Origin of the sequence: uncultured Roseibium sp. (genome assembly GCF_947494555.1) — a bacterium.
GTDB lineage: Bacteria > Pseudomonadota > Alphaproteobacteria > Rhizobiales > Stappiaceae > Roseibium.
The window spans coordinates 1-461,373 of sequence record NZ_CANLVF010000005.1 but is presented as its reverse complement, the minus strand read 5'-3'; the positions used below and the strand labels follow the sequence as shown (position 1 = coordinate 461,373).

404 protein-coding genes, 3 tRNA genes, 2 pseudogenes and 1 riboswitch (1 of these 410 only partly in view) are annotated in these 461,373 nt (G+C 56.9%); of the genes and pseudogenes, 231 read left to right on the top strand and 178 right to left on the bottom strand.

The features are described 5' to 3' along the window. Nucleotides 1–151 carry the beginning of a PA0069 family radical SAM protein gene (locus tag Q0915_RS24495; RefSeq protein ID WP_299480280.1) on the bottom strand. 983 nt of this gene lie to the left of the window's left edge, so 151 of the gene's 1,134 nt are visible here — the first part of the coding sequence; the start codon lies at nt 149–151; the stop codon falls past the left edge of the window. 110 nt (nt 152–261) lie between these two features. On the opposite strand from Q0915_RS24495, the gene Q0915_RS24490 reads away from it, so the two are divergent. Beyond that, nucleotides 262–957, top strand: a complete 696-nt coding sequence (locus tag Q0915_RS24490) for a glycosyltransferase (RefSeq protein WP_299480278.1) — start codon at nt 262–264, stop codon at nt 955–957. A gap of 11 nt (nt 958–968) precedes the next feature. Here Q0915_RS24490 and Q0915_RS24485 read toward each other — a convergent pair whose 3' ends face one another. The 3 genes from Q0915_RS24485 to moaB are packed head-to-tail and all read right to left on the bottom strand — an operon-like array spanning nt 969 to nt 3,026. Continuing rightward, nucleotides 969–1,937 carry a glutathione S-transferase C-terminal domain-containing protein gene (locus Q0915_RS24485; protein ID WP_299480276.1) on the bottom strand — a complete coding sequence of 323 codons (969 nt, stop codon included), beginning with the start codon at nt 1,935–1,937 and terminating at the stop codon, nt 969–971. A gap of 26 nt (nt 1,938–1,963) precedes the next feature. Continuing rightward, a complete protein-coding gene (locus Q0915_RS24480) occupies nt 1,964–2,464 on the bottom strand; it encodes a GNAT family N-acetyltransferase (protein WP_299480274.1) in 501 nt (166 codons plus the stop codon). Nucleotides 2,465–2,468: 4 nt separating this feature from the next. Then, on the bottom strand, nt 2,469–3,026 hold the full coding sequence (moaB, locus tag Q0915_RS24475) for a molybdenum cofactor biosynthesis protein B (RefSeq protein WP_299480272.1): 558 nt from the start codon (nt 3,024–3,026) through the stop codon (nt 2,469–2,471). A 186-nt stretch (nt 3,027–3,212) separates the two neighbouring features. Between moaB and Q0915_RS24470 the strand changes: the two genes are divergently transcribed. The 7 genes from Q0915_RS24470 (at nt 3,213) to Q0915_RS24440 (ending at nt 12,822) form a co-directional block, all read left to right on the top strand. Further along, a complete protein-coding gene (locus Q0915_RS24470) occupies nt 3,213–4,439 on the top strand; it encodes a PLP-dependent aminotransferase family protein (protein WP_299480270.1) in 1,227 nt (408 codons plus the stop codon). A gap of 36 nt (nt 4,440–4,475) precedes the next feature. Then, nucleotides 4,476–5,123, top strand: a complete 648-nt coding sequence (locus Q0915_RS24465) for a ceramidase domain-containing protein (protein ID WP_299480267.1) — start codon at nt 4,476–4,478, stop codon at nt 5,121–5,123. 117 nt (nt 5,124–5,240) lie between these two features. Beyond that, nucleotides 5,241–7,535, top strand: a complete 2,295-nt coding sequence (locus tag Q0915_RS24460) for an NADP-dependent malic enzyme (RefSeq protein WP_299480264.1) — start codon at nt 5,241–5,243, stop codon at nt 7,533–7,535. A gap of 93 nt (nt 7,536–7,628) precedes the next feature. Then, nucleotides 7,629–7,970: a chorismate mutase gene (locus tag Q0915_RS24455; RefSeq protein WP_299480261.1), complete on the top strand. Its 342-nt coding sequence runs from the start codon at nt 7,629–7,631 to the stop codon at nt 7,968–7,970. A 91-nt stretch (nt 7,971–8,061) separates the two neighbouring features. Further along, complete coding sequence (locus Q0915_RS24450) at nt 8,062–9,183, top strand: PQQ-dependent sugar dehydrogenase (protein ID WP_299480258.1); 1,122 nt, start codon at nt 8,062–8,064, stop codon at nt 9,181–9,183. Nucleotides 9,184–9,518: 335 nt separating this feature from the next. After that, on the top strand, nt 9,519–10,820 hold the full coding sequence (locus Q0915_RS24445; protein ID WP_299480255.1) for a DEAD/DEAH box helicase: 1,302 nt from the start codon (nt 9,519–9,521) through the stop codon (nt 10,818–10,820). Between the two features lie 883 nt (nt 10,821–11,703). Next, nucleotides 11,704–12,822, top strand: a complete 1,119-nt coding sequence (locus Q0915_RS24440) for a serine hydrolase (RefSeq protein ID WP_299480252.1) — start codon at nt 11,704–11,706, stop codon at nt 12,820–12,822. 520 nt (nt 12,823–13,342) lie between these two features. Here the strand turns inward: Q0915_RS24440 and Q0915_RS24435 are convergent. Next, the gene (locus Q0915_RS24435; protein ID WP_299480249.1) at nt 13,343–15,019 is read right to left on the bottom strand and encodes an electron transfer flavoprotein-ubiquinone oxidoreductase; all 1,677 of its coding nucleotides are present in this window, start codon (nt 15,017–15,019) and stop codon (nt 13,343–13,345) included. Between the two features lie 312 nt (nt 15,020–15,331). Here Q0915_RS24435 and Q0915_RS24430 point away from each other — a divergent pair, with 312 nt between their 5' ends. From Q0915_RS24430 to Q0915_RS24415, 4 genes are all read left to right on the top strand, one after another. Next, entirely contained in the window at nt 15,332–16,225 is an 894-nt protein-coding gene (locus Q0915_RS24430; RefSeq protein ID WP_299480246.1) for a uracil-DNA glycosylase, read from the top strand. A 79-nt stretch (nt 16,226–16,304) separates the two neighbouring features. Further along, nucleotides 16,305–16,946: a PilZ domain-containing protein gene (locus Q0915_RS24425; protein WP_299480243.1), complete on the top strand. Its 642-nt coding sequence runs from the start codon at nt 16,305–16,307 to the stop codon at nt 16,944–16,946. Between the two features lie 114 nt (nt 16,947–17,060). Next, nucleotides 17,061–17,918 (top strand): S49 family peptidase, encoded by an 858-nt coding sequence (locus tag Q0915_RS24420; protein WP_299480240.1) that lies wholly within the window; start codon nt 17,061–17,063, stop codon nt 17,916–17,918. Between the two features lie 46 nt (nt 17,919–17,964). Beyond that, nucleotides 17,965–18,150: a hypothetical protein gene (locus Q0915_RS24415; RefSeq protein WP_299480237.1), complete on the top strand. Its 186-nt coding sequence runs from the start codon at nt 17,965–17,967 to the stop codon at nt 18,148–18,150. Nucleotides 18,151–18,203: 53 nt separating this feature from the next. On the opposite strand, the gene Q0915_RS24410 is transcribed toward Q0915_RS24415, so the two are convergent. Then, nucleotides 18,204–19,589: an MATE family efflux transporter gene (locus Q0915_RS24410; protein WP_299480234.1), complete on the bottom strand. Its 1,386-nt coding sequence runs from the start codon at nt 19,587–19,589 to the stop codon at nt 18,204–18,206. Nucleotides 19,590–19,910: 321 nt separating this feature from the next. On the opposite strand from Q0915_RS24410, the gene Q0915_RS24405 reads away from it, so the two are divergent. From Q0915_RS24405 to Q0915_RS24395, 3 genes are all read left to right on the top strand, one after another. Next, nucleotides 19,911–20,879: a glycine--tRNA ligase subunit alpha gene (locus Q0915_RS24405; protein ID WP_299480231.1), complete on the top strand. Its 969-nt coding sequence runs from the start codon at nt 19,911–19,913 to the stop codon at nt 20,877–20,879. Between the two features lie 164 nt (nt 20,880–21,043). Next, nucleotides 21,044–21,598, top strand: a complete 555-nt coding sequence (locus Q0915_RS24400) for a LemA family protein (protein WP_299480228.1) — start codon at nt 21,044–21,046, stop codon at nt 21,596–21,598. Nucleotides 21,599–21,610: 12 nt separating this feature from the next. Then, nucleotides 21,611–23,554 (top strand): DUF2207 domain-containing protein, encoded by a 1,944-nt coding sequence (locus tag Q0915_RS24395; RefSeq protein WP_299480225.1) that lies wholly within the window; start codon nt 21,611–21,613, stop codon nt 23,552–23,554. A gap of 68 nt (nt 23,555–23,622) precedes the next feature. On the opposite strand, the gene Q0915_RS24390 is transcribed toward Q0915_RS24395, so the two are convergent. Then, nucleotides 23,623–25,170: an EAL domain-containing protein gene (locus Q0915_RS24390; protein ID WP_299480222.1), complete on the bottom strand. Its 1,548-nt coding sequence runs from the start codon at nt 25,168–25,170 to the stop codon at nt 23,623–23,625. A gap of 252 nt (nt 25,171–25,422) precedes the next feature. Between Q0915_RS24390 and glyS the strand changes: the two genes are divergently transcribed. The 3 genes from glyS to Q0915_RS24375 all read left to right on the top strand — a co-directional run bounded on the left by glyS (nt 25,423) and on the right by Q0915_RS24375 (nt 29,269). Then, a complete protein-coding gene (gene glyS, locus Q0915_RS24385; protein ID WP_299480219.1) occupies nt 25,423–27,510 on the top strand; it encodes a glycine--tRNA ligase subunit beta in 2,088 nt (695 codons plus the stop codon). A 55-nt stretch (nt 27,511–27,565) separates the two neighbouring features. Further along, nucleotides 27,566–28,045: a GNAT family N-acetyltransferase gene (locus Q0915_RS24380; RefSeq protein ID WP_299480216.1), complete on the top strand. Its 480-nt coding sequence runs from the start codon at nt 27,566–27,568 to the stop codon at nt 28,043–28,045. A gap of 189 nt (nt 28,046–28,234) precedes the next feature. Further along, nucleotides 28,235–29,269 carry a fatty acid desaturase gene (locus Q0915_RS24375; RefSeq protein WP_299480213.1) on the top strand — a complete coding sequence of 345 codons (1,035 nt, stop codon included), beginning with the start codon at nt 28,235–28,237 and terminating at the stop codon, nt 29,267–29,269. Between the two features lie 77 nt (nt 29,270–29,346). On the opposite strand, the gene Q0915_RS24370 is transcribed toward Q0915_RS24375, so the two are convergent. Next, the gene (locus Q0915_RS24370) at nt 29,347–30,585 is read right to left on the bottom strand and encodes an MFS transporter (RefSeq protein ID WP_299480210.1); all 1,239 of its coding nucleotides are present in this window, start codon (nt 30,583–30,585) and stop codon (nt 29,347–29,349) included. Nucleotides 30,586–30,974: 389 nt separating this feature from the next. Between Q0915_RS24370 and nadA the strand changes: the two genes are divergently transcribed. From nadA to Q0915_RS24350, 4 genes are all read left to right on the top strand, one after another. Next, complete coding sequence (nadA, locus tag Q0915_RS24365; RefSeq protein WP_299480207.1) at nt 30,975–32,057, top strand: quinolinate synthase NadA; 1,083 nt, start codon at nt 30,975–30,977, stop codon at nt 32,055–32,057. Nucleotides 32,058–32,156: 99 nt separating this feature from the next. Continuing rightward, complete coding sequence (locus tag Q0915_RS24360) at nt 32,157–33,758, top strand: L-aspartate oxidase (RefSeq protein ID WP_299480204.1); 1,602 nt, start codon at nt 32,157–32,159, stop codon at nt 33,756–33,758. A 14-nt stretch (nt 33,759–33,772) separates the two neighbouring features. Then, the gene (gene nadC / locus Q0915_RS24355; RefSeq protein ID WP_299480201.1) at nt 33,773–34,636 is read left to right on the top strand and encodes a carboxylating nicotinate-nucleotide diphosphorylase; all 864 of its coding nucleotides are present in this window, start codon (nt 33,773–33,775) and stop codon (nt 34,634–34,636) included. Nucleotides 34,637–34,708: 72 nt separating this feature from the next. Beyond that, nucleotides 34,709–35,212, top strand: coding sequence for a YqhA family protein (locus tag Q0915_RS24350; RefSeq protein WP_299480198.1), 504 nt, complete (start codon nt 34,709–34,711; stop codon nt 35,210–35,212). Nucleotides 35,213–35,231: 19 nt separating this feature from the next. Here the strand turns inward: Q0915_RS24350 and Q0915_RS24345 are convergent, their stop codons facing one another. The 5 genes from Q0915_RS24345 to Q0915_RS24325 form a co-directional block, all read right to left on the bottom strand. Then, nucleotides 35,232–36,434, bottom strand: coding sequence for a cell wall hydrolase (locus tag Q0915_RS24345; protein ID WP_299480195.1), 1,203 nt, complete (start codon nt 36,432–36,434; stop codon nt 35,232–35,234). Nucleotides 36,435–36,719: 285 nt separating this feature from the next. Beyond that, nucleotides 36,720–37,703 carry an NAD regulator gene (locus Q0915_RS24340; RefSeq protein ID WP_299480192.1) on the bottom strand — a complete coding sequence of 328 codons (984 nt, stop codon included), beginning with the start codon at nt 37,701–37,703 and terminating at the stop codon, nt 36,720–36,722. Between the two features lie 18 nt (nt 37,704–37,721). Continuing rightward, nucleotides 37,722–38,228 (bottom strand): tyrosine protein phosphatase, encoded by a 507-nt coding sequence (locus Q0915_RS24335; RefSeq protein ID WP_299480189.1) that lies wholly within the window; start codon nt 38,226–38,228, stop codon nt 37,722–37,724. 55 nt (nt 38,229–38,283) lie between these two features. Beyond that, a complete protein-coding gene (locus tag Q0915_RS24330; RefSeq protein WP_299480186.1) occupies nt 38,284–38,946 on the bottom strand; it encodes an HD family hydrolase in 663 nt (220 codons plus the stop codon). A gap of 24 nt (nt 38,947–38,970) precedes the next feature. After that, nucleotides 38,971–39,861, bottom strand: a complete 891-nt coding sequence (locus Q0915_RS24325; RefSeq protein ID WP_299480183.1) for a folate-binding protein — start codon at nt 39,859–39,861, stop codon at nt 38,971–38,973. A gap of 177 nt (nt 39,862–40,038) precedes the next feature. Between Q0915_RS24325 and Q0915_RS24320 the strand changes: the two genes are divergently transcribed. The 4 genes from Q0915_RS24320 to Q0915_RS24305 all read left to right on the top strand — a co-directional run bounded on the left by Q0915_RS24320 (nt 40,039) and on the right by Q0915_RS24305 (nt 45,038). Then, complete coding sequence (locus Q0915_RS24320; RefSeq protein WP_299480180.1) at nt 40,039–41,370, top strand: dihydroorotase; 1,332 nt, start codon at nt 40,039–40,041, stop codon at nt 41,368–41,370. Nucleotides 41,371–41,730: 360 nt separating this feature from the next. Beyond that, nucleotides 41,731–42,942 (top strand): L,D-transpeptidase, encoded by a 1,212-nt coding sequence (locus Q0915_RS24315; RefSeq protein ID WP_299480178.1) that lies wholly within the window; start codon nt 41,731–41,733, stop codon nt 42,940–42,942. A gap of 159 nt (nt 42,943–43,101) precedes the next feature. After that, nucleotides 43,102–44,364: a DUF3419 family protein gene (locus tag Q0915_RS24310; RefSeq protein WP_299480175.1), complete on the top strand. Its 1,263-nt coding sequence runs from the start codon at nt 43,102–43,104 to the stop codon at nt 44,362–44,364. 20 nt (nt 44,365–44,384) lie between these two features. Continuing rightward, the gene (locus tag Q0915_RS24305) at nt 44,385–45,038 is read left to right on the top strand and encodes a class I SAM-dependent methyltransferase (RefSeq protein ID WP_299480172.1); all 654 of its coding nucleotides are present in this window, start codon (nt 44,385–44,387) and stop codon (nt 45,036–45,038) included. A 61-nt stretch (nt 45,039–45,099) separates the two neighbouring features. Here Q0915_RS24305 and Q0915_RS24300 read toward each other — a convergent pair whose 3' ends face one another. Both Q0915_RS24300 and Q0915_RS24295 read right to left on the bottom strand, forming a co-directional pair. Next, nucleotides 45,100–48,258, bottom strand: a complete 3,159-nt coding sequence (locus tag Q0915_RS24300; protein WP_299480169.1) for a hypothetical protein — start codon at nt 48,256–48,258, stop codon at nt 45,100–45,102. 484 nt (nt 48,259–48,742) lie between these two features. Beyond that, the gene (locus Q0915_RS24295) at nt 48,743–49,153 is read right to left on the bottom strand and encodes a Rid family hydrolase (protein WP_299480166.1); all 411 of its coding nucleotides are present in this window, start codon (nt 49,151–49,153) and stop codon (nt 48,743–48,745) included. 101 nt (nt 49,154–49,254) lie between these two features. On the opposite strand from Q0915_RS24295, the gene Q0915_RS24290 reads away from it, so the two are divergent. Beyond that, nucleotides 49,255–50,178, top strand: coding sequence for a LysR family transcriptional regulator (locus tag Q0915_RS24290; RefSeq protein ID WP_299480163.1), 924 nt, complete (start codon nt 49,255–49,257; stop codon nt 50,176–50,178). Nucleotides 50,179–50,192: 14 nt separating this feature from the next. Here Q0915_RS24290 and Q0915_RS24285 read toward each other — a convergent pair whose 3' ends face one another. Beyond that, entirely contained in the window at nt 50,193–51,104 is a 912-nt protein-coding gene (locus tag Q0915_RS24285; RefSeq protein WP_299480160.1) for a LysR family transcriptional regulator, read from the bottom strand. 86 nt (nt 51,105–51,190) lie between these two features. Between Q0915_RS24285 and Q0915_RS24280 the strand changes: the two genes are divergently transcribed. From Q0915_RS24280 to Q0915_RS24270, 3 genes are all read left to right on the top strand, one after another. Further along, a complete protein-coding gene (locus tag Q0915_RS24280) occupies nt 51,191–52,198 on the top strand; it encodes a TAXI family TRAP transporter solute-binding subunit (RefSeq protein ID WP_299480157.1) in 1,008 nt (335 codons plus the stop codon). Nucleotides 52,199–52,268: 70 nt separating this feature from the next. Continuing rightward, a complete protein-coding gene (locus tag Q0915_RS24275) occupies nt 52,269–54,188 on the top strand; it encodes a TRAP transporter fused permease subunit (protein ID WP_299480154.1) in 1,920 nt (639 codons plus the stop codon). Further along, a complete protein-coding gene (locus Q0915_RS24270) occupies nt 54,188–55,759 on the top strand; it encodes a sulfatase-like hydrolase/transferase (protein ID WP_299480151.1) in 1,572 nt (523 codons plus the stop codon). Before Q0915_RS24275 ends, Q0915_RS24270 begins: the two co-directional genes overlap by 1 nt. A gap of 47 nt (nt 55,760–55,806) precedes the next feature. Here the strand turns inward: Q0915_RS24270 and Q0915_RS24265 are convergent, their stop codons facing one another. Beyond that, the gene (locus Q0915_RS24265; RefSeq protein ID WP_299480148.1) at nt 55,807–56,466 is read right to left on the bottom strand and encodes a hypothetical protein; all 660 of its coding nucleotides are present in this window, start codon (nt 56,464–56,466) and stop codon (nt 55,807–55,809) included. Between the two features lie 179 nt (nt 56,467–56,645). Here Q0915_RS24265 and Q0915_RS24260 point away from each other — a divergent pair, with 179 nt between their 5' ends. Continuing rightward, on the top strand, nt 56,646–57,308 hold the full coding sequence (locus Q0915_RS24260) for a LysE family transporter (RefSeq protein WP_299480145.1): 663 nt from the start codon (nt 56,646–56,648) through the stop codon (nt 57,306–57,308). Between the two features lie 72 nt (nt 57,309–57,380). Here the strand turns inward: Q0915_RS24260 and Q0915_RS24255 are convergent, their stop codons facing one another. The 5 genes from Q0915_RS24255 to Q0915_RS24235 form a co-directional block, all read right to left on the bottom strand. After that, complete coding sequence (locus tag Q0915_RS24255) at nt 57,381–57,653, bottom strand: hypothetical protein (protein WP_029063820.1); 273 nt, start codon at nt 57,651–57,653, stop codon at nt 57,381–57,383. A 189-nt stretch (nt 57,654–57,842) separates the two neighbouring features. Next, nucleotides 57,843–58,253 carry a TIGR02301 family protein gene (locus Q0915_RS24250; RefSeq protein ID WP_299480139.1) on the bottom strand — a complete coding sequence of 137 codons (411 nt, stop codon included), beginning with the start codon at nt 58,251–58,253 and terminating at the stop codon, nt 57,843–57,845. Between the two features lie 38 nt (nt 58,254–58,291). Then, nucleotides 58,292–59,320, bottom strand: a complete 1,029-nt coding sequence (locus tag Q0915_RS24245; RefSeq protein WP_299480136.1) for a DUF3179 domain-containing protein — start codon at nt 59,318–59,320, stop codon at nt 58,292–58,294. Between the two features lie 103 nt (nt 59,321–59,423). Continuing rightward, nucleotides 59,424–59,843, bottom strand: coding sequence for an NUDIX domain-containing protein (locus Q0915_RS24240; protein WP_299480133.1), 420 nt, complete (start codon nt 59,841–59,843; stop codon nt 59,424–59,426). A 39-nt stretch (nt 59,844–59,882) separates the two neighbouring features. After that, nucleotides 59,883–60,395 (bottom strand): hypothetical protein, encoded by a 513-nt coding sequence (locus Q0915_RS24235; protein WP_299480130.1) that lies wholly within the window; start codon nt 60,393–60,395, stop codon nt 59,883–59,885. Nucleotides 60,396–60,529: 134 nt separating this feature from the next. Between Q0915_RS24235 and Q0915_RS24230 the strand changes: the two genes are divergently transcribed. Together Q0915_RS24230 and Q0915_RS24225 are read left to right on the top strand one after the other, a co-directional pair. Continuing rightward, a complete protein-coding gene (locus tag Q0915_RS24230) occupies nt 60,530–61,273 on the top strand; it encodes an SOS response-associated peptidase (RefSeq protein WP_299480127.1) in 744 nt (247 codons plus the stop codon). 102 nt (nt 61,274–61,375) lie between these two features. Continuing rightward, nucleotides 61,376–62,206: a methyltransferase gene (locus Q0915_RS24225; protein WP_299480606.1), complete on the top strand. Its 831-nt coding sequence runs from the start codon at nt 61,376–61,378 to the stop codon at nt 62,204–62,206. Nucleotides 62,207–62,220: 14 nt separating this feature from the next. Here the strand turns inward: Q0915_RS24225 and Q0915_RS24220 are convergent, their stop codons facing one another. From Q0915_RS24220 to Q0915_RS24205, 4 genes are all read right to left on the bottom strand, one after another. Then, on the bottom strand, nt 62,221–64,023 hold the full coding sequence (locus Q0915_RS24220; protein ID WP_299480124.1) for a caspase family protein: 1,803 nt from the start codon (nt 64,021–64,023) through the stop codon (nt 62,221–62,223). A 186-nt stretch (nt 64,024–64,209) separates the two neighbouring features. Further along, nucleotides 64,210–64,641: a glyoxalase superfamily protein gene (locus tag Q0915_RS24215; protein WP_299480121.1), complete on the bottom strand. Its 432-nt coding sequence runs from the start codon at nt 64,639–64,641 to the stop codon at nt 64,210–64,212. Between the two features lie 335 nt (nt 64,642–64,976). Further along, nucleotides 64,977–66,440, bottom strand: coding sequence for a chromosomal replication initiator protein DnaA (gene dnaA / locus Q0915_RS24210; protein ID WP_299480118.1), 1,464 nt, complete (start codon nt 66,438–66,440; stop codon nt 64,977–64,979). Between the two features lie 1,000 nt (nt 66,441–67,440). Beyond that, nucleotides 67,441–68,853 (bottom strand): FAD-binding oxidoreductase, encoded by a 1,413-nt coding sequence (locus Q0915_RS24205; protein WP_299480115.1) that lies wholly within the window; start codon nt 68,851–68,853, stop codon nt 67,441–67,443. A gap of 169 nt (nt 68,854–69,022) precedes the next feature. Between Q0915_RS24205 and fabI the strand changes: the two genes are divergently transcribed. From fabI to Q0915_RS24190, 3 genes are all read left to right on the top strand, one after another. Continuing rightward, nucleotides 69,023–69,841: an enoyl-ACP reductase FabI gene (gene fabI / locus Q0915_RS24200; protein ID WP_299480112.1), complete on the top strand. Its 819-nt coding sequence runs from the start codon at nt 69,023–69,025 to the stop codon at nt 69,839–69,841. 74 nt (nt 69,842–69,915) lie between these two features. Further along, nucleotides 69,916–70,560: a histidine phosphatase family protein gene (locus Q0915_RS24195; protein ID WP_299480109.1), complete on the top strand. Its 645-nt coding sequence runs from the start codon at nt 69,916–69,918 to the stop codon at nt 70,558–70,560. Nucleotides 70,561–71,201: 641 nt separating this feature from the next. Then, nucleotides 71,202–72,380 carry a DUF3095 family protein gene (locus Q0915_RS24190; RefSeq protein ID WP_299480106.1) on the top strand — a complete coding sequence of 393 codons (1,179 nt, stop codon included), beginning with the start codon at nt 71,202–71,204 and terminating at the stop codon, nt 72,378–72,380. A 57-nt stretch (nt 72,381–72,437) separates the two neighbouring features. Here the strand turns inward: Q0915_RS24190 and Q0915_RS24185 are convergent, their stop codons facing one another. After that, a complete protein-coding gene (locus Q0915_RS24185; protein ID WP_299480104.1) occupies nt 72,438–74,705 on the bottom strand; it encodes a bifunctional diguanylate cyclase/phosphodiesterase in 2,268 nt (755 codons plus the stop codon). Between the two features lie 327 nt (nt 74,706–75,032). Between Q0915_RS24185 and aroC the strand changes: the two genes are divergently transcribed. Continuing rightward, nucleotides 75,033–76,118: a chorismate synthase gene (aroC, locus tag Q0915_RS24180; RefSeq protein ID WP_299480101.1), complete on the top strand. Its 1,086-nt coding sequence runs from the start codon at nt 75,033–75,035 to the stop codon at nt 76,116–76,118. 34 nt (nt 76,119–76,152) lie between these two features. Here aroC and Q0915_RS24175 read toward each other — a convergent pair whose 3' ends face one another. Beyond that, complete coding sequence (locus tag Q0915_RS24175; RefSeq protein ID WP_299480098.1) at nt 76,153–76,917, bottom strand: sulfite exporter TauE/SafE family protein; 765 nt, start codon at nt 76,915–76,917, stop codon at nt 76,153–76,155. Between the two features lie 95 nt (nt 76,918–77,012). On the opposite strand from Q0915_RS24175, the gene Q0915_RS24170 reads away from it, so the two are divergent. Next, nucleotides 77,013–77,867 carry a LysR family transcriptional regulator gene (locus Q0915_RS24170; protein ID WP_299480095.1) on the top strand — a complete coding sequence of 285 codons (855 nt, stop codon included), beginning with the start codon at nt 77,013–77,015 and terminating at the stop codon, nt 77,865–77,867. Nucleotides 77,868–78,031: 164 nt separating this feature from the next. After that, nucleotides 78,032–78,928 carry a YghX family hydrolase gene (yghX, locus tag Q0915_RS24165; protein WP_299480603.1) on the top strand — a complete coding sequence of 299 codons (897 nt, stop codon included), beginning with the start codon at nt 78,032–78,034 and terminating at the stop codon, nt 78,926–78,928. Nucleotides 78,929–78,978: 50 nt separating this feature from the next. Here the strand turns inward: yghX and ribB are convergent, their stop codons facing one another. The 15 genes from ribB to Q0915_RS24090 form a co-directional block, all read right to left on the bottom strand. Further along, nucleotides 78,979–80,298 (bottom strand): 3,4-dihydroxy-2-butanone-4-phosphate synthase, encoded by a 1,320-nt coding sequence (gene ribB / locus Q0915_RS24160; RefSeq protein WP_299480092.1) that lies wholly within the window; start codon nt 80,296–80,298, stop codon nt 78,979–78,981. A gap of 79 nt (nt 80,299–80,377) precedes the next feature. Beyond that, nucleotides 80,378–81,490: a class I SAM-dependent methyltransferase gene (locus tag Q0915_RS24155; protein WP_299480089.1), complete on the bottom strand. Its 1,113-nt coding sequence runs from the start codon at nt 81,488–81,490 to the stop codon at nt 80,378–80,380. Between the two features lie 3 nt (nt 81,491–81,493). Next, a complete protein-coding gene (locus tag Q0915_RS24150) occupies nt 81,494–82,726 on the bottom strand; it encodes a class I SAM-dependent RNA methyltransferase (protein ID WP_299480086.1) in 1,233 nt (410 codons plus the stop codon). 76 nt (nt 82,727–82,802) lie between these two features. Further along, a complete protein-coding gene (locus Q0915_RS24145) occupies nt 82,803–84,053 on the bottom strand; it encodes a hypothetical protein (RefSeq protein WP_299480083.1) in 1,251 nt (416 codons plus the stop codon). A 201-nt stretch (nt 84,054–84,254) separates the two neighbouring features. Then, the gene (locus Q0915_RS24140) at nt 84,255–84,995 is read right to left on the bottom strand and encodes a TlyA family RNA methyltransferase (RefSeq protein ID WP_299480080.1); all 741 of its coding nucleotides are present in this window, start codon (nt 84,993–84,995) and stop codon (nt 84,255–84,257) included. Between the two features lie 49 nt (nt 84,996–85,044). Then, nucleotides 85,045–85,182 (bottom strand): hypothetical protein, encoded by a 138-nt coding sequence (locus tag Q0915_RS24135; RefSeq protein WP_299480076.1) that lies wholly within the window; start codon nt 85,180–85,182, stop codon nt 85,045–85,047. 26 nt (nt 85,183–85,208) lie between these two features. Beyond that, a complete protein-coding gene (locus tag Q0915_RS24130; RefSeq protein ID WP_299480073.1) occupies nt 85,209–85,835 on the bottom strand; it encodes an SCO family protein in 627 nt (208 codons plus the stop codon). Nucleotides 85,836–85,970: 135 nt separating this feature from the next. Beyond that, nucleotides 85,971–86,462 carry a copper chaperone PCu(A)C gene (locus Q0915_RS24125; protein WP_299480071.1) on the bottom strand — a complete coding sequence of 164 codons (492 nt, stop codon included), beginning with the start codon at nt 86,460–86,462 and terminating at the stop codon, nt 85,971–85,973. 37 nt (nt 86,463–86,499) lie between these two features. Next, on the bottom strand, nt 86,500–86,892 hold the full coding sequence (locus Q0915_RS24120) for a hypothetical protein (protein WP_299480068.1): 393 nt from the start codon (nt 86,890–86,892) through the stop codon (nt 86,500–86,502). A 71-nt stretch (nt 86,893–86,963) separates the two neighbouring features. Further along, nucleotides 86,964–88,403 (bottom strand): MFS transporter, encoded by a 1,440-nt coding sequence (locus tag Q0915_RS24115; protein WP_299480065.1) that lies wholly within the window; start codon nt 88,401–88,403, stop codon nt 86,964–86,966. 164 nt (nt 88,404–88,567) lie between these two features. After that, nucleotides 88,568–90,529, bottom strand: coding sequence for a 1-deoxy-D-xylulose-5-phosphate synthase (dxs, locus tag Q0915_RS24110; protein ID WP_299480062.1), 1,962 nt, complete (start codon nt 90,527–90,529; stop codon nt 88,568–88,570). A gap of 337 nt (nt 90,530–90,866) precedes the next feature. Continuing rightward, nucleotides 90,867–91,868: a helix-turn-helix transcriptional regulator gene (locus Q0915_RS24105; protein WP_299480059.1), complete on the bottom strand. Its 1,002-nt coding sequence runs from the start codon at nt 91,866–91,868 to the stop codon at nt 90,867–90,869. Between the two features lie 515 nt (nt 91,869–92,383). Further along, nucleotides 92,384–92,632: an exodeoxyribonuclease VII small subunit gene (locus Q0915_RS24100; RefSeq protein WP_299480056.1), complete on the bottom strand. Its 249-nt coding sequence runs from the start codon at nt 92,630–92,632 to the stop codon at nt 92,384–92,386. Nucleotides 92,633–92,754: 122 nt separating this feature from the next. Beyond that, on the bottom strand, nt 92,755–93,684 hold the full coding sequence (locus tag Q0915_RS24095) for a histone deacetylase family protein (RefSeq protein ID WP_299480053.1): 930 nt from the start codon (nt 93,682–93,684) through the stop codon (nt 92,755–92,757). Nucleotides 93,685–94,244: 560 nt separating this feature from the next. After that, a complete protein-coding gene (locus Q0915_RS24090; protein WP_299480050.1) occupies nt 94,245–95,237 on the bottom strand; it encodes an L-threonylcarbamoyladenylate synthase in 993 nt (330 codons plus the stop codon). Nucleotides 95,238–95,455: 218 nt separating this feature from the next. On the opposite strand from Q0915_RS24090, the gene Q0915_RS24085 reads away from it, so the two are divergent. The 5 genes from Q0915_RS24085 to Q0915_RS24065 all read left to right on the top strand — a co-directional run bounded on the left by Q0915_RS24085 (nt 95,456) and on the right by Q0915_RS24065 (nt 101,643). Next, nucleotides 95,456–97,237: an acyl-CoA dehydrogenase gene (locus tag Q0915_RS24085; protein WP_299480049.1), complete on the top strand. Its 1,782-nt coding sequence runs from the start codon at nt 95,456–95,458 to the stop codon at nt 97,235–97,237. 14 nt (nt 97,238–97,251) lie between these two features. Then, nucleotides 97,252–97,995, top strand: a complete 744-nt coding sequence (locus Q0915_RS24080) for a crotonase/enoyl-CoA hydratase family protein (RefSeq protein ID WP_299480046.1) — start codon at nt 97,252–97,254, stop codon at nt 97,993–97,995. Between the two features lie 147 nt (nt 97,996–98,142). Then, nucleotides 98,143–99,006 (top strand): NAD(P)-dependent oxidoreductase, encoded by an 864-nt coding sequence (locus Q0915_RS24075; RefSeq protein ID WP_299480043.1) that lies wholly within the window; start codon nt 98,143–98,145, stop codon nt 99,004–99,006. 187 nt (nt 99,007–99,193) lie between these two features. Further along, entirely contained in the window at nt 99,194–100,711 is a 1,518-nt protein-coding gene (locus Q0915_RS24070) for an ankyrin repeat domain-containing protein (RefSeq protein WP_299480040.1), read from the top strand. Between the two features lie 137 nt (nt 100,712–100,848). Then, complete coding sequence (locus tag Q0915_RS24065) at nt 100,849–101,643, top strand: mechanosensitive ion channel domain-containing protein (protein WP_299480037.1); 795 nt, start codon at nt 100,849–100,851, stop codon at nt 101,641–101,643. A gap of 30 nt (nt 101,644–101,673) precedes the next feature. Here Q0915_RS24065 and Q0915_RS24060 read toward each other — a convergent pair whose 3' ends face one another. Next, complete coding sequence (locus Q0915_RS24060) at nt 101,674–104,448, bottom strand: cation:proton antiporter (protein ID WP_299480034.1); 2,775 nt, start codon at nt 104,446–104,448, stop codon at nt 101,674–101,676. Nucleotides 104,449–104,513: 65 nt separating this feature from the next. Next, a complete protein-coding gene (locus tag Q0915_RS24055) occupies nt 104,514–105,434 on the bottom strand; it encodes a DMT family transporter (protein ID WP_299480031.1) in 921 nt (306 codons plus the stop codon). Nucleotides 105,435–105,659: 225 nt separating this feature from the next. Between Q0915_RS24055 and Q0915_RS24050 the strand changes: the two genes are divergently transcribed. Continuing rightward, entirely contained in the window at nt 105,660–107,819 is a 2,160-nt protein-coding gene (locus tag Q0915_RS24050; protein WP_299480028.1) for a malate synthase G, read from the top strand. A gap of 92 nt (nt 107,820–107,911) precedes the next feature. Here Q0915_RS24050 and Q0915_RS24045 read toward each other — a convergent pair whose 3' ends face one another. Beyond that, entirely contained in the window at nt 107,912–108,790 is an 879-nt protein-coding gene (locus Q0915_RS24045; protein WP_299480025.1) for a LysR family transcriptional regulator, read from the bottom strand. 108 nt (nt 108,791–108,898) lie between these two features. On the opposite strand from Q0915_RS24045, the gene Q0915_RS24040 reads away from it, so the two are divergent. Beyond that, nucleotides 108,899–109,810, top strand: coding sequence for an alpha/beta hydrolase (locus tag Q0915_RS24040; protein WP_299480022.1), 912 nt, complete (start codon nt 108,899–108,901; stop codon nt 109,808–109,810). Beyond that, nucleotides 109,797–110,522, top strand: coding sequence for a haloacid dehalogenase type II (locus Q0915_RS24035; protein WP_299480019.1), 726 nt, complete (start codon nt 109,797–109,799; stop codon nt 110,520–110,522). The genes Q0915_RS24040 and Q0915_RS24035 overlap by 14 nt, the downstream gene beginning before the upstream one ends. 72 nt (nt 110,523–110,594) lie before the next feature. Here Q0915_RS24035 and Q0915_RS24030 read toward each other — a convergent pair whose 3' ends face one another. Together Q0915_RS24030 and Q0915_RS24025 are read right to left on the bottom strand one after the other, a co-directional pair. After that, a complete protein-coding gene (locus Q0915_RS24030) occupies nt 110,595–111,155 on the bottom strand; it encodes a luciferase family protein (RefSeq protein WP_299480016.1) in 561 nt (186 codons plus the stop codon). Between the two features lie 20 nt (nt 111,156–111,175). Continuing rightward, nucleotides 111,176–111,646 carry a cytochrome c gene (locus Q0915_RS24025; protein ID WP_299480013.1) on the bottom strand — a complete coding sequence of 157 codons (471 nt, stop codon included), beginning with the start codon at nt 111,644–111,646 and terminating at the stop codon, nt 111,176–111,178. Between the two features lie 96 nt (nt 111,647–111,742). Here Q0915_RS24025 and Q0915_RS24020 point away from each other — a divergent pair, with 96 nt between their 5' ends. The 3 genes from Q0915_RS24020 (at nt 111,743) to Q0915_RS24010 (ending at nt 114,807) form a co-directional block, all read left to right on the top strand. Continuing rightward, nucleotides 111,743–112,621: a LysR family transcriptional regulator gene (locus tag Q0915_RS24020; RefSeq protein WP_299480010.1), complete on the top strand. Its 879-nt coding sequence runs from the start codon at nt 111,743–111,745 to the stop codon at nt 112,619–112,621. A 379-nt stretch (nt 112,622–113,000) separates the two neighbouring features. Beyond that, nucleotides 113,001–113,318 (top strand): c-type cytochrome, encoded by a 318-nt coding sequence (locus Q0915_RS24015; RefSeq protein ID WP_299480007.1) that lies wholly within the window; start codon nt 113,001–113,003, stop codon nt 113,316–113,318. Nucleotides 113,319–113,532: 214 nt separating this feature from the next. Beyond that, a complete protein-coding gene (locus Q0915_RS24010) occupies nt 113,533–114,807 on the top strand; it encodes a PQQ-dependent sugar dehydrogenase (RefSeq protein WP_299480004.1) in 1,275 nt (424 codons plus the stop codon). Between the two features lie 329 nt (nt 114,808–115,136). Here the strand turns inward: Q0915_RS24010 and Q0915_RS24005 are convergent, their stop codons facing one another. The 6 genes from Q0915_RS24005 to dctP (Q0915_RS23980) all read right to left on the bottom strand — a co-directional run bounded on the left by Q0915_RS24005 (nt 115,137) and on the right by dctP (Q0915_RS23980) (nt 120,275). After that, complete coding sequence (locus tag Q0915_RS24005; protein WP_299480001.1) at nt 115,137–115,670, bottom strand: YbhB/YbcL family Raf kinase inhibitor-like protein; 534 nt, start codon at nt 115,668–115,670, stop codon at nt 115,137–115,139. A 97-nt stretch (nt 115,671–115,767) separates the two neighbouring features. After that, nucleotides 115,768–116,583, bottom strand: coding sequence for an AraC family transcriptional regulator (locus Q0915_RS24000; protein WP_299479998.1), 816 nt, complete (start codon nt 116,581–116,583; stop codon nt 115,768–115,770). Beyond that, nucleotides 116,576–117,361 carry an Asp/Glu racemase gene (locus Q0915_RS23995; protein ID WP_299479995.1) on the bottom strand — a complete coding sequence of 262 codons (786 nt, stop codon included), beginning with the start codon at nt 117,359–117,361 and terminating at the stop codon, nt 116,576–116,578. Before Q0915_RS23995 ends, Q0915_RS24000 begins: the two co-directional genes overlap by 8 nt. 22 nt (nt 117,362–117,383) lie before the next feature. Next, nucleotides 117,384–118,697, bottom strand: a complete 1,314-nt coding sequence (locus Q0915_RS23990) for a TRAP transporter large permease (protein ID WP_299479992.1) — start codon at nt 118,695–118,697, stop codon at nt 117,384–117,386. Beyond that, nucleotides 118,697–119,230: a TRAP transporter small permease gene (locus tag Q0915_RS23985; RefSeq protein ID WP_299479989.1), complete on the bottom strand. Its 534-nt coding sequence runs from the start codon at nt 119,228–119,230 to the stop codon at nt 118,697–118,699. The genes Q0915_RS23990 and Q0915_RS23985 overlap by 1 nt, the downstream gene beginning before the upstream one ends. A 61-nt stretch (nt 119,231–119,291) precedes the next feature. Then, nucleotides 119,292–120,275, bottom strand: a complete 984-nt coding sequence (dctP, locus tag Q0915_RS23980) for a TRAP transporter substrate-binding protein DctP (protein WP_299479987.1) — start codon at nt 120,273–120,275, stop codon at nt 119,292–119,294. A 139-nt stretch (nt 120,276–120,414) separates the two neighbouring features. On the opposite strand from dctP (Q0915_RS23980), the gene Q0915_RS23975 reads away from it, so the two are divergent. Further along, nucleotides 120,415–121,062: a GntR family transcriptional regulator gene (locus Q0915_RS23975; RefSeq protein ID WP_299479983.1), complete on the top strand. Its 648-nt coding sequence runs from the start codon at nt 120,415–120,417 to the stop codon at nt 121,060–121,062. 60 nt (nt 121,063–121,122) lie between these two features. Here Q0915_RS23975 and Q0915_RS23970 read toward each other — a convergent pair whose 3' ends face one another. Genes Q0915_RS23970 through Q0915_RS23960 form a run of 3 tightly spaced genes read right to left on the bottom strand, consistent with a single transcriptional unit; the run spans nt 121,123 to nt 125,445 of the window. Continuing rightward, nucleotides 121,123–122,334 (bottom strand): mandelate racemase/muconate lactonizing enzyme family protein, encoded by a 1,212-nt coding sequence (locus Q0915_RS23970; protein WP_299479981.1) that lies wholly within the window; start codon nt 122,332–122,334, stop codon nt 121,123–121,125. A 10-nt stretch (nt 122,335–122,344) separates the two neighbouring features. Beyond that, nucleotides 122,345–123,832 carry an aldehyde dehydrogenase family protein gene (locus Q0915_RS23965; RefSeq protein WP_299479979.1) on the bottom strand — a complete coding sequence of 496 codons (1,488 nt, stop codon included), beginning with the start codon at nt 123,830–123,832 and terminating at the stop codon, nt 122,345–122,347. Continuing rightward, nucleotides 123,829–125,445, bottom strand: a complete 1,617-nt coding sequence (locus Q0915_RS23960; protein WP_299479977.1) for a GMC family oxidoreductase N-terminal domain-containing protein — start codon at nt 125,443–125,445, stop codon at nt 123,829–123,831. Before Q0915_RS23960 ends, Q0915_RS23965 begins: the two co-directional genes overlap by 4 nt. 159 nt (nt 125,446–125,604) lie before the next feature. Here Q0915_RS23960 and Q0915_RS23955 point away from each other — a divergent pair, with 159 nt between their 5' ends. Then, a complete protein-coding gene (locus Q0915_RS23955; RefSeq protein ID WP_299479975.1) occupies nt 125,605–126,498 on the top strand; it encodes a LysR family transcriptional regulator in 894 nt (297 codons plus the stop codon). 30 nt (nt 126,499–126,528) lie between these two features. Here Q0915_RS23955 and Q0915_RS23950 read toward each other — a convergent pair whose 3' ends face one another. After that, the gene (locus tag Q0915_RS23950) at nt 126,529–128,871 is read right to left on the bottom strand and encodes a fatty acid cis/trans isomerase (protein ID WP_299479972.1); all 2,343 of its coding nucleotides are present in this window, start codon (nt 128,869–128,871) and stop codon (nt 126,529–126,531) included. A 47-nt stretch (nt 128,872–128,918) separates the two neighbouring features. Then, entirely contained in the window at nt 128,919–129,149 is a 231-nt protein-coding gene (locus tag Q0915_RS23945) for a hypothetical protein (protein WP_299479969.1), read from the bottom strand. 220 nt (nt 129,150–129,369) lie between these two features. Between Q0915_RS23945 and Q0915_RS23940 the strand changes: the two genes are divergently transcribed. Both Q0915_RS23940 and Q0915_RS23935 read left to right on the top strand, forming a co-directional pair. Beyond that, a complete protein-coding gene (locus Q0915_RS23940) occupies nt 129,370–130,695 on the top strand; it encodes an FAD-binding oxidoreductase (RefSeq protein ID WP_299479967.1) in 1,326 nt (441 codons plus the stop codon). Nucleotide 130,696: 1 nt separating this feature from the next. Further along, a complete protein-coding gene (locus Q0915_RS23935; RefSeq protein ID WP_299479965.1) occupies nt 130,697–132,019 on the top strand; it encodes an FAD-binding oxidoreductase in 1,323 nt (440 codons plus the stop codon). A 46-nt stretch (nt 132,020–132,065) separates the two neighbouring features. Here the strand turns inward: Q0915_RS23935 and Q0915_RS23930 are convergent, their stop codons facing one another. Beyond that, a complete protein-coding gene (locus Q0915_RS23930) occupies nt 132,066–132,461 on the bottom strand; it encodes a hypothetical protein (RefSeq protein WP_299479963.1) in 396 nt (131 codons plus the stop codon). 257 nt (nt 132,462–132,718) lie between these two features. Between Q0915_RS23930 and Q0915_RS23925 the strand changes: the two genes are divergently transcribed. Beyond that, nucleotides 132,719–133,228 carry a ClbS/DfsB family four-helix bundle protein gene (locus Q0915_RS23925; RefSeq protein WP_299479962.1) on the top strand — a complete coding sequence of 170 codons (510 nt, stop codon included), beginning with the start codon at nt 132,719–132,721 and terminating at the stop codon, nt 133,226–133,228. A 31-nt stretch (nt 133,229–133,259) separates the two neighbouring features. Here the strand turns inward: Q0915_RS23925 and Q0915_RS23920 are convergent, their stop codons facing one another. Genes Q0915_RS23920 through Q0915_RS23910 form a run of 3 tightly spaced genes read right to left on the bottom strand, consistent with a single transcriptional unit; the run spans nt 133,260 to nt 134,802 of the window. Next, entirely contained in the window at nt 133,260–133,946 is a 687-nt protein-coding gene (locus Q0915_RS23920) for a GNAT family N-acetyltransferase (RefSeq protein WP_299479960.1), read from the bottom strand. Then, nucleotides 133,946–134,275, bottom strand: coding sequence for an antibiotic biosynthesis monooxygenase (locus Q0915_RS23915; RefSeq protein ID WP_299479956.1), 330 nt, complete (start codon nt 134,273–134,275; stop codon nt 133,946–133,948). The genes Q0915_RS23920 and Q0915_RS23915 overlap by 1 nt, the downstream gene beginning before the upstream one ends. Next, nucleotides 134,272–134,802 carry a MarR family transcriptional regulator gene (locus Q0915_RS23910; RefSeq protein ID WP_299479954.1) on the bottom strand — a complete coding sequence of 177 codons (531 nt, stop codon included), beginning with the start codon at nt 134,800–134,802 and terminating at the stop codon, nt 134,272–134,274. Before Q0915_RS23910 ends, Q0915_RS23915 begins: the two co-directional genes overlap by 4 nt. Nucleotides 134,803–134,892: 90 nt before the next feature. On the opposite strand from Q0915_RS23910, the gene Q0915_RS23905 reads away from it, so the two are divergent. Continuing rightward, a complete protein-coding gene (locus Q0915_RS23905; protein WP_299479951.1) occupies nt 134,893–135,255 on the top strand; it encodes a metalloregulator ArsR/SmtB family transcription factor in 363 nt (120 codons plus the stop codon). Nucleotide 135,256: 1 nt separating this feature from the next. Next, nucleotides 135,257–135,748, top strand: coding sequence for an SRPBCC domain-containing protein (locus Q0915_RS23900; RefSeq protein WP_299479948.1), 492 nt, complete (start codon nt 135,257–135,259; stop codon nt 135,746–135,748). Nucleotides 135,749–135,934: 186 nt separating this feature from the next. Here the strand turns inward: Q0915_RS23900 and Q0915_RS23895 are convergent, their stop codons facing one another. Next, nucleotides 135,935–136,912 carry a J domain-containing protein gene (locus tag Q0915_RS23895; RefSeq protein ID WP_299479945.1) on the bottom strand — a complete coding sequence of 326 codons (978 nt, stop codon included), beginning with the start codon at nt 136,910–136,912 and terminating at the stop codon, nt 135,935–135,937. A gap of 201 nt (nt 136,913–137,113) precedes the next feature. Beyond that, entirely contained in the window at nt 137,114–137,581 is a 468-nt protein-coding gene (locus tag Q0915_RS23890) for an RT0821/Lpp0805 family surface protein (RefSeq protein ID WP_299479942.1), read from the bottom strand. Between the two features lie 80 nt (nt 137,582–137,661). Between Q0915_RS23890 and pdxH the strand changes: the two genes are divergently transcribed. After that, nucleotides 137,662–138,297 carry a pyridoxamine 5'-phosphate oxidase gene (gene pdxH / locus Q0915_RS23885; RefSeq protein WP_299479940.1) on the top strand — a complete coding sequence of 212 codons (636 nt, stop codon included), beginning with the start codon at nt 137,662–137,664 and terminating at the stop codon, nt 138,295–138,297. 28 nt (nt 138,298–138,325) lie between these two features. On the opposite strand, the gene Q0915_RS23880 is transcribed toward pdxH, so the two are convergent. The 3 genes from Q0915_RS23880 to Q0915_RS23870 form a co-directional block, all read right to left on the bottom strand. After that, nucleotides 138,326–139,300, bottom strand: coding sequence for a magnesium transporter CorA family protein (locus Q0915_RS23880; RefSeq protein WP_299479937.1), 975 nt, complete (start codon nt 139,298–139,300; stop codon nt 138,326–138,328). Nucleotides 139,301–139,706: 406 nt separating this feature from the next. Next, entirely contained in the window at nt 139,707–139,874 is a 168-nt protein-coding gene (locus tag Q0915_RS23875) for a hypothetical protein (RefSeq protein ID WP_299479934.1), read from the bottom strand. 300 nt (nt 139,875–140,174) lie between these two features. After that, nucleotides 140,175–140,552, bottom strand: a complete 378-nt coding sequence (locus Q0915_RS23870; RefSeq protein WP_299479932.1) for a hypothetical protein — start codon at nt 140,550–140,552, stop codon at nt 140,175–140,177. Between the two features lie 254 nt (nt 140,553–140,806). Here Q0915_RS23870 and Q0915_RS23865 point away from each other — a divergent pair, with 254 nt between their 5' ends. After that, entirely contained in the window at nt 140,807–141,793 is a 987-nt protein-coding gene (locus Q0915_RS23865; protein WP_299479930.1) for a DUF1499 domain-containing protein, read from the top strand. A gap of 59 nt (nt 141,794–141,852) precedes the next feature. Here the strand turns inward: Q0915_RS23865 and Q0915_RS23860 are convergent, their stop codons facing one another. Next, the gene (locus Q0915_RS23860) at nt 141,853–142,764 is read right to left on the bottom strand and encodes an MBL fold metallo-hydrolase (protein WP_299479928.1); all 912 of its coding nucleotides are present in this window, start codon (nt 142,762–142,764) and stop codon (nt 141,853–141,855) included. A 331-nt stretch (nt 142,765–143,095) separates the two neighbouring features. On the opposite strand from Q0915_RS23860, the gene Q0915_RS23855 reads away from it, so the two are divergent. The 8 genes from Q0915_RS23855 to phoB all read left to right on the top strand — a co-directional run bounded on the left by Q0915_RS23855 (nt 143,096) and on the right by phoB (nt 151,850). Then, a complete protein-coding gene (locus tag Q0915_RS23855) occupies nt 143,096–143,575 on the top strand; it encodes an SRPBCC family protein (RefSeq protein ID WP_299479924.1) in 480 nt (159 codons plus the stop codon). Nucleotides 143,576–143,759: 184 nt separating this feature from the next. Continuing rightward, nucleotides 143,760–145,118, top strand: coding sequence for an ATP-binding protein (locus Q0915_RS23850; protein ID WP_299479922.1), 1,359 nt, complete (start codon nt 143,760–143,762; stop codon nt 145,116–145,118). 482 nt (nt 145,119–145,600) lie between these two features. After that, nucleotides 145,601–146,638 carry a substrate-binding domain-containing protein gene (locus tag Q0915_RS23845; protein WP_299479920.1) on the top strand — a complete coding sequence of 346 codons (1,038 nt, stop codon included), beginning with the start codon at nt 145,601–145,603 and terminating at the stop codon, nt 146,636–146,638. A gap of 82 nt (nt 146,639–146,720) precedes the next feature. Next, a complete protein-coding gene (gene pstC, locus Q0915_RS23840; protein WP_299479918.1) occupies nt 146,721–148,193 on the top strand; it encodes a phosphate ABC transporter permease subunit PstC in 1,473 nt (490 codons plus the stop codon). Beyond that, a complete protein-coding gene (gene pstA, locus Q0915_RS23835) occupies nt 148,193–149,542 on the top strand; it encodes a phosphate ABC transporter permease PstA (RefSeq protein WP_299479916.1) in 1,350 nt (449 codons plus the stop codon). Before pstC ends, pstA begins: the two co-directional genes overlap by 1 nt. Before the next feature lie 11 nt (nt 149,543–149,553). Continuing rightward, complete coding sequence (gene pstB / locus Q0915_RS23830) at nt 149,554–150,351, top strand: phosphate ABC transporter ATP-binding protein PstB (RefSeq protein ID WP_299479914.1); 798 nt, start codon at nt 149,554–149,556, stop codon at nt 150,349–150,351. 31 nt (nt 150,352–150,382) lie between these two features. Next, nucleotides 150,383–151,081, top strand: a complete 699-nt coding sequence (gene phoU, locus Q0915_RS23825; protein WP_299479912.1) for a phosphate signaling complex protein PhoU — start codon at nt 150,383–150,385, stop codon at nt 151,079–151,081. Nucleotides 151,082–151,151: 70 nt separating this feature from the next. Further along, nucleotides 151,152–151,850 carry a phosphate regulon transcriptional regulator PhoB gene (gene phoB, locus Q0915_RS23820; RefSeq protein ID WP_299479909.1) on the top strand — a complete coding sequence of 233 codons (699 nt, stop codon included), beginning with the start codon at nt 151,152–151,154 and terminating at the stop codon, nt 151,848–151,850. Nucleotides 151,851–151,928: 78 nt separating this feature from the next. Here phoB and Q0915_RS23815 read toward each other — a convergent pair whose 3' ends face one another. Continuing rightward, nucleotides 151,929–153,581: a VWA domain-containing protein gene (locus Q0915_RS23815; RefSeq protein ID WP_299479906.1), complete on the bottom strand. Its 1,653-nt coding sequence runs from the start codon at nt 153,579–153,581 to the stop codon at nt 151,929–151,931. A 254-nt stretch (nt 153,582–153,835) separates the two neighbouring features. Continuing rightward, entirely contained in the window at nt 153,836–154,372 is a 537-nt protein-coding gene (locus Q0915_RS23810) for a GcrA family cell cycle regulator (RefSeq protein ID WP_299479903.1), read from the bottom strand. Nucleotides 154,373–154,901: 529 nt separating this feature from the next. Here Q0915_RS23810 and Q0915_RS23805 point away from each other — a divergent pair. The 5 genes from Q0915_RS23805 to Q0915_RS23785 all read left to right on the top strand — a co-directional run bounded on the left by Q0915_RS23805 (nt 154,902) and on the right by Q0915_RS23785 (nt 163,009). Then, nucleotides 154,902–156,101, top strand: a complete 1,200-nt coding sequence (locus tag Q0915_RS23805; protein WP_299479900.1) for an aspartate aminotransferase family protein — start codon at nt 154,902–154,904, stop codon at nt 156,099–156,101. Beyond that, nucleotides 156,098–157,027: an ornithine carbamoyltransferase gene (gene argF / locus Q0915_RS23800; protein WP_299479897.1), complete on the top strand. Its 930-nt coding sequence runs from the start codon at nt 156,098–156,100 to the stop codon at nt 157,025–157,027. Before Q0915_RS23805 ends, argF begins: the two co-directional genes overlap by 4 nt. Before the next feature lie 12 nt (nt 157,028–157,039). Beyond that, nucleotides 157,040–158,014: an Hsp33 family molecular chaperone gene (locus Q0915_RS23795; RefSeq protein WP_299479894.1), complete on the top strand. Its 975-nt coding sequence runs from the start codon at nt 157,040–157,042 to the stop codon at nt 158,012–158,014. A gap of 273 nt (nt 158,015–158,287) precedes the next feature. Further along, nucleotides 158,288–159,595 (top strand): HlyD family efflux transporter periplasmic adaptor subunit, encoded by a 1,308-nt coding sequence (locus tag Q0915_RS23790; protein ID WP_299479891.1) that lies wholly within the window; start codon nt 158,288–158,290, stop codon nt 159,593–159,595. 12 nt (nt 159,596–159,607) lie between these two features. After that, a complete protein-coding gene (locus tag Q0915_RS23785) occupies nt 159,608–163,009 on the top strand; it encodes an efflux RND transporter permease subunit (protein WP_299479888.1) in 3,402 nt (1,133 codons plus the stop codon). A 3-nt stretch (nt 163,010–163,012) separates the two neighbouring features. On the opposite strand, the gene Q0915_RS23780 is transcribed toward Q0915_RS23785, so the two are convergent. Beyond that, the gene (locus tag Q0915_RS23780) at nt 163,013–163,690 is read right to left on the bottom strand and encodes an alpha/beta family hydrolase (RefSeq protein ID WP_366525326.1); all 678 of its coding nucleotides are present in this window, start codon (nt 163,688–163,690) and stop codon (nt 163,013–163,015) included. A 106-nt stretch (nt 163,691–163,796) separates the two neighbouring features. Between Q0915_RS23780 and Q0915_RS23775 the strand changes: the two genes are divergently transcribed. Further along, a complete protein-coding gene (locus Q0915_RS23775; protein ID WP_299479885.1) occupies nt 163,797–164,648 on the top strand; it encodes a sterol desaturase family protein in 852 nt (283 codons plus the stop codon). On the opposite strand, the gene Q0915_RS23770 is transcribed toward Q0915_RS23775, so the two are convergent. Both Q0915_RS23770 and Q0915_RS23765 read right to left on the bottom strand, forming a co-directional pair. Then, nucleotides 164,642–165,475, bottom strand: a complete 834-nt coding sequence (locus Q0915_RS23770) for a transporter substrate-binding domain-containing protein (protein WP_299479882.1) — start codon at nt 165,473–165,475, stop codon at nt 164,642–164,644. The two genes, Q0915_RS23775 and Q0915_RS23770, sit on opposite strands and share 7 nt — an antisense overlap. Before the next feature lie 314 nt (nt 165,476–165,789). Further along, nucleotides 165,790–165,990 (bottom strand): hypothetical protein, encoded by a 201-nt coding sequence (locus tag Q0915_RS23765; RefSeq protein WP_299479879.1) that lies wholly within the window; start codon nt 165,988–165,990, stop codon nt 165,790–165,792. A gap of 143 nt (nt 165,991–166,133) precedes the next feature. On the opposite strand from Q0915_RS23765, the gene Q0915_RS23760 reads away from it, so the two are divergent. From Q0915_RS23760 to Q0915_RS23730, 7 genes are all read left to right on the top strand, one after another. Continuing rightward, the gene (locus tag Q0915_RS23760; protein ID WP_299479877.1) at nt 166,134–167,777 is read left to right on the top strand and encodes a hypothetical protein; all 1,644 of its coding nucleotides are present in this window, start codon (nt 166,134–166,136) and stop codon (nt 167,775–167,777) included. 23 nt (nt 167,778–167,800) lie between these two features. Next, entirely contained in the window at nt 167,801–168,928 is a 1,128-nt protein-coding gene (locus Q0915_RS23755) for a phosphatase PAP2 family protein (RefSeq protein WP_299479875.1), read from the top strand. A 17-nt stretch (nt 168,929–168,945) separates the two neighbouring features. Continuing rightward, nucleotides 168,946–171,087, top strand: a complete 2,142-nt coding sequence (locus Q0915_RS23750; RefSeq protein WP_299479873.1) for a hypothetical protein — start codon at nt 168,946–168,948, stop codon at nt 171,085–171,087. A gap of 343 nt (nt 171,088–171,430) precedes the next feature. Then, complete coding sequence (locus tag Q0915_RS23745) at nt 171,431–172,330, top strand: hypothetical protein (protein WP_299479870.1); 900 nt, start codon at nt 171,431–171,433, stop codon at nt 172,328–172,330. A gap of 508 nt (nt 172,331–172,838) precedes the next feature. Next, on the top strand, nt 172,839–173,399 hold the full coding sequence (locus Q0915_RS23740) for a VPLPA-CTERM sorting domain-containing protein (protein ID WP_299479868.1): 561 nt from the start codon (nt 172,839–172,841) through the stop codon (nt 173,397–173,399). Between the two features lie 971 nt (nt 173,400–174,370). Then, nucleotides 174,371–175,564 carry a hypothetical protein gene (locus tag Q0915_RS23735; protein ID WP_299479865.1) on the top strand — a complete coding sequence of 398 codons (1,194 nt, stop codon included), beginning with the start codon at nt 174,371–174,373 and terminating at the stop codon, nt 175,562–175,564. A 257-nt stretch (nt 175,565–175,821) separates the two neighbouring features. Continuing rightward, complete coding sequence (locus Q0915_RS23730; RefSeq protein WP_299479862.1) at nt 175,822–176,511, top strand: WbqC family protein; 690 nt, start codon at nt 175,822–175,824, stop codon at nt 176,509–176,511. Nucleotides 176,512–176,627: 116 nt separating this feature from the next. On the opposite strand, the gene Q0915_RS23725 is transcribed toward Q0915_RS23730, so the two are convergent. From Q0915_RS23725 to Q0915_RS23715, 3 genes are all read right to left on the bottom strand, one after another. Then, nucleotides 176,628–177,578, bottom strand: coding sequence for a hypothetical protein (locus Q0915_RS23725; protein WP_299479859.1), 951 nt, complete (start codon nt 177,576–177,578; stop codon nt 176,628–176,630). Continuing rightward, on the bottom strand, nt 177,571–178,512 hold the full coding sequence (locus tag Q0915_RS23720) for a glycosyltransferase family 2 protein (RefSeq protein WP_299479856.1): 942 nt from the start codon (nt 178,510–178,512) through the stop codon (nt 177,571–177,573). Before Q0915_RS23720 ends, Q0915_RS23725 begins: the two co-directional genes overlap by 8 nt. Nucleotides 178,513–179,002: 490 nt before the next feature. Next, the gene (locus Q0915_RS23715; protein WP_299479853.1) at nt 179,003–179,941 is read right to left on the bottom strand and encodes a methyltransferase domain-containing protein; all 939 of its coding nucleotides are present in this window, start codon (nt 179,939–179,941) and stop codon (nt 179,003–179,005) included. 356 nt (nt 179,942–180,297) lie between these two features. Here Q0915_RS23715 and Q0915_RS23710 point away from each other — a divergent pair, with 356 nt between their 5' ends. From Q0915_RS23710 to rffA, 7 genes are all read left to right on the top strand, one after another. Continuing rightward, nucleotides 180,298–180,972: an acetyltransferase gene (locus Q0915_RS23710; protein ID WP_299479850.1), complete on the top strand. Its 675-nt coding sequence runs from the start codon at nt 180,298–180,300 to the stop codon at nt 180,970–180,972. A gap of 1 nt (nt 180,973) precedes the next feature. Continuing rightward, on the top strand, nt 180,974–181,213 hold the full coding sequence (locus tag Q0915_RS23705) for an acyl carrier protein (protein ID WP_299479847.1): 240 nt from the start codon (nt 180,974–180,976) through the stop codon (nt 181,211–181,213). After that, a complete protein-coding gene (locus tag Q0915_RS23700) occupies nt 181,203–181,943 on the top strand; it encodes an SDR family NAD(P)-dependent oxidoreductase (RefSeq protein ID WP_299479844.1) in 741 nt (246 codons plus the stop codon). Before Q0915_RS23705 ends, Q0915_RS23700 begins: the two co-directional genes overlap by 11 nt. Then, complete coding sequence (locus Q0915_RS23695; RefSeq protein WP_299479841.1) at nt 181,943–182,818, top strand: formyltransferase family protein; 876 nt, start codon at nt 181,943–181,945, stop codon at nt 182,816–182,818. The genes Q0915_RS23700 and Q0915_RS23695 overlap by 1 nt, the downstream gene beginning before the upstream one ends. A 204-nt stretch (nt 182,819–183,022) precedes the next feature. Next, nucleotides 183,023–184,579, top strand: a complete 1,557-nt coding sequence (locus Q0915_RS23690) for an AMP-binding protein (RefSeq protein ID WP_299479838.1) — start codon at nt 183,023–183,025, stop codon at nt 184,577–184,579. 1 nt (nt 184,580) lies between these two features. Next, on the top strand, nt 184,581–184,985 hold the full coding sequence (locus Q0915_RS23685) for a GtrA family protein (RefSeq protein ID WP_299479836.1): 405 nt from the start codon (nt 184,581–184,583) through the stop codon (nt 184,983–184,985). A 265-nt stretch (nt 184,986–185,250) separates the two neighbouring features. Further along, nucleotides 185,251–186,393 carry a dTDP-4-amino-4,6-dideoxygalactose transaminase gene (gene rffA / locus Q0915_RS23680; RefSeq protein WP_299479833.1) on the top strand — a complete coding sequence of 381 codons (1,143 nt, stop codon included), beginning with the start codon at nt 185,251–185,253 and terminating at the stop codon, nt 186,391–186,393. A gap of 148 nt (nt 186,394–186,541) precedes the next feature. On the opposite strand, the gene rfbA is transcribed toward rffA, so the two are convergent. Continuing rightward, nucleotides 186,542–187,513 carry a glucose-1-phosphate thymidylyltransferase RfbA gene (gene rfbA, locus Q0915_RS23675; RefSeq protein ID WP_299479830.1) on the bottom strand — a complete coding sequence of 324 codons (972 nt, stop codon included), beginning with the start codon at nt 187,511–187,513 and terminating at the stop codon, nt 186,542–186,544. 389 nt (nt 187,514–187,902) lie between these two features. Between rfbA and Q0915_RS23670 the strand changes: the two genes are divergently transcribed. After that, nucleotides 187,903–189,690 (top strand): hypothetical protein, encoded by a 1,788-nt coding sequence (locus Q0915_RS23670; RefSeq protein WP_299479827.1) that lies wholly within the window; start codon nt 187,903–187,905, stop codon nt 189,688–189,690. 172 nt (nt 189,691–189,862) lie between these two features. Here the strand turns inward: Q0915_RS23670 and Q0915_RS23665 are convergent. Beyond that, nucleotides 189,863–189,936: transfer RNA gene (locus Q0915_RS23665), tRNA-Gly, on the bottom strand. A gap of 156 nt (nt 189,937–190,092) precedes the next feature. Between Q0915_RS23665 and Q0915_RS23660 the strand changes: the two genes are divergently transcribed. Both Q0915_RS23660 and Q0915_RS23655 read left to right on the top strand, forming a co-directional pair. Next, on the top strand, nt 190,093–190,893 hold the full coding sequence (locus tag Q0915_RS23660; RefSeq protein WP_299479824.1) for an ion transporter: 801 nt from the start codon (nt 190,093–190,095) through the stop codon (nt 190,891–190,893). 77 nt (nt 190,894–190,970) lie between these two features. After that, nucleotides 190,971–192,419: a gamma-glutamyltransferase gene (locus Q0915_RS23655; RefSeq protein WP_299479821.1), complete on the top strand. Its 1,449-nt coding sequence runs from the start codon at nt 190,971–190,973 to the stop codon at nt 192,417–192,419. Between the two features lie 556 nt (nt 192,420–192,975). Here the strand turns inward: Q0915_RS23655 and Q0915_RS23650 are convergent. Both Q0915_RS23650 and Q0915_RS23645 read right to left on the bottom strand, forming a co-directional pair. After that, complete coding sequence (locus tag Q0915_RS23650; protein ID WP_299479818.1) at nt 192,976–193,524, bottom strand: YigZ family protein; 549 nt, start codon at nt 193,522–193,524, stop codon at nt 192,976–192,978. Between the two features lie 6 nt (nt 193,525–193,530). Beyond that, entirely contained in the window at nt 193,531–194,667 is a 1,137-nt protein-coding gene (locus tag Q0915_RS23645; RefSeq protein ID WP_299479815.1) for a 2'-deoxycytidine 5'-triphosphate deaminase, read from the bottom strand. Nucleotides 194,668–194,796: 129 nt separating this feature from the next. Continuing rightward, nucleotides 194,797–194,876, top strand: a riboswitch (SAM riboswitch). 44 nt (nt 194,877–194,920) lie between these two features. On the opposite strand from Q0915_RS23645, the gene Q0915_RS23640 reads away from it, so the two are divergent. Next, a complete protein-coding gene (locus Q0915_RS23640) occupies nt 194,921–196,150 on the top strand; it encodes an O-succinylhomoserine sulfhydrylase (RefSeq protein WP_299479812.1) in 1,230 nt (409 codons plus the stop codon). Nucleotides 196,151–196,206: 56 nt separating this feature from the next. On the opposite strand, the gene Q0915_RS23635 is transcribed toward Q0915_RS23640, so the two are convergent. Beyond that, a complete protein-coding gene (locus Q0915_RS23635; protein WP_299479809.1) occupies nt 196,207–196,806 on the bottom strand; it encodes a hypothetical protein in 600 nt (199 codons plus the stop codon). A 70-nt stretch (nt 196,807–196,876) separates the two neighbouring features. On the opposite strand from Q0915_RS23635, the gene Q0915_RS23630 reads away from it, so the two are divergent. The 3 genes from Q0915_RS23630 (at nt 196,877) to Q0915_RS23620 (ending at nt 198,391) form a co-directional block, all read left to right on the top strand. Next, nucleotides 196,877–197,410: a Crp/Fnr family transcriptional regulator gene (locus Q0915_RS23630; protein WP_299479806.1), complete on the top strand. Its 534-nt coding sequence runs from the start codon at nt 196,877–196,879 to the stop codon at nt 197,408–197,410. Between the two features lie 80 nt (nt 197,411–197,490). Beyond that, nucleotides 197,491–197,931 (top strand): cytochrome c, encoded by a 441-nt coding sequence (locus Q0915_RS23625; protein WP_299479803.1) that lies wholly within the window; start codon nt 197,491–197,493, stop codon nt 197,929–197,931. A 22-nt stretch (nt 197,932–197,953) separates the two neighbouring features. Then, entirely contained in the window at nt 197,954–198,391 is a 438-nt protein-coding gene (locus Q0915_RS23620) for a cytochrome c (RefSeq protein WP_299479800.1), read from the top strand. A 118-nt stretch (nt 198,392–198,509) separates the two neighbouring features. Here the strand turns inward: Q0915_RS23620 and Q0915_RS23615 are convergent, their stop codons facing one another. Continuing rightward, a complete protein-coding gene (locus Q0915_RS23615) occupies nt 198,510–199,229 on the bottom strand; it encodes a WYL domain-containing protein (RefSeq protein ID WP_299479798.1) in 720 nt (239 codons plus the stop codon). 86 nt (nt 199,230–199,315) lie between these two features. On the opposite strand from Q0915_RS23615, the gene Q0915_RS23610 reads away from it, so the two are divergent. After that, entirely contained in the window at nt 199,316–200,260 is a 945-nt protein-coding gene (locus Q0915_RS23610; protein ID WP_299479795.1) for an alpha/beta hydrolase, read from the top strand. Nucleotides 200,261–200,305: 45 nt separating this feature from the next. Here Q0915_RS23610 and Q0915_RS23605 read toward each other — a convergent pair whose 3' ends face one another. Further along, a complete protein-coding gene (locus Q0915_RS23605; RefSeq protein WP_299479792.1) occupies nt 200,306–201,241 on the bottom strand; it encodes a LysR family transcriptional regulator in 936 nt (311 codons plus the stop codon). 103 nt (nt 201,242–201,344) lie between these two features. Here Q0915_RS23605 and Q0915_RS23600 point away from each other — a divergent pair, with 103 nt between their 5' ends. Further along, the gene (locus Q0915_RS23600) at nt 201,345–202,292 is read left to right on the top strand and encodes a DMT family transporter (protein ID WP_299479789.1); all 948 of its coding nucleotides are present in this window, start codon (nt 201,345–201,347) and stop codon (nt 202,290–202,292) included. 96 nt (nt 202,293–202,388) lie between these two features. On the opposite strand, the gene Q0915_RS23595 is transcribed toward Q0915_RS23600, so the two are convergent. Continuing rightward, nucleotides 202,389–202,607, bottom strand: coding sequence for a GDCCVxC domain-containing (seleno)protein (locus Q0915_RS23595; protein WP_299479786.1), 219 nt, complete (start codon nt 202,605–202,607; stop codon nt 202,389–202,391). A 5-nt stretch (nt 202,608–202,612) separates the two neighbouring features. Then, nucleotides 202,613–202,936, bottom strand: coding sequence for a hypothetical protein (locus tag Q0915_RS23590; protein WP_299479783.1), 324 nt, complete (start codon nt 202,934–202,936; stop codon nt 202,613–202,615). A gap of 437 nt (nt 202,937–203,373) precedes the next feature. Here Q0915_RS23590 and Q0915_RS23585 point away from each other — a divergent pair, with 437 nt between their 5' ends. Next, on the top strand, nt 203,374–203,766 hold the full coding sequence (locus tag Q0915_RS23585) for a MerR family transcriptional regulator (protein ID WP_299479780.1): 393 nt from the start codon (nt 203,374–203,376) through the stop codon (nt 203,764–203,766). A gap of 14 nt (nt 203,767–203,780) precedes the next feature. Here the strand turns inward: Q0915_RS23585 and dmeF are convergent, their stop codons facing one another. Continuing rightward, nucleotides 203,781–204,809 carry a CDF family Co(II)/Ni(II) efflux transporter DmeF gene (gene dmeF, locus Q0915_RS23580; protein WP_299479777.1) on the bottom strand — a complete coding sequence of 343 codons (1,029 nt, stop codon included), beginning with the start codon at nt 204,807–204,809 and terminating at the stop codon, nt 203,781–203,783. 358 nt (nt 204,810–205,167) lie between these two features. Between dmeF and Q0915_RS23575 the strand changes: the two genes are divergently transcribed. Both Q0915_RS23575 and Q0915_RS23570 read left to right on the top strand, forming a co-directional pair. After that, complete coding sequence (locus Q0915_RS23575) at nt 205,168–205,938, top strand: Stf0 family sulfotransferase (protein WP_299479774.1); 771 nt, start codon at nt 205,168–205,170, stop codon at nt 205,936–205,938. Nucleotides 205,939–206,501: 563 nt separating this feature from the next. After that, the gene (locus tag Q0915_RS23570; protein WP_299479771.1) at nt 206,502–207,140 is read left to right on the top strand and encodes a hypothetical protein; all 639 of its coding nucleotides are present in this window, start codon (nt 206,502–206,504) and stop codon (nt 207,138–207,140) included. 25 nt (nt 207,141–207,165) lie between these two features. Here the strand turns inward: Q0915_RS23570 and Q0915_RS23565 are convergent, their stop codons facing one another. Continuing rightward, a complete protein-coding gene (locus tag Q0915_RS23565) occupies nt 207,166–207,777 on the bottom strand; it encodes a CDP-alcohol phosphatidyltransferase family protein (RefSeq protein WP_299479768.1) in 612 nt (203 codons plus the stop codon). 148 nt (nt 207,778–207,925) lie between these two features. Here Q0915_RS23565 and apaG point away from each other — a divergent pair, with 148 nt between their 5' ends. Both apaG and Q0915_RS23555 read left to right on the top strand, forming a co-directional pair. Next, nucleotides 207,926–208,327 carry a Co2+/Mg2+ efflux protein ApaG gene (gene apaG / locus Q0915_RS23560; protein ID WP_299479765.1) on the top strand — a complete coding sequence of 134 codons (402 nt, stop codon included), beginning with the start codon at nt 207,926–207,928 and terminating at the stop codon, nt 208,325–208,327. A gap of 27 nt (nt 208,328–208,354) precedes the next feature. Continuing rightward, complete coding sequence (locus tag Q0915_RS23555) at nt 208,355–208,597, top strand: helix-turn-helix transcriptional regulator (protein ID WP_299479762.1); 243 nt, start codon at nt 208,355–208,357, stop codon at nt 208,595–208,597. Between the two features lie 6 nt (nt 208,598–208,603). Here the strand turns inward: Q0915_RS23555 and Q0915_RS23550 are convergent, their stop codons facing one another. Further along, nucleotides 208,604–208,975, bottom strand: coding sequence for a tellurite resistance TerB family protein (locus tag Q0915_RS23550; protein WP_299480598.1), 372 nt, complete (start codon nt 208,973–208,975; stop codon nt 208,604–208,606). A 256-nt stretch (nt 208,976–209,231) separates the two neighbouring features. Between Q0915_RS23550 and Q0915_RS23545 the strand changes: the two genes are divergently transcribed. Further along, nucleotides 209,232–210,890 (top strand): lysine--tRNA ligase, encoded by a 1,659-nt coding sequence (locus Q0915_RS23545; RefSeq protein ID WP_299479759.1) that lies wholly within the window; start codon nt 209,232–209,234, stop codon nt 210,888–210,890. Nucleotides 210,891–210,976: 86 nt separating this feature from the next. Here the strand turns inward: Q0915_RS23545 and Q0915_RS23540 are convergent, their stop codons facing one another. Beyond that, nucleotides 210,977–211,783, bottom strand: a complete 807-nt coding sequence (locus Q0915_RS23540) for a pyrroline-5-carboxylate reductase dimerization domain-containing protein (protein WP_299479756.1) — start codon at nt 211,781–211,783, stop codon at nt 210,977–210,979. A gap of 146 nt (nt 211,784–211,929) precedes the next feature. Next, nucleotides 211,930–212,844, bottom strand: a complete 915-nt coding sequence (locus Q0915_RS23535; RefSeq protein ID WP_299479753.1) for a thermonuclease family protein — start codon at nt 212,842–212,844, stop codon at nt 211,930–211,932. A 227-nt stretch (nt 212,845–213,071) separates the two neighbouring features. On the opposite strand from Q0915_RS23535, the gene Q0915_RS23530 reads away from it, so the two are divergent. Both Q0915_RS23530 and Q0915_RS23525 read left to right on the top strand, forming a co-directional pair. Continuing rightward, nucleotides 213,072–213,416, top strand: a complete 345-nt coding sequence (locus Q0915_RS23530; protein WP_299479751.1) for a DUF952 domain-containing protein — start codon at nt 213,072–213,074, stop codon at nt 213,414–213,416. Next, entirely contained in the window at nt 213,413–214,507 is a 1,095-nt protein-coding gene (locus tag Q0915_RS23525; RefSeq protein ID WP_299479748.1) for a quinone-dependent dihydroorotate dehydrogenase, read from the top strand. The genes Q0915_RS23530 and Q0915_RS23525 overlap by 4 nt, the downstream gene beginning before the upstream one ends. Here the strand turns inward: Q0915_RS23525 and Q0915_RS23520 are convergent. Beyond that, a complete protein-coding gene (locus tag Q0915_RS23520) occupies nt 214,504–215,856 on the bottom strand; it encodes an MATE family efflux transporter (RefSeq protein WP_299479745.1) in 1,353 nt (450 codons plus the stop codon). The genes Q0915_RS23525 and Q0915_RS23520 overlap by 4 nt on opposite strands. 143 nt (nt 215,857–215,999) lie before the next feature. On the opposite strand from Q0915_RS23520, the gene Q0915_RS23515 reads away from it, so the two are divergent. Then, entirely contained in the window at nt 216,000–216,917 is a 918-nt protein-coding gene (locus Q0915_RS23515) for a histone deacetylase (protein ID WP_299479742.1), read from the top strand. A 37-nt stretch (nt 216,918–216,954) separates the two neighbouring features. On the opposite strand, the gene Q0915_RS23510 is transcribed toward Q0915_RS23515, so the two are convergent. From Q0915_RS23510 to Q0915_RS23475, 8 genes are all read right to left on the bottom strand, one after another. Then, nucleotides 216,955–217,230, bottom strand: a complete 276-nt coding sequence (locus Q0915_RS23510) for a DUF6460 domain-containing protein (protein ID WP_299479740.1) — start codon at nt 217,228–217,230, stop codon at nt 216,955–216,957. Nucleotides 217,231–217,776: 546 nt separating this feature from the next. Beyond that, nucleotides 217,777–218,913, bottom strand: a complete 1,137-nt coding sequence (locus Q0915_RS23505) for an AraC family transcriptional regulator (protein WP_299479737.1) — start codon at nt 218,911–218,913, stop codon at nt 217,777–217,779. A gap of 144 nt (nt 218,914–219,057) precedes the next feature. Then, a complete protein-coding gene (locus tag Q0915_RS23500; RefSeq protein WP_299479734.1) occupies nt 219,058–221,268 on the bottom strand; it encodes a 3-hydroxyacyl-CoA dehydrogenase NAD-binding domain-containing protein in 2,211 nt (736 codons plus the stop codon). A gap of 17 nt (nt 221,269–221,285) precedes the next feature. Beyond that, nucleotides 221,286–221,684 (bottom strand): cupin domain-containing protein, encoded by a 399-nt coding sequence (locus Q0915_RS23495; RefSeq protein WP_299479731.1) that lies wholly within the window; start codon nt 221,682–221,684, stop codon nt 221,286–221,288. 3 nt (nt 221,685–221,687) lie between these two features. Then, the gene (locus tag Q0915_RS23490) at nt 221,688–222,896 is read right to left on the bottom strand and encodes an acetyl-CoA C-acetyltransferase (RefSeq protein ID WP_299479728.1); all 1,209 of its coding nucleotides are present in this window, start codon (nt 222,894–222,896) and stop codon (nt 221,688–221,690) included. Nucleotides 222,897–222,917: 21 nt separating this feature from the next. Beyond that, nucleotides 222,918–223,559: a glutathione S-transferase gene (locus tag Q0915_RS23485; RefSeq protein ID WP_299479725.1), complete on the bottom strand. Its 642-nt coding sequence runs from the start codon at nt 223,557–223,559 to the stop codon at nt 222,918–222,920. A gap of 105 nt (nt 223,560–223,664) precedes the next feature. Further along, a complete protein-coding gene (locus Q0915_RS23480) occupies nt 223,665–225,461 on the bottom strand; it encodes an acyl-CoA dehydrogenase C-terminal domain-containing protein (protein ID WP_299479722.1) in 1,797 nt (598 codons plus the stop codon). Between the two features lie 319 nt (nt 225,462–225,780). Continuing rightward, on the bottom strand, nt 225,781–226,242 hold the full coding sequence (locus tag Q0915_RS23475; RefSeq protein WP_299479719.1) for a MerR family DNA-binding transcriptional regulator: 462 nt from the start codon (nt 226,240–226,242) through the stop codon (nt 225,781–225,783). Nucleotides 226,243–226,657: 415 nt separating this feature from the next. Between Q0915_RS23475 and Q0915_RS23470 the strand changes: the two genes are divergently transcribed. The 5 genes from Q0915_RS23470 to Q0915_RS23450 all read left to right on the top strand — a co-directional run bounded on the left by Q0915_RS23470 (nt 226,658) and on the right by Q0915_RS23450 (nt 234,441). Beyond that, nucleotides 226,658–230,749, top strand: a complete 4,092-nt coding sequence (locus Q0915_RS23470) for a peptidoglycan-binding protein (RefSeq protein ID WP_299479716.1) — start codon at nt 226,658–226,660, stop codon at nt 230,747–230,749. A 125-nt stretch (nt 230,750–230,874) separates the two neighbouring features. Further along, on the top strand, nt 230,875–231,804 hold the full coding sequence (locus tag Q0915_RS23465; protein ID WP_299479713.1) for a sulfite exporter TauE/SafE family protein: 930 nt from the start codon (nt 230,875–230,877) through the stop codon (nt 231,802–231,804). Then, entirely contained in the window at nt 231,801–232,586 is a 786-nt protein-coding gene (locus Q0915_RS23460; protein WP_299479710.1) for a TIGR02186 family protein, read from the top strand. The genes Q0915_RS23465 and Q0915_RS23460 overlap by 4 nt, the downstream gene beginning before the upstream one ends. A gap of 148 nt (nt 232,587–232,734) precedes the next feature. Next, nucleotides 232,735–233,835, top strand: coding sequence for an AI-2E family transporter (locus Q0915_RS23455; protein WP_299479707.1), 1,101 nt, complete (start codon nt 232,735–232,737; stop codon nt 233,833–233,835). Nucleotides 233,836–234,072: 237 nt separating this feature from the next. Continuing rightward, nucleotides 234,073–234,441, top strand: a complete 369-nt coding sequence (locus Q0915_RS23450) for a hypothetical protein (RefSeq protein WP_299479704.1) — start codon at nt 234,073–234,075, stop codon at nt 234,439–234,441. A gap of 43 nt (nt 234,442–234,484) precedes the next feature. On the opposite strand, the gene pdeM is transcribed toward Q0915_RS23450, so the two are convergent. Together pdeM and Q0915_RS23440 are read right to left on the bottom strand one after the other, a co-directional pair. Continuing rightward, nucleotides 234,485–235,222, bottom strand: a complete 738-nt coding sequence (gene pdeM / locus Q0915_RS23445) for a ligase-associated DNA damage response endonuclease PdeM (protein ID WP_299479701.1) — start codon at nt 235,220–235,222, stop codon at nt 234,485–234,487. Then, a complete protein-coding gene (locus tag Q0915_RS23440) occupies nt 235,219–237,723 on the bottom strand; it encodes a ligase-associated DNA damage response DEXH box helicase (RefSeq protein ID WP_299479699.1) in 2,505 nt (834 codons plus the stop codon). Before Q0915_RS23440 ends, pdeM begins: the two co-directional genes overlap by 4 nt. Before the next feature lie 131 nt (nt 237,724–237,854). On the opposite strand from Q0915_RS23440, the gene Q0915_RS23435 reads away from it, so the two are divergent. Both Q0915_RS23435 and Q0915_RS23430 read left to right on the top strand, forming a co-directional pair. Continuing rightward, on the top strand, nt 237,855–238,877 hold the full coding sequence (locus Q0915_RS23435; protein WP_299479696.1) for a ligase-associated DNA damage response exonuclease: 1,023 nt from the start codon (nt 237,855–237,857) through the stop codon (nt 238,875–238,877). 41 nt (nt 238,878–238,918) lie between these two features. Next, on the top strand, nt 238,919–239,362 hold the full coding sequence (locus Q0915_RS23430; RefSeq protein ID WP_299479693.1) for a DUF4440 domain-containing protein: 444 nt from the start codon (nt 238,919–238,921) through the stop codon (nt 239,360–239,362). Between the two features lie 31 nt (nt 239,363–239,393). Here Q0915_RS23430 and Q0915_RS23425 read toward each other — a convergent pair whose 3' ends face one another. Then, nucleotides 239,394–240,044, bottom strand: coding sequence for a TetR/AcrR family transcriptional regulator (locus tag Q0915_RS23425; protein ID WP_299479690.1), 651 nt, complete (start codon nt 240,042–240,044; stop codon nt 239,394–239,396). Between the two features lie 273 nt (nt 240,045–240,317). Between Q0915_RS23425 and Q0915_RS23420 the strand changes: the two genes are divergently transcribed. Then, on the top strand, nt 240,318–241,169 hold the full coding sequence (locus Q0915_RS23420; RefSeq protein WP_299479688.1) for a MipA/OmpV family protein: 852 nt from the start codon (nt 240,318–240,320) through the stop codon (nt 241,167–241,169). 113 nt (nt 241,170–241,282) lie between these two features. Here the strand turns inward: Q0915_RS23420 and Q0915_RS23415 are convergent, their stop codons facing one another. Continuing rightward, nucleotides 241,283–243,355 (bottom strand): DEAD/DEAH box helicase, encoded by a 2,073-nt coding sequence (locus Q0915_RS23415; RefSeq protein WP_299479685.1) that lies wholly within the window; start codon nt 243,353–243,355, stop codon nt 241,283–241,285. A gap of 305 nt (nt 243,356–243,660) precedes the next feature. Here Q0915_RS23415 and Q0915_RS23410 point away from each other — a divergent pair, with 305 nt between their 5' ends. The 3 genes from Q0915_RS23410 (at nt 243,661) to Q0915_RS23400 (ending at nt 248,392) form a co-directional block, all read left to right on the top strand. Next, entirely contained in the window at nt 243,661–245,982 is a 2,322-nt protein-coding gene (locus Q0915_RS23410; protein ID WP_299479682.1) for a methyl-accepting chemotaxis protein, read from the top strand. An 87-nt stretch (nt 245,983–246,069) separates the two neighbouring features. After that, a complete protein-coding gene (locus Q0915_RS23405; RefSeq protein WP_299479679.1) occupies nt 246,070–247,734 on the top strand; it encodes a cisplatin damage response ATP-dependent DNA ligase in 1,665 nt (554 codons plus the stop codon). 124 nt (nt 247,735–247,858) lie between these two features. Then, nucleotides 247,859–248,392: a hypothetical protein gene (locus Q0915_RS23400; protein WP_299479676.1), complete on the top strand. Its 534-nt coding sequence runs from the start codon at nt 247,859–247,861 to the stop codon at nt 248,390–248,392. 58 nt (nt 248,393–248,450) lie between these two features. Here Q0915_RS23400 and Q0915_RS23395 read toward each other — a convergent pair whose 3' ends face one another. Further along, nucleotides 248,451–249,320, bottom strand: coding sequence for a thioesterase family protein (locus Q0915_RS23395; RefSeq protein ID WP_299479673.1), 870 nt, complete (start codon nt 249,318–249,320; stop codon nt 248,451–248,453). A 467-nt stretch (nt 249,321–249,787) separates the two neighbouring features. On the opposite strand from Q0915_RS23395, the gene Q0915_RS23390 reads away from it, so the two are divergent. Continuing rightward, nucleotides 249,788–250,468, top strand: coding sequence for a response regulator transcription factor (locus Q0915_RS23390; protein ID WP_299479670.1), 681 nt, complete (start codon nt 249,788–249,790; stop codon nt 250,466–250,468). Between the two features lie 336 nt (nt 250,469–250,804). After that, nucleotides 250,805–253,231, top strand: coding sequence for a bifunctional diguanylate cyclase/phosphodiesterase (locus tag Q0915_RS23385; RefSeq protein ID WP_299479668.1), 2,427 nt, complete (start codon nt 250,805–250,807; stop codon nt 253,229–253,231). 4 nt (nt 253,232–253,235) lie between these two features. On the opposite strand, the gene Q0915_RS23380 is transcribed toward Q0915_RS23385, so the two are convergent. Further along, nucleotides 253,236–256,757 carry a PAS domain-containing hybrid sensor histidine kinase/response regulator gene (locus Q0915_RS23380; RefSeq protein ID WP_299479666.1) on the bottom strand — a complete coding sequence of 1,174 codons (3,522 nt, stop codon included), beginning with the start codon at nt 256,755–256,757 and terminating at the stop codon, nt 253,236–253,238. A gap of 245 nt (nt 256,758–257,002) precedes the next feature. On the opposite strand from Q0915_RS23380, the gene Q0915_RS23375 reads away from it, so the two are divergent. The 4 genes from Q0915_RS23375 to Q0915_RS23360 all read left to right on the top strand — a co-directional run bounded on the left by Q0915_RS23375 (nt 257,003) and on the right by Q0915_RS23360 (nt 260,544). Next, nucleotides 257,003–258,175, top strand: a complete 1,173-nt coding sequence (locus Q0915_RS23375) for a pyridoxal phosphate-dependent aminotransferase (protein ID WP_299479663.1) — start codon at nt 257,003–257,005, stop codon at nt 258,173–258,175. A gap of 74 nt (nt 258,176–258,249) precedes the next feature. Beyond that, nucleotides 258,250–259,413, top strand: coding sequence for a PAS domain S-box protein (locus Q0915_RS23370; RefSeq protein ID WP_299479660.1), 1,164 nt, complete (start codon nt 258,250–258,252; stop codon nt 259,411–259,413). A gap of 38 nt (nt 259,414–259,451) precedes the next feature. After that, nucleotides 259,452–260,063, top strand: coding sequence for a response regulator (locus Q0915_RS23365; RefSeq protein WP_299479658.1), 612 nt, complete (start codon nt 259,452–259,454; stop codon nt 260,061–260,063). 139 nt (nt 260,064–260,202) lie between these two features. After that, nucleotides 260,203–260,544: a response regulator gene (locus Q0915_RS23360; RefSeq protein ID WP_299479655.1), complete on the top strand. Its 342-nt coding sequence runs from the start codon at nt 260,203–260,205 to the stop codon at nt 260,542–260,544. Between the two features lie 218 nt (nt 260,545–260,762). On the opposite strand, the gene Q0915_RS23355 is transcribed toward Q0915_RS23360, so the two are convergent. Beyond that, on the bottom strand, nt 260,763–261,671 hold the full coding sequence (locus Q0915_RS23355) for a LysR family transcriptional regulator (RefSeq protein WP_299480595.1): 909 nt from the start codon (nt 261,669–261,671) through the stop codon (nt 260,763–260,765). Nucleotides 261,672–261,797: 126 nt separating this feature from the next. On the opposite strand from Q0915_RS23355, the gene Q0915_RS23350 reads away from it, so the two are divergent. The 3 genes from Q0915_RS23350 to Q0915_RS23340 all read left to right on the top strand — a co-directional run bounded on the left by Q0915_RS23350 (nt 261,798) and on the right by Q0915_RS23340 (nt 264,427). Further along, the gene (locus tag Q0915_RS23350) at nt 261,798–262,538 is read left to right on the top strand and encodes an SDR family oxidoreductase (protein ID WP_299479652.1); all 741 of its coding nucleotides are present in this window, start codon (nt 261,798–261,800) and stop codon (nt 262,536–262,538) included. Between the two features lie 371 nt (nt 262,539–262,909). Beyond that, the gene (locus Q0915_RS23345; protein WP_299479649.1) at nt 262,910–263,623 is read left to right on the top strand and encodes a helix-turn-helix domain-containing protein; all 714 of its coding nucleotides are present in this window, start codon (nt 262,910–262,912) and stop codon (nt 263,621–263,623) included. A gap of 207 nt (nt 263,624–263,830) precedes the next feature. Further along, complete coding sequence (locus tag Q0915_RS23340) at nt 263,831–264,427, top strand: hypothetical protein (RefSeq protein ID WP_299479646.1); 597 nt, start codon at nt 263,831–263,833, stop codon at nt 264,425–264,427. Nucleotides 264,428–264,444: 17 nt separating this feature from the next. On the opposite strand, the gene hemN is transcribed toward Q0915_RS23340, so the two are convergent. After that, entirely contained in the window at nt 264,445–265,821 is a 1,377-nt protein-coding gene (gene hemN, locus Q0915_RS23335) for an oxygen-independent coproporphyrinogen III oxidase (RefSeq protein ID WP_299480591.1), read from the bottom strand. A 76-nt stretch (nt 265,822–265,897) separates the two neighbouring features. Here hemN and Q0915_RS23330 point away from each other — a divergent pair, with 76 nt between their 5' ends. Next, the gene (locus Q0915_RS23330) at nt 265,898–266,629 is read left to right on the top strand and encodes a glutathione S-transferase family protein (RefSeq protein WP_299479643.1); all 732 of its coding nucleotides are present in this window, start codon (nt 265,898–265,900) and stop codon (nt 266,627–266,629) included. Nucleotides 266,630–266,723: 94 nt separating this feature from the next. Then, nucleotides 266,724–267,773 (top strand): AbrB family transcriptional regulator, encoded by a 1,050-nt coding sequence (locus Q0915_RS23325; protein ID WP_299479640.1) that lies wholly within the window; start codon nt 266,724–266,726, stop codon nt 267,771–267,773. Between the two features lie 162 nt (nt 267,774–267,935). Here Q0915_RS23325 and Q0915_RS23320 read toward each other — a convergent pair whose 3' ends face one another. From Q0915_RS23320 to Q0915_RS23305, 4 genes are all read right to left on the bottom strand, one after another. Then, on the bottom strand, nt 267,936–270,263 hold the full coding sequence (locus Q0915_RS23320) for a methyl-accepting chemotaxis protein (protein WP_299479637.1): 2,328 nt from the start codon (nt 270,261–270,263) through the stop codon (nt 267,936–267,938). 35 nt (nt 270,264–270,298) lie between these two features. Further along, a complete protein-coding gene (locus Q0915_RS23315; protein WP_299479634.1) occupies nt 270,299–270,667 on the bottom strand; it encodes a response regulator in 369 nt (122 codons plus the stop codon). 35 nt (nt 270,668–270,702) lie between these two features. Then, nucleotides 270,703–271,836, bottom strand: coding sequence for an ATP-binding protein (locus Q0915_RS23310; RefSeq protein ID WP_299479631.1), 1,134 nt, complete (start codon nt 271,834–271,836; stop codon nt 270,703–270,705). Nucleotides 271,837–271,913: 77 nt separating this feature from the next. Then, nucleotides 271,914–273,239: an aminotransferase class I/II-fold pyridoxal phosphate-dependent enzyme gene (locus Q0915_RS23305; protein ID WP_299479628.1), complete on the bottom strand. Its 1,326-nt coding sequence runs from the start codon at nt 273,237–273,239 to the stop codon at nt 271,914–271,916. Between the two features lie 100 nt (nt 273,240–273,339). Here Q0915_RS23305 and Q0915_RS23300 point away from each other — a divergent pair, with 100 nt between their 5' ends. Beyond that, nucleotides 273,340–274,221 (top strand): LysR family transcriptional regulator, encoded by an 882-nt coding sequence (locus Q0915_RS23300; RefSeq protein WP_299479625.1) that lies wholly within the window; start codon nt 273,340–273,342, stop codon nt 274,219–274,221. Nucleotides 274,222–274,237: 16 nt separating this feature from the next. On the opposite strand, the gene Q0915_RS23295 is transcribed toward Q0915_RS23300, so the two are convergent. Further along, complete coding sequence (locus Q0915_RS23295; RefSeq protein WP_299479622.1) at nt 274,238–275,134, bottom strand: DMT family transporter; 897 nt, start codon at nt 275,132–275,134, stop codon at nt 274,238–274,240. 395 nt (nt 275,135–275,529) lie between these two features. On the opposite strand from Q0915_RS23295, the gene ccoN reads away from it, so the two are divergent. From ccoN to ccoS, 8 genes are all read left to right on the top strand, one after another. Beyond that, nucleotides 275,530–277,185 (top strand): cytochrome-c oxidase, cbb3-type subunit I, encoded by a 1,656-nt coding sequence (gene ccoN, locus Q0915_RS23290; RefSeq protein WP_299479619.1) that lies wholly within the window; start codon nt 275,530–275,532, stop codon nt 277,183–277,185. Between the two features lie 14 nt (nt 277,186–277,199). After that, nucleotides 277,200–277,934, top strand: coding sequence for a cytochrome-c oxidase, cbb3-type subunit II (gene ccoO / locus Q0915_RS23285; protein WP_299479617.1), 735 nt, complete (start codon nt 277,200–277,202; stop codon nt 277,932–277,934). Nucleotides 277,935–277,939: 5 nt separating this feature from the next. Further along, nucleotides 277,940–278,095, top strand: a complete 156-nt coding sequence (locus Q0915_RS23280) for a cbb3-type cytochrome c oxidase subunit 3 (RefSeq protein WP_299479614.1) — start codon at nt 277,940–277,942, stop codon at nt 278,093–278,095. Nucleotides 278,096–278,098: 3 nt separating this feature from the next. Next, complete coding sequence (gene ccoP, locus Q0915_RS23275; protein ID WP_299479611.1) at nt 278,099–278,977, top strand: cytochrome-c oxidase, cbb3-type subunit III; 879 nt, start codon at nt 278,099–278,101, stop codon at nt 278,975–278,977. Between the two features lie 190 nt (nt 278,978–279,167). Beyond that, the gene (gene ccoG / locus Q0915_RS23270) at nt 279,168–280,631 is read left to right on the top strand and encodes a cytochrome c oxidase accessory protein CcoG (protein ID WP_299479608.1); all 1,464 of its coding nucleotides are present in this window, start codon (nt 279,168–279,170) and stop codon (nt 280,629–280,631) included. A 10-nt stretch (nt 280,632–280,641) separates the two neighbouring features. Then, nucleotides 280,642–281,157: a FixH family protein gene (locus Q0915_RS23265; protein ID WP_299479605.1), complete on the top strand. Its 516-nt coding sequence runs from the start codon at nt 280,642–280,644 to the stop codon at nt 281,155–281,157. A 9-nt stretch (nt 281,158–281,166) separates the two neighbouring features. After that, nucleotides 281,167–283,422 carry a heavy metal translocating P-type ATPase gene (locus Q0915_RS23260; protein WP_299479602.1) on the top strand — a complete coding sequence of 752 codons (2,256 nt, stop codon included), beginning with the start codon at nt 281,167–281,169 and terminating at the stop codon, nt 283,420–283,422. Further along, a complete protein-coding gene (gene ccoS, locus Q0915_RS23255) occupies nt 283,422–283,580 on the top strand; it encodes a cbb3-type cytochrome oxidase assembly protein CcoS (RefSeq protein WP_299479599.1) in 159 nt (52 codons plus the stop codon). The genes Q0915_RS23260 and ccoS overlap by 1 nt, the downstream gene beginning before the upstream one ends. A 28-nt stretch (nt 283,581–283,608) precedes the next feature. On the opposite strand, the gene Q0915_RS23250 is transcribed toward ccoS, so the two are convergent. Next, nucleotides 283,609–283,788, bottom strand: a complete 180-nt coding sequence (locus Q0915_RS23250; protein WP_299479597.1) for a hypothetical protein — start codon at nt 283,786–283,788, stop codon at nt 283,609–283,611. Between the two features lie 252 nt (nt 283,789–284,040). On the opposite strand from Q0915_RS23250, the gene Q0915_RS23245 reads away from it, so the two are divergent. Next, nucleotides 284,041–284,577: a response regulator gene (locus tag Q0915_RS23245; RefSeq protein WP_299479595.1), complete on the top strand. Its 537-nt coding sequence runs from the start codon at nt 284,041–284,043 to the stop codon at nt 284,575–284,577. A 21-nt stretch (nt 284,578–284,598) separates the two neighbouring features. On the opposite strand, the gene Q0915_RS23240 is transcribed toward Q0915_RS23245, so the two are convergent. After that, nucleotides 284,599–284,820 carry a hypothetical protein gene (locus Q0915_RS23240; protein ID WP_299479593.1) on the bottom strand — a complete coding sequence of 74 codons (222 nt, stop codon included), beginning with the start codon at nt 284,818–284,820 and terminating at the stop codon, nt 284,599–284,601. A 198-nt stretch (nt 284,821–285,018) separates the two neighbouring features. On the opposite strand from Q0915_RS23240, the gene aroQ reads away from it, so the two are divergent. Further along, nucleotides 285,019–285,462, top strand: a complete 444-nt coding sequence (gene aroQ, locus Q0915_RS23235) for a type II 3-dehydroquinate dehydratase (RefSeq protein ID WP_299479590.1) — start codon at nt 285,019–285,021, stop codon at nt 285,460–285,462. Nucleotides 285,463–285,490: 28 nt separating this feature from the next. Here aroQ and Q0915_RS23230 read toward each other — a convergent pair whose 3' ends face one another. The 7 genes from Q0915_RS23230 to urtA form a co-directional block, all read right to left on the bottom strand. Then, nucleotides 285,491–286,105 carry a sugar transferase gene (locus tag Q0915_RS23230; protein WP_299479587.1) on the bottom strand — a complete coding sequence of 205 codons (615 nt, stop codon included), beginning with the start codon at nt 286,103–286,105 and terminating at the stop codon, nt 285,491–285,493. 390 nt (nt 286,106–286,495) lie between these two features. Next, nucleotides 286,496–287,803, bottom strand: a complete 1,308-nt coding sequence (locus Q0915_RS23225; RefSeq protein WP_299479584.1) for a UDP-glucose/GDP-mannose dehydrogenase family protein — start codon at nt 287,801–287,803, stop codon at nt 286,496–286,498. A 180-nt stretch (nt 287,804–287,983) separates the two neighbouring features. Beyond that, nucleotides 287,984–288,679 carry an urea ABC transporter ATP-binding subunit UrtE gene (urtE, locus tag Q0915_RS23220; protein ID WP_299479580.1) on the bottom strand — a complete coding sequence of 232 codons (696 nt, stop codon included), beginning with the start codon at nt 288,677–288,679 and terminating at the stop codon, nt 287,984–287,986. A gap of 3 nt (nt 288,680–288,682) precedes the next feature. Further along, entirely contained in the window at nt 288,683–289,429 is a 747-nt protein-coding gene (urtD, locus tag Q0915_RS23215; protein ID WP_299479578.1) for an urea ABC transporter ATP-binding protein UrtD, read from the bottom strand. 4 nt (nt 289,430–289,433) lie between these two features. Beyond that, the gene (urtC, locus tag Q0915_RS23210) at nt 289,434–290,672 is read right to left on the bottom strand and encodes an urea ABC transporter permease subunit UrtC (RefSeq protein ID WP_299479576.1); all 1,239 of its coding nucleotides are present in this window, start codon (nt 290,670–290,672) and stop codon (nt 289,434–289,436) included. Then, nucleotides 290,669–292,288, bottom strand: coding sequence for an urea ABC transporter permease subunit UrtB (gene urtB, locus Q0915_RS23205; RefSeq protein WP_299479573.1), 1,620 nt, complete (start codon nt 292,286–292,288; stop codon nt 290,669–290,671). The genes urtC and urtB overlap by 4 nt, the downstream gene beginning before the upstream one ends. Nucleotides 292,289–292,465: 177 nt before the next feature. Then, nucleotides 292,466–293,749 (bottom strand): urea ABC transporter substrate-binding protein, encoded by a 1,284-nt coding sequence (urtA, locus tag Q0915_RS23200; protein ID WP_299479570.1) that lies wholly within the window; start codon nt 293,747–293,749, stop codon nt 292,466–292,468. A gap of 281 nt (nt 293,750–294,030) precedes the next feature. Here urtA and Q0915_RS23195 point away from each other — a divergent pair, with 281 nt between their 5' ends. The 13 genes from Q0915_RS23195 to Q0915_RS23135 all read left to right on the top strand — a co-directional run bounded on the left by Q0915_RS23195 (nt 294,031) and on the right by Q0915_RS23135 (nt 311,638). Further along, a complete protein-coding gene (locus Q0915_RS23195; RefSeq protein WP_299480588.1) occupies nt 294,031–297,420 on the top strand; it encodes an ATP-binding protein in 3,390 nt (1,129 codons plus the stop codon). Next, entirely contained in the window at nt 297,410–298,324 is a 915-nt protein-coding gene (locus Q0915_RS23190; RefSeq protein ID WP_299479567.1) for a response regulator transcription factor, read from the top strand. Before Q0915_RS23195 ends, Q0915_RS23190 begins: the two co-directional genes overlap by 11 nt. Nucleotides 298,325–298,483: 159 nt before the next feature. After that, nucleotides 298,484–299,386: a metal ABC transporter substrate-binding protein gene (locus Q0915_RS23185; protein ID WP_299479564.1), complete on the top strand. Its 903-nt coding sequence runs from the start codon at nt 298,484–298,486 to the stop codon at nt 299,384–299,386. Nucleotides 299,387–299,494: 108 nt separating this feature from the next. Next, entirely contained in the window at nt 299,495–300,367 is an 873-nt protein-coding gene (locus tag Q0915_RS23180) for a manganese/iron ABC transporter ATP-binding protein (protein WP_299480585.1), read from the top strand. Beyond that, nucleotides 300,367–301,260, top strand: coding sequence for a metal ABC transporter permease (locus Q0915_RS23175; RefSeq protein ID WP_299479561.1), 894 nt, complete (start codon nt 300,367–300,369; stop codon nt 301,258–301,260). Before Q0915_RS23180 ends, Q0915_RS23175 begins: the two co-directional genes overlap by 1 nt. Further along, the gene (locus Q0915_RS23170; RefSeq protein WP_299479558.1) at nt 301,260–302,123 is read left to right on the top strand and encodes a metal ABC transporter permease; all 864 of its coding nucleotides are present in this window, start codon (nt 301,260–301,262) and stop codon (nt 302,121–302,123) included. The genes Q0915_RS23175 and Q0915_RS23170 overlap by 1 nt, the downstream gene beginning before the upstream one ends. Before the next feature lie 441 nt (nt 302,124–302,564). Then, entirely contained in the window at nt 302,565–303,269 is a 705-nt protein-coding gene (locus Q0915_RS23165) for a DUF3540 domain-containing protein (RefSeq protein ID WP_299479555.1), read from the top strand. Nucleotides 303,270–303,329: 60 nt separating this feature from the next. Next, on the top strand, nt 303,330–306,317 hold the full coding sequence (locus Q0915_RS23160) for a DUF2169 domain-containing protein (protein WP_299479552.1): 2,988 nt from the start codon (nt 303,330–303,332) through the stop codon (nt 306,315–306,317). Then, nucleotides 306,314–307,384, top strand: coding sequence for a pentapeptide repeat-containing protein (locus Q0915_RS23155; RefSeq protein WP_299479549.1), 1,071 nt, complete (start codon nt 306,314–306,316; stop codon nt 307,382–307,384). Before Q0915_RS23160 ends, Q0915_RS23155 begins: the two co-directional genes overlap by 4 nt. An 11-nt stretch (nt 307,385–307,395) precedes the next feature. Further along, the gene (locus Q0915_RS23150; RefSeq protein WP_299479546.1) at nt 307,396–307,788 is read left to right on the top strand and encodes a DUF4150 domain-containing protein; all 393 of its coding nucleotides are present in this window, start codon (nt 307,396–307,398) and stop codon (nt 307,786–307,788) included. A 34-nt stretch (nt 307,789–307,822) separates the two neighbouring features. Further along, nucleotides 307,823–308,779 carry a hypothetical protein gene (locus Q0915_RS23145; protein WP_299479543.1) on the top strand — a complete coding sequence of 319 codons (957 nt, stop codon included), beginning with the start codon at nt 307,823–307,825 and terminating at the stop codon, nt 308,777–308,779. Nucleotides 308,780–308,806: 27 nt separating this feature from the next. Then, nucleotides 308,807–310,603, top strand: coding sequence for a tetratricopeptide repeat protein (locus Q0915_RS23140; RefSeq protein ID WP_299479540.1), 1,797 nt, complete (start codon nt 308,807–308,809; stop codon nt 310,601–310,603). A gap of 81 nt (nt 310,604–310,684) precedes the next feature. Continuing rightward, nucleotides 310,685–311,638 carry a hydrogen peroxide-inducible genes activator gene (locus Q0915_RS23135; protein WP_299479537.1) on the top strand — a complete coding sequence of 318 codons (954 nt, stop codon included), beginning with the start codon at nt 310,685–310,687 and terminating at the stop codon, nt 311,636–311,638. A gap of 133 nt (nt 311,639–311,771) precedes the next feature. Here the strand turns inward: Q0915_RS23135 and Q0915_RS23130 are convergent, their stop codons facing one another. From Q0915_RS23130 to Q0915_RS23120, 3 genes are all read right to left on the bottom strand, one after another. Then, nucleotides 311,772–312,287 (bottom strand): redoxin domain-containing protein, encoded by a 516-nt coding sequence (locus Q0915_RS23130; protein ID WP_299479534.1) that lies wholly within the window; start codon nt 312,285–312,287, stop codon nt 311,772–311,774. Between the two features lie 279 nt (nt 312,288–312,566). Further along, nucleotides 312,567–312,998: a MarR family transcriptional regulator gene (locus tag Q0915_RS23125; protein WP_299479531.1), complete on the bottom strand. Its 432-nt coding sequence runs from the start codon at nt 312,996–312,998 to the stop codon at nt 312,567–312,569. Between the two features lie 90 nt (nt 312,999–313,088). Continuing rightward, a complete protein-coding gene (locus Q0915_RS23120; RefSeq protein WP_299479528.1) occupies nt 313,089–313,538 on the bottom strand; it encodes a MarR family transcriptional regulator in 450 nt (149 codons plus the stop codon). 136 nt (nt 313,539–313,674) lie between these two features. On the opposite strand from Q0915_RS23120, the gene Q0915_RS23115 reads away from it, so the two are divergent. The 27 genes from Q0915_RS23115 (at nt 313,675) to Q0915_RS22985 (ending at nt 342,964) form a co-directional block, all read left to right on the top strand. Further along, on the top strand, nt 313,675–314,163 hold the full coding sequence (locus tag Q0915_RS23115; protein ID WP_299479525.1) for a hypothetical protein: 489 nt from the start codon (nt 313,675–313,677) through the stop codon (nt 314,161–314,163). 21 nt (nt 314,164–314,184) lie between these two features. Beyond that, complete coding sequence (locus Q0915_RS23110) at nt 314,185–315,444, top strand: ferric reductase-like transmembrane domain-containing protein (RefSeq protein WP_299479522.1); 1,260 nt, start codon at nt 314,185–314,187, stop codon at nt 315,442–315,444. 56 nt (nt 315,445–315,500) lie between these two features. Beyond that, the gene (locus Q0915_RS23105; protein ID WP_299479519.1) at nt 315,501–315,803 is read left to right on the top strand and encodes an antibiotic biosynthesis monooxygenase family protein; all 303 of its coding nucleotides are present in this window, start codon (nt 315,501–315,503) and stop codon (nt 315,801–315,803) included. Nucleotides 315,804–316,030: 227 nt separating this feature from the next. Then, on the top strand, nt 316,031–316,399 hold the full coding sequence (locus Q0915_RS23100) for an antibiotic biosynthesis monooxygenase family protein (protein ID WP_299479516.1): 369 nt from the start codon (nt 316,031–316,033) through the stop codon (nt 316,397–316,399). A gap of 369 nt (nt 316,400–316,768) precedes the next feature. Further along, nucleotides 316,769–318,025: an ABC transporter substrate-binding protein gene (locus tag Q0915_RS23095; RefSeq protein ID WP_299479513.1), complete on the top strand. Its 1,257-nt coding sequence runs from the start codon at nt 316,769–316,771 to the stop codon at nt 318,023–318,025. Nucleotides 318,026–318,108: 83 nt separating this feature from the next. After that, nucleotides 318,109–319,257, top strand: coding sequence for an iron-containing alcohol dehydrogenase (locus tag Q0915_RS23090; RefSeq protein ID WP_299479510.1), 1,149 nt, complete (start codon nt 318,109–318,111; stop codon nt 319,255–319,257). Further along, nucleotides 319,257–320,687 carry an aldehyde dehydrogenase family protein gene (locus tag Q0915_RS23085; protein WP_299479507.1) on the top strand — a complete coding sequence of 477 codons (1,431 nt, stop codon included), beginning with the start codon at nt 319,257–319,259 and terminating at the stop codon, nt 320,685–320,687. The genes Q0915_RS23090 and Q0915_RS23085 overlap by 1 nt, the downstream gene beginning before the upstream one ends. Nucleotides 320,688–320,836: 149 nt before the next feature. Next, a complete protein-coding gene (locus Q0915_RS23080) occupies nt 320,837–321,670 on the top strand; it encodes an AraC family transcriptional regulator (protein WP_299479504.1) in 834 nt (277 codons plus the stop codon). Between the two features lie 204 nt (nt 321,671–321,874). After that, complete coding sequence (locus Q0915_RS23075) at nt 321,875–322,888, top strand: branched-chain amino acid ABC transporter permease (protein ID WP_299479501.1); 1,014 nt, start codon at nt 321,875–321,877, stop codon at nt 322,886–322,888. A gap of 3 nt (nt 322,889–322,891) precedes the next feature. Beyond that, a complete protein-coding gene (locus Q0915_RS23070) occupies nt 322,892–323,959 on the top strand; it encodes a branched-chain amino acid ABC transporter permease (RefSeq protein ID WP_299479498.1) in 1,068 nt (355 codons plus the stop codon). 38 nt (nt 323,960–323,997) lie between these two features. Then, nucleotides 323,998–324,771: an ABC transporter ATP-binding protein gene (locus Q0915_RS23065; RefSeq protein WP_299480582.1), complete on the top strand. Its 774-nt coding sequence runs from the start codon at nt 323,998–324,000 to the stop codon at nt 324,769–324,771. Beyond that, nucleotides 324,764–326,932 carry an ABC transporter permease gene (locus tag Q0915_RS23060; protein ID WP_299479495.1) on the top strand — a complete coding sequence of 723 codons (2,169 nt, stop codon included), beginning with the start codon at nt 324,764–324,766 and terminating at the stop codon, nt 326,930–326,932. Before Q0915_RS23065 ends, Q0915_RS23060 begins: the two co-directional genes overlap by 8 nt. Further along, nucleotides 326,929–327,762 carry a phosphoenolpyruvate hydrolase family protein gene (locus Q0915_RS23055; protein WP_299480580.1) on the top strand — a complete coding sequence of 278 codons (834 nt, stop codon included), beginning with the start codon at nt 326,929–326,931 and terminating at the stop codon, nt 327,760–327,762. Before Q0915_RS23060 ends, Q0915_RS23055 begins: the two co-directional genes overlap by 4 nt. Nucleotides 327,763–327,783: 21 nt before the next feature. Further along, a complete protein-coding gene (locus Q0915_RS23050) occupies nt 327,784–331,260 on the top strand; it encodes a flotillin family protein (protein ID WP_299479492.1) in 3,477 nt (1,158 codons plus the stop codon). Next, nucleotides 331,260–331,697 carry an SRPBCC family protein gene (locus tag Q0915_RS23045; RefSeq protein ID WP_299479489.1) on the top strand — a complete coding sequence of 146 codons (438 nt, stop codon included), beginning with the start codon at nt 331,260–331,262 and terminating at the stop codon, nt 331,695–331,697. The genes Q0915_RS23050 and Q0915_RS23045 overlap by 1 nt, the downstream gene beginning before the upstream one ends. A gap of 36 nt (nt 331,698–331,733) precedes the next feature. After that, nucleotides 331,734–332,192, top strand: coding sequence for a nuclear transport factor 2 family protein (locus tag Q0915_RS23040; RefSeq protein ID WP_299479487.1), 459 nt, complete (start codon nt 331,734–331,736; stop codon nt 332,190–332,192). 17 nt (nt 332,193–332,209) lie between these two features. Beyond that, nucleotides 332,210–332,653: an SRPBCC family protein gene (locus Q0915_RS23035; RefSeq protein ID WP_299479484.1), complete on the top strand. Its 444-nt coding sequence runs from the start codon at nt 332,210–332,212 to the stop codon at nt 332,651–332,653. Nucleotides 332,654–332,656: 3 nt separating this feature from the next. Next, nucleotides 332,657–333,460: an FAD binding domain-containing protein gene (locus tag Q0915_RS23030; RefSeq protein ID WP_299479481.1), complete on the top strand. Its 804-nt coding sequence runs from the start codon at nt 332,657–332,659 to the stop codon at nt 333,458–333,460. Next, a complete protein-coding gene (locus tag Q0915_RS23025; RefSeq protein WP_299479478.1) occupies nt 333,460–333,942 on the top strand; it encodes a (2Fe-2S)-binding protein in 483 nt (160 codons plus the stop codon). The genes Q0915_RS23030 and Q0915_RS23025 overlap by 1 nt, the downstream gene beginning before the upstream one ends. Beyond that, nucleotides 333,942–335,801: a molybdopterin cofactor-binding domain-containing protein gene (locus Q0915_RS23020; RefSeq protein ID WP_299479475.1), complete on the top strand. Its 1,860-nt coding sequence runs from the start codon at nt 333,942–333,944 to the stop codon at nt 335,799–335,801. The genes Q0915_RS23025 and Q0915_RS23020 overlap by 1 nt, the downstream gene beginning before the upstream one ends. Before the next feature lie 2 nt (nt 335,802–335,803). Continuing rightward, the gene (locus tag Q0915_RS23015) at nt 335,804–336,826 is read left to right on the top strand and encodes a molybdopterin cofactor-binding domain-containing protein (protein WP_299479472.1); all 1,023 of its coding nucleotides are present in this window, start codon (nt 335,804–335,806) and stop codon (nt 336,824–336,826) included. 3 nt (nt 336,827–336,829) lie between these two features. After that, entirely contained in the window at nt 336,830–337,711 is an 882-nt protein-coding gene (locus Q0915_RS23010) for a MoxR family ATPase (RefSeq protein ID WP_299479470.1), read from the top strand. Then, complete coding sequence (locus tag Q0915_RS23005) at nt 337,708–338,811, top strand: VWA domain-containing protein (protein ID WP_299479467.1); 1,104 nt, start codon at nt 337,708–337,710, stop codon at nt 338,809–338,811. Before Q0915_RS23010 ends, Q0915_RS23005 begins: the two co-directional genes overlap by 4 nt. After that, nucleotides 338,808–339,683: an amidohydrolase family protein gene (locus Q0915_RS23000; protein WP_299479464.1), complete on the top strand. Its 876-nt coding sequence runs from the start codon at nt 338,808–338,810 to the stop codon at nt 339,681–339,683. The genes Q0915_RS23005 and Q0915_RS23000 overlap by 4 nt, the downstream gene beginning before the upstream one ends. A gap of 31 nt (nt 339,684–339,714) precedes the next feature. Further along, nucleotides 339,715–340,563: an N-acyl homoserine lactonase family protein gene (locus Q0915_RS22995; protein ID WP_299479461.1), complete on the top strand. Its 849-nt coding sequence runs from the start codon at nt 339,715–339,717 to the stop codon at nt 340,561–340,563. Between the two features lie 96 nt (nt 340,564–340,659). Next, nucleotides 340,660–342,228, top strand: coding sequence for an isochorismatase family protein (locus Q0915_RS22990; RefSeq protein ID WP_299480577.1), 1,569 nt, complete (start codon nt 340,660–340,662; stop codon nt 342,226–342,228). A 13-nt stretch (nt 342,229–342,241) separates the two neighbouring features. After that, nucleotides 342,242–342,964 carry an SDR family oxidoreductase gene (locus Q0915_RS22985; protein ID WP_299479458.1) on the top strand — a complete coding sequence of 241 codons (723 nt, stop codon included), beginning with the start codon at nt 342,242–342,244 and terminating at the stop codon, nt 342,962–342,964. A 149-nt stretch (nt 342,965–343,113) separates the two neighbouring features. Here the strand turns inward: Q0915_RS22985 and Q0915_RS22980 are convergent, their stop codons facing one another. The 5 genes from Q0915_RS22980 to Q0915_RS22960 form a co-directional block, all read right to left on the bottom strand. Then, a complete protein-coding gene (locus tag Q0915_RS22980) occupies nt 343,114–347,103 on the bottom strand; it encodes a G8 domain-containing protein (RefSeq protein ID WP_299479455.1) in 3,990 nt (1,329 codons plus the stop codon). A gap of 345 nt (nt 347,104–347,448) precedes the next feature. Further along, nucleotides 347,449–348,063, bottom strand: coding sequence for a glutathione S-transferase family protein (locus Q0915_RS22975; RefSeq protein ID WP_299479452.1), 615 nt, complete (start codon nt 348,061–348,063; stop codon nt 347,449–347,451). A 202-nt stretch (nt 348,064–348,265) separates the two neighbouring features. Further along, on the bottom strand, nt 348,266–349,642 hold the full coding sequence (locus Q0915_RS22970; protein ID WP_299479449.1) for a hypothetical protein: 1,377 nt from the start codon (nt 349,640–349,642) through the stop codon (nt 348,266–348,268). Nucleotides 349,643–349,975: 333 nt separating this feature from the next. Next, nucleotides 349,976–351,214, bottom strand: a complete 1,239-nt coding sequence (locus Q0915_RS22965; protein ID WP_299479446.1) for an L-rhamnose isomerase — start codon at nt 351,212–351,214, stop codon at nt 349,976–349,978. Between the two features lie 9 nt (nt 351,215–351,223). Continuing rightward, nucleotides 351,224–353,326, bottom strand: a complete 2,103-nt coding sequence (locus tag Q0915_RS22960; RefSeq protein WP_299479443.1) for a bifunctional rhamnulose-1-phosphate aldolase/short-chain dehydrogenase — start codon at nt 353,324–353,326, stop codon at nt 351,224–351,226. 184 nt (nt 353,327–353,510) lie between these two features. Here Q0915_RS22960 and Q0915_RS22955 point away from each other — a divergent pair, with 184 nt between their 5' ends. The 17 genes from Q0915_RS22955 (at nt 353,511) to Q0915_RS22875 (ending at nt 377,984) form a co-directional block, all read left to right on the top strand. Beyond that, the gene (locus Q0915_RS22955; RefSeq protein WP_299479440.1) at nt 353,511–354,317 is read left to right on the top strand and encodes a DeoR/GlpR family DNA-binding transcription regulator; all 807 of its coding nucleotides are present in this window, start codon (nt 353,511–353,513) and stop codon (nt 354,315–354,317) included. Between the two features lie 52 nt (nt 354,318–354,369). Then, nucleotides 354,370–355,362, top strand: a complete 993-nt coding sequence (rhaS, locus tag Q0915_RS22950; protein ID WP_299479437.1) for a rhamnose ABC transporter substrate-binding protein — start codon at nt 354,370–354,372, stop codon at nt 355,360–355,362. A 98-nt stretch (nt 355,363–355,460) separates the two neighbouring features. Next, nucleotides 355,461–357,014 (top strand): sugar ABC transporter ATP-binding protein, encoded by a 1,554-nt coding sequence (locus Q0915_RS22945; protein WP_299479434.1) that lies wholly within the window; start codon nt 355,461–355,463, stop codon nt 357,012–357,014. Then, nucleotides 357,011–357,994 carry an ABC transporter permease gene (locus tag Q0915_RS22940; protein WP_299479431.1) on the top strand — a complete coding sequence of 328 codons (984 nt, stop codon included), beginning with the start codon at nt 357,011–357,013 and terminating at the stop codon, nt 357,992–357,994. The genes Q0915_RS22945 and Q0915_RS22940 overlap by 4 nt, the downstream gene beginning before the upstream one ends. A gap of 62 nt (nt 357,995–358,056) precedes the next feature. Further along, nucleotides 358,057–359,007, top strand: coding sequence for an ABC transporter permease (locus Q0915_RS22935; RefSeq protein WP_299480574.1), 951 nt, complete (start codon nt 358,057–358,059; stop codon nt 359,005–359,007). Nucleotides 359,008–359,011: 4 nt separating this feature from the next. Then, entirely contained in the window at nt 359,012–359,326 is a 315-nt protein-coding gene (rhaM, locus tag Q0915_RS22930; RefSeq protein WP_299479428.1) for an L-rhamnose mutarotase, read from the top strand. Nucleotides 359,327–359,329: 3 nt separating this feature from the next. Further along, entirely contained in the window at nt 359,330–360,727 is a 1,398-nt protein-coding gene (locus Q0915_RS22925; RefSeq protein WP_299479425.1) for an FGGY-family carbohydrate kinase, read from the top strand. 359 nt (nt 360,728–361,086) lie between these two features. Continuing rightward, nucleotides 361,087–363,090: a DUF4114 domain-containing protein gene (locus tag Q0915_RS22920; RefSeq protein ID WP_299479422.1), complete on the top strand. Its 2,004-nt coding sequence runs from the start codon at nt 361,087–361,089 to the stop codon at nt 363,088–363,090. A 280-nt stretch (nt 363,091–363,370) separates the two neighbouring features. After that, nucleotides 363,371–364,945 carry an HlyD family efflux transporter periplasmic adaptor subunit gene (locus tag Q0915_RS22915; RefSeq protein WP_299479419.1) on the top strand — a complete coding sequence of 525 codons (1,575 nt, stop codon included), beginning with the start codon at nt 363,371–363,373 and terminating at the stop codon, nt 364,943–364,945. After that, a complete protein-coding gene (locus tag Q0915_RS22910) occupies nt 364,945–366,546 on the top strand; it encodes a glycosyltransferase (RefSeq protein WP_299479415.1) in 1,602 nt (533 codons plus the stop codon). The genes Q0915_RS22915 and Q0915_RS22910 overlap by 1 nt, the downstream gene beginning before the upstream one ends. A gap of 175 nt (nt 366,547–366,721) precedes the next feature. Further along, nucleotides 366,722–367,990: a hypothetical protein gene (locus Q0915_RS22905; protein ID WP_299479412.1), complete on the top strand. Its 1,269-nt coding sequence runs from the start codon at nt 366,722–366,724 to the stop codon at nt 367,988–367,990. Further along, the gene (locus Q0915_RS22900; protein WP_299479409.1) at nt 367,983–368,198 is read left to right on the top strand and encodes a hypothetical protein; all 216 of its coding nucleotides are present in this window, start codon (nt 367,983–367,985) and stop codon (nt 368,196–368,198) included. The genes Q0915_RS22905 and Q0915_RS22900 overlap by 8 nt, the downstream gene beginning before the upstream one ends. Then, nucleotides 368,195–369,421, top strand: a complete 1,227-nt coding sequence (locus tag Q0915_RS22895; RefSeq protein WP_299479406.1) for a tetratricopeptide repeat protein — start codon at nt 368,195–368,197, stop codon at nt 369,419–369,421. Before Q0915_RS22900 ends, Q0915_RS22895 begins: the two co-directional genes overlap by 4 nt. A 3-nt stretch (nt 369,422–369,424) precedes the next feature. Next, nucleotides 369,425–370,933 carry an MBOAT family O-acyltransferase gene (locus tag Q0915_RS22890; protein WP_299479403.1) on the top strand — a complete coding sequence of 503 codons (1,509 nt, stop codon included), beginning with the start codon at nt 369,425–369,427 and terminating at the stop codon, nt 370,931–370,933. A gap of 13 nt (nt 370,934–370,946) precedes the next feature. After that, entirely contained in the window at nt 370,947–372,911 is a 1,965-nt protein-coding gene (locus tag Q0915_RS22885; protein WP_299479400.1) for a hypothetical protein, read from the top strand. Nucleotides 372,912–372,979: 68 nt separating this feature from the next. After that, the gene (locus Q0915_RS22880; RefSeq protein ID WP_299479397.1) at nt 372,980–376,480 is read left to right on the top strand and encodes a PAS domain S-box protein; all 3,501 of its coding nucleotides are present in this window, start codon (nt 372,980–372,982) and stop codon (nt 376,478–376,480) included. 31 nt (nt 376,481–376,511) lie between these two features. Continuing rightward, complete coding sequence (locus tag Q0915_RS22875; protein ID WP_299479394.1) at nt 376,512–377,984, top strand: sigma-54 dependent transcriptional regulator; 1,473 nt, start codon at nt 376,512–376,514, stop codon at nt 377,982–377,984. Between the two features lie 30 nt (nt 377,985–378,014). Here Q0915_RS22875 and Q0915_RS22870 read toward each other — a convergent pair whose 3' ends face one another. Both Q0915_RS22870 and Q0915_RS22865 read right to left on the bottom strand, forming a co-directional pair. Beyond that, nucleotides 378,015–378,593, bottom strand: coding sequence for an NUDIX hydrolase (locus Q0915_RS22870; RefSeq protein ID WP_299479391.1), 579 nt, complete (start codon nt 378,591–378,593; stop codon nt 378,015–378,017). A 1-nt stretch (nt 378,594) separates the two neighbouring features. After that, a complete protein-coding gene (locus Q0915_RS22865; protein WP_299479388.1) occupies nt 378,595–379,437 on the bottom strand; it encodes a hypothetical protein in 843 nt (280 codons plus the stop codon). 462 nt (nt 379,438–379,899) lie between these two features. Here Q0915_RS22865 and Q0915_RS22860 point away from each other — a divergent pair, with 462 nt between their 5' ends. Further along, complete coding sequence (locus Q0915_RS22860) at nt 379,900–381,309, top strand: UDP-glucose/GDP-mannose dehydrogenase family protein (protein ID WP_299479385.1); 1,410 nt, start codon at nt 379,900–379,902, stop codon at nt 381,307–381,309. Between the two features lie 352 nt (nt 381,310–381,661). Here the strand turns inward: Q0915_RS22860 and Q0915_RS22855 are convergent, their stop codons facing one another. From Q0915_RS22855 to Q0915_RS22845, 3 genes are all read right to left on the bottom strand, one after another. Continuing rightward, the gene (locus Q0915_RS22855) at nt 381,662–384,826 is read right to left on the bottom strand and encodes a multidrug efflux RND transporter permease subunit (protein WP_299479382.1); all 3,165 of its coding nucleotides are present in this window, start codon (nt 384,824–384,826) and stop codon (nt 381,662–381,664) included. A 32-nt stretch (nt 384,827–384,858) separates the two neighbouring features. Then, nucleotides 384,859–386,055 carry an efflux RND transporter periplasmic adaptor subunit gene (locus Q0915_RS22850; RefSeq protein ID WP_299479379.1) on the bottom strand — a complete coding sequence of 399 codons (1,197 nt, stop codon included), beginning with the start codon at nt 386,053–386,055 and terminating at the stop codon, nt 384,859–384,861. Between the two features lie 138 nt (nt 386,056–386,193). Continuing rightward, nucleotides 386,194–387,105 (bottom strand): LysR family transcriptional regulator, encoded by a 912-nt coding sequence (locus Q0915_RS22845; protein WP_299479376.1) that lies wholly within the window; start codon nt 387,103–387,105, stop codon nt 386,194–386,196. Between the two features lie 332 nt (nt 387,106–387,437). Here Q0915_RS22845 and Q0915_RS22840 point away from each other — a divergent pair, with 332 nt between their 5' ends. Together Q0915_RS22840 and Q0915_RS22835 are read left to right on the top strand one after the other, a co-directional pair. Continuing rightward, the gene (locus Q0915_RS22840; protein ID WP_299479373.1) at nt 387,438–389,048 is read left to right on the top strand and encodes an FAD-dependent oxidoreductase; all 1,611 of its coding nucleotides are present in this window, start codon (nt 387,438–387,440) and stop codon (nt 389,046–389,048) included. A 397-nt stretch (nt 389,049–389,445) separates the two neighbouring features. Then, nucleotides 389,446–390,414 carry a murein L,D-transpeptidase catalytic domain-containing protein gene (locus Q0915_RS22835; RefSeq protein WP_299479370.1) on the top strand — a complete coding sequence of 323 codons (969 nt, stop codon included), beginning with the start codon at nt 389,446–389,448 and terminating at the stop codon, nt 390,412–390,414. 192 nt (nt 390,415–390,606) lie between these two features. On the opposite strand, the gene Q0915_RS22830 is transcribed toward Q0915_RS22835, so the two are convergent. The 5 genes from Q0915_RS22830 to Q0915_RS22810 are packed head-to-tail and all read right to left on the bottom strand — an operon-like array spanning nt 390,607 to nt 395,075. After that, on the bottom strand, nt 390,607–391,902 hold the full coding sequence (locus Q0915_RS22830) for a TRAP transporter large permease (protein WP_299479367.1): 1,296 nt from the start codon (nt 391,900–391,902) through the stop codon (nt 390,607–390,609). Beyond that, nucleotides 391,899–392,462 (bottom strand): TRAP transporter small permease subunit, encoded by a 564-nt coding sequence (locus Q0915_RS22825; protein ID WP_299479364.1) that lies wholly within the window; start codon nt 392,460–392,462, stop codon nt 391,899–391,901. Before Q0915_RS22825 ends, Q0915_RS22830 begins: the two co-directional genes overlap by 4 nt. A 56-nt stretch (nt 392,463–392,518) precedes the next feature. Then, a complete protein-coding gene (gene dctP / locus Q0915_RS22820) occupies nt 392,519–393,514 on the bottom strand; it encodes a TRAP transporter substrate-binding protein DctP (RefSeq protein ID WP_299479361.1) in 996 nt (331 codons plus the stop codon). Nucleotides 393,515–393,558: 44 nt separating this feature from the next. Beyond that, a complete protein-coding gene (locus Q0915_RS22815) occupies nt 393,559–394,212 on the bottom strand; it encodes a GntR family transcriptional regulator (protein WP_299479358.1) in 654 nt (217 codons plus the stop codon). After that, nucleotides 394,209–395,075, bottom strand: coding sequence for a dihydrodipicolinate synthase family protein (locus Q0915_RS22810; protein ID WP_299479355.1), 867 nt, complete (start codon nt 395,073–395,075; stop codon nt 394,209–394,211). The genes Q0915_RS22815 and Q0915_RS22810 overlap by 4 nt, the downstream gene beginning before the upstream one ends. 86 nt (nt 395,076–395,161) lie before the next feature. Between Q0915_RS22810 and Q0915_RS22805 the strand changes: the two genes are divergently transcribed. The 5 genes from Q0915_RS22805 to Q0915_RS22785 all read left to right on the top strand — a co-directional run bounded on the left by Q0915_RS22805 (nt 395,162) and on the right by Q0915_RS22785 (nt 400,513). Then, entirely contained in the window at nt 395,162–396,019 is an 858-nt protein-coding gene (locus Q0915_RS22805) for a PfkB family carbohydrate kinase (protein ID WP_299479352.1), read from the top strand. Between the two features lie 206 nt (nt 396,020–396,225). After that, nucleotides 396,226–397,647, top strand: coding sequence for an amidase family protein (locus Q0915_RS22800; RefSeq protein ID WP_299479349.1), 1,422 nt, complete (start codon nt 396,226–396,228; stop codon nt 397,645–397,647). A gap of 302 nt (nt 397,648–397,949) precedes the next feature. Then, nucleotides 397,950–398,933: a hypothetical protein gene (locus tag Q0915_RS22795; RefSeq protein ID WP_299479346.1), complete on the top strand. Its 984-nt coding sequence runs from the start codon at nt 397,950–397,952 to the stop codon at nt 398,931–398,933. A gap of 1,068 nt (nt 398,934–400,001) precedes the next feature. Next, nucleotides 400,002–400,220 carry a hypothetical protein gene (locus Q0915_RS22790; protein ID WP_298815577.1) on the top strand — a complete coding sequence of 73 codons (219 nt, stop codon included), beginning with the start codon at nt 400,002–400,004 and terminating at the stop codon, nt 400,218–400,220. Nucleotides 400,221–400,300: 80 nt separating this feature from the next. After that, nucleotides 400,301–400,513 (top strand): hypothetical protein, encoded by a 213-nt coding sequence (locus tag Q0915_RS22785; protein ID WP_298815578.1) that lies wholly within the window; start codon nt 400,301–400,303, stop codon nt 400,511–400,513. Nucleotides 400,514–400,575: 62 nt separating this feature from the next. Here the strand turns inward: Q0915_RS22785 and Q0915_RS22780 are convergent, their stop codons facing one another. The 9 genes from Q0915_RS22780 to Q0915_RS22740 form a co-directional block, all read right to left on the bottom strand. After that, entirely contained in the window at nt 400,576–400,998 is a 423-nt protein-coding gene (locus Q0915_RS22780; protein ID WP_298963305.1) for a hypothetical protein, read from the bottom strand. Then, the gene (hflC, locus tag Q0915_RS22775) at nt 400,995–402,029 is read right to left on the bottom strand and encodes a protease modulator HflC (RefSeq protein ID WP_298815580.1); all 1,035 of its coding nucleotides are present in this window, start codon (nt 402,027–402,029) and stop codon (nt 400,995–400,997) included. Before hflC ends, Q0915_RS22780 begins: the two co-directional genes overlap by 4 nt. Continuing rightward, a complete protein-coding gene (gene hflK, locus Q0915_RS22770) occupies nt 402,026–403,093 on the bottom strand; it encodes an FtsH protease activity modulator HflK (RefSeq protein WP_299479342.1) in 1,068 nt (355 codons plus the stop codon). The genes hflC and hflK overlap by 4 nt, the downstream gene beginning before the upstream one ends. 121 nt (nt 403,094–403,214) lie before the next feature. Next, on the bottom strand, nt 403,215–403,424 hold the full coding sequence (locus Q0915_RS22765; RefSeq protein WP_298963302.1) for a hypothetical protein: 210 nt from the start codon (nt 403,422–403,424) through the stop codon (nt 403,215–403,217). A 15-nt stretch (nt 403,425–403,439) separates the two neighbouring features. Continuing rightward, the gene (locus Q0915_RS22760; protein WP_298815583.1) at nt 403,440–403,793 is read right to left on the bottom strand and encodes a hypothetical protein; all 354 of its coding nucleotides are present in this window, start codon (nt 403,791–403,793) and stop codon (nt 403,440–403,442) included. Then, a complete protein-coding gene (locus tag Q0915_RS22755) occupies nt 403,790–404,086 on the bottom strand; it encodes a hypothetical protein (protein ID WP_298815584.1) in 297 nt (98 codons plus the stop codon). The genes Q0915_RS22760 and Q0915_RS22755 overlap by 4 nt, the downstream gene beginning before the upstream one ends. 139 nt (nt 404,087–404,225) lie before the next feature. Then, complete coding sequence (locus Q0915_RS22750; protein WP_281926601.1) at nt 404,226–405,032, bottom strand: transglutaminase family protein; 807 nt, start codon at nt 405,030–405,032, stop codon at nt 404,226–404,228. A gap of 59 nt (nt 405,033–405,091) precedes the next feature. Beyond that, on the bottom strand, nt 405,092–405,574 hold the full coding sequence (locus tag Q0915_RS22745) for a hypothetical protein (protein ID WP_299479337.1): 483 nt from the start codon (nt 405,572–405,574) through the stop codon (nt 405,092–405,094). Between the two features lie 496 nt (nt 405,575–406,070). Beyond that, entirely contained in the window at nt 406,071–406,805 is a 735-nt protein-coding gene (locus Q0915_RS22740; protein WP_298815586.1) for a Crp/Fnr family transcriptional regulator, read from the bottom strand. A 484-nt stretch (nt 406,806–407,289) separates the two neighbouring features. Between Q0915_RS22740 and nhaA the strand changes: the two genes are divergently transcribed. Next, on the top strand, nt 407,290–408,633 hold the full coding sequence (gene nhaA / locus Q0915_RS22735) for a Na+/H+ antiporter NhaA (protein WP_298963299.1): 1,344 nt from the start codon (nt 407,290–407,292) through the stop codon (nt 408,631–408,633). 345 nt (nt 408,634–408,978) lie between these two features. On the opposite strand, the gene Q0915_RS22730 is transcribed toward nhaA, so the two are convergent. The 4 genes from Q0915_RS22730 to Q0915_RS22715 form a co-directional block, all read right to left on the bottom strand. Continuing rightward, nucleotides 408,979–409,140: a DUF3309 family protein gene (locus tag Q0915_RS22730; RefSeq protein WP_282044575.1), complete on the bottom strand. Its 162-nt coding sequence runs from the start codon at nt 409,138–409,140 to the stop codon at nt 408,979–408,981. A 113-nt stretch (nt 409,141–409,253) separates the two neighbouring features. Continuing rightward, complete coding sequence (locus Q0915_RS22725; RefSeq protein ID WP_281926572.1) at nt 409,254–409,397, bottom strand: hypothetical protein; 144 nt, start codon at nt 409,395–409,397, stop codon at nt 409,254–409,256. 68 nt (nt 409,398–409,465) lie between these two features. Further along, entirely contained in the window at nt 409,466–409,852 is a 387-nt protein-coding gene (locus Q0915_RS22720) for a hypothetical protein (RefSeq protein ID WP_281926573.1), read from the bottom strand. 98 nt (nt 409,853–409,950) lie between these two features. Next, nucleotides 409,951–410,259 carry a hypothetical protein gene (locus Q0915_RS22715; RefSeq protein ID WP_298963288.1) on the bottom strand — a complete coding sequence of 103 codons (309 nt, stop codon included), beginning with the start codon at nt 410,257–410,259 and terminating at the stop codon, nt 409,951–409,953. A 318-nt stretch (nt 410,260–410,577) separates the two neighbouring features. Here Q0915_RS22715 and Q0915_RS22710 point away from each other — a divergent pair, with 318 nt between their 5' ends. Continuing rightward, nucleotides 410,578–411,285: a sensor histidine kinase gene (locus Q0915_RS22710; RefSeq protein ID WP_299479331.1), complete on the top strand. Its 708-nt coding sequence runs from the start codon at nt 410,578–410,580 to the stop codon at nt 411,283–411,285. Between the two features lie 120 nt (nt 411,286–411,405). On the opposite strand, the gene Q0915_RS22705 is transcribed toward Q0915_RS22710, so the two are convergent. The 3 genes from Q0915_RS22705 to Q0915_RS22695 all read right to left on the bottom strand — a co-directional run bounded on the left by Q0915_RS22705 (nt 411,406) and on the right by Q0915_RS22695 (nt 421,719). Further along, nucleotides 411,406–412,278 (bottom strand): transglutaminase family protein, encoded by an 873-nt coding sequence (locus tag Q0915_RS22705; RefSeq protein WP_298985858.1) that lies wholly within the window; start codon nt 412,276–412,278, stop codon nt 411,406–411,408. Between the two features lie 128 nt (nt 412,279–412,406). Next, on the bottom strand, nt 412,407–421,004 hold the full coding sequence (locus tag Q0915_RS22700; protein ID WP_299479327.1) for a glucoamylase family protein: 8,598 nt from the start codon (nt 421,002–421,004) through the stop codon (nt 412,407–412,409). A 418-nt stretch (nt 421,005–421,422) separates the two neighbouring features. Beyond that, nucleotides 421,423–421,719, bottom strand: a complete 297-nt coding sequence (locus Q0915_RS22695; protein ID WP_299479324.1) for a PRC-barrel domain-containing protein — start codon at nt 421,717–421,719, stop codon at nt 421,423–421,425. Between the two features lie 395 nt (nt 421,720–422,114). On the opposite strand from Q0915_RS22695, the pseudogene Q0915_RS22690 reads away from it, so the two are divergent. After that, nucleotides 422,115–422,439: pseudogene (locus Q0915_RS22690) on the top strand (Tn3 family transposase); the annotation flags it as partial. 1,137 nt (nt 422,440–423,576) lie between these two features. Here Q0915_RS22690 and Q0915_RS22685 read toward each other — a convergent pair. The 3 genes from Q0915_RS22685 to Q0915_RS22675 all read right to left on the bottom strand — a co-directional run bounded on the left by Q0915_RS22685 (nt 423,577) and on the right by Q0915_RS22675 (nt 425,897). Further along, entirely contained in the window at nt 423,577–424,446 is an 870-nt protein-coding gene (locus Q0915_RS22685; RefSeq protein ID WP_299479321.1) for a tyrosine-type recombinase/integrase, read from the bottom strand. Continuing rightward, on the bottom strand, nt 424,443–424,832 hold the full coding sequence (locus Q0915_RS22680; protein WP_299479318.1) for a hypothetical protein: 390 nt from the start codon (nt 424,830–424,832) through the stop codon (nt 424,443–424,445). Before Q0915_RS22680 ends, Q0915_RS22685 begins: the two co-directional genes overlap by 4 nt. A 393-nt stretch (nt 424,833–425,225) precedes the next feature. Then, the gene (locus Q0915_RS22675; RefSeq protein ID WP_299479315.1) at nt 425,226–425,897 is read right to left on the bottom strand and encodes an XRE family transcriptional regulator; all 672 of its coding nucleotides are present in this window, start codon (nt 425,895–425,897) and stop codon (nt 425,226–425,228) included. A gap of 344 nt (nt 425,898–426,241) precedes the next feature. On the opposite strand from Q0915_RS22675, the gene Q0915_RS22670 reads away from it, so the two are divergent. Then, entirely contained in the window at nt 426,242–426,598 is a 357-nt protein-coding gene (locus Q0915_RS22670) for a hypothetical protein (protein ID WP_299479312.1), read from the top strand. Nucleotides 426,599–426,952: 354 nt separating this feature from the next. Here the strand turns inward: Q0915_RS22670 and Q0915_RS22665 are convergent. After that, nucleotides 426,953–427,027: transfer RNA gene (locus Q0915_RS22665), tRNA-Thr, on the bottom strand. 434 nt (nt 427,028–427,461) lie between these two features. Here Q0915_RS22665 and Q0915_RS22660 point away from each other — a divergent pair. Beyond that, nucleotides 427,462–427,641, top strand: coding sequence for a hypothetical protein (locus tag Q0915_RS22660; protein WP_299479309.1), 180 nt, complete (start codon nt 427,462–427,464; stop codon nt 427,639–427,641). A gap of 166 nt (nt 427,642–427,807) precedes the next feature. Next, nucleotides 427,808–429,097: a UDP-N-acetylglucosamine 1-carboxyvinyltransferase gene (gene murA, locus Q0915_RS22655; RefSeq protein ID WP_299479306.1), complete on the top strand. Its 1,290-nt coding sequence runs from the start codon at nt 427,808–427,810 to the stop codon at nt 429,095–429,097. Nucleotides 429,098–429,182: 85 nt separating this feature from the next. Here murA and Q0915_RS22650 read toward each other — a convergent pair whose 3' ends face one another. Then, the gene (locus Q0915_RS22650; protein ID WP_299479303.1) at nt 429,183–429,656 is read right to left on the bottom strand and encodes a DUF3124 domain-containing protein; all 474 of its coding nucleotides are present in this window, start codon (nt 429,654–429,656) and stop codon (nt 429,183–429,185) included. Nucleotides 429,657–429,862: 206 nt separating this feature from the next. On the opposite strand from Q0915_RS22650, the gene Q0915_RS22645 reads away from it, so the two are divergent. The 12 genes from Q0915_RS22645 to Q0915_RS22590 all read left to right on the top strand — a co-directional run bounded on the left by Q0915_RS22645 (nt 429,863) and on the right by Q0915_RS22590 (nt 440,355). Beyond that, nucleotides 429,863–430,942, top strand: a complete 1,080-nt coding sequence (locus tag Q0915_RS22645) for an alpha/beta fold hydrolase (protein ID WP_299479300.1) — start codon at nt 429,863–429,865, stop codon at nt 430,940–430,942. A 255-nt stretch (nt 430,943–431,197) separates the two neighbouring features. Then, a complete protein-coding gene (locus tag Q0915_RS22640) occupies nt 431,198–431,374 on the top strand; it encodes a hypothetical protein (protein WP_299479297.1) in 177 nt (58 codons plus the stop codon). Nucleotides 431,375–431,666: 292 nt separating this feature from the next. Then, on the top strand, nt 431,667–433,715 hold the full coding sequence (locus Q0915_RS22635) for a methyl-accepting chemotaxis protein (RefSeq protein WP_299479294.1): 2,049 nt from the start codon (nt 431,667–431,669) through the stop codon (nt 433,713–433,715). A 185-nt stretch (nt 433,716–433,900) separates the two neighbouring features. Further along, the gene (locus tag Q0915_RS22630; protein ID WP_299479291.1) at nt 433,901–434,338 is read left to right on the top strand and encodes a DUF2948 family protein; all 438 of its coding nucleotides are present in this window, start codon (nt 433,901–433,903) and stop codon (nt 434,336–434,338) included. Between the two features lie 42 nt (nt 434,339–434,380). Beyond that, nucleotides 434,381–435,688 (top strand): histidinol dehydrogenase, encoded by a 1,308-nt coding sequence (gene hisD / locus Q0915_RS22625; protein ID WP_299479288.1) that lies wholly within the window; start codon nt 434,381–434,383, stop codon nt 435,686–435,688. 26 nt (nt 435,689–435,714) lie between these two features. Next, complete coding sequence (locus Q0915_RS22620) at nt 435,715–436,218, top strand: UPF0262 family protein (RefSeq protein WP_299479285.1); 504 nt, start codon at nt 435,715–435,717, stop codon at nt 436,216–436,218. Nucleotides 436,219–436,223: 5 nt separating this feature from the next. Then, a complete protein-coding gene (locus Q0915_RS22615; RefSeq protein WP_299479282.1) occupies nt 436,224–436,676 on the top strand; it encodes an arsenate reductase ArsC in 453 nt (150 codons plus the stop codon). A 104-nt stretch (nt 436,677–436,780) separates the two neighbouring features. Continuing rightward, the gene (gene infA, locus Q0915_RS22610; protein WP_006939340.1) at nt 436,781–436,999 is read left to right on the top strand and encodes a translation initiation factor IF-1; all 219 of its coding nucleotides are present in this window, start codon (nt 436,781–436,783) and stop codon (nt 436,997–436,999) included. A gap of 43 nt (nt 437,000–437,042) precedes the next feature. Beyond that, complete coding sequence (locus Q0915_RS22605) at nt 437,043–437,669, top strand: Maf-like protein (protein WP_299479277.1); 627 nt, start codon at nt 437,043–437,045, stop codon at nt 437,667–437,669. Between the two features lie 39 nt (nt 437,670–437,708). Beyond that, on the top strand, nt 437,709–437,909 hold the full coding sequence (gene yacG / locus Q0915_RS22600) for a DNA gyrase inhibitor YacG (RefSeq protein ID WP_299479274.1): 201 nt from the start codon (nt 437,709–437,711) through the stop codon (nt 437,907–437,909). A 318-nt stretch (nt 437,910–438,227) separates the two neighbouring features. Next, nucleotides 438,228–439,835, top strand: a complete 1,608-nt coding sequence (locus Q0915_RS22595) for a bifunctional metallophosphatase/5'-nucleotidase (RefSeq protein ID WP_299479271.1) — start codon at nt 438,228–438,230, stop codon at nt 439,833–439,835. A gap of 444 nt (nt 439,836–440,279) precedes the next feature. Further along, nucleotides 440,280–440,355 (top strand) — tRNA-Phe (locus Q0915_RS22590). Nucleotides 440,356–440,594: 239 nt separating this feature from the next. Here the strand turns inward: Q0915_RS22590 and Q0915_RS22585 are convergent. The 10 genes from Q0915_RS22585 to Q0915_RS22540 all read right to left on the bottom strand — a co-directional run bounded on the left by Q0915_RS22585 (nt 440,595) and on the right by Q0915_RS22540 (nt 450,304). Continuing rightward, nucleotides 440,595–442,205, bottom strand: a complete 1,611-nt coding sequence (locus Q0915_RS22585; protein WP_299479268.1) for an FGGY-family carbohydrate kinase — start codon at nt 442,203–442,205, stop codon at nt 440,595–440,597. Next, nucleotides 442,202–442,927 (bottom strand): SDR family oxidoreductase, encoded by a 726-nt coding sequence (locus tag Q0915_RS22580; RefSeq protein WP_299479266.1) that lies wholly within the window; start codon nt 442,925–442,927, stop codon nt 442,202–442,204. Before Q0915_RS22580 ends, Q0915_RS22585 begins: the two co-directional genes overlap by 4 nt. 10 nt (nt 442,928–442,937) lie before the next feature. After that, on the bottom strand, nt 442,938–443,789 hold the full coding sequence (locus tag Q0915_RS22575; RefSeq protein ID WP_299479264.1) for a sugar phosphate isomerase/epimerase: 852 nt from the start codon (nt 443,787–443,789) through the stop codon (nt 442,938–442,940). Continuing rightward, the gene (locus Q0915_RS22570; protein WP_299479262.1) at nt 443,786–444,553 is read right to left on the bottom strand and encodes a glucose 1-dehydrogenase; all 768 of its coding nucleotides are present in this window, start codon (nt 444,551–444,553) and stop codon (nt 443,786–443,788) included. Before Q0915_RS22570 ends, Q0915_RS22575 begins: the two co-directional genes overlap by 4 nt. Before the next feature lie 3 nt (nt 444,554–444,556). Further along, entirely contained in the window at nt 444,557–445,105 is a 549-nt protein-coding gene (locus Q0915_RS22565) for an SIS domain-containing protein (protein ID WP_299479260.1), read from the bottom strand. Continuing rightward, nucleotides 445,102–446,145 (bottom strand): NAD(P)-dependent alcohol dehydrogenase, encoded by a 1,044-nt coding sequence (locus tag Q0915_RS22560; RefSeq protein WP_299479257.1) that lies wholly within the window; start codon nt 446,143–446,145, stop codon nt 445,102–445,104. The genes Q0915_RS22565 and Q0915_RS22560 overlap by 4 nt, the downstream gene beginning before the upstream one ends. A 21-nt stretch (nt 446,146–446,166) precedes the next feature. Next, complete coding sequence (locus Q0915_RS22555) at nt 446,167–447,132, bottom strand: sugar-binding domain-containing protein (protein ID WP_299479254.1); 966 nt, start codon at nt 447,130–447,132, stop codon at nt 446,167–446,169. Nucleotides 447,133–447,196: 64 nt separating this feature from the next. Then, nucleotides 447,197–448,015 carry a carbohydrate ABC transporter permease gene (locus Q0915_RS22550; protein WP_299479251.1) on the bottom strand — a complete coding sequence of 273 codons (819 nt, stop codon included), beginning with the start codon at nt 448,013–448,015 and terminating at the stop codon, nt 447,197–447,199. Between the two features lie 3 nt (nt 448,016–448,018). Further along, nucleotides 448,019–448,885: a sugar ABC transporter permease gene (locus tag Q0915_RS22545; RefSeq protein WP_299479248.1), complete on the bottom strand. Its 867-nt coding sequence runs from the start codon at nt 448,883–448,885 to the stop codon at nt 448,019–448,021. Nucleotides 448,886–448,960: 75 nt separating this feature from the next. Continuing rightward, nucleotides 448,961–450,304, bottom strand: a complete 1,344-nt coding sequence (locus Q0915_RS22540; protein WP_299479245.1) for a sugar ABC transporter substrate-binding protein — start codon at nt 450,302–450,304, stop codon at nt 448,961–448,963. Between the two features lie 154 nt (nt 450,305–450,458). On the opposite strand from Q0915_RS22540, the gene ugpC reads away from it, so the two are divergent. The 3 genes from ugpC to xylB are packed head-to-tail and all read left to right on the top strand — an operon-like array spanning nt 450,459 to nt 453,728. Further along, complete coding sequence (gene ugpC / locus Q0915_RS22535) at nt 450,459–451,475, top strand: sn-glycerol-3-phosphate ABC transporter ATP-binding protein UgpC (RefSeq protein WP_299479242.1); 1,017 nt, start codon at nt 450,459–450,461, stop codon at nt 451,473–451,475. 22 nt (nt 451,476–451,497) lie between these two features. Continuing rightward, nucleotides 451,498–452,217, top strand: coding sequence for an HAD family hydrolase (locus Q0915_RS22530; RefSeq protein ID WP_299479239.1), 720 nt, complete (start codon nt 451,498–451,500; stop codon nt 452,215–452,217). A 44-nt stretch (nt 452,218–452,261) separates the two neighbouring features. Continuing rightward, entirely contained in the window at nt 452,262–453,728 is a 1,467-nt protein-coding gene (gene xylB, locus Q0915_RS22525; RefSeq protein WP_299479236.1) for a xylulokinase, read from the top strand. A gap of 11 nt (nt 453,729–453,739) precedes the next feature. Here xylB and Q0915_RS22520 read toward each other — a convergent pair whose 3' ends face one another. From Q0915_RS22520 to Q0915_RS22505, 4 genes are all read right to left on the bottom strand, one after another. Then, on the bottom strand, nt 453,740–453,967 hold the full coding sequence (locus tag Q0915_RS22520) for a helix-turn-helix domain-containing protein (protein ID WP_299479233.1): 228 nt from the start codon (nt 453,965–453,967) through the stop codon (nt 453,740–453,742). Nucleotides 453,968–454,109: 142 nt separating this feature from the next. Then, the gene (locus tag Q0915_RS22515) at nt 454,110–454,559 is read right to left on the bottom strand and encodes an SRPBCC domain-containing protein (protein ID WP_299479230.1); all 450 of its coding nucleotides are present in this window, start codon (nt 454,557–454,559) and stop codon (nt 454,110–454,112) included. 3 nt (nt 454,560–454,562) lie between these two features. Next, nucleotides 454,563–454,991 (bottom strand): SRPBCC domain-containing protein, encoded by a 429-nt coding sequence (locus tag Q0915_RS22510; protein ID WP_299479227.1) that lies wholly within the window; start codon nt 454,989–454,991, stop codon nt 454,563–454,565. After that, entirely contained in the window at nt 454,988–455,332 is a 345-nt protein-coding gene (locus Q0915_RS22505) for a metalloregulator ArsR/SmtB family transcription factor (RefSeq protein ID WP_299479224.1), read from the bottom strand. The genes Q0915_RS22510 and Q0915_RS22505 overlap by 4 nt, the downstream gene beginning before the upstream one ends. A 324-nt stretch (nt 455,333–455,656) precedes the next feature. Here Q0915_RS22505 and Q0915_RS32125 point away from each other — a divergent pair, with 324 nt between their 5' ends. The 7 genes and pseudogenes from Q0915_RS32125 to Q0915_RS22475 all read left to right on the top strand — a co-directional run bounded on the left by Q0915_RS32125 (nt 455,657) and on the right by Q0915_RS22475 (nt 459,639). Further along, a complete protein-coding gene (locus Q0915_RS32125) occupies nt 455,657–456,082 on the top strand; it encodes a Fur family transcriptional regulator (protein ID WP_366525321.1) in 426 nt (141 codons plus the stop codon). Beyond that, nucleotides 456,079–456,207 (top strand): hypothetical protein, encoded by a 129-nt coding sequence (locus Q0915_RS22500; RefSeq protein WP_299479221.1) that lies wholly within the window; start codon nt 456,079–456,081, stop codon nt 456,205–456,207. The genes Q0915_RS32125 and Q0915_RS22500 overlap by 4 nt, the downstream gene beginning before the upstream one ends. Beyond that, the gene (aztA, locus tag Q0915_RS22495; protein ID WP_299479218.1) at nt 456,204–456,947 is read left to right on the top strand and encodes a zinc ABC transporter ATP-binding protein AztA; all 744 of its coding nucleotides are present in this window, start codon (nt 456,204–456,206) and stop codon (nt 456,945–456,947) included. Before Q0915_RS22500 ends, aztA begins: the two co-directional genes overlap by 4 nt. Further along, nucleotides 456,944–457,813 (top strand): metal ABC transporter permease, encoded by an 870-nt coding sequence (locus tag Q0915_RS22490; protein WP_299479215.1) that lies wholly within the window; start codon nt 456,944–456,946, stop codon nt 457,811–457,813. The genes aztA and Q0915_RS22490 overlap by 4 nt, the downstream gene beginning before the upstream one ends. Nucleotides 457,814–457,824: 11 nt before the next feature. After that, the gene (locus Q0915_RS22485; RefSeq protein ID WP_299479212.1) at nt 457,825–459,042 is read left to right on the top strand and encodes a zinc ABC transporter substrate-binding protein; all 1,218 of its coding nucleotides are present in this window, start codon (nt 457,825–457,827) and stop codon (nt 459,040–459,042) included. A 114-nt stretch (nt 459,043–459,156) separates the two neighbouring features. Beyond that, nucleotides 459,157–459,396, top strand: a pseudogene (locus Q0915_RS22480) (alcohol dehydrogenase catalytic domain-containing protein); the annotation flags it as partial. Then, nucleotides 459,391–459,639: a phosphoribosyl-AMP cyclohydrolase gene (locus Q0915_RS22475; protein ID WP_366525329.1), complete on the top strand. Its 249-nt coding sequence runs from the start codon at nt 459,391–459,393 to the stop codon at nt 459,637–459,639. The pseudogene Q0915_RS22480 and the gene Q0915_RS22475, both read left to right, overlap by 6 nt. Nucleotides 459,640–459,740: 101 nt before the next feature. Here Q0915_RS22475 and Q0915_RS22470 read toward each other — a convergent pair whose 3' ends face one another. The 3 genes from Q0915_RS22470 to Q0915_RS22460 form a co-directional block, all read right to left on the bottom strand. Continuing rightward, on the bottom strand, nt 459,741–460,094 hold the full coding sequence (locus tag Q0915_RS22470) for a hypothetical protein (RefSeq protein ID WP_299479209.1): 354 nt from the start codon (nt 460,092–460,094) through the stop codon (nt 459,741–459,743). Beyond that, a complete protein-coding gene (locus tag Q0915_RS22465) occupies nt 460,091–460,480 on the bottom strand; it encodes a helix-turn-helix domain-containing protein (RefSeq protein ID WP_299479206.1) in 390 nt (129 codons plus the stop codon). The genes Q0915_RS22470 and Q0915_RS22465 overlap by 4 nt, the downstream gene beginning before the upstream one ends. A 179-nt stretch (nt 460,481–460,659) precedes the next feature. Continuing rightward, nucleotides 460,660–461,373 (bottom strand): LamG-like jellyroll fold domain-containing protein (locus Q0915_RS22460; protein ID WP_299479203.1); only part of this gene is annotated, 714 nt, incomplete at its 5' end.

Below are 461,373 nucleotides of genomic sequence, written 5' to 3'. Positions count from 1 at the left end.
CGAAACTTTCCCGTGACACCGGCTCGAAGCGGCCGGATGCATTTGTTGCCGCTGCCCGGCCTCTGCGCCTGTCGCCGGGAAGCCTTGAAGCGGCAGAATCCGTAGGGTCTTCCAGCGTCAAATCAACCTCGGAGTGTAGCACGGAACTCATGAAAACATATCGATGTGGTTTGAGAACATATCAGGAACATTAGCTCAAAAATCACGTATTACAACCCGCATATTTCGCACTTGCGAATTTTTGATGTAAAAGACTGCACCATGATCAGTGTCATAGTACCGACAAAGAATTCAGAGACCGAGCTTGTGCACGCACTTTCGTCCCTGGTGACAGCTGCTGCCGAAGGCGTCATACGCGAAGTCATTGTTGTGGATGGCGGCTCAAGTGACGGCACCGAGCGCGTTGCAGATGCCGCCGGTTGTCAGTGGGTCAGTTGCAAATCCATGTCGCGCAGCGAGCGCCTGGCCTATGGTGCCGGACTGTCGCGGCGTGGTGACTGGCTTTTGTTCCTGCGCCCGGAAACATTGCTGGAAAACGGCTGGCACCATGAAGCCCAGGCGTTCATCGAGCGGGCGGGCCGGGCACCCAACGGTAGCAGGACCGCCGCAAGTTTCCGGCTCAGATACGAAGCTTTCGGTTTGAGCGCCCGTATAAGCGAATCCATTGCCGCGCTTCGTTCCCAATTGCTGGGAATGCCTTATGGCAATCAGGGTCTTTTGATATCGCGGCAGTTTTATCAGAAACTGGGCGGGCACCGGCCATTGCCGGAACTCGAGGATCTCGACATCGCCAAGCGGATAGGCCGAAGCAGGATCGTCTTCCTGCGCGCAGCAGCAGTCACATCGGGAGAAGCGGAAGGCGACGGCGCTGTTTCGCGTTTCCGCCAGGCTCTTGCCCGGTTTTGCGTCGGCACGCTGCGCATCCCGGCGAGTGTCGCCGTCAAGCTGCACGGCTAGGCACGCATAACTTAAGCGGCAGCCAAGGGTTCAGAGAAATCGACGACCGGCCCGAGCGGCACGATACCGTGCGGATTTCGTGCATCGCTCCTTGAATGATAGCCCCGGCGGTAAATGTCGAGCTTTACGGTCTCGGCAACCCCCGGCAGAGCATAAAAGCGGCGTGCGTAGGCCCAAAGCTTTGGATAGTCGATCAGCCGGCGCTGGTTGCACTTGAACGCGCTCCAATAGGCGACATCAAAACGCGCCAATGTCGGAAACAAACGGACATCGGCCTCCGTCAGTGTGTCGCCAAGGAGCCATTGACCGCTTTCAAGCGTCTTTTCGATACGGTCCAAGGCCTCAAAGACGCCTTTTACGCCTTCTTCATAGGCCGATTGAGAGCGCGCAAACCCTGCCCGGTAAACACCGTTGTTGAGTTTTGGGTAGATGAAACCGTTCCAGTCATCGATGACATTGCGCAGATCTGCCGGGTAAAAATCCGCCTTGTTTTCTGAAATGCCCTGAAAGGCTTCGTTGAACATGCGGATGATTTCAGCCGACTCGTTGCTTACCAGACGGCCCGACTTCGTGTCCCAGAGGACAGGAACCGTAACGCGGCCCGTGTAGGTGTCCGTTCCTGCGGAGTAGACCTCGTGGAGTGCTGAAGCTCCTGAAAGCGTGTCTAAATAACCGTTGTCCGGATCGAAGACCCATCCGTCTTCAGTTCGCTTCGGCGCCAGCACGGAAATGGGAACATGAGGCTGCAACCCTTTGAGTGCGCGCATCAGGAGTGTGCGATGCGCCCAGGGGCAGTTCCAGGCGACATAAAGATGGTAGCGGCCGCTTTCCGCCTTGAACCCGGGGTCACCCGATGGCCCCGCCGAACCGTCTTCCGTCACCCAATTCCGGATCTGCGCCCTGGACCTTTCGAACCGGTCGGAGGCCACGGTATCGCCGGTCGCGTCCGGGTCCCAGGTGCCGTCTACGAGAAGTCCCATGAATGTCTCCGGTTTGCTGGTGAGCGTTACAAGGTGCGGGTCATGCGGACGGAAGGAAAGATGACCCCGCCCGGCAATTTGACTGGAAAAGGCTCGACGTTAAGGAAACCGCAGGCACGGTAGAACGCTTCGCCGTTTAGCGTTGAATAGCAATTGAGTTCACTCAGGCCGGCTGCGATGGCATCCGCGACGCACCGGTCCATCAATGACCGCCCGATGCCGTTTCCGACATGCTCGGGATCGGTGCCGAAATGACGGATATTTCCGTTTGAAGCTGTTTCGTCCCGCCCGGTCGGGGAGTGTTTTGTCCAGCCGCCAACGCCCACGATCTGGCCGGCAGACGTTTCGCACAGATAGTATGTGCCGGACGCCAGCAAATCGGGTTGCGCCACGGTGATCAGGGGAAGCGCGGCCACCAGCGTCTCCGGGTCGTAGGCGTCCGCCAGCAGAGCTGCATAGCTTTTGACAAGCAATGCGGAGACTGCGTCAGCATCGGTGATGTCGGTCGGGCGGAGCGAAAGGGGCATGCCGTCAAGCTTCCTGCAGTTTTCCGCGTTTCAGGTGCTCGTCCAGGCGAGGCATGATTTCCACGAAATTGCACGGCATGTGCCGATAATCGAGCTGCATCTTCAAGATACCGTCCCAGGCATCCTTGCAGGCACCGGGCGAACCGGGAAGTGCAAAGATGTAGGTCGCACCGGCAACTCCGCCGGTCGCGCGTGACTGGATCGTCGAGGTGCCGATCTTGTCGTAGGAGATCCGGTGAAAGACTTCGGAAAACCCATCCATGCGTTTTTCGAAAAGAGGCTCCATCGCTTCCGGCGTAACGTCCCGCCCGGTGAAGCCGGTGCCGCCGGTTGAAATGACGACATCAACACCGTCATCCGCGATCCAGGCGCGGACGGTGTCCTGGATGGCTGGAATGTCATCCTGAACGATCTTGCGGGCAGCAAGCGTATGTCCCGCCTTTGTCAGCCGGTCCGCCAGCGTGTTTCCGGACCTGTCGTCTTCCAGCTTGCGCGTGTCCGAGACAGTCAGGACTGCAATGTTGAGCGGGATGAATGGCCGGGTGTCATCGATACGCGACATGGAAATCTCCTTTGTCCTCAAGACATAGGGGAAGAACGGCGGCGCTTCCAGTGACCAGGCCAAACTTCATACGCAGACGATCGACGCGAAATAAAATTACAAAAAATAACAGGATTGGGACACTTGCAAAATAAATAGGTCAGTATTATTGACTTAAATAACGCAAAAATTGATTTCGAGATAACCATGACGACCTGGGACAGCCTTTACGCAAGACGCGCAACCCGCATGCGCGCTTCTGAAATCCGTGAACTTCTGAAGCTTCTCGACCGGCCGGATGTGATTTCATTTGCCGGGGGTATTCCAGACCCTGCACTCTTTCCTGCGGACGCCTTCAAGGAAGCCTATGGCGAAATCCTGGGAGGGCCGGACGCGGAAAAGGCGCTTCAGTATGGCATTAGCGAAGGCAGTCTGAGGCTGCGCCAATGGATCGTCGGGCACATGAAGGAACTCGGCGTTTCCTGCGGCCCCGAGAACATTCTCATCACCTCTGGATCCCAGCAGGGCCTCGATTACATCGGCAAGCTGTTTTTGTCGGAAGACGACACGGCTCTCGTTCAATGGCCGACCTATCTTGGAGCGATCCAGGCTTTCAACGCCTATGAGCTGCACTTCGACCGTTTGGACCCCGGAACAAACCGGTCGGCGCAAGACTATTTGTCCAGGGCGTCGCAAAAGGGCGGGGCCGTGAAATTCGCATATCTGTCGCCGGATTTTGCGAACCCGACCGGCCTTTCGCTCGGTCTGGACGAGCGCAGGCAAATCCTGTCGCTTGCAGAAGACCTCGGCTGCGCGGTCATAGAAGACGCTCCATACGAGAGCCTGCGCTACGATGGTGAGCCGGTGCCCGCTGTCCTGGCGCTGGACTGCGAGAAAAGCGGAGGTATTGAAAACAGCCGGACGCTTTATTGCGGCAGCTTTTCCAAATCGCTTTCGCCCGGACTGCGTCTCGGTTGGATCTGTGCGGCGTCCGAGGTCATATCCAGACTGGTTCTGATCAAACAGGCGAGCGATCTGAACACACCTGTTCTCAACCAGGAAGCGATGGCGCGCGTCGCCGAGCAAAAATTCGACAGCCACACGGCGCATACCAATGCGATCTACAAGGAGCGCCGCGATGCGATGCTCGCCGCATTGGAGCAGCATATGCCGGCGGGAACGCATTGGTCCAGACCGGAAGGCGGCATGTTCGTCTGGGTCGAGTTGCCGAAGGGGCTGGACGCTGCGGTGTTGCTTGAACAGTCGGTGGAATCCGTAAAGGTTGCATTTGTCCCGGGAGGCGCGTTCCATCCGGATGGAAGCGGTGCAAATACGTTGCGATTGAGCTTTTCTTGCGCCAGCCCCTCGCGAATTGAAGAGGGAATTTCACGCCTTGGTGCCTTGGTTGCCGAAACTGTCACGTCCGGGCTGTAAAGGATACAAATAGAGCAACGAACCGATGTGCCACAGATGGACCTGACGCAGCAGTTGAACAATTATTGTGAACGTGTCGGACCTGAATTCTGGTCGGAGCCGTTGAATGCCATTACCAACGCTGCCTTCCTGATCGCGGCCGTGATTGCATTCCTGATTTGGCGCAAAAAGACACCGGACGATTGGACCGGCCTCGCATTGATCGTCATTCTCGCCGCAATCGGTATCGGTTCGTTCCTGTTCCACACGTTTGCAACGGTGTGGGCGGTGCTCGCCGATGTCATACCGATCGTCATCTTCATTCACGTTTATCTTTTTTTCGCGCTCAACCGTTTCTTGAAGCTTCCATGGTGGGCAGCACTCGGGATCGTCATCGCCTTTCTCGTGGCTACGGTCCTGTTCGCGGACACGCTTTTTGCGCCATTCGTCGGCTCATCAGCTGGCTATGTCCCCGCACTGCTTGCGATCTTCGTGGTCGGCTCCCTGTTTTCCCGCAAGGACAAGAAGCTCGGGGCGCAGGTCCTCCTGACAGGTCTTGTCTTTCTGGTATCGCTAACGTTCCGCACGCTGGACGAGCCGCTCTGTGCACATATCGAGTTCGGAATTCATTTCATGTGGCATATCCTGAACGCCGTTGTGCTGTTTTTGTTAATTCGGGTTCTCATTTTCCAGCGCGCCGGGTAAACCACACAGACACTTCAGGAATTTGCAATTCGGATCGCGAAGCGTCACGCTTCCCAATCACAAGCCAAAGACCAATACAAATACCGAGCGGAACAGGTCAGGGAGCCAGAAAACGTCATGAGCGATAGCAACAAGACCGAACACGATCTGACCGAAGCAGCCCTCTACTATCACGAACATCCCAAGCCCGGGAAACTTGAGATCCAGCCGACGAAACCGCTCGGCAACCAGCGTGACCTTGCGCTGGCATATTCTCCGGGCGTCGCCGCACCCTGCCTTGAAATTGCCGACGATCCCGCGAAGGCGGCGCACTACACGTCCCGTGCCAACCTTGTCGCGGTGATTTCAAACGGTACGGCGGTGCTCGGACTCGGCAACATAGGGCCGCTCGCCTCAAAGCCGGTCATGGAAGGGAAGGCGGTCCTGTTCAAGAAGTTCGCCGGAATCGACGTGTTCGACATCGAGGTCGACGAAACCGATGTCGACAAATTCGTTGACGCCGTTTCGGTGCTTGAACCGACTTTCGGCGGCATCAATCTCGAAGACATCAAGGCGCCCGAATGCTTCATGGTCGAAGCGCGTTTGCGGGAAAAGATGAACATCCCGGTGTTCCATGACGATCAGCATGGAACCGCCATCATCGTCGGCGCGGCCGTCCGTAACGGTCTTCACCTTGCGGGCAAGAAGATTGCAGACGCCAAGATCGTCGCATCCGGCGCAGGCGCGGCAGCGCTCGCCTGCCTCAACATGCTGGTGTCGCTCGGTGCGAAACGGGAAAATATCTGGATCACCGACATCGAGGGCGTCGTCTATGAGGGCCGCGAAAAGCTCATGGACGAGTGGAAGTCGGTATTTGCACAGCCAACCGACAAGCGCACGCTGGACGATATCATCGAGGGTGCTGATGTCTTTCTCGGTCTGTCCGTCGGCGGCGTGCTCAAGCCGCACATGGTCGAAAAAATGGGCAAGGGTCCGCTAATTCTCGCTCTTGCCAATCCGAATCCGGAAATCATGCCGGAGGACGCATTGTCCGTACGCGATGATGTGGTCATGTGTACGGGCCGGTCTGACTATCCGAACCAGGTAAATAACGTTCTTTGCTTTCCGTTCATTTTCCGCGGTGCGCTCGATGTCGGCGCAACAACGATCAATGAGGAAATGAAACGGGCAGCCGTGGAGGCGATCGCCGGACTGGCGCAGGAAGAACCGTCCGATGTTGTGGCGCGCGCTTATGGCGGCAAGACGGAAACGTTCGGGCCCAATTACCTGATCCCGTCGCCGTTTGACCAGCGGCTGATCCTGCGTGTCGCCCCCGCTGTCGCCAAGGCAGCGATGGACTCCGGCGTTGCGACCCGGCCGATAACGGATTTCGATGCCTATTACGACAGGCTGAACCGTTTTGTCTTCCGGTCGGGCCTGATCATGAAGCCGATCATTCAGAACGCCACGAAGGATCCGAAAAAGATCATTTACGCCGAAGGTGAAGACGAGCGCGTGCTGCGTGCCGCCCAGGTGCTGATCGAAGACCATATCGCCAAACCCATCCTGGTGGGGCGGCCCGATGTTCTCAAGCAGCGCTGCGAACGCTTTGGTCTCAAGATCCGTCCCGATGTCGATTTCGAATACGTCAATCCGCAGGAAGATCCGCGTTACCGCGACTACGTGGATGAGTATTTCGAATGCGTTGGCCGTCTCGGCATGCCACCCAGTGCCGCCCGCACGGTTGTACGCACCAACGCGACAGTCATCTCGGCCCTCGCGGTCCGGCGCGGCGATGCGGACGCCGTCATATGCGGATTGGAAGGGCGCTTCATCCGCCATCTTCGCGACATCAAGCAGGTTATCGGCGTTTGTGAAACAGCCAAGGACCTGTCCGCAATGTCGCTGCTGATCAACAGCCAGGGTGCGCTGTTCATGTCGGATACCTTCGTCACCGAAGATCCGACGGCAGTCGAGATTTCGGAAATGGCGGTTCTTGCAGCCGAGGAAATCCGGCGCTTTGGCATCGAGCCGAAGATCGCCTTGCTGTCCATGTCCAATTTCGGCTCAAGGGAGACGGCCTCATCACGCAAGATGCGCGAAGCGCTCGAGTTGATCTGGGAACGCCATCCGGAACTTGAGGCAGACGGCGAGATGCACGGCGATTCCGCTCTCAGCGAGGCTTTGCGTGAGAGTGTCATGCCGGGCAGCAAATTGAAGGGGGAAGCCAATCTCCTGCTTTTCCCGAACCTTGATTCCGCCAATATCGCGCACAACCTTCTGAAGGTCGCGACACAGGCGCTTCATGTCGGTCCGATCCTGCTCGGTGCTGCGAAGACGGCGCATATTCTGACACCGTCCGTGACTTCGCGCGGCGTTGTCAACATGTCGGCGCTTGCAAGTGTGGAAGCCCAGACCCGGCTGGCCGACTGATCTGCTGTTCTGCGCTACAGCATTTTCGATCCGAAAGCTCCAGGACGCGGACCGGGAAACCGGTTCGCGGGTACAGTTATCCCGCAAACCCGGATGGTGAATGTGAAAACGCCTGAGGACTGCCTCACCAAAAAAGATATCCGCGATGAAATCGATCGACTTGATGAGGAACTGGTTCGGTTATTCGCTGTGCGGCAGGGCTTCGTGCGGCGCATGTCGGAGCTCAAACAGCATCCCGACGAAGCCTTCGACGCAGAGCGTATCGAATCGATGATTGAGATTATCAGGAAGCGCGCCGAGGAACTCGGCCTGGAAGCCGATCAGGCGGACATGGTCTGGCGCACGCTGATTGACTGGAACATTGCCTTTGAGCGGCGCGTGATTGCAGCCCGGCTTGAAAGGAACTCTCAAGCGGCAAGCATAACGCCGGATTGATGAAATTTAATGGCGCCGCGTCTGTTCGCAGGCGCGAGAGTTCCTAATTAAGGTCAAGACACATTGCTTGCCCATTGGCCCGGAGCCCGCCATGAATGCCCGTCGAATTTTCGCAATATCCGCCGCAACCCTCGGCATCTTGGCCGCGCCCGCCGCGCTGGCACCTGCAGCCGCTCAGACATCGGTGAGCCTGGAAACGGTCACGGACGGTTTGTCCTATCCATGGGGCGTCGCCTTTCTTCCAGACGGTGGGTACCTGGTTACCGAGCGAGACGGGCTTTTGAAATATGTGTCTGGCGACGGCGCGCAGAGTGTCGTGGCGGGAACGCCTGAAGTCTTTGCCCAGGGCCAGGGCGGCATGCTGGACATCGCGCTCAGTCCGGATTTCGAATCCGACCAGACCGTTTTCCTGACATTCTCGCAAGGCTCGCCGGAAGGGGCAGGAACGTCGCTGTTCCGCGCGAAGCTGTCGGCTGCCGGCGATGGCTATCGACTGGATGACGGAAAAACGATCTTCCGGGCCAACAACAAGGCCTATGGTGGCCGTCACTTCGGCTCGCGCCTGGCTTTCGCACCTGACGGAAGCCTCTTCATGACGTTGGGCGACCGTGGCGACGGTCCACGCTCACAGGACACCCTTGATCATACGGGTTCGGTCCTGCGGCTGACGGCAGACGGTGAACCGGTCCCCGGCAACCCGTTCGAGAGCAGCGAAGACCACAAACCAGAAATATGGTCCATCGGACACAGAAACCCGCAAAGTGCTGCTATCAACCCCTCGACCGGTGTCCTTTGGACCGTTGAACATGGTGCACGCGGTGGAGATGAAATCAACATTCCGGAGGCGGGCAAGAATTACGGCTGGCCGGTCATCTCCTACGGTAGGCACTATTCCGGCGGCAAGATCGGTGAGGGAACCGCGAAGGACGGCATGGAGCAACCCATTCATTACTGGGACCCTTCGATCGCACCGTCGGGAATGGCGTTCGTCAGCAGTGACCGCTATCCCGATTGGAAGGGGGATCTGCTGGTCGGTGCACTGCGTGGCCGGCACCTGTCGAAACTCGAACTGGACGGCAACGCGGTGGCTTCCGAACAACAGCTGCTGACTGAGCTTGACGAAAGGATCCGGGATGTGCGCCAGGCGCCGGACGGATACCTCTACGTTCTCACTGACAGCGATGACGGCCGTCTGGTCAGGCTGGTCCCGTAAGCAGCGGTTTGAGACATGGCAGCACGTGAGCCCAACCGCATCGGCTTGACATTTCGCGCCGGGAAGCAGATATAGCGCACTGCAATTGCTGCCGCGTGAGCAGAGACAACGCGCCAAGTGCCCCGTCCAGGGACACGAAATCTTTGGCCTGGACTTTCCCAGTTGCACAGATCACGAGCCTGATACGAGGCTCGACCAGTTCCCATGTCACGCGAGGGTCTGGCGGCAAAGAGACGGAACGATACTGGTCCGTCTGCCGCGAACCGACACCAATCCGCAAGGATGATACTTGCGGTGACAGGAGCGTCGTTGACGCTCGAAACAAGGAAATAATATTGACCGATTTTCAAAGCCTGGGACTTTCCGAGGGCCTTTTGAAGGCGATTGCGGAAAACGGCTATGCCTCTCCCACGCCGATCCAGGAAAAAGCTATTCCTCAGATCCTTCAAGGACGCGACCTGATGGGGTTGGCGCAAACGGGTACCGGGAAAACCGCGGCTTTCGGATTGCCGCTGATTGATCGCCTGCTGTCCGACAATGAAGCCGCGCAGCCAAAGGGTACCAGGGCGTTGATTCTGGCACCGACCCGGGAACTTGTGAACCAGATTGCAAAGAACCTGATTTCCTATCTGAAAGCGACGCCCCTGCGCGTTTCTTCCGTTGTCGGCGGAGTGTCGATAAACGGACAGATCAAACGGCTTTCGAAGGGAACGGATATCCTGGTCGCCACCCCCGGCCGTCTGCTCGACCTGGTTGACCGCAAGGCGGTTGATCTTGGGACCGCCTCTTATCTGGTCCTGGACGAAGCCGATCAGATGCTGGATCTTGGCTTCATTCATGCCCTGCGCCGGATTGCCGGCCTGGTCCGGAGGGACCGGCAGACACTTCTGTTTTCAGCAACGATGCCGAAACAGATTGCAGACCTTGCCCGCACCTATCTGCACGACCCCGTGAGGGTTGAAGTAGCCCCTGCCGGGCGGACTGCCGACAAGGTCACGCAGTCGGTGCACTTCATGGATCCTAAGTCCAAGACCGACTTTCTCCTTAAGCAGCTGCAATCCAATCCGGACGGACTGTCACTGGTATTCTGCCGGACCAAACACGGCGCGGAGCGTCTGATGCGCAAGCTGTCGCAAAGCGGGATCGCCGCCGGCTCAATTCATGGAAATAAAAGCCAGAACCAGCGCGACAGAGCCATTCGTGACCTGAAGGACGGCAAGATCAACGTGCTTGTTGCAACCGATGTCGCAGCGCGCGGTATCGACATTCCAGGCGTGAGCCACGTCTTCAATTTCGAGCTGCCGGAGGTTGCCGAAGCCTATGTGCACCGGATTGGCAGAACGGCGCGCGCAGGCGCGGACGGCGAAGCGATCGCGCTATGTGCACCCGAAGAAATCGGACTGTTCCGTCAGATCGAAAAACTGATCGGGATCGACATTCCGGTTGCCGGAGGTGAAGTTCCGCCGCTTTCAGCAGCTGCCAGCCGCGCGAAGCGTGGTGGTCAGAACCGGGGCGGTAACGCCAAGCAGTCGCCTAAGAAACCAGCCCACAAAAGATCCTCAAAGGGTCACAACGACAATGCGGCCCCAAAGCATTCGAGACGTCGTAGGCCAAACAACCGCAAGAACGCGGCCTGATCAGGCACGGATTTCGCCAGAAAGATTCAAAAAAATTGCACCGGGAAGTGGCCTTCCCGGTGCCAAACCTTGTGGTCGATGGGGTCAGGGAAGCAAGCGCTGCCCTGAATGTACTTTTGGAAGCCCTTCAAACCCGAACCGGTGCCGCCGCAGCCCGGACGGGAAGCTGCTGCCTCCTGCCCACAAGGTACCTGACCGTTTGTAGCGACCAGATCTCAATTGTTCTGGGGAAGTCGCGGATACCGCGAACACTGTCATGGAACCGCCAAAACATGGCGGAAATCAATCAACTAAGCCCCGTTGACAGTAAAACTAGATTAACCAACTCGAGTCTGCAATTACAACTGATCTTCAGCGGAATTGCATGTGGAAATCCGAAAGAATTAACAATTTCAGATGGTTATATAAGTTTGAAGTCTTAAGGCGCCATTTTTTCGCATAACCTTTGATTGAATCAAATCAGTCGAGGCAGTAAGAAGTGCTTTAGTTTCAAAGAATTGCAAAAAACATTTTCTTTATCTATTGTTGTATAGAAAATTTTTATGGGCGCAAATTTCCGATCTGATTTCAATAAGCAGTTGAAAGGTATAGAAAAACGATCAGGGATTTGCCCATGTGATTTTTGACAATTTACTGCTTCCGGATTGTCGTATTGCCGGAGCGAAAATCGGTGACCCGGACTAAGGAGAACCCGACGGTTCAAACACCCCCGGGTTTGCAGAAACAGATCGCACAAATCCGCCACGCTCTGGGCAAAAGATCAATTGCAATTCCAACCGATGACCGGGGGCTTTCAATAGCCCTCTAAATGCCTTTCAACCTGTACCATTGTGAAGGTGACCTTTCGTGCTTCAGTATCATCCGCGGAAGAAGGAGGTCAGTGATGCTCACGCGGCGTGTCATTCTGTCCAGCCTGCTGGCTGCTGTTTCACGGGCGCCGGCGGTGGCGTGGGATTTGGAGGCAGCGCCTGACGCGCGTCCTGAAGGCTGGACCGTTGCAGAACCGGCCAGTGCCGGCCTTGACCCGGAAGCGTTGTCTGAACTTGTCGAAATGATCGATGCGGGCGTGACTGCGCCGAATGTTCACGCCGTGCTTGTTGAACACAAAGGCCAATTGGTCTTTGAACATTATTGGCCGGGTGAAGACGGAGAGTATGGCTACGTCGAACACGGACCCGAAACGCTGCACGATATCCGCTCGGTCACCAAGAGCGTGACATCGCTCCTCTTGGGTGTTGTGCTCGATGGCTCGGCCGAAAGCGCGCTTTCTCGCCCGATAGTGAGTTTCTTCCCCGAATTACGCGGTCTGCAAGGAGAGCTGGAAGCGGTGACGTTGCACCATGTTCTCACAATGACAGCAGGTTTCGCGTGGAATGAGACAATCGTTCCTTACGATAGCCAAAACGATTTTATCCGGCTTCTTTCTGGCGACGATCCTGTTGGATTTACATTGGCCAAGGAAGTGCGCGATGAGCCTGGAAGCCGCTGGCTTTACAACAGCGGCTTGAGCGAACTGGTTGGCGGCGTCATCGAAAACCTGACGGGAACGGCTCTCGCCGACTACGCCGAGAAGGTTCTCTTCGATCCGCTCCAAATCACCGAATACGAATGGTGGCGTCCGCCGGCATGGACGTCAGAGCATTTTCCAAGCGCTTCGGCAGGATTGCGCCTGCGGGCCAGGGATCTGGCCAAGTTTGGCTCGCTCATCCTGCATGGTGGAAAGTGGCGCGGCCGCCGATTGGTTCCCGATGATTGGATCGCCGCTTCGACTGCTCGGCACATAAGCAATTCCTGGGAACGATTTGGCTACGGGTATTTCTGGTATCCCGGGGTGCTTTACACTGGCCACAAGGTGATCATGGCCTCCGGGTGGGGCGATCAGCGGCTCTATGTCGTGCCGGACGCCGGATTGGCAATCACGATTTTCGCTGGCAACTATGAAAGTGGAGGCGGTGTGGCAGGTGAACGGATCGCGGGCCGGATCGTCCGGGCGCTGCGTTGAGTCGCGCCGCGGTGTTGCGGCACCGGTTGTCTGCGATGAATTGCCGGATGATCTTCCATAAATTGACTGCGCAAAAATGAGGCTCAGTTGGAAAATTGACCAATTGGTATAAAAATATTTTTTGAGGTCATAGTTTGTCGTTATCAGCTGGATTTTGTAGTTGACGTTTCCGTAAGGTGACTATATGTCGGCCCTCGCTGAAGCTTTTGTTAATCAAATTTAATAATGCCCAGGCGCAAAACCGGACAAAGATCCGGGTGAGGTGCACGTCGGCTCCATCGGAACCTTCGCTCCAAAAAAATCGCCGTTTGTCAAAAACGGCCCAGGCCTTGTGGCGCGGGCGATCGCGCAACAGATGGACGTCTGGTACGTCCGGCCTTCCAGCTTTGCGTAATTGACAACCGCAACAAACCGGTACCCCCACTTTAACCGGTTTGATACAACCCATCGGCCACAAGACGGCAACGCCGGGAAGTCGACTTCCCGGCGTTGTTTGTTTCCGAAACCGGTTTTGCTTCGCTTACATGTTCGGATAATTCGGTCCGCCGGCGCCTTCCGGTACTGTCCAGGTGATGTTGCGGTTCGGGTCCTTGATGTCGCAGGTCTTGCAGTGCACGCAGTTCTGCGAGTTGATCTGGAAGCGCGGTGCGTCTTCACCTTCTTCCACCCACTCGTAGACGCCTGCCGGGCAGTAACGGTTCGAAGGACCGGCAAAGACATCGTGTTCGGAGGATTTCTGAACGGCAAGGTCGTTGACCTTCAGATGGATCGGCTGGTCTTCTTCGTGGTTGGTGTTGGACAGGAATACAGAAGACAGTTTGTCGAACGAGACGACGCCATCCGGTTTCGGATACTCGATTTTCTTGCAGTCTTTCGCCGGCTTCAACGTTTCGGAATCACGCTTGCCGTGCTTCATGGTGCCGAAGAAGGAGAACCCGAACAATTCGTTCGTCCACATGTCGAGGCCGCCAAGGCCGATCCCGAGCCAGGTGCCGAATTTCGACCAGAGCGGTTTCGCATTGCGGACATTTTTCAGATCGTCGCCGATCGCGCTTTCGCGCCAGGCCGTGTCAAAATTGGTAAGCTCGGTGTGCGCCTCGCCGCGGCCAATCGCTGACATGACTTCTTCTGCGGCGAGCATGCCAGACAGCATGGCGTTGTGCGATCCCTTGATACGCGGAACGTTCACGAACCCAGCGGAACAGCCCATCAGAAGGCCACCGGGAAATGAGAGCTTGGGAACCGACTGATAGCCGCCCTCGGTAATCGCCCTTGCACCGTAAGAGATGCGCTTGCCGCCCTCGAAGGTGTCCCGGATTGCGGGATGGGTCTTGAAACGCTGGAACTCGTCAAAAGGCGACAGCCAGGGGTTTTCGTAGTTGAGGTGAACCACGAACCCGACGGCGACCTGATTATCTTCCAGGTGATAGAGGAACGAACCGCCGCCGGTCTTGCCGTCAAGCGGCCAGCCGAAGGAATGCTGAACGAGGCCCAGATTGTGCTTTGCCGGATCGACCTGCCAGAGTTCCTTGATGCCGATCCCGAACTTCGGCACGTCGCTGTCGCGGTCAAGGTCGAACTTTTCAATCAGCTGTTTTGCCAGCGAGCCGCGCGCACCTTCCCCGATCAGGGTGTATTTTCCGCGCAATTCCATGCCGCGTGTGAACATGGCGTTGGGTTTGCCGTCGCGGCCGATTCCCATGTCTCCCGTCGCGACGCCGAGGACCTTGCCTTCATCATCGTAAAGCAGTTCGGCCGCCGCAAAACCCGGATAAATCTCCACGCCGAGCGCTTCGGCTTTTTCCGCCAGCCAGCGGCACACATTGCCCAGGGACACAATATAATTGCCGTGATTGTTCATGAGCTTGGGCATGAACATGTTGGGCAGGCGCATGGAACCCGCAGGTCCAAGAACCAGAAAATGATCAGCGGTAACAGCCGTTTTTATCGGCGTATCCTCTTCGCGCCACTCCGGCAGCAGCTGATCGAGAGCGATCGGATCGATAACAGCGCCGGAAAGGATATGCGCGCCGACTTCCGAACCCTTTTCCAGCACGACGACGCTCAGTTCTTCGCCCTTTTCGTTGGCGATCTGTTTCAGCCGGATCGCGGCAGCCAGGCCAGCCGGGCCCGCTCCGACGATAACAACGTCGACATCCATGCTCTCGCGTTCACCAAGCGCGTCTTGTTCGCTCATCTCTTTCTCCCTCAAGCCGGCGGGGCTTTATCCGCATCGCCCTGTTTGCAATATTTCGCAGCGCAATACACGATTTTTTTCTGTTCTGTTTGCGAAATCCGGCCCCTTATTGGTCGAATTTCGCCCAGATAGACCAAAGCCCGGTCAAAGCGTCAAGTTGAAATATTTCCGTTTACGTAAACGGAAATCGTTGTTGTTTCGGGGATTAGATGTGTACAGGCATGCGAAAAGCGATTGTCTTCGCCGGGACAGTCTCTGCACCGCTTGTACGAACCGGCGATCCGGATAATATCCCTGCCGGAGGCCAAGTGTTTGCAACATCCCAGTGAAGATCTGAAGAATATCGAAAGCCTGCTGGAGTTCTATGTCGACGCCGGTATCGATTGTTTTTTGGGTGACAGCCCTGTCGACTGGACGGAATTGAGCCGCCGGAAGGCGGCGGTGCAGCAAAAGCCGCAGGCTGCCGAGGTCGCACGCCAGACTGCGCCGGCGGAACTTCCTCGTATTGAAAGCCGCGCGCCGGCACCCGCCGCTGTGCCGGCGCAGTTGACAGCGCGGTCAGCGTCACCTGCCAAACCCTCCAATCCCGCCGTTATTCCGGACCGTGAAGTCGTTGCCTCGGCGCGAGACCAGGCTGCGTCGGCTGCGTCGCTGGAAGAGCTTCGGGCCTGCCTGGAGGCTTTCGACGGATGCAACTTGAAACTGACGGCAAAGAAACTGGTGTTCGCGGACGGAAATCCCGAGGCCCGGTTGATGTTTGTCGGCGAAGCGCCGGGACGCGACGAGGATTTGCAGGGAAAGCCCTTTGTCGGCCGGTCCGGTCAGCTTCTGGACCGTATGCTATCGGCCATCGGCCTTGATCGATCTTCAGCCTACATCGCGAATGTGGTTCCCTGGCGGCCGCCGGGCAACCGGACACCAACACCGCAGGAAACTGAAATCTGCAAGCCTTTCATCAGGAGGCAGATCGAACTTGTAAACCCGGATGTGATTGTCTTTCTGGGCGCGGCATCTGCCAAGAACCTGCTGGGTGTTCAGGACGGTATTCGAAAAATGCGCGGCCGTTGGATGAAGTATCCGGTCTCAGGTCGCGACGTTGACGCGATCGCAACGTATCACCCGGCCTATCTTCTGCGCAGCCCCCTGGAAAAGCGTCTTTCCTGGCGTGATTTCCTCAGCATCCGGTCGAAGCTTTCAGGACCCTAGAGACCCACAATACCCCAACGTTAACGTCGTTTTCAGGCTTCAGGTTGTAGTCTGGGGTGTAGTCGAGCCGGAGGGGAAAGTGTCAAACGTCAATGCGGTCAAAGTTGCGGATAGCTGCGTACCGGCGCTGGTCGTGGATCTGGCAGACATGAGCTGCTTCGAGGCCAGTGCTTTGGACCTCACTGACAAGGGATGCTGGATCGTCTCCGACAAGGTCGATCTGCTCAAGGAAGAGGTCGGGCTGCGACTGGACGGCTACGACAAACTGGTTCGTGGAACGGTCATCGCCTATGGCGACAACGAGGCCAGGATCAGTTTTTCCGTGTTGAACACGGAGCCTGGCGAAAAACGGCGCGAAATCCGCCGACCTGTCTGGATCAGCACCGTTGTCTACGGCAAAACCAGCCCGTTTATCATAAAAGGACGCATTGTTGATGCGAGCAAATCCGGATGCCGGCTCGAGGCTGACAATCTGGACCGGTTGCCGCAGGACGTTGAAATTTCCATCCCGGGTCTCGACCTGCCGATTGCTGCAAAAATCGTTTGGCGCAAGGATGGCCAGGCGGGCGTTCAACTGAATTGGCCCTTTGAGCCGGAACCGGACCTGACGCCTGAAGCGGTCGCGCTTCTGCTGGATCGCGAACAGGAAAAGAAAAAGGAAATGGAAAAGGAAACGGCGAAGAAAAAGCCGAAAAAGCGCATAAGTGCCTTTGGAGCATGAGCGTCGACCGGCACTATCTCAGCCTATTCCGGAATTTGCCTGCCGCCACTCTTTGCAAGTGCCACCTGAATACATATATCGGAGAGAGTTTGACCTCTCTCAGGGCTTTTCAGCGTGCTTTCAACCTTCCGCCGTTTTCTCCCCAAGCCATTCCGCAATGACAAGACGATAATTCCTGTGGTGCGCTTGCAGGGCGCCATCGGCATGCAAAGCCCGATGCGTTCGGGATTGTCGCTGGCATCTGCAGCCCTGCCGCTGGAAAAGGCGTTTTCGTTCAAAAAGGCCCCGGCCGTTGCGTTGATCGTCAATTCACCGGGCGGATCTCCGGTGCAGTCGCGCCTGATCTTCAAGCGCATACGCGATCTGGCGAAGGAAAACGAGAAAGACGTCCTGGTTTTCGTTGAAGACGTCGCTGCAAGTGGCGGCTACATGATTGCGATCGCGGGAGATGAGATCTTTGTCGATCCGTCCTCAATCGTCGGCTCCATCGGGGTCGTCGCGGCTGGTTTCGGCTTTACCGAAATGATCAAGAAAATCGGCGTCGACCGGCGTGTCTATACGGCGGGCGAGAAGAAGGTCACCCTCGACCCCTTCCAGCCCGAAGTGCCCGAAGATATTGCTTATCTCAAAAGCCTTCAGCTTGAGCTGCATGAGACCTTCATCGATCTGGTAAAATCCCGCCGCGGCGATGTCTTGACCGAAGACCCTGATCTGTTTACCGGCAAGTTCTGGACAGGCCGAACCGCTGTGCAGCTTGGGCTGGTGGACGCAATTGGCGACTTGCGCGGCGTTCTGCAAGACAGATATGGCGAAAAGACAGAACCGCGGCTGATTTCCGCGCCGCGCGGTCTTTTCGGCAGGCGCGCCGGGCTCGGCGTGAATCAGAAGGCGCAGCGCCTGACGGAAGGCTTGGGTGACGAGTTGATTTCGGCGGTTGAAGAGCGGGCCTTGTGGATGCGTTACGGCCTTTAAATGGGCGTATTGCTCGCATCAGGTGGGACAGCAAAAGGGGAACGATATGACGGAACTGATTGGTGTGGCAGCACTTGCCGTCGGTGGTTACTGGATTGTCCAGCGCGTCAAACGCAAAATGGCTGAGGTCGAAAACCAGATCTCCAAGGCTGCGGCAAAGGCCGATCCGAATGGCCGCGGCGCTAAACTTGTGCTGGATCCGGAAACGGGAAAGTACCGCCCCAGCAACTGACCCACCAGGCAGAGCTGCAGCTCCGCCGGGTGGCCGTGACGTTGCAAGTCCTGTCAGGATGGCGCCAAGAACAGGCCCCAACGTGCAGTCTGTTTTTTCGACGCCCTGAACAGCATCAGGGCAGTCAAGATCAGCAACAGAAGTTCAGCTACCGGACCGGTGAGCCAGATGCCGGTTTCGCCGAAGAAATACGGCAAAACGATCAGCAGCGGCAGAAAGAACAAGTACGGCTTGACCAGACTGATGACCGCAGCCTTCTTGGCATCTCCGCAAGCCTGAAAATAGGCCGCTATCACGAAGAGCGGACCTGCCGCGAACATGAGCGCGATATTGATCGGCATGATCCTGGCGATTTCGTCGACGACACGCATGTCATCGACGAAGAGATAGCCAACCGGACTTGCAAGGAATGACAGCAATGCCTGCGCGCCTATGCAGTAAATGAGGGCCGTTAAAAGACCCAGCCGCAGCGTATCGTCGGAGCGTCGCCACTCCTTCGCGCCATAGTTGTTTCCGATCATCGCCTGCAATGCTTGCGTCAGACCGAGCAGAGGCAGGAACACAAACGTCATGACGCGGGTGATGATCCCGAAGGCGGCGATCGTTGCGTCGTAGCTGTCCGATCCTACGTGTTGCAGAGCGGCGATTGTCGCAGCAGACGCGAACCCGATCCCAGCGAAATTAAGACTTTGCGGCGCCCCCAGAGCGATGATCGGCCGCCAGTGTCGGTTCAGCGGGTAAGTGAACAAGACGGATGGCTTCAGAATGGTCTGGGCGCGCATTCGAAACAGGATCACGGCGGTGAATGTGACCACTTGCGCCAGTGCGGTTCCCATGGCCGAGCCGGCCACCCCCCATTTCAAAAGCCCGACCAGCACGAAGTTGAAGAGGATGTTCGCCAGAGAAACAAGCAGGCTCATACCCGCCATTTGCGCGACATAGCCTTCGCTGCGTAGCGCATCTGTTTGCACCGACAAGACGAAAAGCAATGGGGATGTGGAGGCCGTTATCGCCAGATATGTGAACGCCATCTGCGCGATCGGTTCCGACCCTCCTGCAGCAATCAGAATAGCCCGATAGCCAGTGGTCCAGAACAAGAGGATGACAAGTGCACCGGCCAGGAGCGACAGGCCGTGTGCGCCCGAAAAAACGGACCGCGCTGCGTCGGAATTCATAGCACCGAGGTGACGCGCCAGGATGCTGGACATGCCGGTGGAGACCAGCGTTGCCCCGGCGACAAGCAGCATGTAGGCAGGGAACATTAACGTGACAGCGCTCAGCGCATCCGGGCCAACGTAATGACCAAGAAATGCGGCATCTGCGACTGTCAGTAAACCGTTTGTGGCCATCACCAGAATGATTGGCAGAGCGGTTTTCACAAGGGTGGGGACGAGTGCCCCGTGCGTAAACACATTCGTCCGGGACGTGTCGTTGGACATTCCGTTCTCCAGATAAAGGCGTTTCGCTTGTAGGGAAGGGCTCGCATTGCCGCCTGCACGAAACGCGCGGAGGAACGAAAAATCGACGATACCAGATCTTCACCAGGACATTGTGTCTGCGAGCGGCCAGCGTCTGGAAGCGGAATTGTTGGTAGTGGCTGCGGCTCGGAAGGTCAACCCCATGGTTCGCTCGGCGCTTGTCTTGCTTATGCATTGGGAACTGGAACCCTCGTCTTGACCTTGCCGCCGCATCATGGCACCTCTCGCCTCGTGCAGGCGGGACCGGCCCGTCGTAATGCGTCTTTTGCGGAAACGGTATCCATGTCGACTGACACATTGCCGGCGCATATGCGCCCGGAAAACTCCTTTCAGGGTCTGATCCTGACACTCCAGCGGTTCTGGGCGGACCAGGGCTGCGTTGTGCTTCAGCCATATGACATGGAAGTCGGGGCAGGGACGTTTCATCCGGCGACCACATTGCGCTCACTCGGCCCGCGCCCGTGGCGCGCCGCATATGTTCAGCCGTCCCGGCGCCCGACAGACGGGCGCTATGGCGAAAACCCGAACCGTCTGCAGCACTACTACCAGTTTCAGGTCATCTTGAAGCCGTCACCGGCCGATCTGCAGGACCTTTACCTGAAATCGCTCTACGCGATCGGGCTCGATCCGAAACTGCATGATATCCGTTTTGTCGAAGACGACTGGGAAAGCCCGACCCTGGGAGCCTGGGGCCTCGGCTGGGAGTGCTGGTGCGATGGCATGGAAGTCTCGCAATTCACCTACTTTCAGCAAGTGGCCGGGTTCGAGTGTTCGCCGGTTTCCGGCGAACTGACCTACGGACTTGAACGTCTTGCCATGTATATCCAGGGCGTCGATAACGTCTACGAGCTCAACTACAACGGCATGGAAGGTGACGCGAGGATCACTTACGGCGACGTCTTCCTGCAGGCGGAGCAGGAGTACTCGCGGCACAATTTCGAACATGCGGATACCGAGATGCTGTTCCGCCATTTCAAGGACGCGGAAAACGAATGCCGTGCCTTGTTGGAAGCCGGTGCGAAGGCGCGGGAAGAGGCAGGCGCAAGCGTGCATCAGGTGGTCCTGCCGGCTTACGATCAGTGCATCAAGGCCAGCCACGCCTTCAACCTGCTTGATGCCCGCGGCGTGATCTCCGTGACAGAGCGCCAGAGCTATATTCTGCGCGTGCGCGAGCTTGCAAAGGCGTGCGGAGCGGCATTTCTGGAAACCGAAGCAGGCGGTGTGGGTTATCACAACCAGGCAGCTGAATAGCCAGGTCCTTTCTTTGGATTGAGACGCCTGCTGGCGGCCTGGTGCCTCCGGCGACATTCCTGACATTTGATACGCTATTGAGACAAAAGACCGTGCTTGCACAGGATGACAATTCCAGCCGCAGCAGTTAGCTTCCGGACCGTTCTTTAAAGGGGATCTGAAAGTTGGCCTGGATTGTTCTTGCGCTACTGATCGCGCTGTCGGTTTACGCAATCATTCTCTACAACACGCTCGTCAAAAAGCGTCAGATGGTCGAGGAAGGCTGGAGCGGTATCGACGTGCAGCTCAAGCGTCGCGCCAACCTCATCCCCAACCTGGTCGAAACGGTCAAAGGCTATGCCGCGCACGAGAAGGAAACACTCGACGCGGTTACACATCTCCGAACCTCAGCGAATGCGGTTCCGAAGGAGGACGTGGCAGGCCGCGCAAAGGCCGAAGGCGCGCTGGGACAGGCTCTCGGACGCCTTTTTGCGGTCGCGGAAGCGTATCCGGATCTGAAGGCGAGCCAGAATTTTTCAGACCTGCACCAGTCACTCGACGAAATCGAGAACGCCATTCAAATGTCGCGCAGATATTACAACGGCGCCGTCAGGGGCTTGAACGTGGGTGTCGAAAGCTTCCCTTCAAATCTGATTGCCACCCAATTCAAGTTTGAAAAGGCCGACTATTTTGAGATCGAGGATGAGGCTGACCGGGCCGTCCCGGGCGTCGAATTCTAAGAAGGGTCCGTCATGAATATTTCACGTATCGCCGCGAGCGCACTGGCGGCGCTGATCCTGCTTTGCCTCGGCTGGGGCGCTCACGCAGATGAGCGCATCCTGAGATACGTCTCCAATATCGAGGTTGCACAGGACGGTGTCCTGACAGTCACCGAAACGATCACCGTTCGCTCAGAGGCACGCGAGATCCGCCGGGGTATCTTTCGCGATCTGCCGTTGACGGCGGTCGGTGCCAACGGACGCAGCTATCGAGTTGGTTTCAAGCTTCTGCAGGTTCTCCAGGATGGGCGTCCGGCTCCGCATTTTGTCAGAGACAGTGCCGATGGTGTTCGGATTTACATCGGTGAGGAAAACGTCTTCCTTCAGCCCGGCATCTACACCTACACGATCGAATACGAGACGGACCGGCAAATCCGTTTCATTGAGAGCTACGACCAGATCTATTGGAACGCGACCGGGAACGAATGGAATTTCCCGATTGACGAGGCTATAGCCCGTGTTGTGCTGCCATCCGGTATCCGAGCGATAGAAACCACCGCCTATACCGGTGCCTTCGGCTCGAGAGACCAATTTTTTGAGGCCGGCACGGAAGATGACGGCAACACGGTTCTCTTCTCCACGACGCAATCGCTTTTGGCGGAAGAAGGTTTCACCATTGTTGTCGACATGCCGGCAGGTTCGGTAGCACGGCCGACCGGTGCTGAGGAGTTAGAGTACTTTCTGGCTGATTTCCGGCTCGAACTGATTGGCGGGACCGGTATCGTGCTGGTGCTGTTCTATTACCTTTGGGCGTGGATCAAGGTTGGACGAGACCCGGCGAAAGGCGTCATCTTCCCAAGGTTTCAACCCCCTGCCAATATTTCGCCTGCCCTTGCCAAATACATCGAAAACCGTGGTTTCGGAGATGGTCAATGGGTGGCGCTTTCCGCCGCCTGTCTAAATCTTGCGGTGAAAAAGCGTCTCAAACTGGAAGACGACGACGGTGACATGACGGTTAGTCTTCTGCCGGAAGGCAGAAATGGTGAAGCGCCCGGCACCGGGCTGCCACGCGGCGAAGCCGCCCTTGAAAAATGGCTCAGCGGCAGGGGGAGTTCCCTGACACTGAACGAGGCAAATGGAAATTCGATCCAGACGCTGGGGTCCAAGTTTACAGGCGCCATCGAACGCGAAAGCGGAGGCCTGTATTTCAAGAGCAACTGGACCTACCTGATCCCGGGCGTCCTGCTCAGCCTGGCAACCTTCGCACTGTTGGTGTTCTTCGGGCTCCTTGGATCGCAGCAACAGGAATTTGTCATGCTTTTCCTGTTCTTCTCCGTCTTTGCTACGTTTTTCTCTGCCGGGCTCGGCGCGCTGGCGCTCGGTTCGCTGAACTTTCCCTTGCGTCTGATTTTCACGCTCGGTTTCTTTGCTCTCGGGATGGGGATTGCAGCGACCCTTGCCAACCTGATAACCGGCGCACTTGCCTCGATGATCGCTTTTCCGGTCTCTGTCGCAATTCTCGTGGCCATCAATATCGTTTTCTTCCTGATCATCGATGCTCCGACTACACTTGGCAGAAAGTTTCTCGACGAGATAGAAGGACTGAAGCTCTACCTGTCTGTGGCCGAAAAAGAGCGTCTCAATATGAGCAATATGCCGGACATGAGCACTGTTCACTTCGAGAACCTGCTTCCCTATGCGGTCGCGCTTGGTGTCGAAAAACCCTGGTCAAAAGCATTCGAAGGATGGTTGGCGAGCGCGGCGGGAGCCGCTGCGGCGGCGAGTTATGATCCGGACTGGTATTCGGGCAGATCATTCGACGCCAGACGCGTTTCTGACAGCGTCAGTGCAACTGCCGGTGCGATGGCAGGATCCTTCATTTCATCGTTGCCGGCCCCGGAGACTTCAAGTTCCGGGTCTTCGTCGAGCGGATCGTCGGGCGGTGGCGGTGGCGGCGGAGGAGGCGGCGGCTGGTAAGCGCATGCGGCCAAGGCATCGAACCATCGGCCTTGAAAGGCGGCGCCTACAGGTGAACGGCAGCTCCGTTAGGCGACGTTGGAGTTTTCGTCGAAAGGCAGTCTGCCGTCAGCCTGGATTTGCAAAAGTTCAGCGGCGGCATCGGCGCTGACTGCTTTGGCGTAAAGGAAACCTTGCCCGTAGTGGCACCCGCTCAAGCTGAGGGCGTCATGGACGTCACCGCGTTCCACGCCTTCAGCAACGGCTTCAATATCAAGTCCCCTGGACAAGACCAGAACGGCCTCCACGATAGCGCCGCATTGCTTGTCTGAAAGCATGCGCTCCGTGAACGACTTGTCGATCTTCACTTTCTTGATCGGAAAGTCTCTGAGATAGCTCAGGGAAGAGTGTCCCGCCCCAAAATCGTCGAGCGCGATTGTTATGCCGGTCTCGGTCAACTCAGTCAGAATGCGTCTTGCCGATTCAGGGTTCTTGACGAGCGATGTCTCCGTGATCTCAAGAACAAGGCGCTCAGGCGGGAAATTGGAGGCATCTATGATGGACTTGATTTGTTCCGGCAGAGCAGGATCCTGCAACTGGACGGGCGACAGGTTGAAGGAAAGATAAAGGTCGTCCGGCCACGTCTGTGCCGTTGTGCAGGCTTGCGCCAAAAGATGGCGCGTGAGCTCTGAGATAATCCCGCAGTCTTCTGCAATCGGGATGAATTGCTTTGGCGGAACCATGCCGAAATCGCTGTCGGACCAGCGTGCGAGGCCTTCAAATCCCGCGATCCGTCCGGTGTCCATGTCAAGAATGGGCTGATAATGCACCTTGACGTCATCGTCTTCGATCGCCCGCCTGAGCCTTTGTTCCAGCAGGGTGCGATGGAGGATCGAGGCGTCCATATCCACTTCAAAGAAACGGTAGGTCGAACGGCCTGAGGATTTGGCCCTGTAAAGGGCAATGTCAGCCCTGCGCAGGAGCTCGGTGATCGCGTGTCCGTCATGCGGATAGAGGGATATGCCGATCCCTGTGCCAATCGAAATCTGGCGCTCGCCGAATTCAAACCGGTCGCCGAGGCGCGTCAGGAGCCGGCGTGCAAATCCGGATGCCTCGGTCTTGTCCTTGAAGACTGGTGACACGATTGCAAATTCATCCCCGCCGAGGCGCGCAACGATGCCGTCCGATCCAACGGTCTCGGCAAGCCGGTCAGCAAAGCTGCGCAAGAGCTTGTCGCCGAATGCATGGCCGTAGACATCGTTGATCGGCTTGAAGCCGTCCAGGTCAAGCATCATGATGCCCCGGAAGCTGTTGTCCTTCAAATTTCTGCTGAGATCGCCGAACGCCTCAAGCAAACGGCGCCGGTTCGGAAGACCTGTCAGGGCGTCGTGTTGGGCAAGCGCAAGCGCCTCGGAATGTTCAGACGATCTTTCGCTCAGTTCCTTGCGCAGTCTGCGGGTTGCCCACAGGCCGTAGATCACGCCCGTCAGCGCGAAGACCATGAAAACACCGGTCGCGATGTCGAAATAAAGATGCGGGTCGTTTGCGTGAGCGTCTTCAAGCAGGTGTGGAATGAACTGAAGGACGGCGAAACCAAGTATAGCCGCGGCAAAAAGCGCGGCCAGTGAGCGTGCCATGATACGGCCGCCTGTGGCTTCCCGATTGATCACAAGTCCGTCCTGATACTTCTAACTGCCTAATCAGGCTTTCAGTTTTGCACTCATTCCTTGAAGAAGAGTGAAGCAAAGTTCTGAATTAATATCGGTATTTGTGCCGAGATGCGCGTGTGCTTGAAAGCCGGAAAAGGGGTGACAAGTCGCCGTTGACTTGGTAACGGACGCACTGCTGTTTCCGGACGTATCCTACCAAGACCGAAGGCCAAAGTTTCCATGCCCGATCTTCTGCTTGAACTTTTCAGCGAAGAAATTCCGGCCCGTATGCAACGCAAGGCGGCCGAAGATCTTAAAACCCTCGTGACCAATGCCCTGGTGGACGCGGGGCTGCCGTATGAGGGCGCCAAGGCGTTTGCGACACCGCGGCGGCTGGCGCTGCACGTGGCAGGCGTTCCAGCCGGATCGGCAGCAACGCGCGAAGAACGCAAAGGGCCGCGCGTCGGTGCGCCGGAAAAGGCAGTTGAGGGTTTCCTGCGCGGAGCAGGTCTTCAGTCGATTGACCAGGCAACGGTTCAAAGCGACCCGAAAAAAGGCGATTTCTACGTTGCCGTGATCGAGAAGCCCGGGCAGTCCGCAATCGGGATCATCGCTGAATTCATGCCGGGAATTCTGCGGGGATTTCCCTGGCCGAAGTCAATGCGCTGGGGGACCGCAACTACCCGGTGGGTGCGTCCGCTCCATTCCATCATTGCGACCTTCGGACCGGAAACGGAAGAACCGGAACTGGTGCCGTTTGAGTTCGATGGCATCCGTTCGGGCAAGACGACACGCGGTCATCGTTTCCTCGCGGACGAGACCTTCGCTGTGCGTCGCTTCGACGACTACGCGATGGGTCTGGAAAAGCACAAGGTCGTTCTCGATGCGGATCGGCGCAAGGACATTATCCTGAACGATGCCAAGGATCGTGCGCTCGCGCTGGGGCTGGAACTGGTTGAAGATGCCGGGCTCCTGGAAGAGGTCGCCGGCCTTGTCGAGTGGCCGGTCGTCCTGACAGGCAGTTTTGACGAGGAGTTTCTGGACATCCCGGACGAGTGCATCCAGCTCACGATCCGGGTCAACCAGAAGTGCTTTGTTTTAAAGGATCCGCAATCGGGCCGTCTGGCGAACAGATTTGTTCTGGTCTCGAATATTGTCGCCGACGATGGCGGCAAGCTGATTGCCGCGGGAAATGAAAAGGTCATCCGTGCACGATTGTCGGACGCTCGTTTCTTCTGGGACACCGATCTCAAGTCGCAGCTCTCCGACAACCTGCCAAAACTGAACGATGTGAAGTTCCACGAAAAACTCGGCAGTGTCGGTGCACGGGTTGAGCGCCTGATCGCCTTGTCGGGGGAGCTCGCTCCGTTGGTCGGTGCGGATCAGGCCAAGGCAAAACGGGCTGCAGAACTTGCCAAGGCGGACCTTGTCTCCAACATGGTGTTCGAGTTCCCGGAGCTGCAAGGTTTGATGGGGCGGTACTATGCGGCCGCGCAGGGCGAAGATGCATCCGTGGCAACAGCGATCGAAGAGCACTACAAGCCTCAGGGACCGAGCGATCAGGTTCCTGTAGATCCTGTTGCGATTGCTGTCGCGCTCGCGGAGAAGCTGGATTTGCTCGCCGGTTTTTGGGCGATCGAGGAAAAGCCGACCGGTTCGAAGGATCCTTACGCCCTACGCCGTGCCGCTCTCGGTGTGATCCGGATCGTTCTGGAGAATGGGCTCAGATTGCGCCTCGGCGATGCAATCCGGTCTGCACTCGAACCGATTGATGTAAGCGTCGCTGATCCCGACGCGCTGGTCGCCGATCTCCTTTCCTTTTTTGGAGACCGCCTGAAGGTTCACCTGAAGGACGAGGGTGCGCGTCACGATCTGATTGATGCGGTCTTTGCCCTTGAAGACCAGGACGACCTGCTGATGGTCGTCAAGCGCGTCGAGGCGCTTGGCAACTTCGTATCCTCCGATGATGGTGCAAACCTCCTCGCGGGTTACAAGCGTGCGGTCAACATCCTGAGAGCGGAAGAAAAGAAGGACGGTGCACCGGTATCGGGCAAACCGCACGCGGATCATTTCCAGGAGCAGGCAGAAATAGACCTTGCCGCGGCGATCGGTACGGCTCGCGCCGAGACCGAAAGCGCCGTTTCGTCGGAAAACTTTGAAGGCGCGATGGAAGCCCTTTCGAAACTGCGGGCGCCGGTGGACCGGTTCTTCGAAGACATTCTGGTCAATGCGGAAGATCCCGCGCTGCGCACAAACCGTTTGCAATTGCTCGCGGAGATCCGGGACGCGACCCACGTCGTCGCCGATTTCTCGAAAGTCTCAGGCTGATCCGGAACATCGGTACAGGCTGCCATAACGCATTGCAGCAGGGAAGGAACGCGCTTTGTCCATAGAAGTTCGTGCGGCTTCGCCGCAAGATGCCGATGAGATGGCAGCGTTGCTTAACCGCATTATCGCGATAGGTGGCACGACCGCCTATCGTGACCGTTTCGACACTAAGAAAATCATGAGCGAGTTTATTGCTCCGGAGCTCGCAATCGCTTGTCACATTGCGGTTGAGGACCAAAAGGTCTGCGGATTTCAGGCTCTTTTGTGGTGTGATCCCACTTGGCCTGGAGAGAACAGATTACCGGCCGACTGGGCAGTCATTGCAACATATGTCGACCCGGAGATCCACGGAAAAGGCATTGGTCGCGCATTGTTTGAAAGCACGGCGGAAGCCGCCAGAAAAGCCGGTGTTTCATTTATCGATGCAACGATCCGCAAGGAAAACACCGGCGGCATTGCCTATTATTCGCGCATGGGTTTTGAGGACTACCGCAGCAGCGACGAAACGGTCTCCAAACGCTTTGCGCCAGCTTGAAAACTTTGAAACGGACTCGGCCCTTATGCGCGAATTTGAAGCGGTGGTTTGGTAGCAGGCTCACCAACATGCAACGCAGGGGCGTTTTTCCGGGGCATATACAAAGAATTGTTTCCTCACGTTGCACAATACCATTGCAAGCGTTCTTCAACTGTCTATGTAGGAAGTTGAATGACAAGAAGCAGGTTTATGTGCGAACTAGATGATGCCCCTGGCGCTGAGCCGAAAATCCGAGCGCCGCGTGACTGGGTGGCTATCCTTGCGCGATATCGCGAACCGAGCACACTTCGCAGTTCCTTTGAGCTCGCAGTAACGGCGGTGCCATTCTTGTTTCTGTGGATTTTGGCCTGGCTGTCACTCGATGTCAGCTACTGGCTCTCCGCAGTTATCTCCCTGATCAACGCCGCTTTTCTTGTTCGACTTTTCGCGATCCAGCACGATTGCGGGCACGGGTCGTTTTTCAAAAACCGTGCAGTCAGCGACTGGCTGGGCCGGGCAATAGGGGTTCTGACATTGACACCCTATGATGTCTGGCGCCGGTCACATGCGTTGCACCATAGCTCCTCGGGAAATCTGGGCCAGCGGGGGATTGGTGATATTCATACATTGACCGTCGCTGAGTATCGTGCGCTGACACCGCTTGGCCGGTTTTGGTACAGGCTCTATCGGTCACCCTTCGTGATGTTTGGCATCGGACCGTTCTACACGTTCTTTTTGGAGAACCGCTTGCCCTTCGGCTATATGGCCAGCTTCAGATATTGGGTATACGCCATGGCGACAAATCTTGCGATCGTTGTGGCCCTGGCTCTTATTCTGAACTTTGGCGGCTGGATGCCGATCCTGCTGATTTTTTTCCCAACGACAATTCTTGCAGCGACGCTGGGCGTTTGGTTGTTTTACGTTCAGCACCAGTTCGAGACGACGCATTGGGACGCGGAAGAGGACTGGCAACTGCATGACGCTGCCCTGCACGGAAGCTCACACTATGTGCTGCCACCGGTGTTGAGGTGGTCCAGCGCCAATATCGGTATCCATCACGTGCATCATCTCAATAGCCGCATTCCATTCTATCGGCTTCCGGAAGTGCTTAAGGATCACAAGGATCTGGCGGAACGCAACTGCATGACCATCCGGCAGAGTCTTGCCACTATCCGCCTACACCTGTGGGATGAAGAATCCAGACGGTTGTTGTCGTTTGCGCAGGCAAAGCCTCTGCTCGGATAAGCCGGGACAATTGCTTTTGTTTTTATCGCGGCGCGCTCAATGGATTTTGTTCGCCCTTGCGCGAATTGCGCCTTTCATCATTCCGCCGGCTGCTGTGCGAGCCTTGGCACAGGTTTTTCCTCGATCGGCCAATGTATGATCGCCGCCAGAATGCCAAGCACGATGCCGCACCACCAGATGGCGTCGTAAGACCCGGTTTGGTCAAAAAGTCTGCCGCCAAGCCAGACACCTAAAAAAGCGCCGATCTGGTGAGACAGGAAAACAAAGCCGAAAAGCGTTGCCATGTAGCGCGGCCCGAACATGACTGCGACCAGCCCCGAGGTCAGCGGAATGGTTGAGAGCCAAAGCAGCCCCATCACCGCAGAAAACACCAGCACCGTTGCGGGCGAAATCGGCAGGATGATGAAAGCCAGAATGGCCGCAGATCGGCCAAGGTAGATCAGTGACAGTAGAATCGGTTTTGAATAACGGCCACCGCCATAGCCTGACGCGAGCGAGCCGACGATATTGAATAGTCCGATGAGCGCGATTGCCCAAGCCCCCCAGCTAAGGTCCATTCCGAGATCCACTATGTATGGCGGGAGGTGAATGGTGATGAAGGCAACATGAAAACCGCAAACAAAAAAGCCAATGGCTAAAAGGATAAAGCCCCTGGTTCCAAAGGCCTCCGCGATCGCATCGGGGAGTTTCTGATCGTTTTCTTGAGCAGTTCCGGCGGACGGTTGTGACGGTTTGCCCCGCAAGGCGACGGCCAGCAGAGGGACTATGGCCACAATCCCGGCAAAGATGATCAACGTTTGCTGCCAGCCGATATTGGCGATAAGTGCGCCGCCAAGCGGTGCGAAGAGAAATTGCCCGAGGGAACCGGATGCGGTTCCAATTCCAAATGCCAGCGAGCGTTGCTGCGCAGAGACGCTCCGGCCAAAGGCCGCCAGTACGAGTGAAAACGACGAAAAGGCGATTCCAAGCCCGATCAGGACACCCGCCGAGATATGCAACGCGACAGCACTTTGGGCATCGACCATCAGCAGCAGTCCCGCCGCATAAAGCACAGAGCCGAGCGACATGGTTTTCCAGGTGCCGTATCGATCGGCCATCATGCCCGCGAAGGGCTGACCGATCCCCCAGACAAGGTTCTGGATGGCAATGGCGAGTGCGAAGAGCTCCCGGCTCCAGTCACGAGCTTCCGTCATCGGTTGGAAGAACAGCCCCATTGCTGCGCGAGGCCCGAAGGATATGAGCGCGATCAGACAGCCGCAGACAATGATGAGAGGTATGTTGGGACCTGTGCGGGCGGGCGTTGATGCGGCTGTCATCTAGAACCTCTTATCGTGAGTTGCCGACAAGATAGCTGCTTACCCAAAATCGTAAAACGCGAAATTTTGATCGTTGGATCAAAAAAGGGAATGGGACTTTCAATAACAGGACATCGGATAAACGGCGGGACCGGCTGTTTCATTAGCTGGCTACAATCGTGGCAAAAAAATTTCCTCCAACTATCTGAAACTTAAGCGGAAAAAACTGTCTGAAAAAAACAAGACGGAAAGTGATGGATTTTTGGTCACGTACCGCTTATATAAACTCTGAAAGAGCAAAAGGTATGGGCCACGGTGCCCGTTTTCTTTTGTGGGGTATATGCTCAACATGAGTATAAAGTCTCGTAAGTTGAAGCGTGAGTTTCAACCTGCATGAAGGAGGGGGCGCCATGACAGTTGCCCAGACAGCCTATTCGGTTTCCGAACCAGTCACGACCGGCCTGACAGCGCTGGAGCGCTTTGGACCGGTGAAACGTCCGGATCTCAGCTATACGCCCGAAGTCGCGGAGGCGACTGCTCCCATTTACGAGAAGGTGAAGCATTTCATTCCGGCCATTGAATGGGCGGCTCTTGCTCCCACGATCCACGCGATCAACGGGCTCAAGAAAGAGCGTAATGCTGTGATCCTGGCCCATAACTACATGACGCCGGATATCTACCATGGCGTTGCGGACATTGTTGGAGACAGCCTGCAGCTTGCCATTGAGGCAACGCGCACCGACGCCGACGTGATCGTTCAGTGTGGCGTTCATTTCATGGCGGAAACCTCCAAGATCCTGAGTCCGGAAAAGACGGTTCTTATTCCCGACATGCGCGCCGGATGCTCGCTCGCTGAATCGATCACCGGTGCCGACGTGCGCGCCCTGCGTGAGCGCAATCCGGGCGTCCCGATCATCACCTATGTGAACACGTCCGCGGATGTGAAGGCGGAATGCGATATCTGCTGCACGTCGTCAAACGCACTTCAGGTGGTCGAGAGCTTTGGGGTCGACAGGGTCTTCCTCATTCCCGACAAGTATCTGGCAGCCAATGTCGGCAACAAGACCGATGTTGAAGTGCTGGTCTGGGACGGAGCGTGTGAAGTTCACGAGCGGTTTACCGCCGAGGAGCTTCGTGATTACAGGCGTGTCGAGCCGGATGTGAAAATCATCGCGCATCCGGAATGCCCGCCGGAGGTGGTCGCTGAAGCCGACTTTGCCGGATCCACGGCGCATATGATCAACTGGGTTAAGACCAAGCGGCCGGAAAAGGTCATGATGGTCACCGAGTGTTCCATGGCGGACAACGTTGCCAGCGAAACACCGGGCGTCAACTATATACGTCCGTGCAATTTGTGTCCGCACATGAAGCGCATCACGCTCGGCAAGATCCTCGACAGCCTCCTTGAGATGAAGGAAGAGGTGATTGTGGATCCCGCTATCGCGGATCGCGCGCGGACAGCCGTTGAGCGGATGATCAACTTGAAAATCTGACCCGCCTTGGGCTAAACCGCGCAATGCATTCTTCCGGTCCTTCAGGTTGAGGGTCCGGATGATCTTTCGGGCTATGCCCACAGCTCCAGGAAGTTTCCAATGGCCGTGTCGGTTGAGGATTTCGTACCTGCCTATTTCGGCAAGGATGTGGACGATGTCGTCATATTGGGAGGCGGGCTCGCCGGCCTCTTCTGCGCCCTCAAGCTGAGCCCCCGGCCTGTCACGGTCATCACCAATGCGCCGATCGGGCAGGGCGCGTCCTCTGCCTGGGCGCAAGGCGGGATCGCAGCTGCGATCTCTGAACAGGACTCGGTGGAAAAGCACCGGGACGACACGCTGGCCGCAGGGTGCGGCATCGGCGAACCGAAAATCGTCGACCAGATGACCCGGGAGGGAAGTGCGCGGGTTCATGATCTCCTGTCCTACGGCGTGCCGTTCGACCAGGACCTGGAAGGGCGCCTTCAGCTTTCCCGCGAGGCGGCTCACTCGCAAAGCCGTGTTGTGCGCGTGCGCGGCGACATGGCGGGTCGTGCGATCATGGACGCCTTGCTTGATGCCGTTCGAAAAACGCCGTCGATCCGTGTCCTGGAAGGTTACATCGGCGAGAGTTTTCTCGGTGAGGGCCGCTATGTGACAGGCGTTCTGGTGCGCCGGCGGGGCGGCATTTCGCGTATGGCATTTCCGGCAAAGGCAGTTGTCCTGGCATCCGGCGGCGTCGGCCATCTTTACGGCCTGACGACCAATCCGCCGGAAGCCAATGGCCATGGCCTTGCAATGGCGGCACGCGCAGGTGCCGTCATTGCCGATGCCGAATTCGTTCAGTTCCACCCGACTGCGCTTGATGTCGGCAAAGACCCGGCACCCCTGGCAACCGAAGCTTTGCGCGGCGAAGGCGCGTTTCTGGTCAACAAGGCGGGCGAACGGTTTATGGACGGGGTCCATCCAGATCGGGAGCTCGCGCCGCGCGACATTGTCGCCAGGGCAATCTTCAGGGAAATCGAGGAAGGTCGCGGCGCGTTTCTCGATTGCCGTGAAGCCATCGGCTCGAAATTCAAGGACGAGTTTCCAACCGTATATGCCGCAGCGACCTCAGCCGGCATCGACCCCGAAAAACAGCCGCTCCCGATTGCACCGGCCGAACATTATCATATGGGCGGAGTGCTGACGGACGCGAACGGGCGCACGTCCCTGGACGGTCTTTGGGCCGCAGGCGAGGTGGCTTCAACCGGAGCGCATGGCGCAAACAGGCTCGCATCCAACTCGCTCCTTGAAGCGGTCGTCTTCGCGGCGCGCATTGCTGAAGATATCCAAGGCCTCATGCCAACGCCTAGAAGCGCATTCTGGGACGAGATGGACGACGCACCGGGTTTGCCGAGCCAGCGCAACGTCGAAGAGCGCGGGGCGATTACCGTTCTTCGCGACACCTTGTCGAAAAACGTCGGTGTTCTACGCGACGAAAAAGGATTGAAGACGGCGCTGTCTGATATCGCAGAGGCAGAAAAAACCTGTGTGCGCCAGTCGATCAAGAACATGATGATCACCGGCAAGATCATCGCCGCATCAGCATTGAAGCGTCAGGAGAGCAGAGGCGGCCACTTCCGCAGGGATTTTCCGGACGAAAACCCGGATATGGCAAAGCGGTCCTACATCAGCTTGAAAGAGGTCCAAGCAATCTCCTCCGGTGCTTTGGAATCGGCCTGAAAGGACGTGAAGACATGAACGACATGCTGCTTCCCCACCTTCCTGACCTGTTGGTGCAAGAGGCTGTAAAGTCTGCGCTTCTTGAAGACTGGGGCCGGGCCGGAGATATTACCAGCCAGGCAACCCTTCCGAAGTCAGCCCGCGCCAGCGCGGCAATTGCCGCGCGCAAACCAGGCGTGCTTTGCGGGCTCGCATTTGCCGCGAGCGCATTTCTCCAAACGGACAAAGGCCTGATTTTCGAAGCCACCAAACACGACGGCGACCACCTGTCGCCAAAAGAGACCGTTGCCCGCATTCAGGGACCGGCTCGTGCGCTGCTGTCGGCGGAACGTGTTGCCCTGAACTTCGTCGGTCACCTGTCGGGCATCGCGACGGCAACAAGCCGGTTTGCCGAGGCGATTCAGCACACAAAGGCGAAAATCGTCTGCACCCGCAAAACAACGCCGGGTCTGCGCGCGTTCGAAAAATACGCGGTGAAATGCGGCGGCGGGGCCAACCACCGCTTTGGGCTCGACGATGCCATCCTGATCAAGGACAACCATATCGCGGTTGCCGGAGGGGTGCGGAAAGCGATCGAGGCAGCCAAGGCCTTTGCCGGGCACCTTGTAAAGATCGAGGTTGAAGTCGACACGCTTGAACAGCTTCGCGAAGCTTTGGACGCCGCTCCCGATGTGATCATGCTCGACAACATGTCGCCCGAAACGCTGCGCGAGGCGGTCGCTCTGACCGATGGACGAGCCTTGCTGGAAGCGTCGGGCGGAATTGAACTTGATACGGTGAAGAGCGTCGCGGAAGCCGGCGTTGATCTGATTTCAACGGGTTGGATCACGCATTCAGCGCCAGTGCTGGATCTCGGCCTCGATATCGAGATGAGCTAACATGTTGATTGCAGCGCGCGACCAAATTAGCGTGCGAGGCACAAAACTGTCTCTTGAGAATTTGGAAGCGCGATGAGCGAGCAGAAACCGGCTGCCGAGCCTTCAAACGACTTCGACCTTGCTCATAGGTTGACCCAGTTGGCACAGATTCCGATGCTGATTGGACTGTCCGTTGGCATGGTCCTGTTTCTTATTACCTTCTTCATCGACATATACGACGCCATCGCGACGTACGAATTTCTGGATCGGAAAAAGACCATCCTTCTGATTTTGAACCTGTTGGACATGGTGTTCATCGCCAATCTGGTCGTGATGGTGGCCAACAACACCTACAACACGTTCAAACTGAAGGCCTCGGCCTACGGCGAGGGTTTTATCAAGGAAAGCGAAAGGGCCTACCGGCGCATGAAACACCGGATCGTCTCGACGGTCGTGATCATCGCCTCGATCCATGTTCTGAGCGAATTGCTGGAGTTTTCACAGATCAACCCGCTTCAAGTGGCCGCGCTGCTCGGTTTTCACCTTGTGCTTCTGGCGACATATGTCGTGACGAACGTTTTCCGGACGAACGACTGAATTTTTGAGGAGGGCTGGATCAGTTCCAGCCACCGGCATAGGTCTTATAGAAAATATGCAGCCCGACCTGGCCGCGCTTGGCCATGGAGCGTGCCCACCGCGGGCTCACATATGTCGCGTGATAATGCGTCGAGGCATCTACCATCTTCAGATACTGCTTGCCGTCAGATACTTCCCGGGCGAGCCGCTGCGCCGTCTTCCATGCGCCTTTGCTTGAAATGCGGTCCTTGATCCCGTCGCATGCGAATGAGAACTGGCAGCGGTTGCGCTTGTGCTTGTTCTGATAGACGACACCGCAGATGGAATTCGGATAGGACGGGTTCTTCACGCGATTCAGGACAACCTGAGCGACCGCGACTTGCCCTTCTTCCGTTTCACCGCGCGCTTCGAAGTAGATGGCTTCGGCAAGGCAGCGCTGTTCTTTTTTAGTTCCGACAGAAAGCGGCAGAGGTTTTTGTGCCCACCAGTGGGGGTTGTTCGGATCCTCAGGCGGCGGCGGTTCCTGCTCGTATTTCGCTGCGCCAAACAAGGCGTTGAACGGATCCTTGGTTTCCTTGACCCTTTCAGGCGCGTAGGCGGAGACAAGCGAGAAACTCGCGGCTGCAGCGTTGCGGGCCATCATCACCTTTTGCAGGTCAAGCGGGCCGTCTTCAAGAAGACCGTCTTCGCGGGCCTTTGCCAGGCGGGACGATTCCTGGCTGTCGAGCGGCGCCGGTTTGACAAAAGCAACGCGCGGAAGGTCTTTGTGTTTTTTCTCGTTCGAGATAAGGCTCGACATCGCGTAGACATTGCCGGCTGCCCGCTCGACCATCTGGCGGTCGGGCGCAACCGTTATAAGGCGATTGCCTTTGCCCGCCTTGTTGGTGGCGATCTCATCCGGGACATCGTTTGGCCGCGCACTCGCGAAAACGTCGTCGAGGCCATAGAGCGGTCTCTTCTCCACGCCCTCTTCTGCTGAAGTAAGCGTCAGGACCGGTGTGTTGGTATAGTCGGGCACAACCGGAGTTCCGAGCGCCAGCTTCGGCGTGACCTTGGTGGTGAAGTTCGCGGGCTCGAGCGCCATCATCCAGCGTGGTGACTGGTCATGCCGCGCGTTGATCAGTGCGAAAATGTCCTGGTCGCCGATGGAACCGCCTAGTCCGAAATAGAGTAGGGGGCTCGCAGCAAGCACGTATTTCAGGCGGCGCAAGTGGTCCCGGGCCGGAATAGATATCTGTGTCACTTTCGAAGAGAACCGCTTTCCATTGCGGGAAACTGGGCCAAACATACGCAGCCAACTCCAACTCGTTACACACCGCGCCGGGGTGCCGGACGACAAGCACTAACGCTCTGTAAACAGCAGCGCCGGAGATGAGCATGTGCGCTTAACCTTGAAAGACCGTTAATGAGAGCGAATTTGAAGCGTTTTCGCGTATTTTTTTCTGCCTGTAGAGGCGTTATGGTTAATAGAACAAGGCGTTGAGCTTTGATCACATGCGTTTTACTGGGGCAATTGCTTAACGAGTTCCTAACGGCCGCCAACCCGCAGGCCTGGTGCAGGGCGTTCGCTCATCAGCTGATGGCGGAAACGGAAAAGGGCTGCCGGGCGTCCACCGGTTGCCGTTGATGTGGCACCGGTTGGTTCGACCAGATCCGCATTTTCGACGAGCCTTCGAAAATTCTGCTTGTGCAGGTGACGGCCCGAAATGGCTTCCACCGATGTCTGGAGTTCGGTCAGCGTAAAGACTTCCGGCATCAGTTCGAAGATCACGGGACGGTATTTCAGCTTTCCTCGCAGTCGGGAAATCGCCGTTGCCAGTACCCGGCGATGATCAAAGCGCATCGCGACACCCAGAAAGGGAAGCGTATTTCTTGCCAGGGCAGCCGGTCTGCCGTCGCGTTCGGCTTCCCGCAAAAGGCCGGCTTCATAAAGCAGTTCGTACCGCTCCAGCGCTCTTTCTTCGTCCCAGTGGGGTGCCTCCAGGCCAAACGCAAGGCGCACGCGTTCCTGCCGGCTGAGTGGTTTCGGGGGCTCACCCGCCGGTGGCGTCTCCAGCGTCCAGGCCTCGAGCGCGGGAAGGATTTCGTCGTCAAGAACCGGCGGTCTGCCGCTGCGCCAGTCCTCCCAGGGAAAATAGTCATACCAGGAACGCCAGGCGGAGTTGTGCCGCGCCAGGGTGTTTTCAGAATCCGCTGTTTGACGTGTCAGCGCCAGGTAACCGACAGAGACCACGTGTGGTCCCTCGTCACCGCTCACTCTGTGCCGGCCGCGATCGCCGAATGTGTAAAGCTGCTCCACATAGCCCAGGCTAAGCGCCGTCTGGCTTTCCACCCATGTCCTGAGCCCGATCTCGAATGTCCGGTGGTGGATAGGGTCAAACGGGCCGTAGGGCAGGTTGTCGAGTGCGTTGCTTTCAACGTCCGTTACATGCACGATCTGCGGTACGCCTTCCGAAACGGAGACGACCACCGCATTCAAACCGATCTCGATACTGGCGTGTCTGTTCGGCATGAATGCTCCTGAAAAACCCTAGTCGATTGGCATGACAAACGGCGTGCCTTCAAAGGCATTTGCACCGCGGCCGATACCTCTTATGGCATCGATCATGCGGCCATCGCGGCCAAGCAGTTTGTCGGCCATCGCAACGATGCGCGCGTTGGGTGTTGCCGAAGGAGACACTTCGCGTAGCAGGTACGCGAGGCGGTATTCGTCTGCCTCGCGACTGAGAGCGCAAGCCGCCGCATAGGCTGCGGCCGTCGAGCGGCTGATTCCGGCCCAGCAATGAATCACCAGGGGCGCCTCCTGATCCCACGCAGAGACGAAAGTCAGCAAGTCTTCAACATGACTTTCGTTCGGTGGCGTCAGTCCTGCCACCTGTTCGACAATATCGTTGAAGGCGAGAAAGAGGTGATTTTCCGGTTGGACGCCCGTAGGTGTGGGAACATCCATCTCGGCATTGATCAGTGTGACAACGGATTTCGCACCCGTCGCGGAGACCGTATCGTTCAGTTTTGAAAGCGAGCAAACATGCAGCATGGCAGAACCAGATTATTCCTATCTGCCGGTAAATTAGGGTTATTTGCCGTGAAGGTCACGCCTTTGCATGTTGCCTTTTGCGGTTGTTCCCAGCTTCGCGCAGCTTTTCGATGGCCTCAAAGCGTTGCATGAACTTTTCCTGTGCCACGGCAACCGGCAATGGCTTCAGTCCATAGTGCAAATCACCATTCTTGCCGGCTGCAAATCCGCGCGGACGTCCGAATATCCGGGCAGCTTCGTCCTGCTCGAAGCCTGCGAGTTCAACCGCTTCGAAATAGGCGCAGATAATGTCGGCGCGTTTCATGAGTTTTTTGATGGAAACGGGTATTTCGGCCGGCAGACCGAAACGCAGGTGGATCGCTCCCTGTAACCGTGCCTCGACTGCCTTGTAGGCCTCTCCGATCACCGTCTTGAAGGGCGAAATCATGTCACCGATCACATACTCGGGTGCGTCGTGCAACAGAACGGCAAGTCGCCAGTCGGCCGAAAGATCCGGTTTGAGCTTCAGCGCGATGTCTTCGACAATCAGACTGTGCTCCGCGACAGAAAAGGCATGGTCACCGAATGTCTGCCCGTTCCAGCGCGCAACCCTGGCAAGACCGTGGGCAATATCGGATATCTCGACATCAAGCGGCGAGGGGTCCAGCAGGTCGAGGCGACGGCCGGATAACATGCGCTGCCATGCGCGCGGCGTCTGATCGGAAGGAGCTTGGGGCATTGGCAACAATCAAGATCGACAGGTTCAATCCGCGGCGACTTGCTCCGGCAGGGCAAACGTTGCCCAACCCGGTATGCTGACTTGGATTTCCGTATCACCGCAGTGGAATGGGGTGCCGTTGTCCTTGGCTTGCGCGGTCTTGTCAAGGCGAAGCAGCGCCAGACCGATGTTGCGTCCGCCAGCAGCAATTGCCGAACCGAGTTCGCCTATGGCTTTGTCACCCGCCAGCACGGGTGTTCCCTTGACGGGCAAAGCGTCGGCACCTTCAACAAGCACAAACCGCTTGCGTGCCGTACCCCTGTGCTGAACTCTGGAAACGACTTCCTGGCCGACATAGCAGCCCTTTGTGAAGGAAACGCCACCGAGCTGGTCAAGGTCCGCATCATGCGGAAATATGTCGGAATACTCATAGTCCTTGAGCCCTTCCGGAACACCTGACGCGATCCGATGAGCGTCGTAGCCCTCAACGCTTACCGCTTCGCTATCGGTTTGCGCGTCAAACAGACCGGCCGGTCCGACAACCCGCCCACCAAGATCCGGCAACCGGGGATCGGTGACATGCAGCAAGGCGCCGTCAGGTGAAACAGCACCGTTCCAAATTGCGTAGACGCATGTGTCATCGCCAAGCAGATCAAGCTCCACCTTCGACCGCAGCCTGTAAAATGTCAGACGCTTGAGGAGGTCGCCCGCAATTGAAGCTGGAGCGTCGAGAAGATATCCGCCCGGAACTTTGTAGATCAGAAAGTCGAAGAGGATTTTTCCTTGCGGGGTCAGGAGCGCCGCCGAGGATGCTCCCTTTGCGTCCGTATCCTCAATGTCCGCGGTCACAAGGTTTTGCAGAAAGTGATGCGCTTCCTCGCCTGCAACGCGGATCAGGCTTCGGTCGCTGAGATGGGCTGTTTTGGCGGTCGGCACGAGAAGCTCCCGAAAAGCTGGATGAATGGCGCACAAGTCTAAGCCGCGAAATAAGTCTTTTGCCGAAGCTCGACAAGGTCATGATTTCATACACCGCATCTGGCTCTTTTGAAATCGGGCGCGTATAAGCCGGGATACCAACATCCCCCATACGATTTCATTGCCGGAGGAAACCCCATGAGCGACACCTATGACCTGATCCTGAAGGGCGCTGTCGTGGTCAATCAGGACGGCGAGGGACTGCGTGATGTCGCTGTCAGGAACGGCAGGATCGCAGGGATCGGCACTTTCGATTCGGCACAGGCAGGAGAGACGATCGACTGTACCGGACTTCATGTGCTGCCGGGGGTCATGGACACCCAGGTGCACTTTCGCGAACCGGGTCTCGATCACAAGGAAGACCTTGAATCGGGATCGCGCGCGGCGGTGATGGGCGGTGTGACATCGGTGTTTGAAATGCCGAATACCAATCCGCTGACCACAAACGAAAGCGCTCTGGCTGACAAGGTCTCGCGGGCTTTTCACCGGATGCATTGCGACTTTGCGTTCTGGGTTGGCGGGACCCGGGAAAACGTCAAGGACATCCCGGACCTGGAACGCTTGCCTGCCGCGGCCGGGATCAAGGTGTTCATGGGGTCATCGACCGGGGACCTTCTGGTGGAAGACGATGACGGTGTCCGGGACATTCTGTCCGTGACCCGCCGCCGTGCAGCCTTCCATTCTGAAGACGAATTCCGTCTTCGCGAACGCCAGGGTGAGAGGGTCGAAGGCGATCCGCGCTCGCATCCGGTCTGGCGTGACGAGATTGCAGCTCTCCGGTGCACGCAGCGGCTTGTCGGTATTGCCCGCGAAACCGGCGCCAAGATCCATATTCTCCATCTTTCCACGGCCGAGGAAGTCGACTATCTGATCGATCACAAGGATGTCGCGTCCATCGAGGTAACACCTCACCATCTTACTTTGACGGACGAAGCGTATCAGCGCCTTGGAACACTCGTTCAAATGAACCCGCCTGTGCGCGCGGCCCGACATTCCGAACGTCTCTGGTGGGGATTGCAGCAGGGCATTCTTGATATTTTCGGCTCCGATCATGCGCCGCATCTTCTGGAAGAAAAGCAGAAAACCTACCCGGCGTCGCCGTCTGGCATGACTGGCGTGCAGACCCTGGTCCCCATCATGCTGGATCATGTAAATGCCGGTCGTCTCAGCCTCGCCAGGTTTGTCGATATGACAAGCGCCGGTCCGGCACGCCTTTTCCAGACATCCCGCAAGGGACGGATTGCCGTTGGTTATGATGCCGACTTCACGGTTGTCGATCTCAAGCGGACCGAGACCATTCGCAACGACTGGATCGCATCGAAATGCGGCTGGACTCCTTATGACGGCAAGTCAGTGACCGGTTGGCCCGTCGGTACCATCGTGCGCGGCCAGCGGGTGATGTGGGAAGGTGAGCTCTCTACGCCCTCGCGCGGTGAAGCGGTTGTCTTTCAGGACGGACTGAAGTCGTAAGGCAGATTGCCGAATGCTCAAAAGAGCGGTTTGCCAATTTGCGTGACGCTTTCAAGGACCGTTTGTTGGTCTTCAGAAAGTGACGTTACGTGGCGTGGAATTCAGTCGCGGCACCATCCCGGTGTGCGCGTCAATGCCCGTTCGTCGCGACCGAAATGCCTCTGGTGTTGAAACCGATCTGTACAATTTGTGATGTGAATAACAGCAAGAAGCTGGCTAAGGTGCCAGTGTCAAATTGCAAACGGGCGAGGGAAACCAACGGGTAACCGTGTTTCCTAACCCGATCTAAAAGGGTTTTAAGTAGAGTTTTCTGCGAGCTTTAAGGGTTTAGCGTTGGAGAGCTCAGGGATGTCGTCAAAAATGTTTCAAGTTATGCGTACCCGCGGAATGGGCCTTCTGGTAACCGCCGCACTCTTTTCAGCAGGATCAGTTTCTGCGGCCGTCGCCCGCGACAATGCTGCGGATGCCGAAAAGGAACCAGCAAGAGAAACACCGCTTCACATGCTGGTGTCCATCAAGGAACAAAAGATCAAGGTCTATCGCGGCCTGGATCTGATCGAAGTATCGCCGATTTCTTCCGGAAAGCGCGGACACAGCACGCCCACTGGTGTATTTTCGATCCTGGAAAAGCGCCGCAAGCACTTCTCCAATCTTTACGACAATGCGCCGATGCCCTTCATGCAGCGGCTGACGTGGTCGGGTATTGCGCTGCATGTCGGTAAGCTTCCGGGCTATCCCGCATCGCATGGATGCATCCGCCTGCCGCGTGCCTTTGCAAAGTCGCTCTATTCCATGACAGAGCGCGGCATGCACGTTGTCGTAACGCGCGATGCTGCCAATCCACAGTCCATCCGACACGATATTCTGCCGCAGCCCTACGTTCCGGCAACGGAGATCGCCAGCCTGTCAGGTGAGACGATTGAGGCCGATCCTGCGCTGCGTGGCGCGATTCAACCGGCCAATCTGCAAGCCTCGCTGCCGGTCGCACAGCCGGAAAATCCCTATTTCGACCGCCCGCTGCGCATGATCATCACGCCGCAGAAGCTGCCGAGCAAGATGCGCGTGATGCAGCGCCTTCTCAATCAGTTGGGCTATAATGCCGGCCCGGTCGACGGCGTCGTCGGTCGCAAAACACGTGCTGCGATCCGCCTTTACCAGGAAGGCGCCGACCTTCCCGTGACCGGTCGTATCACCGACGCCCTGGTTGCGCGCATTCATAAAGAGGCGGGATACGAAAAGCCGCACAATGCGATCCTGCGCGTCCGCCGCAAGTTCTCGGACATCTATTCCGCGCCGGTTTCGGTCAAGAATATCGATCAGGAAATCGGCACGCATGTCTACACGGCGCTTGATTTTGAAGAGGGCGACAATTCGGTCGAATGGATTGCGGTCTCAGCCGAAGGCGAGCGCGGTGGCCAGTCGGACGATCTGCTGAATCGGGTCGACATTCCGGAAAAGGTTGCCAAGGAGCTTTCCAAAATGCTCACACCGGGAACGTCGTTGACGATTACAGACCGGAGCTTCAAGCGGAATACGGGCCTGGGTACCGACTTTGTCGTAATCACCAGGTAACCGGCAGACACCTTCGAAACCAGAAGAAGCCCCTCGCAGCTTGCGGGGGGCTTTTTTATTATCCGGATAGGTGCACAATATCTCGTGAACGTCACCAAAATGTCGTCTCCATCACGTATCGCGAGGCAGTTCATTCGCGCGGTGACCCGGGAGACAAAAATGGCGCAGAGCACGCTCACAGCTTCAAAAAAACGGCTAAACAATGCGGTCTACCGCTCCGAAGCAACGTCTCGCGAAGGCATACTTGAGCGACTTTTCACATTTGCATTCAAAGGACTGGTTTACCCCCAGATCTGGGAGGATCCGGACGTTGACATGAAAGCGCTGCGTCTGACGCCGGAATCGCGGATGATTACCATCGCGTCCGGCGGCTGCAACGTCATGTCCTATCTCACCGCCAATCCGGCCGAGATTACCGCCGTCGACCTGAACCGCGCCCACGTCGCGCTCGGCAGACTGAAGCTGGCTGCTGCCAAACACTTTCCGAATTACGAGACATTCTACCGGTTTTTCGGTGAAGCGGACGAAAAGGCAAACATTGCTGCTTACAACCGTTTTCTCAAGGACAACCTGGACCCGGATACCATTGCATACTGGGAAGGCCGCGACCTTGCGAACTGGGGCCGCAAACGCATAACGCTGTTTTCGCGCGACCTCTATCACCACGGTCTCCTGGGCTATTGCATCGGGGCCGGGCATCTGGTGGCGCGCCTTTACGGCATCGATCCCAAACACATGATCAAGACCAGGACCATGGAAGAACAGCGAACGTTTTTCGATACGGCCCTTGCGCCGCTCTTCGACAAGCGTCTCGTGCGTTGGGCGACGTCAAAGAAAATGTCGCTCTACGGTCTTGGCATTCCACCTGCGCAGTATGACGCACTGGTTTCGGCAAACGCCGATGGCGATATGTCCGCAGTGCTCAAGGATCGCCTTGAAAAACTGGCTTGCGACTTTTCGATGAAAGACAATTATTTCGCGTGGCAGGCTTTTGGGCGCGGGTATGCGCCGCGGTCCGGCGAACCGGCAGGAGAATCCGGCCCCTTGCCCCCCTATCTGAAGCGGGCGCATTTCGAGGAGATCCGGCAAAGGGCCGGCCGTGTCCGGGTGCTCAATCGCAACTTTACCGAACATCTTCAGTCAACCGGTGACGACAGCCTGGATGCGTATGTCCTGCTCGATGCACAGGACTGGATGACCGACGCACAACTGAACGCGCTCTGGTCCGAGATCACGCGGACGGCACGCCGCGGTGGCAGGGTTGTCTTCCGGACAGCCGCCGAGCCGTCACTGCTACCCGGCCGCGTTGCAGACGAGATCCTGAGCCGCTGGACCTATGAAGAAGAGGAAAGCCTGGAACTCGGCCGGCAGGATCGTTCGTCGATCTATGGCGGTTTCCATCTCTACGTCTTCAACGGATAGATCTCGGCACGGTAATCACGATGAGTGAAGCGGTTGAAACGGCAAGATTGATGGACGCGGTCTATCGTTACCAGCGCCATTTTTACGATTTCACGCGCAAGTACTATCTTCTTGGCCGGGACCATCTCATAAGGGAACTGCAGCCGCCGGAGAACGGGCATGTGCTGGAACTGGGATGCGGAACCGGGCGCAACCTGATCGCAGCAGCAAAGCGCTATCCAGGTGTGCGGTTCTATGGCCTCGATATTTCCAGTCACATGCTCGACACTGCGTCCCGAAACATTGCCAAGGCGGGTTTGAGCGAGCGCATCACCCTCATTCAGGGAGATGCTGCCAACCCGGCTGCGACGGAGCCGCTGGACGTTCCTGAATTCGACTGTGTTTTCTATTCCTATACGCTTTCAATGATCCCGATCTGGCGGGAAGCACTCGCGGCCGGCGCGGAGCGTCTGAAGAAGAACGGACGTATCCATGTGGTCGATTTCGGACAGCAGGCTGGTCTGCCAGGCTGGTTTGCGAAGCTTCTATTCTCATGGCTGAAATCGTTTCATGTCACACCACGTGCCGACCTTCAAAGCGAGTTGCGCCAACTGGCTGACAAGACGGAGGCAGAACTCGATTTCCGGCACCTTTATCGCGGGTACGCCGATTACGCCGAGTTGCGAAAGCTGTAGCGGCTGGAGCAAGTGGACAACCCTGCCAGGACGCTCAAATCGTCAACACATCTTGCACGTGTCAACTGCACGTCAGGTCGTCGTCGGTGCTAGGTTCACACTGGTCCGGCCAACCCCGTTCCTGCCAGTATTCGAGTAGTCCGGTCTGCTCGACAAGGAACTTGAATTGCTCTTTGTCGCCAACCTTTTCGATGACACTCCAGGGAACCGAGTACGAAACGGCCGAGCGCCTTAGTGTAAGTGCATAGTAGAGATAAGCTTCAAGAGCGAGATCCGGACCACCGATCGTGTCCAGCAGGGTATATCCCATAAAGTTCTCATTCTTGTATTTCTGAAAGATCTCTTCCGGAGCGTCTTTGCCGATCAAAGCGATCATCTGCAAAACCTTTGCACGCCAGTCCGCCTGGCACGTGTCGCACGCCTCGATCAATGCTATCAGCCTGTCTGTCTGCCCTGTCTTGATCATGTATCCGATGATGGCGCGTGCAATCGGTTCCTGCTGAGGCGTGTCCTTTTCGAAATAACTGACCAGCGCCTCCGCATTCGCCTCGCTGGGATCCGCAGCCCATTTGGCTTCCAGGAGCCGGAACTCAAAAACACTGTTGAGCGGATCCGCTTCAGCGATGTACTCGGCCATGGCGATGGCCTGTTCATGGCGGCCCAGCATCGACAGCAGTTCTGCATAATCTTCCAGAATGTCATAGGCATCGGGAACCGCCTCCAAGGCGCTGCGATACATGTCTTCAGCCTGTATCCATTGGCGGTTCCTGCGGAAAGTGTTGGCCATCGCGTATTGCACAAACGGCAATTGCGGATTGATGAGGTTGGCTCTCAGAGCAAATTCCTGCGACTGGGAAAGCATCATTGGTGTTGAAACCGGCTGCCCGTTTTCAGTTTTGATGTAGTTCGGATAAACGTTGTAGACGAGGGACAACGCCGCCCAGCCAGCCGCGAAGTCTGGATCGAGCCGAACTGCCTCGTTCAGAATGCTGGCGGCTTCGCGAAGCGCCTCGCCACGCTGCTGGTAAAGCCCGATGCCCTGCAAGAACAATTCGTAGGCTTCGCTGTTTGACGTGCGTCCCTCTTGAAGCGAGGCGGCGGTGACCTGCAGCGGCGTTTGGAGGGCGACGCCGACTTCCGAGGCGATTTTTTCCTGGATCGCAAAGAGATCCTCAAGAGATTCGTCGAAGATACCGGACCAGATCAGGAAACCGTCTTCGGCCTTGACCAGTTGTGCTTCAATGCGGAAGTCATCATTTATGTTTCGCACGCTGCCTTCCAAAATGTAGTCGACGCCCAATGTCTTGCCGATTACGCGCAGGTCTTCGTTCTTGTCCTTGAAACTGAATGACGAACTGAGGCCGGGAACACGGAACAGATTTGACCTGGCCAGAGTGCTCATGATTTCGATCGTCAACCCGTCGCTGAAACTGTCGGACTCATTCGACCTGCTGAGATTTCGGAAAGGCAGTACAGCGATAGACTTTTGATCACTCGTAACTGTCTGTTCCTCGCTCGCAGGGAAGAAACGATCGTAAATCGGGCTACCCACCGAAATCGTGAGAATGAGCAGTACTCCGATGCCGAGCACGTAGTTGAAAGCTATTCCCGATTTCGATGGACGTTCGTCGATGCCGCTCTCGGCCGTTGTGCGTTGCAGGCCTGAGGGGCTGAGCTCGTAAGCCCAGGCAAGAATACAGGCAATCGGAAAGCCAAGGGTGAGCAGTGTTGCGACGAGACTGTCCGTCCAGTCGGGCAGTCTCAGCGAGACCTGAAACACAATCGCGACCTGAAGGCAGAGCCATGCAACGACAATATAGCCCGCTGCTGCCTTGACGACGTGGCGACGGCGCAGCTCTTCCAGAAGGGATCGTTTCTTCTGCTCTTCATTGTGTACAGTTTCCTGCCGGGTGGCCGTCGTTGTCGATGGGTTTTCCGGCGGCGCGGCAACAGGTGGGGCCGGCATCGCAACCGGTGCGCTCGTTGCTGGTGAACTGGACACCAGAGATTTGACCTGGTCTTCTTTGGCGTCGAGCGAAAAAGACGTCCCGTCTTTGGGCCAGTCGATCCGGTTTAGTTGCAAATAATCCTTGAGACTGTAGGCAGCATAGATGAATGCGATACGGCGCAAGCGTGGATCGATATTCTTGTGCGCGAAGTTAAGTCCGGCAGCGACCCGGGCCAGCAGGTATTGGCTTTCCATGAAGGAAAGGCGGTCGGGTTCGTTCTCTTCGATCCAGTCGCTGATACCGCCCCGCAACGCGTTCACGATTTGCATGAGGCCGAGATCGTCCGCCTGCAAGCCACTGCGCCGCTCGTGACGGTTGCGGCGGCTCAGCTGATCAAACAGCGATTCCCAGTAGCCGGTACTCTGCTGATCGCGGGAGATAAGCAAATACGATAGTTCGAAATAGGCGTGATCGAAAAAGAGAAACTGATCCGACCTGTAGTCGGCCAGATCGATGAGAAAATAGTCCAGTGAGCCTTGGTCCTCATGGGAAACGAGCAGGTTCATCCCGTGAAGGTCGCCATGGCAACGGCCTTTCACGGCCCGTATCTGCAACCTGTCGTCCAGCTCGATGGCGCCGTCCGCAAATGCGAGCGGGTTCGGATACCACTGCCCCTCGAATGTGATCGAGGGTGCGCCGGCATCGAGGCCGCACTCAACTGCGAGAAACTCGTGAATCCGTCCCCCCGACCCCGAGACCAGTCTGTACCCGAGCCAGGACGCAAGCAGGTCCTGCGGTGAGTGAATCCCGTCACTCAGGTTGTAGTTCTCGTTCCACTTGGTGAAGAGGTCGGTCGACATCTGCCTGATAACAGGCAATTGCTCTTCATATGCAACATTTGGCCAAGGCGAGGCGTATTCCAGACCTCGGCCGGCAATGGTCAGCAAAATGGCGAACTGGTTGTCACGCTCGACGGAAAACAGAAGCCTGGGCAAATGCTCCTTCGCAAATGCAGGAGCATCTGCGATCGCCTGGGACAGCAGTTTTGGTTCGGGCTGCCCGCCATGAACGGGATCCCATGCCTTGTCCAGCTTGAGGATCGCCTGTCCGGTAAACGCGGTGCTGTGCACATCTGCAACGAGAACCTGCGCTCCAGATTTGCCTCCGCGCAATTCCCTGCTGAGGCAAATGGTGCCATCAGCGCCCAGTTGCTCTTGCACCAGAGGAAGCAGGCTCAAATAGGCTTTGGGCCAGGGTAAACCGGATTCCAAGATTACCTCCGGAGTGCATTTCTGCCGACCGGATCTAATGACGCCTTTTTTCATCAAAGTTCAACCAACTCCCGTGCCTGTCCCAACGGTTTTGGAAAAGTGGGGGAGTTTGAGAGTATTTTTAAGTTAAAATCGTGTAATGATAAGGAATAATGGAAATATGTATCTTTATTGCGAGTTTTTTGTGCATCGGGGGAATAGTATAGATGGAATTATTCCTAAATTTGATGCATTTGGTGTGCGCTTTTATAAATCTGATAAATTAAATAATAGGGATAGAGAGGCAGTATTAACATCTTAAGCGCCTCTCTGTTAGGGGTGCAGACTGTCGGGTGCTTGGAGTTAATGGAGCGAATTCAAGTAAACCAGCACGAGAAATATCAAGTCGGTGAGCCTGACGTAGTGTCTCGGGAGTCTTTCCCTGATGCCGCGGAAGCCTTTGGTGCGGCACCAATGAGTGGCGTTTCGGAGCGGATCCGTGCGCCTAAATGGTTTCCGGTTGAACGACCATTTCAATTTCAATCTTAAGGTCCGGTGCCGCAAGCGCGGAAACGCCGATCCCGGTCAGGCTCGGCTGGGCGCCGCCTAGGAATGAAAGCAGCTGAGGCATGACCATTGCCTGCGTTTCAGGTGTGAGATCCGTCATGTAAACGCGCATCTGGACGATGTCTTCAGCACGGCATTCGAGCTCAGCCAACGCATTTTCAAGATTGCTGATAACGATGGCGGTCTGTTCGCCAAGAGAGGCAGGTACCTGTCCGCCATCGGCCGGCCAGGCGACCTGCCCGGACACGAACGCCAGAGCGCCGGGACCGGCAATCGAGATCTGGGAATAGCCGACCTTTCTGGCATCGGGTAGTGAGGTCGGGTTGAGGCGTGTGATTTGGGAAGACATGATTACCCTTTCTTCAAAAGTGTTCCGAATTCGGATATGGATCGCTTTCGTGACGAAGAGAATTCGTTTCTCTAGCGAACATATTTCGTTAAAAGAGTAAGATGATCAGTTCCAGAGTGAATGACATCCTTGTCTTTCTGTCCGTTGTTGATGCGGGCAGCTTCGTCAACGGCGGAAAGGCCTTCGGATTGTCGCGCTCAACGGCAGGCAAGGCTGTCGCCCGGCTTGAAGACGTTCACGGCACCCGCCTCCTGAACCGGACGACCAGGGCGCTCGAACTGACGGAAGAAGGACGTGGTCTTTACCGACACGGATTGGAAATTCGAGCCGCAATTGAAGCCGCGGACGCAACCTTCAACACTGCACCCGGCGCGCCACGGGGTACGTTGCGGGTAACCGCTCCGGATGCGGTGGGCCGGCGGCTGCTGCTTCCGGTCGTGCAACGGTACATGGAACATTGGCCGGACATGCGCATCGAGGTGGGATTTTCCGACCGTATCGACAATCTGATCGACAATGGCTTCGATCTTGCCATCCGGGTCGGTGTCAGTTCACCAGATTCCAGCTTCATATCAAAAACGCTGTTGACGCTGAACCCGGTCTTGTGTGCCTCGCCCACGTACCTTTCACATCGCGGCCACCCAGGTCGGGCGGAGCAGCTTGACCTTCTTGATCTGTTGCAGTTCGCCAGCCGGGGAGAGCGGCAAGGATGGCAACTTGTTGAGGAAGACGGCACGATTGTTCGCGTTCAAGGACGTGTTCGTCTCAGGTTGGACAGTGCCGAAGCGCTGCGTGAGGCGGCTATGGCCGGGCTTGGAGTCGCTCTCCTGCCGCATCTTCTGGTCGAGGAAGATCTTGTTGCCGGCCGTCTGGAACAGGTCCTTCCCAAGCTGGATTGTGGGTCGGTTCCGGTCGTCGCGCTGTATCCACATAAACGATTGCTTGAGCCGCGTGTAAGACATTTCATTGATATGTTGACGGCGCATATCTCACAGCTCGAACCGGGAGCCACGGCTCCTGATTAAGCGCGCCTGAAGCATTACGATCGGTCTTTTTCTTTCAGTTCGGCGCGCAGGACCTTCAGAAAGCTCTCCACGACGGGGGTCGCAGACATGTTGTTTCTGCAGATGGCCCCAAGCGGGCGATGAAACTGCGGGTGATCGAAAGCCAGAAAAACCAGACGCTCCTCAAGGTAGGGGGTCGAGGTGCCGATCGGCATCGTCGTTATCAATTCGGTGGCGGCGACGATTTCGAAGGCAGAGCTGATTGAATCGGTTTCACAGGCAATCTGCATATGTTGGATACCCGATGCGATCATGGCTGCTTCCGTCTGCTGCCGCAAAAGGCTGCCGCGCGAATGGGCAAGCCAGACCTGTGACATGAGATCGGACGCCATCAGTTTCTTCTTGCTGGTGAGGGGATGACCGATGCGGCACATGATGCCGACCCTGTCATCGATCAGCGGAAGGAAACTCAACCCCTCGACCGGGTCTGCAAGGCTCTGGGGACCAAACACGACATCGACCTGACCCCGCTCGAGCATCGTGCGCAACTCGTGTGCGAGACCGGTGCGCAATTCGATGTTGCAGCCAGGGTTATCGGTGATGAAACGCGACAGCGCATCGGACAGAAAACGTCCGGCGACGATGGGCGGTGCTGCGACGCGCAGGTGTCCCGCGCTGCCGGCAGCGGCCAATGTTGCAAAGCTTGCGGCTTGCTCTTCGGCGATGCGGATGGCCAGTCCGTTCCGGGCAAGCTTCAAGCCGAGCGCGTTCGGTACCGACCGTCGGCCGTCCCGCTGAAAGATCGATGCGCCGAGCCTGGCTTCGAGCGTGCGCATGTTTCTGCTCAAAGCCGGCTGCGTCAGCGCCAGGAGATCTGCGGCGGTCTGAAAGGAGCCCGCTTCGACGATTACGGAAAGCTGAGCAAGGTGCTTCGGATCGAGTTTCATAGCAATTTCTTATTTATGGGTTCGTTTGTTTGATTATATGAGATGAATTGATTTTGTTAAGGTGGGACATGAAAAGGGAGGAAATCATGTTTCACTGCAAATTCCTGAGACCGGCTGTGGTCTTCGCAGCGTTCGCCTTGAGCTTGCCCGCTACTGCATCGGCTCAGATCTACAAGGGAGAAACCGCAGGCGTTGGCGACCCTGCTCACACGCTCTTTGTCGCGTTTGCCAACCAGGCTGCCGGCGGGGACGTTGAGGTTCAGGTCAATGCGGGGCAGACGCTGACCAAATCGATGCTGAAGGGCGCTAAAGGCGAGATCGATTTTTTCTCAAGCGTGCCTTCGCTCGTCAATCTCATGGCCGGTCAAAAGGCCATGTACAAGAACATCGGCGATGCACCGGAACTTTCGAAAAACTTGCGCTCAATTCTAGGTTTCCAGGCAGGCGCTTATCACGTTGTCACGCTCCCTGGCTCGGGAATTGAAAGCTGGGAGGACCTGAAAGGCAAATCTGTCTTTACCGGTCCACCTGCAGGTGCCGCCTCGGCGACGTCCGAAGCATTGATCCGGAACATAACCGGTTTTGAACCGGGCGAGGACTACCAGTCCGTGCGATTGAGCTGGGGGGAAGGCTACACGGCCTTGTCGGATGGCAAGATCGACATGATGGTGCGCCCCGCTGAAATCGGCTCAGCCCGTATCGAACAGTTCGGTCTTTCAGGGGAGTTCCGTCTCCTGTCGATTCCGGACGCTGCCCTTGAAAGCGAGGCGATGCAGAGCCTGTTCGGCCGCCCGGGCCGCGGCATGATGAAATTCGACGGAGAGGTCTACAAGGGTCAATTGACCAAGGGACCGATTGCAGCACTCGGCTTCTCGCAGTTCGTGGGAACACACGCGGGCGTGCCGGACGATGTCGTCTACAATGCCACCAAATCCTTTTGGGAAAACATCGACGACGTACACGCAACAGCGTTCTTTCTGAAGGATGTCACGAAGGACAGTGCGTTTACGTCGGTGAATGTCCCGCTTCATCCTGGAGCGCTGAAATACTACGAGGAAGCCGGGTTTGATATTCCGGACGACCTCCGTCCCTGACTGAAAGGCGCTTGAACCGGGTGTCTGGCACCCGGTTCCACAGCCCTCCCTCATATCCACGGAGAGTGTCATGGACGCTGAGACGCCGTCATCCGGCTGGATGTCCCGCATATTTGTGTTCGCTTCGATCCTGGCTTGTGCTGCGCTCGGCTTTATCGCGGTCTACAGCTCGGGCATCGGATTGCTTGATCCGAAGGTTCACCGGGCCGTTGCCTTCGCCCTTGCGCTTGTTGTTGGGGTCGCGGTAGCGCGCAAACAGCGTGAGACGGCAGATCCGGAGATGTCCGCGGCCAAGTCCGGAATTCATCTGGTTCTCGATCTCCTGATGATCGTGGCAGGGCTTTGGTCGATCTGGTCGTTTTTCTTCGTTCAGACACAGATGGAAGAAGCCCTTTACGACGTCAGCAATCGCGATGCCTGGCCCGCCTTGGCCGGTCTTGCGGTCTTCCTGGAGCTGTGCCGCCGGTTGTGGGGGTGGGGGTTGTTCGTCGTCGGTTCGCTGGCGGTGGTCTATCTGTTCTTTGGTAATTACGCACCCGGGCTTTTGGAGCACACCGGCTTTTCGCTCAAGGAGGTCAGTGAAGCGCTCTGGTACAACACCAATAAAGGTGTCTTCGGCTCGATAACGAACATCGTCCTGGTGACGGTCTTCATCTTCATCATCTTCGGCGTGCTTCTGGAAGGAACCGGCGCCGGCGACACCCTGCTGAAATTCGCGTTCCTGGCCACGCGCCGAACAAGGGGCGGTCCGGCACACGCTGCAATTCTGGCGTCGTCCATGTTCGGAACGATGTCCGGCTCAACCGTGGCCAACATCGTTGGAACCGGCACATTCACGATCCCGATGATCAAGAAGCGCGGGTTCTCGCCGACCTTTGCAGCCGGGATCGAAGCAACAGCATCTTCCGGTGGCCAAATCATGCCACCGATCATGGGGGCAGCCGCGCTGGTCATGGCGGACCTGACCGGGGCCGGCTACCTCAATGTTATCGTCGCAGCGCTCCTTCCGGCCCTTTTCTACTATTTCAGCCTGTTTTCGGCTGTATCCGCGGAGGCGCGCAGACAAGGCATCGAAGCTCAACCGTTGACGCTTGAAGACAAGATCACACGTGTCGACGCAATCAACTCCGTTCTGTTTATCGGTCCCATTCTGACCGTCATCGCCTCGCTGATATTTGGCCTTTCGACATCGAAGGCCGGTTTCTACGCCGTCGTCGTTCTGCTGTGCCTTTCGTTTATCAATCCAAAGGTACGCGAAAACCCGATGCGCATCTGGAACAGCTTCGTCAAAGGCGCGCAGTCCGGCGCGACGCTTCTGATCGCGATTGCGGCGATCGGAATTCTGGTCGGTTCGCTCGATTCCACCGGCCTCGGCTTAAAGCTTGCAAATGTCATCAGTTCCGTGCGCGGGGAAAGTCTCTTCTCGGCGCTCCTGGTTGCCATGATCGGCGCTCTCGTGCTCGGCATGGGCATGCCGACGCTGCCGGCGTATCTGATCATCATTCTGGTAATGGGCCCGGCAATCCAGGCGCTTGGGGTTTCAATGCTCACCGCGCATATGTTCGTGTTCTATTATGGCGTCGCGTCGTCCCTGACACCGCCCGTCGCGATCGCGGCCTATGCAGCAGCGCCGATCGCCGGAGCCAATCCACTCATGACAGCGCTTATGTCCTTTCGGCTGGGCATGGCAAAGTTCATCATTCCATTCATCTTCGCGTTCTATCCGACGATCCTGATCGTCGAGCAGTTCAACCTGGTTGAATTTGTGTGGATCGTTGCCAGAACCTGTTTCTGTATCTGGCTGTTTTCGTCGGCACTGTCCGGTTTTGACCGGGGAAAACTCACGGTCGCCGAGATTGTCCTGCGTTTCGTAGCCGCATTCGCACTCCTTGCAGTGTCCCCTTGGGTGCATCTGCCGGCGCTCGCCGCAGGGGTCGCCCTGATACTGTTCGACATGCGCAGATCCGTCCCCAACCCCAAGGCAGCATGATGTCCAAGCGTCCCAACTTTCTGTTCATCATCACGGACCAGCACCGCGCCGATCACCTCGGGTGTTATGGCAACACGCGTGTCAGAACGCCTGCGATTGACAGCCTTGCAGCGAAAGGATGCAGGTGGGAAAGGTTCTATGTCGCCAATCCGATCTGCATGCCCAATCGTGCCTCGATCATGACCGGGCGGATGTGTTCGGTTCATGGTGCGCGGCACAACGGCATTCCCCTTTCAAGGGACCAAACCACCTTCGTCGAGTTATTGCGCGACGCGGGATATCGGACCGGTTTGATCGGCAAGTCACACCTTCAAAGCTTCAGTGGCTTGCCGGCGGCTAACCGGTTCGTCCCGGAAGAAGGAAAGCACGTGCCGTCAGCACATCTGCGCGATGCTTTTAAGAACAACCGCCATGGCCCGGAATACGAATTGGAGCTGACGCCGCAATGGGACACCCCGATTGCCGAACGTCTCAACGGAGACTTTTACGGGTTCCAGCATGTTGAAATTGCCGCCGATCACGCGGACCAGGCATCGGGCGACTATCTCCTTTGGGCGCGAAATCAGAGGCCGGATTTTGACAGTCTCGTCGGACCGGAAAACGCGTTGCCCTGCAACCGGATCAAGGCCCCTCAGGCCTGGCGCACCGCGGTTCCCGAAGAGCTTTATTCGACCAACTGGATCGGCGCGCGTTGTGAAGACTGGCTTAGCCAGCAGGCCGGCCAGGAAGAGCCGTTTTTCCTTCAGATGTCCTTTCCCGATCCGCACCATCCGTTCACGCCGCCGGGCAGGTACTGGGATCTTTATGACCCAGGCGAGATGGATCTCCCGGCATCTTTCGGGCAGGGAGCCCTGCCACCCATCAGGGCGATGCGTGCGGCCATGGAAAACGGCAGCGACCCACGAAACTCGCAAAATCCGTTTGTCGTCACCGAAGACGAGGCGCGGGCCATTATCGCTTTGACATTCGGCATGATCACGATGATCGACGATACGATCGCGAAGGTGCTCAACAGTCTGAAGTCACTCGGGCTTGCCGAGAATACGGTGGTGGTCTTTACCTCCGATCACGGCGACTACATGGGCGATCACGGGCTCATGCTGAAATTGCTGCTGCACTATCAGAGTATCATACGCGTGCCTTTCATATGGTGCGATCCGGCCAATCCGACGGAAGGCACGGTGAACCGAGACCTTGCGTCTTCGATAGACATCCCCGCGTCCATCCTGGCGCGCGCCGGTATTCAGACCTTCAACGGAATGCAGGGGCGGGATCTGTTCTCGTCGAAACCGCCAGAAGCGATCATCGTGGAAGAAGACAGCCAGCGGACGATGACCGGCTTCGACCGGCCACAGCGCGTGCGCACGCTTGTCACGGAGCGCTTCAGGATGTCCCTAAGACAAGGCGAGACCTGGAATGAGCTCTACGATTTGCACGATGATCCGCATGAACTGGACAACCGGTTTGAAGACCCGGGATTTGCCCCGACACGGCACAATCTCATGGAAACGATGCTGCGCCGGATGATCGAACTTCAGGATCGGGCACCGCTTCCGGCCTATCGGGCTTGAGCGAACACCGGATCACCTTTCACGCGCAGCCAAGTGCGAGGACGGGGTCAGTCCCCGGCAACGAAATAGTGGAGCGTTCCATCCGGTCCGATGCCGACACGGTAGAAGGTCCAGGCGCCGAACTCTTCTATTTCCGCATAGTCGCCCGCAGTAATGATCCGGTACATTTCGACCTTTTGATCCGGGGTCAGGTTTGACAACGGATAGCGTGCGAAATAGGGCCAGATATACATCTCCTGGGGTGTTCCGGCATCCACATGCACGAAACCTGCATCGAGCGTGTCCGCCAGGATCGCCAGGATCTCAAATCCCTCGCCGTCACCGGAACTTTCCTTCAGGAAGTCGATCGGGTCGCCGATGTCGGTGAAGGAAAGGGTCGGCGGCAGCTCGTTGCTTTCCAGAACCATCCGCAAACGTTCCAGGTCGCCGTAGAGGGCTGCTTCCTTCAGTTGCGCGTGCATGCGCGCGACGGGTTTCGGCAGAGTGGACGTGTTGTAGTAGACTTGGGGCGTGGCAAGATCCGATGACGTTTCCGCGACCGTCTGTTCGCGGGTCTCCGGCAGGTCCAGCTGTTCGTTGGGTATGGGCGCGGCTTGCGAGCTGGTCTCCGGAACGACGGGTATCGGCTCTGTCGTTACCGTTTTTGCAACGCTGGCGGCCGGAAGGAGGCAAAGGCCCGCCACCACTGCTGCTATTGTCCGTGCCATTGTGATCTCCCATTGGATGGATCCGGTATCGTTTTCCCCCAAGCACATTCCTTAAACAATTCATGGCAGAGTGAAAACTGGCTGAGGGACTTTTCCTGTTCTTGTCATCGGTACACCGTGCCGATATCGAGACGGAGAGACTTCGTAAAAAATCAGCAGTCTAGTAAGAAGGACCAGCCGTGACTGTTTTGGAATACGTGCTGATCGGGTTTTTTATTGGGGTTCTTACGACAGCACCCGTCGGTCCTGTCAACATCATGGCCATTCAGCATGCCGTTCGAAGCGGATTCAGCCATGGCGTTTTTGTCGGTTTGGGTGCGGTTGTTGCCGACACGATTTTTGCGGCTGCCGCCATTTTCGGCGTTGCTGCCGTAACGAATTTCATCGAAGGACAGTTCCGCCTGATTGAAGTCGTCGGAGGGGCGCTTCTGATCATCTTCGGCATCAAGATCTGGAACACGCATCCGCATCTGGAAAAGAATGGTAACGGCCGGGAATACAGCTATCTGGGTGACTCGATGGCGGCCTTTTTCATCGCCATCACCAATCCGGGAACCATCTTGGTGTTTTTGTTCATTTTCGGCGCACTCGGAAACTACCGTCCGGAATCCGGTGATCACTTTGGCGCTCTCATGATGGTTGGAGGTGTTGCGGCCGGTGCAACGACATGGTGGATTTTTGTTTCTGCAGTGGTGTCGCATTTCAAGACACGGATCGATGACCGTTGGCTTGACCGGATCAATCACATTGCGGGTGTCGGGCTGATTGTTTTCGGCGGCCTTATCTATCTTGATCTGGTGGTGAACGGCATCAGCCACGCAACGGGATTCTGGAACCACTAGCGGTGAACAGAAGAGCACATGAATCAAAAGAGGCCGGAATGACCGGCCTCGTTCATCAGATCTGATCCCACGTTATTGCAGGACGCGATTCACCGTGTAGTCGCCTTGAAGGATGCGGTCCGGCAGTCCTTCCGCCAGCTTGGCGACGGCATCTTCACCGTAGGCGGCGACGAGATCGGCAAGTGCGGTGAACATCGCGGCGTGAGCCACCGCATCCGCATCGACACCATTGGCGATCGCTTCTGCCCAGGCATCCGAGATGAAGCCGAGCGCGGCGCGCCGGATGTCTTCGTCTTCGGCGAATTCGGCGTCCATGGCCGCCTCAGCGTAATCGTCGTTTATCATTCGTTTCCTTACCGGTCTGTCCCGATCCGTTGAAGACAACTCCAACGTGTCCCTCTCCCGAATCTCATTATCTGATCCTAGCACGCAGATCCGTGGTGATAAGCAACCATGAACGCAAACTTAACGTCCACCCACAAATTTGATTCAAAAGGTTAACCAACTCGTAACGTTTTGACGTTTTTCGGCACACTACCGCCCATACCTGCTGGTGACGTCACTGATTATGGTTTCGCCTTCGTTAAGATACTGTACCATTGCGATACGGGCAGCATCCGTACACTCTCTATAAGCGACTGAGAAACCACGATAACCTTGGTTGAACCGTTCGATGAAACGGCGCCGGCGGTTTTCTTCAACCGTTTCGGCGTCCAGAAAATCCTCCATCCGGTCGCGCCAGCTTGTTGCATCATTTTCTTTGCATAACGGTCTCAGGAAATGGAGCGCGCCGAAGATTTCCGACAGCCGCATGAGCTGCTGTTCGTAAGGAGGTGCGTCGATGCCCGACACCTGAGCGAATGCAACCTGTGACGGCATAGCCAGCCCCACCATTGCCAGAACGAACGCCCGGCACCAGACATCACGTATGCATTTGCTGATCATCCGCGGATCATGCGCGCCGGAACGGGCGACTGCAAGCGCTACGGAGAAGTGATCCCAAGAATTGCCACTTCGGGGTGAAAGGCATGCACGACAAACGCGAAGGTGACGTCATGCACAAGCGGTACCTCGGTATCGCCTTCCTTTCTCACGGCTTCGACCGAGCCGATAGCACGCCCGCTTTCCGTCTCACGCTGATCGAGTATGGAGGCCTGCTCGCCGGTCCAGCGAAGAACGACCTTTTCGGAGAGTGCAACGGGGCTGGAGGTCCTGGCATGGTCGAGCGTGACAGCGTACGTGTCGTCGGTGCCGCGCACCACTACAACGCGCGCCATCGGGTTGATGTTGTCCGGCAAAGTTCCCTGATAGAGCGGGTAGGGCGCGGAGCGGCTGTCATAACCGACATAGGGATTTGAGCCGTAGTTGCGTCTCGGTGGTGAGGGGCGCGCGAGCACATCTCCATTCGGGTGGTCCTTGCGAAACGCCTCAAAGGCGGTCACGCGCGACGGTATCATTTTCAGTTCACGCCCGGCATGCGTTCCGACTATGCCCTCACCGGTAAACTGCTGCCACCACGTTTCGGATTGCCGGTCGTACATGACAAGGTCCGAGTTTCTGAGAAGGCCGGTCGTGCCGAAATCGAGGGTTTCACCGTCCAGTCTGCGATCGAAAACGATCGAGGAATTGCACAACGGGCAGTAAGTCACTGACACCGGCGTTTCGCCGATCTGGTCGTTGACAATCTCGTGCCAGATCAGAATTTGCAGCGGATAGGCTTTGACGGCACCGTCGAGATCGAGAAAAATTACCGGTTCATTGTCCTGAAGCCAGTCAATATCACTGGCAGGTACAAAACGCGGCGCATCGATTGATGGAATGCCATCCTTTGGTGGCCCGCCCGAGAAAATCGTTCCAAGATCTATGGTGGTTTGTGAAAAGTCGGTTGAAAACCCGGCGCGCCGCCATTGGTCCGGATCAGCCTTGACGGTGGTTGAAAGCGCGAGAAGCAGGCACAAGAACGACACGATGCGTGTGAGTGATTTTGAAAGCTGCTTAAAAGTCATCCGCATGCGCGCCTCCGGACGTTGGAACCACAACATGCTTCACGAACGGGTCCGCAATTGGGAATCACGGTTCTGCAAACCTGCGTGAAGGGGCGTTTCGCCACCGGGATCAGGGCAAGAGGCGACGTATTCTTTCAACTGTGCCCGGGGTCGTCGGGCGATTGTCGAGATTTTCCGGGTGCACCCATTCGACCGCAGCCGCATCGTCCCCCGCGACCGCGTCTCCGGAATGAAACGACCCGCAAAATACTGTCAAAACGAAATGCGTAATGACTTCGTTGTCGCCGTCTCTTTGTATGGAATCGAAAGTTTCGACGGGAGCGCTCAGGACGGCCTTGACCCCCGTTTCTTCCATGAGTTCCCGTTCAGCCGCTTCAACAAGCGTTTCACCCACTTCGACCAAACCGCCCGGCAAGCTCCAATGGTCCTTGAAGGGATCTTTTCCGCGTTTGATCAAAAGGGCATGGCCGTTCCGGTGACACAGGACGCTGACGCCGACGCGTGGCGCATCAGGATAGAAACGGGACATTGAATGACATCCTGTCTGGCGCGGCGGATGAGCGAAAGGTCAGGCAAACAGGGCGTCGATTTCTGCCTGGGCACCGTCACCTTCGTGCTGCGTTGCTTCCGGTTCAACATGACCGTGTATGACCGCACCCGCAAGAGCTATCAAAGGTTTGATTTCGTGGGTTGCCCTGTATGCGATGTTGGCTGCAATCGAGCCTGCATCGTCCGTTTGGCGCAACTGATCCTGTATTTCACCGACCAGGTTGTTGATGTCCTCGACATGCGCCTCAAGATGTTCCCGTAAGTAACCGGGAGCTGCATAATACGCCCGAATAGCAAGTTGCTTGTCTTTGAAGGTTGAGTTTTCAAAGTGACCTTCATAGTCAAGCGGCGCCCATTCCAGAACGTCCTCGGAGCAGTCCGGCATGTCGGGAAGCATTTCAAGAAGCATCATGACTTCGTTGAAGTGATTGAGATAGTCGGTGGCAAGTCCGGTCTGGGGATTGATGTTTGCCTGCTCCAGCCGTTCGGCGGCCAGCTCTCCGGCGCCCAAAACTGGATCCAAACACTCCATACCTGCCCCCTGTTTTTTCACTTGGAGGCAAAGGTACTTCTTTTTTGTTTCCAATTGCCTAACTTTGCATCATTCTTCAGGCAATTCGGCGTGGCGGTTGGCGTCGGACCATTGCTGCGGAGAGGAGAACTGCGATGTGTGGCCGCCTTGCCCTTACGACACCGCCGGATGCCGTCAGAGACTTTTTCGACTACTCCGAAAGACCGAATTTTCCGCCTCGCTACAACATCGCGCCGACACAGCCCATTGCAACGGTTCGCTACGAATACGGCGCGCGCAGGTTCCATCTGGTGCGTTGGGGGCTTATTCCGAATTGGGTGAAGGATCCTTCGAGTTTCACACTCCTGATAAATGCAAGGTCGGAAACTGCCGGGGAAAAACCGTCTTTCCGCTCGGCCATGCGTCACGGACGCTGCCTGATCCCGGCCTCCGGGTTTTACGAGTGGCGTCGGACGTCGGACGGAAAGCAGCCATTCTGGATCCGGCCGGCCGACGGAGACATCATGGCTTTTGCCGGATTGTGGGAGACATGGTCCGACCCTGATGGCGGCGACATGGATACGGGCGCGATCCTGACAATTGAGTCAAATCGCATGATGTCATCGATCCACCACAGGATGCCGGTCATTCTGAAACCCGACGCTTTTGAAGCCTGGCTTGATACGTCCAATGTCGACACACGCGAAGCCAAGAAGATGTTTGTCCCCGTTGAAGACGACTATCTCGTTGCCACGCCGATTTCTTCGCGCGTGAATAAGGTCGTCAATGACGACGCCGATGTTCAGACGCCGATCGATCTGCAGAAGATTGAGCCTTCGGCAAAAAAGAGCGCCGCAAAGGTCGCGAAAGTGGACGACAGCCAGATGGATTTGTTTTAAGCGTCCTTCGCATTGACCAGGCCACCATGCGGGGAAGCCGCCGGCATCGTGGTCTCAAGGCAGGCACGGGAAATGAACGATAGCGACAAAACACCGACTGATATGACGGACGATGCCGAGAACGAGGAGCTTGCGGCGGCCTATAATCTAGGACTGGAATTTCAGAAATCGGGCGACCTGGCAGGCGCAGCACGAGCCTTTCGCGAAGCGCTGGCATTGGATCCGCAAGATACAGGCGGCGTGAGCATCCGTCTGGCCGCAATTGGAGCTGAGACTGCACCTGAAAAAATGCCGGATGCCTATGTCGCGACGCTGTTCGATCAGCATGCGGACGTGTTTGACGAAATCCTCGTCGATGAGCTTGGCTATTGCGTTCCGCTGCTCTTGCGCGACCTTGTCCAGCGCCTCGATTGCGGACCGTTTTCCCGAATGCTGGATCTGGGTTGTGGAACCGGACTGACCGGCATGGCACTCGCCGACTGTACGTCTCATCGCACGGGCGTCGACCTGTCTGAAAGGATTATCGAACTCGCCTATGATCGTGAGGTCTATGAAGATCTTTATGTCGGCGAAGCGGTTGAGTTTCTCCAGGAGTTTGAAGACGAGGAGGAGGCGCGCCCGAACTGGGACCTGATCGCGGCAACGGACGTTTTTCCGTACCTTGGAGCAGTCGAACCGTTTTTGAGTGCTGCAGCGGACCGGCTGGAAGAGAAGGGATATCTGGCCTTTTCGACAGAGACACTTCCCAACGAAATTCTGAACGGCAGATCCTACATGGTGGGACCGGGCAACAGGTTTGCCCAGGCCGAAGGATACATCCGCGCGTCTTTGTCAAACGCCGGCTTCACGATCCTGGCCATGGAACCGATCACGGTCCGTTTGGAGGAAGGTGTCCCTGTTCCGGGGCACCTTGTTCTGGCGCAAAAGTCCTGAACACGGCCAAGGCGTTAGTTCTTGAAATAAAACTCGCGTCGCAAGGCTGAATTGTGCCACGGAGACTGTGTTCCGCGTGTTGAATCATAAACGTCCGCCTTGACGCGTTTCATCATAATTTCGATTTCAAGCCCGGGTGTCTCTATGTGGTCGAGAAGTGCTGTGGTGAAGGGGCTGTTGTCCTCATCGCCATCAAGCGCGACTTCGCCAGGGGCTGTCGCAAAGCCGATCAAAATATTGCCACCACCGGCCTGAGGTGCGGCAAGACCACGCTCAACACGGGAGCTTCTGCTCGCACCGAGGCTGCGCGAAAAACGGCGCGAAAGCGGATTGTCCCGGCACGCATCCAACAGCGCTATCGATAATCTGCCCGGCGCATTCATGTAGTCCAGCACCGTTCCCAGTTCGATGGTTTCAAAATCAACGGCAGTCTCGTCTTCAAGTTTCGCATCGATCGGGATGAGATAATTTTTGCCGCTCAGTTGCATCGCGTGGCCGGCATAAAAGAACAAGGCGACGTCGGCGTCCTGAATGGCACGAACATAGGTCCGCACAGTCCCTTCCATGGCAACTTTGCTCTGATCAAGTCCGACAATCACCGTAAATCCGAGGCGTTTCAACGAATCCATCAGGTCGGTCGCATCGTTTTTAGGGTTGGGTAAAAAGGGAGCATATTCGTAAGCGGAGTTTCCGATGACAAGCGCGACCCGCTTTCCCTCCGGCAGCGCGCCGAGATCGGGAAGTTTGGGGCTTGTCGATGCCGCCTCGTTTTGCGCCTGCCCTGGTGTGTTCTGAGTTTGCTGCGACGTATCGGGACCGATCGTTGGAACAGACGGCGATGCCGTCTGACGCGGTTTTGCAGCTTCAAGATAGCGGCCATACGCCCATCCGCGCATGCCGTTGGTGAGTTCAATCTCAAACCAGGCACCCTGCTGCGTCAGCATCGTTATCTCGGTGCCCTCGAGCAACCTGGCGATTTCATCGAACCGTGTACCGGCACCGGTCCTGAGCGACAGGAAATTGTCTCCCGTATCGGTTAAGCTGCCGACGACGCCCCGCCGGGGCGGCGTGATCGATCGCTGTGCGACGGCAGGTGGTGCCGTTGCCGGTGCGGATGTCGTGGGTGGCGCCGGAGCGTAACCGGGAACGGAGGCGATATATTTTCCGTAGGCCCAACCGCTTCTGCCATCCCTAAGGGCAACATTCAGCCATGACCCGCTCCTTCCCAGAATGGTTAGAGGCGTATTCAGACCCATGCGCGCGATTTCCCGGTAGCGCGTGCTCGGGCCGGTTCTAAGGGACAGGAAGTTGTCTCCCCGCGGATCCAGCCCTGAAACATAGGCCTGCTCCAATGACGGGGCAGGGACCGAGCCACCGGAAGGCGGCGGTGTGATCCGGGTCGACGCAAAAAGGGACTGGGAAGCCCCGCCCGTGACCCCCGAAGCGGACCAGACGGAGAACTGAAATCGCTGGCCGTTGTGAAAATAGCTGTCACCGGGTATCGCACCGCTTGAGAGCAGATTTGCCTTGTAGCGGTCACCGGCAGGCTGGTTCATCCAGCCAAGCGAAACGGCGTACCAGCCATTGTTCGACTGGAAGACCGTGGTCTGAGGAAACCTGTTTGCGTAGCTTCTGGCCAGATTGATGGCATCAGTGGCATTGGGCCGGCTGGCCACAATCAGCCATCCGCTGTTTCCCCCTGGTATGACAGCTGCACTGGTTTCCTGGATCGCGGTGACAAAAAGACAGGCAAGCGCTGCCAGTACCAGTCCCAAACGCTTCAATCGTCTTGCAGCGCTATGCTCTAGCTGATGCATGTTGTCCCCCGACCGATCGATCCATCTGCATCGCGACCGGCCCTGAGGCCGGACGTCTCTTGAACCAGTATGCCATGGCTCCTGCCGCATTACACGGCAGGAGATTGGGCGCCATGGGGAGACGGCGCTGAGGCACGGTATCTTGCGCTTGAAGCGAAAGCGTTCGACGTGGATGCGAGCAGCACTTTAGTGCGCCGGCCGCATTTTCAAGTAGGGTTCGCCGTCCGACGTTCTCTTCAAGGCCACACCGTCGGCACCAATGAGGCAGTTCACCCGGCTTCGAAACGCGGAAAAGCTGTCAAACGAGACGACATCGACGGGCGAGTCAAATTGGATCGTCACGTAATAGCGCTCTTTGCTTCCAGCAAAGCTGAGGGAAGTAATCTCGCCTTCAAAAGCCTGTTTCATGTAGGTGCCGGTAACCCGCATTCCCACTGAGAGGGAAAGCTGATTGATGCGTGCTGCGCTCGCGCGCGCGGTATTCCAGTCCCTGTAGCCATATTGTGCCGACAGGAGTTCCAGAGCCTCGCTGTGCGAGAGAGACTTGCCGTTTTCATTCAAGGCTTTTCGCAGGCGTTTTGCCTGAGATTTCAGCTCGGCAACACTTGGGAGTTCCATAGTTCAACCTTTCCAAGAAAGGCAGGAAAAGGCATACGCCTTCATGGGGCCCGCATTGCCAAAAGCCTGCACGTTCTTGTGAAGGATGACGATCTGCGAAACTGCTTCGCGAAGGGAAATTCACCAGGGCTGTTCACCTGCGGGCGGCCGGCTTCCCTAAACCTGCGCAACGCCTATGGCTTTCACGCAGAGGTGTCAACTCAAAAAAAAAGCCGCTGACGCGGCTTGAAGGGAGGGAGGTTTTCATGGCACCCGGCTTTTTTGCTGCCCGGTGCCGTGGGCGGCGGCGATCTTCTGTGCCGCCGGTTGCAGGGTTGGGGTGACCCTGAAGCCTGTCAGGTGTTGATCAGGCGTTTGAGCAGCTCGACTTCCTGCGCAAGCGCCTCGTCCTTTGACACCATATCTTCGATTTTGCGCACGGCATGCAGAACCGTTGTGTGGTCGCGATTCCCAAACCTTCTGCCGATTTCCGGCAAGGATCTGCCCGTGACGACTTTCGCAATGTACATCGCGATCTGCCGGGGTCGTACGAGCGTCCGGGCGCGGCAGGAAGACAGAAGGTCGGCCTTCGTCACGCTGAAATGCTTGCAGACAACCTGTTGAATCTCTTCAACTTTGATTGAACGGGGCTCGCCGATCCTGACCAGGTCATGCAGGGTCTTTTCAGCCAGGTTCATTGTCACCGGTTGTTTTGTCAGCTGGTTATGCGCAAAGAGGCGGTTGAGAGCTCCTTCCAGATCTCTGGCTGAGGAGATGACGTAACGTGCAATGTAGTCGGCGACTTCATCTGGCACTGTGAATGCCGGGTGCGTGCGCCGCGCCGATGCGATCCGTTTCCTGAGGATCTCGTGGCGAAGTGCATAGTCGGTCGACTGGATGCTGACGACTTCACCGGTCTGAATGCGTTGCATCACCTTGATGCTGAGCGTTCCCAGTTCTTCCGGAGCCCTGTCGGCTGCCATGATAATCTGGCTGGGTGCATCCATCAGCATTTCCAGCGTTTTGCCGAATTCCTCGTGGGCCTGTTTGCCGTGCAGGAACTGAAGGTCGTCGACAAGCAGGAGGTCGATGGATTTCATTGCCTGGCGCAGGACCGGGAAGGCTGGCGTGCGCAGGGCGGGCACGAGGTGATACATAAAGAACTCGGCCGAAAGATACGCGACACGGCGTCCGGCTTTGCGCGCCTCTGTTGCTGCTGCCTGAAGCAAGTGGGTTTTGCCGATACCGGTTGTGGAATGCATGTAAAGCATACCCAGCGTACCTTCATGGCCGGCTGCCATCTGGCGAATGGCGGCGCATGCCAGGCTGTTGGATGCGCCTTCCGCAAAGGCATCGAAGGTCAGCTTCGGGTTCAGTGCAGCGCCGCTCAAGAACTCCGAAGCAGCCTCTTCTCCCGTATCCGCGAGGCATGGAATGCTTGCCGAACTGGCCGAGCTTCCAAATTGCGGGGCAATGTCGAATGGGGCCGCTCTCCCGCTGATGCGGCGGGCGGTGATTGCCTTGGGTTGTTGGGCCGGACTGATCTGGCGCGGACGAAGCGCACCGCGCACAGTTAGTTCGACGCGATTGATATCATCGAGCTCGCGTTTCCATAAACCGATCAGTTTCTTTTCGTAGTTGTTCTGGATCCAGTTTTTCAGGAAACGGGTTGGTACCGACAAGCGAACTGAGTCGCCGACGGTTTCTTCGTGCTTCACTCTCCCAAACCAGTTTGAAAAAATGTCCTCTCCGAGTTCGTTTCTCAGTTCTTTCTTCACACGATCCCAATGATCCGAACTAGCTAAGTTCTGAACCTGCATTGTGGCCTCCATGTGAGAGAACGATGGGGTCGCTCTCCCTCGTGCACTGTCTCAGAGCAGCGAGTTCCGCTTTTGCCGCTCATTTGCTTTTGTTAGGTCTTTCGACCGGTTGGCTTTTTTGACGCCCATGCCACATGATTAACCTTTTACTTACCATGTTTACAAATAGCTTATTCTTATGAGGTCATAGACGGTTCATATCGTATTTCGCGTAGATGAGGTGGAGTTTGAACGTAAATAATACATAGCAAAACTTTTTGCCCCATCGACTTCAGGACATGCCGCAAGTCCTGATCGAGTTGTTCCCCCTTTGCTGTTTGCGTTATGCCTTCAGGCACGTAAGCAAATTTAATAAAAATTTAAGTTTTTCGAACTTTTTCTGCGAGTTTTCAAAAGGCGGATGTCAAATTCGTTAGTTTCCTCGAGGAAATTGCTCTTTTCTTTTTGAAAACTAAGTTATTTTTTACAAGGTTGTTGAGTGAGAGAATTACCACTTCGCGGCCAATTAGACGCTTTTTTGAAATTTTCAGGTCAGCCAACGAGAGCTGCGCACACTATCTGGGGAAAAATTTTTGATGATTTCGCAGGTTGGATTGGCCGGGTGACTCTCAAACGAGATTGAATTTTCCGGATAAGACCAAATCCAATCAATCCGATAGCGAGGTTTTTGAAGGCATCCGTTTCAAATGTCTGCCAGATACGTTTGCGTTCGGTTTTCCCCAGGCCGCGAGAATATCTTGGTTGCCTGGCATTTTTTACAATTGATATGCGTGGAAGGTCCTCTGGAAGTTTGGATTGGCACGTGGCGCTTCGAAAACACAGTACAACTCGTGTTCGCCTAAGAATTGTAAAAGTAAAGGAGACGGCCTCCGGAGCTGAGTTTCAGTTGTCGCGGCAGCGAAACAACAGCCTCAGACGGTGCAAGGAGACCGGCGCGTGTTGAGGCACTTGCATTCTGCCGTGCCAATGATGTGCCGTGATCACACGATCTACTTACTGATCAAAGAATTCGACCAGGGTTCAGAAGGTTCTTCGGATCAAGGTCCTGTTTGATCCGGCGCATCAAATTCAGCTCTGTTTCGGATTTCACGTTCGCGAGAAGCGCCTTCTTCAATCGGCCGATTCCGTGTTCAGCTGAAATACTGCCACCGAACTCGCCAACGATCGAATGTACGATTTCGTTCATCTCGTCCCATTTGGCCAGGTATTCATTCTTGTCGCCACCGACGGGCTGGCTGACATTGAAATGAATATTGCCGTCTCCGATATGACCAAATGGCACGGGCCTGCAGCCCGGTACAAATTCTGAAACCGCCGCGATGGCTCTGTCCAGAAAGTCGGGAATGTGGGAAACCGGTACGGAGACGTCGTGCTTGATCGATCCACCTTCCGGTTTTTGCACTTCGGACATGCCGTGGCGGATGTGCCAGAAGTCGTGGACCTGGGAAAGGTTCTGGGCAAAGGCAGCGTCTTCCACCAGTCCGTCTTCAAATGCGTCTCCGAGTATGCTCTCCAGAAGATCCCTGACGGGGAACGCGTCAGATCCGCTCGACAGTTCCATCAGCACATACCATTCATGTTCGCCTTCAAGCGGGTCACGGGCCGCCTCCAGATGCTTCAGGCAGAATTCGAGGCCGATCCGGGGCATGATTTCGAACCCGGTTAATACAGGTCCCGCCTGCGCGCGCGCCGTTGTGAAGAGCCTCAGCGCGGCATGCGGATCGCGCAAACCGATAAAAGCTGCTTCGAGTTTCTTCGGCTTTGGAAAGAGCTTCAGCGAGGCCGCCGTAATTATCCCCAGGGTGCCCTCAGCTCCGATAAATAATTGTTTCAAATCATAACCGGTATTGTCCTTTCTGAGCGTCCTGAGACCGTCCCAGATCTCACCGGTCGGCAACACGACTTCCAGTCCGAGAACGAGATCGCGGGTATTGCCATAGGCCAGTACCGCTGTCCCCCCCGCGTTGGTGGAAATGTTTCCTCCAATCTGACAGGAACCCTGGGCGCCGAGCGACAAGGGGAACAACCGGTCTATTTTTTCAGCTTCACTCTGGAGCGTTTCCAGCACCACGCCGGCTTCGACCGTGATGGTGAAACCGGCTGGATCGACATCCCGGACCTTGTTCAGGCGAGAGAGCGACAAAACGATTTCATCCCCGGTTTCCTGCGGAATTTGCCCCCCGACAAGACCGGTATTACCTCCTTGCGGGACAACTTTCAGGTCGTGCTCGTAGGCGTAGGTCATGACCGCGCTGACCTCTTGTGTGCTACCGGGCCGCAACACGATCTCCGTCACGCCGCGGTAAAGGTCGCGCCACTCGGTAAGGTACGGCGCCTGGTCTGACGGTTGGGTCAATACGTTCGCAGAGCCGATCAATTCAGCGAAACGGTCGGCATGTGCAGTGCGCTCCATGAGCGGGATCCTCGTGAACTTTAACAGGGAAATCGGGCGCCACCATAGTGTGTGTTTGCGCGGCCGTCGACGGTGCATCCTGTCGCCCCGGATCTTGAAGGAACCAAACCCTTGTGCCATAGGAGGCCAGCCCGTTCGGGCGGTAAGGGAATTCTTTTCGGAGATGAAGATGGCGGAAACGCGCGGACTGATGAACGGCAAACGCGGCCTGGTCATGGGCGTTGCAAATAACAAATCAATTGCCTGGGGCATTGCCAAGGCACTGGCCGACGCCGGAGCCGAGCTTGCGTTGACGTATCAGGGTGACGCTTTGAAGAAGCGGGTCGAACCGCTCGCCGAACAGTTGGGTGCGATTGTTGCCGGCCATTGCGATGTGACGGAGGGCGAGACGATAGATGCCGTGTTCAGCCTGCTGGAAGAAAAATGGGGCAAAATTGACTTTGTCGTCCACGCCGTTGCCTTTTCCGACAAGGCGGAACTGACCGGACGCTTCGTGGACACGTCATCCGACAACTTTGCGCGCACCATGGACATCTCCTGCTACTCTTTGACGTCCGTCACGCAGCGTGCCGAGAAGCTGATGTCGGAGGGAGGCTCAATCCTCACGCTGACATACTACGGCGCCGAAAAGGTCATGCCCCATTATAATGTCATGGGCGTTGCAAAGGCGGCGCTTGAAACAAGCGTGAAGTATCTTGCAATGGATCTTGGGCCCCAGAACATAAGGGTCAACGCTATTTCGGCGGGGCCGATCAAGACGCTTGCGGCATCCGGCATAGGTGACTTCCGCTACATTCTGAAATGGAACGAGTACAATTCGCCGCTTCGCCGCACGGTCACGATAGAAGAGGTGGGCGACAGCGCCCTGTTCCTGCTGTCTGATCTGGGAAGAGGTGTGACAGGTGAAATTCAGCATGTCGATTGCGGTTACAACATCGTCGGCATGAAGGCGGTGGACGCGCCTGACATATCGGTCGTGAAAGACTGATATCCCTGGATGGCCGGCTCAGACCGGCCATTTTCACTTCTTGCCCTCAGGGCGCTCGATTCCCGGGAAGACATATGACAACCCTTCACACTGCCGCGCCTTCCTTTCGACTGCCGAAAAGACACGATCCCGAACTCCTCATTTTCGTGCGCCACGGCCAGACCGACTGGAACGCTGAAGGGCGTATGCAGGGGCACATTGACATTCCGCTGAATGAGACCGGCAAAGAGCAGGCTGCGGCAAACGGCAACCGGCTTGGAAAATTTCTCGAAGAAGAAGGCCTGGATCCGAGCGATCTTGATTTCGTGGCCTCGCCGCTTGGCCGCACCAGAACGACAATGGAGCTCCTGCGGGCAGGCATGGATCTGGACACTGATGTCTTTCGGCTTGAAGACAGGTTGCTGGAACTGACCTTTGGGCAATGGGAGGGCTTTCGCCTCGAGGACCTCGCCGATGAGGAGCAGGATCTCATTCTGCAGCGACGCGCGGACAAGTGGCGTTTCGTACCGCCTGGCGGCGAAAGCTATGAAATGCTGACCGAACGCGTCGGCGCGTGGCTCGAAACCGTTTCGCGCCCAACCGTTGTCGTCTCGCATGGCGGCGTTTACCGCGTCCTGCGGGGCATGCTCGAGGGCCTCGAAAGCACACACGTTCCGAAGTTGGCAGTTCCTCAAGACAAGGTCTTCGTCTGGCGTGGAAGCAATTTCACTGAGATTTAGTAAGAATTGCGATAAGTTGTGTAATGCAGCACAAATCAATAATTATTGGATAATCGACCACTCTAAGTATCCTTCAAAGGAATTTGAGGGGCTTCGTAACAAGACGTCGGAGATATATTATGAGTATTATCGCTGGAATTTGCTTTTGCGGGGCGCCTGGTACTCCTGCGTCGAATTCAAACCAAGTTCTCTATTCGCTTCATGACTCTGACTTCACTGACGACAGCGCGCCGCGCACCCGCGGGTGACACCGACTGGAAGTGCGTCCGCGTCCGTAAGGTTCGTGTATCCGTTCGACATTATTGAGTTCCACTTGAGTGATCTCATGGTGGGCGAATATCTTGCCGAACCCTCCAACCTCCGAATTTGTGCGGACTACATGGCTGCGTCCGTGCCCCGTGTTGACGATTCGGCGCATCGGCGTGGACAAGGGCATTTTGGCGCTTCGAGCTTGCTCAGGCGATCATAAGCGGTGACATGAACCAGACAGTTGTCGCCGTACTTCACTTCCCACGGTAATTTCGAACGTCTTGCGGAGCCTGTTCACAATAATGTTTTGGACCTCAAATGATCGGTTCTTTGGACTTGAACGTAATTTGCGGTGTTAAGGCCGGTTGAGCCCGGCAATCAGGGGGGTGATGATGAGCTCGGTCACTACGGACAACTTTTATTCCGAGCTGCCAAGCTTCTCCGATTTCAGCAACGTTGCGGACCTGGGGAACTATCGACCGGTGCCCGACGGTTGGTATGTGCTGGCAGCTGACATTGTAAGCTCGGGCCAGGCCGTTGCCAGCGGTCGGTACAAAGACGTCAATATGACAGGCGCGGCTGTGATCGCGGCAGTTTTAAACAGTGTCGGACGAGAGCGTGTGCCCTTCGTGTTCGGAGGCGACGGGGCGATGCTCCTTGTCCCGCCGGAAGATTTGCAAAAGGGGTGCGACGCCCTTGCAGGCGTTGTCGACCTCGCCCGCCAGGTTATGGAGCTTGAATTGCGCGCCGCAGCCATTCCTGTTGCAGATATCAGGCAGCGCGGTGGTGACATCAGGGTGCGCAAGTATCTTTTGAGTCCCGGTAATCATCTGGCCATGATTGTTGGGGACGGGCTTGAGATCGCGGACAATGTGCTGAAGGATCCCGAAGCAGTCCGGCCCTACGCGGTTTCGTCCGAAGACGTGGCGTTGCCGCCCCTTGACGGTCTTTCCTGCCGTTGGGAACCCCTGCCGGCACGTAATGGGCACATCGTATCCTTGATCGTAAAACCGGCCGGCCGAAGACCGCTGGGCGAACTCATGGACAGGGTCGCCGAAGAAATCGGATTCAATCCTCTGATCGATGAGGCGCAAACCAGACTGGCAGACAAGACGCGCTTGAAGTTTCGCTTTCCACCGAAAGGCCTGAGAGTTGAGGTCAATCTTGCATCGGCCGGGAACCTTGCGCGCGGATGGGTCATGACCGTTGTGGAGTGCATGTTTTTCGTCTGGAGTTATACGACCGGCATGCGCGTGGGACCTTTTGATCCGAAAAAATACTTTAGAGAACTGAGCCTGAACACGGACCATCGCAAGATCGGCGACAGCCTCCAACTGGTTTTGGACCTTACGCCGACACAGCTTTCTGCGCTCCAGACGTGTCTTGCAACAGCTTATGAAGACGGCGACGTCATATTCGGGCTCCATGTTTCGAATGAAGCGCTCATGACCTGTTTCGTTCAGGATATCGGCAACAGTCAGCACATCCACTTTGTCGACGGCTCCAACGGCGGCTTGTCCATGGCCGCGGCAGAGTTCAAAAAACGGCAGGCTTCAGCTCAAATGACATGAAGGTATGCCGGCTGCGAAAATGTAATTTGGCGTGCCCGGGCAACCGGCGGGCGATCTTCAGGCGATCGCCGATTTTTCGTCGAAATAGCGTTTCGGTTGAACGGTGAAGTTCTTTTTGAGGATCATCGCCGCAAGTTCGACTTCTGGAACAGCTTTGGACACAAGAAATCCCTGGATCACGTCGCAGCCGTTGCGCGCGAGCCACTCACGCTCGCCGGACGTTTCCACGCCTTCTGCGAGCACACTTATATCCAGGCTTTTCGCTAGGTTGATGAGGGCACTGGTGAATTTCTGCAGATCTTTGTTCGTGTCGACACCGGAAACAAAACTGCGGTCGATCTTGACGCGGTCGATCTTCAAATCCCTGAGGCTCGAAATGCTGGAGTGTCCGGTTCCAAAATCGTCGAGTTCGATGAAGAAACCAAGATCGGAAAGGTGGGCAATATTCTCCTTGATCGGCGTTGCCTTGTCCTCGTCAATCATGACCGCTTCAAGAATTTCCAGGCTGATCATGGACGGGTCCAGCCCGGCTTCAAGAACGTGGCGGTGGAGCGCGCCCACGGCGGAGGCGTTGCTCAGGAGATCAGCGGAAATATTCAGTCCGAAGTGGACAGTCCGCCGGGTTTTGCCTGTAAACTCGGATGCAAGCTCAAGTGTTTTCTGACGGACGATTGCTTCGATCCGGTCCATGTAGCCCGCTTCAACTGCAGCTGGCAGAAAGTACCCCGGAAAGCGAATGGTCTGATGATCCAGCCAGCGAACCAATGCTTCCGCCCCGATTACCTCGTCGGTGTGAACATCCACCTGCGGCTGGAACCAGGGAACAATATCGCCATTGTTCATGGCGCGAAGCAGATGCTTGGCAATCTCGCCGTTTTCCTCGAAGGCTATGCGCATTTCGGCGGTGAAGCGTTCGACCTTGCGTGGTGCTTTTTGTTTCGCCGAGCGTAAGGCAAGCTCGGCGTCGACAAGCACCTGGTCCGTGACGGGATCTCCTGTATTGCTGATAAGCAGCCCGGCATTTGATTCCAGGACCAGCTTTTGTCCTTCGATCTGTCGTTCCCGACCGAGTTCGTGAATGATTTTGGCGGGTATGTCTTCAAATGATGCACTATCCGTCAAATCGGGGCGCAACAGCATGAATTCTGTACCACCCGTCCTGCAGAGGAAATCTTCCGCGCCGGCGAATTGAACGAGCCGCTCGGCAACGTCCCGCAAGATTCCGTCGCCGGACTGATCACCGAACAGATCGTTGATTTTCTTGAAGTGGCGCAAATCAAGGATAACCAGTCCGATCCGGCTGGGTGTTTCGCGGTCGGAAAGGCCGCGAAGTGTCTTGAGAAGGGCGCGCCGGTTCGGCAAGCCCGTCAGCGGATCATGGAAGCCGAGATTTTCAAATTCCTGTTGTGTGCGATCGGCAAGCGCTCGGCTTAGAGCGACCGCTATCGCAAATGCCGCGAAAATGACCAGGCCACCCACAAGACCTGCCAGCGCGACCGCAAACATCGTCTCGGCGCGCTGGTGTTGAAGATCGGCGTGGAGATAATCAACGCTCTCCTGCCATAAGTTGAAGATCACGCGGACAAAGTCGGGCTGGACCTCGTTCAGCTGATCGTTGGCGATGTCCGAACCGGTGTTACCCTTGATCGTCGATGAAAGAAGTTTCGCACCTGCCGACTGGTAGGCGAGATTGGCGCTTCGATAAGCGGCGGCCTTGTCTCTTAGCAGCTCGGCCTTTGGGCCTTCGAGATCCTTGAAGTATTCCTTGGTTGCGCGGGAGACGTTGTCGGCTGCGACTTTGAATTGTCCTCCCTGGACCGGGACAAGCATCTTGTCCCAGGTATTGATCGCATCCTTGTCCGACAGCATCTCGCCATTATTCACCATGACTGACGTTTCAATAACAACACTCAGGAGCGTATCGTTGATCAGATGCGGAAATTCTGAGGTCTCGAACGAAGACGATGAGCTCAGCCTGGAATGTTGTGCGATCGATGACGCGAGCGATCTGGCCTTGCGCAAAGCATCGGGAATGCTTTGTTCGCTCATGAAGCCACCGAGTTCCGCGACCAGGCTTTGTTCTCGCCCGGAGACATCGAAATCGGCGAGTTGGCGCACCAGCATGTCAGTTGGCTGTTTCACCGTCCCGGTGAGCGCCTTTTCCTGCATGAGCGGGCCAAGCGCCTGGATCAGGTTCAGTCCTGCAAGGCTGCGGTCGATGGAATTTACGTCTTCGAATTTGCTGTGAAACCAGAGCGAAGCAAAGAGCAGGCAAGGTGCCAGCAAGAAAACTATCAGACCTGTCAGCCAACCTCGGATGTGCACTTCTGTGCCCCACGTTATATCGCCCAAGCACAATTCTAATAAACGCTGAGCATTAAAGATTGGCAAATACATCCAAGAAATCGGCAGATGTTTATGCAAGTGTCAAAAAGAACCGCGCTTCAAAGGTGGTAAATCCAATGTGATGACAGTACTTGAACTTGCCATTTGACCGAGTATTTGGTTCGTGCCTTCAGTGGGACTTGGCGCCGCGTGATGTGCGGGCGCGTCCATTGAAATGTCAAAATAGAACGAAGGCTTGAGCTTCGCAGCGCTTTGCCTTATCGCTCGGCGCCTGATCACTTTCCCGTTGACGATTTGGATCCCCGCATGTCCCACAACAGTTTCGGTCATTTGTTTCGCGTCACCACCTGGGGGGAAAGTCATGGCCCTGCGATCGGCTGTGTCATCGATGGTTGCCCGCCGCTGATCCCTTTGACGGAAGCCGATATTCAAGGGTTTATGGAAAGGCGCAAGCCGGGGCAGTCCCGTTTCACGACCCAGCGCCGGGAGGCCGATGAGGTGAAAATTCTGTCCGGTGTGATGGCGGACGAGGACGGCGCGCAGAAAACGACAGGGACACCGATATCCCTCATGGTTGAAAACACCGACCAGCGTTCGAAGGATTACTCCGAGATCAAGGATCGTTTCAGGCCCGGGCATGCGGATTTCACCTATGACGCAAAATACGGCATTCGGGACTATCGTGGCGGTGGCAGGTCTTCCGCGCGGGAGACGGCAATGCGTGTCGCAGCAGGTGCGGTCGCAAGAAAGGTCCTGCAAGGTGTCACAATACGCGGCGCATTGGTTCAGGTCGGGACGCAGAAGATTGATCGCGGCAATTGGGATTGGGCAGAGGTCGACAACAACCCCTTCTTTTCGCCGGATGCTGCCGCAGCAGCCAACTGGGTGGAGTATCTGGACGGCGTTCGCAAAGCCGGCTCTTCGGTCGGAGCCGTGATTGAGGTTGTCGCAGAGGGTATTCCGGCAGGCTGGGGCGCGCCGATCTACGGCAAACTGGATACCGAACTTGCCGCAGCGATGATGTCGATCAATGCGGTCAAAGGGGTCGAGATTGGCAACGGTTTTGAGGCCGCCCGTCTCACTGGAGAAGAAAACGCCGACGAAATACGGATAGACGACGTTGGCAGGCCGGTTTTCCTGACGAACAATTCCGGTGGCGTTTTGGGGGGGATTTCAAACGGTGACCCCGTTGTCGTTCGCTTCGCCGTGAAACCGACATCCTCGATCCTGACCGAGCGCAAGTCGATTACCCGTCAGGGTGAGGAAGTGGATGTCATGACCAAGGGCCGCCACGATCCTTGCGTCGGCATACGCGCCGTGCCGGTTGGTGAGGCCATGATGGCCTGTGTACTGGCCGACCATTTCCTGCGTCACAGGGGGCAGGTCGGTTAGGAGGGGGGCGCTGAATGCGTGGCGGATGCGATTTCTAAAACGCAATGGTTCTGACAAGGCCCGCTCCTGCAAAAAGCAGCAGCAGATAGAGGCACCCTTTGCGATACGTCTGGTCGAGACTTTTGCTGAACATCGCGGTCCCGGCGAAAACACCAGCCAGGACAAGTGGTGACAGGACCGCGCCCCTGATCAGGGACTGCTCATTGAGAACACCGAACAAGATGAGCGTCACCGACGAGGTGAACATGCTGAAAAAAAGAAAGAGCACGAGCGAACCGCGCATTTCGCGTGCCTTTTTCGGCGATGCAAGCACGTAGAGCGCAATGACCATGCCGCCGATCGATGCGAGCCCGGTGACGATCCCGGCAGCAAATCCGGTTACAGGCAATGCAACGCGCTCCGATGCCAAGTGAAAATTGACTTTGAGCAGTTGCAGGATCGTCAGGCCGAGAACGAGACCCAACGCAAAAAGCTTGGACAGTTCTAAATCGATGCTCGTTGTCAGCAAAAGTCCGAGCGGCACCCCGATGGCACTGAATAAGGCGAGCGTCACGGCAGTGCTGAGTTTGGCGTCTCGCAAACCGCCCCGGAACATTGCGACGCTGGCTGCAAGTTCCAGAAGGAAGCAGACCGGTATCAGCTCGACAGGCGGAATGAACACCACGATGCTCGCCATGAGAACGGCTGAAAGACCAAATCCGGCAAACCCGCGTACGGCGCCCGCGACAAATGCCATGATGGCGCTGATTGCCAGATATGTTGGTGGCAGTCCGGTCCAGACGGTCAGATCCTGAAGCATTGCGTTTCTTTCATTTGTAGCTGCTGCTTTCTAGCAGCCTGCATAAACGCAAGTAAATTCTCGAAAGTGCAGATAAGAGCTGCAATAGTGCAGCCATGAATTGGGAGAACCTGAAATTTCTCTTGGCGTTTTATCGTGCCGGATCGTTATCCGGCGCAGCGGACCGCTTGCAGGTCGATGCAACAACCGTGTCCAGGCGGTTGATGGCGTTGCAGGACGAAATCGGTGCGCAGCTGATCGAAAAGTCCGCAAATGGTTCGCTCGAATTGACAGCAGCCGGTCTTCGCGCGATTTCTCACACGGAAGCCGTTGAAACAGCTCTCGACATGCTCACATCTGAACTAACAGGTGCACGGCTGGCCGAAGAGGGCATTGTTCGGCTCTCCTCCGTCCCCGTGGTGAACTCCAAGATCCTGATTCCCGCATTAAAGCAATTCAGCCAGCAGCATCCCGGGATCGAATTGCATCTGGCGTCCGAGGTGCGAAATGTCAGTCTCACGAGACGGGAGACTGATATGGCGGTCCGCCTGGGCCGCCCACGCGACGGCGGTCACAATGTGACTGCGAAACGGATTGCCGTTCTCACGCATGCGGCCTACGGTCCGGCCGACGGCAACGCGGACGATTTGCCGTGGATCATCTACCACGAGAATATGAGCTTTCTTCCCCAGGCCCGTTGGATGGCAGAATACCTGAAATCCGGCCCTTTCCGGGTCTCCAAGATTCGACCGAGTGATCTGGAGGGGGTGATTGAAGCCATCGCCGGGGGATTGGGACGTTCGGTCATTCCAACGGTGATCGCAGAAACGGATGCACGTCTCAAAAAACTGGCGGACCCTGAACCGGATCTGCAGCGGGAAGTCTGGCTGATGCAGCACGCCGACCAGGCCGGTCTTGCGCGGATGGTTGCCGTCAGCCGCTGGATCGAACGGATATTCTCTGAAAAATAGCCGTAGCACACTGCCGGCGCTCCAAGATCCCGATCACGGGACGTGTTGATACAAAGCGTTACAACTTAATCACCGTTCCGCCGTGGACCTGGGGTATCCTTCATCTTCTCGTTTCAATTGTGCGCTCTGCCTCGCACGGTTCAAGGAGTAATGTGATGAACGACATGACACCCGATCGCCGGATGACGGCGAAGGATTTTCCTCAGGAACTGCTGGACCTTTATGACTACTACGCACACGGCAAGATCACGAAGCGCGAGTTCCTGAACGGTGCGGCAAAGTTCACGGTTGCAGGCGTGACTGCAGCGATGCTGCTCGACCAACTGTCACCCAATTATGCGTTCGCCCAACAGGTTGATCCGGACGACACAGCGATCGAGACGCAACGCATCACCTATCCCTCGCCAAACGGCCACGGTGAAGTGAATGCCTATCTTGTCAAACCCGCAGGCAGCACCGGCAAACTGCCCGCAGTTCTCGTCATCCACGAGAACCGGGGACTGAACCCGTATATTGAGGACGTCGCCCGCCGACTGGGCAAGGCAGGGTTCATGGCGATGGCGCCCGACGGACTGACCTCAGTCGGAGGATACCCGGGCACTGATGATGAAGGCCGGGAACTGCAGCGTACGGTCGATCGGGAAAAGCTCTTGAACGATTTCTTTGCCGGCTTCGAATATCTGCTGAACAGCGACGACAGCACGGGCAAGGTTGGAGCGGTCGGCTTCTGTTACGGTGGCGGTGTGGTCAATGCGATTGCCGTTGCCTATCCGGAACTGGCGGCAGGCGTGCCGTTTTATGGCCGTCAGGCAGATGCCGCGGATGTGCCGAAGATCCAGGCCCCGCTCATGCTGCAATTTGCCGAACTGGATGAGCGTATCAATGCGGGTTGGCCGGCCTATGAAGAAGCGCTCAAGGCGAACGGGAAGAACTACGTTGCCCACATGTATCCCGGCGTCAATCACGGCTTTCACAACGACACCACGCCGCGCTTTGATGCAGAGGCGGCAAAGCTGGCCGAAGAGCGTACCGTTGCGTTTTTCAAGGAAAACCTGATGTAAGAAGCTTTCGCAGGTGCGGGCGGTGCGGCCCGCATCTGCATTTTGGGCGTTCAGGTGTCGAGAATTTCCGTCTCGTCGATCTTGATGTCGAACCCTTCCAGACCGACATAGTGCCGCTCGCGCGAGGCAAGCAGCCGGATCGAGCTGACACCGAGATCCTTCAGGATCTGGGCGCCGAGGCCGACTTCGCGCCACTGCTCCTGCCGGGCCTGCGCGGAGCCATGCTCTTCCGTGTCTGCCGCCTCAAAGTCGGAGCGGGCGCGCCGCGAATGGCGTGCAACGCCCACGGAACCTTCTCTCAGGAAGACAATGACACCTCGTCCCCGTTCGGCGAAGTGGGTCATGATGTGATCAAGCGGCCGACTTTCACCGAAAACGTCATCCAGAACCGACTCCAGCTGCAAACGCACTGGAACCCCGCGGCCATCGAGGATATCGCCATAGACAATGGCAAGATGATGCATCGGATCGTAAGGCGTTGAATAGGTCATTGCATAGGCCTGCCCGGCAATCGTCTCCACCGGCTGTTCGTTGACCCTCTCGACCATGCGTTCTGTGCGCTGGCGCCATGCGATCAGATCGGAGACCGACACCATCTTCAGTTCATGTTCGGCCGCGAACTCGGCGACCTGCGGACCGCGTTTTACCGTGCCGTCGTCGTTGACAAGCTCGCTGATGACGCCGACTTCTTCCAGACCGGACAACCGGCAGAGATCCACGGCGGCTTCCGTGTGGCCGGAGCGCATCATCACGCCGCCTTCCTTTGCCACAAGCGGAAAAATATGTCCGGGACGCACAAAGTCGTCGGCTGCCACATTGGGATTTGCAAGGGCATGAACGGTGGCGCAACGTTCTTCAGCAGAAATCCCCGTCGTCAATCCCTGGCGGTAGTCGACCGAGATCGTGAACGCGGTGGCGAGCGGCGCGTCATTTTCGGCAACCATCGGATCGAGACGAAGCCGACGCGCATTGGCGGGTGTCATCGGTGCGCAGATGATGCCCGAAGTGTGACGGACCATGAATGCCATTTGCTCGGAAGTGATCTTTGACGCCGCGACAATCAGATCCCCTTCGTTCTCGCGGTCGTCATCGTCGGTCACGACAACCATTTCACCACGTTCGAATGCGCGGATAGCTTCTGCGACACGGGCCTGGGACACGGGATGCTCCTTGGTTGTAGCCAATCCGAGAAAGTCGTTGGGGGTCACTGCGCCATCCGTCGCGATGGCAATCTTGCGGGCCATGTCCCGCGATACCCAAACATTCGGATCGTTGCATAGAGCTGTTACGGAGGCAGGCGACAGGTTCGCCCGTCGCGCAAACGCACTCCGGTTTTCACCAGTCTGTAACAGCCATTGATCGAGTCTCATGACAACGCATATACGCGCGTTTTCTTTCAGTCACAAGAGAAACTTCCACTAAATTTCAGTGACACTGAAAGCCTGCGTCTCAATCTTCTTTGATGAATTCGACTGCGCGTGACACGAATGCGGGCGTCATCCAGTGTTCGTGAAGGCCCTGGTCGGCGCAAAGCCTCGTCAGGTCTTCCTTGAGATAAGACGTATAATAAGGTTCGTGAAAAAGCTGCGGGAAGACCGACAGAAGACCGTCGTAATCCGGCACGTCGCCCGTCTGCAGGCTGTCTACGAAAAGGAACGACCCGCCCGGTTTCAAGACCCGCGACACTTCTGCGATTACCTGACGGCGCACTTTCGGCGGCAATTCGTGGAACAGAAAAACGCACGATACGACGTCGAGAGAGGCATTGGCGAACGGCAGTGCTTCTGCCATCGCCGTCACATAACGGGCACGGCGCGTCTTCGTTCGCTCGCGCGCGACGGCAAGATAAGGCTCGGACAGATCGAGCCCGACCCCATGGAGGCGTGGAAACGCCTTGAGCGCCGGGCGCAGCAAACCCCCCGTGCCGCAGGCAAGGTCGACATACGCGACCTTTCGCTGGTCTTTCTTCTTCAGGATTTCAGCGAAGGGGATCAATACCCTTCGCCGCATGGCGGCCGTTGCGCCTGAAAAGAGCACGTCGACCTGAAAGTCATAGAGTCTGGCGCTTTCTTCCGACAGCCATCCGTCGGTCTGGAAGTGGAAGTTCTGCCGGTAATAGCGGGGCAAGGCTTCAGCAAACCCGCTGACGTCTTCGTTGACTTCCTGATGCGCGCCAGTCGCGCGGCGCCTTGCCACCTCCGGAACATCCTTGAAGAAAGCGCGGCTGGTTTCCAGCAGTTCTCGTGGTGTGAGTGTTCCGTCGGACGGCATCGGGTAAAGCCCGTCCTCGACAGCTTTCAGATCGTCGGCAAAAAGTTTGAAAATGTCGGCAAGCATGCGGCGCTGACCGGGGACAGGTCCTTCCGGCTGGACCTTGGGTATCTCAGGCAGGTCTTTCTGGATGCGCTTGTTCATGCGGCGCATGGCTTCTGAATGCAGCGTATAGAGCGCAACCCGGCTTCCCTGATGCAGTGCGTATCTGGTGCGCCGCGCCAGACTTGCCAGAGGCGGCAGACCGTTGCCTTTGTTTGAAGGGCTTGTCTTTTTGTCCACTGCAGCCATGGCTTACTCCCGCGTCAAAAGCGCAACCACCTCAATATGGGGCGAATACAGGAACTGGTCCACCGGTGTGACGCTTTGAAGCGTATAGCCGCCATCAAGCAGGAGCCTGACATCGCGCGCGAGGGTCGCCGGATTGCACGAGACGGCAAGGATGGTTTTGACCTTCGATCCGGCCAGCAGTTCCGCCTGCGCCTGAGCGCCCGCTCTTGGCGGATCGAACACAACTGCATCGAACCCTTCCAATTCTTCCTGCACCAGGGGGCGCCGGAAGAGGTCCCGCCGTTCAAATGTCACCTTTTTCAACCCGCGCGCATTTCTGAGCGCCTTGTCGAAGGCGGTCACGGCTCCGGCATCTCCTTCAACAGCATGGACATTTGCTTGCCGGGCAAGGCGAAAGGCAAAAGTACCGACACCCGAAAACAGATCCGCGACGGTTTTCGCCTTTCCGGTGCCGTCGCTCACGATCCGGGACAGGATTTCTTCGCCTGCCAGCGTCGCCTGAGTAAATCCGCCAGGCGCCGCTGCAAGCCCTACGCCGTTCATATCGAGGACCGGTGGCCGGATCTCAAGAAGCACTTCGCCGTTGACCGAAAGCCGTGCCAGATCGAGCTCAACCGCTTTTTGCGACAAGATGGGGATCTTGCGATCATATCCCTTGTCTGCCTTGTCGATGGCAACGTCGAGGCCGGTCGTGGTATTCAGCACAGTCAGACGAAGCTCACCCTTTCGCGGCAGCAATTCGGCCGCGATCGTCTTCAGTCCGGGAAGCGCTTTGACGATTGCCGGATCGAGAACCGCGCATTCGGAAATATCGACCAGCCGGTGACTCGCCTTTTCGTGATAGCCGAGCAGCGTATGCCGGCCGGCGCGCGTGGCCGTCAGCACCGCGCGCCTGCGTCCACCGGCTGTTGCCGAAATCGTATCGGAAACAACCGCATCAATGCCGCGATCTCGCAGCGCCTTTGCGACAAGCTCCCGTTTCCAGACGAGATAGGGAGCTTTTGCCAGGTGCTGTAGCGCACAGCCGCCGCAGGTTTCGTAATGCCGGCAGACGGGAGTGACCCTCTCGGGTGACAGAGTGTTGAAATTTGGGTTTTGGGCGCGACCGTTGACGATGTGCGCAGTCACTGTTTCTCCGGGCAGCGCCCCCGGGACATAGACGGGGCCCGTGTCTGTTTGTGCAACGCCGTCACCGCGATGGCCGAGTTCGGATATCAGAAGATTTGTTTCACTCATGTGCGAGCGATAGCGTCAACCGATCTCAGGAGCAAGTTCTGGCGCACGCTCGTGTGCGCCGTGGAGGAATTGCAGCTTAGCGACCGCCTTTGAACAGGCCCTTTGCCCGGGACAGCCAGCTCTGCTGGGGATCATCGCTGCTCGCCTGGTCTGATGTACTGGACCGTCGCGCAAAATCACGCAAGGCACTCAAGTCCTGCTTTTGTTGTGTGATCTTGATTTCGCGCCGGGTGTCGTTTGCGACCTCGGCTTGGGGAGGCAGACGGTCTCCCGATCCGGCTGGCTCTGCAGTGGGGTCCGGCCGCCGGTCGTAAGGCTGCGGATCATTGGCCGCCGTTACCTCGTGTTTTTCTTCTTCGGCGCGCTGGCGAATGTCCTCCGCGCTTTCATACCTGTGATAGCGTTTTGCCGTCGTATCCCCGAAAATGCCGAACTCGGGCGCGTGCACGACGACAAGTCTGACCTTGTCCCAGGCGGAGTGGCCTTCGATCTTCTCGTGATAAACGGCAACGGACCAGTCCTCGTCCTCGTTACCGAAAGTGTTGTTGTCCGGCAGGATCGAACCGCGGATCTGGCAGAGCTTTATGAAGCCGTAGACGATTTCCATCATCCAGGGAAACGGGACGGGCGCCTCCTCAAATTCGATCATTTTGCCAATGATCCATTGAGAGCCATGCACCACCATTTTCAGTGGCAAGCCTTCGCCAAGGCGCCCCGCGCTGGAACTGAGGAAGGGGCGGATGTTCAAAAGCGTATAGTCACCATCCTTGGCAACGCCTTCAAAGTAGGTCTGGGGAACAAGGTTGTCGCTGACGCACCAGTGGATCGCGATCGCCGGGTTGTGGCCTATGATGAGCTTGGCCAATGCGTAGCAGAAGGTTCTTGCCCGATCTGCTTCCTCAAGCGTCTTGAAAGACGTTTGGTCATCGATTGAGTTGTCCAGACCATCCAGAAGAGACCCGAATTTTTCTCTCAGAAGTTGACTGTCCAGAAATCCCTTGGCGATGGTGATGAACGTATTTGCCTTGTGCCGCATGACGACATCGTGGGCGTTGGGAAGAACAAATCCCGTGTAGGGCGTGGAGAGCGCCGTTCGAAATCCTTCGGGTTCCAGGGGTTCGGTGTTCTGGCTGACCAGGATACGATGGCCGTTTGCATGAACATGTACATCCTTGCGTGTCGACGAAACGATCAACTGGACTTCCGGGGCGTAGTTTAGCTCCCTCGAGAGCCGTTGGATTGCCTGGAAAATGACGTTACCGTCCAATGGATTGAACTCTTCATGGAGTATCGCGCATTCGACACGATCCAGTGCGGGAATATCCATCTAACGCTCCCTTTTGTGCGGTTTCGGTTATAGGTCCGAAATCTTCCCAAAAGGGAAATGCAATCGTAGAAACTTCAACCAATGAGAGAATTTTTTCGATTGAGAATTGACCTTCGGCGGCTGCTATTGAGGACAATCAACCTTTGCCGGTCGTCTCAAGCGGAAACATTTGGCGTTGCTGCCTTGCCCGACGGCGGCTGATCAGCAAGATTTCCGGCCATAAAGCAGCCATTCGGAATTGCCGTCGCCACCCTTGACAGGTGAGGGGATCAGATCGCCCGCCGTCCAGCCCGGACAGGTGGAAAGCCAGGTTTGTAGTTCGCGCGCAGTTTCCTCGGCGGTCGCGGGATCGACGAGCCCGCCCTTGCCAATCCTCTCCCTGCCTGCCTCGAACTGAGGCTTTACCAGCAAGACACACTCCGCCCTGGGCGCTGCCAGATCGAGGGCAGGAGGAAGGGCGAGTTTCAGCGAGATGAAACTGACATCGGACACAATCAGGCCCGGCCTGTCTCCTTCGATGTGATCGCTTGTCAGGTCGCGTGCATTCAGGCGGTCTTGCGCGAAGACGCGGGGATGCTCGCGAAGCTCCTCCCGAAGCTGGTCGTGGCCGACATCGATCGCGTGTACCTTCTTAGCGTTCCGTTCGAGCAGAACCTGCGTGAAACCGCCCGTTGACGCGCCGATATCGAGACAAATCCTGTCCTTCGGATCGACGCTGAACCGGTCAAGGCCTTCAACAAGTTTCAGCGCGGCGCGGGAAACAAATTTCGATGCCGGATCGTCGATTTCAACGGATGCAGTGGTCCCGACTTTTTGAGCGGGTTTTTGGCAGAGTATTCCGTCAAGTCGAACCGTGCCGCGCAGGATCGCATCACGGGCCCTTGCGCGGCTCGGAAAGTGGCCGCTTTCGACGAGATGTTGATCGAGACGTTTTGAGGCCATGTGCCGCCGTCGGTGCAGTGAAAGTTCTTGCGAGGATGGGGCAGGGCCGTTAGCCGAAGCAGCTGGCGATCGCAGACAGCAGGCGGTCGGCGTAGACCCGCTCACCGGCGTAAAGCCACAAAAGACCAGACAGCGCAACGAGGCCCGTTGCGCCGGCAGTCAGTCCTATGTAGAGCGGCATGCGCATCGATGGTGCTCCACTTTCATCTGTCCTCAGCTGGAGGCCGGCGCGTTGGCAATGAGGCGGCGCAGTTTCTCCAGCGCGGTTTCTTCCGCCTCCGCGTAAGCGATTGTCCCGACGAACTTGTTGTCCGAATTCATCAGATAGACGGCAGCGGAATGGTCCATCGTATAGTCGCCGTCGTCAAGTGGGACCTTCTTTGCATAGACACGGTAGGCCTTGATAACCGCATCGACCTGTTCGCGCGAACCGGTCAACGGTCTGATCCGCTTGTCGAAAGCCCACACATAGTCGCGCATGACATCGGGTGTGTCCCGTTCGGGATCGACTGATACAAACGCGTAGTTCAGCTTGTCGGCCTCGGGTCCGAGCGCGTCCATCCAGCCCTGGAGTTCCGAAAGGGTCGTCGGGCAGACATCCGGGCAATAGGTGAAGCCGAAAAACAGGACGAGGGGTTTTCCGGCAAATTCTTCATCTGTGACGGTCTCACCATTGCCGTCGACGAGTTCGAACGGACCGCCGATCGCCGCCAATGGTTCGATCAGAGCGCCGGAACTCCCGTTCCCGGCGGTCTGCTGATAGACGAGAAATCCTGATGCGGCGGCAAGGACAGCAACTGCCGCCCAGGCGACGTACCGAAAGAGTCTTAGTCCGGACATTGGGTGTCCCCTTCTTGGTCAACTGCGTCGCTTGCGCCCCCGGAGGGGGATGCCATTCGCGCCGCAATCGCTATTCAGACAAATATCTAGTGCATGGGGGCCGCGCCGTGCAGCGCGGCCGTGCTCACAATCGGGTTAGTTGTGATTGTGGTTCTTGTGGCCGTGGTCCATCGACTTTGCGCCCATCTTTGCGACATCAAGATCGATCGCCACGTCGCCAGCCTTTTCAAATGTCAAAACGACCGGGACTGTGGCTCCTTCTTCGAAGGACTTGTTCAGGCCCATGAACATGATGTGCAGGCCCCCTGGCTGGAGCGTTACCGTTTCGCCGGCTGGGATCTCTATACCGTCTTCAAGCTCGCGCATTTTCATGACACCGTCGGTGACGGACATTTCATGGATCTCAACCTTTGCGGCAACGTCGGAACTTGCGGCCACAAGACGGTCTGCCTCTGAGCCGGAGTTCACAATTTCAACGAAGCCACCGCCGGCCTTTGCCTTTGGAGGCGTTGCGCGGGTCCATGTTTTGGAAAGTGTCAGGTCGCCGGCCTTGTAGTCGGCGGCAAACGAAGAGAGGGAAACGAGCGTAAGCGCCGCCGCGGCGGCAACGGATGTCCAGAGTTTCATGTCTGTGTCCTTTGAGGTCTGAAGGTTTGTTTCGGTTTCAGATCAAGGACAGGGGAGGTGCACGGATTGCGGCAACGCGCTGTGATGCCGACGGCAAGAAGTCGCGGTGCGCCTTCGCTGGCATAGCGTCCGACGGAAGGGCGCTTGCAGAATACGCGGGTGTGGCTGGAGAAAGACATGAACCGGTCGCGCATCCGTGCGCGCAAACCGGACCGCACTGACAGAGCGCCGGGTCATGGGCTGCAATTCCGGAAGCCGCACTTGAAGTCTGGCATAAGCTTGTCAGGCCGCTTGCGGCTGCAACATCCGGCGACAGCGCCGTGGCAAGAACACCAAGACACAAACGCAGTGTGAACGCGACCATCGCCATTGCGACGAGGGGATGGCGTTCCCGCCTGAGCAAATGCAGTCGTGACGCTTGTATGGCCATGAAGCGCTCTTACGCCTGTTCAAACGGCTTGTCGAGAGGCGAAACAGCGCAGTTTCGCCCCGGCAACGGTTTCAGGTTTTGACTTTGCTTTCCTGATCGGCAGCCGGCGAGGTCTCGGCCTCCGCAGGTTGGCCCGCATCGTCGGTCTGCGCGTGTTCTTCCCCCGGTGCTTCAGCTTCCTTGTCTTCGGAACTTTCGGTGTCTGCATCCGGCGAGGAGTCGAAATTATAGATATCGTCCTCGTAAGCCGGAAATTCTTCCGGCGGAATGACATATTCCTCCGCTTCAACGTCGAGCGGTTCAGGGGAAATGACAGACCCGACCTGTGCCGTCGCGGCGTACTCGAAGTCTGTCTTTTCGTCGACCGGAAGCGCCTGGCGCGTGAAGACGCGTGTGAGGACAAAGGCGGCCATCGTCAGGCTGACTGCGGCGATCATGACGTAAAGGCCGGAAGGGCCGATTTGTCCCATGATCAACGAAGCGACAATGGGGCCGACAATCGATCCGATTCCAAAGGAAAGCAGCATGCCAGAAGAGGTTTCGACAAAATCTTCTGGTGACGCATGGTCGAACGCGTGGGCAACGGCGATTGCATAGAGCGGCTGCGTGAACATGCCGACAAGGATCGCGGAGAGGATCGCAACCAGAAAGACTGTAGGCGAAAACACGACGATGGCAAGCGACGCCACGGTGGTGGCTGTCCCCAGGCCGACAAGAACCAGCCGGCGATCTATCCGGTCGGAGAGCCGGCCGACCGGCCACTGTGCGATCATTCCGCCTCCGATGATCGCTGCGGCATAATAGGCGGACTGATTGGTCGACAGGCCGATCTGAGATCCGTAAAGCGGTGAAAGTGTGAAGATCGCGCCTTGGGAAACACCGATCAATAGAATACCAACGAAGGCAGCCGGCGAAGTCCGGTAAAGACGAATTGGCCGGAAACGGACCAACGTGATCGGCGCAGGTTGCGTCGCTGTTGTCAGGGAAATCGGCATCACGGCAAGGCTCAATGCCACTGAAGCAACCGCAAACGGTACGAAGGATGCGATACTCATGCTCGCAATCGATACCTGACCCAGGACAAGCGAACCGAACACGATCACGATGTAAATGGACATGATCGTTCCACGGTTCTCGTTCGTTGCGCTTTCGTTGAGCCAGCTTTCGACGATCATGTAAAACCCGGCCAGGCTGAAGCCCGATACGACGCGGATGATGAACCAGGCATATGGGTCGATAATGACCGGGTGCAGGATCGCGGCGCCCGACATAAGCGAAACCAGCGCGGCGAAGGCGCGAATATGTCCAGCGCGCATGATAAGCAGCGGAGCAGCAAGGCAGCCGAGCACCAGTCCAACGAAGTAAGCCGAGGAAATGGCACCGATCTCGAAATCGGTAAAATAGTAGCGGTCCGCAGCGAGTGGTAGAAGGGTTGTCTGGAGCCCGTGCCCGAAAATGAGCAGGGCGACAGACAGCAAGAGAGCGGACACGGAAAGAAGTGTCTGAGCCATGATTGCCTCCCGGGGGACTGACGCTAAAACAAAAGCGCCGGTTGGAACCGACGCAATTGATCCTGCCGATCAGCCTTTCCAGTAATCGCAGCTTCTGTCAATCATGATTTATAGCGTGCCGCAAACATGTCCCCCGACGACGATTCCGTCGGTCGCAAAACCATTTATGCCCGTTGCGGAGCCGTGAGCATTTCTGTTCCGAGCGCGGTGAACACAGCCTTTAGAATGCCATCGCAATTTAACCCCGCCTTGTCATACATGGCGTCCGGTTTGTCATGATCGATGAAAATATCAGGAAGCGTCAGCGTTCGTATCTTAAGACCATTTTCCAGAAGGCCTTCTTCCGCGAGCCGCGTCAGGACATGACTGCCGAAACCGCCCGCAGATCCTTCCTCGATCGTGACCAGGACTTCGTGCTCGCGCGCAAGACGCTTGATCATGTCCATGTCGAGCGGCTTTGCAAACCGGGCGTCAGCTACCGTTGTTGAAAGGCCTGCCGCGTCGAGTTCGTCGGCGGCTTTCAGGCATTCGCCCATACGTCCACCGAAACTGAGAAGCGCAACTTTCGTGCCTTCGCGCCTGATCACACCCTTGCCGATTTCAAGCACGCTTCCGCGTTCCGGCATGTCCAGGCCGACGCCTTCGCCCCGTGGGTAGCGGAAGGAGATCGGGCCTTCATCATAGGCCGCTGCCGTCGCAACCATGTGGCGCAGTTCAACTTCGTCTGCCGCAGCCATCACCACAAAACCGGGAAGGCAGGACAGAAAGGCGGTGTCGAATGCGCCTGCATGGGTCGGCCCATCGGCTCCAACAAGGCCGGCGCGATCGATCGGAAAGCGAACCGGGAGCCCCTGAATCGCCACGTCGTGGATGACCTGGTCATATGCCCGTTGCAGGAATGTCGAATAGATGGCTGCGAACGGTTTGTAGCCTTCCGTCGCTAGACCGGCGGCAAATGTTACGGCATGCTGCTCGGCAATGCCGACGTCGTAGGTCCGCTCCGGGAAGGCTTCGCCGAAAAGGTTGAGCCCCGTGCCGTCCGGCATCGCAGCCGTAATGGCAACGACCTTGTCGTCGGCCTCTGCTTCCTTGATGAGAGAGGTTGCGAAAACATTCGTGTAGCTCGGCGCATTCGCCTTCGGCTTGGACTGTTTGCCCGTGATGACATCGAATTTGGCGACGCCGTGGTATTTGTCCTTGGCGCCTTCAGCAGGCGCATAGCCTTTTCCTTTTTGCGTCACCGCGTGGATCAGCACCGGACCGTGATGGGTGTCGCGTACGTTTTTCAGCACCGGAAGCAGGTGCTCAAGGTTATGGCCATCGACCGGGCCGACATAATAGAACCCGAGTTCCTCGAACATCGTACCGCCGGTCCAAAAACCACGGGCGTATTCTTCGGCACGGGCCGCCTTTTCAAAAACCGGTTTGGGAAGGTTCTTGGCGATGTTCTTCGCCGCATCCCGAAATGTTTGATAGGTCGGGCCGGAGACAAGTTTGGCAAGGTATGCGGACATTGCGCCGACAGGCGGAGCGATGGACATGTCATTGTCATTGAGGATCACAATGAGGCGTGAGCCGAGGTGCCCTGCATTGTTCATGGCCTCGTAAGCCATGCCCGCAGACATCGCGCCGTCGCCGATAACTGCAATGACATTGTTGTCGCCGCCCTTCAAATCTCTTGCTGCGGCCATTCCGAGGCCGGCAGAGATCGAAGTTGAGGAATGGGCTGCGCCAAACGGATCATAGGCACTTTCGGCGCGTTTCGTGAAACCGGAGAGGCCTTTGCCCTGGCGAAGTGTCCGGATGCGATCACGCCGTTCGGTCAAAATCTTGTGCGGATAACACTGGTGACCGACATCCCAGATGATTTTGTCATCGGGCGTATTGAACACGTAGTGCAGCGCGACTGTGAGTTCGACCACGCCCAGACCCGCTCCGAGATGGCCGCCCGTGATGGAGACAGCGTCAATGGTTTCCGACCGCAGCTCCTCGGCAATCTGTTGCAGATCGGCTTCTTCGAGTGCGCGAAGGTCCTCTGGCGAGTTGACCTTATCGAGGAGAGGGGTATTTGGCTTTGAAGACACTCTGCTGATGGCTCCACGAAAGTAAATCTGGCGGGCAGGCATACACCAACCGGTTATAGGGCGCAAATGCCGCTGTAGGAATGCGCCAAATTGTTGCGCGATACCAACAGACAACTTTCATAAACACTACAGCCAAGCTTTGGAGCTGTGGTGCAGATCACGCGCATTTTTAGTGTTGGTGAGCGTTTTTGAAATCCAGTCACCCTTTTGGGTGATGCATCCATTGTCGATCTGGCCTATGGGAATGGGGTGGTCGATGGGGCCACGTGCACAGTGATCAACTTGGGGTCGCGTTTTGCGACCCCTTTTTGTTGCGGCATCGCAACCTCTCACCTGCTTTCAAATCAGCGGTCTGCGAGCCCCTCAAAGAGACATTCAGCTAAAACAGACCCGACAGCCTGTGAACCAGCCCCGCAAGCTGCAGTTGCGTGTGAACACCGGTTTTTTCAAAGATACGCCGGAGATGCGTCTTTGCCGTGTTTCGGGTGATCCCGAGTTTTTCAACCGTGTCGCTCATTGAGCCGGTCATCGTCAGGTGCCGCGCCAGATGGGCTTCAGACTGGGAAAGGTCGAAACGCTCCTGCAGGACGACTTCTATATCCTCGGGAAGTTCGGAAGTTTCGGATATTCGAACCACCACCCAAGGTACTGGATGGGTAATGCTGTTGGTCGCTGGTGGCCGGACACTTCCGAAAATAATCCGCCTCAGGTTTCCGTCCGGGTCTTCAATGCAAACGGAGTTGTTCTTTTGCTCAAGCGCAATCCCGTTCTCCATGCCGTTGTTGACCTTCATAGACAAGTCCGGGACGGAGGCTGCCTCGAGAACATCCTGAAGGCAGGTTTCAAGTTGTTTGTTCTTAAAGTCGATCTTTGCGCCGCGCAGAACCGCTCCTCCGGTGGACAGGAGGCTGTTCAGACCGGTTGACGTGTGTCCCAGCACAGTCCTGTCCCCGGTCATCAGGATTGAGGGAAAGGATGCGGAGGAAAGCAAAATGCGCTGTATCTGGTTCTCGGCGCGCTCGTGCTCGATCTGAAAAAAAGCGTCGAGCCCAGGTGCAAGCACTTTGGTAAGGGTGCGGAAGGTTTCCACGGCAAGCTCGATGTCGATCGTATCCGTCGTATATCCGTCGAAAAGGCAACCGAACAGGATTGTAGAATAGTCGGTCCGTTTCAGCGGGCAAATCAGGCCTGGAACTTCAGGCTTTGCCGGCACGCCGTTTTGTAGTCCGTCTGGCGCCTGGTTTCTTTCCGCAGTCGGCTTGTTGCCGTTGAACTCGCCTTTGTTCAGCGTTGTCTTGCAGTAGGGGTAGCAAAGTGCGGCGCTTGTCGTGAGGAACTGAAGCGCATCCTGGCCACTATCCGGCTTGGAGGTTCGAAGCATTTCGTTCAGATGTTCGAACGATCGGATCCCACCGAACTTTTGGGTCGGTTGGCCATTTTTTTCAATTTCACAAATGAATGAAGTGCAGCTTAGTTTTAAGTCGACAAGCGCGAGAATAGTGGTCCAGCCATCGGATTGAGTGGAGCATTCCAGTACACGTAAAAGTAGATCGACTTCGTCTGTTTTATCAAGTGCAGGCATAATCAAAAGCAACTACTAAATATTACATAAAGACCTCTTAAACTTGTCAATATTACTACCAATTAGTTTGGGAAATAGCAACTGAAGTGCGTTTTTATAGCAAGGGCCTGGCTTGGGGCGATTCAGAGAGCGATCTGAAGTCGTCTGGAATTGTCGTGAAATCAGCGCCCGGAACCATCATTGATCCCGCGCTGAACACAACTCACAGACCATCAGTGAGGAAAAACGCAGTTGTCGATATGCGTGGACCCCGTTCAAGGCGCAGCCCGGCCGGTTTGCCAGAAACCATGCCACCTTCTGTATCGGGACGATGCCTATTGAGGGTCGAGTGCCGTGGTATCCGTTGCTTCGCCGTTTTGGCCGAGCTGGATTTTCTCGACCTTCGCTTCGGCAGATTTCAGCAGGGTATCGCAATGCTTACGAAGAGCGTCGCCGCGCTCGTACATTTCGATGCTGCGCTCCAGTGGAACGTTGCCCTGTTCAAGTTCCCGCACAATCGTGTCCAACTGCTTGAGCGCGTCTTCGAAAGAAAGCTTGGAAATATCTCCTGCAGCGTCGCTCATCGATAGGGGTCCTTCTCTGGCTCCAAGGGTCCTGATGGAAACTCGCGGGCTTCGGCGCGCAGGTCAAGATGCGAATGCCGTGATTGAAGTGATGATCCCCGTCGTTTTGCGCTTCAGGGTGGTCAGCCGGTCATCAAGGTCATGACATGGGCCGCAGTGGACCGGGCAAGACCCTCGAGGTCATAGCCGCCTTCGAGTACGGAAACGACCGCGCCGTTGCTGTGCTCGTCGGCGACATCCATCAGGACCCGCGTTGCCCAGGCAAAATCAGCTTCCAGAAGGTTGAGGCCTCCAAGCGGGTCGCGCGCATGGGCGTCAAACCCAGCCGAAATGATGACCAGCTCCGGAGCGAAATCGTCGAGCCGCGGCAGAATGGCGACCTCCATGGCTTCCTTGAACGCTAGGCCATCCTCGCCGGGTGCCAGCGGAACGTTGACGATGGTGTTCGCCTCGCCGGTCTCTGTCGCGGCACCGGATCCCGGATAAAGCGGCATCTGATGCGTGGAGCAGTACATGACACTTGCGTCGTCCCAGAAGATGTCCTGCGTTCCGTTGCCGTGATGAACGTCAAAATCAATGATCGCGACTCTGCCGATGCCGTGTTTTTCCTGCGCATAGCGAGCGGCAATTGCGACATTGTTGAAGAAGCAAAATCCCATTGCCCGTTCTTTTTCCGCATGATGGCCGGGCGGGCGGGACGCGGAAAACGCGTTGCTGACCTTCTTTGTCAGAACTTCGTCAACAGCGCGGCAGGCGCCACCAGCTCCTCTGAGAGCCGCTTCCCAAGTTCCGGGCGACATGGTTGTGTCGGCGTCTACGCGCGCCACGCCTTCATCGGGTGCCAGTCGGTGAAGCTGATCGATATAGGCCATAGGATGAGCCCGCGCGATGTCCTCCAGTGCACCGACGGGTGCGAGGTCGCGTTCCAACGATTGGAATTTTTCGTGTTCCAGGATCCGGTCAATCGCACGAATCCGGTCCGGCCGCTCGGGATGTCCGAGTGGTGTCAGATGATCGACATAGCAAGAATGGTGCAGAACAAGCGTGGACAAAGGGGCGTTTCCGGAAAGAACTGATTGTTGGTCTGATGGTAGCCATCAGAGCCGCCCCGAAGAGTACTGTCAATTGATGATAGGTCTTAGACCAACTGGCTTAGGCTTGAGCCGTGCCGGTTTCGCCTTCCCAAAAAGAAGGCCGGCACATTTGCCGGCCTGTTTTAAGGTGCGAGCACCGCAATGCCCGAGGGGAGGTCCGCTGCATCTCAATTCTGTGAACAAGACTAAGTGATTCTCGTAAGGGAATGCGAGCTTTTTACCGTAATCCGGCAGGCCCATGATGTTGATAAGTTTGAAAATGGTCTCTTTTGACGAACGTATTCGGACTCATCTGCTTGCGTGTATATCAGTTGTAAACTTGAATTTTGTTTATCTGTTATATTGGATTCTTAAGCCGAAGGCGTGTTATCTTTGAAGGTGCAGCCTTCATCTGCCGGGACAAGATTTAAGCGCGACGCGCTGAAATGTTTGCCTTTTTTTCGTGCTGCCAAAAAAAGCATCACATCGGCGTCCGCGTTCGTGTTTCGTATGCCAGCACAAATTGCAGAGGTCGACGGTTATCGTGGAGCGGCTGCGCGCCTCAATCGATCATTGATTGCCTCGCCCAGTCCAAAGCTGGGGATAAACTGAACCCGGATGACATTTGCGCCGCTTTTGTCGAGTTCCCGCATGCCAGCGAACAATCTTGACGCGGCTTCCTTGAGATCGGCGTTCTTGCTGAGGTTGAATTCCGCATTTGCGCTCTCTGCGCCCGGCAGCCGATCCGGACCAAACGAGAGCAGGGCATCCGAAGGGCTGGCCTCTTGCGCGTTCAAAATCACCTTCGCATCCGGAGCATAATGCGACTCCAGCATTCCAGGTGCTGATGGTGCGTCCTGCCGCATCTCGGAGGGTGCAGCTTGGAGCGTTGTTCCAAGAACGGATTCTATGCTTTCTCGCCCAATTCCACCAGGGCGAAGCAAACGCGGAACCGCATCGGTCAGTCCGACGATCGTGGATTCGATACCGACCTCGCAGGGACCTCCGTCGACGATGAAGCTGAGGGAAGACTCAAGATCCGCGACAACATCTTGCGCACGAGTCGGGCTGATCTTCCCGGATCGATTTGCACTGGGTGCTGCAAGCGGCTTCCCTGTTTTCGTCGAAAGAAATCGCATGACAGGGCCTTCCGGCACACGCAATGCCACAGTCTGCAATCCGGCTGTCGCAAGATCGGATATGGAAGATGTTTCTTTCTTGGGCACCACCAACGTAAGCGGACCTGGCCAGAAAGCCTCTGCGAGCGCGAGTGACATCGGGCCAAAGTCCCCGTGCTCACGGGCATCTGAAAGTGCAGGCACATGCGAAATCAGGGGATTGAATTGCGGACGGCCCTTGGCTTCAAAAATCTTGGCACAGGCAAGACCGTTGGTTGCGTCGGCGGCAAGGCCGTAAACGGTCTCTGTGGGAATCGCAACAAGCTCACCGTTCAAAAGCGCTGCGCTAACCTCGGACGCTTCTGGAGCAGTTTGCCAGTCGGTGGTATTCAGATCGACATTCCAGCGCTGCATTTCCAAAAAACCTGTCAAGTTGTCGCGACACAATGAACGAAAACTGGCCGACCTGCCGTAGCGATACGGATTGACGTTAACGTCAACTTGTCTATTGTCCGGTCGAGCGGCTGTTTCATGGGCCTTTTGCGGCCAAGCAATGATGCCGTCAAGCATCGAACAGAGAAAACGAAATTTCGCCGGCTTAATCGGGCCGAATGGTTCTTGGGAGGACCTGGATGTATCGCGCGCCAGTTGATGAGATTGCTTTCACCCTGAAACATGTCTGCGGCTTGAACGATCTGCAAAAGACAGAGCCCCATGCAGAACTCGGCGATGATCTTGTCGATGCGATCGTGAATGAAGCCGGCCGCTTTGCCGCCGAAGAGATTGCGCCCTTGAACGCCGTTGCCGACAAGCACGGCACTCCCCTGGAAAATGGGGAAGTCACCACACCACCCGGTTGGCGCGACACTTACCGGGCCTGGATTGAAGGAGGCTGGAACGGCTTGTCGGCGGACCTTGAAGCGGGTGGGCAGGGACTGCCGCAAATGTTGTCTGCGGCGGCGATGGAAATGTGGAACTCCGGTTCGATGGCCTTCGCGATCGGTCCCACGCTCACGATCGGCGCTGTTGAGGCTATGGAAAGGCATGCATCTGAAGAACTGAAGAGCACCTATCTGGAAAAGCTGGTGTCCGGCGAGTGGATGGGGACGATGAACCTGACCGAGCCTCAGGCGGGATCCGACCTCAACGCACTCAGGGCGCGCGCGGAGCGCGCTGACGACGGGACGTATCGCATTTACGGCCAGAAGATCTTCATCACCTATGGGGATCATGACCTCACGGACAACATCGTACATATGGTGCTTGCCCGTCTGCCGGATGCCCCGGCAGGAACCAGGGGCATCTCGATGTTTCTGGTGCCCAAGTTTCTGGTCAACGAGGATGGATCGCTGGGGGAACGCAACGATGTTCGCGTGGCCGGCGTGGAACACAAGCTGGGTATTCACGGGTCTCCGACCTGCACGATGGTCTATGGAGATGAAGACGGGGCAATAGGCTGGCTCGTCGGGGAAGAAAACCGGGGTCTTGCGTGCATGTTCACGATGATGAACAACGCCCGTCTTGCTGTTGGTATCCAGGGTCTGGGCGTCGCCGAGCGGGCCTATCAGCATGCATTGACCTACGCTGTCGAGCGCAAGCAGGGAAAGGCGACGGGTGACACGGGCAGCGGCATGAGCCCCATTGCACGCCATCCCGATATCAAGCGGATGCTCTTGTCGATGAAGTCCAAAACACAGGTTGCCCGGGTGATCTGCTACGCCTGTGCGCATGCGATCGACATGGTCAAGATTGCTGAGGACGACGAGAGTAGAACGTTCTGGAACGAGCGCGCAGGTTTGCTTACGCCGATTGCAAAAGCGCTTTCGACGGATTTCGGTGTCGAGGTCGCATCCCTCGGTGTCCAGATCCATGGCGGCATGGGTTACATCGAAGAAACCGGAGCCGCCCAGCACCTGCGCGACGCCCGCATCGCCCCGATCTATGAGGGGACAAACGGCATTCAGTCGATCGACCTGGTGACACGCAAGCTGCCCCTTTCGGGTGGTGAGCATGTGAAGCAATTCATTTCCGAACTCAGTGACATTGCCGACGAAGTGGCAGCTTCCAACCGCCCCGAATTCGGTGCAACGGCCGAGTGTCTGAAAAAGAGCATCGCGGACCTGGAAGAAGCGACCGGTTACATGCTCGGCTCCCTTTCAGAAAACCGGATCGATGACGCGCTATCGGGGGCAACGCCCTACCTCAGGCTTGCCGGCCTTGCACTCGGTGGAACATTGCTCGCAAAAGGCGCACTGCGGTCTGTTTCCGAACCGGCACCGAGACTTGCCGAGCGCACGCTTCTGGCCCGGAGTTTTTGCGAGACGATCCTGGGCGAAACCTCCGGGCTGAAATCCGACATCGTCCTGTCTGCTGCAGCCATTCAGGCATTCGACGCTGAAGCGCTCGCGTCCTAAACCGGAGATCTGGCATGATCCGCAAAAGCCTCGAAAACGGCGTTCAAACCCTGCGTCTGGACCGGCCGGAGAAAAAGAATGCCCTCACGGGGGCCATGTATACTGATCTCGCGGAAGCGTTGGAGGCTGGAAACAGCAACGAAGACCTGCGTTGCCACCTGATTTGCGGTCAGCCCGAGGTCTTCACGGCAGGCAACGACATTGGAGACTTCCTGCAATATGCTGGCAGATCGGCCATGTCGGAGACACCTGTGGTCCGTTTCCTGCGCGCGCTGGTGCGTAACGAAAAACCTCTGGTCGCCGCGGTCGACGGCCTTGCGATCGGTGTCGGAACGACGCTGCTGATGCATTGCGACATGGTGTTCGCCAGCCCGCGTGCCTTCATCCGCTCTCCCTTCGTCGATCTGGGACTGGTGCCCGAGGCAGGATCGAGCCTTCTTGGTCCGCAACTTATGGGTCATGCGCGCGCGTTCGAGCTCCTTTGCCTCGGCAAGCCGTTTAACGCCGAACAGGCCGAGCGAGCAGGACTGGTCAACACGATTGTCGAGGGGGACGTCGACGCTGAAGCGCTCGCCTGCGCGCTGGAAATTGCCTCCAAGCCTCCCGAAGCAATGGCGCTTTCGCGAAAGCTCTTGCGAGGCAATACGGATGCCTTGTCGGAGCGCGTGGAAGAAGAAATCAAAATTTTCGCCAGCCGCCTGACGGCACCGGAGACAATCGCAGCATTTCAGGCCTTCATGTCGAAGAAGAAGGTCTGAGCGCGCGTGTAGGGACAGGCAGCAGCGTGTTTAGGGCGAACCGCTCCTGAACAGTCTGGTTGCTGGAACAACAACTATGAAACGGAATTCCTTCAGGGGCATCACACAAACCAAACGCCGTGACGGCGAAACTCGGGAGAAAACACCATGTCTTTGAAGGGCAAAACGCTTTTCATCACAGGCGCGTCGCGCGGCATCGGAAAAGCGATCGCGTTAAGAGCAGCGAAAGACGGGGCAAACATTGCCGTTGCCGCAAAAACCGCTGAACCACATCCAAAGCTCGAAGGCACGATTTTTACCGCGGCAGAGGAAATCGAGGCGGCGGGCGGAAAGGCGCTGCCGGTCGTGCTGGATGTTCGCGACGACGCGGCGGTGAAAACGGCGATAGACAAGACTGCGGGTCATTTCGGTGGACTGGATATTCTCGTCAACAATGCCAGCGCCATTCAACTGACACCTGTGCAACAGACCGACATGAAGCGGTTCGATCTGATGCACCAGATCAACACGCGCGGCACGCTTGCCTGCTCCAAGCACGCAATCGAGCATCTTATGAACGCGGACAATCCGCATATTCTGATGCTCTCGCCACCTCTCGACATGCAGGAAAAGTGGTTTGCGCCCTTCACGCCTTATTCAATCGCGAAATACGGAATGAGCCTTGTGGTGCTCGGCCTTGCGGGCGAGCTGCGTTCGAAGGGGATTGGGGTGAACGCGCTCTGGCCCCGGACGACGATTGCAACGGCCGCAATCAAGAACATCATAGGCGGTGACAAGATGATGCAGCAGAGCCGGACGCCGGACATCTTGGCAGATGCCGCTCATGAGATCTTCTTGTCTCCGTCAAAAGACTTCACGGGGCAATTTGTCATCGACGACACCTTCCTGGCGAGCCGGGGCGTGACTGATTTTGACAAGTACCGGGTCGATCCCAGCCTGTCACTTGCGCCGGATTTCTTCGTTCCCGATGACATCGAAGCTCCCGCCGACCTGGGCCCCGCCAAAAGCTGACAAAGGTCCTGCTAACGCGAACAGGCTTGCAATTTTCGGTCTGTTCGTGCAGCGTTCTTGAGCCGACGAGGGCGGCAGCCGGATCCGCGGAAAGCGAAAGCGCCCTGACACCCGACGTACATAGCTGGTTTTTCACCTGCGCCCGAACTCAGCGGATCACCCGGGCAGCTCTAACAGGAGAAAAGCCATGTCAGACGGCGTATCCCACGAACTTGAATCCCACAAGAAGGCCGCACGCCGCTTGCGTAAGGCGTATGCCAAGGGAGATCCCGAGGCCCGCGCCCGGCTCGTATCTCATGTCAGCGAGGGCAAGGAACTCAGACACGCTGACTTCCTCCATGTCGTTGCCCGTGAAGCAGGGCAGGACAGCTGGCCGAAACTGAAATTCGCTTTGGAAAGTGCGGCCATGAGCCGCGAAGAGAAAGCGGAGCGGCTGAAAATGGCGCTCTATTTCGGGCAAAACTGGATTATCGAAAGGCTGCTGCAGGACGACCCCGGTTTGAAGGATGCCAATCTGGGCCTCCAAATCGCATTGTACGATCTGGCATCTGTTCGCTCGGCTGTCGAAGATAATCCGGAGGCGGCGACACGTGTTGTCGGCGTTCGCACTCCGATCCTTCATCTGGCTTATTCCAAGGAAATTCATCGCAGTCCCGAGAAGGCTGACGAAATGCTGGCAATCGCCGAGCTGCTGGTTGCCGGCGGTGCGAACGTGGATGATGGCTATCCGCCGCAGCCGGGTGCGGACCACAAGATCTCGGCGCTCTACGGAGCAATGTGCCACGCGGACAATTTCGAATTGGGCAAGTGGTTGCTGGAACGGGGCGCCAATCCTAACGACGATGAGAGCCTTTACCACAGCACCGAGCTCGGCCACACGAACGCACTTGAAATACTTTTGAGGCACGGAGCATTGCCGGACGGGACCAATGCTCTGCCGCGGGCGCTGGACTTCGACAACGAAGAGATGGTTCGGCTTTTGCTGGAAGCAGGGGCCGACCCCAACCTGACTGTGCCGGATCATCCGAGCGGTCAGCCGATGAACACGATACCCTCGCTTCATCAAGCCGCCCGGCGGGGCGGGTCAGTAAGTGTTGTCAGGTTACTCCTCAAACACGGAGCGGATCCCGAAGCGGTCTGGGACGGCCACACCGCGCATGCCATGGCGCTGATATTCGGCAACTCCGCAGTCGCCGATTTTCTCGCCGGGCAGGGCTACGGCAGGCCGCTTGACCACAACGAAAACGTTCTTGCCGCCTGTGCATCGGGAAAGAGTTCTCCCGGTCGGCTCAAGACGGAACAGCTGAGCGAAGAAGACAAGGGCCTGCTCACGCGGCTCGCGTTCATCCCGGGCAAGCTTGATCACATGAGACGGCTTGTTATCGCGGGTCTGGATCCGGATGTGCCGGACAGCATGGGATTGCCGCCCCTCCACGTTGCCGGTTGGAACGGCCTGGCAGAGGAGATGGCTTACTTTCTCTCGCTCGGGCCCGATCTGACTCGAAAGAACGACTATGGAGGAGACGCGCTCGACACGGTTCTGCATGGATCCGAATTTGCGCCAAGACGTCCGGAGGCCGACTATTTCACCTGCGCGCGATTGTTGCTTGAGGCCGGCAGCATTCTCTATCCGAAGTTCATCACAAACTGCGGCAACGAAGAAATGGCGCAGTTTCTCGAGGACTGGGGAGACGGCATCCGGTGACCGGGAGGGCGGGCCTGTTGGTCCGCCCGATCCCTATCCCTGGTCGCAGGCCCGCTTGTTTTGACGAGGCACCAAATCTGTATTTAAGTCGATTTCGTTGGGATGGGTTTCATCGGAGGGGTCACATGGAAGACTCAATGAATCAGGTAGCAGCCTATGTGCCGCTGCTTATCAACGCGGCGAAAGCCGTCGTCGTACTCGTCGTTGGCTGGATACTCGCCGGTTTTCTGGCAGGTCTGGCCCGAAAGAGGATCGTCAGCCAACCGCAGATCGACGATACGATCGGTGGGTTTGCGGCCTCGATCGTGAGGTGGCTGGTCCTTCTGGTCACGCTCATTGCGGTTCTGCAACTATTTGGGATCGAGGCCACGAGCCTTGTTGCCGTTCTTGGTGCCGGTACGCTCGCGATCGGCCTTGCACTACAGGGAACATTGAGCGATGTCGCCGCAGGGGTCATGCTGATCATTTTCCGGCCGTACAAGATTGGCCAGTTCGTGGATATCGGCGGAACGTCGGGCACCGTGAAGGATCTCAATATCTTCGTGACTGAACTTGTCACCCCCGATAACGTCCAGATCATCATGCCCAACGGACAGGCCTGGGGGACGGTCGTCACCAATTATTCCGCACATGATACGCGGCGTCTCGACCTTACTTTCGGCATTGACTACGGGGATGATGCCGACAAGGCTATCCAGATCATCCTGGATGTTGCCAATGCCGATGAGCGCGTTCACAAGGACCCGGAAGCCTGGGTGCGGGTAACCAATCTCGGTGACAGCTCGGTTGACCTTGGCGTGCGCCTTTGGTGCGCGGCAAGCGATTACTGGGAGCTGAAGTTCCACATGTTGAAGGCAGTCAAGGAAGCGTTTGACGCTGGCGGCGTCTCCATTCCCTATCCGCATGCCGTTGAAATTCAAAAGGCGGGCTGACCGGCGTTTGCCCCGTATTCGAAGACCGCGTCAGCCCGACGCGGTCTCTTTCTTTTCCGTCTTTTCTGCGCTGGTTTCGGTATCGCTCTCGGCGGGAGGCGTGTCCTCGGGAATTTCGATCGTTTCGGTGACCGTGATCTCTTCCTTGACCTCGATCTTGAGTGTCGTTGTCGCGGTCTCCGTCGTGTCTGGCGGATTGCTTTGGGATGATGCAGTCGATCCATCCGCCTCCCGCTGCTGGATCTCTTGGGAAACCTGGTTGTCCTGTGAAGGGCTATCGGAGAATTGTGGAACGACCGGGTCTTCCAGTTCGTGTTCGGCCTTGTCGGTGTTCATGAGCTGACGCTTGGTCGCAAGCTCGACCACATGTTCGCGCAGGTCCGGGTGCTCTTCCATCAAAGACTTGAAATCATGAGCGCCAAGGCTCAGCAGCTGGCAATACCCAAGCGCAACAACGTCCGCGCTGCGGCGTCCGCCGGTCATGAGCGCGATTTCGCCGAAGACATCGCCCCGTCCAAGACGGACGCTGTGTGTGGGAGCCTGAACCTCCACCGCACCTGAGGCGATGAAATAGGCGGCATCGCCGCGATCGCCTCGGCGGATCAGCCTTTCCCGGGGCGTTGCGAATTGGGGTCGCATCATCCGCCGGATGGCTTTCTGCTGCTTTCTCGGCAGGTCCTTGAAAAGAGGATGCGCGCCGACAAGATCCCCGGTTTTCAGACCGAGATCCAATTTGGGCCGCGTGTGGCTCGTTCTCCTGGCGCGTTCGACATCGCTCAGAAGATCCCGGTGAAGTTCGGTTCCTATCAGCATTTGCGCCTTGGCTTCGTCATAGGCGGTTTCTTCCAGCCGCACGCCTGCTTTCAGCAGGAACTGGCTTTCCAGCACATCGGCATAATCGGGATATTGCAGGCGCAGCGCATCGATCGCCTGTATGGTTTCATCCTGTCTGAGGCAGAGCATGTCATGGAGAATGTCGGACACCCTGTCTCCCAGGAGCGGTCTGATCCGGCCATTGTTGAAGTCTATCAGCTCGTCGGCGAGGATTCGGTAAATCAGGAGAAACTCGAACCGGTCAGCGAGCCTGTTGGCGAGAGGACGCGCAATTCTGAGACGCCTTTGCAACGCTTGGGCAAATCTGAAGCCGAATCCGAATTTCAAAGGTTGACGCGTTGCCTTGTTGTAACCGCTGCGGCCATCGCTGCGTGTCAGGTCGCCAATGCGGCCTGTCAGGGTCAGAAAACGTGAAACCGCGCGCCCGGAGATGGTCTTTTCGTGAAAGTGCTCAAGAACGAGCTGCTGTTCACGGTCTGCAAGCGCGATCAGTCCTATGCGGACCCTGTCCCAGTCCTTGAGCTCTTCAAGCTTGTTGGTTTCCGAGGCCGCGGCGGCGGCGCGATCCTCATACCCCTTGAGCACTTCTTCGGTTACGTTTTCATCTATGTGATAGATTTTCGCGGCCGTTTTGAGTTCTGATCGAACGTCCAAAAGTGCTAGCGACAAAAACTGGGTCCGGAGTGCTTCATCCCTCGCATTCAAGCGGTCGAGGCCCAACAGGCGGATCAGCGGTTTCAAACTGGTGCCGTAGACGAGCAGTGTGAACAGGACGAAACCAGTCGCCAGTTTGGTCACGAAACCGGACACTTCTTCGGACAGGACCGCGTGTTCCGAAACGCTCAACGCCAGGATCAGCGTGACAGCACCACGCATGCCGCCCCACAGGATGACGGTCTTGTATTTGTTGCTGACCGACTGACCGGCGCCGAAAAGGCTCATCATCGGTAAAAGGCCAAAGATCACGACGGCGCGCGCGGCCAGTGCCGCGACGATCACAACGAGCAGCAGCAGAATGTCGATGGGGGCAAAGCCCGCGACGAGCTTCGGGATGAGGATCGCCGACAACAAGAAGATAAGCGAGGCCGCCCAGAACGAGAGCTGCTCCCATACAGAATGGAGAAACTGCCAGTTGGCAGGCTGGATGCGCGAAAGTCCGTAGAGATTGAAGATTGTGCCTGCGCAGACAACCGCAACGACGGCCGAAACGTCGGCGAACTGATCGCTGAGCACATAAGTGCCGTATGGCAGGGCAAGGCTCAACGTCACCTGTGCAAGAGGCAGATCACGCATCAGGGACAACAGGCTGACGGCGACGCGGGCCAGAATGGCGCCGACGATCAGGCCGCCGATGAAAGACCGTCCGAAGGCAATGACGGCTTCGCTGATTGTCAGTGATTCATGCTGCGTCAGGACACCCATCAGGATCACGAAGATGACGATGGCGGCAGCGTCGTTCAAAAGGCTTTCACCTTCGACGATCCGCCCGAGTCTGGCGGGCGCGCCGATGTCCCGGAATATCGCGACAACGGCAACCGGGTCGGTCGTGGCGACGATCGAGCCGAGCAGCAGACACACGACCAGCGACATGCCCGCAAGCGGGTAGAGCGCAAAACCGATAAAGGCCGTTGCAACAAAAACCGCCAGAACTGCCATCACCAGGATGGGCACCAGGTCTTCGAGAATACGGCGGATGTCGAGTGTCAGCGTTGTCTGGAACAACAACAAAGGCAGGAACATGTAAAGGATCATCTCTGAATTCAGAGGCGGATCCGCGAAGACCTGCGCAAAATCGTCGAACCTGTTGGTGTGGTTTGTATAAAACAGATAGGTCGCGGAAATTCCGATCAGGGTCCCAACGACAGCGAGCAACACACTCGGCGCAAGACCAAGCCGCCGGGCAAGCGGTTGCAGCAATGAGATTGTAATCAATAAAAGCGCAAAGGCGCCTGTAATTAATGGTGTTTCCATAAACGCACTGTGCCTTGTGAATGCGGCGATATCAAATTCGCGGGAGATTTATGCCTAACGCGCTTTCAGCTCTCGCGGACCGCTTTGCGTTCGGACAGCCAGATGCCGCCGAGCACCATTATCAGAGCAATGCCATGGTGCCATTTGAAAGGCTCGTCCAGGATGGTCACCGCCAGCACGGCCGCGAAAATCGGAACGAGATTGATGAAAATGCCGGCGCGGGGCGGGCCTATGAGTTCGACGCCCCGCATGAAAAAAATCTGTGACAGGCACGAAGGAAAGACCGCGATATATAGAACGACAAGCCATCCGTCCAAAGACGGCAATTGAGCACTGCCCGTTGAGATTTCGAACAGGAGCCCGGGTACGGATGCAATGACGGAGATCCCCGAAAGCGCCGCAAAAAACGTCAGGCCGGAGACTTTCGGGCGATTTCTGAGAGCGAGTGCATACCCTGAATAAAGCACGCAGGACAACAACATGTAGCCGTCACCCGGGTTAACGGCGAGCGACAGCAGGACGTCGAGACTGCCCTGCGCTGCAATCAGGGTCACACCGACAAGCGTGAGTAAAATGCCCAGCACCTGCAGCAAACGGACTTTCGTGCCGAAGGCGATCACGGATCCTATCAGGACGATGATCGGCATCGATCCCTGAATGATGCCGAGGTTGACCGCCGTGGTCTGGGTCGCAGCGATATAAAAGAGCGAATTGAAGCCCACAAAGCCGAATGCGGCCATCAGGATCATGCGCGGCAGGTAAGGGCGCATCAAAGCCCAGTCCGAACGGATCCTCCCCCAGAAAAGGGGGACGAGAATGGCCGCGACGATCAGCCAGCGCAAAAACACCACCATCATCGGGGAGACTTCGCCAACGGCAAGACGACCGGCGACGGTGTTGCCGCCCCAGAAGAGGGCGGTCAGCGTCAACATGACAAACGCATTGCCGTAAGTCACATCGCCAAATCGTCTAGCAATCGCAAACATGAATATCCTTGTTCGGAAAAGCGGTGCGGACTGCAACCGGTAACGGATTGCGGGAACGACGGAAAGCCAAATCTTTGGCTCCTTTGCACGAGGGTGGAGATAATGCGGTTGATTATTTCCAAATTGGAAAAGGTCATGGGCACCTGGGTGCAATTGACGATCGGACGGTTTGACCCCAAAACACAGTGTTAGGTACCAACGCGAGCCGAGTGTCTGGAGAAAAGAATGACCGCCCGTACAGAAGCCCACGGATTGCAAGTTGCAAACGTCCTCTACGAATTCGTGAACGAAAAGGCATTGCCGGGTACGGGCGTCGACCAGGACCACTTCTGGAAGAGCCTGTCTTCCCTGATCCATGATCTCGCACCGAAGAACAGAGCGTTGCTGGAAAAACGCGACGCGCTTCAGCAGAAGATCGATGAATGGCACAAGGCAAACCCCGGCACTCCGGACATGTCGTCATACAAGGCGTTTTTGAGCGAAATCGGCTACCTCGTCCCTAAGGGTGACGACTTTTCCGTTGGGACCGACCGGGTCGATCCGGAGATAGGGTCGGTTGCCGGACCGCAGCTCGTTGTGCCGGTAATGAACGCGCGTTACGCGCTGAATGCCGCCAATGCGCGTTGGGGCTCGCTTTATGATGCGCTCTACGGAACCGACGCGATGGGCTCGAAACCCCAACCAGGCGGTTTTGACGAAGCGCGCGGTGCCGAGGTAATCGCGTATGCGCGCGGCGTGCTCGATGAAGCCGCTCCGCTCGCTTCCGGCAGTTGGTCCGGGGCAACCGGTTTCAGCATTGACAGCGGCAAGCTTCTGATCGCGACAGCAGACGGTGGCACAACACTGAAAGACGCGGATCAGTTCGCCGGTTATTCCGGGGGCGCGGATGCCCCTTACAAAGTTCTGCTGGTGAAAAACGGATTGCATCTGGAAATCAATATCGACGGCCAGCATCCGATCGGAAAAACCGACAAGGCACACATTTCCGACGTCGTCGTTGAATCCGCCATGTCGACGATCATGGATTGCGAAGATTCCGTCGCGGCGGTTGACGCGGACGACAAGGTGGTCGTCTACACCAACTGGCTCGGCCTCATGAAAGGGGACCTGGAAGAAACGTTCGAAAAAGGCGGAAAAACGGTGACTCGCCAGTTACACGGCGACCGAAACTACACGGCACCGGATGGAAGTGCGTTGACGCTCCATGGCCGCTCGCTCCTGCTTGTGAGAAATGTCGGACACCTTATGACCATCGACGCTGTTCTCGACAGCGATGGCAATGAAGTTCCAGAGGGTCTGCTGGACGGCATGATGACATCGCTGATGGGCTTGCATGATGTCGGGGCAAATGGCCGAAGCACCAACAGTCGCGCCGGATCGGTCTACATCGTGAAGCCGAAAATGCACGGTCCGGAAGAAGTTGCCTTCGCTTGTGAAATCTTCGACCTCGTTGAAGATGCGCTCGGCATGGAGCGGAACACGCTCAAGATGGGCATCATGGACGAGGAGCGCCGGACGACGCTCAATCTCAAGGAGTGCATTCGCCAGGCCAAAGATCGTGTGTTCTTCATCAACACAGGCTTTCTGGACCGCACCGGTGACGAGATGCACACGTCGATGGAAGCCGGCCCGATGATCCGCAAGGGCGATATGAAAACCTCGACCTGGATCGGGGCCTATGAAAACAACAATGTCGATGTCGGCCTGGCCTGCGGCCTGCCCGGACACGCACAGATCGGCAAGGGCATGTGGGCAATGCCGGATCTGATGAATGCCATGCTGGAGCAGAAGATCGGGCATCCCCTGGCCGGTGCCAATACGGCCTGGGTACCGTCTCCGACGGCTGCGACACTCCACGCGCTGCACTACTACAAGGTGTCTGTAACCGAGCGACAGTCGGAGCTGAGATCACGTGAAGCTGCAAAACTCGACGACATCCTGTCCATTCCCGTGGCCGAACGCCCAAACTGGGCACCTGAAGACATTCAGGCGGAACTCGATAACAACGCCCAGGGGATCCTCGGCTATGTCGTGCGTTGGGTCGAGCAGGGGATCGGCTGCTCGAAAGTGCCGGACATCAACAACGTGGGTCTGATGGAAGACAGGGCGACGTTGCGGATTTCTTCGCAGCACATTGCCAATTGGCTTCATCATGGTGTCGTCACCAGGGATCAGGTTCTGGAGACGATGAAGCGCATGGCGGCCGTTGTCGACGGGCAGAACGCCCATGATCCGGTCTACCGGCCAATGGCTGCGGATTTTGACGGGTCGGTCGCATTCCAGGCTGCCTGTGAACTGGTGATCGAAGGCACCAGCCAGCCGAATGGTTACACCGAACCTGTGCTCCATCGCAGACGGATTGAATTCAAGTCCAAGGCGGCCTGATTTCCCGTGTCGCTGTGTGCGGGTGGCGTTCGCGAAGAACGATTTGGCGGCACATTCCGCCAATCGTTTCTTTGCGAGGAAGGTCCGCCCGATCAGCCCGCCAACTTGAGTGGCTTGGAGGCGTGAACCTCCTTGGCGATTTCGGAAATCAGTGCCTTGACGGCGGCGCTGTCTGCTCCCGCGCGGACGCGGGCTATGTAGACGATGTCGGGTGGTTCGGGGAATACACCTTCAATCTTGGAAATGTCGGGCGTGATGTGAAGTCCGTTTAGGAGGGCAACCCCAAGACCTGAACGGACCGCGGACTGGATCCCTGCCGAACTGGGGCATTCCAGGATGCTCTCGAACGCGTGTCCCATGGAAAGGCCCTCCGAAAAAGCCCATCGCTTGTAAAAGCAATTGTTGTCAAAGGACAGAAACGGAATGTGTTCGCCAGTGTCGAACTTGAGGTCGGGCGAACGTACCCAGTGCAGCGTATCTTCGAAGAGGGTGAGGTCACCCGGCAAAAGATCTTTCCGGAAGATTTGCATCGCGGCAACGTCAAGGTCGCCGTCTTTCAGCCATTCCTGAACACACAGGCTCTGGCTCGTTCGTGTCTGCACTTTGACGTTTGGAAAAAGCCGCATGAAACGCCCGAGGATCCGCGCGATCCCGCTGGTCGTGGTGTCTTCGGTCATGCCCAGCATGATCTTCCCCGATACCGGTTTCTTGCCGAGCGTTGCCAGTGCTTCGTCATGAAGATCGACGATGCGGCGCGCATAGTCGCACAGCTGCGTACCTGCCTCGGTGAAGAGAGGCCCGCCGGGCCGGCGGGTCAGGAGGCTGCAATCCAGGTTCTGTTCCAGACGCCGGATCTTGTGGCTTACGGCGGATTGCGACACGTTGAGATGAGAGGCCGCCCGCGTCACGCCGCCAAGCCTTGCGATCGTCAGCAAGGCGCGCAGCGCATCGATTTCCAGTCTTTCCGACATGTTTGAACTCACATGACAAAATTAGATCAAGATATGACAATCATTCATTTGATTCATAGATTAACTGCGCGCTAGAGAATTTGGAAGGACGAATTTTCTGGAGGGGATATGCATCATCTCGTCAAAGACCATGCCCTGATCAATAACACCCGCATCGCGCACGGGGTGCACGGTGAGGGCGAGCCGGTTGTACTCATTCATGGTACGCCGTCCTCATCCTATATCTGGCGCAACGTCGTGCCGCCCCTTGTCGAGGCCGGGAACAAGGTGCATGTCTATGATCTCCTGGGCTTTGGGCTGTCGGAAAGGCCATGGGACCCCGGCATCGATACGTCGGTCACTGGGCAGGTCCCGATCCTTGAGGGGTTGCTTGAGCATTGGAATTTGCGGGACTTTCACCTTGTCGCCCATGACATAGGCGGAGGCATCGCAATGCGGTTCGCAACCGGTTCTCCTGAACGCCTTTGGTCCCTGACCCTGATCGACACCGTGTCCTTCAACTCCTGGCCATCCAGGCGCACCCGGGAGCAGATGCAGGCTGGCCTTGAAACTCTCATCGCGGCTCCGGACCCCGACCACCGGCGTCATTTCCGCGAATGGCTGCTGAGCTCGGTCTTTGACAAACAGCGCTTTGAAAAGACATCGCTCGATGTTTTTCTTGATTTCATTTCAGGACCTGTCGGCCAGGTGAGCTACTTCGCACATCAGGTTGCGCACTACGACCCAAAGCACACGAACGACTTGCCCGGCCTGGTCGACGCGCTGGCCATACTGCCGGTGCAGGTGATTTGGGGGGCGGATGATGCGTGGCAGGTGGTCGATTGGGCTTACAAACTAAAGGAAGTAATTACCGGTGCCGAGCTGCATGTCCTCGAAAATTGCGGGCACTTCGCGATGGAAGACCAGCCGGAAAAGATCTCCTCCATACTCATAAACTTCTTCGAAAGGCAGACACGGATGCCGGGTTCACGCACTTCCGAAGCAACCGCACTTAAGGAAACCGAACATGAAGCTGTCTGACTACAAGGCGCTGACATTTGATGTCTACGGCACGTTGATCGACTGGGAGAGCGGCATGGTGAGCGGCCTCAAGCCGCTGACCGACAAGGTCGGCCGAAATCTGAGTCGAGACGAGATCCTCGAAGCGCATGCGTATTATGAATCAACCACGCAACGCCGGACACCGGCAAAGAAATACTCCGATCTGCTCGGCGTGGTCTATCGTCGTCTCGCTGAAGAATGGGGCGCGGAGGTGAGCTGGGAAGAGTGTGTGGCCTACGGACAGTCCGTGCGTCAATGGCCGGCCTTTGAAGACAGCCGCGAAGCGCTTTCCTATCTCAAGCAGCACTTCAAGCTTATTGTCCTGACCAACACCGACAATGTGAGCTTTTCCGGCTCCAATGCCCGGCTAGGTGTCCATTTTGACGGTGTCTACACAGCAGAAGACATTGGCAGCTACAAGCCGTCCGACCGTAACTTCGATTACATGCTTGAGACACTTGAGCGCGTCGGCATTGCGAAACACGAGATCCTGCATACGGCCGAAAGCATGTTCCACGATCATGCTCCTGCAAACCGGCATGGACTGGCGAATTGCTGGATCTACCGCCGCCACGACAAGGAGGGCTTCGGTGCGACCATGAACCCGGGCGAGATGCCGACCTACGATTTCCGGTTCGACAGTATGGCGGCTTTTGTCGATGCACATCGCCAGGAGGTCGCCAACCGTTAGGCAGGGGACCAAAGGCATAAGACGCGTGAAGACTGCCGCAGTCCACACCTGCAGATGTCAGCGATGACCGGGTTATTGGTCGGGTGCGACGTGATTTCGGCCGGTCACGTAGTTGTACCCGTCAAGGACAAGCTGAAACACGACTTCGGTTTCCGCTGTCGTGCGCGGCGTGTAAATCAGAACAAAACCCTCCCAGCCGGGCCGTTGGTCTGCCCAGGGATGGGGCGCGGCCCAACCGGCCTTCACGGCATCCCGGGCGCGGTCCGGTGGAAGCGATGCATGCAGACTGCCGTCCGGATGCAAATGAGCGAACTCCCGTCCACCTACAATCGCGTCGGGATGCGCCAAGTCGACGTTTTCCGTAAGCCAGAAACCCTTTGCGCCCGGCAGGGAGATGACTGTCGCGCGGATGTCCACCCCGGGCAGCGTGGCGACACGTGCGATCAACTGATCGGAAAGTGCCGGAACCGGTTCTGCGCCGATCTGAATATGCGGGACTGAATTCGTTGTGCGTGGTACCGCACCCTCTCGCGCCGGGAGCTGTCCGCTCCCGGCATGAGCAAGGCTGAACACGATCCCAACGATGAGCAGGGTCGCAATCGTGAGGACAGGCGCTCGTGGCAAAATGGTCATGTCTTGCAAGTCCGGTTTTGCTACTGGCTTTCCCGGAACTTGTCGTGACAGGCGCTGCAAGCGCTCCCGATTGCTCCGATATTCGCCTGCACATTCTCCAAACCGTTGCCGGCAACCTCGGCCATCGCGATTGCAGCAGTGGCAAGCGATTTGTTAAGCTCGGCGCTCTCCGGATACGTCGTCCATGCCTCGACCTTCGCACGTGTCTTGCCGGGCAGGGCGGTGCTGTCCGAACCTTGCGGCCAGGCTGCTCCATTGTTCATCGTTGCAAGAATTCTGATGTTTTCAGCCGCAGTGGCTGCTGCTTCAGCGTTGTAGTCGGCTTCGCCCTTAGCCATCGCGCCCAGCTGGCCCAGGTTCCAGGCATAAAGTGCCATGACTGATTTGCGCGCCTTGATCGCATTGTCGAATGAATCTTGGGCTATCGTCTGGGTGTTGCTGACGCTGACCGCGAAAACCAGTGAGCAGATCAATTTCAGTCCGTGTTTCATCGAACGCTCCCGTCTGTGCAATTTTCAACATCAATTGTTTCTCATGATTTAGAATTCCGGTAAATTGTGAAAAAAATCGCATGAGGTTGTGCGCTGATGCACAGAATAAGATGGGATGACCTTCAATATGTCCACGCCGTCGCGGAACATGGCTCGTTGTCTGCGGCCTCGCGCGCGCTGGGCGTGAACCATGCAACTGTGTTGCGCAGAATTGCCTTGCTGGAAGATGCGAATGACGTGAGGCTCTTTGACCGGGGCAAGGATGGATACCGGCTGCGTCCGGAGGGGCGGGCGCTTCTGGCTTCGCTCAAGCTTATGGATGACGCGTCTGCGAGAATTCGGCGAAGCCTTGCACTCACTTCGAAAGGGATCGAAGGCACATTCCGGCTGGCGACGACAGATGCGATTGCATGCCTGCTTCTTCCAGGGTTTCTGGGCGCGTTGCGGGAAGCGCATCCAAACATCAATGTCGAAATCGCAGTGTCAAACAACCCCGTCGATATGTCCATGTCCGGTGCTGAGATCCTGGTTCGGCCGGGTGCCGATTTGCCGCCGGATCTCAGCGGTGTGCAGGTCGCCTCGGTCGGGTTTCGCGTGTTCGGGGCGCGCGATTATCTGGCGAAGCATGCGGGCCTTTCTCTCCAGGAGCACAAGTGGCTGGGCGTTGCCCCCGGATTTGCGCAGTCCACGGTCGGAGAGTGGCAATTTTCAAGCGTCCGAAGCGGCTTTGAGTTTTCCGCGGACAGCTTCCTGGCGTTGGCGGGTTTGGCGTCAAAAGGCCTTGGTCTTGCAATGCTTCCGGCTTTTGTCGGCGAAAATTCGCCGCAGCTCTTACCCGTTGACGGATTACCAGAAGGCCCGCAGACCGGACTTTGGGTCGCAACGCATCGGGAATTCAGAAACCAGGCCGACATTGAAACGCTGCTGGCGTTCTTTGCCGACGCGTTTGCCGGGGAGCACAGTCAATTGACCTGACAAGCCGGGCAAGTTGCCGAGCATATGTGCGATCACCCTGAGCGGGTAGTCACTTGGTGCCGAAAATCCGGAGGCCATAATTGCGGGTTCAGCCTGAGTGATGCTGAGGCGAATAAACCTCTGATTTGCTTTCCCGTGAATTCCTCGCACTTCGAATTCCGTTGATTTTTTGTGGCTGGGTCGTCGCCTGATCCGCGTGTCCGGAGCATCGTCAGTCTGGCCTGAACCGCGGTATGCCAAGTCATTTCAGGAAGGAAAGAGAAAATCGGCGGCAAATTGTTTAAAATTTTAAAATACAAAAATCAGTTGCGTATATGAAATTTGCCGTTACTGTTTCAAAAAACCAACTGATGTGGATCGTGGGAGGGGACACGGAAGCATGAGCAAAGGCCTTTTTGTCTCGATAGCTGCCTTGGCGATGGTGTCGGCCACGCAGGTAGGTGCGCAGGACGCGGATGTTGGAGAAAAACTCTACAAGAAATCCTGCCGGTCCTGCCACGGTCCAACTGCAAAGGGCATGGCGAGTTTTCCGAAGCTTGCGGGCAACACCGAAGACTATCTGGTTGAACGCCTGAACAAATACCGGGCTGGAGAGAAAGTCGGGCCCAATACGGCGCTTATGGTGCCGCGCGCCAAAAATCTCTCAGATGACGATATCACGAATATCGTGACTTTTATTGTTTCCATATCGCCTTGAAGGTCTTGAACTTACAAGCGTTTTACTCGGGTTGACTGTGTTGACGTTGCGTTTTCACGTCGATCGCATTTTGTGAAATACGTCAGGCTCCGCGCTGCGGATATTGGGCCTGGGACTACGGTTTGACCTGAAGCCGGAGAAGCTTCGGGCTGCGAGATAACAACAAAAGATCGCTTCAAGCGGCAAACCCAGTCAATCACTTTGGGAGGAATAAATGTCAAATAGAACAAAGACATGGATGGTATCTTGCGTCGTGGGAACGGCGATGGCCGCGATGCCGGCCTTCGCTCAGAACACGACGAGCCTCAAGCACACGCTGGTTCTGGAGGATCTGGAAAATCCGTGGGACATGGCCTTTCTGGATGACGGCACGATGTTCTTTACTGAAAAGTGCAAAGGGCTGTCCGTGCTCATGCCTTCCGGGGACGTAAATGCACTCTTGGGCATGACCGGCAGTTCGGGATACGCATCAACGGAAGACGATCTGTTCTGCGAAGGCCAGGCCGGCATGATGGGTGTCGCGGTCGATCCGGATTTTGCCAACAACCGGATCATCTATGTCTATTCGACTTCCAAGAAATCGGACCCGCACACCAACAGGCTGATGCGGCTCAAGGTCGGCGACGATTTCAAGTCTGTCGGTGACCGCACGGATATCGTTGACGATGTTCCTTACAAGATGGCCGCATCTGATCACCCGTTCGGTGGACCGGGCGCGCACAATGGCGGGCGTGTCAGGTTCAATCCTGCCGACGGTTATCTCTATCTGACGACCGGTGACAATCACAACGAGGAGGTTCCGCAGAGCCCGACCTTGATGGGCAGCAAGGTGCTGCGCATGAATGCCGACGGCACCGCTGCCGCAGATAACACGCCCCCCGACGGGTTCGACAAGCGCACCTATACGTATGGCCACCGGAATGTGCAGGGGATCGCGTTCCATCCAGGAACGGGAACCCCGATCACGGCCGAGCACGGCCCCTGGCACTCGGACGAAATCACCGTCCTTGTGAATGGAGGCAATGCCGGCTGGGATCCGCGCCCGAACATGGCCGGCAGGGGAGACTGCCCGGACGGGTATTGCGGATACAGCCCGAACCAGATGGACGGGATGAACCGTTACGAGCGCGCGGCATTCATGCCTATGACCGATCTGGAAACCTATCCAGATGCCATGCCGCCGATCTGGGACAACGACGGCTGGTCGCAGGGCACTTCGTCCGCAGCCTTCCTTGAAGGAGACGCCTGGGGCAAATGGGACGGCGCCATGGTGGTCGGCATCATGGGTATCGGCTTTGGCGGCACGCCGCTTGGCCAGCGTATCGACGTGATCGAACTGTCGGAAGATGGCACCGAGGTCGTCGATGTGACGGAAATGACGTTGCCGGAGGGCATGGAACCGGGCCGCTTCCGCTCGGTGGTTCTTGGACCTGATGGCAGCCTTTATACGGCTGTCGACGAAGGCATGATCCACAAGCTGACGCCTTGATCGGCTAAGAGGTCGCCGCGCCGCTGACCCGGCGCGGCGGGCCATCAAGAGCCCCTGTGTTTAGGTTGGACTCGGGGCCGGCTTTTTGCCGGCCCCGTTGTCTTATACGGCCAGGGACGTGGCTCCGATCGCCATGTATTGTGCCACTAAGTTCGAATTCACAACGGCGGCGCCGGGCATTCCTGCACGCCGAGGCGTTGCTTTCCATCATCGGAGTTAGTGAAAACACACGGCTGGACCGGCCGTTCGAACCGCCGCGTCCAACAGTCGGGGAGGGGGACGCTGCGGCGAGTTCTACGGGGCTCAGCGCCCTGTGCCGCGAGTGCGGTCTACCTGTTGTAGACGGCGGTGATTGAAGCTTTTGCCAGGCTGTTTGCATTCACCATGTATCCGGCCAGCGCGTTGCTGACGCTGCCGTCCAGATCAAGTGCCGTGCCGAGCGCGTGGACCGTGAACTGATAACGGTGAACTTCGCCCGGAGGTGGGCAGGCACCGCCGAAACCAGCGGCTCCGTAGTCGTTGGCGAGTTCCACTGCGCTCTCAGGAAGAGCGGTTCCGGCGGGCAGTTCGGTCACATCGGCGGGAATATTGAACGCAAACCAGTGCCACCAGCCTGATCCGGTGGGTGCATCAGGGTCATAGACGGTGACCGCAAAACTCTTTGTTCCCTCCGGTGCGCCCGACCAGGCCAGATCAGGCGCGGTATTGCCGCCTTCACAGCCGAAACCCTGAAAGACCTGGGCCGCGTTCAATTGCTGACCCTCGGCGATAGTGTTGCTGGTGAGCTGGAAATCCGTTGCCACGGCGGGTGTTGCCAAGAGGCCCAATATGAGGGCGGAAGAAAAAATCGAACTGCGAAGCATTTGGCGTTCCTTTCGGTCTGTTCCTTGAATGATCGAAAGGTAGTCTTTCAAAGGTCTGCCAGCTTCCGAAGGTCGATCAAATACTGTCGGGAAACGCTCAATCTCCTGGAGTTCTGATCTCTTTTGGCGTTATTCCAAATCGTTTCCGGAAAGCGTCGGAGAAATGTGAGGGTGTCTTGAAGCCACACTCCAGCGCGATTTCTGAAACCGAAGCGGTCGAGGTCTGCAACCGGCTCAATCCATGTTCGAGCCGCGTGTTGCGCAGGATCCTGGCAAAACCCTGTCCTGCATCTTTCAACCATCGCCTCATGGTCGGTTCGCTCATGGCAAGGTGCCGTGCCACATCGCTTGCGCGCCACGGACGGCTCAAATCCGTTTCGATCAGACGGCGCACCCGGCTCAGCGGGGCTTCCTCACCCGACAGGGCGATGTGGACACCCTTGTCCTTCAGCCAGATCAGCGGTTCCAGCAAGCGATGACGCAATATGACGTCAGGCAGGGCTTCCTGGCGCAGCGTGTCCTCAATGATCGGGAGGAGATCCATCGGCCGGTGCGGTTCGGTCCGCAGAATCTGGACACCTCCGCGATCTGCCGGGACCGGTTGGTCCGCGAAGACAGCGGTGACAAGATCATCTGGAAAGGAAATCCCGACGGCGCGATAGCTGCGATCCAGAACGGGCCGGTTTTCCATGGTGACCATGGATCCGGGCGGGAAGATGAGAAGATCTCCCTCTTCTCCGACCAGGTCTTGGGTGGGGGTCACCACCCGTTTTGACCCGGTCTCGATGAAGAAGAGGAAGGCAAGTCGCAGATAGAGATCTGAAAAGGTCGCGGTCGTTGCCTGACTGATGGGGTAGAGTGCGACCTGATCCGGCAGTTTGTCGGCAGATCCTGTTTCACCGGTCTCAGGCAACTTTGGGAAGCCGCGCGAGTTGACCGCCGGACAGCAGCGCGCCGCCGCCCGGTGCGATTTCTGTGAGGTTGAGGCTCTGCAGGATTTTCCGGGTCGTTGCCACGCTTGCGGAGACCGCAGGCAGTCCGGACGCACGTTCGATCATTTCAATCGCCGGTAGCGATGGCATTTGCACGCACGCCGAAGCGACGATGGCGTCGACGCCACGTACGTCCAGCTTGCGCCAGAGTTCGGCCGGTGCCGCCGGATCCTGTGAGGCAACTTCCAGATTGTCGGGAATTTCCAGCGCCAGGAAATCCTGCACTTCGATGCCCTCGTTTTCGATATAGTCCACAACAAGCCTTGTCAGCGGTTTCATATAGGGACAGATGATCGAAACTTTCCTGAATCCCATCTCCTGCAGGCTTTCCACCAGTGCCCCGGCGGAGTTTAGCACAGGTGTCGGGCAACCGTTTTCGGCGGTTGCTCTGTTCAGTTTCTCCGACGATGCGCGGTGATACCCAAGCCCCATCGACATGATCGCGACGAGACAGGCATAGGCCTGCACCTCGACAGCGGCGTCGGAAAGTTCACTCGCGCATCTGACGCTGTCGGCATCCATGGCTTCGAGTTCTTCCTTCACGACCGCTTTCATGCGCATGCGCGAGGAGTGGAAAGTGAAACGGTCCGGCAGAATAGCTTCTCTTGCTTTCAGCAGAGCCGGTATCTCGGTCTCCATCGTGATGTTCGAACTTGGAACAATCAGTCCGACCCGGCGATAGGTTGATGCATTGGTCATGTTTAATCTCCTTTGAGGACACTCAATAGGCGGGGCCCATAACGAGGTTCGGCAGCCAGGTGGCAAGGCCGGGGAAGAGGCACAGCAACAGGATCGCGACAAGCATGCACAGGACAAAGGGCAGGGATCCGGTGAGGATCTTCTTCAGCGAAATGTCCGGTGCGATCCCGTTGATCACATAAAGATTGAGGCCGACCGGGGGCGATATCAGGCCTATTTCCATGTTGATGGTCAGGACAACCGCGAACCAGATCGGGTCGAAACCGGCGCTTACAATCACGGGCAACAGGATGGGGGCAGCCATCAGGATCACGGCGACAGGCGGCAGAAAGAACCCGGCAACAATCAGGAAAACATTGATGGCGGCCATGAGCACCCACCGGTTGACCTCAAGTTCGCTGATCCACGCGGCAATCGATTGAGTGATGAAGAGACTGGACAGCATATAGGAAAAGACCCCGGCCGCCGCGATGATGAAAAGGATCATCACACTCTCCTTGGTGCTGTCGCGCAGTACTGCCCACAGGGATTTTGGGCTGAGCAGCCTGTAGATCACCATGGCGACGATCAGGCACAACAGGGCTCCGACCGCCGCGGTCTCCGATGGTGTCGCCACACCGCCATACATGGCGTAGAGCACGCCAACGATTATGGCGATGAAGGGGAGGACGCGCGGAAGAATTTCGACCCGGTCACGCCAGGAATAGCTGATCTGGGCCGTTGACCGTCCTCCGGAACGCCAGGTCGCATAGATTGACCAGGCCATGAACAGGCCGACCAGCAGAAGTCCCGGGATCACACCAGCAAGAAACAGCCGGCCGATGGATGTTTCGGTGGCGATCCCATAGACGATCATCGTGATTGAAGGCGGGATCAGAATGCCGAGGGTGCCGCCGGCGGCGATCGAGCCGGTGGCGATTTCCTCCGGATAGCCGCGCTTGCGCATTTCCGGGATACCCATCTTGCCGATAGCCGCGCATGTTGCAGGGCTGGATCCGGACATGGCTGAAAAAAGCGCGCAGGCACCCAGATTGGAGACGACCAGACCGCCGGGCACCCGTGTCAGCCAGCGCTCAAGCGCTTCGTAGAGGTCCGCGCCTGCCCGGGTCGAGGCAATCGATGCTCCCATGATGATGAACATCGGGATTGACAGGAGCGCAAAGCTGTCGAGCTTGCCGAAGAAGATCTCCGGCATAAGCTCCAGTGACCGCAGGCCATCGAATATGACCAGGAAGATCGCGGACACAAGCATGAGGCCCATGGCAACCGAAATGCCGCTGAACAGGATGACGATGGTGGCAAGGGCAACGATCGTGCCGAGAAGGAGAGGATCCATCACAGGGCTCCTTCCGGTTTGCCCGTGAGATCGGAGAACGCTTCAAGGCAATCCGCTGCTAGTTGAAGAAACAACAAGCCGAAACCGACAGGCAGCGACAGGTAGGGAATCCAGAGCGGAACCGCGGTGACGGTGTCGGAAGTCCAGCCACGGCTGAAGGCGAGATGCCAGTACTCGAAGCCGTAGAAGGTGCAAACGCCGATGATGCCAAGCGCCGAAACAGAGGTCAGCGTCTTGAGCAGGCGCGCCGCTCTCGGGCCAAGCCACATCGGCAGGAGGTCGACATTGACATGTCCCTTGTGCTTTTGCACGAAAGGCAGGCCCAGAAGCGTGGCTGCAACAACGAGATACACCACGACTTCCGTTTGCCAGACGGTAGAACCGTTGAGGACAAAACGGATGAAGATCATTTGGCAGGTGAGGAACACTGCGCTCAGGATCATCGCCGCCGCTATCCAGCCGGATACTTCGGAAACCTGCCTGATGATTCCGGACGCACTGAGCCGTGCGGCCCTTGAGAGAACGAGAGCCATTTTCTGCTCCATAGGTGGTATGAGGGGGAAGACGGCCCGCGGCGGGCCGTCCGAAATTCGGTTATTCGACCGAAAGCGCCATATCCAAAAGCGATTGCCCGTTCGGGACGGATTCCACGAAGGACTTGTAGGCGGTCTCCTGGGCGAGCGCGCGCCAGGCATCGAAGTCGGAAGGCGTCATCTCGGCAATCTCGACGCCTGCCTCGCGGAAGACCTCGACTGATGCCGCATCCTGGATCTTGGCTTCCTTGAGGTAAAAGGCCTCCGCCTTTTCAGCAGCTGCAAGAAGCGCCTCCTGCTGAGCGCCATCCAGTCCGTCGAAGGTGGATTTGTTCATCAGGAGAGGCTGGTAGAGAAACCAGAGCGCTACATCGCCTGCCGGCGTGTAACAGCTGACCTGTTCAAAAATGCGGTAGGAGACAAAGGAAGATGATGACGTATTGGCCGCATCGAGAACGCCGGTCTGCATGGCGCTGTAGATTTCGGATGACGCCATCGATGCGATCGAAGCTCCGGCACCGACCAACATCTGTTCGAAGGACTTCCCGGCCGCACGGGTCTGCAGCCCGGAAACGTCTTCCGGTTTGGTGATGCACTTGTCCTTGCCGACAAATCCACCTGCCAGATAGCCGTTCACAAGCACCATGACATCGTCTTCCGCCATCTCGGTCTTCAGTTCCTCCATGAAGGGCGAGTCGGACAGGCGCGCCGCATGGTCGTGGTTCTTCACGAGGCCCGGCATCAGCGTGAGGTTGAACGCAGGGCGCTGACCGCCGGCATAGCTCAGCGGAAACACTGTCATGTCGAGCTGTCCCCTGCTGAGCGGCTTGTATTGCTCACGGGGTTTGAACAACGACTTGGACGGAAAGATCTTGATGGCGAGATCCACGTCAGCAGCGGCGACCTCGTCGGCAACCATCTGCGCCACGTTGTGGCGAATATCTTGCGTTGACCACTGATGTGACAGCCGAAGTTCCGTCGCCTGTGCGGCTTGTGCGGACATCATCGCAACCAGGGCGGTGGCCGTGAGCAGGGGTGATTTCATGTCAGTCTCCTCCAATTGGTACATATGAACTATATATGTATACATATAATAATTTTATAAATACATAAATGTCAACATACGTATCGACAGGCAGTGCGCCGCACGCTAAAAAGGGATGCAAATCAAAGGATTGATGCCGATGGCCCGCGTTGCAGACCAACTGATTGAAACCTTGCGGAACGACATACGCTCAGGTGTCCTGCGCCCGGGAGACCAATTGGAAGAAGCTGCTCTGGCGGAGCGGTTCGGGGTTTCGCGAACGCCTGTTCGCGAGGCTGTTCGCTCTCTGGTCGACAGCGGGCTATTGGAGACCAAGCCGCGCAAGGGTGCCCTCGTCAGAGTGCTGTCGGCGAAGGAACTCATTGACCTGTTTGAGGTCGCCGCCGAGCTGGAGGGCATGGCCTGCCGCCTAGCCGCGGAACGGCTGACTGCCGGCAAGGCTGCCGCGCTCGAGGATGCCCTGCAGTTCTGCCGCAAGGCCGCTGACGCGAATGACCAGGACGGCTATGCAAAGGCCAACCTTGCGTTTCATCAGGCCATTCACAATGCGGCGGGAAACAGCAGGCTGATTGAGCAGATCGAACAGCTTGCAGGCCATATCAACCCGTACCGCGCCATGCCGTTCCAGATGCGTGGTCGGCTGCAGAAATCGACCGAGGAGCATGCCGCTATTGCGGAGGCAATCCTTGAAAACACCGGGACGCAAGCCGACGAACTGATGCGCGATCACATGATGCTGCAGGGACAGCGGTTGCCCATGATCCTGGAAGCCATAGAGCCCAGATAGGTTGTCCATCTGACATCTCTCGCTCGAGCGAAGCGAGAGTTGCTTCAGCAAAGATTTCGATCAAAGCGGGTCGGCCGGGATTTCCTGTAGTCCCAGATGCAGCTCATTGCCGTTATAGGGATGTGCCCGCGCGACATCTTCGTTCAGCTCGTGCCCCAGGCCCGGTTCGCTTGACGGGATGACATAGCCGTCTTCCCAGCGGATCGGCGTCTTCAGGAGCTCGGCGTAGAAACCATCGAATGTGCGGATGGACTCCAGGACGAGGAAATTCGGGCTGCAGGTGGCGAGCTGGATATTGGCAAGTGCCACCAGCGGGCCGCAGTAAAGATGCGGCGCGACCTGCGCGGAATGGCACTCTGCCATGGCAGCTATCTTCTTGGCCTCAAGCAGACCGCCGACGCGGCCAAGATTCATCTGCAGGATGCTCGCTGCACCGGTTTCCAGAACGCGCGAGAACTCGTATTTCGTGCAGAGCCGCTCGCCCGTCGCAACCGGAATGGACGTGTAGCGGGCAACCTCGGCCATGTCCTCAGGTTTTTCCGGCGGGATCGGCTCTTCGAACCAGAGCGGGTCGTAGGCTTCAAGCCGGCGCGCCATACGCTTCGCACCGGACACGGTAAATTGCCCGTGGGTGCCGAAAAGGAGATCGGCTCTGTCGCCGACAGCCTCTCTAATTGTGCGGCAGAAAGCTTCGGAACGGGTCAGTTCTTCAAGGCTTGGCTGATGTCCATCATAGATCGTGTAGGCACCCGCCGGATCGAATTTTACGGCCGTAAAACCCTGCTCGACCGCCTTGATCGCCGCCTCGGCCGCCATGCCGGGGTCGTTGTAGACATTGGGCGTGTCCGGGTCGGGATAGACGTCGCCGTCAAGCGGATAGAGGTATGTGTAGGATCGCAGCCGCTCGTGCACCTTGCCGCCAAGGAGCTCGTAGGCGGGTTTGCCGGCGGCCTTGCCGATAATGTCCCAGCAGGCCATCTCCAGTCCGGAGAGAACGCCCATGACCGAGACATCGGGCCGCTGTGTGTATCCGGCGCCGTAGGTTTTGTGCCAGAGCTTTTCGATGTGGTGGGGGTCTTCGCCTTCAAACTGCCGTTGAAACACGTCTTTCGCCATCTCGGCGACCAGATGCGGTCCGAACGTGGCGTTGTAGATTTCGCCATAGCCGGTGATGCCGCACACGGTCACCAGCTTCACGAAAATGAAGTAGCGTCCGCCATGGCGCGGCGGCGGGTTTCCGACAACAAAGGTCTCGATTTGGGCGAGTTTCATGAAAGGCTTCTTAGCTCGCGTTGCTGATGGTGATCGACTTTACCTTGGTATAGGCGTCGAGTCCTTCCAAGCCCTTCTCGCGGCCGTATCCGGACTTCTTGTTGCCGCCGAAGGGAAGTTCCAGACCGCCCGCCCAGTAGTCGTTGACCGAGACCTGACCGCAATCCATGGCCGAAGCGACCCGCATGGCCCGGCCGACATCCTGGGTGTAAACGCTCGCGATGAGGCCGAATTCTGTTCCGTTGGCCAGCTGAATGGCCTCGTCTTCGCTCTCGAAATTCTGAATGGAAAGGACGGGTCCGAAGATCTCATCCTGGACAGCGGGATCGTTGGCGGCAAGGTCGGCAATGACGGTCGGCTGAAAGAACCAGCCCTTGCCTGTTTCCGTGTCCACTGTCACGTCCCCACCCGTCAGCAGATTTGCGCCACGTGATTTCGCCGCGTCGACATGGGCCTTGATACGTGCAAGGTGCAGCTCTGAATTTATGGCGCCCATGTCGGGTGCCGTCAGACCGTGTGCGGGTCTGATCGAATTGGCGCGCTCCGTGAGGATCGCAAGGACGTCGTCGCGGATCGCCTTGTGCAGGATCAACCGGGAGCCGGCGGAACAGATCTGCCCAGAATTGGAGAAGATCGCCCAGTAGGCACCGTCAGCCACTTTTTCCGGATCGGCGTCATCAAAGGCGATTAGCGGAGACTTACCGCCGAGTTCAAGGGTCAGACGCGTGACATTGGGCGCAGCCATCTGCGCAACATTGATGCCGGTTGACACGGAACCGGTGAAGGTCAGTTGCTTGATACGCGGGTCACGCGCCATCTGCGCGCCGACATCAGACCCGAGACCGGTTACGACATTCACCAGTCCTTCCGGAACACCGGCCTCACACAGGAGTTCAGCCATGATCAAGGCTGTGAAGGGTGTTGTTTCCGCCGGCTTTGCAACAACGGAACACCCTGCCGCCAGTGCCGGTGCGACGCCGCGCGCGAAGGTCGATGTGGGATAGTTCCAGGGAATGATATGCCCTGTCACCCCAACCGGTTCGCGCAAGGTGAAGGCGGTGTAGGCGGTGCCGAGATTGACGGACCTGCCGTCCAGCTTGTCGGCGGCACCGGCGTAATATTCGAAAAGCCGTGCGGAGGACTCGATGTCGCCCTCAGCTTCAGCGAGCGTTTTGCCACTGTCGACAACTTCGACGACCGAAAGCCGGTCGGCGTTTTCGCGAAAGACACGGGCAACATTGTTCAGGATCGTGCATCGCGCACCGGGCGAAACCAACCGCCAGCTCGCCGCTGCCTTCTCCGCTGTTGCAATGGCGCGGTCCATGTCACCATCGTCACCGAGGGAAAACTCGGCAAAGGCCTCGGCGCGGCCCGGGTCAAAACTCTCCATTTTTCGGTTCGATGGTGGCGTGACCCTGCCGTTTATGAAGTGGCTGTCGGGGAGGTTATCCAGCTTTCCGCTAGTAAGATAACCTTGAGCGATGTCCTGAGCTGTCATGATGTGGCGCGTTTCCGGTCTTGCAGGATGAGGTCCGCCCCCTTGAGGGCGAGCATCATCGTTGGAGCATTGGTGTTGCCTGATGTGATGTTTGGAAATGCCGAAGCGTCAACGACGCGCAGGCCCTTGATGCCGTGCACACGCAGGCGGCTGTCGGTCACGGTCGTTTCCCGGTCTTCGCCCATTCGGCAGGTTGAAACAGGATGATAGACGGTGCTGGCCCGATCACGGAAATCCGACAGAAGTTGGCTGTCGTCAAGGGCTTCAAGATGCGGAGCAACCGATGCTTCCACGACCGAGCGCATGGCATTGCTGCCCATGATTTTCTGGCAGAGCCTGCCACCGTCAACGACCGCAAGCCGGTCTTCTTCGGTTGACAGCGAGTTCGGCTGTATAGTGGGCGAAACGGTGCTGTCGGCGCTTTTGATATCAATGCGCCCGCGGCTTGTCGGACGTGTAGGTTGCGCGCAGATAATGAAGCCGTTGAACGGATCAATCGCGAATTTCGCCGACGTGCCCTTGGCTTTCATGCGATAGCTTATGGGATTGAAGTAAAGCTGCTGGTCAGGATGGTTCAAACCGGGGCGTGATCTCAGGAAGCCGCCGCACTGGTTGACCGAGAGGGCGAGGGGCCCGGTGCGCGAAAAGGCGTATTGCAAGGCGGCTGTGGCCTGGCCGGCAAGCGGGCGCAGGACGGTGTTGAGCGTGGCTTCCCTTGCGCGGAACGTATAGCTTGCCGTGAGATGATCCTGGAGATTGCCGCCGACATTGTCATTCGCAAGCAGTACCGGAACCCCTAGGCTCTGCAGCAATTGCCCGGGGCCGATACCGGACACCTGAAGCAGCTGCGGCGAACCGACCGCACCTGCAGACAGAATGATCTCATTTGCAGCGGTAATTGTTTCGCCGTTCGAGAGTTCAACGCCGGCAGCCGAGAACCCGTCAAAGAGAATACGCTTGACGTGTACCTCCGTACGCACCGAGAGATTTGTGCGCGTCATCGCAGGACGCAGGAAGGCACGCGCGGATGAACAGCGTTCTCCCCGCCGTGTGTTGATGTGGTAAACGGCGCCACCCTCCGGGCGGTCACCATTGATGTCATCTGTCTGCGGAAGGCCCGCCTCGTCGAGCGCTGCAAAAAAATGCCTGTTCAGGCCGTGAACCTGCTCGGATGTGTTTTGAACGTGGATCGGACCCTCGCCGTGCTCCTTGCCCGCAGGAGATACTTTGGTTTCCAGCCGTTCGAAGACCGGCTTGGCGTCCCGCCAGCTCCAGCCTTCAGCGCCTGAGGTTTCCCAGTCGTCATAATCCGCCGCCAGACCCCGGCAGTAGACCATGGCATTGATGGACCCAGAACCGCCGAGAAGACGGCCGCGTGGCCACAAAATGCTGCGCCCGTTGAGCCCGTCATCTGGTTCGGTGGTGAACTGCCAGGTGTGCCTCGCACTAGAGATCAGTTTGCCATACCCAAGGGGCAGGCGAACCCAGGGCGACGTGTCGGCACTGCCCGCCTCAAGCAACAACACCCTGGTCTCATGATCCGCGCTCAAACGCTCCGCCAGAATGCAGCCTGCGGATCCGGCGCCCACGATGATGTAGTCAACGTTTTCCATTCGGCATACTGCCTGCGACAAGATCTTCACCGCCAAGTTTCAACGAGTTCGCTGGAACTTTGAAGTGAAAAAAAATTTGGCAATGCATCGAAAAATTTTGCAGGATAGATCTGTCAACAAACAGAAAAATCTCCGATCTCACAAAAGCTGATTGACCTGATGACATACAGTCTTCCTCCCTTGCCCTGGCTCCGGTCCTTCGAAGCTGCCGCGCGGCTTGGCAATTTTACGCGCGCAGCAGAGGAGCTTTTCATCACGCCGGCTGCCGTCAGTTACCAGGTGCGACAGCTGGAGCAGAAGCTCGGGTTTCCGCTTTTCGACCGCGTTCACAGGGAGCTTGTACTCACCCGCCTCGGCCAAACCTATTTGCCGAGTGTCGAGAAGGCCTTCTCGGATCTATCCATTGCGACTGTCTCGGTTTTTGGCGAACGGGACAGGCAGCCGGTACGCTTCCGGTGCCTGAACAGTTTCAGTCACCTTTGGATGATACCGAGGTTGAAATCCTTCCAGCAGGCGCATCCGGGCATCGACTTGCAGATGATCTCCGCTTCCTGGGTGGAGAAATTGCATCCGGACCTCTTCGACATAGACATAAGGTTCGGCGACGGCACGTGGACCGACGGGCGGGTTGCGTTTCTCCTGAACGATCCGATCATCCCCGTGTGCCACCCCGACTTAACATTTGACGAAGGGGAGAACGACCTTGCGGCGCTGGCGAAAGCACCCCGTCTCGATATCATGGGCGTGATCGACACATGGGAAAGCTTTTTTCGTACATTTGGCCATGCCGTTCCACAACGGACCGGCCTTCAGGTGGATCAGACGCTTTCCGCACTTGAGCTTGCCGCTCTCGGCCATGGCCATGCGTTGGTCCTGCAAACCCTGGCACAGCCTTATCTTGAAACCGGTCGTCTGGTGCGTCCTTCAAACAGAAAAATCAAGAGCCGCCACAGTTACTACCTCGTGACGACTGGGCCGCTTGAAGCGCTGGGAGCCGATGCCGGCATCTTTTGCGACTGGTTGATCCGTGAACTGGGTCAGTCGGCAGGCTGAGAATGTGTTCTTTGTCTGCGCCGTTGTTTGTCAGTCTACCGAAAAGGTGAATTCAAACAGCCTTTCGATCGGATCGAGGGGTTTCGGATCGTTGTAGCGATTGAGATCAAGAAGACCGGCCTGGATTGCATTTTGGGCGTTAAGCGATGATTGGATCAGGTCGAAGGTTTGCCAGAACCTCGCATCTGTCCTGCGCACTCCATAACGTTCGACAACGTTCAGGAAGTCTTTCTGGCTCCGGATTGCGCGCACGTCCTGAACGAAGTCGGGAACATCCTTCGCGTTTACCCGGAAAACGAAGTTCGGGTAACTGCTGAACTGGCCGGGCACAATCGTCAACTCGTCCTTGTCGGGTTCCCGGCGCAGGTCCTCATTGAAGATGAAGGCGACATTGCTGTGCGCCATATCGTGGGCGAGCGTGAAAACTTCGTGCGATCCGCCGTCTTCGGCCACCAGAACGGAGATGTCCGGTAAGAATTTCGCGAAAGGGGCGGGCTGTCCACTGAGGACACGAAGCTGACCCGCGACACTTGTTGCACTGGCGCATTGATCGCCTGTGCACCTGTTGATCGGATCACTGAGCGGCCAAAGCTTCGGCGGTATTCTGAGTTGTTCCTGGAGAAATTCCGCCTTCGGATTGTCTGTTCGAAAGTCGATGTCAGTGGGTGTTGCAACGTCGATCGGGCTTTCTTTCCACAAATCAATGAGATTGGCCAGCGGACCGCGATACCAGCTGTCATGCAATGCATCACGCACGTCGGCAGGCAGGAAATACAAGAACATGCGTTCCCCTTCGCGGCGAAGGTTGTCCATGTACATTCTTGTCGTAAGCTGGTGCTCGACATTGCCGAAGACATCAAAACCGGCAACCAGGTCGTAGTATATTCGCTCAAAAAGTGGAAAGTCGATCACCCAGGCGGTCTTGGGGACCGTACCTTTGTAGCCGGTGACAACCGACGCTGAGGAGAAATTTCGATAGATCGTAAGCCGCGCATCCTTGTTGTTTCCGTCACCATCCCAAATGTCGGAATATCCAAGTCCTCCCTTTTTCAATGCTCTTTCCGCATAGCGTTTCTGCCGGAATGCCTGATACTTGATCGGACTGACCAGAAGAAAACTCTTCAGCCGTTCCGTGATCTTGTCATCGGAAACGGCGACAGGAAGTTCCAGGATCGGGATGGCTTCCTGCAGGAAGCTCGGATCGGTGACGGATAGGTCCGTGCCAGGATCGAGAAACGAGACCCAGAAGCGGTCTTGAATCACATTCACTGCAACCTGGCCGTAACAGACGGGACCGCGAATAAATGTGCGCACGAAATAGAGCGCATCGTCCAGAAGGAACTGATACCGGCTACCCGCCGGGATCGCCCGGAATGTCGATAACGGGTTTCCACCCGCTTGCCTGGAATAGGGCGGAAGCACACTAAGCGACCAGTCGTCACTCAGGAACAGACCCTGGTAGCGTTTGAGACGCTCGCTGCCGATTGGGTAGACAATGTGTTCCTTGTGCAGGATGGTGCCGTCGAGCGGAAGGAGCCGATAGAAAAACGGCCCGCCCGGATCATCGAACGGTCGTCTGGAAGGGATTTCATCCGCAGGTTCGCCGGGTCCTGTCCGTGAGCGGATGAGACGAAAAAAAAGTCTCGTGCCGCCGCCCTCAAGATGCAAATGCGCCAGGAAGAGATGCTCGTAAATGTACCGGGCAACCAGACTCGATTTTGGGTCTGCGGCGTTGAAGAAAGCTTCAATCTTGGCGATTTCCGCTAACGCGCTTTCTGGAAGCGGTGTGGTTTCAGTCGGGGATGGAGCGCCGTCTGCGGCCCACACAAGGAGATTGAGATAGTCTGCGTAGGGCAGCGGTGCTGTCGCGAATGGCATTCCGCCATAGGGATGATCGGAAAGATAGTCGGTGACTTCAGTCGGGGAGGGACAACTGTTGCGCCGCAGAGGGCTGAGGTTGATGTCGTCCGGCAGCGCAGCTCCTAATGTGAATTTCTGATTGCGTCCCGCCTCGAGCAATGCCTTGAACACGGACGAAGAACCATTTTCACCTGTAACCGGGAAAAACCCCTTTTGGCGCCATTCGGGCACTGTTTTGGCGTCGATCCCGAGGCGGGTCATCGGTGCGTCTTCAAGACGGGAAGAATCATACACCCTGGCTTTGGTGGCTCCACGAAGCCATCCGTCCGGTGATGAAAGCTTTAGCTGGCAGGGAGCATCGTAACAGCCATGGCAGACAACGCAGCGTTTGTTCAGCGTGTCCTGTACGGATGACAGGCTCGGACTTGGCCTATCGCTTGCCGAGGAATTCTGGATACCGGCAATAAGGCAGAACAGCAGAAAAATCGCAAACGGGAGTATTCTCTCCAACATGAGAATTCCAGAAAATCGAGTAACACTGTCCCATTGCATGATTTCGGCTATTCCTCGCTTTCGTCCATCCTTGGCCGCGTCTGCCGGGTCGGGTCATCCGGACCTTTGTAGGCAAACAAATAGCTCCATCCGGCATAGAGCGTGACAGCTCCGATGAAAATCGCCCAGCCCGGATTGCCGAGTGCGTATTCCATTATTGTCCAGCCGCCGCAAAATACGACAAGCGCGACACGCCGCCACAAAGGGTCGAGCCAGGGGTGTTCCGTGGGACCTAACACAGTTTTGCCTTCCTTTTGGGTCATCTGAATTTGAACATGTCACGGGTCACGCGCAGGCTGTCAAGGGTGCCAGTTAACGCAGGGTGAGTTGCAAGGGCTTGCAAAATCAAGCAAAAACTTCCTCGCTGAGAGTTGACTTCACCTTGAATCAAGCGCTTGAACGATGGATGGTGACGCTATAGGTCACAGCGCGTGTAAACAAAGGAGCCGGCGAGCCGCGATGCTGACAGCGCTAGATCTCCTGACGGCGAACGATACGCCGGGCCTTCACGCCCCATCATACTATGCGGCAACCGCGAACTGGACCACATCGCAACCTCCATTGGAGGGCCGGCGCGCCTGCCAGGTCTGTATTGTCGGAGGCGGGTATACGGGCCTTTCGGCTGCACTTCATCTTGCGGAACGCGGACTTGACGTGATCCTTCTCGAAGCCAACAGGGTTGGCTGGGGCGCGTCGGGACGCAATGGCGGTCAGGTTGGCTCGGGCCAGCGGGTTGAGCAAACCGTGCTGGAGGAACGGCACGGCGTGGCGCACGCAAAGCTCCTCTGGGATTTGGCCGAACAGTCCAAGGATCTGGTCAAGGACCTCGTATCGCGGCACGCTATCGCGTGTGATTTCGCGCCCGGGATCCTTCACGCCGATCATCGCAAGGCCTATGTTGACGAAAGCCGGGACTATGTCGAGCACCTGCACCTCAACTACGGCTATGAAGACATTCGTTTCGTCGGCCCGGATGAAATAAAGGACCATGTCGGCAGTCCCCGTTATTTTGGCGGTTCGCTCGATATGGGGGCCGGTCATCTTCATCCGCTCAATTTTGCGCTTGGTCTCGGACGGGCGGCCGAGGCAGCCGGGGCAAAGATCTTTGAAGAAACGACCGTCTCCTCCATGCGCGGCAAGGGCAGCGGCAAGATTACCGTTGCAACCGGTCAAGGCGAGGTCTCAGCGGATCATTTGATCCTGGCCTGTAACGGGTATCTCGGGCGGCTCGATCGAGAAACCGCTGCGCATGTCATGCCGATCAACAATTACATTGTCGCCACGGAGCCTTTCTCCGAAAGCGAGGCAAAGGGACTTATCGCCAACAACGCTGCGGTCGCTGACAGCAAGTTCGTGATCAACTATTTTCGTCTCTCAGCGGATCGCCGGCTCTTGTTCGGTGGCGGCGAGAACTACGGATATCGCTTTCCACAAGACATAAAGTCGTTCGTGCAAGCGCCGATGCTGGAGATATTTCCCCAGTTGAAAGATGCCCGCATAGACTATGGCTGGGGCGGGACACTGGCGATTACACCGAAACGGATGCCCTTTTTCAAAAGGCTGGCGCCCAACACGCTGACCGCGGCGGGCTACTCGGGGCACGGGGTCGCCATGGCGACCCTCGGCGGACAGATCCTGGCGGAAGCCGTTGTAGGAACCGCTGGCCGTTTCGATGTCTTCGAGAAGCTGAACATTCCCGCCTTTCCCGGCGGTGACCGGCTGCGGTTTCCGCTACTTGTTCTGGCAATGACCTGGTTTTCACTGCGCGACAGGCTTGGGATCTGACATGCTGCAGCAGAACAAGCCCCCCAGTGCAACAATCGGCAGCTATTGGGAAGCAAGCGTCGACAATGTGCGCTCAGATCGTCAACTCATGGGCAACGCGCTCTTTGACGTGGCGGTCATCGGAGCAGGCTTTGCCGGTCTCAGCGCCGCATTGAAACTGGCACAAAGCGGTGCGTCAGTGTGCATTCTGGAGGCCGAACATGTCGGCTTTGGCGCGTCCGGCCGCAACGGCGGCTTCTGTTGCCTCGGAGGGACCAAGCTGGACGAGCATCAGCTGATCCGAAGGTTCGGACTTGATGAAGCGCGAAAATTTGTCGCTTACCAGGTCGCCGGTATCAATCTCGTCGCGCAAAGGCTCAAAGACTGGAACATTGATGCAGATTGTCACTCGAACGGCGAGATCTACCTGGCCCATCGGGCCAGGGATCTGCGCAGCCTCGGCGATGAAGCCGCATTCCTGAAAGAAAATTTTGGTATCAAGGCACGCGTTCTGTCTAAGGCGGACCTGGATGCAGAAGGTTATGGCGGCCCCGGATTTCACGGCGGTCTTCATGTGCCATATGGTTTTGCTCTCAACCCAATGAAATATGTGCTCGCACTTGGCGACGAGGTGCGCAGAGCCGGTGCACGGATTTTTGGCAAATCACCGGTCACAGGGCTCAGCCGGGACGGCGACCGCTGGAGGCTTGAAACAGAGCAAGGCTTTGTGCGCGCGAAAAAGGTCGTGCTTGCAGGTAACGGTTATGCGCGTGAGAACGTGCCAAACTGGTTATACGGGCGGACACTGCCGGTGATGTCCTCCATCCAGGTCACGCGGCCCCTGAGCGCAGACGAACTGTCGGATCAGGGATGGACCGCGGACACAATGGCCGTGGACACCAGAATTTTGCTGCATTACTTCCGTCTGTTGCCGGACGGTCGGTTCCTGTTCGGGACGCGAGGTGGAATTTTCGACAACGAACCGGCTCTGGCAGCAATGCGAAAACGGGCACGCAGCGACTTCGAAACGATGTTCCCAGCCTGGGCACACGTCGAGGCAGACTTCAGCTGGCACGGCAATGTCTGCATCGCGCGCTCCTTGACACCGTTCGTTGGTGAGATTCCGGGCATGGAGGGGATATACGCAGCCATGGGCTGGCATGGCAGCGGCGTCGCCATGGCCTCAATTTCAGGCGAAAAGCTGGCTGGCTTGATAACCGGCTCACTGAAGCAGCAGGAACTGCCCGCGCCGCTTCAAGCGCCCCTTCGCAAGTTTCCCCTTCCAGCGTTCCGAAAACTCTTTCTCCAAGGCGCCTACTGGTTTTACGACTGGCGAGACAGATAAACTCTGTTCAATCAGCGATCAAACACAGATCCGCGCGCCGCGCAGCCTACTTCACCTCGATAGTGTATTTATGGGCCACGTTCCTGATCTTGGCAGAACCATAGTCATACATGTCCATTGTGAATCTGATCCGAAAGACGTCCTTGCCGCGGAAGCCCCTGTTGGGCTTGTACACCACGACGGTTCCCCTCACAGGCCTGCCGGCGCAGCGACCGGCTTTTTCGCCGAGTTTGGTGTTTATCTGCTGAAAGGAGACGCTGCCGTTTTCGGGCTCCCTGGTCACCTTAATCTGGGGAGTTACGCCGCTTTCACATTCAGGACTGTAGGTTCCGTGAAGACCTACCGCCGACGATTTGTTGGCCGGTATGGTTTGACGGATTGTATCGGCAATACTGAAGGAGGAAAGGAGTAAGAGAAAAATCAAACCAAATAGAATGCGCATTGTCTAACCTAGTCATTATTATCAGGTGTAGATTGGCTAGGCGATGCGCCTAATGATTGCAATATCTGCGTTTGACGCAAATCATGTTGTCTCCGCGTGTTGCCGGATTGCAACTCTGGATGGGTTACCCAGGTGTTTGAGGGCAACATGTCCCCGATCTTTGGGCCGCTTGGGATGTTTCGTGGAACCCTTTTGTCAAAAATCAATGTCGTGAGGTTTGAACTTCGGTCCAGTGCAAGGTGTCCGGAGGGTTTGATATGGCAGCACAGTCGAAACAGGACCTTTTGTCACTGGCCGAAAAGGAGTTTGCGAAACTGGAACTTCTTTTGGAAAAGCTACCCATTGCGCTGCAGCTAGAGGCAGACGGCGAAGGCATTTCGCCGAAAGACATCGTCGCGCACCGTGCTCACTGGATTGAATTATTCACGGGCTGGTATGCGGACGGCCAGCTCGGCAAGACGGTTCATTTTCCAGCAAAGGGATACAAGTGGAATGAGACCAGGAGGTACAATGCGGACCTCAGAAAACAGCAGGAGGACATGAGCTGGCTCGAGGCCGTAGCGCTTCTTGAACAGAATCACCTGAAGCTGATGGACTTGGTCGAAAAACTGTCGGATCAGGACCTCTATGCTGGACCTATGAAAGGAGCGAACAACGCCTGGACAACCGGCCGCTGGGCAGAAGCCGCAGGCCCGAGTCATTACCGTTCGGCTGCCAAGTATCTGCGGCAACGCCTAAGGGAATTCGAGCAGCGGGCTGAGGCCTGAGCAGACGCTGAGCTTGTATGAATTGAACACGTCAGGACTTGCGGCTGACCACCGCGACATTGACTTCGCTCCAGATTTCAAATCCAAGATTGCGATAAAGCGCGATTGCACCGTGATTATCGGCATAGGCATGGAGGAAGGGCGTATCACCGCGCCCGCGAATGTCGGCGGCAATCTGTAGGGTGAGGGCGCTTGCAAGACCTCTGCCCTGATAGTCCGGATGCGTGCAAAGTCCGCTGATCTCGGTGTAACCCTCAAGGTTCAACCGCGTCCCGCCCATGGCGGCCAGCCGCCCGTCGAGTTTAACACCCAGGAACGTACCGAGTTCGGGTGTCCGGCTGGTAAAGGGGCCTGGCTTGGTCAACTCCGCAAGCGCAAGCATTTCGGGTACGTCATCATCCGACAGCACTGAAATCTCGAATTCATGTGACTTTGCCGTCTTCGCGATACGTTCCGTCATGAGGACACCGAGCGCAGTTTTTTCAGCAACGAGTGTGTCTGGCAGCAGGATCTGTTCGGCCTGCAGCAGGAACACCGGTGTCTCGTTCCGTCCGATCAGTGCCGCCAGCGCGTTCAGAGCGGCGGCAGAATTGTCCTTCGAGGCAGCAAAGGGGGAAATCTCTGGATCAAACCGCCTGGCGAGCGAACCGCCCTTTGAAATCCGGCTCTGCCGGGACGAAAGAGCTGACCAGACAACGCGGTTCAAACGATCGTTCATTAGTTCGCCTCCGCAGCTTCGCGGTTGGTCAGATGCTCATAGTGCCATGCGGATTGATCCCAGCAGCTCAAGACCTGACGTGCCGCCTCTGGTACGTGGCTGCGCTCATAATCCGGACCTTGAAAGGCGATAATGTCTTCAATCGCGCGGAAGCGCATGATGGTCATGAATTCCACGCCGTCGGCATGCGGACGTCGCAAGACCTCAATGCCGAGATAGCCAGGTACCTTCATGGCTTCGATACCGGGGATGACTGAACCGGTCAGGATCTGAAAGTAGCGGTCGGCATTTTCCCGTGTGGTCCACCCGCGCCAGATTCGTTTGATCATCGGTCGGTCTCCATCTGTTTCATAAGCGCCGCCCAGTCCGGGATGTCATCCTTGGCGCAGCGTTTCTTCAACGGGACATCCTCCAGCGCATCTTCCAATTGCGATAATTGCTGCAACAGTGAACCCTCCAACTCAGAACAGGCGTCTTTCACCGCAATCATGATCCGCGGCCAAAAAGTGTCTTGTAGCTGGCGGACCAGTGCTGCGCCCTTGTTCGTCAGGGCAATCCTGTTGATGCGCCGATCGGTTACGTCCTGTCGTCCCTCAACCAGCCCGGATGCCTTGAGACTGTTGACCATCCGCGTGACGCCCGGCTGGCTTTGCCCGACAGCCTCCGCAAGATGCCCGATGCTGAGAGGTCCATTCCGGTCAAGCGCGGCAAGCACCGGGTTGTGGGACGCTGGCAATTCGGCACCGGCGAGATGCATGCCGATGCCCTGAGTTTGTGCTTGCAGCTTTTCACCAATCCGTTTGAGCCGGCTCCCGAGTGTGCTGTATCCAAGGACACGGACGACATCTTCAACCATGTGGCACCTCCATTAATATAGCAAATAATATAACAAGTTATATAAATCAACAGACTTGACATTGAGACGCATATAATTAACCATATGGTTATGGAACGAATTGGTTATATATCTGATCAAGTGGGACTGGATGCAGTCTTTTCTGCCCTGTCCGATCCAACCCGGCGGGCGATTTTGACACGGCTGGCAGCGGGGGAGGCGTCTGTGAATGAGATCGCCGAGCCGTTTAACATGAGCCAGCCGGCAGTCTCAAAGCATTTGAAGGTCTTGGAGCGTGCTGGCCTGATCACACGCGGTGCGGACCGCCAGCGGCGTCCCGCCCGATTGAACGCCGGTCCGATGAAGGACGCCGTTGCCTGGTTGGAGGAATTCAGAAAATTCTGGTCGACGAGTTTCGATCAACTCGACTCTTTACTTGAAGAACTGAAAAACACGGACAAGCGGGAGAACTGACGTGTCGTTGCCTGAATATATTCTCGAAAGACGTTTCAACGCGCCGCGTGAGCTGGTCTGGAAAACATGGACGGACGCGGATCTGCTTGCCCGCTGGTACGGTCCTGGGGTGGAAACCGTCATTCACCAACTCGATGTCAGGCCTGGTGGCCTCTGGCTGAACGAAATGCGGTTCGGCGGCGGGTCGCACTATCAGCGGGTTGAATACACAGAGGTCATCGAACCTGAGAAGCTTGTCTGGCTGCATTCTGTTTCGGATGCCGACTGGGAAGTCACGGCCAACCCGATGATGCCCGACTGGCCTCGCACACTCCTGACAACGGTTACCTTCACCCAGTCCGGTGATCAGACCGAGGTACGGCTTGTCTGGACGCCTCACGACGCTAGCGACGCAGAAATCACTTGTTTCGCAGGCGCCATCAGCGGCCTCGACAAGGGCTGGGGCAAGGGTATGGAAATGCTGGAAGAGCTGCTGGCGGAATTGCAGAACTGACAATATTGGCCGTTCGGCCGCCGAGCGAACGTTCACATCATGCCGCACGCAGTCCCGGACTTGATCCGGGACCATTGTCGATGCGGAAAAACGGCCCCGGCTCAAGGCCGGGGCGGCGATCCCTGATTGCTCAGCCTGAAAGCTGATGCAACATCAGGCGTATGGGGCCACCAAGCCGGCTATGGCTTAATCAAACTCCGGTCCTCGCGCTCGGTAAGGTGTGATTTCCTTCCAGGCTTTCATCAAGGTGTCCAGCTCGTTGTCAGCGTGGGGCGCCATGATGATCTGAGGTTTCACCAGGAGGTCGCCGTGCCCGCCATTCTTGGTCGGCAGGCCTTTGCCTTTAAGACGCATGGCCTTTCCGCTGGACGTGTTCGGCGGTATCGTCAGGTTCACCGCGCCGGACAGTGTCGGCGTTCGAACCTTGGCGCCAAGCACCGCCTCATAAAGCGTCAGCGGCAGGTCCAAATGAAGATCGGACCCTTTCACTTCGTAAAGCTTGTGCGGTTTGATACGGACCTCGACCATGACGTCGCCGGCGGGACCGCCGTTTTCGCCCGGATGGCCCTGGCCCTTCAATCGGATTTTTTCGGCTTCTTCCAGACCTTTCGGCAACGTCACGTTGACCGTCTTGCCACTCGGCAGTGTCACCTGCGTCTTGCCGGAATTGACGATGTCCTCGAGCGACACACGAGCAACGATTTCCACGTTCTTGCCCTTGGCTTTTGGCGGTGCTTTCGTACGTGCGCCGCCGCCGAACCCCGCACCGGCACCAGCTCCGGGACGGGACCCCGATCTGCCACCGAAGCCGCCGAAAATGTCGTTCAAAATGTCGTCAAAGCCGCCCGCGCCGGCGCTCGAGCGAAAGCCCTGGCCACCGCTGCCGGTTCCGAAATCCTCATAGCCTGAGAAGCCTTCAAATCCTTTGGACTGGAAGCGCTGCTTGCCTTCCGCGTCAATCTCGCCACGGTCGAACTGCGCCCGTTTGTCCTTGTCGCCGACGATTTCGTAGGCCTGATTCACTTCGGCAAAATGCTGTTGTGCCGCCGGATCATCCTTGTTCTGATCCGGATGGTATTTTTTGGCCAGCTTCCGAAAAGCCTTCTTTATGTCGCCCTCGCTGGCATTTTTTGCCACCCCGAGAACGCTGTAGGGATCTCGCATTCACATCACCAGGTATCTAAGATTTTCCAGCCCGCCACCTCACGCACAAACGCTCCGGATACATGACCTGCTCCGAAGCGCGCGTTTTCTCGAGGTAAACTTGACCGGACTTCTATTATATATCGGAACGAACTAACCGGATTTCCAGTCCTTCGTCCGCGATAGGCAGGTGCTTTCTTATGATTGGATTTGTCCAGGCGATCAAGCGTCGGCAACGCTAAGCGCCGTCACGGCAAATTTTTGCGTGATATCTCTGCACGCCGTGCCTGAATAGAGCCGGATGCCTGCGATGGTGTTTGCTGTCGTTTCGAAGGAGAGGCAGCCCGTTTCACCAAGGGTGCCGGCATCGATTTTTGTGAGGGTACCGGAATTCCCGCTGATCGGGTTCAACCAGGACAACAGCACCTCTTGATCGTTTTTAACCTCGTCGACGGACGTCGCGATCGTATCCAGGTTTTCAGCGATCACGGCGCGGTCGTCTGCGTCAACGTCCGCATAGGCCTGGTCGGTTGAAGAAGGGATTGAGCCGGTAAGGACCGTAGGTGTCTCGACATTGTTGCTGCCGATGGGCACTGTCACCCGGGCGCACCCGGCAAGGCAGCATCCAAGCAGAAGAACGAGTCCGACAAGAGACTGGATCTTGCCGCACCTGACAGTATATGAACGCATACGATACACTCTACAGACAGCCCCCGTGCTGGCAGATTGTTGCCGTACTGCAGGCGGTCGAATTCTTCGACAGGTAACCTATGACAGACCTCAAGCATCCCCCCGAAGAGTTAACAAAAGGTGACTTCGCGGAGGTCAAGAAACCATTTGATCTTTTTTCTGAATGGTTTGAGGACGCCAAGGCCTCAGAACCGAACGATCCGAATGCCGTCGCGCTGGCAACGGCCGATGAGACCGGACTGCCGAATGTACGCATGGTTCTGTTGAAAGAGGTCGATGAGCGCGGGTTCGTGTTTTACACCAATTTCGAAAGCGCCAAGGGCATCGAGCTCCTGTCTTCGGGCAAAGCAGCCATGTGTTTTCACTGGAAGTCCCTGCGCCGTCAAGTGCGCATTCGCGGCGCAGTTCAGCAGGTCTCGAGCGAAGAGGCGGACTCATATTACCAGTCAAGACCGCGCGGCAGCCGCATTGGTGCCTGGGCATCCAAACAGTCGAGGCCACTTGAAAGCCGTTTTGCGCTGGAAAAGGAAGTTGCCAAGTTTACAGCGAAGTTCGGCATTGGCGACATTCCCAGACCCGACTACTGGTCCGGGATGCGCCTTGTGCCGACATCGATCGAATTTTGGCATGACCGGCCATTCCGCTTGCACGACCGTATCGTGTTCAAACGGGAGGCCCCAGATCAGCCTTGGGAAAAGGACCGGCTTTATCCGTGAAGACCGCGTTTTTGCGACAGCTCGTGTTCTAAAGAAGCCGCTTCCAGCGGAAGAAGAGGAAAGTGGCGATTACCGACACCAGCATCATGCCGAGTGAAAACAGAAAGCCCTGTTCCCATTGCAGTTCCGGCATGTTGGCGAAATTCATACCGTAAATCGATGCGATGAGCGTCGGGGGCAGAAAGATTACACCGAGCACGGTAAAGATCTTGGATATCTGGTTCTGTTCGAGCGTAACAAGACCCACCGTTGCATCGAGCAGGAAGGCCAACTTGTTGTCCAGCGCGTCGGCATGTTCCTTGATTGAACGGATATCCCGTCCGTAGGTCTTTAGCTCCGTTCCCTGTTCTTCGCTCAGGCCAAGCCGCCGGGCATGCGTGTTCATGAACAAAAAGGCTCTGGAAAGGCTTGTGCAAACGTCATGCATCTTGGCGACGTGCAGGCCGATCTGGCCCAGTTGCTTGATCGCCACCTGGTAGCTCGCCGTTTTGCGCATGTTGAGACCTTCTCCGAACACCTGCACGGCAAGTTCGTCGTAACGGGCAGAGGCGCTTTCCATCTCATCGGCGCAGCGGTCGACAATGATGTCGAGCAGTGCATAGAAAACTGCTGGCCCCAAATGGGCGATCGTGGCGTCTGCCTGCACTTTCTTGGTCAGAATCGCAATCGATCGTGGTTCGCCGTAGCGCACGGTGACCAGACGTTTTGCGCTTAATACGAATGTGACGGATGAAAGGATGGGATCGAGTGTGCGGGTCGCCATCGGCATCTGGGTGGTCATGACAACGGCACCTGGCTCTACGTAAAGCCGCTCCGACGTCTCGATCGACGCGATTTCTTCCCGTGTCGGGATCTCGGCGCCCATCAGTTTTTCGGCGGCTTTCTGCTCGTCTCTGGTGGGAGCCACAAGATCTATCCAGACCGAGGTCGCCGGAAGCGGTGCGTCCGGCGCAAGTTCAATTCGTTCCAGGCCTTTGACGGACGGGCAATAGGCAATGATCATATGGCAAACTCCGCACGGTCGCGTTGCACCGGAAGGGGCCGGTCGCGGGTGACAAGAGCCTGATGAGAAAGCGAGTTAGGTGGCTATTGCAAGAGATTTTCGCACACCTTCCGGTCACAGCCCCTCTCAGCCCGAGCGGTGCAGCAGGTCACAATCAGTTCGATAGAGTGGCGGACACAACGATATGGATGTGTCGGCTGCCGGTGCGAAGCAGAAGTCAAACAAACCCTTAGCCGCCAGGTCTTGCATCCCAGCGGCAGGAAGCGTCTGCGGTATTTGGGACCGCGGCGTTCTGAAAGGGTCTTTACTCCGCGGCCTGTGTCACTGCGATTGTGCAAATGGCACAACGGATCGGGGCACAAAGTCACGGAGTGCTGGCCGCAGCCGGCACGATCTCGTCAAATAATCAGTCCACACAGTCGCGGTAAATTACTTGTTTTTTCTTTTTCGTCGCGCCCGCGTTCTTACACAGCGCCGCTGCATTCAAAGCAGCAATGCCGACGGGCTTGTACTGGTTAATCAACTTGGCTCCCGCCGGTTCTTCTGATACCGGTTGGGATGATTTCTCAGACATTTTTCCAGGTCCGTTTTTTGTTCCAGTCCCCGCTAACTGGCGATTTGGTGCGCGGTAAACTGCGGGCCGCGTGCATGTCGTGTCCAATTGCGGCATTCCAAGGGCGGGATCTTTAAAATTTGGATTTATCCGCGATCGTTCCGCAATCGGCATTGAAATCATGCGCTTCTTTAGCTGTCTCAGCCAGTCAAATTCTATAACAGGATGTAACGCAGAGGCAGCAAATTTGAAGTAACGCGTTAAGTAAATCGTAACGGTTGCGTTCTTGGGTATTCACTCGGTTGCGACAGAATTCGGCCTTCACAGCAGATAACTCGTGTAGGCGCGAGGCGGTTCGCCTTTGTATGCGCACAAAAATCCCTTGAGACATCGCAATATTGTAAGCACGGCCGTCAATGCAACTACTGTCAGTCCTGTAAGTATCAGCAGAGAAGAAAGGTCGGCACCCAAGAGGATCAACAGGCTTCCAGTGCATCCCCCGATGACCATCAGTGCGATTGTTGTGCGAATATAGTAGTAGTGGGCGAATATGCGCTGTTCTGCGGGTTCCGAGAAGGTCACGGCAAAGTAAAGTGCCAAGGGAGAAAGGAAAAAGGTCGGAATGAACGCATAACACAAGACGATATTGCTGAAACTCGATCCGAACAGACCACCGGTTCTCTTGTCCTTGTTCTGCACGCTTGGATCTCTTGGACGGTGGTGTTTTTATACCGGGTTGGGCGGGCACTCGCCAGTCAACGAGCCACTTTGCGGATCTCAGCAATCCTTGCCGCGTCCGCGACTCAGGGTGGTCAATTTGCTGACGATACGAATTTATTCTGAGCGAGCAGTGGAAGTGAAGTTCATTTTTGACAATTTATCTGTAAACAAAATAGAAATCTGATTTGGCCGATCGCGCGCACACATGCGTTTGCGATGCAGGTTGGGACCATATGAAGCGATACGCCATCCACAAAACAGCTTCTGCGCCGGCGAGCCGAACGATGGGCTCGATTGCGCTCGCAATCGCTGTCACCGCGTTTCTTGCCAAGAGGGTAGGTCTGGTGGAAGCGGATGTTTTTGCGCTGTCGCTTGCCAGCGCCGGTGCGTTTGCGTTGATCGCGCTTTTGCTGGCATTGATCGCGTTCCACCGCATCTGGACCCTCGGCGGGCCGGGTATTCCCGCGGCGCTGACGGGAACGTTCTTTGCTCTGATCGCTCTGTTCCCGCCAGCGCTGGTCGCAGGAATGCTGATTGCCAGTCCGGGCGCGAATGATATCACGACGGATAAGTTCGACCCTCCTGAGGTGAAACCGCAGACCGTCGCAACGGAACAGCCGTTTCTGACCTGGACGACGTCCGTATTGGAGGAAAAGGTCTGGCCGGTCGTATCGGAGCGTAGCTTGTCTGGATTGCTGGGCAATATTGAACCGGACCAACGCGCCTCCGACATAGTGCCCAGAAGATACAGGATCGCTCCTGGACGGCTACACGTTGCCGGTGCCAAGGCGCTTGAAAACCTGAACTGGACTGTCGTCGACGAACTACCCCCTGATCTTCTCGATGCGGCAACGCGTTTGCAGGCGGAAGGCGCGACACCTGTCCTCGGGTTGAAGTTCGACGTGGCACTCAGAATACGACCGGACCGGGTCGGCGCGTTGCTGGATGTGCGGTCCCGCTCCAGAACACCCTTGCGGGATGTCTCGACCAACGCGGGCCAGATCAGAACCGTGTTCGCCGAAATCGATCGTGTCTTGCTTGAAACCTACGGAGACATCGGCAGGTTGTCGGTGGAAGAGAGCGATCTGGAAGAAACGCTCGAACCGGAATTGATTGAAACACCGCAGAGCGTCGTTCCGTTGCCTGGGTTCAAGCCTTATTTCGAAGACGAGGTAGAGCCGGAGGGTGTCAGTCCGGATGTTTCCGATTTGGCCGGCTGAACCTCATTGGACCAGTCTTTGGCGAATTGGCGGTTTGCGGTCCTGTGTAGGACCCCGGCTTAGGACGGTTTTGACCCATTCGAATAATGAGCTGTGAGCGAAAGGTCAGGCGTTGAGGAGACAAGGCCTCTTTCAACAAGGTCCTCAAGATGCGCAAAGACAGACAGGCCGGCAGCAGGATGAAGTGACACATCTATGTCCGCATAAAGCTCATTGACAATCTCTGGGATGGACCAGCTGCGTTTGGCCATGAGCGCGAGAATGGAAGCCTCCCGCTGGAGGCGGTGCCGCTTGAGATGCTGCACATAGGTGTGTGCATCCGAGACCTTTCCGCCATGCCCGGGATAGTAATTTGTTTCCGGCCTCGATAGCAGCTTTTCGATAGATGTCATGTAGTCGCGCATTGAACCGTCTGGCGGTGCAACGATCGACGTCGACCAGCCCATGACATGGTCGGCGGACAGCAAAAGGTCCTCACCCTGAAGGGCAAAGCAGAGATGGTTCGCCGTGTGCCCCGGAGTTTCTATGGTCTCAAGGCCGAATTCGGCGCATTGGAAGACCTCCCCGTCTTGTAGCTGACGGTCCGGCTGATGCTCTTTGTCACCGCTGCTGTCCAGCGGGTTGATTTCATTTTCGAAGAGGTCACGCGCGGCCCTGTGTGGGCCGCATCCAACAATCGGTGCGCCGGTTTCCTGTTTGAGCAATCTTGCACCCGGAGAATGGTCCATATGCGTATGAGACACCAGAATCGCTTCAATCTTTGATCCTGCACATGCCTTCAACAGTGAGTCGATGTGCTCCGGCAGGGCAGGCCCTGGATCAAGGATCACGATTGAGCGCGTGCCGAGCAAATAGGTATTGGTTCCCTTGAACGTAAATGGTCCGGGGTTGTTGGCAGTCAGCCGTCTGAAGCCTGGAGAAAGTTCCGCAGGAGACCCGTAGTCGGGGGTGAAGTCGCGATCGTGTTTCATGCTTGCCATCTCGGGATGCTCGGGACCAGCGCGGAAATCCAGAAGTGTCCAACCGCCTGGACAAGTGTCTTCTGTATTTCGGAAAAGCAAAACCTTTAAAGACGCTGTCCGTCGTCAGATGCGTCATGTATCTGACGTTTGAATCAGCTAGGCAACACTCAAAAGATCGAAAAGAAATACGCAGGCGAGATTTGTTTCGTTTCCACTAAGTGAAGAAATTTGCCGGTACAACAAAAAGGTGGTGCTCTTGGCGAGCAGATCTTTGCCGGAACTTGAGATAGAGTGACTTGGCGACAGACGATGCGAGACAGAGGGAACGTGGTGGAAAAGCATGACGGATGATCAGGAGTGCCGGTTCGACGTTTTGTTGAATTTACCACGCGACCGGGCATTTTCGCTTTTCGTCGACAAGTTGGAATTGTGGTGGCGGTCTCCGTTTCATGAACAGCGCGAAGGCCAGGTTGATGCAGGCATTGAGCCGTGTGTCGGAGGAAGTTGCTACGAGATAGACGGCAATGGACGCCAGCGAATTTGGGGAACGGTCCTGTCGATCGAACCACCGATTTACATCAGGTTGGCGTGGCAGATTTCCCAGGACGGGGAAGAAGTGGCCGATCCCCTGACTGCGAGCCGCGTAATGGTGAATTTTCGCGAAGCAGGTGAGCAAACCCGGCTCGAAATCGTACACAACGAGTTTTTGCGCCATGGCGAAAAGGGCACGGAATATCTTGAAAAGATGCGCCGGCAGGACGGTTGGCCGACGATCATCCAAAATTTGAAGGCTGCGGCTGCAAATCCGGTCCTGCGCTAGTGTCGGTTTAACCAGGGTCTAAGAAATTGGTATGTGTGTCGCTTGCCTGACATGCTTGGTGTGATACTTGGGCTGTAGCCCGCTTCCGATACCAGAAATTCGACCTTGCAAATTATTAAGGCGTCGAAATAGTGTCGGCAAAACGAGGCGTAAGCCACAGGTTTCCGATTTTGCGCATAAGTCCATGTCATCATCTTCCTTAGATGAATCCTCTGAGGTTCAGTCCGCCGCCTCTCCCCTTACAAGAATGGGCGAAGCCCGCTGGGTGCTTTTGACAGCGCTGGCGGCGGCGATCGCGGCTGTTGTCGCCTTTCAGGTTCCCTTTTTGCCCGCAGCCGGTGCGATGCTGGGCGTGACCGCAGTAGCGGCGTTCGTTCCCAGACGATCCGCGAGCCGCCGCGTCAGGCTGAGCACACAACGCGAAATGCGCCGGATGTGGCCGGGCACGGGAATGAAGATGACGGTTGATGCGCTGCCGACGCCATGCTTCGTGGCCGACGGACGCGGCATTACTCGATATGTCAACGCGCAGGCGCTTGCAGCGTATGATGGCGTGAAACCTGGCGATCCGCTGTCCTTCTCCTTGCGCGCGCCTTCCCTGCTGGAGGCGTTTGACCGGGTGTGCAGCACCGGTGACGCAGAGCGGATCAGCTGGATCGAAAAGGTGCCGACGGAAACGTGGCACGAAGCCCACATTGCACCAATCTACATGCCGGGCTCGAATGCCCAGAACCGCTCTCACAACCTGCCGGACTTTATCCTTGTCGTTATCCAGGACCTGACCGAAAACCGGCGCCTGGAACGCATGCGGACCGACTTTGTCGCCAATGCCAGTCATGAACTGCGCACGCCGCTGGCGTCTTTAACCGGCTTCATCGAAACCTTGCAGGGCCCCGCGCGCAACGACCCCGAAGCCCAGGACCGGTTTCTGTCGATCATGCTGGATCAGGCCGAGCGGATGCGCCGGTTGATCGATGATATTCTGTCCCTGTCCAGGATCGAGTTGAAGGCACATGTTCGCCCTGCCTCCGTTGTCGATCTGTCGGAGATCATTCGCCATACGTCAGATGCCTTGTCGCCGCTGGCCAAGGACCTGGGTGTTGAGATCCGCATCGACTTGCCTGAAACGGCTGTTCGGTTGAAAGGTGACAGGGACGAGCTTATTCAGGTCGTTGAAAACCTTGTTGAGAACGCGCTGAAATACGGCAGCATCGGCAACTACGTTGATGTCGGATTGAGCGCGCATCCGGAGGATCAGGATCTTGCCTACTGGATCCTTTCCGTTCGCGACTACGGCGAGGGTATACCGAGCGAACATCTTCCACGTCTCACCGAAAGGTTTTACCGCGTGGACGTGGACTCCAGCCGGGCACTGAAAGGGACAGGCCTCGGGCTTGCTATCGTCAAACATATCCTTACGCGCCACCGCGCACGTCTGGAGATCGAGAGTGAACCCGGCGAGGGGGCCACATTCAAGGTATGGTTGCCGGCTCTTGAAAAGTCCGATGAGCCCGAGCAGCCAGCGACGGCACAACAGGATTGAAGCTCTGCAGGGAGAACGTCTTGAGCGACGGCTGAAAATCAGGACCGCTTCACTTACTGGTCCGTGAGGCCGGGTTTCCTTGACTGTCGGTTGACAGGTTACGAAAGCCCGCAACGGGATCTTGGACTGTTTCTCTCTTTCGCCCCAACATGGCAACGGGCGCACAGCGCGCGCGGAATGCGTCAGGCCGTTTTCCTGAGAATACCCACATTCGTTTGAATCGATCCGATCTAACTCTGCGCTAGTGTAAATTCGCCGCGTGCAACCGTTGCGTCAGTGTTGCATTCTTTGTGACCTGATGCTGACACAAAACAGTCAAGAATAGATTTTTATCTATATTTTTCAGTATCTTAAATTGTCACAAAACTGAGAAGAAACTGTCATAGAACTCTCATCCATCGGGCCTAGGTTCCCGGCATCACCCGTTCATTTCCGTGTTCGGTGATCATCTACAAACCTTGACATTCAAAGGGAGTGGTCAAGTGAAATTTACGACCCTCGTAAGCGCAACGGCTCTGGCTGTTGCTTCCACTGCATTCGTTGGCGCAGCTCAGGCTCGTGACCAGGTTCAGGTTGCAGGTTCTTCTACAGTTCTTCCGTATGCTTCCATCGTTGCAGAAGCTTTTGGTGAAAACACCGACTTCCCGACACCGGTCGTTGAGTCCGGCGGTTCTTCCGCAGGTCTGAAGCGTTTCTGTGAAGGCGTTGGCGAAAACACCATCGACGTTGCCAATGCGTCCCGCAAGATCCGTGACAAGGAAATCAAGGCCTGTGCCGAAGCTGGTGTCAAAGACATCATCGAAGTTCGCATCGGCTATGACGGAATCGTTTTTGCGTCTCAAAAAGACGGTCCTGCTTTCACGGCTTTCGAACCGGTTGACGTCTTCAACGCTCTTGGCGCCAAAGTCCTGAAGGACGGCGAAATCGTCGACAACCCCTACAACAAGTGGTCCGAGTTCAATGCTGAACTTCCGGACGTCGACATCGCTGCCTTCATCCCGGGCACAAAGCACGGCACGCGTGAAGTCTTCGAAGAGAAGGTTCTGGCTGTTGGTTGTGAAGAGTCTGGTGCCCTAAAGGCAATGATGGACGCTGGCATGTCCGAAGACGACGCTGAAGACGCCTGCATCGCAGTCCGTCGCGACGGCAAGTCCGTTGACATCGATGGCGACTACACCGAGACACTGGCTCGCATCGACACCAACTCGAACGGCATAGGCGTTTTCGGTCTCGCATTCTACGAGAACAACACCGACAAGCTGAAAGTCGCCACCATGAGCGGCATCGCGCCGTCCACCGAGACGATCGCTTCCGGCGAGTACCCGGTTTCCCGTCCGCTGTACTTCTACATCAAGAAGGCGCACATCGGTGTGATCCCGGGCCTGAAAGAGTACGCTCAGTTCTTCATCGCTGACGAAATCGCTGGTCCGCAGGGCCCGCTGGCTCAGTATGGCCTGGTTTCGGATCCGGAGCTGGCTGCTGTTCAGGCGTCCGTCTCCAACGAAGAGACAATGAAGTAATCGAGCACACGCTCGATCGACGGGGCGGCATATTCCGCCGCCCCTTTTCTTTTCGATTTCCGTTATACATCCGGGGGAGCAAATGCCTTTGTTCTGGCTCATCTTGATCGTGCTTGCCATCGCTGCGGTGGGGTACGTTCTGGGGCGGTCGCGGGCCATGTCCAGTGCCGGGGGAGAGCTGTCAGCTCTGCATTCCCTACCGTCCTATTACGGGGCAAACGTTGCTATGAAGGTGATTGTCCCTGCCTTCCTGCTCCTCATTGTTTGGCTGCTCGCGCAGCCATTTTACGTTAACAATGTCATTTCCGGCATGATCCCTGAAACGTCGATCGCAGAAGGATCGTCGCGTGGGCTCGTTCTCGCTGAAGTGCGCCGTGCTGCGAGAGGCCTCGACAACGCCGTCGCAACGGGTGCCATGACAGAGGAATTCGCGCGCAACGCGCGTGCCGACTTCGCCGATATCAGCACGCGTCTCAGAGATGCCGGGCAGATCGTCACCTCCGAGATAACGCAGCCGATCCTGCGGGCTGCACAGCGGTATCGCGTTCTGAATGCCACCGGCAATCTGATCATGTCGATTGCGGTCATTCTGGTCGCACTTTTTGCTGCATTCTGGGCTATTCGGGAAACCAATGCCGAGTTCAGGGCGCGCAACGTCGTCGAACAGGGCATCAAGGCAATCTTGATTGCGGCGGCGTCCATTGCCATCCTGACCACCATCGGGATCGTGTTGTCGCTGGTGTTCAACACCTGGGAGTTTTTCCGGCTCTACCCGGCTTCGGATTTCTTCTTCGGCCTGACATGGTCTCCGAGTTTCTCTGGGCGCGGCAGCTCGTCCCAGCTTGGTATTCTTCCGCTGCTTTGGGGCACATTCTACATTTCCATCGTCGCGCTGCTCGTTGCCGTGCCGATCGGTCTTTTCGCGGCGGTCTATCTTTCGGAATATGCCGGCCCGAAGGTGCGTGCCGTCGCCAAGCCGCTGCTTGAGGTTCTGGCAGGCATCCCGACCATCGTTTACGGTCTGTTTGCGCTTCTGACCGTCGGTCCGCTGCTCTTGTCCGTCTTCGGCAACGAAGGGCTCGGGATCATGCAGGCAGGAACGGCGGTTATGACCGCGGGCCTCGTCATGGGCATCATGCTGATCCCGTTTGTGAGCTCGCTGTCGGACGACATCATCAACGCCGTGCCCCAGGCAATGCGCGACGGGTCTTATGGTCTTGGGGCAACCAAATCCGAAACGGTGCGCCAAGTAATCCTGCCGGCCGCGCTTCCCGGGATCGTGGGCGCCATTCTGCTGGCGGCATCACGCGCGATCGGTGAAACGATGATCGTGGTCCTCGGTGCCGGTGCAGCCGCGCGCCTCAGCCTCAACCCCTTCGAGGCCATGACCACCGTCACAGCCAAGATCGTCAGTCAGCTGACCGGAGATGCGGACTTTGCCTCACCGGTCGCACTGGTGGCCTTCGCGCTGGGCATGACACTTTTCGTGATAACCCTGGGTCTCAATATTGTCGCACTCTACATCGTGCGCAAATACCGGGAGCAGTATGACTGATGACCGACGCAACACTTCCTCCCGAGACATCCGCATCGCCAGCCAAAGCACCGATGCAGCCGAAGTCGCTCTACGCTCTCGATGACCTGACCCGCAAACGCAATGCTGCGGAAAAGCGCTTCCAGGCCTATGGCATTGGGGCGATAGCAATCGGGCTGTTCTTCCTGGTCGTTCTGGCTTACGCCATCATCTCGCAGGGAATTCCTGCCTTTTCGCGCACGGTCGTTGAGGTCGAGTTTACGCTGACGCAGGAACAATACAACGCTGCTGAAGGCACGCTGTTCAAGACAAAGGCCTATGAGGAGATCTTCATCAACGCCCTGTCTGGCCAGCTCCAGGACAGCGGGATCGAAACTCCGGTAGAACCCGAAGCCATCGAGCGCATCGTTGGCAAGCCGGGTAGCACCATCCGTGAGTTTTTCCGGGAAAACGAGGATCAGCTGGGTCAACCGGTCAGGTTCGACCTTGCAGCCTCCTCGAGGGTAGATGGCTACATGAGTGGCCGGATCACCCGTGAAGGCATGACCGACAGCCGCTTCCTGATGGCATCGGATCTGGACGTCGTCGATAATCTTGTCGAGGCCGGTGTTATCAAGACCGTGTTCAACTGGTCATTCATCACCGGTGCTGACGCGGGCGTGGACAACGCCGCTGCCGCGGGCATCGGCGCTTCGGTGATCGGGTCCTTCTTCATGATGCTGGTGGTGCTGTTCCTGTCGCTTCCGATTGGAGTGGCCGCATCCATCTATCTGGAGGAATTCGCCCCGCAGAACAGGTTCACGGACCTGATCGAGGTGAATATCTCGAACCTGGCGGCCGTTCCCTCGATCGTGTTCGGTATCCTGGGCCTTGCGGTGTTCATCCAGTTCATGCATCTGCCGCAGTCGGCGCCGCTGGTCGGTGGACTGGTTCTGACGCTGATGACGCTTCCGACGATCATCATCTCCACGCGTGCGTCGCTGAAGGCGGTTCCGCCGAGCATAAGGGACGCCGCGCTCGGTGTCGGGGCCTCCAAGATGCAGGCGATCTTCCACCACGTGCTGCCGCTGGCAATGCCTGGCATCCTGACCGGGACCATCATCGGTCTCGCACAGGCTCTGGGTGAGACGGCGCCATTGCTACTGATTGGTATGGTGGGCTTTGTCGCGCGAGGTTACCCGGATGGCTTCATCGCCGGCTTCACCGATCCAAACTCGGCAATGCCGGCCCAGATCTACACCTGGGCGGCGCGGTCCGATCTGGCCTTTACCGAGAAAGCCTGGGGAGGAATTATCGTACTTCTGATCTTCCTCCTTACGATGAACATTATCGCGATCATCCTGCGCCGCAGGTTTGAGCGCCGCTGGTAAGGATTGATGCGATGAACGAGATGCCGAGTATCGAACAGGCGAACGAAATGACCGAGAGCAAAATATCCGCAAACAAGGTTCAGGTCTTTTATGGCGATAACCAAGCTATCAAGGATGTGGACATTGAAATCCAGCCGCGTTCAGTGACGTCCTTCATCGGTCCGTCCGGCTGCGGCAAATCCACCTTCCTGCGCACGATCAACCGTATGAACGACACGATCGATATCTGCCGCGTGGAAGGATCGATCAAGATCGACAACGAAGACATCTATGACCCCAAAGTGGATCCGGTGCAGCTTCGCGCAAAGGTCGGGATGGTGTTTCAGAAGCCGAATCCGTTCCCGAAGTCGATCTACGACAATATTGCCTATGGGCCGCGCATTCATGGACTTGCCCGCAACAAGGCCGAGCTCGATGACATTGTGTCCTCCAGCCTGCAGAAAGCGGGTCTGTGGGAGGAGGTCAAAAACCGGCTGGACGAGCCTGGAACGGGAATGTCCGGCGGACAGCAGCAGCGTCTTTGCATCGCACGCGCGATTGCCGTGAGCCCTGAAGTGATCCTGATGGATGAGCCTTGTTCCGCACTTGACCCGATTGCGACGGCGAAAGTCGAGGAGCTGATCGATGAGCTTCGTGAGAACTACACGATCGTCATCGTGACCCACTCCATGCAGCAGGCGGCTCGCGTCTCACAGCGCACGGCGTTTTTCCACCTTGGCATCCTGGTAGAAGAGGGACTGACTGAGGATATTTTCACGAACCCGAAAGACAAGCGCACTCAAGATTACATCACTGGCCGTTTCGGCTAAGTGTATTTCCGCAATCTGAAGGGGACACAGGATGTCAGAACATACAGTTTCGGCCTACGATGAGGAACTGACCGCAATGGCCGGAAAAGTCGCCGAGATGGGCGGCCTCGCAGAACGCGCATTTGCCGACGCCGTCTCAGCACTCGTCTCGCAGGATCTGGACCTGGCCAAATCGACGATCGCCAACGATGAGCGTCTCGACGCGCTCCATCAGGATGTCGAGATGAAACTCATCGAGATCATCGCACGCCGTCAGCCCATGGGGCAGGATCTTCGCGAAATCACGGCAGCAAGCCGTATTGCCAACGATCTTGAACGTGTCGGCGATCTGGCAAAGAACGTGGCCAAGCGCGCGATCGCGATCGACAGCAGTCTGCAATCCAAGAAACTGGCGATTGGTGTCGAACACATGAGCGAATTGGCTCTCGGCCAGTTGAAGCGGGTTCTCGATGCCTACACACGCCGCGATGCAGAAGCCGCGCGCCGCGTGCAGGAAGCCGACGCGGAAGTTGACGCCATCTACACCTCCCTGTTCCGGGAGCTGTTGACATACATGATGGAAGATCCGCGGGTTATCACGCAATGCGTGCATCTGCTTTTTTGCGCCAAGAACATCGAACGCATCGGCGACCACGCGACAAATATCGCGGAGAACGTCTATTACATGGTCACGGGCGAACGGCTTCCCGAGGATCGTGAAAAGTATGATGAAACAACAAGTGCTGGCTAAGCACTGACTGACTGCGGGAAATTTACGGCCGGCACCCTGATGCCGGTCGACAATATCGGAGCGTGAACGAATGCCGAAGGTGCTCATCGTTGAAGACGAAGAACCGCTCAGCCTTCTGTTAAGATACAATTTGGAAGCGGAAGGATACCAGGTTGAATCCTGTATCCGCGGAGACGAAGCGGAAATTCGTTTGCGGGAAAGTCTGCCCGATCTGCTTTTGCTGGACTGGATGCTCCCAGGGCTCTCCGGAATTGAGCTGTGCCGGCGTTTGCGTGCCCGGGAAGACACCGAACGCCTGCCGATCATAATGCTCACGGCGCGGGGCGAGGAGGCGGAGCGTATTCGCGGTCTGTCGACCGGTGCCGACGATTATGTCGTAAAGCCGTTTTCTGTCCCTGAGCTCATGGCCAGGGTGCGCGCAATCCTGCGCCGTGCCAGCCCGGAAGTCGTCTCCACGATGCTCCGGTCCGGTGACATTGAACTCGACCGTGAAACCCACCGCGTTCGTCGCAACACCAAGGAAATTCACCTGGGGCCGACCGAGTTCCGTCTTCTTGAATTTCTGATGACATCACCCGGCCGCGTGTTTTCGCGCGAACAGCTTCTGGATGGTGTCTGGGGTCATGACGTTTATGTCGACGAACGCACTGTCGATGTCCACGTAGGCAGACTGCGCAAGGCGCTCAACAAGGGCAAGGCAAAGGATCCGATCCGGACTGTACGTGGCGCAGGCTACGCCTTCAACGACCAGTTTTCGATCGCCAGCTAAAGCTGTCTGCTGGAAGTCAGCGGCATAAGACCACAAAAATACCCGCCCGGTTGGGCGGGTATTTTTTTGCTGTGGAACTCACATCTTCGCGGTGATGAATTGTCCCGCCTGGATCGTGACCTCTGGAACGATCGTCATCGGCGCGGAGCCTTTGATCTGCATGTCGACTTGATAACGGCCCGGCCCTAGCGGCATCGGCGGCCAGGGGTTGCTGGAGGACGCGCTCCAGCTGATCTGCGCTTCCTGTCCGTTATCAAGGTTTTTGGCTGTGACCTTGATTTCACCCGGGATCTCGGTCTCGAACTTGATACCGGAGGTGAGCTTGGCGTCTACAAAACCCTGCTCCGGTACAGTGATCGTTCCAAACTCGGCCTCTGAGTGATTGTGCTCTGAAAGCCTGAGTGCGACCTTGTATGTTCCGGGTGCCAGGAACACGGGGCCACGGCTGTCGAACTTCGTTTCCACGCCCGCTGCATCCGTAATTTTGAGATAGTAGATCTGGTCCCAGTCGTCGTTCCAGGCCAGGTTCAGCCCCTGATCAAGCGGAACTTCGGTGAGTTTTCCTTTTTCCAGCGAGACCTTGCCCAGGTTTACCTCCGAGTGGTCGTGTTCGCTCTGGCGGACGATCAGCGTGTAGTCCCCGGCAGGGACCGGTACGGCATCCCAGACCCAGTACCATGCGGCAGGCTCGCGTTTGCGGAAACCATGTTCGAGATCGGTGTCATTGCTGAGCAGTTGCCAGTAGTAGGGTTTGCCTGTGCCTGTAGGAGGAACAAGCTTCAGACCCGTGTCGATCGCGACCTCGGTTGTCTGACCCGGCGCAACGGACACAACTTCCGGCAGGGTCACTTCCTGCGCGCCATGTTCAAGATGCCGCCAAACGAGCTGATAAGCGCCTGGCATCGTGGTCACGCTGTCCTCGGTGACCTTTGCGACTTCGTCTGCCGTTTCCGGATTTGTGATTTTCCAGTATTTGGGCATCTGCACCCAATCCGCGAGCTTCAGCTTGATGGTGCCGGGTCCGGCAATCTGTATCTGAACAGTGCTCGCGGTTTCCTCGACCGCGGGTGCCTCGACGACGATTTCTTCTTGTTTGGCGATGCTTTCGGTGACCTGTGTGAGCGCACCGGACAGCCCTGAGGTGTCGTTGGCTTCGAAATAGGCGCCGCCGCCTTTTTCGGCAACACATTGCAGCTGCTTTTGCGCATCTGCGTCGACACCGTAACCAACGACGTGGATCTTGAGACCCGCGTCGGAGTTTTTCAGGGCTTCCGCAAGGGCGCAGGGATCGCCGCTGCAAGTCTCAATACCGTCCGACACCAACACGATTGTTCTGTCGTCTTCTTTTCCGGTCAGTTTCTCCGCCGCCAGGCGAAGGGCCTCCGTAATGGGTGTTTTTCCGCGTGGAGACAGAGAACCGACTTTGGCCCCGATTGCAGCGCCCCCGGCAGGAGCGATGGGATGGACCAGTTCAATGTCCGAGCAGTCGCCTTTTCTCCGGTGACCGTAAGCGATCAGGCCGGCATTGAGGGACGCAGGCAACTTGGATGTCAGGCCGCTAAGCACTTCGCGGGCCACGGTTATCTTGGATCTTCCGTCTTCGAGGCGGCCCCACATAGAACCGGAAGCATCAAGAATGAACATTGAGGATGGTTCGGCAAACCCGGGAGTGGTTGGATTGATACCGAATGCGAGCACAGTAGACGCTATTATTAGCTTAAGATTTTTCATTCTATTCCTCTAATTTTCATGGCTGACTAGAGTATAGAAATCCAGTCAATTAGAGAGATGGTTAATGAAACTCAGATAAAACCTTCTCTCGATTGGTTTCACGTTAGAAGAAGTCGAATTACTTTCTGTAATATTGATCACAATTTCGTATACCGCTGCGGAATGTGCGCGTATATTGGCAAGTAAGGTAAATAAAACAAGAAAACCCGCCCATGCGGCGGGTTCGAATTGTCAGTTGTAGGCTCGGCTGGTCTTCAGGAGGCCTGGGCAACCGTCTTGCGCTCGCGGCGCCGGTCAGCGACGGGCTGATAGGCTATTCGGCAATGGTGGGCACAATAGGGGACACCCGCGTCCGACTGTCGGCCGCAGAAATAAAAGTCGTCTGTCGCCGGATCGCCGATGGGCCACTTACACGTGCGTTCAGTCAGCGTGAGAATGGTAGCGCGCTGTGAAATCGGCACAACCAACTCGTGCAAAGGTTCCAGATTGGGTTTGATTTCAGCTGCGGGAGCAGGTGACGTGTCCATCTTCAGCGCCGTTGCACCGATCGTCTGTGGCTGCTGTGCGGGTTTCTTCGGCGCTGTTCCGGCAGATGGGCTGGCGGTACGGGGCCGGCGTGGCTTTGAACTGGAGCTTGAAGTCTTGGCGCGTCCGGAAAGTCCGAGCCGGTGCACCTTGCCGATCACTGCGTTGCGGGTAACACCCCCAAGTTCGCCTGCGATCTGACTTGCACTCAGGCCTTCGCTCCAAAGTTTCTTGAGCAGTTCAACCCGTTCGTTCGTCCAACTCATTGCCCGCACCCTTTAGTTCGGCCATTCGGCCATTAACCCCGTGTCAGTCATGCGCTAGCATGCCCAATTGTGGCATATCTTGTGCCTCTTGGTGATGTGCCACACGAGATCTCGTGTTTGATGCTCCAGAGGTTACAATAACGTTAATTTGTGAGGCAACCGCTTCGAACAAACCAGTTGGGGATGAGCAGACTTTTCCCCAGTTATGGTAAGGTCTTCCAGTGTTTCACGAAACAACACATTAAGTGCCGGCAACAGCATTTCCATTGACAGCCAACGGTGCGCGCGGTGTATAAGCAATTTGCGACGTGCCGCCTCATCGGGGCGGCACGTTGCGTTTTTGGCTTGTCCGCACTCGTGAAACGCGCCGCCTTTAACGCGCTCGTTTCCCGGGCAAGTGCTGCAACAGGCAACCGAATGTATCGGCCTGAGGCGGCCGGGCGTTCGAGCTTGATCGATGACACCACGTTGAGAGCATGTCACCCGCCTTCAAAGGGAGGCAGGATGCTCTGAGGAGTAAAAAGAGGTTATGTCCGCGACTGCGCTGTTTGGAAACTATGCAAGATCAAATCTGACATTTGATCATGGGGAAGGTGTCTGGCTCGTTACCAAGGACGGCCGACGATTCCTCGATTGCGGATCCGGCATCGCAGTGAATTCCTGCGGGCACAGCCATCCGCACCTGGTCAAGGCTCTGCAGGAGCAGGCGGCCAAACTCTGGCACGTATCCAACCTGCATCAGATCCCGGACGGTGAACGCCTTGCACAGCGTCTCGTTGAGGCGACATTTGCCGACAGGGTGCTGTTCGTGAATTCGGGTGCGGAGGCGATGGAAGCCGCCATCAAGTGTGCCCGGCGTTTTCATTATGACAACAACGAGCCCGACCGGTACCAGATAGTGACCTTCGAGGGTGCGTTCCATGGCAGGACGCTTGGAACGATTGCCGCCGGCGGCCAGGCAAAGTACCTGGAAGGATTTGGTCCCAAGGCACCGGGTTTCGACCAGGTTCCGTCAGGAGATCTCGATGCGCTCAAGGCGGTGATTGGCCCGCAGACGGCTGCACTCGCAATCGAGCCGATCCAGGGCGAAGGCGGTATTCGCGAAATACAGCCGGAATTCCTGCGCGCGTTGAGGCAGCTCTGCGACGATAACGGTATTTTGCTGATCTTCGACGAAATCCAGACGGGCGTCGGGCGCACCGGGAAACTCTTTGCTTATGAATGGGCTGGCGTGAGCCCCGACATCATGGCCGTGGCCAAGGGCATCGGCGGCGGCTTTCCCATGGGAGCTTGCCTGGCAACGGAGCGAACGGCATCAGCGCTTGCTCCCGGAACCCATGGCACCACCTTCGGTGGCAACCCGCTGGCCATGACGGTCGGCAATGCGGTTCTGGACGTCGTGCTGGCGGACGGATTTCTCGAGGACGTGCAGAAAAAGGGTCTCAGTTTCAAACAGAAACTGGCCGGGCTTGTCGACAGCCATCCCAAGATATTGGACCAGGTCCGCGGTACGGGCCTGATGTTGGGACTGAGATGCGTGGTTCCTGCCGCAGAATATGTGGCAGCAGCACGGGACGCCGGACTGCTGGCCGTTCCGGCCGGTGACAATGTCGTGCGCATCATGCCACCTCTGACGATGACGGAAGACGAGATTTCAGAGGCCCTTGAGCGTCTGGAGCAGGCGGCATTGTCGGTTGAGGCAAAGCTCGTGGAAGGAGCGGCCGAATGACAGCCAATCCTGCTTACCGGAACTTTCTCGATCTCACCGACTTCGAGGGCGAGGAACTGCGCGCCATTCTTGATACGGCGCGCAGGATCAAGGCGACCCGGAACGGCGTCCGCCGGGGCGAGGGCCCGCTTGCCGGCAAGGTTCTGGCGATGATTTTCGAGCAGCCCTCGACCCGCACACGCATCTCGTTCGACGTCGGAATGCGCGAGCTTGGCGGTGAAACGCTGATGCTGACTGGCGCGGAGATGCAGCTTGGGCGCGGTGAAAGCATTGGTGATACGGCAAAGGTTCTTTCGCGGTTTGTCGATGCCATCATGATCCGGATACTCGATCATGGCGAATTGAATGAGCTTTCCGAACACGCGACCGTTCCGGTGATCAACGGGCTCACCAAAGTCTCGCATCCCTGCCAGATCATGGCCGATCTGATGACATTCGAGGAGCATCGCGGCTCAATCAGCGGCAAGAGCATTGCCTGGACCGGCGACAGCAACAATGTCCTGGCGTCCTGGGTGCATGCCGCACCGCGGCTCGACTTCGAAATGCGGATCGCAACGCCAGGCGAACTGGCGCCACCTCAAGAGCTGATCGACACGGCTCGTGCAAAGGGTGGTTCCATTTTGGTCACCACGGACCCATATGAGGCGGTCAAAGGGACCGATTGCGTGATTACGGATTGCTGGGTGTCCATGGGAGACGATGATTCACAATCTCGTCACAACCTCCTCAGTACCTACCAGGTGAACAATCGTCTGATGGCGGAGGCGAACAGCGACGCCATCTTTATGCATTGCCTTCCGGCGCATCGCGGCGAGGAGGTAACCTCCGAAGTCATGGATGGTCCCAATTCCGTGGTTTTTGACGAAGCCGAGAACAGGCTCCATGCCCAGAAGGGCATTCTTGCCTGGTGTTTCGGCGAAGGTTGAGGCATAGCCGACGTGGCACTAAATCTTGAAGAACTGGGTATTGCACCCGCAGGGCTGGACGCTGTCCGGCCCTTTGCTGTGGAAGAGCTGGACGTGCGTGGCCGGGCGGTCGCGTTCGGTCCTGTGCTGGAGAGCATTCTTGGACGGCACGATTATCCGGAGCCGGTTTCCCGCCTGCTGGCGGAGGCAATCGTTCTGACGGGACTGCTCGGAACGTCCCTGAAGTTCGACGGACGTTTCACGTTGCAGACCCAAACCCAGGGACCGGTGTCGATGCTGGTCGTCGATTTCGCGTCTCCTGATGCGATCCGCGCCTGCGCGACATTCGACGCCGATCGTGTCGAAGCGCTGTCGAAAGCCGGCAAGGCGACGCCGGAGGCGTTGCTGGGCCACGGACACCTTGCCATGACCATCGATCAGGGCCAGCACATGCAGCGGTATCAGGGATTGGTCGAGCTTGACGGCATTTCGCTGGAGGAAGTGGCGCGGCGCTATTTCGAACGCTCTGAACAGATCCCCACCGAAATCCGTCTCGGTGTCGGTGAACTCTACACCCGCCGCGAAGGTGAGGGGCACGCCAGAACCTGGACAGCGGGCGGCATTTTGATCCAGTTCCTGCCGGAAGCGCCAGAACGACAGCGGCAGGCGGACATCGATCCGGGAGACGCACCTGAAGGGACGCTGTCGCATGAGGTCGAGGAGGACGATGCCTGGGTCGAGGCAAAGGTTCTGGTCGACACTGTCAAGGATGTCGAACTGACCGATCCGGAAGTCAGTGTCGAGATGCTGCTGTTCCGGCTGTTCCACGAGCGTGGCGTCCGCTTGTTCGACGCACAACCCCTGGCCGACAAATGCCGCTGTTCCAGGGAAAAGATCGAAGGTGTTCTCTCCGGTTTCCGCGAAGACGAAATCGAGGACATGACCGTCGATGGCAAGATCGTTGTGACCTGCGAGTTCTGTAACGCCAAATACGAATATGAGGCGTGAATGCGTCAAAACTCGCGATTTTGGCCGTTCAGACATATTCCGTTACAATTTTCGGGGTGCGTTTTGGTGTTTCGGGTCTTATCCGGGTCTTGAATTTTGCAGTGCGAAGTAAATCTTATTCGCATGCGTGATAGTCTTTAGCCCGAACAATACTTGGTAGCCCCGGAACGCTGATACATGTTGCAGTCCTTGCCTCAGGACTCCGGAAACAAACCGGTCTCAGAAGTCCTTCCACCCGTCGACCCCCCGTCTGGCGGCGGTTGGAGGCGAGCTATGCTTGTTCTCAAAGCGCTGCTCCAGGCTCTGATCGCTTTTGCAATTTTGCTCGGTGCCTTCCAGGGCATGAAGACCCTGGTTGCGACAAAACCCGATGTTCCCAAACGCCCTGTTCTGGAACGCAGTTACGCTGTGGAGACCACAACGCTCGAACAGGGGAGTTTCGCGCCGGACATCAATGTCTTTGGCGAGACCACCGCTGGCCGGGAAGTCGAACTCAGGGCGCTCGTTGGCGGAGAAGTGACGGAGGCTCACCCGAACCTCAAGGCCGGTGGGCATGTCTCACAAGGCGATGTTCTGCTGGCCATCGACCGCTTTGATTATGAGGGCGCCGTGACCGAGGCGGAAGCCAATCTTGCCGAAGCAAGGGCCGGGCTCGTCGAAAGCGAAGGCCGCGTCGAACTTGAAAGGGCCAATGTTGTCAGGGCTCAGGAACAGCTTGAGTTCGCACAGCGGGATCTGGAGCGTGCGGAGGAACTGGTTGGACGTGGCGCTGTGACGGAACGAACCGTTGACGACAGGCGTTTGCTCGTTTCACAGCGCCAGCAAGCGGTTGAGCAGCGTCAGAACTCACTCGCGCTTGAAGAAGCCAAGGTCGTGCAGCAGACCGCGACACTCAAACGTCTCCAGTGGGGGCTTGAAAACGCAAATCGTCAGCTGGACAACACAGTGCTGCGTGCGCCCTTCGATGCGATTGTGCGAACGGAAGCGGCTGAACCGGGACGTTTGGTCAGTGTCAACGACGCGGTTGTTTCGCTTTACAGCAGCGACGAATTTGAAGTGCGCTTTACGCTCTCCGACAACCAGTACGGCCGCTTGCTCGCTGAAAGCGGTACGGTTGTCGGCAGGCCGGTAGAGGTAACCTGGTATCTCGGTAATAAGGCTGTATTATATCCCGCGACCGTGAGCCGGATCGGCGCGGATGTTGCCAGCACGCGCGGCGGTGTCGAGGTGATCGCAGTGATCGACAGTGAGGACGCAACTGTTCCTCTTCGGCCCGGAGCCTTTGTCGAAATTGTCCTGCCCGACAGAACCTACCCCGATAGTTTCCGCATTCCGGAGACTGCATATTACGGTGAAGGCACGGTTTACGTCGTTATGGACGACAGGCTTGTGCCGCGCGAAGTCGACGCATTGGCGATCGATGACGGGTTCATACTGGTGAGCGGTGATCTGCAATCGGGCGAGACCCTTTTGACCACCAGGATACCTGAAGCCGGGGCCGGATTGCTGGTCAACGATGTGACGGGCGGAGCAGCGGCTGGCACGCAGGCGGCTGCCGACGCCAGTGCAGAAACCGAATAGCGAGGCTGTTCGATGAGAAACATTCGCTCCCGCGGTTTCCTGGAATTGATCGTTCGCCATGCCAACGCCGCCAACCTGATCATGGTCGTGATGGTTCTGTTTGGCGCCTATGGGCTTGCCAAGCTGAACACGCAGTTCTTTCCAACGGTCAAGACCGACAGGATTTCGGTGTCCATCGCATGGCCTGGTGCAAGTGCGGAAGACGTTGCATCCAACATTCTGGAAGTGATCGAACCGGAACTACGGTTCATCGACGGGCTTGACGAGATCGTCTCTTACGGCCGGGAAGGCGCGGCGTCGGTGCAGATGGAATTCATCGAAGGCACCGATATGCAAAAGGCGCTTTCCGATGTCGAGCAGGCGGTCTCCGGTGTCACCACTCTGCCGCTCGATTCTGAGACCCCTGTGGTTTCGGCCTCCACGTTTACCGATGGCGTTGCGACGATTGCCTTGCGCGGACCTTTCTCTGAACACGCGCTAAAGGTGTTCGCCCGCCAGATGCGCGACGATCTTTTGGCCCGGGGGATCGACAAGGTCGAGCTGTCAGGGTTCCGGTCGCCGGAGTATCTGGTCGAAATCCCGGAACGGGAACTCCGTCGGCTGGATCTGACCATTTCAGATGTCGCCAGCCAGATTGCCGGCAACACGATAGATCTGCCCGCCGGTAATCTCGACGGCGCCGTCGAGCGGCAGATCAGAGCCATGTCAGAACAACGCTCGCCGGAAGCTGTCGGCCGTGTCGAGGTCAAGTCCTTTGCGTCGGGTGAAAAAACGATTGTCGACGACATCGGAACTGTCGTCCGGGATTTCGATTCGACCGAAAACCAGGGCTTTTCCGACGGGAGCCGGGCGATAGAGCTGCGGATCCTTCGTACGGAAATGACGGACACCTTGAAAGCGGCGCAGATTGTTGACGACTATCTTGCCGAAGTGTCTCTGCAGCTGCCTCAGTCCCTTCAAATTCTGAAATACGATGTGCGCGCCGATGCCGTGAAAGGCCGGATTACGCTCCTTGTTGAAAACGGACTTACGGGTCTGGTTCTGGTGGTCGCGATCCTGTTCCTTTTCCTGAATGCAAGGATCGCCCTCTGGGTCGCGGCAGGTATTCCCGTGGCGATGATGGCGACGCTCGGGATCATGTGGCTGATGGGTGAGAGCATCAACATGATTTCCATGTTCGCGCTCATCATGATGCTGGGCGTCATCGTCGACGATGCGATTGTCGTGGGTGAACACACGGCGACACGCCGGAGCATGGGCGACGATCCGAACGAAGCTGCAATCAACGGCGCCACCACGATGTTGGCGCCGATCTTTGCCGCTAGCCTCACGACAATTGCAGCGTTCTTGCCGATCCTGCTTATCGGCGATGTGCTCGGCCAGATCATGGGCACCTTGCCGGTTGTTGTTGTCGCGGTTGTCATCGCATCTTTGATCGAGTGCTTTCTTGTGCTCCCCGGCCACTTGTCTCACGCGCTTGGTAGGAAGCCGGGCTGGAGCTGGTGGCGCGTGGTTCTGGTCGCGGGCGTACCGGCATTTTTCCTGAGTGCGCTGGTGGCGCAGCCTGATATTTCCGTGCCTCCCTACCTGGATGTCGTTGACGATCCACTGCGAGCCCTGAGGGACGCGGTCGGGGTGTTCGCATTTGAGATGATCATCATCAGCGCTTGTTTTTCAGCCGCACTTGCGTTGGAAAGTCTGCTTATGGCCTTGCGCCGGAAGAAGCAGCGCCAGGACAATCCGGATCGACCAAGCTGGTTCCGGCGCGGCTTTGACACAGGGTTCGGTTGGATCCGTGACTACCCCTTCCGCGCTTTCGTGTCCGTAGCCGTGCACTGGCGCTACGCAACGCTGGCGGTCGCAATTGCAGCCATGATCCTTGCCGTCGGCCTAGTTCGCGGTGGCCGAGTCGGGTTTACCTTCTTTCCCTCGCCGGAGGCTGAGAACCTGACGGCGTCGATCTTCTTCAATGCAGGCATACCGGAAGCTGAAGCAATTGCCGGCATCGCCAGGATTGAACAGGCCTTGAAGCAAGCGGAAGCCGGCCTGACCGAAGACAACGGGGAAACACTGGTCGTGGCCTCTTATGCAACGCTTGGACAAGCGGGAAACAATCGGGGCGACAACGTCGCAAATATCACCGTTCAGTTGAGCCGCTCGGAGGAACGTACTGTTCGAACACCTGAAATCGTCAGGGCCTGGCGCGCTGCGCTGCCTGCAATACCGGGGACATCGCGCATTGCGGTCGCCGAGCGCAGAGGCGGGCCTCCGGGACGCGACCTGGACATCCGCCTGACCGGCGCTCCTTTGAATGACCTGAAGGCGGCGGCTGAGAAACTGCAGGAAGAACTGTCGGCTTTCCCGGGTACCAGTGCCGTTGAAGACGATTTGCCTTTTGGAAAGCCGGAGCTTCTCGTGGAGCTCACGCCCCGAGGCCGGGCGCTCGGCTTTACCGTTGAAAGCGCAGCAAGGCAGATCCGCAACGCGTTTGAAGGCAATATTGCCCGGCGCTTTGCGGAAGGTGATGAAGAAGTTTCGGTCAGGGTCAAGCAGGTATTCGATGCCGATGGATCTGCGGCCTTGCGGCAATTGTCCTTGCGCACGTCTGCCGGCGAATTCGTACCGTTGACGGAAGTGGTCGACCTCACAGACGCACAAGGGTTCTCGGTCATCCTTCGCAGGGACGGGCGAACAGTGGTCACGGTTGTTGCCGATGTCGACAGCACGATCACCTCGAACACGGAAATCATCGCCGAACTGAACAAGGAGTTTCTGCCGGCGCTGGCACAGACATACGGCCTGGAATACTCATTTGCCGGGCGGGCGGAAGAGCAGTCGAATGCATTTTCCGACCTCTTGACGGGCATTTTGATGGCCGTTGCCGGGATCTACATCGTTCTCGCAGCAATCTTTGCCAGCTATTCAAGGCCGATCGTTGTGATGTCGATCATTCCGTTCGGAATCGTCGGCGCGATCGCCGGTCACTATCTGATGGGCTTCAACCTCACCATCTTGAGCATGATCGGGCTTCTGGGACTTGCCGGGATCCTGGTCAACAACTCGATCATTCTCGTCGCGCGGTTTGAAGAGCGCCTGGCAGCGGGTGAAGACATCGATGCGGCTGCCATCGGATCGAGTTGCGATCGTTTGCGCGCCGTCCTGCTGACGTCCATGACCACGATTGGCGGTCTTCTGCCCTTGATGTTCGAAACCAGCCTTCAGGCCCAGTTTCTGTTACCGATGGCGATTACGATCGTTTTCGGACTTGCAACCGCAACCGCGCTGGTACTCGTTCTTGTTCCGGCGCTGGTGATGATCGGCGATGATATTGGCAGGATTATCTTCCTCAGCAAGAGGCAGCGTCATGTGAGCTCGGGATCGGCAACCGGCCGAAGCATCACACCGGCCGAATAGTCTTCAAAGCGATGCGGCGAAGGCAGCAGTTTCCCGGGCCGCGATCCCGATGTTGCCATCAAGCGTTGCCGGGGATTTGCCGCGCGGACCGAAATCGTGGTTTCCGTCTTCGAGATAGGTGAGTGAAACGTGGTCCGGCAGAGAGATTTCGTCCAGCTCGGGTTTTGAGCCGAACGGATCCCTGTCGCCCTGCAGGACAAGGACTGGTCGTTTGGCCTCCTCCAACGGCGCCATCCGCCAGTCTGCATCCGGCTTGCCGGTTGGGTGGAATGGATAGCCGTAACAGCAGACGCCGCCAACGCGAGAGGGCAGGGAACCTCCGCCGCCCAGCATGGCCGCAACGCGCCCTCCCATGGACTTGCCGCCCAGAAGAATCGGGCCTTCGGCCACCGGCAACAAGGCCTGCAAAGCTGTCTGGAATTCGGCGATCAGCTTTTCTGCGCGCGGTGGCGGCCGTTTACTTCCACCCGTCCGCCTGCCGGCCATATAAGCGAATTCGAACCGGGCAACGGCAATTCGGTGTTCGCCGAGTGCCGTTGCAAGCTTTTCCATGAAAGCAGAATCCATCGGCGCGCCGGCGCCGTGCGCCATCAGAAGCGTGGCAACAGGTGGGGTGTCGGGTCGTGTCCAGAGAAAGTCGTTCATGGTGATGTGATCTGTCGCAGCTTCAATTTCTGTCATGCGGGCTATATTTTGCCGGAGGATGGCCCATCTACTGGTCAGGAATGGCTACAGGGTTGGATCGGACCTGACAAGCAACATAACAATACACCGGAAGACTGTGTGCATGTTTGAACAAATCGACATCAACCAGGTGCGTATGGCCTGTTTCGGCGGCGTATTCCTGGCCATGGCGTTGCTTGAGGCGGGACTTCCAAGGCGCAGGCTTGAAAACGGCCGTTTGAAGCGTTGGCCGACCAACTGGGGCCTTATTATCTTGGACTCCATTCTCGTCAGACTGATTTTCCCGATTGGCGGTGTTGGCCTTGCGCTTCTGGCGCAGGAGAAAGGCTGGGGTCTGTTCGGACTGATCGGGTGGAACGGTCTCGCCGCCGGCGTGATCACTTTCCTGATATTGGATCTGGCCGTTTGGGGCCAGCATGTGGCCTCACACAAGATACCACTGTTCTGGCGCATTCACCGCGTGCACCATGCGGACAGCGAAGTGGACGCAACAACAGCGCTCAGGTTTCATCCTATAGAAATTCTGCTCTCATTCGTCTGGAAGGGCCTGGTGATTGTGGCGCTTGGTGGTCCGGTGGAAGCGGTTCTGATTTTTGAGATTGTTCTCAATGCCTCAGCCGTCTTCGGGCATGCGAACCTCAAGCTTCCCGGCGCCCTCGACCGGCTTCTGCGGTTCGTCATTGTGACGCCGGATATGCATCGGATCCATCATTCCGTGATCCGGCGGGAAACAGACTCGAACTACGGATTCTATCTGTCTATCTGGGACAGGCTGTTTGGCACCTATATTGAAGAACCTGAAAAAGGGCACGAAGGAATGGAAATCGGCCTCGGTCCCTCACTGACGCCGAACGCCCATCAACTGCCGTTCAGCCTTGCCATACCCTTTTTGAAAGACAGGCAAAAGCCGGCATCGGATGCCGAATCATTGGAAGTCGGCAAGAGCAATCAGTAGAAACTGATCGGGAAATACCGGAGATAAAGCTCCCGGAACACACCTTTTTGCTGCAGCTGCCTGAGGGCATAATTGAGGGCTGCCGCGCGCTCCACATCTTCGGGCCGCGTCGCTATCGCCATTCCCTGGTCGAAATAACCCGGTTCCAGCCAGGGGCCTCCTGCGAAGGTGCAGCATGCGTCGGCGGACTCGCTCGGCAGCCAGAAGGCGAGGCTCAGCCCGTCGCCGAAATGCGTGTCGGCTTTTCCGGACTTTACTGCGTCGCGCGCTGCAGAAACGGTTTCAAATCCGGATATCTGGGCGCCGGGCCAAAACCGTTCCGCGAAGGCCTCGTACCTCGAACCGGATACCACCGCAATTGTCTTTCCGGCGAGTGCTTGCTCATTGAATGCGCCCGCCTTGTCCGAAGGCACGACGAACCTTGCAGGAAGTTTCAGGTAGTCGTCGGTGAAATTCAGCCGTCGCGTCGCAGGAAATCCGCGGGAAAGACCGGAAATGATCGCGTCGCCTTCCTCTTCGTCCAGAGCGGACAAGAGCACGTTGAAATCCTTGATCCTGAGCGCGCAGGAGCTTCCAAGCTCCTGGCAGAGGGCACGGGCAAGATCGACATTAAACCCGGTCAGGCGGCCTTGCGGGTCACGGAACACGAAGGGTGGATAATTGTCGGTTGCGAGAAACTGGATCTTGTCTGGAATAGAGCCCGGCCGGTCATGCACGGCCTTTGGATCCCAGAAATTAGGCACCTGAAATTCCTCAGCCTTACCGGCACCCGGAAACACCGAGGCCAGAACGAGAATAAGCAATGTCGCGATCGCAAACTGCTTCATGGCATCGTAAATCGTAGGACCTGGTTGCTTGGCACGACTTAAAAGGCTCAGCCACCAAAACATGCGGCCGAGTCGTTTTATTGTTCTCATCACCATAGCCCAATCGTGGCAACCGCGTCAGAAAAATGAAAACGGCGCGCATGTTGAACAATCAGGCCTCAGAGGCATTGGCAGCAGGCTGGCCTGCCAACAACCTGTCTGTGGCGACAAATTCGAAATCTGGCTGGATGATGAATGCCCTGCCTAGTGCGACCTGCCCACGGTCGGCAAATGCCCAAATCTATGATTCGGAATGAAGGGAGTTGCGATTCGGTTCAGTGCAGATCGTCCTTTTCCAGGTCGGTCAGACTAACCCTGTCGGCCATCTTCACGAGCCAGTGCAAAGTCTTCTTCTGATCATCGTCCAGATGATCCATTTCAGAAATCTTCAACACTGTTTCGCGATGATTGTTCCATGCTAGGAAAAAATCAACAACATCCGAAACATCATCAATAATAGAGCTTTTTTCAGACAATTTTCTTGCTCGCGGTTCTGTTCCTCACTCCGTGAGTTTAGAGGGAGTTGGCTTTCGGCGAGCGTGAAAAAAGTGTGAAGTGGTTGGATAGTGGCTATAAGTGCTGTTCTATAGAATACGTACTTTTCTCGAGGCGATGGGGCATGCGCGGTAAGGTTTTGGAAATCAGCTTGTTCGGGTCCTGTATCGTTCGCTCTATTGAGCCCGGAGCGTTTGAGATCACAGGCAAAAAGCACCGCGCGATCTTCGCGTTGCTTGCGACAGCGCCACACGGCTGCCGCAGCCGCACCTTCCTTCAGGAAACGCTTTGGGGCGCTTCCTGCTACGATACCGGCAGACAGAGCCTGAGGCGCGCGTTGTCCGACATCAAGTCGGCAATGGGCCCCTACTACAACCAGCTTATCACCACCAACAATTCGGAAGTCACGCTGGACCTGAGCAACGTGGTTTTCGCCGGTCAGCCTGGGCAGGGCACGTTTTTGGAAGGCCTTGATGTGCCTGCACCGCTGTTCGAGGAATGGCGGGATTCGGTTCGTGCCAGCCCGGAACAGATCCACGCCCTGTTCCGCTCTCCGTCGTCATCATTGCCCCGGCCACCGGTCCCTACTGTGACGGTGATGCCGTTGCTGAGTTTGGAAAACAATCCCGAACTCACAATTCTTGGCGATTGGTTTGCGGAGGAGATTTGCCGCTCCCTGTCGCGTACTAACCTGCTTGCCGTTATTTCGCATTTTTCCAGCCGCGCCCTTGCTGGTCGCCGGATCGATATCGACGCGATTCGGTCGAAACTCTCCGTTGATTACTGTGTCGCCGGCAGCATTCGCCAGATCGGTGATGAAGTCATTACCGACGTCGATTTCCTCGACGCGGAAACCGGGCGGATTTTGTGGACGCGCCAGTTCAGCGGAAAGCTGAACGACTTCATCAGCGACGCCGGCCAGGGTCTCACCAATATTGTGACGTCGGTCGGAAACGCGATCGCATCCGACACGCTGAAATACGTCCGGGGCCGGCCGATCAGCGAGATCGCCGACCACAAACTTCTGATGGCGAGCGTCAGCCTGATGCATCGTTCGACATTGCGTGATTTTGCAAAGTCACGCGAGCTGCTTGACGAGGCGCTTAGCCGTTCGCCGCGATCGGCCGAGGTGCACGCCTGGCGCGGAAAGTGGCATGTGCTCAGCGTCGTAAATGGTTGGAGTTCAGACCCTGCGAAGGATACGAAAAACGCCGTGGGCAGCACGAGCAAGGCGCTCGATATCGACCCTGAAAACGCATTCTGCATGACCATTGACGGGTTCGCGCACAACAACTTGTTGCGGCGGCTGGATGTGGCTTCGCATCGATACGAAAATGCGCTGGAGCATAATCCGAATGAGGCACTTTCGTGGCTATTGCGCAGTGCGCTCTATGCGTTCCAGGATTCGGGTGAACAGGCCGTGCATGCCGCGGACAAAGCGCGAAAGCTCTCACCGATCGATCCGTTCAAGTATTTCTACGATTGTCTGAGTGCGACTGCGTACCTTGCCGCTGAAGATTATGAAAAAGCGCTCAAATTTGCTGACAGCTCACTCGAGCGGAATCAGCGGCATCTGTCGACGTTGCGCGTAAAGATTACAGCGTTGCATTTCTTAGAGCGAACAGATGAGGCGAAACTCGTCGCCGACGAACTTCGGCGCAGGCAGCCGGATTTTTCTGTCGAGGGCTATATGCGGGCGCACCCGGCCGCAGAGTATTCGAGTGGAAAAAATGTTGCGCGCGCGCTGCGCGCTGCTGGATTTCAATAACGCATTTCATTGGGGAGGCGTATATGGCGTATTTTGGTGGGCTCGGCGGACTAGGTGGTCTGGGCGGACTTGGTGGTCTCGGCGGGCTTGGCGGCCTCGGCGGTCTTGGTGGGCTCGGTGGGCTGAACGCTTCGGGTCTTGGCGGGTTGTTGGGGGCCGGTGCTGGTGGTGCACTTGATCCTTTAACCGTACAGGGATTGCAGACCAGTGCGCAGGCGATTGCTCACGTAGCTGGCGATGCTGCTACGCATCCGTCTCGGGAACTGGAGTTTTCTTCCACGGACAATCTCGACAGATGGTCTGACTGGGTGAGAGCGTCTCTTTATTTAAGTGATTTTTTCAGTGAGATTGTCTGGGAAGCGCCAAAGGATACGAAAGAGGTTACCATCTCTTATCGATCCCGCAGCACCGGCGACGCACATCCGTTTTTCCGCATTGCACGGCCTGACGGTGATCTCTTCGACAAACAACTCGAATTTGTCCGTGCCTATATGGATCAGCGTCCGGAGCGCACGGCGGAAATCACGTCGCAGCTCGGCTTCCCGACCCCCTATTTTGCAATGATCCTCGGTCTAGTGCCGGCCCGTAACGGCAAGACACTGGAACTGATCACACTGACGCAGGTCCTGGCGGCCCACGTGGCAATGATCGTGAAGCACCATCTGGCCATTCGGCGGCCCGACAGGATCGGAACAACAATCCTGCCGATGATCCCGACACCTGGCCATGGCAGCTTCCCGAGTGCGCACGCGACCGAAGCTTTTGCCGTCACACGTATGCTGGAAGGTTTGATCGACGCATCCGGCACTCACTATCCCGACGGTGAAAAGCGCAAGAAACTGCTCCGCAAGCAAGCCGAACGTATCGCTGTCAGCCGCACGGTCGCTGGCGTGCATTACCCGGTTGACAGCTGGGCAGGAGCTCTTCTCGGCAAGACAGTCGGTGAGATCGTCTTGAAGAAATGTGGTGTCGATACAGAGCTCAGGGGCTTGAAGTATGAGGCCCGCGCTGATTCCGATTTCATGGTGTCGCACTATCAGTCGTCTAAATGGGGCGAACATGGCGTGAGCGAACTGCCGCAATTGAGCGTCGACGTGAGTGAGCAATTCACATGGCTTTGGACGAATGCGGTCAATGAGTTTGACCTCTAACGAAGGGCGGCTCCAAAATGACCGATGCGAACACAAGCGGCAGCGGGATGACCGAGGCCGTCGAACTCGAGAATTACCTCGGCCCATATGAAAACTGGAACTTCGGGATAGGTAATCCCTATACGTTCCCGGCATATCATACGGACAAACTCAAATATCTGACCGCTCTTGCAGAACATCCCAAGCCGGTGAAACCCGGCTTGCTGGAGAACATTGCTGAGCATGCAGGCCGTGGAACATGGATTCCGACACTTTGGGGCACCAAAGATGATGTTGCCTTGCGGTTCTGGCCGCTGGTCGTTGAAAATCCATCCGACGAGGGCATATCGCTGGACAGCCTGTCCTTGAACCTGACAGCGCCGACCCAAACTGATGAAGTTGGCAAAGCGCGTTTCAGAATGGCCTTTCCAGTCGAGGAAAAGGCTATGAACCGGTTGCAGAATAGAGTGCCAGGTGAGCCGGACTGGTCACCCGATCCGGAAGTTCCAACCGGTGCTTCACAGCCGAAGGCGATCAACGTTCTTGGTGTGATCGACGACGGAATTCCATTTGCGCACGGCAACTTCCGGGCAGCAGACGGAAAGCGCACACGGCTGGAATTTTGCTGGTTGCAGTCCGCTGAAAATCGGAGTGGTCGCCCGTCCGGTGTTTTGTTCGGACGGGAATTCACCAGGGATGCAATCGAAGGCCTTATCCGCAACTACGGTGATGACGAGGATGCACTTTATGCAGCCGCCGGCGCCGCCGAACCGCAGTTCGGTTCCAGTGCTGCGATCAATCGCCTCGTCACCCATGGTGCGCACATCATGGATGTGGCGGCAGGCCATGACCCCAATAAATCCGAAGCCCCACCAGAGGAAACGCGTCTGGTCGCAGTTCAGCTGCCGAATACCTATCCCTGGGATACGTCGAGTTTTGGCAAGTCCAGTTATCTGCTCGCTGCTGTGCATTATATCCTGGAGCGCGCCGAACGCATCGCAGCCGGGTATGGGGTTGAGGACATTCGTGTCACCATCAATTGCAGTTATGGGTTTTCAGGCGGCCGCCATGATGGCGAAAGCGAATTGGAAGCTGCAATCAATGAAGTTGTGGGCGAACGTCGCAATTTGGGGCGCCCGACTGCAATCGTACTTCCATCCGGGAATACCTTCCAGGATCGCCTTCACGGCGAGATTTCCGCCAAGGATCTTGAGGATGGCAGCTTTTCATTCAAATGGGTGACACAACCGAACGATCGGACCTCCAACTATCTGGAAATGTGGTTCCCGGCAGGTTTCGATCCGCAAAGCTGTTCCATAGGTCTTAAGTCGCCACTTGGAATGACCGAAACCTCAATGGATCTGACGCCGGACGGGTCGCATACCACGGGCGATCCGCGACGGTTCCAGGCGGTCAGGCTTGGTGGCCCGACAGGTGGCAAGGCAATCGGATTGATCAGCCTCGACAATCACCGCGGGACCGGCAGGTGGCGCGTTCTGCTTGCTTTGGCTCCGACGGAACCGGACGATGAGAACTTGCCGGCAGCACCGGGTGGCGTATGGACTGTGACATTGACACGTGGCAAGGCGGCACCATCCGATCACGGCGTGATAAATCTCTGGGTGCAGCGTGACGTCGATCTGGAAGCCTTTCGAAAGGGCAATCGCCAGAGCTATCTGAGAGACAAAAAATACAGGATCGCCGACGACAGTGGCGGGCCGGCACAGGAAGACATTGGCGGTAGCCACGTCCGTCGGTTCGGCTCGATGAACGGCATGGCAACCGGATCGGTAGCCCTCGTTGTTTCCGGTTGCAGACCGTCCGCCGAGACCGGCTGGGATGCAGATAAGCCAATTGCGTCCAACTACAGTTCGGCAGGCAAGGTCAGTCCCGACACCAGTGTCGGCAGCGTTGACTGCACCGCGATTTCAGACCGATCGAATATTGTTCCAGGCGTTGTCGCAGCAGGTACACGCAGCGGGTCCTATGCGTCCTTGCAGGGCACGAGTGTTGCTGCGCCCTTTGTCGCCAGGCGCTTATCGGAGGCGTTTGCTACCTGTTCCAGCGTAGACGTCAAGCAAGCTGAGAGCGAGAATTATCTGCCAATCCTGAAAAAGGTAGAGTTGGTGGGCCAGAGTGACGAGAATCGTGCTCGCCTGGGTAAATTTCTCGTAATTTGATAAAGTAAAATTCAAATCATTACTGAAAGGTCCGGTATTTTCCGGGCCTTTCTTTTTGTGAAGATTTTAATTCACGCTTTTCTCACGCGCGTGAAGCCAATGATTATTGTAAAACAAAATCAACACGGCGCAGTCAAAGGAAGCCCGCCAGGGATTTCAAAACCGCACCGGACCTGCCGGCCACCGGCAGTCACGAAGGAAAAGACAGTTCGCCCGGTCCCGGCCGCGCGGACAAAGGCGGAAAAGAGCCGGCAACCGGTTTCCGTTTCCGCCGCCAATCAGGAATACGGTCCAGTGGATTGCGAATTCCTGATGTGTGTCGACGCAAGCTTTGGAGGTAGTCATGTACGCCGATATCCTGGAAGCGACGGTCCTGAACAATACCCGATATGAAAAGGACCCGAACAGGTGTCTTGCTTATCATGTTCTCGACGACACGCGGGCGCCTCTTTCGCAAGAGCAGGTTGCCGTTGAATGGTCTGCGTCCGGAAAGGGTGACGATGCGCAAGCGATCCGGGTTCGCCGCTCACCGATGCGCGTTTGTGCCGGCGGCGATTCCTGGATTAACGTCGTAATCGAAGTGTCCAGATACCTTGGCTACAACAAGACCTTCTTCGATATACTCGAGGGATACTACCAGACCGCAAGTTCCGCGTGGCCGGGTCATTCCTTCGACGACATGATCAGCGAGAAGCCGTTCCGCGTTCACGTCGACACGGGTGTCTATGACTATCTGGTGTTTTCAGGCGGCGGTAATGAGGTTTTGGGCGGCGTTGCTCTTACGAAAATCCTGAAAGACCGGAGCGCTGCCCTGGGGTCCGATCAGCCGGAAGATTTCCTCCAGATGGACAGGTTGGAAGCAATCCTGGAGAAACTCAAAGATGGATACGTAGAAGTGGCCGAGTACCTGCGCAAGCGCGCGCCGCGCACGCAATTGCTCGTGCACGGATACGACTATCCGGTCGCGCAGAGCGATGGCCCCTGGTTCGGCCGGCCGTTCGTGAAACGCAATTTCCGCTTCGAGGCCGACAAGGAACTGATCACGGGCATCCTGCATTACCTGGTCGACCGTTTTTACGGGTTTCTGCAGGAAGTGGACGATCAGTATCCGAACGTAACCTTGGTGGATATCCGGAATGTCGTCAGGGGCCGTTGGACAGATGAGTTCCACCCGGATCTGGATGCATCCAAGGACATTGCAGGCTTTTATCGTAACGTGATCGATGGATATCCCATCGTCTAGCACCGGGTTTTGCGGGAAACCGCGTCATCCCTTTTTGCCGACTGGTTCATCTGAACCTGAAGCACCATACCTTTGAATTTAAATTGCTTTTTAGTTGTATTCGGTGGCGGGGATTTCCCCGCCACTTATTTTTGTTCCATTGATAAGGGTTCTGAAATCTTGTTTTCGTCCGATCCCAAACCGGTCAATTGAAGCATTGCACGGTCTGTCAGCAATCGCTGTCTTTGGATCCGGTCCGGGCTCTGAGTGCCTGCTTCCAATCGCAGTATCCGGTAGATAGATTTCGATCCACTGCCAAACAAATAAACTTCAGATTATCGCGCATCTGAGAGCATTTGAAAAATAATACCTAAGTTTGGAAAAAATAAATGAAAGCCTCCTGAAAATTAAAAGTTCGATTTTAATTTTAAAATTTGCTACTATCCCTGCGTAAATTAAAAAAAATTGAAACCTTTTGGGAGGTAGGGGAATAAAATACGTACTCTCAGGAGTATTGGCGGCCTTATTCTTGGTCACTCCACTTACGGAAGCGTCTGCTGTAACAATTTATGACGAGGGCATCAGCGGCGACCTTGATGCCATCGGCAGCACGAATGTCAATCTCGTCGCGGGCGTAAACACGATCCTCGGATCCATCAATGCAACACCACCTGCAGAGACCGACCGCATCAAATTCACGCAAGCCGCCGGTATGACGGTGCAGAGTATTGTTCTGTCCTTTTCCGGGGTGTTTGATGACTTCCAGATTGGTCAAAACATGACAGCGGCGTTGTTCAACGATCAGGCCAACCTCTTTGACGACAACGTCAACATGATCAACAGCGGCGCAAGCATTGCTGCTTCGTTTTTCGACAGCTTCGGCCCTGAAACGGGCCCGCTCATTCAAGATGCTGGCGGCGCCATCTGGGACTTTCAGCTCTCCGCGGGGCTCGTTTTTCCGGCGCAGCCCTGGACACTGACCATCACGACGACGCAGGAACCGATGGCGGTCATACCGCTTCCGGCCGGCTTCGGTCTGCTGCTGGCGGCTCTCGGTGGATTGGGACTTGTTCGCCGTTTCGGTAAGTAAATTGAGGCAGTTACGGTAGAAAGATCAGCGCTCGCTTGAGCGCTGATTTTGTTTGCGTATTGCCGCTCCAGCTCGTTTGCACCATGCTGACCTGTGTCCGGTTTCAGGCCGCGCTTTTATGACGACTACCTGCGCGATCCTCAAAGCAACAAGATCGCAATTTTCTCCAGCAATCCGAATGAGCCTGGGGGCGGCGCGTGAGCTGGACATCAAAGGTCGCCTAAGCCAGTAGGCAGGTCGTGAATGAGCGTATTTGCCTTAGGTGTAGTAAGCTTTCTCTCAATGGACAGGCCGTTGTTTCCCGCAAATGAAGACAGCCAATATGTCTGCTTTGTCGCAATGACGGTCGATTGCGGAGCCGTTCGAAAGTCTATTGTCATTCGAGTGAGGTGTTGATAGTTGCTGGTTCATACACGGGTCAGTAACTGCGACCTGCAATTCGGGGCTGACCGTCTGTGCCAATCATTCTGGAAGAAAATCTGCGCGGATTCCAAACGAGTGACACTGTTTGGGCGTCACTAATCTCTTTGACGCTCGTCAGCGCGCTTTGTTTCCTTTTTGAGCCGAGATGGGCAACCAACGATGATGTAGGCATGTCCATGATCGCACATGGCTACGGCGTCGCGGCATATGGTTCGCCGCAACTGGTGTTTTCAAATTTTCTGTGGGGTCACCTCGCCCGAACAATACCAACGATCAATGGCGTCCTGGGTTACTCGCTTGCGACCTTGGGTGTCCTCCTCCTTTTTGGTGCCGTTACAATTTCTGCGCTGCGCCAACTCGGATGGGGCTGGTTGCTCGCAACCATGGTCGCAATGGTCCTCCTGGTTCGCCCGGTACTGTTCCCACAATTTACGATCAATTCTGGATTGCTGACTGTGGGCGCGATTGTCTGTTGGCATCTTTATGCGCGTCTGGGAGACAGATGGACTTTCGCGTTCGGGTGTCTTCTTGCTTATTGCGGATTTCTTGTGCGCAGTGGGGAATTCATAATCGTATTGCTTATGTGTTTGCCGCTTCTGCCGTGGAAGCAGCTCTTTTCCGATCGGATTGCACAGGCCCTTGCGGTTGCGCTTGTCTTGGCGATAGGGGTCTCGGAACACTTTGATTCTCGTACCTATCAGCTGGACAACTGGATAGCGTTCAACGATCTGCAGCCTCCGCGTTCGGCAATCACTGACTTTGGTGCCGGTAAGTTACTCCAGGAAAATCCCGAAATACTGGCCCGGCACGGGTACACTGAAAATGACATTGGCCTGCTGCGTCATTGGTTTTTTGTCGACCGGAATATCGCAAACCCGGAAGCGTTGAATTCAATGCTCACTGACCTCGGACCCATTTCCCTTCAAAGCAACTCATTGAACAATGCACAGAAGGCCCTGAAAGCTTTTTTCCACCCGACAATTTTCCCTTTGCTGCTTGGAGCCATCGGACTGTTATGTGTGTTGCCGAACCGGAGGTTGCTTGCGGTCTGGGTGCTTTGCATCGCGGGCGTGGTCGCTATGGGTATAATCGGGCGACCTGGGGTGATACGGGTTTATCTGCCCCTTGTTTCATTTCTTTTTTTGGCGCCATTCCTGAGATACGGTCCAAGTTCATGGGCGCCGCGAGCGCATTTTTTGCACCGATTTGAATTCTGGCGCACCATTGCATCTCATCAGCACGTCAATACCTCATTGCAGCACATTACGATTTTGAGGTGCGTGAACGGCATCGTACTGGCTGTGTTGCTCCTCAACGCTTATGTGACTTTTTCAGATTCGAGAACGGCAGAAAAAAACGACGAGCAGGTTCGTCAGATCTTTGAAGACTTTCCAACCGGTCCCGTCGTGACACAAGGATCCACCTTTCCGTTTGAAACAATGTATCCAGTGTTGAAGCAATCAGATACTGCGTTGGCCTACGAGCTGTTCAGTCTGGGTTCTCAAACCTTTGCGCCGTATATGCGAACATATGTCGACGAGTTTGCAAGCGAGGGTTTTGCGGGCCGTCTGACGTCGGAAAATGGCGTTCCGGTATTTGCAAGACCGAGTTTCTTCGATGCTCTGACAGTCTATTGCGACGAACATTTCGATGGGACCTTAGAAACTCTCGACCAGCGTGATTTCGGCCGCGCACGCATTCTCGCGCAATTGAGGTGCACGCCCAGCACAGCTCAACAATAGGGTGGCGTTCAATGGCGGCTTTCCGCTCTCTCCATTTCGCGAACCGGATATGGCCTGAAAGCGTGCCCAAAAAAATCCAAGTGGTCCGAGCCAATGGTTGCGCGAATGAAACAGTCAAGATGCGTTCAACAAATGCAGGACGCTATCTGCGACTATGATATTGCACCGCATGCGTTAGAGTGCTTGAAGGCTAAGCAGACCCCTCCCTCGTCGACTGATCACCCCGTCGACGATCCATCCGAAAAAGTCGTTCCGCAATGAAAAAGATAGCCATCCTGCAGTCAAATTATATTCCCTGGAAAGGGTATTTCGACCTGATTGCTGCGGTCGACGAGTTCATTTTGTTTGACGACATGCAATACACGCGGCGCGATTGGAGAAACCGCAACCAGATCAAAGCCCCGCAGGGTTTGCAGTGGTTGACCATTCCGGTGCAGGTAAAGGGCAAGTACCATCAGAAGATTCTGGAAACGAAGATCGATGGAACAGATTGGCCAGAGGCTCACTGGCGGAATTTGGCTCAATGCTATCGTCGCGCGCCGCACTTTAAGGAAATATCCGAGTGGCTGGAACCGCTATACGCCGAGTGCACGGAAACCCATCTTTCGCCGCTTAACCGGCGGTTCATTGAAACGATCTGCGACTTCCTGGAAATCCGCACGGTGATTTCAAACTCGTGGGATTACACACTGATTGACGGCAAGACGGAGCGGCTTGCCGGACTGTGCGTCGGTGCGGGCGGAACCGAGTACATTTCCGGCCCATCTGCGAAAGACTACATAGACGAAAAAATCTTCCAGGAGAAGAATATCAAACTCACCTGGTTCGACTACACAGGCTATCCGGAATATCCGCAGCTCTGGGGAGAGTTTGCGCATAATGTCACAATCCTCGATCTCCTGTTCAACTGCGGAAAAGATGCGTCCAAGTACATGCGATACGTTTGAAGACGCTGTCAGGGTCTTTTTCCCGACAAGTCATTTCAGTTCGTAAAACTTCGCCGTGACCGGCAATTGTCAAGCTCGGCTTCATTCGGGTTCAGTTGCGCTTTCTTCGAGTGAAGCTAGATATCTCCTTTCAGGACGGCCAGACCAAATCCGGTTCGTCCATAACCGTCGCCATTATAGAGCATGTAGAAACGGTTATTGTGCGCGAATACATTGGGGTAACAGACCATGTCATGATCGAAGTTTCCCGGGGCGCCTGGAAGAAGGCCGGCAGTGAGATCGTCACGACGTTCCCATTCCACCAAGTCGGGGGAAGTGGCAAACCCGACCCGGTAGGTCTCGTGACTGGGACCGGCTCGAAAGCAATACCAAAGTCCGAAGTCTCCGCCCGGTAGTTTTTGGAGGCCGCGAGGGACAAAGGCATATTCGAGTTCGTTCTCAAATTTTACGACCGATCGCGGTGGCGACGACCAATCAAAGCCATCGCGAGAAGACCGCATCTTGATGTCATAGAAGTGCTTCGGCTTGTCACCGTCTTTTTCATGTTTCCAGTCAACGAAGGACGTATAAAACATGTGGTATTGGTCGTTGAACCTGTACACAAGCGGTCCGGTTGCGAACAAGGGGTCATATTTGTCCCGGCCCAGCACAGGCCCTTCAAATACTTTTTCAAATGTCCTGCCTGCGTCGGTGCTGCGGGCAACACCAATCGCGTTCTCGAATGGGACCTTCACGCCCAACGTCCATCCCGCATAGTAGAGCAGCCATTCGTTCCCGTTATTCACAACGGAAAATGGTGTGATCCCGTTGTCGTCAAACGTTCCTGTTCTGCCGAAATTCAGCAACGGCGAAGTTTCTATGTTCAGAATCTTCTGCGGGTTGTTGAGGTCGATGTCCAGGTAATACGGCTTTGCAATATTCTCAGACGATCTGGCCTCAAAAAACACTCGGTGAAGGTCGCCATCCAACTGGACCGCGAAAGGCATACGCGCATAGCTGATCATCTGCGCGCTGTTGTTGTCGGCACAGAAAATATGTCCCAGCTTATGCCATTTCTGATCAGACATCTTTTTCATGTTCCAACACTTTCTGAACAATTGTGTACGGGCGGTGACGGACCTCATCAAACAACTGCGCGACATATATTCCCAAGATTCCAAGCATGAGAATTATCAGGCCGCCAACGAGGTACAAGGACGCGATGACACTGGTCCACCCGGGCAGCGAGCTAATTCCAAGTAGACGCTGCATCACCAGGTAAACGGTGAAAGACAAACCGAAGATGAAAATAAAGAAACCAAAAACGGAAATTATGTTCAGCGGCACAGTGCTGAAATTCACAACGGAGTTTAACGCTTGTACCACTTTTCTCTTAAGTGTATAGGTCGTCGATCCCTTGTTGCCTTTCTTGATGGTTATTGCAACTTGCTTGTAGCCTGTGAGTACAACCAGGCCGCCCAGGAAAGGGCTTCTGTCGCGGTGCTCAACCAGAGAGGCTGTGAATTCCCTTGTCATCAGTTTGGCGATTAGCGCGTTGTGCGGGATCGTTACGCCGGCGATCAAATCCAGGATGTTGTAAAACAACGTTCCGCTAAAGCGTTCAATGAACCAGCCCTTGCGCGCGGGCTGAACTCCATAAACGATATCTGCTTCGCTGGTGTCCATCTCACGCCAAAAATCCAGCAGGCTTTCGGGAGGCTCTTCCAGGTCGACGTCAATGACGAATACCCGCTCACCGCGTGCATAGGACAAACCGGTGATAATCGCCTTGTGATGACCGAAATTTCGGGAGAGTTGCACGATGCGGATTTTCGACCCGTTTGCCTGCACTTGTTTGGCGGCTTCAAGACTTTGCCCCGGACAGCCGTCATCCACCAAAATGATCTCGTAATTGGATATGCCGAGATCCGCTATTGAAGCTTCGATTCTTCGCACAAAATCAGGGATAAAATCCTCAGATTTGTACATTGTCGCAACGATCGACAGATCAACCTCAGGCATCAAACCAACTCCAGAGTGAAAAAGTGAGGGGCGATCGTCACGATCGAGTGCGCTCTGACTGACGATGCATGGCCAGCGCCAAACCCGGTAAAACGAGGCAGGTGAGTGAATATCATTTTTGCGGCTTCAACTTGTGGCCTTAGATTGTCACCCGTCTGACGGACGGTGTCAGGCAGATTTTCAACCAGTGCCGCCTCTATTCTTGCGAAGTGGCCGCAAGTGGTTCCGCAATGCGTCAGATGACCAATGTTGTTCAAACGGATTGCTTGTGACCGGCAGCTATGTCGGTCGGGCAAGTATAGAGTTGTATTGATCATTTGAGCTACGGTGCAGGATCCAGGATTGCGTTTGACGGTATCCGATAACACAGTCAGATCAGGGTTTCTGCTGACGTGAACCGACTGGTTCGTTTCCCTACCGATACTTGATGCGGTTTTGTCACTAAGTTCGGCGGCATTAAGGCATTGACATCTGGGCGACGTGTAATTTCTCACTTCGAAAGTACATACATGGTTTCCCATCCGCCGACATACGGCCAAATTGCAAACTTCTTACGTTTGTGGAAAAAGAACTCGATGTTTGCAGGGAGTTTCATGCTGGCTGCAATCAAATAACGGTACCAGTTGGTCCGCCAGTCGATCTCCACAATTGATGGCGAAGAGTGGACAATATCCAGCTTTCCGCAAAAAACGTCAGGAACGCGGTTCCAAAAATCGACGCCCAGATCATGCATATGTGCCGGAAACGAAAAGTCTATTGCCGGTACAACTCTTTTTAAGGGAACTATGTAAGGCGTTCTGACATAAAAATGCCCTTCCGGCTTCAGCAAGCCAATCAGGTCGTTCATGGCAGTACGCAAGTCGATGACATGTTCCAACGACGCCGACGCAATGATGAGATCATATTTGCCGTCAACGGTATCCGTACTCTCATGTTTCGTGATCACGAAGCGGTCTGACCCAGCAGAAACCAAATCATCCCCGTAATCGATCACATCTATCTCTAACTTCTCCGGTCCATCCAAAAGGGACGAAAATGCAAGCGCCAACGCACCGTCCCCGCCGCCAAAATCCAGCAGTCTGAAAGTCTTGGAGTTTGATCCAACGCCAGGAAGAATATTGAAAATGTGTTTCGCAAATCTCTGAGGGTTTGAAAACGTGACGTTTAGCTCCTCTTCGTTGAAATCCGCGTAAAACTTCGAAAATACTTCATCATAATACTTGCGTAGATATTCCGGCTTGGCGTGATGTGATGTCGAAACAGCCTTGCAAACTGAACATTTCAAAAGAGATATTGTAGGGTTTGACTGAACTTCTCCGACGTTTTTCTTGGGAAGTTCGGACCCGCACGCCGGACATTTTTCGAATTTCATCAAGTCGTCGGAGTCAAGCTCGACCGATATTTTTTGCAATGATTGTTGAACTTTCATTATATCTGGACTCGCTTGCTTCAGCTGAAAATTTTTTAAGTTTCTACAAAAGGAACAAAGAGAAAAAAAGACCAAATGCGGGCCTAACGCGCGAATTTCGGCGTCGATGATTTCGCCTGGCCGTCCATTCGAATTCTGTTTGATTGTGCCTCAAATTCGTGTAGGTCGACCGGCAGGGTAGCCACTGGCCCAAGTTAAGAATGAAGCGTTTCCTCAGCTCCAAAAAACTGTTTCGGGTGCGTGAAAAGTGCAGAACGAGGTGCTCATTGACTTTAGCACGCCAAAAGTGTCTTTCATCGAAAAACCAGCACAAGCGCCCAGCATCGTTGGATTCTTCAGACCTATAGGCCATAACCATGGAAAAAAAAGTAGTTCTAGTCGGAAACGCCGTTACTGCAGAAGTTCTCTGTTCCTACCTTCAGATTGATGGGCGTTATCAGGTCTCTGGTCTTGTTGTGGACGACCAGTATGTCGACACCGGAACGATTTCAGACGTCAGAACACTTGGCTTGTCACATTTGGCCGAAGAATACCCACGCGATGAATATTCCCTCATCATGGCGATGGGCTACAACGATCTCAACCAGGCACGTGAAAGGTTGTTCAATAAGCTGATCGAATTGGGTTATGAGTTCGAAACCTATGTTCATCCAACCGCTTTTGTCGCTTCAGACGCAACCGTTGGTAAAGGCTCTGTGGTCCTTCCCGGCGCTGTCATCGAGCCACGTTCCAAAGTCGGTTCAAACACAATGGTCTGGAGTAACGTGACACTCGCCCACCACAGCACTGTTGGTGCAAATTGCTGGGTTGCCGCAGGCACAGTGGTATCTGGAAAAGCCGTTATTGAGCGCAACTCTTTCCTTGGCGTCGGTTCAATCATCGTGAATGAGGTTACTGTGGGTGAATTCAACATCATAGGTGCCGGGGCTCTTGTGTCACGTGACACAAAACCTCATTCGGTCCACCTGTCTCGATCAGCCGAACCCTTCCGTTTTTCGTCGGAAGATTATGTCAAGCATTTCGGAATTTAAAATGAACGCCAAACTTACAGAACTACTGGCCGAGGTTTTCGGACTGCGTCCGACTGAAATCCATGCAGAGCTTCAAAAAACCGATGTCGGCTCTTGGGACTCTCTGAAGCAGATGGATCTCGTTATGTCCCTGGAGCGGGCCTACGATATCGTGCTGGACCTCCCTGACATTCTGCGCATGACCTCGGTTGCGGAGATCGTTGCCGTTCTTGAAGACAAAGGAGTGTCTTTTGAAGACTGAAGGAGCGGTTGCGCTCGTCACCGGCGGTGCGCGCGGCCTCGGGCTGGAAATCGCACGGCACTTGTCAGGAGAGGGCGCAACGGTCGTTGTTGCAGACAGAAATGCCGAAGCGCTTACGGCACTTTCTCCATTACTTGAAGGTTGCGTGATGGACGTCACGGATCCCTCTCAGGTGAAGTCGCAGGTTGCCAAGATCATCGATAAGCACAAGCGTATCGATATACTGGTCAACAACGCTGGCGTTATTACAAGCGAACCTCTTGTCAATCTTACGAATCCTGACGGCATCATGCATGACTATGGTCGCTTCCGGGACTCTTTGACCGTTAATCTAGACTCTGTCTTTATCGTCACTTCAGCTGTGGTAGAACACATGGTCAAACTTCGTATCAGGGGAGCGATTGTGAATATCAGCTCAATCAGCGCCTGCGGCAACGAAGGCCAGACCGCCTATTCCGCGGCCAAGGCCGGCGTAAACGCAATGACGGTGACTTGGTCGAAAGAGCTTGGGCGCTGGGGTATCCGCTCAAACGCTGTTGCGCCGGGTTTCATAGGGACCGATTCCACACATTCTGCGGTCACTGAAACAGCAATAAAACATATCCGGGACAATACGCCGCTGCGCAGGCTCGGTGACGCCAGCGAAGTTGCCGCCGCAGTTCGCTCGCTAATAGAAAATGATTTTCTGAACGGTGTCGTGCTCGACGTTAATGGCGGGCTCAGGATCTGATGGCCACCAGTTTTGTTTTTGTCGGCAACAGACGTTTCGTGCTTGAGCGCATGATTGCCGAAGAGCTGAATGTTGCCCAGGTGTTCGCGGTCGCGGGGACCCATCTGGAACGTGACTTGCAGCACGGTATGATTTCAGGTGTGTCGGACTACTTCACTATCAGTAGCAAACGGGAGCTCCTCCAGCGCCTGGAGCAGAGCAGCTACGACGTTCTCGTTTCCAATGGCTGCCCCTATATCCTTCCTGTGAGCAAATTGCCGGCCGCGCACTATGTAAATATCCATCCGTCGTGCCTCCCTGACTTGCGGGGCGTTGATCCGGTGATCGGCTCCATACTGCACAAACGTGATGGCGGTGCCACGTGTCACGTCATGGATGCCGGCATTGATACCGGAGACATCATATCCAGCGTTCGCATTCCGTTTTCGTCTGATCTGGACGTTACGACACTCTATCAGCTGAGTTTCATTGCTGAGCAGGACGCCTTTTCACAAGCGCTTGTTCGAAACTTTGAACCCCAGCGAGCACAGCCCGATGATCCCGATGCAATTTACTACACCCGGAGCGCGGAGGATCAGAGAATTACCTTTCAAGAGGGCAATGATTTGATCCTTCAAAAGGTCAAGGCATTCAACAACCGTTCTCAAGGTTGCGCTTTCAATGTCAAGGGAACTCAGTTTCGCGTCTTTTCAGCACAGCGCATGCAAAATCCCTTTATCAACAAGGCGCTGGAGGGCTTCCCCGAATGCGTGGTTGGATTGAGTTACGAAAACGGCATTGTCTTTCGCAAGGACGGTGAAATCATAAGGTTCTTGGAGGTCCAGTCGGAAGGGGGAGAGATCATCGCCGTTGGTTCCAGCTTGTTGCAACCCTAGTTGGCTTCGACTAAACGTGACGAACAAGATCACTTGATGAGGTTCATTCAAAGTTTTTGACGAGACGTGCGATCTAACGCATACGTGACGCGCGTCCGGTAATTGCTCGAACCACCCTCCTGAAAGGGCGACACCAAACAGCGAATTTCTTCCGATTTACTGCCCGTTTGCCTTTCGGGGAACAGAGACTTCCGACAAATCGATATGACCGCCATTCCGCACCACTACAATCTAGGCAATCTCCTCGCCGTAACACTGAGCCGGCACTCCGCACGACCGGCACTGCGCTACGCTGAGAGTGATCACTCTTTTGGTGATCTGGGAACCTGGGCCGCCTCGCTTGCAACACTGCTTCTGAGCAAGGGTCTCCGCCGGGGGAACGTGATTGCCATTGGGCACGACAAACGCCCACTTTCATATGCCCTTATGCTTGCTTCACTTCGTCTTGGCATCGCTTATGTCAATTTCGACGTCTGTTCGCCAATTGCACGAACGAAGCGAATCCTCGAGGTAAGCGCGCCTTCCTTGCTGTTCTATGACGATGCGGCATATCGGGAAGAGATGACCGAGCTGGCAGAAGCGCAGGGCTGCGAGTTGATCTTGCTTGAGACGATAAGCCTGCCAGAGACCAGCGACGAAGACCTTAAGTGCCAGCAGGAATGCTGCCGGTTGGTGGATGGTTCGACCATCGCCTACATAATGTTTACTTCGGGTTCAACGGGAATACCAAAGGGCGTCGCGGTTACGCATGAGAACCTCTTGCACTTTATCGACTGGGGCAGGGAGTGTTTCGGCGTTACGGAAGAAGACAATTTTTCAAATCTCAGTCCGATGTATTTCGACAATTCGGTTTTCGATTTCTATGTGGGCCTCTTCAACGGCGCATCGCTCAGTCCGGTCCATCGGAGCCTGCTCACCAATCCGTATGACTTGGTCTCCTATGTCAGCGCGCGCAGCTGCACGATCTGGTTCTCGGTCCCTTCGGCCCTGATGTATCTCATGGCGGTGAAGGCGATTGGTCCTGGCGCACTTGAAAACCTGCGTGCCATCGTTTTCGGGGGAGAGGGATACCCCAAGGTGGAACTCAAGAAGCTCTATGACCGTTTCGAAAATCAGGCGCGTCTCGTGAATGTCTATGGGCCGACAGAGTGTACCTGCATCTGTAGCGCTCACACGCTGAGTGCGGTCGATTTTGAGGACATGGAAGGGCTTCCGACGCTTGGTCGCCTGAACAAGAATTTCGATTTTGTCATTATGGACGATGCCGGTGATGAAGTTGCAGAAGGCGAACTCTGTCTGATCGGGCCGAATGTGGCAGCCGGGTACTTCAATGATCTTGAGCGCACCAGCGCCGCCTTCCATACGCTCACTGATCCGACGCGCTTCATGAAACGGATGTACCGCACAGGCGACCTGGTGAGGGCGGTTGATGGACAGCTGCATTTCGTTGGCCGCAAGGACAATCAAATCAAGCACATGGGTTACCGGATCGAACTTGAAGAGATAGAAAACGCGCTCGTGAGGTTGGCTCAGGTTGATCAGGCTGCGGTCGTGTATCTGCGCAAGCAGGCAGCATTTGGCAAACTGATCGCGTATGTCGCATGTAAAAATAATGTAGAAGATGGCCAGCTTCTGAAAGAGCTTGGTCAGCTGGTGCCCGATTACATGGTGCCGCACCGTCTGCACATATTGCCGGAACTCCCGAAAAACGCCAACGGCAAGGTCGATCGGCAATCCCTGCACGCACTCTCGGAGCAGTAAAGTGACGCTGGATACGATCATCACAACGACAAGGCAAATGGTGCGGTACGGCGTAGTAGGCGCGCTTACCAATCTGTTGGGTTACCTGATTTATCTTCTCGTGACCTGGCTTTGGCTCGAGCCGAAGGTCGCTGTTGCGATAATGTATCCGATTGCGGCATTGACCGCTTATTTCGGTCACGCGAAATATACATTTGAATACAATGGGTATCAGACCCGCGGATTGTTTCGTTACTGCGTTTCTCACGCCGTCGGCTACGCCACGAGTTTGGGAATGCTGTATGTATTTTTTGACCTGCTGGGCTACCCGCACCAGCTGGTTCAGGCCGCGTCTATTTTCGTCGTGGCTGGCCTACTGTTTCTTCTATTTCGGTTTTACGTTTTTCGGGAAGTGCCAAAGCACTAAGAAATTGATCCTACCCGGCTCGTTTCGTGGGGCCGGCCGCTGTCGCTTAGAACTCAGAACCAATAATGACCGAGCCCCTTGGACCGGCGCTTCATCAGCGTGGGAAAACATATTGCTGCTCTTTCAAAGCAGTGAGATCCCAATATATTGAAAAGGCCATTGTCACTATCTTGAGTGGCAGTCTGCGCAGGTCGGCAATCGGCTCAATCGAGCCCGCTTCAGTAAATGGTTCCGGATCTGATCAAGAAACAAAGACGGTGACCTAATGAAATCAAACAGTCACATTCCCTTCAACTGGCCGCATATGACCGGGAAGGAGCTGTACTATATCGCCGACGCGCACTTTAAGGGCAGGCTTGCCGGTGACGGTCCGTTTACAAAACTCTGCCACGCGTGGATCGAACAAAACAGCGGATGCAGCAAAGCACTTTTGACGCATTCATGCACTGCCGCTCTGGAAATGGCCGCGCTGCTGTTGGACATCGAGCCTGGCGATGAAGTGATTATGCCGTCTTATACATTTGTGTCGACGGCGAATGCGTTCGTGCTTCGAGGCGGTGTGCCGGTCTTCGTTGATATACGCGAGGACACGCTCAATCTGGATGAAAGACTGCTTGAAGCTGCCATCACACCACGAACCAGAGCGATTGTACCGGTGCACTATGCGGGTGTCGGGTGTGAAATGGACGCCATATTGAGCATCGCGCGCAAGCACGGCTTGCACGTCGTGGAAGATGCCGCGCAGGGCGTGATGGCCAGCTACAAGGACCGTATGCTTGGAAGCATCGGCGATCTTGGAACCTATAGTTTCCATGAGACGAAAAACGTAATCTCGGGAGAAGGCGGAGCTCTGCTGGTCAACGACGAAACTTTGTCGGTGAGAGCTGAGATTATTCGTGAAAAAGGAACCGACAGAAGCCGTTTTTTCAGGGGCGAGATCGACAAATACTCTTGGCAGGAAGTCGGATCGTCCTTTTTGCCCGGCGAATTGATTGCAGCCTTTCTGTGGGCGCAGCTTGAGGAAGCACAAAAGATCACTGAGCAAAGGCTGGCGAACTGGCACTACTACCACGATTTGATGGAGCCCCTCGAAGCGAGCGGTATCCTGCGCCGCCCGATCATCCCCGCGGAGTGCCGGCACAACGCTCACATGTACTATGTCCTTTTTGCACCGGACATTGACAGACAAAGTGTGCTCGAGACATTCAAGAAAAACGGCATAGATTCCGTTTTTCATTACGTTCCCCTGCATTCGGCCCCGGCGGGCATGCGCTACGGTCGAGCGCATGGCAACCTCGAAATTACGAATGAATACTCCGAAAGGCTTGTCAGACTACCGTTCTGGACGACAATAACCGTTGAACAACAGGACGAAGTTGCCCGGACGCTGAAAAACGCAATCGATTGATTTCCTGGTCCGAGGGCGTAGGCCGAGCGTTGAGTTTCCTGGCACGACGACGATCGCCGGCGCCTTTTACTTGGCAGGTATTTGCAGCGCGCATCGGCGCCGCAGGTTTTTGTTTCAAAAAATGGACGATACGGCCCAATGAGCCGCACTAATCGGACGGGTTCAACACTGACTTTGATTGGGGGCGAACACAAATCTCATGCAACAAATTGAAGTAGTCATTCGATTTGTTTTTCTCGCAAAGAGCGACCAGATCTGATCTGTCAATCCATCCGTTGCGCCACGCCATTTCTTCAGGGCTGGCGATCATCAAGCCGTTCCGGCGCTGCATGGTTCGAACGTATTGGCTCGCCTCGAACAAGCCTTCGGGTGTTCCCCCGTCAAGCCAGGCGACGCCGCGACCGAGGTCAACTGCTTTGAGGCTGCCGTCGGCCAGGTAAAGCCTGTTGAGGTCGGTGATTTCCAGTTCACCCCGCTGGGATGGCTTGAGGGATTTCGCGAACTCCACGGCACGGCCGTCGTAACAATAAAAACCCGGAACAGCTAAATTGGATCGCGGTTGATCCGGTTTTTCTTCCAAACTCAGGACTTCGTGGTCTCCACTGAGTTCAACAACGCCAAAGGCTTCAGGGTTCTTTACGGGGTAGCCAAGAATGCTGGCGCCAACGTTTTCTTCCAGAACGCGTTGTAGCACTGAGGCCAGGTTCGATCCGTGGATCAGATTGTCGCCCAGAACCAAGACTGAGTCCCGGTTGCCGATCTGCTGGGCGCACAGGAGAAAAACCTCGGCGATGCCATGGGGCTCATCTTGATGAACATAATTCAGCGTCATGCCCCATTGACTTCCGTCGCCAAACAGACCTCTGAAAGCCGCTTCGTCCTCCGGCCGGCAAATAAAGATGACCTCGCGAACCTTGATGAGCATCAACAAAGAAAGAGAGTAGTAAATCAGGGGTTTGTCATAGACATGGAGAAGATGTTTATTTACGGACTTTGTCGTCGGAAAAAGTCGGCTACCGGTACCACCAGCAAGCAAAAGACCGATAGGATCTTTCCCAGGTTCATTTGTCATTCTTATTCTTGCCCCGCAATCAAAGCGTAGTGTCTTCGAGCGTTTCACCAAGCCCGATGTGGCCAGCAGTGTATGTCTTGCGTTATCTCAGCGTTGTCAATTGCATATCTGAAATATTGCCCTGTCCCGCTTTGCTTGAAGGTAACCCTGTTTTGGGAAGGACAGAGACGATTGAGGACGTTAAACCTGCAGAACACACACAAAAATGTTGCTGAAAGCGAAGGGCCGGCCGGTCCGTCTCTACTCCGAACTCGGCTGCTCCTTCCAAATGTTGGGACGCAGTTTTAAGTCGATACAAGGATTGCGCGCAGAAATCATGATGGACCGTATTTGCGACTTGTACTAACACTCACGCTGGCGCGAGGTTCCAGGGTTTTCCGTGCGCGTATCGCACGTCCTTTCAGCGCCTCATTATCGGTGGAGATTTTTTTCTTAAAATGAAGCGTTCAGCGTTTAACTGGTCCTTTATTGTATATGTGATCTGGTTTCCGATATTCTATATTATATTTTCACTGGTTTTTTCAGTATTGGTGAGCTCGATATATTTTCATGATGGCATAAATTTACTCAACAACATTTTAGGGGGCGCTTTATTTTTACTTCTTTCGAGTGCTCTCTGCTGCCTGCTTTTTTATCGCGTTGAACAGCTGCCTCAGCATTCGCCTGGAACCAAGGCATACGGAGCGACAGTCATTGCCATCGTGTTGGTTTTCTTTGCATTTGTTGGAAGCGTCCGGCTCATATATGGGGTTGGAACACCTTTTGCGCCAATGCTGATGCATGCAGGATTGCTTCACCATGACATGGTATTCAGACTCAGTATTTCGAGTATGTTCTCGGAAAATGCGCTGATCACCGCAGGCGTGAATGGATACGTCAATACAATCAGTCCGTCTTTGTTTGAAGTCTCTCTCGGCGGTTTGTCGGCTCTCTTAGGAACAAATCCGATCGACGTCTTTTACCCTTACTTCTCCGGGTTCGTTCCGGCCATTTGGATAATGTTGCTCGTCGCAATTCCGATCGTCCTCGGAGCGCCAGTGTTATCGGCGGCATGGGCCCCGGTCGCGATCGCAACGATCAGTTTGTTCTCTCTGACCGTAGAAGTTCCATATTGGGGAATGAAGCCGTTCATAAATGCGCCATACGCGTTCGCGCTTATGTTTCTACTGCTGCAGGTATTCGTGTTGGTGCGACTGGCGCTTGCGTCAAAGGCTTACAAAGAGACGGATATGCCGTTCCGAACGGCAGCAAAATTTTGTGCGCTGATGGTGCTCGTTGCAACATTGGCAACGGCCTCAAAGATCCAGGTCGGCTATGTCACTTCGGCGGGGGCATGTATTGCAATATTGATCTTGCCGATGAGATTGGTTCATCGCCTGGCCTTGCTCGCAGTTTGTTCGGTGTTGTTAGCTTTGGCGGGGTTCTATGCAATTTATTTTTCACTGGAATTCGTTGGTGGGCTGGAAATCATAGTCAAGTGGAAGCTGCTTGCACTGCATGCCGGTGTTGCGCTTTTACTGTTGTTGTTGATGGTCACCGATCGAGATTCGTCGGTGAAGTGGTTGTCGCTTCCGCTCACCGTGATGCTGCTTGCAGCTTTGGTAACGCCTACACTCTATGCCAGCGGCAACCAGGAGACTTTCTTTCACAATCAGGCACTTTGGATTTCCGTGCCGGTCATTGTCGGTATTGCTTCAAACAGAAAATTCCTGCAATCCAGGGTGACTTTAAAGATTGCACTGGCAGTGGTTGTCGCGATCAACGCCCTGACGATATTTGAGTTGGCTGACAACAACGACATGAGAGCGCGCATGGATAGATCGCTCCAACGCATCGCTTCCAGCTTGCAAGCCAGCGACCCGCTGCTCACCCAAACGTTGAACGCAGTTCAACAGGCAGCGGATCAATTTGACGATAGTTTAAATGTTGGTCTGTTCATTCCGCATGAGAACGACGAATTCTGGGCTCTGGGCTATTCTTGTATTTTTCCGAATTTTTATCTGCAGGCGAATACCGGCATGGCGCTTCTGGTTGGAAACCGCCCGACAACGGAACGGTGTCCAAACCCTATCGCCGGGTATCAGAGCATCTGGCAGAACCTTACCCCGCCCTATACGCCCGATGAGCTATGCCCCATCGCACGAAGCCGCTCCATTGATGTAGTGATTTTGGTGAACGATATAGATCGTCGGCCGCTGAGCGTATTCGATTGTAAGGAAAACTAGTTGCGAGACTGAACTTTGAATGGTCTCTCCAGGCGCTGATTTACCGAGGTTGCTAGCTGACGATCGCTTTTTCGGCGACAGCTCGTCATGTGAAGCACCGAAGTCGTTTGTATCCAGCTTTCCGCAGACGCCGTCGTACTTGTTCAATTGGCTGCAGATTTTCCGGCAGTCATGGAGCGGGTGAGGGGAATCGAACCCCCGTCTTAAGCTTGGGAAGCTTCTGCTCTACCATTGAGCTACACCCGCCCGGCCAACCCAAGTACTGAGCCGACTTGGTGAACCTGTCAAGCGGACAAGGTGCTTTTCCGTTCTGCTTGATCTTGCGCTGCAGCGCAGAAATCGCCATGTTCGCGCCGGCGCGAAAGCGCGGTGTAGTGAACGGACAAACTCCAGGTCAGGTATATGCGAAATCAGGTCAGGGCGCTGGTTACCTCGCGCAATTGGGAATTCTGTATCATCGGGATCATCATGCTGAATGCGGTCACGCTCGGCCTGGAGACAAGCCCGTTTATGATGGACAGTGTTGGCACGTGGCTCGTCCTGATCGACCGGGTTATTCTCGCAATCTTTGTTTTTGAGCTGATCCTGCGTCTTTACGCGCACGGTCTGAAGTTCTTCAAGGATCCCTGGAGCCTCTTCGATTTCGCCATTGTCGGGATCGCGCTGATTCCCTCGACGGGACCAATGTCGGTGCTCCGGTCCCTGCGTATCCTGCGTGTTCTGCGTCTGATTTCGGTTGTTCCTTCCCTCAGGCGCGTAATCGGCGGGTTGATTGCCGCTTTGCCGGGCATGGGCTCGATCGTTGTCTTGATGGCGCTGGTCTTTTACGTTTTTGCCGTTATGGCCACCAAGCTTTTCGGCCACACCTTCCCCGAATGGTTCGGTGATCTTGGTGCCTCGCTCTATACGCTCTTCCAGATCATGACGCTGGAAAGCTGGTCGATGGGCATCGTACGTCCGGTCATGGAAGTCTACCCGCTTTCATGGATGTTCTTCGTGCCGTTTATTCTGTGCACCGCATTCACGGTGCTGAACCTTTTTATCGGTATCATCGTTTCCGCCATGCAGGAGGAGCATGAAGCCGAGGCCGATGCCAACCGCCAGGCGATCCATGACGATACGGGCCTGATCCTGGAAGAGGTCAAGGCGCTGCGTGCAGAATTGCGGGAGTTGCGGGTTAAGGTTGCCGAAAAATCGACGTGAGGACACGCATACGGAGCATGTGCCGCCAGCCGACCTTGCCTTTCCGGTAAACGCGTGATTTGTCGGAACATATGGCGGTGGAACCAAAAGGTACGATAGCAGCGGGCCACCAGCTGACTGCGGAGGCTGGGTCTGAAATGCTGCGCAATGGCGGCAACGCCTTTGATGCGGCAATCGCCGCGCTCGCGATGGCGTGCGTGTGCGAGCCGGTTCTGGCGTCGCCGGGCGGCGGCGGATTCGCGATGATCCGCAGCGGTCAGAGCGGAGCAACCACGCTGCTCGATTTTTTTCCTCAAACGCCTCAGCAACAACGCGGCGACGTTGCCGACGGCTTTCAAGGCATTACCGCCGATTTCGGATCGGCCACGCAGGTTTTTCACATCGGACCTGCCACTGTCGCCTCGCCGGGCTTTTTTGCAGGCCTGACTGCTCTCCACGAGACGGGCGCTACGTTGCCCTTTGCCGACCTTTTTGCTCCCGCGATACGCGCGGCAAAGTCAGGGCACCGCATCACTGCCTACCAGCATTATCTGTCAACTGTGGTTCATCCGATCCTGACCGCAACTAAGGCCGCAACCGATCTGTTTGCGCCTTCGGGTGATTTGCCCGGTGTCGGATCGATCTTTCGAAATCCCGGCCTCGCCGAAATGTTCGAAGAATGGGCGCGCGGAGACTGGCTGCACTCTGGGATCGCGGATCAAATCCTTCAAGAGCAGAAGCGTGGCGGGCATCTGGGTCGTGCGGACTTGGAAGGCTATGAAGTCGTCGCGCGTGAGCCGCTGCGTATCGCGCTAGACAGCGCTTCGGTTTTCCTCAATCCGCCGCCGGCCGCTTGCGGCGCATTGATCCGTTATGCGCTGACCCATCTTGAGCGGTGCGACATGCCAGCCATGGCAACGGCTCTGCAGCAGGCTGACGAAGCCCGCCGGTTGGCCCGTGGAGACCTTGCAAAGCTCCTGGACCGGCCCATGCGCCAAACGGGAACGACCCACATCTCAACGATTGATGCGCAAGGCAATGCCTGCTCGGTAACGGTCTCGAACGGCACCGGCAACGGCGAGATCGTCACCGGGTATGGGTTCATGCTGAACAATATTCTTGGAGAAGAGGATGTGAACCCACATGGATCGGCCGAATGGCCGGCGAACACGAGGCTGGCCTCGATGATGTGTCCCACCCTGATCGAAACGAAAGACGAACGATTGATCGCGCTCGGGTCCGGCGGGTCCAGCAGGATCCGTTCGGCGATCTTCCAGGTCGTTGTGCGCCTGTGTCTTGGGCAGTCCGGCCTTGCAGAGGCGGTCCGTGCACCGCGCATCCACATTGAGAACGGACATCTGGACGTCGAGGCAACCGAAGCCGGCATCGAACTCGGGCAGCTCGAAAACCTGTTTCCCGACCATCGTATCTGGGCGGAAAAGAACATGTTCTTCGGCGGCGTACATGCAGTCAGCGCGGATGGCAGCGGCCGTTTTACAAGTATCGGCGATGAGCGCCGGGAAGGTTGCGCCGTGATTGTCGAGTGAACTCAGGCGCGGCGCTTGGGTGACTTGGGTTTCGCGTTCGGTCCGGCAGCTTGTTCCAATTTTCTAATCAGTGGCGCACAAGACCCTCCGTCGTCATCCCGGCCAAGCGCAGCGTGCGCCGGGATCGGAAAGCCCCAAATTGAATCACCATCGTCCAACCAACATCGTTTGCGCCTCTCCGGTTCCTAATCGCACTGACTTAAAAATGTCGCACCCGGCTTTGGCGGCCCATCCTTCGAGACAGCGCATCCGCGCTTCCTCCGGATGAGGTCATCCAATTTTGCGACCTTCGAATTGGTTTGTTACCAATAGCCTCATCCTGAGGAGGACCGGAAGGTCCGTCTCGAAGGATGGGCCACAGATTTGCGACGTCTTAAGCCATTCAAAGAGGCATTGACCCATGGTCTGGCGTCAATATTCAATGAGTTGATGACGATCAGGAGGGATTTCAAAGCGGAAAGGGGACCGATATTATCGGTGCTGAGGGCGAGCCAAGTCTCTGACTTTTCCCTTGAAGTCGCATGGGCAAAGCAAACGCGGCAATCAGTGAACACTGCTACAGGTTCGCCAGAACCTCTTCCGGGCCTTCAACGCTCAGTTCGACACCGGCCTCCGTATAGTCCCGCGTGACAACCGTGAGACCGAGGCCTTCGATCATTCGCTCAAGATCGGAACTTGCCGCAAACGTCGCGTTCAGTATTTTCCGACCTATCTTCTGGAACGGAACCAGCTCGGCGTTGCTGATCGCGTCCTGCGCTGCACCGGAATAGGCGCGTGCAAGCCCGCCACCGCCAAGTTTCGTGCCGCCGAAATAGCGCACGATCAGGACGGCGCAGTTAATCAGCTCAGCACCCTGAAGCACACGCAAGGTCGGCATTCCGGAGGTCCCGGCCGGTTCGCCATCATCCTTGCCGCTTTCCTCGATCCGGCCGTCGTCAAGCAGTTGGCGATGCGCGGTCACGATATGGTTGGCTTTCCTGTGCTCCTTACGCAGCTCGTCAAGACGCTGGTTGAACTGATCGATAGGCACCAGGTGCGCCAGGAACCTGGACTTCCGGTCTTCCAGAAATCCCTCGAATTCGCGCAAGACGGTTTTCAGGGACATGGCGCTTCAGGACGTCGCCCTGAAGTGTTTCGAGAGTTTCAGCGCCTGGCCCTGGTAGTTCGAGCCGATGCCTTCGCCGTAGAGCGTGACCGGCCGCTCCGCCATATGTTCATAAACGAGCCGGCCGATGGTCTGGCCGTGTTCTACGATAAAGGGAACGTCGTGGGAGCGGACCTCGAGAACGGCTCTCGATCCGACGCCACCTGCTCCCGCATGCCCAAATCCGGGATCGAAAAAGCCGGCATAATGCACACGGAATTCGCCTACAAGCGGATCGAACGGTACCATCTCGGCGGCAAAATCCGGCGGCACATGGACCGCCTCCTGGCTGACAAGGATATAGAACGCGTCCGGATCGAGGATCAGTTCACCTTTCTGACGCCGGTAAATCGGTTCCCAGAAATCAAGCGGATCCTGCGCCCCGACAACGTCGACGTCTATCAGGCCTGAATGGTGTTTTGCGCGATAGCCGATCAGGCTGCCCGGGCCGTTTCCTTCAAGGTCGATCGACAACTGCACGCCGCCACCAATGCGCTCGTTGCCGCCGCTCATCAGCGTATGAGTTCGGTGCACGTCCTCAAGAATGGCATCGGCGATGAGCGCCTGGCCGCGCCGGAAGCGGATCTGGCTGAGGCGTGACCCGCTGCGGACGAGGATCGGAAAGGTGAGGGGAGAGATCTCCGCGTAAAGCGGACCCGTGTAGCCGGCCGGAACCGCGTCGAAGGCCAGGCCATTGTCGGTGATCACGCGTGTGAAAACGTCAAGACGTCCGGTAGAGCTTTTCGGATTTGCGGTCGCTGAAATGTCTGATGCCAAGGAAAGGCTTTCCTGAAGCGGCACGATATAGACGCAACCGGTTTCAAGAACGGCGCCGTCCCTGAGGTCGACCGTGTGAAGTTTCAGCTCTTCCAGGCGGTCGGCAACGCGGATTTCAGGACCAGGCAGAAAGCTGGCACGAACGCGAAAGGCCACCGCGCCGAGGCGAAGGTCCAGACTGGCGGGTTGGATCTGCCCGGGAACTGGGGTCTCTGCGGCCGAAATCTCACCGGCGGCGAACATCTCACGAATGATCCGTTCCGGCAAAATCCCGCTTGCTGCAAGAGTTGCACTTCCGTTCAAGGCCTCGCCCGTTGGCACGTTCATGAAGAATTCCCGTCTTTTGTCCTTAGAGAAATCCTTAAAGGATCGGCTGGCTCGCGCCAACAGGCTTTGTCGGTTCACGAGAACTTTCGCCGAAGATGATTGACCGCGGCATGGTTTTCCCTTACCACGGTCGCATTCCGTGGTGATTTGGGCCGGCCGGCTTGCAGCCACGTTAAATAAGTCGCTAAAAAGGCCGGAGGTGCGAACCCCGGTCTTGAGGCTGGGGTTTTTTGCGTTTGGAGCGAACAAGACAATGACTGAGTCAACCACCAAGAACTGGCGTCCTGCAACCTCTCTGGTTCACGGCGGCACCATGCGCTCGCCGTTTGGTGAAACCTCGGAAGCCATGTATCTGACCCAGGGGTTTGTCTACGACAATGCCGAAGCAGCGGAAGCGCGCTTCAATGGCGAAGACCCGGGCTTTGTCTATTCTCGTTATGCCAACCCGACCGTTTCCATGTTCGAGGGTCGCATTAAGACGCTGGAAGGTGCTGAAGCTGCGCGCGGCACGGCGAGCGGCATGGCTGCCGTGAACCTGGCTCTGATGGCGTCGGTCAAGGCGGGAGATCATGTGATCGCCGCAAAAGCTCTGTTCGGTTCCTGCCGCTATATCTGCGAAACATTGCTGCCGCGCTTTGGCGTCGAAAGCACGCTGGTAGATGGGACCGACATCGAGCAGTGGAAGGCAGCAGTGCGTCCGAATACACGCGCGCTTTTTTTGGAGAGTCCGACCAACCCGACGCTCGAGGTCATTGATATTTCAGCAGTCGCGGAGATTGCAAAGACCGCTGGTGCGCGCCTTATCGTCGACAATGTATTCGCCACCCCGCTTTATCAGTCACCGCTTCAACTTGGGGCCGATGTTGTTGTCTATTCGGCAACAAAGCATATTGACGGCCAGGGCCGATGCCTTGGCGGTGTGGTTCTTTCCGATGAAGAATGGATCGTCGACGAAGTCATGCCGTTTGTGAAGCATACGGGCCCGCATATGAGCCCGTTTAACGCCTGGGTCCTGATGAAGGGCCTTGAAACGCTTCCGATCCGTGTTGCGCGCCAGACCGAGAGCGCGGGACAGATTGCCGATTTTCTCGCCGGCCAATCCAAGGTCAAGCGGTTGATCTATCCTGGACGGGACGATCACCCGCAGGCAGAACTGGCCAAGCGGCAGATGCGCGCCGGTTCGACCATGGTGGCCCTGGAAATCGAAGGCGGTAAAGAGGCGGCCTTCCGATTTACCAACGCGCTGGACATTATCCGGATCTCCAACAATCTGGGTGATGCAAAGAGCCTGATCACCCATCCGGCGACAACGACCCATCAGTCGATCGGCGAGGAAGCCCGCGCTGAACTCGGCATCACCGACGGTATTTTGCGGCTGTCGGTGGGGCTGGAAGACCCGCAGGATCTGCTGGAAGACGTCGAAAAGGCGCTGAGCGCGGTTAGAAGTAACGCTCGAGCCGAAGGACGCGTGTTCTCGGCCTGAGCGGCGGCAGTAAAACGCGGTTTTGTGCCTTCAATCAAACAGGTCAGCACGACCGGCTATTCACAGCCGTTGTGTCGCCGCCACATAGTTGGATCATGGCCTGACGGAACATTCTCGCAAGGATCAGCCGAATATCCACGGAGATAGTTGTATTGTTTCACCTGTGCTTCTGTTAGCAGATCAGGCGTGCGAAGGTGCCGGGAAAGATGGATAAACCTTAGTTCAGCCCGCAGGTTTTTGGCATTCGTGACGAGCTTGCGAAGCGTCTTCTCGTCAAGTTCGTTGCGCTTGAACGCTTGGCTGAGCGCTGCTTCTGCCTGGATAAATCTCTTGCCAGTGACAATGGCGTCCTCGCGCATGTCCGCATAGAGTGCCTCCAAGCTCTTTATCTGATCTGTCGAAAGGTCAAGTTCCTCGCTCAACTCAAGCAGATGCAAAGGACCCGGCTTTCCATTCAGTTCCGCCGGTAGCGCCAGCCGCCATCCTCCACCGGCAAGCAGTTCAGAAATGTCGTCCTTTGAAAGGCTTTTGATTTCGCGCGTTTCAAGCCCGGCGTAAGGCGATGCCCCTGGTTGAACACTTTGAGGTTGTGCTGTTGCATCGACAGATAAAAGGGCGCTTGTGAGCAGAACGGCTGCGTACCAAGACCATGTCATTGCGCATGTCTCCCAACACATTGATGCGTTTACGTAGCACGGTTATAAAAACAGACGTATGATAACTATCATGTCGGATATTTTTGCTCGCCTCTTTGAAAACGGAAGTTCAATTCAGCTGGAAGGTGAAGAATATCTGTTCTTTGCAGGCGATCCGGTGAAGTTCATGTACCTGCTTTTGGAAGGGCAAGTTGATCTGTTGCGACATACGGCAAACGGATCCGTCATGATCATGAACCGGGTATTTGAGGGCTGCATAGCTGCTGAGGCGTCGGCTTATTCAGACGTCTACCATTGCGATGCAAAGGCGAAGTCCCGGTCCAAACTCCAGATAATATCCGTAGATATGTTTTTGGAAAGGCTCGAGCGAACAGAAGAATTGAGGCGGGAATGGGCGGCACATTTGGCACGTGAACTTCAAAAATCCCGTCTGCAGGCAGAGGTCAGGGCGCTGAAAACAGTGGCGCAGCGGCTTGATGCATGGATCGGTGCCAATGGAGACTTGCCGCCCAGGGGTTCGTGGCAGGATATTGCGCAAATTATCGGCGTGAGCCGCGAAGCCCTTTACCGCGAACTTGCACGCAGACGCGTCGGCATCGACTAGCCATCAACGGCCGTAACGATTCCAAGTTGGAAAAACTGATTTGACTTTCCACCTGCTGGAACCTGTAGGCCTGTCCTGAAATGGGTATTAAGTTAAATCATTTCCTGACCATGACCGTCGCCGCAATCTTGGTGAGCGCCGGATATTTTGTTTTCGCATATGACCGCGATCCAGATGACGCGGGGGCAAACTCAGCGCCAGGCCCATTGGTGAAAATTACTCTTCCAAACACCTTGTCAACCGACGCAAAGTCAGGCTGGCAACTCTTTGAAGCCGAATGCGCCGTTTGTCACGGCACGGATGCAGTGGGCAAGGAAGGTATCGCTCCACCTTTGGTACATCGCATTTATGAGCCTTCTCATCATGCTGATGAAAGCTTTCAGCAGGCCGTTGCGTTGGGTGTTCGCGCGCATCACTGGACCTTCGGAAATATGCCGCCGGTCGCGGGGTTATCCCGCGCGGATGTCGCGTTGATCGTGGCTTATGTTCGTGAGCTGCAACGGGCGAACGGCATTAATTGAATAGTGCAAAGGGGCCGAAAAAATGAACTTGCGACGATTGCTAATTGTGCCTTTTTTGTTGAGCGTTACGGTGGCGCTCGCGCACGAGGGTGTGAAAAACGCTGCGGTGCAAGCTCGAATGGACAGCATGTCTGAAATCGCCAAGAGCATGAAGTTATTGGGAAATATGGCGAAGGGAGCGGCACCGTTTGATGCCAAGGCTGCCAATTCTGCAACTGCTATCATTGCAAACGAAGCATCAAAGACAGCCAGTCTTTTTGAAGCGCAAGAAACCGACCCCAAGTCAGAGGCCAAACCAGAGATCTGGACTAATTTTGAAGATTTCAACCGCAAGGCCGCTGACATGGAAAGGGTGGCCCTGGAGTTCTCCAACTCTATTTCCGATCTCGAGAGACTGAAAACTGCGACAAACCTGATTGGGCAAACGTGCAAGTCGTGTCACGCCGAGTTTCGCAAATAAATCTCTGGACTGCGAACAGTCCGAAGTTGGGGAAACATCGAAAATTTCTTGAGATGCTTTTGGAGCGAAACTCTGAGCTCGTTTCCAGGAAATTGGGCGTGCAGAGAAGCATCAGATGTCAATCGAGTGTCTGCCGAACGGGGCGGACGCTGTCGTCGAAGGGCACTTGGCGTCGTCGAAAGGCTGAACCCTCGACACACTCGGGTGCGCTGATCCGGTCCATGCGGAAATGCCGGAAGTCCTGGCGCGAAGGATCCCAGGCGACCAGATACCAGAGCGGTGGCAGGATCAGCATGGCCTGCGGCTCCACGTGCCGCGTTGTTTCAACGCCTTTTGCGTCCCGGTAGTGGAAGCGCAGGCGCAACCGATTGAGAAAAGCCGGTTCAAATGCCGGCAGCAACGCGGGGTCCATTTTTCCCAAATTGGTTATGTCGACCTCAGGAGCGAGTGGTCCGACGTAGAGGCAATCCAAAAAGCGTCGCAAATCCTGCACCTTGTCCGAAGGCAGAGCTTTCTCGATCTTGGCAAGAGCTGCGTCTGCAAGACCCGAGAAGGGAAGGGTTCCGGCAGCTCTCATGCTCGCAACGCTGATCAGAAGAGCGAAGACCTCAGCGACCGATAAACGTGCAGTGGTCTGAACAGACCGCGGATCAAGGAAAAGGCCACCTCCAGGGCCGGTTTCTGAGTGAATGACAAACCCTTCATCGCGCAGTGCTGCAATGTCGCGCAGCACGGTCCTGCGGGAGGCACCAACCTCTTCTGCCAGGCGGGAAATGGTCGATGTGCCCTGGCGGCGAAGGTTGCGCACGAGGGCGTCTTGTCGGTGGCGTGGTTTCATTTGGTATGGCTATCAATTTATGGTGCCAGTTTTTGGCATCATTAAGCTTCATGCAGCGGCTTCAAAAGTCAACAAGGAGCAGAGCAGTGTTCAATCCGACCGATTTTCCAAGTCCAAGCCTCATTTGTGTGAACGGCGTCGAACTTGAGGTTTTTGAAGCAGGACGCGAACATTCGGGAAATCCGATAGTTCTCTGTCACGGTTGGCCGGAGCATGCGTTTTCCTGGCGACATCAGATGCCCGCGCTTGCCGAGGCGGGCTACCATGTCATCGTCCCCAACCAGCGTGGCTACGGCAAATCTTCGCAACCGGGCAAGGTTACCGACTATGATATTGGATATTTGACGGGGGATCTTGTCGCGCTCCTTGATCACTTTGGCTACGAGGATGCTGTCTTTGCCGGTCACGACTGGGGGGCTATGGTTGTTTGGGGATTGGCCCTGCTGCATCCGAACCGGGTCCGCAAGGTGATCAATCTGAGCCTGCCGTATCAGGAACGCGGAGAAAGACCCTGGGTCGAGCTCATGGAGGCTTTTCTCGGCGGGGACAATTACTTCGTCCACTTCAACCGGAAACCGGGTGTCGCGGACGCGGTTTTTCAGGAAAACACCGACAGGTTTCTCCGAAATCTTTACCGGAAAAACGAGCCCCCGGCAGCGCCGGAAGCGGGCATGGTCCTGATTGATCTTGCAAGGGCTGAGCGGCCACGCGGTGAACCCGTCATGAGTGAAGCCGAATTGAGTGTCTTCGTTTCCGCTTTCGAACGATCGGGCTTCACGGGCAGCATCAACTGGTATCGAAACCTTGACCGCAACTGGCATCTCCTGGCGGATGTTGACCCGGTCATCAGGCAGCCTGCGCTTATGATTTACGGCGACAGGGATCCGATCTCAAAGTCCGAAAACCTGTCGCAGTTCGTGCCGAATGTGGATGTGGTCAGCCTGGACTGCGGCCACTGGATCCAGCAGGAAAAGCCGGGCGAGACGAACCGCGAGATTCTGGCTTGGCTGGAACGACAGGACACAGCCTAGCTGGTGCTTCGTCAATTCAAGGCTGCTCCCGGTGCGCCTTGTCGGTCAGCTCTCTCCGGCTGAACCAATCTCAGGTGCAGCCTGGTTCTTTGACCGGTGCTTCAGGTACTCCACGAGCAGCCTGAGGCACTCGACCCTTTTGTTCTGCGCAGGATAGTAGATGTAAAACGGCGGCAGGTCCTTGGCGTATGGTTTGAGGACCCTCTCAAGTTCTCCGGTTTTCAGATGATCCTCCATCGTCGCCTGCATGGACCAGCCGACACCGTGGCCCTCACGCGCGGCTTGAATGACGCCCGCAGCGGAATCGAAGATCAGCCGGGCCGGCGGGTCGATGCATGTGTCCTGGTCATTCTCGGTTACCAACCATTCCCGAAGCGCGCCTGAGCTGGGAAGCCGCTGGCGAATGCACTGATGATCCAGGAGGTCTCGGGGGCGTTTGGGCACACCATGGTCCTGAAGATATGAGGGCGCCGCAAAGTAAGCCGACTTGATCGGCGGGGTAATGCGCACCGCGATCATATCCGGGCTCAGCATATCGCCCATGCGAATGCCGCCATGAAATCCACGGCGCACGATATCGACCAGTTCTTCATTCCACGAAATGTCCAGGTTGATGCCCGGGTGTCTCGCCAGGAAGTCTTTCAGAACGGGTGCGAGAGCGGCGATATAGGCCCCGCGCGACAGGGTCAGCCGCAACGTCCCCGTGGTAGAGCGCGCCATCTCCTTCGTTTTCCTGAAGGCGTAGGTCAGGTCGCGATGCGCAGGGGCTGCCGCATCGAAAAGAATTCTCCCGGCTTCCGTAAGCTCCACGCTGCGTGTCGTGCGGAAAAACAGCTCGATTCCCAACCGGTCCTCGAGCGCCTTCAACTGCAGGCTTACGGCAGGAGCGCCGACGCCAAGTGCCTCTGCCGCTGATCGCATTGATCCTTCCCGAACAATGGTCAGAAAAACCTCGATGCCATGCGTGGGTATGCGCTCCATTCTTTAAAAATATCAAATAATGCCTTCAGTTTGCAATGCCTTCTCAAATGAATAGCGCGGCGGTACGTGTTGGAAACGAAGAACATTGCGCAAGGAAGATCACATGAGCGACAGCACGGTCTCCCGTCCGCAGAATATCGTTGGTGGCGTTTTCCTGATCGTTGCAGCGGCGCTTACGATCTCGATCCAGGATGTGGTGTTCAAGCTGTTCAGCAGCGACATGACCTTGTGGCAGATTTTTGCGCTGCGCGGCATGCTTGCAATACCGATGCTTTGGGTGGTCCTGTGGGCGAAGGGAGCTCATCGTGGTGTCGTTCGCACCGCGTTCGGAAAATGGCCACTTTTACGATCGGTTTTCATCACGACCACGTTTCTGGCGTTTTACGCGGCAATCCCGTTCCTGAGCCTGTCGACCGTCGGTGCGGCCAACTATCTCGCGCCGGTCTTTGTGGCACTTCTGTCCGCATATGCGATCGGGGAGGCTGTCGGACCGTTCGGACGGCTGGGTATCGTTCTCGGGTTTGCCGGGGTCGTCGTTTTACTGCAACCGGGGACCGACGCGTTCTCGCCCTGGGTCCTGCTTCCCGTTGTCGGAGCCGCTTTCTATGCACTCGCGCACATAACGACGCGGGTCAAATGTCAGGACACCCCGCTATCCGCCCTTTCGCTGTCGCAGACTGTTGTCATGCTGACGGCGGGTGTTTCTGTCAGCGGCCTGATTTACCTGGTTGCTCCGCAAGACGACATGCTCCGTGAGTACCCCTACATTTTCGGCATGTGGTCGGATATCGGTTTGTTGGACTGGCTGGTTCTCGCGCTGCTGGCGGGACTGACGATTGTCATTGGAATGATGCTGGCAGGCGCCTATCAGGCTGCCCCACCCGCCATCGTCTCAACCTTCGAATACAGCTATCTCGTGTTCGTCGCCATCTGGGACATTGTGTTTTTCGGCATATCGCCGAGTTTTGCATCTGTTACCGGCATGACGATGATTGTCGCCGCTGGACTGCTGGTACTCCGCCGCCGGGCGAAAACGGCCATGAAACAGTGACTTATTCGTTGCGCTATGACTTCTACGGGTAAAAGCAAGTTATCGAAATCCGCATGATAGTGCGGTCTCCAAACACTTTCTTTGCGTACTTTTCACTCAACCGCAGCAAGAGTCCCCTTCCTGGATCGGAGGACAAGCAACCGTTCCGTAAGAGCAATATACGCAGCAATCGCCGGGTTGCGGCTTCAGTATTGCACCGCAGGATCTGCATTCGTAAAACCACTGACAGGCGTCAGTTGGCATAATTTCCTCTGCTTTGTGACCGCATTCGGGGCACGTAATCGTGCTTTGTAGTTTGATGTTCGTTTTGTCCATGTCGTTCACATCAGCGTAATCAGATAGTCGTTGATCCGGGTTTCGTTGAACACAATGACCCAAGCGGCCAGTGTCAGCACAGTGCTGCCGCCAAGCCACCATTTCAGACGATCTGAAGATCGCCCACGGAAGGAGAAAAACCACGCCAGAAGCAGAAGCGTTGAGGAAATTCCGAGGACGTGGAAGCTCGCAGCAGCAATCTTGCCGAAGATTGCAATCCAGCTTCCTCCGAGACCCACCAGCATCAATGCCATGGGCAAAATGCAACAGGTCGCAACGCCAAGCGAAGAGAGCGAACCGACATAGCTTGCCAACACAGTCTTTTTCATGACCTCGTCTCGAGCCAGAGAGTCCACATTCCACGGGTTACGGTCGTTTCCCAGATTGGAGAGCTTGCGGCGAGCCCCAAAGCGAGTGTTGCGCGGACAAGGACAGAAAGCGTCAAGGAGCGCCGTCCGGCGCAATTCCAAGTTTTTAAGAGCCGGTACCAGCTCCATGCCAGTACGAGTGCGACAACAGCTAGGATTTCCGGGCGGTAAGTTACAAACGGCCCGATAAGCGCGAGCCAGGAACTGCTCAAACCAACAATCGACAATCCGATTGGGAGCACGCAGCAAGACGCACTCAGCAATGCCAATAGACCCACACCGCCCATGAAGAGTTTGTTAGGTGCCGTCTTTTCAAACTCAATAATTTCTTTCTTCGACTTCATGCGACTGATTTTGCATTCTGTAGTAACTACAGGATCAAGCCGGGAACTAATCACATGATCGCGATCGGAGAAGCATCACGCCAAAGTGGCGTATCTATCGAGACGATCCGGTATTACGAGCGTGAAGGTATAATATCCAAAGCGGGCCGCACGGCATCCGGGAGACGATTGTATTCCAAAAAGGCAATTGCCGAACTACGCTTTGTTAAGCGATGCCGTGACTTAGGCTTCTCAATTCAACATGCGATTGCCCTGAAAGCACTGACACAGGAAGCGGGCGACACTTGTCAGTCGGCGGCCGAGGTTGGGCAAAAACACCTGTCTGAAGTCCAGGCAAAAATAGAGGAATTGAGGCGGCTCGAAAGTGCCTTGCTTGAGCTCGTCGGCAACTGTGCGGAGGGTCGGCGAGATTGCCCCATGCTTGAAGCTCTGATGACACAGAACTGAAGGATTCATTCAGATCAAGCGGCCTCCTTGGACATGCCGCAGCGGTGCACTTCCACTGAAACATGCACGATCCCAAGGCTCTCGGGGATGAGCGCCTTGTAATGCATCGGGCTGCGGGGGTGATCGCTAACGATCGTGACCTCGGCAGCATGCTGGCCCTGGCCGATTGCCCAGACATGCAGGTCGGCGATCCTGTCGCTCTTGTCGGCCCGAAGCGCCGCGCGCACCTGATCGATCAACCGGTCATCCGCTTGCCAGTCCAGGAGAACTTTTGCCGACATGCGCAGAAGGCCGAACGACCAATGCGCAACAAGCGCGGCACCGACAATGCCCATGACTGGATCCAGCCACGTCGCCCCCGCAAACTTGCCTGCAAGGAGCGCGAGAATTGCCAGAAGCGAGGTCAATGCATCGGCCAGGACATGGAGATAAGCTGCCCGCAGGTTGTGATCCTTGTGGATTTCGGAGGTCTGCGCGCCGTCATGATCGTGACCGTGATGATGATGCGCGTGATCGTGCCCGTGCCCGTGCCCGTGCCCGTGCCCGTGCCCGTGCCCGTGCCCGTGATCATGATGGTGGTGATGCGGGGTAGATGCGAGCAGACATGCGCTGGCGCCATTCACGAGGAGCCCAAGCATGGCAACCAGAATCGCCTGGTCGAAACTGATGGCAACGGGGTTGAACAGCCGCTCGATGCTTTCAACGGCCATAAGTGCGGCAAACCCCACCAAAAGGATCGCGCTGGCAAATGCGGCGAGGCTGTTGACCTTGCCCGTTCCGAACGAAAAACGCCGGTTGGCAGCTTGCCGCCGTGCATAGACATACGCGGCAACACTTATGCCGAGCGCAGCTGCATGGCTTGCCATGTGCAATCCGTCGGCGAGGAGCGCCATCGAGCCGTAATAAAGTCCGGCGAAGACCTCCACCACCATGAAGACGGCAGTCACGATTACAATAATGAGTGTCCGCCGTTCGCCCGGACGCGCCTTGTCCTGACCGAAAACGTGGTCATGTGTCCAAGAGGACATGTCTTTCGTGTGCACTTTGAGAGGTCTCCCGCAACGACCGGATCCGTTTGCGTTCTCAGACCCGACTCAATGCCTTTTGAAGCTTTCTGGAATGAGTAGCACAAGGCGGAGCAGACTGTCTCCGCAAGTTGCCCTGTCAGGCGGCCGAGAAGCAGCTGACCGGCCAAATTGCATTGTTGCTTCGCTGATGGGACAGAATTGTCTTTATTGGAAATTGGTTTTTCGTTTTGGACATGCTTCAACGTCACCGGCACATGCGTTACCCGCACGAAGGAGTGGCGCCGTCTTCGAAGTGTCATGCCCGGCGGTTACGCCAGCGGTGAAGTTGAGGAGCTGCTGTTCGAGCAGTCGGCACATGGGAACGTAGAGAAAGATGAGCTACCAGGCCTACGTCATCTGCACGTCGCCCCGCAGCGGCAGCACGCTCTTGTGCAAGCTTCTCGCGGCGACAGGGCAGGCGGGCGACCCGCAGTCCTATTTTCACAAAGCCAGCCTTGACGCCTGGCAGGCTCATTTCGGGCTTGAAGACGCGGTTTTTCCAGGTGAACGCGAACGGCTTTCGACCCTATTTGAAACGGCCCGGCAAAGAGGCTCTGCGGGAACCGGGATCTTTGGTCTGAGACTTCAGCGCGGGAGTTTTGACTTCTTTGCGTCTCAGCTCAAAACCATTCATCCAGAACTGAAGAGCCTTTCAGCGCGGATCGAAGCCGTATTTGGCAGACCCTTGTTCATTCATCTCACCCGGGGCGACAAGGTTGCCCAGGCTGTTTCCTTTGTGAAAGCCAGCCAGACAGGGCTCTGGCACAAAGCGCCGGACGGAACGGAAATAGAAAGGTTGGCGCCGCCACAGGAACCATCCTATGACCGCGCACGGATCAGGCAGCACGTTGAAGAGATGACAGCGTATGATCAGGCATGGACTGACTGGTTCAAAGACGAAGATCTAACGCCGCTGCGCATTCGCTATGACGAACTTGCCCTACAGCCTGTCGCAGCGGTCGAGACGATCCTGCGTGAACTTGGGCTGGATCCGAAAGCTGCAGCGGGCATTGAGCTTCCCGTCGCGCGGCTGTCGGACAAGACCAACCGGGAATGGATAGAGCGTTTCAAAGCCGAGGAAACAGGCTCGTCATCCGGGCCCTGACATGCCGCTCTGGCCAAGCACCGGAGTGTCCTCAATCCCGCCCTGAAATGCGCGTTTGCGGGTTGCGCCTGCCGGATTGAACGTCCTCGTGGTGATCCAGACTTAAAAAAGACGGCAAAAAGCACTATATTTATCGTGAGTTCGGTTTTTTTCCGGGGCTTTGCCCGGAAATGCCGCAGGGCGGTTCGCATCTGCTTAGTGCAAACTCAAGCGGTTTTGCGATAGAATGATGCCGAGTTTGATTCTAGGAGGTTCCAATGACAGGTCTGTCTCGCCGTGAACGCCTTCTGAGAGAACTAAGCAAAGAATCCAACGGTTCTTTTGCAACCGTTTACCGTGCCTTGTCTGAGGTGTCCTCGGAAGAAAAGTCGTCCTCGATCAAGGAAGACGACGTCCGGAACAGGATAAAGAGCTTGTTGAAAAGCGAGAGGCCCGCGTTCGCAAGGTAATTGTGAGTGTCGCTAAGTAGCTCAACTTTATTGGTTTTCCTGTTTCTAATACCTGGATTGATGTTCAGGTATTCTCTTTTTCAAGGGTCGATTGTAAAACGCCCCTTCGGAGCCGTGAACGTCGTCTTTTCCACGGTCTCGATATTGATCTATTCCGCTGGAATACTGGTCTCGTTTGTTGTCTTGCTGAAAGTCCTGATACTGGTCACGAACCTTATATACCATTATCGTTTTCCAATTGATTTCATCGATGACACGGGCAAATTCTTCCTGATTTATAACAGTGTCAGATACAGCGTGATCAATTTTATTTTCGAGTTCCCGGAAAAGGCGGCTTTTACCTTTCTCGCTATTTGCATCTGGGCCCTTGTTCTGACCGAAGTCGTCAAACAACTTGCCATGAGGATACCGGCAATCGGGCGATTGATGTACGGCCCACTGGCACCGCTCCTGTCTCAGGAACACAATGGTACGGGCATTTTCACCTGTTTCGTCCTGACGAAAATCGCAGATGGCAACAAACGGATCATGTATGCTGGATATCCCGAAGAAGTCAGTCTGAAGGGGGCGAGTACGATTGATCACATCGTCATTCGCGAGCCTATCAAGTTCTACCTGAGGCTTGGCCGGGATCGGCCATTATCAACGCTGGCAACGTCGCAGCCTGTGTCAACGGCCACCTCAAGCAGCTATATTTATCTCTCCGGAGACGAGATCGAGAATGTCCACTTCGAAGGCTTCTACCTGAGCTGATTTCGTGCGGTAAACTTGGTTGCGTCTAGCCCCTGTCCAGTGATTTGACACCAATCATCACGCGTGCACCCGCCGAGACGAAGCAGACGGCGGCAAAAGCCCATGCGAGAGTGGCAAACCATGACGGCAGAAGGGCCATGAGCAAGAACAAAACGATTGTTTCAGTGCCTTCCGCCAGTCCGCCCAGATAGTAGAGTGACTTTGCTCCTTGCTTGTCTGTCGAAAGTCCGCGCCGTTCCGCCATGATCGCAAAGGCAAGGAATGCGGAGCCGTTTGCGTAGAAGCTGCAAAGCAGAGCGGCAGCAGGCAGGGCATTGGTGGTGGGATCCTGGATTGCAAAAGCCAGAGGAATGGCCCCGTAGAAGAAAAAGTCCAGAGTGATGTCCAGATACCCGCCAAGATCGGTTTTTTGCGTCGCCCTGGCGAGAGCGCCGTCGAGCCCATCGGCAAGGCGGTTCAGGGCGATCAGAACGAATCCGAGAAGAAATAATCCAGACGCGATCGCAACAGCGGCCCCCAGGCCGATCACAAAGCCGAAAAGCGTGACGGCATTCGGGCTGACGCCGGTTCTGGCAAGAAGGTGCCCCAACCGGTTGAGCAATGGGTCGATCAGAGGTCGTATGCGGGCGTCGAACACGGTATTGGACCTGGTTTGGGGAAAATCAGCGGCCTACATGCAAAATCCTTCCGGATTTCACAAGTAAGACTCTTTCACGCTTATGTCATTCGCCCTATAAGCGCTTCCTGAAGTTGCGGATCACCGCCCCTGGATTGAAGGAACTACCGTGTCAGGCAGTTACAGCGCCACAACGCAAGGGATCGAAGTCTCGGTCGAACCGTTTTATCTGGACGATGAATCGAAACCGGAAGAAAGCGAGTTCATATGGGCGTATATGGTGGAAATCCACAACGGCGGTCCGGACCCGGTACAGCTGAAGACCCGGTACTGGCAGATCACTGATGCGCTTGGCCGGCAGGAAGAGGTCAGTGGCGATGGCGTGGTCGGCGAGCAGCCGGTGATCGAGCCTGGCGAAACATATGAATATTCATCGCATTGCCCGCTATCGACCGACAGCGGCATCATGGCGGGCTCCTACGCGATGGAGCGGCCCGACGGATCGCGGTTTGATGTTGCCATCCCTGCGTTTTCGCTTGACCTGCCTGACGCCATCCGCAGCCTGAACTAGTTTCCCGCCGCGCTCAATATAAAGGGCATGCGCCGGACAGCGAGCAACACCGTCTGGGGCGAAGAGTTCCAGCTCACATTGCGCGAACGCGAAGTTCTGGGGCAGTTGATCCACGGAAAAACGAACAAGGAAATCGCGCGCCTGCTTGCGATTTCTCCAAAAACAGTCGACCGTCACCTGGAGAACTGCTATCGCAAACTTGGTGTCACCTCGCGCGCTGCCGCCGCGATAAAGGCACTGAGATCCGGCATTGCCGGATCTCGCGACTGATCCTACTCAGACGGTACGGTGCCGCGCGATGGCACCGCGTTCGATGGCAGCTACAGTGAGCTTGTCGAGACGGAACCGGTCACGCAGCATCTGAAGAATGCGCAGCTCTTCCTGTTCAACGTGAAGGTCGGCTGCAGCGACCTCGACGGCCAGGGCATAGGCCGTGTCGTAGAGTTTCGGAGGTAGAACGTCCCCAACGAGTTCCAGCACCAGCGACAAGCCGTTTTCTTCCTGAAGAATGTCGCCGCAACGTTGCGCCGCCGGTATGATCCGGTTGCTGTCATATTCGTTGAACACCGGCAACATCTTGATCATGTCACCGATCGTGGCCAGCTCCTTGTCTGTCATCGCGTTGTCTGAGGCAGACACAATCACCATCACGTAGATGAGGGCTTCCTGAACGCTGATCGGTTCGTTGCTAGACACTATTCATTCTCCACTGCGCCGGTTTGAGGGCAAATCGAAGACACGATGTATAGGGTTGGCGGGAAAGCTTCAAGTCAATGAAATGCGACATTTGATTGACTGTTGGCCTGCGCTTTTCTAGTGTCGCGCCGCAACAAACGGCCCATTGGCAGTTCTGCCGCCGGAATTTGCGCTGTTTCCATCCAAATCAACAGAATGAAACCCGAACATGACCGACCAATCCCTGCCTTTGCTTGACCTATCGCAAGACTTTGTCGAGGCGGCCGCGAAATCCAAAGCCTGGCCGTTCGAAGAAGCACGCAAACTGGTCAAACGCATCGGCAAGAGGGATCCGGAAAAACCGGTTCTGTTTGAGACCGGCTACGGTCCCTCCGGTTTGCCGCATATCGGAACGTTTGGCGAAGTCCTGCGCACCACCATGGTGCGCACAGCCTTCCGGCTGCTGACTGAAGACAAGATTCCAACGCGATTGCTGTGTTTTTCCGACGACATGGACGGGATGCGCAAGATCCCGGAAAACGTCCCGGACCGTGCCGCGCTGGAACCTTATCTGCAAATGCCGCTCACAGCCGTACCCAACCCGTTTGGTGGCGACTACGAGAGCTTTGCGGCCCACAACAACGCCATGCTCCGGCGTTTCCTGGATACGTTCGGTTTCGACTATGAGTTCGCCAGCGCAACCGAGTATTACAAGAGCGGCAAGTTTGATGATGTCCTGATCCGGGCAACGGAAAAATATCAGAAGATCATGGACGTTATGCTGCCGACCCTCGGTGAAGAGCGTCAGGCGACCTATTCGCCCTTCCTGCCGATTTCACCGTCGTCGGGCCGTGTGCTGTATGTGCCCATGAAAGAGGTCAATCCGGCGGACGGTACGATCACGTTTGACGACGAAACCGGAGAAGAGATTACCGTGTCCGTCACCGGCGGCAATGTGAAGCTGCAATGGAAGCCGGACTTCGGCATGCGCTGGGCTGCCCTTGACGTCGACTTCGAGATGTTCGGCAAGGACCACCAGACGAACGCGCCGATCTACGACAAGATATGCAACATTCTGGGCGGCAAGGCGCCGGAACATTTCGTCTATGAGCTGTTTCTGGATGAAAAGGGTGAGAAGATCTCCAAGTCGAAGGGCAACGGTTTGACCATCGACGAGTGGCTGACCTATGCGTCGCCGGAAAGCCTTGCGCTTTACAATTTCCAGAAGCCCAAGACGGCCAAGAAGCTCTATTTCGATGTCATTCCGAAGGCGGTCGACGAGTACTACACCTTTGTCCAGAAATACGGGCAGATGCCGGTGGAGCAGAAACTGCAGAACCCGGCCTGGCATATTCATTCCGGAAACATTCCGGCGATCGATATGCCGGTTCCGTTCGCGATGCTTCTGAACCTTGTCTCGGCGTCCAACGCGGACAACAAGGAGGTGCTGTGGGCCTTCATTTCACGCTATGCGCCGGGCGTAACCGCGGCAACGCACCCGGAACTGGATGCGCTGGTTGGGTATGCCATCCGCTACTTTGAGGATTTTGTCAGGCCGACAAAGTCTTTCAAGGTGCCTGACGAGGTTGAGCGGACCGCTCTTGAGCAGCTGGACGCCAAACTGGCGGAACTGCCGGATGATGCCGACGGAGCTGCCATTCAGGACGCCGTCCTTGACGTGGCGCGGGCGATCGAGCGGTATCAGGATCAGAACAAGAAGGGTCCCGATGGCGGACCGGGCGTATCTGTCGCCTGGTTCTCGGCGCTCTATCAACTGCTTCTGGGGCAGGAGAAAGGACCACGCTTCGGCTCCTTTGTCGCGCTCTATGGCATTGCTGAGACCCGCGAGATGATCCGCAAGGCGCTCTCAGGCGAATTGTCGGCTTAAAGGCCGGCCGGTGGGATGGGGAAAAGGCGGAGACGTGGTCTCCTCCTTTTCTTTTGATATCCGGAAGGGCCGCAGGTTCCCGTTGATCAGTCCGTCGGTGCGATGGTTTGAACCCGCTCGAGGCTGGCATTGAGGCCTTCTGCAATCGTTCGGGCGATCTCCAATTCCTGAAGTTTTTTCAAACCGGACGCCGTTGTCCCTCCGTAGTCGATCATCTCCGCCACAAAGCTGGCGGGCGGAAGAGCGGCCTCGGACATCAGCCCGCCGCTCGACAGGAACAGTTGCTTGACGGACTTCACGGCCGCCTCTGGAGCGACACCATTTGCAAGCGCATATTGCACCAGACAATCTGCAAAGAACGCGGCAAAACCCGGGACTGGACCGGTGAGAACCGTGAACACCTCGATATGTCTTTCATCAAGCACTTCGTCCGTCTCACCAATCGCCGATAAAAGTGTTTGAACGGTCTTTTTCTCGGCTTTGTCCAATCCGTCCGGTGCAAACCAGGGAGAATAAGCCAGCCGCTGCCGGGCGGCGGGGCTCGACATGGCTCGCACGGCCTTTCGCGTTCCCGTCAGATCCCTGATTTGCTGGCGAGAAACGCCGGCCATCAGTGACAGGACGAGCTTTTCCGGTGGTACCTGAATGTCAATTGTGTCGATCAGAGCCGGCGGAACGGACAGGACAACGACATCGCATGCATCGGCGAGAACCTGATTTGAGGCAGTGAACTGAACCTCTGTCCAATCGTCGAGCCCGGATGACCTGCCGGACCGGTTTGAAACCCAGAGATTTTCCTGACGGATGCAATCGCCTGTAAGCCAGCCTGCCGCGACGGCGCTGCCGAGTTGGCCGCTTCCGCCAATAATGCCGAGAGTTAGTTCAAGTGGCATGCCGGACCTCCAATTTGATCGTTCGTGGTGCAGTTTAGATCAAATTGGCTGCCAACCAGGTACTGGATCGACACCTCTTGGAAGTGTTGCGACACGAATGCGTATTACATTTTTTGTGGTGCGAAAGTTAAGTGCCGAAGCAGGTCTCATTGCTGCGGCGTCTCGCCCGCGTCGTCCGGCTCAAATCCGAAGAATTCCTGGTTCGGCTGGTCAGCATCCGCGCTTTGGCTCCATTCGACGATCTCCGGTTCCAGGTCCTCAAGGCCCGGCAGCGGGGCGTCGGGATCTGCTTCCCAGCTTGTCTTGGGCGCTGCGAATTGCCACTCATCCTGCCATTGGCCCAGCTTGCGCTGTTGTGCCAGCAGGGCAAAATCCTGATAGCCCTCCGGGGCGTCGGCGGTCGGGCTCGCCCAGCCATAACGCACCAGCCGGGTGCTCAAATCGATCTTTCCGCGCTTGCAGGAGGCCACGATCTGGTTCGGCCCGGTTTCGGCAAGTTTCTCGCATGTGATCTTGTACTGCCGAATGAGCCCCCGAAGAAAGGTTCTTGCCCGCGTCCCGCACGGCCAGACACCGCCTTGCTCGGCAACACAGGTCTCGTCGATCTTGAGTGGTTCGATATGCGCCAGCGTGACGACCAATTTCTTGGATTTGATCCGCCCGCCGTCCAGCACCTGAACCCGCCTGAGCTCCAGTGGTCCGTCCGGGACGGGTTCAACGGGTGGATTCATCAACTCCTGAAACCGCTCGGACGGCTCGACACGTTTCAGATCGCCGCTGACCTGCGGGGCTGAAACACCATCAGGCGACACATTGCGAATGTCGACCGGAAGAGGGGCGCTCTGTTCAACTGCTGCTTCCGGCGTTTCCGGAGGTTTCTTCTGCGTGGTGCTCGCTTTCGGAAGGGAAGCGGGAGGCCGCGATTCGCTGATACTCGGCCGGAGTGCATCGGCGATTTGTCTTTCCGGGATTTCCGGCGGGTCTGCAAGCAATAGCCAGGTGACCAGACCGCCGGCAACGGTCAGCAAAAGTACAGGCACAAGGAAAGGCCGAAGCTTCATCGCGAGTCACTTGGTTGCTGCAACAGCGTGATCATAAAGTCCGAACACTAAAATACCGAGAAATTAACGCGGTATTATTTTGCATTTTTCACGATCGAATTGCCATTCATCGGGAAAGTCCGCTTGTCCGGCTTGTTTGACGGCAGACCTGTCAGTAGTGTCCGCGCAACTTGAGGCTGGCATCTATTGACCCGATCGATGGCGCAAAGTGACAGGTGCAGGAAGAGATGACGTTGATTTTCAAGATCGTTCCGAAGTCCATGTGGCAGCAGGCGGTGGAGGCAGGCGTTTTTGCGGGTGCTCCGATCGACCTTACGGACGGATTTATTCACTTTTCGACCGCTGAACAGGTTCGCGAAACGGCTTCGAAGCATTTCAACGGCCAACACGATTTGCTACTGGCGGCATTTGAAGCCGAGAGTTTTTCAGAAAACTTGAAATGGGAACCCTCCAGAGGCGACGCTCTGTTTCCACACCTTTACGCAACGCTGGATCCTGCAACAGCCTTATGGGTCAAGGAGCTGCCGGTGTCTTCCGAAGGAGGACATGTTTTCCCGGAGCTCGGCGAATGACAGCAGGCTGGCTGGAAAGTCTCACGCTCAAGGGGCTGCATGCTCTTGAAGCGGAAACGGCGCACCGCGTCACGGTCCTTGCCATGAAAACCGGTCTTTTGTCCGGCGTTTCCGGGACCTCGGACCCGCGTCTCGCGGTGCAATTTTGGGATTTGCACTTTCCCAATCCGCTTGGAATGGCTGCAGGTTTCGACAAGAACGCCGAGGTGCCCGATGCTTTGCTGAAGCTCGGCTTTGGCTTTACAGAAGTCGGATCGGTCACGCCAATAGCGCAACCTGGAAATCCACGTCCGCGTGTCTTTCGGTTGCCTGTCGATGAAGGGGTCATCAACCGTTATGGCTTCAACAACGACGGCCACGCGGCCATGCGCAAACGGCTGCTGTCCAGAAAAAGCGCAGGCGGTATCGTCGGCATCAATGTCGGGGCAAACAAGGACACGGCAGATCGCGTTGGCGACTATGTCAGCGGTATCACGGAGTTTGCCGATCTGGCCTCGTTTTTTACGGTCAATATCTCTTCGCCCAACACCCCGGGCTTGAGGGATTTGCAGGCGCGCTCGGCGCTTGCTGAACTCCTCGAAGGGGTTGCCAAGGCACGCAGCGATTGTGCGGACAAAACAGGCCGGAAGGTGCCGTTGCTCCTCAAGATTGCGCCCGACATCGTCGCGGAGGATCTGAAGGACATTGTCGAAGAGGTGCTTGAAAACGCAATCGACGGTTTGATTGTTTCCAACACCACGGTGGACCGGGACGGACTGAGCCGCTCGGGGCCATACCAGGCGATCGGAGGCCTGTCTGGAAAACCGCTTTTCAGAAAGTCGACGATCGTACTCGCAAAGGCGCGCAAGCTGGCGGGTCCGGGTCTCCCGATCATCGGCGTTGGCGGCATTGACAGCGCCGAGACCGCATGGAGCAAAATCACCGCCGGTGCTGATCTTCTCCAGCTTTATTCCTCGCTGGTTTTCAAAGGCCCGTCGCTGATTGGCGAAATACTCTCGGGGCTGTCCGCAAAACTCGACCAGCACGGATTAACGTCCCTCCGCGAAGCGCGGGACCGGGACGTGGATGCCTGGGCGTCTGAGACACATTAGAGCGCAGCGAAGGTCCTGTCCGCACGCCGGCGGCACATTGCCAGCAAGGTCAGGCCCCGAAACCCGAGAAATATTCCCATCGCAAGCCAAAGTCCGTGGTTCCCCAATAGAGGAAAGAGCGCGTAGTACGCTGCAATGTAAACGGCAAGCGAAAGCAGCATCATGTTGCGCATGGTGTCGGACCAGGTCGCCCCTATGTAAACGCCGTCCATCTGGAAAGCCAGAACGCCGAGCAGTGGCGCCAGAACGGCCCAGATCAGATACGTATTTCCAACCTCGCGTACCTCCAGTGAGGTTGTCATGAACTCAATCATGGCAGGACCGAGAAGGTAGAAAAGAGATGCAAGCACACCGGCCATGGCAAAACTCCAGAGCGCGGTGAGTTTGACGGTTCTGTCAAAAGCAGGGCGGAATCGCGCGCCGACCGCACGTCCGGCAAGCTGTTCGGCAGCGGTTGCCAGGCCGTCGAGGAAATAGCCGGAGACCATAATGAATTTTTCAAGCACAGCGTTTGCGGCCAGTACAGTGTCGCCCTGGTCTGCCGAACGCGCCATGAAGAACGCATACGCATAAAGAAGCGCAAAGGAGCGGACTATGATGTCCCGGTTAAGAGCCATCATGCGCATCAACAGCCTCCGGTCGAAAACAACACCGAGCGCCGGCCACCCGGCTCGTTTGGTACTTCCCAGCACAAGCGCGAGGGCGAGAAACGTCGCTGCTATCTCACTCAGGACCGTAGCAAGGGCGACCCCTTCCACGCTCCATCCAAGCCAGATTACGAACCATATGCTGAGAGCAATATTCAGCCCGTTCAGGAACAGCTGCAGCAAAAGACCCGTCCCGGCGCGTCCAAGACCGATGAACCATCCGAGAATGGCGTAATTTGCGAGCAGAAACGGTGCGCTTAGGATGCGTATGTCGAAGTACCGGCGGGTGGCTGACTGAACATCGGCGCTGCCGCCCAGGAACCATTGACCCGCATCGCGGATCGGCGAGTGAAGCAATATGACGATAAGCCCGCCAAGCACGGCGATCACGAGAGCTCTGAGGAGGGTTGCCTTGATTTCCGGGTCGTTTCGCGCTCCAACCGCTTGCGCCGTCAAGCCGGTCGTTCCGGCACGCAGAAAATTGAAGGTGGTAAAAACCAGGTCGAAGATGATCCCACCGAGTGCAATTCCCCCTAAAAGGGTTGCATCGCCAAGCCTGCCGATCACGGCCATGTCGACAACCCCGAGCAGCGGCGTCGACAGGTATCCGAGCGTCATTGGAACCGCGATCACGAGGACGGACCGGTGTGTCACCGTGAAAGCATGGGGCGAGGGATTGTCCGCAGTGTGGGGAGTGGACATGAGAGGCTCATCTTAAGAGTAGAGCCCTTCTTGTCCACGCAGACCGGTTTCGTCAATCGCTTTCCTGACATACCCGGTATGAGTTACCGTCACTCGAGTATTTCAGGGTTCCTGTTGGCGACCGCCTTGCTATATGTCAGGGAATGCCTTTGCCGATCGTTCACCATCCGGCCTATTGCGCCGATCTTCCTGCAAATCACAGATTTCCGATGGACAAATTCCGCGCTGTTGCGGATCTGATCCGCACGGAGGGCCTGTTGGACGGCAGTGCGTTCTACCGTCCGAGGCCGGCGCCGTTCGAATGGGTGTCGCTCGCCCATGATCCTGCCTACGTGGATCAGGTCTTTGAGGGAAACGTTCCTGAAGTCATTGCGCGGGAAATCGGCTTTCCAATGCGTCACGACATTGCTCTTCGCGCCCGCTGCGCGACTGGAGGGACAGTGTTGACCGGCTACCTTGCCCTGGAGCACGGCCTTGCCTGCAACACAGCCGGTGGCAGCCATCATGCCCGCCGGCTGCATGGAGCGGGGTTCTGTGTTTTCAACGACGTAGCCGTCGCCGTCCGGGTCATGCAGGCGGATGGAGCTCTCCAAAAGGTGCTCATAATCGACCTCGATGTACATCAGGGCGATGGCACTGCAGACATTTTTCAAGGCGATCCGGACGTTTTCACGTTCTCAATGCATTCGCAAAAGAACTATCCGGTTCGCAAGATCCCGTCGCACATGGATGTCGGTTTGCCGGACGAAACCGCTGACGAAGCCTATCTGTCCACTCTTGCGGAGTTGCTGCCCCCGCTTCTGGCGCGCGAGAAGTGGGATATCGTCTTCTACAATGCCGGTGTGGACCCTTACGAACACGATCGTCTCGGACGTCTGAAGCTGTCACGGGAAGGATTGCGGCTGCGTGATCGCTACGTGATCGAGACGTCCCGGAAGATGGGTTTTCCTGTGGCCGGTGTTCTGGGTGGCGGGTATTCGACCGATATTGATGAGCTTGCCGATCGCCACGTCACCTTGCACCGGACCGCTCGCGAGGTAGCGGCTCTCAGCGTGGTTTGACAGCGTATGCAACGGCAGGCGCTAATTCGCGTCGCTCTTATCGCGTCCGGCCCATGGAGAGCAAGCGGGTAAGAAGCCAGATCGGCACCACGACAATCGCGCCGACGACAAGGTAATTCCCGAGTCGTCCGATGGCATTGAAACCCATATCCCACAGCCGTTCGACAAAGTTGACCGCCATGTTCACAAGATCGAGCGGATCGAGGTTGAGTGCGGACAGGATGATCCCGACAACAAAGGATAGGAACACGAGCCGCAAAAGCACCTGCGCTGGGGACCCGCCTAAAAACCGGCTCAGGCCGCTATCGGACATACACGCCTCCGAAAGGTCGTATCGATTTATCATTCACGAGATAGTTAAGATCATTTGGCCGCAAATACAATGAGACGGACGGAAACTTCCGGATTGTTATGTAATATCAGTACATTGTAATTTCTTCCCATTTTCGCCGCGCCGTGTCGTGATTAGTTAAATCCTCGCGTTCTCAGGCTAAAGACATGGCTGCTTAGCTGACGTAAGAATAGTTTCGGGTAGACGAAACTTTCCGCCTGCGGAATGCCCACTTCCAGGGCAGAAAAGTGTACCCAATCGCTGTGGCTAACGAAAAACCAAACCGGAACCCCCCGGAAGAGGGAACGAAGAAAAGCACGCTGCAGGCTCGGTCCTAGTATGAATGAATTTCTCTTGCAGCTTGAGAGAATCCATTCACGCAAACCGTGATGTTCGAAGGGAGTATCGGACGTTTCGCGGACCTCGAAAACATCTCTGGCGCGGCGGTGGTTCAGCCCGTAATCGCCTCCGTGCCGAAATTCTTTAATACTTAAAGAGACTTTGCCCGTATCAACGGGCATATGGCAACTATTCGGCGCGCGCCGAAGATGTTTTGCGCAATGAATTGTTCTGGTTGCTGCTGACGGCGCGCGTGGCCTTCGACAACCGCACGCCACCGGTTTTTTTCCTTGAATGAACACCTGACGCACCAGCTCTGGTCGAGCCTTCCCTGAACTTGCGCGGTGACATGCCAAACCAGGACTTAACGGCTCTGGAAAAGGTACTGAGTTCGGAAAATCCGATGAGATAGGCAATCTCCTTCATCGGAAGGTCCGTGCCGCGTAGATATCTCTCGGCAGCGGAGCGCCGGATTTCTTCGCTTAACTTGCGAAAGCTGGTGCCTTCTTTTTCCAGCAGTCTTTGAACGGCGCGCTGCGACATGCCCAGTTTTGCGGAGATATGTGGCAGCGTGCATTCGCCGTGCGACAGGTTTGTAGCCACTGCATTGGCAATCCGGGTCAAAGGGGATTCCAATTGTCCGAAACGGTCCAGTTCTTCCGACGCGGCCTTGATAATGATCTCATAAAGGTGGCTGTCGCTCTGGCGAAGGGGGCTGGAAAGCAGTGACTTAGGCAGGAATATCCGATTGTGGGAGGCGCCGAACTTGAGGCGGCCCTGATATTTTTTCTGGAAATTCGACGTGTTTTGCGGCGCGGTCGTGGCAAGCTCGATGAGAACCGGCGGCACCTGTGTGTCCAGAGCGTGTTCAAGCTGTTGAGTGGCCCATCCAACCCTTGCAAACATGTTCTGCCGCCACTCGCCGCGACCTTCCAATATCGGCCACTCGACATACCCGCCCGTTTCGGTCTCCTCAAATGTGAGCCTGTATGCATTCGTTCGTATCGGAATGAATTTCATCCAGCCGAGGCAGGCGTCTCGCAAGGTGGGGGCACAGGAAAAAAGGTAGTCGAATATCGAAAAACAGCCGATGTCGACATTGTTGAACAGGTCGAACATCACAGAATCGTCGCCGAGTGCATCGGCAACGTATTCGAAGACACCGTGCCAGGCGGTAACCGACACAGTTCCTTGTGGATCTTCAAGGCACGCGAGATCAAAATCGTAGATTTCCGCTATGCGCGGCCAGTCCAAATCGTAGTCCGAACCGACTTCCCGCAATACCCGAAACACGTCCGCGCGTGCCCATTCGCCTTCAAGCGGCATTATTATCTCCGGCCAGCCCGTGCACAGTTCTTGAGGGAACTCTGCATATCAAGGCACCAAGGATCAAGATTTGAAAAACAATAGCACTGTAGTTTTCTTCAAAGAAAAAAACCACCTCCAAGGAGGAGGTGGTTTATGCATACATTACGCTGCGTTTTTGGCCTTTTCTTCTGCTTTGGGCGGGAATTTGCCGTAAAAGGACTCGTTTTCCTTGGCCATCTCTCGCAGCAACTTGTTCGGCTTGAATCGCGGTCCCCACCTTCGCGAGAATTTTTTACATAGATCGACGAAGTTAGCAGTGCCCATCATGTCGATATAGCTGAGTGTCCCGCCTGTATAGGGAGCGAACCCGAAACCGAGGATGGAACCGACATCTGCCTCGCGCACGTCCGTAAGGCATTTTTCTTCGAAAATCCTGGCTGTCTCAAGAGCCTGCATTACCAGCAGCCTTTGCTTGAGTTCCTCGATGTTGAAGCTGTCGGCTGGCTTTGGTTGCCCGGTCACCTCAGGCAAGTCGGGCCAAAGGCTTTTCTCCTTGCCTTTGTAGTCGTAAAAACCCTTGCTGTTCTTGCGGCCGAACCTCTCGCGCTTGACGACCATTTCCTCCAGGATATTGTCGAGTGGTCCCTCTACATATTTGACCCCGAGGTCCTTTCGCGTCGCAGAGACGATTTTCCACGCAAGGTCCAGCGCGACTTCGTCGCCGAGGGACAGTGGTCCGACTGGCATTCCAGCCATTTTCCCCGCATTTTCGATCATTGCAGCGGGTACGCCATCGGCGAGCATCATCAGACCTTCGCGAATATAGGTCATGACCACTCGGGACGTATAGAAACCGCGGCTGTCATTCACGACAATCGGCGTTTTCTTGATCGCCTTGATATAGTCCAGGGCAAGCGCCAGAGCGCGGTCGGAAGTCCGTTTGCCCAGGATCACCTCGACCAGCATCATCTTGTCGACCGGCGAGAAGAAGTGGATGCCGATGAAATTCTTCGGCCGCTTTGAGGCCTGCGCGAGAGAAGTGATCGGTAATGTCGATGTGTTGGACGCGAAGATGGCCCGCGACTTCATCACCGCTTCGGCCTTTTCAGTCACCGTTTTCTTGATCTCCCGATCCTCGAACACAGCCTCGATGACAAGGTCACAGTCGCCAAGCGCTTCGTAGTCGGCCGTTGGCTCTATTCGCGCAAGCAGCTTCTCCTTTTGCTCCTCGCTCGCCCGGCCGCGTTTGACGGCCTTGCTGATCAATTCGTCCGAATGGGCCTTGCCTTTGTCAGCCGATTCCTGATCACGGTCGATCAGAACAACATCGATACCCGCATTGGCTGACACGTATGCAATGCCGGCCCCCATGAAACCGGCACCCAGAATTCCGATTTTCTTGATTTTGTTCGGGCGTTGATCCACGGGCCGCCGCGCCAGTTTGTTTAGCTCTTGCATGGAGACAAACAGCGAGCGGATCATGTTTACCGATTCGGGGGTCTGCAGAACTTTTGCGAAATACCGGCTTTCCACCTGAAGCGCGAGATCCATGGGCAGCTGCAAGCCTTCAACCACGGCATGCAGCAGGTAGCGGGCTCCGGGATAGTTGTCGTGTGTCTCGCGGCGGTAGATCGCGTTTGCTGCAGGCCAGAACTGGAAGCCCGCCGGAGAATAGATCTTACCGTTGGGAAGCTTGTAGCCTTTCTTGTCCCACTCCTTGACGGGGTCGACACCGGCTTTCAGCATCTTCTTTGCTGCGGCGACGAGCTTCTTCGATACCGTCACGTCATCGACGAGCTTCATTTGTTTTGCCTGCGGCGCGCGCAGGGTTCTGCCTTGAAGCAGGAACTGCATCCCCTGCTGGCCGTCGGTCATGCGCATTACCCTCTGTGTACCGCCGGCGCCGGGAAACAGCCCGACCTTGACTTCCGGCAGTCCCATTTTCAGGCCTTCATCCGCAACCCGGGCGTGGCAGGCGAGCGCAAGCTCGGTACCTCCACCCATGCAGGTTCCCGAAACGGCGGCAACGAAAGGTTTGCCGCAGGTTTCCAGCTTCCTGTAGATCAGCGTCAGCTTGCGGGACCCTTCATAGAGCAACTTTGCAGCACCCTCCGGATCGTTTCTGCGCTTGACGTGAAAGTCCTTCAGCAATCCTTCCATCATGGTCAGGTCAGCGCCACCGGAAAAGGCTGCTTTTCCGGATGCAATGATCGCGCCCTTGATGGCATCATCACCGGCGACCTGGTCGATCAGGGTATCGATTTCATCCATCACCGTCAGGTCGATGACGTTCAGCGACTTTTCCGGCATGTCCCAGGTGATCAGCGCTATGCCGTCGGCATCGGTCTCAATTGTGAAATTCTTGTAGCTCATGGGAATACCTCCTCGGTTCAGGCTCCACCGGATTGCTGGTCTTGCGACTGCAAATGGGCGCGCTGCTGCGCGGCCGACCTGGTGCCTTCGACGATCACCTCGCCCGTGTGTTTTGTTTCTGCCGGTTCAAACAGCATCACCCAGCACTCGCTCCGCGCGATCGGATTGTGTTCGATGCCTTTCGGCACGACATGCATGTCGCCCGCGTTCAGGACCACATCCTCACGGTCGCGGTATCGAATGGTAAGGCTGCCTTTGACTATGAAGAACAGCTCGTCCTCGTTTTCGTGGTCGTGCCAGACGAATTCGCCTTTGAGTTTGGCAAGCTTCACGGACTGATCGTTGACGTCCGCAACCACGCGCGGTGACCAGTAGTCCGAGATTTCAGCGAATTCCTTTTCAAGATTGCTGATCATGGATCAGACCCGCTCAATAATCGTCGCAGTCCCCATGCCGGCGCCGATACACAAGGTGACAAGGGCTGTGTTGAGGTCCCGCCGTTCCAGCTCGTCGAGCACAGTGCCGAGGATCATCGCGCCGGTTGCTCCGAGCGGGTGCCCCATGGCAATCGCACCGCCATTGACGTTGACGATTGCCGGATCGAGATCGAAAGCCTGCTGGTAGCGCAAAACGACTGACGCGAAGGCTTCGTTGATCTCGATAAGATCAATGTCCTTCATTTCCATCTTTGCGTTCTTGAGCAGTTTTTCAGTGACATCCACCGGGCCGGTCAGCATGAGTGCCGGTTCGGACCCGATATTGGCGAAGGCCCTTATGCGCGCACGAGGCTTGATGCCGCACGACCGACCGGCTGCGCTCGACCCGATAAGGACCGCCGCTGCACCGTCGACAATGCCCGAAGAATTGCCGGCATGATGAACATGTTTGATCGTTTCGATTTCCGGGTGCGCCTGAATGCCGACAGCGTCGAAACCGCCCATGCTGCCCATAAGCTCGAAGGACGGATTGAGCGAGGCGAGGGACTGCATGTCGGTTTCCGGCCGCATATGCTCGTCGCGGTCCAGGATCGTGATACCGTTGACGTCGCGGACCGGAACCACGGATTTGGCAAACCTGCCATCTTCCCAGGAAGCTGCCGCGCGTTTCTGGCTTTCTACTGCATAGCCGTCGCAATCGTCGCGGCTGAAGCCGTATTTGGTTGCGATCAGGTCAGCCGATACGCCTTGCGGCATGAAATAAGAAGGGATCGCGACTTGAGGCTCGATCGGCCAGGCGCCGCCCGAAGCCCCGATGCCGACGCGGCTCATGCTTTCCACGCCGCCGGCAACGACGAGTTTATGCTGACCCGCCATGACCTGAGACGACGCCATGTTGACGGCGTCGAGACCCGAAGCGCAAAAGCGGTTGATCTGCATGCCTGGAACCGATGTATCGTACCCTGCTGCAAATACGGCGGCGCGGGCGATATCGCCGCCCGCCTCGCCAACAGGGTCCACGCAGCCAAGGACGACGTCATCGATCTTGGCCGTGTCGAGACCATTCCGGTCCCTGATCGCCTCAAGCGCGGTGGACGCCAGACGCACGGAGGGGACTTCGTGAAGCGCACCATCTTTCTTTCCGCGGCCCCGCGGTGTTCGCACATGATCGTAGATATAGGCTTCAGCCATCTCGTCCTCCTTTGGAAGGGGTTATTTCGTGGCATCCGGCAATGGGTGGCCGGGCATAAGGTCGTAGGGGTGCTTCCAACCCGGCAGGTTCTTGATCCGTTCAAGCCAGGCCATGACATTGGAATAGGGGGCGAAATCGGTCCCGATCTCCTCGTGCACGAACAGATAGCCGCACAGCGAAAAATCGGCGGTGGTCGGGTGGGTGCCGACCGCGAAGGCATTTTTCTCGAAGTGCTTGTCGAGAATGGCCAGCGCGCCCTTCAGACGCCCATCGAGAAACTTCGTTACATCTGTTTCGCCTGTTTTTGCGAACAGCCTTAAAAACCTGAGCGGTCCGGCAACACCCGAGATTTTCTGATTGTCGAATATCGTCCAACGCAAGACCTCCCGGCGTTCGTCCTCGTCGGACCAGCCGAACCGGCCGAACTTTTCAACCAGGTAATCCAGGATCACGCCGGACTGGGTAAGGACTTTCGAGTCATGAACCAGCACCGGCACTTCACCCATTTCATTCAAAGTGCTGCGGAATTCTTCAGAACGTGTCTCGCCGTTGAAGAAATCTACCCATTTCGGCTCCCAGTCGGCGCCGCACAGCTCCAGCATCAGAGCCGCCTTGTAAGAGTGACCCGACTGGGCCATGCAGTAGAGGACGTATTCGGCCATGCTTTATTCATCTCCCTGGCAAAATCTGGCGGGTGGAGCCTACAACGCCGGCCGCCAATTTGCGTGGGTGAATTTCGAGAGTTGCGGACAGCTCGCCCGCATCGGTCAAAACGCCTCGGCGTCCAGGGACATCATGGTTTCCGAGCCGGAGGAAATCCGGGCAAGATGCGCAGCCGTCTCCGGCAGGGTCCGTTCCATGAAGAACGTGCCGACGGCAAGTTTGTTTTCAAGCCAGCCAGTCTTGTCACCGGCGCCCTCGGCGAGTTGTTCCTTGATGGTCTTGGCCATCTTGGCCCACATGTAGCCAAGCGCCACCAGACCGAACAGGTGCATGTAATCGACCGAACCGGCACCCGCATTGTCCGGGTTTTTCATGGCGTTGTTCATGAACCACATGGTGGCAGCTTGCAGATCGTCCGCACCTTTTTTCAACGGAGCTGTAAAGGCTGCCAGGTCCTCGTTGTCCTTGTTTTCCTTCAAGAATGTGTTGAGTTCATTGAAGAAGCTCATGACCGCCCGGCCACCGTTCGCCGGAAGCTTGCGTCCGACGAGGTCGAGCGCCTGAATACCGTTCGCCCCCTCATAGATCATCGCAATACGGGCATCGCGCACGAACTGTTCCATGCCCCACTCGGCAATGTATCCATGGCCCCCGTACATCTGCTGGGCGTCGACCGCATTGGCGAAACCGGTATCGGTCAGGACGCCTTTCAGAACCGGTGTCATCAAACCCATCATGTCGTCGGAAAACTGCCTGTCTTTCTCATCGTCCGAGCGGTGCGAAACGTCTCCGTGGAGGGCAGTCCACATTATCAGGGCACGCGCTGCCTCGTTGAAGGCGCGGATCGAAAGCAATGTCCGGCGTACATCGGGATGAACGATGATCGGGTCCGCGGCCTTGTCCGGGCTTTTCGGGCCGGTGAGGGCACGCCCCTGCAGGCGCTCTCTGGCATAGGTCACCGCATTCTGGTAGGCGACTTCGGACTGCGAGAGACCCTGAACTGCAACACCGAGCCGGGCCTCGTTCATCATCACGAACATGGCCTTGAGGCCTTTGTTCTCTTCGCCGACCAGCCAGCCGGTGGCATCGTCGTAGTTCATGACGCAGGTCGCGTTGCCGTGAATGCCCATCTTGTGTTCGATGGAGCCGCAGGAAACGCCATTGTTATCGCCGACCGAACCGTCTTCGCCCACCGCGTTGCGGGGAACAACGAACAGCGAAATGCCTTTGACGCCCTCAGGAGCATCTTCGATACGTGCCAGCACCAGATGGACGATGTTGTCCGCCATGTCGTGTTCGCCGGCGGAAATGAAGATCTTCGTACCGGAAATCTTGTAGGAACCGTCTGCCTGGGGAACCGCCTTCGTCCGGATCAGGCCGAGATCGGTGCCACAATGGGGTTCTGTAAGGTTCATCGTGCCGGTCCATGTGCCGGCAATCATGTTGGGAAGATAGGTCTGCTTTTGCTCTTCGGTCCCGTGAATTGTGAGCGCCGCAACTGCGCCGGCGGTCAGGCCCGGATACATCGAAAATGCCATATTCGCCGAAGAGGCATATTCGTTGAAGATGGTTGCCAGCGTGTGGGGCAGTCCCTGTCCGCCATAATCGGGATCGGCGGAGAGAGTTCCCCAGCCATTTTCGCAAAACGCCTTGTAGGCCTCCAGGAAGCCTTTGGGCGTTGTGACAGTGCCGTCGTCGTTGCGCGTGCATCCTTCCTGATCGCCTGACTGATTCAGCGGTTGGAGGATCTCTTCGGCAAATTTTCCGCCTTCGCGCAGGATCGCTTCAACCAGATCAAGCGGCGCGTCGGAAAAACCAGGGAGATTCGAGTAGCGTTCGTAGCCGAAAACGTCTTTCAATAGAAAAAGAGTGTCTTCGACGGGCGCGGTATAGCTAGGCATGCGTATCCTCCCAGATCTGCCGGATTGTTCAGGTTTACGTTTCCGTAAACGTCAAGTTGAGTGGTTATATACTCGTCCTGATTCTGTCCGGCAAGTGGTATCCCCACGTAAGGCTTGTCAAAAAAATGTGCCCAAAACGCGTAAATGGGAAGCATTTTTGAGAGTTCCTGACGCGAATTCGTCTCTCGGTGGCCAAAAATTGAGGAATTTGTGGTGTGAACAGGCCGCGCCGCAGGCGGCTGTGAGAATGGCAAAGCCGGTAAAAAAAACGCCAGTCGATTTGACTGGCGCTTTCTGTGGGAATCCGAATTGGAGTGTATCAGGCCTCTTCGGCCTCTTTATGCTTCAGCATACCGGAGACAATTTCGACGGTGCGCGACAATTCTTCGATCGCTTGCTCTATGTCTTTTCTCTGGTCTTCCAGGACAGCAATCTGTTCGTTGAACTTGGATAGAGCGACGCGTAGCTGGGTGACTTGTCCGTCCCTCAGGTCATAGAGATCGAGCATGTCCCTGATCTCGGTCAGAGAGAACCCGACGCGCTTGCCCATCAGAACAAGTTTCAGGCGGGCGCGGTCGCGGCGGTTGTACACCCGGTTCATTCCGTCGCGTTTCGGATTAAGCAGACCCTTGTCTTCATAGAAGCGCAGGGTTCGCAATGTGCAGTCGAACTCCTTTGCCAGGTCGCCGATAGTAAACTGTGTTTTTTTGGTGCTGTCGTCTGAGGCGGACACCACATCAACAAGATCGTCTTCGTTCAGGATAGAAAGCGCTTCGCTCATGTCAGTCTGTACTCGATTTCCAGCCGTTTTCCGGCAGTGTCAGATTTTTCAAAGTGTCCGGGCCGGTTTCGACACACACCTGTGTGTCGGATGAAATTCGCAAAGTCCTGAGCGTTTCGACCAGCCTGACGCTGCCGTTTGTTTAGCTTACGTGCGCGTAAAGGTCCAGAGGGCGGCAGACGAACCGTTAAATTCGTTAACGCGCAACCGGTTGATTCGCCATCGAATGGAGATATGAACAGGCGATATTTGCCCAAAGGGAGCGAAATTCGCATTTAGCAACACCAATTAACGACCTGTTTACCCTAAGTCGACAAAGTCTCTTAAAACGCTGCAACTGTTCCGTCCTTTGCCGGAATATCAGGGCAGTCCGTTAAAACAGCGGTCTCCACGACCGTAAGTCCAGGGTCTAGATATGCCGGCTTGGAAGAAACACGAGGCAGGACGCCGCGGCCGTGATGCGTATGAAAGCGACGACTTTTACGAAACAGCAGGCAGAGAACCGGCGCGCGACCGCATAGAGCGATTGACGCGCACGGCGACAGCACTTGGTGGCGGGCATGACCCTCGAATGCGTGACAGCCGCGACGACGATCTGAATGCGGTTGCGGATGAGCTTGACAGGATGTTGTCGGAACGGGGCGGGAATTCACCGGCACGGCCCAAACGCACATCCCGGCCTCAGCGCAGTGCACCTCAACGCCACGCGCCTCCGCCATCGGGCGGTATCGAGGATGTTCTGGGAGCGCTGGATCGCCTGGATGAACAGGTGCAGGGATTGGCGGGAACATCATCCTACGACGATGTCGACAGACATGGCCCGCAGCGTTCCTACCCTCAGCCCGGTCGCTATGCGATGGATGCACTGGAGGAACGCAGCCATTACGATGCGCCGCACGCGTCCTATGGTGATGCTCGCGAGGCGGACGGATACGAGGATGATTACGGTCATGATCCCCGATCTGGCCGGGGCCCCGTCCAACATGCTCACAACGAGGCGTCGCTTCACATATATAAGGACCTGGGACGTCGTATCGATGCCCTTCGCGCGCCGCAGGAAAAGGCATTCATTCAGGTTCGTGAGGAACTCGGATCGCTGCGTGAAGCGCTCGGTGGCATATCCCGCGGGACCAGTGAAACGGTTGGCCGGCAGAATGCTGAACTTCGCCGCCTGGCGGACATGGTCGAGCGGCTGCGCGCCGACAAGCGCGGAGAACAGTTCGCCGCGGAGATCCGCAAGGAAGTCGCAGACCTGAAATCCATGGTCGGGCGCACGAATGTGGAAGGTGCTCTGCAGACCCTTGAGCATGGCTATTCTCACATATTGCAGCGCCTTGACGAACTTTCCAGGGCCTCGCTGGACCCTCGTGTCCTGCATGGCGTGACCGTCCGTTTGAATGAAATTGAAGAAGCGTTTTCCGCCTTGCCGCGTTCCGAGCACCTGATGGTGCTTGAAGACCGCGTTGCACACATCGCTGAACGGATGGAAGAACTCCTTCAGCGCGAAGGTCAGATGGAAATCGAGCCGCTGCGGGCCGAACTGCGCGAGGTTCGCGGCTATGTCGAGCAGATCGACATTAAGGGGCTGATTGAAGGTATCGACGACCGCATGACGTTTGTCTCTGGGCGCCTTGACGATCTGGAAGTGCTTGCACGCGAACAACGCGGGCTCGACTCGCGCTTGTCCGCGATGGAAGAGCGCATGCCGCAGCCGGAAACGATTGCGCGCTTGCAGGGACGCCTTGAAGACATCGCCGGAATGATGGCTGACGATCGCCTTGCCTCCGGTGACAACGAGCACCTGTCACAGGTTGACGGCCGTCTCGATGAGATCGTCGACCGTCTTGAGAGAATTGAACAGGCAGCTCCGCTTCCGGCTGCCGATGCCGGTGCCTTCAAGGCGCTGGAACAGCGTCTGGAGGGCATCTCCGGCAAGATCGACGTCATCGAAAAAAAGGCGTCACGTCCAGCCCCGGTGTTTGATGCAGCCGCCGTGCGCGCAGCAACAGGTCCGGATGCCAAGATCCTTGCGCAGGTCCAGGAAAGGCTGAGCCATTTGTCGGCGCGGCTCGACGAGCCGAAAGATACGGTCACCACCTCTGATCTCGATAAGCTGCGTGAAGAGATCGGTTCGATGCGCGACAGCGTTTCGGCCCCGTCGTCAACGGAGAACCTTGAAGCCCGGATTTCCGATCTTGCGCAACTTGTGTCCAAGGGCGCAGAGGCAACTGACGATGACCGTTTTGAACAGTTGGGCGAAAAGGTTGCCGCGCTCGCTGCCCAGATTGAAAGCAGCGCTTCCGTTTTGCCGCAGGGCCTCGGTGACGTCGGCCCGGTTCTTGAACGCATCGAGCGCGGACTGGAGCAAACAAGAACGGATGTCACTGACATCGCCAGAAAGGCGGCATTCGATGCGGTGGCGAACGCGCCGACCCCGCGGTCCGAACAATATGACGAAGCCATTTCCGCGCTGCAGGGAGATCTGAAACGTCTGCTTGATGCTGCCGAAGGAGGTGAACAGCGCACCCGCAACACCTTTGAAAGCGTCAAGTCCGTGCTGGGATCCCTGACCGAGCGTCTGGATAAGCTTGAGCGTTCGGACGTCAGGGAGCAGCCGGTGTCGGCTGCCAAATCAGCTCCTGCCGGCAGAGCGCAGACCTTTGTTGAAGAACCGGTATCATCGCTGAGCCAATCGGCGCAGATGACCCGTGACGCGATGAACAAGGCAGCCGCGGCTGCCGATCCGAAACCGGACAATCCGGAAGACAGGTCCCGGGCGCGCAAGGCCGATTTTATCGCGGCAGCGCGCCGTGCTGCTCAGGCGGCATCGGTAGAAGCTGAAAAACTCGAACAGTCCCAGGAATCTGACCTGGACGAGAGCAATACCGGGCGTGGCAAGGCGCGCGCAGGCTGGTTCCGCAATGTATTGAAACGCGGCAATGCGCCGAAGTCCGGTGACGACATACCAGCGCCGAGCGATGATCTTGAACTCGGTGCCGACGATCTTGTCGAAGATATGCCCGATGGGCCGCAGGCTCCGGTTTTGCCGGGAGATCGTCCTGCGCCTGAAACGGTACAGCGCGGCGGAAATCGCCGTCGGGCAATCATGCTTGCAGCCGTTGCGGTCGTCCTCACTCTGGGTACGCTGACAGCTTACAAGTTCGTCGCGGGATCGGGTGACAGCGCACCTGTCGCTTCTGCGGAACCGGAACAATCGACCATTGCCGGTACATCCCCTGCGCCGGTCGGTGGTAATGCGGCACCGGCCACCACAGCCAATGCTGCCAGCGGCGCTGCTCCCCGGAACGGGGCTGTCGAGGACCAGGTGGCTCCGCAAGTCTCCGCATCTCCCGATACGGGAACCGAACCACGCACGGTCGCGCAAACACCGACGATTGCGGAAAACACCGTAGCGCCTGAGCAGCCCGCCCTTGCGGAGCAGGCAGCGGCGATCGCGAATGTTCGTGCCACACAGGCAACGTCCACAGGATCGCCAGAACCTGAAGTCGCGTTCGCGCCGCCTGCCGGCGTTGCCGATAATTTCGGACAGAGTGCAGTTGATGACGGGGCAACGCCTACCGCCCCCGGGTCCTTGACGACGTCTGAAAGCGGTGCCGGGGGGCTTATCGCAAATCTGCCACCGGAAGGTGTTGGGCCGATGGCGCTGCGCAGCGCTGCAGCGGGTGGCAATCCGGCAGCGGAGTTCCTCGTCGGTGTCCGGTACACCGAAGGAAAAGGGGTGCAGGCTGATCTGGCCAAGGCTGCCGTCTGGTATCAGAAGGCCGCAAACAAGGGACTGCCTCCCGCGCAATATCGCCTCGCGAGCCTTTATGAAAAGGGCAGGGGTGTCGACAAGGATGTCGCCAAGGCAAGAGCCTGGTACTCCCAGGCAGCGCAGGCGGGCAATGCAAAGGCCATGCACAATCTGGCCGTTCTTTACGCGGAAGGCGGCGGACAGGAACCGGACTACGCCAAGGCCGCAATGTGGTTCGAGGCAGCCGCCAACTACGGCGTCAAGGACAGCCTCTTCAATCTCGGCATTCTTTATGCCGGAGGGATCGGCGTCGATAAGGATCTTGTCGCCAGCTACAAATGGTTTGCCATTGCCGCCGACAAGGGCGACCCGGAGGCCGCTAAGCGCCGCGACGACGTCGCCAATATGATGGATCAGCAGACGCTTGCCAACGCGCGCCTGGCCGTGGAGGGTTTCTCGCTCCAGGAACCGGACCCGACGGCAAACAAGGTGACGCTTGAGCCGAGTTGGGCGGACGAAGCCTCATTGCCGGCCGCAAACGTCTCGGTTGATGCGCCCGCCGGCAATACCGACATGATCCGCGAGGCACAGGACAAGTTGAATTACCTCGGTTTCGACACCGGTACGCCGGACGGGCAGATGGGGCCGCGCACGCGGAGCGCCATCAAGGCTTTCCAGCGTAGCATCGGGCTGCCGGAGACAGGTGAAGTCGATGGAAAGCTAATCGACGAGCTGAAGAGCCAGGCAATCTGAGCGAAAGTCGTTTTTCCAAAGAGAAGTGACGTGCCTGCTGGTTGACACTTCGGCAGGCACGGGTTTTTAACCAGTCCAGTTTAATTGTATCGCAATCCAACCCGTAGTCTGTCCGGCGTAACCCAGTGCAACTCTACCTGCCCATAGCCGAAATCCCGGTGAATATCTTCGTGATCTTTGCGATGGGTGGTGCTGTTGGGTTCTTGTCCGGCCTGTTCGGCATCGGCGGCGGATTTCTGCTGACGCCGCTTTTGATATTTTCCGGAATTCCTCCCGCTGTGTCGGTGGCAACCGTGACCACCCAGGTGGTCGCGTCCTCCGCTTCCGCTGTCGTGACCTATCTGCGCCGCAAAGCCATCGACATGAAGCTCGCCACCATATTGCTTGCCGGTGGTGTATTCGGGTCGCTGATCGGTGTGATTCTGTTCGATGTGCTGCAGTCTGTAGGACAGCTGGATCTGGTGATTTCTCTGTCCTACGTCACGTTTCTTGGCGCGATCGGCGGTCTCATGCTGTTTGAATCCGTCCGGGCCATTCGCCGGCGGAAGTCCGGCGCTGCGCCCGCTGCGCGCAAGCCCGGGCAGCATAACTGGATCCACGGTCTGCCGCTTAAGGTGCGGTTTCGCCGCTCAAAGCTCTATGTCAGTGTTATTCCGGTGGTCGGGCTGGGCGCGATAATCGGCTTTCTCGGAACCATTCTGGGTATCGGCGGCGGCTTCATGATGGTTCCGGCGCTGATTTATCTTCTCCGGGTTCCGACCAACATCGTGATCGGCACATCGCTGTTTCAGATCCTCTTCACCATGGCAGCTGCGACGATCTTCCATGCCATGGGGACGAAAACCGTAGACATTGTTCTTGCGATGACGCTGATGATCGGCGGTGTCATCGGGGCGCAGTTCGGCGCACGCATGGGGCAGAACCTGCGCGGCGATCAGTTGCGTCTCTTGCTTGCACTTCTCGTCCTGGGTGTCGGCCTGCGCTTTGCCGTCGATTTGCTTCTGGTGCCGGAGGATTTTTATTCCATCGCCATCCGCAAAGGGGCGGGGTCATGATCCGTCCGGCACTCTTCATCGCCTGCATGATCCTCGGGTTGACGGCGAGTGCTGCGCAGGAGGAGGACCACTCCAAGGACCTGGTTACGGCGCTTTCCTCCGACATGGTTTCGATCCAGTCGAACTTCACCGGCACGGAGATCGTGATTTTCGGGCAGGCCAGCGATATCGACCGGAGGACGAGCGAGCCGGATGACTTTCAGTTGGCGATTGTGGTGGAAGGGCCGCCGCAGGACATTACGACACGCCGCAAGGGCCGCTTTCTAGGCGTCTGGGTGAACCGCGAAGCTGAACGGTTCCAGAATGTCCCGTCCTTTTATGCTGTTGCGAGCACTGCGGACATAGGACAGATTGCACACCGCACTATTCTGGACGAATACAGCATCGGGCTCCATCACATAAATCTGGCCGTCTCGGGCGTTTCGAACGTCCCGTTGTCCGACCGGGACGACTTCCGAAGAGCTTTCATCCGTTTGCGCCAGCAGATGGGTCTTTATTCGGAGCGCGAAGCATCGATCGAGTTTCTGACCGACACCATGTTCCGGACGACGATCCCGTTGCCGGCGAACATTCCTGTCGGCGACTACAGGGTCAAGAGTTTCCTTTTCAATCAGGGTGAGCTGATTTCCGAAACGGAGCAGACACTGGCTGTAGCTAAAATCGGTTTTGAGCAGGTGACGTTCGAACTTGCCCAGAACTATCCGCTTGTCTACGGCGTACTTGCGGTCGTCCTGGCGATCTTCACCGGCTGGCTCGCCGGCGTTATTTTCAAGAAAGACTGATCCTTTTTCGCGCAGTGCGAATGTCGGCATTGCCGAATATGCGCACGGCGAGGATTGCACATCAACCTGCGATATTCTGCTGGTGCTTCCACGTCCTGCGGCTATTCTGCCGCAAAGGAATATTCCGGGAATCACAAGGTGGGGCGCCATGACTGATCAGTCCACTTCCGAACCGTCTGCTGAAGAGCCTCCAAAGCAGGAACCGACACTTGATGCAAAGGTGATCGACATTGCGATCCGTCTTGGCGTCCTCGGGCTATTTGCCTATTTCTCATTGCAGTTGATCGCACCTTTTTTCCTCTTCCTGCTTTGGGCCGTGGTTCTCACCGTGGCGCTTTATCCCGCCTATGAGTGGCTCGCGGCAAAGCTGGGCGGGCGCAAGGTTTGGTCGGCGATCCTCATCACCCTGCTGTGCCTTGCAATTGTCATCGGTCCGGTGGCGGTGCTCGTTGTCAGTCTTGTGGAGACGCTGCAAGGCTGGTTCCAGGGGATCACGGGAGATGGCCTCAAGCTGCCGCCACTGCCAGAGAAACTCGCTGCACTGCCTGTCCTGGGCGACAGGATTGCCGAACTCTGGTCCCTGGCCACTCGCAGCCTGGAGCTTTTCTTCACGAAAATCGGGCCGATGCTGGTCCCTGCCGGCGGCCGCATTCTGTCGATGCTCGCTTCGCTCAGCGGCAGCGTCCTGTTTTTCATCGTCTCAATCATTCTGGCCGGCTGCCTGTTCGTGCCCGGCCCGTCGCTTGCCAGGGGCGCCAAGAGATTCGCCGACCGGATCATCGCACCACGCGGGGCCGAGTTCGTGGATCTCGCCGGTGCGACCATCCGGAACGTGTCGCGCGGCGTCATTGGCGTCGCGGTCATTCAGGGCCTTCTGACCGGGGTCCTGCTGATTGCCTTCGGTGTGCCGCTGGCCGGAATACTGACCTTTATCGCGTTGATCCTCTGCATCATCCAGATCGGTCCGGCACTGGTGATCATTCCAACGATCATCTGGGCCTGGAGTTCCTGGGATCTGGTGCCTGCGCTCCTGTTCACCTTACTGATGGTCCCGGTCATGCTTGTCGACAATGTCCTGCGCCCGATCCTGATGTCGCGTGGCCTCGATGTTCCCATGCTAATCATTCTTATCGGCGTTCTCGGCGGCACCATCGCACACGGCCTGCTCGGTCTGTTCCTCGGACCGGTGATCCTCGCGGTTTTCTATGAGCTGGTGATGGCCTGGGTGAAGGTGGGTGAGGAAACCTGATCCGATTGAACAATTCCAGGCGACTGGTTCTTAGCTGCCGATGTGCAGGTATTGTTGTTTTCGCAAATGACAGGCCTTGAACGCGGCAGCATGCAAAGTGGCTGATCGGCCACAGGTTTAAATATGTGCGCGGTTTTCCGGGACGAGGTTGCAAACTCAGGCTCAGTCACCACCTGAAGTTCAAGCTGCTGGCGTGCACCGGCGCGGCTGAAACTTTGGGAAGGGCTGGAGAAGCGCTTGAGCGTAAACAGGAAGCTTGACCGTCTGATGTGGGCGGAACGCATGCGGAATGTGCTGATTGCCGCCGTGATAGGAGTTCCGCTTGCCATTGCAATCAGCCTGTTCATGCTCTCCCAGAGCGGCGTCGGTCATCATAGTGGAGAGCCGATCAGCGGTGTACTGCTTGATCATTCGATCGATCAAAGGGACGACGGATCATCGCGCACGACCTTGCACGTTCGATTGGAGGATGGCAGCGAAGTCACCGTTCGAAGTGGGAACATGGACATCGTTGCCATCGGTGAGGAGGTCGTTTTGATGAAACGAAACGGCACGAATGGCGGCGATTTCTATTACATGCCTCAGTTGGAATCGGCGAACGAATGACCGGAAACACGAAACGCTCCGGTGTTCCTATCGATAAGTCGCCTCAGTCTCCGACCAACCGGCTGGCCGTAAACGGAAAGAGCCGGTCATTGCCGAGCATGAAAACCGAGAATTGGCGGCGGCTGAAGAGCGCCGAATAGGCGCGGTCCGTTACGTTAAGGCCGCCAGTGAGAGCGCCGAATGCAGGCAATACCAGACGGGTACCGTCTGTGATGAAGCAGGCGCGGCGGATCGAGCGGCCAAAGCGGCGGACTCGGGCAACCGGGTGCAAATGCCCGCAAATCTCACCCGCGGCGCGTTCAGCACCGATTTCTTCCACTGGCTCGTGACGGAACTTTAAGGGGCCGACAGAGATTTCTTCGACCGTCTCCCCGCATAGGCGAACCGGTGCAACCGGATCGTGATTGCCGGTCACCCAGATCCACTCCCGGCCAAGTTGGAGAGTGGTCAGCATGGCCCGGTAGGGTGCTGGCAGCCGGTCAGACCCGTCAGCATCGTGGAAACTGTCGCCAAGGCAGATCACGCAGGCCGGGTCGAAAGCATCCATCACACCGGCGAGTTTCTCCAGCGTCGCCCCGGTGTCGTAGGGTGGCAACATCACACCGCGCCGTGCGTAGCTGGAGCCTTTTTCCAGGTGCAGATCGGCCACCACAAGAAGAGATTCTTCCGGCCACCACAAGATGCCGCTGTCATGCAGCCCGACAAGCTGACCGTTGATCTGAATGTCGTGACACACAGGCGCAGCTTCGTATTTGCGCATATGCGAAGTCAGAACATTCATTCCATAGCCTCCTGAACCAAAACCTCGGCCGCGTCTTCAAGGAGCGAATCCATTGCCTCGCCATAAACCGGTTCTTTTCCTATTTCCAGGAGGATAGGGACCGCAAGCGGGGAAACACGCGTCAGGGTAGTATGCGTGATTCTTCCGCGAATTCGGGCAAGAAGTTCACCGAGGCGCGAGATATCCAGAAGTCCTTCGGCAGCATCGCTCCACGTTGCCTTGAGCAGGATGTGATCAGGCTCATGCGCCCTGAGAACATCGTAGATCAGATCGGAGGAAACCGTCATCTGGCGGCCTGTTTTTTCCTGACCCGGATGCCGGCGTTCGATCAGTCCGCCGATGATGGCACAGTTGCGGAAAGTGCGTTTCATCAGGCTGGAATCGGCAAGCCAGGCGTCGAGATCGTCGCCGAGAATGTCTTCTTCAAAAAGTGCATCCAGCGAAATCTTGCCGGAGGAAAACAGCTGCGACAGGTCGCTAAGACCCCAAACCGACAGTGCATAGTCGTTGGCCACAAAGCCCATCGGTCGCGCCCCAAGCCTCTCCAGGCGCTTGGTCAAAAGCATGCCGAGCGTCTGATGCGCAAGGCGTCCTTCGAAAGGGTAACAAACCATGTAGTGCTTGTTGGAGCGGGGAAAGGTTTCGACCAGAAGACCGTCGCGGGCCGGCAGAACGGATTTGCTCCTTTGGATTTCCAGCCATTCGCGCACCTGGCCGGGCAGATGTTTCCAGCTCTTCGGGCTCGCCAGCATGGCACGTACCCCCTCTGCCAGATAGGTGGACAGCGGGAATTTGCCACCCATGTAGGAGGGTATCATCGGATTGTCGGTCTTGGCCCGGGAGACAAAGGCTTCGTTCTCGCGAATACCTTCAAAACGCACGACCTCGCCGCCAAAGAGAAACGTGTCGCCCTGAACCATCTGATCGATGAAATACTCTTCGATCTCGCCAAGAACACGTCCACCGCGCCCGACCGGTGTCCGCCGTCCGTCCGCCTTGGAGCGAACCAGACGGACCTTGAGTTTGGGGGCCTCGACGATCGTGCCCACGTTGAGCCGGTATTGCTGCGCGATTTTCGGGTGGGCAATCCGCCAGAGACCGTCTTTGCCCTTCCGCAGCTTCGCGTATTGATCATAGCTCTTCAGCGCATAGCCGCCGGTGGCGACAAAATCGACAACCCGCTCGAAGGTTTCCCAGTCGAGTGACCGATAGGTTTCCGAAGAGCGGATTTCATCGAAAATGGCGGTCAGGTCGAGCGGGTCGGCACAGGCGAGACCGAGAACATGTTGAGCCAGTACATCGAGCGCGCCCTTTCGCAGAGGCGGCGTGTCTTGCTCGCCCCGCTTGGACGCCGCAAGGGCGGCCTGGCACTCAAGGACTTCGAAACGGTTCGAAGGTATCAGCACCGCCCTGGACGGTTCGTCCATGCGGTGGTTTGCACGCCCTATCCGCTGCGCCAGACGGCTTGCGCCCTTGGGCGCGCCGATATTAACGACAAGATCGATGTCACCCCAGTCAATGCCCATATCGAGAGACGACGTTGCCACAACAGCACGAAGTGTTCCCGACGCCATGGCCGCTTCCACCTTGCGCCGTTGCCCGACGTCAAGCGAGCCGTGGTGAAGGGCGATCGGCAGCGTGTCTTCGTTGATGCGCCAGAGCTCCTGAAACACCATCTCCGCCTGGCTGCGCGTGTTCACGAACAGAAGTGAAACGTTGTGTGCCTTGATCAGGCGGTAAATGTCTCCGATTGCATAGCGTGAGGAATGACCGGACCAGGGCAGCCGCTCTTCTGAATCCAGAATGGAGATTTCCGGCTGGGCGCCTCCGGAGACCTCGACCACATGCGACAAGGCCCTGCTGCCGGCGTCGGGCTGATCGACCAGATAGGCGCGTAGATCGTCGGGTTCCGCCACCGTCGCTGACAGGCCGATGGTTCTGAGATTTGGCGCAAGCCGGCGCAGGCGCGCCAGTCCGAGCGCAAGCAGATCTCCGCGTTTGGAGGTGACCAGGGCGTGAAGCTCATCAAGGATGACCGTCTTCAGGGACGCAAACAGTCGTGCAGACGCTGGATCCGACAAAAGAAGCGCGATTTGCTCCGGAGTAGTGAGCAGCAGATCCGGCGGGTTGAGTTTCTGGCGCTGCCGCTTGTGCGAGGGCGTGTCGCCAGTGCGTGTCTCCAGCCTGAGCGGAAGGTCCATTTCCGTAACAGGCGCTTCCAGATTGCGCGCAATATCGACGGCAAGGGCCTTCAGGGGCGAGATATATAGCGTGTGTATGCCATTGCCGGGCTCGCCCGGTTTGCGCTTTCCTCGACGCTCCAGCTCTACAAGAGAGGGCAGGAACCCGGCGAGTGTCTTGCCGGCGCCTGTCGGCGCGATCAGCAAGGTGGAATGTCCCTGCGCCAGATGATCGATAAGCTGCAGCTGGTGCGCCCTTGGGGCCCATCCTCTTGAGGCAAACCAGCTCTGAAAGCGATTGGGTAGCAGCGCAGCGTCCATAAGAGGGTTTTAGGATAGCCGTAGAAAAAAGGCGAGGGCCGCAGATCAAAAATGTTCACTTTGTGTTCCTGATAGCGCGAGGAACGCGATACCTCTTGAATGCCGTCTCAAATCAGGAATAAATGCTGCCGATGTCCGATCTTTTGACAATTGCACCCGAAGGTCTTTTTTGCCCGCAAGCCGGGGCTTACATCGACCCGGTCCGTCCGGTTGAAAAAGCGATCATCACACACGGCCACGCAGACCATGCGCGCGCCGGCCATGGTGCGGTTCTGGCCACACAGCAAACGCTCGACATTATGGCGATCCGGTATGGCGAGAATTTCTGCGGGATGGCCCAACCCATCGACCTTGGTGAGGTTCTGAGGGTTGGAAACGTCGATGTTTCGTTGCATCCGGCAGGTCATGTCCTGGGCTCGGCGCAGGTTCTGATAGAGGCAGAAGGCCAACGGACTGTCGTGTCGGGCGACTACAAGCGGCAGGAAGATCCGACTTGTACCCCTTTCGAACTTGTCACATGCGACACGTTTATCACCGAAGCCACATTCGGCTTGCCGGTCTTCCGCCATCCCCCTGCAAGTGAGGAAATCAGAAAACTTCTGTCGTCAGTAGATCTCTTTCCTGAACAGACACACCTTGTAGGAGCCTATGCGCTCGGCAAGGCGCAACGTGTGATCGGCGAGCTGCGCGCTGCGGGCTATGACAAAGTCATCTACCTCCACGGAGCGCTTGAGAAGCTGACGGCCTATTACCGGTCTCAAGGCGTTGAGCTGGGTCCGGTCGAGCCTGTCGGCAAGCGTGGCAAGGAATTGCAGGGCGAGATCGTGGTGTGTCCTCCAGGGCAGTTGAGCGACCGTTGGGCAAGACGGTTCGGGGATCCTGTCGCTGCCATGGCGTCCGGGTGGATGCGTGTCAGGGCGCGTGCACGTCAACGCGGTGCGGAGCTGCCGCTGATTATTTCCGACCATGCCGACTGGGACGATCTGTGCAAAACCATTCTTGAAACGCAGGCCAGCCAGATCTGGGTGACACATGGGGCAGAGGAAGCTCTTGTGCACTGGTGCGAATTGAATGGACGAAAGGCCCGTCCCCTCAATATGATAGGCTACGACGATGGCGAGGATACCGACAGCGCACAGGTCTCAGGGGCGTGAATTGAGCTCTGCGTTTGTAAGGGTCCTCTGGGGAGGCGGTCATGGCGGACGACGGTGGTATTGAGAAAAGCCGGAACGGTCACACGAACGGGTCGGGATCCGGCGCAAACGGGGATGCCGAAGAGGCGATCGCCCAGCTTTTCGATGACTATCAGGCTGGTTTCAATGACTATGACATTGACCGCATCTGCGATTGCTTCGCGCTGCCCGCGGTCATCTGGCAGCACGAAAAGGGCCACGTTTTTGCAGACGACGAAGAACTGATCGAGAATATCGAAGCGCTTTTGAAAGCGCTCGAAAAAGAAGGCGTTACTCACTCGGATTTTCAGGTCGTTTCAAGCCATGTCAGCGGCTCGTCCGCGCTCGTGACACTCGACTGGACGCAGGAAAGCGCCGATGGCGAAGCTGTCTTGGAATTCACCGGCCACTATCAGCTGATCCAGGACGGCTCGGATTGGGTGATCGCCGCCATCGTCAACGAATAGGTAAGCGTTTTCTGCGGTTGACGCGAGGCGATTAGAGGCGTTCACCCGATTGTTCTGCAAGGCACCCCAGGATCCCGACCGTTAGTCTGTCGACAATCTGGTCCCGGTTCGGAACGGTATTGCAATCCTGAACCGCCGCATGCATCACCGATTTGACCATATTCATGATCACGAAAACGGCTGTTTGCAGGTGCGCGCCTTGAGGGACTTCCGGCTTTTGTGAAAGAAAGGTCATGACCGTGCCTGCCATTTCCTCTTGAAAACCGGCCCGGTCAACCAGCTTGGAATGCGCGGGGATCCACGCCTCGATCGCGGCATGGAGCCGACGCTGTTTCAGGTGCATATCGAGGTTTGCACCTATTATCTCGCGGATTGCGTCTTGCAGCGGGAGCTCTCGCGTGCGTTCCATGGTTGTTCTGACGACCTTGAGAACCTCGTCGTGATGCTGTTTCTGCACCGCCAGGATGAGGGCGTCCTTGTTCGGGAAATACTGGTAAAGCGATCCGATGCTTATACCGGCACGCTCTGCGATCTGGTTTGTGCTCGCAGCCTCAAAATCGCTTTCCATAAAAACCTGTCCGGCTGCTTCAACGATCGTTTCAACCATGAGACGGGAGCGCAGCTGTTTCGGGTGGCGCCTTTGGCGCGGTTCCGCATGCAAGGGCAAGAAAACATCCTTCATTTTTGCAACACTCGCCAAAAAGCAGGCGAGATGGGACAGAAATGTGACCGGAACGCGAGCAGGTTCGTCGCTCTCATTTGCACTTCGCGGATGTGAAAGAAATTTCGCTATAAAAATCAATTACTAAAGTGTTCGAGAGATACCCAAAAACGGATTGAAATGCCCGTTTCATACGCGAGTATCTAAAAAACACGACCGCAGCCAAAGTCCTCCTGCCGTTGGCCAACTCTGAGCGCCGGCGGCAAGAACCTGACTTGAACGGAGGTCACAGAGTTGCGTAATTTCAGGTATTCCACATGTGCGGGCAGTTGGTCGCTCCTCCTCTGGTTTTGCTGGGCCGGGGCTGCAACGGCTGCGGATGTGCCTGCACCGCAAAGCGAGCCCGGTGTATTTGAGGACGATGACGACGGCTGGATTGAGGGGATCGTCGTTCTGGGCGCAGGAGCCCAACCGGATTTTGACGGGGCAGCAGAATATGCGGCCGTTCCTTTGCTTTATCTCAACGTCACTGCGTTCGGCCTCGGTCTGGAACTTGAAGGTCCTGAGGCATCCTTGAACATTCGGCCGGACGCGGCGTTTCAGTTCGGGCCCTCCATTGCGTATGAAATGGGCCGCGATGGCACGGTGAACAAAGTCGTGGATCGGCTGGACAAGATTGACGCTGCGTTCGAAGTGGGGGGATTTGCCGCCTATCAGTTCAATGCGCTTCTCGCGCAATCGGACATTCTGGAAGTTTCAGCGGACCTCATGGCAGACGTGTCAGGAGTTCATGACGGCTTCAGCGGGTCTGTTGGAGCATCTTATTCGATAGCGGCAACCGAACGATTGCGCCTTGGAACCGAGCTTTCGCTCGGGTTTGCCAATGACAGCTACATGGATACCTACTTCGGCGTCACCAGGGGCGGTGCGCGGCGCAGCGGTCTTGCGGAATACTCTGCTTCTGGCGGATTGAAGGACGTCAGTTTAGGCGCGACGGCAAGTTTCAATGTTACCGAGCGATGGGGAATTGTGGGCCGCGCCACCTATTCAAGGCTTCTGGGTGATGCCGCCGACAGTCCGATCGTCAAGGACGAGGGGTCTGCGGACCAGTTTACCGGCGGGCTCGGAATTTCATTTTCATTCTGATGTTGTCGCGATGCGGCTTCACAAACCTCATGTGTCCGCTGTTTGTTTCAGCGGACACCAGGAGCAGTTTGTTGAGTGGGAGCGTAACTGCTTTTGGAGGACAGGTTAGGGGCTTAGGTGTCTTTCGCCTTCGCCGCTTTACGCGCCGCGCGCGAAGGCTTGTTCTTTTTGGGCGCTTTCTTGCGAGACGGGGCTCCTTTGGAAGCAGCCACTGCTTTCGGCTTGCGCTTGCGGTCGCTTTCTCCCGGCTTACCACTCTTGGGCTGGCGTGATGCTTTTGAACTCTCGCCTTCGGAACCTTGCGCAAGCGCAGTCATGTCGAGCGGCTCATAAGCGGGATGATGCGGCTTGGCCTCGTCATCACCATGTCGGCGTCGCTTTTTCCCGCGCCCGCCGTCAAAGTCAGCCTTTGGTCCACGTTTCGGCCGGTTGGACTTCAGCGTATCTTCCGGTCCCAGGTTTTCATAATCGGGAGCATCGTCCCTGCGCGGTCTGCGCTTTGGTGCTCCACCTCGCGTCCGGCGGTTGTCATCCTCCTTTGGCGGTGAGGGAATCTTGCCGCCACGCGCGTCCAGCAATGTGATCTCCACGTTCTCTTCACCGGAACCTTCGCGTTTGATCACGTCGGTAAACCGTTTGCCGTGGCTGCCCGCAATCTCGAAGTAAAGCTGGTTCTGGAAGATCTTGATTGCGCCTACTTCCTTCTTGGTGACATGGCCAGCCCGGCAGATCATCGGCAGAATCCAGCGGGGTTCTGCCCGCTGCCGATGCCCCAGGGACAGTGAAAACCAGATGCCATCTTCGAATTTGCCGGTGATTTCCGCGCTGCGGCCACCGCGTGCGCCCGCGTCACGGCCGCGCAGCGAGGTTTGGTCAAGTTCTGAAATCTCTTCAGGCGCGGGCATGCGCAACTGGCGCAGTTTGACAAATGCCGATGCCAGTTGCTCAGGGCTGTGAAGCGCAAGAAGTTCCATCGCGATGTCCCGGTCTTCGTCTTCAAGTTCGACGGAAAGCGCCGGGTCGGCCAGAAGCCGTTCCTTGTCTTTTGCACGGATTTGATCGGCGGTGGGCGCACCGGTCCAGGTCGCCTTGATACTGGCAAATTGCAGCACCCGTTCGGCCTGGCGGCGGCGCGGGAAGGGAACCATGAGCACGCAAGTCCCCTTGCGTCCGGCCCGGCCGGTACGACCGGACCTGTGCAAAAGTGCTGCTTTGCCGGTCGGCAGGTCCGCATGAATGACGAGATCCAGATTTGGAAGATCGATTCCGCGCGCGGCGACGTCGGTCGCCACACAGACCCGGGCGCGACCGTCTTTCATCGCCGCAAGCGCGCTGGAACGCTGTTCCTGACTGAGTTCTCCCGAAAGCGAGACGATGGAGAACCCGCGGTTCGCAAGCCGGGATGTCAGCCTGCTGACCGCTTCCCGGGTGGAGCAGAACACGATTGCCTTTTCCGCCTCGTGCAGCCGCAGCACATTGATGATTGCGTTCTCACGCTCGTTCGGTGCAACGGGATGCGCGACATAATCGATGTCACCATGCTGTTCGCGGGCGTTGATTGTCGACAGACGCACCGCGTCCTTTTGAAACCTCTTGGCCAGTTCCGCGATCGGCTTGGGGACTGTAGCGGAAAACATCAGCGTGCGACGTTCCTGAGGTGCCGCATCCAGAATAAATTCCAGATCCTCGCGAAAGCCCATATCGAGCATTTCGTCGGCCTCATCGAGGACAACAGCACTGAGGCCGGACAGATCCAGCGCACCGCGCTCGATGTGATCCCGCAGGCGGCCGGGTGTTCCGACAACGATATGCGCGCCGCGCTCCAGCTGGCGACGTTCGGTCCGTGGGTCCATGCCACCGACGCAAGAGGCCGTTACCGCACCCGCTTCCTCGTAAAGCCAGGCCAGTTCTTCCTTGACCTGCAAAGCCAGCTCGCGCGTCGGTGCGATCGCCAGGGCAATTGGGGCAGTAGCCTTGCCGAGCTGCTCCTCTTCGCCGAGGATCGTGGGTGCCAGGGCAAGGCCGAAGGCAACGGTTTTGCCGGAACCTGTCTGCGCCGAAACAAGCAGATCGGCTTCCGGCGGTGCGTCATTCAGGACGCTTTCCTGCACAGGAGTGAGGCTCTCATAGCCCCGTTTCGCCAGCGCGGCCGACAGGGCCGGGGCGAGAGACGTGAAATCAGTCATAGAGATCTTTCAACTGCTCCGGATCATCTGCATGCCAACCAGCAGTCTACCGGACGGGTCCGAACATCAAGCGGACCTATATCGGGCGGCTTATAGCGTCGAATCACCGAGCCGTCCACTGCATTCCCATTTGAAGAATTTGTTAGCATCCGCAATGCTGCCAATGGCATCGGCGGCAGATCGTCCGTACAACCAAAATTTATACCTAGAGTAGTTTATTGTAGGCCATATTGCGCCAAATTTAATGATTTTCTTAACTTTACTCGCCTCTAGATTGCAAAAATTTCGCGCAAGAAGGGTGTTCCATGTTGAAATCAATCCGCGTTCAAATTGCCCTTTTGGCAATTGTGCCGTTGCTGGCATACGGTGTCGCGAGCCTGATCGCGCTGAACGAAGCTTTGAACGAGAGCAAAGCCGCTTCTGACATCTATCCGACTGCATTGGTTGCGGAAAAATCCGAAGCGGTTCTGCATGAGCTGCAAAAGGAACGCGGGAGAACAGCTGTGCTTCTCGCGTCCGGGTTCGCCGCCGGACCAAAGGAACTTCTCGCAAAACAACGGGTGGAAACCGATACGGCACTCACGGACCTGCGAGAGACCGTTGTGGGTCTTGAAATCCGCAACACAAAACTGCTTGAGGAAATCAATGCGACCGTCGATGGTCTGAATGAGCTCGCAACGCACAGAAATGGGATTGACGGCCAATCCGTCGCTGGCAAGACAAACCTTGCATTTTATTCCGGCAAGATACGCGACTTGATCACCATCGCACATGCGGCACAGACAGCCAGTGCTGATCAGATCTATGCCGAGCAGATGACGCCTTTTCTCCTGCTGACTGAAGCCATCGAGGCTGGGGGGCTTGAACGCGCGATCGGGGCTCAGCTGTTCACAATTGTTGCAGATAGCGGCGAAGTTCCGAAGGAACGGTTCATGGCCTATTTCGACCGCTTGTCCGTGGAAACAGCGTTCTTGAATAACTTCAAGCGGATCGCGACCCCTGAGGAAATAGAGGCTTACAATCAAGTCGTTTCCGGAGCGAGCGTCGATCAGGTGATGGAATGGCGCAAGGTTCTTCGCACACTCCCCGAAACAGGCGATGGTCAGGGAATTGAAGGATCGGTCTGGTTCGGCAAGGCGACCGAGCGATTGAACCTGATCCGTGAGGCCTCCATTGGCATGCTGAAGGCAGCGGAGGCAAGAGCGCAGGAACTCGCCAATGCCGCAAATACCCATCTGAACTATGTGCTTGCAGAAACGGTCGGCGTGGTTCTGGTAACCCTCCTCATCTGTGTCTGGCAGCTGCGCAGTATCAACAGGCTGCTTGCGAACCTGACCGGGAACCTCGTAAAGGTGTCCGAAGGCGACCTGGATTTCCAGATGCCGTACGCCGACAGAACCGACGCCGTCGGGGATCTGGCACGCGCGGGTCTGATATTTCAGGAAAACGCTCGCATCCGTCAGAAGCTTGAAGTCGATGCCGCAAAAGAGCGTGACCGCGAGCGCATGCGCCAGAACCACGTTGAGAACCTGATCAACAAATTCAGGGTTCTGATGGAAAGCGTGTCAGGGGAGGTTCACGAAAAAACCGCTTCCATGACAGATATCGCTGCCCGCGTACGCACTATTTCAAAGGAAGCGTCCGGTGCAGCCGGGCAGGCCCGGGACGCCTCGACATCGTCTTCGAACAATGTTCAGACCGTGGCAGCCGCCGCAGAAGAAATGTCCGCCGCGATCCAGGAAATCATGAACCAGGCCGACAGGGCCAATGGTGTCATCGATGACGCAACTGAAATCGCCCACAGAACGGATGGCAACGTTTCCAGCCTGGCCGACGCGGTCGAGAAAATCGGCACAGTCGTTGAAATGATCCGCGCCATCGCGGAACAGACAAATCTTCTTGCGCTCAATGCAACGATCGAAGCTGCAAGAGCGGGCGAGGCCGGAAAGGGCTTTGCTGTCGTTGCCGCTGAAGTGAAGGAGCTTTCAACCCAGACGGCGAAAGCAACGGAGGAGATTTCCAATCAGATTGCCTCCGTCCAGGGGCTCACTGACGAAGCCGTTGGCTCCATTCGCAAGATCTCAGGGTCCATCGAAATGATCAGCGAAGTCACCGGCGCCATCACGACTGCCGTCGGTGAACAGAGCGTCGCCACACAGGAGATTTCGCAGAGCATCACGATGGCGGCTAGCGAAACCGGAAACGCCGTCAGCAGCGCGGAGAGCGTTGACGAGGCCATCCAGGCGACGGCGGGTGAGGCCGAGACCGTCGACACCATCTCCAGCGAGGTAAAGGAAGTTGCGGACAAGATGGCCGCCGGTATTGAAGGGTTCCTGGAGGACATGGCGCACGATGTCGAGGAACGGCGGAGAGCGTCTCGCACGCAGGAAACCGGCCAGGGAGTAAAACTGATGGGTGCTGATGGCCGCGAATTCCAGGCCAATCTGGTCAACAGCTCTGAAGGCGGCATCGGCGTGACAGAGTTCGACGGCGCCGTCGTTGGAATGGAAGTGATCTATGAAGATCAGTCTGGTGACCGGTTCCCGATGGAAATCAGATGGGTCAAAGACGGGACGGTTGGTCTTAAATACCGTTCGAATGAAATGCTGCACCACGCAGCTGCCTGACGTGCGGATGCCTTGACATCGTCAGGCAGACGCACATTTTGCCGGGAAAGACTTGCCCCTCCAGTCTTTCCCGGCTTTTTTTAGAACATGCGTGCGTTTTCCCAACTTCTCGACAGGCTTTCCCTCGAACCGCGGCGTCTTGCCAAGGAAGCTTTGCTGGTCCGTTATTTTCAGGATACAGCAGATCCCGAACGCGGCTACACATTGGCGGCGCTCACCGGCGGACTGAGTTTCAAGAACGCAAAACCGGCTCTCCTGCGCTCATTAATCAGCGAGCGGACGGACCCCCAGCTGTTCGCGCTCTCCTACGATTTTGTCGGTGATCTGTCTGAGACAATCGCCCTTATGTGGCCGGAGGCCGACGGTCGGGGCGAAGACGAACGGATTGAAGCTCCGACATTGACAGACGTTGTCGCCAAACTGCAAGTTGCTGGAAGAACCGATGTCCCGAGACTGCTGACGGCGTGGCTGGACCATCTCGACGAGACCGGTCGCTGGGCTCTCTTGAAGCTGGTTACAGGAGGTTTGCGTGTCGGCGTTTCGGCGCGGCTCGCAAAAACATCGGTTGCTCGGCTGGGCGAGCTTGATGTTGCTCAGGTCGAGGAAGTCTGGCACGGCCTTGAACCGCCCTACCAGGCGTTGTTTGCGTGGGCAGAGGGCAAAGGGGAGCGCCCGGACAACACGGATCCAGCGCCCTTCCGGCCCGTCATGCTGGCGCACCCGCTGGACGAAGAACGCGACATGGCCCAGCTCGAGGCGAAAGACTTTGCAATTGAATGGAAATGGGACGGGATCCGCGTGCAGGCTGCGTCGGGATTTGCATCCGATGGCGAAATCGTCCGGCGTCTCTACAGTCGCACGGGAGAAGACATTTCCAGGGCATTTCCCGACATCGTCGACCTGCTGGAGTTCGATGCCTGTATAGACGGGGAACTTCTGATTGTTTCTAAGGGCAGGGTCAGACCGTTTTCCGATTTGCAAAAACGCCTCAATCGCAAGACGGCCGGCCCAAAACTCATCCGGGACTATCCGGCGGCAATCAGAGCATACGACTTGCTTCATTTGGACGGTGAAGACTTGCGTGAGTTGCCGTTCATGGAGCGACGCAAGATGCTGGAGGCACTGGTGACGTCGCTGGCGATACCGTCAATCGACCTTTCCCCGATGCTGCAAGCCGAGGACTGGGACCAAATCGCTGCAGCGCGCGCCGAGCCTCAAGCGCTTCTAAATACGGCCGACGCCGAAGCCGTAGAAGGTCTGATGCTGAAGCGACGCGATGCGGCCTATGTGAGCGGACGTCCGAGAGGCTTGTGGTTCAAGTGGAAACGGGAACCGTTTTTGATCGACGCAGTGCTCATGTACGCCCAGCGCGGGCACGGCAAAAGGTCGTCCTATTATTCCGACTATACATTCGGCGTTTGGCGAACCGGGGAGGCGGGAGAAGAGCTTGTGCCGGTTGGCAAGGCATATTTCGGTTTCACCGATGAGGAACTACGCCAGATCGACAAATTCGTTCGCAACAACACCATCAACAGGTTTGGACCCGTGAGGGAGGTCAAGCATGGCATGGAGGAGGGGTTGGTTCTGGAGGTCGCCTTTGAAGGCCTGAACCGTTCGACACGTCATAAGTCAGGGGTCGCCATGCGTTTTCCCCGGATTTCAAGGCTGCGCTGGGACAAGCCTACAGGGGAAGCTGACCGCATCGAAGTTCTCGAGGCGCTGCTGCCTTCAAAGGACCGCGCTGCTCAATGACGTCACAACGCTGATTGCGGAAATCTGTGTTTGTCGTGCTTTGGCCATGGATTTGTGGCAACTCAGTGTTTCAATTTATGCCGGATGCCAATCCACGACGGCATTTGATATGCGGAGATAGTCGATGCCGATGCGCAAGTTTTGCTTCTTCCTTTTTGTTGGTGCGGCAACCGTTGCAATGTCTGCAGCCGCCGTACAGGCACAGTCTGAAATCTCGTCGGAAGATGCTGACGCAGTGACGGAGGGCCAGCCGAATCGCTATTCGCTGGTGGAAGCCGATGGCGACATTCTCAGGGTCGACAGGCAGAACGGCACCATTGCGATCTGTCTTGAGCAAAACGCGTCCTGGCGATGCAATCCTGTTCCGCTTGCGGAAGAAGCTTATCTCGCCGAGATAAACGAGCTCGCCGCGGAAGTTGACCGTCTGACGGCGGAACTTGAGCAGTTCGAGAGCACTGAGGGTGAAAAAAGACCAAAATCACCTGGCTCGGTCTTGAAGCAGCCGGGCGAAGGCAGTGGCGGTGGAGATCAAACCTCGAAATGGACAGAGGAAGACGAGGAGCTGGAACGCATGCTCACATTCACTGAAAGCGCGATGCGTCGCTTTTTCGGCATGGTTCGCGAATTGCAGCGTGACTTCGAAGGCGACGGGAACTAGCGCTTTCCGACGTCTCTCAACACAGCGCTATGTGCGCGGTGTCGGCACATTGCTGGCTTTAGTCGATCAACATCTTTGAAATCGCACCGTGCGCTTCTTCCGGCAGGTCGACGGAACTGCGTGACGACAAGTCCATCGTCAGGGCAACGACATCCAGTGTTGCCGCCAGTCTTGCCGTCCTGCTTTCGAAAATATGATGGCGCATGTTGAAAGTGCTCTTACCAACGTGTGTGAAGCCTGTTGCAACAACCACCGCATCTCCCGATTTGAGCGGTGTTGACCAGGTCAACTTCATCTCCACCGCAACGCGCCCAAACCCATGCTCCAGGAGATAGGCGTAGTTCATCGGCGTGCGTTGCCAGACATGCGCAACACCATCCGTGCAGCAGGCCAGCGCATACTGATCGTCCGCTTTGCCATCCGGACCAACGTCCCGGGGCATGACGGTACCTCTGAAACAGACTTCGGAACCCTGGTTCAAGAGACCTTGCAACGACGTACGGATTCCCGAAGGGCCGGACTGAACGCCGCGCGGCGCTGCCTCTGCGATCATTGGCGTCTGGTAGTCTTTGAACCGCTGCCGCAGGGACTTGGCTGAATTCGGGCTTGGCTCGTAGCCATCCAGGGCTGTGGCAGCAAGGGCTCCTGTGCTGCCATCGCGCATTTCATGGACAACGGTCAACATATGCGGCCCGTCAAAGGCGACACTGGAATGGATCGTAATCAAATCACCGGTCCGCAGCTCCTTGTGGTACCGCACATGCCGGACACGTCTTGCCCCGACAAGCGTTTCACTCAGCCCGCACATCAGACGAAACTGCCGGTCGGCCTCTTCGAAACGGCTGAAATAGAACTGGACATTCAGGTGATCGTTCTCGTCGCATTCCCAGCGATTTACAAATGAAAAAAGTGTGGCTTGAATTGTCATTCTAAAATTTCATGTGTTTGAGATTTACTAAATGTTCGCGAACGGTCGCAAGTTCATTAGTCGCCTTCTTTCGAGAAATTATCAATAAGAAATGTAGTCTGTGGAAAAAGTATCCATAATATGATGAGAATTATTTTCGAGATTCGGTTTGCTACTGCGGAACTTTTGATGAAACTCATGGTTGTGCTAAATTAGGTATAGTCTATAAAGGTTTTATATTTACCGATACCGATTCTCTGAGTTGAAAATCTAGGCTTCGACCGAAAGTCCGGTGACCAACAAGTGCTTATTTCGACCAAAACCATTGTTTGACTTGCGCGCAACTCGTGATGCAAACATACTTCAACAAGGCTGCTTTACTGGAACTGAAGCCAACAAAATTGCCTGGCAGCGCACCTTGGTAACGGAGCGCTCGGCAAAAAAAACCGGTAAAGCGGAGGTAAGACCGTTGAGGGAGGAAAAACAACGTGTCGTCCACTTCGTACCGGTTTATTATTGCAGATGATCACCCGCTCTTTCGAGGAGCATTGCGCCAGACGCTCGAAACCCAATACCCGAATGCGTCCATAGAGGAGGCTGGTGCACTCGAGGACGTGACAGTACGCCTCGAAGAAGACGGTGATGCGGATCTTATCCTGCTTGATCTGACGATGCCGGGAATGCGCGGTTTCTCAGGTCTCATGTATCTGCGTGCGCAATATGCCGGTGTCCCGGTCGTCGTGGTATCGGCAAACGAGGAACCTCAGGCAATTCGCCGGGCAATGGAATTCGGGGCATCAGGCTTCATTCCGAAATCGCACGGTATCGAAGTGATCCGCCAGGCGATTTCCGAAGTCATGTCCGGCAATGTCTGGACGCCGCCGGATGTGGATCTGAAAGCGGATGATGGCAGCGACGATCTTGTCCAGCGACTGTCAACGCTGACACCCCAGCAGGTTCGCGTTCTCATGATGCTGTCTGAAGGACTGTTGAACAAACAGATTGCCTATGAATTGTCGGTCTCCGAGGCAACGGTTAAGGCGCACGTTTCCGCAATTCTGCAAAAACTGGGTGTCGAAAGTCGGACCCAGGCCGTCATCGCAGCATCGAAAATCGAAGCTGGCCAGTGGCAAATCGGTGGCGAAGCGCAGGAGGCAGCAGGCGCATAGCTGCGTAATCGCAGGGGGCGGCAATCCGCAAAAGTGCTGAGGATCTGGAGTATGCGCGGGCCCCTCGTAAGGCGCGCTGTCTGCTTCCAGATGTGTGAACCGTTTTGTTAACGTAAACGCTCGTTAGGGCTAAATTCTTTAAAAGATTCAGAAATTTCCGAAAATCGGCCGGAGCTCTTTACCGGAATTTCAGGGAATGCATGTAGCTATTTGTCTGACCGAACTGTGACGCACACAGTAACGAGTATCAGATGCGGAGTTGAGATGCGGCCCGGCGCCAATTGGAAATTGATCCTTAAAACGATCTTTGCGGCGCTTGTTTCACCGGGAGCGCGAATGAAGTTCGCCGCGGTCAAGGCGGACGGGCAAATGGATTCCAGTCCGGAACGTGCTCTGCTTCTTGCCTTCGGCCATCCCGTTGTCGATCAATATCTCGCTTGCAGGGTACGCGCAGCGCAGATCGCCAGCATCGCTCGTCTTACACCGCTTACGGTGCTCGCCAATATCGTCAACGTCGTTGTTGTCACGCCTATTCTGGCTCAGGTTTTTCCCATCACTTACGTTTTCGTCTGGGTAGCCCTCGTTATGAGCCTGATGGCGCTCACGACGATCAAGTGGTTCTTGTCGAAACGCTCGCCGGTTGAACTTGCCTCTCAGCGCGCGCTTTCCGCAGCCTTGCGCCATGCGACGCTGCTGAGTGCCCTTTGGGCTGTGGTACCCGTCGCCGCGTTTGCCAGCGGAAACATCAATGGAATCTGGATAGCCTCTTGTGTCACAACCGGCATGATCTGCGGCGGCGGCTTCGCACTCGCCACGGTCCCGCAGGCTGCATTCCGCTGGGTTGCGATCCTCTACTGTGCATCCGTTGCCGCGCTGGTCATCGAGCAGGGGGTCATGATGTGGCCTCTCTTGTTCCTGCTCACAAGCTACGCCTTTGTGGTGATCGGTAGCACCACCGCCGCCGGCTGGCTCTTTGCGTCGCATTTTCTGGCGGAAGCAGAGCTTGAAAAGCATGGCGACGTCATTGCGTTGCTGTTGAACGAGTTTGAAGAAACGTCAAGTGATTGGATCTGGGAAGCCGACAGCAGCGGAAACTTTCGCAATGTCTCAGACCGCTTTTGTCACGCGAGCGGGCTTGGCCGTTCAGAGCTGGAAGCCATGCGTATGGTCGACCTGGCCTATACGCTGGACAATGATGAAGCGCGGGCAAGCGTTGCCAATCTGGAAAAGACGGTTGGCATTCAAAAATCCTTCCGTGAGCTTGTGATTGGATTGACGGTCAACGGCGAAGACCGCTGGTGGTCACTGGCGGCAAGGCCGGTCTACGACGACCACGGTTCGTTCACCGGATATCGCGGTGTTGCATCTGACGTGACCGAGGCCCGCAGGGCCAGTGAACTTGCTTCGCATTTGGCCGAGCACGACTCGCTCACCGGGATCGGGAACCGCAGCTGGTTCCTGAAACAGGCTGAAACCCTGCTCGAAGAACAGACGAAAACCGGGCAGAACACACTGACGCTCTTCCTGATCGACCTTGATAATTTCAAGGTTGTGAACGACACCAGCGGTCACCCGGCCGGCGACGACCTACTCAAGCAGGTGGCCGCCAGGTTCACCGACATCAGCGAAGGCAGAACGTCCTTGGCCCGGTTCGGCGGAGATGAATTCGCGGCGCTCGGCCGGTTCGTAAGCGACCAGGCTGCGAGCGCTTTCGCGGAAGAGCTGGTAAACGTCACACGAAAGCCTTTCCGGATCGGCAGCCGCGATTTTGCCATCGGTTCGACAGTCGGCTTTACCCGGTTGCGGGATAACGGCGACACTGTCGATGACCTGATGCGCAAGGCCGACATCGCGCTCTACAAGGCCAAAGAAAGCGGCCGTGGCCGGGCACTGGCGTTTGAAAGCGAAATGGAACGCGAGGTGCGTGAGCGCCGCGAACTCGAGGCAGATCTGCGTGAGGCCTTTGAGTACGGCAAGCTCAGTGTCGAGTTCCAGCCGATCATCGACGCACGCTCGGGCCAGGTCGTCTCAAGCGAAGTCCTTGTGAGATGGTTCCATCCGACTCGCGGCGAAGTGACCCCGGATACGTTCCTCCCGATCGCAGAACATGCCGGCCTGATCCTTCCGCTCGGCAACTGGGTTCTGCGAAAAGCCTGTGCCGCGGCAGCCCAGTGCCCGGACCTTGAAAGCGTCGCGGTCAATCTGTCGCCGGTGCAATTCATGGACCCCAATTTTGTCGGCCAGATTACTTCGGTTCTCGATGAAACCGGTTTCCCGCCGGAGAGGCTTGTCCTGGAGATCACCGAATCCGTCTTCCTTCGCGATTTCGGATCGGCATCGGATAAGCTGCAAAAACTTCGCAACCTCGGGATCAAGATTTCTCTGGACGATTTCGGAACAGGATATTCTTCGCTCTCCTATCTGCGCAAATACAAGTTCGACAAGATCAAGATCGACAAGTCGTTTGTTGACGAGATTGGCGAACGCAGCGATGGATTGGCGATTATCTCCGCGGTTATAGCGCTGGCGCATAATCTTGGCCTGGAGGTCACGGCGGAAGGCGTTGAGCGTCGGTTCCAGGTGGATGCGCTGCGCACGCTGGGGTGTGACACACTGCAGGGCTATTTCTTCGGCAAGCCGCACGCAAACCCGATGAAGATAACCCAGGTCAAGATCGACGCCTGGAACGACAGCGAAGCAGAAGCAGCGCAGATTGAAGAACCGGGCACCAGTGTGGCGTCAAATCTGAAATCCGGCACCTGACACCTTATTCGGCCGCTTGTCCCGCATGACAGCGTGCGAGCTGGGCCCGCAAGGCGGCCGGTTTGACCGGCTTGTTGAAGAAGGCAATGTCCTTCTCGCTGGCCTCTGCGCGAACCGGCCTGCTGCGGTCGGCGGTGATCAGGATGGCAGGAATATGAGCGCCGAATTTCCATCTCAGCTTCACGATCGCGTCGATGCCGGTGCCCGAATCGAGATGGTAATCGGCAAGAATGATATCCGGCACCACTCCCGCCTTGTTCAGGCCCGCGGCCGCTTCCTGATCGTCAGTAGCTGTGACGACGGTGCAGTTCCAGCTTGATAGGAGGTGGTGCATCCCGCTCAATATGTCCGGCTCATTGTCGATCGCAACGACGCACAGGCCGTCCAGAGTGCCAAGCGAGGCGGGTGGGTGCTTTGCCGGTGCAATATCAGGTACGGCCGCCGAGCGCGGCAGTTCGACCGAAAAGCATGACCCCTTGTCCGCTTCGGATCTGAGAGCTACGGGGTGGTTCAGGACGTGGCTTATCCGCTCGACAATTGAAAGCCCCAATCCAAGCCCCTTGGCGACACGCATGCCGTCGTCCAGTCTGTGGAACTCATGGAAGATTGCCTTCTGCTTGCTTTTCGGGATCCCCATGCCCGTGTCGTGAATTTCCACGATCACACGGTTGCCGCGCCGGCGGCATCCCACGAGAACCTTACCTTCCTGGGTGTATTTCAGGGCGTTGGACACGAGATTCTGCAGCAGGCGCCTGAGCAGCCTCCGGTCGGTTCGAATGGAAACCGAAGTTGGTACGATGCGCAGTTCAAGCCCTTTCTCCTGGGCCACCGGCTGGAAATCGAGGGCCAGCCCACGGAGGATCTCGTCGAGGCGGAAAACGGTCGGTTCGGGCTTGAGAGCGCCTGTGTCGAGCCTTGAAATATCAAGCACCGCACCAAGAATATCCTCAACGGATTCAAGCGCCGATTCAACGTTGCGCACAAGTTCGCCATCATCGCCTGCCTTGAGCTTGTCGACGAGGACAGACGCATATAGGCGCGCGGCGTTTAGCGGTTGCAATATGTCGTGTCCTGCTGCTGCAAGGAACCGAGTCTTGCCGATATTTGCTTCCTCGGCTTCCCGGGTCGCCTCAACAAGACGCTCATTGACGTGGGTGAGTTCTTCGGTTCGTTCCCTGACGCGCCGCTCCAAGGTCTCATTGGCGCGTGCGAGCGCTTCTTCTGCCATGACGCGTTCGGTAATGTCGGTATATGTCGTCACGATCCCACCGTCGGGCATCGGGCTGACCCTGACTTCGAAAACCGTGCTGCTGGATTCCAACCGCTCCTGGAACGTCTCCTGAACCAGAACCAGTTTTTCAATGCGGTCGGCAACAAGTGTTTCAACTGGCCCCGGACCATGCTCACCGCGCTCGACGTTGTACCGCAGGATTGCGTCGAGTGTGGTTCCGACCTGTCCGTACTCGGCCGGCAGACCGAGCAGGTCCCGGAATTGCCGGTTCCAACAGATCAGTCGCAGGTCCCGGTCGAACACGCCGATACCTTGGCGGACCTGGTTGAGGGCGGTTTGCAGAAGGTCGCGGTTGTACTGGATGGCGATTGACGCGTCGTCCAGAAGCTTCACGGCGCCTTTTGTCGAGGGATCGTGACGCTTCAGCATCAAGGTCAACACAAGGCGCGACGATGCCGCGCCGATCGCACTCGCCAGAAGCTGTTCGGAAAACCGGAGAAGATTGGCGTCTGCAAGCGTGTTCGGATCGAGTGGGATGCCGCGCTCGGTCGCGAACCGGTGAAACGATCGCTCTGTGCGTTCTTCACCGAGATAACGTGCGACGGTGGACTGAAGGTCGCTCGCGGTGACGGAAGTTCGCCAGTAACGCAGGCTTGGTGTCGGCGTGAATTCGGCCGGGACAAATACATTGGCCTGAAGCGTCTCGGCCGGCAGCGGCTTGCGCGCAAAAGAAACGCCCACAAAGAGCAGGATATTGACCAACAGGCTCCAGAGCGTGCCGTGAATAAACGGATCGATATCGATCCCGAACAGGGATTGCGGATTGAGGATGCCGATTCCAAAAGGACCGGTCTCGAGGAAACCGGCAGATATGAGACCCGACTGGGCGAAGGTCGGCAAAAGCAGAGTGTAGCCCCAAAGAAGAAACCCGCTGCTGAGCCCGGCGAGCGCGCCAAGAGATGTTGCCCGCCGCCAGACCAGGGCACCGATGAAGGCAGGCGCAAACTGTGCAATGGCCGCAAACGACAAGAGCCCGATGGAAACAAGGGCCGCTGTATCTCCGGCAGCCTTATAATAGGCGTAGGCCAGAAGCAGGATAGCGAAGATCGCCAGACGCCGGATCGTCAGCAACTGGCGGCTCATGTCGCGCCCGCTGGCATTGATCAGATCATCTTCACTGTGGCGGCGAAGCAGGAGCGGAACGACGATGTCGTTCGAAATCATGATCGCGAGCGCGACCGTTGCAACAATGACCATCGCGGTTGCCGCAGACAATCCGCCGATGAAGACAAACATCGCGAGCCAATCCTGGCCGGCATCGATCGGCAGTGCCAGAACATAGGTATCCGCGTTGATATCCTGGCCGAAACGCAGCATGCCGGCCGCCGCGATCGGGATGACGAAGAGGTTGATCAGAACGAGGTAAAGCGGGAACAGCCAGGTTGCGCATCTGAGTTCGGCGTCGGAATTGTTTTCAGTCACCGTGACGTGAAACTGGCGCGGCAGCATCAGGACAGCAAACCCGGACAGGACTGAAAGGATCAACCAGTTGCTTACATTGATGGGTTGCTCGAACACCTCGGCGACTTCCGGCGCCTCCGAGATGGCGCGCACCAGATCGAACGGCCCGTCGAACAGCCAGTAGGTGACCCAGACGCCCACGGCAAGAAAAGCAAACAGCTTTACGATCGCTTCGGTCGCGATCGCCAGCATGAGGCCTTCCTGGTGTTCGGTAGCATCAATGTGACGGGTACCGAACGCCCAGCTAAAGATAGCCATGCCGAGCGCGATGAGAAGCGTGATGTCGTTAAAGAACGGTGCAAAGCTGAAACCGGGAGAAATCAGCGGTCCGACCATTGTGGTCACTGAAAAGGAGACGGCCTTAAGCTGCAGGGCAATATAGGGGATCACTCCGATGACGGCGATCAGGGTCGCCAGTGCGGCAACCGATTGGCTCTTTCCGTATCGCGCACCAATGAAGTCCGCAATCGAGGTGATGCTTTCGGCTTTCGAGATCTGAATTATCCGGCGCAAAAGCGGGTATCCAAGTGCGAATACCAGCAGCGGCCCGATATAGATGGTCAGGAATTCCGCACCGTTCCGGGTGGCGTTGCCGACCGAACCGAAGAATGTCCAGGACGTGCAATAGACGGATAGCGACAGTGCATAGATAAACGGACGGCCGCCCGCGCGCGAAGACGAACGGTTGGACAAGCGGTCGCCGTAGCTGGCAATCGCAAACAGAAGCAGGATATAGGCCGTTGCGACCAGTATCACGAGCCATCCGTGCAGCATCTTGCGTCGACCGTCCTCCCGACCGGTTGTTGCAGAAACCTGTTCCGCTGCTTTTTTCAGATCGGACCATAGCGGAACCGTTCTGTCTATTCACCTTGCGACCAAGGCGGACGAGACAATTATGAAACGGTTTGCAATAGGTTGGAACCGATCAACGATCGTGAAGTCTTGTTCACATCGTTTCATGAAACATTGGGCTGCTATCAGGTTATGGTGCGCCGACCATATCTGAGGAGTGATGCGAGTTGTCCGATCTGATTGCGCGATTGAGCACCGGGGCTCGCAATGCGCCTGAAAGTGGAATTGTTGAAGTCGCCAATGCCGGCCGCCACCACGACGCCCTGATACCCTTGTGGGTGGGTGAGGGAGATCTGCCGACGCCTTCCTTCATCAACAGGGCAGTCAAGGAGTCGCTTGACCGGGGCGAGACCTTTTATACCTACCAGCGCGGCATACCGGAGTTGCGCGAGGCGCTCGCTGCATATCATCAGGACCTCTACGGCAGACCATTTGCGCCTGAAAGGTTCTACGTGACGGGATCGGGCATGCAGGCCATCCAGTTGACCGTCCAGGCGATCGTCGACCCCGGCAAGGAGGTGATCGTGCCGTCACCCTCGTGGCCGAACATAGCCGCATCGGTGGAGATCCACGGCGCAAAAACCGTTCCGGTGCCAATGCGCGAATCAAACGGCGGCTGGTCACTTGCCTTGGAGGATATAGAAAAGGCAATTACGCCGGATACGGCAGCACTCTTCCTGAATACGCCCAGCAATCCGACGGGATGGGTCGCGACCGAGGATCTTTTAAAGGCCTTTCTGGAGCTCGCGCGCAAACATGATTTGTGGATCATCGCCGATGAGATCTACACGCTTTACTACTATGGAAACGGCAGGCGCTCGCCGTCGTTTTACGACATTGCCGAAGACGGCGACCGGATCATTTTCGTCAATTCATTTTCGAAGAACTGGGCAATGACCGGTTGGCGGGTCGGTTGGGTGTCTGCGCCTCCGGTCATGGGGCAGGTCTTTGAAAATCTTATACAATATTCCACATCCGGGGTGCCCGCCTTTTTGCAGTGGGGCGCGGTTGCGGCGCTCACGGAGGGGCGGGAATTTCTCGAAAGCCAGATCGAGCGCGCGCGAAGAGGCAGGGAAGTTGTTCTTCAAGGGTTTCAGGAAACCGGACGCATTTCGGTCGCTCCGCCGGAGGGGGCCTTTTATCTTTTCTTCAAGCTCGAAGGCATCACCGACATGCGCGCGTTCGCACTTGATCTTGTGCGTGAAACCGGCGTCGGCCTTGCGCCGGGGACGGCATTTGGGCCCGGTGGCGAGACATTCGCTCGGCTTTGTTATGCGCGCCGACCGGACGACTTGGAAGAGGCCATCCGGCGAATTAACGCTTGGCTACCAGCGATTTAAGACTCTTGACGGGTTGCTGGACTAAGTGAAACCCCTTAAACCTGAATGGACGTGATTTCCAGTTGGGTGCCGGAATGGCAGACGAGGGTGTGATAGATCGTGAAACGGACGCCGCAGCAGTTTCTGAGGCGAGACTGGCAAGTGTGTTCAACACGGCCGTCGACGGTATTATCGTCATCAACGAACGCGGACTTGTCCTTGCCTACAACAAAGCCTGCGAACACCTTTTTGGATATGAAGCAGCTGATTTGCTCGGGCGCAACGTAAACAGGATCATGCCGGAGTCTTATGCCCGGTCTCACGATCACTATGTCCAGAACTACATCGATACCGGCCACAAGAAAATCATCGGCATTGGCCGGGAAGTTCAGGCTCAGCACAAGGACGGAACTGTCTTCCCGATCGAATTGTCCGTAGGCGAGGCGAACACCCCGGACGGTCGTCAGTTCATAGGCATCTTGCGAGACTTGCGGTCACGTAAGCAGATTGAAGACAGGCTGGCCAAGACACAGGCGCAGTTGCTGCACATGACGCGTTTGAGTGCGCTTGACGAGATGGGTGCAGCGATCGCACACGAGCTCAACCAGCCTCTGACAGCGGTCCTTCTTTACCTGCAATCGGTCTCGCGCAAGGCAAAGTCCGACGAGTCAATGGATCCGCTGATACTCTCAGTGATCGAAAAAGCGGTTCGCGAGGCCGAGCGCGCGGGCGAGATCATCCAGCGCATGCGCCAACTTGTGGAAAAGAAAGCGCCTGAAAGGCAGACTTTGGATGTGCCGGAGCTTGTAAGATCCTGCCTCGAGATGGCGGAGCTCGGCAGTGGCGAGCCGCAAGCCTACTTGTCCGCGAGTGTTGAAGAGGGCTTGCCCCCGCTTCAGGCGGATCCGGTTCAAATTCGCCAGATTCTGATCAATCTCCTGAGAAATGCACGCGAGGCCGTCGCGGATCAAGCCGAGAAAAAAGTCGCCTTGAACGTTCGCCTCAAGGAGGATCTGCTCGAGTTCCGGGTAACCGACAACGGACCTGGCGTGCCCGCAGAGCTTATCGAAGGACTGTTTCGCGCCTTTACCGGCATAAAGCACAAAGGCGTCGGTCTCGGATTGGCTATCTCGCGTTCGATCGCACAGAACCATGGTGGCGATTTGAGGCTGGAAACAGCGTCTGATGGCGCCGGCGCGTCGTTTTTGTTGACCTTGCCGGTTCATCCAAGGGAAGAAAGATCGGATGACGATCTGTAAAGCAGACAATGCGAACAAGGTATGGGGACTGAAAGATAATGGAAGCTGACGCAGAGGCCGTATATATCGTTGATGATGACCCTGCGGTGCGGGATGCGCTGTCTGTTCTGTTCAATATGGAAGGTTATGTCGTGGAGACCTTTTCGGACGGCGACACCTTCATACAGTCCGCAAGCAAGTCAGCCCCGGCATGCGTCATGCTGGACGTGCATATGCCCGGCCGGTCAGGGATCGAAATTCTCAAAGCTCTGAATGCCGAACATTACCCGGCTCCGATCTTCATCATTTCCGGCCAGGGCGACATTCCTATGGCGGTCGAGGCCATCCGGAACGGCGCCCATGACTTCATTGAAAAACCGTTCTCGGCCGAAACCGTCCTGGAAAGGGTGAAGGAAGCAATCGCGGCAATGAACAAGCGGCAGGAAGCCGACACAAGCCAGACGTTTCAGGGGGCCGAACTGCTGACGCGCAGGGAGGTGGAAGTCCTGAAGGAAATCACCGACGGAGCGTCTAACAAGGAAGCCGGTCGCACCCTTGGCATCAGTCCCAGGACCGTCGAGGTCCACCGTGCACGTATCATGGAAAAGCTTGGGGCACGAAATGCCGCCGATCTTGTCAGGATCGTCCTGGGGCATCCCCTGGCGGAATAAGAACTCCCTTTCGGCAGATTTCCCAACTCTTCCTGCCGGGATCAAGAGTGACGTATTTCTGCGTACATTCGCCGCAGCTTTTGTAGCGTATGCTTGGCGGGTATCTGGGCGATGACGCCGGAACCCGGGATAGTAGTGAGTGGTCGTTCATATCATCGAGGATGACGAAGCTGTTGCAGATGCGCTGGCACTGGCGCTCGAACACCTGGATCATTCGATACGGATTTACCTGGATGGGGAAACGTTCATGGCTCAGGCACACGTGTCTGACAACGATTGGGTAATTGTTGATCTGGGTTTGCCGGGCATCAGCGGCGCGGAAATCGTCAGGGACCTGAAACGCTTGGCTGTACCGCCAAAGATTATCGCGATCTCCGGCAAATCACGTATCAAGATCCTCCAGAGCGTGAAGGAACTGCCGGACCTCACCATCTTGCGCAAACCTCTTTCCGTCGACATGCTGACAGCCGCAATGGCCTGACAACGCGGTCGGACGCCTTTCTGAGTGGTCCACAGTTGGACAATGTTGAACGCCAACTGCCTCACCCACTTTTGTCGTAGCCTGCCAAAAACATGCGGTGACGCGGAAACTCTCTGTTTCGCGTTCATGGTGCCGGATGCTGCTCCAGTGATGAATGTCGATTTCCAAGCTGATACGTAAGCCGGGGTACGAACATCTCACACCTACGCACATTGATCTCAATCAGGTGCGGCACGGGCGAACCCTTTGATGAAACGTTGCGACAGCCAGTCAACAAAGACCCGGACCCGCGGGGAAAGCTGCCTGCTTTGCGGATAAACCACAGAAACGGGGACACCTGGCGGAGGGGTGCTTTCGAGAACGGACACCAACCGCCCATTTTTCAGATCGTCTTCCACGTGAAAGCGTGGCATCTGCGCCAGTCCCAATCCGAGCCGCGCTGCCTCCCGGTAACTCTCTGAACCGGTGACCGACAAAATTGTCGGCAAAGAAATATTGTGAGTTTCGCCGCAGATTTCGAACATCAAAGGTCTGACGCTTCCGGTGCTCGGCAAACGCCGTCCCACATGCCGATGTCCTTGCAATGCCTCGGTTGTTTCGGGAAAACCAAACCGATCAAAATAGGCTGGTGATGCACAAGTAACCCGCTCCAGCAAACCCAAGCGCTTGGCAATCAAGCTGCTATCGGGCAGGTCGCCCCATCTGAGCGCGCAATCGACACCTTCATGTACCAGATCAACCCACTCGTCATGCTCGGTCATTGAAATCTCAATGCCTGGATATCGTTCGAAGAAGTCTGGCAAACCCGGCGTCAGGAAGTATCGAGCCAAGGTTCCTTGCACCTCGACGCGCAGCAATCCTTTTGGAGTGGATCCTCTGAACGCACCTTCCGCATCATCAATGTCGTCAAGGATCGCAAGACAGCGTTTGTAGTAGGCTTCGCCATCCAGGGTAGGGCGTACTGTTCGAGTTGAGCGCTGAAGAAGCTGCACGCCCAGTCTGGTTTCCATTTTTTTGATGACCTGCGTGACAGTTGAGCGCGGGACGTCACTGTCGTGAGCGGCGGCAGTGAAGCTTCGACGTTCGACAATTCGTGTGAACAATCGCATCGCGTCCAGTCTATCCATAACTATCCATATTGTTCGTTTTTTTGGAATTATATTGTCAATTTTAGCCCGATTATTCAGAAATAAAAAGATGCCAGATAACACTCCAGTCGCTCTGTACGGCGCGACAGCAAAAGGAGATGCAAAATGGGTATCGACAGAAACAAGACCGCGATTATCACCGGAGCGTCGAGGGGTATTGGCGCTGCTATAGCCGAACGCATTGCCGCAGACGGGTGTAATGTGGTGATCAACTACGCATCCAACGAGGCGCCGGCGGAAGCATTGGCACGCAGGATCGAGGGGGCCGGAGGACGCGCGACTACCGCAAGGGCGGATGTCGGAGACCCGGCGTCTGTGGCACGGTTGTTTGACAGTGCAGCAGCAGCCTTTGGCGGCATTGATATACTGGTCAACAACGCGGGTATCATGCGACTCGCTGCGATCGCGGAAAGCGAAGACGAACTCTTTGACGTTCAGGTTCTGACCAACCTCAAGGGAACATTCAACACACTTCGGGAGGCCGCCAGGCGGTTGAGCGACGGAGGGCGGATCATCAATCTGTCATCGAGTGTTGTCGGACTTTCGCAACCCACCTATGGGGCCTACGCCGCAACAAAAGCCGGGGTCGAGGCGCTGACACGCGTCATGGCAAAAGAGCTGCGCGGTCGAAAGATCACAGTGAACTGCGTTGCACCCGGCCCCACTGCGACCGACCTCTTTCTCGATGGAAAACCTCAGGAGGTTGTTGATCACCTGGCGGGAATGGCCCCGCTCGAAAGGCTGGGACAACCGGACGATATCGCCGCCACAGTCGCATTTCTTGCAGGGCCGGACGGTGGCTGGATCAACGGGCAGATACTGCGTGCAAATGGGGGGATCATCTGAGCGGTATGTTGAGGGATTGCGAGAAAGCCAGATGAGCGGGACGGTCCTCTTTCCAGAGGCGCAAAAGGATTTGGTCGTCTTCATCCCAAGTTCCAGCAGCGGGGCAACTCGCTGTTGAACACAGACCGCGCGTACGAACCACCTGCGTCCTTTCCGCCCATATGTAATTCCTCTTACGCAGTCGACCGAATTCCTTCAATGGATTCCGTTCTTTAGAGTGAGTGTTGCGGGTTGCGAAAACGTCGGACGGGGCGTTTTGGCGGCACGGGACTTTTCTGGACACTACGTCTTCCTGTCAGTCGGCAGGTCAATGGATCCAGGAAGTGTCGGTGCGGGCTTAAGCCGCGCAGGTCTGCGCGAAGGAGGGAATAATGGCATATCTTGATGCAGGTTACTCAGGTCACGGTGCAGGCACACGGTCGGACCGTGTAGCGCTTTGCGAGCCGGCCAAGGCAGAATTTTCCAACTTTGGCGGCAAGACCACCGAGTATGAAACGCATGCCGTCGTCTACTACGAAGGCGATCCCGCCAAGCGGCTCTATGAGCTCGTGCGCGGTTCAATCATGCTCTACAAGCTCCTGCCCGACGGCCGCCGCCAGGTTGTCGAGGTTCTGCGTCCGGGCGATATATTCGGTCTTTCGAACGGCGAGGAAAACGACTGCACGGCGGAGACGCTGACGCAATCGCTTGTGCAGGAAATAGACCTCAGGCATGTCGAGCGGTCCGACGAATTGCAAAGAACGCTGGCAAAGTGTCTGACCAACCAGATGCAGGTTCTTCATGAGCACGCCGTTCTTCTGGGCCGTAAATCTGCTGTCGAACGTGTCGCAAGCTTTCTGATGCATCTGGTCCCTGATCGCGGTGGACCGGGCTGTGTCGGCCCAAGCGACGATGAAGACGACAGCTTTGACCTTCAGCTTCACATGACACGCCAGGAAATAGCCGACTACCTTGGGCTGACGATCGAAACCGTCAGCAGGGTTGTTTCCGATTTGAAACGCCGCGGCGTCATTCGCGTCGACAAGGCAGACAAGATCCATCTGAACAAGGTTTGCAGCTTGTGTCAGATGACCGGTATTCACTGATCGAACCAGATAGTTTTCGTAAGGCCGGGCTGCGCTCGGCCTTACGCCTGTTTGGCCGAACGGTTAATTTCCGGTTGGCAAGTGTTTTTTAGGCATGTTTGCCGTTCTAGGTGCATTTGGATCGCCATTAAGCCCGGATGCGTTCATTTATTAAGAGTTGAAACTGCATAAATCCGCCAGGTTTCCTTGTAGATCGGACGGTCCGTGATGCAGATAGATTCTCTTCGCTTTGTGAAATCTTCGAATCCCGATGGCAACGCAGACAAGCAATACAACGTGCTTGCCAACGAGGAGCAATTCGTCAGATGCGATCTCACCAAAAGAACGATCGCTAAGCCAATCGACATTTTCAACGTCAATGACGGGATCTGCCGCACGCTGACGCCGGAAAGAAAGATTCTCAACACACGTTGGCATCTCACCTCGCAGGATGCAGGTGAAGCGGGGGAAATCACCTTAAAGGGAACCGATGCCTGGCTTGCGCGAGACACCACGCAAAATGAGCTGTTTCGCGTAGTCGACCCGCGTAAGTGGTCGGAAAAAACATTTGAGACCGCGATGGGCAGCTGGCCGGACAGCTACGCCCTTGTTGTCAACGGTGAAGGCGTTGGAGTCATCAGGCGTGCCCTGAGGCCAGGAGAAGAGGAGCCCAAAACCAGGCTCCAGAAGCTGACAGGTTTGTTCAAAGACCGTGACTGGGTGCTCGAACTCAGTGAACCCGCCCCGATGCAATCGGCTTATCGGATGATCGCCTCCGTTCTGCTCTTGGTCGAAGTCACCGTAAGCGGTGCGCGCGCTGGCTGAATGCAGGCCTTTCTCGCCTAAACCGCCGCCGAATGCCTTGCCTTGCCGGTGGCCTGACTTTCGGCGAGATAGCTGTCAAACGCTGCCGCCGCAAGGCGCACATATGGCCGTCCGCTTTCGGTGACTGAAACCCGCATATTGTCATTGTCGCCGAACTCGAGTGTCACCAGCCCATTCGCCGCCAAATCCTCCAAGGCACTGAATGCGTCGCTGATATCGTTGACGGACAGGCCAAAGCCTTTGCAGAGCGGCGTGAGATCGCAGGTGTAGTCTGTCATGAGTTCTTCGATGATCCGGCCGCGCAACCTGTCGTCTGCGGTGAGCGCCAGTCCTTTCGACACCGGAAGCTCTCCGGCGAGAATATTGCGTCGCCAATTGCCAACGTCCGGTAGGTTCTGGATGTATCCATTCGACAATTTGCCGATCGAAGATACTCCAAAGCCGATCAGCTGTTCGCCCTGGTCAGTCGTGTAACCCTGAAAGTTCCGTTTCAGCGAGCCGTCGGCAAGCGCGCGCGCCATGCTGTCGTCAGCATGCGCAAAATGGTCGAGACCGACCGCGACATAGCCGGCCTTCAACAGTTCGGCGCGCGCAAGATCGGCTAGCTCAAGCCGTTCGGCAGCTGAGGGCAAGGCTGTTTCATCGATAAGCCTCTGGTGTTTGCGCATCCAGGGAACATGTGCATATCCGAAAAGGGCAATGCGGCTGGGTGCAAGTTCCAGCGTCTTGGCAACTGTATCAAGAATAGTCTCGCGTGACTGTCCGGGCAGTCCGTACATGAGGTCGAAATTGAGCGCATTCAGCCCGTTTGCACGCAGGATGCGTGTTGCCCTTGCAACGACCTCATAGGGCTGAACGCGTCCGATTGCCCTTTGCACATTGAGGTCGAAGTCCTGAACGCCAAGGCTCGCTCGATTGACGCCGACGAGGGCGAGAGTTTCTCCAAGCTCCTCGCTCACGAGCCTCGGATCGAGTTCGATAGCGTGTTCCAGATCCGGTGAGAACTCAAACAGAACGCGCATAAGTCCGGTCAGATCGGCGAAACTTTGCCTTGGAAGGAGACTTGGCGTGCCGCCGCCCCAATGAATATGGCGAACCGGCCCCGCATTCTTAAGGTGTTCGCCGACCAACCCGATTTCCTGTTCGAGTGTCGCCGCATAGGTCTTCAGTGGCGCATCCTGGCGCGTGGCCTTGGTGTGGCAGCCGCAATAATGACAGAGCTCCCGGCAAAAGGGCACATGCAGATAAAGCGAAAGGCTGTCCATGGGCGTGATGGCGCGTAACCAATCTCTATAGGTTTCGGCGCTTACGCCGCTATGGAAGTGTGGCGCTGTCGGGTAGCTGGTATAGCGCGGCACGCTGCGCAGCGCATAGGAGAGCGGATCGTTTGTCATGGCGGCATATTTCAGAAAAACGCCGTCTCGAACCTTGATATCGCTCAAGTCAGCGAATGGATGAGTGGAGAAAAATGTGAGCGAAACTGAAAAAAATAAGCTTGAGGAGGGACCGCAGCACTATCGCCTCCACGGTGCGCCGGACAATGCCAATCTCGTCGTGCGCATGTTGCTCGAGGAACTGGGCGCAGCATATGACGTCATCCCGGTAGATCGAAGGACATCGGCTCAAAAAACGGATGCCTATCGGCGCCTTAATCCGCAGGGCCTGATTCCGGTTCTTGAATGTCCGGGACAGGATGCGCCCGTATTTGAAACCGGGGCCATCCTGCTGCTTTTGTCCGAACGGCATCAATCATTCGCCCCCTCAACCAGTGCCAGCGGCCGTGGACGCTTCCTGAAATGGTTGTTTTTCCTCTCCAACACGCTTCACTCTGACCTGCGTATCTCCTTCAAGCCGCACAGATATCTGTCAGGGGACCGGGATTCGGCCGCTTTTTCAGAGGGTCTCAAGAAGCGCATCTCGCATAGTTTTCAACTTTTGGAACAAGAGCTTGCTGTCTCGGAAGGCCCTTTCCTGCTCGGAAGCCAGCTGACCTGCCTCGATTTTTACGCCGCAGCCTGCGCAAGATGGGCACAGATTTATGGTACAGCAGGAAGATGGCCTCTCGAGGACTATCCGTGTCTGATGCAGTTGCTTCAAAGGCTGGAAAGCCGGCCCGCGATACAAAAAGCCTGTGAACTTGAAAGGATCGAAGGAGCTCCCTTTACACGGCCGGTGCAGGTTTCCCTGGCACAGGAGTTTTGAGGTCTTTTATATTGATCTATGCAATCAACCATGACGACCATAATCAACTATATTAGTCACGGAGACAGAAGACCTCCCAATCTGCCAGACCCCGATGACCTCTGATCAATTGACCAAAACCGCCGCACACCTGTCGCTGACAATCCTGATTGCAGCTTTCGGAGGTAGCCTGTTCTATTTCGCGGGCCTTCCCGCCGCCTGGCTGTCAGGCGCAATGGTCTTTGTCGCCGCGGCAACGCTTGCGGGCGTTCCGACAGTCATGCCGGATCCGCTGCGCGATGCACTGTTTGTCGTCATCGGCGTGTCCATGGGTGCCGGTGTTAGTCCCGATGTCGTCGAGCGGATCGCGGAGTGGCCAGTGTCGATGGCGCTTCTGCTCGTGGTGGTCGTTTGCGTTACGCTGGCAGGCTATCTGGTGCTGCATTTCGGAGCCAAATGGTCGCGGGAAACGGCTTTTTTCGGCGCAATACCAGGGGCGCTGTCCTATGTGATCGCGCTTGCGACGGACCGTGGCGCCGATCTTCCCCGGATCGCATCGAGCCAGTCGCTGAGATTGTTCGTTCTGGTCGCCATCCTGCCTTTTGCCGTCGTATCGACAAGCGGCACCGTCGACGGGGAAGGGGGGGTGATCGAGGCATCCAGCTGGTTTGAGATCATTATTGGATTGCCACTTTGCCTGCTTGCAAGCCTCGTGGCACATAAGCTGAACGTGCCGGGCGGCCTGATGACAGGCGCGTTTTTCATGAGCGCCGGACTGAATGCCTCGGGCGCCTGGACACTCGTGCTGCCCTTTTATCTTGTTCTGCCGTGTTTCGTCCTGATGGGCGCGATGATCGGCTGCCGCTTCGGCGCTATGACTTTCAGGCAATTCGTCTCTGTTTTAGGTGCCTCAATCGCGGCGTTCAGCGCAGCATTCATGATGTCTATTCTCGGGGCCCTGCTGATTTCATCCCTGGTTGATATTCCATTTGGTCAGGCTTTATTGGCTTATGCGCCTGGTGGACTTGAGGTCATGACGCTTCTGGCGTTCATTCTCGATCTGGACCCGGCCTTTGTCGCAGCACACCAGATTGCGCGCTTCACCGGCATGATACTGTTGCTGCCGCTGATCACGGGGTTGGTACTCGGGCGGCCGAAATCGTGAAAACACCGGATCAACCGGTGTCTCCCGGATAGGGTTCTTGCGGGATCGTCTTTGAAGTGTAGCGGGGACCGTATCTGATTGTCGGGCGCACCCGGCAAAAAAACAGGACGCCCTGGACCCATCACGAAGGTCCAGGGCGCCCCGATGCGTTTGTACCTCTGCTCAGGCCGCTGATGCCAGGCCGTGCTGTTCCAGCTGGGACCTGAGATCCGCAATGTGATCCAGGTTCAGCGGGAATTGCAGGGTTGTTGTGTCGTCATCCGTCACAGCAACGCGCGCTTCGATGGCCGCAGTCAATTCACTGCATTCGAACACGACACGCGTGCCGGGAGCCACGTCGAGTTTTTCGGAAACCGTGCAGAACGCAGACGAGATTTTCAGGGTGCGGGCACTGATCTGCCTGCCGCCGATTTCCAGCGTTGCCGGCCAGTCGACGTCATAGATCCGGTAGGTCTCGTCGTCGCCCCGGTTGGCAATCGCATCGAGGAAAGTTTCCACCTCGTCACCCAGAAGCACCGCCTCGTCATAGACCACCGAGCTGCCTTCCTTCACCATTTGGGAGGAGTTGGCTGTGTCTTCGGAGTTCTGCCGCATGACAGAAACGCTGTCGCGCACGCGCGCCGCGCTGCTTGAGACCGTCTCCATGCTGCGTGCGATTTCGGATGTGGCGCTTTCCTGCTGCGTGACCGACGATGCAATGCTGGTGGCGACATCGTTGATTTCGCGAACGGTTCCGTAGATTTCGCCGATGGACTGTTCAGCGCTTTGCGCTGTGCGCTGAACGGCCCCCACCTGGTTGCTGATTTCTCCGGTTGCCCGGGAAGTCTGCGCTGCCAGTTCCTTGACTTCGGAGGCAACGACTGCGAAGCCCTTGCCGGCTTCCCCGGCACGCGCTGCCTCGATCGTCGCATTGAGCGCCAAAAGGTTGGTCTGGTCGGCGATTTCACGGATCAGGTCGACAACACTGGTGATCTGGTCCGAGGCCGTGACAAGTTCGGTGAAGTTGGACTTCGTTTCTTCCGCACGGTCCGAAGCGCGCGCCGCGATTTCAGCCGAGTGATCCGCGTTTCGGCGAATCTCCTGAATGGAGGAAATCAGTTCTTCGGCAGCCGAAGACACCGTTGCCACCATGGAGGAAGTGTCGCTGGCTTCCTTGTCGAGCACGGTCGCCTGATTGGTCGAGTTGTCGGAAGTTTGCGTCAGCGTTTCAGCCGTGTCGGACATTTCCGTTGAGGACTGGGACATGCGCTTGAAGATGCCCCGGATCGTGTTGCCGAAAATGCCGATCATCTGATCCAGTTCGTCCCGGCGCCTGTTCGTTTGCTCACGGTTCTTTTCCTGCGCTTCGCGCATGGCTTGCCTTTCAACCAGTCCATCCCGGAAAACCATGACGGCGCGGGTCATTTCGGCGATTTCGTCCTTGCCTTTCAGCGCAGGGATCGCGGTGTCGAGGCGATTGTGCGAAAGGTCATCCATCGTCCGGGATAGCCCGTTGACCGGGCCGCTGATCATCCGTCCGAGCGCGATGGCAACGGCAAGCCCGATAGCAAAGCCGATTGCAGTTCCTCCCAGCGAGAACATGATTGAACTCGCGGTCTGCTCATGAACCTTCGCTTCCAGCTTGTGTTCCGCGTCGATGGCAAATTTTTTGATCGCGGTAAGGTCATCGGCAATAATTTTCGCTTCCGCGAACATCACGTCATGTTCCAGGTGGCGGATGTCCTTCTCAAGTGCCCGAAACTCGTTGAGAGCGCTTACATAGACCTCAATCTGTTGAAGGGCGTCGTCAACGAGCTTCTTGTCCTCGCCGTCGAGCTTTTTCATGGCATCGCTGGTCAGGTCTTTCTTGACCCGGTCGATTTCCGAGAGCGCGTAGTCGAGTTCAGATTCCATACCGGAATAGACGAAGCGGTTGGCGTGATCGCGTGCGATCAGGAGATGGATCATCGCATCGGTCACGAGTTCGACCGTTTCGGAAGGCTTGCCGCTTTTGGAATCCTTCTCCTGCTTGTGCTTGAAGACTGTCACGATTTCGTATTGCAGCTTGTCGCCGGCCTTATGCAGGCTGTTGTCGACAATGTCCTTTTGCAGTGCACGCTCGTGGGCAACCTTCTGGAAATTTTCCCAATAGATCTCAACGTGTTTGCGCGCATCTTCGAGCCGTTCGATCTCTTCGGGCACATGAAGCTTCTTGATCTTTTCGTCGATGTGTGCAACCACCTTCGTGTGGGCTGCATCGACATGCTGAAGCTTGTCATCGGATGAATTCTCGACGAACTCGATGGCCTTTATCTCCATTTCGGAAAAGGCCTGCGTGAGGTCGGCCGCCGCGGCAAGCGCGTTGCCATGTTCGGTGAACTCGGTGAATTCATGATCCAGCGTGTTGAACATCATGGCGGATTTCCCGCCGAGGAATGCCATGATGAGCAGTAAAACGCCGAAGGCGAGCAGAAGTTTCTGCGTCAGCCGCATGTTGTAGAACCAGGCCACGATTGTCCCCTCCAAATGCGTGGGTGAGAATTCGATCAGTTCGACGTGAGTCCGCTCACTGTCTCGATCAGGTCTTCATTGGTGAAAGGCTTCTTCAGGACCGCATCGGCCTGAGACGTCGAAAGTTGCAACGCCTCCTTCGCCGGAATGCCGGCGCCCCCGCCCGACATCGCGATGACTTTGGGACCGGCCTTGGCCGACTTGAGTGCATACACCACGTCCGTTCCATCGGAGGCCGGCATCATGATGTCGGTAATCACCAGGTCGAATTGTTTCTTGGAAACAATTTCGAGCCCCTTGTTGCCGTCATCGGTCTCAACAACCTCGTGTCCCGCTTTGCGAAGCGTTGCCGCAATCGCGTGCCGGACGGGCTGCATATCGTCAATCAGTAGAATCTGACACATTATACCGTCGCTCCCAGACCTACCGAAATACAACCCTACGTAATTTTCTGTAGATCTATAGTAAACATACAACCGATTCCGTCTCCATCTGGTTGTATGAGGCCATCACTGACTATAATATTTCCACCAACTTTATTAATAATTTGCAAAACGACGGAAAGGCCAAGGCCGGATCCGTTTTTTTCTTTTTTGCTAGAGTAAAATGGAGTGAATACTTTATCTCGTAACGTTTTTGGAATGCCGGGACCGTTGTCGGCAATCGAAATTCTCACTCTTGAGTCTTCGAATTCAGAGAGTTCTATACGTATTATCCCTATATTCTTGGTTGCCTGGGCTGCGTTGGTGACAATGTTGATGATTACTTGTGCAAACAAGGTTTCACTAATTGGAACACGCAAGTCTTTTGCAGGTGTCTCGAAATCGGTTTCCAGTGTGATCGTCGGCGGCAGCATCAGGCGCACAAGTTCGACCGCACGGATCAGTCCGTCGGGAAGCATGGTGACGTCCGAACTGTCGTGAAATTTTCCACGTGACAGTCCCAACAGGTTGTTCGACAGGTCCGCAGCCTGTCGTGCGCTATAGAGAGAAACTTCCAGATCCTTGCGGATCGCCGGGTCCGCAATGTCGGGCAGATGCAGGGAAATGAGGCTTGTGATGGGGTGCAAAAGATTGTTGAGCTGATGGGCAAGCGCACCTGATGCCGTGCCAAGAGCTTCCAGCCTGTTCTGAGCCAGGTCTCTTTCGGTGCGCAGCCGTTCCTTCGTGATGTCCCTTTGGATCCCCAGGAAAGCCGAGAGGTCTCCCGACTTGTCGAAAATCGGTGCCATCCTCAGCGCATTGATAAACGGCTCCCCGGACTTCTTGTAGTTCAGGAGGACGACATCGACAGGCAAGCGCTCGGCGATGGCCTTCCTGATTATTGAAACATCGTCCTGGTTTGTGTCCTCTCCCTGAAGGAAGCGGCAGTTTCTCCCGAGTGCTTCCTCGGAGCCGTATCCCGTGGTCTCGCAAAAAGACGGATTGACGTAGGTGAGTGGCAGATCCGGTTGTCGCGCGTCGGAGAGGCTGATCGTGTCGGGCGATCCTTCAAGCAGTGACTTCAGCAGATCGGGCGAGTCGCCGAGTATGGTTTCCAGGGCCTGATATCCTTGATCCGATTGCTTTTGCATATTCGCCTCGCCCTCCTACGTCATCGTGGCGTCGTTGGAGAAGGGTAGGCACAGAAATGCAAAAACGGAAGACCGGATCAGCCGCGGTGCACGAAGTGCAGATCCTTGAATGAACGCCGCCATTCACCCACGCGCCCCGCCATTGCCTGCGGATCGTTGGACCGCAGCGCTTCGGCGATCAGGCGGGCGAGTTCGGGCATGTCGAACTCCTGCATACCCCAGCGCACGAGTTCGGGCGTGCCGAAGCGGAGCCCGTTCATGTCACCATCAATCTCGGCTATCGGAAGGCCGATGCCGCAGGCAAGGAAACCGGCTTCGCGAAGCTTCTTGGAAGCTGTTTGTCCGCCGCCGAACGGGGCCGCTGCCAGAGCGAACTGATGAGATGCCGTATAGCCCTGTTTCGTTGAAAAGACCGGCAGGCCTTCCTCGGCGAGGGCGGATGCAAGAGCCGTTGCAGTGGAGACCATCTTTTGCGCATAGGCTGTGCCGAATTCCCGCCAGTCCAGCAGGGAGATGGCCAGTGCTGCGGACTTGGCAGCATCGAAATTCGCTGTGAGGCCCGGAAAAGCGATGGCGTCGAGCTTTTGCGAGAGGTTTTTGTCATTGGTCACGATGAGCCCGCCGGCCGGTCCGCCCAGGCTTTTATATGTGCTCATGGTCATCAGATGGGCACCTTCGGCCAATGGGTCGGCAAATACGCCGCCGGCGATCATGCCGCATTGATGCGCTGCGTCGAACAGGACATGAGCGCCGACTTCGTCGGCAATCGCGCGGATTTCGGACACCGGATGGGGAAAGAGGTTGAGGCTCATTCCGATCGTGATGAGCCGGGGACGCAATTCAAGTGCCTGCGTGCGCAGCCCGTCCAGGTCGATGGTGTATCCGTCCGGATCGACCGGCGCTTCGACGATTGTGAGCCCGTATAATCCCGCGCAGCCCGGCGCATGATGGGTGACATGCCCGCCGACCGACGCAGGCGGTGCAATGATCGTGTCTCCAGGCTTTGTCGTCGCCATGAAGGCATAAAGATTGGCGAGCGCACCCGATGCGACCCGGATTTCTGAATGCGTTGCATTAAAGATCTCGCAGGCAAGGTCGGCGGCGATCACCTCGATCTCCTCGATTGCCTCAAGCCCCATTTCATATTTGTCGCCAGGATAGCCGAGAGAAGGGCGCGACCCGAGACCGCTGGCCAGAAGCGCCTCCGCCTTCGGATTCATGACGTTTGTCGCTGGATTGAGATTGAAGCAGTCCCGCTCGTGGATGTCCCGGTTCATATCGACCAGTTCATCGATACGCTGCGCGATCTGGTCGGACGACCGCAGACGGGTCGCCTCTAAAATCAAGTCGATCCGCTGTGCCACGCCTTGCGGCAACCAGGGCCGGAGCTCATGTACTGACATTCAAATTCCTCCAAAGGGTGCCGGCCGAACGTGACCCTTTGCTTGTGTTTTGGCAAATCAGAATTTAGAAAAGTAAGGGCTAGAAAATTTAGGTCTTATTATGCCTGTCGCACCACCGATACCACGCATTCCCTCGCTCAACGCGCTTCGTGCTTTCGAAGCGTCGGCGAGGTTGGGGGGCTTTGCGCTCGCTGCGGAGGAACTGAACGTCACACCCGGCGCTGTCGCCGCTCAAGTCAAATCGCTTGAACAGGAAATTGGCGCGTCGCTTTTCGTCCGTAACGCCCGGGGCGTAGAACTTACTCCCGTCGGTCAAAGGTCCACGCGGGCATTTGTGGAAGTCTTTGATTCTCTGAGCCAGGCAGTACGGGAGCTCAGACAGGACGCCGCGCCGCAAAAGGTACACATAGCGGCCTTGCCGGCCCTGGCGCAGCTCTGGCTCGCGCCGCGGCTGCCAGGTCTGCGCGCCAGAATTCCCGATCTCGATGTCTCCGTCACTGCATTGGAAACTCCGCCAAATCTCAAACGTGTCCCATTTGATCTTTGCCTGTTCTACAGCGACGTCGTTCCGCAAGGAGGTGTGCAGCTCCAAAAGGATGAACTGCTGCCGGTTTGTTCGCCCGAATGTGCGCGTCACCTCAAACGGCCCGCGGACCTCAACAAGGTTGCCTGTCTGACGGACACCGCCTGGGTTGACGACTGGGCCATTTGGGCAGCGCATGCATGTCCGGGGATAGGGCTCGTGCCGCGCGGACCGGTGTTCTCGCTGTATTCCCTGGCGGTCGAAGAGGCTATCAGCGGAGCTGGGGTCCTGATGGGCCACACATCCCTGGTCGAGCAGCATTTGAGATCCGGCGCACTTGTCGCTCCATTCCCGAAAAGGGTACCGTTGCCTCGCGCAATTACAATGTGGCGACTACCGGAAGGGCGAAGCAGCGAGGTCGAGGCGGAACTGCAAAGATTGTCGGGCAACGTCGATTGAACGCCCCGATCCTGACTTACGACCGCACCCTGTTGCTGCGCCACAGAATAAACAGGCCGGACGCGACGATAACACCGCAACCGATCATCATCTGAATGTCGACCGTTTCGCCAAACCAGACAACGCCGAGCAACATGCCGAAAAGCAGCCGTGAATAGCGGAACGGCGTGACCGCAGCCACCTCCCCGGTGCGCATGGCTTTCATGAGTGAGGTATAGGCGACCACACCGAGCGCGACTGCTGCCGCGAGCGCCTGCAGATGAGATTGCGTGGGCACAATCACAATCGGTTGCTCCCAGAAGTAGAACAGAATGCCGGCAATGATGATGGTGATGAAACCGTAAAATCCGAGCACGTTCGTGCTCAATGTCGCGGGCGCTGCCCGGCTTGCCAGGTCACGGCCGGAAAATCCGAGCATTCCGATCACCGCCAGCAAGGAGAGCAGGGAAAAACTGTCGCCGGCCGGGCGTAGCACGATCAGGACGCCAACCAACCCGATGACAATTGCGCTCCAGCGTCGCCAGCCGACACTCTCTCCAAAGAAGAGGGCAGCGCCAAGCACGACGAAGATAGGTGTGGCCTGCAGGATCGCCGTGGTCGAGGAAAGCGGCGTCAAGGCAAGCGCGAGGATATAGAACAGGCGTCCGACAAGCTCAAAAACGAACCGTATCTTCATGACGGGCGACAAGACGTCTGCGTGAAACACGGTTTCCCGCTTCAGCCTGGCAAGACCCCAAAACGCAAGGGCTCCACCGAGCCCGAACAGGATCAGAACCTGGCTCACGGGCAAGTCCTTCGCGGCTTGCTTGACGAACGCATCCTCCAGAGCAAAGGCCGCCATCGCGGCGATCATCCAGAGACTGCCGGCCAGGTTCGGAGAAAGGAGGGCTGATTTGAAAGATCGAACGGTCAATGGCGGGCCCGAAATGAAGGGTGTCGGTTACAAGGTGGCGTGAACGCGGCCGGGAAATGGAACAGTCCATTCGCTGCGACGCTTACCACGAATTGCTATCGCTTCATTCAGAAAACGACAGTGTCAGCAGTCCTTTATGATTGGTTCAAAGTGGTAGGCACGTTTACTTCCGGACAAGGGGGAAGTGCGAAACCGGGCCTCCCTAATCGCGCAAAATACGCAGAACTACGTTGCGACACTCTGCCTGCCGTGTGCGACATTGTGCATGCAACTTTCGCATCTTCGAATGCAGTAAGACCCCTCTTGATATGAATCAACGCGGCTCACAGGGAGTCGTGTGCATGGTCGTGCCATCGTTGGCACCTTGCATGGATTCTAATAACTGGGGCGCTGAAATGGCACAAAAAAAGACCGGTCTGGTCTCACTCGAGGAGGGTGGATTCGCCATCTTCCTCGTGCTGCTTGCATTCGTCTGCATCATCATCGCAGGCAAGACCTTTGATCAGGTCATGGCTTTTCACGCTGGCCTTGGCGCGCTTTTCGCCGCTGTCAGCGTTTTCATGATCTTCAAGAACTACTTTGACGACGGCGGGGAGCCTATCCCGGCGGAAATCAACGGAAAACCCAACTACAATATCGGGCCGATCAAATTCGGTGCGGTTGCCGCCATGTTCTGGGGCGTCGCAGGATTTCTGGTCGGGCTGATCATTGCGCTTCAGCTCGCCTGGCCGGCGCTGAACTTCGATCTTCCCTGGACGAATTTCGGCCGCCTGCGCCCGCTGCACACCTCGGCGGTGATTTTTGCGTTCGGTGGCAACGTTCTGCTGGCAACGTCCATGTACGTGGTTCAGAGAACCTGCCGGGTACGCATGCCGGGCAAAATCCTGCCCTGGTTCGTGATCCTGGGCTACAACGCCTTCATCGTCATTGCCGGAACGGGCTACCTGCTGGGCGCGACCCAGTCCAAGGAATACGCCGAGCCGGAATGGTATGCCGATTTGTGGCTGACCGTCGTCTGGGTGCTCTATCTGCTGCTCTTCCTCGGCACGCTCTGGAAGCGCAAGGAGCCGCATATCTACGTGGCCAACTGGTTCTACCTCGCGTTCATCGTCACGATCGCCCTGCTGCACGTGACCAACAATCTGACGATCCCGGTCTCGATCTATTCGACCAAGTCCTACATCGTCTGGGCTGGTGTACAGGATGCGATGGTGCAGTGGTGGTATGGCCATAACGCCGTCGGCTTCTTCCTGACTGCCGGCTTCCTGGCCATCATGTACTACTTCATTCCCAAGCGCGCTGAGCGGCCGGTCTATTCCTACCGGCTTTCGATTGTGCACTTCTGGGCGCTGATTTTCATCTACATCTGGGCTGGTCCGCACCACCTGCACTACACGGCGCTGCCGCAATGGGCTTCAACGCTCGGTGCGACCTTCTCGATCATCCTGTGGATGCCCTCCTGGGGCGGCATGATCAACGGTCTGATGACGCTCTCCGGCGCATGGGACAAGCTGAGAACCGACCCGGTTCTGCGCATGATGGTGGTGTCCGTCGCTTTCTACGGGATGTCGACCTTCGAAGGCCCGCTGATGAGCCTGCGCTCGGTCAACTCCCTGTCGCACTATACGGACTGGACCATCGGTCACGTTCATTCCGGTGCACTCGGCTGGGTGGGATACATCTCCTTCGGCGCGCTCTACTGCCTGATCCCCTGGCTTTGGAACAAGAAGAGCCTTTATTCGCTGAAACTGGTGAACTGGCACTTCTGGCTGTCGACGCTCGGCATCGTCCTCTACATCACCGCGATGTGGGTCTCCGGGATCATGCAGGGTCTGATGTGGCGTGCCTACGACAACCTCGGTTTCCTGGAATACTCCTTCGTTGAAACCGTGGAAGCGATGCATCCCTTCTACATCATCCGTGCTCTCGGAGGTGCGCTCTTCGTGCTCGGCTCCCTGATCATGGCCTACAATCTCTGGATGACCGTCCGTCATGGCGAGGCTGAAGAAGCCGACACCACGCCGGCTGGCTCCCTGGCTCCGGCCGAATAAGGGAGGGACACGAAATGTCTGCATGGAAAAAACACGAAGTCTTCGAGAAGAACTCCTTTGTCCTTCTGGTCGGTATTCTGGTCGCGGTCTCCATCGGTGGCCTGGTCGAAATCGCGCCGCTTTTCTACCTGAAGAGCACGATCGAGAAGACCGAGGGGATGCGTCCCTATACGCCGTTGGAACTCGCCGGGCGCGACATCTACATCCGCGAGGGCTGCTATCTGTGCCACTCGCAGATGGTCAGGCCGATGCGCGATGAACTGGAGCGCTATGGACACTATTCGCTGGCGGCCGAAAGCATGTACGACCATCCGTTCCAGTGGGGGTCCAAACGGACAGGACCGGATCTGGCGCGGGTTGGCGGGAAGTATTCCGACGACTGGCACGTCGAGCACCTGATCGACCCCCGGTCGCTGGTTCCGGCCTCCATCATGCCTGGATATCCGTTCCTTGCCGAAAACAGGTTGGAAACCCGCGATATCAAGGCGTCGCTGTCGGTGAACTCTTTCATCGGCGTTCCCTACACGGACGCGCAGATCGAAAACGCCGTGTCGGATGTCCTTGGTCAGGCAATGCCGGATTCGGACGCAGCCTATGATTTCGAAGAACGGTGGCCGACCGCGACCGTTCGCGACTTTGACGGCAATCCGCGGGAAGTCACAGAGATGGACGCGCTTGTCGCGTATCTCCAGGTGCTCGGCACCATGGTCGACTTTTCCATCTACGACGATGCGGCAAACTCGAGGTAAGAGCCATGAACGAGACGTATAGCGCTTTCGCCGGCTTCGCTCAGACCTGGGGCCTCATCTATTTCATGATCATGTTTGGCATCGTGCTGGCCTACGTCATGTGGCCGAAGAACCGAAAAAAGTTCGACGATGCTGCTCAGATCCCGTTCCGCGAGGACTGATCCATGTCAGACACACACAACAAGGAAGTCGACCAAATCTCCGGGGTCGAGACCACGGGCCACGAATGGGACGGCCTTAAGGAATTGAACAACCCGTTGCCGAAATGGTGGCTCTACATTTTTTATGCCACCGTTGTCTGGGCGGTAATCTACTGGGTTCTCTATCCCTCGTGGCCACTGGTGTCCTCTTACACAAAGGGCGTCTTGGGAGCGAACCAGAGGCAGGAAGCGACCGCCGCCTATGACAAGGGTGTCGCTGACCGGGCCCAATTCGCCGACAAGATCGTTGCAGCGTCTCTGGAAGCGATCACCCAGGACCAGGACTTGCTGCAATACGCACTGGCCAACGGCCAGGCGGCATTCGGCGACAATTGCGCGCCGTGTCATGGTTCCGGTGGAACGGGCGCGGAAGGCTATCCGAACCTTCAGGACGACACCTGGATCTGGGGCGGTAAGCTGGACGACATCCACACGACGCTGCTCTACGGCATCCGGTCCGACAACGACGATGGCCGGTTCGGCGACATGCCGGCCTTCGGAGCTGACGAGTTGCTCACCCGTGAGGAAATCAATCAGGTGTCCAACTTCGTCGCCTCGCGTGCCGGCGTCGAAACCGATGCCGACGTCGATCTTGCGGCCGGGCAGGTCCTTTATGAAGACAATTGCGCCGCGTGCCATGGCGACAATCTGGAAGGGATCCAGGAAGTTGGTGCACCAAGCCTGATGTCAGCCAATTACCTTTATGGAAATTCGCTGGACGACATCAAGGCGCAGGTGGCGGCACCGCGGAATGGTGTGATGCCGGGATGGGTTGAACGCCTGGATCCGGCGACCATCAAATCGCTCACCGTCTATGTGCACTCCTTCGGCGGAGGACAATAGCGACGCTGAAATGGTGCGGCAAAAGCGCCGGACTGGCCAAAAACTTTGATCCGGCGCAAGGTGTGACGCTTTGCGCCGGGTTAACTTCAAAAGACGCTGATTAAGATCGGCACCCGGAAGCGGGCTCCACCCGCTCCGGAACTCAATGAGATCCTATTGGGGCAGGATCGCGTTAAAGAGGACGGACGGTATGTCTGCGGACACCGAAACGCATGAGGGCGGGCACTCCGAAGAGTGGTTTGCGTCGGCCAAGAAAATTTACCCCATGGCAACCCACGGCCTGTTCCGCAGGATCAAGTGGACATTGCTGTTTATCACGCTCGGCATCTACTACTTCCTGCCGTTCATCCGCTACGACCGCGGACCTGACGCGCCGGGACAGGCAGTCCTGATCGACATGGAACATGCCAGGGCCTACTTCTTCTTCATCGAAATCTGGCCGCAGGAAGTTTATTACCTGACAGGCTTGCTGATCATCGCCTCCATCGCGCTCTTCTTGATGAATGCGGTCGCCGGCCGGATCTGGTGCGGATACCTGTGCCCGCAAACCGTGTGGACCGATCTCTTCTTGTGGGTCGAACGCAAGGTTGAGGGCGACCGGCGGGAACGCATTGCGCTCGACAAGGACCCCTGGACATTCGGCAAGATCCGCAAACGCGCCACCAAGCACTTTTTCTGGCTGATGATTGCCTGGTGGACGGGCGGAGCCTGGGTGCTCTACTTCAACGACGCACCCACGCTTGTCTGGCAGCTGCTGACCTTTCAGGCCCCGATGATCGCCTATGTCTGGATTGGTATCCTGACCACGACAACCTATCTGCTCGCCGGTTTCATGCGCGAGCAGGTCTGCATTTATATGTGTCCGTGGCCGCGCATCCAGGCCGCCCTCACGGATGAAAAAGCGCTCAACGTCACGTATCGGTGGGACCGGGGGGAACCGCGCGGTTCCTTGAAACACAATAAGGAACTCGCCGCCCAGGGCATGCCTGCGGGTGACTGCATCGACTGTTATCAGTGTTTTCAGGTTTGTCCGACGGGTGTCGACATTCGAAAAGGCATGCAGCTCGACTGCATTCAATGCGGTCTTTGCATCGACGCCTGCGACAACATCATGAACAAGATCGGCAAGCCGACCGGCCTGATCGCCTATGACACCGACGAAAACATCGAGCGCCGGATCGAGGGCAAGGAACCCGTCTACGACATCGTGCGCGTACGCACGGTTGTTTATGCCGCGCTAATCGCCTTTGTCGGCGCAATCATGCTGTTCACACTGCTCAATCGGGATTTTGCCGATATCAGCGTGCTTCACGACCGCAATCCGGTGTTTGTCGAGCAATCCGATGGCTCAGTGCGAAACGGCTATACGGTTCGCCTGTCCAACAAACGGCGTCACACCAGGGCCTTCATGCTTCACGTCGAAGGCATGCCCCCGAACACCCTGGTTGAGGCCGTAGGTGCCGATTCAACATTCGCCGGACGTCCGATTATCGAGGTAGGACCCGACACAACGCGGGAAGTACGTGTGCTGGTCAGCTCACCGTCCTGGGAAAAGATGCCGCAATCAACACCGGTCACCTTCCGCATCACGGAAAGCGTCATGGGTGAAGTTGTGACAACGAAAGATACTTTTAAAGCACCCGGTGAGCCTTGAGGAGAACGGAATGACGATGGTCCAGTCGAACATGAAAGATCCCAAGGCGATTACCGGCAAGACCGTTCTTGCGTGGCTCGCGTGTTTCTTTGGGGTTATCTTCGCCGCCAACGCGATCTTCATCTACCTTGCCCTCGGCACTTTCCCGGGCGTGGTCGTCGACAGTTCGTACGAAGCGGGGCAGGCCTATAATCAGGAGATTGCCGCCGCGAAGGCGCAAACGGAACGTAACTGGCAGATTTCGAGTGACATTGCGCGTTCAGGAAACGACGGCGCCAAGCTTGTTGTCACAGCCGCGGATGCTGAAGGTTCACCGCTTTATGGCGTCGAAATCAATGCGGTCTTGCGGCATCCTGCACAGGCGGACCTGGACAGGGAAACGGTTCTTCGCGCCGACGGCGGCGGGAAGTATGTCGCAGACGTGGAAGGGCTTCCAGCCGGCAATTGGACCCTGGTCCTTGAGATCGCACAGGACGGAGCCCGGAAATTCAGGTCGGAAAACCGGATTTTTCTGGCCAGCGAGTGAGATGAACTGGTGACAATACATCAGCGAGACTGGGAAGCGTTCGTTACGCCCGCAAAGGATGGCGCGGTCCATATGGACCTCGCAGTCGACGGCATCACCTGCGCCGCCTGTATGGGTGAAATCGAGCGTGGACTGAAGCGCCTGCCGGGCATTCGCAGTGCGCGTGTCAATCTCACCAGTCAACGGCTCGCGGTCGATTGGGTAGAAGACCAGACCGGTGCGGAAGAAATCGTCAGGGAGCTTTCAAGGCTCGGTTATACCGCTCACCCCTTTGATCCTGCGAGCCAGAAGGAGCGCCAGGACCAGACGGGAAAACAGCTTTTGCGGTGCCTGGCAGTCGCCGGGTTCGCGGGCATGAACATCATGCTGCTGTCGGTCTCCGTCTGGTCCGGTAACGCAACGGACATTACTCCGGAAACGCGCGACTTTTTCCATTGGCTTTCCGCGTTGATTGCGCTTCCGACGGTTGCCTATGCAGGCCGGCCCTTCGTCAGGAGCGCCTTCGGTGCGCTCGCTGCCGGGCGCTTGAACATGGATGTGCCGATTGTCATCGGTGTGTTCCTTGCCGTTGCGCTCTCCGTCGTACAGACGCTTCAGCACCATCACCACGCTTATTTCGAATCCGCGGTGATGCTGTTGTTCTTCCTGCTGGTGGGCCGCTATCTCGATCATAATATGCGCGGGCGTACCCGTTCCTTTGCGGAGAACATTGCCGCGTTGAAAGCCGAGGTTGCCGCCCGTATCGATATCGAAGGCAGCGTGCGCGAAGTGCCCTTGTCCAAAATCGACACGGGCGACCTCGTGCTGGTCGCCGGAGGGGAGCGTGTTCCTGTCGATGGCGTCGTTGAAACGGGCCAGTCTGATATTGATCAGAGCCTTGTAACCGGTGAAAGCATGCTGGTGCCGATCAACCCGGGCCAGAGGGTCTATGCCGGCACCATGAACGGTTCCGGCGCCCTGCATGTCCGGGTCGAAGCTGCTTCGGGCGCGACCTTGCTCGACGAAGTCAACAGGTTGCTGGAAACGGCCTCGCAGGCAAAATCCGCATATGTGCGCATAGCCGATCGCGCTGCCCGACTCTATGCGCCACTGGTGCACGGTGCCGCGGCGCTGACCTTCCTCGGCTGGTTGTTGGCAGGCATGACATGGCAGCCGGCGCTGGTGATCTCGATTTCGGTGCTCATCATCACGTGCCCGTGCGCATTGGGACTTGCGGTTCCTGCCGTACAGGTTGTTGCATCCGGACAGCTGTTCCGGTGCGGAATTCTGCTGAACTCCGGCGATGCGATCGAGCGTTTCGCGGACATCGATACGATCCTGTTCGACAAGACGGGGACGCTGACGCAGGCTGAGCCGGAACTGTTCGAAGACCTCGATCCGGAAGACGAGCTGATATCCCTTGGTGGGCGCCTCGCACTTGCCAGCCGTCATCCGCTTGCCACGGTGCTCGTGAAGGCAAGCGGCGCGATCGTGCCATTGCCGCATGTCGAAGAGGTTTCAGGGGCCGGTCTCAAAACCCTCCATGAAGGCGAAGAGCTTCGCCTCGGCAGTCCATCGTTCTGCGGTGTAGACGATGCTGAAACCGAGCGGGCGCTGAATTCTGTTCCCGGCGCTTCGATGCTTGCAATACGCCACGGCAACAAGCCCGCGCGCTTGCTTGCGTTCCGGCAAAGACTGAGATCCGACGCCAGCGAAGTGATCGACACGCTTCGCCAGCAGGGCTACGCAATCGAGATCGTTTCCGGCGATACGAAGCCGGCGGTAGCAGATTGTGCGCGTATCCTGGATGTTTCGGCCTGGCGCTCAGGCATGAAGCCGGCGCAAAAGATTGCAAGGCTCGAGGAACTGCAGGCCGACGGGCGAAAGGTGCTCATGGTTGGTGATGGTCTGAACGATGCGCCCGCACTTGCCGGAGCGCACGTATCGTTGTCGCCCGTTTCCGCCGTTCACCTCAGTCAGGCTGCCGCTGACGCTGTATTCCTGGGTGATCGCCTGATGCCGGTTGTTGATGCCCTGCGGCTCTCAAGGAAAGCGCGCGCGGCGATCGAACAGAACCTCTGGATTTCTGCGCTCTACAATGTGGTGGCCGTGCCGATTGCCGTCGCCGGATTCGTAACGCCGCTCATGGCAGCAGTCGCGATGTCGGCGTCTTCGCTTGCTGTGACAGCCAACGCGCTTAAGCTGAAATGGGGTGAGGGGAAGCAGTTTTCGTCACCAGTTGGGGGCACGGGTCAAATCGGTCGAGCAAGGGGAGGCGATAGCTGATGGACGTGCTCATTTTCCTGATTCCCATCGCGCTCTTTCTGGGTGCGCTCGGGCTTGCAGCGTTTCTCTGGTCTTTGAAGAGTGGTCAGTACGACGATCTGGAAGGCGCCAAATGGCGGATTCTCGATGACGATGATCTTCCCGGTGACAACAGATAAGGCTCAACGGCGCTATCCTGCAATTGCCTCAAACCAGAATGTTTGAAAGTGCCATGGCAACCGCCAGAAGCACGAGACCAATACCGGAAAAGAGCAGGATATTTTCGCGAGCACCGCTCGATCCGGGGGCGGACGGCTCGTGATTTCCCGTGAGCGTCTCGTCCTGTCTGCTCTGGTCCGGATCTGTGGTCATTAGGCTCGTGATCATTGATGAATGGCATCTCGTTTTGTTTCTGCATTCAGGATGACCGGGAGCTCTGAAAGTCACGTTAATCCGGAGCGCGTAAAAAGGTTAATTGCGGGCAACATTACCAAGTCATGAAGGCAGCCTTCGCATTAAACCTTTCAATGGGTTACCATTCTTAAGGTAACTGGCTTTCCGCTTTGTGGCCGGAGGCGAGGCAGATAACTCATTCTTCAGGATTTTGTGGCAAGACAGTCCGGAACAAAGGAGGAATGGGTGAGTCTGGATCTTGCCTCTTTGACGTTTTTGCTGGTCGAAGACAGCGCGTACATGCGTACGATCCTGCGCACAATGCTGCAGGGATTTGGCGCGCGCCGCATTGTTGAAGCCGAGGACGGGGCATCCGGTCTGGAGGCCATGGACCGTGCAAATCCGGATATTCTGATTCTGGACTGGGTGATGCCGATCCTTGACGGCGCGGACATGGTCCGCATGATCCGCAGCCCGAACAATCCGTTCGCCTACATTCCGATCATCATGGTAACGGCTCATACGGAGAGGAGCCGGATCGTCGAGGCCCGCAGGCTCGGTGTCCACGAATTGCTATCGAAGCCGATTTCGGCAAAGTCGCTTTACCAGCGCGTCTCGAGCGTGATCCTGCATCCCAGAGATTTTATCAAGACGGCAACCTATTTCGGACCGGCGCCACGTGAAATCAGAAACAGGCAGAAGATCTGGCAGGGCGGGCCTCCGGGTCAGGGGCAGCCAGATGGTGCCGGCGAAGCGCCTGAAAACGTGACTGCAATCGGCTAGTGCACTGAATTTTGACGGGCGTCAGGCAGCTGACTGGGCTGACGAGCCGGTTTCGCCAGCGATTTTCAGTGTCCCGGCTGCATTTGCCTCAAAAGCATCTGCAAACTGGGCCAATACGTCCAGGTCGACGGTATAATTGTCCAGAAGGAATTGTGACAGGGTCTCAATCGGAAGGTGCTGGTAGCCGTCTATCGCAGCCATCAGAGCTTCGGGTGTGTCCAGCCGTTCGCGCAGCTTAATCATTTTTGTCCGCTGAATTGAGTTTCCGCCAGCATGAGGATTTATGGTTAATACTGCGTAAATCTGACAGGCGCAAGAGTGAGAGATGCTCGTTTGACGGACGGTTTTGTCGGTCCACAAGCTTCTGGGGAAGACTTTTCGCAATAACTGGTAATAATGACAGAAAGACCGCATTTGCGGCGAGGAAATCAAGGGAAACGCATGCCGAACGTCGTCTATATCCTGAATGGACCGAACCTTAATCTACTGGGAAAGCGCGAGCCGGAGATTTACGGTCATCACACTTTGGACGATGTCCGCGATTTGTGCGTCGCAATGGCTGATGATCATGGATTGCAGATCGTGTTTCGCCAGACTAATGCTGAACACGAATTGATTGATTGGATTCAGGAGGCGCGTGAGGAAGCGCAGGCCATCATCATTAATCCGGCTGCGTACTCACACACGTCTGTTGCAATCCTGGATGCGTTGAATACATGCACATGTCCGGTGATCGAGGTGCATGTTTCAAACATTCACGCGCGGGAGAGTTTCCGGCATCATTCCTATGTGTCGCATCGCGCCGATGCCGTCATTGCCGGTTGCGGCGTTGAGGGCTATCTGCTCGCGCTCAAGCGCATCTCGACACTTTTGCAGGGCACGTGAGCGGACGACTTTTTCTTACCGGCCCGCGTCAGTAGCCGTTGCCGAAGAAAAATTCCTTCATAAACGTTCTCGCCAGAATCTTGAGATCCAGGGTAAGGCTCTGTTTCTCCAGATAAGCGAGGTCGTGCTCCAGCCGCATCCGCGCAGAAAGAGCATCTGCGGTTTCACCGCGGAAGCCGTTGACTTGCGCAAGTCCCGTAATACCCGGTCTTACCAGGTGCCGGTCCATATATCTTGCATCGAATTTCTCATACGCGATCCCCGCTGCCAACATGCCAGGCACGTGCGGACGCGGTCCGACAAGCGACATATCCCCTTTGAGGACATTCATCAGCTGAGGCAGTTCGTCGAAGTTGCTGCGGCGCAGGAAATTTCCAAAAGCCGTCACGCGCGGATCATTGGATACGGTTTGCGAAACGCCCGTGCCGTCGCACATATGATCGTGCATCGTGCGGAATTTGAAGATTGTAAAACGCTTGCCGTTCAATCCGTATCTTTCCTGGCGGAAAATGATCGGGCCGTGGCTCGAAAACTTTATCGCGACTGCGATAAACGCAAGAAGCGGTGCCAGAAGGATTAAGCCCGCGCCTGCGCCAACCACGTCGACAACTCGTTTCAGGACAGATGGACTGCGCGCCTTCACCCGCCGCAATATTTGCGGGGCGTTGTCCTGGCCGAAATGGAATGAATTTAATTTGATATTGTTTGTTTTATCGATATTTCGGCACTGATCGTCACCGGCATATCTAAGAGTTTTGTTCGCCAAGCTTCGCAAGCCTCAAGCCTATGATGTGGTTCGATAGGTAGCGCCCAAACAACCTAGCGGATCTAATCTGCGTCACCACCGAATCGTTAACGGAAGGTGAACGAGAAACATAAAATCCCTGCGTATTGCGAGACTTGTTAGCATCTCGACCTATCCGCTGCAACGCCAGAGATGACTTCTTGAGTTAAATTTTACGTAATAATTGGTTCAACAAGTTTGACTTCGAGCGCCGCATTCGCACGCGGCACTGATTGTCGTAGAAGGTGCTCAGTAGCTGCGTCCGACACTGGTGTATTCAAATCCACGTGTCAGCATGTAGTCGGGTGTATAGATGTTCCGTAGATCGACCACCTTGGGTGCTTTGAGCAGCGATTTTACCCGATCAAGATCGAGCGCGCGGAACTGGTCCCATTCAGTGACGATAACAACAACGTCCGCATTTTCGATCGCATGATAAGGACCGTCGCAAAACAGCACATCGGACATCATGCTTGCAGCTTCATGCATGCTTGCCGGATCGTAAGCGCGAATGTTTGCGCCGGCCGCTTGCAGTTTTTCGACGATGTCGATGCTCGGAGCTTCGCGCATATCATCGGTGTTTGGCTTGAAGGCGAGGCCCAACAGCGCAATTGTTTTGCCATTCACATCGCCGCCCATGAAGTTGATGACCTTGTCGGCCATCTTCTTTTTGCGCTCGGCGTTCACCTCAATGACCGAATCGACGATTTTCAGGTCCGATTTGGCATCCGCCGCAATCTTTGACAGGGCGAGGGTGTCCTTCGGAAAGCAGGAGCCGCCATACCCCGGACCTGCATGCAGAAATTTCGATCCGATACGATTATCGAGACCAATCCCGCGGGACACTTCCTGAACATTGGCACCAACGCTCTCGCACAAGTCGGCAATTTCATTGATGAACGTGATCTTGACCGCAAGGAAAGCGTTCGAGGCGTATTTGATGAGCTCGGACGTCCGTCTCTTTGTGACGATAATAGGCGTTTCGTTGAGATAAAGCGGGCGGTAAAGCTCACGCATCACTTCAACGGCCCTTTCACTTTCCGTTCCAACGACAACCCTGTCGGGCCGCTTGAAATCATTGATCGCAGCGCCTTCTCGCAGGAATTCCGGATTGGACACCACGGCGAACTCAGCGTCCGGATTGGTCTTGCGAATGATGTCCTCGACCTCGTCTCCGGTACCGACCGGAACGGTGGACTTGGTAATGATGACGGTAAAGCCTTCGATCAGGCCTGCGATTTCCTCAGCCGCCGCATAGACGTAAGACAGGTCGGCATGGCCGTCGCCCCGGCGTGTCGGAGTTCCGACCGCGATGAATACAGCGTCGGCACTCCGGATTGCCTCAGAAGGGTCTGTTGTGAAAAAGAGTCGTTCCTCGTCGACGTTCTTCGCAACAAGCTCCTGCAAACCAGGCTCGTAGATCGGAATTTGTCCGTTGTTCAGGGAGTCAATCTTTGTCGTGTCTTTATCAATGCAGGTCACGACGTGACCGAAATCGGCAAAACATGTTCCGGATACGAGACCGACATAACCGGTCCCAATCATTGCAACGCGCATATCAAATTTCCAGTTCCAAATGCAGACCCGGCAAACAGGGGATCAAAAGCATCTCGATTTGTTCGGCAGCTTTAAAGCTGCACAGCCCCTAGCACGACTAGAGATCTCATTTCTACCCATAAAGGGGGCTTGCGGCGCATTGCTGTGCCGTATGGTTTCCACGGGTTCGCTTCGGTGGAGTTAAACTGTGAGGAAGCGCCGGACCTCGTTTTCCGACAGGTCGCTCCCCGTTCCGGAAAGAACGATCTCGCCACGATCCATCACGGCATAGGTATCGGCAAGGTCGCGGGCAAACTCGAAATACTGTTCGACGAGCACGATCGCCATCGTGCCCTGATCCCGGAGCCAGGCAATTGCGCGCCCGATATCCTTGATGATGGAGGGCTGAATGCCTTCGGTCGGTTCGTCCAGCACGAGCAGTTTCGGCCGGGTTACGAGGGCGCGGGCGATCGCAAGCTGCTGTTGCTGTCCGCCGGAAAGGTCTCCCCCTCGGCGGTTCAACATATCCTTGAGAACCGGAAACAGCTCATAAATCGTGTCGGGAATGTACCGTTCCTTGCGGCTGATCGGGGCAAACCCTGTTTCGAGATTTTCCTTGACCGAAAGCAGCGGGAAGATTTCGCGTCCCTGAGGAACCACAGCAATGCCCTTGCGTGCACGCGCATGGGCGGGCAAGGACGAAATGTCGGCTCCGTCCCACATGATCTTCCCGGCGGAAATTCCGTGCTGGCCGGCAACGGCGCGCAGCGTTGAGGTCTTGCCGACACCGTTACGGCCCATCAGGCACGTTACTTTCCCGGTTTCAGCTGTCAGCGAAACACTTTTAAGCGCCTGTGCCGCACCGTAGTAAAGGTCAATTTGTTCGACGTTCAGCATGAATCAACGCCCCAGGTAGACTTCGACAACCCGCTCGTTGGCGGACACATGATCGAGCGAGCCTTCGGCAAGCACTGATCCTTCGTGGAGCACGGTGACTTTCACACCAAGCGCGCGTACGAACACCATGTCGTGTTCGACCACGACAACCGAGTGATCCTTGGCGATATCCTTCAGAAGCTCCGCCGTTTCCGCCGTTTCGGCATCGGTCATTCCGGCCGCGGGTTCGTCAACCAGAAGAAGTTTCGGATCCTGGGCAAGCAACATACCGATCTCAAGCCATTGCTTTTGTCCGTGACTGAGATTGGCCGCCAGTTCACTGCGTTTGTCGCCGAGCCTGATCAGGTCCAGGAGCTGATTGATGCGCGTTTTTTCACCGCCGGTGATCACGTGAAACAATGTCGCGAAAGGTCCACGGGGTGCCTTCAGCGCCAGTTCCAGATTGTCCCAGACCGTGTGGCTCTCGAAGACGGTCGGTTTTTGAAACTTTCGGCCGATCCCGAGTTCGGCGATCGACGCTTCGTCTTCGCCAGTCAGATCAATGGCGCCGTTGAAGAAGACCTCGCCGCTGTCGGGGCGTGTCTTTCCCGTGATGACGTCCATCATTGTTGTCTTGCCCGCCCCGTTGGGGCCGATGATGGCGCGCATTTCACCCGGTGCAACGGTCAGCGAGAGTTCGTTGAGCGCCTTGAACCCGTCAAAGGCAACCGAAACTCCATCGAGATAAAGCAGGCTTGTTGCTCTGGTCATGATCTCATTCCGCAGGCTGGGGGTGGACTGCGCCGGCGCGCGATGTTGCCGGAACCGGTTCAGGAACGTTTGCTTGCGCCGCGGGAGACTGTGGCGGCTGCGCCGGCGGATCACCGGATCCTTCTCCGAAATCGGAAGAGATCCTGCGTTGCCGCAGCGCAGTCCAGCCGTCACTGACCGTTCCGACGATCCCCTTCGGCAGGAAGAGCGTTACAAAGACGAACAGGCCACCCAGAGCAAAGAGCCAGATGTCCGGCAATGCCGCCGTGAACCAGGTCTTCGCGAAATTGACAAGCACAGCACCTAGGACCGCACCCACCAGTGTTCCCCGGCCACCGACAGCCACCCAGATAACGACCTCAATGGAGTTGGCCGGTGCAAATTCACCGGGATTGATGATGCCGACCTGGGGAACGTAAAGCGCGCCGGCAATGCCGGCCATCATGGCCGAAAGCGTCCAGACGAAGAGTTTGTAGTGTTCAACCCTGTAGCCGAGAAATCGCGTCCTGCTTTCCGCATCGCGCACTGCAACAAGAACCTTGCCGAGTTTGGACCGCGTGATCGACCGGCAGATAAGAAAGCAAAGGACCAGCGCCAGGCCAGAGGCTGCAAACAGCCCGGCACGGGTCGTGTCGGCTTGGATGTCGAAGCCGAGAATGTCCTTGAAATCCGTGAGGCCGTTGTTGCCGCCGAAACCCATGTCGTTGCGGAAAAAGGCGAGCAGCAACGCATAGGTAAGGGCCTGGGTGATGATGGAAAGATAGACCCCCGTGACGCGGGAGCGGAAGGCGAACCAGCCGAAAATGAAGGCCAGGAGCCCGGGAACGAGCAACACCATGAGGGCTGCGAACCAGAACATGTCGAAGCCGTACCAGTACCAGGGCAGGTCCTGCCAATTCAAAAAGACCATGAAATCGGGCAGGATCGGATCGCCGTAGACACCGCGCGTCCCGATCTGGCGCATCAGGTACATGCCCATGGCATAGCCGCCAAGGGCGAAGAAAGCGGCGTGCCCGAGGGAAAGAATGCCGCAATACCCCCAGACCAGATCGACCGCCAGTGCGAGCAGGGCATAGGTCAGGTACTTGCCCATCAGCGTGACGGCATAGGTCGGAACGTGGAAGGGCGATTCTTCCGGCACGAAGAGATTGCAGGCCGGGACCAGGATGATCACGGCGGCCATGATCGCCAGGAATACGCCTGCGCGGGCATCCATGGCGCGAAAGAGGAATGACGACATCATGCTTCGACTGCCCGGCCCTTGAGGGCGAAAAGACCCCGGGGACGCTTTTGGATAAAGAGGATGATAAAGACGAGCACGAAGATCTTGCCGAGAACGGCGCCCGCATAGGGTTCAAGGAACTTGTTGACCACGCCGAGTGTCATCGCGCCGACAAGCGTTCCCCAGAGATTTCCGACACCGCCGAAGACAACGACCATGAAGCTGTCAATGATGTAGCCCTGGCCGAGGTTGGGCGAGACATTATCGATTTGCGAGAGCGCGACACCGGCGATACCGGCAATGCCGGACCCGAGGCCGAATGTCAGAGCGTCGATCCAGGGCGTCCGGATGCCCATGGAGGCGGCCATGCGTCTGTTCTGGGTAACGGCGCGCGTATAAAGACCGAAAGGCGTTTTCTTCAGGACGAGCATCAGGCCCGCGAAAACAAGAAGCGCGAACACGATGATCCACATGCGGTTATAGGTGATCGTCATCTGGCCCAGTTCGAAGGCGCCGGACATCCAGTCCGGGTTTCCGACTTCCCGGTTCGTTGGTCCGAAAAGTGATCTGACGGCCTGCTGCAGAATGAGCGAGATACCCCAGGTCGCCAGCAGCGTTTCAAGCGGGCGCCCGTAGAGCCAGCGGATAACGCCCCTTTCGATCCCGACGCCGATCAGTCCTGACGTCAGGAAGGCAAGGGGCAGGGCAATGAAGAGCGAATATTCAAACAATCCCGGTGCGGATGTCCGGATCAGTTCCTGCACGACGAAGGTCGTGTAAGCGCCGATCATCACCATCTCCCCGTGGGCCATGTTGATCACACCCATCACGCCGAATGTGATGGCAAGTCCGATCGCTGCCAGTAGCAGTACCGAGCCGAGCGACAGCCCGTACCAGATATTCTGGGCTGAATCCCAGGCGGCGATGGACTTTTCGATTGTCGTAATGGCGCTTGAGGCTGCCTCGTGAACCGCACCCTCGGAATTCGCTCTGACGTTGATCAAAAGTGACAGCGCGCTCCTATTGCCCATCTCCGAAAGTGTTTCGACGGCCGCGAGCTTCTGTGCTTCTTCCAGGTCGGAGTTCAAGACCGCCGCGGCACGGGCCTGTTCCATCACCGTCCGGACCGCGTCGTCCGTTTCTGCCGCGATTGCCGTATCGAGTGCCTCGATGCTGTCCGGATCCTGTGCCTTGAAGACCGCTTCAGCTGCCGCGCGGCGCACTTTCGGATCCGCAGCCATAAGGGTCAGCGAACCGAGCGCAGAACGAATGACACGCCGCAGCTTGTTGTTGACCTTGATTTTCTTGACGTCCCGACGCCCGGCTTCTCCCTGGGTTTCCAGCGTCAGCGGGTCGGTGAGCTTGTAGGACTTGCCGGCCTTTTCGGTAATGAACACCTGACCGTCTGATTTCCGGAAAAAGAGATCGCCTGCGCTGAGCGCTCTGAGTGCAGGAGCAACGGCCGGGTCGCCGGTTGCGACCAGAGCTCCGATCTGCTGCTCCGTCTCGGCGTATTTTCCCTTGGCCAGTTCGTTGATCAGCGGACGCAGTGTTTCGGCGTCGCCTTGAGCAAATGCCGGACTGGCGAGACCCGCGATGAAGCTGAACAGCAGGATAAGCGATCTAAGCAATGGCATTATGTGTTTGCCCTGTTCGTTGCCTGAATGATTGACAACTTATGGGTTCGATTTAAGGAGTTCGCCTCACCCTCAACCGCCTGCCGCAAACGGTAAGGGTTGGGGGTGAGGGCAGTTCGCTTGGTGCGTTCGAACGGGAGCGGGCTCAGCAAGCCCGCCCCGGCTCCGTCTCCTCCCTTAAGACCCGGAGCCGCCGCATTTGCCGGTTGCGGTGTTGAAGTTTCCGCAGGACATCGGTGCACGCCAGTCGGAGATCAGGTCTTTCGAACCGTCCAGGTAATCGGACCATGCATCGCCAACCACCAGGCCGGACGTTTCCCAGACAGTTTCGAACTGTCCGTCGTCCTGGATCTCGCCGATCAGAACCGGCTTGGTGATGTGGTGGTTCGGCATCATCGCGGAGTAACCGCCCGTCAGGTTCGGCACGGAAACGCCGACGATGGCGTCGATGACTGCATCGGCGTCGGTGGTGCCAGCCTTTTCAACGGCCTTGACCCACATGTTGAAGCCGATGAAATGCGCTTCCATAGGATCGTTGGTCACACGGTCTTCGTCACCGATGAAGGCATGCCAGGCGTCGATGAAGTCGGCATTGATGTCGGTGTCGGCGGACTGGAAGTAGTTCCACGCAGCCAGATGGCCGACGAGCGGTCCGGTGTCGAGACCAGCGAGTTCTTCTTCTCCAACGGAGAAGGCGACGACCGGAATGTCTTCCGCCTTGATGCCGGCGTTTGCGAGTTCCTTGTAGAACGGGACGTTCGCGTCACCGTTGATGGTGGACACAACAGCGGTCTTTTTGCCAGCCGAACCGAAGGTCTTGATGTCGGAGACGATCGTCTGCCAATCGGAATGTCCGAAGGGCGTGTAGTTGATCATGATGTCTTCTTCAGCAACACCCTTGGATTTCAGGTAGGCTTCCAGGATCTTGTTGGTCGTGCGCGGATAGACATAGTCTGTACCGGCCAGGACCCAGCGCTCAACGCCTTCCTCATTCATGAGATAGTCAACAGCAGGGATTGCCTGCTGGTTCGGGGCAGCGCCCGTATAGAAGACGTTCCGCTGGGATTCTTCACCCTCATACTGCACCGGATAGAACAGCAGGGAGTTCAGTTCCTCAAAGACCGGAAGAACGGACTTGCGCGACACGGATGTCCAGGCACCGAACACGGCGTCGACTTCGTTCACTTCGATCAGTTCGCGAGCCTTTTCAGCAAAAAGCGGCCAATCCGAAGCCGGGTCGACGACGACCGCTTCAAGCTGCTTTCCAAGAAGTCCGCCATTTTTGTTCTGCTCTTCGATGAGCATCAGCATGACGTCTTTCAGCGTTGTTTCCGAAATCGCCATGGTGCCGGAAAGCGAATGGAGAACACCGACCTTGATGGTGTCTTCCGCCGCTGCTCCGCCGATCATGGTGGACGCCATGAGGCCGGCCAGCGCGAATTTGGTGAATGCTTTTTTCATGTAATTTCCCCTTGATAAGAAACACCGGTTCCCTGCCGGTGCAGGACGGCTGGAAGGACTGCCGCCATCGGGGAGAGATCGTGCGCCGGAAGCGCTGCGCCGCAACATACGTCAATTGACGTAAGGCGCCTTTCCCGTGCTTTGGCACTGTGCATGCCGGTTCGGCACGAATTGTGCTGAGTAGGAACGCTTATGCAGAAAGAATGGGAATCCGGGGCAATGCAGACGGCTGGATGCCGCAAAACTGTGCAGATGATGAAATACAAGGCAGGATCGTTCCGGTGACTGCCCGCCAACGCATTTTGCCCATTCGCCGACAGTACAACAAATGGGTCAATAACCAGACACTTGAGGATTACGCGCTTCGCTTCACGGCGAAAGGGGCAAGACGATTCTCTTCACGCGCGATCTCGCAAACGGCAATCGGCGCGATTTCCTTTCTGGCCCTGGAAGCGATAGGCGGAGCCATCACGCTGTCCCACGGTACGGCGAATGCCTTTGTCGCTATCCTGGTCGGCAGCCTTGTGCTGCTGATCGTCGGTCTGCCGATCAGCCGCTACGCCATGCGTTATGGCGTCGACATCGATCTTCTGACCCGGGGCGCGGGGTTCGGATATATCGGTTCGACCATCACATCGCTGATCTATGCCAGCTTCACCTTTATCCTCTTTGCGATCGAAGCCTCGATCATGTCGAGTGCGCTGGAGTTTGCCTTCGGACTGCCGCTCTGGCTCGGCTATATCATAAGTGCGGTCGCCGTCATTCCTCTGGTGACGCATGGCATCACCTGGATCAGCCGGTTCCAGATCGCAACACAGCCTTTCTGGATCATCCTGAACATTCTGCCTTTCGTGTTCATTGCCTTCACCGATTGGCAGGCGGTCGGCCAATGGCTGACATTTTCCGGGATCGATCCGGTTACAAATGCGCCGCGAACGACGCCCGGCGGATGGGACAGTATCAATTTGATCAGCTTCGGGGCTGCGACGGCCGTCATCCTCGCGCTGATGGCTCAAATTGGCGAACAGGTCGATTTCCTGCGCTTCCTTCCAGCGGAAGACTTTGCCCGCCGGCGCCATCGTCTGGCGCTGTTCCTGGCGGGTCCCGGCTGGGTGATCCTTGGTGCGCCGAAGATGATTGCCGGGTCTTTTCTTGCCGTGCTTGTGCTTTCTCATGGCGTTCCGGTTGAACATGCCGATGAGCCTTCGCGCATGTACGCCGTCGCCTTCGGATACATGATACCCAATGAAACCGTTGTGCTTCTGCTCATGGCTGCCTTTGTCGTGGTCGCGCAGCTGAAGATCAACGTCATGAACGCTTATGCGGGTTCCCTCGCGTGGTCGAACTTCTTCTCCCGGTTGACCCATTCCCATCCCGGCCGTGTGGTCTGGCTCGTGTTTAATGTCGGGATCGCGCTCTTGCTGATGGAGCTCGGCATCTACAAGCTGCTTGAGGAAACGCTCGGCGTCTTCTCCATTGTCGCGATGGCCTGGTTGTCGGCAATCTCGGCCGATCTTTTCATCAACAAGCCACTCGGACTTTCGCCGCCTGGCATCGAGTTCAAGCGGGCGCACCTGTACGACATCAATCCTGTGGGAACAGGTGCCATGCTGCTGGCGGCCGGAGTCGCGCTGGCAGCGCATTTCGGTCAATTCGGCGACGCGGCAGGCGCGCTCGCAACGTTCCTCGCCATGGCGATAGCCTTCGTGACAGCGCCGCTAATCGCATTCGCAACCAAAGGGCGCTACTACCTGGCACGGAAGCCGCGTATCAGCTGGCAGAGCAAATCGCACATCGCATGCTCCATCTGCGAGAATCCTTTCGAGCCGGAGGATATGGCATATTGTCCGGCGTATCAGGCACCGATTTGTTCGCTATGCTGTTCGCTCGACGCGCGTTGCCGCGATTCCTGCAAACCAAAGGCCCGCGTTTCCTTTCAGATCGCTAGCGTTGCGTCTCTCTTCCTTCCTGAAAGAGTGCTCGCTTCTTTCCGCTCCCGGCTGGGCCGGTATGCATTGGCATCGGTCTTTTCGATTACCGGCATCGGCCTTGTGCTGTGGATTATCTACGCCCAGGCGGTAAGCCGTTTCGGCGATCCCACAGGGATCATTGCTCAGACCGTGACGCTGATCTTTTTTGTATTCACCATTGTTGCGGGCATCGCCTGCTGGTTCCTGGTGCTCGCGCATGACACACGGCGGGTCGCCGAAGAAGAATCTGCCCGTCAGAACGCATTGCTCCAAAAGGAGATCGACGCCCACGGCGTGACGGACGCGGCGCTGCAGAAGGCAAAAGAAGATGCCGAAGCTGCCAACCTTGCGAAAAGCCGGTATGTCGTTGGCCTGAGCCACGAGCTTAGAACGCCGCTGAATGCAGTCCTGGGATACGCGCAGGTCCTTGAACGCGATGAAACCCTGCCGGTGGCACGTAAACCCGCAGTCAGCACCATCCGTCGAAGCGCCGAGCATCTGTCGGGTTTGATCGACGGGCTTTTGGATATATCGCGTATCGAGGCCGGGCGGCTGCAGATCTATTCGAACGAAATCAACATTCACGAGTTTCTTGATCAGATCGTCGACATGTTCAAGATGCAGGCAAGCGCAAAAGGACTTGGCTTCGACTTTGAAAAAGTCTCCAACCTGCCTGTGTTCGTGCGAACCGACGAAAAACGCCTGCGCCAGATTCTCGTTAATCTCCTGTCCAATGCGATCAAATTTACAGACACCGGTAATGTATCGTTTCGTGTCGGGTACCGGTCGCAGGTTGCCAGCTTTGTTGTCGCCGATACCGGACCCGGCATTGCGCTTGAGGAACAGGTCAAGGTGTTCGAGCCATTCGGGCGGAGCAAGGCGCTGAGCAACCGCGCAGTGCCCGGGCTTGGTCTCGGCCTGACCATCACCAAGCTCCTGACCGAAACAATGGGCGGCGCCATCGCGCTCTCGAGCGAGCCGGGCAAAGGCGCGTCATTCGAGGTGCGGCTCATGTTGTCTGCAGTCGACCGGCCGATTGACGTTGTGCGCCTGGAGCGTCAGGTGAGGGGGTATCTGGGGCCACGCAAAACAATCGCGGTGATCGATGACAATCCCGACCACCGCGGGCTCGTCAGAGATATCCTGAAGCCGATCGGGTTTACGATTCTGGAGGCGGAAAGCGGCGACGCCTGTCTGTCCGGTGTCTGTGACCTGAAGCCGGATCTTTACCTGATTGATGTTCTGATGCCGGGCATGAACGGCTGGCAACTTGCCGAAGCGCTTCGCCGCAAGGACGAACTCGCACCTATCGTCATGCTGTCAGCAAATATTGGCGATCATGCTTTGCGTCCCGACGGACCCGCACTCCATGATGCAACGCTCGCCAAACCGTTCGATATCGGTCAATTGTTAGACCTGTTGCAAAAGCACATGGGTCTAAGCTGGACCGAAAAACAGCAGTCGGACGAGCCTGAAAAAACGACTGATGACCGGCTGCAGTCACCGGGCGCCAAGCATGTTGCGGACCTGATCTCTCTGGCGGAAATCGGTTATGTAGAGGGCATCGAGGCAAAGCTTGCCGAACTCGCGGATGCTCCCGAAAACAAGCCCCTTGTCGACACGTTGCACGGATACCTCAACCGGTTCGATTTCGATGCCTACCGGGATGTATTGAACGAATTGGAACCTCATGACGGATGATCGCCGCGATACGGTCCTGGTGGTGGATGACAGTCCGGAGACGCTCGGCTTCGTGACCGAAGCGCTGAAAAAGACCGGCGTTGCCGTCCTGGTCGCGACCAGCGGCGAGGCAGCGCTGGCGATCTGCGACAAGGTGAGTCCGGATACGATCCTGATGGACGCCGTCATGCCGGGCCTGGACGGGTTCGAGACCTGCCGGCGGATCAAGGAAAACGCTTCCTTGCAGCACGTTCCGGTGATCTTCATGACCGGGCTCTCCGAAACGGAGCATATAGTCAAAGCGCTGGAATCGGGCGGCGTCGATTTTCTGACAAAGCCAATAGATGTCGACGAACTCAAAGCCCGCATCAAGGTCCATCTGAAAAACGCCAGGTCCGTGCAAAGCGCACATGTGGCGCTCGATGCGGCGGGTCGGCACCTCGTCGCGGTGACGTCCGAAGGAGGCGTTCTCTGGTCGACGCCGCAGATCCATTCATTGCTGGAAAGGACAGGCAACGCGGAAGAGAGCCTTCTGCAATTGGGTCGGGCGCTCGGCGAGTGGCTCGAAACAGCCGAACCGTCAGGCCTTTATCACAAGAGCTTCATGCTGGGGCTGTCGGAAAACCTCGCCGTCCAACTGCATCCGCTCGGACGGGTCGGGCCGGATGAGAACCTGTTTCGCGTGACCGCAGAAGATGAAGCCGGTCAGGTCAAGGCCCTGCAGGAACGGTTCACGCTGACGCAGCGCGAGGCGGAAGTGCTGATCTGGATTGCGAAAGGCAAATCGAACAAGGACATTGGCGAGATCCTTGGCTTGTCGCCGCGCACCGTCAACAAGCACCTTGAGCAGATCTTCATAAAGCTCGGCGTTGAAAATCGCGCCTCGGCGGCGGTCAGGGCTGCCGAAATCATCTATGCTCTCTAAGACGCGCCAGACGCATCGGCCTTTCTCCTTTTTTGGACCGGAACCCTGGTTCACCCGGTGTTACGAGATTTTAATGCAAATCGTTCGCAATAAACTTGACAGTTGCAAATGATTTGCAATACGAATTGCAAAAGTTGAAAGTGCTTTCAGGAGATCTCAATGCTCAAGAAACTCGGTGTGGCCGCGTCTGTGACGGCGCTTGCGGCTGTCTTTGCGCCAGGCGCTCTGGCGGCAGACAAGATGAAGGTCGTGACAACCTTCACTGTAATCGCCGACATTGCGAGTAATGTTGCCGGCGAGGCGGCAGAGGTGGTTTCGGTCACAAAACCGGGCGCTGAAATTCACGGCTACCAGCCGACGCCCCAGGATATCGTGCGCGCATCCGATGCCGATCTGATCCTTTGGAACGGCATGAACCTGGAACTCTGGTTCGAGCAATTCCTTTCCAATCTCGGCGATGTCCCCGCCGCCACCCTGACGGATGGCATCGACCCGATCGCCATCAGATCCGGATCGTATGAGGGCAAACCGAACCCGCATGCCTGGATGGGTCTCGACAACGCGTTGATCTATATCGACAATATCGTCGCGGCCTTTTCCGCCCAGGATCCGGCCAACGCAGAGAGCTACAAGAAAAACGCAGAGGCCTATAAGGACAAGATCCGCGCCACCATCGAACCTTTGCGGCAAGCCGTTGCTGAAATCCCCGAAGAGCAGCGCTGGCTCGTCACCTGCGAAGGTGCCTTCAGTTATCTCGCGCGCGACTTCGGTATGAAGGAACTGTACCTGTGGCCGATGAACGCCGATCAGGTCGGGACACCGCAGCAGGTGCGCGCAGTGATCGACGGTGTGCGGGAGAACGAAATTCCGGTCGTCTTCTGCGAAAGTACCGTCAACACGGCACCGGCAAAGCAGGTCGCCCGTGAAACTGGTGCAAGCTACGGCGGTGAACTCTACGTGGATTCCTTGAGCGAAGCCGGTGGCAAGGTGCCGACCTACCTGGATCTTCTGGAAGTGACTGCGAGCACCGTTGCTGAAGGCCTCAAGTCGGCAGCGAATTGATGAAGAAGAACAACCCACCGGCAGATGCCGGTGGGTTTGAAATTGTTCTGTGTTGAATAGTGCTCTTTAATGGAGTGAGCTTTGCTGCAAATCGTCAGGGACCCGGAGATGGATGCGACCGTGACAGCGGATGCCGGCGGACTTTCCGCCGAGGACGTCACCGTAACCTACCGGAACGGTCACACGGCGCTGTGGAACGCCAGCTTTGCCATTCCGCGCGGAACGGTTACGGCACTTGTAGGCGTCAACGGTGCAGGAAAATCGACGCTTTTCAAGGCGATCATGGGTTTTGTTCCCGCCGCACACGGTAATATCCGGATCCTGGATCGTCCCGTGAAGGAAGCACTCCGCGACAACCTCGTGTCCTACGTTCCGCAGTCGGAAGAGGTCGATTGGTCGTTTCCGGTCCTTGTCGAGGACGTCGTCATGATGGGCCGCTACGGCCACATGGGTTTTCTGCGCAGGCCGAAACCCGCTGACCACGAGGCGGTGGGTCTCGCACTTGAACGTGTCAACATGCAGGATTTTCGCCATCGGCAGATCGGCGAATTGTCGGGCGGCCAACGCAAGCGCGTTTTTCTCGCTCGCGCCCTCGCACAGGATGGACAGGTTATTCTGCTCGACGAACCCTTCACCGGTGTTGACGTCAAGACGGAAGAGCAGATCGTCTCGCTGCTCAGGGAACTTCGGGACGAAGGCAGAGTAATGCTGGTGTCCACCCACAATCTCGGTTCAGTGCCCGAGTTTTGCGACCGCACTGTTCTGGTGAAGGGAACGGTCCTTGCCTATGGCCCCACGCAAACGATCTTCACGCGTGAGAATCTGGAGCAGGCATTCGGCGGTGTTCTGCGCCACTTCACCATTTCCGACGAAACCCTGCACACGGATGGAGACCAACGCAAGGTAACGATCCTGACAGACGATGAGCGCCCCTTCGTGCAGTATGGTGACAAGGTACAGACCACCGAGGGCGGCCAGTAATGGATCTGCTGCTGGAACCGTTTTCCTACAACTACATGGTCAACGCCATGTGGGTTTCGGCACTGGTCGGCGGCGTTTGCGCCTTTCTGTCGGCCTATCTGATGCTGAAAGGCTGGTCTCTCATCGGCGACGCCCTGTCCCACTCGGTCGTTCCAGGTGTTGCCGGCGCATACATTCTTGGCCTCCCGTTTTCTCTCGGTGCCTTCCTTGCCGGAGGCTTGGCAGCTGGTGCGATGCTGTTTTTGTCGGAACGGTCCGGTTTAAAGGCCGATGTCATAATCGGCCTGATCTTTACCTCTTTCTTCGGGCTTGGACTTTTCATTGTATCGGTCAATCCGATGTCGGTCTCAATCCAGACCATCACCATGGGCAACATTCTGGCGATCACGCCCGAGGACACGCTGCAGCTGGCTATCATCGGTTTCGTCTCGCTGGCGGTTTTGCTCGCGAAGTGGAAAGACCTGATGGTGACGTTCTTTGACGAGAACCATGCGCGCTCCATCGGTCTGAACCCAGGGCTTCTGAAGGCCGTCTTCTTCGTGCTTCTGTCCGCGTCGGTCGTTGCCGCGATGCAGACCGTGGGTGCATTTCTGGTCATCGCCATGGTGGTGACGCCCGGTGCAACGGCCTATCTTCTGTGCGACCGTTTCCCGCGCCTGATCGCACTTTCCGTCGCTATCGGAGCGCTGACGAGCTTCACGGGAGCCTATGTCAGCTATTTCCTTGATGGTGCGACGGGGGGCATCATCGTCACGCTCCAGACGCTCATCTTTCTGGCTGTCTTTCTGTTTGCGCCCAAGCATGGCCTGCTGGCTGCACGGCGCAAGGCCGCTGCTGCCTTGCGTAAGGGCGGGCGTGATGCAGCTGCGGCAAAGAGCGGAGAGGCTGTCTGATGGACCTTGAGACGCTTTTGCTGCCCTTCAGGTTTCCGTTCATGCAGAACGCCTTTCTGATCTGCATCATCGTGTCGGTACCCACGGCGCTTTTGTCCTGTTTTCTGGTGATGAAAGGCTGGGCGTTGATGGGCGATGCGGTCAGCCACGCGATCCTTCCCGGGATCGTGGTTGCGTATATTCTCGGTATTCCGCTCCTGATCGGCGCTTTCGCAGCCGGAATGATCTGCGCACTGGCGACGGGTTATCTCGCCGGCAACAGCCGGGTAAAGCAGGACACGGTCATGGGAGTGGTGTTTTCCGGCATGTTCGGTCTCGGCATCGTGCTCTACGTGGCGATCGAGACAAATGCCCATCTGGACCACATCCTTTTCGGCAACATGCTCGGCGTCGGCTCGCAGGATTTGCTGACGGCCGGCATTATCGCGCTGATCGTCGGTTCAGGCCTGGTCCTGAAATGGAAAGACCTGGTTCTGCAAAGTTTCGATGCCGCACAGGCCAAGGCCTCGGGTCTTCCGGTCAATATGCTCCACTGCGGACTTCTGGCCGCGCTGTCGCTGACCATTGTTGCAACTCTGTCGGCGGCCGGCCTCATCCTGGCAATCGGTTTACTTATCGCCCCCGGGGCGATCGCTTTTCTGCTTGTGCGTACGTTCGGCACAATGCTCTGGGTGTCGGTGATCGTGTGCATGGCTTCCATGCTCGCTGGAACTTATGCCAGTTTCTTCCTCGACAGCGCCCCGGCTCCCACGATCATCCTGATCCTGACGGGTGTTTTTCTCGCGGCATTCGCAAGGCGTCTTGCGGTAACCCGCAGAACGTCCTTGAACCGCGTTTCGGACAGTCACGGGGAAGCTGTCTGACCAGGCCACAGGTTCGTGAGGTTCTTGTGGCCCCAAATGAGAAACAGCAGCGTGGCGATCAAGCTTCTACCGTGCCGTCCTGGCCCGGGCTCACTTCAAAGTAGAAATATCCCGCTGTCGTGAATTGCCTTCAAACACCTGACCGTCAAACCGGCGGTGGCAGCGGCGGGAGCCCGGAAACCACCGATTGGCTGGATTCTGTGAGACGCCCATGGCAATGCGAGCGCTCGAATTAATCAGCTAGTTCTATCTCATGGAAACATATAGCGAATTCAGCACAGGCTTTGCGCGGAGATTGAATTTCGCATGACCGGTTTCGTGCAACAATTTCCCTGACGTTTAGAAACTTGAAAAGACTATCTGCTATCGGTCAGTCAGAAAACGCGATGCTCTCAAAGAGAGTGTCGTTGCAAGAGATGAAGACGGGATGGGAGGCTGGTTTTGGGACGACAGGCAATCAGCAGGGCTTTTGAGGCCGCACCGCAAGCTGTAGAGACCGATCTTCTGAGCGTCATCGTGCCGTCGGTCAAGGAAGCATCCGTCACCCGGACAACCGGGAAGATCGTGTCGAAACACGCGGCGTCCTTTGAGGTCCTCTCCACCGGCAGTTCGATTATCGCATCAAGAGCTGTGTCTTGTCTCGTCGCGCCGGAAGTTGGCGACATCGTCGTGCTTATGGAAACCGGCGAGGGAGCCTTCATAACGGATGTGCTGCGCCGGGAGGCGGAGGCCGATGGAAATCTGAAGATAGATCTTTCCCGTACTGACGGTTCACCACAACAAGCTGTTTTGTCGGCGGGCAGCCTCAAACTGGAGGCAGACGAGCGCCTGGATGCATCCGCTGGCGAGATCGCGTTCCGGTTCAAGAACCTGCTGATGAGCGGTGATCAGGTCGCGATGGTTGGCCGGAAACTCGTGACTTCGATGAAAGAGATCATGACGCAGGCGGGTAAACTCCTCGCGACTTACGACATGACGTCAACGCGTGCGCAGCATCGTATCGACAGTGTTACGGAGACAGACCAGCTGAAAGCGGGGTCGATCCAAACACAGGCAGAAACGGTCGCAATCAGCCAGGCGGGATCGGCGATTGTTGTCGCAAAGGAAGACGTGCGCATGGATGGCAAGCGGATCACCATGGGTTAGCGCCATGCAGTTGTTGAATTTTACCTTGTATGCCTGCCTTCTGTCTCCCGGGTCCCTGCGATGCGCGTGATAAAGCCCCAGCGTCTTGGCCTCCTGACCAAAACCATGCCTCATGAAGGGGCGGGTCTGTTTGTTGTCTCCACGTTCTCGATGTTCGATCTTCTGAACCCGGATGACATCCTGGCGGAGACCGCAATGTGGCCCCTTGTTGCCAAGGAATTGCCGGAAGGGGCGGTCTTCGACGCTTCATATCCCAAACCGCGTGGCGAGTTTTTGATTGCCGGCAAAGCCATGTCCGGGGAAGCGGTTCGCGCCCTGCATGTTGCCGTCTCAGTGGGAGATTTGGGCCGGTATCTTTCCGTCTTTGGCGATCGTTATTGGGAAACAGGGCCTGAGGGTCCGACATTCTCCGAGCCGGTACCCTTCACGGAGATGCCGTTGACACCCGGACGTGCCTTTGGCGGTGACGGATTTGCGCCAAATCCTGCCGGGCAGGGTGCGCACGCGCTGGAGTTGGGCGGGGCGATACCGCATCTGCCCTTGCCGAATGTGGAAATCGCGGGCTCGGAGATTGTCTCGATTGCCGATCGACCGGCTCCCGCCCTTGTCGGCCCGATCGCATTGGATGACCCGGCGCGCATCGCACTGGCGGGAACCTATGACAAGGGCTGGGTTGAGCATCGGATGCCGGATTGGCCGACTGATTTCAATCCGCAATTTTTCATGGCGGCGCCGGCGGGTCAGCAGGCCAAGTCCTATTTTACGGGCGATGAACCGATACGCGTTGTCGGCATGTCGGCGCGCCATCCCGACATTCAGTCACATCTGCCGGGTCTGCGCGCGCGCACTTTTGTCCGCAGCGCCTCTTCGCAGGCCGGTCTGAGTGAAGTTAGGATGCATACCGACACTGTCTGGATCTTCGGATCTGAACTCAAAGGTGTGGTCGTTCACCGCGGCGTTATACCCGTCAACGATCGCGATGGCCGGGATATCACCGATGTTATGATCGGGTATGAGCGGATCCGCCACGAACCAAAGCCGGCCGATCATTATCGGGAAGTGTTCAGACTGCGGACCGAACCTGACGAAGCGCACAAGTATCTTTTGGCCGATGGTCAGTTGTCGCCATCCGAAACCCCGGAAGAGATCGAGCGCCGCGAGCAGGACCGCCGCGAAGCAGCGGAAGCCCGGCAAACGAAATGGACAGAGAGCCGTCAGTGGCGCCTTGAGCGTCTCTTCAGCGAACAAGGTCTTCCAACAACGCTCGTACCTGCGATTGAAGAGCCTGAGATCAAGCCGCTTGCGCTGCCCAGCAAGGATGACATTGAGCGTGGCGACGTGGACATTGCGCGGCTTATGTCGGACGTGGAGGACCTGCGCCGCGAAGCCGAGCTCAAGTCGGACATGGCAAATGCCGAAATCTTCGGCCTGGTAAAACAGATCGGTGTCACGCCGCCGAATGTCCCGCCGGCAAGCCTCGACGAGATGGAAGCCCTGGGCCACGGCGCCAGCACGGAAAAGGGCTACCTGCCTTCGTTCGAAAAGCTCCTCCCGCAACAAACGCTCGACCAGATACTGCAGGACTTTGAGAACGCACCGAAGTCGGCGCTGGAAGCGCCTCCAGAACCCGACCCGGCGCTTGTGTTCGAAAAAGCCAAGGCACGGTTCCTGAAAGAACCTTCCGGCGGACTGTTATCGTCGGCGAAAAACCTGATGGACACAGTTCCTGCGAGTCCGTTTTCTGAGGCGCACGAGGGACAGCTTGCAAGCGCGTCTGTCGTAAATACCGATGAGCCGGTGAAATCCGAAAATGCGGCGCTTGATGACTTTCTGGCACGTGCCTTCCCGGCTGCCGTGAATAGCGACGAAGGGTCTCCCATAGACACCCTGACTGCCGCAATCACAGGCAACAGTTCTTCCAGTCCCGCCGCCGGTGAGGTCATCGGCTCCGCGCAAGGCCAGTTGAACGTGGCCGAGAATGGACTGGAAGGTGCCCTTGCGACCGCCCGCAGGACCGCTGTAGAAGCGATTGCACCGCTGGAACCGGTTGGTTCCGAAGCAGCGGGCCTCCTGGGTTCATTTGTGAGGTCGTTTCTGGAAGAAGGTGGTTCAATTGCGGGCCGGGATCTTGCAGGTGCGCAGATCGCGGGTCTGGGCCTGAATGACGCGGATCTCACGGGCGGTTTTCTGGAGCGCTGCGACCTTACCGGATCGCCGATGCGCCGAGCGATCTGCAAACAGGCGGTGTTCACGGGGGCGTATCTCGCCGGAGTTGATTGCACAAAAGCCGATTTTTCGGGAGCGAACCTGAGCGGTGTCCATGCCGCAAAGGCTGCTTTCGAGCACGCCTTGCTCAAGGACATGACTGTCTTCAAGGCGGACTTTTCGGAATGTGATTTTGCAGGCGCTACCTTTGAGAACTGTACCTTTGTCGATTGCAGTTTTTCAAACACGCGCTTTGCCGGATCCATATTGAAAGACTGTTCGTTTCTGCAGTCCGACTTGAACGCGGTCAGGTTCGACAATGCAAACCTGGAAAAGACCAGTTTCCTGTCCTGTACGCTCGATCGCTCCAACTGGTCGGGAGCTGCTTTGACGAAAGTCTCGTTCGCGGAAGTCAGTTTCAAGAGCGCGGCGGTTGAAAAAGCGCACCTAGAAGAATGCGGTTGGTTCGGGGGAACCGACATGCATGGAACGAATTTCTCACACGCACGTGCGTTTAAGTGTGGGTTTCAAGACGCGGTTTTGCGTGAAACCGCCTTCGTCGGCGCCATCTTTGAAGAATGCAATCTTGCCGGCACTGATCTTGAGCTTGCGGATATGCGCCTTTCATCCTGGCGTGGCAGTCTTTTCGCCTTTTCCAGAATCCGGCGCGCGGATTTGTTCGGTGCTAACCTGCGCAATGCCAGTCTGCACGCAGCTGATCTGACGCAAAGCAGCCTGCGCGCTGCGAATTTCCACCAGACGGATTTGTCCGAGGCCGTTCTTGCCTTCGCCGATCTCACGCGCTCGAACCTGCATTTCACCAATATGGAGGCGCGGCCATGATCACGCTCGACGACCTCTCCGACTTCGTCCGGCATGAGGCACCCGTTATCGACGCAGACTTTGCCGGCTGCGATCTTTCGGGCATGAATCTCGCTGGAGCAGTGTTCCTGCGCACCGACTTTTCCGGGGCGAACCTGACCAGTACTGACATATCCCGCTGCGTCTTTACCGAATGCAATCTTGAAGGCGCACACTTCGATGGCCTCAAGAGCGATCAGGCCGTTTTCTTCAAATCACGGTTGGCTCGGGCAGAAATGGTTGGGTGCTGGTTTGAAAAGACATCCTTCGTCGAAACGTCCATGGAGGGTGCCAGCCTGGGTGGCGCCAACATCGTCGGTAGCCAGTTCATCAACGTCGTCCTTGACGGGGCGGACATTAGCGGTGCGGCCCTGTTGGACAGCGCCATGGTTGATTGCACCGCCGGAACCGTTGTTCTGTCCGATGCGCTCATCGAAGGAACTGTGCTGGTGGGAGCCGATCTGTCGGATGCCGAGTTCGACGATGTCATTCTGCAGTCGGCAATGTTCATCAACTGCGATCTGAGCGCGCTGGATTTTTCCGATACGCCGGTCATGAAGTGCGGCTTCATCGAGAGCGACCTGTCAGGCTGTCTTTTCGAACGTGCCGATCTGTCCGGCAGCATCCTGGCCGGGAGCCGCCTGCAGGGCGTTTCCTTTGCCGAGGCAATTGCGGAAATGACCATTTTCAACGGAGCGGACTTGCAGCATGCCGTTTTTGCCGGGGCGCGGCTCGACATGGCTAATTTCAACGGCAGCGATCTGCGCATGGCAGATTTGTCCGAAAGCTCGTGTTCGAAAGCCCAGTTCGACAAGGCAGACTGCCGTGGCACCGTTTTTTCGGGCGGCAATCTGAGCCTGTCGAATTTTTCGAACTGCAACCTGGATGGCGCCGACATGTCGAGAACCAGGCTGGATATGGCTGATTTTCATAATGCCAGTGTGATCTCCGCCTTGACGGCAGGAGCACATGGTTCGATCCGCAGGACCGATGATGAACGATTGATCCGGGAAATCTACGATCCGCGCACCGTCGCGCTGGCTGACTGAAGGAGACGCGCATGTTCGCAAATACCAGCCTCGGAGCCATGAGCCTTGGCATCGTTGATGTCTGCAACATCACGACCCCTGCCGGACCGGTGCCAACGCCCTTTGTCAATATAGCGACATCGACCACCGCGGTACCGAATGTATTCAACATCTTCATTACCGCGTCACCCGTCCACAACCTCCTGACGTCCAGCACGATCACAAGCGGAGACGAGGCAGGCACGGCGCTCGGCGTGGCTTCCGGAACCATCATCGGACCCAGCCGTCATCTGCTTGGATCGTTCAAGACGTTTTTCAGCACCGCACCGGCGACTCGGCTTCTGGATACCACCATGCAGAACTCAACCAATTCGGTAGGAACGACCCTGACACCGAGCCAATGCAAAGTGTTGGTGCTGAGTTAGTCGAGCCAACCCCGAAACCTCAAAGGAGACCGGCATGTCAGGCAGCGAGACCGTCGACGACGCAGACTATGTCGTTTCGCAGAGCGACACGGCTGACGAATTGAACGCGACCGTTCTGATCCCGGATGCCAGCAGCGCATCGGCAGACGCGTCGTCTCTGACCAAGGACACGAGCAGTTTCCTGCGGATTGGCCAATATAACGCCACCGAGGAAGGCGACCGGTCACCATCAAATATGACCAGTGCGTCCCGGGGTGTCCTGATACAAACCACAGGCGGCCTGTTCTTCACCGTCAACGAGGATGCCTATCACGAGTACAAGTCCAATCTCGACATTCATATCGCTGGCAATGTCACCAGTGCCGTTGACGGAAACAGCACGACGACGATTTCCGGGACGAACGATGTCAACACCACAGGGCTAAGCCGGCAAACGGGTGAAAGCATAACGATATCAACCGGAAGCTATACGGACATCCAGCCGAACGCGACCAAGGATATCCGGCTGAAGTCCGACAACAAGGTTGATATCGAAAGCGACGAAGGTGTGAAACTCGCGGTTGGCAGCAGCCACTACGCCAAGATTTCCAGCGAAGGTTTGTGGGAGACGAATTTCGCGGATGCGATTGACGTGACCACGGGAACAACGCACAGCCGTTTTGGCGGATGGACGACGGAGGAATATTACGGCGGGTCTTTTGAATTCAAGATCGCAGGGACGATTTCTCTCGCCTTTTCGATCAGCATCGACATAAGCCTGCTGCTCGACATTTCGGTCTCCAATATCAGTATGGAAGTCAGCGCCATAACCATGGGCTACACCCGGATCGACATTGAAGTTTCCTACCTCAACATGAACATGACGGATATCGAGGTTTCGAGAGCTCTTGCGGAGGTGAAGACAAGAGATGCGCTCGAAATAACGGATGCAAGCGCGGTCCTGTCTAAAACAGCGGTCAAGCTCGCAACCGGATTGCAGATCATGTCCTGACAATGGCTCGAAACAGAAGCATCCAAAATGAACCTGACAACTCCGGAAAAATGCGATGCAGCTGAAAAACTGATCGAAAAAGGCAGGTTTGAAGATGCCGAGTTTCTGGTCGATCAGATTCTGGAAAGCCATCCGCTCGAGGTGAGGGCACTGGTTTCCAAGGCTGCGTTAAACATGAAAGCGGGTCGGCTTCCCGATGCAAAGCGCTGCCTGCAGAGCGCCTACGACAAGAACCCCGGTGCCCCGCTGGTTCTTGCCAACATGGCCAACCTCGCTTTGCTGGAAAACCGTGTGCCCGACGCAATCACACATTTGCTGGATGCCAATGTGCTGCAGCCGGATTTCTTCCCCGCGGTGCTTCTGCTCGCACAGATCCATCAACAGGCCGGCGATACGCGCCAGGCGGCAAAGTGGCTTGCGGAGGCATCAAGGCTCAAACCCGGCAACCCGGATGTCCTGGTTGCAGGCGCCGCGTTCGAATTGGCGCGGGAGCGGATCAGCGAGGCAACCGCGCTGTTTGACAAGGCGCTTACAATCGACCCCGATCATGTACGTGCACTCTCGGGCCTGGCCCAGGTTAGCGCCCTCGCGGGAAATTTCGAAGATGCTGGTGATCTGGCAAAAAAGGCTCACCTCCTTGCGCCGCAGGATCCCGACGCGGCGGTTGTTCTGGCGCGAATCTATCAAAGTGCCGGCGCGCTTGCCGATGCACAAAAGCTGATCGAACGTTTCAGGAGCCGTTTTGCCGACTACGCACCGGTTGTTTTGCAGTCTGCTGAAATTGGAATTGCCCGCGGCCAGGTTGCCGAGGCGCTGGCCGGCTGCGCGGCGTGGCTGCGCAAGGCGCCATCGGATGCGAACCGGATTGTCGGTTTCCTCAAAATCCTGAAAAGGGCTGGTGCCTGGCAACAGATCGATCAGATGTGCCGAACACTGCCGGAAGATGCCGGCGCGCGCGGGGTGATCCACAGTCTGCATGAAGAAGCTCTGCACGCGCTTGGGCGTTCTGAAGAAGCCTGGGTATCTTGGTGCGAGCGCAGAGAACTTTCATCCGAGCGCCCGAAAACCCCGCTGCATGTGAGGCTACCCGGTCGCACGCCGCTGTTGGACGAACTCGTCCTGATGCGATTTGCAAATGCCTGGGCGGACGTGGGGCCGGTTACGAGATCCGGCCCGTCGCTGATAGACGGCGTCTGGAGAAAACTGACAGCGTCCTCAAGGATTGATTTCGTAACTGAGGAACCGCAGCGCGGCGAAAAACTGGACGACGGGTTCCTGGCTGATCTCGCGGCGCGAACCTGTCTTCATGCTCCCGACATGGCAGGTTTCAAACCCTACATTGCTGCTGATCCCGGCCGACAGAACGAATGGCGACAGGCGTTGCCGCAAGGTGAAAAACCGCTTGTCGGTGTTTTCTGGGAAGGGACGACTCCCGGGTTTCAGATCGATCATCTGATGCAGGTTTTTGCCGGCAAGCCAATTGTTCCCGTCAGTCTTCAGTTCGATGAAGCCCGGCACCAACTCCGCATCTGGCCGGAGGCGATTGACGCGGGTGTCGCGCTCGATGGACTGGAAGATCTTGTCAACGTGGTTAACTGCCTGGATCTCGTCGTCGGCCCGGATGGTATTCCACTTCATGTTGCCGGTGCGCTGGGCCGCAAAGGCGTTGCAGTTCTGCCGGAAAATCATGAATGGTATTGGGCGGGCACTGGCGCTGAGAGCATCTGGTATCCGTCTGTGAAGCGGGTCGTCGGCCCGATCGATCCGACCTGGAAAGATGCAATTTGTGCACTTTCATCGGAAATCGACACGCATTTGTCATGAAATCCGGCGCCGAATATTGTAAATAAACAGTTAAGCCATGAGTGGCACGACGGGCGTCGAGTTTCAATTGACGAGGACAAAGTGGCCCAGATCACGCTCAAAATCATGACGTATTTCGAGGCTCTTATCAGACTTGGGAGCGTCTCCGAAGCCGCGCGGCATCTTTCCGTCTCAGAACCGGCAATGATGAAGAAGGTTGAAGAGTTCCAGCGTGGCGCCGAGGTGCCCCTCTACAATCGAAATGGTGACACGTTCGACGCGACATCGGCTGGTCTGGAGATCGCCGAACGCATGCGCAAGGTTTTGCAGCAGACCCACGAAATTGAATTATTCGCGTCAAGGGCCGGGCCGGCGCTGACAGGAAATTTCCGTCTGGGGGTGATCCCGACGATTGGCCCTTATCTTCTGCCGGCCCTGTTGCCGCGATTGCAGTCGGCATATCCTCAGTTGAACCTGGAGATACGGGAAACACGCACAAAGGCTTTGCTTGAAGAGCTGTCCGTCGGCGCAGTCGACGCATTGCTGCTTGCCCTTCCGGTCGATGTGCCCGATGTGTCCGTGGTACCGCTATTTGAAGATCCTTTGGTCCTGGCGCGCCGGCGGGGGACCACCGACACCGCACCAATGGTGACGTTTGGCTCCGATGAGATCGAGCCAAACGGTCTCGACCCGCGCGCGGTCGATCCGGGAGGCCTGATTCTGCTCGAAGACGGCCATTGTCTGCGCGAACACACGCTGTTGCACTGTGGTGTCAGCCAGAACGTACAGCTGCCCGCGCTTGGAACGACCAGCTTGGCGACCGTCATTCAGCTTGTATCCAACGGTCTTGGAGAAACTCTGCTTCCGCAAATGGCGCTGAAGGTGGAAAGCCGCAATCCCGACCTTGAAATCGTACAGTTCAAGGACCCGGTGCCATCGCGCAAGATCGGGCTTGTCTATCGCACGGGAACGGTGCGCGAAAAGGATATCGAAGCGCTTGCGAAGGCCATTCAGGACGCACGCCTATCCGATATTGGCAGTCAGGCCGCCGAATAGCTGTTCGGCTGCTTCGGACGCGTTGTACCTTGGCACTCAACTGCTTAATGCATCAAGCGAAAAATTAGAACACGAGTAGGCTGGCGTCGGCCAAGCGCATGTGATGGTTTGAAACCACTGCCATCTTGAGCCGCTAAGCTGTGCCGCGGGTCGGGCGGTTGTTGTTGATGTTGAAGATCATGCCGTCGAGCAACTCTTCGAGGTCGGGCCGTGCTGCAGGTCCGTTTGAAATATCAACCAGCATCAGCGTGCCGTCAGGGCGGATGCCGAACGCCCCGGGTTCTGCAAAGCGGTCCGACGTTTCAGCTTCGGACAGTGGATCCGACACGTATAGCCCGAGCGCGCGCGCCTGATCTTCGGTCAGCCCGTAACACAAATCAAAGGCCCAACCGAATTCCGCCTGATCTGCCTTGGCTTTCTCCTCGGTATCTGTAGATACGACCACCACATCCATGACGGCGGTCCAATCCGGCAGCGCGGCATCCAGCTTGTTCAAAAACCGCTTGCAGCGCGGGCAATGCTTGCCGCGATAAACGAACAGCATCGTCCACCGGTCCTTCGGCGCACCGATTTGTACGGAGCCGCCTCCGAGTTTCGGCAGGTTGAGGGAGGGCACCGGAGCGTTGACATTGGGCTTGGGCGAGGTCACGGGAAATCCTGTCAAATGTGAGTTGCGGGCAGGAAGACCTGAATACCCGCCATTGCCTGTACCTTCAAGTTCTTGTCGGGATTGATTTGGGCAGCAGATCCGGGTCGGCGACTTACAACGTTTCCGGGCTTCGCGTCTTGCCGGTAATCGCCTTCACCCGGCTCAAGCGTTCGTCAGGGCCTGCTTTCAGCGCATTGCGGAAGATGCCATATTTCCTTACCGCCGATGCATCGTGCGTTCTCTGTTTGGCAAAATGAAGTGGCTATTGATCGTTGCAGATCAAGACTTGGGATACGTGCGGATTATGCGTTGCATGAAACCAATAAACTGCTCACGCTCTTCAGATGACAGATCGACCAGGGCCATATCATTGACACTTGCCGCAGCTGTGTAGGCTTCCTCACGGATCGAACGTGCTTTCTCTGTCAGATATACGATCTTGGCCCGCCCGTCCGTCGGATGGTCTTTGCGCACGACGAGTCCGTCTCGCTCCATTCTATTGAGGGTATTCGCCATTGTTGCTTGTTCTATATCGAGCTTTTCAACGAGTTCCTTTTGCGTTTGACCATCCTGCTGCCAGAGTGCAAGCAGTGCAGGGAACTGCCCAGGCACAATTCCCAATGGCTCAATCCGCTTGCGCAAACCTTCAAAAAACAGGCGGGCGACGTGATGGATGAGATATCCAGCTGAAGTGTTCCGTTCAAAACTCATAGGGCTTTTGTAGAATTACATAGCATGGAATGCAATGAATTCTAACGAGCTGTTGGCACATTTGTTTTCACACAATGGTAGCGCCGTACATTACCGCTCCTCCAAACTTGAATCCATGTTTAGTGTCATCAGGAGCTTGGACGCCAAAGAAATCAACTGACGTTGCTCCGCGCCTGTTAATCCCGCCAATAGTGCCTCATTTTGCGTGGAAGCCTCGTTCAAAGCCGGATCCCGCAACGCTAAACCCAGTTCGGTCAGATAAACCTGACGTTCACGCGCATCTTTGGGTCCCTTTTTTCGGATGACGAGGCCATCGCGTTCCATCCTGTTCAGCGTATTGGCCATGGTTGCCTGCTCAATTCCAACGAGATCGACCAACTGCTTTTGCGTTATGCCGTCATTTTCCCACAGATGGATCATGACGGGAAACACTCCCGTTGAAAGGCCAAGTGGCTTAATGCGCTGCTGCAGCGCGTTTGAGAACAAGCGCGCGAGGTGATTGAGGAGATATCCGATGGAAGTTTCGCGCGAAAAATTCATGTGACACCTTTTTGCATTGCAGGCTATGCAAAATTAACATAGTCTGCTATCCATAAATTGGCAATGCTTTGGTTCGCGGTCATGTGCCAAGCAAAAGCATAGCGCGCTATATTCTTTTTTGCGAAAGGAAACCGAGATGAAATCGCTCAGGATTGCCTGCACTTTGACGTTGGTTCTTTGTACTTACACTGGGCTGTCGCTTGCAGAAGAAGTCACACCGGGTCGCCAGTTGGCCGAGGACATCTTCGGTTCGATTGAAGACAATCCCAATGGCATGGTTGACATAGGTGAGTTCGTCAATTTTGGCCGCCTCATTTTCGAATCCATGGACCATGACGAGAGCGGATTTATCGACTTCCCAGAATTCACAGAATGGGATTTCGGCTTCAATTTCATTGCTGAAGACAGCGGCCAGAAACAAGCTTACGAGGCTGCTCAGAAAATTCTCTTTGCCGTTTGGGATCGTGACGGTGACGGCAAGCTACGCCGTCAGGAGTACCACAAGGCAATGGTCTGGGACTTTACCCGTGCTGACGCCAACGACGATGCATTCCTTACCCGTGACGAGTTCTTGCATGGCTATCTCGTAAACGTTGCCTATCGCGCAGCAATCACCGGTCTTTGAGCAAAGTCAGGGAACCTGAAAATGTCGTTTAAGCCTGGGATTTTAGCCATAGGCGCGATTATCGCTGTGTTCATCGTTTCGCACATTGTTTTCGCGCCCGAAGACCATGATATGCGCACGACGATAACCACTATGCTGGGAGGCATCGCCTTTCTCCTGATGACAAGCTCGGTTGTATTGTCCACACGACTGAGCGTCCTTGAAGACATGTTTGGCGGCCTGGACAGAATGTATCAGGTCCACCGGGTAGCGGGGGTTTCTACGGCTGTTTTTGCCCTTGGACATTTCTTCGGTGTGCCCAAAGATTTACCCACTGGTGTTGATCCGTCCCTGCACCCTTTGGTGCCTTCCGCGCCTCTTGGCATGTTCGCCTTGATTGTTCTGGTGCTGGGTCTCTTCATCGCCTTGAATCGCAAGATCAGATATTCGCTCTGGCGTCCGACCCATCGCAGCATGGTGTTGGTCTATTTGCTGGTGGTCGGACACTTCATGACCGCACCGACCATCTTCTTTCAGAAATTCAGCGCCTCCGGCACTGTTTTGATGATCGCCGGCGCAATGGGTGTGATTTCCGCTTTTTATTCTGTTTTTGGCATGAACCGCCGGACGGCACAGAATTTTACGATCGAATCTGTCAACGCTTTGGAGCGTGCGACCGAAGTTGTTTTGAAACCCGTCGATAAGGTCTTTGACTTCAAGCCCGGACAATTTGCGTTCGTGGAGATCGAGGGGAAGGATTGGAACGAACCCCATCCATTTACGATTTCCAGCTCTCCTGGCGAAGACCGGCTGCGCTTTACGATGAAGGTCCTTGGCGATTGGACGCGAAAGGTGCGCGAAAAGTTGAAACCGGGCGGCAAGGTGCAGGTGCGCGGTCCCTATGGACGATTTGACTATACCAAGGCCGGAGACAAGCAAATCTGGCTTGCGGGAGGGATCGGCATCACCCCCTTCCTTTCAAAGCTCCGTGCCATGAAGGAAGACGATCAGCGCCATATCCATCTCGTTTATGCGGTCAGGGAGGAGAACGAAGCGCTGTTTCTGGGCGAACTCATCAGAATTTGCGCCAAATTGCAGGGTGTCACAATTCATCCGCTTTACTCCGATCGGGGAGAATTCGCACGTGTGAAAATCATGAAAGAAAAGCTGCCGGACGCCCTCGGCACCTATGACTATTTCATGTGCGGTCCCAAGCCGATGATAGATGCGCTGCGCCGCGACCTGAAAAAGGAAGGCGTAGCTCTCAACAGAATCCACACCGAAGCGTTTGAGTTTCGCTAACGCGCGCTGTGGCAGCGGATGACAGGTTCTAACCAAATCTAAGAAGGAGACACGCCATGAGTGCCCACAATCCGGTCATACTCATCAATCCCTTTGTTGCTCCAAAAGACAGACTTGAGGAAGCAATAAGGGCATGGGAAGCCGGACGCGACTTCCTCAGACAGCAGCCGGGATACATTTCAACAAAGCTGCATCAGTCGCATTCGCCTGATGCGCAATATCTGCTGATCAATGTTGCAGAATGGGAGACTTCCGAGGCCTTCAAAGCCGCGACGGCGGCAATGAAGGAATATGCCGTCTTTCCTGAGGTTGAGGGGGTGGTTCCCGCTCCCGCTCTTTATTCTGTAATACGGACTTAGGTTCGTTGACCGTCACTGTAGTCTCTGGCCGTGTCTACCGTCCCCGAGGCCCCTCACAAAGGTTTATGAGGTTCTGCAGGTGGACGCGTTCTCTTTAACTTGGACATATTCACCAAGCAGAATTCAGGGGTAGATGAGGGAGAAAACGTGGGGTCATTCGTCAAAATGCATAGCGCGCTATGCAAGTAAGCAGTCATGAACTGACGCTAGTTCGAAAGGAAAACATCATGAAAAACCTCGCCACTTTCGCGACCGCTTTAGCACTGGCTCTTGGATCCGCTACAGCGCAGGCTCAGGACGCGAGTGAGAATGTTGTGCTGATCAACGCCTTTACGGTACCGGTCGAGTCGCTAGACGAAGCAATCGCCATGTGGGACATCGCGAGAGACTTCCTGGATGACCAGCCCGGCTATGTCTCAACTAAATTGCATCGATCACTTTCGACTGACGCAACATATCTTTTGATTAACGTCGCTCAGTGGGAAACGGCCGAGCAATACAAGGCTGCGACAACAAAGATGCGAGATTCCAAAATCCTGCCTCGCATCGAAGGCGTTATCCCAAACCCCAACCTTTATGAGGTGATCAGGGACTAGCCAACCGTTGTATTGCGTCCTCGCCGGCAACGCGGAACTGGAACCTTCAGGCGTTGCCGGTATTCTCTTCGATCTTGGAGGCTTCCGCCTCGGCTACTGGATTTTCGCGTGTCGTGTGAAACTGTTGCTTTCCTCATCTGTCTTCGGTTTGCTCATGTTTCACCTTGCTTTCCGCGCGTCCCTTTCAAAGGATGACACCCTCAAAAACAGACTGTGCGTTATATCACCCGCACTCTCCGAGATAGGTAGAAACTCCTCTCTGGCGCATGCTGGATCCATTGCCGTAGACACAAGTGCTGGCCGGTTTTTCTGAAGGATTCCGGTCTCCTGTGTGGTCAAAAGCGGCTGTTGATTCGTTGGGAGGAACGGATGAAAAAGCATCTTCTGGCCGCTGTCTCCGCGGCCGCATTCCTGTCGACCGGCGCTGCATTTGCGTCGGACGGGCCCCTGAAAGTGGGTGTACTGGCAACGCTTGAAGGTACCTATACGGTCCTTGGCGAAGATGGCGTGCGCGGTCTGAAAACCGCGATGGCCGTCAAGGGCGAACAAGCCGGCGGGCGTGATATCGAATTGATTATTCAATCAACGGATGCGTCTCCGGACAGTGCTGTTCGAGGCGCTCGCAAGCTGGTGGAGCAAGACAAGGTTGATATTGTCATCGGCCCGCTGTCTGGATCCGAAGGCATCGCAATTCGCGACTATTCCAAGACACAGCCGCAAGTCACTTTCCTGAACGGGATCTCCGGCGCGCAAGAGACAACTTACGTCACACCGTCCGATAACTTCTTTCGTTTCAACACGGACGGCGCTCAGTGGTCCGCGGGCCTTGGGGACTATGTTTTCAACGAAAAGGGTTGGAAATCCGTCGCAACGATCGGTGAGGACTATTCCTTTATCTATACGCAGGTCTTCGGTTTTGCGCTTGAATTTTGCCAGGCTGGCGGCGAAATCACCGAACGCTTCTGGGTTCCTCTCGGCACCAAGGATTTCGGCTCGATCATTGCCTCGCTTCCGGACGACGTTGACGCGATCTATCTCGGCCTGGGTGGCGGTGATGCCGTCAACTTCCTCAACCAGTATCAGCAGGCCGGTGGCGATGCCAACCTGATCGGCGGTTCGATCATGGTTGACGGCACGGTTCTCAACTCCAAGGGTGACGCGAAAAACGCGCTCATCGGCACACCTTCTGCCGGTCCGCAGGCAGATACCTGGGACGATGCCAACTGGAAGGCCTATGTGAAGGCTTATCAGGACGCGTTCCCGCCGGATCAGCGGTTCCCGAGCCCGTCGCTTCTCGCGACCGGATACTACAACGCGACCTCAGCGGCGATGACTTGCCTTGACGAAGTCGGCGGTGACTTGTCCGACGGTCACGCCAAGTTCCGCGCATGCCTTTCCAACCTCGAACTGGACGCACCGAACGGCAAGATAACGCTTGATGGCAACCGCCAGGCGATTGGTGCCAATTTCGTGTCCGAAGTGGCAGAGCAGGAAGACGGTACGCTCGTAACCAAGCTCGTCGCGATCAAGGACAATGTTCCGCAAACGCTGGGCATCGATCCGGAAGTGTTTGCAAAGATCGGCCTCCCAAGCCGCGAAACGCCTGAGTGCAAGGCGTCTTACTGACCGCAAAGTGCCGGGCGGCCTAGCCGCCGCCCGGTTCCCGTTCCAGGCCGCAGGCTGTCACAGCTTCTTCTTGAGATCTGGCGATGACTTTGATCACATACGTCACGCGAGTGCACTTTGCCGATGGCGTTTTGGAAGAAGCGCTATGGTCGGAAGTGGAAGTCAATCGCAAGACCCGGCCGCTCATCGTAACGGATGAGACGCACCTCAACAGCGAACTTTACGAGCGATTGCTTGCTGGACTGCCCGTCCGTACGTCTATTGAGGTCATCAGCGATATTCCCGAAATACCCAACGAGCAAGCCGCGCGCCGAGTTGCCGAGACATTTGAGTCTACCAGTCGCGATCTGCTGATTGCCTTTGGCCGCAATACGGCAATCGATCTGGCGAAAATCTCGCGCATTTCGATTGCGCATGAAGCGCCGCTTGAGACCTTTTCCTATGCCACCGGCGGTTCTCGCAGGATCGGGGACAGTTTGCCGGATCTTTACGCGGTTCCCAGTATTCAGGGGTTCGGGTCCGCAGTGAGTGCGCATGCGCCTGTCGTTCTGATGGACGGTGAACGCACCCGGCTGATGTGCAAGAAACTGGTGCCGACGGTTACAATCTGCGACCCGACGCTGACCTTGGGGGCGAGCCCCATTGAAAGTGCAAGTGCAGGCGCGGATGCTCTTGGCCGGTGTGTCGAAGCCTATCTGTCGCCCGGCTATAATCCGCCGGCTGACGGGATCGCGCTCGACGGGCTTGGCCGGGTTCTCGCCAATCTTCATTCTGTGCTGGAAAATGACAGCGTAACCGCCCGCCGGGAAATGATGGCCGCAAGTCTGAACGGCGCGCTGGCGCTTCAAAAGGGGCTTGGAACCATTCACGCCATCGGGTGTGCTCTGGAAACCGTCGTGAAACGGCGTCTCGATCCCGGCGCCCTGAGCCGCCTGTTGCTTCCTGCCGTCCTGCAGTTCAATGCGGATGCTGCGCGCGACAAGTTCACGACCTTGCAAAATCTCTTCAGTCCGGGGGGAGACGGTACGCCCGCGAGCAGCGTCACGGAATTTCTTCAGGCGCTACCGCTTCCCGGAAGCCTTGCGGAAATGGGTATCGGCGAAGAAGAGCTCCGGATCGCGGCAGATCTGGCCGCATCCGATCTTGCGGCTGTACGCAGTCCGCGCGCGCTCAGCAGTTCCAGCCTCTTTTCAATCATGAAATCCGTCCATCTGGAAAACCGGGTCGCCTGATGAAACCTTTGCTGATCAACGGGGAATGGGTGACGTCGGCGAGTGCGGCGGAAAACCGGAACCCTTCGGACACCGCTGAAGTCATCGACCTTTATGCCCATGCCGGTGTTCCTGAAACACAGGCCGCAATTGAAGCGGCGGTTACCGCGGCGCCCAGGTGGGCTGAGACCACACCCCAGGAACGGTTTGAGATCCTGAACAGGACCGCGGATGAATTGGCCGCCCGCAAGCAGGAAATCGGCACGTTGCTGTCGCGCGAAGAGGGGAAAACGCTTCGCGAAGGGATTCTGGAAACGGACCGTGCCGCGAACATTTTCCGTTTCTTTGCCGGCGAATGCGTCCGCCAGACGGGCGATCTGGTCCGTTCAGTGCGTCCGGGAATAGATGTTGAGGTGACACGGGAACCTCTGGGCGTTGTCGGCATTATCACACCTTGGAATTTCCCGATCGCTATCCCCTCGTGGAAAATTGCGCCGGCGCTTTGCCATGGCAACGCCGTGGTGTTCAAGCCGGCTGAACTGGTGCCAGGTTGCGCGTGGGTTCTGGCGGACATTCTCAAAAGGGCAGGCCTGCCGGATGGCGTCCTGAACCTGGTGACCGGGAAAGGGTCGATTGTTGGCCAGACGCTGCTCGACGCGCCGCAAATAGACGGCATTACATTCACCGGGTCTCAGGGTGTCGGACACAGAGTGGCGGAAGCGTGTCTCAAGCATCTTCGCAAGGTCCAGCTCGAAATGGGTGGCAAAAATCCCCTTGTGGTGCTCGACGATGCGGATCTCGACCAGGCCGTCGAAGTCGCAGTTGATGGAGCGTATTTCGCGACCGGTCAACGTTGCACGGCGTCTTCGCGCCTGATTGTGACCGAGGGTATTTTCGGCCGATTTGTGGAAAGGCTGGTTGAACGTTGCAAGGCGCTAAGCGTCGGTCACGCTCTTGCGGAGGGAACGGATATCGGGCCGGTCGCAAGCGCGGACCAGCTTCAAACGGATCTGAAATACATCGATATCGGCCGCTCGCAGGGGGGAAACCTGCGTTGCGGTGGCGAGCTGCTGCGTCGTGAGACGGAGGGTTATTTCCTGCAGCCCGCGCTCTTCACCGACACCACCAACGATATGCGCATCAACACCGAAGAGGTCTTCGGGCCAGTTGCAGCCGTGATCAGGGTGAAGAATTACGAACAAGCTCTTTGGACTGCCAACGAGACGGAGTTCGGACTGTGCTCCGGCGTATGCACGACCAGCCTCAAACACGCGGCGCATTTTCGCAAGAACGCAAAGGCCGGCATGGTCATGGTCAACCTGCCCACCGCAGGCGTCGACTACCACGTTCCGTTCGGCGGCAGGAAGGGCTCAAGCTATGGGCCGAGAGAACAGGGCCGCTATGCAAGCGAGTTTTTCAGTACAGTTAAAACTGGATACGTACGCGCCTGACTACTGCATTGCAGCATGAATATCAGTCTGATTTCGTAACTCTAAGTCTCTTTGTGAGGCGCTTTGTCTTGCAAATAAGCAATTTTACGAGGTTTAATTCAGGAAACAAAAAATAAAACTGCCGCGATAATCCTCGGGAGGAGGGGACTATGAGCGAAGCGATATCCGTTCACCACGGTGAATTCGGGCGCGCAGCTCTTTATAAGCTGGATAAGCCAATCATCACCCATGCCCACCGAGAAGGGCATCTCATCTTCTATCTGAGCGGAGCGGAAGCAAAGGTCAGTGTTTCGGGGCGCTGGATCGCCGCGGACAAGAACACCGCCGTAGCGGTAAGTCCATGGGAACAGCACAGCTTTTACCTGAAGGACCAGCACCCGACGGAAGCCTGCCTTTGCCTGGTGCTGTATATCAAGCCGATCTGGTTCCTGGAAAACAGCCAATCAGCTGAATTCGCTTTGAATTTCGGCAGATCTTTTATCTCCATGACGCCTGATGTTTCCAATTGGGTAAAGCGACTGACGTCGCTTCTGCTCGATGGCGGCAATGATCACCTGTTCGATGGGTATCTCTACCGGACAACGTTGCAGTGTTTCGAGCAATCCTGGCGGCACGCCGACCGCAATTCCGTTTTGAGCGACAGTCGCCATCGCTTTACCGACTACAGGGTACGCCGGTCGCTCAGGCTCATGCAGGAAAACTATACGGAAGAGGTCGAGGTCGAGTGGCTGGCACGTGAAGTCGGCTTGTCCCGGCCGCATTTCTTCAAGCTTTTCAAGAAGCAAATGGGTATCACGCCCAACCTCTACCTGAATACGCTGCGCGCGGAACAGGCCATTTCCGATCTCATGACGACCGACAAGTCGGTCACCGAAATCAGCTACGATCTGGGCTTTTCCTCGCAGGCAAGCTTCACGAGATTCTTCTCGTCGAATGTCGGCATCCCGCCGAGCGATTACCGCCGAGTGGCCCACGTCACCTGAGCAGCCTGAGCGAAAGTCGGGCGACCTCAATTATGCCGATGATAGGCCAACAGAGAAGACTATCGGGTACGTCGATTCCGGAGCTTCGCACTTAGCCTTTCCATAAGCAAACGACCTGTGTGTCGAACGCGCTATGGGAGGGCGTCGCAAGATGCGACATGACTTTGTCGGTCAGACAACCGGTGGAGGGTGCAGGAGCTTCGCATGAGAGATTTTGCATCCCGGCATCCCGGCTGGACGATCATCATACTGCTGGCAGTGGCCATTTTCATCTGGCTGATTTTCGCCGTGTGGCCGAAAGAACTCGTGGATGTCATCGGCCGCAAGAAAGTGTTCCTGAACGCAGTGTTTAACGGCATCACGCTGGGTGGTCTCTATTTCCTGGTCGCCAGCGGCTTCACCCTCATTTTCGGGCTGATGCGGAATGTCAATCTCGCACATGGCTCGCTTTACCTGCTGGGCGGGTATATCGGCTATTTCGTTGCCAGCTCCACCGGCTACTGGCTGCTCGCCTTTCCCGTCGCCTTCGTTCTCGTCGCGATTGTCGGCATTCTCATGCAGATCTTCATCTTCCGCCGGATGGAAGGTCAGGATCTAAGGCAAACGCTCGTTACGATCGGAATTTCCATCGTCATGGCGGACCTGATGCTTTGGGGGGTTGGAGGAGACTTTTATAACATCTCTCCGCCCAGCTGGCTGAGTGGACCGATGGAAACCCTGTTCGTAACGGGTGTGAAACGCTCGTCTGGTGAACTGATCTACCTGAAGTATCCGGTGGTCAGGGTCGTGATCTTCCTGGCATCTGTCGTCATCGGTGTTGCCATGTGGATGATCCTCAACCGGACGCAGATCGGCATGATGATCCGCGCCGGGGTCGATGACAGGGACATGCTGTCTGCGACCGGTGCACGTATTCAACTGGTCTTTGTCGGCGTATTTGCCTTCGGCGCAGGTCTTGCGGGGATCGCAGGCGTTGTCGGCGGTACATTCCAGTCCGTCGCTCCCGGGGAAGACATCAGGTTTCTCCTGGCTTCCCTTGTCGTCGTAATCGTCGGTGGCATGGGCTCGATCACAGGCGCTGCACTCGGTGCGCTCCTCATCGGCCTCGCGGAGCAATTCGGCTCGGTCTATTTCCCAACCTATGCGGTCGTGCTCACCTTCCTGATCATGGTTCTGGTGCTCGCGTTCCGGCCGCAGGGCCTGATGGGAAGGTCGTGACGGATGGCACTGGTTGAGACTAATCCGAGACCCAAGGTGCATGACGCGCGTCAGCGCGTCTGGTTCGAACGTATTCCCGCCAGCTACTGGATTGTTTGCATTGCGTTGCTGATCATGCCCGCTTTTGCCAGCGAATTCACGCTCTACCAGGTATTCGGATGGTCGTTCATCCTTGGCATGATCTCGCTCAGCCTGATGTTTCTTGGCGGTTATGGCGGCATGGTGAGCCTGGTCCAGATGTCGGTGGCAGGCCTCGCCGGTTATATGGTTGCGATCTTTGGTGACAGCGCGATCACGGATATCAGCCTGGGCTGGCCATGGTACATAGCCATCCCCCTTGCACTGATTGTTGCAATGGTGTTCGGAACGATCGTCGGGTCGCTGGCCGTTCGTACCGAAGGCATCTATACGATCATGATCACGCTCGCGGTCGCAGCAGCGTTCTTCTATTTCACACGTCAAAATTACGTTGTTTTCAATGGGTTTTCAGGGTTCAACGGCGTCTTGCCGCCAAACTTGTTTGGTGTCGACTGGCGTCAGAGCATCCCGTTTTATTACCTGACGCTGTTCTGGGCTGCTGTCTCCTATTTCGTCGTGCTCTACATATCGCGAGCCCCCTTCGGACTGGCGCTCCAGGGCGTACGTGACAATCCCCGGCGCATGGCGGCACTTGGCTACAGCGTGAATGCCCATCGGATCGCGGCCTATGCGTTTGCCGCTTTGATCGCCGGCACGGGCGGTATTCTGCTGACCTGGCAATCCGCCCAGATTTCCCCCGGAACGGCAGGTATCGGCCCGGCGATCGATATTCTGGTGATCGCGGTGATCGGTGGAATGAGCCGGCCGATCGGGCCGTTCATCGGTGCGTTTATCTACGTTCTCCTGAAGACTTTCGCGATCGACATCTTGTTGTCGGTCGGCTTGAGCGGTGAGCGTTTCCAGCTGCTGATCGGACTTGGGTTCCTGGCGATCGTCTTCTTTTCACCCGACGGTTTGCTGGGGCTTTGGGACCGCTGGCAGGAATACCGCAAGCGTGATCCCCTTCTGGACAGAAGCGAGGACCGCCTGTGACGTTCCTCGACACATCCGGCACATCTGTCTCCGACCGTCTGAGCGTCACCGGCACGGCGAACGCACTGGAACTGCGCGGCGTCAGCAAACTGTTCGGAGCGTTGGCGGCGCTTGCCGACATAGACCTGATCGTCAAACCCGGCGAACGGCGCGCCGTGCTGGGATCGAATGGTGCCGGGAAAACCACATTGTTCAATTGCATAACCGGAGATTTTGCGCCGTCAACTGGCTCTATCCGGTTTTTCGGCGAGGAAGTGGCCGCCTTTCCCGCACAGGAACGCATTCGGCGCGGATTGCGCAGAACCTATCAGATCTCGCTGCTCTTCACCGGACTGTCGGTTCTTGACAACGTCTATCTCGCCTGCTGCGGCGTGTCGCGAGGGCGGTTTTCATTCCTTAGGCCCCGCCGCGACGATGCGCTGATGGCCAGTGCCGAAAATCTTGTGCATGTGGTTCATCTGGATGAGGTGCGTGACACAAGGGTATCGGAGTTGTCCTACGGGCAGCAGCGGCAGTTGGAAATCGCCATGGCCCTGTCCGGCGCTCCACGCTTTATCCTCTTTGACGAACCCGCTGCAGGGCTTTCGCCGGCTGAACGGCAGGAGCTTATCGAAATCCTGACCGGATTGCCGGGTCACATGGGCTTCATCATCATCGAACACGACATGGATGTCGCCCTGCGTGTCGCCGAGTCAGTCACGATGATGCACAACGGGCGGATCTTCAAAGAAGGCAAACCGGCGGAAATCGAAGACGACGAGGAAGTGCAGGCACTCTATCTCGGCGGCGAGGAGGGGCTTGGTCATGGCTGAACGCTCCTCTCCCGCTTTGGAGATCAAGGACCTCAATGTTTTCTACGGCCAGTCGCACGCCTTGCAAGGGGTCAATCTGACACTGGATCATGGCGTCCTGTCCGTTGTCGGGCGCAACGGCATGGGCAAGACGACGACCTGCAAGGCGATTATGGGTCTCGTTCCGGTTGCGTCCGGTTCAATCAGCCTGTCCGGCAGAAATCTGTCGGGGCTTGGACCTGCGGAAATCGCGCGTCTCGGCATTGGCTATGTGCCACAGGGGCGGCGTCTTTGGAGATCGCTGACCGTCGACGAGCATCTGAAGCTGGTTGCGCGGCGCGGTGGTGCCTGGACACCGGAACGTGTCTATTCAATCTTCCCCCGGCTGGCGGAACGGCGAAACAACGGCGGCGCGCAGCTCTCGGGCGGCGAACAGCAAATGCTGGCGATCGGCCGGGCCCTGCTGCTCAATCCGAAATTGCTGGTCATGGACGAGCCTACCGAGGGGTTGGCGCCCGTGATCGTCAATCAGGTCGCCGAAATGCTGGTCCGCCTTGGCCAAGAAGGTGATATCGACGTTCTGGTGATTGAGCAGAATATCGGCGTTGCCTGCGCGGTTGCCGATCAGGTCGCGATCATGGTCAATGGCCGCATCAACCGCATTTTGCCGTCGTCCCAGTTGGCATCGGACCGGGATTTGCAGCAGGCCTTGCTCGGTGTCGGACGCCATGCCCACGACGAAACACCAGCCCCCGTTCGAGAACAGGAGCCGGATCAGGCAGCCCCGTCATCACCGCATGTCCAACGGATCTACCTCTCCAATCCTAAAACGCCGACACGCTGGTCACGGCCTGTGCCTGTTCGTGTCATTGAAAACACCTCCCGGACAAGCACCTCCGTGGCTGCTTCGGCGACACAGAATGTCACGCCGCTCTATGCACAGCGCACGTCCGGAGGAGCGACGGTCTATGTCGCTGGAACGCTAGATACCAAGGGCGAGGAACTTCGCTACATGCGCGACGTCCTGAAGGCGGAGGACCTGACGGTTCGCCTTGTGGACCTGTCGACAAGCGGGAAACCGTCCGGCGCGGAAGTCCCGCCACACGCAGTCGCGGCCTTTCACCCACGTGGCGCCAATGGTGTCTTCACCGGCGATCGGGGAACCGCGGTTGCCGGCATGACCCTCGCTTTCGAGCGGTGGATGCGGGCACAGACCGATGTCGCCGGGGTCATTTCCGCAGGCGGTTCCGGCGGCACGGCGCTTGTCAGTCCTGCCATGCGGACCCTTCCGGTTGGTATCCCGAAAGTGATCGTATCTACCGTCGCAAGCGGCAATGTGGAGCAGTATGTCGGCCCGTCCGACATCATGATGCTGCATTCGGTTGCGGACGTGCAGGGACTGAATTCGATCACCCGGGAAGTTCTTGGCAATGGCGCCGGGGCGCTCGCGGGTGCCGTGCGGGCTCGCAAGAAACGCACGCCCGTCCGCAATGCCAAGCCTGCAGTCGGCTTGACCATGTTCGGCGTGACCACGCCATGCGTTCAGCAGGTAACGGCTGCGCTTGAGAGCGATTTCGACTGCCTGGTTTTCCACGCGACCGGCGTCGGCGGGCGTTCCATGGAAAAGCTGATGGACAGTGGCATGCTGGCAGCAGTCGTCGATCTGACGACCACGGAAATCTGCGACATGGTCGCCGGTGGTGTTTTCGCCGCGAACGAGGACAGGTTCGGCGCATCGATCCGGGCAGGACTTCCCTATATCGGCGCATGCGGCGCGCTCGACATGGTCAATTTCAATGCGCCTGAAACCGTGCCGGAGAAATATCGCGGACGTCTTTTCTACGAACACAATCCGCAGATCACGCTGATGCGCACGACCGTGGATGAGAATATCGAAATGGGCCGCTTTATCGGATCGCGGCTCAACGAGATGACGGGCCCGGTGCGTTTCTTCCTGCCGGAAGGCGGCGTCTCGCTGCTGGATGCCCCCGGCATGGCGTTTCACGACCCGGCCGCCGACGAGGCCCTTTTCCGATCACTCGAAGACACCGTCCGTCAGACCAGCGAACGCAGGCTGATCAGGGTTCCTCACAATATCAACGACCCGGAATTTGCCGACCTGATCGTCGAAACCTTCCGCGGTTTCCATTCCAGCCGGCGCAGCCGTGCAGCAGGAGACTGACCATGTTCGAACGCAAACAGCTTGTCGAAAAGTACCGTGCGATGATCGCACGCGGCGAGCCGATCATCGGTGGTGGTGCCGGCACTGGGCTCTCGGCCAAGGGCGAGGAAGCCGGTGGGATCGACCTCATTGTGATCTACAACTCCGGCCGTTACCGGATGGCGGGCCGCGGCAGTCTGGCCGGTCTGATGCCTTATGGCGACGCCAACTCAGTCGTGATGGAAATGGCGGGTGAAGTCCTGCCTGTCGTGAAGAACACGCCCGTACTTGCCGGCGTGTGTTCATCGGATCCGTTTCGGCTGATGGACAAGTTCCTTGATGAAGTGAAATCCGCCGGATTTTCAGGCGTTCAAAACTTTCCGACCGTCGGCCTGATCGACGGCAACTTCAGGGCCAATCTGGAGGAAACCGGCATGTCCTATCAGCTCGAGGTGGACATGATTGCGATGGCCCACGAGAAGGACATGCTCACGACGCCTTACGTCTTTTCCACTGAGGATGCGACGGCAATGGCAAGGGCAGGTGCGGACATAATCGTCTGCCACCTTGGCCTGACGACGGGAGGCAGCATCGGAGCAGAAACCTCGCTGAAGCTCGCCGACTGTCCGGCAATCGTCGATGAGTGGTCCGAGGCGGCACTGGCAGTTAAGCCGGACGCCGTCGTTCTGGTCCATGGCGGCCCTGTCGCCATGCCCGAGGACGCCGAATTCGTCTTGAAGAATACGCGCAACTGCCACGGCTTTTACGGCGCATCGTCGATGGAGCGCTTGCCGACGGAAGTTGCGCTCGTCGAACAAACCAAAAAATTCAAGGAAATCCGCGGCTCTTGAGCCGGGGTGGGAGGATCGAACATGGCTGGTCAGCTCATCGGGCAATTGGTGCTTTGGCTCATTCTCGCGGTTATTGTTGTCTTCATCCTTTACTGGGTGATGCATTGGCTCTACCGCCGCTCAACCAAGGAAGTTGCCTTCGTGCGAACGGGGTTCCTGGGAGAAAAGGTCGTGATCGATGGCGGCGCCTTTGTGTGGCCGATCATCCACGACATAACACCGGTCAACATGAATTCCCTGCAGATGGGACTGACGCGCGAAAAGGAAGATGCGCTTATCACGAAAGACCGGTTGCGCGTCGACGTGGATGCGGAGTTTTACGTCCGCGTCGGTCAGACGAAAACTGCGGTCAGCCTGGCGGCCTCAACGCTTGGGCGGCGCACGCTGGAGCCGGAGCGCATCCACTCGCTGCTGTCGGGTAAATTCGTCTCGGCGCTGAGAACCGTCGCCTCCGAAATGACGATGGAAGAGCTTCACGAAAGCCGCCATGTCTATGTCGGCCGGGTGCTGGAAGCTGCTCAGATCGGGCTCGACAAGAACGGACTGGAGCTGGAAAGCGTTGCCATCACCGACATCGACCAGACCGGTATCGAGTATTTCAACCCCTCGAACCGTTTTGATGCGGAGGGCCTGACAACCGTCATCCGTGAAATCGAGGATCGCCGGAAACTGCGCAACGACATTGAGCAGGACTCCATGATCCGCATCCGCTCTCGCAATCTGGAAGCGGAAAAGCAGGTTCTCGACATTGAGCGTGAAAGCGAACATGCGCGCCTGGAGCAGGAACGCGAGATCGAATTCCGCCGCGCACAGCAGCACACGGATCTTGTTCGGGAACGCGCAGAGCGGGAGAAGGAAGCCGAGCAGGCATCGCTTTTGAGCCGCGAAGCAATTGAAACGGCACGGATTGAAAACGATCGGCTGATTTCGGAAGCGCGCATCGCGTCCGAAAAGGAAGTCCGCCAAAAGGAAATAGACCGTCAGCGGGTCATAGACGAAGCGGAAATCGTAACGCGCGAAGCTGTCGAGAAAGCGCGCATCGGCCAGGAAAAGAACCTCACCGAAGAGCGCATCAAGACGCAGCAAATGACGGAAGCAGCCGAAATTGCTGCCAAGGAGGCAGTCGAAAAGGCCCGGATTTCCCAGGAACGGACGCTGACCGAGGCGCGCATTGCCAAGGATCGCGAAACGGAAGCTCTTGAAATCGAGCGCCGGAAGACGATCGAGGAAACCGATATCGCCGCGCGCGAGCTGATCGAAAAGGCGAAAATCGCGCAGGAGGAAGCCGTCACGGAAGCGCGGATTACGTTCGAACGCTCGACCCGCGAGCGGGAAATCGCCCGCAATCTTGCAGTGGAACAGGCAGAGATCGCCTCACGTGAAGCCGCAGAAAAGCTGCGGGTCGCGCAGGAGCAAACTGTCAACGCATCGCGTATCGAGGCCGACCGCGAAACCCGACGCCTTGAAATCGAGCGTCAGAAGATCCTGGAAGAGGCGGAAATCGCCAGCCAGAAGGCGACAGAAGCGGCGCGTATTGCCCGCGAAAAGGCACTCTCCGCCGAGCGCATTGCCTCTGAGCAGGCGACCCGTGCACTGGAGATTGAGCGTCAGCGGGAGATTGATATCGCACAGATCGCCGCGCGTGAGGAAACCAACAAGACCCGGATTGCCCAGGAAGAGCGTATTCGGAACCTGGAGATTTCCTCCAACAAGGCGATCGATGAAGCAGAGATCGCTGCACGCGAAGCCGTTGAGAAGGCGCGGATCGCCCAGGACAAGCAACTCTCCTTCGAGCGCATTGCGGCGCAGGCGGCAACCGATGAGCGCGATGTTGCCCGTCAGGCAGCCTTGGATGCGGCCAATATTGCGGCCAAGGAAGCAACGGAAGCCAAACGGATCGCCCAGGAGAAGGTGATTGCGGCCGAACGCATTTCCTTCGAACAGGCGACCCGCGGGCTCGAAATCGCCCGCAACAAGGCTGTCGAGGAAGCCGAGATTGCCGCGCGCGAAGCCGTCGATGCGGCAAGGATCGCGCAGGAAGCCAAGATCACGCTGCAGCGAATCGAGAGCGAAGAGACGACGCGGGAACGCGACGTCGCCCGCGCACAGGCCATCGAGGCGGCGGAAATTGCCAAGATCGAGGCAACGGAAGCGGCACGCATTGCGAAGGAAAAGAAAGTCGCGGCCGAGCGTATCGCATACGAGCAGGATCTGAGAGAGCGCGAAATCGCCCGCAACCGCGCGGTCGATGTTGCCAATATCTCCGCTCAGGAGCTGGTGGAGGCAGCACGTATCGCGCAGGAGAACAAGGTTCGCACGGCCGAGATCGCCAAGGAAGCGGAAATCCGCACGCGCGAGATCGAAAAGACCGAAGCGATCGAAACGGCGGAAGTGTCATCCAGACGCACGGTCGAGCAGGTCCGGATTGCACGGGAACAGGAAACGACCGCGGAAAAGATCGCGCGGGACGAAAAGATCCGCGCACTGGAAATTGCCCGCAACCAGGCGATCGACGAAGCCCAGGTGGCGGCGGATCAGGCCGTCGAGGCGGCCAGGGTCGCCAAGGCGAAGTCCATCGACGCAGTGAAGATCCTCGCCGAGCAGGAGATCGACGCCAAGAAGCTGGAGCGCAGGAAGGTACTCGAGCAGCTCGAGATCGCGCGCGTCCAGGCGCTGCGCGAAGCCGAAATCGTCAGCCAGGAGGAAATCGAACGGGCGCAGATTGCGTCGGAACGTGGCCTCGACGATGCCCGCATCGGTCATCAGACGGAGCGCAGACGTTTGGAGATCGAGCGCGAGAAATCCGTCGAAAGCGCCCAGATGGACAAGGCCATCGAGCTCTACAAGAAGTCGCTTGACGAAAGCGCAGCTGCTGTAGAGGCCGAGGCCGCACGGGCGCGTGCTGCCGAAGCTGCGGAAAAGGTCAAAACGGCTCAGGAAACCGAAGTTGCTACCCGCCGCAAGTCGGTCGATGTGGTGCTTGCAGAAAAGGATGCGGAGGAAAAACGCATCGCGGCCGAAGCCGAACGCATTCGCAAGGCGGTGGAAGCCGAAGCCCAGAAGCTCATCAACGAGGCGGAAAACGTCCTCACCGATGGTGCCCGTCATTCCCTCTTCAAACGCAAGATGCTGGAGCACGTCGAAGGCATTGTCGCCGCATCGGTCAAGCCACTGGAGAAGATCAACGACATCAAGATCATGCAGCTCGGCGGCAACGGTGCGACTGGTCTCGGATGGGCGGACGGCAACGGAGCGGCCACCGGTGGCGGTGGCGGCGGCAGCCCGACGGACGAGGTCATCAACTCGGCTCTGCGCTATCGCGTCCAGGCCCCGATGGTCGACAGCCTGCTGAGCGATATCGGCATCGACGGCTCGAACCTGGCCAAGTCGGACGTGATGCGCACGGCCAACGACATGACGCGCGCGGCAAATGAGATGAAGCGGCTGAAGGCCGATGACAAGCCCAAAGGGTCCGGTTCTTCGAAGGAGAGCAAATAATGGCCCGCGTCTATACGTCCTCGGTTATAAGCGCGCCTGCCGCCAAGGTGTGGGAGCGGATCCGTGACTTCAACGGCCTGCCGAAGTGGCACCCGCGGATCCGCGAGAGCCGGATTGAAGACGCGCTGCCTGCAGACAAGATCGGCTGCATTCGCAATTTCAACTTGCAGAACGGTGACAACATCCGTGAGCAGCTGCTCGGGCTGTCCGACTACGACCTTTTCTACAGCTATTCGATGCTCGAGGGGCCGATGCCGCTCAGCGATTACATTGCGACACTCCGGCTGACACCGGTCACCGAAGGCGATCGCACGTTCATCGAGTGGTCCGCCGAATTCAGCTGCGAACCGGAGAAGGAAGACGAACTGGTTGCCGGGATCGGCACCAATGTCTTTCAGGGAGGTTTCGACGCGCTGAAGAGGCACTTCGGGGGTTAAATGCAAGGTTTCGTTGTCAAAAGAGGAGGAAGGACAATGACATACCGGACTATCTTGGGCGCACTGGGGTTCGCTCTCTGCACAACCGCAGCTTCGGCACAGGATCTGCCGCCGCTCGTCATGCAGCCTAACGCCGAGCGTGTGACCTTCGAACACATCGACGCGCTCAATGCCTGCGACTGGAACCGGCTGATGGCCCAGTATCCCGAAGAAGTGCTCTTCATCCTGCCGAATGGCGTGTGGATCGAAGGCCGCAAGAACATTGGCGATGTCTTTGCAGGCTTCTGCAAGTCGCGTGAAGAAGGCGGCTTCAAGGGGGCGACCTTTATCGCGGAAAAAGTGAAGACAATCGGCGATACGGTGAACGTGTCCTGGCGCGTGGAAGCCGATTATCTCGCCGAGCCATACAAGGGCGCGGATGCGTATGTGACGCGCGACGGACTGATGTACGCGCAAGTTACCACGTTCGATCCCAACGACATGAAGTTCAAGTAGGCGAAGGCGGCAAGGTCGTGGTCAAGGTTGTCCGCAGTACAGTTTTGAAAGCACCGGTGGATGCCGTGTGGGAGATCCTGCGCGACTTCAACGGCCACGACCGCTGGCACCCTGCAGTCGCAACAAGCCAGATGGAACGGGGTGAAAGTTCGGACAGGGTCGGCGCGGTCCGCCGGTTCCGGCTGCAGGATGGTTCGGAACTGCGCGAGCAGCTGCTGACGCTTTCCGATCTGGAACAGTCTTTTTCTTACTGCCTGCTCGATACACCGGTGCCGCTCTTCAACTACGTCGCACATGTCCGGCTCTTCCCAGTGACCGACGGGGACTGGACCGTGTGGGAATGGGAGAGCCGGTTCGATACGCCATCAGGCCGGGACAAGGAACTGGCGGCTCTTGTTGGCGATGACATTTACGTCGCCGGCTTCAAGGCAATTGCAGAACATATGGGTGTGGAGGCGTAGCGAATGGTTACGGTAACGACGGTCGATACGCTTCAGGAAGCGGCAGCAGGCGTTGGACGCGAAGCTGTTTATCTTGGGGGAGGAACCCTGGTGATGCGCGGCGTGAACTATGGTGACCAGCAGATTTCTGAAATCGTGCGCCTGCGCAGCCAGGATAGCCTGCGGGTTATCCGGTCCGAAGGCGACCGTATCGTCCTGGGCGCGGCTGCGACGATGGGTGACGTTCTCCGGTCTTCGGATTGTGCTGCGCTTCATGTCGTCGCCCGTCAGGTGGGCGGTCCCGCGGTCCGTAACATGGCGACCGTCGGCGGTAATATCTTCGCGCCTCACCCCTATGGCGACTTTGCTGTTGCTTTGCTTGCGCTTGATGCGCGGCTGCGCATGTCGGATGGAAGTGATCTTGATCTGGAGACCCTGCTCGCCGCGCGCGGCAGCGAAAGACGGCTGATTGAGTCCGTTTCCATCATGAGACCGGCAGGAGACGATTTCCGCTTTCGAAAGGTCAGCCGGGTCAAGCCCAAAGGCGTATCCCTGATGAGCCTGGCTGCCTGGCTGCCGCGCCGCGCGGGTCGGATCGCCGGAGCACGCATTGCCTATGGCGCCATGGCGCCGACACCGGTGAGGATCAAGGCAGTTGAAGCGGCGCTTGAAGGGGTGAGCCTCGATGCAAACAGCATCAGCGGTGCGATAGCAGCTGCGGCACAGGGGCTCAATCCACCTGACGATCCGCTTGCGTCCGGTTGGTACCGGACACAGGTCGCGCCGGTTCATCTGAAACGGCTGCTTTTGGGTGAGGGAGGCAGATAATGACGAAACGTCCGGTCCAGTTTCAGCTGAATGGGTCTCCCGTTGCGGTGTTCACCGACGAAGGCCAGAACCTTCTTGATCTGCTGCGCCGAGGCGTGGGTGATCTGTCGCCGAAGTTCGGCTGCGGGCAGGGAACCTGCGGCAGCTGCACCGTTCTTGTTGACGGAGAGCCGCGTCTGAGCTGCCTGACGTTGGCTGAAACCGTGGAAGGCCAAAGTGTCGAGACCACGAACGGTCTCGCGAACGGCCCCGATCTTCACGCGCTTCAGGAAGCCTTCATGGAAAATTTCGCGGCCCAGTGCGGTTACTGCACTCCAGGCATGCTGATGGCGGCCAAGGCACTCTTGGACCGAACGCCCCGGCCGAGCCGGGAGCAAGTTATTGAGGCGATCTCGGGCAACATCTGCAGGTGCACGGGCTACGAGCCGATCATCGACGCCATCATGGCAGCCAGCGGTCAGCCAGTCAGGAGGGCCGGCTGATGTCGTCGGTTGAATTCAGAAAAGATCTCTTTGCCGATGAGCGGGACGACAACCTGCAGGAAATCGGCAAACCGACGCGCCGCCAGGATATCCTGGGACACGTCACGGGCCGTTCACCCTACTATGACGATCACCTCTTCGACGGTTTGCTTCATATGCGGTGCGTGCGTTCGCCGCATCACCATGCCCGCATCCGTTCCATTGACACCTCGCAGGCCGAGCGCATGCCCGGCGTCGTTCGTGTGGTCACGGCGCGCGATGTTCCGAACAACCTGAATACGCTGCTGTCGCTGATCAACTTCGGCAAGGATGAGGAAAAACTCATCCAGGATACCAAGGTTGCCTATGTCGGCGAACCAGTCGCTGCGGTGATCGCCGAAACCGAAGGTCAGGCGCGGAATGCCTGTGCGGCCATAAGGGTCGACTACGAGGTCCTGGCGAATGTGCTCGATCCGGAAGAGGCACTTAAACCGGACGCGCCTGTCGTCAACGAGGTCTATCCGAACAACACCTTCGACTATCACGACCGATACGATCACCAGAAGCTGCGCTTCGGGGATGTCGAAAAAGGGTTCTCCGAAGCAGATCACATCGTAGAGGGCGAATACCAGATGTCGCCCATCGAACAGGCTCCCATCGAGACTTGTGGTGCAATTGCAGCGCCGGAAACCAACGACCGCTTCGTTTGTTACACCTCGACCCAGGCGCTTTTCTTCTCGCTCGGCACCACGGCGAAGCTCCTGAACATGGCGTCGTCGAGGCTGCATTTTGTCGGCGGCACGGTGGGTGGCGGCTTCGGCGGCAAGGTCGACAGCATCGTGGAACCGCTCTCGGTTCTGGGAGCTGTCCTGACCGGGCGGCCTGTCAAGTTCATGTGGGACCGCGCCGAGGAAATGCAGGTGGGTGCACCGCGCGGTGCGGAGCGCTGGCGGATCAAGGACGGCGTTGCCAGTGACGGACGGATCCTGGCGCGCGCATTCACCGGTTTCTTCGATGCCGGCGCTTACACGCGGCTGTCCTCTTACGCCATCATCAAGTGTACCGGCCATATCCCGGGTCCCTATTCGATCCCGAATGTCGCCTCGAATGTCTTTTGCGTCTTTACCAACCGGACGCCGGCCACGGCCATGCGCGGCTTCGGCATTACCGGCGTCGACTTCGCCATTGAGTGCCACATGGACAAGGTTGCCGAGGCTGTCGGGATGAACCCGATAGAACTCAGGATCCTGAATGCCTATCGCGATGGTGACATGAAACCACATCGCAGGCTCGCCAAGAACGCGGCCCTGATAGAATGCTGTCAGGTTGCCAGCCAGAAAGCCGGGTGGCCAATCAGCGCCGATGCCGCGCGCCAGTCCAGCCTTCACGGCGGTGGCGGCGACAGGGCAATTATTCCGGAGAGCCTCACGGACAGCGTTGGCCGGATCGGAGAGCGCCGGACGAGTTCGATCCCGACCGAGCCGGGGCAGGGGGCGCCGTCAAAAGGCCGCGTTGCTGCCGGGACGCAAGGTGTGCCGATCGTTGCCGCCGCACCGCAGGACGAGGATATGGTCGGAGATCCGGTGCGCATGGGGTTCCGTCATGCCCCGTCGGCATCGCCGCAAACACCCGGCCAGCCATCAAGGCTGGCAGTGCCACCGGCCACGCCGGCTCCGCAGAGCATTCCGTCGGCGCCCGTATCGGCGCAGCCTCCTGTCCCGCCACCGTCTGCGCCACCACCAGCCGCGCCCCAACCCTCAGCGACACAAGCTCCGCAAGCGCCAGCTGAAACCGCGCCTTACAAGCCCGAACAGCCGTTTTCCAGAGGCGTCAAACGGCCCGGTGTCTCGCGTTTTCTGTCCGGTTCAAGGAGGCGCTGATCATGGCCATTCACAAGGGACGCGGGTTTGCCTGCATCAACTATCCGATCGGCATGAATCTCGGCGGCGATCCAAGCCAGGCGCTGGTTCATTCAACGCCGGATGGCAAATTCATGGTGTCCCTGTCCTCCATCGATCTGGGGCAGGGCATGAAATCGGTCACGCGCCAGATTGCGGCGGAAACGCTCGGTGTTCCGGTGTCGGATGTCTATGTCGACACGGCGGACAGCGACACCGGCCCGCACTGCATGGGTTCGTTTGCCTCGCGCGGGACGCACAGGGTTGGCAACGCGGTCATCCGCGCGGCAACAGAGGCCCGCAAAGCCCTGCTGGAGGCGGCGGCGGAAGAACTGGAAGTCAATGCAAGCGATCTTGAAACGGACGGGCAGGGAAACATCCAGGTCAAAGGGGCCCCAGGCCGGACAATCACCGTTGCCGACACAGCTATTGCAGCCCAGTTCAAGCAGGGCCGGACGCTTTCCGGTCGCGGGATCTTTCTGATCCCACCGTCAGACGTTGATCCCGATACCGGCGAGATGACGCCGGTTTCCTGCTTCGCGCACGCTGCCCTCGTCGTCGATCTGGAGGTGGACGATGAGACGGGCGAAGTCTCCGTCACCGAAATCAATTCGGCCTATGAGGTCGGGCGCGCGCTGAACCCGCGTCTGGTCGAACAGCAGCTGATCGGCGGGGCCTGGATGGGTGTTTCACACGCGCTTTACGAGACGACCGAGCCCTATTATCCGGACAGAAGCCACGGCCCGGAGGACTTCAATTCCTATTTGATGCCGGGCCCGGGCGAGGTCGTGAATCACAACATTGCTGTGCTTGAACGACCGGCGGAGGACGCACCCTTCGGCGGCAAGGGTCCCGGCGAGATGTGCGCCAATCCGGTTCTGCCGGCAGTCGCCAACGCGGTCTACAATGCAGTCGGCGTGCGCTGCGACACGCTTCCCATTACGCCGGAAAAGGTTCTGCGCGGCATTCTTGCCAATGGCGGCGCCCGGCCGCAGGGGAGCCGCTAACCCATGCCCGTCAAGCCGTCCATCGTCGGAATAGACAGCCCGGAAAGGCTGCGCGATGCGCTCATCGCCGCGCAGTATATCGCCGGCGATGATCTTTCGACGGCGGCCTATCTGGCTCTTGCGCTTGGCAAACCCCTGCTTCTGGAGGGCGCTCCCGGCGTCGGCAAGACGGAGGCAGCGAAAGCAATCTCGTCCATCCTTGGGCGGCGAGTCGTACGTCTGCAATGCTTTGAAGGCATCGATGCGGCCTCAGCCCTTTATGAGTGGAACTACACCCGCCAGATGCTGGCAATCCGGCAGGCCGGGGATGACTACGTCAACATCTACGAAGACCAGTTTCTGCTCCAACGGCCCATGCTGGAGGCGTTGCGGTCTCCCGATGACTGCGTGCTTCTGATTGACGAGATCGACCGCTCGGACCAGGAATTCGAAGCTTTCCTTCTGGAGTTTCTGTCCGATTTTGCCATCTCCATCCCGGAAACCGGTACCGTGCGTGCCGCACGCCCACCCGTTGTCGTCCTGACATCAAACAGGACGCGCGACCTTCATGAGGCTCTGCGCCGCCGTTGCGTCTATCACTGGATCGACTACCCGGACATCCATCTGGAGGCCAGGATCGTCATGGCCCGGGCGAGTTCGGTTGCAGAGGCAACAGCACACGCGGTCTCTGGGGCGGTCGCGAAACTGAGGACCGAGCCGCTCGCCAAACCGCCGGGTGTCGCGGAGACCGTGGAATGGGCGGAAGCAGCGACACTGCTGCATGATCAGGGAGCTACCTGGCCGGAAGCCTTCAGAAGGGCGATCGGCGTCGCGCTGAAGGATCATGACGATCTAACCTTTCTTGAAGGTCGGATCGACAGTTTCATGCCGCAGGAGGCCGCATGACCCTTCCGCGCGCCAGCAGACCCTTCGTCGAATTTCCCGCGATCCTTCGAGCGCATGGATTTGCCGTGTCGACGGATCAGACCATTGCCTTTCTGGAGGCAATCGGCCTTCTGGGACCGCGTGACGTGATCGACATACGGCGCGCCGCCCTGGCAACTCTGGCCATTCCGAGGGAACGGCATGCAGAATTCGATGCCTTGTTTCAGGCGTACTTCCTGGGGCAAAGCCTTGCCGCACCGATCGAGGACGAAGACGGAGACGACGGTGTCGAGGCCTATGAGCCGTCTTCCGACAGGATCGACATCGATCAGGAAGAGGGTGACGAAGAACCCGGTGAGCTTGCAACCTCAGCAGAGCTGCTTGGGCGCCGCCAGTTTGCAGCGGTCGATGACGCGGATGCCCTGAGGCTGCTGGCGCGGCATGCGCCGAAGGTTCTGCCGCGCCGTCAATCCTACCGGCGGTCGTTCGACAATCGGGGTAACCGGATCGACCTGCGCCGAGCGTTGCGGCAGGCGCTCAGACGCGACGGCGAAGTGTTCGATCTGCCGCAGACACAACGAAAAACCAAGCAGCGCCGAATTCTGCTGCTGATCGATGTCTCCGGGTCGATGAAGGACCAGAGCGAAGCTTCGCTTCGATTTGCCCACACGCTGGTTCAGGCTGCCGACAGTGTCGAAGTGTTCAGTCTCGGAACCCGGCTGACGCGCATCACCGTTCCGATGAAAATCAGGAACACCGAACAGGCGCTTGATGCGGTGGGAGCGTCGGTTGCCGACTTTGACGGCGGGACGCGTATTGGCGAGGCATTGGCAGCTTTCCTCGCCGTGCCTCGCTTTTCTGCCTATGCGCGCGGTGCGGCAACGCTGGTTATTTCCGATGGACTTGAACGCGGCTCACCGGAGGCATTGATCGACGCTGTCAGGAAACTGTCGCGCGTGTCCTGGCGTCTCGATTGGCTGTCTCCCCTTGCCGCCGACCCTCTTTATGAGCCGCGCACGGAAGCACTTTCCGGCTGTCTGCCCTATCTCGACACGCTTGTTCCCGGTGACCGGGTCGAGGCCCTGTGCAACCACGTTCTGAACCTTGCGAGGCCGGCATGATCGACGCCCATCATCACATCTGGCTTCAAAAGGATCTGCCCTGGCTTCTGGGACCAGAGCAACCGCGCATCTTCGGCCCCTATGCGGCGATCAAGCGCGACTACATGATCGCCGAATTCCTGAAGGACCTTGAAGGTACCGGCATCGAGAAATCGGTCTACGTCCAGGCAAACTGGGCTCCGAACTGGTTCGAGGACGAGGTCGCCTGGGTTCAGTCGGTGGCGGATGAGAGTGGCTGGCCGCATGGTATCGTCGGCTTTGCCGATTTCACGGTGGAAGACGTCCGGCCGCAGCTCGACCGGCTGAAGAAATATCCCTTAATGCGCGGCATCCGGCAGCAGCTGCACTGGCATGAAAACCCGCTTTACCGCTTCGCGCCGCACCCGCGACTGCCAGCCGACCCGACTGTCCGGCAGAACATAGCCCGTCTTGCCGAGTACGGCTGGTCGTTCGATCTGCAGGTGTTCGCTTCGCAAATGGAAGATGCCGCCGGGCTGGCTGAAAGCTGCCCGGACGTTCAATTCGTCCTGATGCATGCGGGCATGCTGGAAGATACCAGCCCGGAGGGCGTCAAGATCTGGCGCAAGGGCATGAAACGTCTGTCCCAATGCCCGAATGTCGCAACCAAGCTGTCGGCCTTCGGAACGTTCATCCATCGCAATGACCCGGAATTCATTGCCTTCATGATCAAGCAGAGCCTTCAGCTCTTCGGCGCTGAACGCTGCATGTTCGGCTCGAACTTTCCAATCGAAAAACTCTGGACCAGTTACGCAGACCTCTTTGCTGCCTTCCAGGAAGGGGCGAAGGGGCTGCCGAAGAGCAAAAGACAAGCGATTTTTCACGACACGGCTGCACGGATCTACCGGTTGTAGCCGCCTGCCTTTCATCTATGGGAGAAATAAAATGGCCCTTACCATCCACGTTCTGGATTACGGAGATATCGAGCTTGAGACATCGTTTCTCGTGCTCGGCCACGAATGTGGCCGTATCCGCAGGGTACCGGTTTACGGGTTTCTGATCCTTGGCGGCACCCATCCGGTACTGGTCGACACGGGATATCGCGACAATGCGATCATGGAAAGCCTCGGCATGCGGGGGCTGCAATTCCATGACAACATGATCGAAAACCAGCTTGCCAAACACGGTCTGAAGCTTGGCGATATCCGCTACATCCTGCACACGCATCTTCATATCGATCATGCCGGCAAGGACGACAAGTTCCCGATGAATACGACGGTAGTCCTGAACCGCAAGGAGATGGAGTTCTCGGTCTCCGGCATCATGTACCCGCAATACCCAAAGCCGGACATCATGCATCTGGTCGAGCGGATCTACGAGCCGGAAGCCATGCGCTTCCTGGATCTCGAAATCACCGGAGCGGAAGAAATCATTCCGGGAGTCTGGTGCGAGGCCGCAGGGGCCCACACCGAAGGCTCCATGAATGTCATCGTCGAAACGGCGGAGGGGCTTGCCTGTATCTGCGGCGACGTCATCTACGATTTCAACGACCAGATCGTCAATCACGTCCACACCAACAACTGGATGGAACCGCGCGTAACGGGCAATCATGCCGGCTCGAAGCGTGAGGAGAAGGGCGCGATCAAGAAACTGCTCAACAACTACACCTTCCTGCTCCCGGTCCATGACCGGCCCGCGAAAATCCAGAACCAGCAGGTTGTCGGGCGGCTGTCCATGACGGTTCCGGGCCCGATGACAGAAACTGTCCCGGAACGGCAGTGGTTCCCGATGTAACGCGACTGATCTGGGCAAGCATGAGCTTCCCGCCAAAGGAAAAACAGGGAGGGACCTGTGGGCCATACCGTTGTTGACCCGAAGTTTCTGGAGCTGATGGACCAGCATGCCGCCGTTGAGCGGATTGGGACCGGATTTGTGTTTACCGAGGGCCCCATCTGGCATCCGAGCGAACAGTATCTCCTGTTCTCCGATATGCCAGGGGATGTGCGGCGCAAGTGGACCAGGCAGGCTGGCGTGAGCGAATATCTGCGTCCGTCCAACAAGGGCAATGGCATGACCTACGACGCGGAGCTCAACCTCCTCGTCTGCGAGCATGCAACAAGCTCGGTCGCCCGGTTCCGCCCGGATGGAACGCGCGAATTGCTGGCCTCCCATTTTGAAGGCCAGGAACTCAATTCCCCGAACGACATTGTGATGCGCTCCGATGGTGCGATTTTCTTCACCGATCCGACCTATGGCCGCATGGAGCATTTCGGCGTCCCGCGTCCGCTACAACTGGGTTTTCAGGGTGTCTACATGCTCCCGCCAGGCCACAAACCCGGTGATGAGGCGATCCTCGTATCCGACCGCTACATGTTCACGCAGCCCAACGGCCTGTGCTTTTCACCCTGCGAACGCTGGATGTGGGTCAACGACACCGAACAGGCCAACATCCGCATGTTCGATGTCGGCGAGGACGGCCGGCTCAGGAACGGACGCATCTTTGCATCCGGCATCAAGGACGCGGTCAAGGCGGGCGTTCCGGACGGCATGAAGGCCGATGCGAACGGCAACGTCTGGGTCACCGCACCCGGAGGGGTTTGGGTCTATTCATTTGAGGGAATGCTGATCGGTAAGGTCGAGGTTCCCGAGATGGTTGCCAATCTGCATTGGGGCGGCGAGGACTGGCAGACGCTCTTCATGTGCGCCTGCACGTCGGTCTATGCCGTTAAAACCAAGGTCCGTCCGAGCTCCGAGCCTTTCATGACGGCGAAACCCGTGCCAGCGCAAGCCGCAGCGAGCACTGCGCACGGTACAGCGCTCACCGCCCCGTCCAAGGGGCTGGAACTTGCGGAGTGCCCGCCGCTTGATCCGAAAAAGACGGCGCTTCTCATCCAGGATCTGCAGAACGATGTCATGATCGACGGCGGCGCGTTTGAGGGCACGGGATCTCCGCAGCATGCACGTGAACAGAATGTGGTCGCCAACGCCATAGCCCTTGCCGACACTGCGCGGCGGCTCGGCATGCCGGTCATTCACATCTGGATGGTTTGCGAACCCGGCCATCCGCTCCTTTCCCACCATGCGCCGCTTTTTCAGGGGCTGAAGGGCGAAAATGCGCTAGTGCGGGGAACCTGGGGTGTTGCCCCTGTTCCCGGTCTGGAGCCCAAGCCGGGAGATCTCGTCTGCGAAAAGATGTCCATGAGCGCCTGGGAAACCTCCCGCCTGGAAAGCTATCTGCGTCATGCTGGTATCGATACGATCATCAACACCGGTTCGTGGACCAACATGAGTGTCGAACACACCGCACGGACGGCAGCCGATAAAGGTTTCCGAGTGGTTGTGCCGGAAGATGCCTGCTCTACAATGAATGCCGATTGGCACCGGGCTTCGATCAACTTCGCCATGCAGAACGTGGCGAGCGTTACATCTGTGGCCTCGGTCATGTCCGTATTGCGGTAGGAGAAACGAATTTATGACCAGGACGGCGATCGTAACCGGGGGAGCACAGGGAATAGGCTTTGCCTGCGCGCAGAAGCTTAAGGCCGACGGCGCACGGCTGGTTCTTTGGGATATGGACGAAGAGGCTCTCGCCGCGGCAGCTTCCGAACTCGATGCAGTAACGGTCAAGGTCGACCTGTCGGACTGGGACGCAGTTGAGAAGGCCTATGAGCAGACAAAATCGCAGGCAGGAAGCCCGTCCATTGTCGTCAATTCGGCCGGTATCGCAGGCCCGAATGCCCCGGTAGAAGACTATCCGGTCGCGTACTGGAACCGGATCATGGAGATCAACGCGAACGGTTCGTTTTACCTTTTGAAAGCCGTGCTGCCCGGCATGAAAGCCGACAACTACGGCCGTGTCGTCCTGATTTCCTCCGTCGCAGGCAAAGAGGGCAATCCCAACGCCTCCGCGTACAGCGCCTCGAAGGCGGCTGTGATGGCGCTCGCAAAAAGCGCCGGAAAGGAATGCGCCGGCTTTGATATTGCCATCAACGCGATCACGCCCGCCGCAGCCCGCACCCGCATCTTCGACCAGATGAGCGAAGAGCACATCAACTACATGCTCTCCAAGATCCCGCGAAACCGTTTCCTGGAAGTGCGCGAAGCCGCCAACATGGTCAGCTTTCTCTGCAGCCCGGAAAACAGTTTCACGACGGGAGCTGTCTTTGATCTCTCGGGTGGCCGCGCAACTTACTAGAGCAAATCCCGTGAATCTTGCATTAATTGCTGCTGGCACGCTGTTCACTCGGCATGGCGCGTGACGACGGGAAGTGCGGTGCACCGGTCTTTGGCGCACCGGTCATGCGCCGCGGTTCGCTGCCGCGACGCATTCTGCTGTTTAATCTGTCAATACAGATCGATCACCTCAAAGTCGGTCGAAAACACCGCGACCTTTTCACCGACGTGATAAGTCTCGCTATCCAGCGACTGTTCTTCTTCGACCCGCAGAGAAACCGTACCGTCATCTTCAAGCAACTTGCGTAGCGCGGCGGTGTTGTTGCCATTGAACGTCTGCATGTCGGCAAACAGAAATGCATCTGCGTCCGCATCCAGTTGTGTCCAGCCGTCTCCGACGCCGCTGACGCTGCTCGCGGTCAACAGGTCACTGTCGCCGCCTTCAACCGCGAACCAGTGCACGTCTTCTTCCGCATGAATGCCATCGGCGAGTTCTTCCTCTTGCAGGCGCACCTTGAAACCATTGCCGTTCACGCTGCTCAGGCGTGTTGTCACGGCAGCTGTGTCATTGGCACTGGCAACCTGCGAAAAGACAAGCGCGTCGTCCATGCCGGAAAAACAGACTTTTGTCGGCGTCTCATCAGAGGCAGTCGTTTCACCGAAGGCGATCTTTCGGCCGTCCTCGAGCGTGTATTCACCCGCACTCGCGGCAAGCCAGGTGATCTGCTCGTTCATGTGCCAGCCGTCCAGATAGTCCCATTCCTCAATCTGGTACTCAAAGCCCTGGTCGGTGACATTTCGGACGCGCGTCATTGCCGCGTGCGGGCCGTTGGCCGTGAGCGGTGCCATCACGACAATTGCGTCTTCGATCGTAGTGTCGAAACTGACGCTGTGCCAGGTGTCACCGTCAGGCTGCATGATCTTCTCGGACCCGAGTTGAATCTTCCCAACGGGCTGGTTCGCTTCGATGATGTCCAGAAAGTCAACGCGTGCATATTCATACTGGTCCTGTGCGCCTTCGATCGTGATCTGTGCGCCGACCTCCAGATGAACGCCTTCCAGGCGCAACTCCCGAAAACTGTTGGGACCCGGACCAGCATCGCCTGTATTGTCATCCAACTGAAAGATGAACGGCTCATTTCCGGAGATGGTCACGGTAAGCTGTCCCACGCCATCGCTTTCGTCGTAGACGCCGAGCACGATGTCATAGGTGCCTTTCGCGCCTTCAAAAACGGCAGAGAGCTCACCCGCAGCATCGCTCAACGCTCCACCCGGATCATTCGGGTTTCTCAAGCTGGCGACCGCGTTGCCGGAAGCGCTTTGCACTGCCTCCACGGTGTAGTCTCCCGACAGTCCCAGAGACTCGGCCTCTGATCTGCCAAGACCGATGCTGACGGGCTCCGGCTCCGGCTCCGGCTCTGGCTCCGGTTCGGGCTCCGGCTCTGGTTCCGGCTCTGGTTCGGGCTCCGGCTCCGGTTCTGGTTCGGGCTCAGGCTCTGGTTCGGGTTCCGGCTCTGGTTCGGGCTCCGGCTCCGGTTCGGGCTCCGGCTCAGGCTCTGGATCCGGCACGGGGTCCGGTTCGGGCTCAGGTTCAGGCAGGGCGGAACCGACCGAAACCCTGACTTCCGCTGGTGTAAAGTTGCCGTTTTCATCACGGGCCCAATAGAGGAAGCTGTCTTCGCCTGTAAATCCGAAATCCGGGGTGTAGACAACTTGTCCTAAGGCGTTCAGCGCAACCTTGCCGTGGTCCGGCTGCATAAAGCCGTCAACAACGAGCGTGTCGCCTTCCGGGTCGCTGTCATTTGCGAGCACGTCAATCACAACCGCTTCGCCGGCATGTGTTTCGGCAACATCATCCACTGTCTGTGCGGCCTGGCCCTCCAGCTCAATCAGCCCGTGATTGGTGGTGTTCGCCAGAACGTAACTGGGATAAAGCAGTTCCACGACATGCGTGAACTTGATCAATTCGCCGGTTGCCCGGTCAGCGATGAAGTCCTCCACGAGCATGACGTTCCGGCCGTCACCGGTTTCGTAGTACCCGTTTTTCGCGACCAGTTCGCGCACCTCCCAGAAAGGGAGGGGACCGCCGTCATTGTCGAAGTAACGTTCGCGCGAACCGATGCTGTCGGTCTTGATACCGTTCAGGTCGAGGCCGTCCTGATATCCGACAACGTGGTACAGCGCTCCGTCAAATGATAACCGGTCCGCAACAAGCTCGTCGGAAGACATGAAAAAGTGTTTCGCCGGATCGTAACCGAAGACATTCTGGCCATTGTTGATGAAAACGGGATCTATCAGGATGTTGTCGAAGTCTTCGGCAAAGAAAGTCGTCACGTTCCTTGAGAAGTCGAAGCCGTTTTCGAAGCCCTCTATTTCCAGTCCGTTAAAGACCATGTCCCGCGCATTGGTCCCAAGCCTGACACCATATTCGGCCGATCCAAGACCGTTGCTGCTGTCCGTGCCGACAAGACGGAAATCGTTCAGCGTGTAGTGCCCGGTATAGGAAAGGTTTGCGCCCTGAGAGACCTCCCAGGCGATGAAGCCATCCAGAACCGAGCGAACATCGTGTCCCTGTTCCGGGTTTGCCTTCAGGACATGGATGCCGGTATGGGTTCCAAAGGCTTCGTTGTCGCGGAAACCCTGGATGGGAGGCTTGTTGTAGGCCAACTGATCATCGCCGAAGGCGATCTCCGGCTGGTCGAGATTTTCGGCAAGCGGTTCGCCGGACATGCCGCGATGCATCCATACGAACCCGTTGGTCGTGTTTGCGGCGACGCTGTCACTGACTTCCACGAGGCGGCTGGCAAGAAAGAAACCGTCGCCCGTGCGGCCGAGATCGGCTGCAAAGACATCCTGCTGGTCTTTGATCGTCCAGTTCCCGTAACCGATACCTTCCGACTTGATGGCAAGGTTCCGGCTCCAGGTTCCGGTCTCGTCGCCGGCTTCCGCAACAAAGGCTGCACCAAATACGTCATACGCGACGTTGTCATAGAAATTGGCATGGCTGGAATGATGCACCAGACCCCAGCCGGGAGAACCCGAAACGACCGTGCCGATCGCGAGCGCCGGACTGTCCTGGTCTTCGGTGCCTGCCACATGGAAATGCGCCGAATATCGACCCTTCACATTCGTGTCCGGCTGAATGTCGTCAACACTGGAGGCATCTACAGCACGTTCCGACTTGTCCGTGCGTCCCAGATCTTCAAAGGCGACATACCGGACGTCGACTTCGTTGTTATGCATGAACATGACGTGCCCGCGCTCATGTATGGCAGCACCGTCTTCACTGGAAAATGTGACGTTGCGCGTCATGTTGGAGACGTAGGCGGAAAGATCCCCTGACGGCGCATCGTGATCAAAATTGAGTGGCGGTTCGAACGTTATGACGTTGCCGCTGATATCGGCAATGACGATCTCTTCGTCCTGCGTGCCTGTCCAGGTGGGGCCACTCCCGTAGTTCTGCCAGCCTTCCTTGTGGGTTCCGGTCAGAACCAGCTTGTCACCAATGGCCCATCCGTCGGGAACAGAGTCCAGCTGTAGCGATGTGTCGCCGGCCATGGGAGCAGCGTCGACGGAAAGATATGCCGTTTTTTCCGCTCCATGGATATCGACTTCGCCAGTTGCGATCAGACCGCGGGACAACAGGCTTTGGTCCCAGGAGACGTCGATGTTGCCATTGTTGGCAAAGACGATATCGGCGCTGACATTGGCATCGATCGGATTGTGCTCGGACCCGATCTCCAGATGCCCGGAATGTGCAACGACAAGTGTGTCGACGACCATGCGCGTGTCGGAATTCGTCGCAAAAGACAGGTCCCCGTCGACGCGAACCGTAAAGAGCGAGGTATCGCTCTCAGCGTCATAGCGCACTGCAATGCCTTCTGGTACCAGAACCCTCGCGCCTTCATCGGGAACGCGTCCCTCGAACCAGGTGGCAGGATCTGACCAATCGCCGTCGCGAACTGCAACATGGGTGGCATCACCGCGCGGCACCAGATCCATTAGCTGCCCGTGTTCTGACATCTGATCCATGTCGTGACCATGAGGGTGGACTTCAGGCAGTGCTTTTATCAGCGCGACATACGCTTCGATTTCAGCGTCGGTCGCGTTCGCGCCAGGCGGTGCGACAGGGGCTTGGGTTGCGATGTGATCGTGATGCATAGCTCAAACTCCAAGTGTTAGCGGCATGAGGCGGCGTCGACCTGAAAACCGTATCAAAGCGGGCAAGCAGGGATACGGGCATTGGCGCACAAACAAAGTGCGCGTTCGCATGAGTTTGAATTATCGGATTTTACGGTTTGTTTACGTCCGTTGGAACCGAGGCGGATTTTGGCAGATTTGCTGAATTTATTTGGATCGCCCTTCCCGAAAACACTGCGTCGACGATCTCGCCTGGCCATCGGATTTGCCCACAGCAAACAATTTTTTGCTCAAAAAAAAGGTTTTTTACTCCCCGCCTCGGCATGGGAAATGTGTTCAAAAAAAGGGCGAAACCTCCCGGATTGGTCAATCATGCGTTTGTCCGGCGTAGGCGCTTGCCCGCATGGAAGACCGTTGTGAAAACACCTTCATCCACTTCTTGAGGTTTTCGTGCTTAGGCATGAATTGGTCGAGCTCGCGAAATGTCGCCCAGTCCAGTGCGCAGGCGAGCGCTATTGTGCCAACCGTCACCTCGTCTTCGCGCGGTACGTCTTGTTCCAGATAGGCGTAACTTGCCGCGAGTTTGGCGATCAAACCATCGCGCAGCGTTTCATAACGAAGGTGCTCGGGTCTTCTTTCGATTTCCCATCGGATGGCAATACCTGTCTCGCACATACCCGAGGCCAAGGCCTGTTGCCTCAGAGTGCGCATGCGCTTGTCAGGGGACGTTGGAAGCAGGGGTGTCTTGTCTTCCTGCGAACAAAGATATTCGCAGATCACCGCGGAATCGTAGAGCGGTGTCTCGTCGCTCAAAATCAGCACAGGCACTTTCCCAAGAGGGTTTAAGGAAGATACCGCCGGATTGGCATTTGTCGGGCTGGTTTCCTGATGCTCGATTGAGATGTCACTTCGCCCCAGCTCATGGATCAGAACGACAACCTTGCGTGCAAAGGGAGAATGCGTTTGTGAAAGGAGTTTCATGCCTCAGCCTTCCGATCCATTGACGAGAATGATTTCGAACGATGTGGGACGCGACCTGGAGGGCACGAAAACAGGTGGGGTGCGCCCGATTGCTCCACAACATACGGGTGAGCGCGGTTTCAAAGCATCTGCGAGCACGAAGCGATTGCTGCGTCTTTTACAAATGCCTTGATGCGCTCTTACTTCCACCAACGAACTTCCATCAGACCTTAAGCGGTGGCGGCTTGTGCTTCGTCGGGTTCATGACTTCGATCTCGACCCGATAGATCTTTTTACCGCTACCGCCTCCAAGCATCAGTGCGTCGGAATAGTGATTGTGACTGGCAGGCTGATGGATGTCATGATCGTGCGTATAGAGGGCCCCAATGAGCAAATGGCCCAGCTCATGTGCAAGTGTCCGTGCGACTGCGTCCACTTTCGTTAGCCGGCCGATGGATCTGTCATCCAGCAGGCACATGGGTACGGAATGCTGATGCGCATTCATGGCGCCTCTCACCCCGAAGGGTTTCTTCTGACCTTCCACTATTGTGTCCATCTCGCGGACGATGAATATGTTGACCGTCTTCACCTCTTTGGCGCCATGTGGCTGAGGAAATGACCTGTCAATCAGGAAGGGCGCAAGATACTTCCACTCATCATTTTCCGCATTAGCGCTGTCTCTGGTAACAACACGGCCCAAACGCTTGCCGGTGTCTTTGTGAGACAAGTCTTTTTCGCCCTTGAGATCGATCTCAATATTGCACTGAGGCGTGAGAATTTCGCTGTTTGCGATTTTCAGGATCGTTCGCAACTCCGAGGAAGAAACACGCGATTTCATCGCCGGTCCGTGCTGCACATGGAAGACAAAGATCGGAATAACACGGCGCGGCTTGACCGAGACATATATCCTCAGATGCCTGTCGTTCTGAAGGATATCAAGTCTGCAAGACTTGCACGGTGACAATCCTTTCAGCTTCAAGCGATCTTCCTTGAAGGTCGCGCGCAGCAAAGGCTCTTTTGTGAAGGAGCTGACAATCCCGTCTTCATCAATGCCGTTGTTGAGGATTTGTACGGGCTGGCTCGGGTCGACGCCGAGTTGAACCTCGCGTTCAGCGTCGATAGGGACCATGATCCAGGCGCCATCGCGTGCAGCTATCGCAGAGAAATCATCCGGCCCGAGTATTTGTGCTGGCGGTGGAAAGCTGTCGAATCCACCTTTGTGATCGAGTGGCCCGACGACCGGGATCTTTGGGAGTTTGTCAAAATCGATGGATTTGGAAGGTTCGGGCCAATCAGGCTCCCACGTTCCCGGACCGTCAGGGTCATGCTTCCATTTTTCGCGCGAAGCGATGTCGTTGAGTGCAGATATTGTTCTCCCTACCGGGTCAACCCGGCGGTCCGGGTTTGCAAAGCCAACGACTTTTTTCTGAAAATCGCCAATGAGATCTTTGGTATTGGGGCCGTTGATCCCGTCTGGCACCAGCTGAGGTCGATCGGGGTCAAGCAGCTCGTTCAAGCGCTCCTGCACTTTACGGACATCGGCAATATTGTTGCGGGCCATCTCGCCCACAGATCGTTCAATCTGAATTCTTTGCAACATGCATGTATCTCGTCTGCGCAAACAAAACGTAAGGCAGGTGAAGCGAAGGCTGTGAACCGGCGTTCGCTCATAACATCAACGCGTGTACACCTGTTCTCAGCGTCTATTTCACCTCACCAAGGTGAGCACCTGAAAAGCTGAAGTTCCGGCTGGAGCGTGATTCAGCGGTGCCATCCGAGCCGAGATAGGCAACGACGGGTGCCAGGAGAACCTGCAAAAGTGCATAAACCTCATGCAGGGAAAGGCAAAACGGTAAAGGGCTGTTGCGTCATAAACTGATGGGAAGGTGCAAAGCGCTTCCAATCAGGATCTTTTCCATCTGCGAATTCAATACTAACCCCGGACCTCGACACGGCTCTGGTAGGCGTCAAGTTCACTGATCAACTGTGCCCCGGTCGGGCGGTGGTGGCGTTCGCAGAATTCTTCCCAGACAGCGCCGAACGGCAGATCCTTCAGCTCTTCTGTCAGGACAAGGCGCGCCGTGAAATCGAGTGTGGTCTCGGCTTCTTTCAGGCGGTCAAGCGGTGAGAGCAGGGCCCTCAAAAGGGATTTTTGCATGTTCCGGGTACCGATTACCCAGGCCGCGGTCCGGCTGATCGTGGCATCGAAGAAATCCAGTCCGATGTGGGTTTTCTTCAGAAGGTCTTCGCTGACCAGCGCCTGACCCATTGCGAGGATGTCATCGTTCAGCAGGATCACATGGTCGCTGTCCCATCGCATTGGCCGGGAGACGTGCAGCAGCAATTCGTCCACCGAAAGCGCCACCGCGCTCAATTTGTCGGCAATGTTCTCGGTCGGGTGGAAATGGCCCATGTCGAGGCAAAGCAGCACGCCCTTGCGGATCGCATAGCCGAGATAGAACTCGTGGCTTCCGACCGTGTAGGCCTCGACCCCGATGCCGAACAGCTTGCTTTCAACCGCGTCGCGCATGTGCGCCGGGTCCTGACGCTCGGCGAGCATGTCATCAAGCGATGCCTCGAGCCGCGCACGCGGTGCCAGTCGGTCGACCGGCAAATCCTTCATGCCGTCGGGCACCCAGATGTTGTTTATGGCAGGTGAGCCAAGTTCAGCGCCGATTGCAGCCGCAATTTCGCGTGTCCGCCGTCCATGTTCGATCCAGAAGTCACGAATGCCGGCGTCCGGATGGGCGAGTGTGAGGTTATCGTCGGCCCTTGCGTGGGCAAAGAATGTCGGGTTGAAATCGAGCCCGAGCCCCTGGCTCTTGGCCCAGTCGACCCATGCTGCAAAGTGGCGATATTCGATCTCGTCACGATCCGGGCTTTCGTTCGTGTCCATATACATGGCATGGAGATTGAGACGGTGCGTCCCGGGAATCATCGAATAGGCAAATTCAAGATCCGCGCGCAACTCGTCCGGCGTCCGCGCCCGGCCCGGATGATTGCCGGTCGCCTGGATGCCGCCGCCGGAAGAGCCGGATTTCTGTTCGAAGCCGACAACGTCGTCGCCCTGCCAGCAGTGCATCGAGATCGGTATCTCCGCCAACCGGCGAAGGGCCGCCTCTGTGTCCACGTCCCATTCGGCAAACCGGGATTTCGCAGTTTCATAAGTCATGGCAATACTCTACCGCGTGAAGGCCTGGACGTTACCGGCATCGACATTGAGGATGTTTCCGGTCGATTTCGCCGAGGCCTCTGACGCAAAAAAGTAGCTCGCCTCGGCAATATCTTCCGGCAATACGGAGCGTTTCAGGAGCGAGCGCTGGCGGTAATGCTCCTCCAGCTCCGACGTGTCCTTGCCATAGGCCTGCGCGCGCTCCTTGAGCCAGCTTCCGGACCAGATTTTGGAACCGCGCAGCACAGCGTCCGGATTGACAACATTGACGCGGATGCCGTCCGGTGCACCTTCAAGAGCAAGGCAGCGGGCGAGATGCAGCTCCGAAGCCTTGGCCGTGCAATAGGCACTGGCGCCCGGCGAGGCGGCGAGACCGTTCTTGGAACCGATAAAGACGATCGACCCACCGATGCCTTGTGTCTTCATTGTTTGGAAGGCCGCGCGCGAGACGAGGAAATACCCGGTCGAAAGGATCGACATGTTCCGGTTCCAGAGGTCCAGTGTCGTCTCCTCGACAGGAGCGGACGAGGCGATGCCTGCATTTGAGAGCAGTATGTCGACGCCGCCGAATTCGAGCGCCGCACGGGCGAAACTGTCGGCAACGGCATCCTCGCTGGTGACATCCATCGTCACTGTGCAAACGACATCGCTGGAGAAGCGGTCGGACAGGTTTTCTGCGGCAGCAGCAAGCGCCTCGCCATCGATATCGGCGAGGACAACACAGGCACCTTCGCGCAGGAAACGCTCGGCGGTTGCCGAGCCGATGCCGCCGGCTCCGCCTGTTACAAGAGCAATCTTGCCGGCAAGGCTTTTTGGCTTCGGCATTCGCTGGAGCTTTGCTTCCTCCAGCAGCCAGTATTCTATGTCGAAAGCTTCCTGCTCCGGCAAACCACAATAGGTCGAAACGCTTGATGCTCCGCGCATGACGTTGATGGCGTTGGTATAGAACTCACTGGAAATGCGCGCCGTCGCCTTGTCCTTGGCAAACGTGATCATGCCGACGCCTGGGACAAGGTAAACCACGGCATTCGGATCGCGCAGGGCAGGGCTGTCCTCGTGCTTGCAGCGGGCGTAATAGGCGGCGTAGTCGTCGCGATATGCCTCGACGGCCACACCAAGGCCAGACAGTGTATCGCTGATATCCGGGCTCTCGGGGTCGAAGTCAACGACCAGTGGCCGGATCTTGGTGCGCAGGAAATGGTCCGGGCAGCTCGTGCCGAGGCGGGCAAGCTGTTCCATGTCCCTGGAGCAGACGAATTCCAGGACAGCGTCGCTGTCATCAAAGTGACCGACCATGTGCTGCTTTCCCGAGACCATTCCCCGGATGGCAGGCATCAGCTTCGAGGCAACAGCCCGGCGTTCAGCCGGAGCAAGCGCCCGGTGTTTTGAACCGCCAAATGCATCCTTGCCACTTGTTTTGTCTTCAAACCAGGCAATGGCCTTGTTGATGATTTCCAGCGTGGTTTCGTAACAGGCTCGCGCGTCATCGGCCCAGGTGAAGAGGCCGTGGCTCTCCAAAACGACACCGCGCGCGTCCGGATTTTCCAGACAGAACTTTTCCAGCCACAGGCCGAGCTCGTATCCGGGACGTTTCCAGGGCAACCAGCCGATATCGCCGCCGAAGATCTCGCGCGTGATTGCCTTGCTGTCGCTGGCGGCTGCAATTGCGATGATTGCGTCGGGATGCATGTGATCGACGTGCTTTTTCGGCACATAGGCATGCAATGGCGTGTCGATGGAGGCAGCGCGGGGATTAAGGTTGAATGTGCAATGGGGCAGATAGCCAACCATCTCGTCTTCGAAGTCGACGCCGCGATAAAGCCCTTTCAGCGCCCTGAGCTTGTCCATGTAAAGCGTTGCGAAACCGCCCATATTGATCGTGCCGACATCGCCGCCAGAACCTTTTACCCAGAGAACTTCGGCAGCTTCACCGGTGAGTGGGTCTTTCTCAAACACCTTGGCGGAGGTATTGCCGCCGCCATAATTGGTGATGCGCTTGTCTGAGCCGAGGAGGTTTGAGCGATAGAGCAGCAGTTCGGACTCGTTCATGCCGGAGGCCTTCTGGTTGTCCCAAAGATCTGCCAGCCGGGACCCGGCCGCGGAATTCAACATCTTTTCCTCCCTTGAACGCCTGACAGCTTGCGCCTCTTTGTCTAGAAATTCGCTTGATCACACCTGAATGTCAATCAAAAACGCGCAAAAACAATCATATTGCACTGCAAAATGATCATTTTTGACATTTTTTGATTGACATTGACTGGTGTAGGTGGAAACGTTTGATTGATGGGAGGACCAGATGCACGAAAAAGAACGTCACAGGATCATATTGTCCGCAGTCCAGGATCGTCCGGTTGTGACGGTGCAGGAGCTGGTGGCGTTAACGGATTCCTCGGAAGCGACAATCCGCAGGGATATTGCGCAGCTGCATGTGCAGAAAAAACTGCGAAGGGTTCGTGGCGGAGCGGAGTCCATTCATCCGCCGCAATTTGTGGGTCTGGCCGGTCGACCGTTTAGCGTCAACGAAACGATCAATATCGCGCAAAAACGCGCAATTGCGCAAAAAGCCGTCGAGCTTTGTGAAGACGGCGACGCGATCATCATCAACGGCGGAACGACCACGTTTCAGATGGTGCATCCGCTGGCAACCAAACGATGCCAGGTATTCACCAACTCGTTTCCGATCGCGGAGCATCTTCTGAAGAACTCCAAAAACACGATCATGTTGTCTGGCGGTGTGATTTACCGCGAGCAGAACATCATCCTGAGCCCTTTCGATAACGACGTCACCCGTAACTTCTATGCCAAGCGTATGTTCATGGGTGCGCAGGGGCTTGGGCCGCTCGGTCTGATGGAAGCCGATCCGCTCTTGATCCAGGCTGAACAGAAGCTGATTGGGCAGGCAGACGAACTGGTTGTGCTGGTGGATTCGTCGAAATTCAACGCAAGATCCAGCCTGATACTGTGTCCGCTGGAGCGGATCTCTGCCGTTATCACGGATGACGGCATTCCGGACAGCGCTGCCAAGATGCTGGAACAGGCAGATATCGAACTGATAGTGGCGCCGGTGAGCGCCGCACAAAGAAAGGCGACCTCGAGCGGGTAGCCGGTTTCTGCCGGACCTGGAGGAGGGGCGGCAGTTTTTTAGGGAGGAAGCAATGAAACTCTGGAAATCACTTCTGGCCGCAACCGCCATTGCCGCTGTGTCTATGGCCGGCCCGACCCAGGCCGAGGACAAACGCATCGCCATCGTCGTCAAGGCGCTCGGCATCGGCTTCTTCGAAGCGGCTGCAAAAGGCGCTGAAGAAGCCGCCAAGGAGCTTGGCGATGTCGAGATCATCTATACAGGGCCGACAGATACCACGGCTGAAGGCCAGATCGAGGTGATCAACGCACTGATCGCCCAGAAGGTCGATGCCATCGCGATCTCCGCCAATGATCAGGATGCGCTCGTGCCGGCCCTGAAAAAGGCCATGGATCGCGGCATCACGGTTATTTCCTGGGATTCGGGCGTCGCGGCGGAAGGCCGCCAGTTGCACCTGAACCCGTCGTCCAATCCGTTGATCGGCAACATGATCATCAAACTGGCGGCAGATCATCTGCCCGATGGCGGTGATGTCGCTGTCCTGTCCGCCTCCGCGACCGCCACGAACCAGAACACCTGGATCGAAGAGATGAACAAGGTGAAGGACAATTATCCGGGCATCAACGTGGTGGGCACCGTTTACGGTGACGACCTTGCGGACAAGTCCTATCGCGAAGCGCAGGGCCTGATGCAGACCTATCCGGACCTGAAGGCGATCATCGCCCCGACATCCGTCGGCATTGTTGCTGCCGCACAGGCTGTCTCCGATGCGGAAAAGGCCGGTGAGATCAACGTGACCGGTCTGGGCCTGCCATCGGAAATGGCGGGACATATTGAATCCGGTGCGTCCAAGTCTTTCGCGATCTGGAATCCGATCGATCTCGGCTATTCGGCCACCATGCTTGCTTACAACCTTGCCACCGGCAAAGCCGAAGCAGCGCCAGGTGCGGAAATACCGATGGGCCGCATGGGCTCGCTGACGCTCGATGATGGCAATGAAGGCGCGATGGCGGACCCGTTTGTCTATGACAGCTCCAACATCGACGACTTCAAGGACATCTTCTAAGCTGGTCGCAACGACCTGACGGAAACTGTCCGGGACCCGGTGCTTTTGCTCCGGGTTCTTTAAAGCGAACTGTTAACTCCAGGCTCCGGGAAATGGTGATGCTTGCGAACACGCAGGGCATAGCAGACGCGCATCCGCGTTCGGACGGCACGGTCGGCCCCGTTCTTTCCCTCACGGGCATTTCCAAGTCGTTTCCGGGCGTCAAGGCGCTCAACGATATCTCGCTGGAGCTTTTCCCGGGGGAAGTGACCGCCCTTGTTGGTGAGAACGGCGCCGGAAAATCCACCATTGTCAAAATCCTGACCGGGATCTACCAGCCCGACGAAGGTGAGATTTCGATTGCGGGCACGCCGGTAACGTTCCCTACGGCCCAGGATGCCGGACGTGCCGGCGTCACCGCAATTCACCAGGAAACCGTGCTCTTTGACGAACTTTCGGTTGCGGAGAATATTTTTATCGGACACGCACCGAGAACCCGTCTCGGTCTGATCGACCGCAAGGCCATGATCGAAAAGGCGCGCGAGCTACTGGAGCGGATCGGGGCCAGGATTGAAGCGACGGTCACGCTCAAGGATCTTGGAATAGCCAACAAACACCTGGTTGCGATCGCAAGAGCGCTCTCCATCGACGCCAGCATCGTCATCATGGATGAACCGACCGCGTCACTGTCGCACAAGGAAATAGAAGAGACTTACGAGCTGGTCGAGAGGCTTAAGGCCGAGGGCAAGGCGATCCTGTTCATCAGCCACAAGTTCGATGAGATCTTCCGCATCGCCGACCGCTACACGGTGTTCCGCGACGGTCAGATGGTAGGCGCTGGCAGGATCGCGGAGGTGTCCGAACCGGAACTGGTCAAACTGATGGTCGGCCGCTCGGTCGATCAGGTGTTCCCGAAACGAACACCGCAAATCGGCGAGGAAGTCCTGAAAGTGGTCGGCTATTCACATCCAACCGAATTCGAGGACATTGGATTTGAGCTGCGTGCCGGTGAAATCCTAGGCTTTTACGGACTGGTCGGTGCGGGCCGCAGCGAATTCATGCAGGCGCTTTTCGGTGTAACGAAACCCTCCAAGGGTGCCATCCGCATAGACGGTCAGGTTGCCGTGATTCGCGACCCGAACGAGGCGATCCGCCGTGGCATCGTCTATGTGCCGGAAGACCGTGGCAGGCAGGGGGCAATCAAGGGGCTTCCTATCTTCCAGAATGTCTCGTTGCCGTCGCTTAGGGAAACGTCGCGGAACGGTTTCCTCAGACTGGCCGAGGAATTCAAACTCGCACGCGAGTACACGCAGCGGTTGGACCTGCGCGCGGCGGCGCTCGATCAGGACATCGGCGAACTCTCCGGCGGCAACCAGCAAAAGGTGGTTATCGCCAAGTGGCTGGCGACAAAGCCACGTGTCATCATCCTCGACGAGCCGACGAAGGGCATTGATATCGGCTCCAAGGCGGCCGTCCATGAATTCATGGCGGAACTCGCAGTACAAGGCCTGGCCGTGATCATGGTGTCCTCCGAGATACCCGAAATACTTGGCATGTCCCACAGGGCAATCGTTATGCGAGAGGGGCGCATAGCAGCTGAATTCGAGGGCGATGCGCTGACACCTGAAAACCTCGTGCGCGCTGCCGCCGGTATTTCGGAGGTCCGTCAATGACGCCGATTTTCCTGAGATCCCGCGAAGCGATCCTCGGTGCCGCCATTCTTGTGCTTGTCGGCGCAATTGCCTCGCGTTTCCCGGCCTTTGTCGCCCCGGCCAACCTCGCCAATGTCTTCAATGACACGGCACCGCTGATAATCCTGGCACTTGGCCAGATGGTGGTGATCCTGACCCGCTGCATTGATTTGTCGGTGGCTGCCAATCTTGCTCTGACAGGCATGGTTGTGGCGATGCTCAACACCGCAATGCCCGGCTTGCCTGTGCCAGTCATCCTCGTGATCGCGCTGACCCTTGGCGCGCTGATGGGTCTGTTCAATGGTATGCTCGTCTGGAAACTCGACATTCCTCCGATCGTGGTAACGCTCGGCACGATGACGATCTATCGCGGGATCATCTTTGTCATTTCGGGCGGCGAGTGGATCAACGCGCACGAAATGAGCGATGCCTTCAAGGCCTTCCCGCGAGAAGTCATTCTCGGTCTGCCGGTCCTCTCCTGGATCGCGATCTTCGTCGTCCTTGGATTTATCGTCCTGATTGGCCGCACATCGCTCGGGCGCGCTTTCTTCGCCGTTGGCGGCAATCCGCACGCCGCCGTCTATACCGGCATCAATGTCGGCCTCACCCAGTGCGCGGCCTATGTGGTTTCCGGCGCGCTGGCCGGGCTGACCGGCTACCTCTGGGTGGCGCGCTATGCGGTTGCCTATGTTGACATCGCCGGCGGCTTCGAGCTGGAAGTGGTAGCGGCCTGTGTCATTGGCGGCATCTCGATTGCCGGCGGTATTGGCTCGGTCGGTGGTGCACTGCTCGGCGCCCTGTTTCTCGGCATCGTCAAGAATGCCTTGCCGGTGATCAACATCTCGCCCTTCTGGCAGCTCGCCATTTCCGGCAGTGCCATCATTATCGCCGTCGCCTTCAACGCTACGTCCAACCGGACAAAGGGCAGGGTGATCCTGAAAAAAGCGGAGCATGCATCGTGAGCGTCACCGCATCTGAGACAACGGCCCGAGGGCGCCACATTCCGGACCGGCTGAAATCACCGATGCAACGGTTCCTGGCGAGCTGGGAGCTGCTCCTGCTCGGCGTCGCAATCGCCGTTTTCATCCTCAACAGCTTTGCGTCACCCTACTTTCTCGATCCGTGGAACCTGTCCGACGCGACATTCAATTTCACCGAAAAGGCAATGATCGCTTTCGCTATGGCGCTGCTTATCATCTCCGGTGAGATCGATCTTTCCGTTGCCTCGATCATCGCGCTTGCCTCCACCGCCATGGGGTTTGCGGTTCAGCTTGGCGCGGATGTGCCGGTACTTGTTCTGGTCGGACTGGGTGTCGGTTTGGCCTGCGGTGCCTTTAACGGTGCCCTGGTAACCGGTCTTGGCCTGCCTTCGATCGTGGTGACCATCGGTACGATGAGCCTGTTTCGGGGCATTTCCTATATCGTTCTCGGCGACAAGGCCTACACCGGCTACCCATCCGACTTCGCCTATTTTGGCCGGGGCTACCTGTGGTGGGTGATCTCGTTTGAGTTCGTTCTATTCGCACTGTTTGCGATCATCTTCGCGATTATTCTCCACAAGACCAACTTCGGCCGCGTGGTCTATGTCATCGGCAACAACCCGGTCGGCGCGATCTTTTCCGGCATCCGCGTGACGCGGGTAAAATTCGTTCTGTTTCTCCTGACCGGCCTGATGTCGGGTGTCGCCGCGATCTGTCTGACGTCAAGACTTGGCGCGACCCGGCCCTCTATCGCCTTTGGTTGGGAACTGGAAGTCGTCACCATGGTCGTTCTTGGCGGCGTTAGTATTCTGGGTGGATCGGGATCCGTTCCCGGTGTCGTCATCGCGGCCTTTGTGATGGGGATGGTCACCTTCGGTTTCGGGCTTTTAAACGTGCCCGGCATAGTCATGTCGATCTTCATCGGACTGCTGCTGATCGGCGTCATCGCACTGCCGCGCATCGCGCGCCAGCTTCTTGCAAGACGGAAGGCCTGACCGGATGGAGAAATTCGCCTTCAAAATGCACCTTTATCCAGGCATGGAAGCGGAATACATAAAGCGTCATGACGAGATCTGGCCCGAGCTGGTCGCGCTCCTGAAAGACGCTGGCATTCAGGACTATTCAATCCATCTCGACCGCGAAACCAACACCCTGTTTGGCGTTCTGTGGCGGGACAGTGATCACAAAATGAACGAGTTGCCTGCCCATCCGGTGATGAAGAAGTGGTGGGCGCATATGGCCGACATCATGGCCTCTGACCCCGACAACAAGCCTGTGGTCACGGAGCTTGAAACCGTCTTTCACCTGGACTGAGAGATGACGGGGCGTATCCGTCATGTCGGTGTGATCGACATCGGCAAGACCAACCTCAAAGTCGCAGTCGTCGATCTGGTGCGCGAAACGGAAATTGGCGTCCTGACCCGGCCCAACCGCGTATTACCCGGTCCGCCTTACCCGCATTTTGACCTTGAAAGTCACTGGAATTTTGTCTGCGACGCACTTTACACCCTAAACGGACGGCACGGCATCGAGGCCCTGTCCGTGACGACCCACGGCGCGAGTGGCGTTTTGCTCAACAGGGAAGGGGATTTCGCCGCGCCGATGCTCGACTATGAATGCGATGGACCTGACGCTGTTGCAGCTGAATACGATCTCATCCGGCCAGACTTTGATGAGACCGGCTCACCGCGCCTTGCCATGGGCCTCAATCTCGGGGCCCAGCTTTATTGGCAGTTGAAGTCTGATCCTGACCTGCTTGACCGGATCGCGACCGTCCTGACCTATCCGCAATACTGGACCTACAGGCTCACTGGCGTCCTTGCCAACGAGGTCACCTCGCTCGGCTGTCACACCGACCTTTGGTCTCCGGCGAAAAACCGGTACTCCGCGCTCGTTGCAAAGCTCGGCCTGACGGAGAAAATGGCGCCCGTGAAAAAGGCCGGCGATCGGATCGGAAAGCTTCTGCCAAGGGTCGCCGAACGTACCGGACTTGCGGAAAATACACCTGTTGTCTGCGGACTTCACGATTCCAACGCATCGCTTTACCCCCATCTTCTCAGACGAACCCCGCCTTTCTCCGTGGTCTCAACCGGCACCTGGGTCATCGCGCTGGCGGTCGGTGGAGACGACGTCGTTCCAGACCCTCACCGCGACACGCTCATAAATGTGAACGCCTTCGGTGACCCTGTTCCATCGGCGCGTTTCATGGGTGGGCGCGAATTCGATCTCGTCATGAAGGGAAGAAACGCTGTTCAAGGCCAAGCCGGCACTACACGTGTTCTGCGTGACCGGATCATGCTGTTTCCTGCTGTTGAGCCTCGCTCCGGGCCATTCCAGGGACAAGTGGCCCGGTGGAGCATACCTGAGGAGGACCTGACCGACGGGGAGAGATATGCAGCAGTTTCATTTTACCTGGCGATGATGACGTCGGAATGCCCGCTGATGACAGGTGCGCAGGGCCCGGTCATTGTGGAAGGGCCGTTTGCCAAAAACGCGCTTTATCTGGAGATGCTGGAAGCCGCGACACAAAGGACGGTGCATGCACCTGAAGGGATCGCGACCGGCACAAGCATCGGCGCTGCCCTGCTCTTTGGTGAGCAAGACACTTCACGGGGGCAAACGACTGTCGCTGAAGAAACAGGCATCGACCCAAAGCCCGAACTCCGGTCTTACGCCGGTTCGTGGCGCGACACCGTGCGCGCTTCATTAAAATAAAGGCGCTTCGATTGTTTTGATGAAGGTCCGCGAAATCAATGTTCGTTGTGGCGTTGGCAATCTCCACTTCCCTGAGTTTGACTGGCCATTGAGGGGCCCCGAAAAACTCGATCAACTGGTGCTCTTGAACGTCCAAACATTTGAAAGATCGGGCTCGCATAACAAAAATGCTCCATTGCAAAATCGGAAATTTCCGTTGCTTTCTTGGAAGGGAAGGTGATCGGCAACGAATTTGTGATTTCCAAGGTATTGAAAGATATGCGCTTTTGGAAGCAGAGCCATTTCCTGGTTAATGGCCCGTTAGCTGCACCTCCTGGCTGAATCGCGCATAGGCGCATCAGTCAAAGGAGTGCAGTGCAATGGCTAGCTTACCCGCAACCCGTCCCGTGATAGGGACAAATGAAAATGATGTTCTCAACGGTTCGAGACACTCCGACGTCATGTCGGGCCGTTTCGGCGACGACCTGCTGACCGGTCAGAATGGCAATGACGAAATCTGGGGCGGAACCGGTGACGACACGCTCTACGGCAACAACGGTAACGACATACTTTATGGGTCCGGCGGTCCGAGCCTGGTTCAGGTGACCTCCGTTGAAATCACCGATGACTATCCGGTTTCGGTGGTATTTGAAGGTGAAACCGCCGGCTACAGAAATACATTCGGCTACTACAAGATCGCCGAAGACGGCACCATCACCGATGTTGAGTTTATCTGGCCGAACGCGTCGCTGCAGGGCAGCGGCGGTGATCTTGTTCAGGGGCAGTCCCGTGAATTCCTCGATGTGAGCGCCGGTGACAGGATCGCCTTTTTCATCGTGTCGAACGGTTACGGCCGCAACGGCGGTTACTCGAACCTGGATCTGGAAAACGGAACGCTGCAGTTCCTCGATGCCAATGGCGATATCGCAACGCTCGACAGTGACAGTCCGCGTCTCTATCACATCGCGCCGGATCAGACCCAGACCCTGATCCAATACGACGCCTATCACACCTCCGCATACGGAGACACGTTGAACCTCAATCCGGACAACATCCTGCACACGACAGGTGTTCTGAAAACGGATGCAGGAACGCTGACGCTCGGGTTTGAGGACCTGTTCAACGGTGGTGATCGCGACTTTGACGACAGTGTCTTCACCGTCGATATCGGTCTCGCCAACGCGCTGGTTCTGAACGCGCATTATGCGTCGGAAGAAGGTGGCAGCGATCCTGACAACGGTGGTGGCGGAACTACGCCGGTGATCGAACGCTCCGACAATGACTACCTACACGGAGGCGCAGGCGCTGACGAACTGCATGGCCGCTCAGGCGATGACTGGCTCTACGGCAACAACGGCAATGACGATCTGCACGGCGGCAGCGGTGACGATCAGTTGTTCGGAAATGCCGGTGAAGACCGGCTTTACGGCAACTCCGGCAACGACGCGCTTTATGGAGGCAATCAGAATGATGAGTTGAACGGAAACAGTGGCGACGACGCGCTATATGGCGAATCCGGCAACGATACGCTCAATGGCGGCACCGGCAACGACACGCTGGACGGCGGAAACGAGAATGACACGCTCAACGGCGGCTCCGGCAACGACACCATGCTGGGCGGCTACGGTGACGACACGATGAACGGCGGCACCGGCGACGACACGATGGATGGCGGCAATGGCGTCGACATGCTCATCGGCGGTTCCGGCAACGACATTATGCAGGGCGGCTACGGCGAAGACACCCTCAAGGGTGGTGCCGGCAACGACGAACTGCGTGGTGGTCACAACAACGACAAGCTCTATGGCGGTCATGATGACGATACGTTCTTCGGCGATGCCGGGAACGACTACATGCATGGTGGCCGGGGCAACGATACGGTCGACTACACGGCCTTTGACGTTGATCTGTCGATCCTGCTTCACAACAAGAAAGCGCACGGCCTGGAAATCGGCACGGACACGCTTCATTTCATCGACAACATCAAGTCCGGCTCCGGAAACGACATTCTGAAAGGAACGTCCGGTGACAACGTCATTGATGGTGGGGCCGGGGACGACTCGATCCGCAGTCTTGGAGGCAGTGACACGCTGACTGGTGGCACCGGGATCGATACGTTCATTTTCCGGAGCTACGACCTGAACGGTCTGGACGTCATAACCGACTTCGCCATTGGAACCGACTTGCTGGATTTCAGTCATCTTGCCGGGAGCGATGATGATCAGACATTTCTGTCAAGACTTGAGGCGTCCGTGGCCGACGGCAACACCCAGCTCTCCGTCGATCTGACCGGCAACGGCACTTATGAAAGCATCTGCAGCCTCACCGGGATCGCGGATCAGACACTCCAGTCACTTTACGACAGTGACTGTTTCGTCTTCTGAGAATAAGAACCGGGCCGCACCTGAAGTGCGGCCCGTTTTCCTGGGTCTCAGGCAGGAAGATCTTTGCAAAATCGAAAACGCCTAAGTGCTCCGACAGCTCGGAGCACTTTGCATTTTGCAAAGTCATAGGCCAGAGGTCACGCCAGTGATTAAAAAAATTCATTGTTTTTCAGTGTCTTGAAGGATTTTCTTCAAACTTGGCGCATCTGTTTTTTCGCGCTGCCGAGTTGGCATTGGCGTTGCAAAGCCTTGGCGACGACGCAACAGCGGGAAGCGCAACTTGGAAATCATTCACGAAAGACCCAGCCAAAGGCTGCACTACCGGGTAACAGCGCCCATGCGCGTTGCCATGGGTGAGCAGTCTTTCGATGCTGTCGACTGGGGTCTTGGCGGCTGCCGGATCTCGGGCGTCTTTCGTGATCTTCCGGAAGTGGGTGCCTGTCAGAAGCTCCTTTGCACACTTCCTTTCCAGGGTTTCAACATAACGCTTCAAGCTGAAGCGGAAGTGGTTCGTCTCGACGTGGAAAAAGGCGAGGTCGCCTTCAGCTTCGTTCAACTTGGCGAACGCGAAACCGCCCTGATGCAGCACTTCGTGGAAGATCTCGTTCGCGGCAAGATGACCGATGTCGCCGACACCATCGTGCGGATCGATACACCCGTCACCCCAGTTCCGACAAAGCCGGACCCGAACCCGACCGAAGCAATGCCGGTTCGCCGGTGGCCGATCAAACAGATCGTCATGACGCTTTTCTACCTGCTGTTGGGCGCCGCTGTTTTTGGCTATGTGGGCGTTTATGTCTTCGCGACGCTCTTCCGCCTGGAAGTCGAAACGGCAGTCGTATCGGCCGAGCGTTCAACGCTGACAGCGCCCTTTGCAGGCCGAGTTTCCAAGTTGACACAACGCGCAGGGGGCCTGGTCACTGCCGGCAGTCTGCTTGCGATCATGGAAAATACCGACCGGGAAGATGCTCTTCGCCGGGCACGGGCGGAACTTGCGTCGACCCGCGCCGAACTGGCCGAAAGACAGACACTGGTCGAAGAGGAAAAGAGACGCGCGGAAGGTTATGCACTTGTTGCAAAAAACAACGTCCGGCAAGCAGAGTCCCAGCTTGAGGGGCTTGAACTTGCAAAGGAAAACGCGAGGCTCAAGCTCGAGCGTGTGCGTGTGTTGGCGGACAAGGGCCTCATACTCGCAGATGAGGTCGAAACAGCGGAACTTTCCCTCAAATCCGTGGTCTCCGATCTGGCTCGCAAGCAAATCCACATTCAGGAATTGAAGCAGCTCATCGATGGCGGTGACAGCATTCGCCTGTTCACCGGCAACGCGTTTGCCGGACGTCTCGCGGAAATGGAAGCAAGGGTCGCTCGCCTCAAAACGGAACAGGACCATCAGCAGCAGCTGGTTGAAGAGCTCGCCGCAAAGGAGACTGAACAGAGTGTCCATGCACCGACCGATGGCCGCTTGGTGTCACTCCAGATTACCGAAGGAAATGCGATCAAGCAGGGTGCACCGATGCTGGTTCTGGAGGAAACAGGTGCCGAGGAAATCAAGGCATTCCTGACCCAGGAAGAAGTGCTTCAGGTGCGCAGGGGCAGCATGGCATCTCTGTTCGTGCCGACCGAAAACCGTTGGATGTCGGCAGAAGTGACGGAAATCGACAGAACAGCTGGCTTTGTCGACGAAGTGACGGAGACACACCGGTTCCGGTCTCCCGACGGGCGCTCCGCACTGGTCAAGCTGCGTCCGGTTGCCGAAGAAATGCCCTCCAGCGGTACGCCAGTCACGGTCTATTTCGAACGCCACCGGAACAATCTGGTGTTCAGGACACTGCAGCAACTGACCGGGGGCGTGTGATGGATCAGGACAGGTCGACACTCCCCTACAAGGTGGACGAGATCATGCACCAGCCGAAGGGCTGGGCGAAATGGACGCCCTGGGCGCTGTTTCAGATCACGCTGTATTTCGGCTGTTGTTTCATCGGGCTCACGATCTTCGAAAATGTGTTCTTCAGCCCGTCCACGAAAGAAATCACCTTCGTCATCGGCATCCTGGGCATCTGGCGCTACGGTTGGTGGTTCACCCATGCGGTCCGCGCATGGATCTACGGCAAGTTCGTTTATCCATCGATGCGCGACGCTGGTAAGAAGGTCTGGGACGATGGCTGGCGTCCCCGGCACCTTCATTTCATGATGACCACCTACAAGGAACACCGCGACATCACCGAAAAGGTGGTGCGTTCGATCTGCCGCGAAATCAGGGATGCGGGCGTTCCGGGCACGATCTGGCTGGGGTCAGGAGATCGATACGACGAAGAGCTGATTTCCAACCTGCTCATCCGCGAATGGTCTGACCTGGATATCACCCTGCATGTCGTGCGGCAGAACCAGCCGGGCAAACGGCTCGCGATCGGGCTGGTCTTGCGTGCCATGAGCCGTGGCAATGTGGAGGATGACGACCTCATCATCTTCATGGATGGCGACTTCATTCTCGCTCCTAATGCCGTTGGCGCCTGCCTGCCGCTGTTCAAGCTCTATCCCGACCTTCAGGCGTGCACGACGGACGAGGAAGTCCTTTGCATCGGGCCGCGTTGGATCGCAAACTGGCTGACCATGCGCTTCGCACAACGCCGGCTCGCCATGCAGTCTCATTCTCTGTCCGGCAGGGTTTTGACACTGACCGGCCGTATGTCGGTGTTCCGCGCGAACCATCTTGTGAAGCTGAAATTCATCCGTCTGCTTGAGGCTGATCACCTGGAACACTGGCTCTGGGGCAAGTTCCGGTTCCTGTCCGGCGACGACAAGAGCACCTGGTACTACATGCTGCAGTCCGGATGCCGGATGCTCTACGTTCCAGATGCCATGGGCTACACCGTCGAGGTCATCGAAGGATCGGGCATGGACCGGATGGTGCAGAATTTCCGCCGCTGGTCTGGCAACATGCTGCGCAATGGAACCAGGGCGCTCGCCCTCGGCCCGCACCGCATGCCGTTTTTCATCTGGTGGTGTCTGCTGGACCAGAGAATATCCATGTGGACCATGCTGGTGAGCCCGGTTCTGGCCGTGTGTACCTCGGTTCTTTATGACCCGTTCTACGTCTTCGGATATGTGGTCTTTATCTGCATCACGCGGATGCTGTTGTCGCTGTTTCTGTTTCAGTATGCGCGCAAGGTCGATCTCAGCTACCCGTTCATTCTTTACTTCAACCAGCTCATCAACGCGTCGGTGAAGGTCTATTGTATCTTCCGCTTGTCCAAGCAGCGCTGGTCGAACCGGGGCGATCAGCGCGCAGGAGACGGTGACGGGTTGATCGCCACACTGCAGAACTGGATGGCAAGCTACCTGACGCTGCTATACGTGACGATAATGTTCCTGACCGTATGTCTGATGGCCGGTCTGATTGAACCTCCTAGCGGACGCATGATCACTTACCTGCTGGGATTGACTGCCTCCGCGTGAGGACTTGTCCGGTTTCCCATTTTGCAAATCCGACCTTTTCAATATTGAAACCTCTCGGACTTCCCAAAATCAAAATAGAACTATAAATTGTTGTTTTAATTATATTTTTTTGATTATTTTGTCGTGGCCCGGTTCTTGTTTCTCTTGTTCCAGAAACAATTTCAGGGGCCATGCCATGAGACTGATCTCGAAACTCTATGCCACTGCGATGGCGGTTACGGCGATTGCCGCACTTGCACCGGTTGCCTTCAACTTTGTCATCGACGCCTTCGATCGCAACCGCATTGTCGATCTTGATTTCGACAAGAAGGAAATCAGCGTCAAGGCCCATTACCCCCTCTACAAAATGATCGAATATCCGCGCATCAAGGCGCCGACGGTGATCCTTGGCGACAGCCGCGCCCGCGCGCTGCAGGACAGGTACTGGCAGGAACTTGGCCGCGACGATGTCTATAACTTTGCCTATGGCGGCGCGACGGTTTACGAGATCTACGATACGTTCAAATACCTTCAGGCGAGTGTCGAACTCGATACACTTATCGTAAGCCTTCCCCTGCGCAGCATGGATGCGCGTTTCAAGGGCGGCATGAACAGGGTTCCCGAAGCGATCGCGCTCGCGGACAACCCTTTTGCCTATTACACCAACTGGTTTGTGACGAAGACCGGCTGGCACTTGCTGCAGGACCGTTATCCTGCGCTCGTCGCGAGCCTCGACGGTTTCTCTCTGTCGCCAGTGCAAAAGGCCCATGCGGCAGACTCTACAGCGGTCAGAAGCCTCTCTGTCGAAACGCTGCTCGACCCGTCTTTGTGCGATGAGTGCGCGCTGAGCACATCGGTTGCGGCCTTGAGACTGCCTGCGGTCTATCATGGTCACGGGTTCGGTCTTGGCCGCTGGGCGGGTTATTGGCCGGAAATCACGATAGACCGCGACTTGCCGCAGCTCTTTGCCAAGCAGGTCGGAACCAACGGTGCGGCTGACTGGCGGCGGTTCAAGCAGTCGGACGACCTTTGGGCCATGATAGAAGAGATCGCGTCCTGGTCCGCTGAAAACGATGTGGAACTCATATTCCTGATCCCGCCGACCATTTCCGAGATGCAGCGCCGGATCAATGATTTCGGTCTCACGGCGGCAAATCACAAATTCAGAGAACGCCTTGCAACCCTGGCACCTGTCGTCGATCTGGACTTCGACACGCCCTTTGCGCGCGATCTTGAGAACTTCACCGATGCCTATCACTTCGGCTCGGATCCCGCACGGCGGATCGTCGGCGAATTGCTGATGCTGATCGATCGCGATCCCGAACACGTTGCCAAGGCAGTTCAGCGGCGAAAGGACCTGGTCTGTCCTGTAACCCCAGCCGAAACCGCGAAGTCCCACAAGGAAGGCACGTTGCAGCTGCTGGAAGGTGTGTCCTGCAGGATCTGGAGGCAGACCGATGGCTAAGCCGTTCTTTCCGTTCGAGGAAACCATCATTGGCGCAACCGGATTGGTTATGGGCGCTATCGCTGCGGCAGGGGTCCAGGAGACGCGGAACCGCTCACTCGAGAAACCTGCAGAGCTTGAATGCTCCTGCAATGAAAATCGTCAGCGTCTGAACAATTTTGACACTGGCCACCTGCATACGGAATTCACCCTGGAGGTGCTGCTATGACCCGGATAAAAAAGAAATCGCTGCTTTGGAAAGGGCTCTTGCTCGGAGCTGTATTCGGTGTGGCCGGTGCCGTGGCGCTGTCTTCAGACACAACGCCGGTAAAGGCCAAGTCCGAACGGATCGACCCGACCATCGAGGAAATGATCAAGCAGGCGCGGGGTCTACAGAAAGTCGGGCGCTGGGAAGCTGCCGCCGACATCCTGACGCAACTCGCCAGCGACGGACATCCGGTTGCGCTTTTTCATCTGGGAAGAGCTTACAAGAACGGTTGGGGCGTCGACGCAGACCTCGAAAAGTCCCGCCTGATCTTCATGGAAGCGGCGCGTTACTCATTCGCCTTTCGCGGTGAAACAGCCTACGAACTTGGCCGTTTGTTCCAAAGGTCGTCGGGCGACAAGTGCGCCGAAATCGCGCTTCAGTGGTTCATGAAGGCGCTCGCCTGGGACTACCCGAAAGCACATGTACAACTTGCCAAGCACTATGAGCGGGGCATCGGTACGGAGCGTGATCTCGATACCGCCTTTCACCATTATGAGCAGGCCGCCATCGCGGGTTACCCGTCGTCGACCATCAACTATGCCCGGATACTGCTGACGGGGCGCTACGGCGTCACGCCAGATCCGGAGCGCGCCAGGTTCTGGGCGCAACGCGCGATCGCCGGTCTTGAACAAAAAGCCCGGGATGGATCGGCAAGTTCGGCGAAAACGCTCGGACGCATCTACCGTGATGGCGAGTTCGTGGCCATGGATCAAGGGCTTGCACGGGACTGGTTCCTGCGCTCGGCAAAACTTGGCGACGCCGGAGCGATGCACGATCTGGCGCAGATGCTGATTGCCGCTTCCTCCAAAGACGCCAATGCGGAAGAAGCCTTGAAATGGCTCAGGATCGCGGCGACTGCCGAACATGGCGGAGCGCTGACGGCCCTCGCGCGCCTGCACCTCAAGGAAAAATATGGCCTCGACCCTGAAAGCGCCGTTGAACTGCTAGAGCGCGGCGTGACCGTCGGCCATCCCGGCGCGATGCAAGAACTCGGACGCCTGTTCGCCGAGGGCACCTACGTGCCGCAAGACCGCTCAAAAGCCATCGAACTTGCCCGCAAGGGCGCTGGCCGCGGTCACCAGGGCAGCGCAAGCCTGTTGCAGGAATTGCTGCAGGAAGATGAGGCAAACGTCACCGTAATCGAAAAATCCACGTCGCAAGTTACGTCCAAGAAGGAGGGTTGAGTCATGGTCTTCAGTTCACTGGAATTCATCTACCTGTTCATGCCCCCGGTTTTGCTGGGTTACCTGATCCTGCGCCACTACGGCTGGGAAAACGGCATCATCTGGTGGCTCATTCTTGCGTCGCTCGCCTTCTATGGCTGGTGGACCCCGATCTATCTGCCTTTGCTGCTCGGTTCTGTCGTCATCAACTATGGCTTCCACCGGGTCCTGCGCGACGTCAGGGACAGGTTCATCCTGATCTGCGGCATTGTCTTCAATCTCGGACTGATCGCGGTTTTCAAATATGCCGACTTCTTCATCGGCAATGCGAACCTGATTGCCGGTGCGGATATCCCGCTTCTACATCTTGTGCTGCCGCTGGCAATTTCCTTCTTCACGTTCCAGCAGATCTCGTTTCTGGTCGACACCTACAGGGGTGACGTCACCGAATGCGATTTCCCGCGCTACATGCTGTTTGTTGTTTTCTTTCCGCAGCTGATCGCCGGGCCGATCGTGATGCAGAAGGAAACCATTCCGCAGTTGAAGCTGCCGGTTTTCAAGAACAAGCTGGTCCTCAACCTTGCCGTCGGCAGCACCCTGTTTGCCATCGGCCTTTTCAAGAAGATCGTGCTGGCGGACGGTATTGCGCCTTACGCGAACTCCGTTTTCAACCTGGCGGAAACCACGTCCGGCGTGCCGTTCGAAGCGGCCTGGATCGGTGCACTTGCCTATACGTTCCAGCTCTATTTCGACTTTTCCGGTTACTGTGACATGGCTCTCGGTCTTGCGCGCATGTTCGGAATTCGTCTGCCCGTGAATTTCAATTCACCCTACAAGGCAACCAGCATCTCCGACTTCTGGCGCCGCTGGCACATCACGCTGTCGCATTTCCTGCGGGACTACCTCTATATCCCGCTTGGTGGCAATCGGAGTGGCCCTGTGCGGCGCTACGGCAACCTGATGATTACGATGCTGCTCGGCGGCCTGTGGCACGGCGCCAGCTGGACCTTCGTGTTCTGGGGCGGCCTTCACGGCGCCTACCTCGCGATCAACCATGGCTGGTCCGCCCTGGTGAGCGCCGGTTACATCCCGTCACTTCTGCCGAAGTCCGTTGGCAACGTTCTGAGCCGTGGCATTACGCTGCTGGCGGTCGTGGTGGCCTGGGTCTATTTCCGTGCGGAGAGCTTCGACGGTGCCAACAACATCCTGGCTGGCATGACAGGTTTCTCGACGGTCTATGAACCCAAGCTGTGGGGCACCATGGTCACCGGCACAGCGCCGGTCTGGGCAGCGATGATCTGCCTTGCAGCCATCGTCTTCCTGTTGCCGAACTCCATCGAGTTCACGGAGAACTACAATCCGATCCTCGGTCTCAGGAAGTTCGTGGCCCAAAGAAAATCGGATGGGTTTCTGCCTGTGCGCTGGAAACCGAGTGCCGGTTGGGCTGCAGCTGTTTCGGTGCTCTTTGCGGTTGCTCTCATTCAGACTTACCGCCTGGCCGAGATGACAGAGTTCATCTACTTCAACTTTTAGAAAGCGCGCCGAAATGAAGTGTCGTTTAATTGCGCTTGCTCTTTTCGCTGTCACGGTTGCGTCTTGCTCCGTGGCAGCGGAACCCGCCTTTGAACCCGGTCATCTGATCCTTCCCGCACAGGATGTGAGCGTTGACCTGAAATCAGGTGTCGTGACTCGCAAGAAGGTGTCCGGACAGTGTCTCGAAACGGTATCGAACTCAGGACCGTTCCAGTTGATTGTCCGAAGGAAAGCCGGTGACGATGTCCCCGATGTAACGATCAACGGGGCCAGGCAGAACTGGGTCGCAGAAGCTGCCGGACCTGCCAGGCTCGGTGCTGTTAGGCTCGCCAGGGACGGTTCGATGGTGCTGCTGCGCACCTGGAAAACCGGACAAAAACAAACGGAATTGCTGCAAGACGGACGGATCGTCCACCAGTGGAAGCGCGGCAGTTCGCCGAAACTGCTGAAGTTCACCGAAGACGCGGTATTGATTTTGGAAAGCCAGAGCGGTCATTCCTGGCACCTCAATCTCTATCCAAGACATCAGGACGGCCGGATAGAAGCGCGATCAAGGACGCTGGTCGATTTCGGAAATTGCCAACCGGGCCGGCTGCGGATTGCAGGTAATGTCCTGTGGGCACAATTGGACTGCGGCAAAGGGCGGCAAAACGGCGTTTACAGGATCAATCTGGAGACCGGCGATATCGGCAGCCCGGTCCTGGTTTCTCCGGCTGCGGAGTTCGCCGCTGTTCCAAAAGCAGCTGTTCCAGCGAACGGTCAAACCGTCGCCGTTGTCTCAGGAACACCGGCTGCGCTTCAGTTTTACTACGCCGTGACGGGGCTACTGCTGTCCCAGCCAGGCGAGGTACGCGCTTGTGCATCGGATGCAGAAGGTTCCCAAAGCTGGAACCAGAGCTACCGGCTGCGGTCACTCGCGACACTTTTTGAAGAAACCGGATCGGAACTGTTTGCGGCCCTTGCTCTCAAGTCCATGCGATTGACCCTGGCCGCACAAGACGGAAAGCACGGGCGAGCCGGACCATCCACTCCCGCATGCGGTTGGAGTTCGACAATTTACGGGCAAAATCCGGATGAACGGCTTTCTCTGATGATCAATCAGGCGATGATAGGCAATTCCCTTGCCAGTTCGTGCAGGAAGCTTGGAAAGTTCTGCCCGATTTCAGTCTCGCAGGACATCGAGGCTTCCAACAAATGTCTCGCGCTTGGCTTTGAGGAGGATTTCGACGAGCAAGCCGGGATCTACAGGATCGGCAGCGACGTCGATTTCCGGTTCGCCGGCAACTATGCCCCGTGGAACTGGCAAATTGCGTTCGCTGCACTGTTGGCGGAACTGCCGGATGCCGGCCAGAGAACACGCGCTCAGCACATCGTCCGAACGTTTCTGAACGAGTGGCAGACCGATGACAATGGCGGTCTCTGGCGATATTGGCCGCGCGCTTACTATTCCGAAAAGGGTGTGGCTCCGGCGCAGATTGAAGATCAGAGGTTTGAAGATACCGGTCACGCCGGGATTACACTCCTGTCGCTGAGCGATTTCACGGCTGGAGGTTCAGCGGAAACAACAGAACTCGTTCGCAAGCGCCTCGATTATCTTCTCTCCTTCGGCGACGAAACTTCAAGGGATCTCAACGGAGACGGCCCGAAAGGACATCGCTGGTTTCCGGCCGGAGGGTGGAGCCACTTTGCGAGCAAGGAATTCACGCGGGTTTACGGCGCGCCCGTACCGGGCCGGTATTCAGCGGACACTCTCTATGCCTATGCAAGGCTGTTCGATCCGTCGGCAGATTTCCATCTCTCGCTCGAAATTTTGACATGCACAAAAACCTGCCTGAAGGAAGTTCGGCGCGAATATTCGAGTTGGCAGTCGTTTCTTTCCGACAATCCGTTTTTCAAAGTTTCTGAGACAAACTCGGTTGATAGACGTGAACGAAACCGGGAAGTGCGTAACAATCAATCGAAAATTCATAACCCATGAGCAAGCATCACTCTGACGACTTACGCAAGGGACACGGGTCTGGGCAGCGGAACCGAGGGGACAGAAAAATGCGCAAGTGGATCCGGGAACTCACCTACGATGCCACGTTCTGGCTGGTCCTGGTCTTTATTTCGGCTTCGGCCATCGCCGCCTATGTACTTGCCGTTGACTTCGGACAAAAGGCACGAACCGCTGACCTGGCCGCTGCGGCGCGGGCACAGTCGGAGCTGCTGACGGCCGCACGGTCATTCTATTCCCGCGAAGTGATCGACAAGCTCTATTCGTCACAGGACGTGTCTGTAAGCCACGACTACCACGGCAAGGAGCTGACCATCCCGGCACCGGTCTCCATGACACTTGCGCTCGAGGACGAGTTGAAAGCGCAGGGCGCCAGCAGCGCAATCCGGATGTTGTCGAACCATCCATGGCCATGGCGCAAGGAAAGGGAACTGGACGAATTCGAACAGGAAGCGCTGGTAGCAATCGAAAAAACGCCGGAGACGCCTTATCAGCGCCTTGAACACCGGGAGGAAGGAACTTTCTTTCGAAGTGCGACGGCCGTTCGCATGGAGGAAAGCTGCGTCGCTTGCCACAACACGCATCCTGAGTCGCCCAAGACGGTCTGGGAAGTGGGCGACATCAGGGGAATACAGGAGGTCGTCATTCCGGCCAGCGCCCTTTACGGCACAGGCTTCACCTCGATCAACAATCTGATCTTCATGCTTGCGGTCGCATTCGCGGCCGCACTGGCGCTTACATTCGTTCTTTCCCTGCAGCGGCAGCGCGCGATGACGCGACTTGCAGGCCTGGCAGAGGCTGAGCGCGAAAAGAACGATGCGTTGGTGAAGGCGACGACGCGCGCCGAGGCGGGAGAGGCGCAGGTCAGCGCGATCCTCGACACGATGCTTGACGGTGTTCTGACCATCTCTCCCAAAGGTGAAATTCTGAGCGCCACCAGGACGGCGCAGATGATGTTCGGTGCCGAACGCGCAGAGGATCTGGTCGGACGTCTCATATCTGATTTTCTGACTGAAACCGGAAACGAGAACCTGCCGTTTGAGTGTTTTCCCGGAACCACGAACGCGATTGAAACAGCTGGAAAACGGCTTGAAGTGGTCGGCGTAAGGCTGAACGGGGAGGAATACCCCGTGGAGATGTCCCTGTCGGAGGTCGTCGTTGACGGATCTGCGTCCTATACGGCGATTTTCAGGGATCTTACGGACGAAAAAGCCGCCGCCGCGAAAGTGAAGCAGGCTGAAACCCGCCTGGTCGATGCCATTGAGTCGCTGCCGGACGGATTTGTCCTTTATGACGCCGATGACCGGCTGGTTCTGTGCAACAGCAAATACAAAGAGTTCTACAGCTCAAGCGCTGACCTCATTCAGCCGGGCGTCAAGTTCGAAGACATCATTCGTAACGGCGCGATGCGCGGCCAGTATCAGGTGCCTGAGGGCATTCTGGAAGATTGGGTCGCGCTGCGCATGGAGCATCACCAAAATCCTGGTGCGCCGATGGAGCAGCATCTCGATGACGGGCGCTGGCTGCGCGTGATTGAAACGCGCACCAGCGAAGGCGGCCTTGTCGGTTTCCGCGTCGACATCACGGAACTCAAGAACCGTGAGGCGGAGCTGCGCCGGAACGAGGACCTTCTGCGTAACGTTGTCGATGCCTCGTTCGACGGTGTGATCGTGATGAATGGGGACGGCATCGTGCTTGATTTCAGCCCGGCTGCAGTCGATGTCTTCGGTTGGAACGCCAGCGAAATCATCGGCGAAAAAATGTCCGATTTCATTATCCCGGACAAGTACCGTCAGGCGCACGACGACGGGCTCGCCAATTTCCTCAAGACAGGTGAGGGGCCGGTCCTTGGCAAGAGGATCGAGATCGAAGGTCAGCACAAGGACGGTCACGAGATCATCGTCGAACTGGCCATCCGGCACACCAAGGGGGCGGAGGGGCCGCTGTTCCTTGGTTATGTGCGCGACATCACCGAACGCAAGGCGGCAGATGCTGCGTTGAGAGACGCCAAGGAAAAGGCGGAAGCTGCCAACGAGGCGAAAGCGAAATTCCTGGCGATGATGAGCCACGAGATCAGAACGCCCATGAATGGTGTTCTGGGAATTCTCAGCCTGCTGCGGGACACCGAGCTGAACCCGGCGCAGGCGGACTACGTCAAGACCGCACGCGAATCCGGACGCTCCCTGCTTGAGCTGATCAACGACATCCTGGACTTTTCGAAGCTTGAAGCAGGTCGCATGGAACTTGATCCGGCGCCATTCCGGCTGAAATCATTGGTGAAGAGCGTTGTCGACCTGTTCATGCCGATTGCCCAGGACCAGGGGCTTCAGCTCCTGATGAAGTATCCCTCCAGTCTGCCGCAAAACGTGATCGGCGATGCGGGCAGACTGAGGCAGGTGATCCTCAACCTGGTATCGAATGCGGTCAAATTCACTGAGATCGGTTTTGTCGAGATTTCGGTCGATATCGAAAAGGAGGATCCGCTCGAACCGACCTTCCGGTTTTCCGTCAAGGACTCAGGCATCGGTATCCCGGAGGACAAGCACGAAGCGCTCTTTGGCGACTTTGTCACGATCGATACCAGTTACACCAAAAAGCAGGGCGGGACCGGTCTCGGGCTGGCTATCTGCAAGCAGATTGCGCACTTGATGGGCGGCGAGGTGCTGGTTGAGAGCGAGGAAGACGTTGGCAGCACTTTTGTATTTGTCGTGCCCATAAAACTGTCGGAGGAGCAGTCGCTTCTTCCTGAGGACGAGCGGGACGACATTTCGGCGGAGCTACCGGAAAACCTTATTGTCCTGCTCGCCGAAGACAATGCGACCAACCAGATTGTTGTCAGCCATGCGCTGCAAAGTGCAGGCTGCGATATCGATATCGCAAACAACGGCAAGGAGGCTGTTCAGGCGGCCTCGAAACGCGACTATGACTGCATCTTGATGGATATTTCGATGCCGGAGATGGACGGGATCGAAGCAACGCAGCGCATCCGGCGCGGACAAAGAAATCTCGAGACGCCGATTGTCGCCCTGACCGCCTATTCGCTGCGCGGTGACAAGGAACGTTTCCTGGAATCCGGAATGACGGATTTTCTCGCTAAACCGGTCGAAAAAGAAGACCTTCTTGCCTGCATTGCCAAAAACGTCCACCGTCAGGCCACCATCCCGGATGTGGAAAAGGCGGCAGCGGAAGGCGAAACTCTCGCGGCGGCGCGGGAAATCCTTCACACCATGCCAGACGAGCTGAAACAAAAACTGCTTCAACAGTTTATGGATGACACCGTCAAACGGCGCCGTGCGGCCCTAGAGGCCGTTGAAGCGGGCGATCCGAACCAGCTGGAGCGTGCAACACACGCCCTGAAGAGTGTTGCCGGTACATTTGGTGCCATCGAGCTGGCAACGATCGCAACCACGGTCAACACACTGGTTCGGGACGACAAGATGACCGCGGCCATGGGCAAGTCTGACGAGCTTTCACGGGTTTGCGAGCAGACCCTAACCGAAGTTAAAGAATTGGCTGACGAATTAGGTGTAAAGGTACAGTTGGAAGACTAGCGACTGATCCAATACGCGGAAGGAACACACGTTGAAGGTTCTGATTGTTGAAGACGCATTGCCCCTTGCGACAGTCTATGGTCACCAGCTTTCCCGAGCAGGACTGGATTCACTTCACGTGGAAACCGGTGCGGACGCACTGAGCCGGCTGCGCAAGGGTGGGATCAGCGTGGTCCTGCTGGACTTGCAGCTTCCTGATATGAGCGGCATGGATGTTCTGGCATCCATTCGCGAGGAAAGACTTCCTGTCACAGTTGTCGTCGTCACCAGTTCCGGGTCGATCAAAACAGCGGTCGATGCAATGCAGGCCGGCGCCTATGACTTCATAGTCAAGCCGGTTGCCGAAGAGAGGCTTGTCACGACGACGCGCAACGCGCTTGAGCGTGAAACGCTGACTGAGGTCGTTGAAGAGGTCGTCAAACCGGCGCAGGGCAAGATCCAGCACGGTTTTGTCGGTTCTTCGCTGCCAATGACCGCCGTTTACAAGATGATTGAGAGCGTTGCCCGCTCCAATGCGTCTGTGTTCATTACCGGAGAAAGTGGTACCGGCAAGGAGGTCTGCGCCGAAGCGATCCATCGTTCGAGCCCGCGCGCCAAAAAACCGTTTGTGCCGCTCAATTGCGCAGCCATTCCGAAGGATCTGATCGAATCTGAAATTTTCGGCCATATCAAAGGGGCCTTTACAGGGGCGACCTCTGACAGGGACGGTGCAGCAGCCCGTGCGGACGGCGGGACACTTTTTCTGGACGAAATCTGCGAGCTGGAGCTGAACCTCCAGGCCAAGCTGCTTCGGTTCCTGCAAAGTGGAACTGTCCAGAAGGTCGGCAGCGATTCACTCAAGAAGGTGGATGTTCGTATCGTCTGCGCGACCAACAGGGATCCTCTGGAAGAAGTGGAAGCAGGAAGGTTCCGCGAGGATCTCTACTATCGTCTTCATGTGCTTCCGATCGGCCTGCCGCCGCTTCGCGCTCGCGGCACCGACGTTCTTGAACTGGCAAGACACTTCCTCGGTCAGTTTTCAGGCGAAGAGGGAAAGGATTTCGAGGAGTTTTCAGTCGAGGCGGAAGAAGCGTTGCTGGCGCATTCCTGGCCTGGAAATGTACGCGAGATGCAAAACACCATCCGCAATCTCGTCGTGCTGAATGAAGGACCCATCGTCGGATCGGATATGCTGACCACGCTTCAGGGGCGTGTGCCGGCAACACCGAGAAGCGAAGGGGCTCCGGTTGCCCGGTTAGACCCGGATGTACGAAACGCTGCGAGCGCGGCCGCACCGGTTGGTTCTGGGAACTGGCCCGCGCTGACACTGCCGCTCGGACAGTCGTTCGACACCCTTGAGCGGAAAATCATCGAGGCAACAATCGACGCCTGCGGTGGCAGCTTGCCCAAGACCGCGCGCGTCCTTGAGGTCAGCCCCTCGACCCTTTACAGGAAAAAGGAAATCTGGGCGGAGCAGGACGGACAGTCCGAAGACGCGGAAGAGGTTGCGGCGGAAACCGCCTGAACCGGCAGGCGCATTTTCGCAACCGCAGATTCAGAGGCTTGCGGCGAACAACGCTTCCGCGACACCGAAGGCTGCCATATGAGATGCCACGGGCAGGTCTCCAGCCAGGATCGACCGGCGAACGTCTTCGTGGCGCATTGAAACGACGCAGGCTTCCTCCAGATCTCCCGAGTTGGCTTGTGAAAGCTGGAAAACATGGCGCGCAAGGAAAATATGCGCCCGGGCAATACGCTGATTGCCATGCACCACGAGCGCGGGGCCGGTCGTCCAGCGGCCGCCTCCATAGCCGGTTTCCTCCAGCAGCTCCCTTCTTGCGGAAAACTCCGGGTCTTCGCCGGTCTCGATCTGGCCGCCGGGCAAGGTCAGGCAAACTTTCCCGACCCCGTGTTTGTACTGGCGCAGCAGGAGAACTTCGTCTTTTTCCGTCAATGCGTAGACTGCAGTGAAGGACGGCAAATCGATCCGATAATAGTCATCGACAATTCGCCCTTGCGGAAGGCCGACGGTCTGGCGAACGATCCGCAAATGCTGACCGGTGTCATAGACGGTATCGCTTTTGATTACAGACCAGCAAACCTGCTCATCCTCGCCTTTTGGAGCAGCCACCATGTTACGCCTCCCGCACAAGCCGCAATTGGACCGCACCCAAAGCTGGTTGCACCGGGGTCCGGCGCATTTCATAGCTGAGCAGCTGACTGACGTCGCTTGCGCCGGCAACGCTCGCCACGATGCTGGTGTCAAGAAACGCGTCGCACATCGGCTTTGCAAAACCGTTCGACGCATCAGGCGTCAGATAGGTAACCAGTCGGGCCGATTTGTGCCGCTGCAGGATGTGATCCTGAACCCGTGCCGTGGAGAAGGAGCGCGGCATGATCAGCACACTGACGTCGGTATCCTTACAGACTGTGTAGTCCGGAAAACCGCGTCGGATCATCTCGACAATCCTGTCGATTTCCCCACGTTCGCGTTCCCATGAAAGGTAAGCTTGCTTTGCCGTCCGGCTCACCCGTGTCCCCGCAAGACACACACGAAGCGTTGCAGGACCACAGTCAATCAACGGTGCCTTTTTTTCCGGATAGGCGCTTTGCAGGACAAGTTTTGCGATATGTTCGTAAAGGTCGTCGGAAAATGTGTGCTCATGACGAATGAGCAAATCGTTCTGGCTCCACATTTCCGTTCCTGCCGAGGCAAAAATGCCTTCGAACGCGCGGCGAACGCGCGACGGAACGAAATATGAGACTTCAGCATAGTTCAGGTTGGCCAGCAGATAGCACGGACGGTGGTTGGCGAATTCAACCAGATAGTCGGCGAACGCCTGGCTCATTTCGGTTCGATGCGGGTCGAAAAGCGCACTCAGGTCGAAAATGAAAACATCTTTCCGCGATGACTTCGACCTGTCTCTGACAAGTTCTGTGACCTGGCCGACTGAATTGAACTGCTCGTTGGAATACATTTTTTGGACTCCTCGCTGAATTGGCTTTCCCAAACCACAGCAAGTCACCTGCCAGTTTTTCTTGGAGCAAAAAAAAGATTATAATTCAGAGCCTTAAGTTTCCTGCAAGATGAGCTCTGGACCTAGGAGGCTGAGGATCTTTGCGAAATGGAAAGTGGGAATTCTGAATTCGGGAAGGATGTCGAAATGCGCGCGGCACATCTGTGAGGCTTTATTATTAGTCCACCGCACGCGCTCGAAGCTCCAGTCCCCTCGAGCAGCGACATATGACTGTTTGCCGAATTGCAATTGAAAACCCGAAAAACGGAAATTTCCATTTTCAATTTCGAAAAGTCTTCCAGGGGGTTGGTTTTTGGAAAAACCGTAACTTATTGAAAATTATAGATTTTTTGATTCCAGATGCATCTGGCACGCGTCTTGTTCCTGTGAAACCCAGAATGATCCTACTGGGAGTACACAGATATGAACATGATCGTCAGCCACATCGACACAGCCCGCAAAATCGACGGCGTTGACCTGAAGCTTGCCGAACAGAAGAAAGCAATCAGTGTTGTTGGCCTGGGCTATGTCGGTGCCGTGTCGCTTGCGTGCCTGAGCGATCTTGGTCACCGCGTTGTTGGAACGGATATTGACCGGGACAAGGTCGAATCCATCGCCTGGGGACAGAGCCCCATTCATGAAGACCGCCTTGGTGAGCTTCTGACCAAGGGCGTGTCGGAAGACCTTCTTCACGCAACAACCAATCTAGAGCGCGCCGTTCTGGAAACCGACGTGACCTTTGTTTCTGTTGGTACGCCGACCAGCGAAGACGGCGGATGCGATACCAGGGCGATTGAAGCCGTTGCACGTGGCATCGGCGAAGCCCTGGCCAACAAGGACGGGTTTCACATTGTCGTTCTGCGTTGTTCTGTCCCCCCGGGAACAACGCTCGACATCATGCAACCCGTCCTTGAACGTTATTCGAACAAGATCGCCGGCAAGGATTTCGGGATCTGCTTCAATCCGGAATTCCTGCGTGAAGGCACCGCGATTGCCGATTTCCACGCGCCGCCAAAGACGGTCATCGGTGTGACCGATCAGACGACCGCCGACGTGCTTGCGGAAATCTATGCCCCGGTGGACGAAAACCCGATCGTCACGAGCGTTGAAGTCGCGGAACTGGTGAAATATGTCGATAACGTCTGGCACGCGGCCAAAGTCTGTTTCGCCAATGAAGTCGGACGCTTGTGTAAGCCGATGGGCATCGACAGCCACGCGGTGATGGACATCTTCGTCCAGGATACGAAGCTCAATCTCTCGCCTTATTACCTGAAGCCCGGGTTTGCCTTTGGCGGGTCCTGCCTGCCGAAGGAAGTGCGTGCCGTCACGCATCTGGCGGAAAGGCTGGGCGTTGCGACGCCGATGATCGACGCACTGACACCGTCCAATCAGAAGCAGATCGAACAGGCAGTGGATCTTGTGCGCAAGACCGATGCGAAAAAAGTCGCCGTTCTCGGCGTTGCCTTCAAGCCCGGTACGGATGACCTGCGCGAGAGCCCGGCTCTGGAACTGATCGCTGAACTTCAGGAGGACGGCACAGAAGTGATTGCCTACGACCCGGCCATTCAACCCGGTCCGCATATTTCAAAACAGTTCGAATACATGCAGCACGCAGCGCCACACCTAAAAAAGGTGGTGGATGGCCTGGGTCAGTTCATGAAGGAAACGCCTGACGAGGCCATTCGCGAGGCCGATGTCATTGTCGTCACACAAAAACTGCCGGAGCTTCGGAGTGTGCTCAGGTCCAAACGGGAGGAGTCGGTGATCGTGGATCTTGTCCGCATTTCGGCAAAAGCCCCCATCTCGCCCCGCTACACTGGCATCGGCTGGTAGGACCCACACTCCCGTCCGCTCCCTCTCTGCCCCATCGTACCTATGGGAGGGAGCGGACATCTCAAATGGCGTTATGCCGTGAACTCACGCCAAGGTCTCTTCCAGGCGTGGGTTTTCTTCTTTTCAGTCCGAGAGAGCGCTTTGACGGAAGCGCCGGAATTGACCAGGTAGCGCCAGCTATGCGCCCGGGTGACCACGCTGAAATGTTGTTCACCGATCGGAGGGAAGACTTGTGAGATTTGCAGCGCTGTAAAAGACAGGACGGAAATCTGCGGCCAAAAGAATGAAGAGCGCAGCCATTGGACCGCGCTCTTCCAGGACGCCTTAGGTGAGGATGTCAGGCGCCGTAGATCTATGCTTCTTGTGTGTCGGCTTCAGAGGTTGCGCTCCGCATACCCGCAATCCGGTCTTCCACTGCGCGAACCACGACATAGAACACCGGTGTGAACAGCAGGCCGAAGAGCGTCACGCCGAGCATTCCGGAGAAGACCGAAGTTCCAAGTGCCTGCCGCATTTCTGCACCCGCACCCGTCGCCAGCATCAGCGGAACGACCCCGAGGATGAACGCGAGCGAGGTCATCACGATGGGCCGCAGCCGGGTCCGCGCGGCGCGCACCGCCGCATCCCAACGGTCCAGACCTTCCGTCTCCGCCTGCCTTGCGAACTCCACGATCAGGATTGCGTTTTTGGAGGCAAGGGCGACGAGAACGACAAACCCGATCTGGACCAGGATGTTGTTGTCCAGGCCGGCGAGCCAGACGCCGGTGATCGCGGACAGGAGCACCATCGGCACGATCAGGATGACAGCCAGCGGCAAGGCCAGGCTCTCATACTGGGCGGCAAGCACCAGAAAGACGAACAGGACCGCAAAACCAAACACCAGAAGTGCCGTGTCGTCAGTGTTCTTTTCCTGAAAACTCAGTTCCGTCCATTCAAAGGAGACGCCTGCCGGAAGCACCCGTTCGGCAATGGCTTCCATCTTGTCCAGGGCTTCGGCCGAAGACACACCAGGCATTGTCTGACCCTGGACCGCCGCCGCCGGATAAAGGTTGTAACGCGGCTGACGCAAGGGGCCTGTGGTGTTTTCGAACGTCGCGACGGCACCGAGGGGGACCATTGCACCATCATCGGAGCGTGTCCGAAGCCGGGCAACGTCCTCGGCGGTTTCACGGAACGAAGCGTCAGCCTGCGCGATCACGCGGTACGTGCGGCCGAACAGGTTGAAGTCGTTGACGTAGGCCGAACCGAGATAGACCTCCAGCGCTTCGTTGACGGCAGCCACGGGTACGTTCAGCATCTCGGCCCGCTCGCGGTCGATCTCGGCCCAGACGCGCGGCGTGCCGGTTGAATAGAGCGAGAACACCGCAACAAGGCCCGGATCGGCATTGGCTTCGGCCGAAAGCGCTCTTGCGGCCTGTTCCAGCGCGGCCGGACCAACGTCGCCCGTGTCCTGCAGCATCATCTTGAAACCGCCCCCGGTGCCGATGCCGCGCACAGGCGGAGGCGTGATGACGAAGATCGCAGCCTCATTGAGAGCCGCCATACGCTGGCGCGCTTCAGACAGAACCTCTTCGGCCACAATGCCTTTCTCTTCGCGTTCAGTGAACGGCGTGGTGGTGAAGAAGATCACGCCTGTGTTCGACTCCGTCGTGAACGTGGCTCCATTGAAACCTGCAAACACCGCGGCATGTTCGACACCTTCGATGTCCAGCAGTTCATCGACAGCATTGCGGACAACAGCGTCTGTACGGTCGAGCGAAGCACCTGGGGGCAGCTGAACGACGGTGATGTAATAGCCCTGATCCTGCTCGGGAATGAAACCGGACGGAACTTTGGAGAACTGGTGGTCTGTCAGGAGCAACAGTCCGCCAAAGAGGCTCAGCATGATCAGCGGTGCGCGAACCAGCCGCTTGGTCGTCGTTGCGTAACCGGAAGAAAGACGGTCAAACCCACTGTCAAACTTCGCCAGTGCCCAGACCACCGGTCTCATCAGAAGACCCGGTTTCTGAGTGCCATGCGGCCTGAGCAGAAGGCTCGCCAGGGCTGGCGACAGGGTTAGGGAGACGAACAGCGAAATCGCGGTCGCAACGGTAATCGTCACGGCAAACTGGCGATAGAATTCTCCCGAGATACCGGCAACTGCCGCGGTCGGGATGAAGACCGCCGCCAGCACCAGAGACGTTGCGATCAGAGCACCGGATACCTCTGTCATGGTCTTGCGGGCCGCTTCGCGCGGCTTCAGGCCATCGCGAATGTGCTTTTCGATGCCTTCCACAACGATGATCGCATCATCGACGACGATGCCGACGGCCAGAACAAGTCCGAACAGAGACAGGTTGTTGATCGAGTATCCGAGCGCGGACATCACCGCGAACGTGCCGACCAGGGAGACCGGGATCGCGAGGATAGGCGTTACGGCAGCACGCCATGTGCCGAGGAAAAGCAGGACCACGGCGACGACCAGCAGCACCGCCTCGATCATTGTGGCAACGACCGCATCAATCGAAGCCTGAATGAATTCGGTCGGGTTGTAGATGACGTCGTAGGCCAGACCTTCAGGGAAATCCTGGCTCAGCCGTTCAACCGTGCTCAGAACCTCTTCAGCGGTCGCAAGCGCATTCGTTCCCGGGCGTTGGTTCACGACCATCGCGACGGCAGGATTGCGGTCAAGATAGGCGCGGGTCGTGTAGTCGGCAGCACCAAGTTCGACGCGGCCGACATCGCTCAACCGAACAATACGCCCGTCATCGCCCCGCTTGACGATGACCCTTTCGAACTCCTCAGGCGATGCCAGGCGGCCTGCCGTTTGAACGGAAAGCTCGAAGGCAGAGGTGGTCGGGGTGGGCTGCTGGTTTAACAGTCCGGACGCAATCTGCGCGTTCTGGCTGCGAAGGGCCGAGAGAACCTCGCCCGGTGTCATCTCAAGCGCTGCGATGCGCTCCGGATCGAGCCAGATCCGCATGGCGTAGTCGCGCGCCCCAAAGATGGTGATGTCGCCAACGCCGCCAAGACGTGTCAGTTCATCGCGCACGCGCTGAGCGGCATTGGTGATGTAAAGATCGTCCTTGGACCCGTCCGGTGAGAACATGTGCACGACCAACAGCAGATCCGGCGATGCCTTCTGGGTAATCACGCCAAGCCGCTGGACTTCTTCCGGCAGGCGCGGTTCGGCAATGGCGACCCGGTTTTGCACCAGGACCTGAGCCGCATCGAGATCGGTACCGAGTTCAAATGTCACGGTGACTGTCAGGTTGCCGTCGCCAGTTGCCTGCGAAGACAGATACAGCATGCCTTCGACACCATTGATCTGTTGTTCGAGCGGTGTCGCCACCGTCTGCGAGATCGTTTCAGCTGAAGCGCCAGGATACTGGGCCCGAACCTGGACGGTGGGCGGCGCCACCTCCGGATATTGCGCAATCGGCAGCGTGAAGTAGCTGAGCGCGCCTACGATCGTGATAAACGCCGAAAGCACGACGGCGAAAATAGGTCTGTCTATGAAAAATTGCGGAAGTTTCATCACCTTGTCCTCACCTTGGATGCGAAGCGCGTCTAGCGCTTCGCCAGCCGAACCGTCGGCGCGTCAATCAAACGGGCGGTCACTTGTGCGCCCGGTCCAACCATGTGCAGACCGGTGACGACCACCTGTTCACCTTCCGAAAGTCCTTCAACGACACGCTCGTCTGCGTATCGGTCGCCGAGCGTGACGCTCTTGCGCGACACTGATCCCGTGTCATCAACGACCCAGACGAACTTCTCGGTTTGGTCGGAACCGATGGCACGCTCCGGGATCAGAACCCGGCTTGCGTCCTCAGCCGTTGCAAGGCGTAAACGGCCGAACATGCCGGGTGTCAGAATACCGTCCGTGTTTTCAAAAACAGCACGGCCGCGAATGGTTCCGGTCGAACGGTCGATACGATTGTCGATGAAGTCGATGGTGCCGGCATGGGCGAAGTCGCCTTCGTCGATGAGACGCACGTCAACCGGCGTCTTTCCGGCGATTTCCCTGAGCCCCGACGACGCGGAAGCACGCATATATTCAAGATACTGCTGTTCACTGGCGTCGAATACAAAATGGATCGGATCGAGGGAGACAATTGTCGTCAGTGCATCGGATGCGGTACCTGCGGCGATCAGGTTACCCGGGCTGACGAAATCGTCCGAAATCCGTCCGGTGACCGGGGCATGGATCTTCGTGAACTCGAGATCGAGATTTGCTCGCGAGACAGCGGCTTCGGCTGCTGCAATGCTTGCAGACGCGATTTCTGCCTCGTGAACCCTTTCATCGAGAACCGACTGGCTCGTGTGACCGTTTTCAATGAGCCGCTCAGCGCGTTCCAGTTCCTTCGTGGCAAGGCTGGAGGCAGCCCTGGCTTCGCTCAGCCGGGCTTCGGCTTCGGCGAGTGCCGTCTCGAAAGGGCGTGCGTCAATCGTGAACAGGAGCTCACCCTTTTCTACGACATCGCCCGGTGCGAAGTGAACTTCATCGAGATAACCCGACACACGCGCCCTGATCGAGACTTCGTCGACCGCCTCAAACCGGCCGGTGAATTCATCCCATTCCGTGATGGAACGCACCTTTGCCGCCACCACATCCACGACCGGAAGCGGGGCTTCTTGCGCCGGAGCTGACGCTTCGACGGACGCGACGAATTGCATGTCGCTGATGCGCTCTCCGGCGTACCAGGCACCGGCGCCGTAAAAGACGGCCAAGGCGACACCTGCAAAGAGTTTGCTGGACTTTGGCATTCCGATCTCCTTTCGTTGCGGGGCGATGCCCCACGCATGGAGAAGGAAATGGGAATTGACCGGCTTCCAGATTAGCGGGACAGCAGGACGCTCAGTGTTTCCTGACAGGACGCAATCAACGCAAGGGTGGTTCGCGTACTAAGAAACCGCCTGAACAAAGCTGGGCGGATCCGCGACCAGAAAATCTACGAATGCCCGCACACGTGGCGAAACAAGCTGCCGGTTCAGGTAAATGATGGAATAAGGGAAATTATTCAGTCTCTTGTCCTCCAAGACCTCGACAAGGCGTCCTGCCTCGAAGGCTTCATGAGCAAGGAAGCTTGGCAGTTGGGCAATGCCGATTCCCTTTTCTGCCGCCTGGCGCAAGGCGTCGACACTGTTTCCTATCAGGACCGGATTCAAGGTTCGGCGCACGATCTCGCCTTTCTCTTCAAAGAGGAATGGAAACAGAAGCCCGGTGTTTTGAACCCGGTAGTGGATGCCACGATGGTGCTCAAGGTCATCGAGCGTTTCCGGTTTGCCGTGGCGCTCGATATAGGCAGGTGAAACACAGGAATAGGCGCGATCGTCGAACAGTTTTCGCGCCATCAGGTTGGCGCTGTCGCCAAGTGCACCAATGCGGATGGCGATGTCGATGCCCTCTGTGCCGAGATCGACCTGCCGATCCTCGAACTTGAGTTCGACGTCGACTTCCTCATAGCGGCACATGAAGGCAAGCACACGCTCGGTCAGCCAGACCCGGCCGAACACCGCAGGCGCGGAGATCACCAGCTTGCCCCTCGGTTGCGAAATGCTGTCGGCAAACTCTTCCTTGAGCGCATCGGCATCGCTCAACAAGCGCCGTGCACCGTCGAGAAAACGTGTGCCTTCGACAGTTAGCGAGACCGATCTTGTTGTCCTTGAGAAGAGCTTGGCGCCGATTTCCGTCTCAAGCCGCTGGACAGCCTTCGACACCGCTGACGTTGTCATGCCGAGCACTCTCGCTGCACCGGCAAAGTTCTCTGTTTGTGCGACCTGGATAAAGACACGCAGTTCGTTGAGATTGTTCATCGGGGCCCTTGGTGGATTTGGCTACGTGGCAATGACTTTAGAGAAGACCCTGCTCGTTGCAACGGGCCGGTTTTTGAAGCCGGACGCAGGCTCCAATTCGGCCTGGGCGCAGAGCCGGTTTTCAAAGACATTGCCAGTAAATCAACGATCGAAACCGGCGCAAGCGCGGCCGGTCTTTGCGACCGGAGCTAATGATCGCTCTTTTTGCATCTTCCCAAATGGCCGCAGCGCACCACAACAATAAAGCAACCCGGGTGGAGAGGTCCGGGTTCAATTCGAAAGAGCGTATGCCAGTTTCAATCCGGCCCTGAACGACGACGAGGATTTTCGCAATGGAGAGTTTCGCTGCCAACTTGCGGGAAATGACGAGAACGCCTTTGCATGAAAGCCACGTTGGGGAACTGAAAGCAATTGGCGATGTCAGGCGCTTCGAAAAGGGCGAGATCATCGCGGAGATCGGTGATCCGATGGATGTTTTTTACTACATCCTGGAAGGCCGCGTCGAAGTTATCGACCCTGACACGCGGGAAGCCTATCTGCCTGCCTCGCTTGGTCCGACGCAGTTCCTCGGCGAGATCGCATTTTTGAACAGGGGCGCCTTCACGCTGCCGCTGCGCGCCAGGGAGGAGACCGTGGCAATCGCGGTTCCACGGGAAAAGATGCTCGATGCAATGGCGCGCATTCCGGAAATGTCCGATATCGTGATTTCCGTGTTTGCCGCGCGCAGGCGGCGCCAAATAGAAGAAAACGATTCCTCGCTGAAATTGATTGGCGTCGACCAGGATCGCAACGTCAGGCGGATTGCAGAGTTTGCAGCACGGAACAAGATCCCTTTTCAACTGATCGATCTGGGCTCTGAGGACGCTGAGGAAATCAGGCAGAGCTGCAGGCTGAGTGGCCGCAAACCTGCAGTCGTGTTTGGCAGCAACCGTGTCGTCGACGAGCCGACACCTGCAAAAGTCGCCAACCTGTTGGGCCTGGCACAAAATTTCGAATGCAACGAGACAGTCGATGTCCTGATCGTCGGGGGCGGCCCGGCCGGTGTCTCAGCAGCCGTCTATGCGGGGGCCGAGGGCCTGTCTGCCGTATTGGTTGAAGACCTTGCGGTCGGCGGTCAGGCGGGAACCTCCAGCCGCATTGAAAACTACATGGGTTTTCCAACGGGGATCTCGGGCGCTGATCTTGTGTGGCGTGGAGAAATCCAGGCGATGAAGTTCGGGACACGATTTCTGAGACCACGGCGAGCAGTCCGCCTGGAGCATCGCGAAGACGGAGTTTTTTGCGTCACGCTGGATAACAACAAAGAGATTTGCGCCAGAGCGGTTGTCGTTGCCACGGGCGTTCAATACCGCCGCCTGCCTTTGGAGCGGCTTGCCGATTTTGAAGGGGCTGGCGTCTACTATGCTGCCACGGACATGGAGGCACGGTATTGCCGTGGTGCGGATGTCGTCGTCGTCGGTGGCGGCAATTCCGCGGGGCAGGCAGCGATGTACCTGTCACGCACCGCCCGTCATGTGCATGTTCTGGTAAGAGGCGGAAGCCTCGCTGCTTCAATGTCGGATTATCTGCTGTCGCGACTGGAAGCAGATCAGTCCATCACCATTCACTACAAGTCGCACATCCGGGCGCTCGAGGGCGGCGACGCTTTGGCGCGGGTCATCATTGATCGTGACGGCTTGGACTGGCATCTGGACTGTCCGGCGGCATTCGTCATGGTTGGCGCGGCGCCAAACACCGCCTGGCTGAGCAAATCCTGCGAGTTGGATCCAAGGGGCTTCGTCTTGACCGGCAACGATGCCGACAGGACGTCTCCGTTCGCGACCACCTGCGCAGGGCTGTTTGCTGTCGGCGATGTCCGTGCCGGGTCAGTCAAGCGGGTCGCTTCAGCTGTGGGCGAGGGCTCTGTGGTAATCTCGCAGGTCTGGGATCATCTTCAGGGATAGGGCGTCTTTCGGCGAGCCGAGTGCGGTGAGGTGAAGGCCTTGTGCAAGGCTTTTCGGGGCACGAGCGAGACAGTTTTTGAAATCCGGAGACTGCCGCTTTCTGGGAACAGTTCGTCGGCTGGAATTCTGGAACTGGCAGTTCCGGCGCCGCTCCTTTTCCGATTGTTGTCACAGTAGCGGCCCTTGTTGCACCCGGGCCTTAAAACTGTTCTTCTTGATCGAAGACTGGCGAACTTTTTCGGTGCTATACTACCCGGGAGCATTGTGGTCTTGAACTTGGTCCGCCGGCTTTGAGCTGGGTTTATGAACTTGGCGCTGCTTGCATGCAGCTGGCGCCGAAATAGTCATACCTTTGAGGCCGGTGTGAACAGGACGTGGTCCGGAGGAGAACAGACCGTTGCCCAGAGTTTGGACGCACCTGGCGATTGCGATCGCGCTTGGTTTTGCAGCGCCGGCAGCTGAGGCGCAACAAAGCACCAAGATTCCTGCTTGGCTGCAAAAACATGTCGGAACCAAGGACGGACAAATCGCCCCTGTCGTTCTTCAAAGGGCAAGGGCGCTCTACGAACGAAAGCGGCGTCAGGGCAAGGTCAGAAATCCTTGTTATCTTGCCATGGATGCGACGCGCCCGAGCACGTCTCGCAGCGGTAAACCGGGGCGCAGGTTCTACGTCATCTGCGAACAGAGAAAAATGTTCCGGGCGGTTTCATCGGGCTATGGCAACGGGCGAAAACTGCGGCGCGCGAACTTCTCGAATGGACGCCAATGCGCCAGGAATTTCAGCAACGCGGAAGGATCGAAACTGACCGCGGGCGGAACCTATGTAACGGCTGAAACCAGAACGTCCTTCAAAGGGTATTATCGCCGCGCTGGCAAACGGACACCTTTTCAACGCACATTCCTGCTTTTCAATGGCGAAGGCGAGACGTCGAACGCCAGAGAGCGGGCAATTGGCGGCCATCAGGCGGTTTATCTCAAGTGGCAGTGCCGCTTCAAAAATCCCAAAAGTCCGCACGCGGACAAGGATGGTTTTGTTCCTTACGGCAAGCTGGTGAATTACACCGGCGGGCGCAGCAATGGATGTACCACATGGTCGCCGTCAGTTTCGCGAGACATCCTTTCGCTGGTGAAAGGCAAGCCGACATCGCTTTACATCTATCCCGAAGGACGCGACATCAACGCGGTTGCGAATGCGGTCAGGACCGGAAAGTCGCTGTCGACTGCCGGGCTTTACTGGAACGCTGCTTGTCTGAAGTCGATTGGTACTCCGAAATTCTGGCCGAAAAGACAACTGCAGCCGATCATCAACGAATGGCGGCGTTCCCTGCCGAAACAAAAGCCGCTCGTGCTCCCGATCTGCAAATAGAGTTTCTCGAACACTGCAGACCCTTCGACGAACCCGCCCAGTCTAATAAGAAGTGCCGTTACGTCGATGCTCAAAGACACCAACAGTGGCTCGCGCAATAGAGCAGACGCGAAGCCAGTAAAAATGACCTCTGGTCCGGGCGAGTCAGCTTCAGCAGGTTGACCCGGCCGGGAATTTCAAGATCAACCCGGATCAGCCCGCATACCCAAATGCTCGAGGCAGCCATAGTACAAGCCCCGGAAACAGGATCAGGGCGGAAAGCGCTGCCAGCAAAACTGCCAGGAACGGCCAGATCTCCCGGATAATTTCGTTGAGTGGAATACGGGTCACCGCGTTGATGACGAACAAAAGGATCCCATAAGGCGGGGTGATCAATCCGATCATGCAGTTGACGACCGCCACCACGCCGAAGTGAACCAGGTCAATGCCGAGCTCACGGCATGTCGGTATGAATAGCGGAATGATCACAAGGATGATCGTTGTTGCATCCAGGACGCATCCCAGAAGCAGAAGCAGGATGTTGACCATGACCAGGAACAACAGCGGGTGAATGTCCAAACCCACCAGCTGCGCCGCCAGGAGTGTCGGAATGTTTTCCGAAGCGACGACATAATTCAGGATCAGTGCGCCGCCGATCACGATGCCCACCGCCGCGGATGAACGCGCGCTCTCCACCAGGATCTCGTAGAGCTTTCGCAGCGACAGGGCTCGATAGAAAAGCCCTGCGAGGAGAAGCGCATAGAAGGCGGCAACGGCAGCCGCTTCGGTCGGGGTCGTGACCCCGCCATAAATGCCGTAGAGCAGGATCGCGGGCATCAGGAGGGCCGGAAAGGCATTGACTGTCAGCCGCGGCAGCTCGACAAGGGGCACCGCCGGTTCCAGCGCGAAGTTTCTGCGATGCGAGAGCCAGACGTTGAGCCCCATCAGGACGGCGCCCATCAACAGGCCCGGAACAATTCCTCCAAGAAACAGATAGCCGATCGAGGTGTTGGAGACGAGCGCATAGAGCACCATTGGGATCGAGGGGGGAATGATGGGCCCAATGGTGGCAGAAGCAGCGGTAATCGCGGCTGCATAGCCCCGCGTGTAGTGACCGCTTTTGGTCATCATCTCGATAATGATCTTGCCGATCCCCGCCGCGTCGGCCACGGCGGATCCCGACATTCCGGAAAAGATAAGAGACGCAACAATGTTGACGTGGCCAAGCCCGCCGCGGAAGCGGCCGACAAGGGCGATGCAAAACTGCAGAAGCCGATCGCTGATCGTCCCTGCATTCATGATGTTTGCGGCGACGATGAACAAGGGAACAGCCAGTAAGACAAAGCTGGAATAAAGCCCGTCCATGAGCACTTTCCCGGCAAGACCAATGTCCTGTCCGGCAGCAAACAGATAGACAAGTGAGGACACCAGAATGGCATAGGCGATTGGTGCACCGATGCCCGCCAGCAGAAACAGCGTCGCGAGGCACAGCAGAAACTGAAAACTCATTCGCTCTGCCTCTCGCCATCGGGGTCGGAGGGTTCCGGTACGCCATGGCGGAAGGCTTGCCAAACAATCCAGAAGTAACGTGCCGAAACAGCGCCAAGAAACAGCATGTAGACCACATAAAGGTCGCGCATCCTGATCCAGTCGCCGAACAGGGAGGACAGCGTCGCGGTCTTCTTGAGCCTCAAGATGTAAAACTTGGCCCAGGTGGGCTCGATCGAAACGGCAAGGCCAATGGCAATGCACAAACCGAAGACAATCACAAAGAGGCGCCGCGTCTGCGGGCTCACCCGGCTGTAGAGGATATCGAAACGGACATGGTCGCTCTCGCGAACCACAAAGGCATTGCCCCAGAAAACCAGCCAAAGCCACAAGACCAGGCAGAGCTCCAGGGTCCAGCCAAACCGGGTCGGTTCAAGAAAGGGAAGATAATCGGGCAGCCAGTCCAGGCGCGCCGAGTAACGGATGAAAATCTGAAGGACGAAGGTCAGGAACATGACCGCCATCATGGCAGCCGCGACGGCCTGGGCCGTATGTTTCAGACCTGCTGTAATGTGTTTCATGTTTGCCGTTCGCCGATTTGGGCAAGGACGGAATTCCCATCCTTGCCCCACCGGGGTTAATTGCCGAGTGCGTTGATTTTTTCCAGCACACCGTCAGGCCAGGAGGCCGCGAACTCCGAACCGACGTATTGCGACTGAACGTGGTCGCGGAAGGCCTTTAGGTCCGGCTCGTAAATAGACAGGCCTTTTTCCTCCAGAAACGACACGAGTTCGGCTTCTTTCTGGAGTTGGGCATTGCGGCCGCTTTCGGCGGCAGCCTCTGCTGCAGCCTGGACTTTCGCCTGCTGTTCGGGGGTGAGACTATCCCAGACCGCCTTTGAGAAGGCCACATAGTTCAGGTCCACAAGATGCGATGTCAGTGCAATCTGGTTGGTGACCTCGAAAAACTTGGCATCCACCACTGTCGGCAGCGGGTTGTCCTGTCCATCGACGGAACCGGTTTGCAAGGCGGTATAAACCTCTGTGAAGGCCATGGGAGTCGGATTTGCACCCAAAGCCTTGCCCAGGAACTGCCAGGCATCGGTGCCCGGCATGCGCAGGTTCACGCCTGCCAGATCAGCCGGCGTCATGACCGTCAGCTCATCCTTGCTTTGTCGCAGATTGACGTGGCGGCGGCCCAGATACATGACGGCAAGCAGCTTGATGCCCAGCTCGTCCTCCACCTTCTGCTTGAACGGATCCATCAGCGGATCGTTGAAGACACGCACCTGATGGTCGGCGTCCTGGTGCACATAACCGGTCGCGAAAATCGAGAACTCGGGGAAGTATTGTGCAAGTTCCTGGGCGGACGCGATCGACATCTCCAGATCGCCTGAAGCGATGGCTTCCAGCTCCGAATTCTGTTTGATCAGCGACGCGTTGTAGTGAGGCTCGTATGTCGCGAACTCCGCGACTTCCGGTGCAAACACTTCGGCAAGGGCCACGGAACGCTGGTCCGTTTCCGATGCCGGTGTCGACATGCGCAACGTAACCTTGTCGTCAGCCACTGCGGACGCCGTAATCGCCAAAGCCGTCAATGCAGCTAAGCCATTAAGAATAATAGACGATTTCATTTTACTTCCTCCTCAGTCATTTGCGGTGTTTCCCGCATTCTTCGTCAAACCCCAAGGGCCCGGCGTTTTGCGCTGTCCACATGTGCATGAACAGCTTCAACCGTTTTCTCCACGTCGCGATTTTCAAGCGCGTTGATGATCACCAGGTGCTCGCTCATCACCGAGCCCACCAATTCCGGCAGCATGCGGGTGTCGGAGTTTCTGATCAGGCGTATCTTGATCGCGTTCACGCGGTGAATGTCGGAGATGATCCGGTTGCCCAGAAAATCGATCACAAAATCATGGAAGGCCCAGTCCATGTGCTGAGCGCGCGACAGCAGCTCCGGCGTCACACCGCGCTTGGCTTCCCTCAATGTCTTGCGGTGTTCGCTTGCGATGCGCGCGATCTCGGCATCGGGCGCATTTTTACAGAAAACCGCGAAAGCCTCGCTTTCGATGATCCTGCGCAACTGGAAAGCATTGCGGATCAGTTCAAGATCGATATTGAGAACCTGAAGACCCCGTTTGGGCACAGTGCGGATCAGACCATCGGCCTCAAGCCGGGGGATCATTTCGCGTATTGCGCCCAGGGGCATGCCCGTCAATTCGACCAGTTCGCGTTGGGACACGATCTGCCCGGGTTGAATGTCACGCGACAGGAGCTTTTCGGTGAAACTGGAATAAGCGTCATCGCGGAGGCGGCGTTCGGACCTGCTCATGCGGCCAAGCCCCTTCCGGCCACTGCCAGGATTTTGGATTTCTGTTCCGCCGTTAGCCGGGTCAAGGGCGCCCGCGTGTTTTCCCAGACCGGATCATCCAATGCGTCGGCCAGCAGAACTTTCAGTGTCGGGATGATCGGCAGGGCAACGATACGCTCGACTGTTTGCGAAAGCATCGTGTCTTCGCTGGCCGTGGCGATGACGTTGCAAAGCCTTTCCGGATAGAGATTGGCGACGCCCGTTATTGACCCGACACAACCCATGGCAACCGCCTTGTGCAACAAGCGCTCGTCACCAACCAAAACCGGCACGGACTTTCCGGCTAACAGTTTTTCCGCGTTTGCCCAGTCCCCGGAACTGTCTTTGATGGCGATGATCCGATCAGGATGGGTTTCCTTGAGACGCCAGGTGAGGGACGGCGAAACGCCGACGCCAGTGACCTGCGGAATATTGTAGAGAATGATCCCGGCTTTTGGATCGCTCAAGGCAAGAAGTTCGGCAAACCATTGAAAGACGCCATCTTCCTCAGCACCGCTGAAATAGTAGGGCGGAGGCACCAGAAAACGGGTGACGCCCGCACGGAGCCCTTCATCGATTTGAGCAGCAACATCCGCAGTTGCCGCACCATAAACCCCCAACACAATGCGGCAGCCGGAGACGCCGGTCTCGACGAGGGCGCTGATGCCGGCTCGCCGCTCGCTGGCGGCAATCGAAGCGCCTTCGCCTGTCGTGCCGAACAAGGTCACGCCGGACACGCCCCGGTCGATGACCGAAACGGCATGAGCGGCAAGCCGGTCCCCGTCGATCGAACCGTCAGACGTGAATGGAGTCAGCAAAGCTGTCAGAATGCCGAATTGTGCCATCAGTTTCCCTAACGTGAATTCTCCTATGATACATGACATTTTAATTATGTATAGACTAACATGTTACCTATAAATTTGGAGGAGGCATGATGCCGACTGTTATCTGCGCGGGCTTGATAACACTGGATGCGGTTTACGACCTGGACGCCTTTCCGGAGGAAGGCAGCAAGGTGAGGGCGAGCACCGCACGGCTCCAGCCCGGTGGCGGCGCATTGCTGGCGGCAACGACAGTATCGAAACTGGGCGGCACGGCGCGCCTTGCAGGAGCCGTTGGAGACGATCTGTTTGGTCAGTTTCTCCGCGGCCAAATGACATTGCGCGGGATTGATCACACGCTGGTTCAAACTCTCAAGGGAGAGACAACGGCTCACTCGGCGGTGTTCGTCACCTCGAATGGCGAGCGCACCATCGTCAATCACAGGTCGGATCGATTGCTCGACGTGGATTTGACGGAGGATCTCCCAGACTATGACGCGGTTCTGGCGGACACGCGCTGTCGCACTCTGGCGAGAAGGCTATTTCAACAGGCGCAAGAGGAAAGCAAGCCCTCGGTCCTGGACGGCGAAGCTCCCGTGCCGCGCGATCTCCTGCCGTTTGTCAGCCACCTTGCCCTTTCCGAGCAGGGGTTGTCTGATTTTGGTGGCACATCGCTGGCCGAAATCGCAGCGCAAAGCCAATCCTGGGCATGCGTGACTCGCGGGGCGGCCGGCGTGGAGCTTCACGATGGAAGCCGGTTTGCTCCACCGCGCGTGACACCATTGGATACGTTGGGAGCCGGAGATGTCTGGCACGGTGCCTTTGCCTTTGCATTTACCAAGCAGTTGAACGAGCCGGAGGCTGTTGAGTTTTCAAACGCGGCCGCGGCACTGTTTGTATCGCGAACCGGGGACGGGCGATTTCCGACCGCCCGAGAAGTTGAAGATGTGTTGCAAACACGGAGATGAAAGCGGAGGCGCAACCGGTTTGGGTCCGCCTTGACGAAAAGGGCCAATCCAAAGGAAAGACGCTGCCTTTCGCGGCAGGAGCGATGCATCGCGGCACCATCCGCATTGTTGTTGCCGGTCGACTGTTATAAGACCAAAAGGATAGTGTTCATCATTTCTCGCTGACCATTGAGCATGTCGTCTGCATGCAAAGGAACCCCTGATACATGGCAGAAAAACCAATCTGGCAATGGAGCGCGAGTGAGCTCGCGGATCGGGTTGCAAATCGCGATGTCTCGGCAGAAGCCGCCGTGACGGCGACGGTGGTCCGCATGCGTGAGGTGAACGGGCATCTCAACGCCGTGGTCGATGATCTGGGGGACGAGGCGATTGGGCGCGCGCGCGGTCTTGACGCTGAGCTCAAAGGATCCGGGCCGGTCGGCCCGCTGCACGGTGTGCCGGTCACCATCAAGATCAATGTCGACCAGAAGGGTAAATCAACCTCAAACGGCGTCAAGGCATTCAACGACATTGTCGCGCCGGCGGATGCGCCCTTTGTCAAAAACCTGACCGACGCCGGTGCCGTGGTCATCGGCCGGACGAACACACCCGAATTTTCATTTCGCGCGACGACGACCAATGAATTGCATGGGCGCACCTTCAATCCGTGGAATGACTGGGCTTCCTCAGGTGGTTCGTCCGGAGGCGCATCGACCGCCGTAATGAGCGGCATGGGTCCGATTGCGCATGGCAATGACATTGGTGGATCCTTGCGCTTTCCCTCTGCCGCAACGGGTGCGGTCACCGTCAAGCCGGGGCTTGGCCGCACACCTGCATGGAACCCGTCGCAGAGCGCGGAGCGCGGCCTGCTCGCGCAGCTGATGTCGGTACAGGGCGTCATCTGCCGCGAGGTGCGCGATGTCCGTCTCGCGATGAGGTCCGCGATAGCCTATGACCCGAACGATCCCTGGCAGGCTCCGGTGCCGTTTGACGGCCCCGCATTGGAAAAACCGGTAAGGGTCGGCTTCACCAAGAACACCTATCAGTTCGATGTGCATCCGGCGATCGTTCAGGCCCTTGAAACAGCACGCGACTGTCTGGCGGATGCCGGATATGAGGTCGTTGAAGTCGAGACGCCCGACATCAGCGAGATTGGCGAAACGGGCTACCGCGCCTTGATGGGCGAGGTGAGCGTTCTGATGCTGGACGATATTCGCAGGCATGGCAGCAGCGAAATCAATCGGATGTTCGACGAGTATTTCGAACTCTTTCCGCCCTTCGAGGAAGAGGAACTGCTGCGCCAGATGGCAAGGCGGTCCTTTTTCATACGCCAGTGGAACCTGTTGCTGGAACACTATCCGATCGTCTTGACCCCGTTTCTGCCTTCCCCGACCTACTCCTGGAACCGGGATGCGGAAGGAAAAGACGGCATTATGGAGGTGCTCGGATGTGGGATCTGGTCCTTCGCCATGAACTACATGGGCCTTCCGGCCGGCATCGTATCACCCCGCATGCATGAGGGCCTGCCGGTCGCCGTCCAGATCGTCGGACGCCGCTTCCGCGAAGACCTGATCCTCGACGCGCTGGAAGCCGTGGAGACCCGCGTTGGCGTCATGGCGCAAAAACTGTTCGAGCGGGATACATTGTAAGCTTCAGTGGAGCCAAAGCCCCATGAATGGCCAGGGGAGACGATAGCAAATGTGTCCCAGCTTGCATCCCGGATCAAGTGCTTGTGACCTCAGCGATTGGCGTTTCTTGTTGGCAGCGAGGCCGACATTTTTGTTCGCTGCGGCGCCGCACTTGACCGCTGAAGAGCTCCGAGTTGGCGCTCCTTGATAGCCGCCGCGATCTCAATACAGTAGCGATTGCGGCTTGCTACCGCACCTATGCTTGACAGGGGGCACTCGCATAATGTGTGGTGCCTTCGGATTTTTAAACGTGAGTTGTATTCTTGTTTCCGATTTATCCCGGCACTTTGGACGCATTAGCGATGATCGGGTTTGCTCTGTTTTCAAGCTTTTCTTTTGCTTATGCATTTGTTCTGAAGGGGCGGAAGCTTCTGTTCGCGCTACCTTTTTTCGTGGCATTGGCAGTCTTTGGATATCTCTGCTTGGTCACCGAGTGGGGGCGAGAATACGCGGGTTTGCTGCCGATACTGGTCGGCAGCTACTTGGGCGCGACCCTCGTCGCAACGTTTTTATGGGTGGGTAGCGCTCATCTTGTGTTCCGTTGGTTGACCACTCACAGTGGAGCGCTCACGCTGGTTGCAGCGGCGATGCCGGGGTTGGTCGCTGCAGGCTATGTGGTATGGGATCAGTCCGTGCCACAAAATGAGTGTGCAACATCGCATCTTGATGTGGATGTGGTGGGCGGCGTGAGCTATCGGGTTTACCCCGAGCTTCGCGTTCGTTTTGACAGCACGCAGGCAGGAGATGAGCGTCTTCGGTTTCAGGCTCGCTATTCATCATTGCCCGGCGACAAGCTTGCATTGGCTCGTTTGTGTAGACATGACGAACGGATAGAAACGGCGAGGCTGTGGATCACACCGGTTTCACACGCGGAAACCGTCGAGGCTGTCTGTCGAACGCACAAGCGTGCGTTTTGTTCACACTTGGATCCTTCAGTGATGAAGCAGCTCGATACTGTGAAGATCGGCAGGTATGACAGGTCTGAAATCGACTATTATCTTCAGTGGTTCAACCGTGAGCAAGACAGCGACGTATTGTCATTTGGTGATGCACAAGACGGTGCTCTATGCCAAAGCGTTGGGCACCGGTTTCAGAGTTGTTTCGTCTGGCGTAGGATTGGCGAAAGTCAGCTGGGCGTCGCCCAGACCGGGCAGGGTGCGCAGGGTTTGAGCCCCGAAGAGATGGTTGCAGTGGCGCATGAAGGGCTCGATCAAATGCTGCTTGCTTTTTCACCGCCGGAGCGGTGAGTAGTGCAGTGCTAACAATCAAAACGGATCAATCAGGTGGGGCTGATCAGGACAATGCCGAAAAGTAATAAGTCTTTGAAGCTATTGGGATACGATGATGCTGCCGGAGAGATTTGAACTCTCGACCTCTCCCTTACCAAAAGTGTGGCCTGATTGTGGAAAGTGCCAATTTTGCAATTGTTTATGTTTCCAATCAAAAGCTGACTGTCTGGGAAATGCAGAATTGATGAAACTTTCGTTCTTGATCTCCGTGCGAACAAAAGTTGAACGCTGAGAATTGGCTTCCTGTGAGTTTTGTTTGCTGAAGAAGCCCAGAACGAACATATCATTATCTCGGGAGTGAGGGTTTCAAGTTTCTCAGCGTCTCGTGAAAACTTCCAGTTCCAAATAAAGAAGCGTCGGCTGGTGTCAATTCGTGCGACGAACGAAAATGGACGTACTTGGGTTTGTCGTTTGCCTGCCTGTGTATAAAAAGAGTCCCGCAAGTGCATTGCTAAAGGCTGCTATGAGGCCGAGAGGGTACAGTCTGGTTTTGGCTGTCGACTGACGAAACTTGCCATTCGCCCTGCGTCGATCAGACGGGAGCAAGAGCTGTGCCCGTCGGCACGCTGACCTCGAACCAAACATATACATCTGCCACTGATAATCCGTGCCACGAGTTTCGGAGCCGTTAATCGTCAACTTAGTAGCAAATACACACTTTTGTCCTCGCGCAGTTCTTTTCGCCGAAGAGCACGCAAACCCTATCCCTTAGCTCAGAGATTATGACAAAGAGATCCCAGCTTTTCCAGCGCTGACCAACATGCATCAGTTTCGATCGACGCGATTCATGCAACACTTTCAAGCTTTCCTCGAATGCTTGGCCCGATGTCTCTCGTCGCTCATGGTTCTGTGGCCCGACGGCCCAGGATCATGAACAACAGTCGAATGACAGCCTTGCCAAGGTATACAGGATGGAAAATGCGAAGGAAAAGGATCATGATTAACGAAAATAACCAACAAAATTGGCTCAACCGAAAGGCGCCAACTCTTTCAGAACACCGTTTTGCCATCGGACAATGTGTCAGAATGAAGAACGCCCCCCCGATGACGTCCTCAAGTCGTGGCGTATCCTTCCGCATTACCGCGTTGATGCCCTGCATCGGTGACACACCGCAATACCGGATCCGCAATGATCTGGAGTTGCACGAACATATGGTCACCCAGGACAACCTCGAACCCGTGGCGATTGCCGAAGCAACCCAGGGCAACGCGCTTGTAATCAAAAAAACGATTTACCAAAGGTAAGGCTTTGCGCGTTGCAAGGCAGAAAGCCCAAGCTCTCGCGAATTCCAGTGGTGCGTGAATGTCTATATAGGAGACTGACAATGTCAGAGATCAAGCTGACGAAAGTTGAAGTGCGGCCCTGTGGCCAGCTTCTGTATTATGTTCGCGTGAACACTGCGGCTGGCAAGCTTGAATTACCTGTCGCCATCATGGAACAGGGATCTGACGCCTCGAACGAAACGAAAGTTCTTCAATCTTCGCTCAATATTGCGGAAGAATTGGAGGGCTCAATTAGGTCTCATCTCGAACCATAGCCGCAATCGATCTCCTCAAAAAACGGCCGACGCCATGAGGGGTCGGCGAACGAGAAGCTTGATCACACTGGCAGCAAGAAGTAGAAAAATCGGAAGTATTTGGTTAGTCGAACCCACCAGGTAGCCAAAAATCGCACCTTCAAGATCTTTGCACGTGCCGCCCGCCGTGTGGAATTGCCGGCATTTGTTATTGTCATTTGATCCAGTGCGTCTTTTGCGTTCATGTCCTGCATCAGATTGCCGCCAATTGTTGCCGGGCTGCCGGTAAAGACGTGGTAAATCGTCCAGGAGCCGTCAGCTTCGACACGCTTGCCATATTCACAGTGCATGGAATCCTGCGCAAGTGCTCCTCCCTCGCCGTCCCAATTTTCAAGCGCGCGGTTCATGAAATTGAACGGATCGGGAGAAGGCACCGAAATGGGTGCAGGTTCGGACTGTTTCCAATTGGGTAGTCCCGACTTTTCGGTCGAAACCGACTTGGTCATTGCTTGCTCTCTGTCAGGTCACTGACCAATTCGCCGCCGCTATCCGGCTGGCGGCGGTCCGGTTTCCCGACTTTAGCCTGCATACCCCTCAAGAACTTGAAGAGATCACTGTCCGTCGACAAGACAAGGGTCGTTCCAGAGGATATCATGTCCTTGTAGGCCTGCATTGTCCGGGTAAACTCGTAGAATTCCGCGGCTTGCACGGTTGTGTTGTAGGCCCGGGCGTAAATGTCGGCAGCGGCTGCATCGGCCACTCCACGGATTTCCTCCACCTCCCGATAGGCTTCGGACTGGATCTTGTTCAGATCGCGCACACGGTTACCGCGAATACGTGCGGCCTCGCCGTTGCCCTCCGACAAGAAGCGCTCGGCGATCTGCCGGCGTTCCGAGACCATCCGGTCGTAAATTTTTGGCCGGACGCTCTCGTTGTAATTGATGCGCTTGAACCGGATGTCGAGCAGCGCAATTCCGAAGACGCGGACCTTCTCGGCCGCTGCCTCGAATATTTCCCTCTCGACAAGTTCCCGACCTTTCTGGATGGGAACAAGCGACCCGATATCCTGCGCAAGTTCCTCGTCCGTAAGGAGTGTGTCTCGCAAGGGGGTACGCCCTCTTGTCGTCCGGATGATCTCGATCAGCTCGTGCTTTGCAACCGCATTGCGTGTCTCGCTGCCCAAAATGTCGTCGAGCCGGGACTGGGCGCTTCGTTCGTCGCGAAGTCGGAGAAAGTATTGCAAAGGGTCGGTGATCTTCCAGCGGGCGAACAGGTCGACGGAAATATACAGCTTGTCTTTTGTTGGCATGTCGGAAGGGTTGCCATCCCATTCCAGAACCCGGCGATCAATCCGGTTGACGTCCTGAACGAAGGGAAGTTTCAGTTTGAGACCCGACGTGGTAACCGGTTCTCCCACAGGCTTACCGAACTGGGTGATGATTGCCTGTTCAATTTCGCCAACGGTGTAAATGGCAGTGGAGGCTGACACAACGGCAACGGCTCCAATCCCGGCAAGAAGTCCCCATACGATCTTCATGGCCGGTTTTCCTTTTGACGGTCGAGATTGAGAAGCGGCAGGATGCTGCCGGTTGATCCGTCAACGATGATCTTCGATTCGATACCGGGCATCACATCCTGAAGGGTTTCGATGTAGATCCGCCGGCGGGTTACATCCGGTGCTTTCAGATATTCGGTCAAGAGCGCAGTAAAGCGCGACGCGTCGCCTTCGGCCTCGTTGATCCTTTTCAACCGATAGCCATCCGCCTCACGAATACGCTGGTCCTTTTCGCCTTCCGCCAGCGGGATGACCTTGTTGTATTCCCGGCGGGCCTCGTTGATCAGACGCTCCTTTTCCTGCTGCGCCTGGTTGACTTCATTGAACGAGGACTGGACGGGCTCAGGTGGGTTGATGTTCTTGAGCTGAACCTGGTCGATGCTGATGCCCATGGCGTATTTCGTGGCCAGAGCCTGCATCTTCAGGAGTGCTTCGCTTTCGATTTCCTGCCGGCCGATCGTGATGACTTCGTCGACAGTGCGGTCACCAACCACTTCGCGCATGACGGATTCCGAAACATAGCGAAGCGTGGCGGCGGGCTCTCGCACCTCGAACAGAAACTTGACCGGATCCGAAATACGATATTGAACCACCCATTCGACCAACGCCGCATTCAGGTCGCCGGTAACCATCTCGGTCTCGCGCCGGCCGTCGGTGGGACTTTGATAGGGATCGTTGCCACCTGGCGTGGTGAAGCCGAATTCCTGCTTCAATTGACGCTTGACCGGGACAATCGTCGCTGTGTCGATCCCGAGGGGGAACTTGAAATGTAGCCCGGGCGGGACTTCCGCGACGAACTTTCCGAAACGCTGAATGACTGCTACGGAGTCACTGGGTACGGTGTAGTAGGATGACCAGAGCCCGTAAGCGGCAAAGCTAAGTGCGCCGGCGACCAAAAGTCCGCGGCCCGAGGGAAAGCCACCCGGTAAAATGCCACCGAAGCGCTGGCGACCATGCCGCAGAAAAGTGTCGATATCCGATGAACGGTCTCCCGGCCCCGTGCCCCAAGGACCCGAACCGGGAGGACTTTTGTTTTCCAATGTCATGACAGCTCTTTCCCGAGAATCACTTGCGCGCCGGCTGATCGGGACGGATTGCTCTCGTTCTTCAAAGTGAATTGTCAGGCGTTCGGCATCGCCCGGCTGATCGCCGAGACAGGCTTTGCTCTTATTCCGGCTCGTTCACGAAAACCCGCATGCCTTCATTTTCCGCCGCCTGGATGGCAAAAGTCTCCCTTCGGCCATTTCGCTGCTTACGGCGAAAAAAGTCCTTAAGTGTGAGATCTTCCTTCACGTAGAAAGCAACGGTATCCGCTGCGGCATGGTCTTGATGTTGGAGATTCTCTGCGAACATCGAACCAAGTGTACTTTCTGGCATGATGAGCGCTCCCGCTCACGATTTGTCGAGTTCGAGTGCGGCCAGGCAGGCTTGCGCCAAATCTCGGTCGGAGCTATCCGAACCAGGAACCGTCGCCCATCCAGTTTCCATGAGCGCATTCCTTCGCTGGTATGCAGAGGTTTTACGAATCTTCGCCAGCTTCGTGGCGCGTTCTGCGTCGGTGCGGGATAGGTTGACGCAAACCGGCACGAGCGCTGCAATTACTTTGTCTTGTGACAGCCTGTTCGCCATCTGTGTCGCGTTTCCACCGGTTACCCAGCCGCCCCAGGAAAATCCCACCGCGCTCACGGCAATTGCGCCGATCACGACGCCGAGCGCAACAGGTTTCAGCCATTCGGGAATGTTCATTTCAAGTCCTCCGCAGGAGCTGCCTTGCTGTTTTGTCTGTCATCGTTGGCGGCCCGGTCTCGGTTGAGCACGGCTTCCAGATCGTTTCCGGAGATTTCCCGCATCACGGTCTTCCCCTTGCCAGCAACGATCAGATACGTCGCCGTCTTTCGGTATCCGAGGAAATTCATATCCTGAAGAAGTTCTTCTTCGACAAGGACTTCGTAGTCTCCGGCAGGCAGGACTTCCGATTGCCTATTTAAAGAGAAGGGGTGGAAGAACTTCACCGTCGATCTGGTCGATCGGGTGTTCATGGCAATATCCGCCGTTTTTAATTGGTTGTGCTTCAATCAAGCTCCCAGAATCGTCTTGGTCGATGATTTCATAGGAAGGCGAGACTGTTTCAAAGAATTTAGATGGACCCGGCCGGTCGTGTGCTGATCGAAGTTAGTCTCAATTGGAAATCTCGGTCCAAACCTCGAAATTTCCTAAAGTATTTTCGCCAAAGGTTTGTGTAAGCGGGACATCGGCAGCATCCCTTCCGCGGCCAATCAGAAACCGTGCGATGCGGCGTTGGTTGTTGCGCGGATCGAAGATCCACCATCGGTTTGCCAGGAAGACTTCCATCCAGGCTGCGAAATCACACGGGGTATGCGGTTCCGGCTCGCCGATATCACTCAGGTATCCCGTGCAATAGCGGGCCGGGATGTTCATGCATCGACAGAAGCTGATCGCAAGGTGGGTGAAGTCACGGCAAACACCCCGCCCTTCGGTCAGGGTTTCGGACGCCGTTCGGGTTGCGCGTGCATGCTCATAGCCGAAGGTCACCTGCTGATGCACATAGTCACAGATAGCCTGAACCCTGGCCCAGCCTGTCTTTGTTTCTCCGAACAGCCGCCAAGATTCTTGCGACAGCAAATCAGTATCGCAATAGCGGCTGCCCAATAGAAACACGAGTGCGTCGGATGGAAGATCTTGTACAGAGTGCTGATACGCAGCAGGAAAAAACCGATCTTTCTTTCCATGATCAAAAAAGATGCCTTGCGTCGCCATTCTGAAGGCGCCGGCCGGCGCTGTCAGCCTGGAACACCAGTTCCCAAAAACATCCTTGTAGCTCTCGATCGGCACGCAAGGAGTAGTTGTCAAAAAATCCAGTTGCTCGAGGTCGCAATAGTGTGTTGCATCAACGTTGAGCATCGCAATTATCGGTGTGGATTTCGGAAACTTGAAATCAAGACGGCAACCCAGGCTGATCCGGATATCACCCTTTCTTTCCCGTCTTGAGCATTCCAAACGGCCAGAAGACGACAGACCCTTCCTCATTTGAGTGAAAGCCTGGCCAGAGCGGCAGCCGTCCTAGCGTGTTCCGATTTCTGATAGTCCCCGAGAAAGGCGCCATCAACCCTTACTTCCCATATCCCATTTCTTTCCCGGACCTGCACCCGATCCTGCTCAGTCTCCGGAGGAAGCATATGGACTGAAGCAAGCGCCAGTTTTATGGGATGCTTCGAGGCCCTTTCAGTTTTTGTAACGCTCGATATTGGAAGGGCACTGGTTTCCCCGAGGTTTATGACCGCGCGCATGAATTCTTCGGCATAATCGTCAACGTCTCTATAGTCTTGTTCGCGGCGCGCCATCGAATTGGTGTCGACAAAGCGTGTCTTGAGGTGTTTGACAAACCGGGGCTCAGAGCAGGACATATACGCTATCAGAGATTGTAAAATTCTCTCGTGCGCTAGGACCCGCCTCTCGAGATCTGTGGAATCCGACTTGGGTCCGTCCCTCTTCAATTTCTTCTCCATAGCCGCAGTACTCCTTCGCATGTATGCGCACGTCACGTTCAAAGCCTGCGAGCAAATGCTTCGGCAGGCACGTAGACACTTGAAAACAGGCTCGGCACTAATGAACCCCTTTCCAACGCGTGACTATTTGAGGTAACTTCGTTTTTCGGGGCAAGCGTTGCGAGTCCGCTTATGAGATTGGCCCGCCTGTTGTCGCAGTCTTTGTCAATGCCTTTAAAGGCGTGTCAAGAAATTGACCGAGTACCCGACCGCTCCGCTCATCCTACTTGGAGCCTTGGGGAAACATCCTGATCGAAGTTAGTGCTTGGAGTTTTTTCGTTCCGATGCGGTTAAGATTGTGACCTGCGGATTTACTATCTTGCTTACAAGTTTTTTTCGGGCCAACAAAATCAAGGAAAAGATTGACAAGAACGGCGGCATCTTTTGCACCTAGTTCTTTCCGGTCGCATTCCAAAGAAATTGGTCGGCCAGAAATAGGCATCGCGCAAGTATGAGTTTACTTCAGCAATGGCCCGTTTTGGTCTAGATATTCAGGATCGAACCCCGCAAATTCGACCAGGCGGTCACGATCGTGGAACGTCACCTTGCCGTTTCGAAACGTGACCAATCCGCTTTCACGCAATTGCCGTAAAACACGATTGACGTGCACGGCGCTCAGTCCCAAAGCATCGGCGAGGTGATACTGTGTCAAAGGACAGTCGTAGCCACTCTGGCTACCCATGCCAATCAGAGCCAATCTCGAGCCAAGCTCCAGCAAAAAATGGGCCATACGCCCGTCCGCGTCACGCCGTCCGAGGCCAACGAGGTGTTCGACCACCATGGCTTCGTCCCGTGACGCGGCCCACAATACTGCGGCCGCCAAGCGAGGGAACCTTGCAAACGCGTCAAGGAGATCGTTAGCATGAACTTCGACCGCCTGAATATCGGTGATCGGTTCAAAGCTGTGGTCCGAGGTGCGAAGCAGAACGCTGCGCAACCCAAGAAAGTCGCCAGGTATCTGGACGTCGACAATCTGGCGTGTCCCGTCAGATTGCGTCTTGTAAGAACATACCCATCCTGAAACCAGTATATAGGCAGCCTGCCTGGACTGTCCCTGATGCACAAGATCTCGACCCGCGACGAATGTTCTGCGGCGCTGGTGTAGTCGCTCCAAGACTACAAGCTCATCAACGGACAAAGCGACAAATGCGGAAAGTTTGCGTTTGAGCGGACTTGTTTCGATGGTGTTCAATGGTGCCTCCAGCATCGGTGGATATTATCCCGCAATCCCGGCACTTGGACTGCTTTCGATCAGTACAAGATAACACAAACTCTGCGAGGCTGATGATATTCCACAGGTTCGCAATCGCTGCGGACTTCTTCCCAAGGAAAGGAATGCCGACAATGCCCGATCCAAAGGACCTTTCAGGAATGGCGGCTCTCTCCATTTGTGAGGCTCTTCTGCTCGCCATAAATGATCATGCAATTCTTCCTGAACACGAGATCGTGGGAATATTGCGCGATGCCGCCGCTTCACACGAAAATTCGGTTACTCCCGAATCTGACAGGGAAATGCACCTTGCGGTAGCCAAACTGATCAATCGGATTATTGCTGGCGGAAACTCGGTTCGAAGGCCCTAACCTGACCCTAGCCCTGGCCTGCGGGTGGCCTAGCCATCCTCGACACGAAAAGTGCGCCTTGAGGCATCATTTCTCCGGCGAAGACAGCAACTGACATGACCAGTTCAAATGGCACTAGCCTTCCTCAAGAAATTGCCGATCGCTTCACGAAAACATTCGCAAGGTTTCTGAAAATCGAGGCGGCGGCAGGTGGACTGTTGCTTCTTGCTTTGCTGCTCGCACTTTCCCTGGCCAACTCGCCCTGGGCTCTGTCTTTCGAGGCCTTTTGGGAAACACCGATTGGTCTCCATTACGGATCGCTGGATTTCACCCGTTCGCTGCGGCACTGGGTCAACGATGGACTGATGACGTTCTTTTTCTTTGTGATTTCCCTGGAACTCAAACGAGAAATCGTTCTCGGAGAATTGAGGAACCCAAGACAGGCTGCGTTACCATTTGCAGCTGCGCTCGGAGGAATGATCGTACCGGTCTCGATCTATTTGGCGTTGATCGCCGGGAACCCGGGGATACACGGTTGGGGAACCGTCATGGCCACCGATACGGCATTCGCTATCGGGTGCCTCGCACTCTTCGGTCGGCGCATACCACCAACTCTCCGGCTCTTTCTGTTGTCGCTAGCCATTTTTGACGATGTCGGAGCCATCGTTGTGGTGGCTGTGTTTTACGGAGAAGCATTTAACTGGATTGCTATAGGGGCGGCGCTACTGGGATTTGGTCTGGTGGTCGGCATTGCCCGCCTCGGTATAAGAAGCATGCCCATATATTTTCTGGCGGGCGGCGCAATCTGGTTGTGCGTCGATACTTCTGGCATTCATGCAACGATTACAGGTGTTGTTCTTGGCTTAATGACACCAACCCAAAATTGGGTGAGCGATACGCGCCTTCGGGCAATTCTCGAGCAGGTGCTCGCCTATCCAGGAGGCGAACACTGGAGCGGAGACACTCCAGAACGGCATGATCTTCGTGAGGCTGGCCGGGCGGTTTCAGAAACCCTTTCTCCGGTTGAGAGGCTCGAATTGGCGCTGCATCCATGGGTAGGGTTTGCTGTCATGCCGATCTTCGCTCTGGCAAATGCCGGGATTTCGATCGACAAGGCCGATATTGGTCAGCAAATTTCGTTGGCGATTGTCGCAGGATTGGTGCTCGGCAAGCCCCTCGGCGTTTTCAGTTTCAGCTGGGCGGCCGTTCGTTTGGGTATTGCGGTGAGACACCCTGATCTGTCATGGCCGTTCTTGACAGCTGGAGCATTTCTCGCCGGCATCGGCTTCACCATGTCGCTCTTCATCGCCAACCTGGCTTTTGATAGGGATCTTATAGGGGCTGCAAAGCTCGGAATTTTTACGGGATCCGCAGTCTCTGCAATTATAGGTTTACTCGCGCTCTTGTGGCTGGTTACGCACTCTGAGTTCCGCCGAAGCGGGGAAACCGGGGAAGTGTGAAAATATACAACACCAACAAAGTCTTTTCGACCGACCGAACCGGACTCAATCAAGTACTATTGTGTCCGGTTCCGCATTGAAACGTTGTAATTGACAGGTCCGGTTGTCTGCCGGCAGTGTTCAAGTCTCCTTGAATTCTAGCTGAAACGCTATTCATCTGGACGAGATCGTCATGGACTTCTTATTTCTGATTTTCGCCGAGGGTTCTGGAGCGACCAGCAACCGTGAATTCTGACTTGGAACATGGAGGTCGCGGCGGTCCTCTACTTCAGCAAGCCTACAGGAACGGTTCGGATGGGATTTCCAGGGCACTGAAAACCACATCACCCATAACGGTAAATCGTTTCAGATACGGCCAAACAACACGAGTACGACGACGGTCAGAACAGCACCAAGCAGACTTAACCCGGAATGGCCGAAGCTAAAGTCACGCCCATCGATACGGTCTCTGAAACCGCCCATAAGAATTATGACAAGCAGAATAATGAGGATCAGGCCGAGTGACATGGTGGTTTCTCCTGAGGGAGGCAATATCGCGTCTCGCGACAGGTCCTGCTGATCTGAACTGCGGTGACCGGACGGCTTAATGTCTTAGCAACGCTCCGGATGCACAATTTTGCTCACTTTCCTTCGATGGAAATGCGATTCTGGCCGATCTCGATATCGATCCTGCGCTGGCGTTCTTTGTAGTACAGGTAGCTTGCGCCAACCGCCACGACGGCAAGCACGCCGACAAGGATCAGAAGAAGGTTCCAATTGATCATCTTGTTCCTCAAAGATTGCCGGTGTTCAAAGGACCGTGGAGGCAGGGTGAAGAGGCTGCTGGTTCCTTCTAATTGTCGTGAGCTTGCAGGCCGACATAGGCTAGCAGCAAGCCGATGCCGACCAGCCAATAGATGGATGTTGCCGTCGGCCGGGGCGTGGAAGCATCCTTGCCGACGCGCGGAAGAAAAGCGATCAGCCGCGAGACAGCCATGCTTCGCGCCGGACCGAACAACGGTACATCGGTGAAGCGGGCCAGGAGCGCTTCCAATCTTCGTCGTGCAGCCGGCTCCCCCAATTGTGTCAAGGCGGAAGCCTCTTTCCATGGGTCGTACCCAAGCCGAGCGAGCATCGACAGCACGGTGACGCTGGTTCCGCGGATGTCGTCGCCGACGAGGGCCTGTAGAAAGAGGTCGTATTGCGGGTCGTGTCTAAGTCGGTTCGGTACGTATGCCATGTGAGGATCCTTGCGGGCACTGTCCGTTTCGGCAGAATTCGCCGGGAACTTTGCCCCGATTGAACCGAAGCAGGTCAGGCCTATTTCTTCGGCGTCTTTCACCCTAGCGGAAAGCATGCAATCTGGTACTGACTCAGATCAGTGGTTGTGGAGAAGAAAAGCCGCTGGCGGAAGCCCTTGCTCGTTAAGCCGAACAGTGTTCGGGCATCGAGGTTTGAATAGTCGGCCCGGTCGAACATACGGTTGATAATGTCGATCAGAGAAATTAGTTCTATCCTCAATATGGTCGACCGTGCCGCATCCGACTGAATTGCATCCGCGTGATAACCACTTGCAGCGGAACCACTGTCCACGTTGCCTGAAGCTACAGTGACGGCACTCTGGATTGCGACGTTGATCGAGATCACATGCCGTCATCCTGACCGTACGATGAACGACTGGTATCCACGCTGCCATTGGCTAGTGGCAGATAACGGGATTGGGTTCGGTTCGGTGAAGTCGCGCATCGGAAGCGTGTCATCAATAGCTTTGCGAGTGCCCTGCGCGTCTTTGAACGCATTGGCCTGATCTGCATCAGTACCGCTTGGATACCTGAAGCGTAAGGTCGGTTAAAGGCGCGCATTCATTGGCTGAAGAGCAGCGCGCAGGGTTCGGCGGACGCGTCTCGGCAAGGGTTCTGCAAATGTGCCCGGTCCTGTTAAAGAACGGAACCAATGAGGTCCCAAATGCGAAAGTTCAGAAACAAAGCCCGCTCCACCGGTTCCCTCAAGGCCGACCACCGGATAGCCAATCACCTGGCCATGTTGTCCAGTTATGTGCGCCTCAAAGGGATCGGTCTCAAGAGACAGGATAGCCCGTTAGAGTTTATGGAAGTTTCGTTGTTGTTGAACGCGATCAGTGCACATATTCAGGCCGTGTCGGACTTGCAGCGGATACTTACCGGCAGCGGTTCCGAAGACGGAGTTCAGTTGGGGGATCTTCTGGACAAGATTTGCACAACCCTCAGGTCGGGCATTGCTGACGACGTCATCTTCACCGAAACCTACGCGCCTGACTGTGCCTTAAAGTTCGATCATGTGCTTCCCGTTGCGCAGATCTTTACCGAGATTGTCACCAACGCCCTCAAGTATGGTCATCGCGCCGGTGCAGTGAGGCGGATCGGGATTGCCTGTCGAAAAAATATCAGCGATTCAATCCTGATTATGGTCAGCGACAACGGACCAGGTCTTGGGAGCACTGGCACGAGCCAGACCGCCAATGGATTGGGAACCCGACTGGTAAAGGCACTGTCTGCTCAAATCGGTAGCTCGATTGATTATTCATCCAGTGAAATTGGCGTGACCGCGACACTGACGTTGGCAAGTGCCGGCTTCGTGTTCGACCAGACGCTGAACGAGGACGAGTCGCACACAAGCTTCAGCCGCAATGGCTAGGACCGGAGCGGATTTGGCGTGTCATGGGTTGAGCCGGCCCTCGTCGCGATATGTGCCGTGCTCCGTTCGACGTTTCCCGATACCGCGGCGTCCAATGAATTCCCGGTCGGCATTCCAACTTCAATCATCAATCACTGTATGATGCACTTCGACTGACATTTCTCCCAGAGCGCTCCCGGTTCCCGTAAAACTGCCGGCGACCGGGACGACCTGATGAATACCGCGGGCGACGGCCAAGGGGATCAGATTTTTGGATCCAACGCTTTGGTTCGTGGGATCGAAAGCGACCCATCCCGCACCTGGTACAAAGACTTCCGTCCAGGCATGGGTGGAACCCGTGCCTTCATGCCCCACGAGACACCTTTCTGGATCGTACAGGTAGCCGGAGACGATGCGCGCTCCGAAACCGAGGCTTCGCACAGCCTCCGCGAACAGGACTGCAATGTCGCGACATGCCCCTGATCCGCGCGATAGTGTGTCCAGAGGCGTCTGCGTTCCCTGCATCTCGCGGCTTAGATAGGCAATCCCGGTCGAGAAGCCGGTCGCGATGTCCCTCAACAGGGACAAGGTATCGGTTGGACGTCCAAGGACAAAACCCTCGGCCCATCTGGATAGTCGGCCGTCAAGGTCGGCATATTGAGGTGTTGCAAGCGCTCCTAGGTCGGTCAGGTCATCATCGGAATAGAAAAACGGGTAGTTGATGGCCTCGGCAGCAATGGCGAATACCGGCCAGGCTGAAGCGGTCAACTCAACTGTTGCCCGACTTTCGATGAGCAATTGTCGGGTCGGTGCGCTGAACCGGGCAGTCGCGACGGCATTGCCCGCGACGTCATGGGCCCAGGTAATTTCTGCCTCTGGCGACACCGTCAAGTCGTGCGAAATGAGCCGCAGGTCTCGCGCTTCACGCGGCCGCAGCATCATCTGGTGCGGTCCAAGCAAGACCGGTTGCAGATAGCGATAGGTGGTCACGTGACATGTGCTCAGCGTGGTCATGAGGTTCTTTCTGATGTTTGAAGCAAGAAGGGCGCACGCCCAAAGTTTTCTGCCGGCAAACTGATGCTGGCACCGGGTAGACGGGAGGGCGCGTTCTCTTTTCGCAGCCGTCTTTTAACCCGGCTCTGTCACACGGCAGGTGTCTTTCGCTCGACATGACTGAGGCCAAGGAACAGATCGTGAGAGGTACCATCGAGCGGCAGAAACACCTCTGGCCCCGCTGCGATATCCTGCCCGTCAAGCCGGACCTCGGCATCTTCTGTGTGGACTACCCGAATTTCGCACAAGGTATCCGCTACTTTCAGACGAGCAGAAAAGCCTGGCCAGTCCGCCGGGATGTTGGGTGCCACGCGCAGGCGATTGCCCTCACGGGTAATGCCGAGGATCCCCTCGATCGCTGCACGGTGCATCCAGGCGGCTGAGCCGGTGTACCAGCTCCAACCACCGCGGCCGATATGCGGCGCAACGGAATAGACGTCGGCTGCGACGGCATAAGCTTCGGTCTTGTAACGCTGTGCGGCATCTGCCGTTCTCGAGTGATTGATAGGATTGACCAGCGAGAATAGCTCGGCAGCACGATCGCCGCGTCCCAGCCTCGCCCAGGCGAGGATCGCCCACATCGCGGCATGGCTGTACTGCCCGCCATTTTCGCGCAGGCCTGGTGGGTAAGCGGCGATATATCCCGGATCGCGGTTCCCGGGCGTGGGGTCCGTGCCGAATGGTGGGGTGAACAACAGAGACAGCCCGTCGGCGTGGTCTACAAGAAGGCGGTCAAAAGCTTCCATCGCACGATTTGCGCGCACGGGATCAGCCTTTCCCGACAGCACCGCCCAGCTTTGCACGATCGAATCGATACGGCAGGTGCGCGCAGATGCCGTGCCGAGCCAGGTGCCATCGTCGAAAGTCGCCCGGCGATACCAGTCCCCATCCCATCCATTTTTCTCTATGGACTGGCGCAAAGCTTCGGCCCTCGTTCGCCAACGTCGTGCAATCTCCGGGTCGCGCGGCTCGGCCAGCGGAATGAAAGCCTTCAGTGTCTGCAGCAGAAGCCAGCCTAACCAGATGCTTTCACCATGGCTTTCGGCGCCAACGCGATTCATGCCGTCGTTCCAGTCGCCTGTGCCGATCAGTGGCAGACCAAACGGGCTGGTCAGCGTCAGGGCGCGGTCCAACCCGAGCACGCAGTGTGTGAATAGCGACGCGTCGTCGCCTGCTTCGTCGGGCAGGAAGAAGGCTTCATGTTCGCCCTCGCAAAGGCGGTGCCCCTCCAGAAATGGTACACGTTCGTCGAGCACCGCTGCATCGCCCGTGCTGGCAACATAGGCGGCAACCGCGTGACCGAGCCAGACACAATCATCCGAAATACGCGTGCGTACGCCCTGTCCGGAATGCGGCAGCCACCAATGCTGCACGTCGCCCTCGGGAAATTGACGTGCGGCGGCACGCAGCAAGTGGGCTCGGGTATGCTCGGGCCGCGTCAACGTGAGCGCCATGTTGTCCTGCAGCTGGTCCCGGAAGCCAAAGGCACCGCTCGCCTGATAGAAGGCCGCCCGCGCCTCGATCCGGCAAGCAAGAGTCTGATAGGGCAACCAGCCGTTGACCATGATGTCCATCGCCCGGTCAGGTGTCTCTATCTGGAGTGCGCCCAGAGTTTCGGTCCAATATTTTTGAACTTCCGCCAGCATCTTGAGCGGATCTGACGAGCGAAGGCGCCGGACCAGCGCACCAACTGTCGCCGCATCAGTGCATTGGCCGAGCAAATGCAAAACCTCGACGCTTTCACCAGGGGCAAGCACAACAGCCTTCATTTGCGCAAGGCAGGGGTCGAACCCGGCACCAAGCCGGCCCGAGAGAGTTGGCTGGTGGTGAAGCGCTGCGGGGGCAGCTACGCTCCCACCCGGTCCGAGAAACTCCGTGCGATCGCCTGTCCAGCTTTCAACACCCGCCCCTGGGCCGTAAAGGCCGGTGAACATAACACGGCCTGGAAAAGTGGTGTTCCAGGGATTGCATACCAGCAGGGCTCCGGTCGCTCCATCACGTGAACTAATAAGAAAAGGCGCAGAGGCGGCACGCGACACTCCCATCACCGGCTCGCTATAGGCGGCAACGCTCAGATGACGCGGCTTCTGGCCGGTATTCTTCAGACGTAGCACCGAGACCCGTACCGGGTCTTCGCGAGGCACGAATTGCACCAGGTCACAGGCAATGCCGTCCGCCTGATGTTCGAACTTGCTGTAACCGAACCCATGCTGCACGATATACAGCCCGGTTTTTTCTCCGGTCCCGTCCCTTGTCCTGCGCAGCGGACGGCTGGTCGGCGAGATCAGCGTGCCGTTGTCGTCGTCTCGGATATAAAAGGCCTCGCCCGCCGGATCTGCCACAGCATCGTTGGACCAGGGTGTCAATTGGTTGTCACGGCTGTTTTCGGCCCACGTGAAACCGCTCCCGCTCGCCGATACCTGGAATCCGAAACCGGGATTGGCAATAACGTTGATCCAGGGAGCTGGGGTCGTGTCGTTCGGGCCGAGCAGGATTACGTACTCCCGCCCGTCCTGGTCAAATCCGCCAGTGCCGTTGAAGAACTCCAGACTTTCACCAGCGGCCAGCAGATCTGCTGGACTATCGAGAACTGCGGATTTGTCGGTTATCCTCGAAGTGGTGCGCCCGGCCGGTTCCGGAAGTATTTCTGCCAGTCTCTCTTCGGCAAGGAAAAGGTCGGTATCCTTCAGCGCCATGACAAGCTGATCACCAATTTTGCCGCGACGTGCCAAAAGAACCACCCTTGCGGCTGCCAGAAGCTGCGCGCGAGCCTCCGGTGCGATCAAATCGGAGCGAAGTGTGAACACCGCTCCCCGCACACGCTGTTCGCCGCTGCGTGGCCTGGAGTGGCTGCTGCGCAGGGCAGTGTCTATTGCCGTCTGCAGGTCCTTCACATAGGAGGCAGGGTTTTCATTGAGAATAACCAGGTCCACGGACAGTTGTTTGCCAAGCCAGTATTCATGAGCTTGGAGCAACGCGCGGACCTGTCCGATGTCTGCCGGATCGTCGATGCGCAGCAAAACGATAGGTAGATCCCCAGAAATTGCCAGCGGCCACAAGCCCGATTGCCGTCCGGACCCTTTTGCCAAAACAGCCGCAGGTGGCCGGAACCTGATGTCGTGATAAAGGATCGGCGCCGCGAGACGCTGGAAATCAGCGGCTTCATCCGGCGAAATGCCGAGATGACGCAATTGCACTTGAGCCTGGGTCCATGCCAGCGTTCGAGCACGGTCATAGGCATTGCTGTCATGATGACGATCGATCAGGTCGATCAGCGCCTCTCGGCTATCTGCGGCAACCATCCAGACCATCAGACGTGCAGTATCTCCCGGCGAGATGCGTAGCCGGTTGCGCAAGGCGAAGACTGGATCGAGCACTGTTCCGGTGTGGCCCGCCAACGGGCCGGGGTGAGTTATGGCGCGGGGCCGAGCCTGTTCCTGGTCGCGGCCGAGTGCCGTGGCTCGGTCGGTGTCATATTGCAAGGGGGCGATTGTCTCGCCTTCCACGCTCATGAACTGTGCGGCCCAAATCTCCGGCTCGTCCGGACTACGACGGCGACGCCATGCAATCAACGCATCGTATTCGGGTAGGAAGTCGGTCTGCACGAACATCCGTGAGAAAGCGGGATGAGCTGTTTCAGAGGCAGGGGTCGCCAGCGTCAATTCGACATAGGAAGTTACATCCAGCTCGCAAGCACCGCGCCCCGAATTGGTGATGGATAGGCGGCGCACCTCTGCATCGGCCTCACCGGAGACGAGGATGTCGAGCACCGTGTCAAGCCGCCCCGTTTGGGCAGTGAAGGTCGTGTGGTCTTCAAAAAACTGTACGGCCTGGTCGGACGTCGTCGCCCCTTCCTGACAGGGGCCAAAGCTCTGCACCGTCCCGTCCGAAATGTCCCGCAGGTGCAGTAAAGCGCCTTGATGGTCACGTGTCGCATCCTCTCCCCAGCGGGTCAGTGCGATGTCTCCCCAACGGCTATAACTTCCTCCCGTCGCGGTCAACATGACAGCATAATGCCCGTTCGACATCAGATGGCTGACGGGCGGGCCGCTCGGACAACACGAGATCCGCCGCCCTCGCTCCACTTCCGAAGGTTGCATGAGGTTCTTCGCCGGCTCTTCGAGAGGTGGAAGTGTGCGGGCGATATCGCGCGGCAACCGCTCATGTAGCAGCAGTTCGCTGGCATGGATCATCGGCTCGCGGTGGAAGCGCGCGCGCATCTGCCCGTCAGTCAATGCATTGGCAATAGCCGCGATGGTCATTCCCTGATGATGGGCCATATAGCTTTGCACAACCGACAAACGCTGGCCGGGCAGCACCCGGGCGGAGGTGAAATCCAATGCTTCATAGAAGCCAAAGACCCCAAGTCCACCTAACCCTTCGATCGCGTCGTAATTCCTCCGCGCAGCGGCAGGATCGAGCATCGCGGCAAGACCAGTCGCATAGGGCGCGATCACAAGATCGCCGGCAAGGCCGCGTTTCAACCCCAGTCCGGGAACGCCGAAAGAGGAGTATTGGTAGATGAATTCCAAATCCCGCGCATTGAAACCGGATTCGGAGATACCCCAGGGAACACTTTGAGCCTTGCCATAGGCGATCTGGCGTGCGACGGCCAATCGGCAGGTGCGTCCGAGCTGACTACCTTCGGGTTCGCGCATCACCAGCTCAGGCATCAGGTATTCGAACATCGATCCAGCCCATGAAACAAGCGCTGTGCCGCCACGAACCGCAGTCGAGGCACGGCTCAGCCGGAACCAATGGCGTGGAGGGATATCTTGTTTGGCAATGGCTAATAGGCTCGCCAGACGGGCCTCGGACGCCAGGAGGTCGTAGCAAGCCGGGTCGAGCGCGTTTTCGTGCACCGAATAGCCTATTGAGAGCAGTTTGCGCTCTGGGTTCAGCAGAAAGGCGAAATCCATCTCCATCGCCAATCTGCGCGCGGTTTCGCCGAGCTGTCGCAGATGCCTGGCGAGATCGGATCGGTCGATGCCAAAGCCAACCGCGTCTGCGGCCATTTCGTTCAGACTGTCGCGCAACAGTGACAGCCAGGATCGTGCGCTCGCATCTGACAGGTTGCTGGCCCCTGTGGAGTTTTCTGCTTCGGTGGCGAGGTGTTGTAAGGCGGACCAGTCGATCTCGGATTGTGCCAGGCTATCTCGTAATGACCGCATCGTGGCAGGGAAGCTAGAATCTGGCAGTACGCCGGCCCGAACTGCGTCGATCTCGACCAAGTCCAACAGATCGGCGAGACCGCTGCGACGGCGTCGCAGATCCGCGGCAGGCGCCTCCGCCCACTCTTCACACGCATTGGCAAGCGCGATCAGATGTCCAGCGAGATTTCCGCTGTCCACCGACGAGATGTAGGGAGGGTCAAGGACCCGGCCATCCTGCGTGCTGTACCAGTTGTAGAAATGTCCATTGAGACGCGGCAACGTTTCCATCGAATCAAGAGTCGCGGAGACCCGCTCGGCAACCTGTTTAAGGCTGATCCAGCCGAAGTCGCGCGCAGCCACTGTTGCCAGAAGATAGAGCCCGATATTGGTGGGAGAGGTGCGGTGGGCAATCGAAGGACTGGGATTTTCCTGAAAATTGTCTGGCGGCAAATGGCAGTCTTCCGTGGTGACGAATGTCTCGAAATAGCGCCAGGTCCGGCGGGCAATCAGACGTAGCGCCTGTGCGTCCTGAGGTGTCAACGTTGCTTCGGGTCCTGGCTTGGGAATTTCGCTCACGCGCAAGGCGATGAAAGGCGCAGCAAGCCAGAGCCCGGCGAAAGGCAGGATCAGCGGCAGCGAAGCCGGGGCGGCAAAGGCGGTCAACCCGGCCAGGGCCAGTCCCAGTGTGGTGCCAGGCGCCATGGCCCGCGTGAAGCCGCCCAGATCCAGGCGCGGGGCCGCGGCGAGAGAGGCGGCGGTGGTCCATTGCAGCAAGTGCCGACGGGAGACCAGCAGTCGCCACAGTGTGCGTGTGATGGCATCGAGCGAACGCCAGCTGGCATCGGCAAGAAAAGCTGCCGCAAGCCCGGTCTGAAGCAACGCCAGCGCCAGATCTTCGCGCATCAGACGCAGATGTGTTCGAAGATGTAGTCCGGCACGATGCGGCACTGCTGAAACCGCCGCATGCAGGAACGACGGCAGCATCAGGATCGCCAATACCAGCGCGGTTATCAGAATGGCAGCCGGGCCGGGTAGCAGCCAACCCAGTGCCAGCGTGCCCAGGGTCGCCGGCGCCAGAAGCGAGCGCCGCAGCGTGTCCAGAACCTTGAGCCGCCCAAGTGCACCCAGCCCGCCGTGCGGTCCCAGCCAGGGCAACAGCTGCCAATCGCCCCGGCACCAGCGATGGATACGGCGTGCCGCAAGGTCCTGCCGATCAGGAAAGGTTTCAACGAGCTCGACGTCTGAGGCAAGTCCGGCTCGAGCGAAAATTCCCTCCAGCAAATCATGGCTCAACAAGGTGTTTTCAGGAACGCGCCCGGCCATCACCGTCTCGAATGCGTCAAGATCGTAAATGCCCTTGCCGGTGAAGCACCCTTCACCGAAGAGATCCTGATAGATGTCTGACGCAGCTGCGGCATAGGGGTCCATTCCGCCTGGCCCGGATGTGGCATTCTGAAAGGCTGTACCACTGCGCGCAGCCGGCAGGGCAGGAGTGACGCGAGGTTGCAGGATCGCATGACCCGCGCCTACCCGGCGCAAGACGGGGTCGATAACAGGGCGGCTTAACGGGTGTGCCATCTTGCCGACCAGCCGTCGCACCGTGTCGCGTGGCATCCGTGTATCGGAATCCAGCGTCAATACATACCGGACGTCAGGAGGGACGACCGGGATGCCGCCATCAGGGGTACGGTAGTCGGTGTCCGTGGCACCGCGCAGCAGGCGGTTCAGTTCCTGCAGTTTGCCGCGCTTGCGTTCCCATCCCATCCAGAGTTTCTCAACCGGATTATACCGGCGCTGGCGATGCAGATGCAAAAAGCGCACGCCCGACGGGGCCGAACCATAGAGCTGGTTCAGCCTGGCGATTTCCTTGTCGATCAGTGTCACAAGTGCCGCATCGCCCGGCATGTTCTGGTGAGGGGTGTCCACGCCATCGGTGAGAAGCGCGAAAGTGACATCTCCTTTTGTACCTGACAGATAATGAACTTCCAGTCCTTCGATCTGCGCGCGCATATCGCTGACATTTGTCAGGAGAGTCGGCACGACGACTAAAGTGCGCAGCGAGGCTGGAATCCCGTCTTCGAGCGCCAAACCCGGCAGCGCCGTAGGGGGCACGGTCCAACCGATCAGGCGATCGACAAGAATTTGCGAAACGGTACTTGCAGGGATCAGGGCTACGACGGCCCACAGGATCAGAAACGCTCCCGAAACGGGGGCGTTGGCGAGACCTGTAACCGCCCAGAGGCCAAGCACGAGCAAGCCAAGGGCGACGCCAATGATGCTGCCGGCGTAACCTGAAAGACTGGGGTGAAAATGAAGCCAGGGCCACCAGGATCGCCGAAAACTGATTTGGCGCTCAAAGGTGATCCGCCCTTCTGCAAACAGATGCCAGCCGGGATCGCCTCGGCGCCGACAAAGTGCGTCGGAGAGAGACGTTGCAGCCATCTCTGACGCTCTGCCTGCGGCCTCGAGCGCCAACCCTGCCACCTCGATTTCGCTGCGATCACAGTGTCGGGCAAGATCCTCGATGGCCGTTCTATAGAGATTGCGGCTGGCGAAATCCATCGCGGCAAACCCCGCGTATTCCCGCAGCTTCGCATCGACGAGGCTGACACCCTCGAACAGATCCGGCCAGTCCATCTCGGAAATTGTGCGCAGACTCGTGATGACGTTTCGCACCGAGACGTTGGAAGCGCCCTGACGTTCCTGTGAATGGTGCACAACAAGATCAATATCACTGCCCTGCGCCGCCAAACGCTCCTCGAGCCAGCCGATAGCCGGAGTGATGAGCGGATCGCAATCTCGAAGCCGCTTGGCCAGTTGAGCCGCAAAGACTTCGGACATGCGCCCATTCAGGCCAGCTTCTAAGTAGGCTAGCGGGTGGGTCTGCGTGTTCCCCGCGCCGAGAACACGGTCTGCAAGCTGGTCAGCCTCATGGCGTCTTTTGTGACCCATGCGGATCTGATCGGAGAGGCGCCGGAGATTTTCCAGAAGAACGAGGCGCAGCGTGATTGGAATCGCCCAGAGTTCGCCGATGGTCAGGGGCTGCACCTGTTGGTAGGCGCGGATAAATCTGGATAGCATCACCGCATCGAGGTGGCTGTCCGTGTGTGCCACATAGGCCCAGACCAGTCCGAAGACTCGCGGATAGCCTCGAAACGCGCCATCTGAGAGCTTTGGCAGCGTTCGGTAGTAACTGGCCGGCAGATCGGTGCGGCTTTCGCCGATTTGCGCCGCGACCTGGTGATAGTTATCCAGAAGCCACTGAGCAGCAGGCACGATCGGGTGACCGGCTGCAAGTTCAAGATTGCAGGCCTTGTGCGTGGCCGACAAGGCAATTGCATTTTCTTCCAGCCGGCGCTGCAACGACACGACACGTGGTGGTTTAAGGGTGACGTCTTGTTGTTCTGCCAGACTCGCCGCATGCTGTTCCAGACGTTCGGCCCCGAACATCTCTGCACGTACAGGGTTGATATCGTTCCAAGGGGCTTTGCTTGCCCGTCGAAGCGGCAACCAACCGGGAAACCCGACGATCATCAGGAACCTCCGATGCTAATTTTGGCCGAACATCGAGCAGAGAAATGGCGGTGCTGCATGCAAGATGCCGCCGGAGGAAATTTACAGGCCGCAGCAAAGCCTATTCACGATCAAGGATCTGTCCGCGCAAGCCCTATTGGCAGCAGCGTTCAATGCCCGGTTAGATTGGCAATTGTCCTGCCACAAAGCCAGTTCAGGCTATTTTTGCCTTCGGTTTCGTCTCGAAGGTCAACTCCTTGTTGAAAGAAGTTGGCGGGACAGGCGTGGTCTTTTTCCGTTTCGGCTTTCTGTCTTCTCTGCCACGGCGGCTTTTGCCCTTTGCCATTTCGTTTTCCTGTGCTCGCGTCTGAAGGCCATTTTCCGGCGTGTTTAAGCGCTTCGGATAGTGTTCCGATCAGTTGATTTTGTCTTTGACAGCTCAACCTCGATGCTTCGGCAGGTTTTTCAATTCGACCTTGCTCATCTTGGTGTGAGCAAGGACTTTTCCGTTTTCATCGCGCATGAAGTCGATGCGTGACATATCAAGGGCAACTTGCTTGACCCCGATTCCGAAAAAGCCGCCAACTTCAATGACCGCCCTTGCATACTGACCGGTGCCGAGCATTTCGGAGACATTGCCCATCACTTTATCATCGGGTCCGTAGATATCGGTGCCTTTGACGTTAGCCGCAATGATCTCGCCGGCCTGAAGCGGCTCATGTGATGAATGGTCCATGGGACCTCCTGGGTGTAGCTGGAGTGCGCGATAGGCGGCAGGCCCGATCAGAGTTGCCAGACAGGTAAAAGTGACTTGTCAGTAGCTGTTTGGTGCCGGGTTTAATGGCGTCGCCCATCTTTGAAGCTGTGTGACAACATAGCAGCAGCGGTGGCGATGCATGCTGATGTGGGTTAGCGTGTCGTCACATTTCCGGCTAATCCGCAGCCAGATATTCGGTTGCGGGTCTCTGAACCGTGTCGGCGGCGGTGATGCAAACTTTTGACCGCGCGTTTATGTAGAGATCGACGAAAACCACCCCGGTTTCCGGCTGGCCAACTGCAGCGACGTCAGGCGGCCAACGATACCGGTGAAGATGTGATCGGCCGATTGGACTGGCAGGCCGCCTGTTACCGGCTGCTCACAAACTCAAACGTGCCATCTGCTTCCACGAACGCGGGGAAATCCGTGACCGCTCCCATGAAGCCAGGCCTTCCGGGTTTCCGGACTTAACCTAGTTGTAAGCGCCATCTTGCGCTGGAACACCGTTTAACTCAGCCAGGCCGTCTCTCACCTGCGCCAAACAGGGCCGGATTTTTTCGGATTGCATGCTGAAACACATCTCGCAGCTCAATTGAGCATATCAATCTAACCGGCATCTATTCCTGGGAAAAGGACCAACAGATACCAGAAGGCTTCAGATCCTTGCGAAGCCGGGGCCGGAACTTCCAAGCGGCGTAATTTTCACAATCAGTTCGCGTTGTGCGTGTCTGCGGGTACAATGCTTGTTCTGACCTCAACTGCAATGAATGGCGCTGGTGGGTGTGTGGGACATTAGAATAGCCTTTCAGAAAACGCAGGCCAGCTGCAGCGAAGTGATTGTCGCCCTGATTACTTCCGGCGGACTATTCCGGTGCAGTCGAGCGTCCCGAGTAGCTCACCAGTGCATCGCTGAATTCGGCCACTATCGACAGCTCACAAGGCGCGTGAACTAACGGCAACTTTAAGAAAATCGCGAAATTGACCTCAAGGCCGATTTGGGGACGCTAAGTTGTCGTAGGGATTAAGATCACGGAGGTCAACCCAGAGCCCAAATCCTACCGGTTTTGATGCCCGCATCAGTCGAATCTCTCGAGTTCCGGAAAGAGCGCCGGCGGAAATGGTGATGATCAAGTTGTCAACACTGTACGCAATCAATATTTTCAAGACTGCGAAAGTGTATGAAGGGCTTGGTCTAAGCTTCAATAAAGGACGCTCACACAGCGCCATCGGGAACCTCCCCCGACAGCATTGGCAAATGCCGCAGATGATATCGGCCCGTCATGCTGACGAAAGGTGGAAAACTCAATCCGCCGTTGTCCGAAGGTTTGGTAGCACAGCAGCCGGAAGATCTGCAGACCCTATAAGGGCAGATTTGCTGTGACACCTGGATCGCCTCATCCCACCTGTCGATGCGGAAGACGCACTAACAAAGGCCTCGGATCGGCGCTGCTCACAATAGTATTAATGAACGTGCACTGTCGCATGGCAATGCGAGCTTAACTTGCAGTCCATCAAACCGGCAGCAGCTCAGACATCGAAGGCACACCGATGGAAGGTCTCGACTATGAATTGCTCGTTGAGGAGTTCAAGAAAGAACTTGAGCGGGTATGTCTGCTGTGTGGCGCTCATCCTGGGGTATCACCGCGAAGACGATCTAAGTTCACGACTGCTGAAATCACGACTCCCTGGAGAAGACATTCTGGTTACGCTTTGGAACCAACGCCTTGATAGAAGAGCGGACTTCCCGCAGGTAGCTTCGAAGCGACCAGTTGCAGGGCGCCTTCGTCCAAAAAACTAGAGCGAGCTGGAACGTTCGATTGGCGCGCAGTCGACGAGCTACTTGCCCATCTTCTTTGATGTGACGTTTGCGACCGAAAATTCTTCGGGTTTTCCTCGCCTAAAGGCATCGTGAACTGAGGTCGTACCTTCTTCGGAGTGCGTATAGGTATCAAGCAGGATCTTCGGGCTTGACCAACGTCCCATGTCTGCTGCAGTGCGCGGATCGACACCCTGGCGGACGACAAGCTCCGTCCCAAATCCGTGCCTGCCGGCCGAATGCGGTGGAATGTACTCAATGCCTGCACGATCGCAGGCCGACTTCCAGGCTTTGTAAACCCCCCAACGCTGTTGGTACCCGAACACCCGGCCATTGCGTGGCGGCAGGTTGGCGAGTTCGACCACAAGTTCGGTCATAATACTCACCCATTGCTCCTCATGTCCTTTGGCGGCCGGGATGAGAATGCGGTGGTTTTGGAGATCCAGATGTCGTGGCTCCATTAGGATTGACTGGGTGATGCGCGCACCCGTTGTGAACATGAAGAAGGCGAGGGCACCTTGGTAACTGTTGGAATGTTCCCTGAAGGCAGCGAGCCAATGCCATGAGCCTGGCGTTCTTTCCGTTCGGCTTTGCTTACCGCGCAACTCGTCCTGTTTCTGACGCTCCGCACCCGTATAGGCTTTTACCCGTATGAGCGGCGTTCCCTTTTCTTGATGTGCATTGTTGATGACTGCGCACGTTGGCGATACCACTTGCCGCCGCCAGGTATCGCAGGCAGCCGTCGGATAAAGTTTCCTCCCAAGATCACGAACCATCTTGGGCATTATGTCCTTGATGCGCTTGGGTCCAAGTTCGGGAATGATTTTCAGAAGGTAGTTTGCGTCAGCCAGCTTCGCGTCATAGAGCATGACTGCGGCCGCAAATGTCAACTCGTCTGCTTCTGTCGGCGCATCTGAACCAAGGATCGCACGTTGTCGCGCTTTCCTCTCGATTTCCGCGACTTTTGCGGCTGCGATCTTTCTATCAGATGTTTTGAGGCTTCTTTCAGTGTAACCATCGAGGCCGTCCGTCCGACCTCGGACCCAAAACCGGGTTCCTCGTTTGTAGATTTCAAGCGGCACGGCGTGTCCTCAAAAATACGGTCGATATGTTCCGGCTTTAACAAGATGGCATTTCCGAGGCCACAATAGGCACTGAGCTTTCTGGCCTTGTCGCGCAGAGTGCGTGCCGAAATCTCGATGCCATGTTCGGCAAAGGTCTTCGCCCATTGCTCCGGTGTCTTGCCGGCTTCCAGGATTTTGGGAAGTGTTGACATTTGGCTCCAATCTCTTGGGGGCTACTCTGGACTGCATTGATCGGATCTCGGTGATTGCTGCTGCCGCATTATTCCAGAAACTATAATTTAAATCCACTTTTTGATTGACCTCTTTCCACAATTTCGGTAGCGCTTACTCATTCGCGGTGACGGGGTGCAACTCCCTGCTGGATGAAAACCGCAGGCGCGGGGGTCGAAAGTCCTAAGGTGCCTTCCAGAAACAGAGGACGGGAAATTCGAGAGAATCCCTGGCTATGTGTGTCCCATCCCGGCTCGGGTCAGCAGATGCGCCAGAGACTTCCCTGCCTTCTATGGTCTTCCATAGGGGGTAGGGGGGTCTTTGGCTTTTGGAACCCTCCCTCTCAAATCTGCAGGAATTAGTTGGAATTTAAATCAAGGAAAGAGTCGTAGAATAGAGAGAACCTTTGCAACGATCCTGACTTGAGATTCTTCTTCGTCAAAGTCGTCGAAAACAATTGGATCTTGAAAGCGAGGGTCATGCGACTCGGGTAAGAGTTGAACCCCATTAAGTGACTGGACAACACGTTTCGCTGTTCGCTCGATCGTGTGTCCACCATCTCGCGAGCGTTCGACAACAACAAGGTCGCCAGACTGTATCTCGACGCCAGCCTGGCCGTAGTCGAAGCACAGAATAAGGTCTCCGCTTTGTGCCAGCTTGTTTAGACTTTCACCATTTATTCGCAACAGGTACTGCAACTCGATAGGAAAGCGACTGTCGCCAAGTACTGTCGAGGCTTCGGAATGCTCGCCCTCGAACAAACTGGCTTCCATCCAAAGGCCGGCCGCAACCTCACCATGGATTCTAAGCGTGGTGTTGCTTTGCCTGATGTTGGAGCCGAAAGGGGTTGACCCAAAAAGCAGGGCTTTTTCGCTCGTGCCAAGAGCCACGGCAATCTTGGACAAGTTCTTGCCTCTTGGGTGATCAACTTCACCGCGCTCATACTTGTTAAGGTTGTCGTAGCTCACACCGGAACGACGTGCGAGTTCTGCCCGGGACAAACCCAAGACCTTCCGTCGTTTAACAATGCGCTCGTTCCAGGACAATCAGGCTCCCTTTTTGGCTCAAAAACGCGCGTATCAGTCGTCAAACACCGACTCGACCAATCACCCCTGTATAGAATGTGCGTTTCCCAGTGCATAGCAGTGGGCAAGATTTATCGTTTTGACGTTGGCGGCTAGGGTAGGTGCCTAAAAACCTCAAACGCGTGCCCACACAGCGACCTTGCCGGAAACTAGCAACGCATAACGTTGGAGAATACGACAGCGGTATTGTTATCGTTGCTCGGCTTTTCGTTTTGAAGCCACTGGTTCATTCATGATATGTTCCCAGCTCGCTCTCGCAGTATTACTTTGAAATCATCTGCTCAAACAGATTGCAGACTGAGGACATGCCAGCAAAAAACGGAAACAAGTACGCGCAGAAATGGCCGACGTCCGAATTGCGACAAAAATTCTGCCAAGTTTATTGCGATCATATTTCTGCTGGGTATTCAAAGAAGAGTTTTCCGCACGCAGATTTGAAAACAATCAAGTCATATGCAAAACGCTATCCGGAAGATTTCCCCTCCGAAAAAATAGGCGAGGCGGAGAGGCGAGGCCTTTTGTGTTGGGAGCAAATCGGCAAGTTGGGAACGCTGGGAAGACTTCCTGGCTTCAAGGCCATCTCATGGATATTCAACATGAAGAACCGGGCTGGATGGCACAATAATCAGTCGCGAGATTTGGGTGCGGGCGAAACCCGCTAAAATTTTTTGCAAGACTTCTTTGTTCATGACCTCGTACTTTGGACTTTTTGCTTTGGGAAATGTCCATGCCAGTCCGGTGAAACGCGTCGCGCCAATCGCAGGTCAAGGCGCGGTGGTGATTTCGTAGGTCTGGGACAATCTGCATGGATAAGGCGTTTGTCGAGAGACCGGGATTGAAGTGCCAAGACTTCAGTTCGAGTGGGCTCCTTACAAAGAACAAACCTAGGACAAACTGTCTGGGTTTTGTAGGAAAAATGCCGCAAATAGCTTCATGTTCCTTGCATGTTCCTACAAGAACCTGCAAACCAAACTGCCGTTCATTTTGACTAAGTATTGATTTTCTTTGACTTTTAATGGTGCTGCCGGAGAGATTTGAACTCTCGACCTCTCCCTTACCAAGGGAGTGCTCTACCCCTGAGCTACGGCAGCGAGCGGGTGATACCCGAAGCGCATCTGGCGTCGAACCGGCTATGTTACAAGCTGTTTTTGAGACGCGAGTGCGGTGCCGATCAGCATGGCCGACCGGAATGAGGGGGCTTGTGCCACAAGAGCCTTTGGGACGCAAGCGGTGAATCGGTTTTTTTTGGCAAGCTTCCCCATGAACGGGACGTGGAATTTCCGGCGCATGATCAGGCGCGATTCTAGCGCGCATTTCCCTGGAAAACAGGAGCTGTGGATAGCATGTTTCGGTTGCCGGAATGGCTGGCGCTGAAACGCCGGCGGCGCGCGTTTGTTGGTGACTGATTTCGGGGCCGGGAGTGCCGGCGGCACCTTTTTCTTGCGCAACGAGGTGCGTCCGGCTTTTCAGCCGGTCACGTGCTTGCTAAAACGGCGAGACTTTCGACAAGGCTTACGGCGCGATGATGAGCGAAAAAGACCATAAAAGCCAGGAGCTTGGCAAGGATGACAAGCGTGCGGACAGCGATCAGCGCAATGGCGGACAAAAGACACCGGCCCCCTCCAGGGAGGACCGGCTGGCCGAGGCCTTGAGGGCAAATCTGCGCCGCCGCAAGAGCGCTGCGAAGACCCGTCAGAAGGACTGACGAACCAGGGGCAGGCTTTACAGGTAGACGCGCTGCCCTGAAATCGCCGCCTGAGTGGCATCGCCTTGCCTTGCATGGGTCACAACTTGTGTGTAGACCGCAGGTTTGATGTGCATTTCTTCGATGGGACGGCCGCAAAGACGCGGCCCGGGTTTGGGGTTTACATATGGACAGTATCAAGGTCGTCGGCGGCGCTGAGCTCAAGGGTGTCATTCCGATTTCGGGCGCTAAGAACGCGACTCTCCCGCTGATGATTGCCGCGCTGCTGACCGATGAGACCCTGACGCTCTCGAATGTCCCGCGCCTGCGCGACGTTGCGCAACTGATGCAGATCCTGTCCAACCATGGCGTCGACTATTCGGTAAACGGCAAACGCAACGGTCAGGATCAACTTGCCGGCCAGACGCTGAACCTCACCGCGCGGGAAATCGTCGACACAACGGCGCCCTACGAGCTGGTTTCCAAGATGCGTGCCAGTTTCTGGGTCATCGGGCCTCTTGTCGCACGCATGCATGAAGCAAGGGTGTCTCTGCCAGGTGGCTGCGCCATCGGCACGCGTCCGGTCGATTTCTTCATCGACGGGCTTGCGGCGCTTGGCGCTGATATCGAAATCGAGGGCGGTTACGTCGTTGTCAGGGCACCCGGCGGTCTGAAGGGCGGTCGTGTCGAATTCCCGAAAGTGTCTGTCGGCGCAACGCACACGATCATGATGGCTGCCACGCTTGCGGACGGTGAAACGGAACTTGTCAACGCCGCGCGTGAACCCGAGGTGGTGGATCTTGCCCTTTGCCTCAAGGCCATGGGCGCCAGGATCGAAGGTGAGGGCACCTCGACCATCCGGATCCAGGGCGTGCCGCGGCTTCACGGTGCACACCACGCTGTTGTTCCGGACCGGATCGAGACCGGCACTTACGCCATGGCCGTTGCTATGACGGGTGGCGACGTCCTTCTTCAGGGCGGACGTTCGGACCTCCTGGAAACGGCGCTGGATACACTGCGCCAGACAGGGGCGGATATCACCCAGACTGCCGAAGGTTTGAAGGTTTACCGAAACGGCAACGGCATTCAGGCTGTGGATGTCTCCACAGAACCTTTTCCCGGTTTCCCGACCGATCTTCAGGCCCAGTTCATGGCGCTTATGACGAAGGCCAGCGGGACAAGCCGGATTACCGAAACGATTTTTGAAAACCGCTTCATGCACGTCCAGGAATTGGCACGTCTTGGAGCGCAGATCCAGGTGGATGGCCGGACCGCGACAATCGAGGGCGTCCCGACACTGCGCGGCGCGCCAGTCATGGCGACAGACCTGAGAGCGTCTGTTTCTCTGGTGATTGCCGGGCTGGTTGCCGAAGGCGAAACCACTGTCAACAGGGTCTATCACCTTGACCGCGGGTTCGAACGGTTGGAAGAAAAGCTGACGCGCTGCGGCGCGAATATCGAGCGCATTTCAAGCTAAGACGGTCTGGCTGAGTATGTCCCTCTGTGAGATGGCGCAGACGATAGCGAAGAAGTGCTCAGTTTCAGCCGAATGCTACCAGCGTTTACGGCGAGAGCCGTTCGATAACCCGTCCTCTTGAGATAAAGGACGGACCGGGCCCGCCGCTGCCGCTGGTCATGATCGCTTCCGCGATCGGGCTCAAAACCGGCGTTTTTGCTGTCCAGACCACAATGAAATTAGCACCGACGCCCCCGGTCGTGTCGTTGATCGGAATGAGCACAGTTTTAGACTGCAGCGGTGCCAGCTCCAGTGGGCCGTCCAGTAGACTGCGCAGCAGCGTTCCATCCTCGCCGTGATAGTCGAGCCGCGTCAGCGTCAGCGATGCATCCGGATCAACATTGTGAACGGCGAGCGTTGCGGCGAGCAGATCCGAACGGTTGGGATGGGAAAAGATCCTGGAATAAGCTGGAACGTAGATCGTCTCGCCGAGAACCTTTTCGGTAAAATCCTGCGCTGGGGCAGAGCGAAAGGTCATGAGGCAAAGAAGAAGGACGAGACCCGTCAGTTTCTGGAACATGAAGCTTTCAACCCGTGCATTTGTTTGTAAATGATGGATAGCCGATGTCGGCATTCGGCGCTAGATTTGCGGTCGAATAAGTCTCTGCTGCCGGTCGCCGGCACGCGCGCTTTTCTTGTTCCGACTGGCGCAAGGGTTCGCCTGTTGCTTGTATCGTTCCTGTCCGGCTCCTAGATGTCCACTGTGTTTACACGGAGCTCATGACGATGTGCAGGTCATCTTTCCGGGGAATGGTATTCGCCGTTCTTCTGCTGTCTATTCCGTTCACACCGCTGACCCGGTCCCACGCCCAGGAGGTCGGCCGTGTTGTTCAACTCGAGGTTCCCGCACCTGCATTGAAGGGCAACCTGCTGAATACGCCGGCCAGTCAGGGAGCTGCTGTCTACCTTCCTCCAAGTTATGATGACGGCAGTGATCGCCGCTTTCCTGTTATCTATCTTCTTCACGGAAATTTCGATGATTACGACGTCTGGCTTGAACACTTTGGTGTTCCGGTAATCCTTGACCGAATGATTGCGGCTGGGAACATTCCGGAGCTTATCGTCGTGATGCCAAACGGCGGAAACCGGTATGGCGGCGGCTTTTACCGTAACTCGCCCGTGAGCGGAAACTGGGCCGATTTCATTTCGATCGATCTCGTCGAGTTTGTCGACGAACATTTTCAAACTCTTTCAAATCCAGTGAGCAGGGCCGTTGTCGGGCACTCCATGGGAGGATACGGAGCGCTCAATCTCGGCATGAACCACCCTGATGTCTTCTCAGTGGTTTGGGCGCTTAGCCCGTGCTGCCTGGTTCCAAGTGAAGATCTCAGTTTTGGCAACGAGGCGTGGCAACGCGCCTTTGCCGTGACAAAGCCTGAAGATCTTCAGGAATTGATCGCGAGCCGGGACTTTTACGCCATAGCCCTGCTCGGAATTCTGTCGGCATTCAACCCCGATCCCGACGCAGCTCCTCACTTTGGCGACTTTCCGTTCGATGTCGTGCGTGGGGAAGTCGTCCTCGATGACGATGCATTTGACCACTACCGTGATGCCTTTGCCGCCCGCCAGGTGCGCAGCGCACGGGACAATCTTCGAAGTCTTCGCGGTCTGGGATTGGGTGTCGGTCTTGGCGATCAGTTTCTACACATAACGGATGGCACGCTTGAGTTTTCACAACAGCTCGGAGCCGAACGCATTCCCCACCGTCTGGATGTCTATGCCGGTGACCATCGCGAACAAATCAGCGAGCGACTGGAAGAAGCTGTGTTGCCCTGGGTGGCCAAGCGGTTGATCCACGAAGACTAGGTCGTATCCGGCGGACCTTGTTGCCGCGTTGGGCGTCAGGGAACATTAAATGAAACAACGACGTCTTGGTGCCTCGCAAACTGGCTGAGTTCAAGCCTTGAAATCATCAGCCGGTCGTGTCACCGGAAAAACCCGACCGAATTTTCGGCAAAGGGCTGATGCGCCCAGAAACTCCCTGTCCTATCCTCTCCATTCCAGAATGGTCCCGATTTTGTGAATTTATTGGTGTCTGCGGGCATTGAAGGAAAAGAGTGAATGGGTGCGCTGACGGTCAGGTTTCTCATCCAAGCAGCATTTGCCATGGCCGGTATTCTCGCGGTTGTTTTTGTCGCTGCACCCTTCGGACTGACATTGGCGTTTTTTCTTCTCGTCTTCGGTCTTTGGCTGGGCCGCCGTGTCTTTCTGTGCATGGAGCGCCGGGATCGTTTCTGATCGGCCAGACGCATCGCGATGGCGCTGCAAGAGGCGAAAGCGCGCGGGGTCAAGTCTCGCCAGATTGCCCATGCCATCCGGTAATTTGATTATATAGATGTAATCACTGTCAATATTGCTGAATGAGTTTGAAATTATCTACAACTTGTTAAGTCAACACTATGAGAAACCATGTAAGGAGTGATACTTATTTCGAAATACATCGGTTGATTCACGGGTTTTGTTTAGTTTTTGTTATGTCTTTGCCGGAAATTTGAACTCACTTTAAACCTGTGATTGTTGGGTGAGACTTATGTCCTTGAAAAACATTGCTGTGATCCTTGTCGGGTCTGTATTTCTGCTAAGCGCGTTGTTGGTCGGGATCCTGTTTACAGGGTCGACACAGCTGAAGCAGATTGAACAGGCATGGATTACGTCGACCGAGCAAAACTCTCGGCGTTCGCGGGGGCTTGAACTGGCTGTCGTCAAGCTTGGCTATGGCGGGGTCATACATCACTTCAAGAACTACGTCTTGCGTGGGGACGATCAAAGGGTGGCGAAGATCCGGATTGCTGTCGGCGGTGCGAAGCTGGCGCTCGATGTCATTCGCGAAACATCTCTCTCTCCGAGGGAAATGTCGGCGCTTGAAGACCTTGAACGCGTGATTGATCAGTACAGCGAAGCGACCGAACAAGCGGTGGCTTTGCACCGGTCCGGCCTGACACCGGAGGAAATAGACAAGCAGGTCAAGATCGACGACGGCCCGGCCTTGGCCGCCATCGATGTGCTTTTCGCAGCGCTCGGTGAAAACAGGACAGGCAACGGCGCGGCGACCAGCCTGGTGGCTCTGCGCGATCATCTCGGTTATGGCGGCATGATCCATCAATTCAAGAACTATGTCCTGCGGAAGGATCATGCCAGGCAGGAGAAAATCTTCAGCGCGGCGGATGCCTCCAAAAATGCGATCGCAGCTTATCGAAAGCTCCCTCTGTCAACCGCACAGATGGCTGCTCTGAACGACATTGAAGACATGATAGACCGCTACACGGAAGCGACCAAAACCGTCGAAAGTCTTGCGGGGCAGGGCAAGAGTGCGGCCGAAATCGACAAGATCGTCAAGATCAGCGATGGTCCTGCATTGGCCGGCCTGCAGCACATGCTGACGAGTTTCGGTGAAGCAGCGGACGCCAGCCAGCGCCAGGTTCTGAACGATGTCGGTGAACTTGCCAACCAGGGGCCTGTTTTCGGCGCTACGATGTTTGTCCTGCTGGTTCTGATCGGTTCCGCTGTCGCCTACGTGGTCTTTTTCCGAATTTTGCGCCCGCTTTCCAGACTGACGGGTGTGATGACGGATCTGGCGTCCGGAAATGAAGATGTCGACGTCCCGTTCCTTAAGCGCACGGATGAATTGGGTTCGGTCGCCAGGGCCGTCGATATTTTCAAGTCCAATCTGATCGACAATCGCGCGCTTGAGGAGCAGAACCGGGCGTCTGAACTTGAGAACCGGCAGCAGCGGGAAGAAGATCTGGAACGTGTTGTCGAGGACTTTGAAAAAAGCGTCGTCGGTATCGTCGATACGGTTCTGTCCGAAGCACAGAACCTGAAGACCAACGCAGCTGACATGAAGGTTCTGGCACAGGAGACCAATGGTCAGGCAGAAGGCGTAAGGCAGTCGGCGGGCAATGCGAACGCCAATGTGCAGACCGTCGCCGCAGCAGTCGAGGAACTGTCCTCCAGCATTGCGGACGTTGCCGAGCAGATCGCCGGAACATCCGACCTGACCCAGGCAACCGTCAGCGAAGCGGGCAAGGCAGCCGAATCGGCGCGTGAACTCAGCGCCGTTGTCTCCAAGGTTGCCGAAGTAACAAGTCTCATTCAGGCAATCGCCGAACAGACGAACCTGCTCGCGCTCAATGCGACGATTGAAGCCGCAAGGGCAGGGGATGCCGGGCGCGGCTTTGCCGTGGTTGCTTCTGAAGTCAAACAGCTTGCCGAGCAGACTTCGCGCGCCACAGAGGAAATCAATATGCAGATCGAAAGCATCCAGAGCGCCTCCAGGGTGTCCGTGGATGCGGTCGAGAAGATGACGTCGCAGGTGCAGGAGATCAGCGACAATGCGGCGGCCATTGCGGCCGCGGCGTCTCAGCAGAGGGTCGCGACGCAGGAAATTGCAGAAAATGCGACGATGGCATCGTCAGCCACCCAGGATGTCAGCGGCAGCGCGGAGGCCGTCAGCAACGCAAGCACAAAAACGGATGAAACCAGTGCCCAGGTCATGCTGGTTGCAAACAACCTGAACGACCGTGCGGGTGTATTGCAAAAGGAAATCGACGGTTTCATGGGCAGGCTGCGTACCGGTTGAGGTGCAACGCTGCGAGCGTAGCCGAAACGGCTTCTGGGTTCACAGCCACCCGCGAGGGCGGCTGCTTCCATTCGCGCGTTGCAAATTGGTCCAATCCGCATTAGGTCAACATTCTTGGGATCTCGACAGGCTCCGTTCCTTGCGGCTTGTCGGAAAATGAAAATACGGATCAGAATTTGACCGCTATGGATCAACTGAAACTTGCCGCCCTTGACCAGGAAGACCTCCAGGTTATTTCCGCACATCTGCAAGATGCCGTCATGACGGTTGCCGACATTCGTTACCTGCCGAAAGAGCAAAAGGCGGTGTTCGTGGTCAATCGCTTCGTCTGGGACAAGGAAGCGGACAAACGCACGAAGGAACATGAGCGCCGCAGATCAGCACTGGCTATCGGCCGGGTGTTGAGCATGAAGGCTCAGGGTATTAGTCAAAATGCCAGGGGAACGGTTCTGGAACTTCTTGCCGTCACGTTCGAGGCGGGCGAGGAACCCTCGGGAACAATTCAGCTCGCATTTGCCGGCGGTGCGAGCCTTGCGCTGACCGTGGAATGCATTGAGGCGCAGCTCGCCGACCTTGGTGCTGCCTGGTCGACCCCCAATCTTCCACAACACGATCTCGGCTGATTGCCAACTTGAGTAAATATCCGGTGCGCCGCACCGAACACGATGGAGACACGCGTGGTTTTGCGCTTGAACAGCACCGACGCCGGGTTTGAAGCCAAGTTTGAAGATCTGCTGGCATCTAAGCGGGAAGTCTCGGAAGACGTTGATCAGGTTGTGCGCGAGATCATCGACCATGTGCGCCTCAATGGCGACGAGGCCGTTCTGGAATACACAGCCAGATTTGACCGTCTTGATGCGTCAAACATGGCCGAGCTCTCGGTAACGGAAGAAGAGATCGAAAACGCGCTCAACTCTGTTCCTGCCGAAACACTGGACGCCCTGACGTTCGCCCACGACCGCATTTTTGCTCACCATCGGCGCCAGATGCCCCAGGATGACCGCTACACCGACGAGATCGGCGTGGAACTCGGCTCTCGTTGGACAGCGATTGAAGCCGTTGGCGTCTATGTGCCGGGCGGTCTTGCAAACTACCCGAGCTCTGTTCTCATGAATGTCGTGCCGGCCAAAGTCGCCGGTGTTGAGCGTATTGTCATGGTTGTCCCGAGCCCTGACGGCGTTCTCAACCCTCTGGTGCTGGCAGCCGCAAAAGTGGCAGGCGTGACCGAAATCTATCGGATTGGCGGTGCGCAGGCGATTGCAGCCCTTGCCTACGGAACCGCGACAATCGCACCGGTGGCCAAAATTGTCGGACCGGGCAACGCCTATGTAGCTGCTGCAAAGCGACGTGTTTTCGGCACGGTCGGGATCGACATGATCGCCGGGCCTTCCGAAGTTCTGGTCATTGCCGATGGGGACAACAACGCGGACTGGGTCGCAGCAGATCTTCTGGCCCAGGCCGAACACGACACGGCAGCCCAGTCATTGCTGATCACCGTTAGTCAGGATCTGGCCGCGCAGGTGGAAATCGCCGTTGAAAGTCAACTCAGGACCCTTCCACGAGAAGACGTCGCGCGGGCAAGCTGGCAGGAGTTTGGGGCCATTATCCTGGTGGACGATCTGGATGCGGCCATGCCCCTTGCCAACCGCATCGCGCCGGAGCACCTGGAGCTGGCCGTCGCCGATCCCGAAGCCCTTTTGACGAAGGTTCGAAACGCAGGCGCTGTATTCCTTGGTCATTATACGCCAGAGGCAATCGGTGACTATGTCGGCGGTTCAAACCACGTCTTGCCGACCGCCCGCTCGGCGCGGTTCTCGTCCGGCTTGTCCGTCCTGGAATTTGTCAAGCGCACCTCGATCCTGAAGTGCAATGCAGATAATCTTCGGGCGCTCGGCCCGGCCGCGATCGCGTTGGGTGAATCTGAGGGGTTGTCGGCGCACGCGCGCTCTGTTTCCATCAGGTTGAACATGTAACCGAGGCTCAAAGAGGTTTTTCGCACATGAGCGAAACACAACCGGACCCCAGTTCACAATCCTCAGGCGGACGCCTTGTGGACGTCGTCCTTGATGAAGCCTCTATCGCGCGCTCCACTCCGGAAGTGGAGCATGACCGTGCCGTCGCCATATACGATCTGATCGAGGAAAACAGTTTCCAGCCCGTCGGACACCCCCCGGTGAACTATGTTCTCAACCTCGCCGTTGTTGAAAAGAGACTGGTGTTTCGGATCAGAACCGATAACGATCAGGAAGTGGTGACCCATGTTCTGTCGCTGTCTCCGCTGCGCAGGATCGTCAAGGATTATGACCTGATCTGCGAAAGCTACTACGAAGCGATACGCCATGCGACACCAAGCCAGATCGAGGCCATCGATATGGGCAGGCGCGGTGTGCACAATGAAGGATCGACGATCCTGATGGAACGTCTGGAGGGGAAGATCGAGGTCGACATGCAGACGGCCAGGCGTCTGTTTACGCTAGTTTATGCCTTGCACTGGAAGGGCTGAACGATATGTCCGGGCCGGGCCTGCGTCCGACTGCGGTTCTGTTTGCCTGCGGAATGAACTCCGTGCGCTCGCCGATGGCCGAAGCATTGACCCAAAAACTGTTCCCTGGACAGATCTACGTGCGCTCGGCCGGCGTTCGCCATGGCAAGATCGACCCCTTCGTGGACGCGGTAATGTCCGAGATGGGCATCGACATGAGCAAGCACCAGCCCAAGACATTCGAAGACCTGGAAGAATCAGGCTTCGATCTGATCGTGACGCTGGCGCCGGAAGCGCACCACACGGCGCTCGAAATGACGCGGACGGACGCTGTCGATGTCGAATACTGGCCGACAATGGATCCGACGATTGCGACAGGCAGCCGTGAACAGATCCTGAACGAATATCGCACCGTCCGCGATTTGCTGCTGATGCGGATCAAGAAGCGTTTTGACTGGACACCGACCGCCGGGGACTGACTTTTCTTTTTTGTAAGGATTGGAAAGAAAGGTTCACTTTCTCGCGCTTATCCGTTAGTTTCCCCGGCACCCGCGGGCAGGGCCCGCTTCATTCAGGATATCAAATGGCCAAAGAAGAAGCTCTGGAGTTTCCGGGCGTCGTAACAGAACTGTTGCCGAATGCGACGTTCCGCGTAAAACTGGAAAATGACCACGAAATTATCGCGCACACGGCTGGGCGCATGCGTAAGAACCGTATCCGTGTTCTGGCGGGAGACAAGGTTCTCGTTGAAATGACCCCTTATGATCTCACCAAGGGGCGGATCACCTACCGCTTCAAATAGCGGTGCCTTCCATGGTGATGCCGGCTGCAAGGCTCTTTCCCTCATGACCGACGCTCCCCACCTCATTCTGGCTTCCGCTTCGCCGCGACGTCTCGCGCTGCTGCAGCAGATCGGGCTCGATCCCGATCATCTAATGCCGGCAGATATCGATGAGACGCCCAAGAAGCATGAAACGCCGCGCAGCCTTGCGCTGCGGCTGGCCCGCACCAAGGCGGAAGCTGTCCGTCAATCCGCGGACGCTCTTCAGGAAATGCAGGGAGGCCTTGTCCTGGCTGCGGACACTGTGGTGGCTGTGGGGCGCCGGGCATTGCCCAAGGCCGAGTTGACTGAACAGGCACTGATGTGTCTTTCCATGCTCTCCGGCCGGGGGCATCGCGTTTTCACAGGCATCGCTGTCGCGGAAGCGAACGGCAAGGTCCGATCCAAGCTTGTCGAGACACGGGTTCGCTTCAAGCGCCTGTCCCGAAAGGATGTCGACGACTATATTGCCTCGGGCGAATGGCGCGGGAAAGCCGGCGGCTACGCGATCCAGGGACTTGCGGGAAGTTTCGTCGTCAAACTTGTCGGCTCCTACCCGTCCGTTGTCGGACTTCCGCTCGCCGAGACGGTAAACCTCCTTAGCGCTGCAGGGTACCCAGTGCACCAGGGGTGGGCGACTGCCGCGGCCTGATGACGGCGCATCGCGAGCCGGATCAACGCGTGAGGTGACATGACTGATACAGACGAAAAAAGTTCAGGCAAGCGCATGCGACCCTGTCCTATCTGCTCGAAACTGTCGACGCAGGAGGACTATCCGTTCTGTTCGGACCGCTGCGCCAAAATCGACCTGAACCGCTGGTTTTCCGAAGGCTACACGATCCCGGTCGTCGAGACCGACGACATCGACGAAAGCAACTTCCCGGAAGACTGACAAGCCGGCTCGCCATTTTTCCTGCAAATCATCTGGCCTTCGGCGTTTCAAGGCAACCGGGGCTCGGCTCCCTTCGGCAGATCTGGAAGTGCCTGAAGTTTACCGGCTAAATTAATTTTTCTTTATTTCCCCGACATCACTTGCGGTTGCCGGATTTCTGTTCAAAGATTTTGGGCCGCTGGTTGTTTGCGAAAGCGCTCACACGCGTCCGTACGGGCTGAATGCATTGAGCGAATCCTCGAAACGCCGGTCGGTAGAGGGGGCTATGTGCCGACGCGGCAGCCTTCAACCAAAACCAGAATCAAGGGCGAGGGTCCGATGAAAAAACGTTTTCTGACCGCTGCGGTGGTGTCTGTCACAGTTGCGCTGCCAACGGTCGTCTACGCTGACTATTCTTTGTCGATATTGCATTTGAACGACCTGCATTCGCGTATCGAGTCGATCAACAAATACGATTCCACGTGTGATGCCGAGGATGAGGCAGAGGGCAAGTGCTTTGGCGGCATTGCCCGCATCAAAACAATGATCGACCAGCGCCGCGCCGAACTCGAGGCGGATGGCAGGAACGTCATCGTTGTCGATGCAGGTGACCAGTTTCAAGGCTCGCTTTTCTACACCACCTACAAGGGAGACGCGGCAGCAGAATTTTTGAACGGGATCGGCATTGATGCAATGGCGGTCGGCAATCATGAATTTGACGATGGCCCTGAAGCTCTTGCGAACTTTATCGGCAAGACAGACTTCCCGATCATCTCCGGAAACATTGACGTGAGTGCAGACCCTGCACTGAAAGGCAAGGTGCCCGGCATCGTGATCCTGGAAAAGGGCGGTGAAAAAGTTGGTATCGTGTCGGCACTGGCGGAAGACACCAGCGAGACATCGTCACCCGGTGACAGTGTGCGTTTCATTCAGGCGGAAGACTACCTGAAAGGGGCCGTTGAAGGGCTTGAGGCAGCAGGCGTCAACAAGATCATCGCCGTCACCCATATGGGTCTGTCGCGTGACAAGGAAATCGCGGCAGCTGTGCCGGGAATTGATGTCATTGTCGGCGGCCACTCCCACACGCTGCTGTCAAACACGCAGGAGGGTGCATCGGACCCGTATCCGGTTCTGGTGACCAACCCTGAAGGCAAGGAAGTCCCGATTGTTCAGGCCTACGCTTACGGCAAGTTTCTGGGCGAACTCGATGTCACCTGGGATGACGACGGCAACCTCCTGAAAGCCGAAGGCGAGCCGATCCTGCTGGACGCATCTGTAACACCCGATGAAGGCTATGCGGCGCGTGTCGCCGAACTTGCTGCTCCAATCGAGGAGCTCAAGGCAAAGGTGATCGGCTCCAGCGAAGCGGCCATCGACGGTGACCGGGGATCGTGCCGGGCAGGTGAATGCCAGATGGGCAACCTTGTCGCTGATGCGATGCTTGACCGCGTCAAGGACCAGGGCGTTCAGATTGCTATCCAGAATGGCGGTGGATTGCGGTCTTCGATTGACGGCGGTGAAGTCACGATGGGCGAGGTGCTGACGGTTCTGCCCTTCCAGAACACCTTGTCCACCTTCCAGCTCAAGGGCGCGGATGTGATCGCGGCACTGGAAAACGGTGTCTCTCAGGTTGAGGAAGGTGCAGGCCGGTTCCCGCAGGTCGCCGGACTGAAATACAGCTGGACCTCCAAGAAGGATCCGGGCAGCCGCATCATGCTGGTGGAAGTCATGGAAGACGGTGCCTGGGTCGCGATCGATCCGGAGAAGGTCTACGGTGTTGTGTCCAACAACTACATGCGCGGCGGTGGAGACGGATACAAGGTCTTCGCAGACAACGGCATGAATGCCTATGACTTTGGACCTGGTTTGGAAGCGGTTGTTGCCGACTACCTCGCCGAAAAAGGGGCTTACACGCCTTATACGGACGGCAGGGTCACCGAGCAGTAGGTCCAGGCTTTTCGGGCACAATGAAAGCGCGCCGATCGACGGCGCGCTTTTTTCAAAACAAAAGCGGGTTCAAAATACCAGTTCTCCCTGAAAGAAAACGGTAAGCGACCGCCTGTCGTCAAACGCCGTCGCGGGCCCGATCCAGGACCATTGCAGCGACCGCATTGGATCTGGTACCTGTATCGAAGCCGGGGTGGTAAATCGGCACGACTGGGCCAAAGCCCCTCCGCCGCAATCGCCCTGATTCGCATGCCGCTGCAACGGGCTCGTCTTGGTTAAAAACGTATGTTTATCAGCGCGTTGAGCCGGGCATGGGTTTTCCCCAAGTGCCGTGCCACCAGATTGCAAAAAACTTTGCCGGAATGCTGGACAAGGTCTGAGCGAGCCTCTATAAGGACCGGGCTTTCAGCGAACGGGGCTTTGACCTCGTGGTTCGAACAGCGCGCCCAGATAGCTCAGTTGGTAGAGCAGCGGATTGAAAATCCGCGTGTCGGTGGTTCGATTCCGCCTCTGGGCACCACTCTCCCTCCTCAGATTGCAAGCATCCTCATACCAGCGCCGTGTGGTTTGTTGTAACCTCTGGCCGCGGGCTGCTTCGCAGCAACTAGAGCTGTGACTTCTGTTCCGAACATTCTGAAGAGCGACAACCGCCGATCGCCCGGCCAAGACTCCTTACCCCATTGGCACGCATCGAGGAACCGATGAACGACGAGCTAGAACCGCCAGGTTTCAGCGGCTATCTGCTGCCAGTTCACGTATTCAGAAATTCAATTCGGCCCGCAGATCGTGTTCCGCCTTCTGAAGCTGCAGAAATGCTCTGAACCGGGCGGCATGCGCATCGGCAACGTGGTTGGCGGGTACGAATTTCCGGTCGACCGACGACATGTCCCGCATGGCGATCTTCAAGTCGGCAAAAGATCCCGACGCGACGGCGCCGAGCATGGCCGCGCCCAACAGGACCGGTTCGGGTGAATGCGGGGCCAGTACGGGAAAGCCGCTGGCGTCCGCTAGCATTTGCTTGATGACCGCGCTGCGTCCCGCGCCTCCGCTTATCACGATGGAACTGGGGGCAACGCCATGTTCGGCTTGCGCCATCATGATCTGGCGCAGGCCATAGCCGATCCCGAAGACACCCGCGACATAGGTCGTGATCAGATCGTCGACATCGTTTGCGAGGGTCAGCCCGGAGATCACCGCCGTGGCGCTCGGATCGGCGAAGGGCGCCCGATTGCCGAGAAAGTCGGGAACGATCAGGCGATGTCCTGCAATCTGAATGGCATCGCTGGCGTCAGGCGCGCGCCGGGCAACCTCGTGCAGAAGGTAGTCCTGCAGCGACAGACCTTCACTTTGTGCCTGGCCGGAAGCTTCGGCATGCGCGGGGTGGGTTCTGATCAGATGGGCAACCGCTTCTCCGGCAGCGGATTGCCCGCCTTCTGAGAGCCAGAGCCCGGGCACCATTGCCGAATAATACGGCCCCCAGACGCCAGGTACCTTATGCGGGGCGGCGGAACTGGCCATCGTGCAGGCCGACGTGCCGAAGACATAGGCCATCGTTGCTTCGGGCCCGGCTTCCGGGTCCGCGCCGACAGTTCCGATGCCGCCCGCATGGGCGTCGATCAGACCCGCGCCGACGGGAATTCCGGCCGGCAATCCCATTAGCTCGGCGGCCTCAGTCCGCAAGCCTCCCTCCAAGGTGGTGCCGGGGGCGACGATGGTCTGGCCGATGCGGGCATAATTCTCATCAGCGAGTTCAGGCAAGCCGATTTTCTGGAAGTATGTCTCGTCCCAACGGCTTTCGTGGGCAAGGTAGGTCCATTTGCAAGTGACAGTACAGGCAGAGCGGGTCAACGAACCTGTGGCGGCCCATGTCAGAAAGTCCGGCAGGTCAAAGAACTGACCGGCCTGCGTAAAAGCATCCGGCACGTTCTCCTTGATCCAAAGGAGCTTGGGCGTCTGCATTTCGGGAGAAATCCGTCCGCCGACATAACCAAGCACATCATGGCCCTGCGCATTGATCCGGTCTGCCTGATCCTTGGCGCGGTGATCCATCCAGACGATGACGTTCCGCTCGGCCTCGCCCGAAGAACTGATGCTGAGGGGGCGCATCTGCCGGTCCAGAACCACCATGGAGCAGGCCGCGTCAAAGCCGATACCGGCGACGTCTTCAGGTGAAATACCGGCCTCCGTCACGGCCGTTTTCACGCATATGCAGACAGCCTTCCAGATATCATCAGACGACTGTTCTGCGATATCACCGTCACGCCACATCCGGATATCGCGGGCATGGCTCGCCAGCAGGGCGCCGTTGGCATCGAACACACCCGCCCTCGCGCTGCCTGTACCGACATCCACCCCAATAAACGCGCTCATAGATCCACCGCATTCGGCAAGAGGACAAGATCGCGAATGGTAACATTTGCAGGCCGGGTCAGCATGAAAACCACGCAGTCGGCAACTTCCTTGGGCTGCATGAGACTGCCTTCAGCAAGGGCCTGTTCCATCTTCGCCTTCGGCCAGTCGTCCAAAAGCGATGTAACCACAGGGCCGGGTAGAATAGCGCCAACGCGCACGCCATGTTTCGACATTTGCCGGCGCACAGTGTGTGTGAACGCCTGCACCGCGTGTTTGGAGGCTGTGTAGATCGGTTCCCACACAACCGGAATTACGCCCGCGACGGAACTGGTCAATATCACATCGCCGGAGCCCTGTTTTGCCAGATGCGGCAAGACGGCCTGTACTGAGCGGAAGGCCGCATTGATGTTGAGGTCCAAGACCCGGTCCCAGGCATCGGGATCACCTTCCAGAACATCGCCGCCGATATATGCACCCGCATTGGCATGAAAGGCGTCCAGACGGCCGGCCTTTTCCAGGATCTGCGGCAGCATGCGGGCGACGCTGTCCTTGTCCAGCAGATCCGTTACCACCGGCACGGCATGTTCTCCAAGTTCACCGCAGACTTTGGTCAGGGCACTCTCGTCGCGGTCCACCAGAACCGCCCGCGCACCTGCCTCGATGCTCGCCTTCGCACAGGCGAGTCCGATACCTGAAGCGGCTCCCGTGATCGCGACAACTTTGCCAGACAAGTCGGCCATCTTTCCGTCCTCACTCTATCAAACCATATTGCCGGGCTTTTCCGCGCAAGAACGGCAGGCCTTGATCGATGACATGATCCGCACTTTCGGCGACCGGACGCCAGACCGACAGGCCGAACGCAATTTCCGGAGGCATGTTGATGAAGCTTTCCATGGCCAAACCGCCCGTAAAACCAATCGCCGACAGCGTCGCAAAGATCTCGTCCCAGTCGCATGTGCCTTCGCCGGGCGTGCCGCGGTCCGATTCCGACAGATGGATGTAGCGAAGATGCTCGCGACCATGCAGAATGCCGTTCCCGGAGCCTTTTTCCTCGATGTTCATGTGATAGGTATCAAGGTGCAGGAACATGTTGTCCGCGCCGATCCTTTCGATCATGGCAACACCCTGCGCGGCAGTATTGATCAGGTGGGTCTCGTAGCGGTTGACCGGCTCGATCCCGAACAAAAGTCCCGCGGCCTTGGCGCACCTGGCAGCCTCTTCAAGCGCGCGAGCAACGTTGCTTAATTCGGCTTCGGTCGGCGGCGCACCGCTTCGCTCGCCTATACCGCCATAGGTCACGCCGGATAACGCTTCCGCGCCGAGGCCAACCGCTTTTTCAATTGCAAGCTTCAGAAAGTCCACGGCGCCTTCAGGGTTCTTGGAGGCCCAGACCGGTTCCGGCAGGCCTAGCGAGCAGACTGCGGGAAGTTCGGCCTGCTCCAGCAGCAGCCGGCCAAGCGCGGCGTCGGTCGATGCCGGATCCAGCAACGCAATCTCGATAAAGTCCATGCCGGAGCCCTTGGCCGCAGCAATAGCCCTTGCTGCACCTTCTGCGTCCCAGGACATCGTCCACATGCTCGTATGAACGCCAAATCCCTTCATATGCTCGAATACCCGCCTTCAATCATCATGATCGCTCCATTGACGAGACCGGAAGCCGGAGAGGCCAGGTAGAGAGCCATGTCGGCGATTTCCACCGGTTCGCCGAAACGCCCCAGAGGCGTCCGGTCGATGAACGGTTCTTTCTTTTCCGGAGCCGACCAGAGCTCCTTGCCCATTTCAGTGAGAACCACTGTGGGACAGATGGCATTGACCTGCACATTATGGGGCGCGGCTTCTGTCATCAGCGATTTGGTGAGCGCGTTCATGCCACCTTTGGAGGTCGCGTAGGCAGCATGGTCCTCAAGGGCAATGACACCGGTCTGGGACGAGATGTTGATGATCTTGCCCTCTTTGCGCGCCATCATGCCCGGCAGCAGCGCTTTGGAAAGGATAAAGGGAGCCGTCAGGTTGATCGCCATCGTTCGTTGCCAGTCGGCAAGGTCATAGTCGACGACAGGTCCTGTCAGAGCAACCCCGGCGGAATTGACCAGAATGTCAATTTTCTCAAAGGCAGCCAGGGCCTGGGAGGCGACGTTTTCCGTTTGCCGCGGATCCGCCAGATCGCCCGTAATCGCGGCGAAGCGACGGCCTTCTGCTTTTATCTGTTGCCCGAGCGCGGCAAGGCGCGGAGCATCGCGGCCATGGCCTGCAATATCGGCACCGGCTTCGGCAAAGACCCTGGCGATCTCTGCACCAATGCCGGAGGAGGCACCTGTAATCAGAGCTGTCTTTCCGGCAAGACTGAAACGCGTCTCCCAGGACATTGTCTACTCCAGGTTCGTATGATTGGTGCGCATGGTTTCGGGTGCGACCGACATGAGGTCCCGCAGATCCAGAACCAGAAGCTCGAAGAACAGGAACATGAGCGCTTCATAGAGCGACCCCATGGGAAGGATCGATGTGGCTTGCGCGTCCGAGGCCATCGTTTGTGCGGGCAGGTGAATGGTCAAATCCGCCTGGCCCGGCACCCGACCGCCGGGTTCGGCGGTGATGCAGATAACTTTCGCCCCGCTTTCTTTGGCAATACCGGTAAGGGCAGCAATGGTGGAGAATTCTCCAGGACCAGCACTCACGAACAGGACATCCCCGGTGGCGACCGGCGGCGCGGTCATGTCCCCGACGACATGCGCATCGCAGCCAAGGTGATAAAGGCGCATGGCGAGCGCTTTCATCATGAGACCCTCCCGGCCGACACCGTGACACAGGATGCGCTGCGCTCCGGCGAGCGCTACAGCAAGAGGTTTGATCTGCGCGAGAACCTCATCGGAAAGTCCCGGGCGAAGCTCTTCAAGCAATTTGTCGGCGCGCCCGCTCATGATCCATCCATTCTGATTTGAATCTTCACGTCCGTCGGTCGTGCCTCGACTGCACGGTCAAAGGCCTTGATGCTGTCCTCAAACGAAAAGGTTTCTGAAATCAGCGGTTTAAGGTCAACTTTTCCGGAGGAGAGGAGAGCAATCGCCCGGTCATACATGTTGGCATAACGGAACACGGTTTCCATGCGGATCTCCTTGGATTGAGCCAGCACGATGTCCACCGGCACGGGATCGACGGGCATGCCGACCCAAACGACGCAGCCTGCCGGTGCAACGACCTCCAGCGCCGACCTTATGGATGCAGCAGCACCCGCGCATTCGAACACCACATCAGCTCCCCAGCCTTCGGTTGCGCTGCGCAGAACCCCGGCAGGATTATCGCGGCCGATCAGAATGGGTTCAATATTGTCGTACCGTGTCGCGACGGAGAGCTTCTCTTCGACGAGATCGGAGATGAAGACCTTCGCGCATCCACCCGCGAGTGCAGCCAGCGCCACCATGATGCCGATGGGCCCAGCACCCGCCACAAAGGCGACATCGCCAGGCTTGATTTTGGCGCGTGCCGCCGCCTGCATTCCAATGGCAAATGGTTCGACCATCGCACCTTCAGCAAAGCTCACGTGATCTGGGATGCGGTAGGTAAAGGCGGCGGGATGCACGACGGAGGGGGTGAGGCACCCATGAACCGGCGGCGTTGCCCAGAACTGAACGTCAGGATCTACATTATAGACGCCAAGCTTCGAGGCCTTGGAATCCATCTTCGGGATCCCCGGTTCCATGACGACCCTGTCACCAACGCTGAGATGAGAGACATTGCCGCCGACCTCCGATATCACACCTGCCGCTTCGTGACCGAGCACCATCGGGTCATTGACGACGAAAGGACCGATCTTGCCGTGCGTATAGTAGTGCACATCGCTGCCGCAGACGCCTACCGTATCAATGGCAATCCGAACATCATCGGGTCCAAGTGACTCGTTCAATTCGATGTCACGCAGCGCGAGCTTGTCCTTTTCTTCCAAAACCAGCGCCTTCGCCATCATCGCCTCCTCATCGTTGCGTCAAGCCCTTTGCAGAAGGGCCTTTGCCGTATTCTCGTCCGTCACCAGAGTGTCGACAAAGCCGCGCTTGATAGCCGCGGCGATGACCGGAACCTTGTGCTGTCCGCCGGCTGCCAGGATGACGTTCTTGATCGATGCCATCTCATCAAGGGACAGACCGATCACGCACCTGTTCACCGGATGATCCACGAGATCACCTTCCTCATTCAGAATGTGTCCGGTAATGTCGCCGACGCCGCCAAGCGCGATCAGTTCGGCCGGATCAATGCCGTCCGGCAACGCGTCGCGGACCAAAAGCGAGCTTTGCAGATCACCTGTGGCGAGCGCGATTGCGTCGCACAGGCGGATCTTTTCCAGCATCTCCCGGATCACGCCCTGCTGCATGAAGAGTTCCTGGCTTTCAGGACTTCCCGCGAACAGCGGCGCCGTGAAGAAACTATGCTCCGCGTTGCAAAGGTCCGCCAGACGGGTCGTGATTTCGTAACCGTTGACGTCTGACCCGCGTGTGACGCCGCCCATGATCGAAACGATCTCCAGATCCGGGCGGTCAAGCGGCTGCATGTGACGGGTTGCAAGGTTCAGCGTATTGCCCCAGGACATGCCGAACTTGGTAACGTCAGAGGTTTGCAGCAAGTCACTCAGATGTGCGCCCAGTCCTGCAGCCACAAGCGGCGTTATGGAGGTGCTGTCTTGCGGCGACGGCACGACAATTGCGCGCGTCAAGCGGCATTCCCGCTCCAATTCCCATTCCAGTTGGGCCGCAGCGGCAAATATGGAATCGACGCTGACACGCAGGATTCCGCGTCGCTTTGCTTCACTAAGCGCCTTGTTGACACGCAGACGGGTAACACCGAACCGCTCAGCCGCATCCGACTGGGTCATCCCCTCAACCTCGCAGGCCCAGGCAAGCCGCACCAGAAGCTGTTCTTCTGTGTCGATCTGATCGAGTTTGATATAGCGTGACATGGCCCTTCCTTTCAGCGGGCACTGTCTAGCGAGGTGCCAGGATGAAGTACAGGGCGAAGGGAAATCACTTGACCGCTCCCATGGTAAGTCCGCGCACCAGCTGCTTGGACGCGATGAGAGCAAAGATCAGTACCGGGATCACGATCAGCGTCGATGTCGCCATGATCTTGCCGTAGGGCAGGTTGTACCCTTCCATGAAGGAAACGGCCATTGCGGGGGCTGTCTTGGCCTCGTTCCGGGTCAGGATCAGGCCGAACATCAGCTCATTCCAGGAAAAGATGAAGGAGAAGATCGCCGACACCGCAACGCCGGGCATTGCGAGCGGCAGGCAGATCTTGCGCATGATGGTGAATTGCGATGCGCCTTCCAGACGTGCGGCTTCGTCCAGGTCGTAGGGTATTCCCCGGAACTGGTCGGTCACGATCCAGATCACGATCGGCAGGTTGAACGTCAGATAGATCAGGATCAGCGTAATGTGCTTGTCCAGAAGTCCCAGATTTCTCGCAATCAGGAAGAAGGGCAGGGCCAGCACGATGGGGGACACCATGCGGTTGGTTATGAACCAGAACCACAGGTCCTTCTTGCCGCGAAATTCGAACCGGGCAAGAGCAAAGGCAGCCGGCACGCCCAGGAGTAGGGCCAGCGCCGTCGTGCAGATCGCAATCACGATCGAATTGATGAGCGTCCTGAGCACGTCATCCTCGAACAGCGCTTCGCGGTAATTATCCAGAGTGGGCTCAAATACCCAGACCGGCGGCGCTTCGAGGGCAACGATCTGCGTTTTCAGCGAGGTCGTCACCATCCAGTAAAACGGAAAGACGCAGACAAGAATTATCAATGCCAGCAGGGCGATTTGTGACCAGAACGAGCGAGGGGATGTCATGGCTCAAACCTCCTTGTGGAAGACACGGATGTAGATCTGCGCCAGCACGATGGTGATGATCAGCAGGATGATCGCCTGCGCCGAGGCCAGGCCCTGGTCGAATCCGCGGAAACCGACCCGCTGGATCATCAGCGAGATGAACTCGGTTGAGGATCCAGGTCCGCCGCGGGTCAGCGTGAAAACCATATCGAACAGTTTCAGGGTATCGGCCGTCCGAAGGATCAGGACAGCGACCAGGCCTGGCAGCAGGAATGGCAATTGCACATATCGCAGGATTGTCCAGGTCGATTTCGTCTCAAGCCGTGCCGCCTCTTCCACTTCGCCCGGCACCATCGTCAGCCCCGCGAGCAGAACAAGCGCCACGAAGGGCGTCCATTGCCAGACATCCCAGAAGATGATCATGGCGAAGGCGTTGTTCGGATCGCCGATCCAGTTGACGTCGACGCCGCCAAGCAGCTGGTTCACGACACCGAATTTCTGGTTGAACATCACCTGGCCCAGGAGACCGACAACCGCATAGGTGGTTGCCATCGGCAGGACCAGGCTAAGCCGCGCCAGCGTTTTGACGAGGGTCAGGCCGGGCTGGTGCAGGACAAGGGCGATCCCAAGCCCGAGAGCTATCTGAAGGGGCAGGGCGGTGCCGAGCAGAAAGAAGGTGCGTCCCATCGCCTGCCAGAACACCTCATCAGTCAGCACCGTGAGGTAGTTGTCGGCGCCGATGAATTCGACACGCTTGAGCTTCGTGAGATTGTAAAAATGCAGCGAGGTCCAAACCGCGTAGAGCAACGGCGCGATACCCACCATGGCCAGGCCAAGAACGGCAGGGCCAATGAAAGCAAATATGGTTCTGCGTGGGACTTGGCCGCGCATGGTTGTCCTCCCGGAGGCCCTTTTGGGCCGGACCGGGGGCGTAAAGCGCCCCCGGCATTGGCTTTCTGAGGTGGTTTATTGTGCCAGCGGTTTTTCGCCGGAATAGTATCCGGCTGCTTCCAGCACTTCTTCCATGCGGGTGCCGATCTCTTGCGCACCCTCTTCTGTAGTGACTTCACCGAGCATCATTTTCGTGCCCCATTCCTGAACGATTTCGGTGATTTCGGGCCACTCGGCGAAGCGTGGGCGGAACTCAGGCACGCCTTCCTGCCAGCTTTCGACCAGCGCCGGCACGAATTTGTAGTCCTCAAGACCGTCTTCCTTGTAGACCGACTGCCGAGCCGGGACGCCGCCGCGTTCCAGATACTCGCGCGCATTCGCTTTGGAGGTTGCCCATTGGATGAAGAGATAGGCTGCTGCCTGTTCCGCTTCATCAGCCTGGGCCGCAACGGCAAGAGAGAATCCGCCCAGAGCGGGCTTACGTCCCGCAGGTCCGGTCGGTTCCGGCGCGATTTCCACGCAGTCCGCCACCTTGGAGGTATCGGGTGATACAACCGAGGAATAGAACGCCGACCATTCGGTGATCATAGCCACATCGCCCTGGCTGAATGCATTGACGGTTTCGGCATGGTCATAGGCCACGATGCCGTCCGGCATGTACTGCATCAGATCCTGGCGGAATTTCAGGCCGGTCTGGCTTTCGTCGCTGTTCAGGTTGGATTTGAAATCCGCATCGAGGAAGGATCCGCCAAACGGCCAGAGCATGCGCGCAAAGCTGTCGGCAGACTGAGTTTCGTTCCGCTTCGACTGGAGCGCAAACGCGTATTTGCCATCCTTGGTCAGGGCCGGCCCATATTCGTCCTTCAATTGCTGCCAGGTCTCCGGCGGGCCGTCAAAGCCGGCCTCTTCCAGGATGCAGCGGTTGTAGAACATCAAGCCGGAGTAGTTGTCGAACGGCAAGCCGTAAAGCGTATCGTTCCAGCCACCGAAGGCATTCAATACCAGCGGGAAAAAGTCATCAATATCAAGGTCGGGGTCAACGGCATCGGGGAATTTTGCCTGAACATCCGCCAAGGGAATGATCCAGTCGTTTTCAGCAAAGTTGCCGATCCAGACTAGGTCGATGAGTGCAATGTCAAGGTCGCCACCTGCCACAAAGTCGCGAACTTGTTCGCCAAGAGCGTTTTCGTACGGGTGCTTGATGATGTTGACCTTGATGCCGGTTTCTTCTTCGAAGGCAGGCAGCATCGCTTCGATGGCCTCATAGCCGGGACGAAGCAGAAATACGACATCAATGGTAGTGCCAGCATAGGGCTCGGCTGCCTTTTTCAGGCTCCAGCCGTGATTATCGGCCATCGCGCCGGTGGCAAGAATGCCGGTTATGGCGACGGTGCCGAGCAAATTTCTCAGGATTTTCATTTGATCGATCTCCTCCCAGATCAAGGTTGCAGTCGCAACATTTGTATCCGCTCTGTTACAAAAGTAGTTTTCGGCTTGATTGTCAATACATTTGTAAGTATCACGATACAAACGTTATAAGCATGCGAATATGCGCTTGCAGGGAGGCAATGCGATGGCGGGCATCAAAATTAAGGGACTCAACAAGTTCTACGGAGACGTGCAGGCGCTGTTCGACGTGAGCCTGGACATCATCGACGGAGAATTTGTGGTCTTTGTCGGACCGTCCGGATGCGGAAAGTCGACACTGCTTCGCACTCTTGCGGGGCTTGAAGGGGTCGACTCTGGGCAGATCGAAATTGACGGGCGCGATGTCACGTTGGCTGAACCCGCCGATCGTGACCTCTCCATGGTGTTCCAGTCATATGCCCTCTACCCGCACATGAGCGTTCGGGACAATATGGATTTCGGCATGAAGGTGAATGGTTTTTCAACGGAACTCCGCAAGGAGCGGATTGCCGAAGCAGCCCGAATCCTCCAGCTTGAGGACTATCTTGATCGCAAGCCCGGCCAACTTTCCGGCGGCCAGCGCCAGCGTGTCGCTATCGGCCGTGCGATCGTCAAGAACCCCAAGGTCTTTCTCTTTGACGAACCTCTTTCAAACCTCGACGCCAAACTGCGTGTTCAGATGCGGGTTGAGCTCGAGGGGCTGCATAAGCAGCTTGAAGCCACGATGATCTATGTGACGCACGACCAGGTGGAAGCCATGACGATGGCGGACAAGATCGTCGTCCTGAACGGTGGCCGGGTCGAGCAGGTCGGCACGCCGCTGGAGCTTTATCACAAGCCAACGTCACGGTTTGTGGCGGAATTCATTGGCTCTCCGGCCATGAATGTGTTTGCGCCGAGCGAAGACGTTCATGGCGTGCCCTTCGCGGCCGAAGCCGCCTTCATCGGGTGCCGGCCCGAACACCTTGAAATTCTGTCCAGCGGTGATGGACAGTTCGATGCCGTCGTCAAGGTCAAGGAACAGCTTGGCGGCGAGAGCCTTCTTTACCTGAACATGGCTGGAGGCACCGAAATCGTCGCGCGTGTGAGCGGTGACGATGAAACGCCGGTCGGCCAGTCCGTCGGGTTGCGTATTCCGGACAATCGTCTGCATCAGTTCGACTCTGCTGGCCGCGCGCTATGAACAGGAAACGCATTGATTTCAAATGACCACTTACTGCAATTCCAACCGGGCTGCCATGCCAGATCTGTTTGAAGACATAGAACTTGTGATTTTCGATTTTGACGGTGTGATTGCAGACAGTGAGGTCATATCGCTTGCGACCTTGCGATCTGCTCTTGGCTCTTTCGGGATTGATCTGACACTCGAAGACACGCGCAAAAAGTTCCTTGGAACATCGCTGGAGACGATCGAAGCCTATGTGCGGACGCATGGCACCGGGAACCGGAAGGATTTCGGTTCATTCTGGGAAACCACGCTGTTTGACCGCTTTCAGGTCGAGCTCAAGCCGATGCCTCTGGTGACCCATCTTCTGGAAAAACTCGACGGTGTCGGTTTGAAGTACTGCATTGCGTCGAGCGGTACTTTGGAACGCATCGGTGTCGCGCTTGATGCAATGAAACTGAGGCAGCGGTTCGAGCATGTCTTCAGCGCTCAGCAGGTCGCGCGAGGAAAACCGGAACCTGATCTGTTTTTGCATGCCGCACGGGAGATAGGGATCAGGCCGGAGGTGTGCCTTGTGATAGAAGATTCTCCCTTTGGTGTAAGGGCCGCCAAGGCTGCGGGCATGCGGTGCGCAGGCTTCACAGGCGGCAGTCATGTGAGCGATGTGGAAACGGAACACGGCGACCTCCTGCGTCGTAACGGCGCGGAAGTTATCTGGTCGACTTACGAAGATCTTTTTCCGCACATCCTCGCGAAGTGACGAACAGGGGAATACCATGCCTGCGCTGCTAAAGGGATGAAGACATGAGCTACCTCGGCATTGACCTTGGAACGTCAGGGCTGCGTGCCCTTCTGGTTTCCGACGACGGTCAGGTATTGGGATCTGTCGAGCGGTCCTACAATTCGGAGCATAAACACTCCGGTTGGAGTGAACAGAACCCGTCCCATTGGGTCGCAGCGCTCGACGAAGCGGCCTTGGAACTCAGGGAACGGTATCCTGAGTTTGCGGATCTGAAAGCGATCAGCGTCGCAGGTCATATGCATGGTGCAACTCTGCTTGACGAAAATAGTGACGTGATACGCCCCTGCATTCTGTGGAACGATAGCCGGGCTCACATCGAGGCTCGGCAACTCGACGAGACAAAAGGCGTTCGGGAGCTTTCAGGAAACATTGTTTTTCCTGGCTTTACCGCGCCAAAACTTCTCTGGGTGAAAAACAACGAGCCGGAGAATTTCGCGCGTGTCGCCAAGGTGCTGTTGCCCGCTGCATACCTGAACTACCACCTGACCGGCGACTATGTCGCCGACATGTCGGATAGTGCCGGAACCTCATGGCTTAGTGTTTCGGCGCGTGATTGGTCGGAAGATCTGCTCAGGGCCGGAGACATGCGCGCGGATCAGATGCCGCGGCTGGTCGAAGGTTGTCAGCCCGCCGGAACGCTGCGCGCGGATCTTGCCGCGCGCTGGGGCATTGCGGAGCAGGTGATTGTCGCAGGCGGGGCAGGGGACAATGCGGCGGCTGCCTGCGGAATTGGAGCCCTCAACGAAGGAGACGGTTTCTTGTCTCTCGGCACTTCAGGCGTTTTGTTGGCTGCCAGAGACGGATGCTACCCGGCGCCTGCGTCTGCGCTTCATACGTTCTGCCACGCCGTGCCTGACCGGTGGTACCAGATGGGCGTGATGCTGTCGGCGACGGACAGCCTGAACTGGCTCGCGCAGGTCACCGAGAAAACCGCCGCAGAACTGACAGGCGCCTTGGGCCACACGCTCCAACCTCCTGGCCGTGTTCTGTTTCTTCCCTATTTGTCTGGTGAGCGAACCCCGCACAACGATGCTGCCATTCGCGGCAGTTTCACCGGGCTGGGGAAGGACACGGCGCAAAACGATCTGACCCGTGCGGTGCTTGAGGGCGTTGCCTTCGGGCTGCGGGATTCGCTTGAAACCTTTTCTCAGTCGGGTACGAAAATCGAACGATTGATAGCAATCGGCGGCGGTGCCAATTCGACCTATTGGCTCAAGTTGATCGCAACGGTCCTGAATGTCAGCCTTGAACGGCCCCAGGATGGGGATTTCGGTGCTGCGCTTGGTGCCGCGAGACTGGCCAGGATTGCTCATACGGGTCTGCACCCGGAACGCGTCTTGCTGAAACCGGATATCGTCGAAACGATCGAACCGCATGCCGAACTCTTGGCGGCTTTCAATGAAAGTTATGAGATCTTCAAGGAAGCCTATCCAAAAGTGCGGGATATTCAGATGCCCTCGGGCTCTTAAGCCGCTGAAACTCAGGCTTTGAACGTCTTGGCATCAATTCCAAATCTCTTCAGACGCGAATAGAGCGTTGTTGGCTTGACGGACATCAGTTCCGCAGCCCCGCCTTTGCCGGATACCCGCCCATTACAGGCGCGAAGGGCGTTTTCGATGGCTTCCCGCTCGCTTGCGATACGATCTTGTTCCGTCACGATCGGAAATGGCGAAGGAGCGCCGGAAGAGGACTGTTCCGGCTCGTTCATGATCTCTTCCGCAGAGGGGATGTGAATGGTTTGCGGCACATGAAGACACAAGCGGCCATCGACCGCCGTTATCACCGCGCGAGTGACAATTCAACAGAATAGCCTCTGATAAAGCTCAAGCTGGATACATCGCGGGATTATCTCATTGTTCGTGCTGGAACGGTTGCCCTTCGCCTTTTTCAAGGAACGGTTTTAAGCTTTCCAGTAGGAAAAAATTCCAACCTGCTTCGCAGATTTCCCAGCATTCCATGCTCTCAATGAGCCCTTCATGCGTAAACTCAAGTCGCGTTCTGTTTTCGTCTATTCTTGTCAAATGCCACAATATCCTGGTGCCGGTCCATTCGTCGTCCCGGTCCAAGGCATCATTGGCGTGGTAGTGCTCCAAAATGTCCCACTCAACACGTTTGTCGGGTATCAACTCGGCGACCTTGATGTGGTTGTATGTTTCTCCGAAACGGGTGGTAAAGACCGTTCCCACTTCCGAGGCATCACTCGAACCAGTCGTCCACCACTTCACAACGCCGAGGGTTATCGCAGCGTAGATGGCGCTGGCAGGCACATCGACTTCGACAATCTTTTTGTATCCAGTCATGATTCACGATGTCTCCGAGGACTCAAGATTGACAATCAGCTCTTTGAACTGGCGAAGTTTTTGCGGCCATCCCGAGGATAAGCTTTCAATATCTTTGAGAGTGGTTGTTCCGGTATGACGAAGTGTCAGTCTGGTGCCGCCATGGAAAGGCTGAAGTGCGAATGAAACACGCGTAGGTTCTTCAATATCAGCGCTTTCCCATAGCCATTCCATCAATGTTGGCGCTTCGAGTGTAAGCACCTCACAATGCGTAAAGCCGCGCCAGTTCTCGTCGGCATTCCCGCGAATAGTGAACTTGTGACCAACAACAGGCTGAAAATCACATGGCATAAGCCATTCGGAAATTGCGGCAGGATCGGTCAGTGCCCGCCATACGCTTTCCAGGGGGTGTGGGTAGAATTCTTCAAGGTTTAGATTGAGGACCTGGTTCATTCCTGCTCCTCACCTTCTTGTCGGTTCAAATACTCGCCAAGACCCCTGAGGCGATTTTCCCAAAACGGCCGGTAGAGGGCCGTCCAGTCATGCACTGCTTGCAATGGTTCAAATCGCGAGCGGTAGAGCCGTTTTCTGCCATGAGCCTTGCTTTCAACCAGTCCGACTTCACGCAGTACGCTTAGGTGCTGCGAAACAGCCGAGTACGTAATCCCGAGTTCATCAACACAATCTCCGACAGGTCTCGATTCATTCGCGAGAAATCCCAGCAGTGCCCTGCGATTAGGGTCCGCTATGGCATGAAAAACGTCTGATGTTGCTTTTTGTGGAGGCATGGCCATCGTTATTTCAGTATATACTTAAATGTCAAGAGCAATGCTTCACGCCGAGGTAAATCAAACTGGTTTGAGAAATTTTGAAAATGACATGCGCCCTCTGACATTGAACGGCAATTGATCCAGCCAATTCTTCCTCGCAATACTCGTCGCGTAGCTCGAGCAGACGACCAAGGTGTCTTGAAGGGTATTTTATGGGCTTTGCGCCCAGGCTTCCTCTGAGCTGCACGGACATCCCGATCCTGGACAAATCTCAAGAATGGCGAGTGCTCAGCATTCGAACATCCCGGTTGCCTAATCGATAAATGTTATATAGTAACACGTGTTAATATGTATCATCGTTGGAGGTGCTGTGTGATTACGCGTGGAGAAATGTGGCAGGCTGAGATCCTCCGTGTTTTGAACCGTAGCCATGCGCCTGTTACAGCTTATGAAGTTCTTGAAACATTGCGAGAAACCCACGGGAAGGTCGCACCAACAACCATTTATCGAGCCCCGTCGTCGCTGGCAGACTGCGGGCGGGTGCACCGTGTTGAGTCCCTGAACGCGTTCACGGCCTACCAGTGCGACCGGCACCAGCACACTTCTATTCTATCCATTTGCGAAGAATGCGGCTCTGTCGAAGAAAGCGTTGCCCCCGAGTTGTTGGACGAAATTTCCGGCCTTGTTGGTAGATCCGGGTTCTCTCCGATGCGTCATGTGATCGAAGTTCACGGAATGTGCGGTTCCTGCAGCATGAGGAAGTTACAAGCATGAGTGCGGAAAAGACATTAAGGCTGCTTCTTGTCGGGGCAGGCGTCCGGCTAGGTGCCGCGCTCATTATCGTCGCGGCGCTTTGGGCAGCCTTTTTCTGGGCAACGTCGACACCGGGGGCCTTATGACATCTGCTCTCGCATTCCGGGATCTCACTTTGGGATATGATCGCCTTCCGGCGGTACAACAGCTCCACGCGGATATCGCCGAGGGTAGTCTCACGGCAATCTTCGGACCGAATGGTGCCGGAAAGTCCACCTTGCTGAAGGGGGTAACCGGAGCTCTTGCCCCTTTGCAGGGAAATGTAGAATTCGGCGCGCTCGAGCGAGGTGACATTGCCTACCTGCCGCAACAGTCCGACATCGACCGAACATTCCCGCTCAGTGTCGTCGATCTGGTCGCCATGGGACTGTGGCACGAGATCGGACCTTTTGGCTGGCTTGGGAAAAAGCAACGCGCACGTGTCGATGCGGCATTGGCTTCCGTGGGGCTGACCGGACTTGAATCCCGTCCCATCGGTTCGCTGTCCGGCGGTCAGATGCAGCGGGCGCTCTTTGCAAGGCTGCTGCTTCAGGACGCACGCCTGGTCCTGCTCGATGAGCCCTTTACCGCGATTGATGCCCGCACCATGGCCGATCTACTTGACGTGATCCGGAGCTGGCACACGGAAGGCCGCACGGTTCTCGCCGTCCTGCATGATGCCGAGACCGTCCGCGCCCATTTCCCTGAAACGCTCTTGCTGGCGCGTGAGCTTGTGGCACACGGGCCGACCGAGCAGGTGCTCACCGTAGAAAATCAGTTCCGCGCGCGCCAGATGTGTGAAGCGTGTGCCGGTCCACCTCATGTTTGCGGGCGGGACGCGGCATGATCTGGGAAATCGTCATTCAGCCTTTCGCCGATTTCGGGTTCATGCGCCGCGCATTGCTCGGCTGCATCGCCGTCTCGCTCGGGGCGACGCCCGTTGGCGTCTTCCTGATGCTGAGGCGGATGAGCCTGACTGGAGACGCGATGGCTCACGCGATCCTGCCGGGCGCTGCGGTCGGCTTTCTGATCTCAGGTCTGTCACTTGGGGCGATGACCGTCGGGGGATTGATTGCGGGCATGGCGGTGGCACTGCTGTCCGGATTGGTTACGCGCGTGACGGCCCTGCGCGAAGATGCAAGCCTTGCTGCCTTCTATCTGATCTCACTCGCGCTTGGTGTGTTGATCGTCTCGACGCGCGGCAGCAATGTGGACCTGATGCATGTGCTGTTCGGGACCGTGCTGGCGCTCAATAACGACGCACTTGTTCTGCTTTGCTCAATCGCGAGCCTATCGGTACTGGTTCTTGCGGTTCTGTTCCGGCCACTGGTTTTGGAGTGCGCGGATCCACAGTTCCTGCGCTCTGTCAGCAAGCTCAGTGCAGTCACCCACTTCACGTTCCTTTCGCTTGTGGTTTTGAATCTCGTCGGCGGGTTCCATGCCCTCGGCACGCTCATGGCAGTCGGCATCATGATCTTGCCTGCCGCTGCAGCCCGTTTCTGGGCGAAAAGCATCGGCGGGCTCATCCTCGTCGCTGTTGCCATCGCATTTCTATCCAGCCTGAGCGGTCTGCTGCTCTCCTACCATTACAGCTTGCCTTCCGGGCCGGCGATTATCCTCGTAGCCGGAATTATCTACGCGGTGTCCCTGGTGCTCGGCCCGGCTGGCGGTCTCATTGCACAGGTGCTGCCACGGCGGCCCCTGCAGAACTGAAAGGAAACCTCATGACGTCCCGCAGAACAGTCCTGAAATCCGCGACGGCACTTGTTGCTCTTTCGCTTTTTGCGCCGACAGCTGCGTGGGCAGACGGTCAGACGCCTGTCGTCGCATCATTCTCGGTTCTGGGCGACATGGTTGAACGGATTGGCGGCGAACATGTGAAAGTGACGACATTGGTCGGGCCCGATGGTGATGCGCATGTCTACCAGCCGACGCCGAAAGACGCGCGCGCCGTCAGTGAGGCTGAAGTGCTGATCGTGAACGGCCTCGAGTTCGAAGGCTGGCTGGAGCGTCTTTCCGAGGCGGCCGATTTCAAGGGTACTCTTGTTGTCGCGACAACCGGCGTCGATGCCATTCCTTTTGGCGACCATGATGATGATGACCATGACGATCATGGCGATGATCACGCAGAGGCGGAGCACGATCACGACAACCACGATCATGAAAAACATGCCGAAGCTGAACATGACCACGAAGACCATGAAAAGCATGCTGAAGCTGGCCATGACGACCATGACCATGACAAGCATGAGGAACATGCCGAAGCGGAGCATGATCACGACGACCACGATCACGAAAAACACGCAAGCCATGACGACCACGATCATGACAAGCATGAAGAACATGCTGGGCATGATGAGCACGATGATCATGAAGAGCATGCTGGCCATGGTCACGAAGGCCACGATCATGGGGCCTTTGATCCACATGCCTGGCAGAGCCTCGACAACGCAGTGATCTACGTCGACAACATTACTGCAGCGCTCGCAAAGGCGGATCCTGACCACGCCGGAGCGTTCTACGCGAACCGCGAAGCCTATGTTGCAGAGATTGAAGCTCTCGAGGCCGAGATCGATGCCCTGATGGAGGCTTTGCCGGAAAACCGCCGCACGGTTGTCACGTCGCACGACGCATTCGGGTATTTCGCGGATCACTACGGTTTGACATTCGAAGCACCACAGGGCCTGAGCACTGAAAGCGAACCATCAGCCGCCGATGTCGCCAAGCTGATCACGCAAATCCGTGAAGATGGTATCTCAGCCGTCTTCGTGGAATCGATCACGGATAATCGCTTGCTCGAGCAGATCTCGAACGAGACGGAGGCAACAATCGGCGGAACGCTCTACTCAGATGCGCTCTCCGGTTCGGATGGTCCGGCAGGCACATATCTCGACATGATGCACCACAATGCAAAGACCCTCTCGGAGGCGCTTGGGTCATAAGATCCCCAACAGCCGACATTCAGAAAAACCGGCCATCCTGTGAGCCAACAGGAAAACAGTGACGGCCGGTTTGAATTTCCAGGGACAACGCATTGATTCTCATGGAGGTTCTCCATGAAAACGCGTGCCGCTATTGCCTTGGCACTGAACCGGCCGCTTGAGATCAAAGAGATCGACCATGAGAGCCCGAAAGGGGGTGAAGTGCTGGTGCGGATTGGTAAGACAAGTCTCTGCCACACCGATGTTTTCACACTTTCAGGCGAAGATCCTAAGGGCCACTTCCCGTACATTTTCGGCCACGAGGGCTGCGGCATTGTGGAAGAGGTCGGCAAAGGTGTCACTTCGGTCGTGCCGGCGACCAGCGGGCTGATCCAGAAAATTGTGGAGATGCGGATCGACAATGATCAGGATGCGGTCTGGCTGCGGGTCGCCGTCGAAGGCGGAGCCAGTTGTCACGTCGGTTACCGCTCCTGCTTCTATCGTGCAGTGCCGACGCAAGTCGAGGGCAGTCCGATAGAGCTGAATTTCACCGAGACAGAAAAAATCTTTGAACCGCTTGAGGTTTACGGCGACGCGCCCAATCCGACCCAGCTTTAACGCGTGTTGGTCGCAACCGATTGTCCGGTGACGCAAGCGTCAAAAGAGTGCGCAGCCGCAAGTTAAGAAACGTTGCGGCTGCAATCGGGTAGGCGGATCACTCAAACGACTTCGACAGGACCGTGATCGTCGCAGTGGCCGTCGTGGGGGTGATGCAGGCGGCCATTCACGAGATAGCAGACGTGATCGCCATGAGGCACTGCTTCATGTCCGCAACCGGGGCCATGGACGTGATCCGGATCATGGCCAAGGTCCTGCGAACCGACGGGCGCGCAGTCTTCAGGGTTCGATGCAGAAACCTCGATGGCGTGCTCTTCGACGCGACCACCTTCCTGGTGATGAAGATGACCGTCATGAAGATAGTCGACATGATCGCCGTGCCGGACAGCCGTGTGGCCGCAATTGGGTCCGTGAGTGTGACTGTGGTTTGGGTCGGTGGGGCCGTTGTTGGTCAAGAGTTTTCTCCTTCTTTTTTTGTGTTGTGCGTGTTGTCTTCGGCGGCATGATCAAGGATGTCGTGCAAAAGCTGCACGACGTGATGATCTGCGAGCGCGTAATAGATGTGTTTGGCGTCACGGCGCTTGGTCACAAGACGCGCTGAATGAAGCAGTTTCAGGCGCGCGGAAACCGTTGCGACTTTCTCGTCTTCCTCCTCTGCCAGCTCGGTGACGCATCGTTCGCTATTTGCCAGCAGAAGCAGAATACGCAGCCGGGCCGTGTCACCAGCCGCCCGCAGCATCATAGCCGCGCTTTCAATAGTTGCCGTCGCCGGAAAGTCGAAAGGAGCGCGCTTCTCGTGGCCGTCCGTGCCGCAGCTGGGAAGATCGGTGGCTTCTGACACTATGTTATTCTCTCATTCAATGGATTGATAGAATGACACGTATTTTACGAGTGCTCAAGCAAATTCAATACGCGTCACTTCAAACGCAGAAAAACGCCTTCCTTGCGTGGCAGTCAAGGAAGGCGCCTGCGCCATGAGAGCGGGCGCACGTGTGATGCGCCCGGCAATCTGCACAAAGGTCAGACGAACAAGTTGTTGCTGATCTGCTCCTGATCGAGTTGCTGGTCGAGGACGGTAAAGTCGGAGATGACCCCGTCGAAATGATTGCCCGTCCAGCCGATTTCACCGGACGGACTGCTCCAGCCATTTGCCCCGATCATCAGGTATTCTTCATTCCCGAGCCAGTCGGATTCGAATGCGTCATCCTCGGCAACGGCAACCCCGTCGACGTAAAGAACCGCGCCATCGTCACCGAATGTGAATGCGAACTCGTGTTCTTTCCCGACTTCAAAGACATCTTCCGCCTTGAGCCATAGGGAACCGGTCTCGTCCTGGAAGCGGACCTTGATGTCGCCGCCGTCCGTGACCCAGGCGGTCAGATGTCCACCGGTGACATATCCGCTCGCATCCTTGGAAAACAGAGCATCCCAGCCATCGACTTTGTCGGCCTTGAAAGAAAACGCGATCGTTCCCTCGGCAATTTCCATGTCTTTGGAATGCTCGATGGCAATCTGGCCGTCACGCGTGCCATCAAGATTTACGTCCCCTGCGATTGCGAAGACGGGGGCCATGCCTTCGGGGAGGGGGAGGTCGTCCTTGGTCGGGATATCGTCGGGCGGTGCGATCTCGCCGCGGTCGGTTCCCATTTCGATGGGCTTGATGGCCTCGTCGATATCGGCGATGGACTTCACGATGCCGTAGGCCGGTTTGGCCGTGGTGGAGATGTCGGACAG

Bases quoted from the DNA above. Each gene is read 5' to 3' on its own strand.
- aroC (WP_299480101.1), top strand. From the start codon at position 75,033: ATGTCCCACAACAGTTTCGGTCATTTGTTTCGCGTCACCACCTGGGGG.
- Q0915_RS23515 (WP_299479742.1), top strand. From the start codon at position 216,000: ATGCCTTTGCCGATCGTTCACCATCCGGCCTATTGCGCCGATCTTCCT.
- Q0915_RS23890 (WP_299479942.1), bottom strand. From the start codon at position 137,581: ATGCGTTCATATACTGTCAGGTGCGGCAAGATCCAGTCTCTTGTCGGA.
- Q0915_RS23030 (WP_299479481.1), top strand. From the start codon at position 332,657: ATGGTTACGGTAACGACGGTCGATACGCTTCAGGAAGCGGCAGCAGGC.
- Q0915_RS22595 (WP_299479271.1), top strand. From the start codon at position 438,228: ATGAAAAAACGTTTTCTGACCGCTGCGGTGGTGTCTGTCACAGTTGCG.
- ugpC (WP_299479242.1), top strand. From the start codon at position 450,459: ATGGCGGGCATCAAAATTAAGGGACTCAACAAGTTCTACGGAGACGTG.
- urtE (WP_299479580.1), bottom strand. From the start codon at position 288,679: ATGCTGAACGTCGAACAAATTGACCTTTACTACGGTGCGGCACAGGCG.
- Q0915_RS24135 (WP_299480076.1), bottom strand. From the start codon at position 85,182: ATGCGCATGCCGCTCTACATAGGACTGACTGCCGGCGCAACGGGCCTC.
- Q0915_RS23015 (WP_299479472.1), top strand. From the start codon at position 335,804: ATGGCCATTCACAAGGGACGCGGGTTTGCCTGCATCAACTATCCGATC.
- Q0915_RS23815 (WP_299479906.1), bottom strand. From the start codon at position 153,581: ATGAAAAATCTTAAGCTAATAATAGCGTCTACTGTGCTCGCATTCGGT.
- Q0915_RS24100 (WP_299480056.1), bottom strand. From the start codon at position 92,632: ATGAGCGACGCTGCAGGAGATATTTCCAAGCTTTCTTTCGAAGACGCG.
- Q0915_RS22515 (WP_299479230.1), bottom strand. From the start codon at position 454,559: ATGACTGGATACAAAAAGATTGTCGAAGTCGATGTGCCTGCCAGCGCC.
- Q0915_RS23435 (WP_299479696.1), top strand. From the start codon at position 237,855: ATGTCCGATCTTTTGACAATTGCACCCGAAGGTCTTTTTTGCCCGCAA.
- Q0915_RS24125 (WP_299480071.1), bottom strand. From the start codon at position 86,462: ATGAAACTCTGGACATCCGTTGCCGCCGCGGCGGCGCTTACGCTCGTT.
- Q0915_RS24275 (WP_299480154.1), top strand. From the start codon at position 52,269: ATGGACGCTGAGACGCCGTCATCCGGCTGGATGTCCCGCATATTTGTG.
- Q0915_RS22580 (WP_299479266.1), bottom strand. From the start codon at position 442,927: ATGGCCGACTTGTCTGGCAAAGTTGTCGCGATCACGGGAGCCGCTTCA.
- murA (WP_299479306.1), top strand. From the start codon at position 427,808: ATGGACAGTATCAAGGTCGTCGGCGGCGCTGAGCTCAAGGGTGTCATT.
- Q0915_RS24175 (WP_299480098.1), bottom strand. From the start codon at position 76,917: ATGCTTCAGGATCTGACCGTCTGGACCGGACTGCCACCAACATATCTG.
- Q0915_RS23985 (WP_299479989.1), bottom strand. From the start codon at position 119,230: ATGGCTCTCGTTCTCTCAAGGGCCGCACGGCTCAGTGCGTCCGGAATC.
- Q0915_RS24150 (WP_299480086.1), bottom strand. From the start codon at position 82,726: ATGAGTGAAACAAATCTTCTGATATCCGAACTCGGCCATCGCGGTGAC.
- Q0915_RS23125 (WP_299479531.1), bottom strand. From the start codon at position 312,998: ATGAGTTTTGAACGGAACACTTCAGCTGGATATCTCATCCATCACGTC.
- Q0915_RS24105 (WP_299480059.1), bottom strand. From the start codon at position 91,868: ATGCTTCGAACCTCCAAGCCGGATAGTGGCCAGGATGCGCTTCAGTTC.
- urtD (WP_299479578.1), bottom strand. From the start codon at position 289,429: ATGACCAGAGCAACAAGCCTGCTTTATCTCGATGGAGTTTCGGTTGCC.
- Q0915_RS23970 (WP_299479981.1), bottom strand. From the start codon at position 122,334: ATGAAACTCGCCCAAATCGAGACCTTTGTTGTCGGAAACCCGCCGCCG.
- Q0915_RS22490 (WP_299479215.1), top strand. From the start codon at position 456,944: ATGATCTGGGAAATCGTCATTCAGCCTTTCGCCGATTTCGGGTTCATG.
- Q0915_RS22860 (WP_299479385.1), top strand. From the start codon at position 379,900: ATGAACATGATCGTCAGCCACATCGACACAGCCCGCAAAATCGACGGC.
- Q0915_RS24310 (WP_299480175.1), top strand. From the start codon at position 43,102: ATGGCGCAGAGCACGCTCACAGCTTCAAAAAAACGGCTAAACAATGCG.
- xylB (WP_299479236.1), top strand. From the start codon at position 452,262: ATGAGCTACCTCGGCATTGACCTTGGAACGTCAGGGCTGCGTGCCCTT.
- Q0915_RS22760 (WP_298815583.1), bottom strand. From the start codon at position 403,793: ATGAACATTCCCGAATGGCTGAAACCTGTTGCGCTCGGCGTCGTGATC.
- Q0915_RS23170 (WP_299479558.1), top strand. From the start codon at position 301,260: ATGGACCTTGAGACGCTTTTGCTGCCCTTCAGGTTTCCGTTCATGCAG.
- Q0915_RS22885 (WP_299479400.1), top strand. From the start codon at position 370,947: ATGAAGTGTCGTTTAATTGCGCTTGCTCTTTTCGCTGTCACGGTTGCG.
- Q0915_RS22695 (WP_299479324.1), bottom strand. From the start codon at position 421,719: ATGGACCATTCATCACATGAGCCGCTTCAGGCCGGCGAGATCATTGCG.
- Q0915_RS23175 (WP_299479561.1), top strand. From the start codon at position 300,367: ATGGATCTGCTGCTGGAACCGTTTTCCTACAACTACATGGTCAACGCC.
- Q0915_RS32125 (WP_366525321.1), top strand. From the start codon at position 455,657: ATGTATCATCGTTGGAGGTGCTGTGTGATTACGCGTGGAGAAATGTGG.
- Q0915_RS24480 (WP_299480274.1), bottom strand. From the start codon at position 2,464: ATGCCCCTTTCGCTCCGCCCGACCGACATCACCGATGCTGACGCAGTC.
- Q0915_RS23990 (WP_299479992.1), bottom strand. From the start codon at position 118,697: ATGGATCCTCTCCTTCTCGGCACGATCGTTGCCCTTGCCACCATCGTC.
- Q0915_RS23085 (WP_299479507.1), top strand. From the start codon at position 319,257: ATGAAACCTTTGCTGATCAACGGGGAATGGGTGACGTCGGCGAGTGCG.
- Q0915_RS23650 (WP_299479818.1), bottom strand. From the start codon at position 193,524: ATGTCCCTGAAAACCGTCTTGCGCGAATTCGAGGGATTTCTGGAAGAC.
- Q0915_RS24140 (WP_299480080.1), bottom strand. From the start codon at position 84,995: ATGGCCTCAAAACGTCTCGATCAACATCTCGTCGAAAGCGGCCACTTT.
- Q0915_RS23145 (WP_299479543.1), top strand. From the start codon at position 307,823: ATGTCAGGCAGCGAGACCGTCGACGACGCAGACTATGTCGTTTCGCAG.
- Q0915_RS24335 (WP_299480189.1), bottom strand. From the start codon at position 38,228: ATGCTGCATGTTTGCTCGCTTTCAAAACTGAACGATACGGTCTCCGCG.
- Q0915_RS23705 (WP_299479847.1), top strand. From the start codon at position 180,974: ATGAACGCCAAACTTACAGAACTACTGGCCGAGGTTTTCGGACTGCGT.
- hisD (WP_299479288.1), top strand. From the start codon at position 434,381: ATGGAGACACGCGTGGTTTTGCGCTTGAACAGCACCGACGCCGGGTTT.
- argF (WP_299479897.1), top strand. From the start codon at position 156,098: ATGACAGCCAATCCTGCTTACCGGAACTTTCTCGATCTCACCGACTTC.
- hflC (WP_298815580.1), bottom strand. From the start codon at position 402,029: ATGAAGATCGTATGGGGACTTCTTGCCGGGATTGGAGCCGTTGCCGTT.
- Q0915_RS22925 (WP_299479425.1), top strand. From the start codon at position 359,330: ATGACGGGGCGTATCCGTCATGTCGGTGTGATCGACATCGGCAAGACC.
- Q0915_RS22530 (WP_299479239.1), top strand. From the start codon at position 451,498: ATGACCACTTACTGCAATTCCAACCGGGCTGCCATGCCAGATCTGTTT.
- Q0915_RS23720 (WP_299479856.1), bottom strand. From the start codon at position 178,512: ATGCCTGAGGTTGATCTGTCGATCGTTGCGACAATGTACAAATCTGAG.
- Q0915_RS22960 (WP_299479443.1), bottom strand. From the start codon at position 353,326: ATGTTGAATTCCGCGGCCGGGTCCCGGCTGGCAGATCTTTGGGACAAC.
- Q0915_RS23915 (WP_299479956.1), bottom strand. From the start codon at position 134,275: ATGATCAAACGAATCTGGCGCGGGTGGACCACACGGGAAAATGCCGAC.
- urtC (WP_299479576.1), bottom strand. From the start codon at position 290,672: ATGATGTCGTCATTCCTCTTTCGCGCCATGGATGCCCGCGCAGGCGTA.
- rffA (WP_299479833.1), top strand. From the start codon at position 185,251: ATGAAATCAAACAGTCACATTCCCTTCAACTGGCCGCATATGACCGGG.
- nhaA (WP_298963299.1), top strand. From the start codon at position 407,290: ATGACCAGTTCAAATGGCACTAGCCTTCCTCAAGAAATTGCCGATCGC.
- Q0915_RS24120 (WP_299480068.1), bottom strand. From the start codon at position 86,892: ATGGCCATACAAGCGTCACGACTGCATTTGCTCAGGCGGGAACGCCAT.
- Q0915_RS23455 (WP_299479707.1), top strand. From the start codon at position 232,735: ATGACTGATCAGTCCACTTCCGAACCGTCTGCTGAAGAGCCTCCAAAG.
- Q0915_RS23750 (WP_299479873.1), top strand. From the start codon at position 168,946: ATGACCGATGCGAACACAAGCGGCAGCGGGATGACCGAGGCCGTCGAA.
- Q0915_RS22500 (WP_299479221.1), top strand. From the start codon at position 456,079: ATGAGTGCGGAAAAGACATTAAGGCTGCTTCTTGTCGGGGCAGGCGTC.
- Q0915_RS24470 (WP_299480270.1), top strand. From the start codon at position 3,213: ATGACGACCTGGGACAGCCTTTACGCAAGACGCGCAACCCGCATGCGC.
- Q0915_RS22805 (WP_299479352.1), top strand. From the start codon at position 395,162: ATGATGCCGACTGTTATCTGCGCGGGCTTGATAACACTGGATGCGGTT.
- Q0915_RS22545 (WP_299479248.1), bottom strand. From the start codon at position 448,885: ATGCGCGGCCAAGTCCCACGCAGAACCATATTTGCTTTCATTGGCCCT.
- Q0915_RS23190 (WP_299479567.1), top strand. From the start codon at position 297,410: ATGACGGATGATCGCCGCGATACGGTCCTGGTGGTGGATGACAGTCCG.
- Q0915_RS23010 (WP_299479470.1), top strand. From the start codon at position 336,830: ATGCCCGTCAAGCCGTCCATCGTCGGAATAGACAGCCCGGAAAGGCTG.
- Q0915_RS23510 (WP_299479740.1), bottom strand. From the start codon at position 217,230: ATGTCCGATAGCGGCCTGAGCCGGTTTTTAGGCGGGTCCCCAGCGCAG.
- Q0915_RS22745 (WP_299479337.1), bottom strand. From the start codon at position 405,574: ATGGAGAAGAAATTGAAGAGGGACGGACCCAAGTCGGATTCCACAGAT.
- Q0915_RS23935 (WP_299479965.1), top strand. From the start codon at position 130,697: ATGCTGCAGCAGAACAAGCCCCCCAGTGCAACAATCGGCAGCTATTGG.
- Q0915_RS24410 (WP_299480234.1), bottom strand. From the start codon at position 19,589: ATGTCCAACGACACGTCCCGGACGAATGTGTTTACGCACGGGGCACTC.
- Q0915_RS24320 (WP_299480180.1), top strand. From the start codon at position 40,039: ATGAGCGACACCTATGACCTGATCCTGAAGGGCGCTGTCGTGGTCAAT.
- Q0915_RS23300 (WP_299479625.1), top strand. From the start codon at position 273,340: ATGCCTGTCGCACCACCGATACCACGCATTCCCTCGCTCAACGCGCTT.
- Q0915_RS22505 (WP_299479224.1), bottom strand. From the start codon at position 455,332: ATGGCCATGCCTCCACAAAAAGCAACATCAGACGTTTTTCATGCCATA.
- Q0915_RS24290 (WP_299480163.1), top strand. From the start codon at position 49,255: ATGATCAGTTCCAGAGTGAATGACATCCTTGTCTTTCTGTCCGTTGTT.
- pstB (WP_299479914.1), top strand. From the start codon at position 149,554: ATGAACGAGATGCCGAGTATCGAACAGGCGAACGAAATGACCGAGAGC.
- pdxH (WP_299479940.1), top strand. From the start codon at position 137,662: ATGACAGACCTCAAGCATCCCCCCGAAGAGTTAACAAAAGGTGACTTC.
- Q0915_RS23860 (WP_299479928.1), bottom strand. From the start codon at position 142,764: ATGAAACACGATCGCGACTTCACCCCCGACTACGGGTCTCCTGCGGAA.
- Q0915_RS23615 (WP_299479798.1), bottom strand. From the start codon at position 199,229: ATGAAACCACGCCACCGACAAGACGCCCTCGTGCGCAACCTTCGCCGC.
- Q0915_RS22575 (WP_299479264.1), bottom strand. From the start codon at position 443,789: ATGAAGGGATTTGGCGTTCATACGAGCATGTGGACGATGTCCTGGGAC.
- Q0915_RS23725 (WP_299479859.1), bottom strand. From the start codon at position 177,578: ATGTCTGATCAGAAATGGCATAAGCTGGGACATATTTTCTGTGCCGAC.
- Q0915_RS22880 (WP_299479397.1), top strand. From the start codon at position 372,980: ATGCGCAAGTGGATCCGGGAACTCACCTACGATGCCACGTTCTGGCTG.
- Q0915_RS24020 (WP_299480010.1), top strand. From the start codon at position 111,743: ATGCACAGAATAAGATGGGATGACCTTCAATATGTCCACGCCGTCGCG.
- Q0915_RS23695 (WP_299479841.1), top strand. From the start codon at position 181,943: ATGGCCACCAGTTTTGTTTTTGTCGGCAACAGACGTTTCGTGCTTGAG.
- Q0915_RS22935 (WP_299480574.1), top strand. From the start codon at position 358,057: ATGCAACGGTTCCTGGCGAGCTGGGAGCTGCTCCTGCTCGGCGTCGCA.
- Q0915_RS23785 (WP_299479888.1), top strand. From the start codon at position 159,608: ATGAGAAACATTCGCTCCCGCGGTTTCCTGGAATTGATCGTTCGCCAT.
- Q0915_RS24405 (WP_299480231.1), top strand. From the start codon at position 19,911: ATGTCGACTGACACATTGCCGGCGCATATGCGCCCGGAAAACTCCTTT.
- Q0915_RS22650 (WP_299479303.1), bottom strand. From the start codon at position 429,656: ATGTTCCAGAAACTGACGGGTCTCGTCCTTCTTCTTTGCCTCATGACC.
- Q0915_RS23730 (WP_299479862.1), top strand. From the start codon at position 175,822: ATGAAAAAGATAGCCATCCTGCAGTCAAATTATATTCCCTGGAAAGGG.
- Q0915_RS23000 (WP_299479464.1), top strand. From the start codon at position 338,808: ATGATCGACGCCCATCATCACATCTGGCTTCAAAAGGATCTGCCCTGG.
- Q0915_RS23470 (WP_299479716.1), top strand. From the start codon at position 226,658: ATGCCGGCTTGGAAGAAACACGAGGCAGGACGCCGCGGCCGTGATGCG.
- Q0915_RS22635 (WP_299479294.1), top strand. From the start codon at position 431,667: ATGTCCTTGAAAAACATTGCTGTGATCCTTGTCGGGTCTGTATTTCTG.
- Q0915_RS24360 (WP_299480204.1), top strand. From the start codon at position 32,157: ATGGCCGTGTCGGTTGAGGATTTCGTACCTGCCTATTTCGGCAAGGAT.
- pdeM (WP_299479701.1), bottom strand. From the start codon at position 235,222: ATGAATGTTCTGACTTCGCATATGCGCAAATACGAAGCTGCGCCTGTG.
- Q0915_RS23355 (WP_299480595.1), bottom strand. From the start codon at position 261,671: ATGGATAGACTGGACGCGATGCGATTGTTCACACGAATTGTCGAACGT.
- Q0915_RS24225 (WP_299480606.1), top strand. From the start codon at position 61,376: ATGACGGACGATGCCGAGAACGAGGAGCTTGCGGCGGCCTATAATCTA.
- Q0915_RS22660 (WP_299479309.1), top strand. From the start codon at position 427,462: ATGAGCGAAAAAGACCATAAAAGCCAGGAGCTTGGCAAGGATGACAAG.
- nadC (WP_299480201.1), top strand. From the start codon at position 33,773: ATGAACGACATGCTGCTTCCCCACCTTCCTGACCTGTTGGTGCAAGAG.
- Q0915_RS22485 (WP_299479212.1), top strand. From the start codon at position 457,825: ATGACGTCCCGCAGAACAGTCCTGAAATCCGCGACGGCACTTGTTGCT.
- Q0915_RS23930 (WP_299479963.1), bottom strand. From the start codon at position 132,461: ATGCGCATTCTATTTGGTTTGATTTTTCTCTTACTCCTTTCCTCCTTC.
- Q0915_RS23185 (WP_299479564.1), top strand. From the start codon at position 298,484: ATGCTCAAGAAACTCGGTGTGGCCGCGTCTGTGACGGCGCTTGCGGCT.
- Q0915_RS23155 (WP_299479549.1), top strand. From the start codon at position 306,314: ATGATCACGCTCGACGACCTCTCCGACTTCGTCCGGCATGAGGCACCC.
- Q0915_RS23250 (WP_299479597.1), bottom strand. From the start codon at position 283,788: ATGATCACGAGCCTAATGACCACAGATCCGGACCAGAGCAGACAGGAC.
- Q0915_RS23965 (WP_299479979.1), bottom strand. From the start codon at position 123,832: ATGACAGCTCAGGACATCGCTCAAGGTTATCTTACTAGCGGAAAGCTG.
- Q0915_RS22720 (WP_281926573.1), bottom strand. From the start codon at position 409,852: ATGGCATACGTACCGAACCGACTTAGACACGACCCGCAATACGACCTC.
- Q0915_RS23525 (WP_299479748.1), top strand. From the start codon at position 213,413: ATGACAGCAGGCTGGCTGGAAAGTCTCACGCTCAAGGGGCTGCATGCT.
- Q0915_RS23365 (WP_299479658.1), top strand. From the start codon at position 259,452: ATGGAAGCTGACGCAGAGGCCGTATATATCGTTGATGATGACCCTGCG.
- Q0915_RS22555 (WP_299479254.1), bottom strand. From the start codon at position 447,132: ATGTCACGCTATATCAAACTCGATCAGATCGACACAGAAGAACAGCTT.
- glyS (WP_299480219.1), top strand. From the start codon at position 25,423: ATGCCCGATCTTCTGCTTGAACTTTTCAGCGAAGAAATTCCGGCCCGT.
- ccoO (WP_299479617.1), top strand. From the start codon at position 277,200: ATGTCTGCATGGAAAAAACACGAAGTCTTCGAGAAGAACTCCTTTGTC.
- Q0915_RS24060 (WP_299480034.1), bottom strand. From the start codon at position 104,448: ATGGAAACACCATTAATTACAGGCGCCTTTGCGCTTTTATTGATTACA.
- Q0915_RS23600 (WP_299479789.1), top strand. From the start codon at position 201,345: ATGAGCGACAGCACGGTCTCCCGTCCGCAGAATATCGTTGGTGGCGTT.
- Q0915_RS23425 (WP_299479690.1), bottom strand. From the start codon at position 240,044: ATGAAGGATGTTTTCTTGCCCTTGCATGCGGAACCGCGCCAAAGGCGC.
- Q0915_RS23710 (WP_299479850.1), top strand. From the start codon at position 180,298: ATGGAAAAAAAAGTAGTTCTAGTCGGAAACGCCGTTACTGCAGAAGTT.
- Q0915_RS23755 (WP_299479875.1), top strand. From the start codon at position 167,801: ATGGCGTATTTTGGTGGGCTCGGCGGACTAGGTGGTCTGGGCGGACTT.
- Q0915_RS23995 (WP_299479995.1), bottom strand. From the start codon at position 117,361: ATGACCAATGCATCAACCTATCGCCGGGTCGGACTGATTGTTCCAAGT.
- Q0915_RS23940 (WP_299479967.1), top strand. From the start codon at position 129,370: ATGCTGACAGCGCTAGATCTCCTGACGGCGAACGATACGCCGGGCCTT.
- Q0915_RS23810 (WP_299479903.1), bottom strand. From the start codon at position 154,372: ATGAGTTGGACGAACGAACGGGTTGAACTGCTCAAGAAACTTTGGAGC.
- hemN (WP_299480591.1), bottom strand. From the start codon at position 265,821: ATGACAAACGATCCGCTCTCCTATGCGCTGCGCAGCGTGCCGCGCTAT.
- ribB (WP_299480092.1), bottom strand. From the start codon at position 80,298: ATGAGACTCGATCAATGGCTGTTACAGACTGGTGAAAACCGGAGTGCG.
- Q0915_RS23480 (WP_299479722.1), bottom strand. From the start codon at position 225,461: ATGCCTAGCTATACCGCGCCCGTCGAAGACACTCTTTTTCTATTGAAA.
- Q0915_RS24015 (WP_299480007.1), top strand. From the start codon at position 113,001: ATGAGCAAAGGCCTTTTTGTCTCGATAGCTGCCTTGGCGATGGTGTCG.
- phoU (WP_299479912.1), top strand. From the start codon at position 150,383: ATGTCAGAACATACAGTTTCGGCCTACGATGAGGAACTGACCGCAATG.
- Q0915_RS23950 (WP_299479972.1), bottom strand. From the start codon at position 128,871: ATGTTGGAGAGAATACTCCCGTTTGCGATTTTTCTGCTGTTCTGCCTT.
- Q0915_RS23905 (WP_299479951.1), top strand. From the start codon at position 134,893: ATGGAACGAATTGGTTATATATCTGATCAAGTGGGACTGGATGCAGTC.
- Q0915_RS23110 (WP_299479522.1), top strand. From the start codon at position 314,185: ATGTCGTTTAAGCCTGGGATTTTAGCCATAGGCGCGATTATCGCTGTG.
- Q0915_RS22845 (WP_299479376.1), bottom strand. From the start codon at position 387,105: ATGAACAATCTCAACGAACTGCGTGTCTTTATCCAGGTCGCACAAACA.
- moaB (WP_299480272.1), bottom strand. From the start codon at position 3,026: ATGTCGCGTATCGATGACACCCGGCCATTCATCCCGCTCAACATTGCA.
- Q0915_RS24270 (WP_299480151.1), top strand. From the start codon at position 54,188: ATGTCCAAGCGTCCCAACTTTCTGTTCATCATCACGGACCAGCACCGC.
- ccoP (WP_299479611.1), top strand. From the start codon at position 278,099: ATGTCAGACACACACAACAAGGAAGTCGACCAAATCTCCGGGGTCGAG.
- Q0915_RS22810 (WP_299479355.1), bottom strand. From the start codon at position 395,075: ATGGCACAATTCGGCATTCTGACAGCTTTGCTGACTCCATTCACGTCT.
- Q0915_RS22570 (WP_299479262.1), bottom strand. From the start codon at position 444,553: ATGTCCTGGGAGACGCGTTTCAGTCTTGCCGGAAAGACAGCTCTGATT.
- Q0915_RS24065 (WP_299480037.1), top strand. From the start codon at position 100,849: ATGAATCAGGTAGCAGCCTATGTGCCGCTGCTTATCAACGCGGCGAAA.
- Q0915_RS23895 (WP_299479945.1), bottom strand. From the start codon at position 136,912: ATGCGAGATCCCTACAGCGTTCTCGGGGTGGCAAAAAATGCCAGCGAG.
- aztA (WP_299479218.1), top strand. From the start codon at position 456,204: ATGACATCTGCTCTCGCATTCCGGGATCTCACTTTGGGATATGATCGC.
- Q0915_RS24080 (WP_299480046.1), top strand. From the start codon at position 97,252: ATGATCCGCAAAAGCCTCGAAAACGGCGTTCAAACCCTGCGTCTGGAC.
- Q0915_RS23115 (WP_299479525.1), top strand. From the start codon at position 313,675: ATGAAATCGCTCAGGATTGCCTGCACTTTGACGTTGGTTCTTTGTACT.
- Q0915_RS24010 (WP_299480004.1), top strand. From the start codon at position 113,533: ATGTCAAATAGAACAAAGACATGGATGGTATCTTGCGTCGTGGGAACG.
- Q0915_RS24280 (WP_299480157.1), top strand. From the start codon at position 51,191: ATGTTTCACTGCAAATTCCTGAGACCGGCTGTGGTCTTCGCAGCGTTC.
- Q0915_RS24070 (WP_299480040.1), top strand. From the start codon at position 99,194: ATGTCAGACGGCGTATCCCACGAACTTGAATCCCACAAGAAGGCCGCA.
- Q0915_RS23410 (WP_299479682.1), top strand. From the start codon at position 243,661: ATGTTGAAATCAATCCGCGTTCAAATTGCCCTTTTGGCAATTGTGCCG.
- Q0915_RS23050 (WP_299479492.1), top strand. From the start codon at position 327,784: ATGGCTGGTCAGCTCATCGGGCAATTGGTGCTTTGGCTCATTCTCGCG.
- Q0915_RS23490 (WP_299479728.1), bottom strand. From the start codon at position 222,896: ATGGCTGAAGCCTATATCTACGATCATGTGCGAACACCGCGGGGCCGC.
- dxs (WP_299480062.1), bottom strand. From the start codon at position 90,529: ATGCCTGCCCGCCAGATTTACTTTCGTGGAGCCATCAGCAGAGTGTCT.
- Q0915_RS23745 (WP_299479870.1), top strand. From the start codon at position 171,431: ATGTACGCCGATATCCTGGAAGCGACGGTCCTGAACAATACCCGATAT.
- Q0915_RS23160 (WP_299479552.1), top strand. From the start codon at position 303,330: ATGCGCGTGATAAAGCCCCAGCGTCTTGGCCTCCTGACCAAAACCATG.
- Q0915_RS24130 (WP_299480073.1), bottom strand. From the start codon at position 85,835: ATGTCCGGACTAAGACTCTTTCGGTACGTCGCCTGGGCGGCAGTTGCT.
- Q0915_RS23180 (WP_299480585.1), top strand. From the start codon at position 299,495: ATGGATGCGACCGTGACAGCGGATGCCGGCGGACTTTCCGCCGAGGAC.
- urtA (WP_299479570.1), bottom strand. From the start codon at position 293,749: ATGAAAAAAGCATTCACCAAATTCGCGCTGGCCGGCCTCATGGCGTCC.
- Q0915_RS23595 (WP_299479786.1), bottom strand. From the start codon at position 202,607: ATGGACAAAACGAACATCAAACTACAAAGCACGATTACGTGCCCCGAA.
- Q0915_RS22730 (WP_282044575.1), bottom strand. From the start codon at position 409,140: ATGTCACTCGGCCTGATCCTCATTATTCTGCTTGTCATAATTCTTATG.
- Q0915_RS22955 (WP_299479440.1), top strand. From the start codon at position 353,511: ATGCACGAAAAAGAACGTCACAGGATCATATTGTCCGCAGTCCAGGAT.
- Q0915_RS23070 (WP_299479498.1), top strand. From the start codon at position 322,892: ATGGCACTGGTTGAGACTAATCCGAGACCCAAGGTGCATGACGCGCGT.
- Q0915_RS23590 (WP_299479783.1), bottom strand. From the start codon at position 202,936: ATGAAAAAGACTGTGTTGGCAAGCTATGTCGGTTCGCTCTCTTCGCTT.
- Q0915_RS24315 (WP_299480178.1), top strand. From the start codon at position 41,731: ATGTTTCAAGTTATGCGTACCCGCGGAATGGGCCTTCTGGTAACCGCC.
- Q0915_RS23370 (WP_299479660.1), top strand. From the start codon at position 258,250: ATGGCAGACGAGGGTGTGATAGATCGTGAAACGGACGCCGCAGCAGTT.
- Q0915_RS24035 (WP_299480019.1), top strand. From the start codon at position 109,797: ATGAAGCTGTCTGACTACAAGGCGCTGACATTTGATGTCTACGGCACG.
- Q0915_RS23790 (WP_299479891.1), top strand. From the start codon at position 158,288: ATGCTTGTTCTCAAAGCGCTGCTCCAGGCTCTGATCGCTTTTGCAATT.
- Q0915_RS24455 (WP_299480261.1), top strand. From the start codon at position 7,629: ATGGTGAATGTGAAAACGCCTGAGGACTGCCTCACCAAAAAAGATATC.
- Q0915_RS23020 (WP_299479475.1), top strand. From the start codon at position 333,942: ATGTCGTCGGTTGAATTCAGAAAAGATCTCTTTGCCGATGAGCGGGAC.
- Q0915_RS23780 (WP_366525326.1), bottom strand. From the start codon at position 163,690: ATGACAGAAATTGAAGCTGCGACAGATCACATCACCATGAACGACTTT.
- Q0915_RS24055 (WP_299480031.1), bottom strand. From the start codon at position 105,434: ATGTTTGCGATTGCTAGACGATTTGGCGATGTGACTTACGGCAATGCG.
- Q0915_RS23910 (WP_299479954.1), bottom strand. From the start codon at position 134,802: ATGGTTGAAGATGTCGTCCGTGTCCTTGGATACAGCACACTCGGGAGC.
- Q0915_RS23315 (WP_299479634.1), bottom strand. From the start codon at position 270,667: ATGTGTCAGATTCTACTGATTGACGATATGCAGCCCGTCCGGCACGCG.
- Q0915_RS22990 (WP_299480577.1), top strand. From the start codon at position 340,660: ATGGACCAGCATGCCGCCGTTGAGCGGATTGGGACCGGATTTGTGTTT.
- Q0915_RS23140 (WP_299479540.1), top strand. From the start codon at position 308,807: ATGAACCTGACAACTCCGGAAAAATGCGATGCAGCTGAAAAACTGATC.
- Q0915_RS23770 (WP_299479882.1), bottom strand. From the start codon at position 165,475: ATGAAGCAGTTTGCGATCGCGACATTGCTTATTCTCGTTCTGGCCTCG.
- Q0915_RS23760 (WP_299479877.1), top strand. From the start codon at position 166,134: ATGCGCGGTAAGGTTTTGGAAATCAGCTTGTTCGGGTCCTGTATCGTT.
- Q0915_RS23460 (WP_299479710.1), top strand. From the start codon at position 231,801: ATGATCCGTCCGGCACTCTTCATCGCCTGCATGATCCTCGGGTTGACG.
- Q0915_RS22725 (WP_281926572.1), bottom strand. From the start codon at position 409,397: ATGATCAATTGGAACCTTCTTCTGATCCTTGTCGGCGTGCTTGCCGTC.
- Q0915_RS22850 (WP_299479379.1), bottom strand. From the start codon at position 386,055: ATGCCAAAGTCCAGCAAACTCTTTGCAGGTGTCGCCTTGGCCGTCTTT.
- Q0915_RS23540 (WP_299479756.1), bottom strand. From the start codon at position 211,783: ATGCCACTTGAACTAACTCTCGGCATTATTGGCGGAAGCGGCCAACTC.
- Q0915_RS23485 (WP_299479725.1), bottom strand. From the start codon at position 223,559: ATGGCCGAATACGTCCTCTACTGCATGGCCCAGTCGGGTCACTCTTAC.
- Q0915_RS23500 (WP_299479734.1), bottom strand. From the start codon at position 221,268: ATGAGCTACAAGAATTTCACAATTGAGACCGATGCCGACGGCATAGCG.
- Q0915_RS24375 (WP_299480213.1), top strand. From the start codon at position 28,235: ATGTGCGAACTAGATGATGCCCCTGGCGCTGAGCCGAAAATCCGAGCG.
- Q0915_RS23920 (WP_299479960.1), bottom strand. From the start codon at position 133,946: ATGAACGATCGTTTGAACCGCGTTGTCTGGTCAGCTCTTTCGTCCCGG.
- Q0915_RS22705 (WP_298985858.1), bottom strand. From the start codon at position 412,278: ATGACCACGCTGAGCACATGTCACGTGACCACCTATCGCTATCTGCAA.
- Q0915_RS23075 (WP_299479501.1), top strand. From the start codon at position 321,875: ATGAGAGATTTTGCATCCCGGCATCCCGGCTGGACGATCATCATACTG.
- Q0915_RS22785 (WP_298815578.1), top strand. From the start codon at position 400,301: ATGTCAGAGATCAAGCTGACGAAAGTTGAAGTGCGGCCCTGTGGCCAG.
- Q0915_RS23080 (WP_299479504.1), top strand. From the start codon at position 320,837: ATGAGCGAAGCGATATCCGTTCACCACGGTGAATTCGGGCGCGCAGCT.
- Q0915_RS23975 (WP_299479983.1), top strand. From the start codon at position 120,415: ATGGCCCGCGTTGCAGACCAACTGATTGAAACCTTGCGGAACGACATA.
- Q0915_RS24090 (WP_299480050.1), bottom strand. From the start codon at position 95,237: ATGCAGCGCTGGAATGTCGATCTGAATACCACCGACTGGCAAACTGCT.
- Q0915_RS22965 (WP_299479446.1), bottom strand. From the start codon at position 351,214: ATGACTTATGAAACTGCGAAATCCCGGTTTGCCGAATGGGACGTGGAC.
- Q0915_RS24205 (WP_299480115.1), bottom strand. From the start codon at position 68,853: ATGGAGCGCACTGCACATGCCGACCGTTTCGCTGAATTGATCGGCTCT.
- Q0915_RS22510 (WP_299479227.1), bottom strand. From the start codon at position 454,991: ATGAACCAGGTCCTCAATCTAAACCTTGAAGAATTCTACCCACACCCC.
- Q0915_RS23040 (WP_299479487.1), top strand. From the start codon at position 331,734: ATGACATACCGGACTATCTTGGGCGCACTGGGGTTCGCTCTCTGCACA.
- Q0915_RS24255 (WP_029063820.1), bottom strand. From the start codon at position 57,653: ATGATAAACGACGATTACGCTGAGGCGGCCATGGACGCCGAATTCGCC.
- Q0915_RS22670 (WP_299479312.1), top strand. From the start codon at position 426,242: ATGCCAGCAAAAAACGGAAACAAGTACGCGCAGAAATGGCCGACGTCC.
- Q0915_RS23530 (WP_299479751.1), top strand. From the start codon at position 213,072: ATGACGTTGATTTTCAAGATCGTTCCGAAGTCCATGTGGCAGCAGGCG.
- Q0915_RS23385 (WP_299479668.1), top strand. From the start codon at position 250,805: ATGAAGTTCGCCGCGGTCAAGGCGGACGGGCAAATGGATTCCAGTCCG.
- Q0915_RS23340 (WP_299479646.1), top strand. From the start codon at position 263,831: ATGCAGATAGATTCTCTTCGCTTTGTGAAATCTTCGAATCCCGATGGC.
- Q0915_RS22565 (WP_299479260.1), bottom strand. From the start codon at position 445,105: ATGAGCGGGCGCGCCGACAAATTGCTTGAAGAGCTTCGCCCGGGACTT.
- Q0915_RS23095 (WP_299479513.1), top strand. From the start codon at position 316,769: ATGAAAAAGCATCTTCTGGCCGCTGTCTCCGCGGCCGCATTCCTGTCG.
- pstA (WP_299479916.1), top strand. From the start codon at position 148,193: ATGACCGACGCAACACTTCCTCCCGAGACATCCGCATCGCCAGCCAAA.
- Q0915_RS22900 (WP_299479409.1), top strand. From the start codon at position 367,983: ATGGCTAAGCCGTTCTTTCCGTTCGAGGAAACCATCATTGGCGCAACC.
- urtB (WP_299479573.1), bottom strand. From the start codon at position 292,288: ATGCCATTGCTTAGATCGCTTATCCTGCTGTTCAGCTTCATCGCGGGT.
- Q0915_RS23305 (WP_299479628.1), bottom strand. From the start codon at position 273,239: ATGTCAGTACATGAGCTCCGGCCCTGGTTGCCGCAAGGCGTGGCACAG.
- rhaS (WP_299479437.1), top strand. From the start codon at position 354,370: ATGAAACTCTGGAAATCACTTCTGGCCGCAACCGCCATTGCCGCTGTG.
- ccoG (WP_299479608.1), top strand. From the start codon at position 279,168: ATGTCTGCGGACACCGAAACGCATGAGGGCGGGCACTCCGAAGAGTGG.
- Q0915_RS24215 (WP_299480121.1), bottom strand. From the start codon at position 64,641: ATGGAACTCCCAAGTGTTGCCGAGCTGAAATCTCAGGCAAAACGCCTG.
- ccoS (WP_299479599.1), top strand. From the start codon at position 283,422: ATGGACGTGCTCATTTTCCTGATTCCCATCGCGCTCTTTCTGGGTGCG.
- Q0915_RS22710 (WP_299479331.1), top strand. From the start codon at position 410,578: ATGCGAAAGTTCAGAAACAAAGCCCGCTCCACCGGTTCCCTCAAGGCC.
- Q0915_RS24265 (WP_299480148.1), bottom strand. From the start codon at position 56,466: ATGGCACGGACAATAGCAGCAGTGGTGGCGGGCCTTTGCCTCCTTCCG.
- phoB (WP_299479909.1), top strand. From the start codon at position 151,152: ATGCCGAAGGTGCTCATCGTTGAAGACGAAGAACCGCTCAGCCTTCTG.
- Q0915_RS22895 (WP_299479406.1), top strand. From the start codon at position 368,195: ATGACCCGGATAAAAAAGAAATCGCTGCTTTGGAAAGGGCTCTTGCTC.
- Q0915_RS24005 (WP_299480001.1), bottom strand. From the start codon at position 115,670: ATGCTTCGCAGTTCGATTTTTTCTTCCGCCCTCATATTGGGCCTCTTG.
- Q0915_RS23400 (WP_299479676.1), top strand. From the start codon at position 247,859: ATGCCGATGCGCAAGTTTTGCTTCTTCCTTTTTGTTGGTGCGGCAACC.
- Q0915_RS22940 (WP_299479431.1), top strand. From the start codon at position 357,011: ATGACGCCGATTTTCCTGAGATCCCGCGAAGCGATCCTCGGTGCCGCC.
- Q0915_RS22920 (WP_299479422.1), top strand. From the start codon at position 361,087: ATGGCTAGCTTACCCGCAACCCGTCCCGTGATAGGGACAAATGAAAAT.
- Q0915_RS23060 (WP_299479495.1), top strand. From the start codon at position 324,764: ATGGCTGAACGCTCCTCTCCCGCTTTGGAGATCAAGGACCTCAATGTT.
- Q0915_RS23880 (WP_299479937.1), bottom strand. From the start codon at position 139,300: ATGATCATTGCCTATTGCCCGTCCGTCAAAGGCCTGGAACGAATTGAA.
- Q0915_RS23670 (WP_299479827.1), top strand. From the start codon at position 187,903: ATGAAGCGTTCAGCGTTTAACTGGTCCTTTATTGTATATGTGATCTGG.
- Q0915_RS24115 (WP_299480065.1), bottom strand. From the start codon at position 88,403: ATGGCTCAGACACTTCTTTCCGTGTCCGCTCTCTTGCTGTCTGTCGCC.
- rhaM (WP_299479428.1), top strand. From the start codon at position 359,012: ATGGAGAAATTCGCCTTCAAAATGCACCTTTATCCAGGCATGGAAGCG.
- Q0915_RS24190 (WP_299480106.1), top strand. From the start codon at position 71,202: ATGAGCTCGGTCACTACGGACAACTTTTATTCCGAGCTGCCAAGCTTC.
- Q0915_RS23850 (WP_299479922.1), top strand. From the start codon at position 143,760: ATGTCATCATCTTCCTTAGATGAATCCTCTGAGGTTCAGTCCGCCGCC.
- Q0915_RS22645 (WP_299479300.1), top strand. From the start codon at position 429,863: ATGTGCAGGTCATCTTTCCGGGGAATGGTATTCGCCGTTCTTCTGCTG.
- Q0915_RS23100 (WP_299479516.1), top strand. From the start codon at position 316,031: ATGAAAAACCTCGCCACTTTCGCGACCGCTTTAGCACTGGCTCTTGGA.
- Q0915_RS23240 (WP_299479593.1), bottom strand. From the start codon at position 284,820: ATGATTAAGCTGCGCGAACGGCTGGACACACCCGAAGCTCTGATGGCT.
- Q0915_RS22585 (WP_299479268.1), bottom strand. From the start codon at position 442,205: ATGAGCGCGTTTATTGGGGTGGATGTCGGTACAGGCAGCGCGAGGGCG.
- Q0915_RS24490 (WP_299480278.1), top strand. From the start codon at position 262: ATGATCAGTGTCATAGTACCGACAAAGAATTCAGAGACCGAGCTTGTG.
- Q0915_RS23545 (WP_299479759.1), top strand. From the start codon at position 209,232: ATGACCGACCAATCCCTGCCTTTGCTTGACCTATCGCAAGACTTTGTC.
- Q0915_RS24085 (WP_299480049.1), top strand. From the start codon at position 95,456: ATGTATCGCGCGCCAGTTGATGAGATTGCTTTCACCCTGAAACATGTC.
- Q0915_RS24350 (WP_299480198.1), top strand. From the start codon at position 34,709: ATGAGCGAGCAGAAACCGGCTGCCGAGCCTTCAAACGACTTCGACCTT.
- Q0915_RS22605 (WP_299479277.1), top strand. From the start codon at position 437,043: ATGACCGACGCTCCCCACCTCATTCTGGCTTCCGCTTCGCCGCGACGT.
- Q0915_RS23090 (WP_299479510.1), top strand. From the start codon at position 318,109: ATGACTTTGATCACATACGTCACGCGAGTGCACTTTGCCGATGGCGTT.
- Q0915_RS23345 (WP_299479649.1), top strand. From the start codon at position 262,910: ATGGCATATCTTGATGCAGGTTACTCAGGTCACGGTGCAGGCACACGG.
- dctP (WP_299479361.1), bottom strand. From the start codon at position 393,514: ATGAAATCGTCTATTATTCTTAATGGCTTAGCTGCATTGACGGCTTTG.
- Q0915_RS23715 (WP_299479853.1), bottom strand. From the start codon at position 179,941: ATGAAAGTTCAACAATCATTGCAAAAAATATCGGTCGAGCTTGACTCC.
- Q0915_RS22680 (WP_299479318.1), bottom strand. From the start codon at position 424,832: ATGTCAACACTTCCCAAAATCCTGGAAGCCGGCAAGACACCGGAGCAA.
- Q0915_RS23690 (WP_299479838.1), top strand. From the start codon at position 183,023: ATGACCGCCATTCCGCACCACTACAATCTAGGCAATCTCCTCGCCGTA.
- Q0915_RS23045 (WP_299479489.1), top strand. From the start codon at position 331,260: ATGGCCCGCGTCTATACGTCCTCGGTTATAAGCGCGCCTGCCGCCAAG.
- Q0915_RS24485 (WP_299480276.1), bottom strand. From the start codon at position 1,937: ATGGGACTTCTCGTAGACGGCACCTGGGACCCGGACGCGACCGGCGAT.
- Q0915_RS22620 (WP_299479285.1), top strand. From the start codon at position 435,715: ATGAGCGAAACACAACCGGACCCCAGTTCACAATCCTCAGGCGGACGC.
- Q0915_RS24170 (WP_299480095.1), top strand. From the start codon at position 77,013: ATGAATTGGGAGAACCTGAAATTTCTCTTGGCGTTTTATCGTGCCGGA.
- Q0915_RS22995 (WP_299479461.1), top strand. From the start codon at position 339,715: ATGGCCCTTACCATCCACGTTCTGGATTACGGAGATATCGAGCTTGAG.
- Q0915_RS23620 (WP_299479800.1), top strand. From the start codon at position 197,954: ATGAACTTGCGACGATTGCTAATTGTGCCTTTTTTGTTGAGCGTTACG.
- Q0915_RS22890 (WP_299479403.1), top strand. From the start codon at position 369,425: ATGGTCTTCAGTTCACTGGAATTCATCTACCTGTTCATGCCCCCGGTT.
- Q0915_RS23395 (WP_299479673.1), bottom strand. From the start codon at position 249,320: ATGACAATTCAAGCCACACTTTTTTCATTTGTAAATCGCTGGGAATGC.
- Q0915_RS23520 (WP_299479745.1), bottom strand. From the start codon at position 215,856: ATGTCCACTCCCCACACTGCGGACAATCCCTCGCCCCATGCTTTCACG.
- Q0915_RS24075 (WP_299480043.1), top strand. From the start codon at position 98,143: ATGTCTTTGAAGGGCAAAACGCTTTTCATCACAGGCGCGTCGCGCGGC.
- Q0915_RS23805 (WP_299479900.1), top strand. From the start codon at position 154,902: ATGTCCGCGACTGCGCTGTTTGGAAACTATGCAAGATCAAATCTGACA.
- Q0915_RS22800 (WP_299479349.1), top strand. From the start codon at position 396,226: ATGGCAGAAAAACCAATCTGGCAATGGAGCGCGAGTGAGCTCGCGGAT.
- Q0915_RS24440 (WP_299480252.1), top strand. From the start codon at position 11,704: ATGCTCACGCGGCGTGTCATTCTGTCCAGCCTGCTGGCTGCTGTTTCA.
- dctP (WP_299479987.1), bottom strand. From the start codon at position 120,275: ATGAAATCACCCCTGCTCACGGCCACCGCCCTGGTTGCGATGATGTCC.
- Q0915_RS23150 (WP_299479546.1), top strand. From the start codon at position 307,396: ATGTTCGCAAATACCAGCCTCGGAGCCATGAGCCTTGGCATCGTTGAT.
- Q0915_RS24390 (WP_299480222.1), bottom strand. From the start codon at position 25,170: ATGGCACGCTCACTGGCCGCGCTTTTTGCCGCGGCTATACTTGGTTTC.
- Q0915_RS22780 (WP_298963305.1), bottom strand. From the start codon at position 400,998: ATGACCAAGTCGGTTTCGACCGAAAAGTCGGGACTACCCAATTGGAAA.
- Q0915_RS23550 (WP_299480598.1), bottom strand. From the start codon at position 208,975: ATGGTGATTGTGTCTGCCTCAGACAACGCGATGACAGACAAGGAGCTG.
- Q0915_RS23585 (WP_299479780.1), top strand. From the start codon at position 203,374: ATGATCGCGATCGGAGAAGCATCACGCCAAAGTGGCGTATCTATCGAG.
- Q0915_RS24285 (WP_299480160.1), bottom strand. From the start codon at position 51,104: ATGAAACTCGATCCGAAGCACCTTGCTCAGCTTTCCGTAATCGTCGAA.
- yacG (WP_299479274.1), top strand. From the start codon at position 437,709: ATGACTGATACAGACGAAAAAAGTTCAGGCAAGCGCATGCGACCCTGT.
- Q0915_RS22615 (WP_299479282.1), top strand. From the start codon at position 436,224: ATGTCCGGGCCGGGCCTGCGTCCGACTGCGGTTCTGTTTGCCTGCGGA.
- Q0915_RS22540 (WP_299479245.1), bottom strand. From the start codon at position 450,304: ATGAAAATCCTGAGAAATTTGCTCGGCACCGTCGCCATAACCGGCATT.
- yghX (WP_299480603.1), top strand. From the start codon at position 78,032: ATGACACCCGATCGCCGGATGACGGCGAAGGATTTTCCTCAGGAACTG.
- Q0915_RS24235 (WP_299480130.1), bottom strand. From the start codon at position 60,395: ATGGAGTGTTTGGATCCAGTTTTGGGCGCCGGAGAGCTGGCCGCCGAA.
- Q0915_RS24465 (WP_299480267.1), top strand. From the start codon at position 4,476: ATGGACCTGACGCAGCAGTTGAACAATTATTGTGAACGTGTCGGACCT.
- Q0915_RS24450 (WP_299480258.1), top strand. From the start codon at position 8,062: ATGAATGCCCGTCGAATTTTCGCAATATCCGCCGCAACCCTCGGCATC.
- Q0915_RS22700 (WP_299479327.1), bottom strand. From the start codon at position 421,004: ATGATCGTCGGGTTTCCCGGTTGGTTGCCGCTTCGACGGGCAAGCAAA.
- Q0915_RS24460 (WP_299480264.1), top strand. From the start codon at position 5,241: ATGAGCGATAGCAACAAGACCGAACACGATCTGACCGAAGCAGCCCTC.
- Q0915_RS24040 (WP_299480022.1), top strand. From the start codon at position 108,899: ATGCATCATCTCGTCAAAGACCATGCCCTGATCAATAACACCCGCATC.
- Q0915_RS22755 (WP_298815584.1), bottom strand. From the start codon at position 404,086: ATGAACACCCGATCGACCAGATCGACGGTGAAGTTCTTCCACCCCTTC.
- Q0915_RS22790 (WP_298815577.1), top strand. From the start codon at position 400,002: ATGAAGAACGCCCCCCCGATGACGTCCTCAAGTCGTGGCGTATCCTTC.
- Q0915_RS24155 (WP_299480089.1), bottom strand. From the start codon at position 81,490: ATGGCTGCAGTGGACAAAAAGACAAGCCCTTCAAACAAAGGCAACGGT.
- Q0915_RS22630 (WP_299479291.1), top strand. From the start codon at position 433,901: ATGGATCAACTGAAACTTGCCGCCCTTGACCAGGAAGACCTCCAGGTT.
- Q0915_RS22560 (WP_299479257.1), bottom strand. From the start codon at position 446,145: ATGGCGAAGGCGCTGGTTTTGGAAGAAAAGGACAAGCTCGCGCTGCGT.
- Q0915_RS22905 (WP_299479412.1), top strand. From the start codon at position 366,722: ATGAGACTGATCTCGAAACTCTATGCCACTGCGATGGCGGTTACGGCG.
- Q0915_RS23625 (WP_299479803.1), top strand. From the start codon at position 197,491: ATGGGTATTAAGTTAAATCATTTCCTGACCATGACCGTCGCCGCAATC.
- Q0915_RS24230 (WP_299480127.1), top strand. From the start codon at position 60,530: ATGTGTGGCCGCCTTGCCCTTACGACACCGCCGGATGCCGTCAGAGAC.
- Q0915_RS22985 (WP_299479458.1), top strand. From the start codon at position 342,242: ATGACCAGGACGGCGATCGTAACCGGGGGAGCACAGGGAATAGGCTTT.
- Q0915_RS24030 (WP_299480016.1), bottom strand. From the start codon at position 111,155: ATGACCATTTTGCCACGAGCGCCTGTCCTCACGATTGCGACCCTGCTC.
- Q0915_RS23265 (WP_299479605.1), top strand. From the start codon at position 280,642: ATGACGATGGTCCAGTCGAACATGAAAGATCCCAAGGCGATTACCGGC.
- Q0915_RS23875 (WP_299479934.1), bottom strand. From the start codon at position 139,874: ATGTCTGAGAAATCATCCCAACCGGTATCAGAAGAACCGGCGGGAGCC.
- Q0915_RS24370 (WP_299480210.1), bottom strand. From the start codon at position 30,585: ATGACAGCCGCATCAACGCCCGCCCGCACAGGTCCCAACATACCTCTC.
- dnaA (WP_299480118.1), bottom strand. From the start codon at position 66,440: ATGCAGGTTCAGAACTTAGCTAGTTCGGATCATTGGGATCGTGTGAAG.
- ccoN (WP_299479619.1), top strand. From the start codon at position 275,530: ATGGCACAAAAAAAGACCGGTCTGGTCTCACTCGAGGAGGGTGGATTC.
- nadA (WP_299480207.1), top strand. From the start codon at position 30,975: ATGACAGTTGCCCAGACAGCCTATTCGGTTTCCGAACCAGTCACGACC.
- pstC (WP_299479918.1), top strand. From the start codon at position 146,721: ATGCCTTTGTTCTGGCTCATCTTGATCGTGCTTGCCATCGCTGCGGTG.
- Q0915_RS22980 (WP_299479455.1), bottom strand. From the start codon at position 347,103: ATGCATCACGATCACATCGCAACCCAAGCCCCTGTCGCACCGCCTGGC.
- Q0915_RS22825 (WP_299479364.1), bottom strand. From the start codon at position 392,462: ATGAAACACATTACAGCAGGTCTGAAACATACGGCCCAGGCCGTCGCG.
- fabI (WP_299480112.1), top strand. From the start codon at position 69,023: ATGGCGGAAACGCGCGGACTGATGAACGGCAAACGCGGCCTGGTCATG.
- Q0915_RS23225 (WP_299479584.1), bottom strand. From the start codon at position 287,803: ATGCGCGTTGCAATGATTGGGACCGGTTATGTCGGTCTCGTATCCGGA.
- Q0915_RS22830 (WP_299479367.1), bottom strand. From the start codon at position 391,902: ATGAGTTTTCAGTTTCTGCTGTGCCTCGCGACGCTGTTTCTGCTGGCG.
- Q0915_RS24050 (WP_299480028.1), top strand. From the start codon at position 105,660: ATGACCGCCCGTACAGAAGCCCACGGATTGCAAGTTGCAAACGTCCTC.
- Q0915_RS23350 (WP_299479652.1), top strand. From the start codon at position 261,798: ATGGGTATCGACAGAAACAAGACCGCGATTATCACCGGAGCGTCGAGG.
- Q0915_RS24250 (WP_299480139.1), bottom strand. From the start codon at position 58,253: ATGATCAGCAAATGCATACGTGATGTCTGGTGCCGGGCGTTCGTTCTG.
- Q0915_RS22815 (WP_299479358.1), bottom strand. From the start codon at position 394,212: ATGAGCAGGTCCGAACGCCGCCTCCGCGATGACGCTTATTCCAGTTTC.
- Q0915_RS23005 (WP_299479467.1), top strand. From the start codon at position 337,708: ATGACCCTTCCGCGCGCCAGCAGACCCTTCGTCGAATTTCCCGCGATC.
- Q0915_RS23310 (WP_299479631.1), bottom strand. From the start codon at position 271,836: ATGCAAAAGCAATCGGATCAAGGATATCAGGCCCTGGAAACCATACTC.
- Q0915_RS23865 (WP_299479930.1), top strand. From the start codon at position 140,807: ATGAAGCGATACGCCATCCACAAAACAGCTTCTGCGCCGGCGAGCCGA.
- Q0915_RS23640 (WP_299479812.1), top strand. From the start codon at position 194,921: ATGACTGAGTCAACCACCAAGAACTGGCGTCCTGCAACCTCTCTGGTT.
- Q0915_RS23630 (WP_299479806.1), top strand. From the start codon at position 196,877: ATGTCGGATATTTTTGCTCGCCTCTTTGAAAACGGAAGTTCAATTCAG.
- Q0915_RS22840 (WP_299479373.1), top strand. From the start codon at position 387,438: ATGGAGAGTTTCGCTGCCAACTTGCGGGAAATGACGAGAACGCCTTTG.
- Q0915_RS24330 (WP_299480186.1), bottom strand. From the start codon at position 38,946: ATGCCCCAAGCTCCTTCCGATCAGACGCCGCGCGCATGGCAGCGCATG.
- Q0915_RS22945 (WP_299479434.1), top strand. From the start codon at position 355,461: ATGCTTGCGAACACGCAGGGCATAGCAGACGCGCATCCGCGTTCGGAC.
- Q0915_RS23105 (WP_299479519.1), top strand. From the start codon at position 315,501: ATGAGTGCCCACAATCCGGTCATACTCATCAATCCCTTTGTTGCTCCA.
- Q0915_RS23960 (WP_299479977.1), bottom strand. From the start codon at position 125,445: ATGGAAAACGTTGACTACATCATCGTGGGCGCCGGATCCGCAGGCTGC.
- Q0915_RS22975 (WP_299479452.1), bottom strand. From the start codon at position 348,063: ATGAAACTCCTTTCACAAACGCATTCTCCCTTTGCACGCAAGGTTGTC.
- Q0915_RS23325 (WP_299479640.1), top strand. From the start codon at position 266,724: ATGACCTCTGATCAATTGACCAAAACCGCCGCACACCTGTCGCTGACA.
- Q0915_RS24220 (WP_299480124.1), bottom strand. From the start codon at position 64,023: ATGCATCAGCTAGAGCATAGCGCTGCAAGACGATTGAAGCGTTTGGGA.
- Q0915_RS24395 (WP_299480225.1), top strand. From the start codon at position 21,611: ATGAATATTTCACGTATCGCCGCGAGCGCACTGGCGGCGCTGATCCTG.
- Q0915_RS23280 (WP_299479614.1), top strand. From the start codon at position 277,940: ATGAACGAGACGTATAGCGCTTTCGCCGGCTTCGCTCAGACCTGGGGC.
- Q0915_RS22765 (WP_298963302.1), bottom strand. From the start codon at position 403,424: ATGCCAGAAAGTACACTTGGTTCGATGTTCGCAGAGAATCTCCAACAT.
- Q0915_RS23775 (WP_299479885.1), top strand. From the start codon at position 163,797: ATGTTTGAACAAATCGACATCAACCAGGTGCGTATGGCCTGTTTCGGC.
- Q0915_RS23555 (WP_299479762.1), top strand. From the start codon at position 208,355: ATGCGCCGGACAGCGAGCAACACCGTCTGGGGCGAAGAGTTCCAGCTC.
- Q0915_RS23415 (WP_299479685.1), bottom strand. From the start codon at position 243,355: ATGACTGATTTCACGTCTCTCGCCCCGGCCCTGTCGGCCGCGCTGGCG.
- Q0915_RS24435 (WP_299480249.1), bottom strand. From the start codon at position 15,019: ATGAGCGAACAAGACGCGCTTGGTGAACGCGAGAGCATGGATGTCGAC.
- Q0915_RS22640 (WP_299479297.1), top strand. From the start codon at position 431,198: ATGGGTGCGCTGACGGTCAGGTTTCTCATCCAAGCAGCATTTGCCATG.
- hflK (WP_299479342.1), bottom strand. From the start codon at position 403,093: ATGACATTGGAAAACAAAAGTCCTCCCGGTTCGGGTCCTTGGGGCACG.
- Q0915_RS22520 (WP_299479233.1), bottom strand. From the start codon at position 453,967: ATGAACGAGCCGGAACAGTCCTCTTCCGGCGCTCCTTCGCCATTTCCG.
- Q0915_RS23660 (WP_299479824.1), top strand. From the start codon at position 190,093: ATGCGAAATCAGGTCAGGGCGCTGGTTACCTCGCGCAATTGGGAATTC.
- Q0915_RS24045 (WP_299480025.1), bottom strand. From the start codon at position 108,790: ATGTCGGAAAGACTGGAAATCGATGCGCTGCGCGCCTTGCTGACGATC.
- Q0915_RS22550 (WP_299479251.1), bottom strand. From the start codon at position 448,015: ATGACATCCCCTCGCTCGTTCTGGTCACAAATCGCCCTGCTGGCATTG.
- aroQ (WP_299479590.1), top strand. From the start codon at position 285,019: ATGCCGAACGTCGTCTATATCCTGAATGGACCGAACCTTAATCTACTG.
- Q0915_RS23440 (WP_299479699.1), bottom strand. From the start codon at position 237,723: ATGGACGCTGCGCTGCTACCCAATCGCTTTCAGAGCTGGTTTGCCTCA.
- Q0915_RS23605 (WP_299479792.1), bottom strand. From the start codon at position 201,241: ATGGAGCGCATACCCACGCATGGCATCGAGGTTTTTCTGACCATTGTT.
- Q0915_RS23925 (WP_299479962.1), top strand. From the start codon at position 132,719: ATGGCAGCACAGTCGAAACAGGACCTTTTGTCACTGGCCGAAAAGGAG.
- Q0915_RS24245 (WP_299480136.1), bottom strand. From the start codon at position 59,320: ATGCGGATGACTTTTAAGCAGCTTTCAAAATCACTCACACGCATCGTG.
- infA (WP_006939340.1), top strand. From the start codon at position 436,781: ATGGCCAAAGAAGAAGCTCTGGAGTTTCCGGGCGTCGTAACAGAACTG.
- Q0915_RS23535 (WP_299479753.1), bottom strand. From the start codon at position 212,844: ATGAAGCTTCGGCCTTTCCTTGTGCCTGTACTTTTGCTGACCGTTGCC.
- Q0915_RS22910 (WP_299479415.1), top strand. From the start codon at position 364,945: ATGGATCAGGACAGGTCGACACTCCCCTACAAGGTGGACGAGATCATG.
- Q0915_RS23475 (WP_299479719.1), bottom strand. From the start codon at position 226,242: ATGAGCGAAGCGCTTTCTATCCTGAACGAAGACGATCTTGTTGATGTG.
- Q0915_RS24240 (WP_299480133.1), bottom strand. From the start codon at position 59,843: ATGTCCCGTTTCTATCCTGATGCGCCACGCGTCGGCGTCAGCGTCCTG.
- Q0915_RS22855 (WP_299479382.1), bottom strand. From the start codon at position 384,826: ATGAAACTTCCGCAATTTTTCATAGACAGACCTATTTTCGCCGTCGTG.
- Q0915_RS22870 (WP_299479391.1), bottom strand. From the start codon at position 378,593: ATGGTGGCTGCTCCAAAAGGCGAGGATGAGCAGGTTTGCTGGTCTGTA.
- Q0915_RS24305 (WP_299480172.1), top strand. From the start codon at position 44,385: ATGAGTGAAGCGGTTGAAACGGCAAGATTGATGGACGCGGTCTATCGT.
- Q0915_RS24415 (WP_299480237.1), top strand. From the start codon at position 17,965: ATGACGGAACTGATTGGTGTGGCAGCACTTGCCGTCGGTGGTTACTGG.
- Q0915_RS22970 (WP_299479449.1), bottom strand. From the start codon at position 349,642: ATGTTGCAAAGAATTCAGATTGAACGATCTGTGGGCGAGATGGCCCGC.
- Q0915_RS23635 (WP_299479809.1), bottom strand. From the start codon at position 196,806: ATGACATGGTCTTGGTACGCAGCCGTTCTGCTCACAAGCGCCCTTTTA.
- Q0915_RS23405 (WP_299479679.1), top strand. From the start codon at position 246,070: ATGCGTGCGTTTTCCCAACTTCTCGACAGGCTTTCCCTCGAACCGCGG.
- Q0915_RS24025 (WP_299480013.1), bottom strand. From the start codon at position 111,646: ATGAAACACGGACTGAAATTGATCTGCTCACTGGTTTTCGCGGTCAGC.
- Q0915_RS23120 (WP_299479528.1), bottom strand. From the start codon at position 313,538: ATGAATTTTTCGCGCGAAACTTCCATCGGATATCTCCTCAATCACCTC.
- Q0915_RS23025 (WP_299479478.1), top strand. From the start codon at position 333,460: ATGACGAAACGTCCGGTCCAGTTTCAGCTGAATGGGTCTCCCGTTGCG.
- Q0915_RS24145 (WP_299480083.1), bottom strand. From the start codon at position 84,053: ATGGATATTCCCGCACTGGATCGTGTCGAATGCGCGATACTCCATGAA.
- Q0915_RS23495 (WP_299479731.1), bottom strand. From the start codon at position 221,684: ATGATCAGCAATCTTGAAAAGGAATTCGCTGAAATCTCGGACTACTGG.
- Q0915_RS23955 (WP_299479975.1), top strand. From the start codon at position 125,605: ATGACATACAGTCTTCCTCCCTTGCCCTGGCTCCGGTCCTTCGAAGCT.
- Q0915_RS24295 (WP_299480166.1), bottom strand. From the start codon at position 49,153: ATGTCTTCCCAAATCACACGCCTCAACCCGACCTCACTACCCGATGCC.
- Q0915_RS24340 (WP_299480192.1), bottom strand. From the start codon at position 37,703: ATGCCGAACAGACACGCCAGTATCGAGATCGGTTTGAATGCGGTGGTC.
- Q0915_RS23575 (WP_299479774.1), top strand. From the start codon at position 205,168: ATGAGCTACCAGGCCTACGTCATCTGCACGTCGCCCCGCAGCGGCAGC.
- Q0915_RS22865 (WP_299479388.1), bottom strand. From the start codon at position 379,437: ATGTATTCCAACGAGCAGTTCAATTCAGTCGGCCAGGTCACAGAACTT.
- Q0915_RS24195 (WP_299480109.1), top strand. From the start codon at position 69,916: ATGACAACCCTTCACACTGCCGCGCCTTCCTTTCGACTGCCGAAAAGA.
- Q0915_RS23430 (WP_299479693.1), top strand. From the start codon at position 238,919: ATGGCGGACGACGGTGGTATTGAGAAAAGCCGGAACGGTCACACGAAC.
- Q0915_RS23505 (WP_299479737.1), bottom strand. From the start codon at position 218,913: ATGCCGCTTGAAGGCGAATGGGCACGCGCGGACGTGTTTCGGGTATTG.
- Q0915_RS23855 (WP_299479924.1), top strand. From the start codon at position 143,096: ATGACGGATGATCAGGAGTGCCGGTTCGACGTTTTGTTGAATTTACCA.
- Q0915_RS23380 (WP_299479666.1), bottom strand. From the start codon at position 256,757: ATGCTGCACGGATGGCTCGTGATACTGGTCGCAACGGCCTATATCCTG.
- Q0915_RS23645 (WP_299479815.1), bottom strand. From the start codon at position 194,667: ATGAACGTGCCAACGGGCGAGGCCTTGAACGGAAGTGCAACTCTTGCA.